The sequence below is a fragment of the Enterobacter chuandaensis genome, from assembly GCF_039718975.1.
Classification (GTDB): Bacteria; Pseudomonadota; Gammaproteobacteria; order Enterobacterales; family Enterobacteriaceae; genus Enterobacter; species Enterobacter chuandaensis.
Window position 1 is genome coordinate 341,460 of record NZ_CP097173.1, and the last position, 453,157, is coordinate 794,616.

At 55.4% G+C, this 453,157-nt stretch carries 436 protein-coding genes, 9 tRNA genes, 3 rRNA genes, 13 pseudogenes and 1 other annotated feature (2 of these 462 only partly in view); of the genes and pseudogenes, 251 read left to right on the forward strand and 210 right to left on the reverse strand.

Annotation, left to right across the window (positions count from 1 at the left end; all coding sequences use genetic code 11):
- The 36 genes from MX657_RS01645 to MX657_RS01820 all read left to right on the forward strand — a co-directional run.
- Nucleotides 1-359 carry the 3' portion of a phage regulatory protein/antirepressor Ant gene (locus MX657_RS01645; RefSeq protein WP_322921328.1) on the forward strand. The gene continues 343 nt to the left of window position 1, outside the view, so only the last 359 of its 702 coding nucleotides appear in the window; its start codon lies beyond the left edge, outside the window; the stop codon is at nt 357-359.
- Between the two features lies 1 nt (nt 360).
- Complete coding sequence (locus MX657_RS01650; RefSeq protein WP_063928735.1) at nt 361-540, forward strand: DUF4222 domain-containing protein; 180 nt, start codon at nt 361-363, stop codon at nt 538-540.
- The gene (locus tag MX657_RS01655) at nt 537-1,391 is read left to right on the forward strand and encodes a conserved phage C-terminal domain-containing protein (protein ID WP_322921330.1); all 855 of its coding nucleotides are present in this window, start codon (nt 537-539) and stop codon (nt 1,389-1,391) included. The genes MX657_RS01650 and MX657_RS01655 overlap by 4 nt, the downstream gene beginning before the upstream one ends.
- Nucleotides 1,388-2,722 carry a phage N-6-adenine-methyltransferase gene (locus MX657_RS01660; protein WP_322921332.1) on the forward strand — a complete coding sequence of 445 codons (1,335 nt, stop codon included), beginning with the start codon at nt 1,388-1,390 and terminating at the stop codon, nt 2,720-2,722. The genes MX657_RS01655 and MX657_RS01660 overlap by 4 nt, the downstream gene beginning before the upstream one ends.
- Nucleotides 2,715-4,646: a DNA cytosine methyltransferase gene (locus tag MX657_RS01665; RefSeq protein WP_322921334.1), complete on the forward strand. Its 1,932-nt coding sequence runs from the start codon at nt 2,715-2,717 to the stop codon at nt 4,644-4,646. Before MX657_RS01660 ends, MX657_RS01665 begins: the two co-directional genes overlap by 8 nt.
- Nucleotides 4,643-5,710, forward strand: a complete 1,068-nt coding sequence (locus MX657_RS01670; RefSeq protein WP_322921335.1) for a DUF968 domain-containing protein — start codon at nt 4,643-4,645, stop codon at nt 5,708-5,710. The genes MX657_RS01665 and MX657_RS01670 overlap by 4 nt, the downstream gene beginning before the upstream one ends.
- A gap of 16 nt (nt 5,711-5,726) precedes the next feature.
- The gene (locus tag MX657_RS01675; protein WP_322921336.1) at nt 5,727-6,332 is read left to right on the forward strand and encodes a hypothetical protein; all 606 of its coding nucleotides are present in this window, start codon (nt 5,727-5,729) and stop codon (nt 6,330-6,332) included.
- A 340-nt stretch (nt 6,333-6,672) separates the two neighbouring features.
- Nucleotides 6,673-7,077: a putative holin gene (locus MX657_RS01680; RefSeq protein WP_148576952.1), complete on the forward strand. Its 405-nt coding sequence runs from the start codon at nt 6,673-6,675 to the stop codon at nt 7,075-7,077.
- Nucleotides 7,074-7,370, forward strand: coding sequence for a phage holin family protein (locus tag MX657_RS01685; protein ID WP_148576951.1), 297 nt, complete (start codon nt 7,074-7,076; stop codon nt 7,368-7,370). Before MX657_RS01680 ends, MX657_RS01685 begins: the two co-directional genes overlap by 4 nt.
- Nucleotides 7,367-7,996 carry a glycoside hydrolase family 19 protein gene (locus MX657_RS01690; protein WP_322921339.1) on the forward strand — a complete coding sequence of 210 codons (630 nt, stop codon included), beginning with the start codon at nt 7,367-7,369 and terminating at the stop codon, nt 7,994-7,996. Before MX657_RS01685 ends, MX657_RS01690 begins: the two co-directional genes overlap by 4 nt.
- Before the next feature lie 7 nt (nt 7,997-8,003).
- On the forward strand, nt 8,004-8,282 hold the full coding sequence (locus tag MX657_RS01695; protein ID WP_322921341.1) for a hypothetical protein: 279 nt from the start codon (nt 8,004-8,006) through the stop codon (nt 8,280-8,282).
- Nucleotides 8,233-8,412: a hypothetical protein gene (locus tag MX657_RS01700; RefSeq protein WP_322921343.1), complete on the forward strand. Its 180-nt coding sequence runs from the start codon at nt 8,233-8,235 to the stop codon at nt 8,410-8,412. The genes MX657_RS01695 and MX657_RS01700 overlap by 50 nt, the downstream gene beginning before the upstream one ends.
- A gap of 66 nt (nt 8,413-8,478) precedes the next feature.
- Nucleotides 8,479-8,736 carry a DUF7681 family protein gene (locus MX657_RS01705; protein WP_199886868.1) on the forward strand — a complete coding sequence of 86 codons (258 nt, stop codon included), beginning with the start codon at nt 8,479-8,481 and terminating at the stop codon, nt 8,734-8,736.
- Between the two features lie 34 nt (nt 8,737-8,770).
- Nucleotides 8,771-9,067 carry a hypothetical protein gene (locus tag MX657_RS01710; RefSeq protein ID WP_322921344.1) on the forward strand — a complete coding sequence of 99 codons (297 nt, stop codon included), beginning with the start codon at nt 8,771-8,773 and terminating at the stop codon, nt 9,065-9,067.
- A gap of 179 nt (nt 9,068-9,246) precedes the next feature.
- Nucleotides 9,247-9,750, forward strand: a complete 504-nt coding sequence (locus MX657_RS01715) for a DUF1441 family protein (protein ID WP_129252749.1) — start codon at nt 9,247-9,249, stop codon at nt 9,748-9,750.
- A gap of 3 nt (nt 9,751-9,753) precedes the next feature.
- Entirely contained in the window at nt 9,754-11,871 is a 2,118-nt protein-coding gene (locus tag MX657_RS01720; protein ID WP_346807081.1) for a phage terminase large subunit family protein, read from the forward strand.
- Nucleotides 11,868-12,083, forward strand: a complete 216-nt coding sequence (locus MX657_RS01725; protein ID WP_346807083.1) for a hypothetical protein — start codon at nt 11,868-11,870, stop codon at nt 12,081-12,083. The genes MX657_RS01720 and MX657_RS01725 overlap by 4 nt, the downstream gene beginning before the upstream one ends.
- 8 nt (nt 12,084-12,091) lie before the next feature.
- A complete protein-coding gene (locus tag MX657_RS01730) occupies nt 12,092-13,612 on the forward strand; it encodes a phage portal protein (RefSeq protein WP_346807085.1) in 1,521 nt (506 codons plus the stop codon).
- Nucleotides 13,560-15,680, forward strand: a complete 2,121-nt coding sequence (locus MX657_RS01735; protein WP_429844474.1) for a ClpP-like prohead protease/major capsid protein fusion protein — start codon at nt 13,560-13,562, stop codon at nt 15,678-15,680. The genes MX657_RS01730 and MX657_RS01735 overlap by 53 nt, the downstream gene beginning before the upstream one ends.
- 72 nt (nt 15,681-15,752) lie before the next feature.
- Nucleotides 15,753-16,091 (forward strand): DUF2190 family protein, encoded by a 339-nt coding sequence (locus MX657_RS01740; RefSeq protein ID WP_346807087.1) that lies wholly within the window; start codon nt 15,753-15,755, stop codon nt 16,089-16,091.
- Nucleotides 16,091-16,447, forward strand: coding sequence for a head-tail joining protein (locus MX657_RS01745; protein ID WP_346807089.1), 357 nt, complete (start codon nt 16,091-16,093; stop codon nt 16,445-16,447). Before MX657_RS01740 ends, MX657_RS01745 begins: the two co-directional genes overlap by 1 nt.
- Before the next feature lies 1 nt (nt 16,448).
- Complete coding sequence (locus MX657_RS01750) at nt 16,449-17,111, forward strand: hypothetical protein (RefSeq protein ID WP_023299864.1); 663 nt, start codon at nt 16,449-16,451, stop codon at nt 17,109-17,111.
- A gap of 8 nt (nt 17,112-17,119) precedes the next feature.
- Nucleotides 17,120-17,674, forward strand: coding sequence for a hypothetical protein (locus tag MX657_RS01755; RefSeq protein WP_346807091.1), 555 nt, complete (start codon nt 17,120-17,122; stop codon nt 17,672-17,674).
- Nucleotides 17,667-18,284 carry a phage baseplate assembly protein V gene (locus MX657_RS01760; RefSeq protein WP_346807093.1) on the forward strand — a complete coding sequence of 206 codons (618 nt, stop codon included), beginning with the start codon at nt 17,667-17,669 and terminating at the stop codon, nt 18,282-18,284. Before MX657_RS01755 ends, MX657_RS01760 begins: the two co-directional genes overlap by 8 nt.
- Nucleotides 18,285-18,322: 38 nt before the next feature.
- Nucleotides 18,323-19,792, forward strand: a complete 1,470-nt coding sequence (locus tag MX657_RS01765; RefSeq protein ID WP_346807095.1) for a phage tail sheath family protein — start codon at nt 18,323-18,325, stop codon at nt 19,790-19,792.
- Nucleotides 19,789-20,295 (forward strand): phage major tail tube protein, encoded by a 507-nt coding sequence (locus MX657_RS01770; protein ID WP_346807096.1) that lies wholly within the window; start codon nt 19,789-19,791, stop codon nt 20,293-20,295. Before MX657_RS01765 ends, MX657_RS01770 begins: the two co-directional genes overlap by 4 nt.
- Nucleotides 20,296-20,350: 55 nt before the next feature.
- A complete protein-coding gene (locus MX657_RS01775; protein ID WP_346807098.1) occupies nt 20,351-20,638 on the forward strand; it encodes a phage tail assembly protein in 288 nt (95 codons plus the stop codon).
- A gap of 114 nt (nt 20,639-20,752) precedes the next feature.
- Nucleotides 20,753-22,471: a hypothetical protein gene (locus MX657_RS01780; RefSeq protein WP_346807099.1), complete on the forward strand. Its 1,719-nt coding sequence runs from the start codon at nt 20,753-20,755 to the stop codon at nt 22,469-22,471.
- A 5-nt stretch (nt 22,472-22,476) separates the two neighbouring features.
- Nucleotides 22,477-22,938 (forward strand): phage tail protein, encoded by a 462-nt coding sequence (locus tag MX657_RS01785; protein ID WP_429844898.1) that lies wholly within the window; start codon nt 22,477-22,479, stop codon nt 22,936-22,938.
- Nucleotides 22,913-23,128 (forward strand): tail protein X, encoded by a 216-nt coding sequence (locus tag MX657_RS01790; RefSeq protein ID WP_346807102.1) that lies wholly within the window; start codon nt 22,913-22,915, stop codon nt 23,126-23,128. Before MX657_RS01785 ends, MX657_RS01790 begins: the two co-directional genes overlap by 26 nt.
- A 1-nt stretch (nt 23,129) precedes the next feature.
- Nucleotides 23,130-24,242 carry a contractile injection system protein, VgrG/Pvc8 family gene (locus tag MX657_RS01795; protein WP_346807103.1) on the forward strand — a complete coding sequence of 371 codons (1,113 nt, stop codon included), beginning with the start codon at nt 23,130-23,132 and terminating at the stop codon, nt 24,240-24,242.
- 38 nt (nt 24,243-24,280) lie between these two features.
- Nucleotides 24,281-24,628, forward strand: coding sequence for a GPW/gp25 family protein (locus MX657_RS01800; protein ID WP_048701710.1), 348 nt, complete (start codon nt 24,281-24,283; stop codon nt 24,626-24,628).
- Nucleotides 24,618-25,535: a baseplate assembly protein gene (locus MX657_RS01805; protein ID WP_322921372.1), complete on the forward strand. Its 918-nt coding sequence runs from the start codon at nt 24,618-24,620 to the stop codon at nt 25,533-25,535. The genes MX657_RS01800 and MX657_RS01805 overlap by 11 nt, the downstream gene beginning before the upstream one ends.
- Nucleotides 25,525-26,079 (forward strand): phage tail protein I, encoded by a 555-nt coding sequence (locus MX657_RS01810; protein ID WP_322921374.1) that lies wholly within the window; start codon nt 25,525-25,527, stop codon nt 26,077-26,079. Before MX657_RS01805 ends, MX657_RS01810 begins: the two co-directional genes overlap by 11 nt.
- A gap of 2 nt (nt 26,080-26,081) precedes the next feature.
- Nucleotides 26,082-27,689 (forward strand): phage tail protein, encoded by a 1,608-nt coding sequence (locus tag MX657_RS01815; protein WP_322921376.1) that lies wholly within the window; start codon nt 26,082-26,084, stop codon nt 27,687-27,689.
- Nucleotides 27,689-28,303 carry a tail fiber assembly protein gene (locus MX657_RS01820; RefSeq protein ID WP_322921378.1) on the forward strand — a complete coding sequence of 205 codons (615 nt, stop codon included), beginning with the start codon at nt 27,689-27,691 and terminating at the stop codon, nt 28,301-28,303. Before MX657_RS01815 ends, MX657_RS01820 begins: the two co-directional genes overlap by 1 nt.
- A 36-nt stretch (nt 28,304-28,339) precedes the next feature.
- Here the strand turns inward: MX657_RS01820 and MX657_RS01825 are convergent, their stop codons facing one another.
- The 5 genes from MX657_RS01825 to MX657_RS01845 form a co-directional block, all read right to left on the reverse strand.
- Nucleotides 28,340-29,092 (reverse strand): glycosyltransferase family 25 protein, encoded by a 753-nt coding sequence (locus tag MX657_RS01825; RefSeq protein WP_322921380.1) that lies wholly within the window; start codon nt 29,090-29,092, stop codon nt 28,340-28,342.
- Nucleotides 29,089-30,339: an O-antigen ligase family protein gene (locus tag MX657_RS01830; RefSeq protein ID WP_322921381.1), complete on the reverse strand. Its 1,251-nt coding sequence runs from the start codon at nt 30,337-30,339 to the stop codon at nt 29,089-29,091. Before MX657_RS01830 ends, MX657_RS01825 begins: the two co-directional genes overlap by 4 nt.
- 448 nt (nt 30,340-30,787) lie before the next feature.
- Nucleotides 30,788-31,756, reverse strand: coding sequence for an IS5-like element IS903B family transposase (locus tag MX657_RS01835; protein WP_429844281.1), 969 nt, complete (start codon nt 31,754-31,756; stop codon nt 30,788-30,790).
- A 61-nt stretch (nt 31,757-31,817) separates the two neighbouring features.
- A complete protein-coding gene (locus MX657_RS01840) occupies nt 31,818-32,084 on the reverse strand; it encodes a hypothetical protein (RefSeq protein ID WP_322921383.1) in 267 nt (88 codons plus the stop codon).
- Nucleotides 32,068-32,313: a DinI-like family protein gene (locus MX657_RS01845; RefSeq protein WP_322921385.1), complete on the reverse strand. Its 246-nt coding sequence runs from the start codon at nt 32,311-32,313 to the stop codon at nt 32,068-32,070. Before MX657_RS01845 ends, MX657_RS01840 begins: the two co-directional genes overlap by 17 nt.
- Before the next feature lie 264 nt (nt 32,314-32,577).
- On the opposite strand from MX657_RS01845, the gene MX657_RS01850 reads away from it, so the two are divergent.
- A complete protein-coding gene (locus MX657_RS01850; RefSeq protein WP_032634139.1) occupies nt 32,578-33,348 on the forward strand; it encodes a BRO-N domain-containing protein in 771 nt (256 codons plus the stop codon).
- Nucleotides 33,349-33,542: 194 nt separating this feature from the next.
- Here the strand turns inward: MX657_RS01850 and MX657_RS01855 are convergent, their stop codons facing one another.
- Complete coding sequence (locus MX657_RS01855) at nt 33,543-34,637, reverse strand: tyrosine-type recombinase/integrase (RefSeq protein WP_045339409.1); 1,095 nt, start codon at nt 34,635-34,637, stop codon at nt 33,543-33,545.
- Between the two features lie 87 nt (nt 34,638-34,724).
- Here MX657_RS01855 and dusA point away from each other — a divergent pair, with 87 nt between their 5' ends.
- Together dusA and pspG are read left to right on the forward strand one after the other, a co-directional pair.
- Entirely contained in the window at nt 34,725-35,762 is a 1,038-nt protein-coding gene (dusA, locus tag MX657_RS01860) for a tRNA dihydrouridine(20/20a) synthase DusA (RefSeq protein ID WP_346807107.1), read from the forward strand.
- A 136-nt stretch (nt 35,763-35,898) separates the two neighbouring features.
- Entirely contained in the window at nt 35,899-36,141 is a 243-nt protein-coding gene (pspG, locus tag MX657_RS01865; RefSeq protein ID WP_080329961.1) for an envelope stress response protein PspG, read from the forward strand.
- Between the two features lie 184 nt (nt 36,142-36,325).
- On the opposite strand, the gene MX657_RS01870 is transcribed toward pspG, so the two are convergent.
- A complete protein-coding gene (locus MX657_RS01870) occupies nt 36,326-37,309 on the reverse strand; it encodes a quinone oxidoreductase (protein WP_080329962.1) in 984 nt (327 codons plus the stop codon).
- A 66-nt stretch (nt 37,310-37,375) separates the two neighbouring features.
- Here MX657_RS01870 and dnaB point away from each other — a divergent pair, with 66 nt between their 5' ends.
- Both dnaB and alr read left to right on the forward strand, forming a co-directional pair.
- On the forward strand, nt 37,376-38,788 hold the full coding sequence (gene dnaB, locus MX657_RS01875; RefSeq protein ID WP_346807109.1) for a replicative DNA helicase: 1,413 nt from the start codon (nt 37,376-37,378) through the stop codon (nt 38,786-38,788).
- Nucleotides 38,789-38,804: 16 nt separating this feature from the next.
- Entirely contained in the window at nt 38,805-39,884 is a 1,080-nt protein-coding gene (gene alr, locus MX657_RS01880; protein WP_346807110.1) for an alanine racemase, read from the forward strand.
- Between the two features lie 39 nt (nt 39,885-39,923).
- On the opposite strand, the gene MX657_RS01885 is transcribed toward alr, so the two are convergent.
- The gene (locus MX657_RS01885; RefSeq protein WP_252003079.1) at nt 39,924-40,478 is read right to left on the reverse strand and encodes a hypothetical protein; all 555 of its coding nucleotides are present in this window, start codon (nt 40,476-40,478) and stop codon (nt 39,924-39,926) included.
- A 296-nt stretch (nt 40,479-40,774) separates the two neighbouring features.
- Here MX657_RS01885 and MX657_RS01890 point away from each other — a divergent pair, with 296 nt between their 5' ends.
- On the forward strand, nt 40,775-41,368 hold the full coding sequence (locus MX657_RS01890; protein ID WP_346807112.1) for a helix-turn-helix transcriptional regulator: 594 nt from the start codon (nt 40,775-40,777) through the stop codon (nt 41,366-41,368).
- Between the two features lie 93 nt (nt 41,369-41,461).
- On the opposite strand, the gene MX657_RS01895 is transcribed toward MX657_RS01890, so the two are convergent.
- The 7 genes from MX657_RS01895 to MX657_RS01925 form a co-directional block, all read right to left on the reverse strand.
- Entirely contained in the window at nt 41,462-41,746 is a 285-nt protein-coding gene (locus MX657_RS01895; protein ID WP_080329966.1) for a hypothetical protein, read from the reverse strand.
- A gap of 1 nt (nt 41,747) precedes the next feature.
- On the reverse strand, nt 41,748-42,152 hold the full coding sequence (locus tag MX657_RS01900; RefSeq protein ID WP_080329967.1) for a hypothetical protein: 405 nt from the start codon (nt 42,150-42,152) through the stop codon (nt 41,748-41,750).
- 71 nt (nt 42,153-42,223) lie between these two features.
- Nucleotides 42,224-42,760, reverse strand: a complete 537-nt coding sequence (locus MX657_RS01905; protein WP_346807114.1) for a hypothetical protein — start codon at nt 42,758-42,760, stop codon at nt 42,224-42,226.
- Between the two features lie 24 nt (nt 42,761-42,784).
- Complete coding sequence (locus MX657_RS01910) at nt 42,785-43,267, reverse strand: ribonuclease domain-containing protein (protein WP_346807116.1); 483 nt, start codon at nt 43,265-43,267, stop codon at nt 42,785-42,787.
- 14 nt (nt 43,268-43,281) lie between these two features.
- The gene (locus MX657_RS01915; RefSeq protein WP_346807118.1) at nt 43,282-43,731 is read right to left on the reverse strand and encodes a lysozyme; all 450 of its coding nucleotides are present in this window, start codon (nt 43,729-43,731) and stop codon (nt 43,282-43,284) included.
- Nucleotides 43,731-44,327 (reverse strand): DUF2589 domain-containing protein, encoded by a 597-nt coding sequence (locus MX657_RS01920; RefSeq protein WP_346807119.1) that lies wholly within the window; start codon nt 44,325-44,327, stop codon nt 43,731-43,733. The genes MX657_RS01915 and MX657_RS01920 overlap by 1 nt, the downstream gene beginning before the upstream one ends.
- A gap of 74 nt (nt 44,328-44,401) precedes the next feature.
- A complete protein-coding gene (locus tag MX657_RS01925) occupies nt 44,402-44,959 on the reverse strand; it encodes a DUF2589 domain-containing protein (RefSeq protein ID WP_023334176.1) in 558 nt (185 codons plus the stop codon).
- A 206-nt stretch (nt 44,960-45,165) separates the two neighbouring features.
- On the opposite strand from MX657_RS01925, the gene tyrB reads away from it, so the two are divergent.
- The 4 genes from tyrB (at nt 45,166) to MX657_RS01945 (ending at nt 48,174) form a co-directional block, all read left to right on the forward strand.
- Nucleotides 45,166-46,359: an aromatic amino acid transaminase gene (gene tyrB, locus MX657_RS01930; RefSeq protein ID WP_346807121.1), complete on the forward strand. Its 1,194-nt coding sequence runs from the start codon at nt 45,166-45,168 to the stop codon at nt 46,357-46,359.
- Between the two features lie 216 nt (nt 46,360-46,575).
- Entirely contained in the window at nt 46,576-47,289 is a 714-nt protein-coding gene (aphA, locus tag MX657_RS01935; RefSeq protein WP_252003082.1) for an acid phosphatase AphA, read from the forward strand.
- A gap of 112 nt (nt 47,290-47,401) precedes the next feature.
- Nucleotides 47,402-47,818 (forward strand): secondary thiamine-phosphate synthase enzyme YjbQ, encoded by a 417-nt coding sequence (locus MX657_RS01940; protein ID WP_217480638.1) that lies wholly within the window; start codon nt 47,402-47,404, stop codon nt 47,816-47,818.
- Between the two features lie 2 nt (nt 47,819-47,820).
- The gene (locus tag MX657_RS01945; RefSeq protein ID WP_014882150.1) at nt 47,821-48,174 is read left to right on the forward strand and encodes an MmcQ/YjbR family DNA-binding protein; all 354 of its coding nucleotides are present in this window, start codon (nt 47,821-47,823) and stop codon (nt 48,172-48,174) included.
- A 3-nt stretch (nt 48,175-48,177) separates the two neighbouring features.
- Here the strand turns inward: MX657_RS01945 and uvrA are convergent, their stop codons facing one another.
- On the reverse strand, nt 48,178-51,000 hold the full coding sequence (uvrA, locus tag MX657_RS01950) for an excinuclease ABC subunit UvrA (RefSeq protein WP_045328845.1): 2,823 nt from the start codon (nt 50,998-51,000) through the stop codon (nt 48,178-48,180).
- A gap of 251 nt (nt 51,001-51,251) precedes the next feature.
- Here uvrA and ssb1 point away from each other — a divergent pair, with 251 nt between their 5' ends.
- Nucleotides 51,252-51,782, forward strand: a complete 531-nt coding sequence (gene ssb1 / locus MX657_RS01955) for a single-stranded DNA-binding protein SSB1 (RefSeq protein WP_006810470.1) — start codon at nt 51,252-51,254, stop codon at nt 51,780-51,782.
- A 60-nt stretch (nt 51,783-51,842) separates the two neighbouring features.
- Here ssb1 and MX657_RS01960 read toward each other — a convergent pair whose 3' ends face one another.
- A complete protein-coding gene (locus MX657_RS01960; protein ID WP_008503385.1) occupies nt 51,843-52,124 on the reverse strand; it encodes a YjcB family protein in 282 nt (93 codons plus the stop codon).
- 622 nt (nt 52,125-52,746) lie between these two features.
- Between MX657_RS01960 and MX657_RS01965 the strand changes: the two genes are divergently transcribed.
- On the forward strand, nt 52,747-54,312 hold the full coding sequence (locus tag MX657_RS01965) for an EAL domain-containing protein (RefSeq protein ID WP_333017590.1): 1,566 nt from the start codon (nt 52,747-52,749) through the stop codon (nt 54,310-54,312).
- 6 nt (nt 54,313-54,318) lie between these two features.
- Here MX657_RS01965 and soxS read toward each other — a convergent pair whose 3' ends face one another.
- On the reverse strand, nt 54,319-54,645 hold the full coding sequence (gene soxS, locus MX657_RS01970) for a superoxide response transcriptional regulator SoxS (RefSeq protein ID WP_013095071.1): 327 nt from the start codon (nt 54,643-54,645) through the stop codon (nt 54,319-54,321).
- Between the two features lie 98 nt (nt 54,646-54,743).
- Between soxS and soxR the strand changes: the two genes are divergently transcribed.
- The 4 genes from soxR (at nt 54,744) to MX657_RS01990 (ending at nt 59,638) form a co-directional block, all read left to right on the forward strand.
- Entirely contained in the window at nt 54,744-55,202 is a 459-nt protein-coding gene (gene soxR, locus MX657_RS01975) for a redox-sensitive transcriptional activator SoxR (protein WP_119916568.1), read from the forward strand.
- A 321-nt stretch (nt 55,203-55,523) separates the two neighbouring features.
- Complete coding sequence (locus MX657_RS01980) at nt 55,524-56,195, forward strand: glutathione S-transferase family protein (RefSeq protein WP_346807125.1); 672 nt, start codon at nt 55,524-55,526, stop codon at nt 56,193-56,195.
- Between the two features lie 294 nt (nt 56,196-56,489).
- Complete coding sequence (gene ghxP, locus MX657_RS01985; protein ID WP_346807127.1) at nt 56,490-57,839, forward strand: guanine/hypoxanthine transporter GhxP; 1,350 nt, start codon at nt 56,490-56,492, stop codon at nt 57,837-57,839.
- 152 nt (nt 57,840-57,991) lie between these two features.
- Nucleotides 57,992-59,638: a Na+/H+ antiporter gene (locus MX657_RS01990; RefSeq protein WP_080329978.1), complete on the forward strand. Its 1,647-nt coding sequence runs from the start codon at nt 57,992-57,994 to the stop codon at nt 59,636-59,638.
- An 81-nt stretch (nt 59,639-59,719) separates the two neighbouring features.
- Here MX657_RS01990 and MX657_RS01995 read toward each other — a convergent pair whose 3' ends face one another.
- Nucleotides 59,720-60,607, reverse strand: coding sequence for a LysR family transcriptional regulator (locus MX657_RS01995; protein ID WP_346807129.1), 888 nt, complete (start codon nt 60,605-60,607; stop codon nt 59,720-59,722).
- 102 nt (nt 60,608-60,709) lie between these two features.
- Between MX657_RS01995 and MX657_RS02000 the strand changes: the two genes are divergently transcribed.
- Both MX657_RS02000 and MX657_RS02005 read left to right on the forward strand, forming a co-directional pair.
- Nucleotides 60,710-61,120 carry a CidA/LrgA family protein gene (locus MX657_RS02000; protein WP_080329980.1) on the forward strand — a complete coding sequence of 137 codons (411 nt, stop codon included), beginning with the start codon at nt 60,710-60,712 and terminating at the stop codon, nt 61,118-61,120.
- Entirely contained in the window at nt 61,113-61,802 is a 690-nt protein-coding gene (locus MX657_RS02005) for an LrgB family protein (RefSeq protein WP_006810462.1), read from the forward strand. Before MX657_RS02000 ends, MX657_RS02005 begins: the two co-directional genes overlap by 8 nt.
- A gap of 32 nt (nt 61,803-61,834) precedes the next feature.
- Here the strand turns inward: MX657_RS02005 and actP are convergent, their stop codons facing one another.
- The 3 genes from actP to acs all read right to left on the reverse strand — a co-directional run bounded on the left by actP (nt 61,835) and on the right by acs (nt 65,889).
- Nucleotides 61,835-63,484 (reverse strand): cation/acetate symporter ActP, encoded by a 1,650-nt coding sequence (gene actP, locus MX657_RS02010; protein WP_045261053.1) that lies wholly within the window; start codon nt 63,482-63,484, stop codon nt 61,835-61,837.
- Nucleotides 63,481-63,795: a DUF485 domain-containing protein gene (locus MX657_RS02015; RefSeq protein WP_080329982.1), complete on the reverse strand. Its 315-nt coding sequence runs from the start codon at nt 63,793-63,795 to the stop codon at nt 63,481-63,483. Before MX657_RS02015 ends, actP begins: the two co-directional genes overlap by 4 nt.
- Nucleotides 63,796-63,930: 135 nt before the next feature.
- Complete coding sequence (gene acs, locus MX657_RS02020; protein WP_346807130.1) at nt 63,931-65,889, reverse strand: acetate--CoA ligase; 1,959 nt, start codon at nt 65,887-65,889, stop codon at nt 63,931-63,933.
- 423 nt (nt 65,890-66,312) lie between these two features.
- Between acs and gltP the strand changes: the two genes are divergently transcribed.
- The gene (gene gltP / locus MX657_RS02025; RefSeq protein ID WP_333017593.1) at nt 66,313-67,626 is read left to right on the forward strand and encodes a glutamate/aspartate:proton symporter GltP; all 1,314 of its coding nucleotides are present in this window, start codon (nt 66,313-66,315) and stop codon (nt 67,624-67,626) included.
- 53 nt (nt 67,627-67,679) lie between these two features.
- Here the strand turns inward: gltP and MX657_RS02030 are convergent, their stop codons facing one another.
- The 3 genes from MX657_RS02030 to fdhF form a co-directional block, all read right to left on the reverse strand.
- Nucleotides 67,680-68,354, reverse strand: coding sequence for a tetratricopeptide repeat protein (locus tag MX657_RS02030; protein WP_119916572.1), 675 nt, complete (start codon nt 68,352-68,354; stop codon nt 67,680-67,682).
- Between the two features lie 121 nt (nt 68,355-68,475).
- Nucleotides 68,476-68,628 (reverse strand): Hok/Gef family protein, encoded by a 153-nt coding sequence (locus MX657_RS02035; RefSeq protein WP_080329986.1) that lies wholly within the window; start codon nt 68,626-68,628, stop codon nt 68,476-68,478.
- A 320-nt stretch (nt 68,629-68,948) separates the two neighbouring features.
- Nucleotides 68,949-71,096, reverse strand: a complete 2,148-nt coding sequence (fdhF, locus tag MX657_RS02040; RefSeq protein WP_346807133.1) for a formate dehydrogenase subunit alpha — start codon at nt 71,094-71,096, stop codon at nt 68,949-68,951.
- A gap of 257 nt (nt 71,097-71,353) precedes the next feature.
- Here fdhF and MX657_RS02045 point away from each other — a divergent pair, with 257 nt between their 5' ends.
- The gene (locus tag MX657_RS02045) at nt 71,354-72,085 is read left to right on the forward strand and encodes a response regulator (protein ID WP_080330018.1); all 732 of its coding nucleotides are present in this window, start codon (nt 71,354-71,356) and stop codon (nt 72,083-72,085) included.
- On the opposite strand, the gene MX657_RS02050 is transcribed toward MX657_RS02045, so the two are convergent.
- From MX657_RS02050 to MX657_RS02075, 6 genes are all read right to left on the reverse strand, one after another.
- A complete protein-coding gene (locus MX657_RS02050) occupies nt 72,082-73,086 on the reverse strand; it encodes a carbohydrate kinase family protein (protein WP_346807135.1) in 1,005 nt (334 codons plus the stop codon). The two genes, MX657_RS02045 and MX657_RS02050, sit on opposite strands and share 4 nt — an antisense overlap.
- Complete coding sequence (locus MX657_RS02055) at nt 73,086-73,946, reverse strand: ketose 1,6-bisphosphate aldolase (protein ID WP_346808522.1); 861 nt, start codon at nt 73,944-73,946, stop codon at nt 73,086-73,088. Before MX657_RS02055 ends, MX657_RS02050 begins: the two co-directional genes overlap by 1 nt.
- 10 nt (nt 73,947-73,956) lie before the next feature.
- The gene (locus MX657_RS02060) at nt 73,957-74,643 is read right to left on the reverse strand and encodes a D-lyxose/D-mannose family sugar isomerase (RefSeq protein ID WP_080329990.1); all 687 of its coding nucleotides are present in this window, start codon (nt 74,641-74,643) and stop codon (nt 73,957-73,959) included.
- A gap of 81 nt (nt 74,644-74,724) precedes the next feature.
- A complete protein-coding gene (locus MX657_RS02065) occupies nt 74,725-75,666 on the reverse strand; it encodes an ABC transporter substrate-binding protein (RefSeq protein ID WP_028015197.1) in 942 nt (313 codons plus the stop codon).
- 30 nt (nt 75,667-75,696) lie between these two features.
- Nucleotides 75,697-76,692, reverse strand: a complete 996-nt coding sequence (locus MX657_RS02070) for an ABC transporter permease subunit (protein ID WP_333017754.1) — start codon at nt 76,690-76,692, stop codon at nt 75,697-75,699.
- Complete coding sequence (locus MX657_RS02075; protein ID WP_028015199.1) at nt 76,689-78,209, reverse strand: sugar ABC transporter ATP-binding protein; 1,521 nt, start codon at nt 78,207-78,209, stop codon at nt 76,689-76,691. The genes MX657_RS02070 and MX657_RS02075 overlap by 4 nt, the downstream gene beginning before the upstream one ends.
- 125 nt (nt 78,210-78,334) lie before the next feature.
- On the opposite strand from MX657_RS02075, the gene MX657_RS02080 reads away from it, so the two are divergent.
- The gene (locus tag MX657_RS02080) at nt 78,335-80,614 is read left to right on the forward strand and encodes an ATP-binding protein (protein WP_346807138.1); all 2,280 of its coding nucleotides are present in this window, start codon (nt 78,335-78,337) and stop codon (nt 80,612-80,614) included.
- 69 nt (nt 80,615-80,683) lie between these two features.
- Nucleotides 80,684-81,007 (forward strand): DDRRRQL repeat protein YjdP, encoded by a 324-nt coding sequence (gene yjdP / locus MX657_RS02085; RefSeq protein ID WP_047362632.1) that lies wholly within the window; start codon nt 80,684-80,686, stop codon nt 81,005-81,007.
- 52 nt (nt 81,008-81,059) lie between these two features.
- On the opposite strand, the gene phnP is transcribed toward yjdP, so the two are convergent.
- The 16 genes and pseudogenes from phnP to MX657_RS02165 form a co-directional block, all read right to left on the reverse strand.
- A complete protein-coding gene (phnP, locus tag MX657_RS02090; protein WP_346807140.1) occupies nt 81,060-81,818 on the reverse strand; it encodes a phosphonate metabolism protein PhnP in 759 nt (252 codons plus the stop codon).
- Nucleotides 81,819-81,827: 9 nt separating this feature from the next.
- Entirely contained in the window at nt 81,828-82,262 is a 435-nt protein-coding gene (gene phnO, locus MX657_RS02095; RefSeq protein WP_346807142.1) for an aminoalkylphosphonate N-acetyltransferase, read from the reverse strand.
- Nucleotides 82,255-82,806, reverse strand: a complete 552-nt coding sequence (phnN, locus tag MX657_RS02100) for a ribose 1,5-bisphosphokinase (RefSeq protein ID WP_119916580.1) — start codon at nt 82,804-82,806, stop codon at nt 82,255-82,257. The genes phnO and phnN overlap by 8 nt, the downstream gene beginning before the upstream one ends.
- The gene (phnM, locus tag MX657_RS02105) at nt 82,803-83,939 is read right to left on the reverse strand and encodes an alpha-D-ribose 1-methylphosphonate 5-triphosphate diphosphatase (protein ID WP_119916581.1); all 1,137 of its coding nucleotides are present in this window, start codon (nt 83,937-83,939) and stop codon (nt 82,803-82,805) included. Before phnM ends, phnN begins: the two co-directional genes overlap by 4 nt.
- Nucleotides 83,936-84,616, reverse strand: coding sequence for a phosphonate C-P lyase system protein PhnL (phnL, locus tag MX657_RS02110; RefSeq protein ID WP_080329999.1), 681 nt, complete (start codon nt 84,614-84,616; stop codon nt 83,936-83,938). The genes phnM and phnL overlap by 4 nt, the downstream gene beginning before the upstream one ends.
- A gap of 9 nt (nt 84,617-84,625) precedes the next feature.
- Nucleotides 84,626-85,381, reverse strand: coding sequence for a phosphonate C-P lyase system protein PhnK (phnK, locus tag MX657_RS02115; protein ID WP_080330000.1), 756 nt, complete (start codon nt 85,379-85,381; stop codon nt 84,626-84,628).
- Nucleotides 85,378-86,223 carry an alpha-D-ribose 1-methylphosphonate 5-phosphate C-P-lyase PhnJ gene (phnJ, locus tag MX657_RS02120; RefSeq protein ID WP_080330001.1) on the reverse strand — a complete coding sequence of 282 codons (846 nt, stop codon included), beginning with the start codon at nt 86,221-86,223 and terminating at the stop codon, nt 85,378-85,380. Before phnJ ends, phnK begins: the two co-directional genes overlap by 4 nt.
- On the reverse strand, nt 86,216-87,280 hold the full coding sequence (locus MX657_RS02125) for a carbon-phosphorus lyase complex subunit PhnI (protein WP_346807144.1): 1,065 nt from the start codon (nt 87,278-87,280) through the stop codon (nt 86,216-86,218). Before MX657_RS02125 ends, phnJ begins: the two co-directional genes overlap by 8 nt.
- On the reverse strand, nt 87,280-87,864 hold the full coding sequence (phnH, locus tag MX657_RS02130; RefSeq protein ID WP_333017747.1) for a phosphonate C-P lyase system protein PhnH: 585 nt from the start codon (nt 87,862-87,864) through the stop codon (nt 87,280-87,282). The genes MX657_RS02125 and phnH overlap by 1 nt, the downstream gene beginning before the upstream one ends.
- Nucleotides 87,861-88,313 carry a phosphonate C-P lyase system protein PhnG gene (phnG, locus tag MX657_RS02135; RefSeq protein ID WP_346807145.1) on the reverse strand — a complete coding sequence of 151 codons (453 nt, stop codon included), beginning with the start codon at nt 88,311-88,313 and terminating at the stop codon, nt 87,861-87,863. The genes phnH and phnG overlap by 4 nt, the downstream gene beginning before the upstream one ends.
- Nucleotides 88,314-89,039, reverse strand: a complete 726-nt coding sequence (phnF, locus tag MX657_RS02140) for a phosphonate metabolism transcriptional regulator PhnF (protein WP_346807147.1) — start codon at nt 89,037-89,039, stop codon at nt 88,314-88,316.
- 20 nt (nt 89,040-89,059) lie between these two features.
- Nucleotides 89,060-89,839 (reverse strand): phosphonate ABC transporter, permease protein PhnE, encoded by a 780-nt coding sequence (phnE, locus tag MX657_RS02145; RefSeq protein WP_119916585.1) that lies wholly within the window; start codon nt 89,837-89,839, stop codon nt 89,060-89,062.
- A gap of 50 nt (nt 89,840-89,889) precedes the next feature.
- The gene (gene phnD, locus MX657_RS02150; RefSeq protein WP_119916586.1) at nt 89,890-90,906 is read right to left on the reverse strand and encodes a phosphonate ABC transporter substrate-binding protein; all 1,017 of its coding nucleotides are present in this window, start codon (nt 90,904-90,906) and stop codon (nt 89,890-89,892) included.
- Between the two features lie 23 nt (nt 90,907-90,929).
- Nucleotides 90,930-91,717, reverse strand: a pseudogene (gene phnC, locus MX657_RS02155) (phosphonate ABC transporter ATP-binding protein).
- Nucleotides 91,718-91,853: 136 nt separating this feature from the next.
- Nucleotides 91,854-92,291, reverse strand: coding sequence for a VOC family metalloprotein YjdN (gene yjdN, locus MX657_RS02160; RefSeq protein ID WP_080330009.1), 438 nt, complete (start codon nt 92,289-92,291; stop codon nt 91,854-91,856).
- A gap of 80 nt (nt 92,292-92,371) precedes the next feature.
- Entirely contained in the window at nt 92,372-92,707 is a 336-nt protein-coding gene (locus tag MX657_RS02165) for a zinc ribbon domain-containing protein YjdM (protein ID WP_346807150.1), read from the reverse strand.
- Nucleotides 92,708-93,300: 593 nt separating this feature from the next.
- On the opposite strand from MX657_RS02165, the gene crfC reads away from it, so the two are divergent.
- Nucleotides 93,301-95,655, forward strand: coding sequence for a clamp-binding protein CrfC (gene crfC / locus MX657_RS02170; protein WP_333017745.1), 2,355 nt, complete (start codon nt 93,301-93,303; stop codon nt 95,653-95,655).
- Nucleotides 95,652-96,527, forward strand: coding sequence for a diguanylate cyclase regulator RdcB family protein (locus MX657_RS02175; protein ID WP_080330012.1), 876 nt, complete (start codon nt 95,652-95,654; stop codon nt 96,525-96,527). The genes crfC and MX657_RS02175 overlap by 4 nt, the downstream gene beginning before the upstream one ends.
- Before the next feature lie 61 nt (nt 96,528-96,588).
- Here MX657_RS02175 and kdgT read toward each other — a convergent pair whose 3' ends face one another.
- Nucleotides 96,589-97,581 carry a 2-keto-3-deoxygluconate transporter gene (kdgT, locus tag MX657_RS02180; RefSeq protein WP_346807153.1) on the reverse strand — a complete coding sequence of 331 codons (993 nt, stop codon included), beginning with the start codon at nt 97,579-97,581 and terminating at the stop codon, nt 96,589-96,591.
- 647 nt (nt 97,582-98,228) lie between these two features.
- On the opposite strand from kdgT, the gene proP reads away from it, so the two are divergent.
- Nucleotides 98,229-99,731 carry a glycine betaine/L-proline transporter ProP gene (gene proP / locus MX657_RS02185; protein WP_041911505.1) on the forward strand — a complete coding sequence of 501 codons (1,503 nt, stop codon included), beginning with the start codon at nt 98,229-98,231 and terminating at the stop codon, nt 99,729-99,731.
- 32 nt (nt 99,732-99,763) lie between these two features.
- Here proP and MX657_RS02190 read toward each other — a convergent pair whose 3' ends face one another.
- Nucleotides 99,764-100,717, reverse strand: a complete 954-nt coding sequence (locus MX657_RS02190; RefSeq protein WP_346807155.1) for a nickel/cobalt transporter — start codon at nt 100,715-100,717, stop codon at nt 99,764-99,766.
- Nucleotides 100,718-101,212: 495 nt separating this feature from the next.
- Between MX657_RS02190 and MX657_RS02195 the strand changes: the two genes are divergently transcribed.
- From MX657_RS02195 to rrf, 4 genes are all read left to right on the forward strand, one after another.
- Nucleotides 101,213-102,752: ribosomal RNA gene (locus MX657_RS02195) — 16S ribosomal RNA — on the forward strand.
- Between the two features lie 85 nt (nt 102,753-102,837).
- Nucleotides 102,838-102,913, forward strand: a tRNA-Glu gene (locus MX657_RS02200).
- A gap of 183 nt (nt 102,914-103,096) precedes the next feature.
- Nucleotides 103,097-106,000, forward strand: a 23S ribosomal RNA gene (locus MX657_RS02205).
- 65 nt (nt 106,001-106,065) lie between these two features.
- Nucleotides 106,066-106,181, forward strand: a 5S ribosomal RNA gene (gene rrf, locus MX657_RS02210).
- Together the 16S, 23S and 5S rRNA genes with 1 tRNA gene alongside form the textbook arrangement of a ribosomal RNA operon.
- Before the next feature lie 97 nt (nt 106,182-106,278).
- Here the strand turns inward: rrf and MX657_RS02215 are convergent.
- The 7 genes and pseudogenes from MX657_RS02215 to aspA form a co-directional block, all read right to left on the reverse strand.
- Nucleotides 106,279-106,443, reverse strand: a pseudogene (locus MX657_RS02215) (molybdopterin-guanine dinucleotide biosynthesis protein B); the annotation flags it as partial.
- A gap of 198 nt (nt 106,444-106,641) precedes the next feature.
- Nucleotides 106,642-106,717, reverse strand: a tRNA-Phe gene (locus MX657_RS02220).
- Between the two features lie 119 nt (nt 106,718-106,836).
- Complete coding sequence (locus tag MX657_RS02225; RefSeq protein WP_119917114.1) at nt 106,837-107,412, reverse strand: transcriptional regulator; 576 nt, start codon at nt 107,410-107,412, stop codon at nt 106,837-106,839.
- A 49-nt stretch (nt 107,413-107,461) separates the two neighbouring features.
- Nucleotides 107,462-109,165: a protein-disulfide reductase DsbD gene (locus MX657_RS02230; RefSeq protein WP_119917115.1), complete on the reverse strand. Its 1,704-nt coding sequence runs from the start codon at nt 109,163-109,165 to the stop codon at nt 107,462-107,464.
- A pseudogene (gene cutA, locus MX657_RS02235) lies at nt 109,141-109,465 on the reverse strand (divalent cation tolerance protein CutA). Before cutA ends, MX657_RS02230 begins: the two are co-directional and overlap by 25 nt.
- Before the next feature lie 113 nt (nt 109,466-109,578).
- Nucleotides 109,579-110,880 (reverse strand): anaerobic C4-dicarboxylate transporter, encoded by a 1,302-nt coding sequence (locus MX657_RS02240; protein WP_008502949.1) that lies wholly within the window; start codon nt 110,878-110,880, stop codon nt 109,579-109,581.
- 116 nt (nt 110,881-110,996) lie between these two features.
- Nucleotides 110,997-112,433, reverse strand: a complete 1,437-nt coding sequence (gene aspA / locus MX657_RS02245; RefSeq protein ID WP_003855923.1) for an aspartate ammonia-lyase — start codon at nt 112,431-112,433, stop codon at nt 110,997-110,999.
- A 335-nt stretch (nt 112,434-112,768) separates the two neighbouring features.
- Here aspA and MX657_RS02250 point away from each other — a divergent pair, with 335 nt between their 5' ends.
- The gene (locus MX657_RS02250; RefSeq protein WP_028015228.1) at nt 112,769-113,233 is read left to right on the forward strand and encodes an FxsA family protein; all 465 of its coding nucleotides are present in this window, start codon (nt 112,769-112,771) and stop codon (nt 113,231-113,233) included.
- Nucleotides 113,234-113,255: 22 nt separating this feature from the next.
- Here the strand turns inward: MX657_RS02250 and yjeH are convergent, their stop codons facing one another.
- Entirely contained in the window at nt 113,256-114,503 is a 1,248-nt protein-coding gene (yjeH, locus tag MX657_RS02255; RefSeq protein ID WP_346807158.1) for an L-methionine/branched-chain amino acid transporter, read from the reverse strand.
- 178 nt (nt 114,504-114,681) lie between these two features.
- On the opposite strand from yjeH, the gene MX657_RS02260 reads away from it, so the two are divergent.
- On the forward strand, nt 114,682-114,975 hold the full coding sequence (locus MX657_RS02260; RefSeq protein ID WP_003855929.1) for a co-chaperone GroES: 294 nt from the start codon (nt 114,682-114,684) through the stop codon (nt 114,973-114,975).
- A 31-nt stretch (nt 114,976-115,006) separates the two neighbouring features.
- Nucleotides 115,007-116,650 (forward strand): chaperonin GroEL, encoded by a 1,644-nt coding sequence (groL, locus tag MX657_RS02265; RefSeq protein ID WP_023310114.1) that lies wholly within the window; start codon nt 115,007-115,009, stop codon nt 116,648-116,650.
- A gap of 64 nt (nt 116,651-116,714) precedes the next feature.
- On the opposite strand, the gene iadA is transcribed toward groL, so the two are convergent.
- Genes iadA through MX657_RS02280 form a run of 3 tightly spaced genes read right to left on the reverse strand, consistent with a single transcriptional unit; the run spans nt 116,715 to nt 118,994 of the window.
- A complete protein-coding gene (iadA, locus tag MX657_RS02270; protein ID WP_252002802.1) occupies nt 116,715-117,878 on the reverse strand; it encodes a beta-aspartyl-peptidase in 1,164 nt (387 codons plus the stop codon).
- A 10-nt stretch (nt 117,879-117,888) separates the two neighbouring features.
- Nucleotides 117,889-118,350: a YjiG family protein gene (locus MX657_RS02275; RefSeq protein ID WP_346807161.1), complete on the reverse strand. Its 462-nt coding sequence runs from the start codon at nt 118,348-118,350 to the stop codon at nt 117,889-117,891.
- Nucleotides 118,347-118,994 carry a nucleoside recognition domain-containing protein gene (locus tag MX657_RS02280; RefSeq protein ID WP_346807162.1) on the reverse strand — a complete coding sequence of 216 codons (648 nt, stop codon included), beginning with the start codon at nt 118,992-118,994 and terminating at the stop codon, nt 118,347-118,349. The genes MX657_RS02275 and MX657_RS02280 overlap by 4 nt, the downstream gene beginning before the upstream one ends.
- A 234-nt stretch (nt 118,995-119,228) precedes the next feature.
- On the opposite strand from MX657_RS02280, the gene MX657_RS02285 reads away from it, so the two are divergent.
- Complete coding sequence (locus MX657_RS02285) at nt 119,229-119,582, forward strand: DUF4156 domain-containing protein (protein WP_014882205.1); 354 nt, start codon at nt 119,229-119,231, stop codon at nt 119,580-119,582.
- A gap of 65 nt (nt 119,583-119,647) precedes the next feature.
- On the opposite strand, the gene epmB is transcribed toward MX657_RS02285, so the two are convergent.
- A complete protein-coding gene (gene epmB / locus MX657_RS02290) occupies nt 119,648-120,676 on the reverse strand; it encodes an EF-P beta-lysylation protein EpmB (protein WP_346807164.1) in 1,029 nt (342 codons plus the stop codon).
- 40 nt (nt 120,677-120,716) lie between these two features.
- On the opposite strand from epmB, the gene efp reads away from it, so the two are divergent.
- The 3 genes from efp (at nt 120,717) to ecnB (ending at nt 121,728) form a co-directional block, all read left to right on the forward strand.
- Nucleotides 120,717-121,283: an elongation factor P gene (efp, locus tag MX657_RS02295; RefSeq protein WP_003855940.1), complete on the forward strand. Its 567-nt coding sequence runs from the start codon at nt 120,717-120,719 to the stop codon at nt 121,281-121,283.
- A gap of 58 nt (nt 121,284-121,341) precedes the next feature.
- Nucleotides 121,342-121,473, forward strand: coding sequence for an entericidin A/B family lipoprotein (locus tag MX657_RS02300; RefSeq protein ID WP_028015234.1), 132 nt, complete (start codon nt 121,342-121,344; stop codon nt 121,471-121,473).
- 108 nt (nt 121,474-121,581) lie between these two features.
- Complete coding sequence (gene ecnB / locus MX657_RS02305; protein ID WP_003855942.1) at nt 121,582-121,728, forward strand: lipoprotein toxin entericidin B; 147 nt, start codon at nt 121,582-121,584, stop codon at nt 121,726-121,728.
- 40 nt (nt 121,729-121,768) lie between these two features.
- On the opposite strand, the gene MX657_RS02310 is transcribed toward ecnB, so the two are convergent.
- On the reverse strand, nt 121,769-122,368 hold the full coding sequence (locus MX657_RS02310) for a helix-turn-helix transcriptional regulator (protein WP_080328776.1): 600 nt from the start codon (nt 122,366-122,368) through the stop codon (nt 121,769-121,771).
- Between the two features lie 259 nt (nt 122,369-122,627).
- Here MX657_RS02310 and sugE point away from each other — a divergent pair, with 259 nt between their 5' ends.
- Nucleotides 122,628-122,945 carry a quaternary ammonium compound efflux SMR transporter SugE gene (gene sugE, locus MX657_RS02315; RefSeq protein ID WP_006178944.1) on the forward strand — a complete coding sequence of 106 codons (318 nt, stop codon included), beginning with the start codon at nt 122,628-122,630 and terminating at the stop codon, nt 122,943-122,945.
- Here the strand turns inward: sugE and MX657_RS02320 are convergent.
- Together MX657_RS02320 and blaACT are read right to left on the reverse strand one after the other, a co-directional pair.
- The gene (locus MX657_RS02320) at nt 122,942-123,472 is read right to left on the reverse strand and encodes a lipocalin family protein (RefSeq protein WP_119917119.1); all 531 of its coding nucleotides are present in this window, start codon (nt 123,470-123,472) and stop codon (nt 122,942-122,944) included. The genes sugE and MX657_RS02320 overlap by 4 nt on opposite strands.
- A gap of 105 nt (nt 123,473-123,577) precedes the next feature.
- Nucleotides 123,578-124,723, reverse strand: a complete 1,146-nt coding sequence (gene blaACT / locus MX657_RS02325) for an ACT family cephalosporin-hydrolyzing class C beta-lactamase (RefSeq protein ID WP_346807167.1) — start codon at nt 124,721-124,723, stop codon at nt 123,578-123,580.
- 132 nt (nt 124,724-124,855) lie between these two features.
- On the opposite strand from blaACT, the gene ampR reads away from it, so the two are divergent.
- Entirely contained in the window at nt 124,856-125,731 is an 876-nt protein-coding gene (gene ampR, locus MX657_RS02330; protein ID WP_346807168.1) for a LysR family transcriptional regulator AmpR, read from the forward strand.
- Nucleotides 125,732-125,760: 29 nt separating this feature from the next.
- Here the strand turns inward: ampR and frdD are convergent, their stop codons facing one another.
- From frdD to frdA, 4 genes are read right to left on the reverse strand one after another with little or no spacing between them, the layout of a single operon-like run.
- On the reverse strand, nt 125,761-126,120 hold the full coding sequence (gene frdD, locus MX657_RS02335; protein ID WP_000609653.1) for a fumarate reductase subunit FrdD: 360 nt from the start codon (nt 126,118-126,120) through the stop codon (nt 125,761-125,763).
- Nucleotides 126,121-126,130: 10 nt separating this feature from the next.
- The gene (gene frdC, locus MX657_RS02340) at nt 126,131-126,526 is read right to left on the reverse strand and encodes a fumarate reductase subunit FrdC (protein WP_346808523.1); all 396 of its coding nucleotides are present in this window, start codon (nt 126,524-126,526) and stop codon (nt 126,131-126,133) included.
- Between the two features lie 10 nt (nt 126,527-126,536).
- On the reverse strand, nt 126,537-127,271 hold the full coding sequence (frdB, locus tag MX657_RS02345; protein ID WP_014882214.1) for a fumarate reductase iron-sulfur protein: 735 nt from the start codon (nt 127,269-127,271) through the stop codon (nt 126,537-126,539).
- Nucleotides 127,264-129,054: a fumarate reductase (quinol) flavoprotein subunit gene (frdA, locus tag MX657_RS02350; RefSeq protein ID WP_080328783.1), complete on the reverse strand. Its 1,791-nt coding sequence runs from the start codon at nt 129,052-129,054 to the stop codon at nt 127,264-127,266. The genes frdB and frdA overlap by 8 nt, the downstream gene beginning before the upstream one ends.
- 310 nt (nt 129,055-129,364) lie before the next feature.
- Here frdA and epmA point away from each other — a divergent pair, with 310 nt between their 5' ends.
- Nucleotides 129,365-130,342 carry an elongation factor P--(R)-beta-lysine ligase gene (gene epmA, locus MX657_RS02355; protein ID WP_218728281.1) on the forward strand — a complete coding sequence of 326 codons (978 nt, stop codon included), beginning with the start codon at nt 129,365-129,367 and terminating at the stop codon, nt 130,340-130,342.
- Between the two features lie 197 nt (nt 130,343-130,539).
- Nucleotides 130,540-132,039, forward strand: coding sequence for a glutamate/gamma-aminobutyrate family transporter YjeM (yjeM, locus tag MX657_RS02360; RefSeq protein WP_219366669.1), 1,500 nt, complete (start codon nt 130,540-130,542; stop codon nt 132,037-132,039).
- A gap of 37 nt (nt 132,040-132,076) precedes the next feature.
- Here yjeM and mscM read toward each other — a convergent pair whose 3' ends face one another.
- From mscM to rsgA, 3 genes are all read right to left on the reverse strand, one after another.
- Nucleotides 132,077-135,400 carry a miniconductance mechanosensitive channel MscM gene (gene mscM / locus MX657_RS02365; RefSeq protein WP_346807171.1) on the reverse strand — a complete coding sequence of 1,108 codons (3,324 nt, stop codon included), beginning with the start codon at nt 135,398-135,400 and terminating at the stop codon, nt 132,077-132,079.
- A 19-nt stretch (nt 135,401-135,419) separates the two neighbouring features.
- On the reverse strand, nt 135,420-136,388 hold the full coding sequence (gene asd / locus MX657_RS02370; RefSeq protein ID WP_080328787.1) for an archaetidylserine decarboxylase: 969 nt from the start codon (nt 136,386-136,388) through the stop codon (nt 135,420-135,422).
- Between the two features lie 97 nt (nt 136,389-136,485).
- The gene (rsgA, locus tag MX657_RS02375; RefSeq protein ID WP_032666746.1) at nt 136,486-137,538 is read right to left on the reverse strand and encodes a small ribosomal subunit biogenesis GTPase RsgA; all 1,053 of its coding nucleotides are present in this window, start codon (nt 137,536-137,538) and stop codon (nt 136,486-136,488) included.
- Between the two features lie 107 nt (nt 137,539-137,645).
- Here rsgA and orn point away from each other — a divergent pair, with 107 nt between their 5' ends.
- The 4 genes from orn to MX657_RS02395 all read left to right on the forward strand — a co-directional run bounded on the left by orn (nt 137,646) and on the right by MX657_RS02395 (nt 138,687).
- Nucleotides 137,646-138,191, forward strand: a complete 546-nt coding sequence (gene orn / locus MX657_RS02380; protein ID WP_028015247.1) for an oligoribonuclease — start codon at nt 137,646-137,648, stop codon at nt 138,189-138,191.
- Between the two features lie 196 nt (nt 138,192-138,387).
- Nucleotides 138,388-138,463: transfer RNA gene (locus tag MX657_RS02385), tRNA-Gly, on the forward strand.
- A 36-nt stretch (nt 138,464-138,499) separates the two neighbouring features.
- Nucleotides 138,500-138,575 (forward strand) — tRNA-Gly (locus MX657_RS02390).
- A 36-nt stretch (nt 138,576-138,611) separates the two neighbouring features.
- Nucleotides 138,612-138,687 (forward strand) — tRNA-Gly (locus MX657_RS02395).
- Between the two features lie 270 nt (nt 138,688-138,957).
- On the opposite strand, the gene queG is transcribed toward MX657_RS02395, so the two are convergent.
- Entirely contained in the window at nt 138,958-140,097 is a 1,140-nt protein-coding gene (gene queG, locus MX657_RS02400; RefSeq protein ID WP_217479360.1) for a tRNA epoxyqueuosine(34) reductase QueG, read from the reverse strand.
- Here queG and nnr point away from each other — a divergent pair.
- The 14 genes from nnr (at nt 140,096) to rlmB (ending at nt 155,869) form a co-directional block, all read left to right on the forward strand.
- A complete protein-coding gene (gene nnr / locus MX657_RS02405; protein ID WP_346807174.1) occupies nt 140,096-141,619 on the forward strand; it encodes a bifunctional ADP-dependent NAD(P)H-hydrate dehydratase/NAD(P)H-hydrate epimerase in 1,524 nt (507 codons plus the stop codon). The two genes, queG and nnr, sit on opposite strands and share 2 nt — an antisense overlap.
- Nucleotides 141,612-142,073: a tRNA (adenosine(37)-N6)-threonylcarbamoyltransferase complex ATPase subunit type 1 TsaE gene (tsaE, locus tag MX657_RS02410; protein WP_028015250.1), complete on the forward strand. Its 462-nt coding sequence runs from the start codon at nt 141,612-141,614 to the stop codon at nt 142,071-142,073. Before nnr ends, tsaE begins: the two co-directional genes overlap by 8 nt.
- Before the next feature lie 16 nt (nt 142,074-142,089).
- Nucleotides 142,090-143,427 (forward strand): N-acetylmuramoyl-L-alanine amidase AmiB, encoded by a 1,338-nt coding sequence (amiB, locus tag MX657_RS02415; RefSeq protein ID WP_346807175.1) that lies wholly within the window; start codon nt 142,090-142,092, stop codon nt 143,425-143,427.
- Between the two features lie 9 nt (nt 143,428-143,436).
- Nucleotides 143,437-145,281 carry a DNA mismatch repair endonuclease MutL gene (gene mutL / locus MX657_RS02420; RefSeq protein WP_346807176.1) on the forward strand — a complete coding sequence of 615 codons (1,845 nt, stop codon included), beginning with the start codon at nt 143,437-143,439 and terminating at the stop codon, nt 145,279-145,281.
- Nucleotides 145,274-146,224 carry a tRNA (adenosine(37)-N6)-dimethylallyltransferase MiaA gene (miaA, locus tag MX657_RS02425; RefSeq protein ID WP_080328792.1) on the forward strand — a complete coding sequence of 317 codons (951 nt, stop codon included), beginning with the start codon at nt 145,274-145,276 and terminating at the stop codon, nt 146,222-146,224. Before mutL ends, miaA begins: the two co-directional genes overlap by 8 nt.
- A gap of 85 nt (nt 146,225-146,309) precedes the next feature.
- The gene (hfq, locus tag MX657_RS02430) at nt 146,310-146,621 is read left to right on the forward strand and encodes an RNA chaperone Hfq (protein ID WP_008502919.1); all 312 of its coding nucleotides are present in this window, start codon (nt 146,310-146,312) and stop codon (nt 146,619-146,621) included.
- Between the two features lie 74 nt (nt 146,622-146,695).
- A complete protein-coding gene (hflX, locus tag MX657_RS02435; RefSeq protein WP_346807177.1) occupies nt 146,696-147,976 on the forward strand; it encodes a ribosome rescue GTPase HflX in 1,281 nt (426 codons plus the stop codon).
- 56 nt (nt 147,977-148,032) lie between these two features.
- A complete protein-coding gene (hflK, locus tag MX657_RS02440) occupies nt 148,033-149,292 on the forward strand; it encodes an FtsH protease activity modulator HflK (RefSeq protein ID WP_080328793.1) in 1,260 nt (419 codons plus the stop codon).
- Between the two features lie 2 nt (nt 149,293-149,294).
- Nucleotides 149,295-150,299 carry a protease modulator HflC gene (gene hflC, locus MX657_RS02445; RefSeq protein ID WP_010427498.1) on the forward strand — a complete coding sequence of 335 codons (1,005 nt, stop codon included), beginning with the start codon at nt 149,295-149,297 and terminating at the stop codon, nt 150,297-150,299.
- 71 nt (nt 150,300-150,370) lie between these two features.
- Nucleotides 150,371-150,568 carry a DUF2065 domain-containing protein gene (locus MX657_RS02450; RefSeq protein WP_003855996.1) on the forward strand — a complete coding sequence of 66 codons (198 nt, stop codon included), beginning with the start codon at nt 150,371-150,373 and terminating at the stop codon, nt 150,566-150,568.
- A gap of 104 nt (nt 150,569-150,672) precedes the next feature.
- Nucleotides 150,673-151,971 (forward strand): adenylosuccinate synthase, encoded by a 1,299-nt coding sequence (locus tag MX657_RS02455; RefSeq protein WP_006178975.1) that lies wholly within the window; start codon nt 150,673-150,675, stop codon nt 151,969-151,971.
- Nucleotides 151,972-152,163: 192 nt separating this feature from the next.
- The gene (nsrR, locus tag MX657_RS02460) at nt 152,164-152,589 is read left to right on the forward strand and encodes a nitric oxide-sensing transcriptional repressor NsrR (protein WP_014882230.1); all 426 of its coding nucleotides are present in this window, start codon (nt 152,164-152,166) and stop codon (nt 152,587-152,589) included.
- 38 nt (nt 152,590-152,627) lie between these two features.
- Complete coding sequence (rnr, locus tag MX657_RS02465) at nt 152,628-155,069, forward strand: ribonuclease R (RefSeq protein WP_080328794.1); 2,442 nt, start codon at nt 152,628-152,630, stop codon at nt 155,067-155,069.
- 65 nt (nt 155,070-155,134) lie between these two features.
- Nucleotides 155,135-155,869: a 23S rRNA (guanosine(2251)-2'-O)-methyltransferase RlmB gene (gene rlmB, locus MX657_RS02470; protein WP_010427468.1), complete on the forward strand. Its 735-nt coding sequence runs from the start codon at nt 155,135-155,137 to the stop codon at nt 155,867-155,869.
- 93 nt (nt 155,870-155,962) lie between these two features.
- Here the strand turns inward: rlmB and MX657_RS02475 are convergent, their stop codons facing one another.
- The gene (locus MX657_RS02475; protein ID WP_119917132.1) at nt 155,963-157,237 is read right to left on the reverse strand and encodes an MFS transporter; all 1,275 of its coding nucleotides are present in this window, start codon (nt 157,235-157,237) and stop codon (nt 155,963-155,965) included.
- Between the two features lie 194 nt (nt 157,238-157,431).
- Between MX657_RS02475 and MX657_RS02480 the strand changes: the two genes are divergently transcribed.
- The gene (locus tag MX657_RS02480) at nt 157,432-159,054 is read left to right on the forward strand and encodes an isovaleryl-CoA dehydrogenase (protein WP_080328796.1); all 1,623 of its coding nucleotides are present in this window, start codon (nt 157,432-157,434) and stop codon (nt 159,052-159,054) included.
- On the opposite strand, the gene MX657_RS02485 is transcribed toward MX657_RS02480, so the two are convergent.
- From MX657_RS02485 to bsmA, 3 genes are all read right to left on the reverse strand, one after another.
- The gene (locus MX657_RS02485; RefSeq protein WP_346807180.1) at nt 159,051-160,982 is read right to left on the reverse strand and encodes a methyl-accepting chemotaxis protein; all 1,932 of its coding nucleotides are present in this window, start codon (nt 160,980-160,982) and stop codon (nt 159,051-159,053) included. The genes MX657_RS02480 and MX657_RS02485 overlap by 4 nt on opposite strands.
- 172 nt (nt 160,983-161,154) lie before the next feature.
- Complete coding sequence (gene yjfN / locus MX657_RS02490; RefSeq protein WP_080328798.1) at nt 161,155-161,442, reverse strand: DUF1471 family protease activator YjfN; 288 nt, start codon at nt 161,440-161,442, stop codon at nt 161,155-161,157.
- A gap of 136 nt (nt 161,443-161,578) precedes the next feature.
- Complete coding sequence (bsmA, locus tag MX657_RS02495; RefSeq protein WP_346807182.1) at nt 161,579-161,908, reverse strand: biofilm peroxide resistance protein BsmA; 330 nt, start codon at nt 161,906-161,908, stop codon at nt 161,579-161,581.
- Nucleotides 161,909-162,045: 137 nt separating this feature from the next.
- On the opposite strand from bsmA, the gene yjfP reads away from it, so the two are divergent.
- Nucleotides 162,046-162,768: an esterase gene (gene yjfP / locus MX657_RS02500; RefSeq protein WP_346807184.1), complete on the forward strand. Its 723-nt coding sequence runs from the start codon at nt 162,046-162,048 to the stop codon at nt 162,766-162,768.
- On the opposite strand, the gene ulaR is transcribed toward yjfP, so the two are convergent.
- A complete protein-coding gene (gene ulaR, locus MX657_RS02505; RefSeq protein ID WP_218728298.1) occupies nt 162,765-163,520 on the reverse strand; it encodes an HTH-type transcriptional regulator UlaR in 756 nt (251 codons plus the stop codon). The two genes, yjfP and ulaR, sit on opposite strands and share 4 nt — an antisense overlap.
- Nucleotides 163,521-163,630: 110 nt before the next feature.
- On the reverse strand, nt 163,631-164,695 hold the full coding sequence (gene ulaG, locus MX657_RS02510; RefSeq protein ID WP_346807185.1) for an L-ascorbate 6-phosphate lactonase: 1,065 nt from the start codon (nt 164,693-164,695) through the stop codon (nt 163,631-163,633).
- A 359-nt stretch (nt 164,696-165,054) separates the two neighbouring features.
- On the opposite strand from ulaG, the gene ulaA reads away from it, so the two are divergent.
- From ulaA to MX657_RS02540, 6 genes are read left to right on the forward strand one after another with little or no spacing between them, the layout of a single operon-like run.
- Entirely contained in the window at nt 165,055-166,455 is a 1,401-nt protein-coding gene (gene ulaA / locus MX657_RS02515) for a PTS ascorbate transporter subunit IIC (RefSeq protein WP_080328803.1), read from the forward strand.
- Nucleotides 166,456-166,467: 12 nt separating this feature from the next.
- A complete protein-coding gene (gene ulaB / locus MX657_RS02520; protein WP_003856022.1) occupies nt 166,468-166,773 on the forward strand; it encodes a PTS ascorbate transporter subunit IIB in 306 nt (101 codons plus the stop codon).
- Nucleotides 166,774-166,782: 9 nt separating this feature from the next.
- The gene (gene ulaC / locus MX657_RS02525) at nt 166,783-167,250 is read left to right on the forward strand and encodes a PTS ascorbate transporter subunit IIA (protein ID WP_028015266.1); all 468 of its coding nucleotides are present in this window, start codon (nt 166,783-166,785) and stop codon (nt 167,248-167,250) included.
- 12 nt (nt 167,251-167,262) lie between these two features.
- Nucleotides 167,263-167,913, forward strand: coding sequence for a 3-keto-L-gulonate-6-phosphate decarboxylase UlaD (gene ulaD, locus MX657_RS02530; RefSeq protein ID WP_023334265.1), 651 nt, complete (start codon nt 167,263-167,265; stop codon nt 167,911-167,913).
- A 9-nt stretch (nt 167,914-167,922) separates the two neighbouring features.
- On the forward strand, nt 167,923-168,783 hold the full coding sequence (locus MX657_RS02535) for an L-ribulose-5-phosphate 3-epimerase (protein ID WP_080328805.1): 861 nt from the start codon (nt 167,923-167,925) through the stop codon (nt 168,781-168,783).
- Nucleotides 168,776-169,462, forward strand: a complete 687-nt coding sequence (locus MX657_RS02540; RefSeq protein WP_119917137.1) for an L-ribulose-5-phosphate 4-epimerase — start codon at nt 168,776-168,778, stop codon at nt 169,460-169,462. Before MX657_RS02535 ends, MX657_RS02540 begins: the two co-directional genes overlap by 8 nt.
- Nucleotides 169,463-169,601: 139 nt before the next feature.
- On the opposite strand, the gene yjfY is transcribed toward MX657_RS02540, so the two are convergent.
- Nucleotides 169,602-169,877: a DUF1471 family protein YjfY gene (yjfY, locus tag MX657_RS02545; protein ID WP_080328807.1), complete on the reverse strand. Its 276-nt coding sequence runs from the start codon at nt 169,875-169,877 to the stop codon at nt 169,602-169,604.
- Between the two features lie 341 nt (nt 169,878-170,218).
- Here yjfY and rpsF point away from each other — a divergent pair, with 341 nt between their 5' ends.
- From rpsF to MX657_RS02570, 5 genes are all read left to right on the forward strand, one after another.
- Nucleotides 170,219-170,614 carry a 30S ribosomal protein S6 gene (gene rpsF / locus MX657_RS02550; RefSeq protein ID WP_014068637.1) on the forward strand — a complete coding sequence of 132 codons (396 nt, stop codon included), beginning with the start codon at nt 170,219-170,221 and terminating at the stop codon, nt 170,612-170,614.
- Nucleotides 170,615-170,620: 6 nt separating this feature from the next.
- On the forward strand, nt 170,621-170,935 hold the full coding sequence (gene priB, locus MX657_RS02555) for a primosomal replication protein N (protein ID WP_028015270.1): 315 nt from the start codon (nt 170,621-170,623) through the stop codon (nt 170,933-170,935).
- A 4-nt stretch (nt 170,936-170,939) separates the two neighbouring features.
- Nucleotides 170,940-171,167 (forward strand): 30S ribosomal protein S18, encoded by a 228-nt coding sequence (gene rpsR / locus MX657_RS02560; protein ID WP_000135199.1) that lies wholly within the window; start codon nt 170,940-170,942, stop codon nt 171,165-171,167.
- 41 nt (nt 171,168-171,208) lie between these two features.
- The gene (gene rplI, locus MX657_RS02565) at nt 171,209-171,658 is read left to right on the forward strand and encodes a 50S ribosomal protein L9 (RefSeq protein ID WP_006810372.1); all 450 of its coding nucleotides are present in this window, start codon (nt 171,209-171,211) and stop codon (nt 171,656-171,658) included.
- Between the two features lie 151 nt (nt 171,659-171,809).
- Nucleotides 171,810-172,739, forward strand: a complete 930-nt coding sequence (locus MX657_RS02570; protein WP_346807190.1) for a DMT family transporter — start codon at nt 171,810-171,812, stop codon at nt 172,737-172,739.
- A gap of 46 nt (nt 172,740-172,785) precedes the next feature.
- Here MX657_RS02570 and MX657_RS02575 read toward each other — a convergent pair whose 3' ends face one another.
- Nucleotides 172,786-173,424, reverse strand: coding sequence for an OapA family protein (locus MX657_RS02575; protein ID WP_119917139.1), 639 nt, complete (start codon nt 173,422-173,424; stop codon nt 172,786-172,788).
- Between the two features lie 233 nt (nt 173,425-173,657).
- Here MX657_RS02575 and fklB point away from each other — a divergent pair, with 233 nt between their 5' ends.
- Nucleotides 173,658-174,278 carry an FKBP-type peptidyl-prolyl cis-trans isomerase gene (fklB, locus tag MX657_RS02580; protein WP_008502892.1) on the forward strand — a complete coding sequence of 207 codons (621 nt, stop codon included), beginning with the start codon at nt 173,658-173,660 and terminating at the stop codon, nt 174,276-174,278.
- Between the two features lie 312 nt (nt 174,279-174,590).
- The gene (cycA, locus tag MX657_RS02585; protein WP_119917140.1) at nt 174,591-176,000 is read left to right on the forward strand and encodes a D-serine/D-alanine/glycine transporter; all 1,410 of its coding nucleotides are present in this window, start codon (nt 174,591-174,593) and stop codon (nt 175,998-176,000) included.
- Nucleotides 176,001-176,086: 86 nt separating this feature from the next.
- On the opposite strand, the gene ytfE is transcribed toward cycA, so the two are convergent.
- Nucleotides 176,087-176,749, reverse strand: a complete 663-nt coding sequence (ytfE, locus tag MX657_RS02590; RefSeq protein WP_119917141.1) for an iron-sulfur cluster repair protein YtfE — start codon at nt 176,747-176,749, stop codon at nt 176,087-176,089.
- Nucleotides 176,750-176,993: 244 nt separating this feature from the next.
- On the opposite strand from ytfE, the gene MX657_RS02595 reads away from it, so the two are divergent.
- Nucleotides 176,994-178,643, forward strand: coding sequence for a methyl-accepting chemotaxis protein (locus tag MX657_RS02595; protein WP_080328813.1), 1,650 nt, complete (start codon nt 176,994-176,996; stop codon nt 178,641-178,643).
- A gap of 79 nt (nt 178,644-178,722) precedes the next feature.
- Here MX657_RS02595 and MX657_RS02600 read toward each other — a convergent pair whose 3' ends face one another.
- The 3 genes from MX657_RS02600 to MX657_RS02610 form a co-directional block, all read right to left on the reverse strand.
- Nucleotides 178,723-179,688: a DMT family transporter gene (locus MX657_RS02600; RefSeq protein WP_119917143.1), complete on the reverse strand. Its 966-nt coding sequence runs from the start codon at nt 179,686-179,688 to the stop codon at nt 178,723-178,725.
- A 75-nt stretch (nt 179,689-179,763) separates the two neighbouring features.
- On the reverse strand, nt 179,764-180,588 hold the full coding sequence (locus tag MX657_RS02605) for an AraC family transcriptional regulator (RefSeq protein ID WP_119917144.1): 825 nt from the start codon (nt 180,586-180,588) through the stop codon (nt 179,764-179,766).
- Between the two features lie 81 nt (nt 180,589-180,669).
- The gene (locus MX657_RS02610) at nt 180,670-181,518 is read right to left on the reverse strand and encodes an SDR family oxidoreductase (protein WP_119917145.1); all 849 of its coding nucleotides are present in this window, start codon (nt 181,516-181,518) and stop codon (nt 180,670-180,672) included.
- 84 nt (nt 181,519-181,602) lie between these two features.
- On the opposite strand from MX657_RS02610, the gene MX657_RS02615 reads away from it, so the two are divergent.
- Nucleotides 181,603-181,989, forward strand: coding sequence for a winged helix-turn-helix transcriptional regulator (locus MX657_RS02615; protein WP_080328817.1), 387 nt, complete (start codon nt 181,603-181,605; stop codon nt 181,987-181,989).
- 40 nt (nt 181,990-182,029) lie between these two features.
- On the opposite strand, the gene MX657_RS02620 is transcribed toward MX657_RS02615, so the two are convergent.
- A complete protein-coding gene (locus tag MX657_RS02620) occupies nt 182,030-183,973 on the reverse strand; it encodes a bifunctional 2',3'-cyclic-nucleotide 2'-phosphodiesterase/3'-nucleotidase (RefSeq protein WP_346807196.1) in 1,944 nt (647 codons plus the stop codon).
- A gap of 190 nt (nt 183,974-184,163) precedes the next feature.
- Here MX657_RS02620 and cysQ point away from each other — a divergent pair, with 190 nt between their 5' ends.
- A complete protein-coding gene (cysQ, locus tag MX657_RS02625; protein WP_119917147.1) occupies nt 184,164-184,904 on the forward strand; it encodes a 3'(2'),5'-bisphosphate nucleotidase CysQ in 741 nt (246 codons plus the stop codon).
- Here cysQ and MX657_RS02630 read toward each other — a convergent pair.
- Nucleotides 184,898-185,455 carry a YtfJ family protein gene (locus MX657_RS02630; RefSeq protein WP_028015282.1) on the reverse strand — a complete coding sequence of 186 codons (558 nt, stop codon included), beginning with the start codon at nt 185,453-185,455 and terminating at the stop codon, nt 184,898-184,900. The two genes, cysQ and MX657_RS02630, sit on opposite strands and share 7 nt — an antisense overlap.
- Nucleotides 185,456-185,779: 324 nt before the next feature.
- Here MX657_RS02630 and MX657_RS02635 point away from each other — a divergent pair, with 324 nt between their 5' ends.
- Nucleotides 185,780-185,986 (forward strand): DUF1107 domain-containing protein, encoded by a 207-nt coding sequence (locus tag MX657_RS02635; protein WP_008501430.1) that lies wholly within the window; start codon nt 185,780-185,782, stop codon nt 185,984-185,986.
- A 76-nt stretch (nt 185,987-186,062) separates the two neighbouring features.
- Here the strand turns inward: MX657_RS02635 and MX657_RS02640 are convergent, their stop codons facing one another.
- On the reverse strand, nt 186,063-187,400 hold the full coding sequence (locus MX657_RS02640; protein WP_080328820.1) for a hemolysin family protein: 1,338 nt from the start codon (nt 187,398-187,400) through the stop codon (nt 186,063-186,065).
- A 756-nt stretch (nt 187,401-188,156) separates the two neighbouring features.
- On the opposite strand from MX657_RS02640, the gene MX657_RS02645 reads away from it, so the two are divergent.
- The 3 genes from MX657_RS02645 to MX657_RS02655 are packed head-to-tail and all read left to right on the forward strand — an operon-like array spanning nt 188,157 to nt 190,649.
- Nucleotides 188,157-188,867: a hypothetical protein gene (locus tag MX657_RS02645; RefSeq protein WP_346807198.1), complete on the forward strand. Its 711-nt coding sequence runs from the start codon at nt 188,157-188,159 to the stop codon at nt 188,865-188,867.
- Nucleotides 188,868-188,877: 10 nt separating this feature from the next.
- Complete coding sequence (locus MX657_RS02650; RefSeq protein ID WP_346807199.1) at nt 188,878-190,269, forward strand: PAAR domain-containing protein; 1,392 nt, start codon at nt 188,878-188,880, stop codon at nt 190,267-190,269.
- The gene (locus MX657_RS02655; RefSeq protein WP_244288159.1) at nt 190,269-190,649 is read left to right on the forward strand and encodes a hypothetical protein; all 381 of its coding nucleotides are present in this window, start codon (nt 190,269-190,271) and stop codon (nt 190,647-190,649) included. The genes MX657_RS02650 and MX657_RS02655 overlap by 1 nt, the downstream gene beginning before the upstream one ends.
- Before the next feature lie 387 nt (nt 190,650-191,036).
- Here the strand turns inward: MX657_RS02655 and MX657_RS02660 are convergent, their stop codons facing one another.
- The 5 genes from MX657_RS02660 to MX657_RS02680 form a co-directional block, all read right to left on the reverse strand.
- The gene (locus MX657_RS02660) at nt 191,037-192,584 is read right to left on the reverse strand and encodes an MFS transporter (RefSeq protein WP_119917007.1); all 1,548 of its coding nucleotides are present in this window, start codon (nt 192,582-192,584) and stop codon (nt 191,037-191,039) included.
- Nucleotides 192,585-192,663: 79 nt separating this feature from the next.
- A complete protein-coding gene (locus MX657_RS02665; protein ID WP_346807201.1) occupies nt 192,664-193,686 on the reverse strand; it encodes a Gfo/Idh/MocA family protein in 1,023 nt (340 codons plus the stop codon).
- A 12-nt stretch (nt 193,687-193,698) separates the two neighbouring features.
- A complete protein-coding gene (locus MX657_RS02670) occupies nt 193,699-194,766 on the reverse strand; it encodes a Gfo/Idh/MocA family protein (protein ID WP_346807202.1) in 1,068 nt (355 codons plus the stop codon).
- The gene (locus MX657_RS02675) at nt 194,763-195,947 is read right to left on the reverse strand and encodes a Gfo/Idh/MocA family protein (protein ID WP_346807204.1); all 1,185 of its coding nucleotides are present in this window, start codon (nt 195,945-195,947) and stop codon (nt 194,763-194,765) included. Before MX657_RS02675 ends, MX657_RS02670 begins: the two co-directional genes overlap by 4 nt.
- Before the next feature lie 15 nt (nt 195,948-195,962).
- A complete protein-coding gene (locus MX657_RS02680; protein WP_346807206.1) occupies nt 195,963-197,114 on the reverse strand; it encodes a Gfo/Idh/MocA family protein in 1,152 nt (383 codons plus the stop codon).
- Nucleotides 197,115-197,307: 193 nt separating this feature from the next.
- On the opposite strand from MX657_RS02680, the gene MX657_RS02685 reads away from it, so the two are divergent.
- Nucleotides 197,308-198,366, forward strand: coding sequence for a LacI family DNA-binding transcriptional regulator (locus tag MX657_RS02685; protein WP_346807208.1), 1,059 nt, complete (start codon nt 197,308-197,310; stop codon nt 198,364-198,366).
- Here MX657_RS02685 and msrA read toward each other — a convergent pair whose 3' ends face one another.
- A complete protein-coding gene (gene msrA / locus MX657_RS02690) occupies nt 198,367-199,008 on the reverse strand; it encodes a peptide-methionine (S)-S-oxide reductase MsrA (protein ID WP_080328827.1) in 642 nt (213 codons plus the stop codon).
- A gap of 222 nt (nt 199,009-199,230) precedes the next feature.
- Here msrA and tamA point away from each other — a divergent pair, with 222 nt between their 5' ends.
- Genes tamA through MX657_RS02705 form a run of 3 tightly spaced genes read left to right on the forward strand, consistent with a single transcriptional unit; the run spans nt 199,231 to nt 205,084 of the window.
- The gene (gene tamA / locus MX657_RS02695; RefSeq protein WP_219366687.1) at nt 199,231-200,964 is read left to right on the forward strand and encodes an autotransporter assembly complex protein TamA; all 1,734 of its coding nucleotides are present in this window, start codon (nt 199,231-199,233) and stop codon (nt 200,962-200,964) included.
- Nucleotides 200,961-204,737 (forward strand): autotransporter assembly complex protein TamB, encoded by a 3,777-nt coding sequence (gene tamB, locus MX657_RS02700; protein WP_346807210.1) that lies wholly within the window; start codon nt 200,961-200,963, stop codon nt 204,735-204,737. The genes tamA and tamB overlap by 4 nt, the downstream gene beginning before the upstream one ends.
- A 2-nt stretch (nt 204,738-204,739) precedes the next feature.
- Complete coding sequence (locus tag MX657_RS02705; RefSeq protein ID WP_008501424.1) at nt 204,740-205,084, forward strand: gamma-glutamylcyclotransferase family protein; 345 nt, start codon at nt 204,740-204,742, stop codon at nt 205,082-205,084.
- Between the two features lie 315 nt (nt 205,085-205,399).
- On the opposite strand, the gene MX657_RS02710 is transcribed toward MX657_RS02705, so the two are convergent.
- The 3 genes from MX657_RS02710 to ppa all read right to left on the reverse strand — a co-directional run bounded on the left by MX657_RS02710 (nt 205,400) and on the right by ppa (nt 207,204).
- The gene (locus MX657_RS02710) at nt 205,400-205,870 is read right to left on the reverse strand and encodes a hypothetical protein (RefSeq protein WP_333017157.1); all 471 of its coding nucleotides are present in this window, start codon (nt 205,868-205,870) and stop codon (nt 205,400-205,402) included.
- Nucleotides 205,867-206,451: a hypothetical protein gene (locus MX657_RS02715; RefSeq protein WP_333017158.1), complete on the reverse strand. Its 585-nt coding sequence runs from the start codon at nt 206,449-206,451 to the stop codon at nt 205,867-205,869. The genes MX657_RS02710 and MX657_RS02715 overlap by 4 nt, the downstream gene beginning before the upstream one ends.
- A gap of 222 nt (nt 206,452-206,673) precedes the next feature.
- Nucleotides 206,674-207,204 (reverse strand): inorganic diphosphatase, encoded by a 531-nt coding sequence (gene ppa, locus MX657_RS02720; RefSeq protein ID WP_008501423.1) that lies wholly within the window; start codon nt 207,202-207,204, stop codon nt 206,674-206,676.
- Between the two features lie 309 nt (nt 207,205-207,513).
- On the opposite strand from ppa, the gene ytfQ reads away from it, so the two are divergent.
- The 5 genes from ytfQ (at nt 207,514) to MX657_RS02745 (ending at nt 213,768) form a co-directional block, all read left to right on the forward strand.
- The gene (ytfQ, locus tag MX657_RS02725) at nt 207,514-208,470 is read left to right on the forward strand and encodes a galactofuranose ABC transporter substrate-binding protein YtfQ (RefSeq protein WP_014882271.1); all 957 of its coding nucleotides are present in this window, start codon (nt 207,514-207,516) and stop codon (nt 208,468-208,470) included.
- Nucleotides 208,471-208,576: 106 nt separating this feature from the next.
- On the forward strand, nt 208,577-210,079 hold the full coding sequence (gene ytfR / locus MX657_RS02730; RefSeq protein ID WP_217479389.1) for a galactofuranose ABC transporter, ATP-binding protein YtfR: 1,503 nt from the start codon (nt 208,577-208,579) through the stop codon (nt 210,077-210,079).
- A 10-nt stretch (nt 210,080-210,089) separates the two neighbouring features.
- Nucleotides 210,090-211,115 (forward strand): galactofuranose ABC transporter, ATP-binding protein YtfT, encoded by a 1,026-nt coding sequence (ytfT, locus tag MX657_RS02735; RefSeq protein WP_217479390.1) that lies wholly within the window; start codon nt 210,090-210,092, stop codon nt 211,113-211,115.
- Nucleotides 211,102-212,103, forward strand: coding sequence for a galactofuranose ABC transporter, permease protein YjfF (yjfF, locus tag MX657_RS02740; protein WP_080328834.1), 1,002 nt, complete (start codon nt 211,102-211,104; stop codon nt 212,101-212,103). The genes ytfT and yjfF overlap by 14 nt, the downstream gene beginning before the upstream one ends.
- A 93-nt stretch (nt 212,104-212,196) precedes the next feature.
- Nucleotides 212,197-213,768 carry a methyl-accepting chemotaxis protein gene (locus MX657_RS02745; protein WP_080328835.1) on the forward strand — a complete coding sequence of 524 codons (1,572 nt, stop codon included), beginning with the start codon at nt 212,197-212,199 and terminating at the stop codon, nt 213,766-213,768.
- Here MX657_RS02745 and MX657_RS02750 read toward each other — a convergent pair.
- Nucleotides 213,740-214,096 carry a helix-turn-helix domain-containing protein gene (locus MX657_RS02750; protein ID WP_346807213.1) on the reverse strand — a complete coding sequence of 119 codons (357 nt, stop codon included), beginning with the start codon at nt 214,094-214,096 and terminating at the stop codon, nt 213,740-213,742. The genes MX657_RS02745 and MX657_RS02750 overlap by 29 nt on opposite strands.
- 147 nt (nt 214,097-214,243) lie before the next feature.
- A complete protein-coding gene (fbp, locus tag MX657_RS02755; protein WP_346807215.1) occupies nt 214,244-215,242 on the reverse strand; it encodes a class 1 fructose-bisphosphatase in 999 nt (332 codons plus the stop codon).
- A 197-nt stretch (nt 215,243-215,439) separates the two neighbouring features.
- On the opposite strand from fbp, the gene mpl reads away from it, so the two are divergent.
- Nucleotides 215,440-216,819: a UDP-N-acetylmuramate:L-alanyl-gamma-D-glutamyl-meso-diaminopimelate ligase gene (mpl, locus tag MX657_RS02760; protein WP_346807217.1), complete on the forward strand. Its 1,380-nt coding sequence runs from the start codon at nt 215,440-215,442 to the stop codon at nt 216,817-216,819.
- 84 nt (nt 216,820-216,903) lie between these two features.
- Here the strand turns inward: mpl and yjgA are convergent, their stop codons facing one another.
- On the reverse strand, nt 216,904-217,455 hold the full coding sequence (yjgA, locus tag MX657_RS02765; RefSeq protein WP_028015295.1) for a ribosome biogenesis factor YjgA: 552 nt from the start codon (nt 217,453-217,455) through the stop codon (nt 216,904-216,906).
- 95 nt (nt 217,456-217,550) lie between these two features.
- Here yjgA and pmbA point away from each other — a divergent pair, with 95 nt between their 5' ends.
- The gene (pmbA, locus tag MX657_RS02770) at nt 217,551-218,903 is read left to right on the forward strand and encodes a metalloprotease PmbA (protein ID WP_346807218.1); all 1,353 of its coding nucleotides are present in this window, start codon (nt 217,551-217,553) and stop codon (nt 218,901-218,903) included.
- 41 nt (nt 218,904-218,944) lie between these two features.
- On the forward strand, nt 218,945-219,331 hold the full coding sequence (cybC, locus tag MX657_RS02775; protein ID WP_028015297.1) for a cytochrome b562: 387 nt from the start codon (nt 218,945-218,947) through the stop codon (nt 219,329-219,331).
- Between the two features lie 71 nt (nt 219,332-219,402).
- On the opposite strand, the gene MX657_RS02780 is transcribed toward cybC, so the two are convergent.
- Nucleotides 219,403-219,558: a Hok/Gef family protein gene (locus tag MX657_RS02780; RefSeq protein WP_080328839.1), complete on the reverse strand. Its 156-nt coding sequence runs from the start codon at nt 219,556-219,558 to the stop codon at nt 219,403-219,405.
- A 416-nt stretch (nt 219,559-219,974) separates the two neighbouring features.
- Here MX657_RS02780 and MX657_RS02785 point away from each other — a divergent pair, with 416 nt between their 5' ends.
- Genes MX657_RS02785 through MX657_RS02830 form a run of 10 tightly spaced genes read left to right on the forward strand, consistent with a single transcriptional unit; the run spans nt 219,975 to nt 228,549 of the window.
- Nucleotides 219,975-220,313 carry a PRD domain-containing protein gene (locus MX657_RS02785; protein WP_119917024.1) on the forward strand — a complete coding sequence of 113 codons (339 nt, stop codon included), beginning with the start codon at nt 219,975-219,977 and terminating at the stop codon, nt 220,311-220,313.
- A 10-nt stretch (nt 220,314-220,323) separates the two neighbouring features.
- Nucleotides 220,324-220,686 carry an SFCGS family glycine-rich protein gene (locus MX657_RS02790; protein ID WP_023293430.1) on the forward strand — a complete coding sequence of 121 codons (363 nt, stop codon included), beginning with the start codon at nt 220,324-220,326 and terminating at the stop codon, nt 220,684-220,686.
- A 2-nt stretch (nt 220,687-220,688) separates the two neighbouring features.
- On the forward strand, nt 220,689-220,988 hold the full coding sequence (locus MX657_RS02795; RefSeq protein ID WP_006810338.1) for a DUF4312 family protein: 300 nt from the start codon (nt 220,689-220,691) through the stop codon (nt 220,986-220,988).
- 22 nt (nt 220,989-221,010) lie between these two features.
- Nucleotides 221,011-221,787, forward strand: a complete 777-nt coding sequence (locus tag MX657_RS02800) for a DUF4311 domain-containing protein (RefSeq protein ID WP_023310182.1) — start codon at nt 221,011-221,013, stop codon at nt 221,785-221,787.
- Nucleotides 221,788-221,800: 13 nt separating this feature from the next.
- Entirely contained in the window at nt 221,801-222,442 is a 642-nt protein-coding gene (locus MX657_RS02805; RefSeq protein ID WP_003856081.1) for a DUF4310 family protein, read from the forward strand.
- 42 nt (nt 222,443-222,484) lie between these two features.
- On the forward strand, nt 222,485-223,618 hold the full coding sequence (locus MX657_RS02810) for an amidohydrolase/deacetylase family metallohydrolase (RefSeq protein WP_346807221.1): 1,134 nt from the start codon (nt 222,485-222,487) through the stop codon (nt 223,616-223,618).
- Nucleotides 223,602-224,720: a DgaE family pyridoxal phosphate-dependent ammonia lyase gene (locus MX657_RS02815; RefSeq protein WP_346807222.1), complete on the forward strand. Its 1,119-nt coding sequence runs from the start codon at nt 223,602-223,604 to the stop codon at nt 224,718-224,720. The genes MX657_RS02810 and MX657_RS02815 overlap by 17 nt, the downstream gene beginning before the upstream one ends.
- A complete protein-coding gene (gene dagF, locus MX657_RS02820) occupies nt 224,717-225,457 on the forward strand; it encodes a 2-dehydro-3-deoxy-phosphogluconate aldolase (protein WP_062932457.1) in 741 nt (246 codons plus the stop codon). Before MX657_RS02815 ends, dagF begins: the two co-directional genes overlap by 4 nt.
- 25 nt (nt 225,458-225,482) lie before the next feature.
- Nucleotides 225,483-226,619: a lactonase family protein gene (locus tag MX657_RS02825; RefSeq protein ID WP_346807224.1), complete on the forward strand. Its 1,137-nt coding sequence runs from the start codon at nt 225,483-225,485 to the stop codon at nt 226,617-226,619.
- A 19-nt stretch (nt 226,620-226,638) separates the two neighbouring features.
- Entirely contained in the window at nt 226,639-228,549 is a 1,911-nt protein-coding gene (locus MX657_RS02830) for a BglG family transcription antiterminator (RefSeq protein WP_346807225.1), read from the forward strand.
- 32 nt (nt 228,550-228,581) lie between these two features.
- Here MX657_RS02830 and nrdG read toward each other — a convergent pair whose 3' ends face one another.
- From nrdG to MX657_RS02855, 5 genes are all read right to left on the reverse strand, one after another.
- Nucleotides 228,582-229,046 (reverse strand): anaerobic ribonucleoside-triphosphate reductase-activating protein, encoded by a 465-nt coding sequence (gene nrdG, locus MX657_RS02835; protein WP_119917032.1) that lies wholly within the window; start codon nt 229,044-229,046, stop codon nt 228,582-228,584.
- A 131-nt stretch (nt 229,047-229,177) separates the two neighbouring features.
- Entirely contained in the window at nt 229,178-231,316 is a 2,139-nt protein-coding gene (gene nrdD, locus MX657_RS02840) for an anaerobic ribonucleoside-triphosphate reductase (RefSeq protein ID WP_252002839.1), read from the reverse strand.
- A gap of 369 nt (nt 231,317-231,685) precedes the next feature.
- Nucleotides 231,686-232,258 (reverse strand): fructose PTS transporter subunit IIA, encoded by a 573-nt coding sequence (locus MX657_RS02845; RefSeq protein WP_346807227.1) that lies wholly within the window; start codon nt 232,256-232,258, stop codon nt 231,686-231,688.
- Nucleotide 232,259: 1 nt separating this feature from the next.
- A complete protein-coding gene (locus MX657_RS02850; protein ID WP_346807228.1) occupies nt 232,260-234,857 on the reverse strand; it encodes a glycoside hydrolase family 38 C-terminal domain-containing protein in 2,598 nt (865 codons plus the stop codon).
- A 10-nt stretch (nt 234,858-234,867) separates the two neighbouring features.
- Nucleotides 234,868-236,265, reverse strand: a complete 1,398-nt coding sequence (locus MX657_RS02855; RefSeq protein ID WP_346807229.1) for a PTS fructose transporter subunit IIC — start codon at nt 236,263-236,265, stop codon at nt 234,868-234,870.
- Between the two features lie 179 nt (nt 236,266-236,444).
- Here MX657_RS02855 and MX657_RS02860 point away from each other — a divergent pair, with 179 nt between their 5' ends.
- A complete protein-coding gene (locus MX657_RS02860; RefSeq protein WP_265195171.1) occupies nt 236,445-237,104 on the forward strand; it encodes a MurR/RpiR family transcriptional regulator in 660 nt (219 codons plus the stop codon).
- An 8-nt stretch (nt 237,105-237,112) separates the two neighbouring features.
- On the opposite strand, the gene MX657_RS02865 is transcribed toward MX657_RS02860, so the two are convergent.
- The 3 genes from MX657_RS02865 to treB form a co-directional block, all read right to left on the reverse strand.
- Complete coding sequence (locus MX657_RS02865) at nt 237,113-237,859, reverse strand: oligogalacturonate-specific porin KdgM family protein (RefSeq protein ID WP_080328850.1); 747 nt, start codon at nt 237,857-237,859, stop codon at nt 237,113-237,115.
- Between the two features lie 135 nt (nt 237,860-237,994).
- Nucleotides 237,995-239,650 carry an alpha,alpha-phosphotrehalase gene (gene treC / locus MX657_RS02870; RefSeq protein ID WP_346807231.1) on the reverse strand — a complete coding sequence of 552 codons (1,656 nt, stop codon included), beginning with the start codon at nt 239,648-239,650 and terminating at the stop codon, nt 237,995-237,997.
- 51 nt (nt 239,651-239,701) lie between these two features.
- Nucleotides 239,702-241,120 (reverse strand): PTS trehalose transporter subunit IIBC, encoded by a 1,419-nt coding sequence (gene treB, locus MX657_RS02875; RefSeq protein WP_346808524.1) that lies wholly within the window; start codon nt 241,118-241,120, stop codon nt 239,702-239,704.
- A gap of 386 nt (nt 241,121-241,506) precedes the next feature.
- Between treB and MX657_RS02880 the strand changes: the two genes are divergently transcribed.
- From MX657_RS02880 to MX657_RS02890, 3 genes are read left to right on the forward strand one after another with little or no spacing between them, the layout of a single operon-like run.
- Nucleotides 241,507-242,199, forward strand: coding sequence for a hypothetical protein (locus tag MX657_RS02880; RefSeq protein ID WP_333017173.1), 693 nt, complete (start codon nt 241,507-241,509; stop codon nt 242,197-242,199).
- A 2-nt stretch (nt 242,200-242,201) separates the two neighbouring features.
- Nucleotides 242,202-242,390: a hypothetical protein gene (locus MX657_RS02885; protein WP_119917040.1), complete on the forward strand. Its 189-nt coding sequence runs from the start codon at nt 242,202-242,204 to the stop codon at nt 242,388-242,390.
- A gap of 44 nt (nt 242,391-242,434) precedes the next feature.
- Nucleotides 242,435-242,914, forward strand: a complete 480-nt coding sequence (locus MX657_RS02890; protein WP_119917041.1) for an Hcp family type VI secretion system effector — start codon at nt 242,435-242,437, stop codon at nt 242,912-242,914.
- A gap of 11 nt (nt 242,915-242,925) precedes the next feature.
- Here the strand turns inward: MX657_RS02890 and treR are convergent, their stop codons facing one another.
- Nucleotides 242,926-243,873 (reverse strand): trehalose operon repressor TreR, encoded by a 948-nt coding sequence (gene treR, locus MX657_RS02895; RefSeq protein WP_119917042.1) that lies wholly within the window; start codon nt 243,871-243,873, stop codon nt 242,926-242,928.
- Between the two features lie 389 nt (nt 243,874-244,262).
- Here treR and mgtA point away from each other — a divergent pair, with 389 nt between their 5' ends.
- On the forward strand, nt 244,263-246,971 hold the full coding sequence (gene mgtA / locus MX657_RS02900; RefSeq protein ID WP_346807234.1) for a magnesium-translocating P-type ATPase: 2,709 nt from the start codon (nt 244,263-244,265) through the stop codon (nt 246,969-246,971).
- 202 nt (nt 246,972-247,173) lie between these two features.
- Nucleotides 247,174-249,558: a beta-N-acetylhexosaminidase gene (locus MX657_RS02905; protein ID WP_346807235.1), complete on the forward strand. Its 2,385-nt coding sequence runs from the start codon at nt 247,174-247,176 to the stop codon at nt 249,556-249,558.
- A gap of 85 nt (nt 249,559-249,643) precedes the next feature.
- On the opposite strand, the gene gbpA is transcribed toward MX657_RS02905, so the two are convergent.
- The 5 genes from gbpA to MX657_RS02930 all read right to left on the reverse strand — a co-directional run bounded on the left by gbpA (nt 249,644) and on the right by MX657_RS02930 (nt 253,239).
- Complete coding sequence (gene gbpA / locus MX657_RS02910; RefSeq protein WP_346807236.1) at nt 249,644-251,095, reverse strand: N-acetylglucosamine-binding protein GbpA; 1,452 nt, start codon at nt 251,093-251,095, stop codon at nt 249,644-249,646.
- Nucleotides 251,096-251,232: 137 nt separating this feature from the next.
- The gene (ridA, locus tag MX657_RS02915) at nt 251,233-251,619 is read right to left on the reverse strand and encodes a 2-iminobutanoate/2-iminopropanoate deaminase (protein ID WP_006810315.1); all 387 of its coding nucleotides are present in this window, start codon (nt 251,617-251,619) and stop codon (nt 251,233-251,235) included.
- Between the two features lie 74 nt (nt 251,620-251,693).
- The gene (pyrI, locus tag MX657_RS02920) at nt 251,694-252,155 is read right to left on the reverse strand and encodes an aspartate carbamoyltransferase regulatory subunit (protein ID WP_346807238.1); all 462 of its coding nucleotides are present in this window, start codon (nt 252,153-252,155) and stop codon (nt 251,694-251,696) included.
- Nucleotides 252,156-252,167: 12 nt separating this feature from the next.
- Nucleotides 252,168-253,100, reverse strand: a complete 933-nt coding sequence (gene pyrB / locus MX657_RS02925) for an aspartate carbamoyltransferase (protein ID WP_003863368.1) — start codon at nt 253,098-253,100, stop codon at nt 252,168-252,170.
- A 34-nt stretch (nt 253,101-253,134) separates the two neighbouring features.
- Nucleotides 253,135-253,239: a pyrBI operon leader peptide gene (locus MX657_RS02930; protein ID WP_022646880.1), complete on the reverse strand. Its 105-nt coding sequence runs from the start codon at nt 253,237-253,239 to the stop codon at nt 253,135-253,137.
- Here MX657_RS02930 and MX657_RS02935 point away from each other — a divergent pair.
- A pseudogene (locus MX657_RS02935) lies at nt 253,219-253,336 on the forward strand (hypothetical protein). The gene MX657_RS02930 and the pseudogene MX657_RS02935 sit on opposite strands and share 21 nt — an antisense overlap.
- Before the next feature lie 3 nt (nt 253,337-253,339).
- Here MX657_RS02935 and MX657_RS02940 read toward each other — a convergent pair.
- The 5 genes and pseudogenes from MX657_RS02940 to arcA (MX657_RS02960) form a co-directional block, all read right to left on the reverse strand.
- A pseudogene (locus tag MX657_RS02940) lies at nt 253,340-253,818 on the reverse strand (arginine repressor).
- Nucleotides 253,819-253,893: 75 nt separating this feature from the next.
- Nucleotides 253,894-255,297, reverse strand: a complete 1,404-nt coding sequence (locus MX657_RS02945) for a YfcC family protein (protein ID WP_080328860.1) — start codon at nt 255,295-255,297, stop codon at nt 253,894-253,896.
- A gap of 46 nt (nt 255,298-255,343) precedes the next feature.
- Nucleotides 255,344-256,348 (reverse strand): ornithine carbamoyltransferase, encoded by a 1,005-nt coding sequence (gene argF, locus MX657_RS02950; protein WP_003863360.1) that lies wholly within the window; start codon nt 256,346-256,348, stop codon nt 255,344-255,346.
- Nucleotides 256,349-256,440: 92 nt separating this feature from the next.
- Nucleotides 256,441-257,352 (reverse strand): carbamate kinase, encoded by a 912-nt coding sequence (gene arcC / locus MX657_RS02955; protein WP_346807242.1) that lies wholly within the window; start codon nt 257,350-257,352, stop codon nt 256,441-256,443.
- 9 nt (nt 257,353-257,361) lie between these two features.
- A complete protein-coding gene (gene arcA / locus MX657_RS02960; protein ID WP_008501384.1) occupies nt 257,362-258,582 on the reverse strand; it encodes an arginine deiminase in 1,221 nt (406 codons plus the stop codon).
- Nucleotides 258,583-259,256: 674 nt separating this feature from the next.
- Here arcA (MX657_RS02960) and MX657_RS02965 point away from each other — a divergent pair.
- Nucleotides 259,257-259,709, forward strand: a complete 453-nt coding sequence (locus tag MX657_RS02965; RefSeq protein ID WP_346807243.1) for a YhcH/YjgK/YiaL family protein — start codon at nt 259,257-259,259, stop codon at nt 259,707-259,709.
- A gap of 77 nt (nt 259,710-259,786) precedes the next feature.
- On the opposite strand, the gene MX657_RS02970 is transcribed toward MX657_RS02965, so the two are convergent.
- A complete protein-coding gene (locus MX657_RS02970; RefSeq protein ID WP_429844099.1) occupies nt 259,787-260,929 on the reverse strand; it encodes an IS481 family transposase in 1,143 nt (380 codons plus the stop codon).
- Nucleotides 260,930-261,191: 262 nt separating this feature from the next.
- Between MX657_RS02970 and yagE the strand changes: the two genes are divergently transcribed.
- The 4 genes from yagE to MX657_RS02990 all read left to right on the forward strand — a co-directional run bounded on the left by yagE (nt 261,192) and on the right by MX657_RS02990 (nt 267,313).
- Complete coding sequence (gene yagE, locus MX657_RS02975) at nt 261,192-262,100, forward strand: 2-keto-3-deoxygluconate aldolase (RefSeq protein WP_346807245.1); 909 nt, start codon at nt 261,192-261,194, stop codon at nt 262,098-262,100.
- A gap of 14 nt (nt 262,101-262,114) precedes the next feature.
- Nucleotides 262,115-264,082 carry a xylonate dehydratase YagF gene (yagF, locus tag MX657_RS02980; RefSeq protein ID WP_346807247.1) on the forward strand — a complete coding sequence of 656 codons (1,968 nt, stop codon included), beginning with the start codon at nt 262,115-262,117 and terminating at the stop codon, nt 264,080-264,082.
- Nucleotides 264,083-264,308: 226 nt separating this feature from the next.
- A complete protein-coding gene (locus MX657_RS02985; RefSeq protein WP_336239111.1) occupies nt 264,309-265,691 on the forward strand; it encodes an MFS transporter in 1,383 nt (460 codons plus the stop codon).
- Between the two features lie 11 nt (nt 265,692-265,702).
- Nucleotides 265,703-267,313 (forward strand): glycoside hydrolase family 43 protein, encoded by a 1,611-nt coding sequence (locus tag MX657_RS02990; RefSeq protein WP_346807249.1) that lies wholly within the window; start codon nt 265,703-265,705, stop codon nt 267,311-267,313.
- Here MX657_RS02990 and xynR read toward each other — a convergent pair.
- The 5 genes from xynR to argL form a co-directional block, all read right to left on the reverse strand.
- Nucleotides 267,298-268,059 (reverse strand): DNA-binding transcriptional repressor XynR, encoded by a 762-nt coding sequence (gene xynR / locus MX657_RS02995; RefSeq protein WP_119917055.1) that lies wholly within the window; start codon nt 268,057-268,059, stop codon nt 267,298-267,300. The two genes, MX657_RS02990 and xynR, sit on opposite strands and share 16 nt — an antisense overlap.
- Nucleotides 268,060-268,280: 221 nt before the next feature.
- Nucleotides 268,281-268,715, reverse strand: coding sequence for a DUF3828 domain-containing protein (locus tag MX657_RS03000; RefSeq protein ID WP_017383897.1), 435 nt, complete (start codon nt 268,713-268,715; stop codon nt 268,281-268,283).
- A 1-nt stretch (nt 268,716) separates the two neighbouring features.
- Entirely contained in the window at nt 268,717-269,079 is a 363-nt protein-coding gene (locus tag MX657_RS03005) for a hypothetical protein (protein WP_017383896.1), read from the reverse strand.
- A gap of 277 nt (nt 269,080-269,356) precedes the next feature.
- Nucleotides 269,357-270,361 (reverse strand): ornithine carbamoyltransferase, encoded by a 1,005-nt coding sequence (argF, locus tag MX657_RS03010; protein WP_023299201.1) that lies wholly within the window; start codon nt 270,359-270,361, stop codon nt 269,357-269,359.
- Entirely contained in the window at nt 270,331-270,426 is a 96-nt protein-coding gene (gene argL, locus MX657_RS03015) for a putative translational regulatory protein ArgL (protein WP_213083700.1), read from the reverse strand. Before argL ends, argF (MX657_RS03010) begins: the two co-directional genes overlap by 31 nt.
- A gap of 99 nt (nt 270,427-270,525) precedes the next feature.
- Here argL and rraB point away from each other — a divergent pair, with 99 nt between their 5' ends.
- The 5 genes from rraB (at nt 270,526) to MX657_RS03040 (ending at nt 274,701) form a co-directional block, all read left to right on the forward strand.
- Nucleotides 270,526-270,951 carry a ribonuclease E inhibitor RraB gene (rraB, locus tag MX657_RS03020; RefSeq protein WP_029739283.1) on the forward strand — a complete coding sequence of 142 codons (426 nt, stop codon included), beginning with the start codon at nt 270,526-270,528 and terminating at the stop codon, nt 270,949-270,951.
- Nucleotides 270,952-270,997: 46 nt separating this feature from the next.
- Nucleotides 270,998-271,756: a tRNA isopentenyl-2-thiomethyl-A-37 hydroxylase MiaE gene (miaE, locus tag MX657_RS03025; protein ID WP_346807253.1), complete on the forward strand. Its 759-nt coding sequence runs from the start codon at nt 270,998-271,000 to the stop codon at nt 271,754-271,756.
- A gap of 30 nt (nt 271,757-271,786) precedes the next feature.
- Complete coding sequence (locus MX657_RS03030; RefSeq protein WP_346807255.1) at nt 271,787-272,509, forward strand: topoisomerase II; 723 nt, start codon at nt 271,787-271,789, stop codon at nt 272,507-272,509.
- A 106-nt stretch (nt 272,510-272,615) separates the two neighbouring features.
- Nucleotides 272,616-272,700: transfer RNA gene (locus MX657_RS03035), tRNA-Leu, on the forward strand.
- A 90-nt stretch (nt 272,701-272,790) separates the two neighbouring features.
- Entirely contained in the window at nt 272,791-274,701 is a 1,911-nt protein-coding gene (locus tag MX657_RS03040) for a site-specific integrase (protein WP_100126811.1), read from the forward strand.
- Nucleotides 274,702-274,831: 130 nt separating this feature from the next.
- Here the strand turns inward: MX657_RS03040 and MX657_RS03045 are convergent.
- The 5 genes and pseudogenes from MX657_RS03045 to MX657_RS03065 form a co-directional block, all read right to left on the reverse strand.
- Nucleotides 274,832-275,058, reverse strand: a pseudogene (locus tag MX657_RS03045) (NIPSNAP family protein).
- 331 nt (nt 275,059-275,389) lie between these two features.
- Nucleotides 275,390-275,962 carry a hypothetical protein gene (locus MX657_RS03050; RefSeq protein WP_047363091.1) on the reverse strand — a complete coding sequence of 191 codons (573 nt, stop codon included), beginning with the start codon at nt 275,960-275,962 and terminating at the stop codon, nt 275,390-275,392.
- Between the two features lie 78 nt (nt 275,963-276,040).
- Nucleotides 276,041-276,538 carry a hypothetical protein gene (locus tag MX657_RS03055; protein ID WP_127320578.1) on the reverse strand — a complete coding sequence of 166 codons (498 nt, stop codon included), beginning with the start codon at nt 276,536-276,538 and terminating at the stop codon, nt 276,041-276,043.
- A 389-nt stretch (nt 276,539-276,927) separates the two neighbouring features.
- On the reverse strand, nt 276,928-277,941 hold the full coding sequence (locus MX657_RS03060) for a hypothetical protein (protein ID WP_047363087.1): 1,014 nt from the start codon (nt 277,939-277,941) through the stop codon (nt 276,928-276,930).
- Between the two features lie 121 nt (nt 277,942-278,062).
- Nucleotides 278,063-278,152 (reverse strand): annotated as a pseudogene (locus tag MX657_RS03065) (DUF1643 domain-containing protein); the annotation flags it as partial.
- 196 nt (nt 278,153-278,348) lie between these two features.
- On the opposite strand from MX657_RS03065, the gene MX657_RS03070 reads away from it, so the two are divergent.
- Nucleotides 278,349-278,849, forward strand: coding sequence for a hypothetical protein (locus MX657_RS03070; protein WP_047363085.1), 501 nt, complete (start codon nt 278,349-278,351; stop codon nt 278,847-278,849).
- Nucleotides 278,850-279,052: 203 nt separating this feature from the next.
- The gene (locus tag MX657_RS03075; protein WP_045353128.1) at nt 279,053-279,613 is read left to right on the forward strand and encodes a recombinase family protein; all 561 of its coding nucleotides are present in this window, start codon (nt 279,053-279,055) and stop codon (nt 279,611-279,613) included.
- 265 nt (nt 279,614-279,878) lie between these two features.
- On the opposite strand, the pseudogene MX657_RS03080 reads toward MX657_RS03075, so the two are convergent.
- Nucleotides 279,879-280,346 (reverse strand): annotated as a pseudogene (locus MX657_RS03080) (hypothetical protein); the annotation flags it as partial.
- A 139-nt stretch (nt 280,347-280,485) separates the two neighbouring features.
- On the opposite strand from MX657_RS03080, the gene MX657_RS03085 reads away from it, so the two are divergent.
- From MX657_RS03085 to MX657_RS23655, 8 genes are all read left to right on the forward strand, one after another.
- On the forward strand, nt 280,486-280,950 hold the full coding sequence (locus tag MX657_RS03085) for a helix-turn-helix domain-containing protein (protein WP_045353130.1): 465 nt from the start codon (nt 280,486-280,488) through the stop codon (nt 280,948-280,950).
- Nucleotides 280,951-281,645: 695 nt separating this feature from the next.
- Nucleotides 281,646-283,763, forward strand: coding sequence for a DEAD/DEAH box helicase family protein (locus tag MX657_RS03090; protein WP_346807259.1), 2,118 nt, complete (start codon nt 281,646-281,648; stop codon nt 283,761-283,763).
- Nucleotides 283,756-283,959, forward strand: coding sequence for a hypothetical protein (locus tag MX657_RS03095; RefSeq protein WP_063152428.1), 204 nt, complete (start codon nt 283,756-283,758; stop codon nt 283,957-283,959). The genes MX657_RS03090 and MX657_RS03095 overlap by 8 nt, the downstream gene beginning before the upstream one ends.
- 1 nt (nt 283,960) lies before the next feature.
- Nucleotides 283,961-286,003 (forward strand): AAA family ATPase, encoded by a 2,043-nt coding sequence (locus MX657_RS03100; RefSeq protein WP_346807260.1) that lies wholly within the window; start codon nt 283,961-283,963, stop codon nt 286,001-286,003.
- A complete protein-coding gene (locus MX657_RS03105; RefSeq protein WP_063152430.1) occupies nt 286,003-286,455 on the forward strand; it encodes a hypothetical protein in 453 nt (150 codons plus the stop codon). Before MX657_RS03100 ends, MX657_RS03105 begins: the two co-directional genes overlap by 1 nt.
- A 227-nt stretch (nt 286,456-286,682) precedes the next feature.
- Complete coding sequence (locus MX657_RS03110; RefSeq protein ID WP_346807262.1) at nt 286,683-288,116, forward strand: DUF262 domain-containing protein; 1,434 nt, start codon at nt 286,683-286,685, stop codon at nt 288,114-288,116.
- Nucleotide 288,117: 1 nt separating this feature from the next.
- The gene (locus MX657_RS03115) at nt 288,118-289,086 is read left to right on the forward strand and encodes an IS5-like element IS903B family transposase (RefSeq protein ID WP_162263814.1); all 969 of its coding nucleotides are present in this window, start codon (nt 288,118-288,120) and stop codon (nt 289,084-289,086) included.
- 87 nt (nt 289,087-289,173) lie between these two features.
- Nucleotides 289,174-289,470: an HNH endonuclease family protein gene (locus tag MX657_RS23655; RefSeq protein WP_429844901.1), complete on the forward strand. Its 297-nt coding sequence runs from the start codon at nt 289,174-289,176 to the stop codon at nt 289,468-289,470.
- Between the two features lie 34 nt (nt 289,471-289,504).
- Here the strand turns inward: MX657_RS23655 and dndE are convergent, their stop codons facing one another.
- From dndE to dndB, 4 genes are read right to left on the reverse strand one after another with little or no spacing between them, the layout of a single operon-like run.
- Nucleotides 289,505-289,858, reverse strand: a complete 354-nt coding sequence (gene dndE / locus MX657_RS03120; protein ID WP_126545558.1) for a DNA sulfur modification protein DndE — start codon at nt 289,856-289,858, stop codon at nt 289,505-289,507.
- Nucleotides 289,858-291,858 (reverse strand): DNA sulfur modification protein DndD, encoded by a 2,001-nt coding sequence (dndD, locus tag MX657_RS03125; protein ID WP_346807263.1) that lies wholly within the window; start codon nt 291,856-291,858, stop codon nt 289,858-289,860. Before dndD ends, dndE begins: the two co-directional genes overlap by 1 nt.
- The gene (gene dndC / locus MX657_RS03130) at nt 291,848-293,482 is read right to left on the reverse strand and encodes a DNA phosphorothioation system sulfurtransferase DndC (protein ID WP_126545556.1); all 1,635 of its coding nucleotides are present in this window, start codon (nt 293,480-293,482) and stop codon (nt 291,848-291,850) included. The genes dndD and dndC overlap by 11 nt, the downstream gene beginning before the upstream one ends.
- Nucleotides 293,479-294,564 (reverse strand): DNA sulfur modification protein DndB, encoded by a 1,086-nt coding sequence (gene dndB, locus MX657_RS03135; RefSeq protein ID WP_126545555.1) that lies wholly within the window; start codon nt 294,562-294,564, stop codon nt 293,479-293,481. The genes dndC and dndB overlap by 4 nt, the downstream gene beginning before the upstream one ends.
- 551 nt (nt 294,565-295,115) lie before the next feature.
- Here dndB and MX657_RS03140 point away from each other — a divergent pair.
- A complete protein-coding gene (locus MX657_RS03140) occupies nt 295,116-295,424 on the forward strand; it encodes a helix-turn-helix domain-containing protein (protein WP_095441787.1) in 309 nt (102 codons plus the stop codon).
- A 132-nt stretch (nt 295,425-295,556) separates the two neighbouring features.
- Here MX657_RS03140 and MX657_RS03145 read toward each other — a convergent pair.
- Nucleotides 295,557-296,110: pseudogene (locus MX657_RS03145) on the reverse strand (transposase); the annotation flags it as partial.
- A 302-nt stretch (nt 296,111-296,412) separates the two neighbouring features.
- Here MX657_RS03145 and MX657_RS03150 point away from each other — a divergent pair.
- From MX657_RS03150 to MX657_RS03165, 4 genes and pseudogenes are all read left to right on the forward strand, one after another.
- Nucleotides 296,413-296,928 (forward strand): annotated as a pseudogene (locus MX657_RS03150) (DUF2778 domain-containing protein).
- The gene (locus MX657_RS03155) at nt 296,909-297,427 is read left to right on the forward strand and encodes a hypothetical protein (RefSeq protein ID WP_023293388.1); all 519 of its coding nucleotides are present in this window, start codon (nt 296,909-296,911) and stop codon (nt 297,425-297,427) included. Before MX657_RS03150 ends, MX657_RS03155 begins: the two are co-directional and overlap by 20 nt.
- Nucleotide 297,428: 1 nt before the next feature.
- Nucleotides 297,429-297,914: an Hcp family type VI secretion system effector gene (locus MX657_RS03160; protein ID WP_008501360.1), complete on the forward strand. Its 486-nt coding sequence runs from the start codon at nt 297,429-297,431 to the stop codon at nt 297,912-297,914.
- Between the two features lie 441 nt (nt 297,915-298,355).
- Nucleotides 298,356-298,811 carry a SymE family type I addiction module toxin gene (locus MX657_RS03165; protein WP_346807267.1) on the forward strand — a complete coding sequence of 152 codons (456 nt, stop codon included), beginning with the start codon at nt 298,356-298,358 and terminating at the stop codon, nt 298,809-298,811.
- 42 nt (nt 298,812-298,853) lie between these two features.
- Here MX657_RS03165 and MX657_RS03170 read toward each other — a convergent pair whose 3' ends face one another.
- From MX657_RS03170 to MX657_RS03185, 4 genes and pseudogenes are all read right to left on the reverse strand, one after another.
- On the reverse strand, nt 298,854-299,618 hold the full coding sequence (locus tag MX657_RS03170) for a LecA/PA-IL family lectin (RefSeq protein WP_346807269.1): 765 nt from the start codon (nt 299,616-299,618) through the stop codon (nt 298,854-298,856).
- A gap of 343 nt (nt 299,619-299,961) precedes the next feature.
- Nucleotides 299,962-301,341 (reverse strand): guanine deaminase, encoded by a 1,380-nt coding sequence (guaD, locus tag MX657_RS03175; protein ID WP_346807270.1) that lies wholly within the window; start codon nt 301,339-301,341, stop codon nt 299,962-299,964.
- A gap of 64 nt (nt 301,342-301,405) precedes the next feature.
- Entirely contained in the window at nt 301,406-301,855 is a 450-nt protein-coding gene (locus MX657_RS03180) for a hypothetical protein (protein ID WP_346807272.1), read from the reverse strand.
- 445 nt (nt 301,856-302,300) lie between these two features.
- A pseudogene (locus MX657_RS03185) lies at nt 302,301-303,833 on the reverse strand (methyl-accepting chemotaxis protein).
- A 573-nt stretch (nt 303,834-304,406) separates the two neighbouring features.
- Between MX657_RS03185 and MX657_RS03190 the strand changes: the two are divergent.
- Nucleotides 304,407-304,526, forward strand: a pseudogene (locus MX657_RS03190) (STM2901 family protein); the annotation flags it as partial.
- A gap of 5 nt (nt 304,527-304,531) precedes the next feature.
- Nucleotides 304,532-304,864 carry a DUF1493 family protein gene (locus MX657_RS03195; RefSeq protein WP_119916144.1) on the forward strand — a complete coding sequence of 111 codons (333 nt, stop codon included), beginning with the start codon at nt 304,532-304,534 and terminating at the stop codon, nt 304,862-304,864.
- A 336-nt stretch (nt 304,865-305,200) separates the two neighbouring features.
- Here the strand turns inward: MX657_RS03195 and MX657_RS03205 are convergent, their stop codons facing one another.
- From MX657_RS03205 to MX657_RS03215, 3 genes are all read right to left on the reverse strand, one after another.
- Nucleotides 305,201-305,542: a hypothetical protein gene (locus MX657_RS03205; RefSeq protein WP_119916143.1), complete on the reverse strand. Its 342-nt coding sequence runs from the start codon at nt 305,540-305,542 to the stop codon at nt 305,201-305,203.
- Nucleotides 305,543-305,730: 188 nt separating this feature from the next.
- Complete coding sequence (trpS, locus tag MX657_RS03210) at nt 305,731-306,732, reverse strand: tryptophan--tRNA ligase (RefSeq protein WP_119916142.1); 1,002 nt, start codon at nt 306,730-306,732, stop codon at nt 305,731-305,733.
- 194 nt (nt 306,733-306,926) lie between these two features.
- Nucleotides 306,927-307,937, reverse strand: a complete 1,011-nt coding sequence (locus MX657_RS03215; RefSeq protein WP_346807274.1) for a LacI family DNA-binding transcriptional regulator — start codon at nt 307,935-307,937, stop codon at nt 306,927-306,929.
- 185 nt (nt 307,938-308,122) lie between these two features.
- Here MX657_RS03215 and MX657_RS03220 point away from each other — a divergent pair, with 185 nt between their 5' ends.
- Nucleotides 308,123-309,211, forward strand: coding sequence for a cellulase family glycosylhydrolase (locus tag MX657_RS03220; RefSeq protein ID WP_346807275.1), 1,089 nt, complete (start codon nt 308,123-308,125; stop codon nt 309,209-309,211).
- 50 nt (nt 309,212-309,261) lie between these two features.
- Nucleotides 309,262-310,683 carry an MFS transporter gene (locus MX657_RS03225; protein WP_346807276.1) on the forward strand — a complete coding sequence of 474 codons (1,422 nt, stop codon included), beginning with the start codon at nt 309,262-309,264 and terminating at the stop codon, nt 310,681-310,683.
- Here MX657_RS03225 and MX657_RS03230 read toward each other — a convergent pair.
- The 4 genes from MX657_RS03230 to MX657_RS03245 are packed head-to-tail and all read right to left on the reverse strand — an operon-like array spanning nt 310,646 to nt 315,392.
- Nucleotides 310,646-311,467 carry an alpha/beta fold hydrolase gene (locus MX657_RS03230; protein WP_346807277.1) on the reverse strand — a complete coding sequence of 274 codons (822 nt, stop codon included), beginning with the start codon at nt 311,465-311,467 and terminating at the stop codon, nt 310,646-310,648. The genes MX657_RS03225 and MX657_RS03230 overlap by 38 nt on opposite strands.
- Before the next feature lie 30 nt (nt 311,468-311,497).
- Entirely contained in the window at nt 311,498-313,117 is a 1,620-nt protein-coding gene (locus tag MX657_RS03235; protein ID WP_346807278.1) for an MFS transporter, read from the reverse strand.
- On the reverse strand, nt 313,114-313,521 hold the full coding sequence (locus MX657_RS03240) for a DoxX family protein (protein WP_119916136.1): 408 nt from the start codon (nt 313,519-313,521) through the stop codon (nt 313,114-313,116). The genes MX657_RS03235 and MX657_RS03240 overlap by 4 nt, the downstream gene beginning before the upstream one ends.
- On the reverse strand, nt 313,521-315,392 hold the full coding sequence (locus MX657_RS03245; RefSeq protein ID WP_346807279.1) for an amidohydrolase: 1,872 nt from the start codon (nt 315,390-315,392) through the stop codon (nt 313,521-313,523). The genes MX657_RS03240 and MX657_RS03245 overlap by 1 nt, the downstream gene beginning before the upstream one ends.
- 218 nt (nt 315,393-315,610) lie before the next feature.
- Between MX657_RS03245 and MX657_RS03250 the strand changes: the two genes are divergently transcribed.
- The 5 genes from MX657_RS03250 (at nt 315,611) to MX657_RS03270 (ending at nt 322,833) form a co-directional block, all read left to right on the forward strand.
- Nucleotides 315,611-316,297 (forward strand): hydrolase, encoded by a 687-nt coding sequence (locus tag MX657_RS03250; RefSeq protein WP_346807280.1) that lies wholly within the window; start codon nt 315,611-315,613, stop codon nt 316,295-316,297.
- Nucleotides 316,298-316,358: 61 nt separating this feature from the next.
- Nucleotides 316,359-316,580, forward strand: a complete 222-nt coding sequence (locus MX657_RS03255) for a DUF1427 family protein (RefSeq protein ID WP_346807282.1) — start codon at nt 316,359-316,361, stop codon at nt 316,578-316,580.
- The gene (locus tag MX657_RS03260; protein WP_080328903.1) at nt 316,577-316,837 is read left to right on the forward strand and encodes a XapX domain-containing protein; all 261 of its coding nucleotides are present in this window, start codon (nt 316,577-316,579) and stop codon (nt 316,835-316,837) included. The genes MX657_RS03255 and MX657_RS03260 overlap by 4 nt, the downstream gene beginning before the upstream one ends.
- 23 nt (nt 316,838-316,860) lie before the next feature.
- Nucleotides 316,861-317,241 carry a response regulator gene (locus tag MX657_RS03265; protein WP_346807284.1) on the forward strand — a complete coding sequence of 127 codons (381 nt, stop codon included), beginning with the start codon at nt 316,861-316,863 and terminating at the stop codon, nt 317,239-317,241.
- A 9-nt stretch (nt 317,242-317,250) separates the two neighbouring features.
- Nucleotides 317,251-322,833, forward strand: coding sequence for a trifunctional serine/threonine-protein kinase/ATP-binding protein/sensor histidine kinase (locus MX657_RS03270; protein ID WP_346807286.1), 5,583 nt, complete (start codon nt 317,251-317,253; stop codon nt 322,831-322,833).
- Between the two features lie 3 nt (nt 322,834-322,836).
- Here MX657_RS03270 and MX657_RS03275 read toward each other — a convergent pair whose 3' ends face one another.
- On the reverse strand, nt 322,837-323,454 hold the full coding sequence (locus MX657_RS03275) for a response regulator transcription factor (protein WP_218728398.1): 618 nt from the start codon (nt 323,452-323,454) through the stop codon (nt 322,837-322,839).
- A 179-nt stretch (nt 323,455-323,633) separates the two neighbouring features.
- The gene (locus tag MX657_RS03280) at nt 323,634-324,020 is read right to left on the reverse strand and encodes a VOC family protein (protein WP_346807287.1); all 387 of its coding nucleotides are present in this window, start codon (nt 324,018-324,020) and stop codon (nt 323,634-323,636) included.
- Nucleotides 324,021-324,101: 81 nt separating this feature from the next.
- Between MX657_RS03280 and MX657_RS03285 the strand changes: the two genes are divergently transcribed.
- From MX657_RS03285 to MX657_RS03295, 3 genes are all read left to right on the forward strand, one after another.
- Entirely contained in the window at nt 324,102-324,872 is a 771-nt protein-coding gene (locus MX657_RS03285) for a DeoR/GlpR family DNA-binding transcription regulator (protein WP_346807288.1), read from the forward strand.
- Nucleotides 324,873-324,935: 63 nt separating this feature from the next.
- Entirely contained in the window at nt 324,936-325,538 is a 603-nt protein-coding gene (locus MX657_RS03290; RefSeq protein WP_028015368.1) for an ATP-dependent Clp protease proteolytic subunit, read from the forward strand.
- Nucleotides 325,539-325,673: 135 nt separating this feature from the next.
- Complete coding sequence (locus MX657_RS03295; protein WP_119916128.1) at nt 325,674-326,795, forward strand: cupin domain-containing protein; 1,122 nt, start codon at nt 325,674-325,676, stop codon at nt 326,793-326,795.
- 91 nt (nt 326,796-326,886) lie between these two features.
- Here the strand turns inward: MX657_RS03295 and MX657_RS03300 are convergent, their stop codons facing one another.
- Nucleotides 326,887-328,302 (reverse strand): PLP-dependent aminotransferase family protein, encoded by a 1,416-nt coding sequence (locus tag MX657_RS03300; RefSeq protein WP_346807291.1) that lies wholly within the window; start codon nt 328,300-328,302, stop codon nt 326,887-326,889.
- 176 nt (nt 328,303-328,478) lie between these two features.
- On the opposite strand from MX657_RS03300, the gene MX657_RS03305 reads away from it, so the two are divergent.
- Nucleotides 328,479-328,640: a DUF1127 domain-containing protein gene (locus MX657_RS03305; RefSeq protein WP_080328909.1), complete on the forward strand. Its 162-nt coding sequence runs from the start codon at nt 328,479-328,481 to the stop codon at nt 328,638-328,640.
- A 57-nt stretch (nt 328,641-328,697) separates the two neighbouring features.
- Here the strand turns inward: MX657_RS03305 and MX657_RS03310 are convergent, their stop codons facing one another.
- Nucleotides 328,698-330,086: a PLP-dependent aminotransferase family protein gene (locus tag MX657_RS03310; RefSeq protein ID WP_346807293.1), complete on the reverse strand. Its 1,389-nt coding sequence runs from the start codon at nt 330,084-330,086 to the stop codon at nt 328,698-328,700.
- A 101-nt stretch (nt 330,087-330,187) separates the two neighbouring features.
- Here MX657_RS03310 and MX657_RS03315 point away from each other — a divergent pair, with 101 nt between their 5' ends.
- Entirely contained in the window at nt 330,188-330,667 is a 480-nt protein-coding gene (locus MX657_RS03315; RefSeq protein WP_010427243.1) for a carboxymuconolactone decarboxylase family protein, read from the forward strand.
- Here MX657_RS03315 and MX657_RS03320 read toward each other — a convergent pair.
- Nucleotides 330,654-331,556, reverse strand: coding sequence for a LysR family transcriptional regulator (locus MX657_RS03320; RefSeq protein WP_252002876.1), 903 nt, complete (start codon nt 331,554-331,556; stop codon nt 330,654-330,656). The two genes, MX657_RS03315 and MX657_RS03320, sit on opposite strands and share 14 nt — an antisense overlap.
- Before the next feature lie 100 nt (nt 331,557-331,656).
- On the opposite strand from MX657_RS03320, the gene MX657_RS03325 reads away from it, so the two are divergent.
- The 7 genes from MX657_RS03325 (at nt 331,657) to MX657_RS03355 (ending at nt 337,265) form a co-directional block, all read left to right on the forward strand.
- On the forward strand, nt 331,657-333,072 hold the full coding sequence (locus MX657_RS03325) for an aldehyde dehydrogenase family protein (RefSeq protein WP_346807296.1): 1,416 nt from the start codon (nt 331,657-331,659) through the stop codon (nt 333,070-333,072).
- Nucleotides 333,073-333,147: 75 nt separating this feature from the next.
- Nucleotides 333,148-333,471 carry an antibiotic biosynthesis monooxygenase family protein gene (locus MX657_RS03330; RefSeq protein WP_346807298.1) on the forward strand — a complete coding sequence of 108 codons (324 nt, stop codon included), beginning with the start codon at nt 333,148-333,150 and terminating at the stop codon, nt 333,469-333,471.
- Complete coding sequence (locus tag MX657_RS03335) at nt 333,464-333,859, forward strand: amino acid-binding protein (RefSeq protein WP_346807299.1); 396 nt, start codon at nt 333,464-333,466, stop codon at nt 333,857-333,859. The genes MX657_RS03330 and MX657_RS03335 overlap by 8 nt, the downstream gene beginning before the upstream one ends.
- Nucleotides 333,834-334,529, forward strand: a complete 696-nt coding sequence (locus tag MX657_RS03340; protein ID WP_346807301.1) for an ArsR/SmtB family transcription factor — start codon at nt 333,834-333,836, stop codon at nt 334,527-334,529. Before MX657_RS03335 ends, MX657_RS03340 begins: the two co-directional genes overlap by 26 nt.
- A gap of 147 nt (nt 334,530-334,676) precedes the next feature.
- A complete protein-coding gene (locus MX657_RS03345) occupies nt 334,677-335,147 on the forward strand; it encodes a MarR family winged helix-turn-helix transcriptional regulator (RefSeq protein WP_116342297.1) in 471 nt (156 codons plus the stop codon).
- The gene (locus MX657_RS03350; RefSeq protein ID WP_346808525.1) at nt 335,144-336,211 is read left to right on the forward strand and encodes an HlyD family secretion protein; all 1,068 of its coding nucleotides are present in this window, start codon (nt 335,144-335,146) and stop codon (nt 336,209-336,211) included. The genes MX657_RS03345 and MX657_RS03350 overlap by 4 nt, the downstream gene beginning before the upstream one ends.
- Entirely contained in the window at nt 336,201-337,265 is a 1,065-nt protein-coding gene (locus MX657_RS03355; RefSeq protein ID WP_080328919.1) for a DUF2955 domain-containing protein, read from the forward strand. Before MX657_RS03350 ends, MX657_RS03355 begins: the two co-directional genes overlap by 11 nt.
- On the opposite strand, the gene MX657_RS03360 is transcribed toward MX657_RS03355, so the two are convergent.
- Entirely contained in the window at nt 337,256-337,636 is a 381-nt protein-coding gene (locus MX657_RS03360) for a tautomerase family protein (protein ID WP_119916119.1), read from the reverse strand. The genes MX657_RS03355 and MX657_RS03360 overlap by 10 nt on opposite strands.
- A complete protein-coding gene (locus tag MX657_RS03365; protein WP_119916118.1) occupies nt 337,636-337,944 on the reverse strand; it encodes a carboxymuconolactone decarboxylase family protein in 309 nt (102 codons plus the stop codon). The genes MX657_RS03360 and MX657_RS03365 overlap by 1 nt, the downstream gene beginning before the upstream one ends.
- Before the next feature lie 97 nt (nt 337,945-338,041).
- Between MX657_RS03365 and MX657_RS03370 the strand changes: the two genes are divergently transcribed.
- Nucleotides 338,042-338,905 carry a LysR substrate-binding domain-containing protein gene (locus MX657_RS03370; protein ID WP_333017309.1) on the forward strand — a complete coding sequence of 288 codons (864 nt, stop codon included), beginning with the start codon at nt 338,042-338,044 and terminating at the stop codon, nt 338,903-338,905.
- Here the strand turns inward: MX657_RS03370 and MX657_RS03375 are convergent.
- Nucleotides 338,895-340,163: a DUF445 domain-containing protein gene (locus tag MX657_RS03375; protein WP_346807304.1), complete on the reverse strand. Its 1,269-nt coding sequence runs from the start codon at nt 340,161-340,163 to the stop codon at nt 338,895-338,897. The genes MX657_RS03370 and MX657_RS03375 overlap by 11 nt on opposite strands.
- 170 nt (nt 340,164-340,333) lie before the next feature.
- Between MX657_RS03375 and MX657_RS03380 the strand changes: the two genes are divergently transcribed.
- The 3 genes from MX657_RS03380 (at nt 340,334) to MX657_RS03390 (ending at nt 342,498) form a co-directional block, all read left to right on the forward strand.
- Complete coding sequence (locus MX657_RS03380) at nt 340,334-340,621, forward strand: BrnT family toxin (protein WP_119916115.1); 288 nt, start codon at nt 340,334-340,336, stop codon at nt 340,619-340,621.
- Nucleotides 340,608-340,910 carry a BrnA antitoxin family protein gene (locus MX657_RS03385; protein ID WP_119916114.1) on the forward strand — a complete coding sequence of 101 codons (303 nt, stop codon included), beginning with the start codon at nt 340,608-340,610 and terminating at the stop codon, nt 340,908-340,910. The genes MX657_RS03380 and MX657_RS03385 overlap by 14 nt, the downstream gene beginning before the upstream one ends.
- A 217-nt stretch (nt 340,911-341,127) precedes the next feature.
- Nucleotides 341,128-342,498, forward strand: coding sequence for an NAD-dependent succinate-semialdehyde dehydrogenase (locus MX657_RS03390; protein ID WP_346807306.1), 1,371 nt, complete (start codon nt 341,128-341,130; stop codon nt 342,496-342,498).
- Nucleotides 342,499-342,543: 45 nt separating this feature from the next.
- Here MX657_RS03390 and MX657_RS03395 read toward each other — a convergent pair whose 3' ends face one another.
- Nucleotides 342,544-342,864 carry a hypothetical protein gene (locus tag MX657_RS03395; protein WP_028015390.1) on the reverse strand — a complete coding sequence of 107 codons (321 nt, stop codon included), beginning with the start codon at nt 342,862-342,864 and terminating at the stop codon, nt 342,544-342,546.
- On the reverse strand, nt 342,864-343,409 hold the full coding sequence (locus tag MX657_RS03400; RefSeq protein ID WP_218728434.1) for a YfaZ family outer membrane protein: 546 nt from the start codon (nt 343,407-343,409) through the stop codon (nt 342,864-342,866). Before MX657_RS03400 ends, MX657_RS03395 begins: the two co-directional genes overlap by 1 nt.
- A 411-nt stretch (nt 343,410-343,820) precedes the next feature.
- On the opposite strand from MX657_RS03400, the gene MX657_RS03405 reads away from it, so the two are divergent.
- A complete protein-coding gene (locus MX657_RS03405; RefSeq protein ID WP_346807308.1) occupies nt 343,821-345,179 on the forward strand; it encodes an esterase-like activity of phytase family protein in 1,359 nt (452 codons plus the stop codon).
- Nucleotides 345,180-345,250: 71 nt separating this feature from the next.
- On the opposite strand, the gene MX657_RS03410 is transcribed toward MX657_RS03405, so the two are convergent.
- The 15 genes from MX657_RS03410 to hpaG form a co-directional block, all read right to left on the reverse strand.
- A complete protein-coding gene (locus MX657_RS03410; protein WP_346807310.1) occupies nt 345,251-347,098 on the reverse strand; it encodes a 3'-5' exonuclease in 1,848 nt (615 codons plus the stop codon).
- A 184-nt stretch (nt 347,099-347,282) separates the two neighbouring features.
- Nucleotides 347,283-348,236, reverse strand: a complete 954-nt coding sequence (gene yjiA, locus MX657_RS03415; protein WP_346807312.1) for a GTPase — start codon at nt 348,234-348,236, stop codon at nt 347,283-347,285.
- A gap of 10 nt (nt 348,237-348,246) precedes the next feature.
- Nucleotides 348,247-348,450, reverse strand: coding sequence for a YbdD/YjiX family protein (locus tag MX657_RS03420; RefSeq protein ID WP_218728440.1), 204 nt, complete (start codon nt 348,448-348,450; stop codon nt 348,247-348,249).
- Nucleotides 348,451-348,546: 96 nt separating this feature from the next.
- A complete protein-coding gene (locus MX657_RS03425; RefSeq protein ID WP_346807313.1) occupies nt 348,547-350,700 on the reverse strand; it encodes a carbon starvation CstA family protein in 2,154 nt (717 codons plus the stop codon).
- Nucleotides 350,701-350,891: 191 nt separating this feature from the next.
- Nucleotides 350,892-351,809, reverse strand: a complete 918-nt coding sequence (locus tag MX657_RS03430) for a helix-turn-helix transcriptional regulator (RefSeq protein ID WP_346807314.1) — start codon at nt 351,807-351,809, stop codon at nt 350,892-350,894.
- Between the two features lie 176 nt (nt 351,810-351,985).
- A complete protein-coding gene (locus MX657_RS03435) occupies nt 351,986-352,498 on the reverse strand; it encodes a 4-hydroxyphenylacetate 3-monooxygenase reductase subunit (protein ID WP_217479466.1) in 513 nt (170 codons plus the stop codon).
- Nucleotides 352,499-352,515: 17 nt separating this feature from the next.
- Nucleotides 352,516-354,078, reverse strand: a complete 1,563-nt coding sequence (gene hpaB / locus MX657_RS03440; protein ID WP_346807316.1) for a 4-hydroxyphenylacetate 3-monooxygenase, oxygenase component — start codon at nt 354,076-354,078, stop codon at nt 352,516-352,518.
- A 195-nt stretch (nt 354,079-354,273) separates the two neighbouring features.
- The gene (gene hpaA, locus MX657_RS03445; RefSeq protein WP_218728442.1) at nt 354,274-355,164 is read right to left on the reverse strand and encodes a 4-hydroxyphenylacetate catabolism regulatory protein HpaA; all 891 of its coding nucleotides are present in this window, start codon (nt 355,162-355,164) and stop codon (nt 354,274-354,276) included.
- Nucleotides 355,136-356,482, reverse strand: a complete 1,347-nt coding sequence (gene hpaX / locus MX657_RS03450; protein ID WP_346807318.1) for a 4-hydroxyphenylacetate permease — start codon at nt 356,480-356,482, stop codon at nt 355,136-355,138. The genes hpaA and hpaX overlap by 29 nt, the downstream gene beginning before the upstream one ends.
- 21 nt (nt 356,483-356,503) lie before the next feature.
- The gene (gene hpaI / locus MX657_RS03455) at nt 356,504-357,301 is read right to left on the reverse strand and encodes a 4-hydroxy-2-oxoheptanedioate aldolase (protein ID WP_346807319.1); all 798 of its coding nucleotides are present in this window, start codon (nt 357,299-357,301) and stop codon (nt 356,504-356,506) included.
- A gap of 9 nt (nt 357,302-357,310) precedes the next feature.
- A complete protein-coding gene (hpaH, locus tag MX657_RS03460; RefSeq protein ID WP_023305397.1) occupies nt 357,311-358,114 on the reverse strand; it encodes a 2-oxo-hept-4-ene-1,7-dioate hydratase in 804 nt (267 codons plus the stop codon).
- Nucleotides 358,115-358,220: 106 nt separating this feature from the next.
- Complete coding sequence (locus tag MX657_RS03465) at nt 358,221-358,601, reverse strand: 5-carboxymethyl-2-hydroxymuconate Delta-isomerase (protein WP_119916102.1); 381 nt, start codon at nt 358,599-358,601, stop codon at nt 358,221-358,223.
- 9 nt (nt 358,602-358,610) lie between these two features.
- A complete protein-coding gene (hpaD, locus tag MX657_RS03470) occupies nt 358,611-359,462 on the reverse strand; it encodes a 3,4-dihydroxyphenylacetate 2,3-dioxygenase (RefSeq protein ID WP_024908288.1) in 852 nt (283 codons plus the stop codon).
- A gap of 2 nt (nt 359,463-359,464) precedes the next feature.
- The gene (gene hpaE, locus MX657_RS03475; protein WP_119916101.1) at nt 359,465-360,931 is read right to left on the reverse strand and encodes a 5-carboxymethyl-2-hydroxymuconate semialdehyde dehydrogenase; all 1,467 of its coding nucleotides are present in this window, start codon (nt 360,929-360,931) and stop codon (nt 359,465-359,467) included.
- Nucleotides 360,928-362,205, reverse strand: a complete 1,278-nt coding sequence (gene hpaG / locus MX657_RS03480) for a 4-hydroxyphenylacetate degradation bifunctional isomerase/decarboxylase (RefSeq protein ID WP_346807322.1) — start codon at nt 362,203-362,205, stop codon at nt 360,928-360,930. The genes hpaE and hpaG overlap by 4 nt, the downstream gene beginning before the upstream one ends.
- Nucleotides 362,206-362,476: 271 nt before the next feature.
- Between hpaG and hpaR the strand changes: the two genes are divergently transcribed.
- Nucleotides 362,477-362,917, forward strand: coding sequence for a homoprotocatechuate degradation operon regulator HpaR (gene hpaR / locus MX657_RS03485; protein WP_023334396.1), 441 nt, complete (start codon nt 362,477-362,479; stop codon nt 362,915-362,917).
- Nucleotides 362,918-363,001: 84 nt separating this feature from the next.
- Complete coding sequence (gene tsr / locus MX657_RS03490) at nt 363,002-364,666, forward strand: methyl-accepting chemotaxis protein (RefSeq protein WP_119916099.1); 1,665 nt, start codon at nt 363,002-363,004, stop codon at nt 364,664-364,666.
- Nucleotides 364,667-364,756: 90 nt separating this feature from the next.
- Here tsr and MX657_RS03495 read toward each other — a convergent pair whose 3' ends face one another.
- The 10 genes from MX657_RS03495 to MX657_RS03540 all read right to left on the reverse strand — a co-directional run bounded on the left by MX657_RS03495 (nt 364,757) and on the right by MX657_RS03540 (nt 372,783).
- Nucleotides 364,757-365,272: a GNAT family N-acetyltransferase gene (locus MX657_RS03495; protein ID WP_346807324.1), complete on the reverse strand. Its 516-nt coding sequence runs from the start codon at nt 365,270-365,272 to the stop codon at nt 364,757-364,759.
- The gene (opgB, locus tag MX657_RS03500) at nt 365,272-367,563 is read right to left on the reverse strand and encodes a phosphatidylglycerol--membrane-oligosaccharide glycerophosphotransferase (protein WP_346807326.1); all 2,292 of its coding nucleotides are present in this window, start codon (nt 367,561-367,563) and stop codon (nt 365,272-365,274) included. Before opgB ends, MX657_RS03495 begins: the two co-directional genes overlap by 1 nt.
- Nucleotides 367,564-367,833: 270 nt before the next feature.
- Nucleotides 367,834-368,316: a DUF2501 domain-containing protein gene (locus tag MX657_RS03505; RefSeq protein ID WP_217479571.1), complete on the reverse strand. Its 483-nt coding sequence runs from the start codon at nt 368,314-368,316 to the stop codon at nt 367,834-367,836.
- Nucleotides 368,317-368,399: 83 nt separating this feature from the next.
- A complete protein-coding gene (gene dnaC / locus MX657_RS03510) occupies nt 368,400-369,137 on the reverse strand; it encodes a DNA replication protein DnaC (protein ID WP_104949448.1) in 738 nt (245 codons plus the stop codon).
- A 1-nt stretch (nt 369,138) separates the two neighbouring features.
- Nucleotides 369,139-369,678: a primosomal protein DnaT gene (gene dnaT, locus MX657_RS03515; protein ID WP_333017218.1), complete on the reverse strand. Its 540-nt coding sequence runs from the start codon at nt 369,676-369,678 to the stop codon at nt 369,139-369,141.
- 148 nt (nt 369,679-369,826) lie between these two features.
- Nucleotides 369,827-370,255, reverse strand: coding sequence for an organic hydroperoxide resistance protein (locus tag MX657_RS03520; protein ID WP_080328953.1), 429 nt, complete (start codon nt 370,253-370,255; stop codon nt 369,827-369,829).
- 84 nt (nt 370,256-370,339) lie between these two features.
- The gene (locus MX657_RS03525; RefSeq protein ID WP_080328954.1) at nt 370,340-370,792 is read right to left on the reverse strand and encodes a MarR family winged helix-turn-helix transcriptional regulator; all 453 of its coding nucleotides are present in this window, start codon (nt 370,790-370,792) and stop codon (nt 370,340-370,342) included.
- A gap of 41 nt (nt 370,793-370,833) precedes the next feature.
- Nucleotides 370,834-371,475, reverse strand: a complete 642-nt coding sequence (locus MX657_RS03530; RefSeq protein ID WP_080328955.1) for a TetR family transcriptional regulator — start codon at nt 371,473-371,475, stop codon at nt 370,834-370,836.
- Nucleotides 371,476-371,542: 67 nt separating this feature from the next.
- Entirely contained in the window at nt 371,543-372,016 is a 474-nt protein-coding gene (locus tag MX657_RS03535) for a threonine/serine exporter (RefSeq protein ID WP_080328956.1), read from the reverse strand.
- Entirely contained in the window at nt 372,007-372,783 is a 777-nt protein-coding gene (locus MX657_RS03540) for a threonine/serine ThrE exporter family protein (protein ID WP_218728464.1), read from the reverse strand. The genes MX657_RS03535 and MX657_RS03540 overlap by 10 nt, the downstream gene beginning before the upstream one ends.
- A 413-nt stretch (nt 372,784-373,196) precedes the next feature.
- Between MX657_RS03540 and MX657_RS03545 the strand changes: the two genes are divergently transcribed.
- Together MX657_RS03545 and bglJ are read left to right on the forward strand one after the other, a co-directional pair.
- Nucleotides 373,197-373,934, forward strand: coding sequence for a helix-turn-helix transcriptional regulator (locus MX657_RS03545; protein ID WP_080328958.1), 738 nt, complete (start codon nt 373,197-373,199; stop codon nt 373,932-373,934).
- Nucleotides 373,931-374,566 carry a DNA-binding transcriptional activator BglJ gene (gene bglJ / locus MX657_RS03550; protein ID WP_346808526.1) on the forward strand — a complete coding sequence of 212 codons (636 nt, stop codon included), beginning with the start codon at nt 373,931-373,933 and terminating at the stop codon, nt 374,564-374,566. The genes MX657_RS03545 and bglJ overlap by 4 nt, the downstream gene beginning before the upstream one ends.
- Before the next feature lie 38 nt (nt 374,567-374,604).
- Here bglJ and MX657_RS03555 read toward each other — a convergent pair whose 3' ends face one another.
- Complete coding sequence (locus MX657_RS03555; RefSeq protein ID WP_346807330.1) at nt 374,605-375,063, reverse strand: YbaK/EbsC family protein; 459 nt, start codon at nt 375,061-375,063, stop codon at nt 374,605-374,607.
- 328 nt (nt 375,064-375,391) lie between these two features.
- On the opposite strand from MX657_RS03555, the gene MX657_RS03560 reads away from it, so the two are divergent.
- Nucleotides 375,392-376,738, forward strand: a complete 1,347-nt coding sequence (locus MX657_RS03560; RefSeq protein WP_080328961.1) for a PTS sugar transporter subunit IIC — start codon at nt 375,392-375,394, stop codon at nt 376,736-376,738.
- 98 nt (nt 376,739-376,836) lie between these two features.
- Here MX657_RS03560 and fhuF read toward each other — a convergent pair whose 3' ends face one another.
- Nucleotides 376,837-377,625: a siderophore-iron reductase FhuF gene (gene fhuF, locus MX657_RS03565; protein ID WP_119916094.1), complete on the reverse strand. Its 789-nt coding sequence runs from the start codon at nt 377,623-377,625 to the stop codon at nt 376,837-376,839.
- A 94-nt stretch (nt 377,626-377,719) separates the two neighbouring features.
- Nucleotides 377,720-378,784: a GGDEF domain-containing protein gene (locus MX657_RS03570; RefSeq protein WP_119916093.1), complete on the reverse strand. Its 1,065-nt coding sequence runs from the start codon at nt 378,782-378,784 to the stop codon at nt 377,720-377,722.
- A gap of 216 nt (nt 378,785-379,000) precedes the next feature.
- On the opposite strand from MX657_RS03570, the gene MX657_RS03575 reads away from it, so the two are divergent.
- A complete protein-coding gene (locus MX657_RS03575) occupies nt 379,001-379,270 on the forward strand; it encodes a DUF1435 domain-containing protein (protein ID WP_208861684.1) in 270 nt (89 codons plus the stop codon).
- 41 nt (nt 379,271-379,311) lie between these two features.
- Here MX657_RS03575 and MX657_RS03580 read toward each other — a convergent pair.
- The 4 genes from MX657_RS03580 to rsmC all read right to left on the reverse strand — a co-directional run bounded on the left by MX657_RS03580 (nt 379,312) and on the right by rsmC (nt 380,835).
- Nucleotides 379,312-379,398: transfer RNA gene (locus MX657_RS03580), tRNA-Leu, on the reverse strand.
- Nucleotides 379,399-379,430: 32 nt separating this feature from the next.
- Nucleotides 379,431-379,517: transfer RNA gene (locus tag MX657_RS03585), tRNA-Leu, on the reverse strand.
- A 28-nt stretch (nt 379,518-379,545) separates the two neighbouring features.
- Nucleotides 379,546-379,632: transfer RNA gene (locus tag MX657_RS03590), tRNA-Leu, on the reverse strand.
- Nucleotides 379,633-379,806: 174 nt separating this feature from the next.
- Entirely contained in the window at nt 379,807-380,835 is a 1,029-nt protein-coding gene (rsmC, locus tag MX657_RS03595; protein ID WP_119916092.1) for a 16S rRNA (guanine(1207)-N(2))-methyltransferase RsmC, read from the reverse strand.
- Nucleotides 380,836-380,937: 102 nt separating this feature from the next.
- Here rsmC and MX657_RS03600 point away from each other — a divergent pair, with 102 nt between their 5' ends.
- From MX657_RS03600 to MX657_RS03635, 8 genes are all read left to right on the forward strand, one after another.
- On the forward strand, nt 380,938-381,351 hold the full coding sequence (locus MX657_RS03600; RefSeq protein WP_080328965.1) for a DNA polymerase III subunit psi: 414 nt from the start codon (nt 380,938-380,940) through the stop codon (nt 381,349-381,351).
- Nucleotides 381,320-381,763 (forward strand): ribosomal protein S18-alanine N-acetyltransferase, encoded by a 444-nt coding sequence (rimI, locus tag MX657_RS03605; protein ID WP_217479478.1) that lies wholly within the window; start codon nt 381,320-381,322, stop codon nt 381,761-381,763. Before MX657_RS03600 ends, rimI begins: the two co-directional genes overlap by 32 nt.
- A gap of 19 nt (nt 381,764-381,782) precedes the next feature.
- The gene (gene yjjG, locus MX657_RS03610) at nt 381,783-382,460 is read left to right on the forward strand and encodes a pyrimidine 5'-nucleotidase (RefSeq protein WP_346807333.1); all 678 of its coding nucleotides are present in this window, start codon (nt 381,783-381,785) and stop codon (nt 382,458-382,460) included.
- A gap of 91 nt (nt 382,461-382,551) precedes the next feature.
- A complete protein-coding gene (gene prfC / locus MX657_RS03615) occupies nt 382,552-384,141 on the forward strand; it encodes a peptide chain release factor 3 (RefSeq protein ID WP_080328968.1) in 1,590 nt (529 codons plus the stop codon).
- A 300-nt stretch (nt 384,142-384,441) separates the two neighbouring features.
- Nucleotides 384,442-385,059, forward strand: coding sequence for a molecular chaperone OsmY (osmY, locus tag MX657_RS03620; protein WP_346807336.1), 618 nt, complete (start codon nt 384,442-384,444; stop codon nt 385,057-385,059).
- A gap of 128 nt (nt 385,060-385,187) precedes the next feature.
- Nucleotides 385,188-385,349, forward strand: coding sequence for a DUF1328 domain-containing protein (locus MX657_RS03625; RefSeq protein WP_003856556.1), 162 nt, complete (start codon nt 385,188-385,190; stop codon nt 385,347-385,349).
- Between the two features lie 120 nt (nt 385,350-385,469).
- Nucleotides 385,470-386,522: a patatin-like phospholipase family protein gene (locus tag MX657_RS03630; RefSeq protein WP_346807339.1), complete on the forward strand. Its 1,053-nt coding sequence runs from the start codon at nt 385,470-385,472 to the stop codon at nt 386,520-386,522.
- Nucleotides 386,519-387,301, forward strand: coding sequence for a TatD family hydrolase (locus MX657_RS03635; RefSeq protein ID WP_080328971.1), 783 nt, complete (start codon nt 386,519-386,521; stop codon nt 387,299-387,301). The genes MX657_RS03630 and MX657_RS03635 overlap by 4 nt, the downstream gene beginning before the upstream one ends.
- On the opposite strand, the gene MX657_RS03640 is transcribed toward MX657_RS03635, so the two are convergent.
- Nucleotides 387,296-388,156, reverse strand: a complete 861-nt coding sequence (locus tag MX657_RS03640) for a YjjW family glycine radical enzyme activase (RefSeq protein WP_346807342.1) — start codon at nt 388,154-388,156, stop codon at nt 387,296-387,298. The two genes, MX657_RS03635 and MX657_RS03640, sit on opposite strands and share 6 nt — an antisense overlap.
- Nucleotides 388,131-389,666 carry a YjjI family glycine radical enzyme gene (locus MX657_RS03645; protein ID WP_346807344.1) on the reverse strand — a complete coding sequence of 512 codons (1,536 nt, stop codon included), beginning with the start codon at nt 389,664-389,666 and terminating at the stop codon, nt 388,131-388,133. The genes MX657_RS03640 and MX657_RS03645 overlap by 26 nt, the downstream gene beginning before the upstream one ends.
- 261 nt (nt 389,667-389,927) lie before the next feature.
- On the opposite strand from MX657_RS03645, the gene deoC reads away from it, so the two are divergent.
- The 4 genes from deoC to deoD all read left to right on the forward strand — a co-directional run bounded on the left by deoC (nt 389,928) and on the right by deoD (nt 394,227).
- Nucleotides 389,928-390,707, forward strand: a complete 780-nt coding sequence (gene deoC, locus MX657_RS03650) for a deoxyribose-phosphate aldolase (RefSeq protein WP_214595427.1) — start codon at nt 389,928-389,930, stop codon at nt 390,705-390,707.
- A gap of 109 nt (nt 390,708-390,816) precedes the next feature.
- Nucleotides 390,817-392,139, forward strand: coding sequence for a thymidine phosphorylase (gene deoA / locus MX657_RS03655; protein WP_119916085.1), 1,323 nt, complete (start codon nt 390,817-390,819; stop codon nt 392,137-392,139).
- Nucleotides 392,140-392,192: 53 nt separating this feature from the next.
- The gene (gene deoB, locus MX657_RS03660; protein ID WP_028015441.1) at nt 392,193-393,416 is read left to right on the forward strand and encodes a phosphopentomutase; all 1,224 of its coding nucleotides are present in this window, start codon (nt 392,193-392,195) and stop codon (nt 393,414-393,416) included.
- Nucleotides 393,417-393,504: 88 nt separating this feature from the next.
- On the forward strand, nt 393,505-394,227 hold the full coding sequence (gene deoD / locus MX657_RS03665; protein ID WP_010427122.1) for a purine-nucleoside phosphorylase: 723 nt from the start codon (nt 393,505-393,507) through the stop codon (nt 394,225-394,227).
- A 61-nt stretch (nt 394,228-394,288) separates the two neighbouring features.
- Here the strand turns inward: deoD and lplA are convergent, their stop codons facing one another.
- Nucleotides 394,289-395,305 (reverse strand): lipoate--protein ligase LplA, encoded by a 1,017-nt coding sequence (gene lplA / locus MX657_RS03670; RefSeq protein WP_119916083.1) that lies wholly within the window; start codon nt 395,303-395,305, stop codon nt 394,289-394,291.
- A 39-nt stretch (nt 395,306-395,344) separates the two neighbouring features.
- Nucleotides 395,345-395,989, reverse strand: a complete 645-nt coding sequence (locus tag MX657_RS03675; protein ID WP_045631120.1) for a YtjB family periplasmic protein — start codon at nt 395,987-395,989, stop codon at nt 395,345-395,347.
- A 117-nt stretch (nt 395,990-396,106) separates the two neighbouring features.
- Here MX657_RS03675 and serB point away from each other — a divergent pair, with 117 nt between their 5' ends.
- The 3 genes from serB to nadR are packed head-to-tail and all read left to right on the forward strand — an operon-like array spanning nt 396,107 to nt 399,740.
- Nucleotides 396,107-397,075 carry a phosphoserine phosphatase gene (serB, locus tag MX657_RS03680; protein ID WP_080328981.1) on the forward strand — a complete coding sequence of 323 codons (969 nt, stop codon included), beginning with the start codon at nt 396,107-396,109 and terminating at the stop codon, nt 397,073-397,075.
- Nucleotides 397,076-397,086: 11 nt separating this feature from the next.
- Nucleotides 397,087-398,472, forward strand: coding sequence for a DNA repair protein RadA (gene radA / locus MX657_RS03685; RefSeq protein ID WP_346807347.1), 1,386 nt, complete (start codon nt 397,087-397,089; stop codon nt 398,470-398,472).
- Between the two features lie 35 nt (nt 398,473-398,507).
- Nucleotides 398,508-399,740: a multifunctional transcriptional regulator/nicotinamide-nucleotide adenylyltransferase/ribosylnicotinamide kinase NadR gene (nadR, locus tag MX657_RS03690; RefSeq protein ID WP_006810194.1), complete on the forward strand. Its 1,233-nt coding sequence runs from the start codon at nt 398,508-398,510 to the stop codon at nt 399,738-399,740.
- A 68-nt stretch (nt 399,741-399,808) separates the two neighbouring features.
- Here nadR and MX657_RS03695 read toward each other — a convergent pair whose 3' ends face one another.
- Nucleotides 399,809-400,810: a zinc-binding alcohol dehydrogenase family protein gene (locus MX657_RS03695; RefSeq protein WP_265195081.1), complete on the reverse strand. Its 1,002-nt coding sequence runs from the start codon at nt 400,808-400,810 to the stop codon at nt 399,809-399,811.
- Between the two features lie 108 nt (nt 400,811-400,918).
- Between MX657_RS03695 and MX657_RS03700 the strand changes: the two genes are divergently transcribed.
- The gene (locus MX657_RS03700; protein ID WP_218728488.1) at nt 400,919-401,818 is read left to right on the forward strand and encodes a LysR family transcriptional regulator; all 900 of its coding nucleotides are present in this window, start codon (nt 400,919-400,921) and stop codon (nt 401,816-401,818) included.
- 91 nt (nt 401,819-401,909) lie between these two features.
- Here the strand turns inward: MX657_RS03700 and ettA are convergent, their stop codons facing one another.
- A complete protein-coding gene (gene ettA / locus MX657_RS03705) occupies nt 401,910-403,577 on the reverse strand; it encodes an energy-dependent translational throttle protein EttA (RefSeq protein ID WP_032671451.1) in 1,668 nt (555 codons plus the stop codon).
- 227 nt (nt 403,578-403,804) lie between these two features.
- Between ettA and sltY the strand changes: the two genes are divergently transcribed.
- Nucleotides 403,805-405,742 carry a murein transglycosylase gene (gene sltY / locus MX657_RS03710; RefSeq protein WP_119916079.1) on the forward strand — a complete coding sequence of 646 codons (1,938 nt, stop codon included), beginning with the start codon at nt 403,805-403,807 and terminating at the stop codon, nt 405,740-405,742.
- Nucleotides 405,743-405,797: 55 nt separating this feature from the next.
- Nucleotides 405,798-406,127 carry a trp operon repressor gene (gene trpR / locus MX657_RS03715; protein ID WP_080328985.1) on the forward strand — a complete coding sequence of 110 codons (330 nt, stop codon included), beginning with the start codon at nt 405,798-405,800 and terminating at the stop codon, nt 406,125-406,127.
- Here trpR and yjjX read toward each other — a convergent pair.
- Nucleotides 406,118-406,633, reverse strand: a complete 516-nt coding sequence (gene yjjX / locus MX657_RS03720) for an inosine/xanthosine triphosphatase (RefSeq protein ID WP_119916153.1) — start codon at nt 406,631-406,633, stop codon at nt 406,118-406,120. The two genes, trpR and yjjX, sit on opposite strands and share 10 nt — an antisense overlap.
- 49 nt (nt 406,634-406,682) lie before the next feature.
- On the opposite strand from yjjX, the gene gpmB reads away from it, so the two are divergent.
- Nucleotides 406,683-407,330, forward strand: coding sequence for a 2,3-diphosphoglycerate-dependent phosphoglycerate mutase GpmB (gpmB, locus tag MX657_RS03725; protein WP_008502057.1), 648 nt, complete (start codon nt 406,683-406,685; stop codon nt 407,328-407,330).
- Here gpmB and robA read toward each other — a convergent pair.
- Nucleotides 407,327-408,196: an MDR efflux pump AcrAB transcriptional activator RobA gene (gene robA / locus MX657_RS03730; RefSeq protein ID WP_080328986.1), complete on the reverse strand. Its 870-nt coding sequence runs from the start codon at nt 408,194-408,196 to the stop codon at nt 407,327-407,329. The genes gpmB and robA overlap by 4 nt on opposite strands.
- Nucleotides 408,197-408,407: 211 nt before the next feature.
- Between robA and creA the strand changes: the two genes are divergently transcribed.
- Complete coding sequence (creA, locus tag MX657_RS03735) at nt 408,408-408,878, forward strand: protein CreA (RefSeq protein WP_010427098.1); 471 nt, start codon at nt 408,408-408,410, stop codon at nt 408,876-408,878.
- Between the two features lie 49 nt (nt 408,879-408,927).
- Here the strand turns inward: creA and arcA (MX657_RS03740) are convergent, their stop codons facing one another.
- Entirely contained in the window at nt 408,928-409,644 is a 717-nt protein-coding gene (arcA, locus tag MX657_RS03740) for a two-component system response regulator ArcA (protein ID WP_003856501.1), read from the reverse strand.
- Nucleotides 409,645-409,739: 95 nt separating this feature from the next.
- On the opposite strand from arcA (MX657_RS03740), the gene yjjY reads away from it, so the two are divergent.
- From yjjY to MX657_RS03775, 7 genes are all read left to right on the forward strand, one after another.
- Nucleotides 409,740-409,880 (forward strand): protein YjjY, encoded by a 141-nt coding sequence (gene yjjY / locus MX657_RS03745; protein WP_001541509.1) that lies wholly within the window; start codon nt 409,740-409,742, stop codon nt 409,878-409,880.
- A gap of 399 nt (nt 409,881-410,279) precedes the next feature.
- Nucleotides 410,280-410,966 carry a tRNA/rRNA methyltransferase gene (locus MX657_RS03750; RefSeq protein WP_346807356.1) on the forward strand — a complete coding sequence of 229 codons (687 nt, stop codon included), beginning with the start codon at nt 410,280-410,282 and terminating at the stop codon, nt 410,964-410,966.
- A gap of 211 nt (nt 410,967-411,177) precedes the next feature.
- Entirely contained in the window at nt 411,178-411,246 is a 69-nt protein-coding gene (gene thrL / locus MX657_RS03755) for a thr operon leader peptide (protein WP_015572623.1), read from the forward strand.
- Nucleotides 411,185-411,302 (forward strand) — a sequence feature (Thr leader region). It overlaps the preceding gene by 62 nt.
- Nucleotides 411,303-411,326: 24 nt before the next feature.
- Nucleotides 411,327-413,789, forward strand: coding sequence for a bifunctional aspartate kinase/homoserine dehydrogenase I (gene thrA, locus MX657_RS03760; protein ID WP_346807358.1), 2,463 nt, complete (start codon nt 411,327-411,329; stop codon nt 413,787-413,789).
- Between the two features lies 1 nt (nt 413,790).
- The gene (gene thrB, locus MX657_RS03765) at nt 413,791-414,720 is read left to right on the forward strand and encodes a homoserine kinase (RefSeq protein ID WP_080328989.1); all 930 of its coding nucleotides are present in this window, start codon (nt 413,791-413,793) and stop codon (nt 414,718-414,720) included.
- A gap of 3 nt (nt 414,721-414,723) precedes the next feature.
- Entirely contained in the window at nt 414,724-416,010 is a 1,287-nt protein-coding gene (gene thrC, locus MX657_RS03770) for a threonine synthase (protein WP_080328990.1), read from the forward strand.
- 248 nt (nt 416,011-416,258) lie between these two features.
- Complete coding sequence (locus MX657_RS03775; RefSeq protein WP_080328991.1) at nt 416,259-416,555, forward strand: DUF2502 domain-containing protein; 297 nt, start codon at nt 416,259-416,261, stop codon at nt 416,553-416,555.
- A 32-nt stretch (nt 416,556-416,587) separates the two neighbouring features.
- Here the strand turns inward: MX657_RS03775 and yaaA are convergent, their stop codons facing one another.
- Together yaaA and MX657_RS03785 are read right to left on the reverse strand one after the other, a co-directional pair.
- Nucleotides 416,588-417,361, reverse strand: coding sequence for a peroxide stress protein YaaA (yaaA, locus tag MX657_RS03780; RefSeq protein ID WP_119916075.1), 774 nt, complete (start codon nt 417,359-417,361; stop codon nt 416,588-416,590).
- A 66-nt stretch (nt 417,362-417,427) separates the two neighbouring features.
- Nucleotides 417,428-418,858 (reverse strand): alanine/glycine:cation symporter family protein, encoded by a 1,431-nt coding sequence (locus tag MX657_RS03785; RefSeq protein ID WP_080328993.1) that lies wholly within the window; start codon nt 418,856-418,858, stop codon nt 417,428-417,430.
- Nucleotides 418,859-419,120: 262 nt separating this feature from the next.
- Here MX657_RS03785 and tal point away from each other — a divergent pair, with 262 nt between their 5' ends.
- The 3 genes from tal to MX657_RS03800 all read left to right on the forward strand — a co-directional run bounded on the left by tal (nt 419,121) and on the right by MX657_RS03800 (nt 422,216).
- Nucleotides 419,121-420,074: a transaldolase gene (gene tal, locus MX657_RS03790; RefSeq protein WP_080328994.1), complete on the forward strand. Its 954-nt coding sequence runs from the start codon at nt 419,121-419,123 to the stop codon at nt 420,072-420,074.
- Nucleotides 420,075-420,183: 109 nt separating this feature from the next.
- Nucleotides 420,184-420,771: a molybdopterin adenylyltransferase gene (mog, locus tag MX657_RS03795; RefSeq protein ID WP_119916073.1), complete on the forward strand. Its 588-nt coding sequence runs from the start codon at nt 420,184-420,186 to the stop codon at nt 420,769-420,771.
- A gap of 122 nt (nt 420,772-420,893) precedes the next feature.
- The gene (locus tag MX657_RS03800) at nt 420,894-422,216 is read left to right on the forward strand and encodes an MFS transporter (protein ID WP_346807362.1); all 1,323 of its coding nucleotides are present in this window, start codon (nt 420,894-420,896) and stop codon (nt 422,214-422,216) included.
- Here MX657_RS03800 and satP read toward each other — a convergent pair.
- Complete coding sequence (satP, locus tag MX657_RS03805) at nt 422,193-422,759, reverse strand: acetate uptake transporter (protein ID WP_080328997.1); 567 nt, start codon at nt 422,757-422,759, stop codon at nt 422,193-422,195. The genes MX657_RS03800 and satP overlap by 24 nt on opposite strands.
- A 1,027-nt stretch (nt 422,760-423,786) precedes the next feature.
- Between satP and MX657_RS03810 the strand changes: the two genes are divergently transcribed.
- A complete protein-coding gene (locus MX657_RS03810) occupies nt 423,787-424,014 on the forward strand; it encodes a hypothetical protein (protein ID WP_346807363.1) in 228 nt (75 codons plus the stop codon).
- 216 nt (nt 424,015-424,230) lie between these two features.
- Here the strand turns inward: MX657_RS03810 and MX657_RS03815 are convergent, their stop codons facing one another.
- Together MX657_RS03815 and MX657_RS03820 are read right to left on the reverse strand one after the other, a co-directional pair.
- Nucleotides 424,231-424,662 carry a hypothetical protein gene (locus tag MX657_RS03815; protein WP_346807364.1) on the reverse strand — a complete coding sequence of 144 codons (432 nt, stop codon included), beginning with the start codon at nt 424,660-424,662 and terminating at the stop codon, nt 424,231-424,233.
- Complete coding sequence (locus tag MX657_RS03820; protein WP_346807365.1) at nt 424,659-426,827, reverse strand: glycoside hydrolase family 24 protein; 2,169 nt, start codon at nt 426,825-426,827, stop codon at nt 424,659-424,661. The genes MX657_RS03815 and MX657_RS03820 overlap by 4 nt, the downstream gene beginning before the upstream one ends.
- A 144-nt stretch (nt 426,828-426,971) precedes the next feature.
- Between MX657_RS03820 and MX657_RS03825 the strand changes: the two genes are divergently transcribed.
- Nucleotides 426,972-427,964, forward strand: a complete 993-nt coding sequence (locus tag MX657_RS03825; RefSeq protein WP_346807367.1) for a hypothetical protein — start codon at nt 426,972-426,974, stop codon at nt 427,962-427,964.
- Here MX657_RS03825 and MX657_RS03830 read toward each other — a convergent pair whose 3' ends face one another.
- Nucleotides 427,965-428,180 (reverse strand): hypothetical protein, encoded by a 216-nt coding sequence (locus MX657_RS03830; RefSeq protein ID WP_346807368.1) that lies wholly within the window; start codon nt 428,178-428,180, stop codon nt 427,965-427,967. It abuts the gene before it with no gap.
- Nucleotides 428,181-428,272: 92 nt separating this feature from the next.
- Nucleotides 428,273-428,614 carry a helix-turn-helix domain-containing protein gene (locus MX657_RS23660; protein ID WP_429844552.1) on the reverse strand — a complete coding sequence of 114 codons (342 nt, stop codon included), beginning with the start codon at nt 428,612-428,614 and terminating at the stop codon, nt 428,273-428,275.
- Between the two features lie 424 nt (nt 428,615-429,038).
- On the opposite strand from MX657_RS23660, the gene dnaK reads away from it, so the two are divergent.
- From dnaK to nhaR, 4 genes are all read left to right on the forward strand, one after another.
- Nucleotides 429,039-430,952, forward strand: a complete 1,914-nt coding sequence (gene dnaK, locus MX657_RS03835; protein ID WP_023310346.1) for a molecular chaperone DnaK — start codon at nt 429,039-429,041, stop codon at nt 430,950-430,952.
- A gap of 87 nt (nt 430,953-431,039) precedes the next feature.
- Nucleotides 431,040-432,185, forward strand: coding sequence for a molecular chaperone DnaJ (gene dnaJ / locus MX657_RS03840; RefSeq protein ID WP_014830600.1), 1,146 nt, complete (start codon nt 431,040-431,042; stop codon nt 432,183-432,185).
- Nucleotides 432,186-432,357: 172 nt separating this feature from the next.
- Nucleotides 432,358-433,533: a Na+/H+ antiporter NhaA gene (gene nhaA / locus MX657_RS03845; protein ID WP_119916071.1), complete on the forward strand. Its 1,176-nt coding sequence runs from the start codon at nt 432,358-432,360 to the stop codon at nt 433,531-433,533.
- 57 nt (nt 433,534-433,590) lie between these two features.
- The gene (nhaR, locus tag MX657_RS03850; RefSeq protein ID WP_080328999.1) at nt 433,591-434,490 is read left to right on the forward strand and encodes a transcriptional activator NhaR; all 900 of its coding nucleotides are present in this window, start codon (nt 433,591-433,593) and stop codon (nt 434,488-434,490) included.
- 57 nt (nt 434,491-434,547) lie between these two features.
- Here the strand turns inward: nhaR and rpsT are convergent, their stop codons facing one another.
- Complete coding sequence (gene rpsT / locus MX657_RS03855) at nt 434,548-434,811, reverse strand: 30S ribosomal protein S20 (protein WP_003856458.1); 264 nt, start codon at nt 434,809-434,811, stop codon at nt 434,548-434,550.
- A gap of 101 nt (nt 434,812-434,912) precedes the next feature.
- On the opposite strand from rpsT, the pseudogene MX657_RS03860 reads away from it, so the two are divergent.
- The 13 genes and pseudogenes from MX657_RS03860 (at nt 434,913) to folA (ending at nt 450,218) form a co-directional block, all read left to right on the forward strand.
- Nucleotides 434,913-435,131, forward strand: a pseudogene (locus MX657_RS03860) (DUF2575 domain-containing protein).
- Nucleotides 435,132-435,138: 7 nt separating this feature from the next.
- Complete coding sequence (gene ribF / locus MX657_RS03865; protein ID WP_119916070.1) at nt 435,139-436,065, forward strand: bifunctional riboflavin kinase/FAD synthetase; 927 nt, start codon at nt 435,139-435,141, stop codon at nt 436,063-436,065.
- Between the two features lie 45 nt (nt 436,066-436,110).
- Complete coding sequence (gene ileS / locus MX657_RS03870; RefSeq protein ID WP_346807373.1) at nt 436,111-438,927, forward strand: isoleucine--tRNA ligase; 2,817 nt, start codon at nt 436,111-436,113, stop codon at nt 438,925-438,927.
- Nucleotides 438,927-439,427: a signal peptidase II gene (gene lspA, locus MX657_RS03875; RefSeq protein WP_080329002.1), complete on the forward strand. Its 501-nt coding sequence runs from the start codon at nt 438,927-438,929 to the stop codon at nt 439,425-439,427. The genes ileS and lspA overlap by 1 nt, the downstream gene beginning before the upstream one ends.
- A gap of 57 nt (nt 439,428-439,484) precedes the next feature.
- Entirely contained in the window at nt 439,485-439,934 is a 450-nt protein-coding gene (gene fkpB, locus MX657_RS03880) for an FKBP-type peptidyl-prolyl cis-trans isomerase (protein WP_003856450.1), read from the forward strand.
- Between the two features lies 1 nt (nt 439,935).
- On the forward strand, nt 439,936-440,886 hold the full coding sequence (gene ispH / locus MX657_RS03885) for a 4-hydroxy-3-methylbut-2-enyl diphosphate reductase (RefSeq protein ID WP_028015471.1): 951 nt from the start codon (nt 439,936-439,938) through the stop codon (nt 440,884-440,886).
- Nucleotides 440,887-441,091: 205 nt separating this feature from the next.
- Complete coding sequence (dapB, locus tag MX657_RS03890) at nt 441,092-441,913, forward strand: 4-hydroxy-tetrahydrodipicolinate reductase (protein WP_346807375.1); 822 nt, start codon at nt 441,092-441,094, stop codon at nt 441,911-441,913.
- Nucleotides 441,914-442,367: 454 nt separating this feature from the next.
- Nucleotides 442,368-443,516, forward strand: coding sequence for a glutamine-hydrolyzing carbamoyl-phosphate synthase small subunit (carA, locus tag MX657_RS03895; protein WP_080329004.1), 1,149 nt, complete (start codon nt 442,368-442,370; stop codon nt 443,514-443,516).
- 18 nt (nt 443,517-443,534) lie between these two features.
- Nucleotides 443,535-446,759, forward strand: a complete 3,225-nt coding sequence (carB, locus tag MX657_RS03900) for a carbamoyl-phosphate synthase large subunit (protein WP_008502028.1) — start codon at nt 443,535-443,537, stop codon at nt 446,757-446,759.
- A 139-nt stretch (nt 446,760-446,898) separates the two neighbouring features.
- Complete coding sequence (locus MX657_RS03905) at nt 446,899-447,132, forward strand: YgdI/YgdR family lipoprotein (RefSeq protein ID WP_003856439.1); 234 nt, start codon at nt 446,899-446,901, stop codon at nt 447,130-447,132.
- 103 nt (nt 447,133-447,235) lie between these two features.
- Nucleotides 447,236-447,766 carry a glutathione-regulated potassium-efflux system oxidoreductase KefF gene (gene kefF / locus MX657_RS03910; RefSeq protein WP_217479497.1) on the forward strand — a complete coding sequence of 177 codons (531 nt, stop codon included), beginning with the start codon at nt 447,236-447,238 and terminating at the stop codon, nt 447,764-447,766.
- On the forward strand, nt 447,759-449,624 hold the full coding sequence (gene kefC / locus MX657_RS03915; RefSeq protein ID WP_346807378.1) for a glutathione-regulated potassium-efflux system protein KefC: 1,866 nt from the start codon (nt 447,759-447,761) through the stop codon (nt 449,622-449,624). Before kefF ends, kefC begins: the two co-directional genes overlap by 8 nt.
- Before the next feature lie 114 nt (nt 449,625-449,738).
- Nucleotides 449,739-450,218, forward strand: a complete 480-nt coding sequence (folA, locus tag MX657_RS03920; protein WP_006173915.1) for a type 3 dihydrofolate reductase — start codon at nt 449,739-449,741, stop codon at nt 450,216-450,218.
- A gap of 71 nt (nt 450,219-450,289) precedes the next feature.
- On the opposite strand, the gene apaH is transcribed toward folA, so the two are convergent.
- The 4 genes in view from apaH to pdxA are tightly spaced (at most 4 nt apart) and all read right to left on the reverse strand, a layout consistent with a single transcriptional unit that may run on beyond the window.
- A complete protein-coding gene (gene apaH, locus MX657_RS03925) occupies nt 450,290-451,138 on the reverse strand; it encodes a bis(5'-nucleosyl)-tetraphosphatase (symmetrical) ApaH (protein WP_080328717.1) in 849 nt (282 codons plus the stop codon).
- Between the two features lie 4 nt (nt 451,139-451,142).
- Nucleotides 451,143-451,520: a Co2+/Mg2+ efflux protein ApaG gene (gene apaG, locus MX657_RS03930; RefSeq protein WP_080328716.1), complete on the reverse strand. Its 378-nt coding sequence runs from the start codon at nt 451,518-451,520 to the stop codon at nt 451,143-451,145.
- 3 nt (nt 451,521-451,523) lie between these two features.
- Nucleotides 451,524-452,345 (reverse strand): 16S rRNA (adenine(1518)-N(6)/adenine(1519)-N(6))-dimethyltransferase RsmA, encoded by an 822-nt coding sequence (gene rsmA, locus MX657_RS03935; RefSeq protein WP_008502020.1) that lies wholly within the window; start codon nt 452,343-452,345, stop codon nt 451,524-451,526.
- Nucleotides 452,342-453,157 carry the 3' portion of a 4-hydroxythreonine-4-phosphate dehydrogenase PdxA gene (pdxA, locus tag MX657_RS03940; RefSeq protein ID WP_346807381.1) on the reverse strand. 171 nt of this gene lie beyond the right edge of the window, so the window shows 816 of its 987 coding nt (coding positions 172-987); the start codon falls outside the window, past its right edge; the stop codon is at nt 452,342-452,344. The genes rsmA and pdxA overlap by 4 nt, the downstream gene beginning before the upstream one ends.

A 453,157-nucleotide genomic window follows, 5' to 3' on the forward strand; every position in this document is an offset into this window, starting at 1 on the left:
GCCTGGCAGCTGATATGGCAGAGCAAAATGCCGCGCTGGTCAATAAAGTGCAGCAGGACGCGCCGAAAGTCGCATTCGTCGAACATTACGTTGAAGCCGGCGGTGCTAAAAGTCTCCGCGAAACGGCGAAAATCCTCAATATGCCGGAAAAGGCAATGATCGACGCTCTCCTGCGAGACAAGGTGCTGTTCCGCCAGTCCGGCAATCTCCTGCCACATGCACTTCGCCAGCGCGAAGGGCTATTCACTGTCAAAACGGGCACTTCAGACTTCGGCCATGCCTACACCCAGACACGTGTCACACCTCGTGGTGTTGAGTGGATCGCCCAGCGCTACGCCTCAGAGCTGATGGGAGGGTGATATGAGCAACAATCATCAAATTCTCGATCGGCTTTACCGCGATCACCACGGCATCGTCGTCAACGTTATCAGATATGAGCCAGACAGCCAGAAGGTTGTATATAAGCGTCCTGGTTACGAGTGGGAATGCGCGGCGCCGTTACTTATTTTCCGTGCCCGATTCAGGAGGATCGACAAGTGAGTGTGAAATTATCCTCCTACGTCTGGGATGGTTGTGCTGCCGCAGGAATGAAGCTGTCCAGCGTGGTCATTATGGCGCGCCTGGCTGATTTCAGCAGCGATGAGGGGGTGTGCTGGCCGTCTATAGCGACAATTGCCCGCCAGATTGGAGCTGGGGAAAGTACTGTCAGGACGGCGATAGCGAAGCTTGAGAAAGAAGGCTGGCTAACACGCAAACAGCGTCGCCAGGGCAACCGTAATGCCTCGAACGTCTATCAACTGAATGTCGCGAAACTTCAGGCCGCTGCTCTTTCTCACCTGTCAGAATATGACACCTCAAATTCTGACGCATCAGATTCTGACCCCTCAAAATTTGAGGCATCAAAATCCGGTAATCCGGCGGTGTTTGACCCGTCAGAATCTGGCGGGGATCCGTCAGTAAAATCAACTACTGATCCATCAGATAAAAAACCTTCTTGTCCGGTTGCCCCGCAACCCGACCCTGAGGTTGTGATCACCGATAACGCCATTCTGGTGTTAACCCACTTAAACCAGGTCAGTGGCTCTCGGTACCAGAAATCAAAGACCTCTCTGGAGAATATCCGAGCCCGGCTGCGGGAGGGTTATACCGTCAGTGACCTGAAGCTGGTTATCGACCTGAAGCATGAGCACTGGAACGGCAATGATGAGCAATACCAGTACATGCGCCCTGAAACACTGTTTGGTCCGAAAAAGTTTGAAGGCTACCTGCAAAGCGGGATCCGCTGGGACAAGAAAGGCCGCCCTCCGCGTGAAAGCTGGGGTGAAAAGAAACACGATCCGATGAAGTTCGGTCCAGTTGATACCAAGATTCCAGAGGGGTTCAGAGGATGAATGAAAATAAATACTGCCGCGCGCTGGCTGAACTGCGTTCAAGACCAGCCCACGAGTTGAAAGAGGTCGGCGATCAATGGCGCACTCCGGATCTGTTGTTTTGGGGTATCAATGCGATGTTCGGCCCTCTCGTGTTGGACCTTTTTGCCGACGACAGCAACGCGAAGTGCCCAGCATGGTACACGGCTGAAGATAATGCCCTGACACAGGATTGGTCAGAGCGTCTGGCAGAACTCGGTGGTGCCGGGTTTGGCAACCCGCCTTACAGCCGCTCTCAGTACCACGACAAGCAGGCCGTTACCGGAATGACCCACATCATTAACCACGCTATGGCAATGCGAGAAAAGGGTGGTCGGTACGTTTTTCTCATTAAGTCTGCGACGAGTGAGACGTGGTGGCCGGAAGAGGCAGATCACGTCACATTTATCCGTGGCCGAATTGGTTTCGATCTTCCTAAGTGGTTCGTGCCAAAAGACGAAAAGCAGCAGCCCACCAGCGCTTTTTTTGCTGGCGCGATCGTGGTCTTCGACAAAACATGGCGGGGAGAGCGTTTCAGTTACATCAACCGCACCGATCTGGAGGCCAAAGGCCGTGCTTCGATGTCGCTGGCCCAATTTGCAGTGGGTAGAACGCAAACTGATGCGGCGCCGGAGCTCGACGCTGAGGTAGTGCCGGAGAAATCAGAGGCAGAACTGCCATTAACCCAAAAAGCCATTCTGGAAACCAGTGGTGTAGAGGCTTGGGCCTGTGTTGTCGCGGCGTTCGGCGGGAAAGATGAGTACACCTTCAGCGAGTCAAAGTTTGGTCATACCTGGGCAGCCGACTCTCTGGAAAACCCTGAATTTACCAATGTTTCACCGCTGACGATCGGCAGAGCGAAAAAGCTGATCAGCGAGAGCATCCTGGTGGGTGTTAATGCATGGCTGGAAACATTGCCCTTTGATAGCGATGACGTGAAACAAGACATGTCAGAGCGGCTTCGCACGGTTGCCGTTGAATCTGCGAAAGAATACGGCATCAACCACAGTGAATTCATCGCGACCATGGAAAGCCTGGATAAAGCCAAATGGTCAAATATTCGAGGGATCCGCGCCCATGTGCGAGAAACGCAGGAGTCAAAAGACAAGGTGTTAAACGAATCGCGCGTTTGGCCTCTTGAGGTTGGACTGGTGTTTAACCAGATTGAAGGGGCTGACGCTCTACCTGTTTCACAACAGAACAAGCTGAAAGCCAATATCAACCAGCTGTGGCTCGAACGTATGCCGACGAATGAAATTATCACGACCGCTGGTGGCCTCTTCAACAGCATGCAGGGGGCCGTCAATGCGTGAAATTATCGTTGATAACTTTGCCGGTGGCGGCGGCGCGAGTACCGGCATTGAACTGGCGATCGGGCGTAGCGTGGATATCGCTATCAACCACGACGAAAACGCTATTGCGATGCATAAGACGAATCACCCGGACACGCTGCATTATTGCGAGTCGGTGTTTGACGTTGACCCAGGCGCAGCCACCAGCGGTAAACCTGTCGGTCTGGCCTGGTTTAGCCCTGACTGCCGCCACTTTTCCAAAGCGAAGGGCGCTAAGCCAGTTAAGAAAGAGATTCGCGGGCTGGCGTGGATTGTCCTGCGCTGGGCGCTGGCAGTACGTCCCCGCGTAATGATGCTGGAGAACGTCGAAGAATTTAAGACATGGGGCCCGCTGCTGGATGAAGAATTACGCCCGGATCCTGAGCGTGCTGGTGAAACATTCGAGGCATTTGTCGGCATGCTGTCGACGGGGATCGCGGCGAACCACCCTGCACTGGCTGAGGTTTGTGAATTCCTTGCCATTGAGCCGCACGGCCAGCAGGCGCAACAGCTGATCGCCGGGCTTGGTTATGAGGTTGATTATCGCGAGCTGCGCGCGTGTGATTTCGGCGCGCCGACGATCAGAAAGCGTTTCTTCATGGTCATGCGCTGTGACGGCCGCCAGATTCAGTGGCCTGATGCGACCCATGGTGATCCAAAATCACTGGAGGTACAGAGCGGCAAGCTGGCGCCATGGCGTACCGCGGCAGAGTGCATTGACTGGAACATCCCGGCCCGGTCCATCTTCGACCGCAAAAAAACGCTGGCGGAAAATACGCTCAAACGTATCGCGCGCGGCATCCAGCGTTTCGTTATCGAGAGTGCTTCGCCGTTTATCGTTAAGTGCAACCACACCACGTTACACGGCAAATATGATTGTTTCCGTGGGCAGGAGCTCGAGGCTCCATTACAAACCATCACGAAAACCCACGGCTATGCGCTGGCGGTACCGCACCTTACTAAATTCCGCACCGGAGCCACCGGGCAGCCATTAACCGAGCCGGTACCAACTGTCACCGCTGGTACGTCGGCGCGCCCGGGCGGGAATGGGCATGCGCTTGGCGTAGTTGAGGCCTGCCTGACACCTTTCCTGGCAGGCAACGGCGGCAGTGAGTACCAGGCAAAGCCGCGCCCGCTGGATAAACCCGCTCATACAATCCTCAAGCAGTCCCGCGCGTGCGTGGTTGCGCCGGTCATCGCCCGCCAGTTTGGCGCCAGTGTTGGGCACAGGGCTGACGAACCGAGCGCGACGATTACTGCAGGTGGTGGCGGTAAGTCGCAGCTGGTAACTCCAGCACTGATCCAGATGGGGTACGGCGAACGCCCAGGGCAAGAACCGCGTGTTCTTCAACTGAATAACCCGCTCGGCACGGTCACTGCTGGTGGTAATAAGTTTGCAACGGTGAGCGCGTTCCTGGCGAAGCACTATGGTGGGAATTACACGGGCCCAGGTGTTGGTCTGGATGAGCCCGCGCATTCCGTTACCACTGTTGATCACCATGCGGTAGTTGCGTCGCACCTGGTGAAGCTGCGCGGAACCTGCCGCGACGGTCAGACGATGGATACTCCTATACCGACGATTACCGCTGGTGGCCAGCACGTTGGCGAGGTCCGGACATTCCTCGAAACCTACTGCGGTGAAAGCGAGGATGAATGGCTGGTAACGATCGACGGGGTGAAATACCAGATCGTTGATATCGGCATGCGGATGCTGCAGCCGCACGAGCTGTATCGGGCTCAGGGATTCCCTGCAGAGTACATTATCGATCAGGATTATCGTGGCAAACGCTATGCAAAGGATAAGCAGGTGGCACGCTGTGGTAATGCTGTTCCTCCTCCTTTCGCAGAGGAGCTGGTGCGTGCGAATCTTCCTGAAATGTGTTCACAGCAGCGGGAGGTAGCTTGAGAGCGTTGCTTAAGCCGGATATCGCCCGCGGTCTGGGCGTCGTCTTATTGAAGCCGGGTAGTGAGCTGATGGGCCTCTTTCACCAGGGGCGCATTCTGATCGAGCCAGAACCTAAATCTATGTCACACCTGCCTTCGGGCAGGGTGCCGGATGCCAGGCAACCTCTGGCAGAAGATCAGTCCATAGAGTCTTTTTTTACTGATGAACGCGTTATTAAAGCTGCTGGTGGCCTGCCAGCACTGGAGGCATGGCTGCTGCGAAGGTTTAAACATTGCCAGTGGCCGCATTCTGATTACCACCACGCAGAAGTGGTCACAATGAGATATAGCCAGGGTGCTATGGTTCTTTGCTGGCATTGTGATAACGAGCTACGGAGTCAGTCTACAGATCGACTATCGGCACTGGCACGTAAGAACCTCATTGAGTGGGTCGTTGATTCAATATTGATGGACCTCAGGTCCGGTAAAGATCGTGAACTTTCAATCGCTGAACTGTGCTGGTGGGCGGTATATACCGGCGTGGCAGACGCTATCCCGGAAGAACTGGCCGCCAGGGCACTGAAGTTACCGTATGAACCATTTCCTGCTGTTTACAAAGAAAGCAATATTGTTGCCATAGACAACAGGCCGACCGTTGCCCTGCAGGGGAGACTCAAAACTGCAGGGGCATTTAAAAGATGCAGGCCGGAAGCAAACCAGCAGGAAGCGCAGGAACAGCAGCCGAAGATAATAGCGTTGCGCGCGGATCCAGAGTCACCGGAGTCTTTTATGCTCCGTCCAAAGCGTCGTCGCTGGACCTGTGAGGACTACACCCGGTGGGTTAAAGCTCAGGCTTGTTCTGGTTGCAGAAGGCCTGCTGACGATCCCCATCACATAATCGGGAATGGAATGGGCGGTACCGCCACCAAGGCCCACGACCTCTTCGTGTTCCCTCTGTGCAGAGAGTGTCACGACGAGCTTCATGCCGATGTAGCGGCGTTCGAGAAGAAGCACGGCACGCAGCTGGAGCTGCTGTTCCGTTTTCTGGATTGGGCGCTGGCAATCGGCGTAATAGTAAATAAGTAAGTGTATGGAGTTGAGAATGACACCGCAGCAACGTCGTAAGTATCTTAATGCCTTTACCACAGTGGCGAACGCCACTCATAAACGCTATCTGGGGAAGTCCGTATTACTTACCGGCATCCAGGCTGGCTGGATCAAATCACTTCTTTGTGTATGGGGTGATGGCGTTCGTGGTGATACTGCGCCACGTAAACCAACAGGGCATTCATGCTGGAATGTCATCCGTGGCAAAAACTGGTCCGATAAAGCTCTTGAACGTTTCACTTCCGCGCTGAATCAGGCGAGGGAAGAGGGGTATCGTGGAGAGCAGGCTATGAAACGTGCCCGCTCAATTCTTTGGCCTGAACCGCAAGCCAGTTTAGTCGAGGAGGCTATGAGCGCTGATGATGTCGAATTTGTAGAGGAGGCTGTGCTGCAGGCGTTCGAGTTGGCCGATCCCGTTTACGTGGTTGGATGCCAGTATTACACCACCCGCAAAAAAATGTCAGATATCTCCAGAGAGCTGCAGCGTTTAGCTCCATGGTTGACAGACAGAGAGGCCAGAGAGCGTGTGCGTTGGTGTCTTGAGATATTCCGGGCAAAGGTCTTTCTTTCTGTGCGCCGGGGCCTGGAGAAAGTTTCATAATGTCGCTCGTTTTAGCAATTAGTGCTATTTTTCTTGCTAAACATTGAAAACACGTCAAGAAATTAGATAATCCATTCATGCTTGGCAGAGCTGCGCCGCGATGGCAGCGAATCTAAGCGACAATTTGATTATAACGAAAGCCCCGCCAGTCGGGGCTTTTGCTTTCCGGCGATACGACAGGGGTATTCGCGAAGGTGCATTGCACCAGTACCCCTGTCATATCGTCGATCTCACCTGATTTATTCATTCCTGACATCTTCTTTTAAGGCTGCCATCCGGTAGCCTTTTTCCTTTCCCCTCAATTTTTCTGAGAGGATCCACAGCAATAAGAGGGGGCAAAATGTCCGCAGAACCAATATCTGCAACGGTAACGGCAGGCGTGGCCGCCGGGACTACCGGAATTACCTTCGCCACGTTATTTCCTGAAGCCACACCTGCAGTAATGGTCTGCTCACTCGCCGGGGCGGCGTTGTACATCCTCAGTTCAGAAGACCACAAAATCTGGAAGCAGATACTCTTCGCATTAATTTCGTTCATTGGCGGAATTTACTGTGCCGGAACTGCCTCGGAGATTATCGCCGCCCTGATAAACGCCGGGCTCAACCAGCTTAGCCCGCCTGTCACCATCAAGGTTTCCCCGGCGATTGGCGCGCTGGCTGCCTCTACGGTTTCCGTGACTATTCTGCTGCGCATTCTTGCCCGCTCAAAAACAGGCAATCTGCCCGGCGTGAAGGGGGAAGAATGACGTGGCTACTGCAGAACTATCCCTGGTTGCTGCTTCACCTTAATGCACTGGCCTGCATCATGATCTCAGGTCGCCTGATGTTCTTCCGTAAACGGAGCATGCGCCGCCGCCGAATCATGGAGTTCGTGGCCTACGGTCTCATACTGGCGCCAGCCTATACAGCCTTTCGGATCTGGCACGGTGATTATGTCCAGGTCGATTATGGAGAAATACTCATCAACGTTGTTGTCTGCGTCGCTATCTGGCGTGCGGGCGGCAATATCGCTCGTATTACGGGAGAGAGCACAACGTGAACCAAACACAATTTCAGAGGGCGGCAGGTATAAGCGCCAGACTGGCTACGCGCTGGTTTCCACACATTGACAGCGTAATGAATGAGTTCGGCATTATGGCACCGCTCGATCAGTCCATGTTCATTGCCCAGATAGGGCATGAGTCCTGTAGTTTTACACAGCTGGTGGAAAGCCTGAACTATGCGGCAGAAAGCCTAGTACCTACGTTCGGCAGACACCGCATCACACCCCAGCAGGCCGCCGCGCTCGGCAGAACAGCAACGCAGCCGGCCAACCAGAAAGCGATCGCCAATCTTGTCTACGGCGGCGAATGGGGCAAAAAAAATCTGGGTAACCAGGTAGCAGGTGATGGCTGGAAATATCGAGGTCGCGGCCTGAAGCAAATCACCGGGCTGAGCAACTACCGCAGCTGCGGTCAGGCGCTGAAGCTGGATTTGGTGACACAGCCAGAATTGCTGGAAGTGGACGAAAACGCCGCGCGCTCAGCTGCGTGGTTCTATGCCTCCCGCGGCTGCCTGCTCCACTCCGGCGATGTTGAGCGCGTTACGCTGCTAATCAATGGTGGACGAAACGGGCTGGAGCAACGCCGCGCACTGTTTAATTTGGCAAAATCCGTGCTGGTCTGAGGTGGCTATGAGCATCATCGAAATGATTTTGGGCGGTATTGCTGCGCTGGTGGCGGTCGCGTTCAGCGGGTTTGTTGCTGGCAATATTCGCGGAAGCGGAAAGGCAGAAGCAAAAGCCAAACAGCAGCGCACCGAAGAGAATGCAGCGGCGACCGTTGCCGCGGCGGAACGCAAAGCGGAAGTCACGAAAGAGGCCAGTAATGTACAGCAGACTGTTAACCATATGCCTGATGACGATGTTGATCACGAGCTGCGTGACACGTGGAAGCGTCCCGGTGGTGGTTGATACCGCCTGTGACTGGGTAAAGCCAATCTACCTGACCGATCACGACATCGATGTTCTGGAACGCCAGACGAAGAAAGACATCCTGGCGCATAACAAAGCGTGGCAGGCGAACTGCCAGAAGCAGGAGTGACGCATGCTGCTGTGTTCACATTCAATCGCGGGTAAGTTTCCATACCCGCCAAAAATAGAGAATCCGATGAGCGAAGCTAAACCACAGGACGGAAGCACCGTTAAGGGCTACCGCGAACTCTCTTACGGTGAAATCGGCAAGATGAACCAGTTCAAAGACATCAGCCGCCAGTTCATCAAATTGCTTCGCGAACAAATGTGCGACATCCCTCCGGGAGTCGACAGCTGGGAAGCCCAGGAGTGGATAAGACAGGCTGAGTTCGACATGAAGCGCGCATGCATGGCTGCATGTCGTGCCGTTGCCCGTCCAGATGCCGACTGTTAGCCATTACAAAGCTCACCGGCTGGTGGGCTTGATAATGGTTACCTCCACCAGCGGATATAAAAATTCTTCTTTAAGGGATTTCGAGAATAATCCAGATGATGAGATGACGACTATGAATAACACCCTGTACGAAAAAGAAGAAGCGAAAGCAGCCCTGATCAAAGAACTTCGGGATGCTATTACATCACAACTTACCGGAGAAATGGACTGGGTGAGAACAAGAGCTTTTTGGGCTGCACGATTACCTGGCATACCGCCGGAACTGCTTGCTGAATCTCTGGCGGCAGCGATCAGCAAGGGGGCCGCCCTCCTGGTATCACGGTGCAGATAAAAATGGTTCTCATTTGTAAAAGGTACTCCTGGCGATCCTGAACACCGAGGGGGCGAGGACACGCGGAAAACGGCTAGTTTTTTGCATTTTATGGGTTTCATCATCATCCCTTTAACCTGTTGATATTTCAGTCCTGAGCATTTGCAGGATGTCGAAATGACTATTTTTTGTTCACCATCATGGATAACGAACTGAAAAATTTCCGGCTGAATATTACTCAGCTGGCAGCCATTACCGATCTGCACCGTCAGACGGTCGCAGGCAAGCTGGCAAATGTTCAGCCAGCACCCGGCAGCAATCCGAAACTTAAGCTTTATGCCGTCACCGATATCCTCAGGGAGTTGCTGACAAGTACCACTCCGTCGGAGCTGGTGGACGTCGATAAAATGCTTCCTCCCGATCGCAAAGCCTGGTTTCAGTCAGAACGTGAACGGCTCAAGTTCCAGCAGGAAACGGGGGAGCTTATCCCGGCATCCGAAGTCACCCGAGAGTTTTCCTCCATGGCTAAAGCAATGGTTCAGGTTCTGGAGACGTTACCCGATATTCTTGAGCGAGATTGCGCTATGACCCCGTCAGCAGTTGTCAGGGTCCAGCAGGTTATTGACGATCTGCGCGATCAGATAGCCCTCAAAGTTGAGCAGGCCGACTCACCGGAACAGGAGGATATGCCAGAAGAGGAGTAAGTCATGCGACAGGCCACGGCAGCGGAAGTCAGGCGTAACGCTTCCGCGATTCTCAAAGCCCCGCGGCGTATGCCTGTGGCTGAGGCGGTTCAGAAATTTATGCGTGTCCCGATGGGGGCCGGTAACTCGGTTCCGTGGGATCCTGCAGTTGCCCCTTATGTGATCGAGCCAATGAATTGCCTCGCTATGCGTGAATACGATGCGGTGGTGTTTGTAGGTCCGGCACGTACGGGGAAAACGATCGGTCTGGTGGATGGGTGGGTGGTCTACAACATTGTCTGTGACCCGTCCGATATGCTGGTCGTTCAGATGACCGAAGAGAAAGCCCGGGAACACTCGAAAAAGCGCCTGGCGCGAACCTTTCGTGTCAGTCCTGAGGTGGCGAAGCGCCTGAGCCCGTTGCGAAACGACAACAACGTGCATGACCGTACCTTTCTGGCGGGGAACTACCTCAAGATTGGCTGGCCTTCCATCAACATCATGTCCTCGTCAGATTTCAAATGTGTGGCGCTCACGGACTATGACCGCTTCCCTGAGGATATCGACGGCGAGGGTGACGGTTTTACCCTGGCTTCCAAACGTACCACGACTTTTATGTCCGCCGGGATGACGCTGGTGGAGTGTTCGCCAGGCCGGGACATTCGCGACAGTAAATGGCGCCGTAAATCTCCCCATGAAGCGCCACCAACGACTGGTGCACTTTCTCTGTACAACCGTGGTGATCGCCGTCGGTGGTACTGGCCGTGCCCGCACTGTGGTGAGTATTTCCAGCCCGCGATGGAGGCGATGACCGGCTATCGCGATGAACCGGATCCGGTAAAAGCCAGTGAGTCGGCTCATCTGCTTTGCCCGCACTGCAACAACGTTATCACCGCAGATAAAAAGCGCGAGCTTAACGGGGTGGGTGTCTGGTTGCGTGAAGGTCAGAGTATTGACCGTGACGGCAATATTTCCGGTGAGCCGCGCCGTTCGCGCATAGCGTCGTTCTGGATGGAAGGCCCTGCAGCTGCGTATCAGACCTGGGCGCAACTGGTCTATAAGCTGCTGACCGCTGAGCAGGAGTACGATACCACGGGCAGCGAAGAAACCCTCAAGGCGGTTATCAACACCGACTGGGGGCTGCCGTACCTGCCGCGCTCGGCCAGTGAACAGCGACGCGCCGATGCGCTGATGCTGCGTGCGGAGGATTACGGTAAACGCCTGGTTCCGCCAAAAGTGCGTTTCCTGCTGGCGGCCGTCGATGTTCAGGGCGGGAAAAAGCGCCGTTTTGTCGTGCAGATTATTGGCTATGGCGAAAACGGTGAGCGCTGGCTGGTGGACCGCTACAACATCCGTCAGTCCCTGCGCTGCAATGAACATGGCGAGGCGGAGCCTGTGCACCCTGGCGCCTATCCGGAGGACTGGCAGCTGCTGGTCTCCGATGTGCTGGAAAAAAACTATGCGCTGCAGTCCGACCCGGCGCGGCGTATGCCGGTGCTGGCGATGGCCGTCGACAGCGGCGGTGAAGAAGGCGTGACGGACAACGCATATAAATTCTGGCGCCAGTGCCGGCGAGATGGCCTGGGTAAACGCGTTTACCTGGTCAAGGGCGACAGTACAAAACGCCAGAAAGTCATCACCAAAACCCACCCGAACAATACCGAACGCAGCGACCGTCGCGCTGACGCGCGCGGCGAGGTGCCGGTGTATCTGCTGCAGACCGATCTGCTTAAGGATCAGCTCAGCAACAACCTCGATCGCGAAACGCCGGGTGCGGGTTATATCCACTTCCCCGACTGGCTGGGTGAGTGGTTCTACGAGGAGCTGACCTACGAAGAGCGCGGCGTAGACGGCAAATGGCGCAAGCCCGGCAAGGGCGCCAACGAAGCCTTCGACCTGTTCTGCTATGCCCACGCCGTGGCGGTCCTGCGCGGTTATGAAAAAATCCGGGACTGGGAAAAGCCACCTGCATGGGCGGAGCCGCAGGATCTCAATCCAAATATTTATGAAGGGGAAAGCCCCCGGGAGATAACCGTGAAAAAAACAAAACCTGTTCAGTCGCCTGTTAAGGCTGAGCCTGAAAAGGACACAGCACTCTCCGGCAACTGGCTGGGGTCTTCCGGTAAGGGAGGCTGGTTATGACGAAAGATGACATCCAGAAAACGCTGGTGATGGTACGCCAGGCCTACCAGGATTCGCTGGACGGTAAGAGTATCTCCTTTACCGGCGTAAACGGTCGCGCCATTACCAACCACGATCCGAAAGCGCTGCGCGACGAGCTTGAATACTGGGAGCGGCGCTGGCGGATGGTCAACAGTCGTGGTGGTTCGTACAAACTCGCTAACTTTCTGTAAGGCGTTCTATGGGCATTCTTGAAAAAACACTGGGTGCGCTGGCGCCGGGGTGGGCGGCGGCACGCGCGCGGGATCGTCTCCGGCTCAATGCGTATGAAGCGGCAAGTGCGTCCCGCCTGCACAAGGCGAAAAAAGAAAGCCAGTCAGCGGACACCTCTGTGTTTGCTGCAGGCCAGTCCCTGCGAGAGCAGGCCAGGTGGCTCGATGAAAACCACGATCTGGTCATCGGCCTGTTCGACAAAATGGAAGACCGGGTGATTGGTGCTCACGGCATCCATGTTGAACCGCAACCACTCGATCTGGAGGGCAATCTCCATTCCGGGTTCGCCGGGCAGCTTTCGGCGCTCTGGGCGGAATGGTCTGTGCGTCCTGAGGTCACCGGCATGTTTACCCGCCCGGAGGCTGAACGTCTGCTCTTGCGTTCTGCGCTGCGCGACGGGGAAGTATTCACGCAGCTGGTAAGGGGGAATGTGCCGGGTCTGCAGCATGCCACGTCGGTACCGTTCTCGCTGGAAATGCTGGAGGCGGATTTTGTGCCGTTCAACCTTAACAGCACCTCAGGCCAGCAGGTTCGTCAGGGCATCATCGTGAACGAGTGGGGGCGTCCTGTGGGGTACCGGGTTTACAAATATCACCCGGCAAACATGACGCGGTTCAGCGCCGACCTGAAAACTGTCTCCGCTGACAACATGCTTCACCTGGCGCAGCGCAAGCGCCTGCACCAGCTGCGCGGTATCAGCCTGATCCACGGGGTTATTACTCGTCTTTCGGACATTAAGGATTATGAAGAGAGCGAGCGTGTTGCGGCACGTATTGCCGCCGCGCTGGGCTTCTATATCAAGCGTGGCGATGCGCAGTCTCTTGGCGATGAAAGTGAGTTTTCAGCGCCCGGCGGTCAGCGTCATTACGATATCGCGCCGGGCATGATTTACGACGAACTCCGGCCAGGCGAAGACCTGGGCATGGTGGAGTCAAACCGCCCGAATGTTCACCTGTACGAATTCCGGAACGGGCAGATGCGAGCCGTAGCCGCCGGTACTCGCGGCAGCTATTCCAGCATTGCCCGTGACTATAACGGCACCTACAGCTCACAGCGTCAGGAGCTGGTGGAAAGCTTCGAAGGTTACAACGTCCTGCAGCAGTGGTTTGTGGGTCAGCACAGCCGGCCCGTTTACCGTGCGTGGCTGGCGATGGCCTTGCTGAGCGGTATCAAAGTTCCGCCGGATGTCGATCCGAACTCCCTCTATAACGCGCTTTATCTCGGGCCGGTGATGCCGTGGATTGATCCGGGGAAAGAGGCGAACGCTTGGAAAGCCATTGTTCGAGGCGGCGCCGGTACTGAAGCCGAATGGGCGCGGGCCCGCGGGAAAAACCCGCAGGAGGTTAAACGCCAGCGTCTGCGTGAAACCGAATTTAACCGTAAAAACGGGCTGGTGTTTGATTCCGACGCCGCCAATGACAAAGGAGCGATGCCAGATGCAACGGCAAAACCAGACGATAAACGGCGTGAGCCGGACGATGATGATTAACCCCCGCGCCAGCCTGGCGGGTGTCGATGCGGCGAACGGTCAGTGCTGGTATGAAATCCGCGCGCTGTCGGCAGGACGTGTTGAAATCTTCCTCTATGACGTGATCGGCGGCTGGGGCATCACTGCTCAGCAGTTCGTCGCTGACTGTAAAGAGGCTGGGGTGTTTGACGCCAGCGCGGTGGATTTGCATATCCACAGTCCCGGCGGCGATGTGATGCAGGGCTTTGCCATCTACAACACCCTGTCGCGGCTGAAGGCAAAGGTGGATATCTGGGTGGACGGCGTGGCGGCCAGTATGGCCTCGATGATTGTCTGTCTGCCCGGCGCCACGGTGCACATGCCGGAAAATGCCTGGATCATGGTCCACAAACCCTGGGGCGGCATCGCCGGGGATTCCGACGACATGCGCGACTATGCCGACTGGCTTGACCGGAATGAAGCACTGATGCTCAGCGCCTACATGAACAAAACCGGACTCGGGCAGGAGGAGCTGGAGGCGATGCTGAAAGCGGAGACCTGGCTTAACGGTGCCGAAGCGGTGGAAAAAGGCTTCGCCGACACGCTTGAACCTGAACTGCAGGCCGCGGCCTGTGTGAATGAAAATAAACTGAAGGATTACCAGAACATGCCAGAACAGATTAAATCCATTTTTGCGCCGCGCGCCGAAGCTCCGGTGAATCAGCCACAGCTACCGGCTCCGGTACAACAACCCGCGCCGGTACAGGCAAACCTTAACCCGACCTCACCGCAGCAGCCCGCGCAGCAGATGGCAAACATCGATATCACCGCGCTGGCCCAGCAGCTGCAGCAACAGATGCAGACGGCGAACGCGGAGCGTGTGAATTCCGTCACCGCCGTGTTTGAGGCATTCCCGGCCTTCGCGACCCTGAAGGCGGAGTGCCTGGCCGACTTCACCTGCAACGCCGAAAAAGCCCGTGACAAACTGCTGCAGGCGCTGGCGGCGGGCACCACCCCGAGCGCAGGTCCGGGTGCCATTCACCTCCACGCCGGCAACGGTAATCTGGTCGGTGACTCCATCCGCGCCGCCATCATGACCCGAGCGGGTTATGCGCAGGCTGAGAAAGATAACGCCTACAACGGCTACACCCTGCGTGAACTGGCGCGTGCCTCGCTGGTGGATCGCGGTATTGGCATTTCCGGTCACGCGGCGCCGCTGGCCATGGTCGGACTGGCGTTCACTCACAGCAGCAGCGACTTCGGCAATATCCTGATGGATGTAGCCCATAAAGCCGCGTTGCTGGGCTGGGATGAGGCCAGTGAAACCTTCGACCAGTGGACCCGTAAGGGCACGCTGACCGATTTCAAAACCGCGCACCGTGTCGGGCTGGAAGCTTTCCCGACCCTGCGTAAGGTACGCGCCGGGGCGGAATATAAGTATGTCACCCTGAAGGATCGCGGTGAGCCGATTGCGCTGGCGACCTACGGCGAACTGTTCAGCCTTGACCGCCAGACCATCATCAACGACGACCTGGACATGCTGACCCGCATTCCAATGGCGATGGGCGGCGCGGCGCGTGCCACCATCGGCGATCTGGTATGGGCGGTGCTGACCAGCAACCCGAAAATGTCGGACGGCAAGCCGCTGTTCCATGCCGATCACGGCAATCTGGTGGCAGCTGACCTGAGTATCGAAGGGCTGGATTCCGCACGCCAGGCGATGCTGCTGCAGAAATCCGGTGATCGCCGCCTGAACATTCGCCCGGCCTTTATGCTGACGCCGGTGGCGATTGAGTCACGCACGAATCAGTTGATCAAATCGGCCAGCGTGCCGGGTGCGGATGCCAACAGCGGCATTTCCAACCCGATCCAGAACTTCGCCACGGTACTTTCTGAGGCGCGACTGGATGACAGCAGCCCGACGGATTACTACCTGGCGGCTGCGAAGGGGCGCGACACCATTGAGGTAGCCTATCTCGACGGCATCGACACCCCGTATCTGGAGCAGCAGCAGGGCTTCACCGTTGACGGTGCCGCCTTCAAGGTGCGCATAGATGCCGGGGTGGCCGCGCTTGATCACCGCGGCATGGTGAAAGTGACCAAAAAATAACAACCGTCTGCTGACGGTTTTTTTATATCCGGGGGCGGCGTGTGTCGCCCCGTAGCTTTGCGGAGAATAACAATGGCGACAAATTATTATCAGGACGGCACCACCATGGACTGGAGCAACAGCACGGGTAAGGACGTGAAATCCGGCGATCCGGTTGCGGTCGGGCAGTTTATGGGGGTGGCGCACGGGGATATCCCGGATGGCGGGGAGGGCGTTCTGCATACCACTGGGGTCTTTGTGCTGCCTAAAGTGGCGGACGAAACCTGGCAGCGCGGCACAAAACTGTACCTTAACGATATCGGGCTGCTGACGGCGGTGAAGCCTGCCGACGATGCGCTGGTGGTGGCGGGTACGGCGTGGATCACCAACAACCCCGGCGAAACCGAAACCCGCGTGCGCCTGGGGTTCTGATGAACCGCTTTCGTCAACGCCTGTTAAAAGCAGATGCCCGGATCTCCCGGGCATTTGCCGAAGAGGTGCCTGCTGTCCTCTACATTGGCAGTGAGCTGTGTTCTGTCACCGTTATTTTTGAGACGCCAGATGCGCCGGTTGATGTGCAGGGCGGGGGGCAGATTCAGGATCGGGCCCCATCCTTCAGCGCGATGACCGCCGAAATCGCGGGGCTTGAGAAGCACCACGAGGTGGAAATTAACGGCACGGCTTATCGTGTGACGCACGTCGGGGCTGATGAAGAAGGCCGTACCCGCGTCACGCTGGCGTATGGCGCACCGGGTAAGGTGCAGCCGGATATCAATAAGTGGAGCTGACATGGCGCGTGAGTCCAGACTGCGACGGGATTTGCCCGTCGATATCGATGTGGATGCCATCTGGCGGATAGCGGAGCACATCGGTGCCACCCATAAACAGTTTCGGGCAGCGTATTCCCGCGCGCTGAAACGTACCGCCGCCACCTTGCGTAAAAAAGCGATGGCAGACCTGAAAGACGGGCTGGCGCCACGCAGCCTGGATCTGGTGCGCCGGCGTCTGCTTTCCTTTCGTCTTGATCGCGCTTCTCAGTCACAACTGGATAATTTTCGTCTCTGGTTTGGTCTCAATGCCATCAAGGTAAAAGACCTGAAAGGCCGGATTAACGGGCGGGTCAGGCCTCACCATACCCGGCGGGATAAATCCACCGGGCGGTATATAAAGGCGCGACGCCAGGCAGAAAACGCCGGATTCACCCCAAAGGGCAGCCTGCTTTCCCCGCGCACGTTTGAAAACGGGGAGGTGGCGCGCTCCCGCCGTGAAAACCGGCGGACGGTGGTTATTCGCGATCCGGATACCCGTCGTACCCGCGAGGCGGAAGTGGATATTTATGAGCCGATGCTGAACTACATCGAGGATAACGCCTTTGCGGAGGCGATGGAGATTTTCATGCATCATTTTGAAACTGACCTGCGCGGGCGCGTGAAAGCCCGTATTTCTGTCTGAGGTAAACCATGGCCGAGCCATTGCTGCTGGGGCAGTATCACGATGCTGTTACCGGCGCGCTGAAAAACATTGCGTGGGTACGCGACGCTGATGCCTATCCGGAAAAAAACGTGCCCCGCTTTACCGGGCTGACAACGCCGGCTGTGTATTACTCCATTAACGGCTGGGAGCCGGGTGGCGGTAATGAAGGGCAGCTCAACGTCAATCTGTCCTGCGATTTGTTCGTGGTGGTGGATGCAGCCGGGGCAGGTGTCAGTCGCCCGGAAATTTTCCTGCGCACGGCGGCCGCAGATATCACGCAGTGGATTGACGGCCAGCAGTTCGGCCTGACCCATCTGGAGCCAGCCATCTTTATCGATGCAGCACGCGATGAGTTTGATCCGCGCATGGATGATTACCTGGTCTGGCGAATCTCCTTCACACAGTCAGCCGCCTTTGGTGCGGATCCGTTTGCACAGCTGAATGCCCCGCTGAAAGCGGCCTGGCTGGGCAAGGCACCGGATATCGGTCGGGCACATGTGGATGACTATCAGCTGATTTACGAGGCAAAACCCGATGAGTGATATCGAGGGCGATTTACAGCGCCGCCTGGCGAATATTGTGCGGCGCGGGGTTATTCACTCCGTTAAGCATGATGGCATACCGAAGTGCCGGGTGGATCTGGGCGACATCATCACCACCTGGCTGCCGCTCTGTCAGGGTTTTGCCGGAGCGAACCGGGCGGATTCTAACCCTTATGCGGTGGGTGATCCGGTCACGGTGCTGTCTGAGGCGGGTGAGCTGAATAATGGTCGGGTGTTTCCCGGCTGGAATACCGGCGCGCTGCCGGTACCGGAGGGCAGCGACAGCGAACATATCACCCGATACGGTGACGGTACCGAGATCCGGTATGATCGTTCCGCGCATGCCCTGACCATTACTCTGGCGGAGGGCGGTACCTACAAAATCACCGGGAAAGGCACGCTGGACGGTCCGGTGGAAATTACCGAAACCCTTACTGTGCAGGGCGTGTCGCAATTCAATGCCGACGCGAACGTGGATGGAAATATCGGTGCCACCCAGGAGATTTCAGACGGTACCGGGAAAATGAGCGGGATCCGTCAGACGTTCAATGACCATGATCACCGGGGAGACAGTGGCGGTACGACCGGAAAACCTAATCAGAAAATGTGACCTGCTTCAGCAGGTTTTTTTATGCCTGGAGAAAATGAATGGCGAATTTACATGGTGTGGAAACGATCGAACTGACATCCGGTACGGTCGCGGTCATGACGATCCAGACGGCGATTATCGGCCTGGTGGGTACCGCGCCGGATGCGTCAGCCGGTATTCCGGCAGGCGGTACCGTCGGAACACCCATCCTGGATAACGTTGTGGATTTTGCTGCAACGATCAAAGGCAGGGCGGGCAATGTTGTGGTGGTTGACGCGGTGGCGGGCATCCCGGATGAAGACAATCCCGTGGCGATTGACACTTCTGCCGCCTGGGATGCGACAGCATTAACGCTGACCATCACGCTGGGCTGTGATGGCTCCGGCAAGCTTACGGCAACGCCAGCAGAGGTGGTCACGGCCGTGAGCGCGGTGGCGGATGTGAAAGTGACCGCAAAGGGTACCGGCAGCGGTATTGTCACGCCGTTCAGCCTGCAGCTGTCCGGTGGCGAGGATGAGCCGTTCCCGCTGAATACGCCGGTGGCAATTGTCGGTACCACGATGCTCTCCCGCCTGGGTGAGAAGGGCTCGCTGAAGCCGGCACTGACCGAAATCAACGATCAGCGAAATGCCCTGACGGTGGTGGTTCGTGTGTCGGAAGAAACCGACGAAGCGAAACAGCGTGCAGCGGTGCTTACCGGGATCGGCTCGCTGTCATCTGCAAAATCGGTGACGACGTACCAGCCCCGAATCGTCATTGCGCCGGGGTTCAGTGAGGATGACGCCGTGGGCAAGGCACTGGAAACCGTTGCCGGCAAACTACGCGCAGTGGCGTATGTAGACTGTGAATCCGGTGCCACGCTGCAGGAAGTGGTCCAGCGACGTCAGTCCTATGGCATGCGCACTGAACTGCTGCGCCCGCGCGTTCAGGTCAGCAATGCGGACGGCCAGCTGGTCTACCGCCCGTATTCGGCGTTTGCGGCGGGACTGCGTGCCCGTATCGACTTTGAGAAGGGCTGGTGGTGGAGCAAATCTAACCAGGACATCAACAATATCCTCGGCGTGGAGCAGGTCGACGAGTTCATTCTCGGCGATGAAAACTGCGATGCGAACCTGCTCAACATGCAGAACGTGTCCACTATTATCCGCCGTGCCGGGTTTAAGCACTGGGGTAACCGCCTGTGCGGAACCAATCCCCAGTGGCGCTTTGAATCGGTTCGCCGCACTGCAGACGTCATCGAGGACAGCATTCAGGAGACTATGCTGGAATACGTTGACCGCCCGCTCGATCGGGAAAACGCCGACGACATCATCGGCACCATCAACGCCTATATGCGTCAGCTGATCGGCCTCGGTGCCATTTTCGGCGGTCGTGCCTGGCTGGATGAGGAGCTTAATACCGCTGAGAGCATGGCGGCTGGTGTGCTGTACATCAACTATGACTTTGGTCCGAAATCGCCGACTGAACTTATCAGCCTGCGCGTCCGGGTGAATAACAACTATGCGCTTGAGGAGATGCTGGCAGCATGAGCGAAAAAAACACGTTACGCGTCTGGACCTTCTTCCGGCAGGGGATCCGTATTCAGGGCGCACATGAATTTACGCCGCCGGCATTGTCCATTGTCAAAACCGATTTGCGCACCGGCGCACAGGACGCCCCTTCTCCCGTGGATGACGGCATGGAGGCGCTGACCTGCCAGCTGAAGTTTTACGGGGTGGACACGGACATGCTGACTGCCTTTGGTTTTGTCAGTGGCAGTCGCCCGCGTTTTACGGCCTATCAGGGCTATCTGGCGAACGGCACCGCGCTGGGCACCATCGAGGAGATCGAGGGCTTTGTACAGTCCGTCACGCCGGATGCGCGGGGCAAGGACAGCCTGTCCGAAAATGCCGTCACAGTGGACATCGCCGTGAGCTATTACCGTCAGACCAAAGACGGCCGCGAGCTCTTTGAAATTGATACGGAGCGATTCTCGCGCCGGGTGAATGGCGTGGATGTGCTGTCCGGCCTGGCGGCGAAAGTCCGTCTCTGAGCCTGTCTTTATCCTGTAACGGCCTTCGGGCCGTTTTTACTTTACGGAGAGTGTTATGAGTTTTCCTGGTGAAACCCGCGTTATCAAACTGTATTCCCCTGTTTCCTTTGAGAGCGGTGGCCTGCTCGAACAGGTGACGCTGCGCGAGCCGCTGGTGCGCGATCGCATTGCTTTTTCCAAGGATCGGGGCAGCGAAGAAGAAAAAGAAGCGCGCATGATTGCGCTGCTGTGCAACCTCAGTGAGCAGGATATCTGGCAGCTGACGGCGGCAGATTATGCGCAGCTGCTGGACGCATTTAATGTTTTTATGCTCCCGCCCGGGGAGCGACCGAAAGAGGCCTGATCCGGGCGATACGCTTTCTGGGGCGGCGTCTGCATTTTCCCATGACGGAGTACCTGGATATGCCGTTCAGCGTGTTTTCTGATTTTCTCACCGACGAAGTGGAGGCGGTAAATCGTGGCCGGATTAAGCCAGAACCTTAAGGCCGTCATTACCTTTGGCGGCAATATCGACAGTTCATGGAGCCGTTCAGCGAACGGCCTGCAAAAGAGCCTGAAGGACGTCGGGAAGCATTCAGAAAAACTGACGAAAGATCAGACTAAGCTGGCGGCGGAAATCAAGCGGGCAAAGCTCGCCGGACAAAGCCTGGGCGACCTTAAGCGGCGGTACAGTGACGTGTCCCGTGAAATCCGTAAAACCGAAGCCGAACAGCAGAAGCTGAACCAGCAGATGCAGAAGGCGCAGCGGCTGGCAGCATTTAAGGGGGCCGGTAAAGGTCTGTTTCGCCGCGGGCTGGGGATTGCCGGACAGCTGGGCGGCATGGTGGCTCCGGGGCTGGCGATCGGCGGCGGTGGGGTGGTGGCTTCCGCGCTGGGCACCCTGATAGCACCGGCGGCCACCAATGCGGAGACGGCCCGGCGTGCGGGTGTGGCGAAAAGCTATGGCGTGGACATCCCGACGTTTGATGCCTGGGATACTCTCGCAAAACAGTACGACATGAACGGCGAGAATATCGGCGATCTGTTTGAGGAGTATCTGCACAAGGCGGGGGAATACAAGCAGAACGGTAAGCAGGGCTCGCTGCAGGATGCGTTTGAAACGCTCGGGTTTAAGGCGGGAGATTTAGCCGGTCTCAGCGATATGGCGCAGTTTGAAAAAATCGTCGAGCGTGCGCTCAGCCTGCAGGATGAGTCGAAAGCCTCGTTTGCGCTGGATTCGCTGTTTGGCGGTGAGGCCAGCAAGCTCCTGATGCTGCTGAAGCAGTCCGGGAAGAGTTACCGCGATCTGATGGACGAGCAGCGCCGGTATAACCTCGTCACGAAAGAGGGGGCTGAAGGTGCGATGGAGGGCAACCGCGCTATTACCAATCTGCAGACCGTCTTCTCTTCTGCGCTGGCGGAAATCTCCGGCCAGCTCGGTAACGAACTGGCGCCGGATATCCGCCGTCTGACTGACGATATGGCGGAGTGGTTTAAAGGCGGGGGGATCAAGCGCATCGTCAGTTTTCTGCGTAATGACCTCTACCCCGGCGTGCTGACGTTCGGGCAGGGGATCGTTTTCGTCGGAAAAGTGGCGTATGCGCTGGCGAAAAAACTGTCCTGGCTGCTGCCGGATGAGCGAAGCGATCAGCGGGATGTGCTCAAATCGTTGGCCATGACCGGCTCGGTAGATATCGCCCGCATGACGGCGCAGCGCAACGGGCAGGGAGAGTGGTTCGAACAGCAGCTTAAAGAAAAACCGGATCTGCCGGACGATGTGAAAAAATCGTACCGTGACACCCGGGGCTTTATCCGTGACGACGAGGACACTTTCAATACCGCCCTTGATAAGTATCTGACCCCTGAGAACAGCGGGGCGCTGTTCGGCCAGAATGGCTTTATGACGCCAGAACAGGTTTCCCCTCCTGCAGTGACTGCACCGCAGGACCGGCAGGGGAATGGCGTTTCAGAGGCTGAAGGCCGCTGGGATATGTTGCTGCAGACGCTGGATTCAGCAGATGCTCCCGCTGCGCCCCGGCAGCTGACAGATAATCGCCGCTTTGAATACCGGTTTGAAATTCATGGTGCACCCGGACAAAGTGAGCAGGGCATCGCTGATGCGGTCGAGGGTATGACGAAAAGCAGCCCGGCTTTTAATGGTAACAACAGCATGCTGGACGGAGGGCAAATCTGGTGAGTGAAATCATTCCTGTTTTTGAGGATTTCGGGCAGGCAGGGGCCAGCGCGGCACGTGGTGCCCAGGCCGCCCGGGTAATGATGATGCTGGGCGATTTTGCCTTCTCCATTGATACCACGGCGTACAGCCAGCTGACCCGGGAGGCCAGCTGGCGCTGGAGCGAGCAGGAGCGGATCGGTAAACAGGATTTACTGCAGTATACCGGCAAGCCCGGGCGTACGGTCCGGCTCGGAGGGGAGTCGCATGCCTTCTTTCGAAAGGGGGTGGATGCCGTAAACGATCTCTTCGACCTCGCCGATCAGAATAAGCCTCAGCAGCTGGTCAGCGGCGAAGGGGATGTGCTGGGCTGGTGGGTGGTTATTGACTTCTCCGACACGACCAGCCGTTTCCTGCCAGGCGGCGGTCACCGAAATAAAAACTGGACGATGACGCTGAAACATTATGCCGACGACATATCAAACCCGTGACGGTGATGTGCTTGATGCAGTCTGCGCGACGCATTACGGCACGGAAAACCTTTCTTACAGCGTGACGCAGGTACTTGAAGCAAATCCGGGGCTGGCCGACATCGGTGCGGTCTACCCGGCTGGCCTGTTTATCACCCTGCCTGACCTGGCTCCGCCGGTTCAGGCGTCCGCTTTCAGCCTGTGGGATTAATATGACTGAACAGATTGTTAAACCGGAATATGCGCCTGCTTTCAGCGTCAGCGCGGAGGGGAAAGATATTACCCGCGCGCTGCAGCAAAGCCTGTCGGAGTTGACGCTGACAGATTACGGCGGTGCCACGGCAAAAGCGGATGAGCTGAAGATCACGTTGCTGTCCGAAACGTTGCCTTTGCCTGTAAAAGGGGCACGGCTGCGCGTGGCGCTGGGGTTTAACGACCAGCTGGTGGATAAGGGCTGGTTCGTGGTCTCGGGCGTCAGCAGCAGCGGTCCGCCGCGGCGTATCGAGATTTATGCCACTGCCGCGCCCATGAACGCGCAAAAACAGCCCGGTGATGTGCTCAGCCAGAAAACGCGCAGCTGGGATAACATTCGTCTGGCGGATCTGGTCAGGACCATCGCCACGGAAAACGGGCTGAAGGCAAAAGTGGCCGCGGAGCTCGCAGATATCCATATTGACCATGTTGACCAGGTGGCAGAATCGGATGCGAACCTGCTGACCCGGCTTGCCCGGACCTGGAATGCTGTCAGCAAACCTTCCGGCGGTTACTGGCTTTTTCTCCGCCAGGGGGCGACGGCGAACACATCCGGCAGGCAAACCGGCACGCTGGTTATCACCCCGGATGAAGTCTCTAACTGGTCATACAGTGAGGGAGAGCGGGGCAGCTCGACAGGGAAAGCTTCCGGCAAAGAGGGCAAGTCATCGGGAAAAATCGGTGTCCGGTATTACGATGAAGTGGACGGAAAGACAAAAACCACCACCGTTGACCATGATGGCCCCTCGATGGCGAATCCGTATACCCAGCCGGCAAAGTCAACCGCCGACCAGCAGGCCAAATCAAGAAAGACGCAGGCCCGCCGCAATGAGCAGAAGATGACGGTTACCGGCCCGTGCCGACCGAAACATGTTCCCCTCACGGCAGAATCCGGCGTGTCCACGTCCGGCTTTGGCGAGCGGGAAGATCGCTCGTGGGTGGTTGAATCGCTCGCCTTTTCCCTGACGGCCGCCGGGTTCAGCTACACCTACAACCTCGTGGTTGATATTCACAAACCCAAATCTTCTAAAAAATCCGGCAAGGATAAAACCGGCCCGGACTACTTCGGTTAATTCTCCGCCGCACGGCGGTCCTGATACGGAAAAACGTTATGAACGGTGTAAACAGCCGGACGGGGAAGCGCCTGTCCGGCAGCGATCATCTGCGCCAGTCGGTCAGCGATATCCTTTCCACGCCGCTCGGCAGCCGTGTGCTGGTTCGTGATTACGGCAGTGACCTGTTTTCGCTGGTGGACAATCCTCGCGACGATCTCACCCGACTGCGGATTATCGCGGCCACGGCCTCAGCGCTGGCACGCTGGGAGCCCCGGTTGCGGGTTACGCGTGTGATGGTCACTTTCCCTGCCGATGAAACAGGGTGTGTCGTCGATATCGAGGGGATCAACAAAGAGAATAATCTTCCCGTCAGCACCGGAGGCATACAGATTTATGGCAAGTAGCTACGACGTAATTAACCTGTCCGCACTGGCGGTACCGGATGCGATTGTTGTTCCGGATGCCGCCGATATTTTTACCCGCTGGCTGGCGCGCCTGCGTGAACTGGATCCGGAGTTTGATGCGCTGGTGGAATCTGATCCGGCTTATAAGCAGGGAGAGGTCAACGCCTATCAGCTGACGCTGGCCTTTCAGCGCGTTAATGATGCGGTGCGGGCCGTTTTCCTTGCCAGCGCCAGAGGGGCCGATCTCGACCAGATAGGCGCGGCCTTTAACGTTCCCCGCCTGGTCATTGACCCCGGCGATCCGGAAGCCGTACCCCCCGTTGAGCCTGTCTATGAAAGCGATGATGCTTTTCGCGAGCGCATTCAGCTTTCGTGGGCGCAGCTGAATACGGCAGGTGCACGCAACGCGTACCGTTTCCATGCCAAGTCCGCAGACAACGATGTGCTTGACGCGGACGCCTACGGGCCTGAGACCCATAACCGCCCCGGGGAGGTGGACGTCTATGTCCTCTCCCGAACCGGGAACGGGGAGGCCGGTCTTATTCTGATTGAAACGGTAATGAATAAACTTAGTGCTGATGAGATCAGACCGCTGACTGACTATGTCAGTGTCAAAAGTGCCACCATTGCCGGTTATGCGGTAACGGCAGAGCTCGATATACCCGACGGACCGGATGCGCAGACGGTACTGGACAATGCCATCAGCGCGCTGACGAGCTATACACAGCTTTCCCATCGCATAAATGCCATCGTGCCGCTATCCGCTATCTACGCTGCACTTCAGCAGCCCGGTGTGTCCAGAGTCAGGCTGGCGAGTCCGGCGGCGGATCTTGAAGCGGTACCGGGGCAGGCACCCTGGTGCAGCGCGATAAAGGTCACACGTCAGGGAGCTAACCATGGAGGATAAATTCCGATCCCTGCTTCCTCCTTCATCAATTTACCCCGAACGGGCACAGGAGCAGGCCAGCACAGAGCAGATCGTGGCGCTGGACACCAGCATGGTACGCAAGGTGAAAAATCCCGACACCTGTCCGGCGCATCTGCTGCCCTGGCTGGCATGGGAATTTGCTGTGGACTCGTGGGAAGACGCCTGGAGCGAGGCTGAGAAGCGTCAGGTGATTAAGGATGCCGCGTACGTTCATCAGCACCGTGGTACCGCCGGCGCGGTCAGGCGTTCCCTGAGCGCCGTCAGCCTGCCGACGACCGTCGTGGAGTGGTGGGAGGACGAACCCCGCAAAGCCCCTTACACATTCCGTGTCGAGGTTTACAGCATTCAGGAAATTGATGATGCGCTGTATCAGCGTATACGCCGCCAGGTGGATAAAGCAAAAAACCTGCGCAGCCTGCTGACCACCATAGACGTGATTGCGGACCTTGGCGCAAAGGGAACTTATTATACGGGCGGTGCTGTCACCGCCTGGATCGATGTTGAGATTGAGGCAGGAGTTTAGCCATGGCTGAGAAGTATTACAGTATTCTGACCAACAGGGGTAAGGAACTGGAGGCGCAGTCTTCAGCGACCGGGAAACCCGTCATTATTAAAGATTTTGTGGTGGGCGACGGTAACGGCCAGGCGGTTAAACCTGACCCGGCGTTAACCACTCTTGTCCATGAAGTTTATCGGGCGACGATTTCAGCATTGCAGGTCTCACCTGACCAGGCAAACCAGTTTATTGCGCAGCTTGTGCTGCCTGCGGGTGTGGGAGGCTTTGTGGTCCGCGAGGTTGGTCTGCTGACCGATGCGGGCGAACTCTATGCCGTGGCGAACTGTGCTGCGATTGAGAAGCCGGCAAGCGGCATCAGCGTCAGACTGCAGTTCAGGCTTGCCGTGTCGGAAACGGCGGATATCGAGCTGAAGGTTGCCAGCGGAGATGGTCTGTTCCTTCGCCAGGACGCGAACCTGGGCGATGTAGAGGATGCTGCTGAATCACGTAAAAACATCGGCCTGAAGAGCGCGGCCACCGCTGATGTAACTGACAGTGCACGAGATACCACGGCAGGACGGGTTTTAAAAGTCGGTGATTATGGGGTTGGCCTGACGAGGAGCCCGCTCACCACGGGCATTGATTTCAGCACATACAGATTCATTCTGGGCGAACATCTTTTCGTGAGAATGAGTACGTGTACCAATATCCCGACAGGGTTAAACGGAGAGCATTATTTCATTTTCGTTCACGGTCTGCGTGATGCCACTGGCTCGCCGGGACTGACGTTTATTAACTACAATGACCCCTCTGAGCAATGGACAGCCTACAGGCGTGATTCCGTTGATGGTGGCTTGGCGTGGACCCTGTGCAGGACATACAACACAGGCTTTAAACCTACAGCCGGTGATGTTGGTGCACTTCCAATAACCGGAGGAACGCTGAAAGGTGATTTAATCGTAGAGAATTCAGTTGGGGTTGGTGATGGCTCAGGGGGATTTGTTACAGGTAATTTTGATGGCGCAGGATTCGACGGCAATAATCTGAATATTAAGTCATGGAATGGCATTGGGTTTAAATGCTCAGCAGACGATATTATTCGTGCGTTCATCAGTACCGGACAAGGCATTATCGGGGCCGCGGAACATTTGCTGGCTGGTGCAGCAATATTTAACAAAAATGGTGATGTTTACGGAGATATCTGGAATACAGGCTCAGGGCCTGGCTGGATAAGTGCGTATCTGTCAGCAAAATTCCCGACAAAGGATGATGTTAGTGTGGCTCTTGCAGGAAAGCCAGGTCGTCAATACATCACTCAGGTAGGTGTTTATAATAATGACAAATCCAAGCCCTTCATGCTCCATGACGATAACTCAGGGATATTTCTGGCAACAGATGGATGGGTTAGTGGGAATTTTGCAACGTCTGCTTGGACTATCGCTAACTTCCTGCAAGGGGGGATAAGGCTGTCCTCACCTGGAACGGCAGATAACGGGAACAACGATAATAATTTTGCATATGCGCCAGATGGTGCTGTTGTCACCGCAGTGCAGCAAAAAACAAACTTCACAGCGGTGCAGTATCGCTATATCCAATATAATATCGGTGGAAACTGGTACACAGCGTGGGTGGCTTAATGACAATGCAGTCTGGTGTATTTAAAAAATATGACCCGTTGGAAAAATGGGGAAGATATACTTCGGCGAAGGTGGCAAAACTCTCTCAGGAAGAATTGGAATTATACTACATTGCAAAATCTCCAAGTATGAACATTGTATTCCTGAAAGACGAGAATGACAACGACTGGTATCAGTGGCTTAAAAAACTTTCAAAAGAAACGTTGAAAGTCTCTTTCAATCCTGATTCGAAAGAAATTGTTCATTTTTCGTATGATGCGAGCGCTATTTTTCCGCTTAATCAGATCGTCGTTGAAATTGCGCCGGATAACGTTCCAAAGGAACTCACTGATGCGGGTTATATGGCTCTAGGTGGGAAGTTTAATTTTGATAATGGACAGATTATCGCCGCTCAAGTGGATCATGTGGACCAAGCTCAGCGTAAAAAAAAGGAGCTGCTGACTCAGGCAGAAAGCTTTATCGCCACGCTTCAGGATGCCGTGGATATGAATATTGCAACTAATGAAGAAACTACGTTACTTCTAGAGTGGAGAAAATACAGGATTTTTCTCAATCGTATTGAGATCAGCAACGCTCCAGATATTCACTGGCCGACAATACCCGGTTCAATTTAAATGAAAGGCGCTGTAAAATATTCAGCGCCTCTGAAATCAGTGTTTAATTATTTTTTGGAATGGCCTGTGGAAAATTAGATCTAATGACTTCATAAATCTGACCTTGACTGAACGGTTAGAATAAATGAATTTCCAAGCTATTTCTTTCTCTCTCTGGATGCTAATGTCTTCACGATTTCCGATCGTGCTGGTACTTTCGTATTTAGGATTTGTTTTTATGTATTCTGGGATGGCGCCATACAAACGTATTAAGCCAAACTCCCTGAATGTTTGCCACTGATCGGCGACGCACCAAACAGGGAATAGTTTATCAAGCAGAACAAGTGCGGCCGCTCTGTTTATAACATATGCATGTGTAAATGCAGCGTTATAAACTTCATGGATTTTATGATTGCTTGGTAAATCAAAAATAGATTTACTATTGTAGTGATTGACGTGGGATAATAAATAAACACACGGAGTATTTGTTGTTATTTTTTTCTCCAATTCGCTTAAGAATTGAGAAATATTATCCGGTATGAATATATCATCTTCAAGCACTAGAGCACAATTTTCATTGGAAGATGCTAATGCCTTATAAGCTGCAAGATGGCTTAAAGAACAACCTATCTCACCAGGTGTGACAGCATAGCTGTGCTCTTTCCTTAAAAGAGAAAGCAAATTTACTGGTATTTTTCGTCCATCCACAGCTTGTATAAATTCATAACGGAGCCCAGTGTGTTCAGCTTGTGCTTTCACTGACTCTTTTCTTTCTTTCGCACTCTCCAAATTAATTATATAGGCCTTCATTTTACATCCTTTTTATTCAAGTGGCATGCCATGCTGGAAAGTATAATGGTTGTGGAGAAAATAACTATTAGTTCTATGGATGTGAGCAGTACGTCCGTAGCGCCGTATAAAAAAACTGATATAGTTGCTATGCTGACTGGCCCAATTATAGGTGGCTGGCTTATCTTAAATGTCAAAGCAAAGAAAAACGATAGTAAAACGATTACGCCAAAAATCCCAAATATAGAAGCGTATTGTATAAATTCGTTGTGAAGGTGGATTTTAAGGTATTGCGTTGCGGCAGAATGTTCTTTTCTTTCTTTCAGATATTCAGTTATTTCATTATTACGATGAGATTCACTTTGTCCAAATGGAGATTCACAGAAAGCAACTAAACCAAGCTTCCACATGCTAAATCTTGCTCCGAGAGATGTATTATCATACCCACGATTATATTGATTTATCTCATGCATAGTGGAATTATAACGATTTGCTATTATATTTGAGTTAGCCATCATCACAACAATTAACGCCATGAAAGAAATAATAAGCACTTTCAAGCTAAGAATCTTATCTTTATACATCCATGCAACGAGCAAAAATAATCCTAGTATTGGATGAATGAACATTGCCGCACGTGTCTGGGTTAGAAAAATAACATAGGTAGAAACTATAAGAACAAGTGCTTGTATTAAATATTTGTACTTGTTTAATATTGTAATAGCAATTAGTGCGGAAAAAGATAAAGTAAATGCACTATAGGAGTAAGCAGTTAATGTAGCTCTGTTTATGCCAAGAAAAATTCTTTCATCGCTATGTAATCCTTGAATAATACCAAAGGCACTAGATGCGATAAATGCCAGGCTCATAGCAAATAATATCGGATTGGAATTGATGTTTAATCTTGTATTCTCTTTGATATTTAAAATATATAGAGAAATAATTGTTGCAATTACCCATCTTTTTCCAGGGGTAAACAATAGTTCAGAGAGTTCTTCACCTGAGTAATATTTTGATAGTGCAGACCACCCTATAAAAAGACAAGCAAGGGATAGAAAAATAATAGCGATATTTTTTTGATGGAGCGAATGTTTTTTTGTACAAGCATTAAGAAGTAATCCTAATGTCGATAAATATCCGCACCAGTAAAATATAACGCGTGATGTTTTTTCATGGATGAATGCAGTTGGTAACACTAGCAATAGAAGAGTGAATGTTATTATATACATTATTTTATTAGATAATTGTAACCGCTGAGAACTAATCATCTATGATTTTATCCTTTTAAATCAAAATGTAATGTTATAGAAATGCTGATGTTTGAACCGTGTGCACTTATAGTACCAAGTACTTGATGCCATTGCTAATAGAGCAGCCTCGCTATATGCAATAGCGGGCTACCCTGCGTGGTTAAGGTTGCAGCCAGCGATCACGTGCGCGCCGTGCTACGGCAATCATTTCCTGTATCTCGCCGAGCATGAATTTTTCCTCTTCATCGCACGGCATAACCACATAGCCGAAACGGATCACGTGTTCCAGACAGGAATCGCGGTTATTGGTCTTAAGATGGGGGAGCCGCCGCGCCGTCGTATGCAAGAACGGGCGGTGGCTGGCTAGTGATAGTTCGATAGTGCGAGTATTGAATAGTTACCAGCTAGTGGGCTTTGTTGAATAAATCAGATTTCGGGTAAGTCTCCCCCGTAGCGGGTTGTGTTTTCAGGCAATACGCACGCTTTCAGGCATACCTGCTTTCGTCATTTTGTTCAGCGCTCGCACCACGGCCAAAGCCTCCGCAACCTGACCATCGTAGTCACGCAGCGTCAGTGAACCCCCGAACAGCTGTTTTACCCGGTACATCGCCGTTTCCGCTATCGAGCGACGGTTGTAATCTGTTGTCCATTTCCACCGCGCATTACTCCCGGTCATTCGCTGATTAGCCACTGCACGGTTACGGTCTGCATATTCACCGGGCCAGTAACCCGCACCTTTTCGGGGTGGGATAAGCGCGCTGATTTTCTTACGCCGCAGTTCATCGTGACAGAGCCGGGTGTCGTAAGCGCCGTCTGCCGATGCTGCCCTGATTTTTCTGTGAGTCTGCCGGATAAGACCCGGGAAGGCTTCTGAGTCCGTCACATTGTTCAGCGACAGGTCAGCGCAGATGATTTCATGTGTTTTACTGTCAACGGCGAGATGCAGCTTACGCCAGATACGGCGGCGTTCCTGGCCATGCTTTTTGACTTTCCACTCGCCTTCACCGAAGACCTTCAGCCCGGTGGAATCAATTACCAGGTGTGCGATTTCACCCCGGGTGGGCGTTTTGAAACTGACATTAACCGACTTTGCCCGCCTGCTGACACAGCTGTAATCCGGGCAGCGTAGCGGAACGTTCATCAGAGAAAAAATGGAATCAATAAAGCCCTGCGCAGCGCGCAGGGTCAGCCTGAATACGCGTTTAATGACCAGCACAGTCGTGATGGCAAGGTCAGAATAGCGCTGAGGTCTGCCTCGTGAAGAAGGTGTTGCTGACTCATACCAGGCCTGAATAGCTTCATCATCCAGCCAGAAAGTTATGGAGCCACGGTTGATGAGGGCTTTATTGTAGGTGGGCCAGTTGGTGATTTTGAACTTTTGCTTTGCCAAGGAACGGTCTGCGTTGTCGGGAAGATACGTGATCTGATCCTTCAACTCAGCAAAAGTTCGATTTATTCAACAAAGCCCAGCTAGTGATGACTTTACCAGTGATAACTCAGTAGGTAACTTTCGGGAGACGACTGCTTGCAATTTTGGTTGCAGTGGATATTGCATGGGCTGCTTCAGTGAAAAAACGGGGCGAAGCAAGCTCCCATTGACCTTCTTTATGGACGAAAAGCAAATAATCCGGGATGGTATCTGGATCACGGACAACAGCAAAGGTAAGCATATCGCTGGATGCTTTTGGCAGCCGATTATCTGGAGGGAAATAAATACGAGCCCCCGAGATGATTATGTTGTCGATATCAGAAGAACCAGTCATCAGCAGACTCCCATGTTTCTTTCAGTACATTTTCAACCTTCTTCTTGGCGGAGTCTTTATCGACCGTCCGAAGAACCGACAGGCCATCGCTTCCGGCTGATTTAACGATAACCTCAACATCCTGGTATTCCTTGCTTAAGCGCCTTTCCATTTCAGCCTGCAGCACAGCGGGAGCTTTGCTGGGAAGCTTAGAGAACTTCTCTTTTGCAATACTGATTTCGACACGCATAAAACCTCCTTTTACTGTTTGGATATACAGTTAATTTTTAACTGGTTATTTATACAGTGTCAAGGTTTTGCATGTCGGTGTAACACCCCAATTATTCCCCAGTTTTTCCCCGCTCAAATTTCAGACATAAAAAAACCAACCGTAAGAGGTTGGTTTAATTTAATATTTTTGGTCGGCACGAGAGGATTTGAACCTCCGACCCCCGACACCCCATGACAGCGCCGGTATCCACGTTATAATCGTGGAAAAAAAGTGGGGATCCAGATGAATATGAATTTATTACAGCTTTGCTATGAAGGCGAAGGTGGTGAAAGCTACATACGCAGTATCAATGAGAAAGGGCAGTTTTACGTATCTTTAGCTGATGTTTTGAAAACGCTTTCTATTGAAAACAGAAAGATGGATGGTAAGTCGCCAAAAAGCTTGCTTCCGGTAATTAAGGCAGTCATCCAAACACTGGATCCTGATGAAATCAAGAACATCCCTATGATAGAGAATGGTCAGGCTACGAGTGAAGCGTTCTTGACGGAACCTGGTCTCTATCGAGTCTTAGCTCAAGATACATCCTCCGCTGGCAAGAAATTCCAGCGATGGTTGTTCCATAAAGTACTACCCTCTATTCGTGAATTTGGACAATTTCCTCCTCCGCCGAAAAAAGAACAGTCTGAGATAAGTGCTTTTGCTACAAGTCTTCAACAGACAGTCAATGCTTTGGTAATGGAAATTGCAAAACGCGAGGAACTGGAAAGCAGAGTCAATGACGTTGAGCTCAAAGTTAACTCATTAGAGAGCTTGCGAGATCTGTCTCAATTTCGGAGTGTTCCACAGCGTTTAATGGAGTTGAGTCTTGAGGTAATGTCCATTGATGAGCTTTGGCATTGGTGTGAAAAATTACGCAGCGAAAGAGGGGCGGAAAAGATTAAATGCCCATCAGGGATCGGAGTAAACACTATGTATCCATTAGCGCTGGTGGATGAAGCCATCGCAATCTACCAGAAAAATGTTGAAGCAAGATCGAGAGGCTCAAACATATAAAAAAGCCCGCTTAAGCGGGCATTTTTAATCGCTCAGGAGCTACGGCTCCTTTACGTATCCTTTTTTGCCTCATCACCGTATGGCCGGTATCCTGGCGAGACTGCAAACTTCCTGTTTTTACTGGTGCTATCCTTGCACAGTCCAATCATGATTGGTGGGCTGGTCGGAGTTGAACCCGCAGCGCAGCATTTCGTTTAGTCGCTGCTTCTGGATTTCTGTAGTTGTTCAAGTCTAGCGTGCAGCGATTTAGGGAATAGCTCTGTATAAACCTGCCACAGAACATTCAATGATCTATGCCCCGTCACTTGGGCAACTTCCTCAATACTGAACCCGGCTTCAAAAAGTCGGCTCGCACCTTCTCGCCTCATATCGTGATAACGCAGATCCTCGATTCCAAGCGCGCTCCTTACCCTCTGAAAACCAGCAGTTACTGAGCCGCTAATGTAGGGGAAGATCAGCTCTGATTTGCGCGGCTGCCGCTGAACGATATCCCATGCCTCTCCGAGCAAAGCGACATTCATATGATTGCCTTCCTTCTTCCGTGGATCCTTCCTGTCCCTCACAAGCACAGATTTTTGCTTTTCGTCGATATCATCCCACCGCAGGCGGCAAACTTCGCCAATACGCATGCACGATAAAACTGAAAACATCAGAATGTCTACGAACGGGATTTTTGAGACTCTGTGTTCTGAACGTTGCTTTAATCCTTCGATCAGCATGTCCAGTTCTTCAGATGCTGGCCGACGGCTACGGCGATTTGATTTCCCAATCAGCCCAAGTTTGAGAAGGTGAGGGCGGGCCTCTTTTGCCGGGTTGCTGGTATAGTTAATGCCATACACAGGCTTTGCACAATCCAGCACGCTTCCAAGGTAGCTGACATCATGACTCACGGTCGCCGGGCCCGCTCCTGCATTATTCCGCAGTCGGCAATGCTCTATCACATCATTTGCGGTCAGTGAAAGCAAGGGGATGGCTGCTATATCACAGTCGACGAGCATATTCAGGACGTAGCTTTTTGTTCTCCCGGATTTGCCACCAGCGTTTGGATCGTTGATGTATTTTTGCAGCAGATCACGAACTGTGATTCCTGTTGCGTCGTCGGATGATGGGAGCCCATGAAGATCCAGTTCCTGCACGCGCTGATTTCCCCAGGTTTTTGCGTGCGCCTGCTTTGGAAATGTTTTGCTCTCTCTGTGTGTAACAACGCCTTTTTCTTTGATCAGGACGGTGCAACGATAGCGAGGAGTGCCGTCGGCTTTAAGTCGTTTCTCTATGTTATAATAGGCCATTCGCTCATCTCGTTATAACAGGTTCCCATGTGTATGGGGGCCTGAGTGGGAACCCAATGAGAGAAAAATATACGTAAATGTCAAAAAATGCACGGTAATCTTGAAATGATAAAAACCAACCAAACCAGCGCGGCATCTGATAATTCTGGCATTCACTGGAGTGGTCGGTTTAGCGTGGCTCCTATGCTCGACTGGACGGACAGACACTGCCGCTACTTCCTGCGCCAGCTCTCCCGCCATACGCTGCTGTATACCGAAATGGTGACCACGGGCGCAATTATTCACGGGAAGGGCGACTACCTGGCATACAGTGAAGAAGAGCATCCGGTTGCGCTGCAGCTGGGGGGTAGCGATCCGGCCGCGCTGGCGCAGTGCGCGAAGCTGGCGGAAGAACGCGGCTACGATGAGATCAACCTCAACGTCGGTTGCCCTTCCGACCGCGTGCAGAACGGCATGTTCGGCGCCTGTCTGATGGGTAACGCCCAACTGGTGGCGGACTGCATCAAAGCGATGCGCGATGTGGTCTCCATTCCGGTGACGGTCAAAACCCGTATCGGCATTGACGACCAGGACAGCTACGAATTCCTGTGCGATTTCATCAACACGGTTTCAGGGAAAGGCGAGTGTGAGATGTTTATCATCCACGCCCGTAAAGCCTGGCTCTCGGGTCTGAGCCCGAAAGAAAATCGTGAGATCCCGCCGCTGGACTACCCGCGTGTGTATCAACTGAAGCGTGACTTCCCGCACCTGACGATGTCGATCAACGGCGGTATCACGTCGCTGGACGAGGCGAAGGCGCACCTTGAGCATATGGATGGCGTGATGGTCGGGCGCGAGGCGTATCAGAATCCGGGCATTCTGGCGACGGTTGACCGTGAGATCTTTGGCGTTGCAGGCGCAGAAGCCGATCCGGTTGCGGTCGTGCGCGCCATGTACCCCTACATTGAGCGTGAGCTGAGCAGCGGCACGTATCTTGGCCACATCACCCGCCATATGCTTGGCCTTTTCCAGGGGATTCCAGGCGCGCGCCAGTGGCGTCGTTACCTCAGCGAGAACGCGCATAAAGCCGGTGCCGATATTGAAGTGCTGGAACATGCGCTGCGACTGGTGGCTGATAAGCGATAATTTTCGCTAAAAGATCGTCAAATTCACCACGCCCTGCGAATTCTCGCGGGGCGTTTTTCTTTAAGAACAATACGTTAGCTTTGGCATGATTCTTGTAATGGTTGCAGCATCATTCGGGAACTCGTGGGAGAGCACCATGCTGGAATTACTTTTTGTTATTGGCTTTTTCGTCATGCTGTTAGCCACAGGCGTGTCGCTACTCGGCATTTTCGCGGCGATTGTTGTGGCGACGGTGGTCATGTTCATTGGCGGATTATTTGCCCTGACGATCAAACTGCTGCCATGGCTGCTTCTGGCTATCGCGGTGGTGTGGGTAATACGGGCGATTAAAGCGCCAAAACTGCCGACTTATCAGCGCAATAACCGCTTCCGTTACTAAGGTATTGAGGGGTTCGTCACATACTTGTAACTTTTCCGGCAGCATGGCTTAGAACGGAATAGGATTTACTTATCGAATCTGTCACTATGACTGCCGCTACAGAATTCATCGAGCTGTACCCTACATACAGCCGAACTAAAAAAAGAAAGGGCTTCCCACGGGAAGCCCAATTTCTTTTTTGGGGTCAGGGGATTAGCAAACTTGAACCCTGCGTCGCCCGGCTCTCCAGCACCTCATGCGCACGCTGCGCATCGGTTAGCGGGTATTTTTGCGCATCCGCCACATCCACCTTAATCACGCCGCTGGCGATCAGCGAAAACAGCTCGTTGCTGGCTTCCTCCAGTTCTTCCCGGTTGGTGATGTAACCCTGCAAAGAAGGGCGCGTCACGTACAGAGATCCTTTCTGGTTCAGAATGCCCAGATTAACGCCGGTTACAGCGCCTGAGGCGTTACCGAAGCTCACCATCAGCCCGCGACGCTGCAGGCAGTCCAGCGACGCCTCCCAGGTATCTTTCCCCACCGAGTCATACACTACGCGTACTTTTTTGCCGCCGGTGATCTCTTTTAGCCGCTCGACGATGCTCTCTTCCCGGTAGTTGATCACCTGCCACGCGCCCGCGTCCAGCGCCCGCTGCGCTTTTTGCGCGCTGCCCACGGTGCCGATAAGCTTCGCGCCCAGCGCTTTCGCCCACTGGCAGGCAATCAGCCCCACGCCGCCCGCAGCGGCATGGAACAGGAACTGTTCATCGGGCTTAATTTCGTAGGTTTTGCGCAGCAGGTAATAGACCGTCAGCCCTTTCAGGAACGAGGCGGCCGCCTGCTCAAAGGAGATGGCGTTCGGCAGCAGGGCGGCTTTTTCCGCCGGGACGTTGTGGACGGAGCTATAAGCGCCCAGGGCAGACTGCGCGTACACCACACGATCGCCTTCTTTAATGTGCTTAACCGCACTGCCCACTTTGCTGACAATGCCGGCCGCTTCAGTACCCAGGCCGCTCGGCATTGACGGAGGCGGGTAGAGACCGCCGCGAATGTAGGTATCAATGTAGTTAATGCCAATCGCTTTGTTTTCAACCTGGATTTCATTTTCGCCAGGCGCAGCGGGAGTAAACTCCACCGCTTTCAGCACTTCAGGACCGCCGTGTTTCTGGAACTCAATGCGCGTTGCCATGCTCCCTCCGTCAAAAAAATATGGTAATCTTTCGACCCACTCTTTATCTCGGTAACTCCATTCACTATGGCAGGAAACAAACCCTTCAACAAACAGACTGAACCTCGCGAGCGTGATTTCCAGGTCGCAGGGTTAAAAGTCCCGCCGCACTCGATTGAAGCGGAACAGTCGGTGTTGGGCGGTTTAATGCTGGATAACGAACGCTGGGATGACGTGGCCGAGCGCGTGGTGTCTGAAGATTTCTATACCCGACCGCACCGCCATATCTTTACCGAAATGGCACGCCTGCAGGAATCGGGCAGCCCGATTGACCTGATTACGCTCGCGGAATCACTGGAGCGTCAGGGCCAGCTGGACAGCGTCGGCGGCTTTGCCTACCTTGCAGAATTATCAAAAAATACGCCAAGTGCGGCGAACATCAGCGCTTACGCGGATATTGTGCGCGAACGTGCCGTCGTTCGCGAGATGATCTCGGTGGCGAACGAGATTGCCGAAGCCGGTTTTGATCCGCAGGGCCGCACCAGTGAAGACCTGCTCGACCTTGCCGAGTCCCGCGTCTTCAAAATCGCCGAAAGCCGCGCCAATAAAGACGAAGGCCCGAAAAATATCGCCGACGTGCTCGACGCCACCGTGGCGCGTATCGAGCAGCTGTTCCAGCAGCCGCACGACGGCGTGACCGGCGTGAACACCGGTTATGACGATCTGAACAAGAAAACCGCTGGTCTGCAGCCGTCGGATTTGATTATCGTCGCCGCGCGTCCGTCGATGGGTAAAACGACATTTGCGATGAACCTCATCGAAAATGCGGCGATGTTGCAGGATAAGCCCGTTCTTATCTTTAGTCTGGAGATGCCCTCCGAGCAGATCATGATGCGTTCTCTGGCGTCGCTGTCGCGCGTGGATCAGACCCGCATCCGTACTGGTCAGCTCGACGATGAGGACTGGGCGCGCATCTCCGGCACCATGGGCATCCTGCTGGAAAAACGGAACATCTACATCGATGACTCCTCCGGCCTGACGCCGACGGAAGTGCGCTCCCGCGCGCGCCGTATTGCCCGTGAGCACGGCGGCATCGGCCTTATCATGATCGACTACCTTCAGCTGATGCGCGTGCCGTCGCTCTCCGACAACCGTACGCTGGAAATTGCAGAGATTTCCCGCTCGCTCAAGGCGTTAGCAAAAGAGCTGCACGTACCGGTGGTGGCGCTCTCCCAGCTTAACCGCTCCCTGGAACAACGCGCCGACAAGCGCCCGGTCAACTCCGACCTGCGTGAATCCGGCTCCATCGAGCAGGATGCCGACTTAATCATGTTCATTTACCGTGATGAGGTTTATCACGAGAACAGCGACCTGAAAGGGATCGCCGAAATTATTATTGGTAAGCAACGTAACGGCCCAATCGGTACGGTGCGTCTGACCTTTAACGGCCAGTGGTCGCGTTTCGACAACTATGCCGGACCTCAATATGATGATGAGTAATTTCTAAGGAATTCAAATGCAAGCGGCAACTGTTGTTATTAACCGCCGCGCTCTGCGACACAACCTGCAACGTCTGCGTGAACTGGCACCCGCCAGCAAGCTCGTTGCAGTCGTGAAAGCGAACGCTTACGGACACGGTCTTCTGGAGACCGCGCGAACGCTCCTCGATGCCGACGCCTTTGGCGTCGCCCGTCTTGAAGAAGCCCTCCGCCTGCGCGCAGGCGGTATTACTCAACCGATTCTGCTGCTTGAAGGCTTTTTCGAAGCCACAGATTTGCCGACCATTGCTGACCAGCATCTTCACACGGCAATACATAATGAAGAACAGCTCGCCGCACTCGAAGCCGCCGAGCTGAGCGAGCCGGTGACGGTCTGGATGAAGCTCGATACGGGCATGCACCGTCTGGGCGTGCGTCCGGAAAGCGCGGAAGCATTTTATCAGCGCCTGTGCCAGTGCAAAAACGTGCGCCAGCCGGTGAATATCGTCAGCCATTTTGCCCGTGCAGATGAACCCGAATGCGGGGCAACCGAGCGGCAGCTCGATATCTTCAACACCTTCTGCGAAGGCAAGCCGGGGATGCGCTCAATTGCGGCCTCCGGCGGGATCCTGCTGTGGCCGCAGTCGCACTTTGACTGGGCGCGTCCGGGCATCATTCTTTATGGCGTTTCACCGCTGGAGAACAAACCCTGGGGGCCGGACTTTGGCTTTAAGCCGGTTATGTCGCTGGTGTCAAAGCTGATTGCCGTGCGTGAGCACAAAGCGGGAGAGCCGGTGGGTTATGGCGGCACCTGGACCAGCGAGCGCGACACGCGTCTTGGCGTGGTGGCGATGGGCTACGGCGACGGCTACCCGCGCGCGGCACCAACAGGTACGCCGGTGCTGGTCAATGGTCGTGAAGTGAAGATTGTTGGCCGCGTGGCGATGGACATGATTTGCGTTGATCTGGGGCCCGACGCGCAGGATAAAGCAGGGGATGATGCGTTGATGTGGGGCGAAGGTCTGCCCGTTGAACGCATTGCCGAAATTACGAAAGTAAGTGCTTACGAACTTATCACGCGGCTGACCTCGCGAGTGGCGATGAAATACGTGGATTGACCCTTCAAAAGGGTGGTTCCTCGGGAACCACCCTCATGTTTATGGGCGCAGCAGCATCACGAAGGTTCCGGCAATAATGGGTTGCCCGTTCGCTCTGTTAATCACCCGCACAGCGTGTTGCCCCTGATGCTCGACAACATCAATATCCAGGTTTGCATAGTGCTCAACGTGCACATGGTTGATGTCCGGAGAAGGGATCACGTGCACAAACCCCGTGCTTGTCCGGTAAATCACTGTCGCATGCCCGACGCCGATAATCATAGCGCTATAGTCAGCCAGGTAGTGCTGTGCCTCCTGCTCCAGCGCCTGACGATTAACATAATCTCCCAGCATTGAAGGCGTAATGATTCGGCATCCTGCGCCTTTCAGATCGGTACGAGCCAGGTTGCGATTAACATCATCTTCATTCGGCGCCTGCGCCGCCAGGCCGGGAAGATGGTGGGCAACCTGAAGGGCATCCCACTGGTTTTCGAGAATATCGTTGCGGGAATAGATGCCGAAATTAGCCAGAACCATCTGCAGGCAATTCGGGAAACACGAATTCTGGAAAACCATATTTTTGTAATTAAAACCATATTGATTTAACCACGGCATATCTTTCTCCTTTGTTAATTGTGTTTACAGCACAGAAATAATAAGCAGCAGGGTGATGGATGAATATATGCCCTGTGGGAAATGCTATTTTTCGTAGAAAATGATGCAGAACATTATTTGTGAATTGTACTCATGCTTCATCTTGATTTTAGTCATGCTGTATATGATGTTTACCCTATGGCAAATGATGTTTTATAAGATCTCAATTAGCGCTCATACTCATTTTCGGAATATGTTGATATTCATAACCTAAAAGAATAGTACTCAGATGAGGTTAAATTGAGATGAATATATTGATGATCGATGAATCACCGATCTACATTCATGGTATGAAAAATGAACTGAAGCGAGTCATGCCAGAATGTACTTTTTCTGCTACCAACAGCTACGAAGATGCAAAAGAAGTCCTCAAGTCAACGCCTGTTTCGATTGTACTGCTTGATGGCGATATGGACTATTCTGGGTTCAGTGATGAACTCGAACTGGAATGGCCGGCGGTTCCGATAGTGATAATGTTCCGTAAAACGTGCGAGCGCAATTTTAACCTTTACCAGCATCATAATATACGAGGCGTTGTAACAAAGTCACTCTCTGCTGAAAAAATAATGCAGGTTATCAATGTGGTATTATCGGGTGTTATCTGTATTCCGGAGCAAGTCATTATGCAGAGGGGCTCGTCAACAGTGAATTCGCCGGTTCTCCTGCTCAGCCAGCGCCAGAAAGAAGTATTAAGTTTACTGGCAAATGGCGGAACAAATAAGCAAATTGGTAGAGAGTTGAATATTAGCGCAGGTACCGTTAAGGTCCACCTGGAATCAATATTCCATCGGCTGCAGGTGAATAATCGCACACAGGCGGCGAGGCTGTATTTTAAGTATATTGATAAATAAATTATTCTTGTTGTTTCATTCTGGTCTGAAATCTTCAATTTAAATAAATGCGTGACAACGATGGTGTTTGTCACGCATTTTTTTGTGCATCGCTTATTTTGCTAAAAAGAAACGAATAATGATCATTAAGGTACCAGCATCCTGAAGAAACCAGAAAGGGACACTGGCGCTTAAATTATCATGCCCTGTCAGTAAGCTTTCAATATTTAACCCACTCTGCGCAAAGAGCCCGAAGGCAATCGCAGCAAATCCTGTCTTATAGAGAGCAGGTTGTTTTTTGATTCTTTTACTGTAAGCGCAAAAGAGGATCACAAAAGAAATGATAAGATCCAGCATGATTGTGATGAATAACATCCACCAGTCCGTTACGCTGTTCATGTTAATCCTCTTTATCCGTATTGATCAGGGATGAGTCCGGGAGTGTCTCATTACGCACTCTTTTCTTGATGACGGAGGCAACATCAAAAATATCTTGCTGTTCATGGCGGCGGAAAAAATTAGCCAGCCAGACAATAAGACCATTGCTCATCGCCCCCAAAATATAACCTAACCCCAGGGTGATGTCCGGCTGGTTTAAATCAATCTTTAACCATCTTGCTGCAAGGCCACCTAACGCTACGGCGGCCCCCATACTGATTCCACCAAAGATGATGCCCGCAATGAACTTGCTGTGCTGATGTAAGCGCTGCGGTTGCCAGAAAAAAGAGATACTTACACCACCGAATAATCCTGCAAGGGCCAGGAGTGACGCGCTAATTAATGCCGGAGGAATGGAAGCATGCATATTTATTTCCTCATTGATAACAAGACCCTCAAAGGAGGGTCTTGTGTTCAGTACAAGCCTGGCCGCGAAGCCTATTTGCCATAATTGACAAGTGCCTGGCCGACCCCGTTTATGAAGTTTTGCTGCTTATAGCTTTGTAGCGTAATGTTATCAACCAGATCATTCGGGATAATAATTTCCATATCGTTACTGTCTTCATTGTTATAACATTTGAAGTAGAAACGATAGCGGGCCAACGTGGGTATTAATAAATCGCTATCCGCAACAGGAATTTCCATTCTGCGTAACGCTTCTTTAAGCTCTTTTAATAACGCAGGTTTGTCTTGCGTTGGGGATTTAAACCTTTCATCGTGACAGACAATAATACGAGCGGGGGTATTAATGTTCACGATATTCAGGTAGGCCGTCCCATTCCCCTGCTTGTCTGTGCAATCCGGCATATAGCCGAGTGTGAGGGTTTCCGTACTGCCAACATAAAACCCAGACCACTCCTCAGCATTTTTTGTTTCTTTACGATATTTCGTTGGATCCCACTCTTTTGCTTTAAATTTGCAGGCCTTAAAGCCGAGCACGCCTGCAGGAAGGCATTCTGTTTTCAGCTCCATCATGCTTCTCCGCTGTTAACGTATGGATTATTGGCAGGAATTCACTTCTACTAAGTGCTGATATTTATCGGTAGTGATATAGCGCTGTGGCCCGGAAAGGGTATAGACCAGTCGTTTGGGACTCCGGTATCCTTTAAAAACATCTATATCGGCACTTAGCCAGGATTGCGCTGAGGGGAGTTTCGGGCTGATATAGTTATCCCCGCCTATCCATTTGTTATTGGTAGGTTTTAGACCCCACAGTGTTTCTGTTTCACTACCCGACCAGCCCAGGCGCTTCGCTTCATTACTGGTGATATATCGCGCCGGCAGGTGCCCGGTTTGTGTCAGACTGCGCAATGTTTTTGCCAGGTCATCCACATCGTTTATTCGGGCGGCACCCTGCTGAGAAAGGAAGGTGTTAACGTCCTTAATCTCGTTTTCGCAGGTGGGTAACGCTGCACTGGCCTGCATAACGGTCAGCAATGATGCAAAGAAAACGACTTTTTTAAATGTCACAGATAACGTCATGTTAACCTCCAGATTTAACTAAGAAATAATTTCATTTCGGCGTCGCGACGACGCGTCAGACCAGCCAGCACTTTACCGCCCGCCTTATTCCAGCTTTTGAACTGCAGTGCGGCGCCCTGGACATCGCCCGCGTTGAATTTTTTGAGCAGCGTTGATTTTTTTAAATTGCCAACGCCGAGGTTAAAGGCGAATGAGACCAGCGCGTCGAATTGCGACTGCGTTGCTGGCTGGTTCAGCAGCTTTTTCACGCCACCTTCCGTGCGTTTCAGATCTTTGCGAAGCAGATCTTTCGCTTCACCGGTAGTGATTTTGGTGAGCTTTTCCATCTCCTCTTTGAGGATTAAATGGCCATAGCCGATGGTCCACAATCCCACGGCATCGCGATAGCGTTCCAGCTTCAGCCCTTCAAACTGGCAAATAAGCTGAATGCCTTTTTCACCTGTACGTTCTGGTTGTTTTTGCATTACGGCATCTCCTCTGTTTTCGGGCGGGGAATCACTTTGTTGGTGTACTCATCAATCAAACGCATGACGCTTTCCGGTGGCGCAAGCGCGGTAAATTGCATCTCCACATCCACGTGGCGGCTGTCACGCCCACCTTTGTTATCGCTTGAAGGCGAAAGGGTGACGTGAAAGCGGCCAAATTCGTTTTCACCGGACTGGCGGGAGGGTGCCTGCATACCCTCCGTGCGGATGGTCAGGTTGACCTTCATCTTTTCCAGCATCAGCCCGCGCGGTGTTGAAAGCGCGACTAAGGGCAGGTCAAAATAGTGTTTCTCATCAAGCGCCAGCTGCACGGTGCGCGGAATCAATGACCCGTCTTCAGCGGGTTCAAAAAAGGGATCCAGCGCTTTCATATACTGCTGAGCAATCAGTTCGTTGGCCGCAGTAGCCGCGTATTGCATCCCGCGCGTGATATCTTCCAGCGAGATCGGCATGCCGGGGATATCCGCCGGCGGCGGCGGCGGAGGCGTATTGTCCTGCACCGGCGGTGACGTTCCTTCCGCCTTGTTTTCCGGCTCTTCATCCTTGCCGCCGCGCAGCCATGTTTTAAAAGACATAATTCGCTCCTGAAAAAGGGCCACCCCAGGCAGCCCCTGCGTTACGGAATCGCACTTCTGTCGCGGCGTGAACGTTATTGCGCGGCGACAGGTTTGGTCTTGGCGTTGGTCAGATAATCAATGACGCGCTGCAGGGCCTCAGGTGGCTCCTGGCGTTTAATCTGCGTATGGATGGAGTATTTCGCGCGGGTATCCGTTGAACGGGTCTGCTCAGATTTATGCGAGACTTTGCCGGTCATTTTCGCTTTAAAGACGCCCCAGCCGACCGATGCCTCCACGGAGGCTTCCGCTTCGGTGCTGCTTGAGCTGGCCTCGCTTTGGCTCACTTCCAGCTCAAAGTCGATGGTGCCGTCTTCGATACAGATGATAGGGTGGGTGACCGCCGCAAGAAGGGGAATACTCATCTTGCGGGTCACGCTGCCTTTATTGACCCCCTGTTCGTCTACCACGGTTTCGTCGTAGTCGAACTCGATCGCGACGGCTTTGCCGTCTTTAATACAGACGGAGAGCAGGAAGTCGGTATAGGCCTTGCTCGCCTGAACCTGTGCTTTGATCATCGCCTGCAGCGGACCGCCGATCATATGCTCCAGCGGCAGGGCGTTAATGACTGAACCAATAAATTGTGAATCCATGATGTGAACTCCTTGAATCAGTGAATGCGCGGTTGCGCAGGAGTCACATTACGGAAAGCCGGAGGGTGAAAATATTGGGTAAATGTCATGGAGAGCAGGTGCAAAAAACCTATGCCGATCGCAGGATAATCTTAAGGGGTGGTGTTGCGTGATGTTCCGGTTTATTGTTGAAATTCCTGCCTCATCGAATTCCGGAGAACCATCGCGTGTTTCAGAAAGTTGACGCCTATGCCGGCGACCCTATTCTCTCCTTAATGGAGCGTTTCAAAGACGATCCTCGTAGCGACAAAGTGAACCTCAGCATTGGCCTGTATTACAACGAGGATGGCATCATTCCTCAATTAAAAGCCGTTGCCGAAGCTGAAGCGCGCCTAAACGCTGTCCCGCACGGTGCTTCTCTTTATCTGCCGATGGAAGGGCTAAACACCTACCGCAACACCATCGCACCGCTGTTATTTGGTGCCGATCATGCAGTACTTGCGCAAAAACGCGTGGCGACCATCCAGACGCTGGGCGGCTCGGGGGCGCTGAAGGTGGGGGCTGACTTCCTGAAAAAGTACTTCCCGGATTCCGGCGTGTGGGTCAGCGACCCGACGTGGGAAAACCACGTTGCAATCTTCGAGGGTGCAGGCTTCAGGGTTGAAACCTATCCGTGGTTCGACAGCGAAACTAACGGCGTGCGCGTCGAAGCGCTGCTGGAAAAACTGAACACGCTCCCGGCGCGCAGCATCGTATTGCTGCACCCGTGCTGTCATAACCCGACCGGTGCGGACCTCACCCATGCCCAGTGGGATGCGGTGATCGAGGTGCTGAAGGCCCGTAACCTGATCCCGTTCCTCGACATCGCCTATCAGGGCTTTGGCGCGGGCATGGAAGACGATGCTTACGCCATCCGCGCCGTTGCCAGCGCCGGGCTGCCAGCGCTGGTCAGCAACTCCTTCTCGAAAATCTTCTCACTCTACGGCGAGCGCGTTGGCGGTCTGTCCGTGGTGTGTGAGGATGCCGACGCGGCAGGTCGCGTGCTTGGCCAGCTTAAGGCGACAGTGCGCCGTATCTACTCCAGCCCGCCAAACTTTGGTGCGCAGGTGGTGGCGACGGTACTCGGTGACGAACAGCTGAAAGCGTCCTGGCTTGCCGAAGTGGAAGCGATGCGTAAGCGCATTCTTTCTATGCGTCAGGAACTGGTGAACGTGCTGAAAGAGGCCGTGCCGGGACATAACTTCGACTATCTGCTCAAGCAGCGTGGAATGTTCAGCTATACCGGACTGAGCGCGGCACAGGTCGATCGTCTGCGCGAAGAGTTCGGCGTCTACCTGATCGCCAGCGGGCGTATGTGCGTAGCGGGCCTGAATGCCAGCAACGTTCAGCGTGTGGCGCAGGCGTTTGCTACAGTAATGTAAGTACTTACTCACCTCCCTCTCCCCGTGGGAGAGGGCTGGGTTGAGGGCATCAGGCCGCCCAAACCGGGTGCCCGGCATTATGTGATCGTCTTCTTTTTATTCAGCTTGATAAGTAAAAACTCCTTTCCTTCCCCTCCGGCCGGGGTTATGGTCGGATAGTTTTTTGACCATCCACTCAAAATATAAAGATAACAAACTGAATATTCAGGGGAAAATATGCGCAAGATCACACTGGCGCTCAGCGCCGCCTGCTTATTGTTCTCGCTTAATAGCGCCGTCGTCGCGCGAGCTTCCGCACCGACGCCGCTTTACACCGGCACCACTGCCGCCATCCTTGCCGAGCAGGCACCTATTCACTGGGTCTCTGTGGCACAAATCGAAAACAGCCTGATGGGCCGTCCGCCAATGGCCGTGGGCTTCGACATTGACGATACCGTGTTGTTCTCAAGCCCTGGTTTCTGGCGCGGTAAGAAAACGTACTCCCCGGACAGCGAAGCGTATCTGAAGAACCCGGAGTTCTGGGAAAAAATGAATAACGGCTGGGATGAGTTCAGCATTCCGAAAGAGGTAGCCCGCGCGCTGATCGCCATGCACGTTAAGCGCGGCGACAGCATTTATTTCGTCACCGGGCGTAGCCAGACCAAAACCGAAACCGTCTCTAAAACGCTGCAGGACGATTTCCAGATCCCGGCGGCCAGCATGAATCCGGTGATTTTTGCGGGTGACAAAGAAGGGCAAAACACCAAAACCCAGTGGCTGGAACAGAAAAATATCAAAGTGTTCTACGGTGATTCGGATAACGACATCACTGCCGCACAGGATGTGGGCGTCAGAGGAATCAGGGTATTACGCGCCTCTAACTCGACCTATCGACCGCTGCCAATGGCCGGAAAATTTGGCGAAGAGGTGATCGTTAACTCCGAGTATTAGTTCATGAACGGCGGCTTTGATTCTTTTTTGATCAAATCCGCCGCTGCGGGTTTTACCTTTCGCCTTCTTGCTGCACACTTAGAAAGATTCATCTTTCTTAACGGAGCAGCTCATGTGGTATCAACAGACCCTGACCTTAAGCGCGAAACCGCGCGGATTTCACCTGGTGACGGACGAAGTCGTCGGACAACTCCGCGACCTGTCGCGTGTCAAAACGGGTTTGCTGCATCTGCTGCTTCAGCACACATCGGCTTCTCTCACGCTTAATGAAAATTGCGATCCCACCGTCCGGTCTGATATGGAACACCATTTCCTGAAGGCGGTTCCGGACAATGCCCCCTACGAGCACGATTATGAAGGGGCAGATGATATGCCTTCGCATATTAAATCTTCTCTGCTGGGCGTATCGCTGATGCTGCCGGTTCATAACGGGCGGTTAATGCTGGGAACGTGGCAAGGGATCTGGCTGGGAGAACATCGCATTCACGGTGGTTCGCGTAAAATTATCGCAACGCTACAAGGGGAATAAAGATGACAATTTCGGAGCTACTTCAGTACTGCATGAGCAAACCTGGCGCGGAGCAGAGCGTCCATAGCGACTGGAAAGCCACGCAGATTAAAGTGGGAGACGTGCTGTTTGCGATGGTGAAAGAGGTGGAGGGGCGCCCGGCGGCGTCGCTGAAAACCAGCCCGGAACTGGCGGATCTGTTACGTCAGCAGCATGATGATGTGAGGCCGAGCAAGCACCTTAATAAGGCGCACTGGAGCACCGTTTATCTGGATGGTTCGCTGCCAGGCTCGCAAATTTACTATCTGGTGGATGCATCTTATAAGCAGGCGGTAGAGCTGCTGCCGGAAGCAACCCGACAGCAACTCTCCGTGTAACGATTACAGCAACGGTTTAAGGAAGCGCGCGGTGTGCGAGGCTTCGCACTCTGCAACGGTCTCTGGCGTACCAGAGACGAGGATTTCACCGCCGCCGCTGCCGCCTTCCGGGCCGAGATCGACAATCCAGTCTGCGGTTTTAATCACGTCCAGGTTATGTTCGATGACCACAATCGTGTTGCCCTGATCGCGCAGCTGGTGCAGGACGTCGAGCAGCTGCTGGATATCCGCAAAGTGCAGGCCGGTGGTCGGCTCATCCAGAATATAGAGCGTCTGGCCAGTTCCGCGTTTGGATAGCTCACGCGCCAGCTTGACGCGCTGTGCTTCACCGCCGGACAGCGTTGTCGCTGACTGTCCCAGACGAATATAGGTCAGACCCACGTCCATCAGCGTTTGCAGCTTACGCGCCAGCGCAGGGACGGCGTCAAAGAACTCGCGCGCCTCTTCGATGGTCATGTCCAGCACTTCATGGATGGTCTTGCCTTTGTACTTGATCTCCAGCGTTTCGCGGTTATAGCGCTTGCCTTTGCACTGGTCGCACGGCACGTAGATATCCGGCAGGAAGTGCATCTCAACCTTGATCACGCCATCGCCCTGGCACGCTTCACAGCGGCCACCGCGCACGTTAAAGCTGAAACGTCCTGGCGTATACCCGCGCGAACGCGCTTCCGGTACGCCGGCGAACAGTTCACGCACGGGCGTAAAGACGCCAGTATAGGTCGCCGGGTTAGAGCGCGGCGTACGGCCAATCGGACTCTGGTCGATGTCGATAACCTTATCGAAATGTTCCAGCCCCTGAATGTCGCGGTACGGCGCAGGTTCGGCCAGCGTCGCGCCGTTCAGCGCCGTCTGCGCAATCGGGAACAGCGTATCGTTGATCAGCGTCGATTTACCGGAACCAGACACGCCGGTAATGCAGGTAAACAGGCCAACCGGCAGCGTCAGGGTGACGTCCTTCAGGTTGTTGCCGCGTGCGCCGGTCAGCTTCAGCACTTTTTCTGGATCTGCCGCTACCCGCTGTTTCGGCACTTCAATTTTGCGCTTGCCGCTCATGTACTGGCCGGTCAGCGATTCAGGCACCGCCATGATGTCTTTTAACGTCCCTTCTGCGACCACCTGGCCGCCGTGTACGCCCGCGCCAGGACCGATGTCGATCACGTGGTCAGCCGCGCGGATCGCATCTTCGTCGTGCTCAACCACGATCACCGTGTTGCCGAGATTGCGCAGGTGAACCAGCGTCCCGAGCAGGCGTTCGTTGTCGCGCTGGTGCAGGCCGATAGACGGTTCATCCAGCACGTACATCACGCCGACCAGGCCGGCACCAATCTGGCTCGCCAGACGGATACGCTGGGCTTCACCGCCGGAGAGCGTTTCCGCCGAGCGGGAAAGCGTCAGGTAGTTCAGGCCGACGTTCACCAGGAACTTCAGGCGGTCGCCGATCTCTTTCAGCACTTTTTCGGCGATTTTTGCGCGCTGGCCGGAAAGCTTCAGGTTGTTGAAGAAGTCCATCGCGTGGCCGATGCTCATGTCTGAGATAGTCGGCAGCGCCGTGTTTTCCACAAACACGTGACGCGCTTCACGGCGCAGACGCGTGCCCTCACAGGTGGCGCAGGAACGGTTGCTGATGAACTTCGCCAGCTCTTCGCGCACCGCGCTGGATTCGGTCTCTTTGTAGCGGCGCTCCATATTGTGCAGCACCCCTTCGAACGGGTGGCGACGCACGGAGGTATCGCCGCGATCGTTCATGTACTTGAACTCGATGTTCTCTTTGCCGGAACCGAACAGGATCACTTTGTGCACGTTCGGGCTCAGGCTCGCCCACGGCGCTTCAACGTCGAACTTGTAGTGCTCCGCCAGCGATTTCAGCATCTGGAAGTAGTAGAAGTTACGCTTGTCCCAGCCGCGAATGGCCCCGCCCGCGAGCGACAGTTCCGGGTTCTGGATCACGCGGTCCGGGTCGAAATACTGCTGTACGCCCAGGCCATCACACGTCGGGCACGCGCCCGCCGGGTTGTTGAATGAGAACAGGCGCGGTTCCAGCTCGCGCATGCTGTAGCCGCAAATCGGGCAGGCGAAGTTGGCGGAGAAGAGCAGCTCTTCCGCTTTCGGGTCATCCATGTCGGAGACCACGGCCGTGCCGCCGGAGAGTTCCAGCGCGGTTTCAAAAGATTCCGCCAGACGCGTAGCGAGATCGTCACGTACCTTAAAGCGGTCAATCACCACTTCGATGGTGTGCTTCTTCTGCAGCTCAAGCTTTGGCGGATCCGACAGGTCACACACTTCACCATCGATACGGGCGCGGATATAGCCCTGGCTTGCCAGGTTCTCCAGCGTTTTGGTGTGCTCGCCTTTACGCTCTTTGATGATCGGCGCGAGCAGCATCAGGCGCTTGCCTTCCGGCTGCGACAGCACGTTATCCACCATCTGGCTCACGGTCTGGGCCGCCAGCGGGACGTCGTGGTCCGGGCAGCGCGGCTCGCCCACGCGCGCATACAGCAGACGCAGGTAGTCGTGAATTTCGGTAATCGTACCGACCGTGGAGCGCGGGTTATGCGAGGTAGACTTCTGCTCAATAGAGATAGCAGGGGATAACCCTTCAATGTGGTCGACATCCGGTTTTTCCATCAGCGACAGGAATTGACGCGCGTACGCAGAGAGTGATTCAACGTAACGACGCTGTCCTTCGGCATACAAAGTGTCGAAAGCCAGTGAGGATTTGCCAGACCCCGAAAGCCCGGTCACGACGATGAGTTTGTCGCGAGGGATTATGAGGTTGATATTCTTGAGATTGTGGGTGCGGGCGCCCCGAACTTCGATCTTATCCATTCACCTTTCCCGGTTGGAACACGGATTGCCTGGTTTGTTTGAAGGACAAACGGCTGTCAGAAACGGCTAATTATGACACAATTTAACCTGTTTGAATATACAGTATTGGAATGCATTTTCTGATTCACTGTGTAACAATGTCGAGTTCGCGGGAGAACTCTGGAACGTGCTACGCAACTATCAAAGTGCAGCATGGAAATGGTACACTCGCGCGTTTACACTATTAAGAAACGTATTCAGGAGACACGAACATGGCCAGCAGAGGCGTAAACAAGGTGATTCTCGTCGGTAATCTGGGCCAGGACCCGGAAGTACGCTACATGCCGAGTGGTGGCGCAGTTGCCAACATTACGCTGGCTACTTCCGAATCCTGGCGTGATAAAGCGACCGGTGAGATGAAAGAGCAGACCGAATGGCACCGCGTTGTGCTGTTTGGCAAACTGGCCGAAGTGGCCGGTGAGTATCTGCGTAAAGGTTCTCAGGTCTATATCGAAGGCCAGCTGCGTACCCGCAAATGGACCGATCAATCCGGTCAGGAAAAATACACCACGGAAGTGGTGGTGAACGTGGGCGGCACCATGCAGATGCTGGGTGGCCGTCAGGGCGGTGGCGCACCGGCTGGCGGTGGTCAGAACCAGCAGCAGGGTGGTTGGGGTCAGCCTCAGCAGCCGCAGGGCGGCAACCAGTTCAGCGGCGGCGCGCAGTCTCGTCCACAGCAGCAGTCTGCTCCGGCGCCGTCTAACGAACCGCCAATGGACTTCGACGACGACATTCCATTCTGATCCACGGATGCGAAAACAAAAAACCCAGACACCGTCTGGGTTTTTTTATTGATAGAGGGATCAGGTAATCACCATCGGCCAGTCTGGTGGCGTGTGGCTCATGGCTTCCACCATCACCACTTTAATATTTTCCCAAACGGCGGCAATATCCAGCAGGGTAATGCCAAGCAGGCCCGTCGCGAACCAGCAGGCTGCGCCCAGCCCAAGCAGGGTGCTGATCACCGCAAGGCCAGCGTAGTCAGACTTACGAAACTGAATGTTCAGCGTGCTGGCTAAAAACATCAAAACCGCACTCAACAAAGGCCAGCGAAGAAGAACCATGCTGGTAGTAATGGTTGCCATAAAACCCATCCTCAACAAAACAGACGAACTGAATGAAACGGTGTTTCTCGTTACACAATATGTGTGAACTATATCACATTTGTTGATTTATTCGCCAGTGCCTGTCCGGCCAAAAAGGGGATTTTATTACCCGGAAAAAAGCGTGTGCAGGGCGGACTGGCCTCCTCACCGGGCAAGCGATGAGGTCAGCGGGAGAGAAAGGGACGAGCTGGATACATCGTTTTTATAGAAGAGGCGTTATTCTTATCATGAAAATAGTCCAATGCGGGCTGATTATTTATAAATCAATGAACAAAATATACCCGAATAAATAGGATAAACTGTCATGTTGACGTTGTACTTTTTTCACGCCGCCAGAAGTTTGGCTTAATCAGCGATCCTCTGTTGTGTTCTCTTCAAACCTCCCATGCGCGCTGGATAAATATTTTCCTTAATTGAAACGGAACGAATACTTACAGTTTAGCTTACGGGAAAATATTATCGTCATAACGAAATTTAAGATTTTTAATACTAAAAGTCAGTTGCTAACTTCGCATGATTCATGCAACGTAATCACCTGTTTAACAAAGCATCCGGCCTTCATTACTACAGGCGTACAACATGCAGGGATATAGGGCGGGAAATGAATCGTAGCGCGCGGCGCAAAATGCTCAGGGTGGTAGGGATCATCATGGTAGTTATGCTGCCGGTGATGCTTGCCCTATGGTTTGCCCAGCTACGAGCCGTGTCGGAAACGAGCGCTCAGCTACGTACCTTTGCTGAACTGGCCTTAGACAAAACAGAACTGGTAATTCAACAGGTTGAGCTGGCCCGGGACGAGGCAGAAAAATATCAGGGTGAACGTTGTACGCCAGGGCACCGTCAATATATGTTGAACGTTGTTCGTGGCCGCCTGTTTGTTGCCGATTTAATTTATGCTGAAGGTCAGAATTTTCTTTGTTCGACCGTTTTTACACCGGAACAACCCTACGCCATTCCCGTCGCTAATTACACGCGTAAACCTGACGTTGCTATCTATTATTTTCGCGATACGCCATTTTATACTGGCTATAAAATGACGTATATGCAGCGTGGAAATTATGTTGTGGTGGTCAATCCGCTTTCTTACAGTGAAGTGATGTCTACCGATCATTCCCTCGCATGGGGCGTGTACGACACGGTAACGAATGACTTCTTTTCCTTCAGCCAGAAAGCCAATGTTTCTTTATTAAACTCGATGATTCGGGATAAGGAATCGGTATTTCAAAAAGATAACCGCTTTTATACTGTCGTAAAATCAGCAAAACGGCCTATTGCCGCTATCGTGTCGACATCAGATAAACGGTTTTATGAAACGCTCTATCACCAGGCGACGTTGACGCTGCCGTTGGGCATGATCTGCAGCATTATTATTTTGCTGGTGTGGTCCCGCACTCATCGTGAACTTAATTCGCCGGGGCGGTTACTGCACCGGGCGCTGAACAAGCGCCAGCTTTGTGTGCACTATCAGCCGATTATCGATATCAAGAATAACCAGTGCGTGGGGGCTGAGGCGCTGTTGCGCTGGCCTGGTTTCAACGGGCAGGTAATGAGCCCGGCTGAGTTTATTCCGCTGGCGGAAAAAGAGGGAATGAGCGAGCGCATTACGGATTACGTCGTTGAGGAGGTGTTCAGCGATCTGGGCCATTTCCTGGCGGCGCATCCGCATCTTTATATTTCGATTAACCTGTCGGCCACGGACTTCCACTCATCGCGGCTGATCGCCATGATTTCTGACAAGGCTCGCCACTACGCCGTACGCGCCCAGCAAATTAAAATCGAAGTGACGGAACGCGGTTTTATCGACGTGCCGAAAACCACGCCGGTGATCCAGGCTTTCCGTCAGGCGGGTTATGAAGTGGCGATCGATGATTTCGGGACCGGTTACTCAAACCTGCATAACCTCTACTCGCTGAACGTGGATATTCTGAAAATCGATAAATCGTTTATCGATACCTTAACGACGAACAGTACCAGCCACCTGATCGCCGAGCATATTATCGAGATGGCGCAAAGTCTGCGGCTTAAAACCATCGCGGAAGGGGTGGAAACGGCCGAGCAGGTGAGCTGGTTGTTGAAGCGCGGAGTACAGTTCTGTCAGGGATGGCACTTCGCGAAAGCGATGCCGCCCCAGGAATTTATGACCTGGCAGCAGCAACCTTTGCACTGATACGCTTTAATTCAACTGGTGGCGGTAATCGCTCGGCGTGCGGTCAAACTCGCGGCGAAACACGCGAGAAAAGGTTTGTTGCGAGACGTAGCCAAGATCCATCGCGATATCAAAAATCGGCCGCTGCGTTGAGCGTAACGCCTGTGCCGCCAGCAGCAGCCTGCGCTGACGAATGTACTCCCCCAGCGTCTGATGCATAACGGTGCGGAACATTCTCTGTAAATACCATTTCGAATAGCCCGACTTTTTGGCGACCACATCAATGTTCAACGGTTGGTCGATATGTTCATCAATCCATTCAATAAGTGTCTGAATAATTTGCTGATGCGACATAAGGTTGCCCCTCTGTAGATACAACTTTCTCGGTTGATTCGTCGTTTTCTCTGCGGGGGAGTATAATTCCTCAAGTTAACTTGAGGTAAAGAGGTTTTATGGAAAAGAGATTGCCGCGCATTAAAGCGCTTTTAACCCCCGGTGAAGTGGCTAAGCGAAGCGGTGTTGCGGTATCGGCGCTCCACTTCTATGAAAGCAAAGGGTTAATTAAAAGCATCCGTAACGGCGGTAACCAGCGCCGCTATACCCGTGACGTGCTCCGCTACGTAGCGATTATCAAAATTGCGCAACGCATCGGCATTCCCCTGGCGACGATTGGCGAGGCATTCGGCGTGTTGCCGGAAGGGCATACGCTGAGCCCGAAAGAGTGGAAAGAGCTGTCGTCCCAGTGGCGTGAAGAGCTGGACAGGCGTATCCACACGCTGGTGGCGCTGCGTGATGAGCTGGACGGGTGCATCGGCTGCGGCTGTCTGTCCCGTAGCGACTGCCCGTTGCGTAACCCCGGCGACAGGCTGGGTGCTCAGGGGACGGGGGCGCGGTTGCTGGAAGAGGATTGAGTCCGTGCGGCCTGTTTGTCGGGTAAGGCGAAGCCGCCATCCGGCAAAAAGCACAATAAAGAACTAAAGCGCCACAAAGGGCGCTTTAGTTTTTCCCGGTCTTTGTCTTTCTCTCTATCCCGCTGGTTCACGGGAGGGTTTCCCCCGACATCAGCACCCCTCGTGTCGAGCTGGTTGGTGAGGTTCCGGATTGGGCTGACACTTTAATTCTATGCAGAACCCGTCTTTTCGCCAGCCGCGCCCACCGTTTTTTCGGCGAAATTTTTTCGTGGTGTTGTTCGATTTTCTATAGTTAAAAAGTATGAATAACAGGAGAAAACCATGCTCACGGTACATCACCTTAACCAGTCGCGCTCGCACCGCGTGATCTGGGCGCTGGAAGAGCTTGCTCTGCCTTATGAGATCGTTCACTACCAGCGCGAAAAGAACATGCTGGCACCTGAGTCCCTCAAAAAGGTGCATCCGTTGGGCAAATCACCGGTCATTGAAGATAACGGGCTGATCCTTGCGGAATCAGGCGCCATTCTGGAGTATCTGCAGGAAACCTATGATGCCGAATCACGGCTGAAGCCTTTAGATCCGGCGCATAAGGTGCAATACCGCTTCTGGCTGCATTACGCCGAAGGATCGCTGATGCCGCTGCTGTTAATGAAGCTGGTTTTCAGCAGTCTCGGTAAACCTCCCGTACCGTTTGGTATACGAACGCTGGGCAAAGCGCTGGGGCAGGGGGTGCAGAAAGCGTATCTCAACCGCCAGCTGGAAACCCATGCACGCTTTATTGACTCACATCTTGCTAAAAACAGCTGGTTTGCCGGGGATGCGTTCAGCATGGCCGACATTCAGATGAGTTTCCCGATCTTTGCCCTACAGGCGCGCGGCGGCATTGATAATCTGCCGCATATTCAGGCATGGAAGAACAAAGTGGATAACAGCCCTGGCTGGCAAATAACCCTGCAACAGGGTGGCCCGTTAACGATCCCTGGCGAGGACTGAAATGTAAACAAATTGCGCATAAACGATAACGTTTGCGCATCCTCTGTTTATTTCTTCAGCGTCATAAGTGAATTTTAGCGAAAAACGAGAAAGTTCAGTTGAAAAGGGCGGGTATTAGGCTAGATAATCGTTTGCCTTAATTTGACCACCCGTTTGTAAGCGCGGAGCTAAACGTTTGCTTTTTTTGTGACGCCCTTTCGTCGCAAACGCAACACACGGATTTGACGTTTAGCTGGCAGCGGCGTCTCCACCACGCTTACGGACTTCCTAAAAAACTCTCAGGGGATGTTTTCTATGTCTACGCCATCTGCGCGTACCGGCGGTTCATTAGACGCCATGTTTAAAATTTCGGCTCGCGGCAGCACCGTGCGCCAGGAAGTTGTTGCCGGTCTGACCACGTTTCTGGCGATGGTTTACTCCGTCATCGTGGTGCCGGGCATGCTGGGCAAAGCGGGCTTCCCGCCTGCGGCGGTCTTTGTGGCCACCTGCCTGGTCGCGGGTGTCGGTTCGATTGTCATGGGCCTGTGGGCGAACCTGCCGCTGGCGATCGGCTGCGCCATCTCTCTGACCGCGTTTACCGCATTCAGCCTGGTGCTGGGCCAGCAGATCAGCGTACCGGTGGCACTCGGCGCCGTGTTCCTGATGGGCGTATTGTTTACCGTGATTTCTGCCACCGGCATCCGTAGCTGGATTTTGCGCAACCTGCCGCAGGGCGTGGCGCATGGCACCGGTATCGGCATCGGCTTGTTTCTGCTGCTGATCGCTGCTAACGGCGTGGGTCTGGTCATCAAGAACCCGCTGGACGGCCTGCCGGTTGCGCTGGGTCATTTCGCGAGCTTCCCGGTGATCATGTCGCTGGTGGGTCTGGCGGTGATTATTGGTCTGGAAAAACTGAAGGTGCCGGGTGGCATTTTGCTGACCATTATCGGCGTGTCCATCGTTGGCCTGATCTTCGATCCGACCGTTCACTTCTCCGGTATCTTCGCCATGCCATCGCTGAGCGATGACAAAGGTAACTCTCTGATTGGCAGCCTGGACATCGTCGGCGCGCTGAACCCGGTGATCCTGCCAAGCGTGCTGGCGCTGGTAATGACCGCGGTGTTTGACGCCACCGGTACTATCCGCGCGGTGGCCGGTCAGGCGAACCTGCTGGATAAAGACGGCCAGATTATTGACGGCGGCAAAGCGCTGACCACCGACTCCCTGAGCAGCGTCTTCTCTGGTCTGGTGGGTGCGGCGCCTGCGGCGGTGTATATCGAATCTGCAGCGGGTACGGCGGCGGGCGGTAAAACCGGCCTGACGGCGATCACCGTCGGCGTGCTGTTCCTGCTGATCCTGTTCCTCTCCCCGCTCTCTTATCTGGTCCCGGCCTACGCGACCGCGCCAGCGCTGATGTACGTCGGCCTGCTGATGCTGAGCAACGTGGCGAAAATCGATTTTGCGGACTTCGTGGATGCGATGTCCGGCCTGATTACTGCGGTCTTTATCGTGCTGACCTGTAACATCGTGACCGGCATCATGATCGGTTTCGCCTCGCTGGTGATTGGTCGTCTGGTTTCCGGTGAGTGGCGCAAGCTGAACGTTGGCACCGTGGTGATCGCCGTTGCGCTGGTGGCGTTCTACGCGGGCGGCTGGGCAATCTGAGTTATCCATTGATGCGAAAACGGGTGGCTCAGGCCGCCCGTTTTTATTTTCAGGACTCATCCCGTTGCCTTTTGCGTTACTCTGGAGAAGATAGAATAAGAGGCACGACGCCTTAGGTTTGGCTTTTAAGCAACACAGCAAACAGGGAACGCATGGAAATTTTCTTCACAATACTCATCATGACCCTTGTGGTCTCGTTATCCGGGGTGGTTACACGCGTACTGCCCTTCCAGGTCCCCCTGCCTTTAATGCAAATAGCTATCGGTGCGCTGCTGGCGTGGCCGACGTTCGGTCTGCACGTGGAGTTTGATCCGGAACTGTTCCTCGTGCTGTTTATCCCGCCGCTGCTGTTTGCCGATGGCTGGAAAACCCCCACGCGCGAGTTTCTTGAGCACGGACGAGAGATCTTCGGCCTGGCGCTGGCGCTGGTGGTCGTTACCGTGGTTGGGATTGGTTTCCTGATCTACTGGGCCGTACCGGGGATCCCGCTCATCCCTGCCTTTGCGCTGGCCGCCGTGCTGTCACCGACCGACGCCGTGGCACTGTCCGGCATTGTGGGCGAAGGGCGCATTCCAAAGAAAATTATGGGTATTTTGCAGGGCGAGGCGCTGATGAATGACGCCTCCGGCCTGGTGGCCCTGAAGTTTGCCGTGGCGGTTGCCATGGGAACCATGGTCTTTACCGTTGGCGGCGCGACGCTGGAATTCTTCAAAGTGGCGATTGGCGGCATCCTCGCGGGCTTCGTGGTGAGCTGGCTGTACGGACGCTCGCTGCGCTTCCTCAGCCGCTGGGGGGGCGACGAACCGGCAACGCAGATCGTCCTGCTGTTCCTGCTGCCGTTTGCCTCTTACCTGATTGCAGAACACATCGGCGTGTCGGGCATTCTGGCAGCGGTGGCGGCGGGGATGACCATCACCCGCTCCGGCGTAATGCGCCGCGCGCCGCTGGCGATGCGCCTGCGTGCGAACAGCACCTGGGCGATGCTCGAGTTCGTGTTTAACGGCATGGTGTTCCTGCTGTTGGGCCTGCAGCTGCCGGGTATTATGGAATCCTCACTGATTGCAGCGGAGGCGGATCCAAACGTTGAAGTCTGGATGCTGTTTACCGATATCGTGCTGATCTACATGGCGCTGATGCTGGTGCGTTTCGGCTGGCTGTGGACGATGAAGAAATTCAGCGTGCGCTTCCTGACCAAAAAGCCGATGGAGTTCGGCTCCTGGACCACGCGCGAGCTGCTGATTGCCTCCTTCGCGGGCGTGCGCGGGGCGATTACCCTCGCCGGTGTGCTCTCTATACCGCTGCTGCTGCCGACGGGGGACGTCTTCCCGGCGCGCTACGAGCTGGTATTCCTGGCGGCGGGCGTGATTCTCTTCTCGCTGTTTGTCGGCGTGATTATGCTGCCGATTTTACTCCAGCATATTGATGCCGGAGATTCGACCCAACAGCATAAAGAGGAGCGGATTGCCCGGGCGGCCACGGCGGAAGTGGCCATTGTCGCGATCCAGAAAATGGAGGAGCGTCTCGCCGCAGATACGGAAGAGAACATCGACAATCAGCTGCTGACGGAAGTCAGTTCCCGCGTGATTGGTAACTTGCGCCGCCGCGCCGACGGGCGTAACGACGTAGAAAGCTCGCTGCAGGAAGAGAACCTGGAGCGCCGCTTCCGCCTGGCGGCACTGCGCTCAGAGCGCGCCGAGCTTTACCATCTGCGCGCCACGCGGCAGATCAGCAACGAGACGCTGCAAAAGCTGCTGCACGATCTGGACTTGCTGGAAGCGCTGCTGATAGAGAATCAGTAGCGCGCTTTTGCCCGGTGGCGCTGCGCTTACCGGGCCTACGTTTGAACCGTAGGCCGGGTAAGGCGAAGCCGCCACCCGGTACTATTCAGACCGCACCCAAAACCCCTCACAACATTGCAGCCACGCCTGTGCGCTGTGCGACAGATACACCCCTTCACGCCAGATCATCCCCAGCTGCCAGTGCAGATCGCTCTCCAGCGGGATCCAGCGCAGCGTGTTTTTATCCAGCCGCTCGCAAATCGGCTGCGGCAGAATGGCTATCCCCACGCCTGCCTGTACCATCGCTGCCAGAAAATCCCACTGGCCGCTGCGCACCGCAATGCGCGGTTTTACGTTGTGCTGATTAAACAGCGCCATCAGCTGGCGGCTCAAGGCGAAGTCTTCGTTGTAGATCAGCAGCGGGTGTTCGCCGAGCAGATCGGGTTTCACCGAGTCTGGCTTTAGCCAGTCGCCGAAGCGGGGCACCAGTACGCACAGCGGGTGGCTAAAGAGCGGCAGCGTCGCCAGGCCGCTCTCCTCCTCAACAGGGAGCGCGGTCATCGCCACGTCCAGTTCGCCGTTCATCACCGCCTGCTGCACGGTCAGACCGCCAAATTCAGAAATTTTAAGCTCAACGCCGGGGTAACGCTGACGAAACAGGCTTATCGGCCCGGCCATCATCATGCCAACCATCGGCGGAATGCCGAGCCGCAGCAGCCCTCTTGTCAGGTGGTTGATGTCGCCAAGCTCGGCCTCCAGCTGGCGGAACTCCGCCAGGATGGCCAGCCCGCGTTCGAACACCACGCGCCCGGTATCGGTCAGCAGCAGCTTGCGTCCGTCGCGGATCAGCAGGGTACAGTTCAGCTCATCTTCGAGGTTTTTCAGCATCTTGCTGATGGTCGGCTGGGTAACGAACAACTTCTCCGCTGCGCGGGTGAAACTTTGCTGGCGAACCACCTCGACAAAATAGCGCAGCGTTCTTATGTCCATGATTATTCCTCGAAACTATACCTTCGATGATTTTAATTCATTTCAGTCCACACCGTGCGGTCTCTATACTGGCGCCTCGTCTCATTTTTGAGGAAACCCTCCATGGCCGTGGCGTTAAGCCGTGTTACGCCTGCCGTTGTGCAACGACTTCAGGTACCGGTTCAGGTACTGCTCTATGCGGGACTGTTTGTTTTCGCGGAATATCTGGTCGGCTGGCTGCATCTTCCGCTGCCTGCCAACCTTGTCGGCATGGTATTGATGCTGACGCTCATCCTGTGTCGCGTGATCCCCCTCCGCTGGGTCCGCGCCGGGGCGCGCTGGCTGCTGGCGGAGATGCTGCTGTTCTTTGTGCCGGCCGTGGTGGCGGTGGTGAACTATGCGCAACTGCTGATGGTCGACGGCTGGCGCATCTTTGCGGTCATTGCGTTAAGCACGCTGATGGTGCTGGGCACCACCGCCTGGGTGGTGGATAAAGTGTATCGCTTTGAAATCAGCAGGCAGAAGCATGACTAACTTTCAGATAAGCGTGCTGTGCCTGATTGCGACAGTCGTCATCTACTTTGCCAACAAGCGCCTGTACCGCCGTTTCCGCGCGCTGCCGCTGATGCCGCTGGTCTTCACGCCCATCCTGCTGGTGCTGATGCTGGTCTTTGGCCATATCTCCTGGCAGAACTATATCGGTGAGTCCCACTGGCTGCTGTGGCTGCTCGGCCCGGCAACCATTGCTTTTGCCGTACCCGTTTATGACAACCTCGCCATTATCAAACGCCACTGGATGTCACTCAGCGCGGGCGTGATTACCGCGACGGTGGTGGCGGTGTGCAGCTCGGTCTGGCTGGCGCGGCTGTTTACGTTGTCTGATGAAATCCAGCGCAGCCTGGCCGTGCGCTCGGTGACCACGCCGTTTGCGCTGGCAGCCGCGAAACCGCTCGGCGGGCAGCCGGATCTGGTGGCGCTGTTTGTGGTGGTAACGGGCGTTTTTGGCATGGCGGTGGGGGATGTACTGTTCCTGCGGCTCTCTATCCGCGAAGGGATGGCGAAAGGAGCAGGGTTTGGCGCGGCGTCGCACGGGGCAGGCACGGCACGTTCGTATGAGCTGGGTCAGCAGGAAGGGGTCGTTGCAAGCCTGGTGATGATGCTCTCGGGCGTAACGATGGTGCTGATTGCGCCGCTGGTGGCGTGGGTGATGTTTTAAGCTCCCCGGCCAGAGCGACCGGGGAGAAAGGCTTAATGCGCGCGACCCTGTTCAACGCCCAGGCCGGTTTGTGAACGGATGAACTGGGCGCGGAATTTCTCACGCTCCAGGTTACCCTCCGGCGAGTTGTCGGTGGCCGAGAAGACCCAGATCCCGATAAACGCCACGGCAATGGAGAACAGCGCCGGGTATTCATACGGGAAGATAGCGCTTTCGTGACCGAGGATCTGCACCCAGATGGTTGGGCCGAGGATCATCAGAATCACCGCCGTCAGCAGGCCCAGCCAGCCGCCAATCATCGCCCCACGGGTGGTCAGTTTTGACCAGTACATGGAGAGCAGGATGATCGGGAAGTTACAGCTTGCCGCAATCGAGAAGGCCAGCCCCACCATAAAGGCGATGTTCTGCTTCTCGAACAAAATCCCCAGCAGGATCGCCACTACGCCCAGCACCAGCACGGTGATTTTGGAGACTTTCAGCTCATCGCGCTCGCTCGCGCCTTTACGGAAGACGTTGGCGTAGAGGTCATGCGATACCGCAGACGCACCGGCCAGCGTCAGCCCAGCTACCACCGCGAGGATGGTGGCGAAGGCCACGGCGGAGATAAAGCCGAGGAACAGATTGCCGCCCACCGCGTCGGCCAGGTGTACCGCCGCCATGTTGTTACCGCCAATCAGCGCGCCCGCCGCGTCTTTAAACGCCGGGTTCGCCCCCACCAGCATGATCGCGCCGAAGCCGATGATAAAGGTCAGGATGTAGAAGTAACCCATGAAACCGGTGGCGTAGAAGACGCTCTTGCGCGCTTCACGCGCATCGCTCACGGTAAAGAAGCGCATCAGGATATGCGGCAGACCCGCAGTGCCGAACATCAGGCCGAGACCGAGTGAGAGCGCGGATATCGGATCTTTCACCAGCCCGCCCGGGCTCATGATCGCTTCCCCTTTCGGGTGGACCGCCATCGCTTCGGTGAACAGGTTATTGAAGCTGAACCCGACGTGCTTCATCACCATAAAGGCCATAAAGCTGGCGCCGAACAGCAGCAGGACGGCTTTGATGATCTGCACCCAGGTGGTTGCCAGCATGCCGCCGAACAGCACGTACATCACCATCAGCACGCCCACCAGCACCACCGCGACGTGGTAGTTCAGGCCGAACAACAGTTCGATAAGCTTGCCTGCGCCCACCATCTGGGCAATCAGGTACAGCGCCACCACCACCAGCGAGCCGCAGGCGGAAAGGGTACGAATTGGCCCCTGCTTCAGGCGATAGGAGGCGACGTCCGCAAAGGTGTAGCGTCCCAGGTTGCGCAGGCGCTCGGCAATCAGGAACAGAATGATCGGCCAGCCGACGAGGAAGCCGAGGGAGTAAATCAGGCCGTCATAGCCGGAGGTGTAGACCAGCGCGGAGATCCCGAGGAACGAGGCGGCGGACATAAAGTCCCCCGCGATCGCCAGCCCGTTCTGGAAGCCGGTTATGTTGCCGCCCGCGGTGTAGTAATCATTACGGGAGCGCACGCGTTTCGATGCCCAGTACGTAATGTACAGCGTCAGCACCACGAAAATCAGGAACATGATAATCGCCTGCCAGTTGGTTGGCTGGCGCTGGACCTCGCCAGTAATGGCATCCGCCGCGTGTGCAGCAAAGGGAAGTGTGGCGGCTAGCGCCGTCAGGACTCGCTTCATGATGCTTTTACCTCGCGCAGGACTTCTTTATTAAGACGATCAAATTCACCGTTGGCGCGCCAGACATAAACGCCGGTCAGCACAAATGAAATTACAATGACGCCAATGCCAATCGGAATGCCGCGCGTGACGCTGGTACCCTCATGCAGCGGGGTGCCCAGCCAGTGCGGAGCAAAGGCGATCAGCAGAATAAAGCCGACGTAAATAATCAGCATGATGATGGAAAGGATGAAGGCAAACCGTTGCCGTTTTTCGACGAGCTCCCTGTAGTGCGCACTATTCTCTATCTGCTGACAAATATCATGATTCATCACAGAGTCTCCAAAGGTAAGGTAGGTTTGTTTTTAGTCCCCTCTCCCCTATGGGGAGAGGGTTAGGGTGAGGAGAGGAAGGTGCGGTCTGATGCCCTCACCCCGGCCCTCTCCCACGGGGAGAGGGAGAAAACACTAGGAAGGCATTGCGATGGCCTGCTTCTCTTCGAGCAGTTTGTCCACCACGCCAGGATCCGCAAGCGTCGAGGTATCACCGAGGTTGCTGGTGTCACCTGCCGCGATTTTGCGCAGAATACGGCGCATAATCTTGCCGGAACGGGTTTTCGGCAGCGAGTCGGTCCAGTGCAGCACGTCCGGCGTCGCCAGCGGGCCGATCTCTTTGCGGACCCAGTTGCGCACCTCGGTATACAGCTCTGGCGACGGCTCTTCGCCGTGGTTCAGGGTGACGTAGGCGTAGATTGCCTGGCCCTTGATGTTGTGAGGAATGCCCACGACCGCCGCTTCGGCAATCTTCGGATGCGATACCAGCGCGGACTCAATCTCCGCCGTGCCCAGACGGTGGCCGGAGACGTTCAGCACGTCGTCCACGCGTCCGGTGATCCAGTAATAGCCGTCTTCATCCCGGCGCGCGCCGTCGCCGCTGAAGTACATGTTTTTAAAGGTCGAGAAGTAGGTCTGCTCGAAGCGCTCATGATCGCCGAAGAGGGTACGCGCCTGGCCCGGCCAGGAGTCTGTGATCACCAGGTTACCCTCAGTGGCGCCTTCCTGCGGGTTGCCTTCGTTATCCACCAGCGCAGGCTGCACGCCGAAGAACGGGCAGGTTGCGGAACCGGCCTTCAGCTGCGTCGCGCCCGGCATCGGGGTGATCATGAAGCCGCCGGTTTCGGTCTGCCACCAGGTGTCCATCACCGGGCACTTCTCGTTGCCGATTTTCTTCCAGTACCACTCCCAGGCTTCCGGGTTAATGGGCTCGCCCACGGAACCGAGGATGCGCAATGAGGAGCGGTCGGTGCCCTCGATGGCCTTATCACCTTCTGCCATTAACGCGCGGATCGCCGTTGGCGCGGTGTAGAGAATGTTGACCTGGTGCTTGTCGACCACCTGACACATACGCGCCGGAGTCGGCCAGTTCGGTACGCCTTCAAACATCAGCGTCGTTGCGCCGCAGGCCAGCGGGCCGTACAGCAGGTAGCTGTGGCCGGTGACCCAGCCCACGTCGGCGGTACACCAGTAAATGTCGCCCGGATGGTAATCGAAGACGTATTTAAAGGTCGTAGCCGCGTAAACCAGATAACCGCCGGTGGTGTGCAGCACGCCTTTCGGTTTACCGGTGGAGCCGGAGGTGTAAAGAATGAAGAGCGGATCTTCCGCGTTCATCTCTTCCGGCTGATGCTGGTCGCTCGCGTTTTCTATCAGGTCGCTCCACCACAGGTCACGCCCCTCGTTCCAGTCGATCTTGCCGCCGGTACGCTTGAGGACAATGACATTATTGATGGATTTTACGTTCGGGTTTTTCAGCGCTTCATCGACGTTTTTCTTCAGCGGAATACCGCGCCCGGCGCGTACGCCCTCGTCGGCGGTGATCACCAGCTTCGAGTTCGAGTCAACGATGCGCCCGGCAACCGCTTCAGGGGAGAAGCCGCCGAAGATAACGGAGTGGATCGCGCCGATACGCGCGCAGGCGAGCATAGCCACCGCCGCTTCCGGCACCATCGGCATATAGATCGCCACCACGTCGCCTTTTTTAATGCCTTTTTCCAGTAGCACGTTGGCGAAGCGGCACACGTCGCGGTGCAGCTCTTTATAAGAGATGTGTTTGCTCTGAGAGGCATCGTCGCCTTCCCAGATAATGGCCGTTTCGTTGCCGCGTTCGGCAAGATGACGGTCCAGGCAGTTCGCCGCCAGGTTCAGCGTGCCGTCTTCATACCATTTAATGGAGACGTTGCCTGGCGCGAAAGAGGTGTTCTTCACCTTCTGATAAGGTTTGATCCAGTCAAGGATGTGGCCCTGCTCGCCCCAGAAGGCGTCCGGGTTGGTAACTGATTGCTGATATTTCTCGTGGTATTGCTCCGGGGTGATCAGGCAACGGTCCGCAATGTTTGCGGGAATGTCGTGTTTGTGTATTTGGCTCATGGCTTTTTTTCTCCTTGTAAGATGTTAATAATATGTCGCAAAAACGTTAATAGTAGGGGCTTTACAAGCTTTGTTTAGTATTTGGGCGACAGATCACGCATTGTCTGAAGAGTATGAAAATTGAGCGAATGAAACTTTGAAGAGAAATAATTCACGATGCCGATTATTCACATTTCTTTATAAAAAAGCGTTTTTATAACAAAAGGTTATTTATCAGAATTATGACAAACTCGCGTCATAACTGCTTTTGGTAGTGAAATGCGTCGTTCTTTAAGGCTTGCGCAACAGGTCGCGCAGATGATACTCATACGCCGCGTTAAAAAAACCCATAAACCAACGCAACACAATTCATACCCTTTCAGTATGTCTCCATATTCATGCAGTTTTGATGGTGCGGAGATTTCATTGAGGAAGTCAGTTTTTATGAAAAATTTGAAAGTCAGCCTGGCCTGGCAGATCCTGCTGGCCCTTGTGCTGGGCATCTTGCTGGGCAGTTATCTCCATTATCATAGCGACAGCCGCGAGTGGCTGATTGCGAACCTGCTTTCACCGGCAGGGGACATCTTTATTCATCTGATCAAGATGATTGTGGTGCCGATTGTGATCTCGACGCTGGTGGTCGGTATTGCGGGCGTCGGCGATGCAAAGCAGTTGGGCCGCATCGGTGCGAAAACCATTATCTATTTCGAAGTGATCACTACGGTTGCGATTATCCTCGGCATTACGCTGGCAAACGTGTTCCAGCCAGGCTCCGGGATTGATATGTCGCAGCTGGCAACGGTGGATATTTCGAAATACCAAAGTACCACCGCTGACGTGCAGAGCCATTCCCACGGCCTGATGGGCACAATCCTGTCGCTGGTGCCGACCAACATTATTGCTTCCATGGCGAAAGGCGAGATGCTGCCGATCATCTTCTTCTCGGTGCTGTTTGGCCTGGGGCTCTCCTCGCTGCCAGCGACGCACCGCGAGCCGCTGGTCACCGTGTTCCGCTCTGTCTCCGAAACCATGTTTAAAGTGACCCACATGGTGATGCGCTACGCGCCGGTAGGGGTGTTTGCGCTTATCGCCGTCACGGTGGCGAACTTCGGTTTTGCCTCCCTGTGGCCGCTGGCGAAGCTGGTGCTCCTGGTGCATTTCGCGATCCTGTTCTTCGCGCTGGTGGTGCTGGGCATTGTGGCGCGCCTGTGCGGGCTGAGCATCTGGATCCTGATTCGTATCCTTAAGGATGAGCTGATTCTGGCGTACTCGACGGCAAGCTCCGAGAGCGTGCTGCCGCGCATTATTGAGAAGATGGAAGCCTACGGCGCGCCTGCCTCTATTACCAGCTTCGTGGTCCCGACCGGCTACTCCTTTAACCTCGACGGCTCAACGCTGTACCAGAGTATCGCCGCTATCTTTATCGCGCAGCTGTACGGCATTGACCTGTCGCTGTGGCAGGAGATCGTGCTGGTGCTGACGCTGATGGTAACGTCCAAAGGCATCGCAGGTGTGCCGGGCGTCTCCTTCGTGGTGCTGCTGGCGACGCTGGGCAGCGTCGGTATTCCGCTGGAAGGTCTGGCGTTTATCGCCGGTGTTGACCGTATCCTCGACATGGCGCGTACCGCGCTGAACGTGGTGGGGAATGCCCTGGCGGTGCTGGTTATCGCCAAGTGGGAACACAAATTCGATCGTAAAAAAGCGCTGGCGTATGAACGCGAGGTGCTGGGTCGTTTTGATAAGACGGCTGACCAGTGATGTAACGTATTCTTCCCTCTCCCCTTTGGGGAGAGGGTTAGGGTGAGGGGATTTTACTCCCCGCTCAACGCATCAAACTCTTCACACCCCGTATCAAACCCTTCCGTACAGCTCAGGTTCAACCAGTACAGCGCTTTCTGTTTATTGGGCGTGATAAAGCCTTTCTCACCCTGCTGGAACAGCATCCCAGCCCAGTATTCCGCGTAGCCTGTACGTGACAGAGACGAACTGCGCTTAAACCATGACGCTGCCTGTACGTCATCCTGCGGCACCTCTACGCCGTTGGCATAAATCAGTCCCAGCAGCAGCTGCGCATCGACCGCCGAGTCGCTGTCGATATCTTCGGTCGCCGTTTGCAGGAGCTTGATGGCCTGAGGATAGTCGGTTTTACCCGCCTGCGTATTCACCAGAATGCGCGCCAGCATAATCGTGCCGCGATTGCTGCCTGCGATGGTGGCCTGCTGCGCCAGCGCTTTAGCCTGAGCGTAATCCCCCTGCGTAAAGAGGATCTGCGAGAGTAACCCCATGGCGTCGACATCGCCGCCTTTCGCGGCTTTCTCGGCCCACAGCGCTGCCTGCTTGCTGTCACCGGAGCTGAAGTACGTATCGGCAAGATAATACTGAGCACGGGCATCGCCGGCTTCCGCCTGCTTCTGATACTGGCTGCCTATCTCATCCGCGCGGGCGAACGACGTAAAAAATAACAACAACAGAAAAATGGCTTTCATGGATTCTTATCATCTGGGTACACGCCGCGCAGTATAATCGCGGTAGCAAAAGAAAAAAATGGGTGCATTAAGACCTCAGCATCCTACAAGCCGGGCGGAACCGTGGTTCCGCCCGGAGAGGTTAGCCTGCCACGCAGGCTAATTTCGCCGCCACCTCCTGATGTTCACTCTTTATTGAAAACTCGCAGAGCTTACCGCGAGTAATAAAGGTAAAAATCACTATCGTCAGGCAGATAATAAAGACGATACCTAACGCAGTTTTTAATGGCGTCATGCCTTTTACTCCTTGTCAAAAAAAGAATAAGAGGCTACTCTCAACCTGTTGGTTGTTGAGGGGTAGCCTCGGGTGAATGAAAATTCCCGGGGCTTTCCACTTTCTGTCCCTCAACAATGCTCAAGACAGAAAGTCTTAAGCACCCGCCGCACATCTTATCCCTCTGAATTAAAATGCAAAGATGTAATTCCATTTTGGTAAAATTACATTATTTCTGCGAGCCGCTTACCAGAATAATAATTGATATTTTTAATGTATTAAGCGGAAATAAAAAGGGAGTGAATAACTCACTCCCTTTATTCAACGATTAATTAACGGCTTCAACCCATTGCGCTTTCACGCAGCCGGGCTTTCAGCTTGTTATATTCGTCGATCACATACTGTTCCGCCGCATGCTGATCCGCAATCGGCTCTACGTTGACGGCGCAGTATTTATACTCCGGCGTTTTGGTTATCGGGCTGAGGTTCTCCGTCACCAGCTCGTTACAGGCGCCAATCCACCACTGGTAGGTCATATAGACCGCCCCTTTGTTTGGACGGTCGCTGACCTGCGCGCGGGTAATGATGCGGCCTTTGCGCGAATTGACCCACACCAGCGCTTCATCCTCAATACCAAGGCGCTTTGCGTCGGCGGTGTTGATTTGCGCATAACCCGGTTCATCAGCCAGCGCGGCGAGGGCTGCACAGTTGCCGGTCATTGAACGACAGGAGTAGTGGCCCACTTCGCGCACGGTAGAGAGCACCATCGGATACTCGTCGGTGAGCTTATCGATTGGCGCGACCCAGTCGCAGGTGAAGAACTGCGCCAGCCCGTTCGGCGTGTCGAACTTCTCTTCAAAGAGGTACGACGTGCCCTGATCGGACTCAGACTCATCGCGGCACGGCCACTGGATGTAGCACAGTTCACCCATTTTTTCATAGGTTGCCCCATAAAAGTCCGGACACAGGTGGCGCAACTCGTCCCAGATCTCCTGGGTGTTGTTGTAGTGCATCGGATAGCCCATACGGGTGGCAATTTCGCTGATGATCTGCCAGTCGGTTTTCAGATCCCATTTCGGCTCGACAGCCTTAAAGAAGCGCTGGAAGCCGCGGTCCGCCGCCGTGTAGACGCCCTCATGCTCGCCCCAGGAGGTCGACGGCAGGATCACATCCGCCGCCGCCGCGGTTTTGGTCATGAAGATATCCTGGACAATCACCAGCTCCAGGTCTTCAAAGCCTTTGCGCACCGCAGACAGCTCGGCGTCGGTCTGGAGCGGATCTTCACCCATGATGTAGGCCGCACGTACTTCACCGTGCGCCGCGCGGTGCGGCAGTTCGCTGATGCGATATCCGGTGTGTGCCGGCAGGCTCTCCACGCCCCAGGCCTTCGCGAACTTCTCGCGGTTTTCCGGGAACTTCACGTACTGGTAGCCTGGATAGGTGTCCGGCAGCGCGCCCATATCGCAGGCACCCTGCACGTTATTCTGGCCGCGAACCGGGTTAACGCCGACGTGCGCCTTGCCCAGATTCCCCGTAAGCATCGCGAGGCTCGTCAGGGAACGCACGGTTTCCACGCCCTGGTAGAACTGGGTCACGCCCATGCCCCACAGGATGGCGGCGGTTTTCGCCCCGGCATACATCCGCGCCGCCTGACGGATCTCCTGCGCGCTCACGCCGGTGATCGCTTCTACCGACTCCGGCGTGTAACCTTCGACGATTTTCCGATACTCTTCAAAGCCTTCCGTACGGCTCGCGACAAACGCCTGGTCGTACAGGTTCTCCTCAATAATGACGTGCCCCATCGCATTCAACAGCGCGATGTTCGAGCCGTTTTTCAGTGCGATGTGCATATCCGCAATGCGCGCGGTTTCAATTTTACGCGGATCGCAGACGATGATTTTCGCCCCGTTCTGTTTAGCGCGAATAATGTGATTCGCGACGATAGGGTGAGAATCCGCCGGGTTATAGCCAAAGATGAACACCAGATCGGTGTTATCTATCTCGTTGATGGCATTACTCATTGCGCCGTTACCGACCGACTGGTGCAGACCTGCAACCGATGGGCCGTGTCAAACGCGAGCGCAGCAGTCGACGTTATTGGTTCCAATAACGGCGCGCGCGAATTTTTGCATCACATAGTTGGTTTCATTCCCCGTCCCGCGTGAAGAGCCGGTGGTCTGAATCGCATCCGGGCCATACTTGGCCTTGATGGCGCTAAGGCGCGTGGCGACGTAATCCAGCGCCTCGTTCCAGGAGACGGTTTCCAGCTTGCCGCCGCGCTCGCGGCGGATCATAGGGGTTTTCAGGCGCGGGGTGAGGATTTGGGTATCGTTAATAAAATCCCAGCCGTAATACCCCTTCAGGCACAGCGTGCCCTGGTTGGTTTTCCCCTGCGCGGCTTCCGCCCGGACGATTTTGCCGTTATCGACCACCAGGTGGATCTTGCAACCTGAGGCACAATAAGGGCAAACCGTGACGACTTTTTTCATCAGTCTGCTCCAGTTAATCAACTCTTTCGCACCGACTAATGCAGCTTCTATGCCATGTTTTTAGTGTGGTTACTCCCCGGCTCTACGGTACATTCCCGGCGAAATCCCTGACGAAAAGCAGACTATCGTCAAAATTGACGTGTCGAATGAGCGGCGGATGTGACATGGGTTGAATTTCCGTCATGGAAAAACCCATTTGACTGGAGCCGACGGCAGAATGGTTCAGACTTAACATAATCCCCTGACGGAAGCATATGATGAAACCGGCGATTCTGGTGGTTGATGACGATATAGCAGTGTGTGAACTGCTACAGGATGTGCTGAGCGAGCACGTCTTTAGCGTGCTTGTCTGCCACAACGGTCAGGATGCGCTGCGGCAGGTCCAGCAGGAGCCGGCTATCGCGCTTGTTCTGCTGGACATGATGCTGCCGGACATCAACGGCCTGCAGGTTTTGCTGCAGCTGCAAAAGCTGCGTCCGGCACTGCCGGTGGTGATGTTAACCGGGCTGGGCAGTGAATCAGACGTGGTGGTGGGGCTGGAGATGGGGGCTGACGATTATATTGGCAAGCCGTTTAATCCACGCGTGGTGGTGGCCCGGGTTAAAGCCGTGTTGCGGCGTACCGGGGCGCTGGCAGCCGAAGCGCCGATACCGCGCGCGGCGGGGATAACCTTTAACGACTGGACGCTGGACACCACCCGCTGTGAACTGATTGATCCGCAGCGTAACGCCGTGCCACTGACGCAGGGTGAATATGGCCTGCTGCTGGCGCTCACGCAAAATGCCCGCCGGGTACTCAGCCGCGAGCAACTCCTTGAACTCACCCACAGCGAAAGTACCGAGGTATTCGACCGCACGATTGACGTGTTGATCATGCGCCTGCGGCGAAAAATCGAGGCCAACCCGCATCAGCCTAAGCTCATCAAAACCATGCGCGGTCTGGGCTACGTTTTCGCCGCCGATGTGTCTCATAGCGAGAAAGCAGCCTAGGTATTCTCTTTAATAAACAGCTTCAGCTCGTCCAGCGTTTTCGCGCCGTCAATCGCATTGGCGGCCAGCAGGCTGGCCCGCGCGCAGGCGTGCGCCAGATAAATGCTCTCCGTTAGCGTCAGCGATTCATGGCAGCCGTATAAAAAGCCCGCGCAAAACGCGTCGCCCGCGCCGACGCTGCCGATAATCTCGTTCTGCTCCAGTAACCATGATGGAACCCAGCGGCCTTGCTCACCGGGCGCTTCACCCCATGCCCCTTCCGGACAGTGGATCACTACCCGCTGATGAACGCCTGCCGCCAGCAGCTGCGTCGCGGCTTCGGCGATATGGGCAATGTTCAGCGCATCGTCGCCGTCGCGCATCTCCAGCCCGCTAAACTCCCCGGCTTCCAGCTCGTTAATGACCAGATAATCCAGATGGCGCAGGGCAGGGAAGACCAGCGGCTGATAGCGCGGGTCGCCCTTGCGGGACACCAGATCGAGCGAGGTTTCATACCCCTGCTCACGCATCTGCGCCAGCAGCCGCGCGCTGCGGGTGCCAAACTCGTCATCCGGCATATCCAGGCTGTCGAGCAGCAGCAGGTAGCCGAGATGAAAGATCTTCATCGATCCGTCGAGACGATCGAAGGCAGGAAGATCCAGCAGGCGGTTAGCGCCCGGCGAGTGGAAAAAGGTGCGCTGTCCGCTGGGATCGGTCATCACCTGCGACATGGAGGTCGGGGCGAAGGTGGTGCGCTGCACCCGCTGGCGGTTAACGTGATACTGGTCGAGCATCGCCAGAATGTAATCCCCGTCACCGTCTTCCCCAATCAGCCCCACCGCCTGCAGCGGCAGGCCTGTATGCATTTTCGCCAGCGTCAGCAGCACGTTCAGCGGCGCGCCGCCGGTTGAGCGTTCGCTGTGGGTGATTTCCGCCAGCCAGCCGCGCTCCGGCCACTGCACGATCTGGTGGACGTGATCCACCAGCATGTTGCCTGCGGCGATAATGCCTTTGCGTTCCATTATGCCTGCCCCGCGCTGCCGAAGATGCGCATCTGCTCGGCGACCGTATCGGTAATCGCCTCTTCAATGCCCAGCAGCAGTTCGGCAAACTCATCGTACAGCGGCTGGCGGTGCGACATGCGCTGCTCAACGGCGGCAAGCGCGGCCTGCGACATGCCGGTATAGAAGTTGATTTTATGGATGCCCAGCTCGATGGCGCGGCGGAAGTCGGCATCGCTAATCCCGGAGCCGCCGTGCAGCACCAGCGGCAGCCCCGTCTGCTGGCGAATGGCGTCCAGCCGCGGGAAATCGAGCTTCGGCTCGCCTTTATACTTGCCGTGCGCGTTGCCAATGGCAACCGCCAGCGCGTCGATGCCGGTCTTATCGACAAATTCGCGCGCCAGCTGCGGGTCGGTAAAGCACGCTTCGTCCGCATGACCGTAGAGCGCGCCGCCTTCATCCCCGCCGACCGCGCCCAGCTCCGCCTCCACCGAGACGCCCACCGCGTGGCACATCTTCACCACTTCCCGGGTCTGGCGAATGTTCTCCTCATAGCTCAGCGTCGAGCCGTCGAACATCACCGAGCTGAACCCCAGGCGCAGGGCGCGCACGACGGCCTCGAAATGCAGGCCGTGGTCGAGATTGAGCACCACGGGAATGTCATGACGGGCGGCTTCAAACTTTACGGCTTCGACAAGCGAATCCAGGGACACATACTTAAAGTGCACTTCGGCGATGTTGATGATAAACGGCGAGCGTTCCTGCTTTGCGGCGGCAAACAGCGCGCGCAGAAAGTGGGAATCGAGCACGTTAAACGCGCCCAGCGCGTAGCGATGTTTCCTGGCGTGCTCAAGACCGTCGGCAAGAGAAATCAGTGGCATCATTCACTCCTTATCTCCGAAACAGGTTGTACTCGTTGCACAGCACCAGCACCGCCGGTTCGTCTTCTTCGATGTTGTTATAGCGGGCAATGGGCTGTAAAAAGTGGTTGTCGTGCTCGTCGTCGTTCACAGAAGACACTTCGCCCACCAGCACGTCGCCAAACCCGCGTTCCCCCCAGAAGCTGTGATACAGGCAGGGTGTCAGACAGATGCTTTCCCCGGGCGTGAGGCGCAGCTGGCTACCGGGCGCGTGGGTTTGCCGACAGCCGTCTACCGTGACGGTCACGTCGGTGTTTTCGGTCTCCTCATGCGCGCCTGCATTCCATAACTCAATAATCAGATTCCCGCCGCCCCGGTTAATGATGTCTTCCCGCTTGCGCCAGTGGAAATGCATCGGCGTCACCTGGCCGTCGCGAACGTGCATGATTTTTTCGGCGTAGCACTTTTCATAAGGCACGCCGTTGGGCGAGCCGTTGCGCAGGGTAAACAGCGTCAGGCCCTCAGCGGCAAAGCTATTTCCGCCGAACGCCGTCACGTCCCAGCCGAGCTTGAGGTCGAACACCTCCTGCCATGCGGCCTGATCAAGCTGCTGCCATTTGGTCGGCGGAAAGCTGGCAAACGGCGGGAGATGTACGTCGTGCATGGAAAAGAACTGTCGCGTGTGGCCGAGAATTTCATTGATGTCGGAGCGTTTCATGGGGACTCCTGGCATTATGTGCAAAACGTACCCCTCATCCTAACCCTCTCCCCTTTGGGGAGAGGGCCGGGGTGAGGGGTGCTATTTAACCGTCCACCCCTTATACGTGCCGACGTTCTTTTTATCGATCATCGTCACCGGGATCAGCACAGGCTCTTTCGGCGCAGGTTTGCCCTGCAGAATGTCATAGCCGATCTCCACCGCCTTCGCCGCCATCACCTGCGGATCCTGCGCTGGCGTCGCCACAAACAGGGAGTTTTCGCGCTTCAGCGCCTCTTCACCGTCCGGGGAACCGTCCACGCCGACGATAAAGAACTCGTTGCGCTGGGCCTGTTTCGCCGCCAGATCGGCGCCGATCGCCGTTGGATCGTTAATCGCAAATACGCCGTCGATCTTCGGATTGGCCGCCAGCAGGGAGGTCATGACTTCCAGTCCGCCTTCACGACTGCCCTTGGCGTTTTGGTTATCCGAGAGCACCTTGATATCCGGATGTTTTTTGAATTCCGTCTGGCAGCCTTCCACACGGTTCTGCACCGCAGAGACCGGTGGTCCGTTGATGATCACCACGTTGCCTTTGCCTTTCAGGCGGTCGGTAATGTACTTACAGGCCATCTCCCCCGCCTGGGTGTTATCGGAGGTGATGGTTGCATCGGCCCCTTCCGCCGCCACGTCCACCGCCACGACCACGATCCCCGCCTCTTTGGCGCGCTTCACCGCCGGGCCGATCCCTTTGGAGTCCGCGGCGTTGAGGATGATCATGTCCACCTTCGCGGCGATGAAGTTATCGATCTGCGACACCTGCTGGCCCAGATCGTAACCGCTGGAGACCAGCGTCACCTTGACGTTATCGCCAGCCAGCTTGCGTGCTTCCAGCTCGGCACCTTTGGTGATCTGCACGAAGAACGGGTTAGCCAGGTCGCCCACCGTCACGCCGATGGATTTCAGATCTTTTGCCTGCGCAAACGGCGTTGCGGCCAGCAGCGCGCCAGCACAGAGCGCGGTCACTAAGGGTTTCAAACGCATCTTGTCTTCCTCGCTTGTAGGGTATTGTTGTTATGCACTTTGATGGTGTCGGGTACGGTATTTGTCGATCAGCACCGCTATGATGATCACCGCCCCTTTGATCACCAGCTGCCAGAAGTAGGAGACGCCCATCAGCGTCATGCCGTTGTTGAGGGTGGCGATGATCAGCGCCCCCACCAGCGTGCCGGTGATCGTGCCGATCCCGCCGACGAAGCTGGTGCCGCCGAGGATCACCGCCGCAATTGCATCCAGCTCGTACCCCGTGCCGAGGTTGCCGTTGGCGCTGTAGAGGCGCGAGGCGCTCATGACGCCGCCGAGACCTGAGAGCAGGCCGCTCATGCCATAAACAAACAGCAGCACCAGCCAGACCTTGATGCCCGTTAAGCGCGCCGCCTGCATGTTGCCGCCAACGGCATAGATGTGAACGCCGAGTGTGGTACGGCGCAGGATGAACCAGCAGATAGCGATAACCGCCAGAGCGATCACTACCAGCCACGGAATGGGGCCGAGATAGTTATTGCCGATCCACTCGAAGCTGATGTTGGAGTTAATCACCGTGGTACCGTCCGCCAGCAGGTAGGCCGCGCCGCGCAGCGCCGTATAGGTGCCGAGCGTGACGATAAACGGCGGCAGCCCGGCGAAGGCCACCAGCGCGCCGTTGAACAGCCCCAGCACCATGCCGAGCATCAGCGCTGCCGGAATGGAGAGCATCGCAAATTCAGGGATAAGCGAGACCACCATCGCCGCCACCGCCGTGGTGCCCAGAATCGAGCCCACGGAGAGGTCAATCCCGCCGGTCAGGATGATGAAGGTCATCCCCGCCGCCAGCACGATGTTGATCGACGCCTGACGGGTAATATTCAGCAGGTTGCTCTCGGTAAAAAAATTGGGCGCGATAAAGCCAAATACCGCCACAATCAGGATTAAAATCGGCAAAATGCCGATCGTTTGCATCAGATCGCTCATCAGCATTTTTTTGGCGGAGGCGGATTTCGCCACCTGCTGCGGATGGGTTGGAGTTGTCATGATTGCACCGCCTGATGATGTGTGTCGTTCACGCCGGTTGCCAGCGTCATAATGTTTTCCTGAGAGATGTCGCGCCCGTGCAGTTCACCCGCTATGCTACCTTCCCGCATCACGTAGACCCGGTCGCTCATCCCCACCACTTCCGGCAGCTCGCTGGAGATCATCAGAATCGCCACCCCCTTGCGCGCCATCTGGTTCATGATGCGGTAGATCTCGCTTTTCGCGCCGACGTCCACCCCGCGCGTGGGTTCGTCGAGAATCAGAATGCGCGGACCAATCGCCACCCAGCGGGAGATCAGCAGCTTTTGCTGGTTGCCGCCGGAGAGCCCGCCCGCGCGCACCTGAGAATGGGGTACGCGGATGTTGAGCAGGGCGATAGCGTCATCGGAAATGGACTGGGCTTTTTTGCGGTTAAGCATGCCGAAGGTGGCGTCGCGCTCCAGCGTCGCCATGGTGATGTTCTCCTGCGCCGCCAGCTCCAGAAACAGCCCCTGCTCCTTGCGGTTCTCGGTGAGAAAACCAATCCCGTTTTCAATGGCCGCGCGCGGGGAGTGGATCACCACCGGCTCGCCGTCCACCTCAATCATCCCGCCGGTGGCCTTGCGCACGCCGAAAATCAACTGCGCCAGCTCTGAGCGTCCGGCCCCGACCAGCCCCGCCAGCCCGACGATTTCACCGGAGCGCACCTGCAGGCTGCATGGCTGTACTTTTTTACCGTCGGTGAGGTGATGCACGTTGAGACGCGGGCTGCCGAGAGGGATATCGCGCTCTTTGTTGAACAGATCGCTGAGCGGGCGGCCCACCATCATTTTTACCAGCTCGGAGGCGTTGAGCTTGTCGCGCGTCAGGCTGCCGACGTACTGCCCGTCGCGCAGAACGCTCACGCGGTCAGAGAGTTCATACACTTCCGCCATGCGGTGGCTGATATAGATAATCGCCATGCCTTCATCGCGCAGGCGCAAAATCAGTTCGAACAGGCGGTGGGTTTCGCGGGAGGAGAGGGCGGCGGTGGGTTCGTCCATCACCAGGATGCGGCTGTTGCGGTGCAGCGCGCGGGCGATTTCCACCTGCTGCTGCTCGGCGATGGTCAGCTTCATCACCAGGTCGGTGGCGCTGAACTGCGCGCCGAGACGGTCAATCACCGCCTGCGCCTGGGCGGCCATCTCCTTGCGCTGCACCAGCCCGCCGCGCGACAGCTCGCTGCCGAGGAAGATATTTTCCGCGACGGTCAGATTGGGGGCGAGCTGCATCTCCTGGTAAATCAGGGTAATGCCAGCGGCCAGCGCGTCCTTCGGCCCTTTGATGTGAAACGGCTGGCCGTCGATCAGGATCTCGCCGCCGGTGGCGGTATAGGCTCCCGCGAGGATCTTCATCAGCGTGCTTTTCCCTGCGCCGTTTTCCCCCATCAGCGCGTGGATCTCACCGGGGAAGACCGTCAAATCTACACCCTTGAGCGCGTGAAAATTGCCGAAGGTTTTGGCAATGTGGCGCATCTCTAAAACCGGGGTTCTGCTCATGGCGGATCTCCTGTGAACGTCGATATCTGCACTTCATCACAGGTGCGTAAATGCAAAATGTCAGAAGCTGTTCATATTTGTCATAGTTATGAATAGCGAATGTGGATCACAGTTACGGAGTCAACATGTCTTCACGCCCCCCGTTCTTCACCAGCGCCCGTGGTCGCCTGCTGATATTTAATCTGCTGGTGGTGGCGGTAACGCTGATGGTGAGCGGCGTGGCGGTGCTCGGCTTTCGTCACGCCAGCCAGATCCAGGAACAGGTCCAACAGCAAACGCTGGATGACATGACCGGCAGCATGAACCTCGCGCGCGACACGGCCAACGTGGCAACGGCGGCGGTGCGGCTTTCTCAGGTGGTGGGGGCACTGGAGTACAAAGGCGAAGCCGAGCGGCTAAAGCAGATGCAAACGGCGCTGCGACACTCGCTGGAACAGCTTGCCGATGCGCCGCTGGCGCAGCAGGAGCCGGCGCTGGTGGCGCGCATTATTCGCAGGAGCAATGAATTACAGCAGAGCGTAACGGAGATGCTGGAGCGGGGGCAGCGACGCCATCTGGAGCGTAACGCGCTGCTGAGTTCGCTCTATCAGAGCCAGAGCTATTTACGCCATCTGCAGGACATCAACCGCCGCTTCGGCAGCAACGTGCCGGACGCGCAGCAGCTGATGGAGATGGATCGGCTGATCGTGGCCGCCATTGATACACCTTCGCCGCGTGCTACCGTTCAGCAACTGGATGCCGTGACGACCACGCTGCCACGACGTGCCATACAGCCGGTTGTGAACGCGGTCTTGCCGGATTTCAACGATGAACTGCGCAAGCTTGCCCCGCTGTCGAAACAGCTGGAGGAGAGCGATCTGTCCATCAGCTGGTATATGTTCCATATCAAGGCGCTGGTGGCGATCCTCAATAGCGATATCAACCAGTACGTGGCGCAGGTGGCGCAGGCCTCCACGCTGCGTACCGCCCAAAGCCATCAGGAACTGCGTTCGATCAGCGTATTTATCAGCATTTTCGCCGTGCTGGCGTTGATCATCACCGGCTGCGCCTGCTGGTATATCTACCGCAATCTGGGCTCTAACCTGACGGCGATTTCCCGGGCGATGTCGCGCCTCGCTCACGGCGAACAGGATGTTTCCGTTCCTGCGCTGCAGCGTCGCGACGAGCTGGGCGAACTGGCGCGCGCGTTTAACGTATTTGCCCGCAATACCGCCTCACTTGAGCACACCACCCGTCTGCTGAAAGAGAAAACCACGCAGATGGAGATTGACCGCATCGAGCGTCAGGGGCTGGAAGAGGCGCTGCTGCACAGCCAGAAGATGAAGGCCGTCGGACAGCTGACCGGCGGGCTGGCGCATGATTTTAACAACCTGCTGGCAGTGATCATCGGCAGCCTTGAGCTGACCGACCCCGAATCAAAAGACGCTCCGCGCATTACCCGTGCGTTGAAGGCAGCTGAACGCGGCGCGCTGCTGACCCAGCGCCTGCTGGCATTTTCCCGCAAGCAATCCCTGACGCCGCATGCGGTAGAGATGCAGCCGCTGCTGGAAAACCTCCGTGAGCTGATGCGCCACTCGCTGCCCGCCACCCTTACCCTGGAAATAGAAGCGCAAACCCCGGCCTGGCCCGCGTGGATTGACGTCAGCCAGCTGGAAAACGCCATCATCAACCTGGTGATGAACGCCCGGGATGCGATGGAGGGGCAAAGCGGGGTGATTAAAATTCGTACCTGGAACCAGCGCGTGACCCGCAGTGACGGGCGAAGGCAGGATATGGTGGCGCTGGAGGTGATTGATCACGGCAGCGGGATGTCGCAGGAGGTGAAGTCCCGCGTTTTTGAACCGTTCTTCACCACCAAGCAGACCGGAAGCGGGAGCGGGTTAGGCCTGTCGATGGTATATGGCTTTGTGCGCCAGTCCGGCGGGCGGGTGGAGATCGAAAGCGCGCCGGGACAGGGAACGACCGTGCGGCTTCATCTCCCGCGTTCTGTGCTGCCCGCCGCTGCAGATGATGAAGCGCTGTCAGCCACCGCCTCCGTCGATAGCGAGCGGCTGGTGCTGGTGCTGGAAGATGAGGCTGACGTTCGCCAGACCCTGTGCGAGCAGCTGCATCAGCTTGGCTACCTGACGCTCGAAGCGGACAACGGTGAACAGGCGCTGAGCATGCTGGCGGCGTCCCCGGATATTGGCGTGTTTATCAGCGATCTGATGTTGCCCGGAAGCCTGAGCGGGGCTGAGGTGATTAACCATGTGCGCAGTCATTATCCGCAGCTTCCGGTGCTGCTGATTAGCGGCCAGGATTTGCGACCCGCGCATAACCCTCAGCTGCCGGACGTTCAGTTGTTGCGTAAGCCGTTTACCCGCCAGCAACTGGCGCAGGCGCTGCGGAAGGTCACGGTAATTTGAGATTCCTCCGCTACCCTGGAACAATGCCATTCATTACCGTAAGGCCAGTTCACCTGCGAGTCTGGCCTTATGAAACGTTACTCTACCGCTCTGTTATTTGGTCTGCTGTCACTCACCAGCCAACTGGCGCATGCCGATGTGATTGATGACGCCATTGGCAATATTCAGCAGGCGATCAACGACGCCTATAACCCCAGCAGCAGCCGTAATGACGATGACGACGATCGTTACGACCGCAGCCGTCAAATCGATAGCCGACAGTACGACGATCGCCGTCGGCAGCTTGAAGACAGACGCCGCCGTTTAGATGAGCGTCAGCGTCAGTTAGATGACGATCGCCGTCGATTAGAAGAGGATGAGCGCAGGTTAGAGGACGATTACGATCGAGGCTAAGTGTGGCCTGTTGCCCTCACCCCGCCCCTCTCCCATGGGAGAGGGGGAAAACCTAATCCAATACCAGCACCATCCCGTCATATCCCGCTTCAATGCCGTCCGGCAGCGGATTATCCATCATCCACTCGTCAAACTGATGGCTGATGTGCGTCAGGATCACCTGCGGGCAGCCAATCACCTCGTTCAGCGCAACCACGGTGTTTAAATCACAATGGTTGCGCGGGATCTCGTCGCGCGGTTCATGGCTGCAGTCGATGATTATCACCTGCGGCTGGTTGTTGAGCAGAAACGTCACCGTTTTTTCCGGCAGCCCGGCGGTATCAGAGAGCCACGCCACGCGGCTGTGGGCGGACTCCAGCAGATATCCGAAGGTCAGTTTTGAATGGTTGAGCGGCAGCGGCGTGACCCGCAGCCCCTGAAGGTCAAACATCACAAACGGTTCGACCGTGTGGCTGAAATCCAGGATCCCGGGGTGTTTAAACAGGTCGTCACACCCTGCGTCGTCAGGCGGGCCGTAGACCGGGATGGTTGCGCCCACGCCCCAGCGCAGCGGGAACAGCCCCTGGACGTGATCCATATGGTAGTGCGTGAGCAAAAACTGTCGGAAGCTGCCTGCAGGCCAGTCGTCCATCAGGTGCGGAATGCCCGCGTCCAGCAGGGTGACCGCATCGTTGAATTTGACCACTGCGCTGCAGGGGCGACGGCGATAGTTGTCCTGCAGGCGCGCCCGGCGGCAGGCCGCGCAGTCGCAGCCAAAGACCGGCACCAGCTGGGCACCGCCGGTGCCCGTTAACGTAATCGTCAGACTCATCTCACACCTCTACAGCGGTTTGGTGAATCGAAAATGGCTCTGCGTATATCCCTCACGAACGTAAAAACGGTGCGCGTCCGTGCGCGTCACGCTGGTGGAGAGTTCGGTCAACTCAGCGCCCGCCTGCCGCGCAACGTCTTCCGCCCAGGCCAGCAGCTGGCTGCCCACCTTTAGCCCGCGCGCCTGCGGCATCACCACCAGCTTCTGGATCTCGCCGATCCAGCGCGCGTGGTGCAGGTGAAACTGCATGTGCAGACCGATCATGCCGACGACATGCCCGTCCAGCTCAGCAAGCTGGTAGCGCATGTTGTGATCCTGAAGGTTGGCAAGAAATCCGGCGTGAAACGCCTGATGGTCAAATTCACACTGCTTAAGCTCGCAAATCAGAGCGTAAACGATCGGCGCATCGTCGGCGGTGGCGGGGCGAAGCGGGCAGTCAGGCATGCTGTTTCTCCTTCAGACGGATCAGCGTTAAAAAGGTCTCGACTGACTGTAGCAAACTTCCGTCGTTATTGAGGACGTGACAGCCCGACGGGGTGTAGCGCGCCGCGCGCTCAAGGCGCTGGTCTATCTCACGCGCATTTTCCCGCCCCCGGCTTTGCAGTCGGCTGCGCAGGATATCCGGGGAAACCTGCAGGCAGACCGGTAGCAGCGCCGCTTCATACCGGGCTTTTGCCTGCGGAAGATGCGCGCGCGAGCCGTTAACCAGCACGTCGAAGCCCGCGTGCAGCCAGAGGTCGATCTCGATGCCGACGCCGTAATAAAAGCCGTTCGCGTGCCAGCTCAGCGCCAGCAGATTTTGCCCGGCGCGGGTAAAAAACTCCTGCTCGCTCAGGGCGATATGGTTTTCACTGCCAGCGTTAGCCGCGCGGGTAATGTAGCGATGCGCCACCAGCAGCTGTGAATGTTCCCGCTGCCGTAACGCCGACAGCAGGCTGTCTTTTCCCGAGCCGGACGGGCCCATTAACCAGATGAGTCTTCCCATCAGAACACCCTTTTTCCCTGACGCCAGACGTGGTCGATATGAACGTGCTCGCCCTTGCGGTGCGCCAGCACCAGGTCTGCCCGTTTGCCTTCGGCAATCTCACCACGGTCGTGAAGATTGAGCGCGTTGGCCGGGTTTTTGGTCACCAGTCGAATGGCTTGCGGCAACGTGAAGCGGTTGACCTCGTCGTCCGCCACCCGGAAGGCCGCGTCCAGCAGGCTGGCGGGGTAGTAGTCAGACGAGAGAATATCCAGCAGGCCGAGGGCAGCGAGCTTGCTTGCCGCCACGTTGCCGGAGTGCGATCCGCCGCGCACGATGTTCGGCGCGCCCATCAGCACGTTCATGCCGTGCTGGCGCGACGCCTCTGCCGCTTCGAACGTGGTGGGAAATTCGGCAATCACGCTACCAAGCTGGTGGGATTCGCGCACATGATCGTGCGTGGCGTCGTCATGGCTGGCCAGCGCGATATTCCGGTCCCGGCACATCGCGGCAATCTTAAGGCGGTTGGGCTGCGACCACCGGGCCGCCAACGCCAGTTGCTCTTCTTCGTAGCGCGCCATCTCCGCATCGTTGAGCGAGTATTTGCCCTGATAGTATTCGCGGTACTTCTCAATGTTGGCGAACTGGCGCTGTCCCGGCGAGTGGTCCATCAGAGAGACCAGCGAGACCGGCTCGCGCCCGACCAGCTTTTCAAACAGCGGCAGGGTGGTGTGGTGCGGGAGCTCGCAGCGCAGGTGTAAGCGGTGTTCGGCGCGGTTAAGGCCACGCTTTTGCGTCTCCTCCACGGCGTTGATCATCTTCTCCAGATTCTCCAGGCGATCGCCGCCGTCGCGCACGTCGCCGATCGCCACCGCATCCAGAACGGTAGTGATACCGCTGGCGACCATCAGCGCGTCGTGGCTGCTCATCGCCGAATGGGCGGGCCAGTCCACCTTCGGGCGCGGGGTGAAGAATTTGTCCAGATTATCGGTATGCAGCTCAATCAGCCCCGGCAGCAGCCAGCCGCCTTCGCCGTCCATCGCCTCCGGTGAGCGGCTCTGGGTTTCGGCAAAGGCGCGAATAACGCCGTCCTGGATTTCAACCGAACCCTTTACGACCTCATTTTCCAGAACCAGCCTGACGTTATTGATAATCATGCGTTTGTCCCCATCGGGTGCAATCTGTCCGCCACGCGGGTGCGTACGGCGTCGTCGTGAAAGATCCCGACGATCGCCGCACCCCGCGCTTTGGCCTGTTCGATCAGCGCTATCACCGCTGCGCTGTTTTTAGCGTCGAGCGAGGCGGTGGGTTCATCCAGCAGTAAAATCGGATAATCAACGATAAATCCGCGCGCGATGTTCACGCGCTGCTGCTCGCCGCCGGAAAAGGTCGACGGGGCGAGGTGCCACAGGCGCTCGGGCACGTTCAGGCGCGTCAGCAGGCTGGCGGCTTTGGCGGCGCAGGTTTCGCGCGGCACGCCGAGATCGAGCAGCGGCTGCATCACCACGTCCAGGGCGGAGATCCGCGGGATCACCCGCAGAAACTGGCTGACCCAGCCGATCGTCGTGCGGCGCACTTCCAGCACCTTGCGCGCCGGGGCTTGTACCAGATCGACCCATTCATCATTGTGGCGAATGCGGATGTGGCCTTCGTCCGGCAGGTAGTTGGCGTACAGGGAGCGCAGCAGGGTGGATTTACCGCTGCCGGAGTGGCCGTGCAGCACCACGCATTCGCCCTGATTCACCTCTAACGAGGCGTTTTGCAGCACCGGCAGGCGCACGCCGTTCTGCTGGTGGAGCACAAAGGTCTTACTCACGTTTTCTACGCGGATCATGTTGGCCTCTTAATTCTGCAATACGGACGACACCAGCAGTTGGGTGTACGGATGATGCGGGTCGTCGAGCACGCGGTCGGTTAACCCACTTTCCACCACCTGACCCTGCTTCATTACCAGCAGGCGGTCCGCCAGCAGGCGTGCAACGCCTAAATCGTGGGTGACAATCACCACCGCGAGGTTCAGCTCCACCACCAGGCCGCGCAGCAGGTCGAGCAGGCGAGCCTGCACGGAGACGTCCAGCCCGCCGGTGGGTTCATCCATAAAGACCAGCTTCGGGTGGGTGACCAGGTTGCGGGCAATCTGCAGGCGCTGCTGCATCCCACCGGAAAACGTGGTGGGCAGGTCGTCGATGCGCGAGGCGGGGATTTCCACCTCCTCCAGCCAGTGCTGGGCGGTGGCGCGGATGTTGCCGTAGTGCCGTGCGCCGGTGGCCATTAGCCGTTCGCCGATGTTGCCTCCCGCCGACACCTGACGGCGTAGGCCGTCCAGCGGGTGCTGATGCACCACGCCCCACTCGGTGCGCAGCAGGCGGCGGCGCTCGGCCTCGCTCATGGCGTACAGGGATTTGCCTTCATACAGAATGTCGCCGTTCTGCGGCGTCAGGCGCGCGGAGATGGACTTCAGCAGGGTGGTTTTGCCGGAGCCGGATTCCCCGACGATCCCCAGCACTTCGCCCGGCCACAGCTCGAACGACACGTCGCTGAAGCCTTTTCCCGGCGCATAAAGGTGAGTCAGATTATTAACCGAAAGCAGCGGTTTCATTGGCCGTTCGCCTCGCTCTGTTGGCGGCAGTAATCGGTGTCGGAGCAGACAAACATCCGTTTGCCCGTGTCGTCCAGCACCACTTCATCCAGATAACTGTGCTTTGAACCGCAGATGGCGCACGGCTCGTCCCACTCCTGCACCGTAAACGGGTGATCGTCGAAATCCAGGCTTTCGACGTGGGTATAAGGCGGGACGGCGTAGATGCGTTTTTCACGTCCGGCACCAAAGAGCTGCAGGGCGGGCATCATGTCCATCTTCGGGTTGTCGAATTTCGGGATTGGCGACGGATCCATGACGTAGCGCCCGTTCACCTTCACCGGGTAAGCGTAGGTGGTGGCGATATGGCCGAAGCGGGCGATATCTTCATACAGTTTGACCTGCATGATCCCGTACTCTTCCAGCGCGTGCATGGTGCGGGTCTCGGTTTCACGCGGCTCGATAAAGCGCAGCGGCTCCGGGATTGGCACCTGGAAAATCAAAATCTGATCTTCCGTCAGCGGGGTTTCCGGGATGCGGTGGCGGGTCTGGATCAGCGTCGCGTCTTCTGTTTTTTCGGTGGTGTTGACGCCCGTTACGCGTTTAAAGAAGTTGCGGATCGACACGGCGTTGGTGGTGTCGTCGGCCCCCTGGTCGATGACCTTCAGCACGTCCGCTTCACCAATCACGCTTGCTGTGATTTGAATACCGCCGGTGCCCCAGCCGTAGGGCATCGGCATTTCGCGCCCGCCGAACGGCACCTGATAGCCCGGAATAGCCACCGCTTTTAAGATGGCGCGGCGGATCATGCGTTTGGTTTGCTCGTCCAGATAGGCAAAGTTGTAGCCGCTTAAGTTAGCCATTTTTGCGCTCCCGTTGCAGGCGTTTCAGCAGTTCCAGTTCGGCCTGGAAATCGACGTAGTGCGGCAGCTTGAGGTGCGAGACAAAACCGGCGGCTTCAACGTTGTCCGCGTGGGCCAGCACAAACTCTTCGTCCTGCGCCGGACCGGCAACGTGCTCGCCGTAGTCCGGCGCCTGAAGCGCGCGGTCAACCAGCGCCATCGCCATCGCCTTACGCTCGCCGAGGCCAAACACCAGCCCGTAGCCGCGGGTAAAGTGTGGGTCTTCATTTTCCGGCGCGACAAAACCGTTGACCATTTCACACTCGGTCATCAGCAGTTCGCCGACGTTTACGGCAAAACCCAGCTCTTCCGGTATGATTTCGACGTCGATATAGCCGCTGCGAATTTCGGCTGCAAACGGGTGGTTGCGCCCGTAGCCGCGCTGGGTGGAGTAGGCCAGCGCCAGCAGATAGCCTTCGTCGCCGCGCATCAGCTGTTGCAGGCGAGATGAGCGCGAGCAAGGGTAAACCGGCGGCGTGCGGGTGATGTCATCCGGCTGCGCGCCTGAGTCTTCTTCCGCCTTCGCCAGGCCCTGGTTTGCCAGCAGGCTGAAGACGTGCGGAGACGGTTCCTGTTCGGCCTCTGAAGTGCTGAGCGTTGGGGCTTCGCCGTTCGCCAGCAGGGTGAAGTCCAGCAGGCGATGGGTGTAGTCGTAGGTGGGGCCAAGCAGCTGGCCGCCGGGAATATCTTTATAAACGGCAGAAATGCGGCGCTCCAGGCGCATCTCGGCCGTGTTCACCGGCTCGCTGACCGCCAGGCGGGGAACGGTAGTTCGCCAGGCGCGCAGCAGAAAGATGGCTTCCACGTTATCGCCGCTGGCCTGCTTCAGCGCCAGCGCCGCCAGCTCGCGGTCGGCAACGCCGCCCTCGGTCATCACGCGGTCAACGGCGAGGTTAAGCTGCTGCTCGATCTGGGCGACGCACAGCTCGGGAAGCCGTTCATCGCCCCGTCGTCTGTGCTCCTGCAGGGCATGGGCGGCGGCGATGGCCTTTTCGCCCCCTTTGACGGCTACGTACATCAGCACACCTCCACATGGGTGGTCCGCGGGATTGCCAGCAGGCGCTCGCCGCAGGTCAGGATCAGGTCAATACCCAGCGGGAACGGGTGCGGGCGCTCGGTCAGCTCGTGAATGATGCACTCCGGAAGCTGCGGCGCGACCATGCGCTCGTCGGCGATGCCTGCGCCGGTCAGGCGCAGCATGCGGCCGCCGCTCAGGCTGGAGACCTGCAGGATCAGCGTGGCGCTGGTCTCCGGGGCGACGGCGGAGCCTTCGCTCAGGGCATTCAGCTGCTCATGGCTGATTTGCTCGTCGGCTACGGCGAACACCGCCTGCTGGGGCTGATCGACCAGCGGGGCGCTGGTGTGAAAACGCAGGTTCTGACAGGCGATATCGTTCGACAGTGCGCCCGAGAGCCACACCGGGGTGTCGTTGTCGGCAAGCGTCAGCAGCACGCTGGTGGTCGCCAGATTGAGCGGCAGCCAGCCCTGTGAAAGCTGGTGCAGCGAGACAATCACGCCCGGCTCGCTCATGGCCTTCAACAGGCGACGAAAACTGTGTTGGGCATCCTGGACGGCCAGGGTAAAAGCAGGTTGAAGCGTCATGCGTTGTCTCCGCGAACGAGCGTAAAGAAGTCGACCCGGCTGGTGTTCACTTCGGCCTGACGTGCGGCAATGCGTGCGGCGCGGTCGGCTTCCAGCGGGGCAATAAGGGTTTCCATTAACGTCTGGAAATGCGGGGGTTCCTGCAAAAGCGCGTCGATCACCGCGCAGCGTTCGGCGTGCGCTTTGTCGCGCCCCAGCACGTAGCTGTAGCCCAGCGTGCCGCTGTTGAGGCGGATAGCCGCGCGGGTAAGGGGGGCGTCGCCCGCAAAAAAGCGCTCGCCGGTCCCGCCCATGCGCGCCTGGATTTGTACCAGGCCGATCTCCGGCGCGCGGATAGTGTCGTAGTCAGGCGTCAGGCCCAGCGCGTTCATGCGCTCACGCAGGGCGGGAGGCTGGCTATGGGCCAGCACGCGCATCCAGCGCTGTCGGGTGGAGGTGTCGACGTGCATTCAGTGCTCCATGGTGAATTCAATCATGTCGGCGCGGGTCAGGCTGACGGAGTATTCCGTCGCGTTGATCTCGCCGTCACGGTGGTTGAGAGTGCGCACGCAGAGCAGAGGGGCCATATTGGGGATTTCGAGCACCTTGCTCTCTTTCGCCTGCGCGCGGCGGGCGCTGATGCGCGTCTGGGTGCGCTTAAGGGCGATGCCCGTCGCATCCTGAAGAAAGTCGTGCAGGGAACCGCTGGCAAAGTTTTGCAGCACTGGCCAGAGGGCCAGGTCCGCGAAGTAGTGGTCAATCTGGCACACCGCCACGCCGTTGACCCGGCGCAACGTGCGCAGGTGAATGACGTTATCGCTCTCCTGAATGCCCAGCGCGTCCGCCACGTGGCTGGAGGCCGGGCGCAGGACCGAGAGCAGCTTTTCGCTGGTTGGGTGGCTGCCCTGATCGAGCAGGTTCTGGCTAAAGCGCGCCTGGGCGTTCAGCGGGTAGTCGAACGGGCGCATCAGCACCAGCACGCCCACGCCCTGACGGCGCTGGACCCAGCCGCGCTCGACCAGCTGGTCAATGGCGCGGCGCAGGGTGTGGCGGTTCACTTCGTAGCGGTCGGCAAGCTGCTGCTCGGCGGGCAGGTAGTCACCGCAGCGGTAGTGCGTGCGCAGCTCCACTTCGAGCTTTGCCGCAATCTCTTGCCAGCGGGTCGGGTAACTGGTCGGATGTCTGGATAAGTGCATACAAATCAAAGCCTCGCTTCTCAGATGAAGTGCTTACGCAAACGTTGAGAGAGGAAATCCAGCAGGCTGACGGTGATGATGATGAGCACCATCAGGGCGCAGGTTTGCTGGAACTGGAAACCGCGAATGGCTTCCCACAGGGTGACGCCAATCCCGCCTGCGCCGACCATGCCGACCACGGTGGCGGAGCGGACGTTGGACTCAAAGCGGTACAGGGAGTAGGAGATCAGCAGCGGCATCACCTGCGGCAGCACGCCGTAGAGGATCTCTTCGATTTTGTTGGCACCGGTGGCGCGAATGCCTTCCACCGGGCCGGGCTCGATGGCTTCGACCGCCTCCGAGAGCAGCTTGGAGAGCACGCCGGTGGTGTGGATGAACAGCGCCATCACACCCGCGAACGGACCCAGACCGACGGCGACCACGAACAGCATCGCAAAGACCATTTCATTGATGGCGCGGCAGGCGTCCATCAGGCGACGCATCGGCTGGTAAACCCACCACGGCACGATGTTCTCGGCGCTCATCAGGCCAAACGGAATGGAGAGGATGACGGCGAGGGCGGTGCCCCAGACGGCGATTTGCAAGGTGACCGCCATTTCGCTGAGGTAATCCGGCCACTGGCTGAAGTCCGGCGGGAAGAAGTCGGCGGCGAAGGTCGCCATGTTGCCGGAATCTTTGAAGAGAAGCAGCGGATCCATCTCTGCGCCTCTCCAGGAGATAACCAGCACCGCCAGCAGGATGGCCCAGCTTATGAGCGAGAACCAGCTGCGCTTTGGCGGCGGGAGGGTGATGGTTTGCATGTTGACTCCTTAATTTATTCTCCCTCTCCCTGTGGGAGAGGGGACTTGAGTTACTGCACCGCTTTATTCACGCTGGTCATCGCGCCGAGCGCGGCGGTCAGGCGGTCGAGATCGTCCAGCTGGGCCTGAATTTCAGAGACTTTGCTGGTCTTCTCCTCTTCCTTCAGGCTCTTGTTGTCCTTTACGCCCTGCATCTGCTTGAACAGCGCCAGCTGGCGAATCGGGACCAGCTGCAGGTCGCTGGACGCGCGGAACGGTGCCCAGCCCAGACGCTCCAGAACCGCTTTCTCTTCCGGCGTTTTGCCGTAGTTCATGAAGAAGTCGTACACCTTCTCCTTGGTGCTTTCGGTGAGGTTTTTGCGCCACACGATTGGGTCACCAGGGATTAGCGGTGATTTCCAGATGACCTTGATTTCCTTCAGCTTGTCCGGCGCGGAGGTCTTCAGCTTGTCGAGGTTTTCGGTGTTGTTGGTGGCAACGTCCACCTGCTTGTTCGCCACGGCCAGGGCGTTGGTTTCGTGGCTGGCGTTAACGGTGCGCTTAAAGTCGCTGGCGGAGGCGTTGTTTTTGGCGAAGACGTAGTAGCCAGGGACGAGGAAGCCGGAGGTGGAGTTCGGGTCGCCGTTGCCGAAGGTCAGCTCTTTGCGTTTGGCGAGCATGTCGTTGAGGTTGTTGATCGGGCTGTCTTTGTTCACGATCAGCACGCTCCAGTATCCCGGGGAGCCATCGGCCGCAACGGTCTGGGCAAAGACCTGACCGTTCGCGCGGTCCACCGCTTCCATGGCGGAGAGGTTGCCGTACCAGGCGATGTCCACTTTGTTGAAGCGCATCCCCTGGATGATGCCCGCGTAGTCCGGGGCGAAGAAGGCGTTCACTTTGATCCCCAGCTTAGTTTCCATATCTTTCAGGAAGGGTTCCCACTGGGGTTTCAGGTTCTGCTGTGATTCCGTCGAAATGATGCCAAAGTTCAGCGCTTTTTCCTGCTCCTCGGCGTGGGCCGGGCTTAACAGGGTGCTGATGCTGAACATGCTGGTAAAGGCCAGCGCGGCAACCGTTTTATAGCTCATTTCCATTCCTCGTTATGGGGACGTTATGCAGCCTGCGCGCGCTCTTCGACGCGGTTTACGCTGCGGTAGAGATGGTCAAACGTTCGTTATCAAACTGATGGCTTGCGCCATCAAAGAACACATGCCCCTGCCGCAGGGCGACAATGCGCTCGCAGTAGCGCAGGGCATAATCCACCTGATGCAGCGTCACCACCACGGTGATGCCGTCGTTCTGGTTAATGTCGCGCAGGGTTTCCATCACGACGCGCGCCGATTCCGGGTCCAGGGAGGCGATGGGCTCGTCGGCGAGAATGATTTTCGCTTTTTGCATCAGGGCGCGGGCAATGGCGACGCGCTGCTGTTGTCCACCGGACAGGGTGGAGACGCGCTGGTGGGCGAAATGCGCCATGCCGACGCGGGTCAGCGCCTGTAAGGCTTCCTGCTTCTGGGATGGGGAGAACCAGCGCAGGCAGGTGCGCCAGAAGGGCGTGCTGCCGAGCGCGCCAATCAGCACGTTCTCAAGCACCGTCAGACGGTTCACCAGGTTGAACTGCTGGAAGATGTAGCCCGTCTGGGCGCGGCTTTTGCGGATATCGCTTGCCAGACGGCCTGCGCGCTGCACGGTGTTGCCCAGCAGTTCGACGTGGCTTTCCGGCGTTTTATCGCAGGTAATGAGGCCGCTCAGGTGACGCAAAAGGGTGGATTTACCTGAACCGGATGGCCCCAGCAGCGCTACCATGTCGCCCTGCTGGACGGTCAGATCAACGGCATGCAGAGCCTTGTTGTGATGGAAGGTCTTGCTCAGTTTCTCGACGCGGATGACGGTTTGCATGTGCTGGGCCTCACGATAAATGTGGCCTCATGCTGGCGCATCAATATGACATTTGGGTTAAGTGCAGGTTGCGGGAGTTTGAAGAGTTGAGGGGAGTTTGATGACAGGCGGAGGCAGACCGCCCACCGCCCGAAGATTAGTGCTGCTGCTTAACGACGTTAATCATCCACGGCACGCCGTATTTGTCGGTGACCTTACCGAAACCGTGCGCCCAGAAGGTCTCCTGCCACGCCATTTCGATATTCCCGCCAGCGGCGAGGTTGTCGAACCAGCGTTTGCCTTCCGACACATCCTGCGTGTCGAGCACCAGCGTGAAGCCCGCGTATTGCGCGCTGCTGCCAGGCGGCAGCCCGTCGCTCATCATGATATCGCTGCCCGCAATGCGGACGTTAGAGTGGGCGATAGCCGAATCCGGAAACTGCATGCCGGACGGACAGCCTTCTTCGCTGTTATCGCTTTTTGGCATTTCGCCGAAGGTGATTTTATAGAGGAGTTCTGCGCCGACGGCCTGCTGATAGAAGGCGGTAGCCTCTGCACAGTTGCCAGCGAAAGAGATGTAGGGACTTAACGGCATAATCTTTACCTCACGTAAGAAAAGCCCATTAAGTGTAGTTCCCGAACGCCCGGTAAGCGAAGCGCCACCGGGCGGGGAAATCAGGTCTTTTTCACGAACTCAGATTTCAGTTTCATCGGACCGAAGCCGTCAATTTTGCAGTCGATATTATGATCGCCCTCAACCAGACGGATATTCTTCACTTTGGTGCCGATCTTCAGCATGGAAGAGCTGCCTTTCACCTTCAGATCTTTAACAACGGTGACGCTGTCGCCGTCTGCCAGCAGATTACCGTTCGCATCTTTGACGACCAGCGCATCAGCATCCTGCGCTGGCTCAGCATCATTCCATTCGTGTGCGCATTCCGGGCAGATGAACATGCCATTATCTTCATAGGTGTATTCAGAATTGCATTTTGGGCAGTGTGGGAGTGTCATATCGGTATCCTCAAAAGTGTTAACGCGCCGGAAAGTGCCAGCTAAATGACGGCAGAGTGCCGAAAAAGGCGGCAAGTATAGCGCAAATCCACACGTTTGTCGGTGATATTGTGAATTTAAAAAATGCAGAAAGTGTGGTGCGAGTGACACTTCCTGTCAGTGAGTTAAGCGATGCTAACGTCATTAACACGGTGGAAAGGGAAGCCGCTAAATATATCGAATATTTTATTGCGGCAAATTGCTACGCACCTTCATTTCGGATAAGGTGAAGCGACACATTGTTATTTATCTTCGGTCTTTACTGCCATACATTTCTTATGGCGGTGGCATATCCCCTCTCTTTATGGTGGGTAAATAATGATGATATATCCTGAAGATTTTTTAAATGGACTACGCTTTTTATCTTTTGGCTGTCAGGCCTTAAGGAGCGTTTTACACGCCATGCAAGGATAGCCATTTATTTCTGATTATCTTCAATCAGTTATATTTCGGTGAAGATGTTTTCCACACGTGATCATATAAGCCTGAAAAAAATAATTAATACCAGTGGCTTAATAAAAGTAATAAATTTGCGTTAAGGAAAGGCTTTTATCATGCACACACAGACCATTTTTGAATTAAGTCAGGAAGCTGAGCGTTTGCTACAGCTTGCCCTGCAAAATCTCGATACCCTGAAATCAATGCCAACAGCGAAGCTGGAGAGCACGACGGCTGCTATTACGGGTGAAAAGAACAACGTGCTGCCTTTGCATTTTAGTGCGCGAGGCGTCGAAGCGCAGCAGGCAATGCTGAATAATGAATTACGCAAAATAACACGTCTGGAAATGGTTCTGGCTATCGTTGGCACCATGAAAGCGGGGAAATCGACCACCATTAATGCCATTGTCGGTACGGAAGTGTTACCGAACCGCAACCGCCCAATGACGGCGCTGCCTACGCTTATTCGCCACACGCGTGGTCAGAAGGAGCCGGTGCTCCATTTTTCCCATGTCTCACCTATTGATGAGTTGATCCAACTGCTTCAGAAAAAGCTCTGTGATTACGATCGCGGCAAGCTGGCTCAGCATCTGGAAATTGATAAGGATATGAATACGCTGCTGGAGCGTATTGAGAAAGGAGAAGCCTTTGAAAAGCATCATCTCGGAGCGCAGCCAATATTTCATTGCCTGAAAAGCCTTAATGACCTGGTGAGGCTCTCTCAGGTGCTGGGTGTGGCGTTTCCGTTCTCAGAATATGCGGCTATCGAACATATTCCGGTGATTGAAGTGGAGTTCGTGCATCTTGCGGGTCTTGATGCACATCCTGGACAGCTGACGTTGCTCGATACTCCGGGACCGAATGAGGCCGGGCAGCCGCATCTGCAAAAAATGCTTAGCGAGCAGCTGGCGCGCGCGTCGGCGGTGCTGGCGGTGATGGATTATACCCAGCTTAAATCCATTTCCGATGAAGAGGTTCGCCAGGCTATTTCAGTGGCGGGGAAATCGGTGCCTCTGTATGCGCTGGTGAATAAATTCGACCAGAAGGATCGCAATAGCGACGATGAAGAGCAGGTCAGGGCGATGATCTCCGGCACCTTAATGAAAGGCAATATTTCGCCCGGCCAGATTTACCCTGTTTCCTCCATGTGGGCGTACCTGGCAAACCGCGCCCGCTACGAGATGAATACCCACGGGCAGTTGCCGGATCATCAGGAGCAGCCCTGGGTGCAGGATTTTGCCGAAGCCGCTCTCGGACGCCGCTGGCGTACGGCGGATTTGGACGACATTGACCATATTCGCCACGCTGCCGATTTGCTCTGGGAAGATTCGCTGTTTGAACAGCCGATACGCAAGCTGATTTACGCCGCCTATGCGAATGCCTCGTTATTCGCGCTGCGCTCGGCCTCGCATAAGTTGCTCAACTATGCACAGAATGCCCGGGAATATCTCGACTTCCGCTATCAGGGGCTGACGGTGGCCTTTGAGGCGCTGGAACTGAATATTGCGCGCCTTGAGGAGGACATGACCCTGCTGCAGACGCGCCAGAGCATGGTGGGCGATGAGGTGAAACATGAAGTTGAGCAGGCGCTTAACGCCACGGCTGACTTTATGGGAGAGCAGAGAACGGTGCTGCATCAGGCAATTGGTCATGTGTTCAGCGCGCACAATATTCTTAATTTGGCAGGCATTGAACCGCTCAATCTCCGCGGTGACGAGCCGCAGGAGCTGGAACAGCTGGTGCTGGAGGACGAAGGGCAGGCGCAGATTACCCTGAGCAAAATCCGATCCTCTTGTGAACTGATCATGCTGGATGCGCAGACGAAAATCTGCCGGGAGCTGGCGTTACGCTTCGATCAGCTGGAATCTACGCTGGCACGCTCGCTGAATGACGCCATGCGGCCCATCGAAATGCGTATTAAAGAGCATCTGAGCCATGCCGGCTTTCGGGCGCGGATAAGCTTCCCGGCTTTTCAGGCTAACCAGCTTAATTTCAACACGCGGGGGTTGTTTAACGATGCCATTGCGCAGGATAACCGCCCGGCAGGTCAGCCATCCGGCGCGGGGAGTATGCGTGAAACGGTTTCGCGCTGGCTGAATAATCCGGGCTGGGGCTGGGATGATTATGTGGTCACGCGCACGCGATACGTTATTAATATTGCGCAGCTGCATGACAAATTTAAGCAACATATCGATCAGTTCTGTGAACAAATACGTAAAGCTTTGTCCGCGCAGGTCGATGTCTCTGTTACGGCAGGTATGGCAACGTTCTTTGCAGAATTTTCGCTATGCCTGACCGGGTTACAGGAAAGCTTGCGTGATAGCCTCGCAGTGCGTCAACAAAATGAGCATTCAACCCGAGCGCTCAGCCAGCTGTTGAAGCAAAGCATTACGACTGCGACGTGGATACAGGAAGATACCCGACTGTTACGCGATGATATTCAAACTCTATTCGCGGCAGAGCAACCATGACAACACCACTACTGGACGGTCCCGGGCGAACGCTGGAGTGTATTCATCCCAAATTTATGGTCGATCTTGTGCAGGGCGTGGACGCGGCGCGTCATCCCCGCCTGGGGCCACAGCAGTTGCAGTTTCGTGAGCGTTTGACGCAGGAGATCATGACGCATACCCGGCTACGGCCCTGGGCGATGGCGGGAATGCTTAATGAGAACGCGGCCCTGCGCCTGGGGCTGGCGGAAAAGCTCGCTGGCATGCTGGATCCGGGCCATCTTGCGCTGACGCTGATGGCCGATAAACTGATTGCCCTGCGCCAGCTGACCCCCTTGCGGACCCAGCAATCTCCTGGCCTGCCTGAGCAGTACGCTGAGCTCTCCTCTCATTTTACGCAACGAGCTGCTTATAAAGAAAAGGCGCTGGCCCAGCGTGGACTGACGGTACAGGCGGGCGAGCACAGTGAACAAATTTTCACCCGCTGGCGAGCTGGCCACTATGACGGCTGGTCTCTTGCCGGGCGCTGTTTCATCGTCCTGGAAGAGCTGCGCTGGGGCGCGTTTGGCGATGCCTGCCGTCTGGCGAACGACGATGTGTCGGCAATGCTCAAGGACAACTTACGCAGCATGGCCGCCAACTACCTGGCTCAGGGCATCAATGCGTCCCCCACGACCCGCCATTTCTATCATCAGTGGCTGACCACACCCGCTTCGGCGGGTTTAATCGATCATAAAGACATGCTGGGCTGGCTGGGTGACTGGTGTCAGGCGGATAAGCACCCGGTAAGCTGGTCAGTGACGCAAAGCTGGCAGACGGTCGCGCTGGGTATGCCGAGGCTGTGTTCGGCAAAACGGCTGGTGGATGCGATGGTGGAGGAGATTTTTGGTTGAATTCCTACCCCTCACCCTGGCCCTCTCCCCGGAGGGGAGAGGGGACGGCTGGCGAGGTGTGTTAGTGATTCATTTCTATCGGTTTCGGTTCAGGCTGGATCTCTTGCACATTTCCGTAGCGTTTCGCATACAGCGCCGTGATGATGGGCACCAGGATTGCGGTGACAATCACGCTGGCGGCAACCATTGCCGTCGCGGACGCGGCCACCGGTTCGAAGGCCGGGTTAATCTGGGCGATAATCACCGGGTTTGCAACGGCAGCACCTGCGGCTGAAGAGGCGGCGACGCCCGCCGTGCCGTTTCCTCCCCCGATTACGCGGTCAGCAATGATCAGCGGAATACCGGTGATGATGATAACCGCGAAACCCAGCACAATTCCCAGCAGTCCCGTATCAAGAATTACGTTCAGGTTGATGGTATTACCCAGTGCAAAGCCAAAGAACGGGATGAGCACTGGCGTTGCTTTGCTGAAGAAATCACGCAGGTCGTGATCCAGATTGCCCAGCGCGAAGCCGATCAGGAACGGCAGGATCGCGCCGACAAAATGGTGGGGCTCAAAAGAAGCCAGGCCAGCGGACCCCAGGATCAGCATCGTCATGAGCGGGCCGGACTCCAGAGACATCAGGACGAATGCACCTGACTCTTCTTTCGTTCCGTACTGGTTCATCAGGCTGGCATACAATCCGCCGTTCGTCATGTCCATCGCCGAGACAATCGCCAGAACAGATAATCCGGCGAAGAAACCGGTCTGAATTCCATTCTCCGGAATGAACATCGCGCATATCATTGCGACCACCCACGCAACCGCTATTTTGGTTATCACCAGCGTTCCGGATTTGCGTAATACGGTACCGGTTGCCCGCAAATTAATGGATGCGCCGATACAAAAGAACCAGACCGCCAGAATGGGAACGGTACCCGTAATCATTCCTTTTGTGAAACCGCCAAAATAAGCTCCGGTATCAGGCGCTAATGTATTCAGAATGGCACCGAGTACCAGCGGAACCAGCATCATACCGCCCGGTATGCGTTCGATCGTGGCTTTAATCTTCATATCTAACCCTCACAATTTTACCTCTCATGGCGAGCGGTAGGTGCGAATAAAAAATCAATAAATTCAAGTTGATGAAGGGTGCTCTTGATGATTTGTTTGTGATAACCCTGCACCGAAATTCAGTCAGCGCTCTCGTTTTCTCTCGTCAGAAAACACGCATCGCTATGTTTCAGGAATTATCATGCGATCGATGGAATATTGATTCAATGAAAATAAAACGGTGTTTTAGTTATCTTCATCACATATTGAATGTAAACTTTACGACGCGTTGTGAGAGCTGAAAATTTATGTAAATCTCTTGAAAAAATATGGTTTTTTATTTTGTTGGGGAAAGAAAAACAATGAGGACGAAAATGAGCATTCCGGAGGGTTAAGAAGGTACTTATTTGCGGTAGTTGACAAAAAATGTCTTCACCTGACGCAGTATAAATATATGTGTGAAGTTGATCACAAATATAAACGCTGGTAGGGTAAAAAGGTCATTAACTGCCCAGACAGGCGTCAACAGGTTCGGTTGTATCGACGTAAAACGTCAATGTAAGTAAACCTGCTACGCTTGAAGATGGAGGTTCGCATGGAGCGAATCTCAGGTTCACAGAGTGCAAGTCGGCTGTGGAACGGACAGGGCTAAGTCTACGAGGAAAGCTATGCTAAGAAGGAAAAAGGTTAAACCCATTACGCTTCGCGACGTCACCATTATTGATGACGCCAAACTGCGTAAAGCGATCACCGCCGCCTCGCTCGGTAATGCGATGGAATGGTTCGATTTCGGTGTCTACGGCTTTGTTGCCTATGCATTAGGTAAAGTGTTCTTCCCCGGTGCTGACCCAAGCCTGCAGATGATTGCCGCGCTGGGTACATTCTCCGTTCCTTTCCTGATCCGCCCGCTGGGTGGTCTGTTCTTCGGTATGCTCGGGGACAAATACGGTCGCCAGAAAATACTCGCTATCACCATTGTGATTATGTCGATCAGTACATTCTGTATCGGCCTGATACCGTCCTACGCCACCATTGGCATCTGGGCACCGATTTTGCTGCTGCTCTGTAAGATGGCGCAGGGCTTCTCCGTCGGCGGGGAATATACCGGTGCGTCGATCTTCGTTGCGGAATACTCTCCTGACCGTAAGCGCGGCTTTATGGGCAGTTGGCTGGACTTCGGTTCGATTGCCGGGTTCGTGATGGGCGCGGGTGTCGTGGTTCTGATTTCAACCGTTGTCGGTGAAGAGAACTTCCTCGACTGGGGCTGGCGTATCCCGTTCTTTATCGCGCTGCCGCTGGGCATCATCGGCCTTTATCTGCGTCACGCGCTGGAAGAGACGCCTGCGTTCCAGCAGCACGTGGAGAAACTGGAGCAGGGTGACCGCGAAGGGCTGCAGGACGGCCCGAAAGTGTCGTTCAAAGAGATTGCGACAAAGCACTGGCGCAGCCTGCTGACCTGTATTGGTCTGGTGATTTCCACCAACGTCACCTATTACATGCTGCTGACCTATATGCCGAGCTATCTGTCGCATAACCTGCACTACTCGGAAGACCACGGCGTGCTGATTATTATCGCCATCATGGTCGGTATGCTGTTTGTGCAGCCGATTATGGGTCTGCTGAGCGACCGCTTTGGCCGCCGACCGTTTATCATCCTGGGTAGCGTGGCGCTGTTCGCGCTGGCGATCCCGGCGTTTATTCTGATCAACAGTAATGTGCTGGGTCTGATTTTCGCGGGTCTGCTGATGCTGGCGGTGATCCTGAACTGCTTTATCGGGGTGATGGCCTCTACCTTACCGGCGATGTTCCCGACGCACATTCGTTATAGCGCGCTGGCGGCGGCGTTCAATATCTCCGTTCTGATTGCTGGTCTGACGCCTACGCTTGCCGCCTCTCTGGTGGAAAGCACACAGAACCTGATGATGCCAGCCTATTACCTGATGGTAATCGCGGTAGTCGGTCTGGCGACCGGTCTGACCATGAAGGAGACGGCGAACCGTCCTCTGAAAGGAGCGACGCCTGCGGCATCCGATATTCAGGAAGCGAAAGAGATCCTGCGCGAGCACTACGACAACGTGGAGCAGAAGATTGAGGATATCGACGCCGAGATTGAAGAGCTGCAGAAGAAACGCTCTCGTCTTGTTGATCAACATCCACGAATTAATGAGTAATAAAAAACCCGCCGCTGGCGGGTTTTCTTTTATTAGCATCCGGCGGCGATATAGTCGCCGTTGGCGCTGATGGGGATGACCGTCAGAAACAGGACGGTCGCGAACAGGATCAGTACGATTCCACCGGCAATTTTAACGGCCGGCATCAACCACCTTAACGAGCGACTTTCCCCGAACCAGGCCACCGTGCGTTCACGGGCATAACGTACCGCCAGCGATAGCCCCATAATTGTGAGAGCCGTTCCCAGGGACATGGTCATGACTGCAGCCATGCCCCAGGTGACAATGCCCAGCGCGTTCGAAAACATCAGAATCATGATTGCGCCGCTGCACGGGCGTGCACCAATCGCCAGAATGACGCCCAGACGCGTTTTCCAGTCACCTTGTGCCAGATCTACGCCCACGCCGTGATGACCACAGCCACAGTGTTCACCGTGCTGATGAAGGGGAGTGATGGCAGAGATCCTCATTCTCTGCGGCCGCAGGCTTTTCAGCGCCTGATAAATGATGAATGCACCAAATGCGCCAATCAGCACGGCGCTTATCTTCTCGACATACCAGCGACTGGTGCTGATATCCCCTGATGCGAGGTTAAATCCTACTGCCAGAATAAAGACAAACAGAATGGCACTGACGCCCTGCATCAGGCTGCCAATGAAGGGGACCACTCGGGCGGCCAGCTCGCTCTCCTTATTGGTGGTCAGATAGGTCGTCACGATGAACTTCCCGTGCCCCGGCCCGATGGCGTGAAGGACGCCATAAAAGAAAGCGCCTGTTAAGAGCCATAATCCACCGCTGTACTGGTGGTTATTAAGCTGCAGTAGATACATCACCAGATAACGGTGCAGCGTAATCTGCGTGGCAAGGCACCACTGGATAAAGGCGTTCCAGTGCGTATGCAGCGTAAAAGCGGCGAAGAGGATGACCAGCAGCATCAATCCGGCCGTAGGGAGGCGCCAGTCGCGAGGCAGGCGTTGTGTATTCATCAGGGGGAGCTCTGCGGAGAAGAATATTTGCCGCTAGTATAGTTGATCTTCTCTTTCAGTTCGCAGGATCGCATCAGGATCTTGCTGTAATTGTGGATAACTCTGTGCGTAAAAGGGTATAAAGCGGGGTTTTGCTGGGGAATACAGCAGTCAGTCATTTTTTTGCAACTTTTCTGTTGCGGGCTGCTGAGAACTCCCTATAATGCGCCTCCATCGACACGGCGGATGTGAATCACTTCACAAACAGCCGGTTCGGTTGAAGAGAAAAAATCCTGAAATAACGGGTTGACTCTGAAAGAGGAAAGCGTAATATACGCCACCTCGCAACGGTGAGCGAAAGCCGCGTTGCACTGCTCTTTAACAATTTATCAGACAATCTGTGTGGGCACTCAAAGTGACATGGATTCTTAACGTCCTCGGACGAAAAATGAATACCAAGTCTCTGAGTGAACATACGTAATTCATTACGAAGTTTAATTCACGAGCATCAAACTTAAATTGAAGAGTTTGATCATGGCTCAGATTGAACGCTGGCGGCAGGCCTAACACATGCAAGTCGAACGGTAGCACAGAGAGCTTGCTCTCGGGTGACGAGTGGCGGACGGGTGAGTAATGTCTGGGAAACTGCCTGATGGAGGGGGATAACTACTGGAAACGGTAGCTAATACCGCATAACGTCGCAAGACCAAAGAGGGGGACCTTCGGGCCTCTTGCCATCAGATGTGCCCAGATGGGATTAGCTAGTAGGTGGGGTAACGGCTCACCTAGGCGACGATCCCTAGCTGGTCTGAGAGGATGACCAGCCACACTGGAACTGAGACACGGTCCAGACTCCTACGGGAGGCAGCAGTGGGGAATATTGCACAATGGGCGCAAGCCTGATGCAGCCATGCCGCGTGTATGAAGAAGGCCTTCGGGTTGTAAAGTACTTTCAGCGGGGAGGAAGGCGATAAGGTTAATAACCTTGTCGATTGACGTTACCCGCAGAAGAAGCACCGGCTAACTCCGTGCCAGCAGCCGCGGTAATACGGAGGGTGCAAGCGTTAATCGGAATTACTGGGCGTAAAGCGCACGCAGGCGGTCTGTCAAGTCGGATGTGAAATCCCCGGGCTCAACCTGGGAACTGCATTCGAAACTGGCAGGCTAGAGTCTTGTAGAGGGGGGTAGAATTCCAGGTGTAGCGGTGAAATGCGTAGAGATCTGGAGGAATACCGGTGGCGAAGGCGGCCCCCTGGACAAAGACTGACGCTCAGGTGCGAAAGCGTGGGGAGCAAACAGGATTAGATACCCTGGTAGTCCACGCCGTAAACGATGTCGACTTGGAGGTTGTGCCCTTGAGGCGTGGCTTCCGGAGCTAACGCGTTAAGTCGACCGCCTGGGGAGTACGGCCGCAAGGTTAAAACTCAAATGAATTGACGGGGGCCCGCACAAGCGGTGGAGCATGTGGTTTAATTCGATGCAACGCGAAGAACCTTACCTACTCTTGACATCCAGAGAACTTAGCAGAGATGCTTTGGTGCCTTCGGGAACTCTGAGACAGGTGCTGCATGGCTGTCGTCAGCTCGTGTTGTGAAATGTTGGGTTAAGTCCCGCAACGAGCGCAACCCTTATCCTTTGTTGCCAGCGGTTAGGCCGGGAACTCAAAGGAGACTGCCAGTGATAAACTGGAGGAAGGTGGGGATGACGTCAAGTCATCATGGCCCTTACGAGTAGGGCTACACACGTGCTACAATGGCGCATACAAAGAGAAGCGACCTCGCGAGAGCAAGCGGACCTCATAAAGTGCGTCGTAGTCCGGATTGGAGTCTGCAACTCGACTCCATGAAGTCGGAATCGCTAGTAATCGTGGATCAGAATGCCACGGTGAATACGTTCCCGGGCCTTGTACACACCGCCCGTCACACCATGGGAGTGGGTTGCAAAAGAAGTAGGTAGCTTAACCTTCGGGAGGGCGCTTACCACTTTGTGATTCATGACTGGGGTGAAGTCGTAACAAGGTAACCGTAGGGGAACCTGCGGTTGGATCACCTCCTTACCTTAAAGAACCTGCCTTTGTAGTGTCCACACAGATTGTCTGATGAAAAGTAAGCAGCAAGGCGTCTTGCGATTGAGACTTCAGTGTCCCCTTCGTCTAGAGGCCCAGGACACCGCCCTTTCACGGCGGTAACAGGGGTTCGAATCCCCTAGGGGACGCCACTTGCTGGTTCGTGAGTGAAAGTCACCTGCCGTCATATCTCAAAACTGACTTGCGAGTCATGTTTGAGATATTTGCTCTTTAAAAATCTGGATCAAGCTGAAAATTGAAACGACACACATGTTATGTGTGTTCGAGTCTCTCAAATTTTCGCAATCATGAAGTGAAACATCTTCGGGTTGTGAGGTTAAGCGACTAAGCGTACACGGTGGATGCCCTGGCAGTCAGAGGCGATGAAGGACGTGCTAATCTGCGAAAAGCGCCGGCGAGGTGATATGAACCTTTGACCCGGCGATGTCCGAATGGGGAAACCCAGTGCAATCCGTTGCACTATCGTTAACTGAATACATAGGTTAACGAGGCGAACCGGGGGAACTGAAACATCTAAGTACCCCGAGGAAAAGAAATCAACCGAGATTCCCCCAGTAGCGGCGAGCGAACGGGGAGCAGCCCGGAGTCTGAATCAGCTTGTGTGTTAGTGGAACGGTCTGGAAAGTCCGACGGTACAGGGTGATAGTCCCGTACACGAAAGCACACAGGTTGTGAACTCGAAGAGTAGGGCGGGACACGTGGTATCCTGTCTGAATATGGGGGGACCATCCTCCAAGGCTAAATACTCCTGACTGACCGATAGTGAACCAGTACCGTGAGGGAAAGGCGAAAAGAACCCCGGCGAGGGGAGTGAAAAAGAACCTGAAACCGTGTACGTACAAGCAGTGGGAGCCTCTTTATGGGGTGACTGCGTACCTTTTGTATAATGGGTCAGCGACTTATATTCTGTAGCAAGGTTAACCGTATAGGGGAGCCGAAGGGAAACCGAGTCTTAACTGGGCGTTAAGTTGCAGGGTATAGACCCGAAACCCGGTGATCTAGCCATGGGCAGGTTGAAGGTTGGGTAACACTAACTGGAGGACCGAACCGACTAATGTTGAAAAATTAGCGGATGACCTGTGGCTGGGGGTGAAAGGCCAATCAAACCGGGAGATAGCTGGTTCTCCCCGAAAGCTATTTAGGTAGCGCCTCGTGAACTCATCTTCGGGGGTAGAGCACTGTTTCGGCTAGGGGGCCATCCCGGCTTACCAACCCGATGCAAACTACGAATACCGAAGAATGTTATCACGGGAGACACACGGCGGGTGCTAACGTCCGTCGTGAAGAGGGAAACAACCCAGACCGCCAGCTAAGGTCCCAAAGTCATGGTTAAGTGGGAAACGATGTGGGAAGGCACAGACAGCCAGGATGTTGGCTTAGAAGCAGCCATCATTTAAAGAAAGCGTAATAGCTCACTGGTCGAGTCGGCCTGCGCGGAAGATGTAACGGGGCTAAACCATGCACCGAAGCTGCGGCAGCGACACTATGTGTTGTTGGGTAGGGGAGCGTTCTGTAAGCCGTTGAAGGTGGCCTGTGAGGGTTGCTGGAGGTATCAGAAGTGCGAATGCTGACATAAGTAACGATAAAGCGGGTGAAAAGCCCGCTCGCCGGAAGACCAAGGGTTCCTGTCCAACGTTAATCGGGGCAGGGTGAGTCGACCCCTAAGGCGAGGCCGAAAGGCGTAGTCGATGGGAAACAGGTTAATATTCCTGTACTTGGTGTTACTGCGAAGGGGGGACGGAGAAGGCTATGTTAGCCGGGCGACGGTTGTCCCGGTTTAAGCATGTAGGCGGAGGTTCCAGGTAAATCCGGTACCTTTTAACGCTGAGGTGTGATGACGAGGCACTACGGTGCTGAAGTAACAAATGCCCTGCTTCCAGGAAAAGCCTCTAAGCATCAGGTAACACGAAATCGTACCCCAAACCGACACAGGTGGTCAGGTAGAGAATACCAAGGCGCTTGAGAGAACTCGGGTGAAGGAACTAGGCAAAATGGTGCCGTAACTTCGGGAGAAGGCACGCTGATATGTAGGTGAAGCCCCTGCGGGTGGAGCTGAAATCAGTCGAAGATACCAGCTGGCTGCAACTGTTTATTAAAAACACAGCACTGTGCAAACACGAAAGTGGACGTATACGGTGTGACGCCTGCCCGGTGCCGGAAGGTTAATTGATGGGGTTAGCGGCAACGCGAAGCTCTTGATCGAAGCCCCGGTAAACGGCGGCCGTAACTATAACGGTCCTAAGGTAGCGAAATTCCTTGTCGGGTAAGTTCCGACCTGCACGAATGGCGTAATGATGGCCAGGCTGTCTCCACCCGAGACTCAGTGAAATTGAACTCGCTGTGAAGATGCAGTGTACCCGCGGCAAGACGGAAAGACCCCGTGAACCTTTACTATAGCTTGACACTGAACACTGGTCCTTGATGTGTAGGATAGGTGGGAGGCTTTGAAGCGTGGACGCCAGTCTGCGTGGAGCCGTCCTTGAAATACCACCCTTTAATGGCTGGTGTTCTAACGTAGACCCGTGATCCGGGTTGCGGACAGTGTCTGGTGGGTAGTTTGACTGGGGCGGTCTCCTCCCAAAGAGTAACGGAGGAGCACGAAGGTTAGCTAATCCTGGTCGGACATCAGGAGGTTAGTGCAATGGCATAAGCTAGCTTGACTGCGAGAGTGACGGCTCGAGCAGGTGCGAAAGCAGGTCATAGTGATCCGGTGGTTCTGAATGGAAGGGCCATCGCTCAACGGATAAAAGGTACTCCGGGGATAACAGGCTGATACCGCCCAAGAGTTCATATCGACGGCGGTGTTTGGCACCTCGATGTCGGCTCATCACATCCTGGGGCTGAAGTAGGTCCCAAGGGTATGGCTGTTCGCCATTTAAAGTGGTACGCGAGCTGGGTTTAGAACGTCGTGAGACAGTTCGGTCCCTATCTGCCGTGGGCGCTGGAGAATTGAGGGGGGCTGCTCCTAGTACGAGAGGACCGGAGTGGACGCATCACTGGTGTTCGGGTTGTCATGCCAATGGCACTGCCCGGTAGCTAAATGCGGAAGAGATAAGTGCTGAAAGCATCTAAGCACGAAACTTGCCCCGAGATGAGTTCTCCCTGAGACTTTAAGTCTCCTGAAGGAACGTTGAAGACGACGACGTTGATAGGTCGGGTGTGTAAGCGCAGCGATGCGTTGAGCTAACCGATACTAATGAACCGTGAGGCTTAACCTTACAACGCCGAAGATGTTTTGGCGAAGAGACACGATTTTCAGCCTGATACAGATTAACAGAATTTGCCTGGCGGCTTTAGCGCGGTGGTCCCACCTGACCCCATGCCGAACTCAGAAGTGAAACGCCGTAGCGCCGATGGTAGTGTGGGGTCTCCCCATGTGAGAGTAGGGAACTGCCAGGCATCAAACAAGTGAAGAGGCCATCCGAAAGGATGGCCTTTTTGCGTTTCTGCGCTGAAAAACGGCAGGCCGGGTAAGGCGAAGCCGACACCCGGCAAGTCAGACCGCGCACCACCTCACAATAAACTCAGCAATCCCATCCTCATCATTTAAATCCAGCACCGGAACCTCAGCATCGAGAGCAACATCGCTGGCCACCGCAATCACATGCTCATCCAGCGTTAACTCGCTGATATCGTGCCCGGCATCGCTTCTGAACAGCTTAAGAATAATGGCGTGGATGAAAATTAAGGTACAGAGAAGGGGAGCCAAAGGGTATCGCCGGTGTGTGGCAAGCAGAAGTGGGATGATGATAATGACATCAGCCAGGTGACGTAAACGCCCGCGAACACGAGGGAAAATTCAGTGCATTGCAAATACAGAAAAGCAAAAACCCAGCCATAGGCTGGGTTCTTTAAATAGTGGTGCCCGGACTCGGAATCGAACCAAGGACACGGGGATTTTCAATCCCCTGCTCTACCGACTGAGCTATCCGGGCAACGGAGCGCATTAAACCGCAATCACGTGAGGTCGTCAACACTATTTCGGGAAAAGCTGTTCAACTGCTCAAGTTTACGGCAATTTGCTGGCTTCTGGGGCAAAAAAGCCAAACTACGCTTATGTTAACGCCCCGCCCATACGACACTGAGCAAACCGCAAAATATCTTCCGCCAGGCGGTGCGCCGTATCCACATCGGCCTGGCTACGGTTCACCAGCATACGGCTCAGACAGCCCTCAAGTACGAGCTCCATCTGCCTGGCGACCATTGCCGGGTCATCCACTTCAAGCGTTGTCAGCAGTTCGTGGGTGAAGTCATGCGCCGCCCGTTTTTGCTGATCCGCCAACTGGTGAATAGGATGGCCGGGATCGGGAAAGTACGTGCAGGCGGCGATGAACAGACAACCTGGGTAACGGTTGTTGCTGACACATTCCGTCAGAGCAGTATAGCGTGCCAGCAGCTTTTGCTCCGCAGTCAGTTCTTCATTCAGCATCAGCTGCCTGCGCCAAATATCCACCTGCTGGCTGAGATAGCGCAGCGCATCATAAAGCAGCGCCTCTTTATCCGGCCAGAAGCGCTTAAGCTCATCCAGAGGGTAATCGATACGGTCGGCTACCATCTCAAGCGTGGTGCTGGCGATCCCTTGAATCTCAAGTAGTTGCAGGGCTTGTCCCAGTACGTCTTCGCGTTGCACGGTTATCTCCTCCGCTATTCCCAACGGTATGTCCCGTCTAAAGTGTTGTTTACGGTTGGCGATTGCGCAAATGCGCGCTGAATGCCGTTGCATCCATAAACCCGGTTACACGCTGTTCTGGCTGCTCGTCTCCCTGCTCATTGAAGAACAGAATGGTCGGTAGCCCGAGTACGTTAAGCTGTTTAAGCAGGGCCTTATCCTGCGCACTGTTGGCGGTGACGTTTGCCTGAAGCAATACCGTCTCTTTCAGGGCGTTTTGCACCTGCGGATCGCTAAAGGTGTATTTTTCAAACTCTTTGCAGGCGACGCACCAGTCGGCATAGAGATCGAGCATTACTGGTTTACCTTTTGCCTGAGCCAGCGCGCTGTTGAGCTCATCGACGTTCTTAACATGTATAAAGTTTAAATGCGCCTGCGTCTGGCCCACAGGCGAGCCGAACGCCCAATCCTGAAGCGGACGCACGCTCACCAACGCGGCGGCAAGCAGGAGAATTTGCACCAGACGCATCCACGCTTTTTTTGCCCCCAGGCTAACGATAAACGCCCAGGAGAAGAACGCCACGCCAAGCATGGCCCACAGGCGCAGACCCCACGCGTCACCCATGATTCGCTCCAGCAGGAACACCGGAAGCGCCAGGATGACAAAACCAAACGCGGTTTTCACCGTCTCCATCCACGGGCCGCTCTTCGGCAGCAGGCGATTGCCAAACACCGTCACCAGAATCAGCGGCAGGCCCATACCGAGCGCATAGAGATACAGCGTCCCCCCGCCGAGCCACATATTGCCGCTCTGAGCAATGTACAGCAGGATAGCGCTCAGCGGCGCAGTGGTGCAGGGGGAGCAAATTAACCCGGCGATGGCACCCATTGCGAATACGCCGCCCGCAGAGCCGCCCTGCTGGCGATTGCTCATCAGCGTTAAGCGGGTTTGCAGTGAGGAGGGCAACTGCAGCGTGAACAGGCCAAACATCGACAGCGCCAGCAGGATAAATACGGCTGACAGGCCGATAAGCACGTAAGGGTGCTGAAGTGCGGCCTGGAACTGCAGCCCGGCTGCGGCGACCACGAGGCCGAGCGCGGTATAGGTAAGCGCCATGCCCTGCACGTAGATAAACGCCAGCAGCAGCGCCCGGGCGGTGGAAAGGCGTTGCGTGCCGCCCAGTACAATCCCGGAGATAAGCGGGTACATGGGCAGGACACACGGGGTAAAGGCTATGCCGATACCAATCAGTAAGGCCCAAAGTGCTGAGAAAGGCAGATCGGAAGCAGCTTCGCCTTCACCCCTCACCCTGGCCCTCTCCCCTGAGGGGAGAGGGGAGGCTGCCGCTTTAACTTCACTAAGCGGAACGACCTTCGTTTCAGGGGGGTAGCAGAAGCCCGCGTCGGCACAGCCCTGATACGTTACCGTCAGCGTGGCATTTTTATCCGCCTGATTCACCGTGACGGGCACGCTCAGGCGCTGGCGATAAATTTCACTCTTACCGTAGAACTCGTCCTCGTGCCACTCGCCTGCGGGCATCTGCGGTGCGCCGACGTTAGCCTTTGCAGGCGTGATGCTGACCTGTTTGCGGTAGAGGTAGTATCCCTCTTTCACCTGCCAGGTCAGATTGAGGTCGTGCTGGTTTTGCTGAAAGTCGAAAACAAACGCCTGATCGGCAGGAATAAAGTTTGAACGGCCGGGTGCGTCAAACAACCCGGCAAATACTGACGTGCTGCACAGCAGCAGGATCAGCGTAAAGAAGCGTTGAGCCATGAGAGATAGTCGTTATCGCCGTGGACCACTGGCAGCACCAGCAGTTCCGGGGGTTTGGTAAGGATGATGAGACTTGAGGCAGTCGAGGAGCGCCTGCTGATTCGCCAGATTGGTTTTGAGCAACATCTGGACTTCGTACTCCTGCTCCAGCTTGCCTTCCCAGTAATAGAGGGAGGTGGCTCCAGGAAGAAGAGTTACGCAAGCAGCCAGTTTTTCGGCCAGCACCTTGGCGGCGAGATCCTGGGCAGAGGCTTCATCAGGGGCGGTACACAGTACGACAACAGCATCAGGCGTGTTCACAAGTCGACCTCCTCATCACGAAAGTCTTCACTATATCACGCAAGACGATTGGTCATTAATGAAACGGGCCGCAGAGCGGCCCGATTTTAACTATTTTTACAACGGTTAACCGTTTACAGCACAATGCCGCCGATGATAAAGCCGAGGACGACGCAGAGCGTGATCGCCACCACGCCAGGGATCAGGAACGCGTGGTTAAACACGTACTTACCGATGCGGGTTGAGCCGGTATCGTCCATCTCAACCGCGGCCAGCAGGGTTGGATAGGTTGGCAGTACGAACAGGGCAGAAACCGCCGCGAAAGAGGCAATCGCCGTCAGCGGCGTCACGCCCAGCATCAGTGCCGCAGGCATCAGCGCTTTGGTGGTGGCCGCCTGGGAGTAAAGCAGCGTCGCGGCAAAGAACAGAACCACCGCCAGCAGCCACGGATAGTTGTGCAGCAGGTCGCCGGCAACGGTCTGGATGTCGCTGATGTGCGCTTTCACGAAGGTGTCACCGAGCCACGCCACGCCCAAAACGCACACGCAGGCGCTCATACCGGATTTGAAGGTGCTGGCATTCAGCACTTCGCTGGTGTCGATTTTACAGGTGATGCTAATCAGCGTGGCGATGGTCAGCATGAATACCACAATCGCTTCGTTACGCGGCAGCACCGGGTTCTGGATCAGCCCTACGGTGTCGCTGATGGCGGTCGCGTAGAACATCACGGCGACAATACCGATCAGGAACAGCAGCACGGAGCGTTTCGCGTGCGGCTTCAGTTCGAAGACCTGGCTACCGCGCAGGCTCACTTCACCTTTTGCCAGACGCTCCTGATAAACCGGATCGTCTTTCAGCTCGGCGCCGAGGAAGTTACACAGCACGGCGGTAATCATCACCGCAATCAGCGTGACCGGAATACAGATCGCCAGCAGCGTCAGGTAGCTCACGCCCATTGGCTCAAGAATACCCGCGAAGAAGACGACAGCGGCAGAGATTGGCGACGCGGTAATGGCAATCTGAGAGGCCACCACGGCAATAGAAAGAGGGCGAGACGGGCGAATACCCTGTTCTTTGGCCACCTCGGTAATCACCGGCAGCGTAGAGAACGCCGTGTGGCCGGTTCCCGCAAGAATGGTCATAAACCAGGTCACCAGCGGAGCAAGGAAAGTAATGTATTTAGGATGGCGGCGCAGCATACGCTCTGCCAGGCTCACCAGGTAGTCCATACCACCTGCCACCTGCATGGCCGCAATAGCGGCAATAACCGCCATGATGATTTCGATAACGTCAAAAGGGATTGCGCCGGGTTTAATCTGAAAGATAAGGGTAAGAACAAGCACCCCGAGACCGCCGGCAAAACCGATGCCGATGCCCCCGAGTCGTGCGCCCAAATAAATCGCCAACAGGACGATGACGAGTTCTGCTCCAAACATAAAGACCTGCCTTGCTTATTAACAAGTTGATATTGAATTGTTGTATTTAGGTAACGCTTAAAAAGAAAAAAGGCACGTCACAAGTGACGTGCCTTTCGGAAGCCTAGCCTGAACTGTTACTGTTCGCTTTCATCAGTATATCGTTTCGCTTTATATGCCGGGTGCATCAGGTTCTGGGCCGAAAAGATATCGTCCAGCTCGGCTTCGGTCAACAGTCCGCGCTCCAGCACCACTTCACGCACGCTCTTACCGGTTTCGGCGCAAATCTTACCAACGATGTCGCCGTTATGGTGGCCGATGAATGGGTTGAGGTAGGTGACGATCCCGATAGAGTTGTACACATAGCCTTCACAGACTTCTTTATTCGCGGTGATGCCGTTAATGCATTTTTCCAGCAGGTTGTAGCAGGCGTTGGTCAGGATGTGAATGGATTCAAACATCGCCTGGCCAATCACCGGCTCCATCACGTTCAGTTGCAGCTGACCCGCTTCGGAGGCCATGGTCACGGTCGTATCGTTACCGATGACTTTAAAGCAGACCTGGTTCACCACTTCTGGCACCACAGGGTTCACTTTCGCTGGCATGATAGAAGAACCCGCCTGCAGTTCTGGCAGGTTGATTTCGTTCAGGCCAGCGCGCGGGCCGGAGGAGAGCAGGCGCAGGTCGTTACAGATTTTAGACAGTTTCACCGCCAGACGTTTCAGGGCGCTGTGTACCATCACGTACGCGCCGCAGTCGGAGGTGGCTTCGATCAGGTCTTCCGCAGGCACAACCGGCAGGTTAGACACTTCCGCCAGCTTCTGAACCGCCAACTGCTGATAGCCATCCGGGGTGTTCAGACGCGTACCGATGGCGGTGGCGCCCAGGTTCACTTCCAGCAGCAGTTCGGAGGTGCGCAGCAGGTTTTTGGTTTCTTCGTTAAGCAGCACGTTAAACGCATGGAATTCCTGACCGAGGGTCATCGGCACCGCGTCCTGAAGCTGGGTACGGCCCATTTTCAGAATGTCCTGGAACTCAACCGCTTTACGCTGGAAGCCATCGCCCAGCTGGTTGATCGCGTCGACCAGTTTGACCACGGAGGCATAAACCGCGATACGGAAGCCGGTTGGGTAGGCGTCGTTGGTGGACTGGCATTTGTTAACGTGGTCGTTCGGGTTAAGGTACTGGTATTCACCTTTCTGGTGGCCCATCAGCTCAAGGCCGATGTTTGCCAGTACTTCGTTCGTATTCATGTTGACGGAGGTACCCGCGCCGCCCTGATAGACGTCAACCGGGAACTGGTCCATGCATTTGCCGTTGTTCAGCACTTCATCGCAGGCAGCGATAATCGCATTTGCCGCGCTTTTAGGAATGGTTTGCAGCTCTTTGTTCGCCAGCGCTGCGGCTTTCTTCACCATCACCATGCCACGGACAAACTCAGGGATGTCGCTGATTTTGCTGTTGCTGATGTAGAAGTTTTCAATCGCTCTCAGAGTGTGAACACCATAGTAGGCATCCGCTGGAACTTCCCTGGTACCCAACAAGTCTTCTTCGATACGAATGTTGTTTAACATGTGAACCTTCTTTTCAAGCTGCCGATGGATTGTACTAAACACACAACATATATGTGGTTTTGAATATTTTCTGACCGACGATTATTCCCTCAATCGGCCAGATGTTCGAGATCATATGCTGATGATAGCGAATTGCCGTAAGCTGGATCACTTATTATCGACCCGATTCCATGATAATTATTAATCTGTGAAATGTGTCACCGCTTTAATATTTCCGAAAAAAATATCCGTGCAAACCGATTGAATTTTGGCTAACCGTCTCCATCTCTTACAGACGCGTGATGCGAACACATTCAGACAGGGGCCAGATGGCGCCTGCCACACAGGAGATGCCAGTGCGCTGGATACCGTTTATTGCTTTCTTTCTCTATGTTTACATTGAGATTTCTATTTTCATCCAGGTTGCCCACGTGCTGGGCGTCCTGTTGACGTTGATTCTGGTGATCTTCACCTCCGTCATCGGCATGTCGCTGGTGCGTAATCAGGGTTTCAAAAATTTCCTGATAATGCAGCAGAAGATGGCCGCAGGCGAAAGCCCGGCAGAAGAGATGATCAAAAGCGTGTCGCTGATTATTGCGGGCCTGCTACTGATCCTGCCGGGGTTCTTCACCGACTTCCTCGGCCTGCTGTTACTGTTGCCGCCGGTACAGAAGCACCTGACCATGAAGCTGCTGCCGCATCTGCGGTTTAGCCGCATGCCGGGCGGCGGGTTCAGCACAGGGCCAGGCGATACCTTCGAAGGGGAGTATCAGCGCAAGGATGAACAGCGCGACCGTTTAGACCATAAAGACGATCGGTAATTTTTTTGCCCGGTAGCCTCGCTTACCGGGCCCGTGGATTTTTCCGCTTCGGTAAAAACGCCCACAGCCCCGCCAGCATGACGATGGCGTACACACTCTTCCATCCCACCATCGCCAGCAACAGCAGGCACAGCACACCCCCGACGACCGCCAGTGCTTTATAGCGACCTTTCAGCAGACGACAGCCCGCCAGCATGCACAGCAGGTAGATCATGATGAAAATACCGTTGGCGTAGATAATCAGCGCATCAAGGTTGATGTCGAGAAGATAAATGCCCAGCGAACTCAGAACGCAGCAGCCCAGCACGGTATTCAGGGCATTCATCGGAAGTTGACGCTTTGAGAGGCGTGAGAGGGGGCTATCCGGTCTATAAAGAGCCTGCGACCACACCAGCCGGGCGAAGCTCTGGATATAAATATTGAGGCTGGCAAAGCAAGCGAGATAGCCAATCACACAGGCTACCCATAAGGCTTTGACGCCAAACAACTGCACCACGATACCCGGCAGTGACGCGGCGGCGGCTTTATCTTCGCCGAACGCGTTGAAGTGCAGCACCAGCACGGTACAGGCCCAATACACAGTACCCGCCAGCAGCAGGCCGATCATCAGGGCTCGCGGGAAATCGCGTTCAGGTCGCTTAAATTCAGAGGCTAAATGGGCGAACGCTTCCAGTCCGACAAAACACCAGAACATAACGGAAAGGGCGGCGAAAAGCTGCGAATGATCGACGTCCCTGACTGCCGGGAACGGAATATTTTTTACCGTGATATCGCCCGCCCACCAGATAGCGCCAATGAGCGCGACAATCATCACCGCGACGAACGTCTGCAGATTCGCGCTTGAGCTGGCGCCGCGTGAGCCCACCCACCAGACGATGGCCAGCGTACCGAGTTCAGCCAGCAGCAGTTGCGCGTTATGCCAGCCAAACAGCGCCTGACCAAAGCCGGTCGCTATATGTAGCGCCGCCGGAAGGCCAACCGGAATGACGGAGAGAAACAGCCAGCCGGTGACGCGCTCCAGACGCGGGCCAAAGGCCAGCCCGACAAAATGCGCCACGCCGCCCGCGCTGGGGAAGTGTCGTCCCAGGATGGCAAACACAATGGCTATCGGGAAAACCAGCACAATCAGCACCGGCCACGCCCACAGGCTGTTATTTCCAGCCACCAGCGCTGCCAGTGCCGGTACGGCAAATACGCCCGTACCTAACAAGGAGGTTGAAAGCAGGCCAACGCCCTGCGCCAGCCCCAACTCCTGCTTAAGTCCACTCATTGACATCATCCTGCCAATACCAAAAGAGAGGCGATGGTAACACTTTCGCAAATTTTTTTTCGATTCCCCCTTGAAGGGGTAAAAAGCTATCCCCATCTCTCAGGGCACTAGTCGGAAAACCGCATGCGGACCGGCGTCATCCATAACTGATAATGACTTTCTCAAAGGAGAGCTATCAATGAGTATTCGTCCGTTACATGATCGTGTGATCGTCAAACGTAAAGAAGTTGAAACCAAGTCTGCTGGCGGCATCGTTCTGACCGGTTCTGCAGCAGCCAAATCAACGCGTGGCGAAATCATCGCTGTCGGTAAGGGCCGCATCCTGGAAAACGGAACTGTGCAGCCGCTGGACGTTAAAGTTGGTGACATCGTAATTTTCAACGATGGCTACGGCGTGAAATCCGAGAAGATCGACAATGAAGAAGTGTTGATCATGTCCGAGAGCGACATTCTGGCAATTGTTGAAGCGTAATTTACGCACGAGAATTTGAGGAAATAAGAACATGGCAGCTAAAGACGTAAAATTCGGTAACGACGCTCGTGTAAAAATGCTCCGCGGCGTAAACGTACTGGCAGATGCAGTTAAAGTGACCCTGGGCCCGAAAGGCCGTAACGTAGTGCTGGATAAATCCTTCGGCGCGCCAACCATCACCAAAGATGGTGTTTCCGTTGCACGTGAAATCGAGCTGGAAGACAAGTTCGAAAACATGGGCGCGCAGATGGTGAAAGAAGTTGCCTCTAAAGCGAACGACGCTGCAGGCGACGGTACTACCACCGCGACCGTACTGGCGCAGGCTATCATCACCGAAGGCCTGAAAGCCGTTGCTGCTGGCATGAACCCAATGGATCTGAAACGTGGTATCGACAAAGCTGTCGCATCCGCTGTTGAAGAACTGAAAGCGCTGTCCGTACCGTGCTCTGACTCTAAAGCCATTGCTCAGGTAGGTACCATCTCCGCTAACTCCGACGAAACCGTAGGTAAACTGATCGCTGAAGCGATGGATAAAGTCGGTAAAGAAGGCGTGATCACCGTTGAAGACGGTACCGGTCTGGAAGACGAACTGGACGTGGTTGAAGGTATGCAGTTCGACCGCGGTTACCTGTCCCCATACTTCATCAACAAGCCAGAAACTGGCGCTGTTGAGCTGGAAAGCCCGTTCATCCTGCTGGCTGACAAAAAGATCTCCAACATCCGTGAAATGCTGCCTGTGCTGGAAGCCGTTGCGAAAGCAGGCAAGCCGCTGGTAATCATCGCTGAAGATGTTGAAGGCGAAGCGCTGGCGACCCTGGTGGTTAACACCATGCGTGGCATCGTGAAAGTGGCTGCGGTTAAAGCACCTGGCTTCGGCGATCGCCGTAAAGCAATGCTGCAGGATATCGCTACCCTGACCGGCGGTACCGTGATCTCTGAAGAGATCGGTATGGAGCTGGAAAAAGCGACCCTGGAAGACCTGGGCCAGGCAAAACGCGTTGTGATCAACAAAGACACCACCACCATCATCGACGGTGTGGGTGAAGAAGCTGCTATTCAGGGCCGCGTTGGTCAGATCCGTAAGCAGATCGAAGAAGCCACTTCCGATTACGACCGTGAAAAACTGCAGGAGCGCGTAGCGAAACTGGCAGGCGGCGTTGCGGTTATCAAAGTTGGTGCTGCGACCGAAGTTGAAATGAAAGAGAAGAAAGCACGCGTTGACGATGCCCTGCACGCGACCCGTGCTGCGGTAGAAGAAGGCGTAGTAGCGGGTGGTGGTGTCGCGCTGGTGCGTGTAGCCGCTAAACTGGCTGGCCTGACCGCTCAGAACGAAGACCAGAACGTGGGTATCAAAGTTGCGCTGCGCGCGATGGAAGCTCCTCTGCGTCAGATCGTGTCCAACGCTGGTGAAGAGCCATCTGTCGTTGCGAACAACGTGAAAGCGGGCGAAGGTAACTACGGTTACAACGCTGCAACTGAAGAATACGGCAACATGATCGACTTCGGTATCCTGGACCCAACTAAAGTGACCCGTTCTGCTCTGCAGTACGCGGCATCTGTAGCTGGCCTGATGATCACTACCGAGTGCATGGTGACCGACCTGCCAAAAGGCGACGCGCCTGATTTAGGTGCTGCTGGGATGGGCGGCATGGGTGGAATGGGCGGCATGATGTAATCATGTTGTTCTGAACCTCTCAGAACGAACCCCGGGCAGAAATGCCCGGGGTTTTTTATTGCCGCTACTCAAATGTTCCTTTCACGCATGCTACGCCTTCGCGCACCATCTGGCGGCCTTTCGCCCAGACCTCGCGGATCTTCAGATCGTCCGTCAGTACCAGGAAATCGGCATCGCATCCGGGCGCGATCCGCCCCTTATGCTCCAGCCCGAGAAACTCCGCCACGTTACGCGTAAACGGCAGAAGCGCCTCCTCCAGCGGCAGATGATAGCGGTTGACCAACTGCTGCAGCGTCTCAGGCAGAGATTCGAACCCGGCTACGCCAATGCCCACCAGATTACCGTTCGCATCAAAATTCGGCTGGCTGCCGTTGCCGTCCGAGCTGAGGGTGAGACGGTTAAACGGCACTTGCGCTTCACGGGCCGCCACGATGGCGGTGGCGGCATCAATGGGTTCATGAATGCTGGTGGTGATATCGATGTAGCCCCCTTCGCGGGCATAGTTCAGCGCGGCGAGGAACAGCGCCTGGGCGCGGTTGACGTGGGTTGGCAGCAGCTTCGAGCGGGGAACGTCGGCGTTATTGAGGATGTTAAACAGCGGCTCCAGCAGCGCTGGGCTGTTGCCGAGATGAAACACGGATACGCCCGCTTTGGCACCCAGCAGCCCACCAACGCGCGACTGTGCGGCCATATTCGCGAGCTGGTCATCTGCCGGTGCGGAAGAGCGATGGTCGGAAATTGCGCATTTCACGCCAATGATTTTATCAATCAGCGCCACATCCTTTTCGATACTGCCGGTAATTGTCGGAGACGGCAGCCCGTACGCGCCTGTCAGCATCCACGCACTGATCCCTTCATGCTCAAGCGCCCGCGTTTTTGCCAGCAGCGACTCGGGATGGCGGGTCACGCCGTCGGTGCCCAGCAGGCCCACAACGGAGGTAATGCCTGCCGCCACCAGCGCCGACAGCCGCACTTCCGGCGTACGGGTGTGCGGACCGGCTTCGCCGCCGCCGCCAATCAGATGCACGTGTTGATCGATAAAGCCCGGGCAAACCACCGCCCCGGCGAGATCGCTTTCAGGACAGTTAAGCCGCGTTGTTGCGCGATCCGTTTTTTCAATCGCGACGATTTTTCCTCCGGCGATCAGCAGATCGCAATATCCCCGATCCTCCGGCGCGTAAAGATGCGCATTGCGGAAAAGATGGGGTTCGAGCACTGAAAAATCCATTTTTATTTCCTCAGAAGAGTAGCTGCATCACCCACATTGAGAGCAGGGCGTTAATAACGCAGACCGTAATAATGTGCGGATAATATTTGGGGTTTACGCCTGCGGTACCCAGGCAGCGGCCCGTGTTTTGTACCGGGTTGCCCATCAGATAGATGGCGGGCAGCAGGACGGTGGCATCGTGACCGTTGAGCGTGCCGGCGGCGACCAGACTGGCACAGACGCCCACGCCGCCTCCCATACTCATCACCGAGGCCAGCAGGACCGTTGCCGCTGCGCCCGGAAGTCCCCATAGCGCCATGATCGGCTCGCATACCCTGCCGACAATATCCAGCATGCCGGTTACCTTGAGCGCCTGAATAATGACAAACGCCATAACCACATTTGGTAGCAGGCTGGTGGTGGCGATGGTAAAGCCGCGGCGGGCGCCATCAATAAACATGTCCATGATATTTTTACGCGGCTGGGCGATCATTTTTCCTCCTGAACGCGGCGATCTTCCATTTGGGCGATCCACAGACGCAGGAAGTTCGCGCCAACAAATTTAAACACCAGTATGACGGCAAGCGGCGTAATCACCGGGACGGTGATGAAAGTAAAGAGTGCAGCGCCGGAAGAAAAATAGTTGGTAATGATGGCGCTACCGCTGGTCTGGAAGGTGGCAAAAATAGCGCGCTCGCGATCGGTAATTGCCCCTTCGTCGGTCAACTCTTTAGTCATCCCTGCTGCGGCATCGGTATTTTGCAGGTTGGCGATGAGGGCCAGAGAGCAAATGCCCGGTACGCCAAGCAGCGGGCGCAAAATGGGCGTCATAAGCTGTTGTGCGGCACGCAGCCCGCCCAGCCCCTCGGTGACGGCAATGATTCCGAGCGATAAAATAACCGAAGGCGCCAGTTCAAGGGCAAACAAGAAGCCGTCTTTCCCCCCCGTACCGCCCTCACCGCGAAACGTTAGCGCGCCGTTCACCGGACCAAAGCTGCCGTTTAAGACGGTAAAATCCAGCACGCGCCACCATTCGGTACTTTTCGCGAAAAAGCCCGAGAAAAATACGATGGTAAGGACAAACGCCAGATAGCCCACCCATGACACTTTTTCCTCTCCTGAGGATGTTGCACTCATGAAACCCCCTTTTTTAGTCGCGTACAAAAGGTGTACATCGCACCACTAAAAACGATCGGGGGCTAAAACACGATATCCCAAAGGGCATTATCAGAATTCATTTAAGATGTCGGAGGAGTACCGTGCGGAATCTGGCTCGCAGAAATGCGCGGGGGTTTTTCTTTTAGTCATCTTTTAGGTATAAGATTCACACACGGACAACTACTGTCCAGCTTATTGAAAACGAGGAATAACATGCGCGTAAAAGTCTGTGCAGGGATCGTAGGAGCAGCATTGCTGCTGGCGGGGTGTAGCTCCAGCAATGAACTGTCGGCAGCGGGCCAGGGCGTTCGCTTTGTGGAAGATAAGCCAGGCAGCGAATGCCAGCTGTTAGGCACGGCCACCGGTGAACAAAGCAACTGGATGTCGGGTCAGCACGGTGAAGAAGGCGGTTCTATGCGCGGCGCGGCGAATGCCCTGCGTAACCAGGCTGCAGCAATGGGTGGAAACGTGATTTATGGCGTGAGCAGCCCGACGCAAGGGATGCTTTCCAGCTTCGTGCCAACGGCCAGCCAGATGAGCGGCCAGGTCTATAAGTGCCCGAACTGAGTTAACTTGCTGATGGCGCTGCGCCCCCACCTCGTAGGGCAGGTAAGCGTAGCGCCACCTGCCTTTTAGCGCTGCCGCAGCTGCAAATCCAGCGGCGTTTTACTCGGCTCTCCGCCAATCTCGCGTGCCAGCTTCGGCACCATATACCCTGAGACCAGCGTCAGCAGCTCGCGCATAATCTGTCGGGCTTCGTCATCCGTCACCATAAAGTGCGCCGCGCCCTGCACGCGATCCAGTACGTGCAGGTAATAGGGCATCACGCCCGCATCAAACAGCGCGTTGCTGAGGTCTGCCAGCACGCGAGCGCTATCGTTCACGCCGCGCAGCAGCACGCTCTGGTTCAGCAGCGTCACGCCCGCCTTACGCAGGCGCGCCATCGCTGTGCGAAATTCATCGTCGATTTCGTTCGCGTGGTTAATATGGTTTACCAGCAGCACCTGCAGACGGGACTGCTCAAGGCGTGATACCAGTCCGTCGGTAATACGTGCCGGAATGACAATCGGTAAACGGCTGTGAATGCGCAGACGCTTGATGTGCGGGATGGCTTCCAGCTGCGTCAGCAGCCAGTCCAGCTCATGATCTTTTGCCATCAGCGGGTCACCGCCGGAAAAAATAATCTCATCCAGCTCTGAATGGGCGGCGATATAGTCCAGCGCAACCTGCCAGTTGCGCTTATTTCCCTGGTTTTCGGCATACGGGAAGTGCCGACGGAAGCAATAACGACAATTTACCGCGCAGCCGCCTTTTACCAGCAGCAGGGCGCGGTTCAGATATTTGTGCAGCAAGCCGGGCACCACGCTGTTCTGCTCTCCCAGCGGATCGGTGCTGTAACCCGGCGCGCTGACAAACTCATCCTGCGAAGTAAGCGTTTGTTTTAATAGCGGATCGTCGGGATTGCCTTTCTCCATCCGCGCCACAAACGCGCGGGGAACACGCAGGGCGAAAAGGCGCTTTGCCTCGCGGCCTGCAAGCAACGCTGGGTGCTGATCGAGGTCTAAAAGACGCAGCAATTCATCAGGACTGGTGATTACATCGGCAAGTTGCGATAACCAATCTTCTCTGGACGGGGTGTTTAGGGTTACAATATGCGCCATTTTGTGGCTTAGCTACCAGTTAACAAATTTAGAGGGCCTTATGGCAACGTACTATAGCAACGATTTTCGTGCTGGTCTTAAAATCATGATGGACGGCGAACCGTACGCGGTTGAAGCCAGCGAATTCGTTAAACCAGGTAAAGGCCAGGCATTCGCACGCGTTAAGCTGCGCCGCCTGCTGACCGGTACCCGTGTTGAGAAAACCTTCAAATCTACTGACTCCGCTGAAGGCGCTGATGTTGTCGATATGAACCTGACTTACCTGTACAACGACGGTGAGTTCTGGCACTTCATGAACAACGAAACGTTCGAGCAGCTGTCTGCTGACGCGAAAGCGATTGGTGATAACGCGAAGTGGCTGCTGGATCAGGCGGAGTGCATCGTGACCCTGTGGAACGGCCAGCCTATCGCTGTTACCCCACCAAACTTTGTTGAGCTGGAAATCGTTGAAACCGATCCAGGTCTGAAAGGTGACACCGCAGGTACTGGCGGCAAGCCAGCAACGCTTTCTACCGGCGCTGTGGTGAAAGTACCTCTGTTCGTTCAGATCGGCGAAGTAATTAAAGTAGATACTCGCTCCGGCGAATACGTATCTCGCGTGAAGTAATTTACGTCATGATTCGAGGCGCAGCGCCCGCTGCGCCTGATTTTTGCAGGCAGGGATGATGAAACGTACCGTTAAAATTCTGCTTCTGTTAGCACTCTCCAGCGTACTGCTTTCCGGCTGTAACACCGCCCGTGGCATGGGGGAAGATATCCAGGACCTCGGTCATATCATTTCTCACGCAGCCAGTTAAGTCCGTCTAATTTTCCTAAAATTGCTTCCTTTTCCGTCAACCGGCGGGATCTTGTCTATTCTTAAGTTGCTATACACAAAACAACTTTGGCTATAAAAGGAAGATATTATGGTTAAGAAAACAATTGCAGCGATCTTTTCTGTCCTCGTGCTTTCCTCTGTGTTGACTGCATGTAATACCACCCGCGGTGTAGGGGAAGATATCTCCGACGGTGGTAACGCGATTTCTGGTGCAGCAACTAAAGCTCAGAACTAATGAAGCATGGACGGTACGGCGCGTCAGTTCCACCGTACCGTCAATTCTCTGCTTCCTGCAGGGATAAAAACGGTGAAAAGCGGGTATCCATATGCAGCTTCATGCGGATATTGCGTTTATAGGTATAAACCGTTTTTCCGTTAATGCTCAGGTGAGCGGCAATCTTTTGGTTGCTCGCGCCGTCCATCCATAACGTCAGCACTTTCTCCTCCTGTCGGGTCAGCAAGGGGGCGGCCACCGTCGGGCGGTACGTGCTTGCGCGCGAAATTAACGCGTCATTGATAACCGTCGCGATTTCCTCAAGAGGGGCGTTTTTCATTAGCGAAGACCAGACCGGGAAATTCCCGAGCCAGGTCGTCAGGTCCTTGTCCTCTCCTGATTGCAGCATAATAAAAGGTAATTTTTCGCTGGCATTCAGCAAAGAAGAGAGTTGCTGGAAATGGTGAATATCCTGTCTGAAACCATGGAGATCAGCGATGACCAGCTCAGGTTTCCATTGCAGAATGTGCTCTCTGGCGAGGAATAGATTGTTCAGCCCGGTCACAACGTAGTGCCCCGGGAACAAACCGGAATGATTGAGCCATGCTTCAAACCCCGTACGGGTGAAGTGACAACGGTCAATCAAAAGAATCTTGAACATATTTTATTCGCAGTCGGCTAGTGGTTTGGCTTCCTGCCATCAGAAAGCACATCATCATAGAGAAGTCCGATGAGCTATAAATGCCTGAACTCCGCGCCATACTGCGGCTATTTCTGGGCTTAACGCATTCATCAGAAAATGATTGAAAAAAAATCGCACGCTAACCAAAATATGAGGTGTTATCTGCCTTGCGGGACGACCCGTAAGCGCTTCCTTCATCGGGGACGGCCCCAACTGTTTTTAAGTTAAGGAGCCCGAGATGTCCTGGATTATTCTCTTTATTGCTGGTCTGCTCGAAGTGGTATGGGCGATTGGTCTCAAGTACACCCACGGATTTACCCGCCTGACGCCCAGCGTCATTACCGTCACGGCGATGATCGTGAGCATTGTTCTGCTATCGTGGGCAATGCGTTCTTTGCCCGTGGGAACGGCTTATGCCGTCTGGACGGGGATCGGTGCCGTAGGCGCGGCGATTACCGGCATTCTGCTGCTGGGTGAGTCAGCGAGCCTGGCGCGTATCGCCAGCCTCGCACTGATTGTGGCCGGTATCATTGGACTGAAGCTCAGCACCCATTAACGGGGCTGTTTTACCCAGATGAGTTTCGACACATCAAACCCTTGCCGGGTCGCGACGTCCAGCATCTGCTGTTTCATCTCTGACGAAATAGTTGGCGTGCGGGAAAGTATCCACAGATAGTCGCGATCCGGCCCGCAGACCAGCGCGTGACGGTACTCTCTGTCGAGCGCGATCACGTTATAGCCGCCATAAAACGGGCCAAAGAAAGAGACTTTGAGCGCGGCCCGTCGCGGGTCGCCAGTAAAGTAGGCTTTCCCAACCGACTGCTGCCACATCTCCCGGTCGGGATTATAGCCCCGGTTGATCACCTGAATACCGCCATCATCCATCGGGCTGTAATGTGCCGTGACCTTCTCCAGGCCCTGCTCAAACCGATGATCGAGTCGTGCGATTTCGTACCATGTTCCGAGGAAGCGTTGTGCATCAAAAGGCGTGACGACGGTGACGCCGGGCGGTGGGGTAGGGGAACTGCAGGCAACCACTAAAAACGCGGCTGTCACCGCGGCGATTACAGGCAGAATGCGCATAGGAGTTTCCTTACTGTTTTTTGTTAAGTGTAGATGACGGCAAGGAAAATGGGGTTTTTGTGCAGTGTGTTTCGCCGGGTAAGCGCAGCGCCACCCGGCAATGTTTTACTGCAGCGCGTCGAGGATACGGTATGCCGCCTCAACTCGCGCCGGGTTCGGATAGCTTTTATTCGCCAGCATCACAATGCCGAGCTGCTTTTCAGGAATAAAGGCCACGTAGCTGCCAAACCCGCCGGTTGAGCCCGTTTTGTGGACCCAGGACGCGTTGACCGGGGGAGCGGGAGGATTTACTTCTGCTACAGGCAACGGTGCCAGAGCAACCTTGTTATCACTGCCTCCGACGACGGTTTTAGCATCGACCGGCCAGTTAAGCATTTCCCAGCCTAACCCCTGATACATGGCCCCCACGCGCCAGTAGCGAGACTGCGCCAGAGTAATGCCTTGCCTGAGTGAAGTATCCTGGAGGGTGTCGGGCTTCATGTTAACCATCACCCAGCTCGCTATATCCTGCACGTTGGTTTTCACCCCATACGCCTCTGCGTCCAGCATGCCCGGCGAAACGTGGACCGCATTACCGTCACGGTATCCCCAGGCGTAATGCGCTTCTTCCGCTTTCGGGACGTTAATCCAGGTATGGTTCAGCCTGAGCGGCTTAAAGACCCGCGTCGTCATGGCCTGCTCATAACTCATGCCGGAAGGTTTGACCGCCAGCGCACCAAAAAGACCGATGCTGGCGTTGGCGTAAAGACGCGTCGTACCCGGTTTCCACTGTGGCTGCCAGTTCTGATAAAAGCGCAGCAGGGAGGCATTATCCGTCACCTCGTCCGGCACCTGGAGCGGCAGGCCACCGGCGGTATAGGTCGCCAGATCGAGCATGCGAATTCCCTGCCACTGCTTGCCGGTCAGCTCAGGCCAGTATTTAGTCACCGGATCGCCCAGCGAAATTTCACCGCGAGCAATGGCATCGCCGCCCAGCACGCCGGTGAAGGTTTTACTTATAGAACCCAGCTCGAACAGGGTTTGTGGAGTAACGGGCTTGTTTGCCGCAACGTCGGCTTTTCCGAAGGTAAAGTAGTGCGGCTGGCCCTGATAAATCACGGCTACCGCCATGCCTGGAATACCCTGTGCTTTCATCAGGGGCGTGACGCTACGCTCTACGACATCAGCCAGCTGTTTTTCTGACATCGGCGCGGCGAGTACAGTGCAGGAGGTACTGAGCAGCAGGGCGCAGCAAAGGGATTTTTTCATCATTAATTATCTTCCGTAATAGCAGGTCAAGGGAGTGTCCGGGCCCGACAGACCGCTGTAGTCTGTTGGATTTGACTATGGCTGACAAACGGTTAAATTTAGCATTAGCTGTTAATTTTTCTAACGGATGGAACGATGACCCGCAGCTATCTCCCGCTTAATTCGCTTCGTGCCTTCGAAGCGGCCGCAAGGCACCTCAGTTTTACGCATGCAGCGATAGAGCTGAACGTCACCCATTCTGCCATCAGCCAGCACGTTAAAACGCTGGAGCAGCATCTGAATTGTCAGCTGTTTGTCCGCGTTTCGCGCGGCCTGATGCTGACCACGGAGGGGGAGAATTTGCTGCCGGTGCTGAATGATTCATTCGATCGTATCGCCGGAATGCTGGATCGCTTTGCCAGCCAGCGCGCCCAGGAGAAGCTAAAAATTGGCGTAGTAGGGACTTTTGCTACGGGGGTTTTATTCTCCCAGCTCGCAGATTTTCGCCGCTGTTATCCGCATATCGATCTTCACCTTTCCACCCATAACAACCGCGTCGATCCGGCGGCTGAAGGGCTTGATTATACGATCCGCTACGGCGGTGGCGCGTGGCACGGCACCGAGGCGCAGTTCCTGTGCCCTGCGCCGCTGGCACCGCTTTGCTCGCCTGATATCGCCGCCGTGCTGCAGTCGCCGGCCGATATCCTGAAGTTTACCCTGCTGCGCTCCTACCGACGCGACGAATGGTCGGCGTGGATGCAGGCGGCGGGGGAACATCCCCCGTCACCCACGCATCGGGTGATGGTCTTTGATTCGTCTGTCACCATGCTGGAAGCCGCCCAGGCAGGCGTGGGCATTGCCATTGCCCCTGTTGATATGTTTACCCATTTGCTGAACAGCGAGCGCATTGTTCAGCCGTTTACAACGCAGATTGATCTGGGCAGTTACTGGTTAACAAGACTGCAGTCGCGAGCTGAAACGTCTGCAATGCGCGAGTTTTCACAGTGGCTGGTGGGGAAAATGCAGAAATAAAAGGCCCGCCGGATGGCGGGCCAGAAGCGTCAGATAGTGACGACCGCAATCAGCGTCACCACGGTCAGGATGGTTGCCAACCCGTAAAATACCCATTTACCGCTCGGGACATGGATTTTCAGGTCATGCATCGCATGGTGAATGCGGTGCAGGCCGCACCACAGCGGCAGGACGATCATCAGGAAGATGAACACGCGGCCAATAAAGCTGCTCGCAAACGCCAGCACGCGCTCGTAGCTCAGCGCATCGCCCGGGAACAGCCCCAGCGGCAGCATAATGCCGACCAGCAGGATGATAACCGGGGCGATGATGGCACTCCACATGCCGCCTGCGCCAAACAGCCCCCAGAAGACCGGCTCGTCTGAACGTTTTGGATTTGGATTGATCACAGTAGTCTCCTTACCAGAACAGTGCGACAAACATAATGACCACAGTGACCAGAATCGTCACTGCCCAGAGCCCCTTAATCACCGGCTCTGGCCCCATTTTTTCGCCTTTTACGATAATGTTCGCCGCTTTTGGCGCCAGTTCAAACCAGGTTTTGGTATGAAGCAGAGCGGCCGCGAGCACGATCAGGTTCAGCACCACGATGATCGGGTTTTGCAGGAAGCCCACAAAGCTGGCCCAGGTTTCCGGCCCGTGTTTGAGGGCGAAAACGCCGTACATTAGCTCAAGACTGAACCAGACCGCCGGTACCGCCGTGCCTTCACGCAGCATATAGAAGCGATAAAACGGCAGGTTTTTCCACCAGGTGGATGGCACAGGCCGCACGTAGGCTTTGCGTTTAGTCGTCATCATGCACTCCTTAGCGTGGTTTCAGGGTAGCGATAAGAAAGTCTTTCGAGCTTTCTACTTTACCCTGCTGAATAGCGGCGGCCGGGTCGACGTGCTTCGGACAGACTTCGGAGCAGTAGCCCACAAAGGTACAGGTCCAGACGCCGTTCTGGCTGTTAAGCTGCGCCATACGTTCTTTTTTGCCGTGGTCGCGGCTGTCTTCGTTATAGCGATGCGCCAGGGTAATGGCGGCCGGGCCGATGAACTCCGGGTTCAGGCCAAACTGCGGACAGGCGGCATAGCACAGGCCGCAGTTGATGCAGCCGGAGAACTGATGGTATTTCGCCATCTGCGCTGGCGTCTGGGTATTTGGCCCCTGATCCGGCGTGCGCGGGTTGCCGATGATGTACGGCTTAATCGCTTCCAGACTTTCGATAAAGTGGGTCATATCGACCACCAGATCGCGCTCAATCGGGAAGTTACCCAGCGCTTCAACCTTGATGCCTTTGGTGTAATCGCGCAGGAAGGTTTTACAGGCCAGCTTCGGCACCTTGTTGACCATCATGCCGCAGGAGCCGCAGATCGCCATGCGGCAGGACCAGCGGTAGCTCAGGTCCGGCGCCAGGTTGTCTTTGATATAGCCGAGCGCATCCAGCAGGGAGGTTTGCTCGTCATAAGGGACTTCATAGAAAGCGCTGTGGGGGGCAGTATCCACTTCCGGGTTGTAGCGCACCACTTCAACTTTCAGTTTTTGCATCTCAGCCATTCGCCTTCTCCTTCTTCTCGGCGGCTTCTGCTTCTGCGCCGTACACGCGTTTAGCCGGCGGCAGCGTGGTGATTTTCACGTCGCTGTAGTCCAGGCGCGTGGTGCCATCCGCATCGCGCCAGGCGAGAGTGTGTTTCAGGAAATTGACGTCGTCACGTTCGGTACAGCCTTCGTCCAGACGCTGGTGGGCACCGCGGGATTCTTTACGCGCCAGCGCAGAGTGCGCCATACATTCTGCGACGTTCAGGCCGTGACCCAGTTCGATGGTATAGAGCAGGTCGGTATTGAAGACGCTGGAGGTGTCGGTGATGCGCACGCGCTTGAAGCGTTCCTGGAGTTCCGCCAGCTTGTCGACGGTTTTCTGCATCAGCTCCGGCGTACGGTAGATACCGCAGCCTTCTTCCATTGACAGCCCCATCTCGTCGCGGATCTTCGACCAGTTCTCGTTACCCTCCTGGTTCACCAGATCCTTCAGGCGTTTTTCAACGTCTGCCACCTGCGCATCCAGCGCGGCACCATTGGCTTCGCCTGCGGTAGCGGCGCGCTCCATCGCACGCTCGCCCGCCATGCGGCCAAAGACGACCAGCTCAGCCAGCGAGTTTGATCCCAGACGGTTGGCGCCGTGCAGGCCGACGGAGGAACACTCGCCCACGGCGAACAGCCCTTTAATGCGGGTTTCACACTGCTGGTCGGTTTCGATCCCGCCCATGGTGTAGTGCGCGGTTGGGCGTACCGGAATCGGCTCTTTCACCGGGTCGACGCCGACGTAAGCTTTTGCCAGTTCGCAGATAAACGGCAGACGCTCCAGCAGTTTCTTCTCGCCAAGATGGCGAAGGTCGAGATAGACCACATCGCCGCGCGGCGTGGAGATGGTGTTGCCTTTGCGCCACTCGTGCCAGAAGGCCTGAGAGACTTTGTCGCGCGGGCCGAGCTCCATGTATTTGTTCTTCGGCTCGCCGAGCGGGGTTTCCGGGCCCATGCCGTAATCCTGCAGATAGCGGTAGCCGTTTTTGTTGACCAGGATACCGCCTTCACCGCGGCAGCCTTCCGTCATCAGAATGCCGGAGCCCGGCAGGCCGGTTGGGTGATACTGCACGAACTCCATATCGCGCAGCGGCACGCCGTGGCTCAACGCCATGCCCATGCCGTCACCGGTGACGATGCCGCCGTTGGTGTTGTAGCGATAGACGCGGCCCGCACCGCCCGTTGCCATTACAACCGCGTTAGCGCGGATCTGGACGAGCGTGCCTTCCATCATGTTCATCGCCACCAGGCCACGCGCATGACCGTCGTCGACCAGAATGTCGAGGACGAAATGTTCATCAAAGCGCTGAATTTGTGGGAACTGAAGGGAGGTCTGGAAGAGGGTGTGCAGCATGTGGAAGCCAGTTTTATCGGCGGCGAACCAGGTGCGTTCGATTTTCATTCCACCGAAGCGGCGAACGTTGACGCTGCCGTCCGGACGGCGGCTCCACGGACATCCCCACTGCTCGAGCTGGGTCATCTCCGTTGGGCAATGGTGCACGAAGTAGTCGACGACATCCTGTTCGCAAAGCCAGTCGCCCCCTGCAACCGTGTCGTGGAAATGGTATTCAAAGCTGTCATGATCCTGCGCAACGGCAGCGGACCCTCCCTCAGCTGCCACCGTGTGGCTGCGCATTGGATAGACTTTTGAAATCAATGCGATTTTAGCGTCAGGATTAGCTTGTGCTGCAGCAATCGCAGCACGTAATCCCGCCCCGCCAGCGCCTATAACGGCAAGATCGGCTTGAAAAGTTTGCACGACATTCCTCCAGATTTTTGTTATTTCGCAACGCGACAAACTAAAGGTAGTTCACCCGTCCAGGCGGACGATTGCGAAAGCGTTTCCACTGCTCCTTTATGGGTAAAAGAGTATAACCGTGTAGACGTCAGGGAAATTTGACGTGTTCGATTTTTTTGCTGTTCTGTGCGGTGATTTATCATTGTGATTGATGAATTGCGTCACGGAATAATCCACCTAAATGAAATGCGCTTTTTTACTGCGCAAAATTTGTCTCTGTCCCTGCTAACGAGTAGACTTCGTGCCCTTGTCTGAAATCGGAGAAAAACTCATGAGCGAAACGGCCACCTGGCAGCCGAGCGCATCCATCCCAAATCTGCTAAAACGCGCCGCAATTATGACGGAGATCCGCCGTTTCTTTGCCGACCGCGGCGTCCTGGAGGTGGAAACCCCGTGCATGAGTCAGGCAACGGTAACGGATATTCATCTGGTCCCGTTTGAAACCCGTTTTGTTGGCCCAGGCCACTCCCAGGGCATGAATCTCTATATGATGACCAGCCCGGAATACCACATGAAACGCCTGCTGGCGGCGGGGTGTGGTCCGGTGTATCAGCTGTGCCGCAGCTTTCGTAATGAAGAGATGGGGCGTCACCACAACCCGGAATTCACCATGCTGGAGTGGTACCGCCCGCATTATGATATGTACCGCCTGATGAACGAGGTGGACGATCTGCTCCAGCAGGTGCTGGACTGTTCAGAAGCTGAAACGCTCTCTTATCAGCAGGCCTTCCAGCGTCATCTGGAGATCGATCCGCTGTCGGCGGACAAAACCCAGCTGCGTGAAGTGGCGGCAAAGCTGGATCTGAGCAACGTGGCGGATACCGAAGAGGATCGCGACACGCTGCTGCAACTGCTGTTCACCTTCGGCGTGGAACCGCAGATTGGCAAAGATCGTCCGACATTTGTCTATCACTTCCCGGCAAGCCAGGCGTCTCTGGCGCAGATCAGCACCGAAGATCACCGTGTCGCAGAGCGTTTTGAGGTCTATTACAAAGGTATCGAGCTGGCGAACGGCTTCCACGAACTGACCGATGCGCGCGAACAGCAGCAGCGTTTCGAGCAGGATAACCGCAAGCGTGCCGCGCGCGGTCTGCCGCAGCAGCCTATTGATATTAATCTGCTTGAAGCATTAAAAGCCGGTCTGCCGGATTGCTCCGGCGTGGCGCTGGGCGTGGATCGTCTGGTCATGCTGGCGCTGGGCGCCGAACAGCTGGGCGATGTGATTGCCTTTACGGTCGATCGCGCTTAAAGCATTGCCGGGTGGCGCTGTCGCTTACCCGGCCCATTCCTCTGTGGCAATATTCCTTTCCATTTCCGCATAACAACATTAAAAACTGCCACTATCTCTATACACGGGTCTTTTTCTTAAATTGCCTCGTATAGCCACAATATTAGTCTGGTCATCTGCTACCATCCGCGCAGTTTAATTCCTCTTCGGATGGCGATATGTCCCACTCACTTAAAAAGATGACCCTCACCGGGCTCATCCTGATGATTTTTACCTCCGTCTTTGGCTTTGCCAACAGCCCGTCGGCTTTCTATCTGATGGGCTACAGCGCGACGCCGTTTTATATCGTGTCCGCTCTGTTCTTCTTTATTCCGTTTGCGCTGATGATGGCGGAGATGGGGTCGGCTTACCGGAAAGAAGAGGGCGGCATTTATTCGTGGATGAACAACAGCATCGGCCCGCGCTACGCGTTTATCGGGACGTTTATGTGGTTCTCCTCTTACGTCGTCTGGATGGTCAGCACGGCGGCCAAAGTCTGGGTGCCGTTCTCCACGTTTCTTTTCGGCGCGGATAAAACGCAGGTCTGGTCTCTGGCGGGGCTGAGCTCCACCCAGGTGGTTGGGATTCTGGCGGTCTGCTGGATGGTGGTGGTCACGCTGGTGGCGTCAAAAGGCATCAACAAAATTGCCCGTATCACCGCCGTTGGCGGTATTTCCGTGATGTGCCTGAACCTGGTGCTGCTGCTGGTCAGCATCGCCATTCTGTGCCTGAACGGCGGGCATTTTGCTCAGGAGGTCAACTTTGTTTCGTCGCCGAACCCGGGTTACCAGTCCGGGCTGGCCATGCTCTCCTTTGTGGTGTTTGCCATTTTCGCCTACGGCGGTATTGAAGCGGTAGGCGGGCTGGTCGACAAAACCGAAAACCCGGAAAAGAATTTTGCCAAAGGGATTATTTTTGCCGCCATCGTCATCTCCATCGGCTACTCACTGGCGATTTTCCTCTGGGGCGTCAGCACCAACTGGCAGCAGGTATTGAGTAACAACACCACCAACCTCGGCAACATCACCTACGTGCTGATGAAAAGCCTGGGGATGACGCTGGGTAACGCCATGCACCTGAGCCCGGAGGCAGCCTCTGTCATGGGGGTCTGGTTTGCGCGCATTACCGGTCTGTCGATGTTCCTTGCCTATACCGGCGCGTTCTTCACGCTGATTTACTCGCCGCTGAAAGCCATCATCCAGGGTACGCCAAAAGCGCTGTGGCCAGCACGCATGACGCAGCTGAATACCGCAGGCATGCCTGCTAATGCCATGTGGATGCAGTGCCTGCTGGTGTGCGTCTTCATTCTGCTGGTGTCATTTGGCGGCGATACGGCGTCTGCGTTTTACAACAAGCTGACCCTGATGGCGAACGTGTCAATGACGCTGCCGTACCTGTTCCTGACCCTGGCGTTCCCGTACTTTAAGGCGAAGCAGGATCTTGAACGTCCGTTTGTGATCTTCAAAACCCGCGCGGCAACGCTGCTGGCGACCACCGTGGTGGTGCTGGTCGTGGCGTTTGCCAACATCTTTACCGTTATTCAGCCCGTGGTTGAGGCGAACGACTGGAACAGCGCGCTGTGGATGGTCGGCGGGCCTGTCTTCTTCTCGCTGCTGGCGATGGGGATTTATGAGAATTACCGTCGTCGCTCTATGGCGTACGTCACGGAAGTGGCGTAGCGGTAAAATGCCCCTCCCGAAAGGGAGGGGAGAAAGGTTACAGACTTCCCGCCGGGCGCGATCTTGCCGCCGACGTCAGCGTTTTACCCATCTTACGTCCGTCCATGCTTTCCAGACGCATCTGGAACGGTGGGAACGGCATATCAATACCGTGCTCGCGGAAGCCCGCCAGAATCAGCTGGTGGATCTCATGGCGCAGCGGCATGCGGTGTCCCATTTCGGCGGCGTAGATACGCAGTTCGAAAATCTGGATCCCCTGCTGTAAATCAACCAGGAACACTTCCGGCGCAGGGTTATCGAGCACCAGCGTACAGCGTTCAGCAGCGGTGTAGAGGATCTGCGTGACCTCTTCACTGTTGGCATCCGACGGAGCCGGTACCGTCAGCACCACGCGCGTAACGGAGTCCGACAGCGACCAGTTGATAAACTGTTCGGTAATAAATGCCTTGTTCGGCACGATGATCTCTTTACGGTCCCAGTCACTGATCGTGGTGGCGCGGGTGTTGATCTTCGTTACGCTCCCGGTCAGATCGCGGATCGTCACCGTATCGCCAATGCGAATCGGTTTTTCAAACAGAATGATCAGGCCGGAAACAAAGTTCGCGAAAATCTCCTGCATGCCAAAGCCAAGGCCGAACGTCAGCGCGGCAACCAGCCACTGCAGCTTAGACCACTCGATACCAATCATTGAGAACCCGACCATCCCGCCAAAAAGCAGGATCAGGTATTTCGTGATGGTCGTAATGGCGTATCCGGTGCCGGGGGTTAAATCCAGATGCTGCAGCAGCGCCAGCTCCAGCAGCGCCGGGAAGTTACGCACCAGCTGGGTGGTGATGATCAGCACCAGAATGGCAATCAGCACCGCGCCTAAGGTGATCGGCTCCAGGCTTTCAACGCCCTGCACCGTGGACGTCACGTCCCACAGAGAGATGTTTTCCAGGAAGCCAAACGCGGAATGAATTTCCGACCACAGGAAGATCACCGACAGCAGGGCAATCAGCATCAGGATGGAACGCACCAGGCGCAGAGACTGGGTACTGATGGCATCCAGATCCAGTTCGACCTCGTCGGCATCCATCGTGCCTTCCGTGCTGTTGACATGGGTTGGCTCTTCCTCGCCCCGGGCGCGCTGGGCAAGGATCTCCGCCCGGCGATGCTTGGCGCGGTCGAAGGCCAGGCGGCGGCGCTGAATCAGCATCCAGCGGCGGATTACGTGGTAGACCACCAGAAGCAGGAACCAGATCGCCACTGACGTTTCCAGTCGCGCCAGCAGCGCCTGCGAGGTTGCCAGATAACCCACCGCCGCGGCCAGCATCGCAATCAGAGGGGCGCTCAGCAGCAGGTTCCAGAGCAGCCGGTTGAACATGTTGTCGCCGCTGCCGGATTTATCAAGATAAAGCGGTATCCCCGCGCGTTTCAGGCTGAGCGTGACGATGGCCAGCGCGCCGCAGATTAGCATAAAGCAGAGGCGTCCCAGCGAGCCTGAGAATTCCCGGTCGTTAAGATTATCAAACATGATCAGCGCCATAATCAGCGGTACAATCAGCCCGATGCTCATCAGGTAGTAACGCATGGCGCGCGCCACGCGGTTACGCGGCCAGCCAAAGTGGGCAATGAACAGACCGTTGGGCCGCGCGAACGTCGCGCAAATCATCACTACCCACAGCAGCGGCACCGTGGCGGTGACGCCATCACCAATGGCAACCGCGAGCGGATAGGGCCACGCTTCCCGCAGGCCGTAGCCGAGGGTCATCCACAGCACCGGTAGCGGGGACGCGACGAGAATCGACCAGAACACGGTGCGCAACGTCAGCCAGAAGTGGTCCTGGGTGACTTTCCCCACCCGTGCGCTGGAACGCTCCAGGAAGCGGGTGAAATGTCTGCGCGAGTAAATGCTGAAGCCGACCAGGATCAACGCGCCAAGCAGCGGGAAGATCGTCTCTTTGCTGGTCAGCATCATCACGCTGGCCTTTCCGAGCTGGCTGAAGGTGTCCAGCGAAATCAGGCGGCGCAGATCCTGAACAATATCAATCGGCCATGAGAAGGTCATCGGACGCACGTCGGAGGTCCAGAAGAGATAACGGTGCGTTGCCTCATTTACCTCTTTCAGCGCATCTTCCAGCTGGCTGTTGGAGACCTTGAGCTTAGTCAGTTCAAGGATTAGCGTATCGCCGCCCTGCAGCAGTGAGTTCAGCAGTTCGCGCTGGGTACGCAGCTGGGCTTCCAGAATACGGTTTTGCTCGCTGGTCAGCGGCTGTCCGTCAGCCTGACGGATCTGGCGGATTTGCGGCTGCTTATTGAGAAGATCTTCAAAGTGCAGTCGCTGAACGCGCAGCTGGGCCATTTCGGTATCCAGCTGTTGCGGCTTCGGCATTTCAGGCAGGCGAGAAACCTGGGCGCGTAACGCTTCGCCCAACAGGTTTGATGACCCGAGCCACTGGGATTGCTCACGCAGCGTGTTAAGTGCCTGACGCACCTGCAGGGTTTGATTCGTCGCCTGACGCTGCTGTGAGGCAACCAGATCCATACGCTGCGCCTGCTGATTCAGGGCGGCAGAAAGCTCGCGGTTGACCTTAAACTGATCGACGATACCTTCCGGCAGATTGGCGCTGTTTTCCGCCAGCAGTTCGGTGCTTTCAAGGGCACGCTCGGCTTCAAGCTGACGCTGGCTGTTAAGCTGATTACGCAGGGCCTGAAGGTACGCATCCAGCTGCTCGCTCTGCTTCTGAGCGAGTTCTGAGCGCATCCGCGCCAGCTCCTGGCGGTTGTTGGCGGAAAGCTGCGCCAGCTCCAGCTCATCCACAAGGGCCTTCAGACGCGCCGATTCAGCCTGCAGGCCCAGATTTTGCGCCTGAGCCTGCGGCGTGTTGCCGCTTTGCGTACCCACGCGACGCTCAACGTCATTAAGCTGGCGGCGGGCATCGGTTTGCTGCTGCGGAAGCTGGCTGAGGGAATCGGCAATTTCACGCGCACGCTCCTGCTCCTGCTGAGCCAGGCGGCTCTTTTCCAGAAGCTGACTGCTGACCTGCAGGATTTCCTGATTCAGGGCGTCGGTGGTCATGCCGGCGGGCACACCGCGCGGCTCATCGCGCAGATTAGCGAGCTGCGTGCGCAGCGTTTGCGAAAGTTTAGGGAAGTTGTCGATAACCTGCTGATACTGCTGAGCGCGCTCAAGCGAGCCTTTCCGCTCCTCAAGCGCGTTCAGTGCGGACTGGAGCGACTCAACGGTCTCTGGCTGTGCGGGTTTGGCCGCTTTAGCCTGCTCCAGCTCCTGGGTTATCTGTTTGGCGTCGGGGGCTGTCGCTGCGTACGCCCCCATGCTGAGGCACCAGGCCATCAGTAGAACGATAATCGGGCGCACGTCAGCGATCCTTCTGTTGTTAGCCTTCGTCTTTTTTGTCGTCAACCAGCGGGCTGGCATCGTGCTCGGCGTCGATCTCTTCTTGCGGCAGCGGAGCAGGTTCTGCGTCCGGCGTCACGAAGGTTTCGGTAGAGACCGCCAGCGGCTGACCAAGCTTAGTGACCGACAGGCTTTCGAGCTGTTCAGCCAGCTTCACTTTGCCCGGCGCAAACAGGTTGATGACGGTAGAGCCCAGCTTGAAGCGACCCATCTCCTGACCTTTCAGCAGGGCGACAGAGCCTTCCGCTTCACCGGCAGGCCAGGTCCAGCGCTTGATCACGCCTTCACGCGGTGGGGTGATGGTGCCAGCCCAGACGGTTTCGATGCTGCCGACAATGGTCGCACCCACCAGGATCTGCGCCATCGGGCCGAATTCCGTATCGAACAGGCAGATGACACGTTCGTTACGGGCAAACAGGTTCGGTACGTTTTGCGCGGTCAGGTGGTTCACGGAGAACAGATCGCCCGGTACGTAGATCATCTCACGCAGGATACCGTTACATGGCATATGCACACGGTGGTAGTCGCGCGGTGACAAATAGGTGGTGGCAAAGGTACCGTTGCGGAACAGGTCTGCCATCAGGTAGTTGCCCGCCAGCAGCGCTTCCAGACTGTAGTTATGGCCTTTCGCCTGCAGGATTTTGTCGTCTTCGATGTTACCCAGCTGGCTGATCACGCCGTCTGCTGGCATCACCAGGACGTTAGGATCGGTGTTCAGCGGACGCACTTCGTCGCGCAGCGGGCGCACGAAAAATTCGTTGAACGTGCGGTAGCTGGCGGTATCCGGCTTCTGCGCTTCTTTCATGTCGACCTTGTAATACTTCACGAAAAGGTCGATGACCAGTTTGGTCAGCCAGCCCGCGCGTTTGCTCGCGCCCCAGCCCGCCAGGCGAGTGAGCCACAGTTTTGGCAGAATGTATTGAAGCGAAAGTTTAAATGCGTTTAACAAGGTAGCCTCCAGGCCATTGTTTTGTCGTTCCTGATCCGGCGTTAAGCCGCCGGAACCTGAAAAAAGGGGACGATTTTAGCGATGCTTAGCTTAGTTGTCAGTTATCAGAATCAGAAAAGTTTTTACGCGTTTTTACCTGATCCATGCTCTCAAGAATGCGGTGATAATTCTCGAAGCGGGTCTCCGCGATTTCACCGTTCTCAACCGCTTCGCGGATAGCGCAGCCTGGATCGTTATCGTGTTTGCAGTCGCGGTATTTGCAAGCGCCTAAATAATCATGGAATTCGACAAATCCATTAAAGATTTGTTCCGGCTCAAGATGCCACAAACCGAATTCACGCACGCCCGGAGAGTCGATAACATCGCCACCGTGAGGGAAGTGATACAGGCGTGATGCGGTAGTGGTGTGCTGGCCCAGACCCGAGACGTCAGACACATCGTTGGTGAGGATCTCCTGCTGGAGGCCGAGAAGGTTGTTCAGAAGGCTCGATTTCCCCACGCCGGACTGGCCCGCAAAGATGCTGATGCGATCGGTAAGCGCCTCTTCCAGCGGTTTCAGTCCGTCTTTGGTGTAGCTGGACACCATCAGCACGCGATAACCAATTTTGCGGTAGATATCCATCTGTTCATTAACGAAAGCCATGCCTTCGTCATCCAGCAGATCGATTTTGTTCAGCACGATAATCGGTTCAACCTGCAGCGTTTCACAGGCGACGAGATATCGGTCGATAATATTGAGCGAAAGTTCGGGCAAAATCGCCGATACAATGACAATCTGGTTAATGTTGGCGGCAATCGGCTTCACCCCGTCGTAAAAATCGGGACGGGTTAACACGGACGTACGCTCATGGACCGCTTCAACAATACCTTTAACGGTAACGCCTTCTGCAGCCTCTTTACCCGGTCGCCAGACGACGCGGTCGCCGGTGACCAGAGAACGAATGGTTCGGCGGATGTTGCAGCGGTGGATTTCGCCATCGGCAGATTCCACGTCAGCGTGCATACCGAAACGGCTGATGACTACGCCTTCCGTTGGTTCGCCAAACAGGTTGTCGTCGTAATCGACCTTCTCCGAAGTGGTTTTAAGACGGCGCTGGTGATTGGCATTCACGCGGCGCTGCTGCCCTTTGGAGAGTTTATTTTTACTCAATCGCACTGGCTCCTGGTCGCCCGTAAGGGGCAAAACCTCTATGATACACTCTAATTAATACTAGTTAACCTGCTACTGCTGGTTATGCGAGAAGGGTGGAAAATAACATGAGCGCGGATGAAAACAACCTGATTTGGATCGATCTCGAAATGACCGGGCTGGATCCCGAGCGCGATCGCATTATTGAGATTGCAACCCTGGTGACCGATGCCAACCTGAATATCCTGGCTGAAGGGCCAACGATTGCAGTGCATCAGTCCGACGACCAGCTTGCGCTGATGGATGAGTGGAATGTGCGTACCCACACCGGCAGCGGCCTTGTCGAGCGCGTGAAGGCGAGCACGCTGGGTGACCGCGAGGCGGAACTGGCGACGCTCGAATTTTTGAAGCAGTGGGTACCGGCGGGTAAATCGCCGATCTGCGGCAACAGCATCGGTCAGGATCGTCGTTTCCTGTTTAAGTATATGCCGGAGCTGGAGTCTTACTTCCATTACCGCTATCTGGACGTGAGCACCCTGAAAGAGCTGGCGCGTCGATGGAAACCTGAAATCCTGGACGGCTTTAAAAAACAGGGTACGCACCAGGCGATGGACGACATTCGCGAGTCTGTGGCGGAGCTGGCGTACTACCGCGAAAACTTTATTAAGCTGTGATTTTGAGATCCGGCGCCTTGCGTGGCCGGGTTTTTGTCGTTAAATTGTTCAGCTTGCCGATTTAATAAGCATTTGAACTGAATTTCGAAAAAATCGCTTTAAGGGGGGTTGCAGCTAAAAGGATTTCTCGTATAATGCGCCTCCCGTAACGACAGAGAATTACACGTTACGACAGCAACAAAAGCAGTACAGATTTGCGGGAATAGCTCAGTTGGTAGAGCACGACCTTGCCAAGGTCGGGGTCGCGAGTTCGAGTCTCGTTTCCCGCTCCAAAATTTGAAAGTGCTTCCACAGCACAGACTGCCCAAGCGGGAATAGCTCAGTTGGTAGAGCACGACCTTGCCAAGGTCGGGGTCGCGAGTTCGAGTCTCGTTTCCCGCTCCAAAATTTGAAAGTGCTTCTTAAGCACGGACCACCCAAGCGGGAATAGCTCAGTTGGTAGAGCACGACCTTGCCAAGGTCGGGGTCGCGAGTTCGAGTCTCGTTTCCCGCTCCAAATTCTTCTTCATCTCTAAAATATCCACAGCGAAAAGACGTGCTGGGGACGTTTTCTATTGCATCTGAAATACTCTTGTAAACAGAGTTATCCACAGAATTCTCGCTTTACCCAAACCGTACAGAAAGTTAGCAGGGTGAATGATATCTTCACAAGATACTGTATTGACTGGATAAAATTTCATTTCAAAATGTTATCGAGATCACTTGACCTCTTCTCAAGCCCAGATGGCGCTTGAGTTTTTATTTTTATTCACAGGCTGTGAATATATCACGCATCTCGCGTAAGCCCTTTCTCGATGACCCTGACCAGCCGCTGTTTCTTAGGAAGCTGCACCTCGACCACGCAGGCATTGCGCTTCTCAATTTGCTGCGCAATCGCCCATTCAATATGCTCGTCGAGAAGTGGGTGCTCACCTCTACGGCTTTCCAGCGCCTGAATATTCGCTACATCCCACGGGGCATTACCCAGCGCGACGGCGACATTACGCAGCCAGCGCAGATGACCGATACGGCGAATAGCTGAACCTTCCGTCACCTTCAGGAACCAGGCTTCGCTCCAGGCGAACAGCTCAATAAGCTGTGGCGCATGCAGCGCCTTACGCGGGCTGAAGTCCTCTTCGTCCGTCAACTGGGAATAGCGGTTCCACGGGCAAATCAGCTGGCAGTCGTCGCAGCCGTAGATCCGGTTGCCGATAAGCGGTCGAAACTCTTCCGGGATCGCTCCTTCGAGCTCGATGGTGAGGTAGGAGATACAGCGACGTGCATCGACGGTGTAAGGCTCAACAATGGCGCCCGTCGGGCAGATGGTCATGCAGGCCACGCAGCGGCCACAGCCTTCCTCCACCGGGCCGTCTACCGGCAGGGGTAAATCAATCAGCAGTTCACCCAGGAAGAAGAACGATCCGGCGTCGCGGCTCAGGATAAGTGAGTGCTTACCTGTCCAGCCAAGCCCGGCTTTTTCGGCGATCGGGCGCTCAAGAATAGGCGCGGAATCGACAAAGGGTCTAAAATTCAGCGAAACACAGTGCTGCTGAATAGTTTCCCCAAGTTTTTTTAGACGGTTACGCAGAAGCTTATGGTAATCACGCCCCAGCGCGTACCGGCTGACGTAACCCAAAGAGGGATTTTTTAGCGTGCGCGCGAAGGCCGCGTTGGCAGGCAGGTAGTTCATGCGCACGCTGATAACGCGTAATGTGCCCGGCAAAAGCTCGTGAGGACGGGCGCGCATCATGCCGTGACGCGCCATCCACTCCATTTCGCCGTGGTATTGTTTGTCCAGCCAGGCCTGCAGTTTTGGCTCGCTGGCAGAGAGGTCGGTATCGGTAATGCCTACCTTCTGGAAGCCAAGTTCAGCACCCCACTGTTTTATTTTTTGCGCTAATTCATTGAGATCGAGGGGCTGTGACATGACGGACCATACGGTGAAGAAAAACCCCGCAAGTATACCACATTCCATCTGGCATGCGGATGACCTCCGGCGCGCCGAAAAAGAGGCCGCAGACAGCCTCGGGATCACCCTTTATGAACTGATGCTCCGCGCGGGTGAGGCCGCGTTTAACGTTGCCCGCAGCGCCTACCCGCAGGCCGCTCACTGGCTGATTCTGTGCGGTCACGGCAATAACGGCGGTGACGGCTACGCTATGGCGCGTCTCGCGGTTGCGGCAGGTATCCGCGTTACGCTTCTGGCCCTGGAGAGCGATAAACCGCTGCCGGAAGAGGCTAGCGCGGCGCGGGAGGCATGGCTGAACGCAGGCGGCGTGATTCACGCGCCTGATAGCGTCTGGCCGGAAGATGTTGATCTGATTGTTGATGGTCTGCTGGGCACCGGGCTACGCAGCGCGCCTCGCGAGAACATCGCCGCGCTTATTGAACGCGCTAACGGGCACTCCGCGCCGGTAGTCGCGCTGGACATTTCGTCGGGCCTGATCGCGCAGACCGGCGCGACGCCGGGGGCGGTGATTCATGCTGCTCACACGGTGACCTTTATCGCCCTGAAGCCGGGTCTGTTAACCGGAAAAGCGCGGGATGTGGTCGGCGTGTTGCACCATAACGCGCTGGGGCTGGAGAGCTGGCTCGTTGGGCAGGAAACGCTTCTGTCGCGCTTTGATTCCTCGCAGCTAAAAGAGTGGCTGCCGCCGCGCCGCCCAACCTCCCATAAGGGCGATCACGGCAGGCTGGTGATTATTGGTGGCGACCACGGTACGGCAGGTGCGATTCGTATGACCGGTGAAGCGGCATTGCGCAGCGGCGCCGGATTAGTGCGAGTGCTTACTCGCATCGAGAATATTGCGCCAATAATCACAGCCCGACCGGAACTGATGGTCCATGAGCTTACGCCCCAGACGCTGGAAGAAAGCCTGGAATGGGCGGATGTGGTGGTCATTGGTCCGGGGCTTGGGCAACAGGCATGGGGTAAACAGGCCCTGCAAAAGGTCGAGAATTTTCGTAAACCGATGCTGTGGGATGCCGACGCGCTTAACCTTCTGGCAATAAATCCGGATAAGCGTCACAATCGCATTCTGACGCCACACCCCGGCGAAGCCGCGCGCCTGCTCAACTGCAGCGTGGCAGAAATTGAAAGCGATCGCTTACTTTCTGCTCAGCGTCTGGTAAAACGTTACGGAGGTGTTGCCGTTTTGAAAGGGGCAGGAACCGTTGTCGCCAGTGACGAGACGCAGGGCATTATTGATGCCGGAAATGCGGGCATGGCGAGCGGCGGCATGGGCGATGTGCTTTCAGGCATCATCGGCGCATTGCTTGGACAGAAACTTCCCCTTTATGATGCAGCCTGTGCGGGCTGCGTGGCCCACGGTGAGGCAGCTGACAGGCTGGCTGCACGCGAGGGGACGCGCGGTATGCTGGCCACCGATCTTTTTTGCACGCTGCGGCGTGTTGTTAACCCGGATGTGATTGACGTAGAAAATGACTAATCGAGCGATTCCTTTACCTGATGAACAAGCCACTTTAGATCTCGGCAAGCGCGTGGCGCAGGCCTGTCAGGGGGCAACCGTCATTTATCTGTATGGTGATTTAGGTGCGGGTAAAACCACCTTCAGCCGGGGTTTTTTGCAGGCGTTAGGGCACAACGGGAACGTGAAAAGCCCCACCTACACGCTGGTCGAGCCGTACACCCTCGATAATCTTATGGTGTACCACTTTGATTTATATCGTCTTGCGGATCCTGAGGAGCTGGAATTTATGGGGATCCGTGATTATTTTGCCAACGACGCCATCTGCCTGGTGGAGTGGCCGCAACAAGGTGCGGGTGTGCTGCCTGACCCGGATGTCGAAATTCACTTAGATTACCAGGCTCAAGGGCGTGAGGCTCGCATCAGTGCGGTTTCCTCATCAGGGTGTTCCTTACTGGCGCGTCTCGCCGGTTAAGAGTAGGGATGACGGGATGATTAGTCGCGTTAAAGGTTGGGTGTTGGCTGCGACGGTGCTGCTGTGCGCGCAGGCCGGAGCGGCAAGCCTTTCGGATATTCAGGTGTCAAACGGCGAAAGCCAGGCCCGGATCACCCTCAGCTTTATGGGTGACCCTGAATACGCGTTTTCACAACCGGACAGCCACAGCGTGGCGCTGGATATCAAACAGACAGGCGTGATCCAGGGGTTACCGCTGCAGTTCAGCGGAAATAATCTGGTGAAAAGGATCCGCTCGGGTACGCCGCAGGACAGCCAGTCACTGCGCCTGGTGGTCGATCTGACCGAAAAGGGCAAAACGAAGGCGGTGAAGCAGCAAAACGGGGCGAACTATACGGTGGTCTTCACCATCAATGCCGACGTTCCGCCGCCGCCTCCACCGCCACCGGTTGTGGCGAAACGTGTGGAAGAACCAGTGTATACGCCGCGCCCCTCGGAACCTGCGCGTAACCCGTTTAAATCGCAGAACGATCGCATGACTGCGGCAACCAGCAGCAATACGGTGACGCGTCCGGCAGCCAGCGCGCGCCGCGCGGTCAGCGGCGACAAGGTAATTATCGCCATCGATGCAGGTCACGGTGGACAGGACCCAGGTGCGATTGGTCCTGGGGGGACACGAGAGAAAAATGTCACTATCGCCATAGCCCGTAAGCTGCGTACGCTGCTCAATGACGACCCTATGTTTAAAGGCGTGTTGACCCGCGACGGGGATTACTTCATTTCGGTGATGGGGCGTTCGGACGTCGCGCGTAAGCAGAATGCGAACTTCCTGGTTTCCATCCACGCGGATGCTGCGCCTAACCGTAACGCAACGGGCGCGTCGGTGTGGGTACTCTCGAACCGTCGCGCGAACAGTGAAATGGCCAACTGGCTGGAAGAGCATGAGAAACAGTCTGAACTGTTAGGCGGCGCGGGCGATGTGCTGGCAAACAGCCAGTCTGACCCGTACCTCAGCCAGGCGGTGCTGGATTTACAGTTCGGTCATTCTCAGCGCGTCGGGTATGATGTCGCCACTAACGTATTGAACCAGCTGCAGGGCATCGGGGCATTGCATAAGCGCCGCCCTGAACATGCGAGCCTGGGCGTTCTGCGCTCGCCGGATATTCCGTCAATTCTGGTGGAGACCGGCTTTATCAGCAATAACAGTGAAGAGCGTCTGCTGGGCAGCGACAGCTATCAGCAGCAAATTGCCGAAGCGATTTATAACGGTCTGCGTAAATACTTTGACGCGCACCCGCTTCAGTCTGCGCCGCAGGGCGGGGCAGCCCAGACGGCAAGCGCCGCGCTGCCGGGTGAAATGACCGCGACTAATTAAGGAGAATTCATGCCGATTCAGGTTCTACCGCCGCAGCTCGCGAACCAAATCGCCGCCGGTGAGGTGGTGGAACGCCCTGCGTCGGTGGTGAAGGAGCTGGTGGAAAACAGCCTCGATGCGGGGGCCTCCCGCATCGATATTGATATCGAACGCGGCGGCGCAAAGCTTATCCGCATTCGTGACAACGGCTGTGGCATTAAGAAAGACGAGCTGGCGCTGGCGCTGGCGCGTCATGCCACCAGTAAAATTGCTTCGCTGGACGATCTGGAGGCGATTATCAGCCTTGGGTTTCGCGGGGAAGCGCTGGCCAGTATCAGCTCCGTTTCCCGTTTGACGCTGACCTCCCGCACGGCCGAGCAGCAGGAAGCCTGGCAGGCCTACGCCGAAGGACGCGATATGGACGTCACGGTCAAGCCCGCGGCGCACCCTGTCGGTACCACGCTGGAAGTTCTGGACCTGTTCTACAATACTCCCGCCCGCCGCAAGTTTATGCGTACCGAGAAGACCGAGTTCGGCCATATCGATGAGATTATTCGCCGTATCGCGCTGGCCCGTTTCGATGTCACCATTAACCTCAGCCATAACGGCAAGGTGATGCGCCAGTATCGCGCGGTGGCAGAAGGTGGACAGAAAGAGCGCCGTTTGGGGGCTATCTGCGGGACGCCGTTCCTGGAGCAGGCGCTGGCTATCGAGTGGCAGCACGGCGATCTGGCTTTACGTGGCTGGGTGGCCGATCCGAATGCCAGCAGCGCGGCGTTCGCTGAAATTCAGTACTGCTATGTGAACGGCCGCATGATGCGCGACCGCCTGATTAATCACGCCATTCGCCAGGCCTGCGAAGACAAGCTTGGTGCCGATCAGCAGCCTGCTTTCGTCCTTTATCTGGAAATCGACCCGCATCAGGTGGATGTCAACGTCCATCCTGCCAAGCATGAGGTGCGGTTCCATCAGTCGCGTCTGGTTCACGACTTCATTTATCAGGGCGTGGCCGCCGTGTTACAGCAGCAGGCAGAGCCAACGCTGCCGCTGGAAAGTGACGCTCCTGCACCGCGTCCGCTTCCGGAAAACCGTGTCGCTGCTGGCCGCAACCATTTTGCGGAGCCTGCCGTGGCGCGTGAACCGGAAGCCCCGCGTTTCTCCTCTGCAGGAGCCGCGCCTCGTCCGACGGGAGCGAACTACCCGAACGCTCAACCTGGCTATCAAAAGCAGCAAGGGGCGTTATACCGCAAATTGCTGGACACGCCAGCCGTTGAGCGTAAAGAGCACCTTCCGGCACCAGCACCTTCCCTTGACGGTCATAGCCAGAGTTTTGGCCGGGTGCTGACGGTTATCGCCCCGGATATGGCACTGCTTGAGCGTGACGGTAAAGTGATGCTTCTGGCGCTGCCGGTTGCCGAACGCTGGCTCAAGCAGGCGCAACTGACGCCGGGGGAAAATGCGGCCTGTGCGCAGCCGCTATTGATTCCGGTTCGCCTGAAAATATCCGCTGAAGAAACAAGAGTATTGCAGCGTGCCGAGGCCCAGCTGGCGCAAATGGGCATTGAAATTGTGCTTGAACCCCAACATGTGACAATTCGTGCAGTGCCTTTACCCTTACGCCAACAAAATTTACAAAACTTGATTCCTGAACTGATAGGCTACCTGGCGCAGCAAACATCGTTTGAGGCCGCCAACATCGCGCAGTGGATCGCCCGCCATCTGGCCAGCGAACATTCACCGTGGAGTATGGCGCAGGCAATTACCGTGCTGGCGGAGGTGGAACGCCTCTGCCCACAGCTGGTGAAAGCGCCGCCGGGTGGGTTATTACAACCTGTTGATTTAAAAACGGCGATGACCGCCCTGAACCATGACTGACGTAAGCAAGGCGAGCCTGCCAAAGGCAATTTTTTTAATGGGCCCGACGGCCTCCGGCAAAACAGCGTTAGCCATTGAGTTACGTAAAGTTTTGCCTGTAGAGTTGATTAGTGTGGATTCAGCCCTCATCTATCGGGGGATGGACATCGGTACGGCAAAGCCAGACGCAGAAGAACTGCGTGCAGCGCCGCACCGTTTGCTGGATATTCTCGACCCGGCAGAGGCTTACTCCGCAGCGGATTTCCGCCGGGATGCCTTAGCTGAGATGGCCGAGATCACCGCCGCGGGGCGTATACCGCTGCTGGTTGGCGGAACCATGCTCTACTTCAAGGCGCTGCTCGAAGGATTGTCACCCTTACCTTCCGCGGACCCTGAAGTGAGAGCAAAGATTGAGCAGCAGGCGGCAGAGCAGGGATGGGACGTATTGCATCAGCAACTGGCGGAAATTGACCCGGTTGCCGCAGCGCGAATCCATCCAAATGATCCGCAAAGGCTTTCCCGGGCACTGGAAGTTTTTTTCATTTCGGGTAAAACTTTAACGGAACTGACGCAAACGTCAGGAGACGCTCTGCCGTATCAGGTGCATCAGTTCGCCATCGCCCCGGCGAGCCGTGAACTGCTCCATCAACGAATTGAGCAGCGTTTTCATCAGATGTTGGCTTCAGATTTTGAAGCAGAAGTGCGGGCGCTATTTGCCCGTGGAGATTTGCATACGGATATGCCTTCCGTTCGTTGTGTGGGATACCGCCAGATGTGGTCGTATCTTGAAGGCGAGATTTCATACGATGAAATGGTTTATCGAGGTGTTTGCGCCACGAGACAGTTAGCGAAGCGCCAGATCACCTGGTTGCGCGGTTGGGAGGGGGTTCACTGGTTAGACAGTGAAAAACCGCAACAGGCGTTAAACGACGTGATTGAGGTTGTTGGTGATATCGCTCACTGAATGTGTACAATTGAGACGTATCGTGCGCAATTTTTCAGAATCGCAAGGTTCTAAGTACAAAACAAGCATATAAGGAAAAGATAGAATGGCTAAGGGGCAATCTTTACAAGATCCGTTCCTGAACGCATTGCGTCGGGAACGTGTTCCAGTTTCTATTTATTTGGTGAATGGTATTAAGCTGCAAGGTCAGATTGAGTCTTTCGATCAGTTCGTGATCCTGTTGAAAAACACGGTCAGCCAGATGGTCTACAAGCACGCTATCTCTACTGTTGTTCCGTCCCGTCCGGTATCTCATCACAGCAATAACGCTGGCGGCGGCACTGGCAGTAACTACCATCATGGCAGCAACGCGCAGGGTTCTTCAACGCCAGCGCAGGACAGCGACGAAACCGAATAAGGTTTCGGGCTGTTATCCACACGGGGAGCCAGGGATCCTGCGTTCCCCGCTGATCTTTTTAGAGAGGTTTACGCTTGTTTGACCGTTATGATGCCGGTGAGCAGGCGGTGCTGGTACACATCTATTTTTCGCAAGACAAAGATATGGAAGACCTCCAGGAGTTTGAATCCCTGGTCTCTTCCGCCGGTGTCGAAGCAATGCAGGTGATTACCGGTAGCCGTAAAGCGCCGCACCCAAAGTATTTTGTTGGTGAAGGTAAAGCAGTAGAAATTGCGGATGCCGTAAAAGCAACCGGCGCGTCAGTCGTGTTGTTTGATCATGCGCTGTCTCCAGCCCAGGAGCGCAACCTGGAAGCTCTCTGCGAATGCCGTGTGATCGATCGCACGGGATTGATTTTAGATATTTTTGCTCAGCGTGCCCGTACCCATGAAGGGAAACTGCAGGTTGAGCTGGCGCAGTTGCGCCATCTGGCGACGCGTCTGGTGCGTGGCTGGACCCACCTTGAAAGACAAAAAGGCGGGATTGGTTTGCGCGGTCCGGGTGAAACCCAGCTCGAAACCGACCGCCGTTTGCTGCGTGGCCGTATTACCCAGATCCTCTCACGTCTGGAACGTGTAGAGAAACAGCGTGAACAGGGGCGTCGGGCGCGAACCAAAGCCGACATCCCAACGGTGTCGCTGGTGGGCTATACCAACGCCGGTAAATCTACCCTGTTTAACCAGATAACCGAGGCCCATGTGTATGCCGCAGACCAGCTGTTTGCGACCCTGGACCCAACGCTGCGTCGTATTGACGTTGCTGACGTCGGCGAAACAGTCCTGGCGGATACCGTAGGGTTTATCCGTCATTTGCCGCACGATCTGGTCGCGGCGTTTAAAGCGACGTTGCAGGAGACCCGTCAGGCGACCCTGCTGCTGCACGTGATTGATGCGGCTGACGTACGCGTGCAGGAGAACATCGACGCGGTGAACGTGGTGCTTGAAGAGATCGACGCCCACGAGATCCCAACGCTGTTGGTAATGAATAAAATCGATATGCTGGACGATTTTGAACCGCGTATCGACCGTGATGAAGAGAACAAACCGATTCGGGTCTGGCTTTCTGCTCAGGCCGGTATTGGTGTGCCACTGCTTTTCCAGGCTTTGACAGAACGTCTTTCCGGTGAGGTAGCTCAGCACACGCTGCGACTGCCGCCACAGGAAGGCAGGCTGCGCAGCCGGTTTTATCAGCTTCAGGCGATAGAAAAAGAGTGGATGGAGGATGACGGCAGCGTGGGGATGCAGGTGCGTATGCCGATCGTTGACTGGCGTCGCCTCTGTAAACAAGAACCTGCGCTGGCGGACTATATCGTCTGATCAGAAAGGGGAAGCCTGAATAATTCGCCCTTGCATAACAAATATGGAGCATATACATGGCGTGGAATCAGCCCGGTAATAACGGACAAGACCGCGACCCGTGGGGAAGCAGCAATAATCAAGGCGGCAACTCTGGGGGAAATGGCAACAAAGGTGGTCGCGAGCAGGGGCCGCCGGATCTGGATGATATCTTCCGCAAGCTGAGCAAAAAGCTTGGTGGGCTTGGCGGAGGAAAAGGTTCTGGCTCGGGTGGTAATTCTACTCAGAGTCCACGCCCGCCAATGGGTGGCCGCGTAGTGGGCATTGTGGCCGCTGCGGTGGTAATCATCTGGGCAGCCAGCGGGTTCTACACCATTAAAGAAGCAGAACGCGGCGTGGTTACCCGTTTCGGCAAGTTCAGCCATCTGGTTGAGCCGGGCCTGAACTGGAAACCGACCTTCATTGACGATGTGACTGCGGTCAACGTGGAGTCCGTCCGTGAACTGGCGGCATCCGGCGTAATGCTGACCTCTGACGAAAACGTGGTGCGCGTTGAGATGAACGTGCAGTACCGCGTGACCGATCCTGAGCGTTATCTGTTTAGCGTGACCAGCGCCGATGACAGCCTGCGTCAGGCGACCGACAGCGCCCTGCGCGGTGTGATCGGTAAATACACCATGGATCGTATCCTGACTGAAGGTCGTACCGTTATTCGTAGCGATACCCAGCGCGAGCTGGAAGAGACCATTCGTCCGTACAACATGGGTATCACCCTGCTGGACGTCAACTTCCAGGCCGCACGTCCGCCGGAAGAGGTGAAAGCCGCATTTGACGATGCGATTGCAGCCCGTGAAAACGAACAGCAGTACATCCGTGAGGCAGAAGCGTACACCAACGAAGTTCAGCCGCGTGCTAACGGTCAGGCGCAGCGTATTCTGGAAGAAGCTCGCGCGTATAAGACGCAAACCATCCTGGAAGCACAGGGTGAAGTGGCTCGCTTCGCGAAGATCCTGCCGGAATATAAAGCGGCTCCGGAAATTACCCGCGAGCGTCTCTATATCGAGACCATGGAAAAAGTGCTGAGCCACACCCGCAAAGTGCTGGTTAACGACAACAAAGGTGGAAACCTGATGGTTCTGCCGCTGGATCAGATGCTGAAAGGCGGTTCTGCACCGGCAGCGAAAGACACCAGCGGTGCCAACAACCTGCTGCGTCTGCCGCCAGCCTCATCAGGCAGCTCAAGCGCGAACACAACGCCTTCTTCGAACGATGGTGACATTATGGACCAACGCCGTGCTAACGCGCAGCGTAACGACTACCAGCGTCAGGGGGAATAAGGATGCGTAAGTCAGTTATTGCGATCATCGTCATCGTACTGGTCGTGCTGTATACCTCGATCTTTGTGGTGAAAGAGGGCGAGCGTGGGATCAAGTTCCAGTTCAGCAGCGTCGTGCGTGATGGCGACAAACGTCCGGTGATTTACGAGCCGGGCCTGCACTTCAAGGTGCCGTTCATTCAGTCTGTGAAAACGCTGGATGCGCGTATCCAGACCATGGATAACCAGGCTGACCGTTTCGTGACCAAAGAGAAGAAAGACCTGATCGTTGATTCTTACATCAAATGGCGCATCAGCGATTTCAGCCGCTACTTCCTGGCAACGGGCGGCGGTGACGTTTCTCAGGCGGAAGTGCTGCTGAAACGTAAGTTCTCTGACCGTCTGCGTTCTGAAATTGGCCGTCTGGATGTGAAAGACATCGTGACCGACTCCCGCGGTCGTCTGACTCTGGAAGTGCGCGATGCGCTGAACTCCGGTACAGCGGGCACCGAAGACGAAGTGGAAACGCCAGCAGCAGATGACGCGATTGCTAAAGCGGCTGAGCGCGTTCAGGCTGAAACCAACGGTAAAGTGCCGGTGATCAACCCGAACAGTATGGCTGCGCTGGGTATCGAAGTGGTTGACGTGCGTATTAAGCAGATCAACCTGCCAGCGGAAGTGTCCGAGGCGATTTACAACCGTATGCGCGCCGAGCGTGAAGCGGTAGCCCGTCGTCACCGTTCACAGGGTCAGGAAGAGGCTGAAAAACTGCGCGCCGCAGCGGACTACGAAGTGACCAAGACTCTCGCAGAGTCTGAGCGTCAGGGCCGTATTCTGCGTGGTGAAGGCGATGCGGAAGCCGCGAAGCTGTTCGCCGATGCGTTCAGCCAGGATCCAGACTTCTACGCCTTTATCCGTAGCCTGCGTGCTTACGAGAATAGCTTCCAGAGCAACCAGGATGTGATGGTGCTCAGCCCGGACAGCGATTTCTTCCGTTATATGAAGACGCCGACTAACGCAACGCGATAAACTCAGGCTCGTTTGAGTATTCAAACCACCGCTCCCAACGGAGCGGTGGTTTTCTTTTATAAGGATTAAAAATGAATTCAACGATCTGGCTCGCACTGGCCCTGGTTCTGGTGCTGGAAGGTCTCGGACCGATGCTCTATCCGCGCGCCTGGCGTCGCATGATCGCCACGATGAGCCAACTGCCGGATAATATTTTGCGTCGTTTTGGCGGCGGTCTTGTGGTTGCAGGTATCGTTATCTACTACATGTTGAGGAAAACGATTGGCTGATCAAAAAGTAGGCGCAATCGGCGTATTTTGAGGTCAAAAAGTGCTGTATATCTGAAAAAGCGATGGTAGAATCCATTTTTAAGCAAACGGTGATTTTGAAAAAAATGGGTAACAACGTCGTCGTACTGGGCACCCAATGGGGTGACGAAGGTAAAGGGAAGATTGTTGATCTTCTGACTGAACGGGCTAAATATGTTGTACGCTACCAGGGCGGTCACAACGCAGGCCATACTCTCGTAATCAACGGTGAAAAAACCGTCCTCCATCTTATTCCATCAGGCATTCTTCGCGAAAACGTCACCAGTATCATCGGTAACGGCGTTGTGCTGTCTCCAGCTGCGCTGATGAAAGAGATGAAAGGTCTGGAAGACCGTGGTATCCCTGTTCGTGAGCGTCTGCTGCTCTCCGAAGCCTGCCCGCTGATCCTGGATTATCACGTGGCGCTGGACGTCGCGCGTGAAAAAGCGCGTGGTGCGAAAGCGATCGGCACCACCGGTCGTGGTATCGGCCCGGCTTACGAAGATAAAGTTGCACGTCGCGGTCTGCGCGTCGGCGATCTCTTCGACAAAGCGACCTTCGCTGAAAAACTGAAAGAAGTGATGGAATATCACAACTTCCAGCTGGTGAACTTCTACAAAGCTGACGCTGTTGACTACCAGAAAGTGCTGGATGACGTCATGGCGATTGCAGACATTCTGACCGGTATGGTTGTTGATGTGTCCGATCTGCTGGACCAGGCGCGCAAGCGTGGCGATTTCGTCATGTTCGAAGGTGCGCAGGGGACGCTGCTGGATATCGACCACGGTACCTATCCGTACGTCACCTCCTCTAACACCACCGCTGGTGGCGTGGCAACGGGCTCCGGCCTGGGCCCGCGTTATGTGGATTACGTTCTGGGCATCATCAAAGCATACTCCACTCGCGTGGGTGCAGGTCCATTCCCGACCGAGCTGTTTGATGAAACCGGCGAGTTCCTGTGCAAGCAGGGTAACGAGTTCGGCGCGACCACCGGTCGTCGTCGTCGTACCGGCTGGCTGGATGCGGTTGCCGTGCGTCGCGCAGTGCAGATCAACTCCCTGTCTGGCTTCTGCCTGACCAAGCTGGACGTGCTGGACGGCCTGAAAGAAGTGAAAATCTGCGTAGGCTACCGTATGCCAGATGGTCGCGAAGTGACCACCACTCCGCTGGCTGCTGACGACTGGGAAGGCATTGAGCCAATCTACGAAACCATGCCGGGCTGGTCTGAGACTACCTTCGGTGTGAAAGAGCGTAGCGGCCTGCCACAGGCGGCGCTGGATTACATCAAGCGTATTGAAGAACTGACCGAAGTGCCGATCGATATTATTTCTACCGGCCCGGATCGTACTGAAACGATGATCCTGCGCGACCCGTTCGACGCATAATCTTCGTGACTGCCGGCCTGCGGGGAAACCCGCAGGCCGGATAAGCGTAGCGCCATCCGGCGACCGCTCCTGGATCTCCGCTTTTTCGCCCCGTCTGTCAAATAAATTAGCCGCTAACTATCTGGCTGGTTTATCATCATTAATGAATATCTCTGCGGTTAAACCGCGTTTTCCCTTTTTCCTGAGGTTGATGTGCAGTTAACAAGTTTCACCGATTACGGCTTACGCGCGCTGATTTACATGGCGTCGTTACCCGATGGGAAGATGACCAGTATCTCTGAAGTGACAGAGGTGTACGGTGTGTCCCGTAATCATATGGTCAAAATAATCAATCAACTTAGCCGTGCCGGATACGTTGCTGCCGTCCGCGGGAAGAATGGAGGGATCCGTCTTGGTAAACCGGCACAGAGTATTCGTATCGGGGATGTGGTACGTGAGCTGGAGCCGTTGTCTCTGGTGAACTGCAGCAGCGAGTTCTGCCACATCACGCCCGCTTGTCGCCTGAAACAGGCGCTTTCTAAGGCCGTGCAAAGTTTTCTCAAGGAACTGGATAACTACACGCTGGCCGATTTGGTTGAAGAGAATCAACCGCTTTATAAATTATTGCTGGTGGAATGAAGAAAATTTCCACCGGAGCTGACAACGGAGGAACCGACATGTCACACGATCCTTTCCAGGAACGCGAAGCCGAAAAATACGCGAATCCTATTCCCAGCCGCGAGTTCATCATTGAACACTTAACAAAACGCGAAAAACCCGCCAATCGTGAAGAACTTGCCGTTGAATTAAACATTGAAGGCGAAGAGCAAATTGAAGCCCTTCGCCGCCGCCTGCGCGCGATGGAGCGTGACGGGCAGCTGGTCTTTACCCGCCGCCAGTGCTACGCGCTGCCAGAACGCCTCGATCTGCTGAAAGGGACCGTTATTGGTCACCGTGACGGCTTCGGCTTCCTGCGCGTGGAAGGCCGTAAAGACGACCTGTACCTTTCATCTGAACAGATGAAGATGTGTATCCACGGCGACCAGATCCTGGCGCAGCCGCTGGGTGCTGACCGTAAGGGCCGCCGCGAAGCGCGCGTGGTTCGCGTGCTGGTGCCGAAAACCAGCCAGATTGTGGGCCGCTACTTTACCGATGCGGGCGTGGGCTTCGTGGTGCCGGACGACAGCCGCCTGAGCTTCGACATCCTCATCCCGCCTGAAGAGGTGATGGGCGCGCGCATGGGCTTCGTGGTGGTAGTGGAACTCACCCAGCGCCCAACCCGTCGCACCAAAGCGGTCGGAAAAATCGTCGAAGTGCTGGGCGACAACATGGGCACCGGCATGGCCGTTGATATGGCGCTGCGCACGCATGAAATTCCTTACGTCTGGCCGAAAGCGGTTGAAGAACAAATTTCCGGCCTCCGCGAAGAGGTGCCTGAAGAATCTAAAGCGGGCCGTGTGGATCTCCGCGATCTGCCGCTGGTAACGATCGATGGTGAAGACGCCCGCGACTTCGATGATGCCGTCTACTGCGAGAAAAAACGCGGTGGCGGCTGGCGTCTGTGGGTCGCGATCGCGGATGTCAGCTATTACGTTCGCCCGCATACGCCGCTGGATAACGAGGCGCGCAGCCGTGGTACCTCGGTTTACTTCCCGTCTCAGGTAATACCGATGCTGCCGGAAGTGCTCTCCAACGGCCTGTGCTCCCTGAACCCGCAGGTTGACCGTCTCTGTATGGTTTGTGAGATGACCATCTCCAACAAAGGGCGCTTAACGGGCTACAAATTCTACGAAGCGGTGATGAGCTCTCACGCGCGTCTGACCTACACCAAGGTCTGGCATATGCTGCAGGGCGATCAGGATCTTCGTGAGCAATATGCGCCGCTGGTCAAACATATTGAAGAGCTACATAACCTCTATAAAACGCTGGATCAGGCGCGCGAAGAGCGCGGCGGGATCTCGTTTGAGAGTGAAGAAGCGAAGTTCATCTTCAACGCCGAGCGTCGTATTGAACGTATCGAGCAGACCCAGCGTAATGATGCGCACAAGCTGATCGAAGAGTGTATGATCCTGGCGAACATCTCGGCGGCGCGTTTCGTTGAGAAAGCGAAAGAGCCTGCGCTGTTCCGTATTCACGATAAGCCGTCTACGGAAGCCATCACCGCGTTCCGTTCTGTGCTGGCTGAACTCGGTCTGGAGCTGCCGGGCGGCAATAAGCCTGAGCCGCGCGATTACGCCGAGCTGCTGGAATCCATTAGCGATCGTCCTGACGCAGAAATGCTGCAGACGATGCTGCTGCGCTCCATGAAGCAGGCGATTTACGATCCGGAAAACCGGGGCCACTTCGGCCTGGCGCTGCAGTCTTACGCGCACTTTACCTCGCCGATCCGTCGCTATCCGGATCTGTCACTGCACCGCGCGATCAAGTATCTGCTGGCGCAGGAGCAGGGTCATAAAGGGAACACCACCGAAACCGGCGGCTATCACTACTCGATGGAAGAGATGCTGCAGCTGGGTCAGCACTGCTCCATGACCGAGCGCCGTGCTGATGAAGCCACGCGAGACGTAGCGGACTGGCTGAAGTGTGACTTTATGCTGGACCAGGTGGGCAACGTCTTTAAGGGCGTGATTGCCAGCGTGACCGGCTTTGGTTTCTTCGTTCGTCTGGACGAGCTGTTCATTGACGGTCTGGTGCACGTCTCCAGCCTGGATAACGACTACTACCGCTTCGATCAGGTTGGCCAGCGCCTGATTGGCGAGTCTGGCGGCCAGACCTACCGTCTGGGCGACCGCGTGGAAGTGAAGGTGGAAGCCGTGAATATGGACGACCGTAAAATCGACTTCAGCCTGATCTCCAGCGAGCGCGCGCCGCGTAACGTGGGTAAAACCGAGCGTGAAAGGGCGAAAAAAGGCGGAAACGGCAAAGCGAGCGGTAAACGTCGCCAGGCGGGCAAAAAGGTAAACTTCGAGCCGGACAGCGCGTTCCGCGGCGAGAAGAAGCAGAAGCCAAAGGCGGCGAAGAAAGAGGCTCGCTCAGCGAAAAAGCCTTCCGCGAAGACGCAAAAAATTGCTGCCGCAACAAAAGCGAAGCGCGCAGCCAAGAAAAAGCAGGCGGAGTAATTCTCCCCTCACCCTGACCCTCTCCCCAACCGGGAGAGGGGAAATACTTATTACGAGAACCATCAATGAGTGAAATGATTTACGGCATCCACGCGGTGCAGGCCCTTCTCGAGCGCGCACCGGAGCGTTTTCAGGAAGTGTTTATTCTGAAAGGGCGTGAAGATAAGCGTCTGATGCCGCTGATCCACGCGCTGGAAGCGCAGGGCGTGGTGATCCAGCTGGCAAATCGCCAGTTCCTGGATGAGAAAAGCGAAGGTGCGGTTCACCAGGGGATCATTGCCCGCGTGAAGCCGGGTCGTCAGTATCAGGAGAACGATCTCCCGGATCTGATTGCCGAGCTGGATAATCCGTTCTTCCTGATCCTGGATGGCGTCACCGATCCGCATAACCTCGGCGCGTGCCTGCGTAGCGCCGATGCGGCGGGCGTGCATGCGGTGATCGTGCCGAAAGACCGCTCCGCGCAGCTGAACGCGACGGCGAAGAAAGTGGCCTGCGGCGCGGCGGAAAACGTTCCGCTGATCCGCGTGACCAACCTGGCGCGCACCATGCGTCTGCTGCAGGAAGAGAACATCTGGATCGTCGGCACCGCCGGTGAAGCGGATCATACCCTTTATCAGAGCAAAATGACCGGCCGTCTGGCGCTGGTGATGGGGGCGGAAGGCGAAGGCATGCGTCGTCTGACCCGCGAGCACTGCGACGAGCTGATCAGCATCCCGATGGCGGGCAGCGTCTCGTCCCTGAACGTTTCCGTTGCGACGGGTATCTGCCTGTTTGAAGCGGTGCGTCAGCGGGGAGAATAAACAGCAAGGCCGTCCACAGGACGGCCTTTAGTGTTTTCTCCCTCTCCCCGTGGGATAGGGTCGGGGTGGTGAGGGCACCAGACGGTGACAGCCTCACTCCTCCAGCGACCGCAAATGGTCATCCTTCCTCAGCGTCATCAGCGCGAAAATACTCACTACCGCCGTTGCCATCACGTAGTACGCCGGAATATCCAGATTGCCCGTCTCTTTAATCAGCCCGGTAATAATCAATCCCGCGCAGCCCGAGAAAATCGCGTTCGACAGAGAATAGGCCAGCCCAAGCCCCGTATAGCGCACGCGCGTCGGGAACATCTCAGACAGCATTGCCGGCCCCGGCCCTGCGAGCATCCCCACCAGACCGCCCGCAATCAACACCACAATCGCCTTCACCGCCAGCGCGCTGGACTCCGCCTGCAAAATTTTCAGCAGCGGCAGGGCAAGGACCAGCAGCAGCGCGGTGGCGATGATCATCACCGTGCGCCGCCCGATCCTGTCGCTCAGTATGCCCGATGGAATGATGGTGAGCGCAAAACCAAGGTTAGAAATCACCGCGATCAGCAGCGCCTGGTTAAACCCGGTATGCAGCGCCGACTGCAGATAGGTCGGCATGATCACGAGGTAGGTATAACCCGCCGCGGACCAGACCATCACGCGGCCAATGCCCATCAGGATGATTTTGAGCGTGGCGGATGTACTGGCCTGAGCAATAACCGGTTTTTCCTTCTGCTGCACAAAGCTTGGCGTCTCTTCCATACTCACCCGTAGCCATAGCGCCACCGCGCCCATCGGCAGCGCAAGGAAGAACGGAATGCGCCAGCCCCAGTCGTGCAGGGCTTCAGGCGTGAGGAGGGCGGAGAGCAGCGCCACAATGCCAGCGCCCGCTAACAGCCCGAGCGCCACGGTAAAGGATTGCCACGCGCCGTACAGCCCGCGCTTGCCGCGCGGGGCGAATTCCGTCATCAGTGAGACGGCTCCGCCGTACTCGCCCCCCGCGAAAAGCCCCTGCAGGATGCGCAGCAGCGTAATCATCAGCGGCGCGGCAATGCCGATGGTGGCGTAGACGGGCACGATGCCGATGGCCGTGGTGGCGAGCGTCATCAGCACCAGCACAACGATCAGCGTCGGCTTCCGGCCAATCCTGTCACCAATGCGGCCAAAGACCACCGCGCCAAGCGGGCGGAAGAAGAAGGCGATGGCGAACGAGGCCCAGGTGAGGATCAGGCTGGTGAGTGCCGCTTCCCCCTCAAGCTGGAAGAAGTTTTTCGCAATCACGGTTGCCAGAAAACCGTAGACCGCAAACTCATACCACTCGATAAAGTTACCAATAGAGCCTGCAATTAATGCACGCTTGTGCGCATCCTGTTGCATAACGACCTCACAAAGACGGGGTAAGAATAAATTATTCAGCATAAGCGGAGTAATGAAATAGTTTATTCTTATGTTCTGTGAGCTATTTCACGAATGATATCAATGCGATCGTCGTCCTGTGACTCCCCTCCCATGCAGCGCGCAAGCCCTCTGTCCATACTTGTACATATTGCCAATGAAAGGAGGGAGACAGCATGCACTGGCAGACCCATACCGTTTTTAATCAACCCGCTCCACTCTCTAACAGTAACCTTTTCCTCTCTGACTGCGCCCTGCGCGACGCGGTTGCGCGCGAGGGAGCCGAGTGGGATATGGATCTTCTTGCCAGCATCGGACAACAGTTAGGCACGGCGGAGTCGCTGGAGCTGGGCAGGCTGGCGAACGTTAACCCGCCGGAGCTGCTGCGTTACGACGCCACGGGAGAGCGGCTTGATGACGTTCGCTTTCACCCCGCCTGGCATCTTCTGATGCAGGGACTCTGCGCTAACCGGGTTCACAATCTGGCGTGGGAGGAGGAGGCGCGAAAAGGCTCTTTCGTCGCCAGGGCCGCGCGCTTCGTGCTCCATGCTCAGGTTGAAGCGGGGACGTTATGCCCGGTGACCATGACCTTCGCCGCCACGCCGCTGTTGCAACAGTCGCTGCCCAAACCGTTTCATGACTGGTTAACGCCGCTGATGAGCGATCGCTACGATCCCCATCTCGCCCCGGGCGCGCAAAAACGCGGCCTGCTGATCGGCATGGGGATGACGGAAAAACAGGGCGGCTCAGATGTGCTCAGCAATACCACCAAAGCGGAAAAATGCAGCGATGGCAGCTACCGGCTGGTGGGCCACAAATGGTTTTTCTCCGTGCCGCAGAGTGATGCACATCTGGTGCTGGCGCAGGCGAAAGGCGGTTTGTCCTGCTTTTTTGTCCCGCGTTTCTTACCCGACGGCCAGCGCAACGCCGTACGGCTGGAACGTCTGAAAGACAAGCTCGGCAACCGCTCGAACGCCAGCAGCGAGGCGGAGTTCCTTGATGCCTCCGGCTGGCTGCTGGGTGAAGAGGGAGAAGGCGTGCGGCAGATCCTGAAGATGGGCGGGCTGACGCGCTTCGACTGCGCCCTTGGCAGCCATGGGCTGATGCGTCGGGCGCTCTCGGTGGCGCTTTATCATACCCATCAGCGGCAGACCTTCGGCAAAAACCTCATCGATCAGCCGTTAATGCGTGAAGTACTGAGCCGTATGGCGCTGGTGCTGGAGGGGCACACGGCGCTGCTGTTCCGTCTGGCCCGGGCGTGGGACAACCGCACCGACCCGCAGGAGGCTGCCTGGGCGCGGCTTTTCACCCCGGCCGCAAAATTCAGCGTGTGCAAAGCGGGCATCCCGTTTGTGGCGGAGGCGATGGAGGCGCTGGGCGGCATTGGGTACTGCGAGGAGAGTGAGCTTCCCCGCCTGTATCGCGAGATGCCGGTGAACAGCATCTGGGAAGGATCGGGAAATATCATGTGCCTGGACGTGCTGCGCGTGCTGGCGAAGCAGCCAGGGATCCACGACCTGCTTGCCGATGAGTTTGCTCAGGTCAAAGGGCAGGACAGACATTTCGATCGCAGCTGGCGGCAGTTACAGCAGAAGCTGCGTAAACCACAGGAGGCGCAGGGGAGGGAGATCGCGCAGCAACTCTTTTTACTGGGTGCTGGAAGTCAGATGCTGCGGCACGCATCGCCTCCCGTGGCGCAGGCGTGGTGCCGCATGATGCTGGATACCCGTGGCGGTACGCTAATGAACGAGCAGGTGCGTAACGATCTGCTGCTGCGCGCCACGGGCAGGGTGGGCTAGCGCTTAAGCTGGAACAGGCTCACCAGTTGGGTGAGGTGTGACCCTTTCTCGCGCAGCGTGTGTGCGGTTTGCTCGCTGCGCGAGACGCGATCGGCGTTGATATGTGACGCTTCGCCAATGTGGGTCATGGCCAGATTCACCTGGCCAATCCCGGCGGACTGCTCGCGTGATGCGTGGTTAATCTCCGTGACCAGCTGGCTGATGTTATCGATATGAACGATGATAGAGTCCATCGCCAGACGCGTCTGTTCTGACAGCGCGTGGCCCTCGCTCACTTTTCGCAGCGTATCGCCAATCAGCTGTTCAATCTCTTTCACCGCGTTGGCGCTGCGCCCTGCCAGGGCGCGAACTTCCTGCGCGACCACCGCAAACCCTTTTCCGTGCTCGCCTGCGCGTGCCGCTTCTACCGCCGCATTCAGCGCCAGAATGTTGGTCTGGAAGGCGATGGATTCGATCACGCGGGTAATGTCTTCAATGCGTTTTGACGCTTCGCGAATGTCATCCATCGTGGCAACCGCATGGGTGACCGTCTCGCCACCCTGATGAACCGCGCGTGAGGTTTCACCGACCAGCTGCTGCGTTTGCTCCATGTTGGCGGCATTTTGCTGCACGGTCGCGGCCAGTTGTTCCATGCTGGCGGAGGTCTCTTCAACGCTGCTGGCCTGCTTGTTAATTTGCTCTGAAATCTCGCCGGTATCGGAAGCCAGCGCATTGGTGCCCAAATGGATCTCGCCCGCGGCTTCACGCACCTGCAGGACAATTTTTTGCAGCCCCTCGCCAATACCGTTGATGGCATCAACCAGCTGACCGACCTCATCCTGACGGGTGACGGGCAGGCTGGATCGCAAATCCCCTGCGGCATACTGGCGGGCCAGTTCGATCACGTTTCGCAGCGGGCGGGTCAGCATTCGGCGGATGAGTACCACAAACAGGCCCGCGAAGAGGGCAGATAACGCTACGCCTGCCAGCAGGAAACGGTCGCGCATGGCGTTAACGTTGGAGAGCAGGACCGATTTATCCACTTCACCGACGATGGTCCAGTTCCAGCCCGGCAGCGGGGTATAGGCCATTTTCAGCGTGCGGCCATCTTCGCTTACGCGCTCCAGCGTGCCGGAGGAGTCGCTCAGCAATTGCTGTTGGGTCGCGCCGTCCCACTTCGGCTGTTTTCCCTCTTCGCTGGCGTGAAACAGGTACTGACCGCGCGTTTTGCCGCTGCTGCGGTCCAGCACAAAGAAGTGCCCGCTCTCGCCCAGGCGGCGGTTGAGGATTTTCTCGCGCATGACGTTCCAGGAGTGACTGATATCCACCCCAACAAAGATAATCCCGATAACCTGACCTTCACTGTTCTTCACGGGCTGGTACTGGGTGATGTAGCGCTTGCCAAACAGGAGCGCCAGACCTCGGTACACCTCGCCTTTAGTGACAGAGGCAAACGCCGGGCTGGTGTTATCCAGAACTGTCCCCATAGCGCGCTCCCCATTCTCTTTGCGCAGGGATGTGGCAACGCGAATGAAGTCGTTACCGCTGCGAACAAACAGCGTGGAAATTGCTCCCGTACGATTCAGAAAGTCATCAGAAAACGTCGTGTTTTCATGGAGCTCAGCGTCGCCCCCTTTCAGCAGGGGAACGGTCAGCCCGTTAATGGTCCGGGTCTGCTGAGTATCGACGCTAAACGGCTGGGGCAGAAATGTCGTAAACAACCTGGTGTAGCTTTCGACTTCCTCGCTCAGGCTGGTATTAAACATCTGCACCATGTCGACCATACCGGTGGACTGATTATGCAGATCTTCGACCGCAAGGGCTTCAAGCTGCTGGCTGGCTTTTTGGCTGAGCAGGAAAGTGAAAAGCAGAAACAGCGTGGCGACACTGACGCCAGTCAGCAGCGACAGCTTTGTTCCCAGGCCCGCACGGCGGAAAAAATTGATCATAAATTGCTCATCATTGAAAAGGTATGGTTCTTCAACGGCAGAGCGGGGATTACGTTTACTGAATTAATGTAACAAAATGTTATTTAATTGTTTTTGTGCGGTTTTATAAAAGATAAAAAATTTGCAAAAACGAAAAGCCACTAAAAATAAGTGGCTTTTATCAGGAGGGATTTTACACGTAGAGAATGGCCTGTACCCGCCAGTGGTCGATGTGGTTATCTTCCTGCATCTGGATGATGCGATACCATGACGCACCCTGCTCATCGGCCTTTAAAGCCACGATACGTTCAACGTCTTGCGGGCTCCCCGAAATGTTATTGACGGAGATTTGGCCTATTTCATTCAGACCTGTTACGCAATCCGCACTGGCGAATTCTGCTGACTGCGCGGTGGTGCTCACAAGGCCTGCAGAGAGCAACAGAGAGGTCAAAGCAAGAGTTCGTTTCATCGTCAGCTCCATTTCACATATTTCCGGTATCCGCCGGGCAATCCTTCGCGAATAAACTCCCATTCCTTGTCGCTGGCATGGAGTTTATTGTGGACAGGAAAATGTCTATGGACGCAAAGCAGTGTAAATGTCGTTCAAAGGTAAACCATTATTTACGGTACAAAATTGCCTGTGAATACCACTTTCCCGTTATGATGGTTTCGTCGATCATAATAATGACGTAATAATCTGCTTTGGCGGCGACGGCTTGTGCCTTTATTGCGTCTTCTGCGTCATCCGGCGAACCGCGAACCAGCGCGGAGACGGTGCCCATTCGCTGTAATCCTTCCGTCTGATTACGACGAATCTCCTGCGGATGATCGGCAACCGGGGGAGCGGGTTGCGGTGTTCCCTGCAGGGCGCTACAGCCACTGAGCAGCAACGCCAGCAATAAAGCAGCAAACCTGTGCATAACCATATCTCGTTTCCTGTTAGCCATAGTGTAGTTGTCTGCGAATTTAGTTTTGGGGGAATGTTCCCGAAGTGTTATCTGGGACGTAATTTTCGAATGAAAATAGCGTCAAACCGTAATCCAGTTCTCAACATTATGAATCATTCATTCGTACAGGGTCGACAATGATTGAAATTGAAATACGCCCTCTCGGCGACCATGAAATTTTACACGCCGTACCGGCGGGGAAACGTGATAAACCGCTGCCTGTTGTGGTTTTTTATCATGGGTTTACCTCATCGAAGCTGGTTTACAGTTATTTTGCGGTGGCGCTGGCGCAGGCGGGTTTTCGCGTGGTGATGCCGGATGCGCCTGACCACGGCGCGCGCTTCACGGGCGGTGAACATGCGCGGTTTGGGCAGTTCTGGCACATTCTGCACGGCAGCCTGACCGAGTTTGCCGGGTTGCGCGATGCGCTCTATGAAGCCGGGCTGGTGGCCGACAATCGGCTGGCAGTGGCCGGGGCGTCGATGGGCGGCATGACGGCGCTGGGGATTATGACGCATCATCCAGAAGTGCGGTCTGTCGCCTGTCTGATGGGCTCGGGCTATTTTACCTCGCTGGCGAAGACGCTTTTTCCCCCTCAGGATTTAACGGAAATTACGGCGATGCTGGCAGAGTGGGAAGTGTCCCGGGCACTGCCGCGCCTGGCCGATCGCCCACTGCTGCTGTGGCACGGTGATGCGGATGATGTGGTCCCGCCCGATGGAACCTTCCGTCTGCAGCAGGCGTTAATAAATGAAGGACTGGACGGTAATCTGACCTGTTTGTGGGAGTCGGGCGTTCGCCACCGCATCACGCCAACGGCGCTGGACGCTACGGTGGCGTTTTTCCGCCAGCATCTTTAAACCCGCAGGACTTTTACCCCTTGATCTTCCAGCTTCTGGAGGATCTCGGGGTTCGCCCCTTTGCCGGTGATGACCATGTCGATCTGTTCTGCGCGGCTGAACAGCATGCCTGCGCGTTCACCGACTTTGCTGCTGTCCACCAGTACAACGAGTTTGCCCACTACGTTGAGCATGTTTTGTTCCGCCATCGCGGTCAGCATATCGGTTTTATATAAACCATCCACCGTCAGGCCTTTGCCGCTGGTAAACATCCAGTGTCCGGCATAAAGACTGTTTTCGCTGTCCTGAGGGCTGAGCGTGATGGACTGGCTTTTGTTGTACTGGCCGCCCATGATCACGACGCTCTCATGTTCCTGATCGATCAGGTAGTTGGCGAGCGGTAAGTAGTTGGTAATGATTTGCACCGGCTTGCCGCACATTTCACGGCCCAGCAGAAACGCCGTGGAGCCGCAGTTGATGACGACACTCTCACCCGGGTTCACCAGCTGCGACGCTGCTCTGGCAATCCGTACTTTTTCATCATGATTCTGCGCCTGGTGGATATTCATCGGCGTCCAGCGTGGGCGCTGCTGGCTGATGGCTTCCGCGCCGTTGCGGACTTTCTTCAGCTTACCGCTCTCATCCAGCTTATTAATGTCACGCCGCGCGGTCGCCGGGGAAATCCCTAAACGTTCGATCACTTTCTCGACGGTGATAAACCCTGTTTGCGCCAGGAGTTCCAGTAAAATTTGATGCCGTTGCGCTTCCGTCATGAGCTATTCCGATAAGAATTGATTTGAAAAGATGATATTTGAAATAGCGTGAAATTACTAAAAGAAATATGAAATCGCCAGACACAGGGTCTGGCGATGTGGCCACATAATCAGAGGAAGGACTTGAACGGCAGATCTGGCTCAATGGTGAAGCAATCATCGAAACCGCGTGGGTAGTGATACTCGAGATTGTCTTTGTCCAGAGGCCAGGTGAACTTGCCGCCTACCTGCCAGATAAATGGCTTGAAGCCGTACTTCAGGCGGTCTTTTTTCATCTCCCACAGCACGCGGATTTCCTGCGGATCGGCCTGGAAGTTTGACCAGATATCATGGTGGAACGGGATCACCACTTTGGTGTTGAGCGCTTCCGCCATGCGCAGCATATCGGCGCTGGTCATTTTGTCGGTGATGCCGCGCGGGTTTTCGCCGTACGAGCCCAGCGCCACGTCAATCTGATGTTCGTTGCCGTGCTTCGCGTAATAGTTGGAGTAGTGGGAGTCACCGCTGTGGTACAGAGAACCGCCCGGCGTTTTGAACAGGTAGTTCACCGCACGCTCGTCCATACCGTCTGGCAGCACGCCTGCGGCTTTCTGATCGACCGGCAGGGTAATCAGCGCGGTACGGTCAAAGGCATCCAGCGCGTGGATTTCAATGTCTTTGATTTTCACCACGTCGCCAGGCTTCATGACGATGCAGCGCTCTTTCGGCACGCCCCAGCCAATCCAGAGGTCTACACAGGTTTGCGGCCCGATAAACGGCACGTCGTCCGCACAGTTTTGCATTACCGCTGCCGCCACGTTCACGTCGATATGATCGTTGTGATCGTGGGTAGAGAGAACGGCGTCGATCTGACGAATGGCAAAAGGATCAAGCACAAACGGCGTGGTGCGCAGGTTCGGCTGCAGTTTTTCCACACCAGCCATACGCTGCATCTGATGGCCTTTTTTCATCAGCGGATTACCGTGGCTCTGTTTGCCGGTGCCGCACCAGAAATCGACGCAGATATTGGCACCGCCTTCAGATTTCAACCATATACCGGTGCAGCCCAGCCACCACATTGCAAACGTGCCAGGAGCAACCTGTTCCTGCTCGATCTCTTCGTTCAGCCAGCTACCCCATTCCGGAAAGGTGCTCAGAATCCATGATTCACGGGTAATGGATTTCACTTTACTCATCGTTTTGACTCCTGGTTTTAATCAAAAGTAATCATATGGTGATTTGTTATGATTAATGCTGGCACTATTTGACGTGCTTTGCAATGGTGAAAATGAGTAATTTTATCTGCCCGACCTCACGGACTCTCCACGAATTACTTGTTAGATTATCGTGTATCAATCATTAATCTAATGAATTGTAAGGATTAATTTATTCCTGTGGTACGGTAGTGAAAATCATTACTAACAGCATGGAAATAAATTGCGTGATGCGTCACAAATAATCAAATGCAATCTTGTGGTGATTATTTGTGATTAATAGAGTGATGGCACCAACCACACAGGGATTGCCCCTCGTGTTCTCATTTCTGGAGAGAGTTATGGAGATCCTCTACAACGTCTTTACCGTTTTCTTTAATCAGGTAATGACCAACGCCCCGCTGCTGCTGGGCATCGTGACGTGCCTAGGTTATATCCTGCTGCGCAAAAGCGTGAGCGTGATTATTAAAGGAACCATCAAAACCATTATTGGTTTCATGCTGTTGCAGGCGGGGTCAGGCATTCTGACCAGCACCTTTAAGCCGGTCGTCGCCAAAATGTCTGAGGTGTATGGCATCAACGGCGCGATCTCTGATACCTACGCCTCCATGATGGCGACCATCGATCGCATGGGTGATGCCTACAGCTGGGTGGGTTATGCGGTCCTGCTCGCGCTGGCGCTCAACATCATTTATGTGCTGCTGCGCCGCATTACCGGTATTCGCACCATCATGCTTACCGGGCATATCATGTTCCAGCAGGCTGGGCTGATCGCGGTTTCTCTCTATATCTTCGGCTACCCAATGTGGACCACGATTATCTGCACCGCGGTGCTGGTCTCGCTCTACTGGGGTATCACCTCCAACATGATGTACAAGCCAACGCAGATAGTGACCGACGGCTGCGGTTTCTCCATCGGTCACCAGCAGCAGTTTGCCGCCTGGCTTGCTTATAAAGTTGCGCCGTACCTGGGTAAAAAAGAAGAGAGCGTTGAAGACCTTAAGCTACCTGGCTGGCTGAATATCTTCCACGACAACATCGTTTCAACCGCGATTGTGATGACCATCTTCTTCGGCGCCATTCTGCTCTCTTTCGGCATTGATGTCGTGCAGGCGATGGCGGGTAAAACCCACTGGACGGTCTATATCCTGCAGACCGGTTTCTCCTTCGCGGTGGCGATTTTTATCATCACTCAGGGCGTGCGTATGTTCGTCGCCGAGCTGTCGGAAGCCTTCAACGGCATCTCCCAGCGCCTGATCCCTGGTGCGGTACTGGCGATTGACTGTGCGGCTATCTATAGCTTTGCGCCAAACGCCGTCGTCTGGGGCTTTATGTGGGGCACCATCGGCCAGCTGATTGCGGTGGGCATCCTGGTCGGCTGCGGCTCCTCAATCCTGATTATTCCTGGCTTTATCCCGATGTTCTTCTCCAACGCCACCATCGGCGTGTTTGCTAACCACTTCGGCGGCTGGCGAGCGGCGCTCAAGATCTGCCTGGTGATGGGCATGGTGGAAATCTTCGGTTGCGTGTGGGCGGTCAAGCTCACCGGTATGAGCGCCTGGATGGGCATGGCGGACTGGTCAATTCTGGCACCGCCGATGATGCAGGGCTTTGCCTCCGTCGGTCTGGTCTTTATGGCCGTCATCATCCTGATTGCTCTGGCTTATATGTTCTTCGCTGGCCGTTCGCTGCGAGCTGAAGAAGATGCGGAAAAACAAACAGCAGAAGTGTCTGCTCATTAAGGAGTTTCGATTATGACCGTACGTATCCTGGCTGTGTGTGGCAATGGGCAAGGTAGCTCCATGATCATGAAGATGAAAGTGGACCAGTTTTTAACCCAGTCAAACATCGACCACACGGTGAACAGCTGCGCAGTGGGTGAATACAAAAGTGAACTGAACGGCGCGGACATCATCATCGCTTCAACTCACATTGCCGGTGAGATTAGCGTGTCGGGCAACAAATATGTGGTAGGTGTGCGCAACATGCTGTCGCCTGCGGATTTCGGGCCAAAACTGCTGGAAGTGATCAAAGAACACTTCCCACAAGACGTGAAGTAAGGACGCCGCATGAAACTACGTGATTCGCTGGCAGAGAATAACTCCATCCTTTTACAGGCCGACGCCAGCACCTGGCAGGAAGCGGTGAAGCTGAGTGTGGATCTGCTGGTTAAGGCGGACGTTGTCGAGCCGCGCTATTACCAGGCCATTCTGGATGGCGTGGCGCAGCACGGCCCCTATTTCGTCATTGCGCCGGGCCTGGCGATGCCGCACGGCCGCCCGGAAGAGGGCGTCAAGAAAACCGGCTTCGCACTGGTGACGCTGAAAACGCCGCTGGTGTTCAACCACGAAGATAACGACCCGGTCGATATCCTGATCACCATGGCGGCCGTTGATGCCAATACCCACCAGGAGGTGGGCATCATGCAGATCGTCAACCTGTTTGATGACGAAGCCAATTTTGACCGTTTACGCGCCTGCCGCACCGCGCAGGAAGTACTGGATTTAATTGATAACGCCACAGCGGCGGCCGTTTAAGAGGAATTGAACATGTCATTACCAATGTTGCAAGTTGCGCTGGATAACCAGACGCTGTCTCACGCTTACGAAACCACCCGCCTGATTGCGGAAGAGGTGGATATCATCGAAGTGGGGACCATTCTGTGCGTGGGCGAAGGCGTGCGCGCCGTTCGTGACCTGAAGGCGCTCTATCCGCACAAAATCGTGCTGGCGGATGCCAAAATTGCCGACGCAGGCAAAATCCTCTCCCGCATGTGCTTCGAAGCCAACGCCGACTGGGTCACCGTGATCTGCTGCGCAGATATCAACACCGCCAAAGGTGCGCTGGACGTGGCAAAAGAGTTTAACGGCGACGTGCAGATTGAACTGACCGGCTTCTGGACCTGGGAGCAGGCGCAGGAGTGGCGCGACGCGGGCATCCAGCAGGTGGTTTACCACCGCAGCCGCGATGCTCAGGCCGCAGGCGTGGCGTGGGGAGAAGCCGATATCAGCGCCATCAAACGTCTGGCGGATATGGGCTTTAAAGTCACCGTCACCGGTGGCCTGGCACTGGAAGATCTGCCGCTGTTCCAGGGCATCCCTATTCACGTCTTTATTGCTGGCCGCAGCATTCGCGACGCGGCATCTCCGGTGGAAGCGGCGCGTCAGTTCAAACGCTCAATCGCTCAGCTTTGGGGTTAAGGAGCGGTTATGTTGTCAAAACAGGTTCCGCTTGGCATCTATGAAAAGGCACTCCCTGCGGGGGAGTGCTGGCTGGAGCGGTTACAGCTGGCAAAACAGCTGGGTTTCGATTTTGTCGAAATGTCAGTGGATGAGACGGACGAGCGTCTCTCTCGCCTGGACTGGAGCCGCGAACAGCGCCTGGCGCTGGTGAGCGCCATTGCCGAAACCGGCGTGCGCGTGCCGTCCATGTGTCTGAGCGCCCACCGTCGTTTTCCGCTCGGCAGTGAAGACGATGCCGTGCGTGCACAGGGGCTGGAGATTATGCGCAAAGCCATTCGCTTTGCGCAGGATGTCGGCATCCGCGTGATCCAGCTGGCGGGTTATGACGTTTACTATCAGGAAGCCAACGATGAAACGCGCCGTCGTTTCCGTGACGGCCTGAAAGAGAGCGTTGAGATGGCAAGCCGCGCGCAGGTCACGCTGGCGATGGAGATCATGGACTACCCGTTGATGAACTCCATCAGCAAGGCGCTGGGCTACGCGCACTATCTGAATAACCCCTGGTTCCAGCTTTATCCTGATATCGGCAACCTGTCGGCGTGGGATAACGACGTGCAGATGGAGCTGCAGGCGGGCATCGGACATATCGTGGCGGTGCACGTTAAAGATACCCGTCCTGGCGTGTTTAAAAACGTACCGTTCGGCACCGGGGTGGTGGATTTCGAACGGTGCTTCGAAACGCTCAAACAGACAGGCTATTGCGGGCCGTACCTGATTGAGATGTGGAGCGAAACGTCTGACGACCCGGCCACGGAAGTGGCAAAAGCGCGGGACTGGGTGCGCGAGCGGATGGCGCGGGCGGGTTTGCTGGAGGTTGCACATGCTTAAGCTGAAACAGCAGGTCTTTGAGGCCAATATGGATCTGCCACGCTATGGCCTGGTGACGTTCACCTGGGGCAACGTGAGCGCCATCGACCGCGAACAAGGTCTGGTTGTGATCAAGCCGAGCGGCGTGGCGTATGACACCATGAAAGCTGACGATATGGTGGTGGTCGACCTCGAAGGAAACGTCGTTGAGGGCAAATGGCGGCCCTCTTCGGACACGGCTACCCACCTGGCGCTGTACCAGCGTTATCCGTCACTGGGTGGTGTTGTGCATACCCACTCCACGCACGCCACCGCCTGGGCACAGGCGGGGTTACCCATCCCGGCGCTGGGCACGACGCATGCGGACTACTTCTTCGGTGACATTCCCTGCACGCGGGTATTATCGCAGGCTGAAGTAGAAGGGGAGTACGAACGTAACACCGGTAAGGTGATTATCGAAACGCTGGGTGAAGCTGAACCGCTGCATACGCCGGGGATTGTGGTGTACCAGCACGGTCCGTTCGCCTGGGGTAAAGATGCCCACGACGCGGTACATAATGCTGTCGTGATGGAGGAGGTGGCTAAAATGGCGTGGATTGCTCGCGACATTAATCCACAGCTTCAGGGCATTGATGATTACCTGATGAACAAGCATTTCATGCGCAAGCACGGCCCGAATGCCTACTACGGGCAGAAGTGAATAAGTGCTCTGGAATACCAAAAACAGTTGTAACCGGTGGTATTCCGGAGCCATTCACAAAAAAAGCCCCCGGGCAGGGGGCAACGTCAACTATGGCTATGTTCTCGTTGTTGTCTTTCCTGGTGCTAGCGTTAAAGCGTTACCGGTAGATATCTGCACTGGCGTGCATGTTGCCGTTGCTGCCGGGCTCACGAGTTAACATCACGTGGTAATAGGTTGCGCCCCGGGCATCGGTCTCTTCGTTTAGTGCCTGATCTGCTTCGCTTTCAGTGGCGAAATTATGGTTGATATAGATTACGCCCAAGCTTTGCACATCATCCATGTTTCTGGCCTGTCGGCCGTCTAGTTTGATGGCTGCCATCGCGTTTGCACTGAGCAAAAGCGCCGCCATTATGGCTACTGCGATTTTTTTCATGATATGCGCTCCACGACTGCATGCTGCGAAAGGGGGGATGCTCCTTCTTTAATTCAAGTGATCTCTGATTAAAGTGTAATCATTCATCCGGCGGGGATGCGTGACCATTTCTGATGCAGTTGTTCAAAAAAACAACGCTTCCTGATGCGATTAATTTTAAATCACCCACTTAGACCAGCTTTACGCTTTGTGCGAATTATTTGTGCAATCAGCTTGAGTTTCCTGGGGCGCGCAAGTATTATAACGCGTCAATTTTTCAGCCGACCTTTAACACGTTCCTTGCCTCCCCGGGCCTCGGCTGACCCAGACAGGAGGCTGAATAATCCGTAAGGAGCAATTCGATGCGTCATTACGAAATCGTTTTTATGGTCCATCCTGACCAGAGCGAACAGGTTCCGGGTATGATCGAGCGTTACTCTGCTGCCATCACTGGTGCAGAAGGTACGATCCACCGTCTGGAAGACTGGGGCCGCCGTCAGTTGGCTTACCCGATCAACAAACTGCACAAAGCACACTACGTTCTGATGAACGTTGAAGCGCCGCAGGAAGTGATCGATGAGCTGGAAACTACCTTCCGCTTCAACGATGCCGTTATCCGCAGCATGGTTATGCGTACCAAAAACGCAGTTACCGAAGCATCTCCGATGGTTAAAGCGAAAGACGAGCGCCGTGAGCGTCGCGATGATTTCGCAAACGAAACCGCAGATGATTCTGATGCTGGGGATTCTGAAGAGTAATTTCTGATGACCAACCGTCTGGCGTTGTCCGGCATCGTATGCAGGGCTCCCCTTCGAAAGGTCAGTCCATCAGGAATTCCGCATTGCCAGTTCGTGCTTGAGCATCGTTCTGTGCAAGAGGAAGCCGGGTTTCACCGGCAGGCGTGGTGCCAAATGCCCGTTATTATTAGCGGACACGAAAACCAGGCCATTACTCACAGTTTAACGGTCGGTAGCGCAGTAATCGTTCAGGGGTTCATCTCTTGCCACAAGGCAAAGAACGGCCTGAGCAAAATGGTTCTGCATGCCGAGCAGATTGATTTGATAGATACTGGAGACTAGCCATATGGCACGTTATTTCCGTCGTCGCAAGTTCTGCCGTTTCACCGCGGAAGGCGTTCAAGAGATCGACTATAAAGATATCGCAACGCTGAAAAACTACATCACCGAAAGCGGTAAGATTGTCCCAAGCCGTATCACCGGTACTCGTGCAAAATATCAGCGTCAGCTGGCTCGCGCTATCAAACGCGCTCGCTACCTGTCCCTGCTGCCGTACACTGATCGTCATCAGTAATCGGGCACGGTCCATTAATACGACTTTAAGAGGATAAGGTAATGCAAGTTATTCTGCTTGATAAAGTAGCAAACCTGGGCAGCCTGGGTGATCAGGTTAACGTTAAAGCGGGTTACGCACGTAACTTCCTGGTTCCACAGGGTAAAGCTGTTCCAGCTACTAAGAAAAACGTAGAGTTTTTCGAAGCACGTCGCGCTGAACTGGAAGCCAAACTGGCTGACGTTCTGGCGGCTGCTAACGCTCGCGCTGAAGCAATCAACGCACTGGGCACTGTTACCATCGCTTCCAAAGCTGGCGACGAAGGTAAACTGTTCGGTTCCATCGGTACCCGCGATATCGCTGATGCAGTTACTGCAGCAGGCGTTAAAGTGGCTAAGAGCGAAGTTCGCATGCCGAACGGCGTTCTGCGTACCACTGGTGAGCACGAAGTTGACTTCCAGGTTCACAGCGAAGTGTTCGCTAAACTGGTTGTTAACGTTGTAGCTGAGTAATTTTTACTCTGCTCGCGTCGAAGCGCCGGCCTTGTGCCGGCGTTTTGCTTTTTAACGCTACCAGAAATTCTCTTTTTATCTCGTATGGTCGCTATTCCTGACGTATTCTCTGATAATAAAATGAAACGCAATTTTATTTATGAGATTTGTCATGGATACCGCTCTGCCCACGCCCGTCTTTGCCCGTCGACATGTGGCCTACGCCTGCGCCACGCTCTGCTGCCTGCTCTGGGGTAGCTCGTACCCTGCCATTAAAAATGGCTACGAACTCTTTCAGATCGCGGCCGATGATATTCCATCCAAAGTCGTTTTTGCCGGATACCGTTTTCTGTTTGCCGGCGCCTTGCTGCTGCTGTTTGCGCTGGCCCAACGAAAACCGATTGGCAGGCTCACACCCACGCAGTTTGGCCAGCTTACGATCCTCGGGCTGACCCAGACGACCATTCAGTACACTTTCTTCTATATAGGCCTGGCCTACACGACGGGGGTGAACGGCTCAATTATGAACGCCACCGGAACCTTCTTCAGCGTGCTGCTGGCGCACTTTATCTACCACAATGACAAACTCAGCTATAACAAAACGCTGGGCTGTATTCTTGGGTTTGCCGGGGTGATGCTGGTGAACTTCCACAGCGGGTTAAACGATTTCCAGTTTGTCTGGAAAGGCGACGGTTTTGTGGTGCTGGCGGCTTTTATTCTCTCTGCCGCCACGCTTTACGGGAAACGTATTTCCCAGACCGTTGACCCAACGGTGATGACTGGCTGGCAGCTGGCGATCGGCGGGGCTGCGCTGGTTGCGGGAGGTTATGCCACGGGCGGGACGCTGGAAGTGCACAGCATGAAGGCTGTCGCGGTGCTGGGGTATCTGACGCTGCTCTCATCGGTGGCGTTCGCCCTCTGGAGCGCGCTGCTGAAAGTGAACCGGGTAAGCATGATTGCTCCGTTCAACTTTGTCATTCCTGTTGCAGGGACGGTGCTTTCCGCCATTTTCCTCGGCGAAAACATTCTGGATATCAAATACGCAATTGCGCTGGTGCTGGTCTGCTCGGGGATCTGGTGGGTGAATAAGCGGAACGCCTGAGAACAAAAGTGCCGGGTGGCGGCTTCGCCTTACCCGGCCTGTGCCATTAACGTGCTCTGATAAAACTGCCGTCCGGCTGGCGGGTAAACAGCACCTGCTGCCCATTTCCGGTATCAATGGTCAGCCCGGTGACCACGCCGCTGGCGTTCTGACGAATCTGTACCATCTGGCCGTTCTGCAGGTTACTGAGCGGTTTACCTGCGCCTTCCACTTTTGCCATGGCATACACGTCGGTCGGCGGCAGGTTGTGGTCGCGGAACAGCTGCGCAAGGGTTTTGCCTGACTCCACGCGATAGGAACGCCACTGCTGCTCAATGCCGGTAGGCTGCTGAGTTTGCGGCTCAGACGGTGCTGCGGCCTGCTCCTGCTCATCCTGAACGGGTTCGGGTTCAACAGGCGCGACCTGACCCGGATCGTTAGACGGGGTTACCAGCTGCGTCTGCATCGGCTGCGCGTCAGGCTGCGGCCGCGTTTGCGACTGAAGATCCAGCTGCGCATTGCGGGTGACCGGCGCGGTATCGACATCATCACCGCCAGAAGGAAGCAGGAAGCCCACGATGACCATCAGCGCACCAATGATGATCCCTCTGCGGTGCAGAGGAGGCAGCGGATCCATAATGCGAAAATTATCCGGCGCCTGCCAGATTTTCGCCAGGGTAGGTTTCAGTTCAAATCGCCCGGGCATGGCTCTCCTCCTGCTCCGCGTCTTTTATATCCTGTGCTTCGAAGTATAGTTCGCTAACTGCCTGAACGACGTAGCAAACCGGACATCCGTGACATCAGTTCGGGATTAATCCTGGTTGTCTCTATTGTTTCTGTTTCGCCGCGGTTTGTCACCTTAACTTAAGACAAAGTTTTACCCATAAGGGCATGGCTGATATGCTGCCCGCTACTTTAAATGTGATGGAAGGAAAACCCATGACCACCCCGACTTTTGACACTATCGAAGCGCAGGCAAGCTACGGTATCGGCTTGCAGGTAGGACAGCAGCTGAGCGAATCCGGCCTGGAAGGTCTGTTACCTGAAGCGCTGGTGGCGGGTATCGCTGATGCGCTGGAAGGCAAACAGCCTGCCGTTCCGGTTGACGTTGTGCACCGTGCGCTGCGTGAAATCCACGAACGTGCTGACGCCGTGCGTCGCGCGCGCTTCGAAGAGATGGCCGCCGAAGGTGTGAAATACCTGGAAGAGAACCGCGAGCGTGAAGGCGTGAACAGCACCGAATCCGGCCTGCAGTTCCGCGTAATCAACCAGGGCGACGGCGCAATTCCTGCGCGTACCGACCACGTTCGCGTGCACTACACCGGTAAACTGATCGACGGTACCGTGTTCGACAGCTCTGTTGCGCGCGGCGAACCGGCTGAATTCCCGGTCAACGGCGTGATCGCAGGCTGGATCGAAGCTCTGACCCTGATGCCAGTGGGTTCCAAATGGGAACTGACCATCCCGCACAACCTGGCTTACGGCGAGCGTGGCGCTGGCGCGTCCATCCCGCCATTCAGCACCCTGGTATTTGAAGTCGAGCTGCTGGAAATCCTGTAATCGACTTTTCTTATTTCCTCTCTCCGCCAGGGGAGAGGAAAATAGTGATAAAACCTATAGTTACGACGGAATCAACATTTTATCTTGCAAACGAAACTGTTGCGTGTATTTTTGTGAGCTGTTTCGCGCTGCATGAGTGATATGACACTCACTTTCAACATATTATTAACATAATATCTAAATCATAGTATTCATCCCGCCGATTCTTACCTAATATCGATAAACCCTTACAAAGGGACCGTCATTTATTTGACGTTTTTAAAGGCCAGAAGAGCCTTAACAACACAGACAGGCATAAACAGGAAAAATTACATGGTAGATCAGGTCAAAGTCGCCGCTGCAGAAGAGGCGACGTCTGAACAGTCGCTACGGCGCAATCTCACAAACCGTCATATACAGCTTATCGCCATTGGCGGTGCCATCGGCACCGGGCTGTTTATGGGGTCGGGCAAAACCATCAGTCTTGCCGGGCCGTCGATCATTTTCGTCTATATGATCATTGGTTTTATGCTCTTCTTCGTGATGCGTGCAATGGGTGAATTGCTGCTCTCGAACCTCGAATACAAATCCTTCAGCGACTTCGCGTCTGACCTTCTCGGCCCGTGGGCTGGCTATTTTACCGGCTGGACCTACTGGTTCTGCTGGGTGGTCACCGGCATGGCGGACGTCGTGGCGATTACCGCCTACGCGCAGTTCTGGTTTCCGGGGCTGTCGGACTGGGTCGCCTCGCTGGCGGTGATTATTCTGCTGCTAAGCCTGAACCTCGCCACCGTGAAAATGTTCGGTGAGATGGAGTTCTGGTTCGCGATGATCAAGATTGTCGCTATCGTGGGGCTGATTGTGGTGGGCCTGGTGATGGTCCTGACGCATTTCCAGTCGCCGACTGGCGTTCAGGCGTCCTTTACCCATCTGTGGAATGACGGTGGCTGGTTCCCGAAAGGCATCAGCGGCTTCTTTGCTGGCTTCCAGATTGCGGTATTTGCGTTTGTGGGGATTGAACTGGTGGGAACCACGGCTGCGGAAACCAAAGATCCGGAGAAATCCCTGCCGCGCGCCATCAACTCCATTCCGCTGCGCATTATTATGTTCTACGTCTTCGCGCTGATTATCATCATGTCCGTGACGCCGTGGAGCTCGGTGGTGCCAAACAAGAGCCCTTTCGTTGAGCTGTTCGTGCTGGTAGGGCTGCCTGCTGCCGCGAGCCTGATTAACTTCGTGGTGCTGACCTCTGCGGCCTCTTCCGCGAACAGCGGCGTGTTCTCAACCAGCCGCATGCTGTTTGGTTTGGCGCAGGAGGGCGTGGCGCCGAGCGCCTTTGCGAAACTCTCTAAACGTGCGGTGCCGGCGAAAGGGCTAACCTTCTCCTGCATGTGTCTGCTGGGTGGCGTGGTCATGCTCTACGTGAACCCAAGCGTGATTGGCGCGTTCACCATGATCACCACGGTCTCGGCGATCCTGTTCATGTTCGTCTGGACCATTATCCTGTGCTCGTACCTGGTGTACCGCAAACAGCGTCCGCACCTGCATGAGAAGTCGATCTACAAGATGCCGCTGGGCAAGCTGATGTGCTGGGTGTGTATGGCGTTCTTCGTGTTCGTGCTGGTGCTGCTGACGCTCGAAGATGACACCCGTCAGGCGCTGATCGTCACGCCGCTGTGGTTTATCGCGCTGGGGCTGGGCTGGCTGTTTATCGGTAAGAAACGTATGGCAGGCATGCGTTAAGCATGTTGCCGGGTGGCGCTGACGCTTACCCGGCCTACGTTCGAGGACGTTGTAGGCCCGGTAAGCGCTAGCGCCACCGGGCTTTTTTATTTATCAGCCAATGCCCGCGGGAACAGAACGTTATTCTCAAGACTGATGTGTTCCATCAGGTCATCAATCATCTCATTAATGCCGTTGTACATCGCTTTCCAGGTGGTGCACGCTTCCGGCGGCGGTGTGACGTTGTTGGTGGTGTGTTTGATGACTTCCAGCAGTTCGCCGGCATCATCATGTTCGCTTTCCATCACGCTGATGGGCCCCATCGTCTGGCTTCCCATTCCCTGTTTGATCATCGGGAAGAGGATCTGCTCTTCTTTCATCATGTGGCTGGAAAGCTCTTCATGCAGCATGGTCAGGTATTTCGCCAGACCGCGGGGTACGGAGGGTTTATCAGCGTGAACGCGCTCAACTTTGGTCGCCTGCAGAATCAGCTCAGGTAGCTGCTCACGGTGGCGGTCGTGGTAACGCACGATGATATGGTCGATGATTTCAGCGAGCGGGGCGGTGCGCCAGTCTTTGTCGACAGGCTGTTCGGCCAGAAGTGCCAGCTCCGCTTCTATAACCTCCACGTCCAGCTCTTTACGCGAGGCCGCTCGCGCCAGCGTTTGCTTACCGCCGCAGCAGTAATCCATGTCGTATTTGCGGAACAGCGCAGAAGCGCGAGGGATGGAGAGCGCCAGCTCGCCCAGGGGTTGGTCGCGAAAGGCCATAGCAGTTACCTCGTCATCAAAAATATAAGGTGCATATTAAATGCATCTTTATGGCGACGCTATAACCCTTTAGTGGGAAGGGGGAAAGTGAGACGCCGATCACAAAAAAATGTCCCGTTTAACTCCCTGAATGGACATAAGAAAGTGGTTTAGAAAGTTTTTAAAGGTGGAGAAACAGTAAACAACCCGCCGCGCGTGCCGATAGATACACGTCAGACAAACCTGCATATAACAAAGGCGACGCATGTTTAAACGTATAAAAGTCATAACTCTTCTTATTTCGGTGCTGCTTGTGCTCGGCATCATGCAAGTGATTTCCGCGGGTATCTTTATCAACGCGCTGAATAACGATAAAGACAACTTCACCGTGTCGCAGCTTTCCAGCCAGAACGTGGCGGAATTTACCGACGCCTGGATCAGCCTGAACCAGGCGCGCGTCACGCTAAACCGCGGGATGCTGCGTCTGCAAAGCAGCATGGCCTCTCAGATTAACGGCGGACAGCTGAACGAGCTGGTTAACACCGCGAAAAACCTGCTGGCTAATGCGCAGGTCCATTACGACAAATACTACGCCCTGCCGAATACCCCGGGTCTGGATGAGAACCTGGCCGATCGGCTGGAAGAGCAGTACCGCATCTACTCCGCCACGTTGACGCAAATGAACGTTCTGCTGGGCCAGGGCAACCTGGAAGAGATGTTCAAACAGAATGCCGAACAGAAGCAGACGGCAATGCAGAAGGTCTATCGCGAGTGGCGCGAGGCGCAGGCTGCGCTTACCAGTAAAGGCATTCAGGATAACGAAAGCGACTACAAGCGCATCCTGTGGATCCTTTCTGCCGTCATGATTCTCGTCATTGCGGTAATTATCTCCAGCTGGATCGCCATGCGCCGCGTGCTGCTGCTGCCGCTGGAAGAGGTGATCAACCATATCCGCGCCATCGCGGCAGGGGATTTAACTCAGCCGATTCAGGCTGAAGGCAAAAACGAAATGGCGATCCTGGCGCGCAACGTTCAGGAGATGCAAACCTCGCTGGCCAACACGGTTGGCGTGGTGCGTGAAGGCGCAGACACCATCTATACCGGCGCGGGTGAAATAACTGCGGGCAGCAACGATCTCTCTTCCCGTACCGAACAGCAGGCCGCGTCTCTGGAAGAGACCGCTGCCAGCATGGAACAACTGACCGCCACCGTGAAGCAGAACGCCGATAACGCGCGTCAGGCTTCCCGGCTTGCGCTGGATGCCTCCTCAACCGCGAAAAAAGGCGGTAATGTGGTGGAAGGCGTCGTGCGTACCATGGACGAGATCGCCACCAGCTCCAGCAAAATCGCGCAAATTACCAACGTGATCGACGGCATTGCCTTCCAGACCAACATTCTGGCGCTGAACGCGGCAGTGGAAGCGGCGCGTGCGGGCGAACAGGGCCGTGGCTTCGCGGTTGTTGCAGGTGAAGTACGAACGCTTGCCCAGCGCAGCGCCCAGGCGGCGAAAGAGATTAAGGCGTTGATTGATGATTCCGGCGAGCGCGTCAATGCGGGTTCTCAGCTGGTAAACGAAGCGGGCGCGACGATGGCGGAAATCGTCAACGCGGTTACCCGGGTGACCGACATCATGGGCGAAATTGCCTCTGCCTCTGACGAGCAGAGCCGCGGTATCGATCAGGTGGGCCAGGCGGTAGCGGAGATGGACCGCGTTACCCAGCAGAACGCCTCGCTGGTGGAGGAGTCTGCGGCGGCAGCGGCGGCGCTGGAAGATCAGGCCGCACGCCTGAACGAAGCGGTAGCGGTGTTTAAAATTACGCGTAATCAGGCGGTTAAAGCGGCGCCGGTGAAAACCTATGTGCCAAAAGCGCAGCCTGCTGCGACCGTAGCTGAAGCGAACTGGGAAACGTTTTAAGGGCTTGCCCGGTGGCGGCTACGCCTTACCGGGCCTACGGTTTTGTAGGCCCTGCAAGCGCAGCGCCGCCGGGCAATGCTCACATCTCCGACGCCGGAACGACCCTCGGTTTTTCCGGCTTCGCTCTTACCGCCATCACCACCCCCACCACCAGCAGCGCGATCCCACAGGCCGTTAACAGCGGCGGCACACTCTGGCGCATCAGGAAGGTGTACAGCAGCCCGGCCAGGGTTTCGAACACAATCAGCGGCCCTAAGATCACCGTCGGCAGCTTCTGGCTGGCAATGTTCCAGCACAGCGCGCCCACCCAGGAGCACAGCACCGCAATCGCCACCATCAGGCCAATAAAGACCCAGGGTCTTGGTCCGAAGGGCTGGGCAAACTCCGGCTGCTGATGACCCAGCCAGATGCATGCACCGGCATATCCCACTAACGAGACGGGGAGCGTGACCAGCGCCTGCGCCGTCGCCCACATCATCGGGTGCTTATCCGGATTCTCCCGCAGCCAGCGCGCATTACGCAGGGCGTACCAGGCCCAGCACGCGACCGAGATGAACGCTAAAACGATCCCAGAACCGTAACGCCACAAGCTGAAATCGCCCAGCCCGTGGCGCAGCTCGGCGATATTGACGCACACCAGCCCCACGGCGGTGCAGGCCAGGGCGGGTATCATTTTTGACCACGCCAGCTTGCCGTCCCGGTGGCTATAGAGCAGATTCGCGAAGATGGGAATAACCACCGGCAGCGTGCCGATAATCATGGTCGACACCGGCGCCCCGGTACGCTGAATGGCGCTTGCCAGGCAGACGTAATAGATGAGATTGCCCATCATGGTCAGCGCCAGCGCGGTGCCCCAGTCCTGACGGCTGAGCTGTCGCAAGCGCGTGCGCCCCAGCCATGCCAGAGGAAGGGCAATCAGCCCCAGCGCCAGATAACGTCCGGTAGACTGCAATATCGCCGGATATTCCGGCACGATCAGTGGGCCGACAAAGATCAGCCCCCACATCAGACCTGCAAGCAGGGCATACAACACACCGCTAATCATTTTTCCATCCACATTGATTTACTCTGCACTCAGTCTAGGAGGGTGAAACGCGCGCGTATTGTATGAGATTGCGCATTAGCGCCGGGCGACCTGCTTCTGATAGCGTACGGGCGTAATGCCGTAGCGGCGGGTGAAGGCGCGGGTTAAATGCGACTGGTCGGTCAGCCCGGTCGCGGCGGCGACCTCTGCTGCGGGCATGCCGTGAGTGAGGAACGCTTTGGCGCGCCACAGGCGAATCGCCATCAGCATCTGGTGCGGCGTAACGTGAAAGTGGGCTTTGAACTGGCGCTGGAAATGATACGGGCTGAGCGAGACGACGCTCGCCAGCTCGTCCAGCGTCAGGGCGTGCATGTAGTTGTCGTGCAGGTACTCGCGCACGCGCTCAAACCGGTGCGCACCTTCGTGAATCACCGGCGCGTGATGGGCTAGCGGCTGGAAAGTCTCAATCAAATCCAGCAGCAAGCTTTTTTGCGCCAGCGGGTCGTCCGTGTGCCACAGTCCGTAAATCAGCTGGCCGATTTGCTGCGAGCGCAGCGGATCGTGGCGCGTAACGTCGCTAAACCACCAGTGACGCAGGCCGGTCACCTCTTCCAGAAGATCGGGTTCGATGTAGACCATCCGGTAGCGCCAGCCGCCTTCGGTGGCGGATTCCCCCGTGTGGATCTCGTCCGGGTTCATGGTGACAACGGATTTTTCCGCCGCGAGATGCTGCGTGCCGCGATAGCGAAAGCGTTCGGCACCGGTTTCGATGGTGCCGATGCCGAAGGCTTCATGCGTGTGGGGCTCAAAGGCGTAGTCCGAGATATGGGCGTGATAGAGTTCCAGGCCCGGCAGCTGCGCCAGATGGCGAAAGCGCGCGCTGTCTCTCTCGTCAGTAAACTGTTCTGGTACGCCTTGCACGGTGAGCCTCCTCATGGGTCATCACTTTATTATCAGAGATGACCCGAGGGGATGCCACAAAAAATAACCAATCCGTAACAATTACAGAATGGCGTTGACGCTTTCCGCCAGCGGGGTGGTCGGGCGGCCGATCAGTTTGCTCAGGGTACGGCTGTCGTCAAAGAGCCCGCCTTTGGAGGCGCCCACGTCGGAGTCCGCCAGCATATCCGCCAGCCCGGCAGGTAAACCCACGCTCTTCAATGCGGCTGCAAAGTCCGCTTCGCTCAGATTTTGATACGCCACAGGTTTGCCGCTCTGCTTACTCAGTTCCGCTGCCAGTTCGCTCAATGTCCAGCCGTGGTCGCCAGCCAGTTCATATACCTTGCCCGCATGACCCTCTTCAGCGATCACTTTGGCGGCCGCCGCGGCGTAGTCTGCACGGGTCGCGGAGGCAATTTTGCCTTCGCCTGCGGCACCAATGAATACGCCGTGTTCCAGCGCAGGCGGCGCGCTCGCCAGATAGTTTTCGGTGTACCAGCCGTTGCGCAGCAGGGCGTATGGCACGCCAGATTCTGCCAGCGCTTTCTCGGTTTCGACATGTTCAACGTGCAGACCCAGCGGTGATTTATCCGCGTGCAGCAGGCTGGTGTAGGCGATAAATTTCACGCCTGCCGCTTTGGCGGCGTTGATGACGTTCTGGTGCTGGGCCGCGCGCTGGCCCACTTCGCTGGAGGAAATGAGCAGCAGTTTATCCACGCCGCTCAGCGCGGCAGTGAAGGCGGCCTCATCGGCGTAATCCGCCTGACGAACCACAATACCCTGGTTGCTTAACGCTTCAGCTTTCGCCGGGTTACGCACAATGGCAACAATCTGGTTTGCTGGAACGGTTTTCAGCAGTTCTTCAATAACGTGTTGGCCAAGCTGGCCGGTAGCGCCGGTAATCGCGATCATGATAAATCTCCTTCGTGTTTGTCTGGTGTTGTGGCACACTATCACCATAGCTAACTTTTAGTAAGTACGTACAAAAAGGTAAGTATGAAAAAAACGATCCCAACGCTCAGCGAGCAAATGCGCGATGGCAATCTCTTCGCGGAACAGTGCCCTTCACGGGAGGTGCTCAAACACGTAACCAGCCGCTGGGGCGTGCTGATCCTGCTGGCTCTTCGCGGAGGAACGCACCGTTTTAGCGAGCTGCGCCATAAAATGGGCGGGGTGAGCGAAAAGATGCTGTCTCAGTCGCTTCAGGCGCTGGAGCAGGACGGCTTTGTCGATCGCGTGTCGTATCCGGTCGTGCCGCCGCACGTCGAGTATAGCCTGACGCCGATGGGCATTGAGGTGAGTGAGAAAGTCGCCGCGCTGGCGGACTGGATTGAAGTCAATACGCCGAAGGTGATGGCGAACCGGGAAGAGCGGGCGGCGTAAAAGCCGGGTGGCGGTTTCGCCTTACCCGGCACAATCATCGCTACCTGCTTAAATCCACCTGATAAATCGCGAACCCGATATCATCCGTCGCAACCTTCTTCATCGGATACTGCGCCTTATCCTTAATAAACGCGGCTGCCTTATCGGACGGTGAGGTTTCAAAGCGGATATCCAGTTTCGTCTCGCTGTGGATTGGCGCAAGTCGCCAGTTGTTGTCCACCGCCGGGTGAATTTCGCCTGCCTTCTTCGACTCCGCGCCGATCCACGCCGCCAGCACCGAACGGTTCTCATCTGGAGAAGCAAAGGCGATGTGGCTATCGCCCGTTCCGGCAAACTTGCCGCCGTAGGCGCGGTAGTTATTGGTCACGACCAGGAAGGTGGCACTCGGGTCAATCGCCTTGCCGTTGAAGGTCAGGTTTTTGATGCGCTCCGCCTGAGGGTTAATAGCCTGACACTCGCCGTCATATTTCGCCGGCTGGGTGACGTCAATCTGGTAATTCACGCCGTCGATCACGTCGAAGTTGTAGGTGCGGAAGCCGTCCCAGTTAATCAGCGATTGCGGTTTGCTGCTGTTCGGATCGATCTGGTTGAACTGCCCGGCGGAGCATTCCAGCCACTCTTTCACCTCTTTCCCCGTGGCTTTAACCACCACCAGGGTATTCGGGTAGAGATAGAGATCGGCAGCGTTACGGAATGTCAGCTGGCCTTTTTCGACCTCAACATAGCTTGCCGGGTCGTTCTTGCGTCCGCCCACTTTGAATGGCGCCGCGGCAGACAGCACCGGCAGTTTTGCCAGATCCGGATCGCCCTGAACAAAGTGTTCGGCATAGGCTTTCTGGGCCATGTTGACCACCTGAACGGTCGGATCGTCCTGCACCAGCGCCAGGAAGCTGTACATGTTGTCGGCGGATTTGCCGATCGGCTTGCTGACGAATTCGCGGGTGGCGTCATGGTCGTGCTTCAGCACCTCGACCAGCTTTTTATCTTCAAACGCCAGGGATTTTTTAGCCGCCGCGTCGTAAATCGGGCGCGCTTCTGCTTTTGACTGCGTTACTTTCCAGCTGCCGCCGTCGTTATTCAGCACCAGATCCACCACGCCGAGATGATCGCCCCACATGCCCGGCATCACCGATGGCACGCCGTTGAGCGTCCCTTTCTCGATATTCGCTCCTTTAATGCTGGCGAAATCTTTGCCCGGGAAAACAGCGTGAGCGTGACCGAACAGGATCGCGTCAACGCCCGGGACTTCGCTCAGGTAGTAAACGGAGTTCTCCGCCATGGCCTGATACGGATCGGCGGAGAGTCCCGAGTGGGCGACAACCACCACCAGGTCTGCGCCTTTCTCGCGCATCTCCGGCACGTATTTGCGCGCGGTTTCGGTAATGTCATTAACGGTCACTTTACCGTCGAGATTAGCTTTATCCCACGTCATGATTTGCGGCGGTACGAAGCCGATATAGCCGATTTTCAGCGTCTGCTTTTTCCCGTCCTGATCGACAACCTCGGTCTCTTTTATCAGGTAAGGAGTAAAGAGCGGCTTTTGCGTCTTAACGTCGATGATATTGGCGTTAACGTACGGGAATTTCGCACCGGCCAGCGCATCGTGCAGGTATTTCAGGCCGTAGTTAAATTCATGGTTGCCCAGGTTACCGACGGCATAGTCCAGCGTGTTCATCGCTTTATAAACCGGATGGATCTCGCCTTTCTTCAGACCTTTCGCCGCCATGTAATCGCCGAGCGGGCTGCCCTGGATGAGATCGCCGTTGTCCACCAGCACGCTATTTTTGACTTCGCCGCGCGCGGCGTTGATCAAACTTGCTGTGCGTACCAGTCCGAATTTTTCCGTAGGGGTATCTTTGTAGTAATCGAAGTCCATCATATTGCTGTGCAGATCGGTCGTTTCCAGAATACGCAGATCTACCGTCGCTGCCTGTACGCTCGCTGCAATCAGCGTCGCCAGAAGCGTTGCACTAAACTTAATCATCAGAGGAGTCCTTTTTTCGATCCGTTCCACAAAAGAGTATGTATCTATCGCTTGTTGCTTACAGAAATGTGAATCCTGACAGAAAAAAGCGACCTGAAACCGGAATTGCTTCACAGATAGCGGAATTGTTCACATTACGATATAACTAAAACAAAGAGTTAACCTCACTGCGTTAACAAAGAGGTGGAAAATGCTAGATAAGATTTGTCAGCTCGCACGGGATGCGGGAGATGCCATCATGCAGGTGTATGACGGTGTAAAACCGATGGAGGTCGTCAGCAAGGCGGACGACTCCCCGGTTACGGCGGCCGACATCGCGGCGCATAAGGTGATCCTGCAAGGACTGCAGGCCTTAACGCCGGAGATCCCCGTTCTGTCTGAAGAAGCGCCGCAAAGCTGGGACGAGCGCCAGCACTGGCAGCGCTACTGGCTGGTCGATCCGCTGGACGGGACAAAAGAGTTCATCAAGCGCAACGGTGAGTTCACCGTCAATATTGCCCTGATTGAGAAGGGCAAAGCGGTGCTCGGTGTGGTCTACGCGCCGGTCATGAAGGTGATGTACAGCGCCGCAGAAGGGAAGGCCTGGAAGGAGGAGTGCGGCGTGCGCAAGCAGATACAGGTGCGCGATGCCCGTCCGCCGCTGGTGGTGATTAGTCGCTCGCACAGCGACAGCGAGCTTGAGGAGTATCTGCAGCAGTTGGGTGAACACCAGACCACCTCGATTGGCTCATCGCTGAAATTCTGTCTGGTGGCGGAAGGTCAGGCGCAGCTGTATCCACGCTTCGGGCCAACCAACGTCTGGGATACCGCGGCAGGTCACGCCGTTGCTGCGGCCGCCGGGGCGCATGTACATGACTGGCAGGGCAGGCCGCTGGACTATACCCCGCGCGAGTCATTCCTCAACCCCGGCTTCCGCGTTTCTCTTTACTGAGCCAGCAACTTGTGCAGCAGGGCGACAACCTGCTGCACCTCTTCCTGGGTTAACGCGCCGTCTTTCACCCACTGAACGCGGCCGTCCTTATCCAGCACGACAATCGCCGAGCTCTCTTCCTCAAGCTGCCAGGCCTTACGCGTCACGCCGTTGCTGTCGACGATAAACTGCGACCACGGGTAGAGCTTTTTATTACTCTCAAGGCTGGAGCGCACAAACATCCCGGAGCCCGGAATGGCGTCATCGGTGTTCACAATCGTGGTGGTCTGGTAGCGGTCATGGGGGAATTTTGCGGCCTTGATCGCCTCCACCAGGCTGGCATTTTTCTCTTTTGCGGATGTACGACCGGCAATATGTTGTACAACTCTCACTTTGCCCGCGAGCTGCGCGCTATTCCAGGCTTTATAGCTAAACTTATCATTGTCGAGAATCAATTCTCCCCGGTCAGCAATGCCGACTGGCGGTACACGTTGTCCTTTTTCAATGCTGTGAGCGGAAGCCCACAGGGGCAGCAGCAGACAAGCTGCTGCAAGGATGTTACGTAGGGTCATGGCGTTTCCTTATTGTTTGCAGGTGATCCGACCACTTGGTCATACGCTTTTAATCATAAGTGCGATCAATGTGGTTTTCCCGCAATCCCGATGCCAGTTTGCGGGTGAACGCACATATCCATGAAAAAACGACGGCTTATACTGCTCCCTGTCACGCTTTGCAAAGATTATTCTGAATAATTGTAATCAAACGGTAAATAAACTTATGCACACTGGGTAACACCGTAGTTCTGGTCTATAGTCATTGGGCATCAAAATTTGCGCTCAGGACAGTCGGGCCGATTGTGGCACCGCAAGAGCGTATGATTCGCAGGAGATACAAGAATGAAAATTTTCCAACGCTACAACCCGCTTCAGGTGGCGAAGTACGTGAAGATCCTGTTCCGTGGACGGTTGTACATCAAGGATGTTGGCGCTTTTGAGTTTGATAAGGGTAAGATCCTTGTCCCAAAAGTGAAGGACAAACAGCACCTGTCTGTAATGTCCGAAGTCAACCGTCAGGTTATGCGTCTGCAGACTGAGATGGCTTAACCAACGTGCTATGCAGTAGGTAGTTAGAAAAACGGCTCCCGATGGGAGCCGTTGATGTTTGTGGAGATAGCGCGCTTTACGCCGACACCTTCTCTTCCGCATCTGGCAGCTTCGGCACCAGCACGGTCGGTTTGTTGTCGATACGCGTCACCAGCAGCTGGTCGATGCGGTAGTTATCAATATCCACCACCTCAAACTTGTAGCCGGAGAACTTCACCGAGTCGGTACGTTTCGGGATTTTACGCAGCATAAACATCATAAAGCCGCCGATGGTCTCGTAGTTGCCGGACTGCGGGAACTCGTCGATATCCAGCACGCGCATGACATCGTCAATCGGCGTACCGCCGTCGATAAGCCATGAGTTCTCATCACGCTGAACAATCTGCTCTTCCAGCCCCTGGCCAACCAGGTCGCCCATCAGCGTGGTCATCACGTCGTTCAGGGTGATAATACCCACCACCAGCGCATATTCGTTCATGATCACCGCGAAGTCTTCCCCGGCGGTTTTGAAACTTTCCAGCGCTTCGGAGAGCGTCAGGGTGTCCGGCACAATCAGGGTATTGCGGATCTGCACGCCGCTGTTGAGCGCCAGGCTCTGGTTTGCCAGCACGCGGTTCAGCAGATCTTTGGAATCGACATAACCAATAATGTGGTCGATATCCTCATTACAGACCAGGAACTTAGAGTGCGGGTGCTGCGCCACTTTGTTCTTCAGGCTCTGCTCATCTTCGTGTAAATCGAACCAGATAATGTTTTCACGGCCCGTCATGGAAGAGGGCACGGTACGGGATTCCAGTTCAAATACGTTCTCAATCAGCTCGTGCTCCTGCTTACGCAGCACCCCGGCCAGCGCGCCGGCTTCCACCACCGCATAAATGTCGTCAGAGGTGATGTCGTCTTTACGCACCATTGGCAGCTTAAAGATGCGGAAAATGACGTTCGCCAGGCCGTTGAAGAACCACACCAGCGGGCGAAACACGTACAGACAGAAGCGCATCGGGTTGATGATACGCAAAGCCACAGCTTCTGGCGCAATCATACCGATGCGTTTCGGGGTCAGGTCTGCGAAGAGAATGAACAGGCCGGTCACCAGCGAGAAGGAGAGGATAAAGCTCAGCTGTTCGGCAAGCTCAGCGGACATGTACTTCACAAAGAGGCTGTAAAATGCCGGGGAAAACGCTGCATCGCCCACGATACCGCCGAGAATGGCGACGGCGTTCAGGCCAATCTGCACCACGGTAAAGAACATGCCGGGATTTTCCTGCATTTTCAGGATGCGGGTGGCATTGATGTTGCCTTCATCGGCAAGCAGCTTAAGTTTGATTTTACGGGACGCGGCCAGCGAGATCTCCGATATCGAGAAAAATGCACTGACGGCAATAAGACAAAGTATTACTAAAATACTGTTTAACATAGTTTATCCGGCTTCTCGCCAGATCCTCAGAAGGGGAGTTGATACCATTTGTGTGAAAACACATTGAACGTCAGCTCGTAGCGTTGAGCCGATTATTTCAGCGGGTAGTATAGCGTAAAGAGATGTAAACCTGCCAGAGGTCACATTTTGGCGCTTAAGAACCGATAAGCATTGTGCTTGGGATTTGATGGGAATCATTTTCATTTAAAGAGGGTTTTCATGCATTCTAAACCGGATCTTTATCCAATCTTTACACAGCGAAATGTGCATTATCTGGACGGGACGGCTTCCTCTGAACGCTCTTTTATGTGGCTATGTGTCAGTGTCGATTAGTTGGAAAACTAAGCGGAGTCAGCCTTAGGATCCGGGATAAGAATGTGGCTTAGCACCGTGCAGTAGAACTATCTGAGGTTTTTATAAGGCTCTTCCTGCTAAAGGCAAATACGAAACATGCTTCTAAAGGCCAGAGATAAGCAAATAATAGATCGTTAATGGTGATCATTAAGACCAACCGTGTGGAATCGGGGCAGCATGTGCCAGCCCGCATATATGGTGCTCGATCAATCTCAATAACTGTTTGTACAGGTATGAGGTCGCGAAAGCAGTCATTTTTAATAGCAATTAGATGATATCTAAATACTTTCTGTTTTATGTATTTGTGTCAAAAACGTGGGGGTAACTGCTCATTCCCTGTACAAAACCGTAATGTTCATGTGAGAATTAGAATCTAAAAAAACAACACAAGTACAGGAAGTTATGACCAAAAAGATTCATTTTTATGCACCAGGTACAAACGATTACATCAGCCCAACTTTACTTTTCTCAGTTGCCCGGATGACGGTAAATGATGACGGGGCTCAGTGGTTAGAGACTCAGTGGGCTGGCGGAGGCAATATTCAGGGGATGGCTCTTTACACTTTGATTCTTGATGCGGCAATTGCTGCTGAAGTACTGAATCAGGCAGAAACACCGTCGGAATGGAAGGTTTACTCATTCTCTGATCTGAACATTACAGAGATGATGATCAACACGAAAGCCCATAAATCCCATTACGGCATGATGCTTGTATTTGGGTTCTCAATCGACGATTTCAGAAACCTTATACTGCAATCTGCTCTATACCGAACTCTGCAATTCCCTGAATCATTCCCTATCGGTAACGGCTTAGATCCCATCACAAACAAGGTAATCCTGAAATTCGATGAATCCCTGTTCGAGGGAATGAATGGTTACTGGCATGAAGAGTTTCCCAGCTACTGTGAATCAATGGAGATCCTTAACTCTCAACCTCTCGACTTCATAAAAGAACATGCCCGGAATGCTGTATCAACGGCACTTGTCACCGCAACACCGATTATCAGCCCGGCAACGCAATACTGTGTATCCACCTATTCCATCGAAAAGCAAATGTGGATCGTATCTTCTCTGGCAGTGAATGGTTCTAAACCTGCTAACAAACTTCATTAAGGATGATTCTATGGCTACTGGTCATTTTCTGAGGATTGGCGACAAGACAACGTGCGGCGGTAGCATTCTTTCAGGTTCCCCAAATCACAGCTTTGGAGGGATTGCGACCGCGAGAAATGGCGATTCTGTCTCTTGTGGTAAAGATGGCAAGGTATACCATATCGCAGGTGGTATCCCCACTTACTCGATTCATGGAGTTGCCGCAGCAGGTACTTTGCATAGCCGCAGTACATGCCCCTGTGACGCAACTTTCATTTCGTCATTCCCAAATGCTTCCTATTGGGTCGAGGAAAAGAAAGCAGTTAAGGCTGCCCCTTTAGCTGTTCCTGTACCAACAAAAACGGAAGAACCCGTACAGCACGCCCAGACAGCTAAAAAACTACATAAGGAAGAAACCAAACGTGAACCAGTAGATGCTGGCTTCTGTGTACTTCCTTACGGTGCTGAAACTGGTGCTTATGAGCGATACTTATTCGAAGGTAGTTCACCAGCAGGAACAAAGGAACTTTACCGTTCACTAAATGGAGAAGGTAAGGAATACAAAGCTGGTTCAATCCTACTTGTTGTTGATCCAGAAAAACAGGACAGTGATCAGATCGCACATATGCAGGCTGCTAAACAACGTATTGATACAGCATTAGAACCGCTTACGCATAAAGAGGCTAATTTCTTACACGATCACTATGCAACAATAGCTAACTTTAGCAACATCGCCGATAAAGGAATAGGACTTGCTGCTGAACCTGTTGGGAAGTATTTCGAGAATATAGAGGAAATCCTGAAAGAAATTCAGGAAACGTACAAGAATACATACACCACAAGAGGGGTTTTGATTGGTGAGCAATTCTATGTGAGACGTGCTCAACTATTCAAGAAACTTGATCATGTACTTAAAGTCGGCTTCCTTAATAAAGGTATGAAACTTGGTGAGTACAACAACTTAAAAAGTGCTCTTGGTTTATCAACTAAATCGATAACTCATAAATGGAATGAAACGGGAATAAGTGATATTGATGGTTACGCTACACATATAGAGCGAGCTGCAAAATATGTAGCAGCTATGCGATATGTTGGTTATGTCGGGATTGGCTTTAGTGCTTTGCATTCTATTAATGAAATAAATGAGGCTTGTTCTGTTGGTCGTGAAAGCGAATGTACTAAAAAGAAATACACGGAAATAGGTAGCTTTGCAGGGGGGCTTGCTGGTAGTTATGCTGGCGGTGCTGCTGGTGTTGGCCTCTGTTCTGTTATTTTGGGGACTTTAACAATAGAAGCTGCCGGAGCAGGTGCATTAGCTTGTGGTGTAATTCTTGGTACTGGTGGGGGGTATATAGGCGGAGAGTATCTCTCAGACAAAGGTGAAGAATATGGTGAAATAATTTATAACGCAGTAGGGAACTGATGAAAATTGTATCTGCTATCATATTCATATTGTTTGTCTTATCGACAATTGTAGCATGTGCATATTCGGTGACGAAGAATAAACAACACCTTTTATTGTGCGATATTTTTAAAGAACGATTTGGACACGTACCCGCAGGTATAATCCTTGCGCAAGCAGGGGGGATATTCTTAGCTTTTCAAAAAGATATGTACTTCATCTTCCCATTTGCTTTTAAAAAGGGAAGTTTTCCTGTGAGAAATATGAACCCCGAACATTATGATTTCATCAAAAATTTACCTAAAGAGGAAGTGTCGTGGCTAAAAATTAAGTTTACTTTATTCTTAATAATGATTGTTCTGTTTTGTGCAACCATCATAACATCTTACTTATTTCTCTAAGCCTATTTTATAAAGCCGCTAAAGCGGCTTTTCTTGTAAGTGAATACGAAAGAGATTAGGTTACTGGTCTTTAGAACACAAAATAAGCAAATCCCAGGCCTCACGATTTTTGGAAAAAATCTTAAGTAATCTTTTACTCAGGAAAAAGCAAAGTCTGTTTTTTTCCGCCTAATTTATAATCTCGTTCATCTGATCAGCTTCTACCCCGCCGACAAAATGCCGTGTACTCAGATCTCAGTACTGAATTTTACACTAACCCTGTATTGGCGGAAAAACGATCGATTAAGAATCTCTTTTGGATATAGCGTAAAGGTGTGTAAACCTGCCAGAGGTCATATTTTGGCATAAAAACAGACCGGACAGCAGGACGCTGTCCGGTGCATGTGGCTATTTCGCAGGAGATAAACCGGCGCTTCCCACCGTTTGTCGTGTGGCATCGCCTCCCCACACCTGGTCATACTCGTATCCCGTAAGCTGCTTGATGATCACGCGAGTATTGGCGTCGCAGTCGCGGTAATCTCCGCCCAATTTCCGGCGGGCAATCTCCTTGAGCAGTTGCTTATGCGTCTCGCGGGTGAGCTTAAACTTATAGGTCGTGAAGAAACTCACCGCCAGCAGGGCGGCCGTTGCGAAAATCATCAGGCCGATAATCGCTCCCAGCGCGCTTTCTGGCTGTGCGCCGCTGCCCTTCACGAAGCCGGACTCCTGCAGTACCAGGCCGATAATCATGATGGCAATTGCCACGGTGCTTTTGCGGGTCAGAACCATCACGCCGGCAAAAATCCCCTCGCGGCGCTGCTGCGTCACTATTTCGTCGATATCGGGAATGAAGCTGTAGATATTCCACGGAATATAGTAAAGGCCGGAGCGGGCGGCCCCCAGCAGAATAAAGACCGCCGAGAACAGCAGCGTCGGTACCTGCGTTTTGGTGAGGTAGACCGTAAACAGGAATACCAGCACGCAGAAAATACAGCCGTAGGAGAAGCGCAGTGCAGCGGAGGGAGTAACATTCAGCCGGTTCAGCAGCAGCATAAACCCGTAGGTGCCGGGCACCGAGGCGAAGGCGGCGATGCTCAGCCAGCCGGAAACCGCGGCTGCATCCTGACTCAGGCAATAGACAACGTAATAGGTAAACACCGAGCCGAATACGTCCATCGCCGTAAACGAAAAGATATAAATAATAATATGCAGGCGGAACGCGCGAATACGGAATGAAGAAAAGAGATCCAGAACCAGATATTTCAGGTGATTAAGTAGCCCGCCGCTGCGCTGGGTATCTATTTTAAAATCGGACTCCTGCGGAACATCTTTGGCTTCCCAGGTGGTGTACCAGGTAATAAACACCGCAATGCAGAATACGCAGGAAAATATCAGCCCGGTGAGGGTATAGGTGAATGGATTGTCTTTGCCCGTGAACTGCATGATCACGCCGGGGACGGACACCGCCAGAAAACCACCCAACTGGGAGCAGATCATGCGCACGCCGGAGAGGCGGCTACGCTCTTCATAGCGGTTTGTCATTTCCGCCGCCAGCGTCTCCCACGGAACCAGCACCATCGCCGACAGCAGTTCAATCGAGAGATAGGTGCCCAGGTAATACCAGTAGCCCATATCCGTCAGCCACAGCAGGGCATACAAAAACATTAATGGGGAGCTGAGTAATAAAAAGAAGCGGCGACGACCAAATTTACGGCCAAGCCAGGTATCGCCGAAATTATCGGTGATATAACCCATAATCGGGCTTAAGAGTGCATCAATGACGCGGGCAATCGCAAATATTGAACCTGCTTCAATAACCGAGAGCCCGCAATAGGTGGTGTAAAAAAATAGCAGCCAGGTGCCGATAATGGCGAAAGCGCCTCCGCCAAACAGATCGGTTACGCCGTAGCCAAGCGCTACGCCATAACCAACTCTACGTTCAGTTGGTTTGACCATAATAATATCCAGTGTAGGGTAATGATTAACCTGTTTTTCAGGTCGTATTTTTATTTACTGCTGGACGACACATTACGTTCTAATTATTGATATCTATCCATTGTCTTAATTGAGATGAGCGATAAATGGCCTCCACAAGGGTGAGTGATTTTCCGGCAGCATGGATATCGGTGTAATCCGTTTCTCCCGGGTGAGTAATGGCATGATAAAAACGGCGGATCGCCTGTTGATGTCCCAGCCCCCAGTAGCTTTTAACTGAGCCGTCAGGGGAGTCATCGCTTACCAGCCTGCGACGCTCTCCGGGGGTGATGCGCCAAAGCACGTTGTCATTCAACAGCAGCGAGCCCCGTTCGCAGTGGATCTCCAACCAGAGAGGGGAATCCGTGGTATTGCAATTACTGGCGTAAAACAGGCCGCGCGCACCGTTGGCAAAGTGCAGCGTCGCCATCGCGCTGTCTTCCCCTTCGGTCACGTCTGCCAGCTCTCCGCTGTCCACCACACCTTTCAGACGCGTCACGCCGCCGGCGAACCACTGCATCAGGTCGAGGGTGTGGATCGCCTGGTTGATCAGCAGGCTGCCGCCCTCCGTTGCCAGTCGCCCACGCCACGGGCTTTCGGTGTAGTACGCGCCGGAGCGTGACCACGTCAGCACCGCTTTCAGGCTAAGCATCTTCCCCAGCTCGTCATCGCTCAGCGCCTGCCGGATGCGAAGGCTGGTGGGGTTGAGCCGGTTCTGGTAGCACACGCCAAGCAGGCCCGGAGCCTGCTCAGCGGCGCGGGCGATATCACCGAGCTCGCTGCTGTTCATCCCCACTGGTTTTTCGCAGAACACATGCTTCCCGGCGGCGAGCGCCGCCAGGATCATGCTTTTATGTTCAAAATGCGGCGTGCAGATATGGACTACGTCGATGGCATCATCCAGCAGCATTTCCCGGTAATCCTGATAAAAGCGGCACTGATAGGCCATCGCCAGCGTCAGTCCTTTGACGCTGTCGATGTCTACCAGCGCGCGCAGCGCAACGTTGGGGATCTGGCGTAAAGCGTTCACATGGCAGCCGTGAATGGCTCCGGCGCCGATAACCGCAGTGTTCAGGATCGTCATGGTTACCTCCCGTTATGCCGTCGCGTTGGCCAGCATCTGCGCCTTCACGCAGAGTTCCGCCGCCTTAAAGGCGTGAGCCTGCGTCATGGCGTTTTCGGTACGATTCAGGCAGTCGAGGATCAGCTCGCCAAAGAACGGGAACCCGACCTGTCCGGCGACCGGGTAACGGAACTCCCCCTCTTTATTGACCATGTAAACCACGTCCTGCTCGCCGCGGGTGAGATCGACATATTTACGGATTTCGATATAGCCTTCGGTACCGAGCAGCGTCAGGCGGCCATCGCCCCAGGTTGAGAGTCCGTCCGGGGTGAACCAGTCGCAGCGGAAATAGCCGCTGGCGCCGTTTTCTCCCTTCAGCATCGCGTCACCGAAATCTTCGAAGGCCGGGTATTGCGGATGTCTGAAATTTCGCGCCTGGCTGGCCATCACGCAGGCCTCATCGTTGCCGGTATAAAACAGAAACTGCTCAATCTGGTGGCTGCCGATATCGCACAGGATGCCGCCGAAGTAGCGACGATCGTAGAACCAGTCCGGGCGACCGGTACCTTCCCGGTGCGGGCCGGTTCCCAGGGTTTGCACCACGCGGCCAATCGCGCCCTGTTGCACCAGCTGCCCGGCAAAGACCGCGCTCTCCACGTGCAGGCGTTCGCTGTAGTACACCGCGTATTTCTTCCCGGTTTTTTCCACCATCGCTTTGGCGTCCGCCAGCTGTTCAAGGGTGGTGAGCGGCGCTTTATCCGTGAAGTAATCCTTGCCTGCGGCCATCGCTTTCAGCCCCAGCGCGCAGCGCTCGGACGGGATGGCGGCTCCCGCCACCAGACGCACCTCGTCGTCGTTAAGGATCGCATCCAGCGAGTCCGCCGCTTTGGCCTGCGGATACTGCTGAAGGAATTTATCCACTTTCGCCGGGTCGGGGTCGTACACCCACTTCAGCGTGGCCCCGGCTTCAATCAGGCCGTTACTCATGCCGTAGATATGGCCGTGATCGAGCGCGGCGGCGGCAAACACAAATTCCCCCTCGCGAACCACCGGCTGGGGTTTGCCCACCGGGGCGTAGTTCATTCCGTCATTCTTGTTCATGCTGACACTCCTCGATCCAGATCTTTGCCCAGAGGGATAGCGCCCACTTCGCTGAAGTTGGCGACGCTTGCGGATTTCTCATAAAAACGGGGGGCGAGGGCGTTGATCCCGCCGGTACGGTAAAACGGGTCGTCGCGCTGAATCGGCAGCGCGACCACTGTGCGGGTAATGGCGGATTTATAAATCGCGGCGATCAGCTCCAGCGAGCGTTTGCCCTGCAACCCATCCACTAGCGGCGCCGTGCCGTGCTCGATGGCATACATCAGGTCATTAATCTGCCCGGTGTGCAGCGTCCACTTGAGCTTCGGCGTCTCCTGAAAAACGGCGTTAAGCTGCGCTTCTCGCTCAAGATCGTTAGTTTCCTGCGGGAAGCCGTTATCGGCACTCACGCTGGAAAAGGCCTGCCACGGGGCGGAGATACGGGCTTTTTCACCCTGAATGATGATTTTCTGATCTTCCCCGTGGTGTACCACCGAGGCGGTAAGCTGCGCGAGTGCGCCGCTGGGGTATTTGAAGATTGCGGCGCTCAGGTCTTCCACTTCGGCGTTGTCGTGCGCCACGTTGGTCATCATCGCCACCACCTCGGACGGGAAGCCGAGCATCCACTGCATGGCGTCGATATGGTGTACCGCGTGGTTAAGCGTGCAGCCACCCCCCTCTTTTTCCCAGGTGCCGCGCCACCACAGGTCGTAGTAGCAGTGCCCGCGCCACCAGAGCGAATCCACCTGCGCGTGGCAAACCTTGCCTGCGAGCCCCGAGTCCAGCGCGGCTTTTAAGCGCCAGAAGGCATCGGTAAAGCGGTTCTGGGCAATGATGGAGAGGGTCTTGCCGCTGGCCTGTTGCGCGGCGATCATCGCGTCGCACTCCTCCAGCGAGGCGGCCATCGGCTTTTCGCACAGCACATGACACCCGGCGTGCAGCGCATCAATGCTGATTTCCGCGTGAACGTAGGGCGGCGTGCAGACGTCGACAATGTCGATATTCGGCTCAGACGCCAGCATCTGCTGGTGGCTTGCATACACGCGGGCGTCCGTCAGTCCGTAGCGCCCTTTTTTCTCGTGGGCTTTTTCCGGGTAAATATCCACCAGCGCGACGATCCTGCAGCGCTGGCCAAACTGCAAATAGCCCTGAATATGGTTATGCGAGATATTCCCTGTTCCCACAATGGCGACATTTAACATCGTTTATCTCCGAAGTTACCAGGAGCCTGAGGCGTCCAGCGTGACGCTGGCGGTCTCTTTAGCCACTGAGGTGCTGATACGCTGTTGAAGCAGGCGCAGATACTGTTTCTCGTTGAGCGGCAGATCGACCCAGTCGTCTGTCCAGGTCGAGAGGTGCATGGCGTTGGAGAGCGTCAGCCCGCGGATCCCTTCCAGACCCGGCGCAATCAGCGGCTCGCCGCGCAGGATGGCGGCAGCAAAGTTGGCGGTAATGACATGGTGTTCGCTGCATTCCGGGGCGACGGGGATCGTCACCTCCCAGCATTCGGGTTCACCAAAGCCGTTTTGCCAGCGGGCGTTGAAGGCGGTTTCGGACTCGCGCAGCCGCCAGTAGCGCAGCTTGCCCTCTTCGACGACCACCTTGCCGCAGTCGCCGACGATTTCCAGCCGGTTAGTGCCCGGCGTTTCCGCCACGGTGGTGATAAACACGCCGGTCGCGCCGTTGGCGTATTCCGCGTAGGCGGTGACCTCGTCCTCCACTTCGATATCGCGATGCTTGCCGAACTGGCAGAACGCGCGCAGGCGGACCGGCATCCCCACCAGCCACTGCCAGAGATCGAGCTGATGCGGATCCTGGTTGAGCAGCACGCCGCCGCCTTCGCCTTTCCAGGTGGCGCGCCAGCCGCCGGAGTTGTAGTAGCTCTGCGAGCGATACCAGTTAGTGATGATCCAGTTAGAGCGTCGGATCTCACCCAGCTCGCCGCTGTCGATAAGATCTTTCACCTTCTGGTAGAGCGGATTCGGGCGCTGGTTATACATGATGCCGAACACCACGCCGCACTCCCGGGCGCAGGCGTTCATCTCCTGCACCTGCGCCGTATACACGCCCGCCGGTTTTTCACACAGGGTATGGATGCCGTTACGCATCGCCAGCATCGACAGGCGCGGATGCTCGTAGTGCGGCGTGGCAACAATCACCGCGTCGATAAGCCCGCTCTGGAGCATCTCCTGTGCGTCGCTGAATAACGGGAGGGTGCCGACCAGCTGGCGAATGGCCGGGTGCTTTTCGACGGCATTATCGCAAACCGCCGCCAGGCAGGCGTCGCTGACGGTACCCGCCAGTAAATAGCGCGCGTGGACCGTACCGATATTACCTATTCCAATAATGCCAAAACGTACCTTCTCCATGTCACACCTTAATTTCAGTTGAAAAGAAGTGATGACCGGAAAATAGGAAAGGTGAGCCGCAGCGACAATGTGTTTTTGTGAGAATACTCGCAAGGTGATTAAGTAATCTCCAGGCTTTCTGAAATTTAGTTTTAAAATCAACAGACTGTTTCTGCAAATATTTGCAAAAACTGAATGAGAGCGAGGTCACACTATGCCTGGCAGGTTAAAAATGGAGGAAATTGCGGCCCTGACGGGCTATTCCGTCAGTACCGTGTCGCGGGTATTAAGCGGCAAATCGTATACCAGCGATAAAGCCCGGGAGGCGATCGTTCGCACCGCCAGAGAATTAGGCGTGCTGGAGTCCATGGCGAGCGGCAGACTATTAATTAACGGAATCGCTGTTTTTGCGCCAGAAAGAACCTTTCAGGGCCGCGGGGATATTTTTTATCTGGAAGTGACGAAAGGCATTGCTGAAGCCTGCGCGCGACATAACGTGTGGGTGACCTGTTGTGGTTTAGAAGAGCAGCACGCCGATGTGAAAGTCTTTATGGAAAAGGCAAGCCAGAAGAATATTAACGCGATAATTATTATTGGGACTGATGATTCCACCATATTTAAACTTGCCAGCACGCTGAATAAACCCTGCGTATTAATTAATTCCGTTGACCGGGATCGGATGCTGGATGCCGTCTCGCCCGATCACCGGGCGATTGGCTTCACCGCCATGCAGTACCTTTTTGAGCAGGGGCACCGGCGGGTATTAACGCTCACCTGCCTGCGACGAGAAACGCTGTATGCGCGTCTGGACGGCATCAAAGAGGCGTACCGCCATTTTCACGTGGCTTTTGATCCCCAGCATGATTTGCTGGTGACTGAGTGGTTTACCGCTGAGGAGGCCGAACGGGCGCTGGACGCGTGGCTGATGAGTCATGACAGAACCCAGTGGCCGGAGGTGATTTTCCCGAACAGTACCAGCATGGTGGAAGGGGTGCTCAGGGCGTTGACGCGTCACGGGCTACGCATTCCGGAAGACATTTCGCTCGTTACGACCGATTTTGCATGGAACCTGGCGCACCGTCTGGAAAAACCGGTCACGGGCGTGACGGTGCCCTGCCGCGAGCTGGGGATTGAAGCCGTACATCTGCTGCAAACGCGGCTCAACCGACCGCAGGCGCCGGTCTTTAACCTGCTGCTACAGGGAAAGGTGATGGATTACGGCTCGGTCAGCAATGCGACGCGCCACGCGGCTCGCGTGGCGCTGGAGCGGTAATCAGGCCAGCTGTGGCGGCAGGCAGACGCCGATGCCCCCGATCCCGCAGTAGCCGTACGGGTTTTTATGCAGGTACTGCTGGTGGTCGTCCTCGGCGTAGTAGAACGGTTTTGCGGTGGCGATTTCTGTCGTCACGTCGCGCGTATCGCCCGCCTCTCGCATGGCCTGCTGGAAACGCTCAAGGCTGGCGCGGGCGGCGGCATCCTGCTCAGGCGTGAGCGGATAAATCGCCGAGCGGTACTGCGTGCCGTGGTCGTTGCCCTGACGCATGCCCTGCGCCGGGTCGTGGTTTTCCCAGAATACCTGCAGGAGCTGTTCGTAGCTAATGACCGCAGGGTCGTAAACCACGCGGACCGCTTCCGCATGACCGGTTTCGCCGGAGCAGACTTCGCGGTAGGTTGGATTCGGCGTGTAACCGCCCGTGTAGCCGGCCGCGGTGCTGTAAACGCCGGGCAGCTGCCAGAAGAGGCGCTCCACGCCCCAGAAGCAGCCCATGGCAAACAGGGCGATTTCCATTCCATCAGGAACGTTGGTCATTGAATGGTTATTGACGGCGTGTAAGGTCGCCACAGGCATAGGGGTGTTGCGTCCCGGTAATGCATCAGCTTGTGAAACCAGATGCTTTTTGTCGAATAAACTCACGATGGGGCCTCCCGGGGTGCGATGTTTCGGTTAAGGTTGTCACGAAGCGTTTAATTGAACACAATAAATGCGCTGAATGAGACTAGATTTAATCATAAGAAATATTTGGGTGTTACACCCGTTTTCAACCCACGATTTGGGTTTTTGGCTTCCAGGCCGTATTTTGCCGCACCGCGGCATACATTTGCTTCCAGGGTGGAAAAGGGATATTCAGGAGAAAACGTGACAAAAATCCGCCAGTTATGTTTAGTCAGTGTGTTGCTGACAAGCGGGGTTGCCAGCGCGGCGAATGTCCGTTTGCAGGTTGAGGGGTTATCCGGGACGCTGGAAAAAAACGTGCGTGCGCAGCTGTCGACCATCCAGAGCGATGAGGTGACGCCGGACCGGCGTTTTCGTGCGCGCGTGGATGACGCGATCCGTGAAGGGCTAAAAGCGCTGGGGTATTACGAACCCACCATTGATTTCGATCTCCGTCCGCCGCCAAAGAAGGGGCGTCAGGTGCTTATTGCCCGCGTTTCGCCGGGCGAGCCGGTGCTGATTGGCGGCACGAACGTCATCCTGCGAGGCGGCGCGCGTACTGACCGCGACTACCTGGACCTGCTCAGCACGCGGCCGAAAATCGGCACCGTGCTCAACCACGGTGACTACGACCACTTCAAAAAAGAGCTGACGAGCGTCTCCCTGCGCAAGGGCTACTTCGACAGCCAGTTCAACAAAAGCCAGCTGGGCATCGCGCTGGATCGACGTCAGGCCTTCTGGGATATTGACTACGACAGCGGTGAGCGCTACCGCTTTGGCGATGTAACGTTTGAAGGCTCGCAAATTCGTGAAGAGTATCTGCAAAACCTCGTGCCGTTCAAAAAAGGCGATTACTACCAGTCGAGCGATCTGGCGGAGCTGAACCGTCGTCTTTCTGCTACCGGCTGGTTTAACTCCGTGGTTGTCGCGCCGGAATTTGATAAGTCTCGCAAAACCAAGGTGTTGCCGCTGCATGGCGTTGTGTCGCCGCGCACCGAGAACACCATTGAGACCGGTGTGGGCTATTCGACGGATGTAGGACCACGCGTGAAAACCTCGTGGAAAAAACCGTGGATGAACTCCTACGGCCACAGCCTGACTACCAGCCTGAGCCTCTCTGCGCCCGAGCAACAGCTGGATTTTAGCTACAAAATGCCGCTGCTGAAAAATCCGCTTGAGCAGTATTACCTTCTGCAGGGCGGCTTTAAGCGCACCGATTTGAACGATACCGAGCAGGATACGACGACGTTTGCCGTCTCCCGCTACTGGGAGCTCTCCAGCGGCTGGCAGCGCGCGATTAACCTGCGCTGGAGCCTGGACCACTTTACCCAGGCCAACGTCACCAACACCACCATGCTGCTCTATCCCGGGGTGATGATCAGCCGCACCCGCTCCCGCGGCGGCCTGATGCCGACCTGGGGCGACTCGCAGCGCTACTCCATTGATTACTCCAACTCTGCCTGGGGCTCTGACGTCGATTTCTCCGTCGTGCAGGCGCAGAACGTCTGGATCCGCACGCTGTACGACAAACACCGCTTTGTGATGCGCGGCAACCTGGGCTGGATTGAAACGGGCGATTTCGAACGCGTGCCGCCGGACCTGCGCTTCTTTGCCGGGGGTGACCGCAGCATTCGCGGGTATAAGTACAAATCGATCTCACCTGAAAACGAAAAAGGCCAACTGACCGGGGCATCAAAACTGGCGACCGGCTCGCTGGAGTATCAGTACAACGTCAGCGGCAAGTGGTGGGGGGCCATGTTTGTGGACGGCGGTGAAGCGGTAAATGATATCCGCCGCAGTGATTTCAAAACCGGCGCCGGCGTGGGTGTACGCTGGCAGTCACCCGTCGGGCCCATCAAGCTCGACTTCGCCGTGCCGGTCGGCGACAAAGACGAACACGGATTACAGTTTTACATCGGTCTGGGGCCTGAATTATGAGTTTATGGAAGAAAATAAGCCTCGGGGTGCTGATTTTTATCGTGCTGCTGCTCGGTACGGTGGCGTTTCTGGTGGGAACGACAACCGGGCTGCATCTGTTGTTTAACGCCGCGAACCGCTGGGTGCCGGGGCTGGAAATTGGCCAGGTGACGGGCGGCTGGCGCGACCTGCGTCTGAAGAACATCCGCTATGAGCAGCCGGGCGTGGCGGTCAACGCCGGGGAGTTTCATCTCGCGGTGAAGCTGGGCTGTCTGCGGGATAGCAAGCTCTGCGTTAACGATCTGTCGCTAAAAGACGTCAACGTGGCGATAGATTCAAAGAAAATGCCGAAGTCTGCGCCGGTTGAGGAAGAGGACAGCGGCCCGCTGAATCTCTCCACGCCGTACCCGATTGCGCTCTATCGGGTGGCGCTCGATAACGTCAATATCAAAATCGACGACACCACCGTTTCGGTGATGGATTTCACCTCTGGCCTGCGCTGGCAGGAGAAAAACCTCACCCTGACGCCAACCTCGCTGCAGGGCTTACTGATCGCGCTGCCGAAAGTGGCGGACGTGGCGCAGGAAGAGATCGTCGAGCCAAAAATCCAGAACCCGCAGCCGGAAGAGAAGCCGCTGGGCGAAACGCTGAAAGATCTCTTCTCGAAGCCTGTCCTGCCTGAAATGACCGACGTTCATCTGCCGCTGAACCTCAACATTGAGGAGTTCAAAGGCGAGCAGCTGCGCCTGACCGGCGATACCGATCTGACGGTCTTCAATATGCTGCTGAAAGTCAGCAGCATTGACGGCAACATGAAGCTCGACGCGCTCGATATCGACACCAACCAGGGCTCGGTGAATGCGTCAGGGAATGCGCTGCTGCGTGATAACTGGCCGGTGGATATCACCCTCAATAGCGCACTCAACATCGACCCGCTCAAGGGCGAAAAAGTGAAGGTTAAAGTGGGCGGGGCGCTGCGTGAGAAGCTGGATATCGGGGTGAATCTCTCCGGCCCGGTAGACATGGCCCTGCGCGCGCAAATCCAGCTGGCGGAAGCCGGGCTGCCGCTCAATCTGGAGGTTGTCAGCAAGCAGCTTTACTGGCCGTTCACCGGCGAAAAACAGTATCAGGCCGACGATCTGAAGCTGAAGCTGAGCGGCAAGATGACCGACTACACGCTCTCGTTCCGCACCGCGGTGAAGGGGCAGGGCGTGCCGCCCGCCACCATCACGCTGGATGCAAAAGGCAACGAACAGCAGGTTAACCTCGACAAGCTGACCGTCGCGGCGCTGGAAGGGAAAACGGAACTGACCGCGCTGCTCGACTGGCAGCAGGCGATCAGCTGGCGCGGCGAGCTGAAGCTGACGGGGATTAACACCGCCAAAGAGGTGCCGGACTGGCCGTCGAAGCTGGATGGCCTCATCAAAACCCGCGGCAGCCTCTACGGCGGCACGTGGCAGATGGACGTGCCGGAAATCAAGCTCACCGGGAACGTGAAGCAGAACAAGGTGAACGTTGAAGGTTCGGTGAAGGGCAACAGCTACCTGCAGTGGATAATCCCGGGATTGCACGTGGCGCTGGGCAGCAACACGGCGGATATCAAAGGCGAGCTGGGGGTGAAAGATCTCAATCTTGACGCCACCATCGACGCGCCGAATCTGGATAACGCCCTGCCGGGTCTGGGCGGCACGGCGAAAGGACTCGTGAAAGTGCGCGGCACCGTAGACGCGCCGCAGCTGCTGGCAGATATCACCGCCAACAATCTGCGCTGGCAGGAGCTGAGCGTCGCCCGCGTCCGCGTGGAAGGGGATGTGAAATCCACCGATCAGATCGGCGGTAACCTGAACCTGCGCGTGGAGCGCATTTCCCAGCCGGACGTGAACATTAGCCTGGTCACTCTGGACGCCAGGGGGAACGAGAAGCAGCACGATCTCCAGCTGCGCGTGCAGGGCGAGCCCGTCTCCGGCCAGCTGCACCTGACCGGCAGCTTCGACCGCAAGGAAGAACGCTGGAAAGGGACGCTGGACAACACGCGTTTCAATACCCCGGTGGGCCCGCTGGCGCTGTCGCGCTCCATTGCGCTGGACTACCGCAACGCCGAGCAGAAGATCAGCATCGGGCCACACTGCTGGACCAACCCGAATGCGGAGCTGTGCGTACCGCAGACCATTGATGCGGGCGCGCAAGGGCGCGCGCAGATCAACCTCAACCGCTTCGATCTGGCGATGCTGAAGCCGTTTATGCCGGATACCACGCAGGCCAGCGGCGTCTTCAGCGGAAAAGCCGATGTCGCCTGGGACACCACCAAAGAGGGGCTGCCGCAGGGCAGCGTCACGCTTTCCGGGCGCAACGTGAAGGTGACGCAGGAAGTCAACGACGCGCCGCTGCCGGTGGCCTTCGACACCCTGAATGTGAGTGCAGACCTGCATAACAACCGTGCGGAGCTGGGGTGGCTTATCCGTCTGACCAATAACGGCCAGATGGACGGGCAGATACAGATTACCGATCCGCAGGGGCGGCGCAATCTGGGCGGCAACGTCAATATCCGCAACTTCAACCTGGCAATGGTCAACCCGATTTTCGCGCGCGGGGAAAAAGCCGAGGGCATGGTGAATGCCAACCTGCGCCTGGCGGGCAACGCGCAAAGCCCGCAGCTGTTCGGCCAGCTGCGCCTCAGCGGTGTGGATATCGACGGGAACTTTATGCCATTCGATATGCAGCCCAGCCAGATTGCGATGAACTTCAACGGCATGAGCTCGACGCTGAGCGGCTCGGTGCTTACCCAGCAGGGGCAAATCAACCTGAGCGGTGACGCGGACTGGAGTCAGCTCGACAACTGGCGCGCCCGTATTGCCGCGAAAGGCAGTAAGGTTCGCATCACCGTACCGCCAATGGTGCGCCTGGACGTCTCGCCTGATGTGGTCTTTGAGGCGACGCCAAGTCTCTTCACCCTGGATGGCCGCGTGGACGTGCCGTGGGCGCGCATCGTGGTTCACGAGGTGCCGGAAAGCGCGGTCGGCGTCTCCAGTGATGAAGTTATGCTCAATGAAAATCTGAAACCTGCCGAAGAGAAGAGCGCTGGCATACCGATTAATAGTAACCTTATCGTGCACGTGGGAAATAACGTGCGGTTGGATGCGTTTGGGCTGAAGGCGAGGCTCACGGGCGACCTGAAAGTGGCGCAGGATAAACAAGGGCTTGGCCTCAACGGGCAGATCAATATTCCTGAAGGGCGTTTCCATGCCTATGGTCAGGACCTGATTGTCCGTAAAGGCGAGCTGCTGTTCTCCGGTCCACCGGATCAGCCGCTGTTGAACATCGAAGCGATTCGTAACCCGGAAGCGACGGAAAACGACGTCATTGCTGGCGTTCGCGTTACCGGTTCCGCCGACGAACCGAAGGCGGAGATCTTCTCTGACCCGGCGATGTCGCAGCAGGAAGCCCTCTCTTATCTGCTGCGCGGACAAGGTCTGGACAGCGGTCAGAGCGACAGCGCGGCGATGACGTCGATGTTAGTCGGTCTGGGGGTTGCACAAAGTGGGCAGGTTGTGGGTAAAATCGGCGAGACGTTCGGCGTAAGCAATCTGGCGCTGGACACCCAGGGCGTGGGTGACTCCTCGCAGGTGGTGGTCAGCGGTTATGTGCTGCCGGGTCTGCAGGTAAAATATGGTGTGGGGATCTTTGACTCACTGGCAACACTCACGTTACGCTATCGCCTGATGCCTAAGCTATATCTGGAAGCAGTGTCCGGCGTAGACCAGGCACTTGATCTGCTCTATCAGTTTGAGTTTTAGCAATGCGAATATTTGTCTACGGCAGTTTACGAACCAGGCAAGGCAACAGTCACTGGATGACCAATGCCCAGCTACTGGGGAATTACAATATCGAGAACTACCAGTTGTACAGCCTGGGCCACTATCCAGGCGCGGTTCCCGGCGAAGGAACAGTACAGGGTGAAGTTTATCGTATTGATAATGCTACACTTGCCGAACTTGATGCCTTGCGCACCAGGGGCGGTGAATACGCTCGCCAGTTGATCCAGACGCCGTACGGAAGCGCGTGGATGTATGTCTACCAGCGTCCGGTCGACGGGTTAACGCGGATTGTAAGCGGTAACTGGTTAGACAGAGACCAGTACTGAAAAACGACAACGCCACCGTGAGGTGGCGTTGTTTTTTTGTGCTTTCAACTCTCTTCTGCATCCCGGTGCCGGGTTAAAAACAGGGGAACGAACAGCATGATGTAGGGAGCAATAAGCCATAACAAGCACAGCGCGCGTGAACGCCCATAGTAGTTTATGCACCGCGTATTGCTTGAAATGACGGGCAGGAAAAACAGTAAAAACAGCAGAATCGCATAATCGCTTCGATAAGGGATCCATAAGTAAAACAAAAACCAGGCAAGCTGGAATGTCATGATGCAGAGATACTGCCATTTGCTGTCTTTGCCGTAACAGTCAAACGCCTTTATGTAGCCCATTTTTATGCTTTGAAGAAAGAAACTTAGCATGTATAACGCTCACGATCGCGACGGTCAGGAGTGTGCTCGTCAGCAACGCTCCTAAAAAATAACTGTGGGTGATATCAGTAGCACCCGAGCCTAAAGTATGCAATTTACTATAACCTCTATCGACTGCAACAAAAAGCGTATATAGCCCGATGTTAATACAGAACTGAAGCAGACAAGAAGTGACAATATTCCTCGGAATTCTTCTTAATAGAGTGAGTAACGCATAAATAATACTTGCTGATAGCGCGAAGTAAAGCCCGTTAAATAAACCAGATAGTAAGGAGCTATTTATTTCGCTGAATATTAAATTATCGCTTCCATAGTACCATGCCAGGTATTCAGCATACGTACTTCTGCCAAAGATAAAAGCGGCAATAATAAGGATGAGCAGACTCACAATATGCCTTTTCTTACTCATAATTTTGCTCCCTTAGATAGCAGCTCCTTCATCGTTTTACTGGCTTCTAGCTGATCTTTGATGATGGCAAGGTCACGAGTATTGTGGTTATATTTCGCAATAGCGGTTGGCGTACCTTTACCACCATTGTCCATAAAGAAGACAATATCCTTACGACCATAAAGAAGAACTTGTGGGATGGGATCCCGCCCATAACTCACCGCTTGCGGCAGGGAGTGGATAGACTCTGTCGTAAGGAACCGAGGAATATTTTCATGCTCAATATTACCTAAAGGCGTTGTGGCAACAAGGGAGCCAATAAAATCGGTCGTATACACTAACGCATCTGTATCTTTGGTCGTTACTTTTGAACCCGTAATATATTTTATCTGTTGCCAAAGGGTAATATCTTTAGGGGAAACCTTAACGCCATCCATAAACATATCTTGCTTGCGTTTTAGCTGAATGACAGTACGGTGCACTTGGGTCAAAGAGGGGCTGATTTCCCCAACTGAAGGCATTAGACCATCGCGGGAATAAAGCCTTTCAATGATAAAATAAATTCCAGTTGGGCGGGCAACATCAATGTTAATGGATGACATATGAATCCTAAAATGAATGGGGATTAATGTTCATAATGACAGTATGTTGTGAACAGACAGGCTATTCAACCACTCCCACTATAAATGATAGGGTGGCTTTTCTGTTTTTAATCGTTCACTCAAATGGAATGAGATTTTTCTTAAAAAAATCGTCTGTATTGCTTTTAACCAGGGAAATAATAAAGCCCCGACTCGCGGGGCTTTATTGATCGGCAGTAAGAATTACTTCTTAGCAGCACGTTCGAAGGAGGCGATGATTTCTGCTTTCGCCGCTTCTGCGTTGTCCCAGCCGTCAACTTTAACCCACTTGCCTTTTTCGAGGTCTTTGTAGTGCTCGAAGAAGTGAGTGATCTGCGCTTTCAGCAGCTCTGGCAGGTCGTTCACATCTTTGATGTGATCGTATTCTTTGCTCAGCTTGGTGTGCGGTACCGCAACCAGCTTCGCATCTTCACCGGATTCGTCGGTCATCTTCAGGACGCCAACTGGACGGCAGCGAATAACAGCGCCTGGCTGCAGTGGGTATGGCGTTGGGACCAGCACGTCAACCGGGTCACCGTCCAGAGACAGGGTATGGTTGATGTAACCGTAGTTGCACGGATAGAACATCGCGGTAGACATGAAACGGTCTACGAACAGGGCGCCGCTCTCTTTGTCCACTTCGTATTTGATCGGATCTGCGTTGGCCGGGATTTCGATAACTACGTAGATGTCTTCTGGCAGTTCTTTACCCGCTGGGACGTTGAGTAAGCTCATGTCGGTGTCCTTTAAAATGGATGGTAAACAAGTGGCAGGTATTATAGCCAACTCACGCTGAATGTCTCCGCCTGTTTTCGCATTCTCTCCGCGCACGCGCCACTTTTCAGACCGATTCCATGACAGGAAAATCCATAAACTCAGCCGCATTTTTAATGGTGAAATGAAAGCGATTACAAACTTGTGATTAACGTTTTATTCACTTTTCTGAAGTGTGATGTAACGCAATTCGTTACATATTTCATTGGCTATAGTCATTTCGCAGAACATCTTTTAACCAACAATAAACACCCCTACGAGGACGCTCATATGTGGAAGCGCTTACTTCTTGTCACAGCAGTTTCGGCAGCCATGTCGTCTATGGCGATGGCCGCCCCCTTAACCGTAGGTTTTTCGCAAGTTGGCTCTGAATCCGGCTGGCGTGCAGCAGAAACCAACGTTGCGAAAAGCGAGGCTCAGAAACGCGGCATCACCCTGAAAATCGCCGATGGTCAGCAAAAGCAGGAAAACCAGATCAAAGCCGTGCGCTCGTTTATCGCCCAGGGCGTGGATGCCATCTTTATCGCTCCGGTCGTGGCGACGGGATGGGAGCCGGTTCTGAAGGAAGCGAAAGACGCTGAAATTCCGGTGTTCCTGCTCGATCGTTCCATCGACGTAAAAGACAAATCTCTCTATATGACCACCGTCACCGCCAACAACGTGCTTGAAGGGCAATTGATTGGCGACTGGCTGGTGAAACAGGTCGACGGCAAGCCGTGTAACGTCGTTGAGCTGCAGGGCACCGTCGGGGCGAGCGTGGCCATCGACCGTAAGAAAGGCTTTGCTGAAGCCATCGCCAAAGCGCCAAACATCAAGATCATCCGCTCCCAGTCCGGAGACTTTACCCGCAGTAAAGGTAAAGAAGTCATGGAGAGCTTTATCAAGGCTGAAAACAACGGCAAGAACATCTGCATGGTTTACGCACACAACGATGACATGGTGATCGGGGCAATTCAGGCGATTAAAGAAGCGGGCCTGAAGCCGGGCAAAGATATCCTCACCGGTTCTATCGACGGCGTGCCAGACATCTACAAAGCGATGATCGACGGTGAAGCCAACGCCAGCGTCGAGCTGACGCCGAACATGGCCGGTCCGGCATTCGACGCGCTGGAGAAATTCAAGAAAGACGGCACGATGCCTGAGAAGGTGACGGTCACCAAATCCACCCTCTACCTGCCGGATACCGCGAAAGAAGAGTTAGAGAAGAAGAAAAATATGGGCTACTAAGCTTGTCTGAACATGCCGGGTGACGCTGCGCTTACCCGGCCTACGATACGCTCTTTTGTAGGCCGGGTAAGCGTAGCGCCATCCGGCTTGATGCAGGGGGAAAACCATGACCACTGAACAACACCAGGAAATCCTCCGCACAGAGGGCTTGAGTAAATTCTTCCCCGGCGTAAAAGCGCTGGATAGCGTTGATTTCAGCCTGCGGCGCGGTGAGATCATGGCGCTGCTGGGCGAGAACGGCGCGGGAAAATCGACGCTGATTAAATCGCTGACCGGCGTTTATCACGCCGATCGCGGCACCATCTGGCTGGAAGGCAACGCCATTTCGCCAAAAAATACCGCCCATGCCCAGCAGCTGGGGATCGGGACGGTTTACCAGGAAGTGAACCTGCTGCCGAACATGTCGGTGGCGGATAACCTGTTTATTGGCCGTGAGCCACGCCGCTTTGGCCTGCTGCGCCGCAAAGAGATGGAGGCGCGCGCCACGAAGCTGATGGAATCGTACGGCTTCTCCCTCGACGTCCGCGAGCCGCTGAACCGCTTTTCCGTGGCGATGCAGCAGATCGTCGCCATCTGTCGTGCGATCGATCTCTCTGCGAAGGTGTTGATCCTCGACGAACCCACCGCCAGCCTCGATACCCAGGAAGTGGAGATGCTCTTTACCCTGATGCGCCAGCTTCGCGATCAGGGAGTCAGCCTGATCTTCGTTACGCACTTCCTCGATCAGGTGTATGAGGTGAGCGATCGCATCACGGTGCTGCGCAACGGCAGCTTTGTCGGCTGCCGCGAAACCCGCGAGCTGCCGCAGATCGAGCTGGTGAAAATGATGCTGGGCCGCGAGCTGGATACCAACGCGCTCCAGCGCGCGGGCCGCACGCTGCTGAGCGAGAAACCGGTCGCCGCATTCAGCGATTACGGCAAAAAAGGCACTATCGCGCCGTTTAACCTGGAAGTGCGTCCCGGCGAAATTGTCGGGCTGGCGGGCCTGCTGGGCTCGGGCCGGACCGAAACCGCCGAGGTGATCTTCGGGATCAAGCCTGCCGACAGCGGCAGCGCGCTGATCAAGGGCAAACCGCAAACCCTGCGATCGCCACATCAGGCCTCCTGTCTGGGCGTCGGCTTCTGCCCGGAAGATCGGAAAACGGACGGCATTATTGCCGCCGCCTCGGTGCGGGAAAACATCATTCTGGCGCTTCAGGCGCAGCGCGGCTGGCTGCGCCCGATCCCCCGTAAAGAGCAAAACGCCATCGCCGAGCGCTTTATCCGCCAGCTCGGCATCCGCACCCCGAGCGCGGAACAGCCCATTGAGTTTCTCTCCGGCGGTAACCAGCAGAAGGTGCTGCTCTCCCGCTGGCTGCTGACTAAACCGCAGTTCCTGATCCTCGACGAGCCGACGCGCGGTATCGACGTGGGCGCGCACGCCGAAATTATCCGGCTTATCGAAACGCTCTGTGCGGACGGGCTGGCCCTGCTGGTTATCTCATCCGAGCTGGAGGAGCTGGTGGGCTATGCCGATCGCGTCATCATCATGCGAGATCGCAAACAGGTGGCAGAGATCCCGCTGGATAAACTGTCCGTTCCGGCAATCATGAATGCCATCGCGGCGTAAGGAGTGAATCGTGATGTCCCGTTCGCTTTCGCAAACCGGTGAGTCAAAGCGCCGCTTTAACTGGCCAACCGGCACGCCGCAAATTGCGGCGCTGCTGGTGGTACTGCTGGTAGACAGCCTTGTCGCGCCGCATTTCTTCCAGATTATCGTGCAGGATGGCCGCCTGTTTGGCAGCCCGATTGATATTTTAAACCGTGCTGCGCCCGTGGCGCTGCTGGCCATCGGGATGACGCTGGTGATCGCCACCGGCGGGATTGATCTCTCCGTCGGCGCGGTGATGGCGATTGCCGGGGCGACGGCAGCGTCCATGACCGTCGCCGGGCACAGCCTGCCGGTGGTACTGCTGGCGGCCTTAGGCACCGGCGTGCTGGCCGGACTATGGAACGGTATTCTGGTGGCGGTACTGAAAATTCAGCCCTTCGTCGCGACCCTCATTTTGATGGTGGCCGGGCGCGGGGTGGCGCAGTTGATTACCTCCGGACAGATTGTCACCTTCAACTCCCCGAGCCTGGCGTGGCTCGGTAGCGGCAACCTTCTGTTCTTCCCGACGCCGGTGATTATTGCTCTGGTCACGCTCGTTGTCTTTTGGCTCTTCACCCGCAAAACGGCGCTCGGCATGTTTATTGAGGCGGTGGGGATCAACATCCGCGCCGCGCGCAACGCCGGGGTCAATACCCGATTGATGGTGATGCTGACCTACGTGCTGAGCGGCGTATGCGCCGCCATTGCCGGGGTCATCGTCGCGGCGGATATTCGCGGGGCCGATGCCAACAACGCCGGACTCTGGCTGGAGCTGGATGCGATCCTCGCGGTGGTTATTGGCGGTGGGTCGCTGATGGGCGGGCGTTTTAACCTGCTGCTCTCGGTGATCGGCGCGCTGATTATTCAGGGCATGAACACCGGGATCCTGCTGTCGGGGTTCCAGCCGGAACTCAACCAGGTGGTGAAAGCGGTGGTCGTGCTCTGCGTGCTGATCGTCCAGTCGCCGCGCTTTGTCAGCATCATTAAGGGGATCCGTGGCCATGATAAAACGTAATTTACCGTTAATGATCACGCTGGGCGTGTTTGTGCTGGGGTATCTCTACTGTCTGACGCAGTTCCCCGGTTTTGCCTCGACGCGCGTGATCTGCAACATTCTGACGGATAACGCCTTCCTGGGCATTATCGCCGTCGGGATGACCTTTGTGATCCTCTCCGGCGGGATCGATCTCTCCGTTGGCTCGGTGATCGCGTTCACGGGGGTATTCCTCGCGAAGGCGATCGGCTTCTGGGGCATCTCTCCGCTGGTGGCGTTTCCGCTGGTGCTGGTGATGGGCTGCGCGTTTGGTGCCTTTATGGGGCTGCTGATTGACGCGCTGAAAATTCCGGCGTTTATCATTACGCTTGCCGGGATGTTTTTCCTGCGCGGGGTAAGCTATTTGGTGTCGGAGGAGTCGATTCCGATCAACCACCCGGTCTACGACACGCTCTCCAGCCTGGCGTGGAAGATCCCCGGCGGCGGTCGTTTAAGCGCGATGGGGCTACTGATGCTGGGTGTGGTGGTGATTGGCATTTTCCTTGCCCACCGCACCCGGTTCGGCAATCAGGTTTACGCCATAGGCGGTAACGCTACGTCGGCAAACCTGATGGGGATTTCCACCCGCAGCACCACCATCCGCATCTATATGCTCTCTACGGGGCTGGCGACGCTGGCGGGTATTGTCTTCTCAATTTATACCCAGGCGGGTTATGCCCTGGCGGGCGTCGGCGTGGAGCTGGATGCCATTGCCTCGGTGGTTATCGGCGGCACGTTGCTCAGCGGTGGGGTAGGGACGGTGCTGGGCACACTTTTCGGCGTGGCGATCCAGGGGCTGATACAAACCTACATCAACTTCGACGGCACGCTCAGCTCATGGTGGACGAAGATCGCCATTGGCATCCTGCTGTTTATATTTATCGCCCTGCAGCGTGGCCTGACGGTGCTCTGGGAGAACCGACAAAGCTCACCTGTTACCCGTGTGAACACATCGGTAACAGAGCCATAACATGCTGAAATTGCTTAAACTCTAAACATTTTCCGGTAGCGGCCGATACTCTTTTTTTATGCCCAGAAATATCTCGCTACCGGAAATAATATCATGCTTAAAACGCTATCGATTCGTACCGGCTTGCTCTCTTTACTGGCCGTTATGACCCTTCTGCTGCTGATTGTCAGCGGCATCGGCATTTATGCCCTCACACAGAGTTCTTCCTCACTGCAGCGCATTAATCACCTCCAGGGTGAGCAGATGGTGCAGCTGAATACCGGCTATACGCTGATCCTGCGCGCGCGCAATGAGGCGGGGCAGGCCGTCCGCATGATGGAAATCGGCATGCTGGACGATGCGGCCAAAGCGGTAAAAAACATCAATCAGGAAGTCGCCCTGGCCCAGAAAACGTTGAAAGGCGTGATTGACAGCGGCGTGGCTGACGAGCAGGGGCAGCAGCTCCTCGATAAAGTCGCGGCCAGCCTGGCGACGTACAACCAGCAGGGGATCGGCCCGATGCTGAAAACCCTGAATGACCAGAGCGCAGACAGCTATTACGACCTGCTGGAAAACACGCTGATCCCGCTGGCGAAGCAGTTCGATAACGACATGCAGGCGTTTCAGAAATGGAGCGAAGCGCGAGGCCAGGCGGAAGTGAGCGCCGTGCAGGCGAGCAAAACCCGCGTGCTGATCCTGATTATCGTCGCCGCGCTGCTGACGGCGGGCATTATCGTGCTCGCCTGGCTGGTGCTGCGCCATATGCTGCTTAAGCCGCTGTCGGCCTCCATTGCGCAGCTGGAGAATGTGGCGGCAGGAGACTTAACCCATACGTTGAATGCCCCGGCGAGCCAGGAGTTTAACCGCCTCAACGCGGCGATAGAGGAGATGCGTCAGTCGCTGATGAACTCGGTTCTGCGGGTTCGCGATGCCAGCTCGCAAATTGATACCGGCAGTCGCGAGCTGACGGCGGGGAACCGGGATCTTGCCGAGCGCACCGAATCCACCGCCACGTCGCTGGAGCAGACCGCCGCCAGCATGGAGCAGATCACCGCCACGGTGAAGCTTAACGCCGACAACGCCGAGCAGGCGCACCAGCTGGCGAAGTCCGTTTCCGACACCGCCGATCACGGCAGCGAAATGGTCTGCTACGTGATTGAAAAAATGCGCGATATCTCCGGCAGCTCGGCGCGCATCGCCGATATCCTGAGCGTGATCGACGGTATTGCCTTCCAGACCAACATTCTGGCGCTTAACGCCTCCGTGGAAGCGGCGCGCGCGGGCGAGCAGGGGCGTGGGTTTGCCGTTGTCGCCGGTGAAGTCCGTAACCTCGCCAGCCGCAGCGCCGACGCGGCGAAAGAGATCCGCTCTCTTATCAGCGATTCGCAGACCCACGTTAACGAGGGCAGCGAGCTGGCCCAACAGGCGGGCGAAACGATGGATGAGATCGCAACAGAAGTGCTGCGCATGACCAAACTGATGCGCGAAATTGCCACCGCGTCTCAGGAGCAGAGCCGCGGCATTGAGCAGGTGAATATTGCGGTGAACCAGATGGATGAAACCGCGCAGCAGAATGCGGCGCTGGTACAGCAATCCTCCGCCGCGACCCGCTCTCTTGAGGAGCAGTCGCGCCAGCTGATGGACGCCATGTCATCATTCAAAGTGACGGCTCAGACTGCGGCATAATATTTCCCAGCCCCGGTACATTCTGTACTGGGGCTTTATTTTTCGCGGAATTTATCGTCGCAATATTATCGTGAATATCACCCATTAATATTTCCAGCGAGCTGGTTAACGCTAACGCTTTTTCCGTGGGTTCAAGATATAAACCTTTGCGGAAAAATAACGGTTCATCAAACAGTTGATTAAAGCGCTTCAACGCCAGGCTCACCGCAGGACGGGACATCTCCAGGCGCAACGAGGCTTTTGCCATACTGCCGCAGCGGACGACTTCAATAAATACAGGAATAAGATTTAAATCAATGCCGGTATTAGCACGTGAATAATTTTTCATTGCAATTCTGCCCCAGGAAATAATTGTCAAACTGTTATGGAAATAATGCAGGAGCAGGGATGAAGATTAAAGCGTGATTTTTATAAATACTTATACGGTAAAATATATAAATGTGTTGGGGAGCCAGACTGGCTCCCCGGGAAGGTATTACGCGTCCGGGTACTCACGGATAAAACGTTCAACGTCTTCAACCATATGGTTGTTACCGACGAAGAACGAACGACGCTGGTGCAGGCTTTCCGGCACGATGTCCAGAATACGCTGTTTACCGTCGCTCGCCTTGCCGCCCGCCTGTTCGGCGAGGAACGCCATCGGGTTGCATTCGTACAGCAGGCGCAGCTTCCCGTCCGGGTGGCTGGCGGTGCTTGGGTAGAGGTAGATACCGCCTTTCAGCAGGTTACGGTGGAAATCAGCAACCAGAGAACCAATGTAGCGGGACGTGTACGGACGCTGGGTTGCTTTATCTTCTTCCTGACAGAATTTGATGTACTTCTTCACGCCGTTCGGGAACTTGATGTAGTTGCCTTCGTTGATGGAGTAGGTGCTGCCTTTCTCCGGGAAGCGCATACGTTCCTGGCACAGGCAGAAGACGCCCAGTGAAGGATCGTAGGTAAAGGCGTGAACGCCGCATCCGGTGGTGTAGACCAGCATAGTGGAGGAGCCATAGACGACGTAACCGGCCGCAACCTGTTTACTGCCCGGCTGCAGGAAATCTTCTTCTGTTACCGGCGTGCCGACAGGCGTAACGCGGCGGTAGATGGAGAAAATGGTACCGACAGAAACGTTAACGTCGATGTTGGAGGAGCCGTCGAGCGGGTCCATCAGTACGACGTATTTCGCGTGTTCACACCCTTCGAATACAACAATTTCATCTTCTTCTTCGGAGGCGATACCCGCAACGATGTCGCGCGCGCGCAGTGCAGCTTTCAGTTTTTCATTTGCGAACAGATCGAGTTTCTGCTGAACCTCGCCCTGAACGTTCTCGGCACCGCTGGCACCCAGGATATCGACCAGACCGGCCTTGTTGATATCACGGTGGATGATCTTAGCGCCCAGCTTTATTGCCGACAGCAAAGCAGTGAGTTCACCCGTAGCATGAGAGAACTCGTGCTGCTTTTCGACAATAAATTCACCTAACGTTTTCATAACACTTTCCCTGCATCTTTGTGAGTAGAGCGATTGTATGTTCACTAAAACGACTAAAGCCCAACAATCTTAACAAATATTCAAATAGTAGCGCAGAGGTGAATCGCGCCAGCAACATACGGATTTACCTGAAATGCGTTTCACAGCCGCTAACATGTGAGTAAAATGTGCGCCACATTGAAGAAGGATAGTGACGTATGCGCATTCATATATTGGGGATTTGTGGCACTTTCATGGGCGGACTGGCAATGCTGGCGCGCTCGCTGGGCCATGAAGTGACAGGTTCGGACGCCAATGTGTATCCGCCGATGAGCACGCTTCTGGAGAAACAAGGCATCTCGCTGATTCAGGGCTACGATGCCAGCCAGCTGGATCCGGCTCCGGATCTAGTCATTATTGGCAACGCCATGACCCGCGGTAACCCGTGCGTTGAAGCGGTGCTGGAACGCAATATTCCGTTCATGTCCGGCCCGCAGTGGTTGCATGACTTCGTGCTGCGCGACCGCTGGGTGGTTGCCGTTGCCGGTACCCACGGCAAAACCACCACCGCCGGCATGGCGACCTGGATCCTCGAAGCCTGCGGCTACAAGCCGGGCTTCGTGATCGGCGGCGTGCCGGGTAACTTCGACGTCTCTGCGCGTCTCGGCGACAGCCCGTTCTTTGTGATTGAAGCGGATGAATACGACTGTGCATTCTTCGACAAGCGCTCCAAGTTCGTGCATTACTGCCCGCGTACGCTGATCCTCAACAACCTTGAGTTTGACCACGCGGACATCTTTGACGATCTGAAAGCGATTCAGAAACAGTTCCACCACCTGGTGCGCATTGTTCCGGGCCAGGGCCGTATTATCCTGCCGGAGAATGACATCAACCTGAAGCAGACCATGGCGATGGGCTGCTGGAGCGAGCAGGAGCTGGTGGGCGAGCAGGGTCACTGGCAGGCGAAAAAACTCAACGCGGATGCCTCCGAGTGGGAAGTATTGCTCGACGGTGAGAAAGTGGGCGAGGTGAAGTGGGGCCTGGTGGGCGAGCACAACATGCACAACGGCCTGATGGCGATCGCTGCGGCGCGCCACGTGGGCGTACTGCCTGCTGATGCCGCTAATGCGCTGGGGACGTTTATCAATGCCCGCCGTCGTCTGGAGCTGCGCGGCGAAGCGAACGGCGTGACGGTATATGACGATTTCGCACACCACCCAACCGCCATTCTGGCGACGCTTGCGGCGTTACGCGGCAAGGTTGGCGGCACCGCGCGCATTCTGGCCGTGCTGGAACCGCGCTCGAACACCATGAAAATGGGCATCTGCAAAGACGATCTCGCGCCGTCCCTGGGACGCGCCGACGAAGTCTTCCTGCTGCAGCCGCAGCATATTCCGTGGCAGGTAGCCGAAGTGGCGGACGCCTGCATTCAGCCTGCGCACTGGAGCGCGGACGTGGATGCGCTCGCGGATATGGTGGTGAAAGCCGCACAGCCTGGCGACCACATTCTGGTGATGAGCAATGGCGGGTTCGGTGGGATCCATCAGAAGCTGCTGGACGGTCTGGCGAAGAAAGCGGAAGCGGCCGCCGACGCGTAAAAAAAGCCCGGTGGCGCTCGCGCTTACCGGGCCTACATTACTCTTCTCCCTCTCCCCTTTGGGGAGAGGGCTGGGGTGAGGGGATTACTCTGCGTTCTCAGACAGCTCGCGCAGATACTGGAAAATCAGACGCGCGGACTTCGGCGGCTTATTCCCTTCTTTCTCTTTCTTCGCGTTGCGGATCAAAGAACGCAGCTGCTGGCGGTCGGCATCCGGCCACAGGTTCAGCACTTCCGGTACCGCATCATCACCCTGTTCAATCAGACGATCGCGGATCTGCTCCAGCTTATGGAACAGCGCAACCTGCTGGTTGTGACGGTTTTTCAGCTTGTCCAGCGCCTGACGGATCGGATCCACGTCGCGCTGACGCAGCATTTTACCGATAAGCTGAAGCTGGCGACGACGGCCTTCTTTTTTGATTTTCTGTGCCAGTTCAATGGCATCACGCAGATCCTGGTCGAGCGGGATCTTATCCAACGCGTTTTTACCCAGTTCTACCATTTCTGCGCCAAGCTGTTTTAACTCTTCGGCGTCACGTTTAATTTCACTTTTACTGACCCAGATGATCTCATCATCTTCGTCTTCGATGTCATCACCGGGAACGTCGTCGAGCCAGTCTTCGGGCTGCTTAGTCATGTCAGGCTCCTTAAAAAAAGAGGCTAATGTTACCAGTTAAGACGCGCACTGAAAAACGGTTCTCTGTTAGACTTCACTTAACTCTCTCTTACAGTATGGCATTTGCGATGAAAGTAACCTCACAAGTTGAAGCGCAGCGTAAGATTCTGGAAGAAGCCGTCTCCACCGCGCTGACGCTCGCTTCAGGTAAATCAGATGGCGCCGAAGTGGCGGTCAGCAAAACCACCGGCATTAGCGTGAGCACCCGCTATGGCGAAGTGGAGAATGTAGAATTTAACAGCGATGGCGCGCTTGGGATCACGGTGTATCACCAGAACCGCAAAGGCAGCGCGTCGTCTACCGATCTCAGCCCGGATGCCATCGCCCGCACGGTGCAGGCGGCGCTGGATATCGCCCGTTACACCTCTCCGGATCCTTACGCAGGGGTGGCGGATAAAGAGCTGCTGGCGTTTGACGCGCCGGATCTCGATCTTTTCCACCCGGCGGAAGTGACGCCGGACGAAGCCATTGAGCTTGCCGCGCGCGCCGAGCAGGCGTCTTTGCAGGCTGACAAGCGCATCACCAATACCGAAGGCGGCAGCTTTAATAGCCACTACGGCATCAAAGTCTTCGGCAACAGCCACGGCATGCTGCAGGGCTACTGCTCCACCCGTCACTCGCTCTCAAGCTGCGTCATCGCCGAAGAGAACGGCGACATGGAGCGCGACTACGCCTACACCATTGGCCGCGCGCTGGGGGATTTACAGTCCCCTGAGTGGGTGGGTAAAGAGTGTGCCGAACGCACGCTGTCACGCCTGTCGCCGCGCAAACTCTCCACCATGAAAGCCCCGGTCATTTTTGCCAATGAAGTGGCGACCGGCCTGTTTGGCCATCTGGTGGGCGCTATCGCGGGCGGCTCGGTTTATCGTAAATCGACCTTTCTGCTCGACTCGCTGGGCAAGCAGATCCTGCCGGATTGGCTGACTATTGAAGAACATCCGCACCTGCTGAAAGGCCTGGCCTCCACGCCGTTCGACAGCGAAGGCGTGCGCACCGAACGCCGCGACATCGTTAAAGACGGCATTCTGACCCAGTGGCTGCTGACCAACTACTCCGCGCGCAAGCTGGGGCTGAAAAGCACCGGACACGCGGGCGGGATCCACAACTGGCGCATTGCCGGTCAGGGCCTGAGATTTGAGCAGATGCTGAAAGAGATGGGCACCGGCCTGGTCGTCACCGAGCTGATGGGCCAGGGCGTAAGCGGCATCACCGGCGACTACTCGCGCGGCGCGGCGGGCTTCTGGGTCGAAAACGGCGAAATTCAATATCCGGTGAGCGAAATTACCATCGCCGGCAACCTGAAGGACATGTGGCGCAACATCGTTACGGTCGGTAACGATATTGAAACACGTAGCAATATACAGTGTGGTTCTGTATTACTGCCGGAAATGAAAATCGCCGGCCAGTAATACCCGAAAAGCGTTTTTAATAATAAAAAAGGAAGTGAGCAATGCGTAAACACCTGTTAGCGATCGTCGCGGCTTCAACGCTGGTTCTTGGCTCTTCTGCGTTTGCTGCCGATCTCGAAGACAACATGGACATCCTCAGTCAAAACCTGAAGGTCGTGCAGAAAACGGACAATGCGGCGGAAATGAAAGGCGCACTGACCAAAATGCGTGAAGCGGCGCTGGACGCGCAAAAAGCGACCCCGCCAAAGCTGGAAAGCAAAGCGGCAGACAGCGCAGAGATGAAGGACTATCGCCACGGCTTTGACGTGCTGGTCGGTCAGATCGACGGTGCGCTGAAGCTGGCTAACGAAGGCAAAGTGAAGGAAGCCCAGGCGGCGGCTGACCAGTTTGTTGCGACGCGTAACACGTATCACAAGAAATATCGTTAATTGGGTGCCTGAGCTGTACGTCGTTTCTCCGTATGCGGAGGCGCACTAAAGCGCCCCCGCATCCTTGCTCCCTACTTGCCGGAGCGACAATCCATCCGCGCTGTCACTTCAAGCGAGCCGTTTCGAAAACGGATCTCGCACAGTGTTTTCCTCGTCACCAGCGTTAAGATGATTATTGTCAAAGCAACAATCATCGAAACCCGGATAATTGGGGATTGGCGTTTCATGGATGCCTCCTTGCTTTAAAGCGGGCGAGGTAGCGAACTCCACGGTGTGACGTGTCGTTTCGAGCCCCCGCCCTGATTTTCTATCAGGCGGGGCTTTCCACTTTCCGTCCTATGCCTGAGACGGTCAGTCTCAAGCACCCGCTGCCACTCTAGCGAATCCCCATAAGAAAACCTTATCCACGTCACATTTCTACGAGCCTGCTCGTAAACTTTTCCACTCTGCTTAGCTGTTTAGTACCGCTTAATAGCGTGATATTCATCACGCAAATACCGCGATTAATCCAGATTCACCGCATTTATGTGGCACAGATCACTGCTGCGGCTCGCCTTTCCACTTCGAAGTGGAAAACAACTCGCTACAAACAATTCCCCCCCAACGTTAGTTTTATTCCAGAGCCATTAACGGGGTAAGACGAGTGATTAACGGAGCGGTAATGAACGACGTTGGGGAACAGGCGGTGCAAACAGAACAGCTCGCGACCACCATGCTGCAGCAGGTCTATGCCCTGCTGGCCCGGCACAACATCATCCCCAATGCGGTACAGGAGCAGATGCTCACCTCCCACGTGCGCGCAATGGCGCACCGGTCAGTAACCGGCGAGCCGCTGCCGGAGGTAGAAGCAGAGCTGTTCGACGAAATTTCACCAGATTCAATGCAGCTTGCCCGTGAAGTGGTAGCGCAGTTTGGCAACCTTCCTGATGAAGAGGCCTGGCTGCTCTCCGTTCACTTTGAAGTCGCGAAAGACAACCTTTAAGGAGCAACACATGGAACAGATTACAGTTGTGATTGGCGATCGCCTGGGCAAAGGTCAGAAAGTGGCTGCCGGCGTGGAAAAAGCCGGCGGACGCGCGGTTGTCGTGCCGGGCATGGCGGCGGATATGAAGCTCGGCGACGTGATGAAAGCGGAAAACGCCACCTTTGGCATCTCCTTCTGCGGCAGCGGCGGCGCGGGCGCTATCACCGCGCAAACCAAATATGGCTACAAGGCCAAATACGGCATGCGTTCGGTTGAAGAGGGCGTGACCGCCATCAACGAAGGCTGCAACGTGCTGGGCTTCGGCTTTATGGATAAAGAAGAGCTGGGCGAGCGTCTTGTGCAGGCGTGGCAGAAAAAATACGGCGCATAAGCATGAAAGAACAGTTCACAACCACGGTGAGAGTGAAGGGGAAGGGCGACGCGAAAGCGCGCGCCTTTGCCGACGCCCTCAACCACGTTCAGGCCGCGGTGATGAAAGCCTCACCGCATATCTTACTGCGTATTGAGCCACAGGATGTGCAGGTCGTTCAGGCGCAAGAAGCGGTGCGAAAAGAAGCGTTTCTGTTCTTCTTTTTGCGCCGGGAAAGACGCACCTACAGCGTGGAGCTGGATGTGACCGTCAACGTGACCGCCATCAATCTTGACCAGGTGGATTTCGTCACGCAACGCTGATTATTCATAAAAGGGCAGACTGATGTTCTTAATTATATTAATAAAATCGCTCATCATTGGCGGCCTGGTTGGCGTCGGTGTCGGAGCCGGGGCTGCACGCATGTTTCATGCGCCTACCACTCAGGGTATGGGCGCGTTTCGTACGTTGGGGGAACTGAACTCCTGTGAAGGGGATCCGGCGTCCCACTTCTCCTTTGGGTTAGGTTTCTTCTTTAACGCCTGGGCCTCTTCCGTGGCCGCAGGTGCCTTCACACAGGACGTAGACCACCGCATCATCCCGAACTGGGGTGCTGCTGCACTGATGATCAAAAACCGTAACGTCGGCGAAACGCTGCACGACCCGCGCAAAATGGCGATTGCCTGCGGCGTGATCGGCATGCTCGTCGTTACCTTCCTGAACCTGACCGCCTCCTCCGTTCCGGCAGCGCTTCAGGTCACCGCCGTCAAGGTGCTGGTGCCCGCCGCGAACCTGCTGGTTAACACCGTGATGCCGGTGATCTTCTGGCTGGCGGCCATCGACGCGGGTAAAAAATCGGGCTTCTGGGCCACCATATTTGGCGGCGCGGCGCAGCTGATCATGGGCAACGCCGTTCCGGGCCTGGTGCTGGGGATCCTGATCGGTAAAGGCGTTGAAGAGAGCGGCTGGAACCACGTCACCAAAGTGATGATGGCGGCGATCGTCCTGCTGTTCGTGCTGAGCGGCTTCTTCCGCGGCTTCGACATGAAGATGATCGAATCCTTCCATCTGACCGTGCCGAACTGGCTCGACATGATCCACAACTCGCTCAGCGGTAAATAACAGGAGCCTCTACATGGAACAGAATAAAGGTTTTTGGTATGCCGACTGGTCGTTCCCGATCTTCGTTGGCCTGCTCTCCTCCGGCGTCTTCGCCGGGACGCACATGTACTACCTCTACGGCATCGGCGCGTTTAACGAAGTGGCCTTCGTGGCGATGCTGAAAGCGGGAATCGATACCGGCGTCTATGGCGCGGTAGCGGCGTTCGGCGCGAGCTTCCTGTTCGCCCGCATTATCGAAGGGTCGCTGGTGGGTATTCTCGACATCGGCGGGGCGATCCAGACCGGCGTGGGCCTCGGCGTTCCGGCACTGCTGCTGGGCGCGGGGATCATGTTCCCGGTGACCAACTTCATTGCCTCGCTGATTACCGGCCTGGTGATTGGTCTGGCGATTGGCTACGTCATCATCCTGGCGCGTAAGTTCACCATCAACCAGAGCAACTCCACCTACGGTGCAGACGTGATGATGGGCGCGGGTAACGCCTCCGGCCGCTTCCTCGGGCCGTTGATTATCCTCAGCGCCATGACCGCCTCCATTCCAATCGGCGTTGGCTCTCTGGTCGGTGCGCTGCTGTTCTACATCTGGCAGAAGCCGATTACCGGTGGCGCCATCCTCGGCGCAATGATTTTGGGCTGGCTGTTCCCGGTCGCCCTTTAATACCCGCGGGCGCTCCGGCGCCCGCCTTATCAGGAGATCCTCATGTTTGATTTACTCCTGCGCCGTGCGCGCCTCGCCGACGATACCCTGACCGATATCGCCATTCAGGACGGGAAGATCGCCGCGACGGGCGAAATTGACGCTCCCGCCCGCAAGACGGTTGAGCTTAACGGCGACGTGTACGTCAGCGCAGGCTGGATTGACTCCCACGTTCACTGCTACCCGAACTCCCCGATTTATCACGACGAGCCGGACAGCGTCGGCATTGCCACCGGCGTCACCACCGTGGTGGACGCGGGCAGTACCGGGGCCGACGACGTGGACGATTTTTACGACATCACCCGCAAAGCCTCCACCGACGTCTTTGCCCTGCTGAACATCTCCCGCGTGGGGCTGATTGCCCAGAACGAGCTGGCTAATATGGCCAACATCGACGCCGATGCGGTGAAGCAGGCGGTGACGCGCCACCCGGATTTTATCGTTGGCCTGAAAGCGCGCATGAGCAGCAGCGTGGTCGGTGAAAACGGCATTACGCCGCTGGAGCGCGCGAAAGCCATTCAGAAAGAGAACGGCGACCTGCCGCTGATGGTGCACATTGGCAACAATCCGCCAAACCTCGACGAAATTGCCGAGCTGCTGAGCTCCGGCGACATCATTACCCACTGCTACAACGGCAAGCCAAACCGCATTCTGACGCCTTCCGGCGAGCTGCGCGCCTCCATTACGTCAGCGCTGAAGCGCGGCGTGCGTCTGGACGTCGGCCACGGCACGGCGAGCTTCAGCTTTGAGGTGGCGAAACGCGCCATCGCGATGGGCATTCTGCCACACACCATCAGCTCGGATATCTACTGCCGCAACCGCATCAACGGCCCGGTCGGCTCGCTGGCAAGCGTGATGTCGAAATTCCTCGCCATCGGCATGTCATTGCCGCAAGTGATTGACTGCGTGACCTCGAACGCTGCCGATGGTCTGCGCCTGGCGCGGAAGGGCCGCATCCAGCCGGGTCTCGACGCGGATTTAACGCTGTTCACGATTAAACGCCAGCCAACGGTGCTGACGGATGCCGAAAACGACAGCCTGCAGGCTGAACACATTCTGGTGCCGCTTGCCGCGATCCGCGCGGGCAAGGGCTACATGACCGAACAAGGGAGCACGGAACATGTCTTCGATTTATGAGAAGTACAACTTAAAGCAGGTTATCAACACCTCAGGCCGCATGACGGCGCTGGGCGTCTCCACGCCGCGCCCGGAAGTGGTGCAGGCGGCGATGGACGGCATGAATCACTATTTTGAGATGAAGGATTTGGTTAACAAAACCGGGGAATACATCGCGAAGCTGCTGGACGTGGAGGGCGCGACGGTGGTCTCCTGCGCGTCAGCGGGCATTGCCCAGTCCGTGGCGGCGGTGCTGGTAAAAGACAGCGACTGGCTGCTGGAAAACCTGCACGTCACCCCTATCGAGAACAACGAGATCGTGCTGCCGAAAGGCCACAACGTTAACTTTGGCGCGCCGGTCGGCACCATGGTGGCGCTGGGCGGCGGTAAGCTGGTGGAGGCTGGGTACGCCAACGAATGCTCCGCCGATCAGCTGGCGGCGGCGATCACCCCACGCACCGCGGCGATCCTCTACATCAAATCGCACCACTGCGTGCAGAAAAGCATGCTCAGCGTCGAGCAGGCGGCGGTGGTGGCACGCAAGCACGATCTCCCGCTGATCGTCGATGCCGCGGCGGAAGAAGATCTGCACGTGCACTACCGCTCCGGCGCGGATCTGGTGATCTACAGTGGCGCGAAGGCGATTGAAGGGCCCACCAGCGGGCTGGTGATCGGCAAAACCCAGTACGTTGAGTGGGTTAAGCGCCAGACGGCGGGCATTGGCCGCGCCATGAAGGTGGGCAAAGAGGGCATTCTTGGCCTGACCTGCGCCATCGAGCACTACCTGACGGCGACCAAAGAGAGCGGCGCCGGGATGGTGGCGAAGATGACGCCGTTTATCGACGCGCTCAATACCCTCAACGGCGTGACCGCGCGCGTGGTCTGGGACAGCGCCGGTCGCGATATCGCGCGCACCGAAATTAAGTTCGACGAAGCCACCACCGGCGTCGGCACGGGCGACCTGGTGGCGAAGCTCAAGCAGGGCGAATACGCCATCTATTTCCGTGGCTACAAGGCCAACGAAGGGATTATCGAAGCGGACGTGCGCAGCGTGACTGCTGACCAGCTGAACATCGTGTATCGCCGCATTAGCGAAGTGTTAGGACAGGAGAAAAAAGCATGAAACTGACCCCCAATTTTTACCGTGACCGCGTCTGCCTGAACGTGCTGGCAGGCTCAAAAGCGAACGCCAGCGCCATTTACGAGGCGGCGGAAGGTCACGTGCTGGTGGGCGTGCTCTCCAAAAATTACCCGGACGTGGCGAGCGCCGTTGCCGATATGCGTGAATACGCCGCGCTGATTGATAACGCGCTCTCCGTAGGCCTCGGCGCGGGGGATCCGAACCAGTCGGCGATGGTGAGCGAGATCTCCCGTCAGGTGCAGCCGCAGCATGTCAACCAGGTGTTCACCGGTGTGGCCACCAGCCGCGCGCTGCTGGGGCAGAATGAATCGGTGGTTAACGGTCTGGTCTCTCCGACCGGCACCGTGGGTATGGTCAAAATCTCCACCGGCCCGCTGAGCAGCAATGCGCCGGACGGCATCGTGCCGGTTGAAACAGCGATCGCCCTGCTGAAAGATTTCGGCGGCAGCTCTATCAAATACTTCCCGATGGGCGGCCTCAAGTGCCGTGACGAGTACCAGGCGGTGGCGGAAGCCTGCGCTCGTCACGACTTCTGGCTGGAGCCAACCGGGGGCATCGATCTGGAAAACTATGAGGCGATCCTGCAGATCGCCCTCGACGCGGGCGTGAGCAAAATCATCCCGCATATCTACAGTTCAATTATCGACAAAGCCAGCGGCGATACGCGCCCGGAAGATGTGCGTACGCTGCTGGCAATGACGAAGAAGCTGGTGAAGTAGAACTTACACATATACAGGAGCCACCATGCACACCCGTAACCTGCTTGTCGCTTCACTCTCAATGCTCGCCACCGCCGCTGTCGCCCAGACGCAATACGCCTGGGTGGGTACCTATAATCCGAACGGTGAAGGGCTGTACCGTTTTACTGTTAACCCGCAAACCGGCGCGCTGAACGATAAAACGCTGGTGAGCAAACTGCCGAATGCGGCGCAGTTGACCCTTTCACAGGACGGCAAAACGCTGTATCTGGCAAGCGAAGTGGAGCAGGGCGTGGTGCAGGCGCTACGGGTGGGCGATGACGGCGCGCTGAGCGAGCTGAATCAGGTGGCGTCCGGCGGCGCGGGGCCGGTGTATCTTTCGCTGACGCCAAACGGTAAGCATCTGCTGGTGGCGAACTACGTCAGCGGATCGATTGCCGTGTTGCCCGTCAACGCGGACGGCAGCCTGGCTGACGCGACGGACACACATCAGGATCAGGGCGAACCGGGTGCGGCGAAGCCGGAAGCGGCTGTCGAGGGGAGCTTTGCCATCAGCGATCACAACGGCCCCCATGCGCACATGATCGCCGCCGATCCGAGCGGGAAATATGTGTTTTCTACCGATCTGGGGCTGGATCGCATCTATCAGTACCGCTTTGACGATCGTACAGGAAAGCTGACGCCGAACGATCCGCCGTTTATCAGCGCCTCCTCAAAAGGCGCCGGCCCACGCCACTTTGTCTTTACGCCGAAGGGCGATGCCCTGTGGCTGATTAACGAAGAGGCGTCTACGCTCACCCATTATACCGTGAGCGCCGACGGCACCTTAAAAGAGGGCAAAACGCTTTCAGCCCTGCCGGAAGGTTACAAAGGCACCAGCTTTGCAGCAGGGCTCGCATTAAGCGCAGACGGTAAGCAGCTGTATGTGGCGAACCGTTTGCATAACAGCATCGGGCACTTTACCGTAACAGCGGAGGGCACGCTGACGCATCAGGAGGATGTCTGGACCCGCGGCGACTACCCGCGCACCCTGACGCTCGATAAACAGGGACGCTGGCTGTACGTCATGAACCAGCGCAGCGACAACATTACCCGTTTCCGCGTGACGCAGGACGGCAAGCTGAGCTTCGAGCCTGACTATACTCCGGTCGGCAGCCCATCCCAGATGGTCATTTCACCCTGAGCAGTAAGAGGACAACGACGTGCGATTTCCGAACCAACGTTTAGCGCAACTTTTCGATCTGTTGCAGAACGAGACGCTGCCGCAGGACGAGCTGGCGCAGCGGCTGTCGGTCTCCACGCGAACCGTCCGCGCAGATATCACCGCCCTTAACGCGCTGCTGGCGAGCCACGGCGCGCAGTTTATTCTGAGCCGGGGCAACGGCTACCAGCTCAAAATTGACGATGCCGGGCGCTATCAGCAGCTGCAGGCATCGCACCCGCGCGCGCTGCGCATTCCGCGAACGGGACCGGAGCGCGTGCATTACCTGGTGGTGCGCTTCCTTACCTCCGCATTTTCCCTCAAGCTTGAAGACCTTGCTGACGAGTGGTTTGTCAGCCGCGCCACCTTGCAGAGCGACATGGTGGAAGTGCGCGAGTGGTTCCAGCGCTATAACCTGACGCTGGAAACCCGCCCGCGCCACGGCATGAAGCTGTTTGGCAGCGAGATGTCGGTCCGCGCCTGCCTGACCGATCTCCTGTGGGAGCTGGCGCAGCAGGACAGCCTCAACCCGCTGGTGACGGAGGTCGCGCTCAACGCAGGAGTACCGGAGCAGATGGTGGCCGTGCTGCACGACGCGCTCACCCGGCACCACATTCGTCTGACCGACGAAGGGGAGCTGTTCCTGCGCCTGTACTGCGCGGTGTCGGTGCGTCGTATCAGCGAAGGTTTTCCGCTACCGGAATTCCACGCCGAAGACGTGGAAGAGAACGTGCGGGAAGCGGCGAAAGATATTGCGGTGGCCATTCAGGAGCTGGCGGGCAAAGCGCTGTCGCCGTCCGAAGAGAGCTGGCTGTGCGTGCACATTGCGGCGCGGCAGATCCAGGAGATCGCCCCCAGCGCGATTAACGCCGACGACGACGAAGCGCTGGTCAACTACATCCTGCGCTATATCAACACCCACTATAACTACAACCTGCTCAGCGACGCGCAGCTGCACGCGGATCTGCTTACGCACATTAAAACCATGATCACCCGCGTGCGGTATCAAATCATGATCCCTAACCCGCTGCTGGATAACATCAAGCAGCACTACCCGATGGCGTGGGATATGACCCTCGCGGCGGTGTCGAGCTGGGGCAAATACACGCCGTATGTGATCAGTGAAAACGAGATTGGTTTTCTGGTGCTGCATATCGGCGTCGGGCTGGAGCGCCACTACAACATCGGCTATCAGCGCCAGCCGCGCGTGCTGCTGGTATGCGATGCCGGTAATGCGATGGTGCGCATGATCGAGGCGGTGCTTCAGCGTAAATACCCGCAGATTGAGGTGACGCGCACGCTCACCCTGCGCGAATACGAGCTGGCGGATGCCATCGGCGAAGACTTTGTCATCTCCACCGCCCGCGTGAGTGAAAAATCCAAACCAGTGGTGACGATCGCCCCGTTCCCGACCGATTATCAGTTAGAGCAGATCGGCAAGCTGGTGCTGGTGGACCGCACCCGCCCGTGGATGCTTGAGAAATACTTCGACGCGGCCCATTTCCGCATTCTCGACAAGCCTGTTGACCAGCAAACGTTGTTCCGCGAGCTGTGCGATCAGCTTGAACGTGAAGGTTTCGTCGGTATGGAATTTCTGGATTCGGTCATCGAGCGTGAAGCCATTGTCAGCACCATGCTTGGCGACGGCATCGCGCTGCCGCACTCCCTCGGCCTTTTAGCGCAGAAAACCGTGGTCTACACGGTGCTGGCGCCGCAGGGCATCCCCTGGGGGGATGAAACTGCTCATGTGATCTTCCTGCTCGCCATCAGCAAAAGCGAGTACGAAGAGGCGATGGCGATTTACGACATCTTCGTCACCTTCCTGCGAGAACGCGCGATGGCACGCCTGTGCCAGTGCGGAGATTTTGCCGGGTTTAAGGCGGTGGCGATGGAGAGTTTGAGCCGGTTTTGAGGTAAGGGCGGACGGATAACATCCGCCTTTAATTAGCGCAGATGATGCACTACCTGGTTACTGCTGCCGCGCCAGATAAGCATAGGATCTTTTAGATCCTGCACGAACTTGCCGTCGACCAGGACGTTAATCAGATCCACCACTTCCATTTGCTGCGCGTTCAGCTCATCCAGCTTATAGCCTGTCCAGACCCAGATATCTTTTCCCGCACACTCTGCCCGAATGCGCTTCACCAGCTTCAGGATCTCCGGCACGTTTTGCGGGTGCAGCGGGTCGCCGCCGGAGAGGGAAATTCCCTGGCGTTTGATGCGCGTGTCGTTCAGGTCGTTGATGATTCGGTCTTCCATCCCGGCGGTAAACGGCATGCCGGAATTTACGCGCCAGGTGCTTTTGTTGTAGCAGCCGGGGCACTCATGAACGCAGCCTGAAACGAACAGGGTGCAGCGGGTGCCGGGGCCGTTGACGATGTCGACGGGGTAGTACTGATGATAATTCATAGCGTTAACCTGATGCCATTACCCCTCACCCCGCCCTCTCCCCACAGGGGAGAGGGGGAAAGGCCGCACCGAGCAGTCCCCTCTCCCCTGTGGGGAGAGGGTTAGGGTGAGGGGAAAATTCGATGAAAAACTTACCCGATCTGCCCATTCCCCAAATGCTTCACGCGGCGCTTCACCTCTTCCTGCTTGCCGGCGTTAAACGGACGCGCGTCCGGGCTGCCGAGATAGCCACACACGCGACGGGTCACGGAGACGCGGGCCGCGTCGTGGTTGCCGCATTTCGGGCAGGTGAAGCCTTTGCTCGTACATTCGAACTCACCGGTAAAGCCGCACTCGTAGCACTCGTCGATCGGCGTGTTGGTCCCGTAATACGGTACGTGCTGATAGCTGTAATCCCACACGTCTTCCAGCGCCTTCAGGTTGTGCTGGATGTTCGGGTACTCGCCGTAGCAGATGAACCCGCCGCTGGCGATCGGCGGATAGGCCGCTTCGAAGTCGATCTTGTCGTACGGGTTCACCTTTTTCTCCACGTCGAGGTGGAAGCTGTTGGTGTAGTAACCTTTGTCGGTCACGCCTTCCACGATGCCGAACTCGGCGGTGTCCAGACGGCAGAAGCGGTCGCACAGGTTCTCGCTCGGCGTACTGTAGAGGCTAAACCCGTAGCCGGTTTCCTCTTTCCACTGGTCAACCGCGTCGCGCAGACGCTGGACAATCGCAATGCCTTTTTCGCGCAGGGCCTCGCTGTCGTACATATGCGCGTCGCCAAACAGGGCGTTGATGGTTTCGTGGATGCCGATATAGCCCAGCGAAATCGACGCGCGGCCGTTTTTAAAGATCTCAGACACGTCATCATCCGCCTTCAGACGCACGCCGCAGGCCCCTTCCATATAAAGGATTGGCGCGACGCGGGCTTTGACCCCTTCAAGGCGCGCAATACGGGTCATCAGCGCCTTACGCGCCAGCTGCAGGCGTTCATCCAGCAGCTTCCAGAAATCAGCTTCATTCCTTTTGGCCTCCAGCGCGATGCGTGGCAGGTTCAGGCTGATCACGCCCAGGTTGTTACGCCCGTCGTGGATCTGCTCACCGTTTTCATCTTCATACACGCCGAGGAAGCTGCGGCAGCCCATTGGCGTTTTAAACGAGCCGGTCACTTTGACGACCTGATCGTAGTTCAGGATGTCGGGATACATGCGCTTGCTCGCGCACTCCAGCGCCAGCTGTTTGATGTCGTAGTTCGGATCGCCAAACTTGTGGTTCAGGCCGTCGCGGATGGCGAACACCAGTTTCGGGAACACCGCGGTTTTGCGGTTCTTGCCAAGGCCGGAAATGCGGTTGCGCAGAATGGACTGCTGGATCAGGCGCGATTCCCAGCTGGTGCCCAGACCAAACCCGAAGGTTACAAACGGCGTCTGACCGTTGGCTGTGTGCAGGGTGTTCACCTCATATTCCAGAGACTGGAACGCGTCGTAGCACTCTTTCTCGGTGCGGGAGTGCGCGTAGCCGTCCGCGTCCGGGATCTGCCACTCTTCGGCCGTTTTACGGTGCTTGTTGAAGCTTGCCGTCACGAACGGGGCCAGCACTTCATCAATGCGGTTGATCGTGGTGCCGCCATAAATGTGGCTGGCAACCTGAGCGATAATCTGCGCGGTGACGGCGGTGGCGGTGGAGATCGACTTAGGCGGTTCAATCTCGGCGTTACCCATTTTAAAACCGTGGGTCAGCATGCCTTTCAGGTCGATCAGCATGCAGTTGAACATCGGGAAGAACGGCGAATAGTCGAGATCGTGATAGTGGATCTCGCCGCGCTCGTGCGCCGAGACCACATCGCGCGGCAGCAGGTGCTGACGGGCATAGTGTTTGGCGACGATACCGGCCAGCAGGTCGCGCTGGGTCGGGATCACTTTACTGTCTTTGTTGGCGTTTTCGTTGAGCAGGGCAGAGTTGGTCTGCTCCACCAGGCCACGGATCTCCTGGTTCAGGCGACCGCGCTTCTCACGCTGCACGTCACGATCGTGGCGATATTCAATGTAGGCGCGGGCTAACTGCTTGTAAGGCCCCGCCATCAGCTGGTTTTCAACCGCGGTCTGGATCTCGTTGATATCAACCTGGCTGCGTTCATTCATCTGGCTGCTAACGACTTCTGCGACGGTGGCGCAGTAATCTGCGTCATCGACTCCCGCTGCTTTAGCTGCACGCAGAATGGCTTCCTGGATGCGCTCTGATTTAAACGGCACTTTACAGCCATCACGTTTCATCACATGCGGTGTCATGATCACTCCATTTTTAAAAACAGGTTATCCACAGAGGCGGAGAAGTATTCACCGGGCGTATCCTCAGCCAGTCCAGTCACTTCCCTCGTTCCCGACATTTGTTATCCACAATTCCGGAGAGCTGGCTCGCCGTCTTGTTGTAGGAATAGTAGACGATTAATACAAGATGTTGGGTCGGCGTGCATTTTAAGTGCTACATATAGTGATTTGCATCAAACAAGTTTGCGATTTATTTGATGCAGAACAAAGTAAAAAGACGAGAGTACAAACGGCGGGCGCTTCAGCCTTTGTAAAGACCTGAATGAAAAAATTGATTAATTATTCAACAAAAACAAGCGCTCAGCATAGCCTGCACTGAGCGCTGCTTGTTTAACTCACGCTGCAGACCCAGCTCAATCCCGCCTGCAAAAAAGCGGCGATAGCGATACTGCCCAGCGCCACCGGGATAAGAAGGGAGCGTTCAGGAGCATCTTCCTGTTTTTGAGGTTCTTCAGCACGCAGGGCGAACATCGCCTCTTCCCGGGTGCGCGCCGCCAGAAGCCGCTCGCGCACTCGATCTTCCGTCAATAAACTGGTCAGCGTCGTCAGGAGCTGCATATGCGTACTGCCTGCTTCCGCAGGCGGAATGGCGAGCAGGAAAACCATTCTCACCTCTTCATCACCGTCCAGCCCCGGCCAGCGTATTGGGTCGTCAAAGAGCGCCAGACAAAACGCCGCCTGCTGCACCGCCGCGGTTTTACCGTGCGGAACGGCGAGCGCTTCACCCAGCGCGGTAGGGCCTTCACTTTCGCGTTGTAAAACGCTCTGGATAAACGTTTCTTCATCGCTGATGATATTTTGCCCGGCGAGCGGTTCGGCGAGCCAGCGGATCAATGCTTCAGGCGTACGCTGTGGCGGATTGATAAACACCAGTTCGGGATGCGTCAATGCAAGCAAGTTCATATTAAGCCTCCATCAAAAAATCGCAGGTTGCGGAAGGGGCAATTGCCATTACCGGCTGCACAAGCTCTTCCAGATAGTTGATCTGACGGAGCGCTGTCAGACTTTCCGGGACGGGAACCGGCTGCGTCCCGGCGTTAAACACCCGGACGACGCTGCCATTCGACCGTTGCGCATGGGGCAAGGCAGAAAGGACCAGCGGCTCCGGCAGGGTCAATAATGAGAATTCAGCCGGAAGCTGACGCTCGGGCAGGCGCAACGCAAAGCGCTCTAGGCGGTGATCGAGCGTGTGCAACGATTGCCGTTGATAGGTGAAGGGCTGTCCGGCCGCATGATTTTCCAGCTGGCGAAGCGTGATATGGTCGGCGTTGTCGGCCAGCGCGACGGTGAATGAAAAGTGCAGCGGTTTCAGCAACTGGGCATCAGGAGTCTCAACTACCGTATTATTAATGCCCGACGCCCGGCCCGGTCGCCAGTCGAGATCGCTGCGTCCGAGCACGCCCGTCGATTTAAACATCGTCAGGGCAATAGCTGCCGGTTCGCTGCCGAGAATCTGAAATTCCTTCATGCCGCGGCTGGTCACAATCAGCGCTTTGCCCGATTCCGCGACAGCGATAATGCCTTCGGTGGTTTCGATATCCACGGGCATCTCGCGATAGCGCTCCTGCCAGTTTTCATCGGCACACCCCGTTTCACGCTGGATGATCGCGAAGGGCTGGGAGGCGATAGCGTGACGGGTGTGAACATCGCTGCCGATCAATACACGTAGCCGGTGATCGCAGTGGCTGTTTTCAAGCGTACTCTCGACATACAGGTTCGGATCGTCATGGCGTAATTCACACACCAGACGAAGAGATAGCGGCGTTCGGGTATCTTCCTGACGACCAGCGAGATCCTGCGGAAGCAGCATCGTGGCCTCAACGACCAGCTTTTCGACAAGCGGCGTTTTCAGGCAGTCGACGAGCGCGAAATGCGAACAGCGCGTCGGCGCGTCGTCCGCAAGCGGTGAGAAATCGTAGCTGTCGCCCGCGTCCGCGCAGTCTTCAAAGGTAAAGAAAGAGGGAATACGTCTGCCGCTGCGTTTGTCCTGCAGGGTAAGCGTTCCGGCGTCCAGCGACAGCCGATAATGCGCATTCTCTATCTCACCGCCCTTTATCGGTTCAGGCTGGCGGAACGGCGCAGGGTTATCTTCCACGTTAACGCTAAGATAGCCGACCGACGGCAGAACCGGGGTCTGCACCGCAACGTGCCAGCGGAAGTAAGGGGGAAGGGGCGTTTCGCACTCGCCTTCGGCGGTAAGGGAGATCGCTGTTCCGCCAGGCAACACGTCTCTTTTCAGGATGTCGAAGGGGATGGGCTGCCCCTGATACGTCAGCGCGATATTTTCAGCGCGGCTATAGAGAGTGGTTTTCACCACGCGCTGCGTAGGGGTGGCCAGCGGGTTGATAATCAGCAGGTCGCCTTCCCGAATGCAGGCGGCGGCCAGGGTTTTTACCACCAGATTCCACAGGCTGTGGCACAGCTGTTCGGTTTGCTCCAGCCGATGCAGTATGTCGCGGTTGGTGGCGTCACTGTTGCAGCCGCCGATGGAGTCGTGGGCATGGCTTCGCAACAGCTTTTTCCAGAGCGTATCGACCACTGAGAGGTTGACCGGGATCCCCTGATGGCGCGCCATGGCGATGGTCGGCTCAAGCTGCCGCAGGATGAACTGCTCAACCTCATCGTTTTTCTTTTTGATATCGTAGCGCACGGAGCCGATCGTTTTATGGATGCGGGTGTAGCGCGGCGATTTCAGCTCTCCTTCCCAGCGTTCAAACTGTTCATGCTGCGCGCGCAGAATCTCGACGTAGCGTTCCAGAGAGCTCATAACGTACTGGTCGTGGTCAGGGGACTGTGCGCTGGCAACCTCCAGGATTTTCGGCAGCGCCGGGTCGATGCTGACCTGATCGCCGCCGCAGGGCAGGAGCAGGTCATTGATTCCGGCCCGCGAGCGCAGGAGATTGACCATCGGGTAGATTTTACCCTGCAGATGGCAGGCCTCCGGACGCATGTTTTTCGCCGCGCCATAGCCGAGCGCCATCGCGCAGGCGATAACGGTCGCCCCTGACGGCGCGCGCCAGAGGAACTGGCTGCTTTTGGCGTGTCTGTCATGATCGATACCGCGCCAGAAGACGATGTTGTCGAGATTGCAGCCCTGCAAAATCGTGGGCATCTGCGCATTGTGGCCGAAGGTATCCGGAAGATACCCAACCTGCATGGCGTGCCCCAGCTTACGGGCGGCGAAGATGCCATACTTCAGGTTGCGGATGATGGATTCGCCATGCACGTTGTAGGTGTCCGTCTGGGTATACCACGGCCCCACGAAAATCCTTTTCTCTCTGACCAGCGTTTCCAGCCGGGCGCGATAATCGGGATTGATGGCGAGAAAGTCCTCCACCACCGCCATCTGCCCGTCAAGGTGATAGCAGCTGTAAGCCGGGTCCTGCTCCAGCGTGTCGATGACGTCCGCAACGTTATATGACGCCAGCACCATGCTGTCCTGGCGGGTGAAATACCACTCCTGATCCCAGTGCGTGTGGGCAATGACGTGGATCTGATTCATGACGCTCCCCTTATCTGGCGTTCTTTGGGCTGACGTAAAGCACGCCCAGGGCGCAAATCAGTGCGCCAATAAAGACGCTCGCCAGGTAGCCAGCCACGTTGGTTGCCAGCGGCCAGCCCCAGATCGCTGGCAGAGGCAGCGTCTGCTTCACGCCGAGTGCAATGGCGAGCAGCGCACCGGCGACGGCGCCGGTCATGAACACCGGGATCAGGCGTGGGTTTTTCAGGATGAACGGGATCGCACCTTCCGAGATGCCAATCACGCCCAGTAACAACGAGGTGCTACCGACGGTTTTCTCTTCCCGGCTGAAGACATCCGGTAGCCCAAAGCGGCCGTTGAGGAACGCTGCAAAGCCGACGCCAATGGAGGGGATCACGATGGAGAGTTCGCGGGCGGTTAAATCAAACGTCTCGCTCATGCCATTCAGGCCGAGCGCGACCGAGCCTGCCGCCTTGTTGACCGGGCCGCCCAGGTCAAACGCGGTCCCCGCGGCGATCATCGCGGAATAGAACCCGCGCCCGGTGTCACCTGCCGAGGTAAAAAAGACCACCATCAGCTGGTTAAGCGAGCCAAAAATGGGGTTAATCAGGTATTCCATGACCATCACCAGCGTAATGCCGGTGATCAGCGGGACGAGCAGCATGGTCTTAATGGTGGTGAGCTGCTGACGGACGTGAATCGAATCATTGAGCCAGCGCACCAGATAGCCCACAAAAAAGCCAATGCCAATGGCACCGAAAAAGCCGGATGGCATAAAGCCTTCGATATCAAAGAAGCGCTTGTAGACTTCATCGGACATGATGCCGCCGATAAGCCCGGGGATCAGCGCTGGCTTACCGGCAATGGAAAATGCCAGATACATGGCGAAGACCGGATACATGAACTTGATGGTCATAAAGCCCACTTTATCCAGCACGCTAAACGGCGAATGTTCGATGTTAATAAACTGGCCGGTAATTTTTGCCGTTGCCATCATCAGCCCGCCCATCACCACCACCGGCAGCATATAGCTGATGGCCGCCATGATATGACCAATAAAAATCTGGTAAGCCGAACGTGGGAGATCGTCTTCGTGGGCGACAGTGGTGACGTTTTTTTCCATGGACAGCGCCTGACGCAGATAGCGATCGGTATGCTTGATCAGCTCTTGCGTACGGGTCTGAAGGTGAGGAATGTTTTCAAAACGCTCTGCATCCTGAATGGGAACGTCGGTTGCCAGAATAATGGCCGTGGCGGAGGCGATATCCTGTTTAGTTAAGCGGTTTTTGACGCCGTCACTGCCCTGCGTTTCGACCTTTACTTCGATATTGTGCTCTTTAGCCCATGCAATAATTTTATTTGCCGCCATAAAGGTGTGGGCGATGCCTGTCGGGCAGGCCGTTACCGCGACAACTTTTTGTTTCGTCATTGTCATAATTCCCTGGATGTGAAAACAGGGGAAGTATAAAGAGAACCTAAAACAGTTTTTAATGTTTGCTAATACTAATTACGTATCGTGATACGCGTAAATGCAATGTGTGAAGCGCCTTCCAGAGACTATTTTTCTGTTGTGTTAATATCATTCCGGGATTAAACAGGGCGTAACAGATGAATTCATTCCAGGGAAGTGAACGTTTGATATTTGAATACATTCAGCATCACGCGTGTAATATTTCTAATATATCGGCAAAAGAGATTGCCCGTGATACCTTTACAACGACAACATCCGTTAATCGTGTGTGTAAAAAAATGGGCTATAAAAGCTATACCGAGCTTCGGTATCGTTTTTTGCGCGATCACTTTACACCTGCACCTGCCGCCCCCGACGCGGGGCCGCAGGCGGACGATATCGTGGCGGAATTCTCCAGGCTGCTCATCCATTCCAGCCATATCTACCTGTATGCACGGGGCGCCTCGCTCACCAGCCTCAACTACCTGTCGCGATTTTTATCACTGGCGAGCCTGCCGCATCTTATTTTGAATGACATGCACCAGCTGACACGGGTATCGAAGGGGACGCTGGTGCTGATCAGTAAATCCGGGGAGACCCAGTCGCTGGTTGAAATGGCGCGTAACGCGCTGCGCAAAGGCTTGAAGATTATTGCGATTACCCGCCAGGGCTCGACACTGGCGTCGATCTCAACGCTATGTTGGCCGTTAACGATCGACATTAATGCGGTTTCGCTGTATCAGCGGGAAGGTCAGCTTGAACTGTTAAGCGCCGTGGACCGTATCGGCTGCAGGCTGCTGCAGCACGATACGGTGTAGTCTGGCCGTCAGAGCTGCTTCACTATCCCCAGGCGTACGGCATAATCATTTTCATGGTTGCCGTCATCGTTGATATAGGTTTTATCCAGCGATACCAGCTCGACATAAGGCGTCCAGCCATCGTCGAGCTTGTAGTTGAACGCGACGGTATGTTCCCAGTAGGTATCATCCCCGGTTCCCTGATCGACATTATCCTGCCAGCGGAAGCGCGGGTTGTAGGACATACCGAATTTGCCAATGTTATACGCGAACCAAATGTCGAACTGGTGTGACTGACGGCGGGTGTAGCCGCTGCCGTCGAGTTCTTTGTCGCTGTGCGCATCATTGACGGTGTTATAACGATAGCGGGCGGAGAGGTTCAGACCGTTATCAAACGCTTTCCAGCCCTGAATGAAGGGGCGGTAATGGGTATTGCTGGTGGTGAAAACCGTCACCATGCCAGGCGCAACGGCGAAGCCATTGCCCAGATCGAAGCGCCAGCGCGTTTCGATCTCCTGCGCCGCTTCCGTTAACCCCTTTTCGTCTGGATTATATCGGTCAGTATCACCAAAAAAGGTGTCGTTGTGGTTTTGTGCGGCTTCAACGGAGAAGTAAAAACCGTTATCTGCCTGATGCATGACCTTAATACGAGAATCATTTACGTCTGAGCGCGTATTATGACCAAAGCGAAGATCGACGGACGTATTTCCGCACCATCCCTGTGTGCTCAATAATAATGCGCTAATACATGTTGCTTTAATAATTGTCTTTTTCATAATATCCTGCCGAGGTTATTTAATTGGCAGGCTATTTTTATTTTGGGTGCGGCATATTGTAAAAGTTATCGTCGTACATTTAGCGTATCGCTAAACATAAAAAAAGGAGATACAGCATGCTGTATCTCCTGACGTTTATTCCTGCAGCCACCAGATGGCTTCAAATGGGCGCAAGAGCAGCGTATCTGGGCGGGGCGGAACGTCCTCATAGTTGCTGAGTGCAACCCGCCATGTTCCCTGTACCGGGTCCGGCTGCCACTGCTGGCGCTCGCGGCTCAGGTTCGCCACGACTATCAGCGTCTGCCCCTGCCACTGGCGGCGATAGCACCACAGGGAAGGATGTTCCGGCAGGAGATCCTCATAATCCCCCCATGTCAGCACCGGCAGGGTTTTACGCAGGCTTATCAGCGACTGGTAGGTGTAGAACACCGAATCCGGGTCGTCCAGCGCCGCGCGGGCGTTCACGGTTTCGTAGTTGTCACAGACGCCAATCCACGGCTCGCCCTCGGTAAAGCCCGCATTGTGTGAGGCGTCCCACTGCATTGGGGTTCGCCCGTTATCGCGGGATTTACTTGCCAGAATCTCTAGCAATTCCTCCGGTTCGCGGCCGCTGGCGCGCAGTTCCGCGAACATATTCAGGCTTTCCACGTCGCGATAATCGGTGATGCGGCTGAAGTGCGGGTTGGTCATCCCCAGCTCTTCACCCTGATAAATATACGGCGTGCCCTGCATGCCGTGCAGGACCATGCCGAGCATCTTCGCCGCCGCCACGCGGTGTTCCCCTTCGTCGCCAAAGCGCGACACGATGCGCGGCTGGTCGTGGTTACACCAGAACAGCGCGTTCCAGGCTTTGTTGTGCATCCCCTGCTGCCAGTGGCGGAAAAGGGTTTTCAGCGCCACGAAGTCCGGCTTCGCCTTCGTCCATTTTTCACCGCCGGGGTAGTCCACCTTGAGATGGTGGAAGTTAAAGGTCATCGACAGTTCTCGCCCGTCGAGCGACGCGTACTGCTGGCAGTTCTCCAGCGAGGTCGAGGACATCTCTCCCACCGTCATCAGGTTGCGTGGGGTAAAGACGTCGCGGCTCATCTCCTGGAGATATTCGTGGATGCGCGGCCCGTCAGTGTAGAAGCGGCGACCGTCGCCAAGGGTGTCGTCCGGGAAGTCCTGATCTTTTGAAATCAGGTTGATCACGTCCAGACGCAAGCCGTCCACGCCGCGATCGGCCCAGAACTCGCACACCTTTTTCAGCTCGGCGCGCACCGCCGGGTTTTCCCAGTTGAGATCCGCCTGCTCCGGCGCAAACAGGTGCAGGTAATACTGCTCGCTCTCGGCGTGCCAGCGCCAGGCGTTGCCGCCAAACTTGGAGCGCCAGTTGTTAGGAAGCTGCTCCGGCGTGCCGTCGCGCCAGATGTAGAACTGGCGGTACGGGCTCGCTTTGTTCAGCGACTCGCGGAACCAGGCGTGCTGCGTGGAGGTGTGGTTAAACACCATATCGAGAACGATGCGAATGCCGCGTTCGTGCGCTTCGGTAACCAGTTCGTCGAAATCATCCAGCGTGCCGTAGGCTGGATCGATGGCGGTGTAATTCGCCACGTCGTAGCCGTTATCCACCTGCGGGGAGATATAAAACGGCGTCAGCCAGATGGCGTCAATGCCGAGGGTTTTCAGATAGTCCAGCCGCTGGGTTACGCCGCGCAGATTGCCCGTGCCGCTGCCGGTGGTGTCCTGAAAACTCTTTGGGTAAATCTGGTAGATGACGCCGTTCTGCCACCAGTGAGGAAGGGTATTCATAGTGCGTTCCTGCAAATGCGAAGGGGCGCAACTGCGCCCCGAAAGATGAAGTTAAACAATCTGCAGCGTACCCTGACGGAACTTACGCTGGTAAACCACGGTGGTGAGCGCCATGGGGACGATAATCGCCACCGCCATCGCCAGGGCAAACACCTGCCAGAAAGCGGGCTGGATGGAGAGGATGCCCGGCAGGCCGCCTACGCCAATACCGTTCGCCATCACGCCGTTCAGGCCGCACAGCAGGCCCGCCAGGCCAGAGCCGATCATCGCGCAGAGCATCGGGAAGCGGTATTTCAGGTTGATACCGTACATCGCCGGTTCGGTCACGCCGAGGTAGGCGGAGATAGCCGCCGGAACGGAGATCTCCCGCTCGTTGTGCTTACGGCTGACGATAATGATGCCGGTCACCGCAGAGGCCTGCGCAATGTTAGAGAGGGCGATAATCGGCCAGACAGGCGTACCGCCGAGGCTTTGAATCATCTGCATGTCGATCGCCAGCGTGGTCTGGTGCACGCCGGTGATCACCAGCGGGGCATAGAGGAAGCCAAACAGCGCGGCACCAATCGGGGCGAAGCTGCCGGTCATCAGGTGACGCACCGCGAAGGCCACGCCGTCGCCAATCATGCGGCCAAACGGACCGATAAAAGCGTGCGCCAGGAAGACGGCCAGGATCAGTGAGCAGACCGGCACCACCACCAGATAGAGGTAATCCGGCACGATGCGCTTCAGGCGCGTTTCAATAAAGCCTAGCGCCAGACCGGCCAGCAGGGCCGGGATGACCTGCGCCTGATAGCCCACTTTGGTGATGGTAAACAGGCCGAAGTTCCACACTTCCGGCACCTGCTGACCAAGTAAGTAAGCGTTCATTAACTGCGGAGAGACCAGCGTGACGCCCAGTACAATACCGAGAATCGGCGTACCGCCCATCTTGCGCACCGCGGACCAGCAAATCCCCACCGGCAGATAGAAGAAGATTGCTTCGCCAATCAGCCACAGGAAGTCATAGATGCTTTGCAGCGCCGGGTACATCTGCGCCAGCGTTTTGCCGTCGCTCATCGGCACATCGCCGATGACGTTACGGAAGCCTAAAATCAAGCCTCCGCTGATCAGCGCCGGCAGCAGCGGGAAGAAGATCTCCGCGAAGTGGGAGATCAGCTGCTCGTGCCACTTCATATTCTGGCGCGCGGCCTTCTTCGCCTGCTCTTTATCGGCAGAGGAGTGCCCGGTAGTCGCCAGCAGAGCCTGATAGTAATCGCCCACTTCGGTACCAATCACAACCTGGAACTGTCCGGCGTTGGTGAAGCAGCCTTTCACCATCGAAAGCTCTTCAATCGCCTTCGGGTTGGCTTTGGCCGGATCGTTCAGCACGAAGCGCAGGCGTGTAATGCAATGGCTGACGGTGGCGATGTTTTCGCGACCGCCGACCAGGACGATCAGCCGATCGATATCTGCTTGTTTGACTTTACTCATCATGAAACCTCATGACCGATGTTGAAGGGGGTAATGACCTGAGCGCAAGCCTACTCCTTCAGCGTGACGGCGAAAATGGGAACGTTCCCGAAATCGGGCGAAGATCACAATAAACAATTCAGGAGGGTTATGAGAGACGGGCAGGAATCACGATCTGGCGCGGTTCGATCCGCCCGTTGATCTGCTCAATCAGCTGCAGGGATGCCGGGAAGAGATATGAAAATTTACCAGGATTTTATATGAGCCAACTACTTAATGTTTTTAGAGATTCCGGGTCATTATCTTAAAAAGAAAGTATCAGGTCCTAAATGTGATCAGGTTGGAATATCAATACTGTGTTCAGGCATAGGCTTGCTTCAATTTGCTGAAACACGTATGGAGCGCTTATGTACGGAAACAATGAAATCATCCGTTATTTACAGGCCAATAAAATTCTTGCGCTTAAACTCGACCATGCCGTCACGGCTGTTGGCCAGCAGGTCAAAAAACAGGTGGATACCATAGGGAATGGCGCGACACGTCTTTTGTATTACACCTCATGCTTCACCGATGAATATTATGACGTCTGCCAGCGACAACAGATTGAAGATATACGTTTCAGGGATGCTGTTTATCAGGTAGTGAACGGTATTGATGTAGTCTATAACATGCTTCGAATCTACTTTGAGGAAATTTTCCGGTATAAAACATCAGACCAATTAGAGTATATCAAGCAGCACCTGATGGCGGTAAATGTCCATGTCGCATCGGTCACCCTCACTGGAGCAGGATTTACGTTTGCTGTCGCCACCTGTGTTCGCCTTGGATTAAACATCAGCCTTGAATTAAGCGCCCTTGCGGGTACCTGGGCTTCCCGTGGTATTGCCCTTATTGGTGTCTATGGGGTAGTGCAAAAAGCCGCTGACAGTGCTCATCGCCTGCATGTCGAATTTCCCGCCTTGTACGCTGCTTTTTATGCACAAGGACTTGAAATGCTCTACTTCATTATTGAGCCAGTGTTTAAAAGGTCGCACGCAGTGGATGCGCAATGGGCATCAGATAGTGACATTGCGGACATCATCAGCAGGATGATCTTATAGCCATGTTGAACTACATCAAACGTTTTTTACGCTGGCAGGGGCGAGTCTTTTTTTCAATCTATGGCCCAACGGCGTTAACAATTCTATTTGCCCTGATTCAGGCGCATTTTTCCCCGGGAAGCCCAGTCTGGCCTATTGGTGTTTTCTTTGTTGTCGTAATGATTATTTTTGGTCGTTATGTGAAATGGTAAATGCTGAGCTTCCTAATATTGATACCCACCAATAAGGATATGACATGTCTACTCCTGCACATTTATGGCTTGAAGATGAGAACGGCTCGCCGGTAATTGGTAGCTGTATAATGCCACTTCGGCTGGGTTCTATTGAGTTAAAATCATTTTCCCACGGGGTAACCATTCCTGTTGATCCAAGCTGGGGAAAACTCACCGGAACGCGTGTTCATCGCCCTATCACCATAGTTAAAGAATTTGATCAGACTACCCCACTTCTGTACCGCGCGGTGTGCGAAGGGCGAACCATGAAGAAAGCGACAATTAAAATGTACCGTCTTCTGGAGGCAGGAATCGAGTCCGAGTATTTCAATATCATTTTGGAAAACGTTAAGTTCACCACGGTCGCGCCATACCTTTCTCCTGGCGGCATGAGTAGTACCCACCTTGAAACGCTTGAATTGCGTTATGAGGCGATCACATGGAAGCACATGGAAGGCAATATTATCTACCGTGATTCATGGAACGATCTCTGCTGCAGATGATAACTAACGAGCTAAGAGAGACGGGCAGGAATCACGATCTGGCGCGGTTCGATCCGCCCGTTGATCTGCTCGATCAGCTGCGCAGCGGCCTGTCTGCCGGACTCGGCGTAGCCCGGGTCAACGGTGAGGATCTCCGGGTGCAGGAACTTCATCAGCGGCGTGCTGCCGACGCTTGCCACCTGCAGGTTATCAATGCGCTGCTCCTGCAGAAATTTACTGGCACCCAGCGCCAGGGTATCCGTGGCGCACACCAGCGCGGTGGTCTGCGGCGTCAGGACGCTGGCGACCTGCTCGTAGCCCTGCTTCATGCCGAGCCCCGGCAGGGAGGCCACGGCGGAAAGGTTGTGGTTTTTGCAAAAGGTCAGGTAGGCCTCATGGCGACGCTTGCCGGTAGTGACGTCCGCGTGCGGCACGCCCAGATAGCTGATGTGGCGGTGGCCGTCTTCGTACAGACGCTGCATCAGGGTGATAATCGCCCCTTCGTCGTCATAACAGACGGAGGCAAACCCGCTGGCATCGCGCGCCAGCAGCACCAGAGACGGCTGCCAGGGTTTCAGCATCTCCTCATTAATACCGGTAAAACCAAACAGCACCACGCCGTCAATGTTGCGCCGCTGGAGCATGCCGAGATGTTCTTCCACCAGCTGTGGCGAGAACTGACTCTCCATCATGATCGGGTCATAGCCCTGCTCGTAGAAGGCGGGCAGCATGGTCTGCACGGCGAGGTTTTCTGACAGGGAATCCAGACGCGAAACAATAATGGCGACCACCTTGTCACTCTGCCCGCGCATGGCGCGTGCGGAGCGGGAAGGGGAAAAACCGTGCTGATTCATAACCGCCTCAACGCGTTCGCGGGTGCGTTCGCTGACACCACTTTCGTTGTTCAGCACGCGCGACACGGTGGATTTCCCCACGCCGCTTAAACGCGCGATGTCTTTAATCGTAAGGCGGTTCTGCATGCTGTTTTCCCTGTAACAACGACAAAATGGTCAATTGAGCCTAATGCTATAGCGCGATTTCGCTATGGGCAAAGTCTGGTTTACGTACTGTTTATTTGCAGGCGCGTATAATACCGCCCGAATCGTCACAAAGGGTACGCTTAAATCCTTATACTGCGCGGCGACACCCTGTTTTTTTACTTACCGGAGGCTTTATGGATCCCGATCCCACACCTCTCCTGAACGGGAGACCACGTTCTTTCCGGTAAGCCAGCTTTTGCTGTCTCACCGGTATGTGAGGCAGCAACGTCCTAAACGTTCCTGCTTGAAAAATTAAGTGCCTGACAGGTACGGCTTTGCCACGCCTGAAGGGAATGCTGCGTCCGCCCTGCGGATGCGGAGGAATGTCTATGTTTAAAAATATCACCCGGCAGCTGCAGGCGCTGCTGAGTCGCCACCTGCCACACCGTCTTGTTCAGCGTGACCCGCTGCCCAATGCCAAAAACATGGCGGGGGCGGCGATCCCCGCGTCCCTGACCGAACGCTGCCTGAACGTGGCGGCGATGGATGAAAACGAAGTCTGGCGCGCCTTTGGCGGTCACCCGGAAGGGCTGAACGCGTCTGAAGTGGAAAAAATCCGCGCCGTGCACGGCGATAACCAGATCCCGGCGCAGAAGCCCTCTCCGTGGTGGGTGCACCTGTGGCTCTGCTACCGCAACCCGTTCAACCTGCTGCTGACCGTGCTCGGCATCATCTCCTACGCGACGGAAGATCTGTTCGCCGCGGGCGTGATTGCCCTGATGGTGGGCATCTCCACGCTGCTGAACTTCATTCAGGAGGCCCGCTCCACCAAAGCGGCGGACGCCCTGAAGGCAATGGTCAGCAACACCGCGACCGTCTCGCGCGTGATTAACGATCTCGGCGAAAACGCCTGGGTGGAGCTGCCTATCGACCAGCTGGTGCCGGGCGATCTGGTGAAGCTGGCGGCGGGAGACATGATCCCGGCGGATTTACGCATCATCCAGGCGCGGGATCTGTTCGTGGCGCAGGCCTCTCTGACCGGGGAATCCCTGCCCGTTGAAAAGGTGGCGCGCAGCCGCGACCCGCAGCAGATGAACCCGCTCGAGTGCGATACCCTGTGCTTTATGGGCACCACGGTGGTCAGCGGTACGGCGCAGGCGATTGTCACCGCCACCGGGGGCAACACCTGGTTTGGACAGCTTGCCGGGCGCGTCAGCGAGCAGGAGAGCGAGCCGAACGCCTTCCAGAAAGGGATTGGCCGCGTCAGCATGCTGCTGATCCGCTTTATGATGGTGATGACGCCGATCGTGCTACTGATCAACGGCTACACCAAGGGCGACTGGTGGGAGGCGGCGCTGTTTGCGCTCTCCGTCGCTGTCGGCCTGACGCCGGAAATGCTGCCGATGATTGTCACCTCCACGCTGGCGCGCGGGGCGGTAAAACTGTCGAAGCAAAAGGTGATTGTTAAACACCTCGACGCCATTCAGAACTTTGGCGCGATGGACATTCTCTGCACCGATAAAACCGGCACACTGACCCAGGACAAAATCGTGCTGGAGAACCACACCGACATCGCCGGTAAAACCAGCGAGCGCGTGCTGCACAGCGCGTGGCTGAACAGCCACTACCAGACCGGACTGAAAAACCTGCTCGATGTGGCGGTGCTGGAAGGCGTGGACGAGGAGTCTGCTCGCACTCTCTCCGGCCGCTGGCAGAAGGTGGACGAAATCCCGTTCGACTTTGAGCGCCGCCGTATGTCGGTGGTGGTGAGCGAGCAGCAGGACGTGCATCAGCTGATCTGCAAAGGCGCGCTGCAGGAGATCCTGAACGTCTCCACGCAGGTGCGGCATAACGGCGAGATCGTCCCACTGGACGAGACCATGCTGCGCCGCATCAAGCGCGTGACCGACAACCTGAACCGTCAGGGGCTGCGCGTGGTGGCGGTAGCCAGCAAGTTCCTGCCCGCGCGCGAGGGGGACTATCAGCGTATCGACGAATCCGATTTGATCCTCGAGGGTTACATCGCATTCCTCGATCCGCCGAAAGAGACCACCGCGCCGGCTTTAAAAGCGCTCAAGGCGAGCGGCATCACCGTCAAAATCCTGACCGGCGACAGCGAGCTGGTGGCGGCTAAAGTGTGTCACGAAGTGGGGCTGGACGCGGGCGACGTGGTGGTGGGGAGCGACATTGAGCACCTCACCGACGACGAACTGGCGCAGCTTGCCCAGCGCACGACGCTGTTTGCCCGCCTGACGCCGATGCACAAAGAGCGCATCGTTACCCTGCTGCGTCGTGAAGGGCACGTGGTCGGCTTTATGGGCGACGGCATCAACGACGCGCCCGCGCTGCGTGCGGCGGACATTGGTATCTCCGTGGACGGCGCGGTGGATATTGCCCGCGAGGCGGCGGATATCATCCTGCTGGAAAAGAGCCTGATGGTGCTGGAGGAGGGCGTCATCGAAGGGCGTCGCACCTTCGCCAACATGCTGAAGTACATCAAAATGACCGCCAGCTCCAACTTCGGTAACGTCTTCAGCGTGCTGGTGGCCAGCGCCTTCCTGCCGTTCCTGCCGATGCTGCCGCTGCATCTGCTGATCCAGAACCTGATGTACGACGTGTCTCAGGTGGCGATTCCGTTTGATAACGTGGACGACGAGCAGATCCAGAAGCCGCAGCGCTGGAACCCCGCCGATCTGGGTCGCTTCATGCTGTTCTTTGGGCCGATCAGCTCCATCTTCGACATTCTGACCTTCTGCCTGATGTGGTTTGTGTTCCACGCTAACACTCCGGAGCATCAGACGCTGTTCCAGTCCGGTTGGTTCGTGGTAGGGCTGCTGTCGCAGACGCTGATTGTGCATATGATCCGCACCCGCCGCATTCCGTTCATCCAGAGCCGCGCCGCCTGGCCGCTGATTGTAATGACGGGCATTGTGATGGCGCTGGGCATCGCGCTGCCGTTCTCGCCGCTGGCAGGCTACCTGCAGCTTCAGGCGCTGCCGCTGAGCTACTTCCCGTGGCTGGTGGCGATCCTCGCGGGCTACATGGTGCTGACGCAGATGGTGAAAGGCATTTATGCGCGTCGGTATGGGTGGCAGTAAGTTATGTTTGCCGGGTGGCGGCTTCGCCTTACCCGGCCTACTCACGAAACGTAGGCCCGGTAAGCGCAGCGCCACCGGGCAATAGCTTTCCTCCCAAATTCAACAACCTGTGATCTCCGTCGGCGCATTCGCTTGACGACAATTTGAGCGCATGTTAACAGAATGTTTTGCCTTTATTTGGCCCGTCAGATAAGGAACATTCATGTTACGGTACAGTCTCTTAACCGCCGGGCTGATGCTCGGCGCCTCTGCCTTTGCCGCCCCGGCAGGCGATCTCCCCTTAATGCCCTGGCCCGCGAAGGTTGAACGCCCGACAACCCAGGGCGCGCTGGTGCTTAACGATAAAATTTCCATCAGCGTCAGCGGGGACGATCTCGGTGACGCCGTCAACCGCCTGCGCCAGCGCATTGCCCTGCAAACCGGCTGGACGCTCCAGCCGCAGGCCGAACAAACGGATAAACCGACCATCCGCATCGCCATCGCTAAAAGGGTGAAGCCGCAGCCGCTGCCGGACAGCGATGAAAGCTACAAGCTCACGGTGGATGCCAACGGCGTAAACATCTCCGCCAACACCCGCTTTGGCGCGCTGCGCGGCATGGAAACGCTGCTCCAGCTGATGCAGAACGGCGCGGAAAACACCTCGCTGCCGTGGGTCACCATTGAAGATTCGCCGCGCTTCCCGTGGCGCGGGCTGCTGCTCGACTCGGCGCGCCACTTTATCCCGCTGCCGGATATCAAGCGCCAGATCGACGGCATGGCCGCGGCGAAGCTCAACGTCCTGCACTGGCATCTGACCGACGATCAGGGCTGGCGCTTCAGCTCGAAGCGCTACCCTAAGCTGACGCAGCTCGCCAGCGATGGGCTGTTCTACACCCCGGAACAGATGCGCGAGGTGGTGCGATACGCCACCGGACGCGGCATCCGCGTGGTGCCTGAAATTGACATGCCGGGCCACGCCTCGGCGATTGCCGTGGCCTACCCGGAGCTGATGAGCGCGCCGGGGCCGTACGGCATGGAGCGCCACTGGGGCGTGCTGAAGCCGGTGCTGGATCCGACAAAAGAGGCAACCTACGCCTTTGCCGACGCGATGGTGAGCGAACTGGCGGCGATCTTCCCGGATCCGTATCTGCACATCGGCGGCGATGAGGTGGACGACAGCCAGTGGAAAGCGAACCCGGCGATCCAGAATTTCATGCGCGACAACAGGCTGGCGGACAGCCACGCGCTGCAGGCGTATTTCAACCGCAAGCTGGAGACGATCCTTGAGAAGCACCACCGGCAGATGGTCGGCTGGGACGAGATCTACCATCCCGACCTGCCGAAAAGCATTCTGATCCAGTCCTGGCAGGGGCAGGACGCGCTGGGGCAGGTGGCGCAGAACGGCTACAAAGGCATTCTCTCTACTGGTTTCTACCTCGACCAGCCGCAATCCACCGCCTATCACTACCGCAACGAAATCGTCCCGCAGGGCTTAAACGGTGTGGATGTGATCGCGGATACCGACAGCGCCCAGAGCTGGGCCTTCTCCATGCCGCGACTGAAGGGCAAGCCGGTAGAGGGGAGCTTTACGCTGGTAAAAGGGGATGCCGGCTGGCGCGGATTTATTGATTTTGCCGGGAAATCCCGCCGCGCGGTGGATAACATTCAGTGGCGCGACGACAACCAGGTTACCTTTACCGTCGACACCTGGATGGGCGAAACGCGCCCGGTGGTCAATGTTGATAACGACAAACTCACCGGCTATTTCCTGGTGGGGAATGCGCGTTACCCGATTAGCGGCACGCGTCTGGACGAGGTGCCGAAAGGCATTGCGCCGGTGGTGCCGGACGTGGTGAATCAGGCCAACCTGCTCGGCGGCGAAGCCGCGCTGTGGGCGGAGAACGTGGTTGCGCCGGTGCTGGATATCCGCCTGTGGCCGCGCGCCTTTGCGGTGTCGGAGCGGCTGTGGTCCGCGCAGGACGTTAATGACGTCGACAACATGTATACTCGCCTGCAGGCGATGGACAGCTGGTCGACGGTGTCCGTCGGGCTGCAGCAGCATACCCAGCAGCAGGTGCAGTTCACGCGCCTTGCTAACAATGCGGACACCCTGCCGCTGCAAATCCTCGCGCAGGCGCTTGAACCGGCCCAGTATTACACCCGTCAGCACCTGAAGTTCCAGGCCGGAAACTATCATCAGTTTGAGCCGCTTAACAGACTTGCAGATGCGCTTAACGCTGAAAGCGCCACCGTGCGCCAGATGCACAAGTGGGCGGACCGCCTGGTGAGCGACGCGGAAGACACGGAAAGCGCCGACGCGCTGCGCCACGTCTTCAACCGCTGGCAGAGCAACACCAGCGACGCGCTGGCGCTAAGCGAAAACAGCTATCAGCTGAAAGCGATCAAGCCGGTGATTCAGGAAATCGATAAGCTTTCGTCGATTGGCCTGCGGCTCACCGACCTGGTGGCGCGTCAGGGCACGCTGGACGATAAAGAGATCGCGTCGATTCAGAGCGAGCTGGATAACGCGGCGAAGGTTCAGGACGAGGTGGTGATTGCGGCGGTATATCCGCTGGAGACGCTGCTGCGCGCGACGCGGAATCAGTAACAAAAGCGCCCGGTGGCGCTACGCTTACCGGGCCTACGTGACGTTTAGGCCCGGCAAACGAAGTGCCGCCGGGCGCAAAGGCAACTCAGTTTTTCAACACCCACGCCTCTTTCCAGTGTGCGCCAACGCCTGGCTCAAACTGGGTTGCAAACTTGCTCCACTGCACGCAGTAGCCGCTGTACGGGAATGGCTTACATTCGTAGGTCTTACCGTCTTTAGGCTGTAACACCACGGTGCCCGCTTTGTAGGACGCAATGCCGTCCGGGAAGATAAAGTCATGCTGACCGGTGCCATCTGCGGCTGAACCGCCTTCCAGCATCAGGTTCAGCACGTCCTGGGCGAACAGGGTGCCGTCTTTATTGGTCGCGTAGTATTTCAGCATGTGGTGGCCCGACGTCACGTCATTCAGGGTCATGGTCACGTCCTGGTTGGCGTTGTTCATGTCCTGTTTCAGATACCCTTTTTCCGCACCGCTGTGGTTCATTACGTGTGCTTCAAGGTTCACGTCGCCTTTGGTGTTCACGTGGAAGGTGACGGTTGCCTTGCCGTTCTCGATTTTGCTGTACTGCAGATTAGAAACGGCAATGGTTTCATGCACTTCCGCTTTCTGCTCTTCGTACGAGATCGCAACGGACTGCAGGGTACTGCCGTCTTTGACGAAGACGCTGTTCGCGCCGTGGACCGGGCTGATTTCACCCGCTTCATCCTTTACCCCGACGCGCACGTCGCTGTGCGCGGCGTTGATCTTCTGCGCCAGATCGTATGCCCACTGGTTCGCATCTCCCTGGGCAGCCGAACTAATAGTCATCTCGGTGCGCAGAGCGGCAATTTCGCCGTTGGCATCGAAGAAGCGTGCAATGACTTTATCGCCTGCGTTCAGGTTATTCCCGGCAATCTGTCCGCTCAGCGTTTTGCTCCACTCGGACACCACCGCAGGCGTGTCGTCCGGGGTCACGTTGCCGCCGTTACCGAAATCTACGTCAATGGCCTGATAAAAACTGTTTGCGGTATCCGCAATTTCCCATACGCCATAAATAACCTGATAGCCCGTACGTTCCGGGACGTTACAGGTCATGGATTTTGTCATCGCCGGTGCCTGACCATTCCCGTTAATAGTACAGAACGGCGTTAATTCAAACTGGTCGCGGGTCAGCGGCTTATTTGGGTCCCAGTTTTGTTTGGTGATGTAATAACGCCAGTTGGTGGTTTTATGCGGCGCGGTATGGTGCCAGACAAATTCATGCGGGCCTGCCGTCATGGGGCTTTTGGACCAGGCGTTCAGGCTCTGCTTATCAAGCTGGGAGTAGTTGGCAATGCCTGCGCTGGCGAGCTGGCCGTCAGGCGGCATCGCGCCGGTCGGGAAGCCGGAGGCCTTTTCTACGCTCTGCGGTTCGTACTGGACGGAGCCACAATCAATATTCTGGCCGAGCTTACACATATAAGCGCGGCTGGCGGGGGATTCTATATATCCGTGTGCAAGTGCGGAAGACGCCACCGTTAATGTGGCAACGGCCAGCGCAATTTTAGAGAGTTTCATTCTTCATCCATTAATTAGAATATAACAAGGCAGCGTCAGTCTATTAATGGAGTAGGGGAAGCGTCATTTCCTGAAGAGAGTAAAAATGGTCGAAATAAAAAAGGCAGCCTGAGCTGCCTTCTCTTTATTGAAATAAATTAGCGACGTACGGCAATCGCTTCAATTTCAATTTTCACGTCTTTTGGCAGACGAGCTACTTCAACACAGGAGCGCGCCGGGAAGGAGGCGTTATGCTCGGTGAAGAAGGCTTCGTAAGTGGCGTTAACGGTCGCGAAGTCATTCAGATCTTTCACGAAAACGGTCGTTTTCACGATGTCGCCCACCTTCAGACCGGCAGATTCAACGATAGCCTGCACGTTTTCCAGCGACTGACGCGCCTGCGCCGCTACGTCGGCTGGCACTTCTCCGGTTTTTGGGTTCACCGGGATCTGGCCAGAGGTGATGATCATGCTGCCCAGATCAACGCCCTGAACGTAGGGGCCGATAGCCGCTGGTGCATTTTCCGTCGCGAGTACTTTGGTCATGATTTCTCCAGAATAACAGCTGATTAAATGTTCCCGGCCATTATAGGGAGGCCGGGATCCTTTACCAACCTCAATTAGTTGGCCAGCACCACATAATGAGAAAACTCTTTTTCGCAGTATTTGCATTTGAGCGCGATGTCATTGGCGCGTTTTTTCACTGCAAAACTGGAGGGAACCGGCTCAGCATGACTGATGCAGTTGCTGTTCGGGCAGACCAGCACGCTTTCGATGCGATCCGGCAGGCTCGGGCGAGATTTGCCCACCACGTCGTAATCATCGATGCGGTTAACGGTGGCCTCCGGCGCGTACAGCGACAGCTGGTTAACCTGCTCGTCGGTCAGGAAGGTGTTCTCGATCTTGATCAGATCTTTGCGTCCCATTTCGCCGGACGGCAGGTTCAGGCCGATGGTGATGCGCTGGTCGGTTTCGGTCAGTTTGAACAGCGTCAGCAGCTTAAAGCCGACCTGCGCAGGGATGTGGTCAATCACGGTGCCACGCTTGATGGCTTCAACCTGGAGTTTGTTATCGTGTGTCATTGTCGTTTCCCCTTACAGTGCCAATTCGCGATTCAGAACCAGTGCCAGTAACGCCTGGCGGGCGAAGATGCCGTTTCCGGCCTGCTGGAAGTACCAGGCGTGCGGCGTTTTGTCCACGTCGGTGGTGATCTCATCGATGCGCGGCAGCGGGTGCAGCACCTTCATATTGTCGCGCGCGCCCTCAAGGTCGCTGGCGCGCAGGACGAACTGCGCCTTCACGTTGGCGTATTCGGACGGATCCAGACGCTCTTTCTGCACGCGGGTCATGTAGAGAATATCCACGTTGCCCATCACCTCTTCGATGCTGGCGTGCAGGCTCCACGCAATGCCTTTCTCGTCCAGCATGTCGAGAATGTACTGCGGCATCGCCAGCGCGTCCGGGGCGATGAAGAAGAAGCGGTTACCGTTAAATTTCGCCAGCGCCTGGGTCAGGGAGTGGACGGTGCGGCCGTACTTAAGGTCGCCGACCATGGCGATGTTCAGGTTCTCAAGCGTGCCCTGGGTTTCCTGAATGGTGAACAGATCCAGCAGGGTCTGGGTCGGGTGCTGGTTGGCACCGTCACCGGCGTTCAGCACCGGAATGCCGCCGGAAAACTCGGTCGCCAGACGCGCCGCGCCCTCCTGCGGGTGGCGCATCACAATCGCGTCAACGTAGGTGCTAATCACTGAAATGGTATCCGCCAGGGTCTCGCCTTTTTTGCCCAGCGACGTGTTGCTGCTGTCCGAGAAGCCCACCACGCTCGCGCCCAGGCGGTGCATGGAGGTTTCAAAGGAGAGGCGCGTGCGGGTCGAAGCTTCAAAGAAGCAGCTCGCAATCACCTTGTGCTTCAGCAGCTCCGGTTGCGGATTGGCCTTCAGTTTTGCCGCGGTTTCCAGAACCAGTTCCAGCTCTTCGCGGCTGAGGTCGTTTATGGAAATGATGTGTTTTTGATAAAGCGGATTCATGTTTATCTCCTGACGCCGGGCAAAAAAAAGCCCCTCAAATGAGGGGCTCTGGGAATAGGTTTAGCAACGGGAAGAAAAACGGCAGGCCAGCGTCTGATTTCAGACGCGGTAAGACGTTATGTCGTACACGCTTGACCATGCTTCCTCCCGGCAAATTGTCGGGCATTATACGCAGCTCGTTATGCGGATCAAGCGATTTAATGCACGCTTTACTCAATGCAAACGGTTCTTTATGAATATTAATGCGTTCTGAGTAAATAATTAATTTGCTTATGCACCAGCGCGGTGCGCTTCACGACGCGGGGGCGACCCAGACGATACTGCTTCCTGCCACCACGCCTAAAATTTCCGGTAACTGGTGATAATCCAGAATACGCGCCACCGCGCGGCCATATCCGGCAACGGTATGGATAAGGATAAATTCGCTATTGTGCTCCACGCTCACCACCATTTCGGAGACGGTGCGCGCGGCATCGGGGGCAGGGCGAAGCTGGGGATTCAACGAATAAATCTTTAGCCCTTTGGCATTTCGAATTTTTATGACACCAAGCAACTTGAGCAGACGTGAAACGGTGGACTGGCTGATGGTCTCAAAACCCCGCTCCTGCAAATCGCGGCGGATCTCCTCCTGAGAGAGATAGCTCTTTTCCGCGATCAGACGCTGGCAGACCGTCAGCTGAAGCTGTTCTTTTGGAGAGTAATCACCATATTCCGTCATAACTATTTCCCATGTAAGTGGCTGAAACAAAACGCCCGGTGGCGCTACGCTTACCGGGCCTACAACTTCAAAACATCACAACATCGCCCCCAGGCTTAACGCCACCATAATCACCACCGTTAATATTCCCAGCAGCGGCGCGACCCATTTCAGATAGCGCACGTAGGGCACGCGGGCGATAGCCAGCCCGCCCATCACGACGGCTGAGGTGGGAGTGACCAGGTTAACGATGCCGGACGCCGACTGGTAAGCCGTGACCACCAGGTCGCGGTTGACGTTAGCGAAATCGGCAAGGGGCGCCATGATCGGCATCGTCAGAACGGCAAGGCCGGACGAAGAAGGCACAAGAAACGACAGCACCACTTCCAGCCAGTACATCACGTTGATGAACGCCACCGTTGACAACCCGGTGACCATCCCCTCGGCGCTGTGCAAAATGGTGTGGGTAATCATGCCCTTATCCATGATCACTACGATACCGCGTGCGATGCCGATAATCAGCGCGACGCCCAGCAAATCTCGCGCGCCGTTGATAAAGGTTGAGGTCAGCTCCTCTTCGCTCATCCGCGCAATCAGGCCGACGATAATGGCGCTGGCGAGAAACACCGCCGAGATCTCCGCCATCCACCAGCCCAGCACCGCCACGCCGTAGATCATCACCGCGAAGGCGAGGGCGAAGATCACCAGGATGAGTTTGCGCACCGGGGTAAATTCCAGCGACTGCTCGCCCTTGTTACCGAGGAAGTGGGCGAGGTTCTCCTCCTGCTTATCCGCCACGATCGACAGCGACGGATCCTTGCGCACCTTACGGGCGTAGCGCATCACCCACGCCACGCAGATAATCCAGCCAATCACCAGCAGCGCGATGCGCAGCATGATGCCGTTGGTGAAGGGGATCCCGGCGGCGTTGGCGGCGATCACCGTCGCGAACGGATTGATAGTCGAACCGAGGGTGCCGATCCCCGCCCCGAGCAGCACGGTAGAAGCCGCGACGACCGGATCGAACCGTGCCGCCAGCATCACTGGCACCAGCAGGGTGTAGAAAGGCAGCGACTCCTCGGCCATGCCGTAAATCGTGCCGCCAGCGGCAAACAGCGCCATCAGGATCGGGATCATCCACTCCTCGCGTCCGCGCAGTTTAGTGGTGACGCGTTCGATCCCGGCGTCAATCGCTCCGGTTTTGGTGACGATCCCGAGGAAACCCCCGATGATCAGAATAAACAGCGCGACGTCGATCGCCCCGGCCTGGCCGGATTCCGGATCGTACAGTCCGGCAATCGGTGCCATCAGCACCGAAACCACCCCCTGCGGATGCGCCGCGACGTGCGCGTAGGTACCGGCAACCGGCACATCTTTGCCGAGCGCCTCGTTCATCGCCATATGGTACTGCCCGGCCGGCACAATCCACGTCAGCACGGCGACCACGGCAATCAGAAAAAAGAGAATGGTGTAAGCGGAGGGAAACTTGAACTTGCCCATGATGTTCTCCTGAAACCCGGCGCACCCGCGGCGCGCCGGGCGGTGATTAGTCGCCGAGTGTCGCCACCATGACCGCTTTAATGGTGTGCATGCGGTTCTCTGCTTCGTCGAAGACGATTGAGTTCGGTGATTCAAAGACCTCTTCCGTCACTTCCAGCCCCTTCAGGCCGTACGCCATTTCGATCTCGCGGCCCACTTTGGTGTGCTCGTTGTGGAACGCGGGCAGGCAGTGCATAAACTTGACGTTGGGGTTTCCGGTGGCCTTCATCACGTCCGCGTTGATCTGATACGGCTTCATCAGGCTGACGCGCTCGGCCCAGGCCTCCTTCGGCTCGCCCATGGAGACCCACACGTCGGTGTAGAGGAAATCGGTCCCCTGCACGCCTTCTTCCACATCGTCGGTGAGGGTGATGCGCGCGCCGGTTTCTTTGGCGATGGCGCGGCACTGCTCAACCAGGCCCGCCTCCGGCCAGAAGGATTTCGGCGCCACAAGGCGGATATCCATCCCCATTTTGGCCGCGCCGACCATTAGCGAATTACCCATGTTGTTGCGCGCGTCGCCAAGATAGGCAAAGCTCAGCTCCGGCAGGGTTTTGCCCGGCGAATGTTCCAGCATGGTCATCAGGTCGGCGAGGATTTGCGTTGGGTGGAACTCGTCGGTCAGGCCGTTCCACACCGGCACGCCCGCGTACTCTCCCAACTCTTCGACGATGGCCTGGCCGTAGCCGCGATATTCGATGCCGTCATACATGCGGCCTAGCACGCGGGCGGTGTCCTTCATCGACTCTTTATGGCCAATCTGCGAGCCGCTTGGGCCGAGGTAGGTCACCTGCGCGCCCTGGTCAAACGCGCCCACTTCGAAGGCGCAGCGGGTGCGGGTGGAGGTTTTTTCAAAGATCAGGGCGATGTTTTTCCCGACCAGGGTTTGCTTCTCACGCCCGGCTTTTTTGGCGGCCTTCAGCTCGATGGCGAGGTCGATCAGGTACTGGATCTCCGCCGGGGTGTAGTCCAGCAGTTTCAGGAAGTTGCGGTTTTTCAGGTTGATGGTCATGTGGGAAATCCTTTTTAAAATTTTGCTGTCTGGTGCCCTCACCCCGGCTCTCTCCCACGGGGAGAGGGAGAGTCGGGTGAGGGGGAAGTTATTCAGTTACGAATCAACGTGCCTTTCTCGCCCGCAAGGATCTCCGCGCCGTCATTCAGCGCGCCGATCCCGGCAATGCCGTTGCAGGCCTCAACAAACTCGCGGCAGGCGGCCACTTTCGGCCCCATCGATCCGGCGTCGAACTGCATGCCTCTGAGCAGCTCCGGCGTTACCTGCGCCAGCGGGCGCTGGGTCGGCTTGCCCCAGTCGAGGTACACCGCGTCGGCATCGGTCAGGATCAGCAGAGCGTCGGCCTCGATCTGGCGCGCCAGCAGCGCGGCGGAGAGGTCTTTGTCGATCACCGCCTCAATACCGCGATAGCCGTTGGCGTTCTCCACTACCGGCACGCCGCCGCCACCGTTGCAGATCACCAGGTGGTCGCGCTGGATCAGCGCCGTGATGGCGTCGCTCTCGACGATGCGCTTCGGCTGCGGCGACGGCACCACGCGGCGGAAATAGCTCCCGTCAGCCTTGAACACCCAGCCTTTTTCCGCGGCCAGCGTTTTTGCCTGCGCTTCGCTATAGACCGGGCCGATGTACTTGGTCGGGTTGCTGAAGGCCGGGTCGGCGGCGTCCACCTCCACTTGCGTGAGCAGAACGCTCACCTCGCGCTGCGGCAGATTGTTTTTCAGCGCCTGCTGGAGCATGTAGCCGATCATCCCCTGGCTTTCGGCGCCGAGAACGTCCAGCGGGTAGGGGGTGACTTTGTCGTAGGCGCTGTTCTGCAATGCCAGCAGCCCGACCTGCGGGCCGTTGCCGTGCACCAGCACCACGCGCCACTGCGCCGTCAGCCCGGCGATGGTGCGGGCGGCCTGCTCGATGTTCTGGCGCTGGATCTCCGCTTCCAGCGGCTCGCCGCGCTTGAGCAGCGCGTTGCCGCCCAGGGCCACAACCAGAGTGGATTTTCGTTCCATGATGGCTCCTTAAATTCCGTCGCGTTCCAGCGGGCAGCTCATGCAGCGCGCGCCGCCGCGCCCGCGTCCGAGTTCATCACCGGGGATAGGCAGCACGGTGATGCCCGCCTTGTCGTACTTCTCGTTGGTCCAGACGTTGCGCTCGTAGCCAATCACCACACCCGGGCGGATGGTCAGCACGTTGTTGGCGTCATTCCACTGCTCGCGTTCGGCTTCAAAGGCGTCGCCGCCGGTGGTGATCAGGCGCACCTGGTTAATGCCGAGCGCTTTCTCGATGGCGTGCAGCAGGTCGGTTTCCTGCGTGCGCAGCAGGCCGCCGCGTCCGTCCGGGGTGAGCGTCCAGCACTGAGCGTCTTTGCGCACCACTTCCGGGTAGACGGAGAAGGTGTCCACGTCGATGTGGGTCATGACGGTGTCGAGGTGCATGCAGGAGCGGTGTTTTGGCAGTTCAACAGCAATCACGCGTTCGGCCTGGCGGTGTTTAAACAGGCTGTTGGCGAGGAACTCCACGCCCTGCGGCGTCGTGCGTTCAGACATGCCGATCAGTACCGCCCCGCGGCCAATCACTAATACGTCGCCGCCTTCTAAGGTGGCGTGGTCGTAATTAATATTCTCGTCACCGAAATACTTAATAAAATCGCCGTCGGCAAACGCCGGATGCCAGCGATATATTGCCCGCAGGTTATTGGTTTCACGCTGACGGGCCGGTTTGGCCATTGGGTTAATCGACACGCCGTTATAAATCCAGCACGAGGTATCGCGGGTAAATAAATGGTTCGGCAGCGGCTTCATAATAAAATCATTCGCCGTGTGGGTATCGACCACCATATTTTTAATCGCCGCCGGAATTTCGCCGTAGGTTAATCCGCCGCTCAGCCTGCGCGCCAGTTCGCGGTGCGGCATATCCGCCAGCCAGCCGCGCACGTCGCCAGCAAAGGTTGGGCCGAGGCGATAGTCGGAAATTTGTGTTTCAAGAAGCCAGGCTTTCGCTTCTGCAATATCAAGCGTTTGCGTGAGAAGGTCGGTCAACAGCAGGACTTCCACACCCTGCTCGCGCAGCGTGTTTGCGAAGATGTCATGCTCCTCACCCGCCCGCTCAACCGAGAGTACGTCATCAAATAACAGCTCCTGACAGTTTGACGGGGTTAACCGCTTCAGACTTAAATTTGGGCGGTGCAGCATAACGCTACGCAATTGACCAATTTCAGAACCGACGTAATGCTTTTCCATAATTATTCCTTTAACTTTTTTTCAGAATAAAAAGGGCATGCGCCATGCGTTGTGTTTAATTACATGGCGGCTAAGCTCAATTGATTTCGTGATTCATACTAGGCGGTTAAATAATCCGTAATGTGATGCAACTCACGCGAAAATCGATATTAAGGGGTTTTTTTCATTTGCATGATTCGCATCAGATAATGATTAATTTCATATTATTGCAGGCTGAATAGCTAAGCAGGATCCGGTGGCATTATTTGAGGTTGTTATTAATTTGTAGATTTTAATCTTTTGACATATTTTGTTATGCTACTGATTTTTAATACTTTATTTCACGTTGAGGAATGGCTATGCAATCAACGTAATTAACTATTTTTGACTTAAGAAAAAACCATAAATAATTATTGATTTTTTGAGCAAATAATCAGAACGGTAAAATGTGAGATGGCAATGGGTTTTGTTAATTAAGCTGAATGATCAGTGGGTTAGCCGAGCAGTGCGATAAGCGCCTACCAATGTTATGCATAACCCCTGCATAAATGCCTGTGCAGGTTTAACAGAGAATTAACAGCATTAGCGATAAACATGCGCTCGCGCAAATCTCACCGAAAAAGGGCTGGTATGGCAGCCTGGATTCTCGTATAAAAGATAAAAATGAAACAATGTTTTATATTGAGGGTTTGAACATGATTATCGGCAACATCCACCATTTGCACTCCTGGCTGCCTGGCGAACTGCGTCAGGCCATTGAGCACGTCAAAGCCCACGTCACCGACGCCACGCCGCTTGGGAAACACGACATCAACGGTAACAGCCTGTTTTATCTGATCTCAGAGGACATGACCCAGCCGTTCGCCGAGCGCCGCGCGGAGTACCACGCGCGCTATCTGGACATTCAGATTGTGCTCAAAGGTCAGGAAGGGATGACGTTCAGTACGCTGCCGCACGGTACGCCGGACACCGACTGGCTGGCGGACAAAGACATCGCGTTCCTGCCGGAAGGCGAGCAGGAGAAAACCGTGGTGCTGAGCGAAGGGGATTTTGTGGTGTTTTACCCGGGCGAAGTACATAAGCCGCTGTGCGCGGTGGGAGCACCAGCACAGGTGCGTAAAGCGGTAGTTAAGATGTTAATGGAGTAACCCGTCACCCTAACCCTCTCCCATTGTACGGTCCGGGGACATGGTAGACAGGTGTTCGGGGACATGGTGAACACTTTTTAACATCCTTTACCCATGGTGATCGACTTTTTCTTCAGGTCGATCACCCCCACTTTCGTGCTGTACCACCACACTTCATAGCTGCCGTCTTCCTGCGTCTCCTTCAGCCCCACCCGTTCTCCCCTGAACGCCTTGCCTGCACTCAGGCTTACCCCTTTCACGCTCAGCTTTCCGCTGATATCCACTTTCCTGACCATCACGCCTTCATCATATTCCGGCGGCGTTACGCTCCCGCTGTACTGCCGGGCAGACGGCTGATACCGCGAGGCCGGTACCGCCATATCCAGCCCCTCATGCGGGCGTTCAAGGTTGTAGACCGTCCGCCAGTGGTCGAAGGCGCGCTGCAGCTCTCCGCTGTCCGCGAACCATTTTCCCTGCAGCACTTCCGACTTCAGGCTGCGGTGAAAACGCTCCAGCTTGCCCTGCGTCTGCGGATGGTAAGGCCGGGAATGCCCCACCCGGATACCGTGGCGCATCAGCCACAGCTCCAGCGCCGTCCAGGTACCGGTGGTGTCGCCCCACGGTGAGCCGTTGTCCATCGTCATCCGGTCCGGCAGGCCGTAGCGTTCAAACACGCTGACCAGCTGCTGCTGCACGGTCTCACGCCGTTCATCGGTACAGGGCGCCAGGCACAGGGAAAAACGGGAGTGGTCGTCCAGCAGGGTGAGCGGATGGCAGCGGCCACCGCCAAAGGGAAAGTGGCCCTTAAAATCCATCTGCCAGAGGCGGTTCGGCGCGTCGTGTTCGAAGCGTCCCGTGGCCGGAATGCCCGGTGAAACGCCCGGCAGCAGGCCATGACGGGCCATCAGGTGATGGACGGTGCTGAAGGCGGGCATGGTGTGCCCCTGGTCCTCGAGCCAGCGCTTAATCTTGCGTGCGCCCCAGCGTTCATGACGGTCATGCGCCATGCGCAGCAGGGCCGTGGTGTCGTCTGACGAGCGGTTCGGGGAGTGATGAGGTGCGCGGGAGCGGTCCTGAAGGCCGGATACGCCTTCCTGAACCCAGCGCTGAAGCCACTTGTAGCCGGTGGCAGGAGAAATGCCGTACTGACGGCAGAGGAAACGGATGTTCGCCCCGTCCTGCGAGGCGAACAAAACAAACTCGGTACGTAATGACATGGTATCTCTCGCATCCCAGGGCATAAGCGACTCCATAAACGGGTTCTTATGCATCAGTTGTAAGTGTCTACCATGTCCCCGAACAAGTGTTCACTATGTCCCCGGACCGTACACCCATTTGGGGAGAGGGCCGGGGTGTGGGGAACAATATGTGATCCAGCTTAAACTTCCCGCACTCCCTCCTCATCTCTCATTTACCTCTCCTTTTTCTGCGTCATAGTATGATCGTTAAATTAATGAACGCTGTTCTATAATGTAGAACAAAATGATTCAGCAAGGAGATCTCATGCCGCAGTCCGCGTTGTTCACGGGAATCATTCCCCCTGTCTCCACCATCTTTACCGCCGACGGTCAGCTTGATAAGCCGGGCACCGCCGCGCTGATCGACGATCTCATCAAAGCAGGCGTTGACGGCCTGTTCTTCCTGGGCAGCGGCGGCGAGTTCTCCCAGCTGAGCGCCGAAGAGCGTAAAACCATTGCTCGCTTTGCTATCGATCACGTCGATCGTCGCGTGCCGGTGCTGATCGGCACCGGCGGCACCAACGCCCGGGAAACCATTGAATTGAGCCAGCACGCGCAGCAGGCGGGCGCGGACGGCATCGTGGTGATTAACCCCTACTACTGGAAAGTGTCGGAAGCGAACCTGATCCGCTATTTCGAGCAGGTGGCGGACAGCGTCACGCTGCCGGTGATGCTCTACAACTTCCCGGCGCTGACCGGGCAGGATCTGACCCCGGCACTGGTGAAAACCCTCGCCGATTCGCGCAGCAACATTATCGGCATCAAAGACACCATCGACTCCGTCGCCCACCTGCGCAGCATAATCCACACCGTCAAAGCCGCCCATCCGCACTTCACCGTGCTGTGTGGCTACGACGATCATCTGTTTAATACCCTGCTGCTCGGCGGCGACGGGGCAATCTCGGCGAGCGGCAACTTTGCACCGCAGGTGTCGGTGAATCTTCTGAAAGCCTGGCGCGACGGGGACGTGGCGAAGGCGGCTGAGTATCATCAGACCTTACTGCAAATACCGCAGATGTATCAGCTGGATACGCCGTTTGTGAACGTCATTAAAGAGGCAATCGTGCTCTGCGGCCGCCCGATTTCTACGCACGTACTGCCGCCCGCCTCTGCGCTGGACGAGCCGCGTAAGGCGCAGCTGAAAACCCTGCTGCAACAGCTCAAACTCTGCTGAGCCGGACGATAACGATGACCATTGAGAAAATTTTCACCCCACAGGACGACGCGTTTTATGCGGTGATCACCCACGCGGCGGGGCCGCAGGGCGCGCTGCCGCTGACCCCGCAGATGCTGATGGAATCCCCCAGCGGCAACCTCTTCGGCATGACGCAGAACGCCGGAATGGGCTGGGACGCTAACAAGCTCACCGGGAAAGAGGTGCTGATTATCGGCACCCAGGGCGGCATCCGCGCCGGTGACGGACGCCCGGTTGCGCTGGGCTACCACACCGGACACTGGGAAATCGGCATGCAGATGCAGGCGGCGGCGAAGGAGATCACCCGCAACGGCGGGATCCCGTTCGCGGCCTTCGTCAGCGATCCGTGCGACGGTCGCTCGCAGGGCACGCACGGCATGTTCGACTCCCTGCCGTACCGCAACGACGCGGCAATTGTGTTTCGCCGTCTGATCCGCTCCCTGCCGACGCGCCGGGCGGTGATCGGCGTGGCGACCTGCGATAAAGGGCTGCCCGCCACCATGATTGCGCTGGCCGCGATGCACGACCTGCCGACCATTCTGGTGCCGGGCGGGGCGACGCTGCCGCCGACCGTGGGTGAAGATGCGGGTAAGGTGCAGACCATCGGCGCGCGCTTCGCCAACCACGAGCTGTCATTGCAGGAGGCCGCCGAACTGGGCTGTCGCGCCTGCGCGTCACCGGGCGGCGGGTGTCAGTTCCTCGGCACGGCGGGCACTTCGCAGGTGGTCGCGGAGGCGCTGGGCCTGGCGCTGCCGCACTCCGCGCTGGCCCCGTCCGGGCAGGCGGTGTGGCTGGAGATCGCCCGCCAGTCGGCGCGGGCGGTGAGCGAGCTGGATAACCGCGGCATCACCACGCGCGATATCCTCACCGATAAAGCCATCGAAAACGCGATGGTGATCCACGCGGCGTTCGGCGGCTCCACGAACTTACTGCTGCACATTCCGGCCATCGCCCACGCGGCGGGCTGCACGATCCCGGACGTTGAGCACTGGACGCGCGTCAACCGCAGGGTGCCGCGCCTGGTGAGCGTGCTGCCTAACGGCCCGGACTATCACCCGACCGTGCGCGCGTTCCTCGCGGGCGGCGTGCCGGAAGTGATGCTCCACCTGCGCGATCTCGGCCTGCTGCATCTGGACGCCATGACCGTCACCGGCCAGACGGTGGGCGAGAACCTCGACTGGTGGCAGACGTCCGAGCGCCGTAAGCGCTTCCGCCAGTGCCTGCGCGAGCAGGACGGCGTGGATCCGGATGACGTGATCCTGCCGCCGGGGAAGGCAAAAGCAAAAGGGCTGACCTCGACGGTCTGCTTCCCGACGGGCAACATCGCGCCGGAAGGATCGGTGATCAAGGCCACGGCGATCGATCCGTCGGTCGTCGGTGACGATGGCGTTTACCGCCACACCGGCCGGGTGCGGGTGTTTGTTTCCGAAGCGCAGGCGATCAAGGCCATCAAGCGGGAAGAGATTCAGCGGGGCGATATTATGGTGGTGATCGGCGGCGGGCCGTCCGGCACCGGCATGGAAGAGACCTACCAGCTCACATCCGCGCTGAAGCATATCTCGTGGGGCAAGACGGTGTCGCTCATCACCGATGCGCGCTTCTCGGGCGTGTCGACGGGCGCCTGCTTCGGCCACGTGTCACCGGAGGCGCTGGCGGGCGGGCCGATTGGCAAGCTGCGCGACAACGACATCATTGAGATTGCCGTCGACCGCCTGACCCTCACGGGCAGCGTGAACTTCATCGGCACGGCGGACAACCCGCTGACGCCAGAGGAGGGGGCGCGCGAGTTGGCACGGCGGCAGACGCACCCGGACCTGCACGCCCACGACTTTTTGCCGGACGACACCCGGCTGTGGGCAGCACTGCAGTCGGTGAGCGGCGGCACCTGGAAAGGCTGTATTTATGACACCGATAAAATCATTGAGGTAATTAACGCCGGTAAAAAAGCGCTCGGCATTTAATTATTTTATTAGCGTAAGCCGTCTGCGGACAATATTCCGCGGTCGGTTTACGCTTGTCTGTAATTTATTAATTTAAACAATCGGTTGCGATATTTCGTTGGCGTCACAAAAGCAAAATAACGTAATTCGGAAATAAGATATGACCATTGCTGGTTAATTGAACAGCTCATTACACTCCATTAACACGATGTTGTAATTCAGCACACTACCAAAGGGTGTAATTCTGATGACGCAATTAACTATGAAAGACAAAATTGGCTACGGGCTGGGTGACACCGCCTGCGGCTTCGTCTGGCAGGCCACGATGTTCCTGCTGGCCTACTTTTATACCGACGTGTTTGGCCTGTCGGCGGGCATTATGGGCACGCTGTTTTTGGTCTCCCGCGTGCTCGACGCCGTGACCGACCCGCTGATGGGGCTGCTGGTGGACCGCACCCGCACGCGGCACGGCCAGTTCCGCCCGTTCCTGCTGTGGGGTGCCATCCCGTTTGGCATCGTCTGCGTGCTGACCTTCTACACGCCGGATTTCTCCGCGCAGGGCAAAATCATCTACGCCTGCGTGACCTACATCCTCCTGACCCTGGTCTACACCTTCGTTAACGTGCCGTACTGCGCCATGCCGGGCGTCATCACCGCCGACCCGAAAGAGCGCCACGCCCTGCAGTCCTGGCGTTTCTTCCTCGCCGCCGCGGGCTCGCTCGCCATCAGCGGCATCGCGCTGCCGCTGGTGAGCATCATCGGTAAAGGGGACGAGCAGGTGGGCTATTTCGGCGCCATGTGCGTGCTGGGGCTGGTTGGCGTGGTACTGCTCTACGTCTGCTTCTTCACCACCAAAGAGCGCTACACCTTTGAGGTGCAGCCGGGCTCGTCGGTGGCGAAAGACCTTAAGCTGCTGCTGGGCAACGGCCAGTGGCGGATCATGTGCGCGTTCAAGATGATGGCGACCTGCTCCAACGTGGTACGCGGCGGGGCGACGCTCTACTTCGTCAAATACGTGATGGATCACCCGGAGATGGCGACCCAGTTTTTACTCTACGGCAGCCTTGCCACCATGTTCGGCTCGCTCTGTTCGTCCCGCCTGCTGGGCCGCTTCGACCGGGTCACCGCCTTCAGGTGGATCATCGTCGCCTACTCGCTGATCAGCCTGCTGATTTTCGTCACCCCGGCTGAGCATATCGCGCTGATTTTTGCCCTCAACATCCTGTTCCTGTTCGTCTTTAACACCACCACGCCGCTGCAGTGGCTAATGGCCTCTGACGTGGTGGATTACGAGGAGAGCCGCAGCGGGCGCCGCCTCGACGGGTTGGTGTTCTCCACCTACCTGTTCAGCCTGAAGATTGGCCTGGCGATTGGCGGGGCGGTGGTGGGCTGGATCCTCGCGTACGTGAACTACTCCGCCAGCAGCAGCGTGCAGCCGGTCGAGGTGCTCACCACCATCAAAATTCTGTTCTGCGTGGTGCCGGTGGTGCTCTACGCGGGCATGTTCATCATGCTGTCGTTCTACAAGCTCACCGACGCCCGCGTGGAGGCCATCAGCCAGCAGCTGATCAAGCACCGCGCGGCGCAGGGCGAGGCCGTTCCCGACGCCGCGACAGCCGCATCCCATTAACCGGAGGCAATATGGAAATCACTAACCCAATCCTGACCGGCTTCAACCCGGACCCGTCCCTGTGCCGTCAGGGCGAGGACTACTACATCGCCACCTCGACCTTCGAGTGGTTCCCGGGCGTGCGCATCTACCACTCCCGCGACCTGAAAAACTGGTCGCTGGTCAGCACGCCGCTGGACCGCGTGTCGATGCTGGACATGAAGGGCAACCCGGACTCCGGTGGCATCTGGGCGCCGTGCCTGAGCTACGCCGACGGCAAGTTCTGGCTGCTTTACACCGACGTGAAGATTGTCGATTCGCCGTGGAAAAATGGCCGTAACTTCCTCGTCACCGCGCCATCCATCGAAGGGCCGTGGAGCGAGCCGATCCCGATGGGCAACGGCGGGTTTGACCCGTCCTTGTTCCACGACGACGATGGCCGTAAGTACTACCTCTATCGTCCGTGGGGGCCGCGCCACCACAGCAACCCGCACAACACCATTGTGATGCAGGAGTTTGATCCGCAGATCGGCACCCTCTCGCCCGAGCGCAAAACCCTGTTTACCGGCACGCCGCTCTGCTACACCGAAGGCGCGCACCTGTACCGCCACGCGGGATGGTACTACCTGATGGTCGCCGAGGGTGGCACCAGCTACGAGCACGCCGTCGTGGTGCTGCGTTCCCAAAATATCGACGGGCCGTACGAGCTGCACCCGGACGTGACGATGATGACCAGCTGGCACCTGCCGGAGAACCCGCTGCAGAAGAGCGGCCACGGCTCGCTGCTGCAGACCCACACCGGGGAATGGTACATGGCCTACCTCACCAGCCGACCGCTGCGCCTGCCCGGCGTGCCGCTGCTGGCCTCCGGCGGGCGCGGCTACTGCCCGCTGGGGCGCGAGACCGGCATCGCCCGCATTGAATGGCGCGACGGCTGGCCGTACATGGAAGGCGGCAAACATGCGCAGCTGACCGTGCCCGGCCCACAGGTGGCGGAGCAGCCCGCAGCCGCCCAGGGTAACTGGCGGGATGATTTCGACGGCAGTACGCTTGACCCGCAGCTACAGACCCTGCGCATTCCGTTCGACGACACCCTCGGCTCGCTCACCGCGCGCCCGGGCTATTTACGGCTCTATGGCAACGACTCGCTCAACTCGACCTTTACCCAGTCGACCGTGGCGCGCCGCTGGCAGCACTTCGCCTTCCGCTCAGAAACGCGGATGCAGTTCTCGCCGGTCCACTTCCAGCAGAGCGCGGGGCTGACCTGCTACTACAACAGCAAAAACTGGAGCTACTGCTTTGTGGACTACGAGGAGGGGCAGGGGAGAACCATCAAGGTTATTCAGCTCGACCACAACGTGCCGTCATGGCCGCTGCACGAGCAGCCGATTCCGGTGCCGGAGAGTGCGGAGAGCATCTGGCTACGGGTGGATGTGGATACGCTGGTCTACCGCTACAGCTACTCGTTCGATGGCGAGACGTGGCACACCGTGCCGGTCACCTATGAGGCGTGGAAGCTGTCGGATGACTACATCGGCGGGCGCGGCTTCTTTACCGGCGCGTTTGTGGGGCTGCACTGCGAGGACATCAGCGGCGACGGCTGCCACGCGGACTTCGACTACTTCACCTACGAACCGGCATAGCCCAGTGCGCGTGAGAGCGCGAGCCCGGCCTGCTGAAGCTGCTCGCGGAAACTAGCCAGCTCTGCGTCGTCCACGCGGGAGGTCAGCGTCGACAGGCTCAGGGCGGCGATGACGCGGGACTCGTGGTTCCACACCGGCACCGCCACGCAGCGCACGCCCTGCTCGTTCTCTTCGCTGTCCAGGGCATAGCCCTGCTCGCGGGTCTGCGCCAGGGCGGTCATTAACGCTTCACGAGAGGCGAGGGTAGAAGGAGTATAGGTGGTGTACTGATAGCCCTCCAGCAGGGCGTTCAGCTCGGCCTCGCCCAGCCAGGCAATCAACACCTTGCCGATGGCGGTGGCATGAACCGGCAGGCGGCGGCCAATGCGCGAATAGGCGATGGCGGCCAGCTTGCCTTCAATCTTCTCGATATAGACCCCTTCACGCCCATCCAGGATCCCCAGATGGGTGGTCTGTCCGGTCCGCTGTGACAGCTCCGTCAGCCAGCCTTTCGCCTTCTGACGAATATCGATGGAGCCCACGACGAAATGACCGCGCTCGACCAGCTTCATGCCGAGGCGATACTTACCGTTTTCCGGGTTCTGATCGATATAGCCGTGAAGCTGCAGGGTTTTCAGCAGCGAGTGGAGGGTACTCTTGCTCAGCCCCATCAGTTTGCTGATGTCGGTGATCTTAAGCTCGGTGGCCTGCTCGTTGAACAGGTCGAGGATCTGCAACGCACGTTCAACAGACTGAATAATCGGCATAATGCTGGCATGTCCACGCTGGAATTAAGGCGAAAACGTACCTTTTTCGGGGTGAAAAATCAATTGAGTAGAGCGGGTTGTGGGAGAAAGGGCATCAGCCGCATCGTCGCCTGATTTGCCCGGCGGCGCTGCGCTTGCACGGGCCTACGGGTTTTGTAGGCCGGGTAAGCGCAGCGCCACCCGGCAACAAAGGCGGCTCCATTATTGTTAGCGGGGGGGCATCAATTATTATCCCGAGCGGCGACAGACTGAATTTTCCAGATCCCATCTTCTTTAACCATGCAATCAATGACTGTGTGCTGGGTCTTTTTGCCAAACGTGATATTCACGTTTACACAGACCGGGTCTGAATCATACGAATCAATAGCCACATTCTCAGCCCAGTCCTCGCCGATATATTGCGATTTCATAAAAAAATCAGCCTCGTAAAATTCAGCGTCGGCATAACGGGGATCGTCTGCATGACGTAATTTTTTCATGGTGCTGGCCGTAACGAACTTATCGATTTCATTTCCCTGTTGGATGGGATAACGATCGTTGTTCACTTGTTTAATGTACCAGCGATTGAATTCAAGAGCGCGCTGCATCGGTATCTGAAAATCTTCGGCCCCCAATGCTGCTGTGCTGAATAACACAATTAAGATGAGCTTATTCATATTAATAATGCCTGTATAAGGTTATTGCTGGCTGAAGTTGGCGATAGGTTGGCCCCGGGTACAGTGTTCTCTGTTTAAAATCTGAATACCAGGTTCCAGCTCCATCGTAAATACAGACATGCCCGTACTGATTCGGGCCGGGCAAGGCATCAATCACCGCGATATCCCCCTCTATGGGAGTGCCATAGACTTTTGAGAATCCTGCTTTTTCAAGAGAACGCCAGAAATCCTTAGCGTTTGCCCCTTCGATTTTAAGCCCTCCGGCTCGAATGGCGGCGGCGATTGCTCGAGCGCAATAGTGTCCAGTATGGGTTAGTGCGTGGCTACGGGCGTATGACACAGCTTCATGTTTATTCCATGACATAAAAAATCCTTATTAATGAAATGCAGCAATAAGGAAATATTACGCCGATAATATACGGTGTTTTGTAATTGATAATGACCTGATATTAACCATTATCTACTCAGTAAATAATGGTTAATAAAAATATAAATACCTATTATGGTTAATGCGTATCTGAGAAAGCGTCAGTAAAATGAATTTTTCTGCCTGACGATAACGCTGTTGTCGTTTTTAGGTTTTTCTCCCTCTCCCTGTGGGAGAGGGCCGGGGTGAGGGCACCAGCGCGCAGAGGACCCAATCACTCCCCAAGCGTCGCCACCATCACCGCCTTAATTGTATGCATCCGGTTTTCCGCCTGGTCAAACACGATGCTCGCCGCTGACTCAAACACCTCGTCCGTCACTTCCATCCCGCCGTGCAGATCGAACTCCTTCGCCATCTGCTTGCCGAGCGTGGTCTGGTCATCATGGAACGCGGGCAGACAGTGCAGGAACTTCACGTTCGGGTTGCCGGTCAGCGCCATCATCTGCGCGTTCACCTGATAACCGCGCAGCAGCGCAATCCGCTCCGCCCACTTCTCTTTGGCTTCGCCCATCGACACCCAGACGTCGGTATAGATAAAGTCCGCGCCCTTCACGCCCGCCGCCACGTCTTCCGTCAGGGTGATCTTCCCGCCGTGCTTCTCCGCCAGCGCGCTGCACTCCGCCACCAGGCTCTCTTCCGGCCAGCAGGCCTTCGGAGCCACCAGACGCAGATCCAGCCCGGTCAGCGCTGCCGCTTCCAGCATTGAGTTGCCCATGTTGTTGCGCGCATCGCCCGCGTAGACCAGCGTCATCTCGTTAAACGCCTTGCCCGGCAGGTGCTCCTGCATGGTCAGCAGATCCGCCAGCAGCTGGGTTGGGTGGAACTCGTTGGTCAGCCCGTTCCACACCGGCACGCCCGCGTACTGCGCCAGCGTTTCGACCACTTCCTGTCCGTGGCCGCGATACTGAATGCCGTCGTACATCCGCCCGAGCACGCGCGCGGTGTCCTTAATTGACTCTTTATGCCCAATCTGGCTGCCGCTCGGCCCTAAATACGTGACGCGTGCGCCCTGGTCAAATGCGGCAACTTCGAAAGAGCATCGTGTACGGGTCGAGTCTTTTTCGAAGATGAGCGCGATGTTCTTACCGGTAAGCTTCTGTACTTCCTTGCCATTTTTTTTATCGGCTTTGAGCTGTGCGGCAAGGGTCAGCAGAGAAGTGAACTGTGCAGGGGTAAAGTCGAGCAATTTCAGAAAGTGTTTCTTGTACAGATCAGACATTTTATCCTCGCATGGCGAACGCCACTTATTGAATTAAAATTCACTTTATATGTGTAATTATTCATTTGCAACCCCGTTTCACAAATCTTTCCAACAAAGGTGGAGGCAAACCCGTCCGTGTGTGAAAATAGAAGTATCTGCCGCACTTTAAAGAGGATTGAGCCATGGCAAACCCGGAACACCTGGAAGAGCAACGCGAAGAGACGCGTCTGATTATTGAAGAACTGCTGGAAGACGGTAGCGATCCGGACGCGCTGTACACCATCGAGCACCATTTCTCTGCGGATGATTTCGACGCGCTGGAAAAACTGGCGGTAGAAGCCTTTAAACTGGGTTACGAAGTGACCGAGCCGGAAGAGCTGGAAGTGGAAGAGGGCGACACCGTCATCTGCTGCGACATCCTGAGCGAAGGCGCGCTGAAGGCGGAGCTGATCGACGCGCAGGTCGAACAGCTGATGAACCTGGCCGAGAAGTTTGAAGTGGAATACGACGGCTGGGGAACCTACTTCGAAGATCCGAACGGTGAAGACGGCGAAGAAGGCGACGACGAAGATTACGTCGACGAAGACGACGACGGCGTGCGTCACTAAGCGTTTCAGGCGGTGGCGCGCGCCACCGCTTTTTCAAGGCAGAACCATGGATTACCTGCAGATACTCGCCCCCGTACTCAACTTCCTCCAGTGCCCGACCCCGCAAGCATGGATTGATAAAGCCCGCGACCCGGCGAACCTGCCGCTGCTGCTCACCGACCACATGGTGTGCGAGCTCAAGGCTGCCCAGACCGCGCTGCTGCTGGTACGTAAATACGTCGCCGACGAAAGCGGTGCCGACGCGCTGCTCGACTGGCTCAAACCCTACGAACAGTTCACCTTCCGCGACGGCCCGGAGCCGGACTTCATCGCCCTGCACAGGCAGATTGGCAAAAGCGTGATGCCCAAAACCGACGACCCGTGGGGCCAGGCGCTCATCGACAGCATGGTGCTGCTGATTAAAGAAGAGCTGCACCACTTCTGGCAGGTGCGCGAGGCGATGCTGGCCCGCGACATTCCGTACGTCAAAATCACCGCCAGCCGCTACGCCAAAGGGATGCTGAAGGACGTGCGCACCCACGAACCGCTGACGCTGATCGACAAGCTCATCTGCGGCGCCTACATCGAAGCCCGCTCCTGCGAACGCTTCGCCGCGCTGGCCCCGTTCCTCGACGACGACCTGCAGAAGTTCTATCTCTCGCTGCTGCGCTCGGAAGCGCGTCATTATCAGGACTACCTGACGCTGGCCCGGCAGGTGAGCGACGACGATATCTCACCGCGCATACAGCTTTTTGGCGAAATTGAAGCCACACTTATCTCGACACCGGACCACGAGTTTCGCTTCCACAGCGGCGTGCCGGTGTAAACCGGCATAACTCAAGGATAAGGATGCGAGATGAATAAAACGTGGACCCGTATTGTGATTGTCGTCATTGCGGCTGCCGCCGTGGCGTTCTGGGTGTTCTTTGACAGGCAGCGCGCTCCGGAACAGCAGATGGATAACGCCCTTAACGCGATGCCCGCCTGGCAGGTGATCAAGGAGCAGGAGCCTGTGCTGCACCAGCGCATCCTCGACCAGATGGCCGCCCTGCAAAAAGCGGGCGAGCCGGAGCAGCAGATTATCGACACCATCCAGCCGCAGATCCTGCATCTGCAGATGACGCGCCTGCAAAACGCCCCGGATGCCAACGTGGTGAACTACATGACCATCAACATGGAGCAGACCGCCGCCATCCAGAAGGTGAGCGATGACGCCTGCTTCCGCTTCCTCTACCCGATGGTGAAGGGCGGCGTGAACCCGATGCGCATGCTGGATAAAGACCTGATGGCGCGGCGCATGCAGGCCGACGCCGACATGATGCGCGCGGCCTACGGCAAAAACCGCCACACCGTGACCCCAGCCGAACGCGAGGCGGCTGTCGAGGATGTGCGGCCGATTATGAATGCGCTTGCCGACAAGTACGGTGAGGACATCCAGCTGCTGCAGATGCCGGAGAAGGCGGCGGGCAAAGAGAAGCTCTCCTGCGATATGGTGCAGGAGATGTGGGCGAAGGTGCTGGCGCTGCCGGAGCAGAAGGCGGCGAGGGTGATTCGGCTGGCGGTGTCTGAGCTGGAGTGACAAAGGGCGCTGGTTTTTTGGGCACTTAGCGCGGGTTTAGCGCGTCGTCGCTTGCATGGCGGCGCGCGACAGGTATAATCCACAACGTTTCCGCATCCCCTTCAGTGCCGAAGTGGCGAAATCGGTAGACGCAGTTGATTCAAAATCAACCGTAGAAATACGTGCCGGTTCGAGTCCGGCCTTCGGCACCAAGTATTATCTAAGTCATTGTTTTAAAACAATTTAATCCATAATCTTACTTGAAATCGCGTAGCCCCTCTTACAAAAGGGTATACGAGGCGATGTCTCAGCGATATAAACTCTATCGTCGAACCAGCGGCATTTATGTTGTCCGCATTAGCGTTCCCCAACGTTTTCGTCGATACGCAGGACAGTGTGAGATTCACACTTCAACAGGCACTCACGATCTTCATGAAGCAAAGCAGAAGTCCGCGCTCCTGTTGGCGGTCTGGTATCAGACCTTACAAGAGTATGAACAATTGGATTATCGAACTTTAAGTGACTGCGCCCCGCTGCTTGCTGGTGAGGGTATGATCTCGCTTTCTAACTTTGCTCAGTCAGTTGAGTTGCCTGTTGCGCAATTAATACAGGCGGTGATGAACCGTAATCTGCCCGTATTCTGGCTGGCGACGGGGCAGGCTGGCTTTTATGTTGCAGCGCTCTCTGAGGCTGAGCTAGACCCGCTTGATGGCAGTTACGTTCTTAATTATGGCGAAGAGAAGGGTATCGAGGGGGTTGCTAAAGGCTATCTGCAACTCACTGCGCAACCAGCACATTTACGTAACATTATTAGCGACGGTTATTCAGAAGCTTCGGTGTTCAAAACTGCCGGAAGCGACGCTAAAGGCGGTTGGTTTTTCACCTCCGGTTGGCCGGTAATTAAACCCGATACGCTTTTGATCAATAAAGTCCATGCAGAAAGCCTAAGGCTTGATTGGCTGGCTAAGACCACGCCTCCAGTCGCTAGCGTTCATCCTACCGTGCCTCTTGCCGCTCCTGCCCCTACTATCGATAACGAGTATGTTAATCGAAAGTATTACACTAAGAACCTGTCGTGGTTATGTTCTGAATATCTAAAGCATCGGCGCAAGGGCAAGGTATCGGAGTCGGCTATAAGTGATATCCGTAACTATTTCGGCTTTATGATCGAAGCGATGGGTGACATTCAGTTGGAAGATTTTGATCGCGATTTCCTCCGGGCTTATGAGAGCAAACTGCGCACGATCCCGGCAAACCGTAATTTAGTCAAAGCTAAATATGGAGTGAAAACGCTGGATCAGTTAATCGCCAAAGCGGCGGAATGCGGCGATAAATTGATGACTGAGGAATCCGTTAGGAAGTATATCAACGGCATTTATGGTGCAATGAAGTGGGCTGTTGCTGACGGTAAGCTACTGAAATCGCCATGCGAAAACTTTTTTCCATCCGATGATAAAGATGAGCGAGATCAGGATCACACTGACATATTTGAACCGCATGAAATTAAAGCGATTTTTTCGTTACCGTGGTTTGAGGCTGGAACTGTTGAACGCAATGCGCAAGGGCGATTCCATCAATATTGCCCGTTTAACTATTGGGCACCTTTGCTGGGCTTGATGACGGGGGCGCGAGTTAATGAAATCGCTCAGTTGCTGCTGAGTGATGTTCTGGCAGACGACGGCGTCTATTATTTGAACCTTGAAAGCGATAATGAAAGCGGAAAGAAACTCAAAAACGCTAATGCTCGCCGCAAGATTCCGCTCCATTCAAAGCTGATTAGTCTCGGTTTCATCGACTACGTGAACGCCTTAAAAGATGCAGGGTATGCTCGTCTCTTCCCGGAGCTTAAACCACATAAAACAAAAGGCTATGGTAGGCCAGTTTCCGCATGGTTCAATGAATCGTTGCTTGCGGGGCGGTTGAAACTCGAGAGGAACAGAAGCAAATCTTTCCATTCTTTTCGCCACTCAGTTTCGACTTTGCTCAAGGAGAAGGGCGTTAGCTCAGAATTACGAGCGCAGCTACTTGGGCATGTGCGCGGCGAAACTGAAACGGAAGTGCGATATAGCAAAGACCTCAAACCAGTTCATATGATTGAAGTCGTGGAGAAAATTGATTTTTCGTTACCTGATATAGCGGAATTCAACATTCCTGACGGGCTGGATGCTGTCAGAGATGCGTTGCGAAGAAAGCGTGGCAAACAAACAGGTTGAGTCAGTTACTATTCAGTTGAGCGATGCTTGAATGCGCTGGGACGCTTCCTGGCGCGTTTTTTTATTAAGGGGGGGATTTATAGTGCTGAATTTGGAGGCGCTCAAAACGAGTTTAGTGAGACTTGATGACCTACAATTGCACCCGCAGCCCTTCTACACATTCTGATGGTAGATTCATTACTGCTTTAATGCTGGTTTCGATGCTGCGAATAATGCCTTCGCGTGGGCCGCTGCGCCAGTCAGCGCTTGCGTAAAAAGCATTGAGAACCGCAGCCATTTTTCAGCGCTGTCAAAGGTGCGAATGAGGTAGTAGCAATCCGGGTCATGAAGCGAGTTGCCAAACGAAACAACATGGATCCCGTGGCGTTAGTGTAGGGGAACGCTGATTTCCTGCATGATGGCATGAAAAGCGGCACCGCTGCCATTGCGTAAAGTGTATTGCAGTATCTCGACGGTTCTCAAAGCGCTATCTCTTTGCTGCTACTTGTTGATAGCAATAAAGTAAACCGGGCTGGGCCATGAAGCCACAACTAATCAACGACCATCCCATCCATAAACAAAGCTGCAATATGCGACTCAGACGTGCTGGGAAGCTTTCTGGCGAGTTTTTAAAGAAGGTTGTGGAAATCCATGGTGCGGAATATACGGCGCTCTCATAGCGCAGCTGGCTAAGTCGCACGCTAATTACTTAGCTAAAATGGAAATACGCGAGCACAGCTAAAACAATGAGCACGCCAAAACCAAATAACCCCTCGCGATGCCTGGTTAGCCATTTGCGTTTATACCGTAGCGGCTCGTAGAAAGGCGTTACCCATTTAAGGAACTCTGCGTTGAGATTGTCCAAGGACTCTTTGGGTTCTTTAAGGTTGCTGCCGACAATGTATTGGCGTCTTATCAAATCTACCCGGCAGTTACCGATGCGTTCCCTCTCAGTTGTAAGCTCAGATTCATCAACGAAATCAAATGACTCTATAATCACTTGGTGTGCTGCCTGCAAATCTTTATGGGTGACAAAAGCATCACAGGTGATCAGGTTGCCTTGAGAGGTGAATGTCAGGAGATCAATCCCGTGAGTTGCTTGTAAATTATCGATTAGTTGTTGTCTGATGGCTCTATCAAATGGTCGGATGTATCCCCATTTTGGATCGATATCTCGACCACACTCCTCATAGCTGAAAAACTCGCCTTCTAAAGAATTGCCACGCCAATCAAAGCGCACATAACCATCCGGTTGGGGTTGGTAATAACTGGATACGGGCATACATCACCTTGAAAATTGAATGCTTTCGATTCCGCTGGCATGTTGTGTTGATGCCAGATGCAAAATTATATGCTTAAGTCAATTGTTTAAGTTGTTATTAAGTTGGCTTATATTGTTGTTCAGTTGTTGTAATTGATAATTGTTTTGTGTCGCTTGCATATTGGCATCGAAGGCCGCTTGTTGCTGTATTTGCATCTGCTGTTGCTGGGCTAAGGTATTTGAAAGGTTCTGCATTCCGGAGGCAAAGCGAGCTTGCGCTAATTGATTCTCTTGGGCATCTTGTTGAGCCTGAAGTGCTCCCAGATTGCTCATCGTGCCGCATTCAGGTCCGGTAATACCTATTGTATGATTTGCATCCCTTTTCTTTCCTTCAGCTACAGCAGCGTAAAAACGTTCAGAATTACCTGTGGCGTAAGCATAGCCAGCAGCCCGACAAAGCTCATTCGAAGTCAAAAGGGATACATCTCCTTTTGGAGAACGGTCGACGTGTTTTACACATCCTGTAAGCATAACGCTAACAGAAAACATTATTACCAAGCGTGTGTTCATATCACCCTTTAAGCTGTTTTTAGTCATGAGAAAAAATACCATTAAGAATATTCTTACTCTGCCATGTCAAAAATGCAATCATGACTGACTGTTAAGTATAAGGAATGCCTTGCCGTCGCGGAAATTTTCGGACGCTATGCCTGCAAGAGTCGCTTCCAAACCTAGGAGATCCACTTTCTCTCGCCCAGCTTATCCGGCTGCATTTATACCGCGAACATGAAGAAGGTAAAAAACGTTCCGTTCGTGTTTGATGGAAGGGAACAGCAAACGACAAACACCGATAGCTAAGGTGTGTAAGCTGATAGTTGAGTTGTTATATATACAGTTATTAAGAGAACTGTATCCAGACCAGCAGGAATGCGGCTTCTTTCCTGCTGATTGTCACTTTTTTTTGGAATAACGGAACGGGCTGCGGCTCAAACGTGTAGACGACGTAACGCACCCTTGACGGCGTTTTGCAGATCGCTAACAACCGCCAGATGAGAGCTTTCTTTCCGCAGGCGCTTGTCACCGTTGACCATCATCCAGCTACGTTTATCCCTTCGTCCGATGTTATTGAAAGAATGCAATCCGCGCTCGGCTGTTGCGTCGTTCACCTTACGAGCTGCGTTGATAGCGGTAAATCTGAACATATCACCGTTAGCCATCATTTCAGGCTCAATTGGTTTGCGAAATTTGAACAGGTGAGCGAGGGTTTCAAATCGAAAGCGCTGCATGTCGCTAAGATGGTGAAGAGAGTAGTGAGTGAGCGCAGCACCTTTTAACGTGACTTCAACACGAGCGCGTTGCTCTTCTACAGGTAGTTTCTGATCGTTGTCAGTGCGTTTGTGGTAGACCTGCCACGAGATGTTGTCCCACTTGTTACCTGTCCTGAAGTTTCGATACGGAGTGATACGTGTTCCGGGGAAAAGGTAGACATTTTTCCACGAAGCGGGGTTGAATTGCCTTGGTCGGGTTCCGTTACTAAACAGGCTTGTCTGAAGCCGATAGGTCATTGCTCGTGTCGCTGATACTGACCGTTGTTTATGCCAGAAATCGCAGAAAACTTCGACTCCCACGATTTGTGGCTCACACGCAAATGGGAAACGGTTTTGCAATTGCTTGAGTGCAGCTTCCAGCTTCCCGCCATGGTTTGCCAGTAGATCACGGAAGCAAATCCGAAAAGTATCGTTAGTGCTGCTTATCGTAGGTTTTACCCACGTTTTAACGTTGTTGTCGGGACGGGGGGCGCATGATGACAACTTTGAGATACGTAGACCGCAGGGTTTAACCCAGAGTTTTAATCCGGTGATTTTAAGTAATTCATCCTGAACGTAGCGATGCTGGGTCAGTCTGGAGAAGCTGATCTTTAAGTCCAGCCAATCGATCCCGGCTGAAACCTTAAAGGATTTGCGGTCTGCTTCAGCAGCTACGTATTTTCGACTCTTCATAGTGCGACCTTATTGAAGGGAACTTCAAACCGGCATCAGGGTAATTCGAATTGAGTAGATTTGAGAACATTTCGAACACCGTAGCACAATAGTTTTACGATAAAAACCTTAGTTATCGATGTTAACCTAACTGTATGAGAACACTTCTATTTTTCATATACAGAGGATGTTTCGGCTCACCTGTAGCGTTTAAGACGAAGCACATAGTGTTGCAGATGCGGTGACATGCGCATCCAACGCGCTGGGAAGCCCTGTGGCGCGTTTTTTATCAGGGGCAGTGGATTTATTGGTTTGAAATTTGTGGCACTATCTCAGAGCGTTTGGATAAGTCTGTCGAGATGAACATACTTAGCCGCGTATTCTTCACCAGCGTAGTGACATAATGTCAGGCAGGCATTGGGGGGCGCATGAAGCGTAAACACTGGATAAGCATCGAAACACACAAAAAGTTCTATAGGGCTCGCAGCGAGTTTGCGGACTGGACGGATAGGGAGTGGAAACACCCGGTTTCCTGCTTTCTTTTGCAGGTCTGGGGATTCTTGATGTTTGTTATTCTTGGACTGGCCTCTCTGCTTTTGGGTGTTGGTTCACATAAAAATGCCTTCCCGGAATTATATCTGAACGATGAAAAGCGTGGACCAATTCGCTTTAAGTATTCTTTGACCTTATTCGTCGAGGGCAAGGGCTGGATTTTGTCTGGCATGTTCGCGATTTTGTTCGTCTCAGTTGCTGACGTATTCAACCCATTCTTTTTAACTTCGCCCCTTATTTACTACGTAATCAATGGCACAGCACTATTCGTTGGATGGTGGATCGGGGTATTTGTTTATCTGAGGTTAGTTAGTTGGATGAGAGAACGCACCATTTGGCTATCAGAATGGCAGCGTAGATACCCTGACGACAAGTAGCTCAACTGTTAGCGATATCGCCATTATCTCGCACTCAGGGTAAGTATTTTCGATTCTTCAAAAAGTTGCTGCCAACAAACGACCGTTTTCCGGCACTTACCAAGCACACGCTTTCACACTGTTGGAAAAATAGCCTTGGCTTTTCTGGCAGGCTATCCTATTTTGACACCGTTTTCTGGCAGGGGCCGGATGAGGAGAAAACGATGGCAACTTTTGGCTACGGGCGTGTTTCAACAACGCAGCAGGATACTGAAAACCAGCGTCTGGAACTCGGGCAGGCTGGTTGGCAAATTGATTACTGGTATGCCGATGTTGTCAGCGGTAAGGTTCCGGCGACGCACCGCAAAGCGTTCTCCGAAATGCTCAGTAAAATTCGCGACGGTGAAACGCTGGTGGTTGCGAAACTCGACCGACTGGGGCGTGATGCCATTGATGTCCTCCAGACGGTCAGGGCGCTGGCAGAGCGCAATATCAAGGTTATTGTCCACCAGCTTGGCACGACTGATCTCACCTCCCCAGCAGGTAAGTTGTTGCTGTCGATGCTGGCCGCGGTTGCGGAGATGGAGCGCGATCTTTTGATTGAGCGAACTCAAGCGGGACTGTCACGAGCAAAAGCTGAAGGCAAGAAGTTGGGCAGACCTTCGAAAATCGCCCCTGAAGCCCGTAGGGCGATTATTGAGAAAAAGAATAGCGGAATAAGTATCAGCGCGTTAGCTCGCGAATACGATGTTTCCAGAGCGACTATTACCGCTATCCGTGATTAATCGTCAGTGATTACATACCTGATTGGCAGGTTTGATAAACTAATACTTCAACTTCCTGCGGTTTTTTTTCGGCCATATCTTTGTAAACCATGCCAGCAAGGGCATGGGCAAAAATAATATTATTCTCAGTGATACCGGGTTTGCCTCTGAGGCTTTCGATTTGTTGTTGATAAACGGAAATAGGGTTGTGTTCGTCTCGCCCGATGGCAATATTTTTTGCCATCGTTGACCATGCCGTGCAGACATCATCGTTAGCATCTCTCTTCAACGAGCTTTCCAGCACTTTATCTCCACTGATAGCATGTTGCGCCCATGCTGAATTGTTGGCGATAAACTTTTTAGAGCCGGTAGTAATACCATATTCGATGCGAATGCCGTTATCGTGGTAGCTGCCGTCAGCATCTTTAGTCGCTAGCTTTAGAGATATTCGGCAACCGGGGAGTGTTTTGTGTTCTTGCACCGAGGTAATAACGGTGTCCGTATCGCAATCCGCAAAGCTGTATTCTGGGTTAACATAGGTGTTAGTTTTTATGAGTAGTCCGGTAAGGCCGTTTTTGTAGCCTTTTGCCGGCAATGTTTTGAAAGCGCTGCGGTCACCTTTTTTGATCGCATCCCGGAAGTGATCCATACCGATACGTGTCGCCAGTTGATCAAGGCTTTCAGCTGCGTAGGAGGTTGCGGGTAAACCTGCCACCACTGACAGGACAAACAGGTTTTGAGCAAGACGTTTCATATGTGACTTATTTTTAACCATTTCATTTTCCCCCAAAGGTCAGATGTTACTGACAGTTTTGTGAGAATAATAAACCTTATATTTTAAATGTCACGATTGGTGCGTGGCTCTTTAGTGGACATTTGCGCAAATTCAGGGCATGAAAAAGACCCTGAGAAAACTATTTGGACAAAGAGTAAAAGAGCTCCGCGTAGCTACCGGATTGAGTCAGGAAGCCTTTGCCGATCGGTGTGGGTTTGCGCGTAGCTACATGAGTCGCATCGAACGTGGTGGCTCGAATGCGTCTTTGGATGCGATTGAGGTGCTGGCTAACGCTCTGAGTGTTGAGCCGTGGCAACTGTTGGTGTCTGGTTTGTTCGAAGATAGCGACCCGGAATTACTGGTTCCCTATGCGGCTGATGGCTCGTGTTTTCATCCTGGGCTGGCGAGCACCCGTGATGGCTCGTTTGCCGTAGGTGATAAAGCGGCTCAGAAGCGTTTTGGCACGTTTGCTGAAGCTCTTGAGTATCTTCGTAGCATGGAGACAGCAAAATGGCGTAGGCCTAATCCTAGCGGCAACTGGGGTATCGTATCAGCGGTTCGGTGGGACAAACTGAGAAAGTAGCTCAAGTGTAAGTTTATGAATTTTTATGCTGTATGGATGAACAGTATTCATTGGATGCTGATAGTCCTACGTTTCATCAGCCCTTTGTTTCTATAAGAGTAAATAAAACAGCAAAATACGGGTGCATTACGTATGCGTTACGGTGGCGTTTCACTTTGAGGCTAAATGGCTTAATTCATATAAATAACATTGAGTTAAATGGTTATTCTAAACAAAGTCTGCCGGGGTTTAACTGGTTTCAAATTCCGAACGCAGTGGCGTTTACTTAACGTCCACAAAACTGACAAACGTTCTTCCCTCCCGACACAGCAAACCTCCATAAACATCTATAGACAGGTATGGCTCGTTGGTGTTTTGTGACGTCACGAATATTAGGTTTGATTCCGTTCACCGGATCAAACTTAAGATATAGCCCCTAGAACAAAAAGGTCCTACGATTGTTCTTTTAAAGGCTAATAGGAACGTGATTACAGCAGGTTATGGAGACTTAGGTTCGAGTCCGGCCTTCGGCACCAAAAGATGTGAAAGAAGTCGCTTAAGGGCGGCTTTTTTTGTTTGCATAATCCTCGCATTTTACATGCTTTCTCATTGATGTCCCCTTTAAAACCTGCTAAATATTATTTAGGAGTATTCTGAACCAATGGGCATTTTTAAAGGAACTCAGATTGCTTTGAGAATGTTGTTTAGCGGAGGAGATGATGTTCGACAGCAAAAAAACGTTATCTGAGTTTAAACCAAACGTTGTATACGATACTGATTATGATGACATTATTAAAGATTTTTATAATAAAGCTCTACCATTAGCAAAAATATATAAAAGAGCGGTTGGTTATTTTTCTTCATCATCAATAATGTTAGCTGCGCAAGGGCTTTTTCACTTCATTCATAACGATGGAAGGATGCAGTTGATAATAGGCTCTCCGTTGTCACGAGAGGAGTTTGATGCAATAGACGAAACTAAAAAAAACTCCTTCTTAAGCCAATGTTGCGCAGAAACATTAAACAGAATTTATTATGAATGTACTTCAAACGTATTGAAGGCAGGTATAGAGTTACTTTCATATCTTGTTTTTAACGGTAATCTCGATATCAAATTTGCTCTAAAAAATAATGGAATGTATCATGAAAAAATTGGCGTATTGATATCAGAGGATGGAAGGAAAATATCATTTGGAGGTTCCGCTAATGAAACAGGAAGTGCTTTAAGTGGCGATGTAAACAGTGAATCGATAATGGTATTTAGTGACATTGATTCTGAGGTATATGCTAAGTATGGAATTCAAATAGAGCGAAAATTTGATTCATTATGGAATAACAACGTTAAAAACATTAAGGTTGTACCAGCAACACCAGATTTTATTTCTTCAATAAAAGAATATTCCAAGGGGAAGGATTTAAATTATTTCAATGAGTTGTTTTCTAAAATTAATACAAATTCTAAAGATTTTGTGCGTATTGATTTCGAGGACAATCTCGATCCAAAAATCCCTCTTTATATTAATGGGCTGCCTTATTCTCTGAAAAAACATCAAGAAAATGCAATCAAGGAGTGGCAGAATAATTCATTTAAAGGGATTTTTACAATGGCAACAGGTGCTGGGAAAACGATTACTGCATTACATGCAGCAACAAAGCTTTTTCAACATATGAATAGTAATTTGTTTTTTATTGTAGCTGTGCCGTATCAAGCCTTAGCTGAGCAATGGCGAAAAGAAATGGCTCGTTATAATATATTCCCCTTGATTTGTGGTTTTTCAAAAAACAACTGGAGTTTTCAATTAAAAAAAATTGTCGCATCGTCAAATTTAGCGAAAAATAAAAAATTCAACGCTATTATTGTTGTTAATGCAACGTTGAAATCAAATGATTTTCAGTTTGAATTGAATAAGATTAATCCAAATGGAATGCTTTTTATTTGTGATGAATGTCATCATCATGGTTCATTCAAAATGAACGGAATTGTCCCTGAAGCAAAATTCAAAATTGGATTATCTGCCACACCATGGGAGGACTATTACTCGGATTCAGCAGTTTTTCTCAGGAATATATATGGGCAGCCGATTGCTAAGTACGATCTTGAAGATGCATTGAAAGACAATGTGTTGTGCCCATATAAATATAAAACAATATATTGTGAAATGGATGATGATGAAGTTGAGAGTTACTTGCAGATTTCGAAATCCATTTCAGTTTTAGAAGGTAAAAGAGAAAAAGGGGTTAGTATTGATGAAAGTCAACTATTGCATCTGCTTTTAAGGCGTACAAGAATGTTGGGAGCTATAAAAAGCAAATATTACAAATTAGATAAACTTCTAAAAAATGAAGGGATAAAATCAAAATCCTTATTTTACTGCGGCGAGGGGAGTGATTTATCAGAAGAAGTTAACGAAGAATATGGTTCAACACAAATCATTGATAAAGTTACAAGGGTACTCGCCAAATATGGTTATAAAAATGCTCGATTTACCAGTGAACAAACGAATATTCAGAGAGAAGAATATTTAGAGGCATTCAAAAATGGCACTTTAGATTCTCTGGTAGCTAAAAGAGTTTTGGATGAAGGAATTGATATTCCAGATTGTAGGTATGCATTTATTTTAGCTAGTGCAAATAGTACAAGGCAGTACATTCAACGAAGGGGACGCATCTTACGTAAAAGTACTGGGAAAGAGTTTGCAGTGATTTATGATTTTATTGTATCTCCTCCCACTAATAGGAACTCTCAAGCACTTGATTCCTTAATAAAACGGGAGGAAGCAAGAATTCATGAATTTAGCCGCCTAGCGATCGAAACGGAGATAGTAGATGTCTAACAATCATGTAGAAATACTTAAACAGATTCGTGATTCTTTGGAGAAAGACCCCGACTTTTTATCAACCGATGAAGATAGAATTCTTCAAAAAATAATAGATCATGAAAGAGTTGCTCGTTCTGTATCGAATCCTTCTGATGATAAAATTCGGTTGAATTATATTGATTCAATATTGAAAGAATACTTGGAGTCATAACATGAAATTAAACAAGATTATAGTCACCAACTTTCGGCAATTCTATGGAAGTAACACTATTGTTTTTGCCACAGATGAGGAAAAAAACATTACTTTAATTCATGGTGAAAATGGTCTAGGAAAAACCACTCTTTTAAATGCAATTTTATGGTGTTTTTATAATCGCTTTACTAATGACTTTGAAAACCCCCGTGAAATAGTGAATATTTTTTCATTGAGTCAAGGAAATATTATAGCTACTGTAGAGATCATATTTAATCATGAAGGTAAAGAATTTTATATAAAACGAGAATATAATAATAGCACACAGAATAATGATGTTATTGTATACGAATTAGAAAATGGTACATTTATTAAGCAAGTTAAGTTAGCATTACCATTTATTCAAAGTGTTATTCCTTCTCAAATGGCTGACTATTTTTTCTTCCATGGTGAGGGTATTGCTAACATTAATAATAATAATAATTTGACTAAGTTCAGGAAGGCAATAAGAGACATATTAGGATTCACATCTGCTGAATATGCAAAGGATGATCTGATTGAATTAATTTCAAGAAGAAAGGTAGAGATTCAAAAAATAACAAAAAAAAATAATGAATATAGTGCTAAATATAAAATAAAAACTGATCTGGAGTATGACAGGAGAGAATTGATTTCTGCTAGAGAAGTTTGTAAAGATAATATTGAAAATTATCAGATTGAGTTAGATGCACTGAGTGAGAGACTTAAGAATATAAAAGTATATAATGTCTCTGATATACAAAACAAAAAACAAGCAGAAGAGAAAAGGGTAAAACACATCGAAGCAAAAACTAGCGAACTTATGGCTAAACAAAAAAAATTAATTTACCAATATGGAATGATACTCTTTGGCTATAAATTAGCAAACGATACGATGCTAAATATTACTGAAAAGGAGGTTTTGGGTGAGATACCTTCTCCATATGATGAGAGTTTAATTAATAAGATTATTGACGCAAAATTATGCATTTGTGGCAGAGAGGTTAATCCTTTATCTTGTGAATATGAGCATATCAAAAGCTTAAGGAATAAAGCTAATACAGCTGATATAAAACAAAAAAGACTTGCAGCAGTACATTTTGCAGGGTCTATAGGAAATCTTTCTGAGAAACCACAAGAATTTATTACGGCATACCAAGATATTGATAAGGAGATTGCAAATTTATTAAGAGAAAAACAAATATCTACACTTGAAATAGCTGACCTCCAACAACAATTAGAAGATATAGGTGATGGTGGAGAAAGAGAGGTTGCAACAATTAATAAAGAGATACATTCTATATCGACACAAAAAGAAAATGCAAAAATTAGAATGAGTAATATTGAAAAAAATATTTCTGTACTTAATACTAGAATTGGTGAATGTGACCGATGGATAAGTTCTAATGCGCCAGACAATGATTTGGTTTATAAATATAATCGAGATATTGAGAAGTTAGAGAAACTAGTCCGTTTATGTGAATCGAAACTAAAGAATTATGAATTAACAGCTAGAAATAATATTGCAGTAAGTGTAAATGTTATTTTGAATAACTTTTCAAGGAAAGAATTTAACGTTAGAGTTACGGAAAACTTCGACTTTAAATTAGCAAGACCAGATGGTTCTTTAGTTGCAAAAAGTAAGGGGGAAAATCTCCTTTTAAATCTATCCTTTGTTTCAGCACTTTTAGGATTTTGTGCACAACGGGCTTCAGGAGATAATCGTTTTTTAATCAAAGGTACTGTTGCACCATTTTTCATTGATGCCCCTTTCGGTGAGCTTGACGATACATATCGCCAAGCAACAGCAATATTTTTACCTCAATGCTGTGAGCAATTGATATTACTACTTTCCTCTTCTCATTGGAGTGGGACCGTTGACTCTTCAATAAAAGATCGTGTTGGCAAAGAATATTTGATTATTTCACATAAAACTGAAAAGCAAAATGAAAAGCCCTCTGATCTCATTGAAATCAAAAATATAGTTCATCAGCAATCAATTTATGAGTCGGATTTTGAAGGTTCATTGATTAAGGAAATTTAATGGAAATTTATTTCGATGCCCAATTTGATGATCTTCTTACCGAAGTAGTGGATGAAGACAAGATCTTTCCAACATATATGCATTTCGCATGTTTTGCAGCATCAATTGGCTGGCGTTTAGATAATGTACAAATCAAAACAAGAGGAAAATCAGCCAGAGATACTGTATTTACTAATAATCAAATGGAAGGTTTAATATATTTGATTGGTATAAACAAAACTAATGGTATGGAGTGCCTTAGAGAAGAGAACATAAATCAGTGCTGGGACCATTTTCAAAGTGCTGTCAATGCTGGTATGAATGTTATCAATGATTGGTTACATGAATTCCCATTGAAAGATAAGTCTGAAGTAATTCTTCTTCATATGCTTAGTGCTGCGACTGAGATATCAAATGAGCAGAGTAGTAACAATGCTGTTGATATCAATAATATTGAAGATCTTTTGTCTTAATATTGATATTTGTGTATGGTTTCGAATGTAACTCTTAAGCACCTTGATATTATTAAGGTGCTTTTGATACAAGTAATATATTTTAACTCACGAAGTATTCACCGTTATGATGACTACCTGAGGTTTCTACTAGTATGATATATATATCAATTATTATTCATATGCATATTTAATAGTGTGGTATAATTCATTCGTGTATTTATTGTTAGAGTAATCTTGGAGTAACCGTGAACATTAAAGCAGATGGCAAAAACTTAGAGCAGATATTTTATGGTTTAGATACTCGATATTTTATTCCCCGATATCAACGTGATTATTCATGGACTGCCAGCAATGAGCTTAGCGAACTATGGACTGATATTATTACCTCTTATAATGAAGGTAAAGAATATTTTATGGGGACGTTACTATTAGCAAGTCGAGGTAAGAACGGAACTCAGTATGATATTGTTGATGGACAACAAAGAACGATTAGCTTCATGTTATTGCTGTCTGTAATCCAGGATTATTCTAAGCTTGTTGTTGATGGCGTAATTAGTTCTGATGATCTTGATTCAACGACTGAGAAAAGAGAAGATGCTGCTGACTCTTTATTTTCAAGCGTCAACAGACACATTAAACAAGATGACTATTATTTGCGAGCAAATAACAAAGATTCAAAATATTTTGAAGATGCTTTAGATATATCAAAACGAGAAGTTCTTACTAATGTAGTAAATAAATCAAACAGAATAACAAAAGCAAAGCGTTTTTTCCAAGAGAAAGTAAGAAAAGAATTTTTTGGCCGTAGTAATTCTTTAACTGAACTCAAAAAATTTTTCCGCTTCGTTATTACGAAACTGAAGTTCGTAACTATCACAGTTGAAGATGATTTCGACGCTTACATAATATTTGAATCTCTTAACTCAAAGGGGATGGACCTCTCTGTTGCTGACCTGCTAAAAAATAAGATCTTAAGCAATATTTCGAGTAATTATCAAGATGCAGCGCTTTGCGAATGGGATGACTTGGTAAAAAAAATTCAGGCTGTTCCTGCAAGTTTCGTAGATTATATTAAGGTTTACTGGAACTCTTACGAATCAACGGATGTTACAAAAGCAACGCTTTATCAAACAATCAGAAAAAAAATTGGTAATGACGAAATCAATACTAGGAATTTTCTAAGTGAGCTTATTCAAAATTCTGAACCATTTAGTAAGCTAAAAAATAAGTCAAATCTTAATTGGCCTAAGATAAATACCAACGATAAATGGGCAGAAAAAGTAGCCGAAATGAATTTATTGGGCTATACAATCCATTTGCCTTGTTTCCTTTACGCACTAAAAAATAAAGAAAGTATTCTTGAAAAGTTGGCTGAATTATCATTGAATTTATTGTTTAGGTGGGTAACAGTTTGTGATTATGGTATTGGTGAAATAGATTCTCTCTTTAAGAAAATTCTTGCTGATCTTAAAGCTGGTAAATCTGATGCTGATGTTTTGAAAAACTTCATTCCGCTGATAGAAAAAGTTCAAGGCTCTTTCATTGAAAGTTTTAGCCTATTTGAAACTGAAAGTTCGACAATATTGAAATATATTTCATGTAAAGTAGATTTACATCTGGGTGCGACTAAAGCCTTAATTCCTGACTTGGCTTTGTTGAATAAATCGAACTTTTGCTGAGTTGAAGGATCAGATCACGTATCTTCCCGACAACGCAGACCGTTCCGTGGCAAAGCAAAAGTTCAAAATCACCAACTGGCCCACCTACAATAAAGCCCTCATCAACCGTGGCTCCATAACTTTCTGGCTGGATGATGAAGCTATTCAGGCCTGGTATGAGTCAGCAACACCTTCTTCACGAGGCAGACCTCAGCGCTATTCTGACCTTGCCATCACGACTGTGCTGGTCATTAAACGCGTATTCAGGCTGACCCTGCGCGCTGCGCAGGGCTTTATTGATTCCATTTTTTCTCTGATGAACGTTCCGCTACGCTGCCCGGATTACAGCTGTGTCAGCAGGCGGGCAAAGTCGGTTAATGTCAGTTTCAAAACGCCCACCCGGGGTGAAATCGCACACCTGGTAATTGATTCCACCGGGCTGAAGGTCTTCGGTGAAGGCGAGTGGAAAGTCAAAAAGCATGGCCAGGAACGCCGCCGTATCTGGCGTAAGCTGCATCTCGCCGTTGACAGTAAAACACATGAAATCATCTGCGCTGACCTGTCGCTGAACAATGTGACGGACTCAGAAGCCTTCCCGGGTCTTATCCGGCAGACTCACAGAAAAATCAGGGCAGCATCGGCAGACGGCGCTTACGACACCCGGCTCTGTCACGATGAACTGCGGCGTAAGAAAATCAGCGCGCTTATCCCACCCCGAAAAGGTGCGGGTTACTGGCCCGGTGAATATGCAGACCGTAACCGTGCAGTGGCTAATCAGCGAATGACCGGGAGTAATGCGCGGTGGAAATGGACAACAGATTACAACCGTCGCTCGATAGCGGAAACGGCGATGTACCGGGTAAAACAGCTGTTCGGGGGTTCACTGACGCTGCGTGACTACGATGGTCAGGTTGCGGAGGCTTTGGCCGTGGTGCGAGCGCTGAACAAAATGACGAAAGCAGGTATGCCTGAAAGCGTGCGTATTGCCTGAAAACACAACCCGCTACGGGGGAGACTTACCCGAAATCTGATTTATTCAACAAAGCCTCCTGACTTCTTAGAGGTAGACCTAGAGCATATATTCCCTAAAAACCATGAAGTATGGGGCAGTAATTTGGATTATTTCAGTAAACCTTACAGTCGTTGGGTTAATTCTGTTGGGAATGTGATCTTGCTTGAGAAAGGAAAAAATAGAAAAATCAAGAACTCTGTCTTTGATGAAAAGAAAAGCGTATTTTCTTCTTCCGAATTCAATAGCGCAAAACAAATATCTACACTACCAAATTGGTCTGAGGAATCAATTTTTAATCGTTGTAGCTATCTTGCTGATCTGGCAATTAAAATTTGGCCACTGAACTCAGATATGTGTAATTAAAAAATTAACCAGCCCTATTATAGGGCTGGTTTCATTACAAAGCTTGAGTAAAATCTCTTAAATTTTTATAATTTCTTAGAGGTGCAATCCCATCTTGTACATGAGAAGCCCATATTTTATGCATTTCCTTTTCATTATAGGTCGGGTATAACATTTTCAGCGTTAGTTCTGTTAGCAATAGCGTCTCACCAAGCCAAGTTATTTTGTCTAAAACTAAACTTCCATCAAGTTTGTCTCTGTTATTTTTTTCATCGTATCTAAACCCGCTTTCAACAGAAAAAAAGAAAGCAAGTCTTGCAGAAATATTGGGGGTCAATCCTGTGTAAGTTTTCAAACGCTTCAGTTGCTCTTCCGTTTGATGATTTAATTGCATTCTATTAGGAAGCATTAAATTTCCTCCTTCGTTAAATTCCAGAAGTATCCAGGCTTGAGTGCTGACGATTTAGTTCGAGAATTAAAAATAATCTCGTATGCATGAGAGATATCATCACGCAATTGATCAACAAAATACCGTTCATCAACTTCAGTATCTGTAGATAACAACACGACCTGGTGACTTGCATAAGGGAAGTAATGATTGATTAACTTATCTCGATGCTGAGAATCTAAGCGCCCTAGCGGAGTATCAATGATTACCGGCAGGTCTCTACCCGATGTTTTAGCCAATGCTTCAAGAATCGCTATCGCATAAATTTGCTTCTCTCCAGCGGAAAGTAATTTACGGTTGATAACTTTGTCGTTCTCATCCACCAGTTCAACATCAAACGTTTCTGGATTGATATGCGCATTAAGCTGCAAATCTTCTTTTCTGGCTAACTTACGGTAAGCAACTTCGAAGTTAGCAGAAAGGGTTTTTACTCGTGCCTGAGTTAACAGTTCACTGTACCGATCAAGCAAGCTGATTGTCTCTTGCGCATTGTTGAATGCACTATTAAAGCTATGCTGGTTGCGCGCTGCGTCATGAGCTTTTTGAATCTGGCGAGCGCAATCAAGTTGCTGTTGTTTGGTATTTTTTGCTTCTTCCAGCAATGAGCGATACTCCTGCCGCTTAGCTTCACGTTGGCGATCCAGCTCACGGAGTCTTTCAAAAATATCCATCAGCTGATCATCTTCCGGCGCCCGGGCGATGTTTGCTGCGGCTTGCTCTAATTGTTCTTCTACCTCTGCCAGCTGGTTACGATAAAGGTCAAAACGTTGCCAGGCTTTTTTACTATCTTGTTCGATAGACTGCTGGATCATTCCAGCTTCACGTTCAGATATGTCAAACAGCAACTCACCTTTTGGCTTATCAGCAAGATATGTTTTAAGGTTATCTTCTATAGCCTCAGCAGCAATTTTGCCTGTGCTTCCTGAACGGAAGGAAATGTCGCTTTTGAGTTGCGTAAGGAATTGATTCAATTCCTTCTCGAAGCTTTTTGCCTGTTTTATTTGCGTCTCCGCACTAATCTGTTCTAGCAAACGACCCAGAGTTTTTGGAGCTAAAGCATACGGTAGTGAGCTATCACACTCATGCCGAAGCGCTTTTTCCAGACGTTCTTTTTCTTTTAAAAGCGTCTCGACCTTCTGTTTCTCCTGGGTTTTTGTTTGAGCAAAAGCACCCCCTTGTGCATTTAGTAGAGTCTCGTTCTGCACAATTTCCTTGGAGATAAGGTCAATACGTAATTTAGCGAAATCAGCCTTTTCAAGAATTTGCTCGGTCTTAAAGGCCAATTCTTTAATCTGTTTCTCAAGTTCTAGAAGTTTCTGTTGTTGAGATTCAGCCAGTTGACCTGATTGCTGGCGTTTAATGAAAATCGTTAAATCGTTCCGAAGCTTCTCGATTAGATCCAGACCCAGCAGACGACGCACGGCCGTGCGGAGAATGTTTCCCGATTCATCCTCAGCTAGCTCCGCAATTTTTTCACCATCGAAGAAAAACAGATCGGCTATGCCGTGGGGGATTAATTCATTTAAAAAGCCCTGGCACTGATCATAGCCAAGTCCTTCAATGAGTTTACCATCCTGCTGTAATGACAGTTTGTCTCGCTTACCTTTTTGCCAGGTGCGGGTAACGGTAAATTCAGCCTCCTGACCACCTTTGTTGTAGGTAAAAATAAGCTCGACAGAAGCCTCATCGGGTTGTTCACCCAAAGTTGAGCCGTTGTGCACCAGAGCACTAAGCTCTTCCACATACTCTTGCTGCTGAGTTGTTGAACCAAATGCAAGCCTACCGTAAAGGGCCAGGCGGATAGCGGATAGTATTGATGTCTTACCTGCGCCGTTTAACCCACCGAACAAAACGATAGGACGCGGGTTATCATCGTTCTGTCGTTTTTTAGGAGCCAGATCGATAACATGGGTTCCATTGAAAACCCGATAATTACGCAGTACCAGCTGTTTAATTAACACGTTCTTTTTCCTCACTGGTAAGCAGGCTTGGTTCGCTGACTTCGGCAATTCTCCGCTGCAACATCTGCAGTTCAGCTTCTATGCTTGCTACTTCTTCCTGATGAACATCACGCTCATTACGTTTCTGCAAAGCTTCCTGCTGTTGTTTTATCTCTTCAAGACTTCCCCAGTCTTGCTTGAGGATCGTCCCTAACTTGTCGAAGATCCCCTGTCGGCGGCTAAGGCCTTCCATTGAAACTTCAAGCTCGATTAATTTCATAACCATTTCAGGGACAACATCAAATCCTTGGGCAATTTGTTCGAGAAGTTCTGCATCGCTGGCGTCAAAACGTGATTGATCGTCTATAACCCAGTCCAGATCCTTGCCATAAACCTCGCGATAAATGCCTGGTAATGTGTCGTACCAATCAGGCTCGTTGGGATCCTTTAGCCATTGCTGGCGTATGGCATGAAGCTCTGGTTCAGTGATTAATGTAATTGTATGTCCCTGAGCGTTCATATCACGCTCAATCGTCAGCAATTCCTTCAACCATTCCTGGCGATACTTAAGCCAGTAAGGACCTGGCACATGTTTACGCTCAGCCGTAAGTTCCTCGCCATCCTTCGCATACTGATAACTCACTTTACCTGTGCGTCGTTTATAGTTGCGGTAGGTATCTTTGTTTACTGGATCGGTTGTGAAAGCCAGCAGGTCGCGGTATTTCAAAAGTGGTGACATCCACTCTTCACCGTTCTGGATTAAGCTTTCCATCGCTTTATCTTTTGTGACGACAGTACATGTCCAGCAACCAAAGCGGGAGTTACCACAGGAAGGCGTACTGTCATCGATGACTAGCGGGCATTCCCCCTGAGCTGAGGAATCCATGTAAAGAGTCCACAGAGGGCGGTTATTACCCCCCCAAGGGCTTTCCCATTCATCAATGTCATCAGGCGCATATCTGAATGCACCACGAAGTAATTTCCATACATCTTCTACATCCCAAGTATCAATTGGGGTGTAAATAAATGCATTAGACAGGGTGGTATGGCGCGCAAGACGCGAGCCGTCAATCTTGTGTTTTGCAATGACCTGAGCGCGAGATGCACTTTCGCTGCTGCGCGATCCAAGAACGACGATAACTTCATCAAACTGGCTGACTTTATCTTTGATAAAGTCACTTACCGGGTTGATTTTCATGCGTTCTGTACACCAGCGGAAACTACGGGTAGGCGCTGGATAGCCTTTACCAAGCAAATTTACCCAGAATGTCTCGTTGGTTTTTGGGGTTACAGCATGTTGTGTGATCGGTAAGCCGTCTCGCTTAGCGCCAGCTTCAATCTGGAGCATCGTTTTTTTAATGAGGTCAACTACAACCGGCGTCTCTACGAGAGTGTCAGAGGAAACGACAAACACATCCTTCGTACGCATTTCCGGCGGAAGACCCATCAACGCCAGATAAACAAGAGTAATGACTGCTGACGAGTCTTTACCGCCACTATAGCCAATCACCCAAGGGCGTTTATCTGCGCAGTAGACACGCTGAACTTCAGAGACAAAATCAGCGAGAGTACGTCCAGCAAATTGCTCTTCGTTTATGAAATCTTCATAGTCGGCCAGATCATAGGCCTGAGTTAATGTACTCATGATACAACCATCTGAGCTTCAAGCTCTTTTTCTTCAGGAGAAAGGGGGAGAGACAGCGCAATTTTTAAAGCGTTGCAAGTTAGCTGAATGGCGGTGCCGGTTTTGCTCAATTTGCCATGCTGCATTGCGCGCTTAATCATCTCAGGATTGCTTTTACGCCAGTCAAAGGATTTTAACTTCGTAAGTTTTTCCTGCCAGTGCTCAGGTTCTTCAGCCAGTAGTGAACGGCCCAGAAGGCCCAAAGCCTGCAAACCGATACCATGAGCATGTACATAATCCTGGCGAAGCTGCGCCGGAGACACTTCTTTACGTGCAGCAAGCTGCCAATCTGGCATAACTTTGAAAATAGCCTGCCAGTATAGCGTAGCTATATGTGTATTGTCCTCAATGCTGCCTACTTTGGGGTCTTTACCAAGCAGGGCACGTGTTGCCTGTTTAATGCTGCTTAGCGTGAACAGTTTATTCGAAAGCAAACTGATACTGGATTTCTCAAGTTCAGTAAGACCAATAAAGGGCTCGATAGACATCGCAAGATAGCGAGCAAGGTTCGAGCTTACGTCGCGATGATCGTAAAGCGCGGAGAGTGATGGGCTTGGACGGATGGCGTATTTATTCAGATCAGCAAACATCTGCTGACTACGCCGTAAACCTTCATCAACAAAGAACAATACGGGGATGTTGTCCTGTCCTAATTCAGGACGCTCCGAAAGGGCATCTTCAATAGCCTTACGGCGATGTTGACCATCATTGATAAGAATTTGCGCATCCATTGGTACGCGAAGCGTTCCAAGATTGTTGGAGTTTTCGAACTCGTCAAACTGTACATCGACCGCAATGGATGCAGTTAACGCAGAGAACACGTAATCTTTAGGATTTTCAAGTAAATAACGCACCATTTCTGGGATGCGTGATTTATTTAAGATGCGCTGAGCGCGCAGCTCAGGGGGCACGTCTGTTTCATCGAAGCTGAAGATCTTCGGAATGATGCGCATGGGGCAAGTGGCGATATAGAATGGCCGTCCAGCCTGGACGCCCCTAACTGCGGGGAAAGAGTAGCAATAATCTGCATCAAAGTTAGCCATGATCTAGTCCCTGTTTGTAGACTGAATTACGTTACATTTTACGTAAAAATTTCTTAGAACGAAATTTTTATGATGATAAAACACAAAATGTTAAAGATTTACGTGTGATTTGACGTAACTCTTTGCTGTGTTTGATTCTTCTTGAATGTAAACCTCGAGCCAAAGATTTGAAGTCACAATGAGGCCTTATGAGCTCTGGATTGATATGATTGGTCTGGCATAGAAGAAGTTTACTTTATGCCACGGTCTCCCAAGAGCGTTAATCGTTGTGTAGGTGCTTACACCGAAAGTGGCGAGGAAAACCTCCTTACTTTTGATAGCCGCTAATACATATGCTTTGTACCAAACCATTTTTCATATGCCCTTGGGAAAAATTACTGAACCAGACACTACGTTATTCGTAGCTTCTTTGGAATCTATAAAGCTACGTTTTACGTAGTTTTGCGAGTGTGCTCGAGAATTTTTGAAAATCTTACGTAAAAATCACTCTAGCGGTTGCACTACGTAAAACGTAGTATCTTCTTTGGGCATTAACTACGATTATCGTAGTTATGAAAACTTCCAATTCCCACAATCAGCTCTTCAGTCGACGCCTCAAAGAGGTGCGCTTAGACATGGCGTTATCGCAAAAAAGTCTGGGTATTTTGGCTGGCATAGATGAGTTTGCAGCGAGCGCTCGTATCAATCGCTACGAGAAAGGGGTTCACCAGGCAAGCATCGAAGTCGTCCGGCATCTCGCTAAAGTTCTTGAAGTGCCTGTAGCATACTTCTACACAGAAGATGATGAACTTGCCTCTTTAGTCCGTCTTTGGCCAAAGTTGGACTCGGAGAAGAAAAAAAACATTCTTCAGCAGCTCTAAACAAAATAGAGTACTTCGATGTACTTTCTCCTCTCGAAAGGCTTTCCAGTGATTTAGAACCAAAACCCAGTATTTGTGTCTTGCTTTAATTCGTCTGATTTTATTTTCTGAATCCCCCTCGCAAATTCCAAATTTACCCCACACCAAACTGCTGTATTTATATTCAGTGTAAAGCAGATGAACGCGTTTATGGTTTTAGGTATTGCCTCGCCTGCGCATCAGTTGAAACAACTTCTAAAACCGTAGCGCGGATAGCGCTCTACCAGCTCAATCAGTGCCTGGATCACCGCTCCATCATCTGGGCATCGAGCTGGTAAAAATAAATCTTCCTGCTCAGCGATAATGTCCTGCAGGCCTAGCGTAAACTCATGGCAAATTGCGCCGTCAGATAGCTGGCGAGTTCACGGATTATCGCTGTTTTTAAAGCTTTTATTTGGTAACGTCTTTCAGAGCCCGGCATTCAAGGCTGAAATAGGCAAACATCTGTTTGGGCGACGATTTTCATCCTCCGGATCTTTGGTTTTTTAAATATCATCTACTTCCATCCCGCCATATTTTGCTTTCCAATTTTAATAGCTGGCCTCAGAGATACAGGCTTCGCGGCAGACATCCTTAACGGCACGTCCGGCTTCGAAGGACTTCAGAACGGCAATGAACTGGTGGTCAGTGAATCGGGCTTTACGCAAGGCGAGCTCCTCAGGCGGACATAATCAGTATGCCGGAAGATCTCTAAAAGTGAATGGTTCGTTTTTGCCGGGATACTTACTCTGCCAGCGGTTCGGTCTCGCCCCTGAGGGTAAATGGTCAACTTGATAAACTTCGCTTCCTGACACACCTCTGATGTTATCGCCTAACAGCCTTACACGTTGTCTTACCACCAGCGGGCTATTGTCTGAAAATCAGAGGTCTCTCGGAATAAAACCTTCTTATGTCCGATTGCGTAGGAGTACGATAAGCCAACAAATCATTATAGATAAAAGGGTTATCTATGGCTCTACATGGAAAGTTCGTAATTAATGATGCGTACTACTCCCCGTTATCGTTTCCTGGTATAGGCACGTTTTTAGCTTTCTCTGGTAATGGTGCTTACCGTAATCGTGGGGCATGTGGAATGATCCCCAAAGAGGGGCCAGTACCAGCGGGTAAATACTGGATTGTTGACCGCCCTCAGGGTGGACTCAAGTCACAGCTAAACACAGTGGGAAGAGACATTTATAATCACTTCGCCAATGGTGCAACGTTCAAACATTCTGAATGGTTCGCATTATGACGTGATGATTGGGGGATCGACGATTACACATGGATTGAGAGCGTTCAGCGTGGCAATTTCCGTTTGCATCCAGGCGTACTATCAGAAGGTTGTATCACTCTCCCACATGATTCTGATTTTGCCATGTTGCGTAATGCTCTGTTGAGAAGCCAAAAAATAGATGTTCCTTGCATGAGGAAGCTACAGGCATACGGCACGATTGAGGTGATCTCCAATGGCAAAACATGCCCTTAGTTTATTCATCAAGATAGTGCTGTTCGCTGTTGTTGTGCTGATCGTTGCTGAAATGGTTCCGTATGATGGATTAGTTAATTCTATTACGGGGCTTTTTGATTTCCAGAGCGCCGACAAGTTTACCCGCTTCATTTTGGGTGAACCTGATTTAGAAGTTTGGGAATCGTTAGACGGCTATTTTAGCATCTTAATCAATACATTAATCAGCGTACCTGTCATGAGCGCCATAACCACGGCGTACAGTGGCGCGACACACAAAGTTAGTCCAGCTGGCATCCCCAGAGAGTGGTTCAGTTCCACACTGCGACGGTTAGCTAAAATCTTCGGGTTTACCTTCCTGTTTTGGGCGTTATTTCGCTTGCTGCCTTATCAGTCTTTATTCCCGGATCAAACGTATTCAAATTTCACAATGGCGGCGATTGTGGGCTTTCAGTTGCTCTTAACGATTGTTTGCTACTGGTTCATCACGAAGAAAATCACAACTAAAAGGAGTTTGTAAAATGCCTATTCCGGCTTACATGTGGCTTAAGGACGATGGCGGCGCAGACATTAAAGGAGCCGTAGACGTTCAGGATCGTGAGGGGAGTATAGAGATTGTTGGCTTTAGTCATGGTCTGAACATTCCAGTAGACAGTGCCAACGGGAAGATTACTGGCAAGCGTTCACATTCTCCGATGATGATTGAAAAGGAGTTTGATAGCTCCAGCCCGTACCTATACAAAGCCGTTGCCACCGGTCAAACGTTGAAAAGTGCGGAGATTCGCTGGTATCGCATTAACCATGCAGGACAAGAAGAGTGCTACTTCGTCATGACCATTGAGGGTGTGAAAGTGACGGGCATTAACCCAGGGATGCCAAACGCTAAGATGGCAGGAAACTCGCAGATCAACCACATGGAATCTGTTTCCCTGATGTATGACAAAATCACCTGGCGTTATGTTGATGGTAATGTTCAGTATACGGACGATTGGAACGTAAGAGCGTAACAAATAGAAAGGAGGCATTGAGTGCCTCCTCTTTATTAACGCTTATCCTCTCAAAGGAGCCTGTCCGTAATGCCGTGTAACTGCCATCGTATTAAAGGTGATCGCTCAGTCGGTCACCGAACTTGATAATAAAACGACGCATTGCCAGCCCGCAGATCGGCGAATGGTTGCTCTGAGGTTCATGCGGACGCTCACCTTATATTCTGATAGTCCTCGCTGCTAATTTCTCTGACCCAACCCTTTTCCTGAATCCTCCTCGCAAATTCCAAATTTCCCCCACGCCAAACAGCTGTATTTATATTCAGCCCTGTATAATGAGCACCAGAAATTACGCCGAACGGCAAAGGAAGTATCAAAGAGTATTTAAAGAAGAATTCGCGATATGAAGGTGCTGCAACACCCCCATACCGCTAACCACAACCAACTTACCAGGAGTTGAAAATGGCTGCGACGAATTTTAAGCCAGAGTTTACTGTTTGCAAAACAGAATCAGACGCTTTCACCGGCATGATTAAAAACCGCGAGCTGGTACGCAAAAACAGCGTCCGCCGTCTGCACGGCAACCAGCCCAACGCGGCGCCCGTCCATCCCCGCGCGGAAACACCGCAGGACAGTGCCGCCTGCTGCGAACTCTATGCCCGCATAGACATGAAATACCTTCTGCTGGGCGGCGACTGGTTAACCCGCGCAGGTTTTATCAACGGTATGCCGGTAAAAATCCGCGCCATGAAAGATTGCATTGTGATTACGCCACAGCATACAAGAGAATTATGGGGATGCCTGGAAGGGATGAGCGTGGTGAATATCAATAAACAGAAAGTCGCGCAGTGGTTAAAAACGTTTCCGGGGGCGTTGAATGATACGGGGGATATACCGGTCATTAAGCGTAACGCCTGAACATAGACCGCAGGGTGAAAATGAATTTCACCCTGCATAACTTTAGCGCGTCACGATCAGATTCACGTCATAACCGCCCGTGTTATTGGCGTATTCCGATGCCTTGTTGGTATCGTTAAAAATAAAGGCGATTTCACCCTCTGTCGGAGCTTTCCACGGCTTGCCGCCGGAACCGATTGAATGGATATGGTCGCCTGTTTTAATCAACAGCGCGCCTGCAATGGCGCCCGGCAGAACAAAGGTCGGGTCAGGCGCCTTAGCGGAAGGATGCTGGCTGTCGCCATCCGGTCCGAAGGTGCGCCCGCGGCTGTCATACTGGGCCTGACCCGCGGCAACCAGCAGAATGCTATCGCCCTGGCGGACGGTGATCCCGGTCTTCACCCATTCACTGCTGGTTGCGGGAATGTGGCCTTTCCACTGAACGGGGTCTTGTGTCGCGAGCTCTTCATCACTCCCAAGATAAACATCCGCCTGGAATGAACCGGTATTATCGCTGTGGGATGAGTCGCTAATGAATAATCTCAACTCGCCGCTCTCCGGTGCAGCCAGCTGATATACGCCGGTACCGATATCATAGCTTTTACCAGACTCGCTAAAACGCGCCTTAAGGATGGCAATATCCTTTTTTTGACCGCCTTTACCGATATTGCCGCCCGGATAAGCCCATGCGTGATCTTCCTTGCCATATTTGATCAGACCCGTAGCGATAATGGTGATCTTATCGCCTTTGTTGACCTTCAGACCGGTATTGATACCCTGTTCTTTTGTTGAATCAATGGCGCCAGACCATGCGCTTTTTGTAGACATGTTCTATCTCCCTTCGGATGTCAGTGTTTTGTATTTCAGCGAGGGTTAAATATTCCCTGCGTGATAATAGATATCTGATATCAACGGCACTCAGCCGTGTGACGTAGACAGCGTAGAATTGGTTATCCGTGACGGCAAATATAAAAATCACGAATTGATGGGTACTATTTTTATAAAGGCAAGGTATGCCTGGGTTTGAGTATTTCCCTTTTAAGATAAATCTGAGTTAATTCGCTTTGGCAAAAAACGGTTCTGAATGAAAAGAGAGGGTTATATAAAGCAATTTAATTCCCCTGAGAAAATACAGGTGTTTTCTCAGGGGGGGGATTATTGTGCAGGCGCGCTACTGAATATTGACGGCTTTGCCATCCACCCAGACGCGGCTGATATTATTGCGTCTGGCGTTATAGATAATTTTCTGCAGCCGGTCTTCCGGCGCGTCTTCAGCCGTATCGATATAAATGTCGCTCCCGGCGGCCCGGGTATCAACCACAATGGCATCGAACTGGTAGCCGACCGCCAGCTTGCCCACACGCAGATCAAGCACCTCTCCCGCGCCGCCGGTCGCCAGCCAGAACGCCTCCCGGAAGCTGATTGCCGAGCCGGGTCTGCCGCGCTGTTCCGCGACGATACGGGCATCAACGCCATCATTCAGGGCTTTGCTGGCGGTCATGGCGTGGCGGCAGGCATCGAATACCGAAGGGCTATGGCCGCCCGCAATATCGGTCCCTAAGCCTACGTTTAGCCCGCGGTCCAGCATGGCGCGCAGGGGGAAGACCGCATTAGCAAAGTAGAAGTTGGACAGAGGACAGTGCGCGACGCCAGCCCCGGTTTTCTGAATCAGGTCAGCATCGTTATCTTCAATGTGGTTTGAATGCGCGAGTACGGTCTTTCTGGTCAGCAGGCCAAAATCCCGCAGCGCCGTGGTATCCGTTTTACCTAAGCGCTGCTTAACGTAAGCATGTTCCCAGTCGCTTTCCGAGCAGTGGGTCTGCACGTGGCAGCCTGTTTCAGTGGCAAGCTTGCCCAGGCCTTCCAGAAGCGCATCCGTACAGGACGGAATAAACCGTGGGGTGATGACCGGCAGCACGCGTTTTGCCGTATTGCCTGGGAGCTGTGCAACCGCGTGAATAAATGCCCGGGTCCCGGCGATAGCCGTCGCAGCGCTTTCATCCCGGTAGTAGTCAGGGCACTGGGAGGGGTCATCCATCGCCACCCGGCCAACCAGCGCCCGCTGACCCTGCGCCAGACAGATACGGGCCAGCTCCACGCTGCTTTCCGTGTGCAGGGTGGCGAAGTAGACGGCGGTGGTGGTGCCGTTTGCCAGCAGCGCGCTGACCAGTTCCGTGTAGTTGCGGCGGGCAAAGGCGATGTCGGCGTATTTTGCCTCCAGCGGGAAGGTATAGTCATTCAGCCACTCCTCCAGCGGCTTATCCAGAGCCTTGCCCATCTGGGGCCACTGAGGGGCATGAACATGAAGATCGATCAGGCCCGGCAGCAGGTACTGGTCTGAAGAGAGTTCGGTAAGCTTACCTGCCTTGCGGGCCGCGTCCCGCACGGGCCTGAACGCGCCATCGTCACCCTGTATAATATCGACAATGGTGCCGCTGCCGTCGATACAGAACAGCGTGTCGGTAAAGTGCGTCACGCTGGCTTTCGATTCCGCCGTGTAGCCCTGGGCGCTGACAACCTGCTGCCAGGGGAATGAGGAAGAGGTGTTCATCTGTTTGTCCTTTTTTCACGGTTACGCTGAAGGGAAAATGTCCCGGAGGTCAATGCGGGAGTATTCAGGACGCAGGATCCTGGACTATCCAGACCCCCGTGTTCTGCCTGATATCCGGTTTAATGGCACCCTGACGCTGGTTATACACAAAGGTGCCGGTCCTGTCGCCAAGGCAAACGAGCGTGAGGGTAAATAGCGTCGTCTGGCCCTGAAAATCCTCTTCCGCTTCCAGCACGCCTACGCTGTGCGCCAGGCCCGTTTGGCTTTTAAAAACTTCATAACGGTATTTCCCCTGCACCCTGTCACCCGTGCGCAAGAAATGGCTGGTATACGTATCGTCGGTGAACTCCAGCCGGAGCAGGCTGTCGGCATTGGGGTTTTGCACTGACCATAGCGGACCGGTTTTATTGATAAAGATTTTGCCGGAGAGGGTCTCCGGAACGTTGCAGGTAGCCTGAGTAAATAGCGGAAGCGCCAGCAGTGCCGGAAGTAGCGTTATTTTGAATTTCATCATATTTATCCATTTCTTTGCCGGAGTATAAGTAGGGTATCTTCCGGTCAGTCATTTTTATTCGTTAAAAAGCCTGGCACAAAAATGAAATACATCAATAAATCAATTAATTAATAACGAGGCATTTATTCAGGCATTTACCGTGATAGCCATGAATCCTTATTCGGAATGCGTTATTCATACAGAGAAGAATTCATTAACGACAAAAAAGGCGACATTATTGCCGGGTAATTCATGTTGTGTATCCCAACTGACAGGGCAGAATAAACGCCAGACAAAAAAGAGGTAACAATATGAGCGAGTGGTGCGGGTTCATCGGTGTACAGCTGTGCTGGTTTTTCGTCTATTTCGGTACCGATTGGTTAATTTCGGCCTGAAAATTACAGGATCTGAATAACATGCCGGTATGGGGACTCCCGCCGGCATGATGTCGGTTATGTCAGAAGCGCTAACCGCCAAAGACAGCAATGGCCTTTTGCAGCCGTGTTGCGCGAGACGTGAGGTTCTCCGCCGATCCGGTGACCGTTTCCACCATGCCGGTGTTATGACTTGTCATATTGCCGATACGGGAAATGGCGTCGTTGATCAAACCCAGCGCTTGCGTCTGCTCCTGAGTGGCATGGCCAATTTCGTTAATGAGAGATGACATTTTCAGGACGCTGCTAATCATTTCAGTCAGATGCGCTTCGGTATGTTTGACGCGTGCTACACCCGAATTAACGCTGGCGACATTTTTCTCAATCAGGGCCTTAATTTCACTGGCCGCAGTGGCTGAATGCAGGGCAAGGTTACGCACCTCGGTTGCGACTACGGTAAAGCCTCGTCCCGCATCCCCGGCTCGTGCGGCTTCCACCGCGGCGTTCAGGGCAAGAATGTTAGTCTGAAAAGCGATGCGGTCGATGACGCTGATGATATCGACGATCTGATTATTATCGCTTGAGACAGACTGCATCATATTTATTGTCTCTTTGAGCATCGCTTCGCCATTCTGTGCGCTCAGGCTGGTCTGCTCGGCCATTATCATGACTTCGCCAGCCGTTTCAGCCGTCTGGTGTACGGCGCTGGTAATTTCTTCTACAGACGCCGCCGTTTGCTGCAGTGCGTCGCTGGTCTCTTCCGAACGCACCTGCAGAGCTTCGCCTTCGGAGGAGACCTTTTGACTAATCTCGCTGATCCCCTCTATTTGCGTGCTGACATCATCGACCAGAGAGTTAAGATTTAAACCGGACTGATTCACCAGCCTCATCATCATTCCGATATTGTCCACTCGGTCGAAATGAATATAGTCAGCCTTTCACCCGGATACGACCCGCTGCATCTGGCTCACGACAGTATTCAGGGGGCGGCTAATCTGCACATGCAGATACAGTGCCAGCAAAGAGAAGAGAACCGCCAGCCCCACCGCATGCAGCGTCTGGTGAGTGAAAAATAACAGCCCCAGCGAGAGACAAAAGGTGGCGATAACGGCGGCATTGATTCTGGCCGGTGTGCTCATCCGTTTAAAGAGAGACAAAAAGGAAAAGGCACCGCGGTGAATCAGTAATCCTTTGTAGAAGCGGTGTCTTTTCAGCTGATTGTCTCTGGCTTTTTTATAAAGTTTTTCCGCAGTTGCGATCTCTTCACGTTTCGCCATATGGCGAACAGAGATATAGCCCGTGAGGGTATCATTATTGTAGACCGGCGTGACGTTGGCTCTGACCCAGTAATGATCGCCATTCTGACGGCGGTTTTTGACCATTCCCGTCCATGATTGTCCCTGCTGGAGCGTAAACCACATATCGGCAAAAGCTGCGGAGGGCATATCAGGGTGACGAATCAGGTTATGGGGCTTATTCTGCAGGAATTCCTCTTCATAGCCGCTGGCGTCAATGAATGCGGAATTAGCATAGGTAATGTGACTCTTCCTGTCGGTGGTGGACATCAACGTCATGCGCTCACCGATAAAATATTCTTTTTGTGTTACTGGTCCGTTATCTCGCATAGGCCGTTCTGCATTCTGAGTGAAAGGGCAAGGTACAAGGTGGGAAGAGCGTTCCCTTCCTTTTCACCTTTAATCGGAGATTTTTCGATTCAGATAAATTAATTGTTCTTATGTAAGCCGGGTATGTGCAGATACAGGCAGGCGTTTTGGAATGCGGCGCTATGAAAAATAATTAAGGTATAAATCGGGAGCTGCCACGGGGTTATTTGGCAAAATAGTTCAATAACCGACGTGTTATCAACTCTTTGAACCTCTTTTTTATCGCGCTCTTTTTCTTATACTTTTTATTGTGGTGAATCCCCCTATGCGGTGGGGCATAATTTATTGGTTAACGTCATTATGCGGGCTTTGCTCACCGGGAGGCACCCGGCACCACAGTTCTTTTTGCAGTGTTTATCTAATTAGATTCTGCGGGAATGATTATAGTTTTTTAATATCATATTTATGAATGATAATGACGAATGATTATGCTCGGATGAATGTTTGTTTTTTTTTGAAAAACAAGCTACATCTCTCAAAATAAATTTTTATCAGATTTTATTATCTCTTCCTGGAGCAATCCTCGGAGGAAGAATGGACACAACCGAAGAACTAAATGGAACGTATTTTTATGCTGGAAGAACAAATCTTACCGCTGGTGGCCTTTTCTTTATGATTTACTGTGAGTCAATTGCCGATCATTTTGGTAACGACAAACTATGGTAGAGAATATTGAGCAGCGCATCTACGCCTTAGCAATACGCTATAACGGCGTTTATCTGGTAAATAACGAAGAGAAGCAAAGATTACTGAATGCAAAAACTGATTTGGATACTGACATGCAGCTTGATGTCACTGAAGCAGAAGATTTAATGGAAGAGTTTTTTAAAGAATTGGATGTTGATAGAGGAAAGTTTAACATAAACACCTACTATCCTGATGAGCCTTTTTCATGGAATCCATTCAAAAAATTCCCTGTGATGATGGTTCCAGATTTCACCATTGGAATGCTTATCGAATCCGCAAAAGCGGGCAAATGGTTATACGACTAAAATGCAAGGAGCAATAGAATGGCCGTACCTGTACATCTTTTTTTAACTAATGACGGCGGCACAATGATTTGTGGTTCCTGTGACGTTGCAGACAGGGAAGAAAGTATTGAGCTAAGAGGATTACAACATAACCTCAGCCTGCCAACCGAGGTTGTCCGGGGACGGGGCATATGGAAGAGGTGGCGTTTAATTATGAGAAGATTACTCATTTATACAAGGACGGTAACTTGTTAGCGCACGATGCGTGGAATGAACGCCCAACCTCTGGCGCTGCTGCATAACGTTATATGAACTTGCCCGCCAGCGTTTCGTATGCGCGGGCAGGGATGATCATTACTAATCTCTTTTCATAAATGATGGCCTAAACATCATAAAAATAACCCAGGCAAACATCCCAATAATCTTCATCGGCCAGGGTTCTAACACATCCAGGCACACAATTGCGCCAATCACTAATAGCGGCCCTCCTGCCAGCTCAACTATCCCTCCTAAAAAATGTAACTTATGAGGCAGTACCCGATTAAGTAATGTCGTAATAAGCTGTGCACTTCCTAATATGATTGCTATTGCGATTGTACGGTCCACCCAGTTATCAAAACTAACCAAAGAAATGAGGCATGTAGCCAGTACATAACCACAAAATAATATATTCTGCATGTAAATAATAAACTTGCTCATAGCATTTGCCGAGACGGTTAAAAAATAAAGAGTCTATGAATATAGCGCTCTCAACAGAATGACAAACAACAATGGCTAATAATGCATTTAAGAATTTATTGCGCCTTGCTTATTTCCACAATAATCGAGTTAGCGGCTTCATGCCTATCCCAGGCACTCCACCGCTAACTCTCCCTTAACTCACACTCTCAAAACACCGGCACCCCCAGCCCAACCTTCACCTCCCTCAACGTCTCCTGCGTCACCCCCTGCGCCCGTTCGGTCCCGCGCTTAAGCATCGTCATCAGCTCCCCTTTATCCTGCATGTACATCGCCCTGCGCTCCCGCATCGGCGCAATCAGTTCCTGCAAACACCCCTCCAGCTCGTTCTTACATACCCGGTCTCCAAGCCCGCCCGCCTGATAGTGCGCCTTCATCGCCGCCATTTTCTCCTTGTCCGGATGAAACGCGTCGAGATACGTAAACACCACGTTCCCCTCAATCTGCCCCGGGTCGCTCACCTTCAGGTGGTTCGGGTCGGTGTACATGGCGCTCACCGCACAGTGAATGGTCTCTTCGCTGGCCGACAGGTGCAGCGTGTTGCCCAGCGATTTCGACATCTTGGCGCTGCCGTCGATGCCGGGCAGGCGGCTGGTGTCGCTCAGCATCGCCCTGCAGTGGCGCAGCACCGGGGCGGGCAGCAGGCTGTTCATCTTGTGCACAATCTCGTTGGTCTGCTCAATCATCGGCAGCTGATCGTCGCCGACGGGCACGCACTCGGCCTTAAACGCGGTGATGTCCGCCGCCTGGCTGATGGGGTAGGCCATAAACCCGACCGGCAGCGAGCGGGCGAAGCCTTTCTGCGCAATCTCGTTTTTCACCGTCGGGTTACGCTCCACGCGGGCGACGGTGACGATGTTCATATACAGCATCGTCAGCTCGGCGAGGGCGGGCAGGGCAGATTGCAGGCAGATCGTGGTCAGGTTCGGGTCGATGCCAGCGGCGAGGTAGTCGGCCAGCACTTCGGGGATGTTGTCGCGGATCTTCTGCGGGTTGCTGCCGTTGTCGGTCAGCCCCTGCAGGTCGGCAATCAGCACAAACTGGTTGTGCGTCTGCTGGAGCGCCACTCGCTGGCGCAGCGATCCGACGAAGTGGCCGAGGTGCAGCGGGCCGGTTGGGCGGTCGCCGGTGAGGATGGTTTGCTTGTTCATAAAGACTCCTTAACGTTGTAATGCCGAAAGGGGTCTTAAATGTGAGAAAGCCGCCTTTCGGCGGCTATCTGAAAATGGGGAAAACTACTCCGTGCCGCCTTTAAGAAGGCAGCCACCAGCGTTTAACGGTGAGTACGGCGGAGCGTGTGTTCATCGGATTAACCTATCATGCGAAAGCGCAGGGGTAAAGCGGCTCAGGCGCCGCTGCTTGAGGCGCGCACCTTCAGCCTGCCCGCCAGCGTCACGTGCGTGGCGGCATCTTCCTGATTACACAGGTACTCCACCGCCAGCCGTCCCAGCTCGCTGTAGGGCAGCTGGATACTGGTCAGCGGCGGGGTGAGCTGCTCGGAAATCTTCTGGTCGTCGTAGCCCGCCAGCAGCATGTCCTGCGGGATGCGCACGCCGTTCACCGCCAGCGCCTGATAGCAGCCTATCGCCAGCCAGTCGCTGGCGCAGAAGATGGCGTCCGGGCGCTCGGCCAGTTCCAGCAGAGAAGTAGTGGCGGTAAAGGACTCGCTGAACTGCCAGTTGGTCTGGCGCACCTGGCTGTCGTCGCACGCCAGTCCGGCCTGCTGCAGCGCCGCCCGGTAGCCCGCCAGACGCTGGCGCGAGGCCTCCATCCAGCTCTCGCCGGTGATGTGGGCGATGCGCGTGGCCCCGCAGGCGATAAGGTGTTTAGTCACCTGAAAAGCGTTGGCGTAGTCGTCCGGGATAAACGACGGCAGCAGCGGCGAGCCGGGGTCGCGCTGGTTGAGCAGCACCAGCGGGATGCGGGTGCAGTCCTGGAATGCCGTCATGTCCACCAGCGTGGTGACCGGAGACGCGAGAATAATCCCGATGCAGTTGCGCTTCTCCAGCTGGCGGATGATGTTCAGCACCAGCTCGATGTCGTCGCCGTAGTCGTAGACGGTGAGCAGGGTCTCGTTGCGCCACGCCGCTTCCCGCGCCTGGCTGATGGCGTCGATAAACGGGTCGAAGCTCTGCATAGAGCTGACCAGCAGGGCGATCTCTTCCTGGTTGCGCGGGGCGTGAACGGCGGGGAGGCGGTCGTAGCCGAGTTCGGTGGCCACGTTAATCACCCGCTGGCGGGTGTCGTCGCTGAGCTTGATGTTGCGGGACTGGTTAAGCACCAGCGATACCGTCGCCTGCGACACGCCCGCCGCCCGCGCAATATCGTTCATCGTTACCTTCGTTTTTCGCTTCATCCGTCCTCTCCCTTTCGCGATTTCGCATCATACCCTAACCGCATGCTTTAGCGCCGTCGATCACGTTTCTCATTCATCGAAGCGTGAACTTTGTGAGGGGCATCGCTTTTCTTCGTGCGGGAAATTGCGCATTTATCCCGCAACTAATATTTATTAGCTAAATATTATCAGTAAGAGGACGCGTAATGAAAGAGCAGTGGAGCAGGGAGCAGGCACAGGCGTGGTATCAGCAAAAAGGCTGGCTGTGCGGGTTTAACTATCTGCCGTCGACGGCGGTGAACTGGACCGATATCTGGCAGGAAGAGACCTTCGATGCCGAAACCATCGAGCGCGAGCTGGGCTGGGCGGCGGACGCGGGCTACAACACCCTGCGCATCAACCTGCCGTTTATCGTCTGGGAGCACGACCGCGACGGGCTGATGGCGCGTATCGACTGCTTTTTGACGATTGCCGACGGCCACGGGTTCAGCATCATGCTGACCCTGATGGACGACTGCGGCTTCTCCGGCGACGAACCGTACCTTGGCCCACAGAAGCCGCCCGTGCCGGGCAAGCACAACAGCCAGGCGGCGGCGAGCCCGGGACGCGATAAGGTGTGCGATCCCGACTGCTGGGCAGACATTGAACGCTATATCCGCGACGTTATCCGTCAGTTCCGCGACGATAAGCGCGTGCTGCTGTGGGATCTGTACAACGAGCCGGGCAACCGCGGCATTTTCGCGACGGGCACGCAGGAGGTGCAGTACGACGCGAAGCTGGAGACCTGCGCGCACGAGTTGATGAAGCTGGCGTTCCGGTGGGTGCGTGAAGAAGACCCGACCCAGCCGCTCACCGTCTGCGCGTGGCGCGTCCCGCCGGAAGAGGAGGGCGAGACGTTCTTCCAGCACCCGCTGGACCAGACCGCGCTGGCGCTCTCGGACGTGGTGAGCTTCCACGCCTACACCCACACCGGGCGGATGACGGCGATGATCCAGCAGCTGCAAAAGCTCGGTCGGCCGCTGTTCTGCACCGAATGGCTGGCGCGCCACGTGGGCAGCACCATCGAAGAGCAGCTCCCGCTGATGTACGCGGCGAAGGTCGCGCCGTACCAGTGGGGGCTGGTGCGCGGCAAAACCCAGACGTGGCTGCCGTGGCCGGTGGTGATGAAGGAGTCCACGGACTACTGCCGCCTCTGGTTCCACGACGTGTTTGAGGAGAACGGCATTCCGTTCTCGCGCCGTGAAATCGCATTAATGCAGCAGCTGCGCAAGATCGCCCCGAAAGTTCAGGGCTAATAATATCGACCCGGCGGACCACCGCCGGGCAACCAGGCAGGCATATAACAATGGCAACGACAATGAAAATACCGTCTCGCGAGTTGTGGTCTTATTTTGGCTATGGTTTAGGTCAGTGTTTTAGCTTTGGTCTAGTAGGTTCGTTTATTAACTATTTTTACACCGACGTGCTGGGGATCTCGGCGCTGGCGGCGAGCACCATCTTCCTGATTGCCCGCGCGTGGGACGCGGTTCACGATCCGCTGTTTGCCAGCATTATGGACACCATTAACAGCCGGTTCGGCAAGTTTCGCCACTTTTTGCTCATCGCGCCGCTGCTGATCACCGGCGTCACGCTGCTGTCGTTCTATAAAATCGAAGCGGACATGACCACCAAAATCCTCTACGCCGGGGTGACGTATATCCTGTGGGGGACGCTGTACGCCATCTCCGACATCCCGTTCTGGTCGATGTCGTCGGTGATGACCAACGACTCCGCCCAGCGCACCCGCGCGGTGACGGCGGCGATGCTTGGGGTGAACGCGGGCATTGCCTGCGCCAACATCTTCTTCCCGAAGCTGGCGGCGTTCTTCGCCCAGTACAGCAATGATAAAGGCTACTTTATGGCGGCGCTGGTGATGATGCTGGTGGGCCTGCCGCTGATGCTCAACGGCTTTATGCAGATCAAAGAGCGCGTGCCGCCGAGCCCGGAAAAGGTGACCATCCGTGACACCTTCCACAACCTGCGCCAGAACAAACCGCTGTTTATTGTCCTGCTGTCGTTCTTTTTCTGCGTGTTCCACAACGTGGCGGGCGGTCTCTATATCTACTTCTTTATCAACAACCTGGGCGACGGCAGCCTGCAGATGGCGATTGGCGTGATGGGAATAGTGGCGGCGGTGCTGTGCCTGATCGCCCCGATGCTGACGCGGCGGATGCAGAAGCGGAAGCTGTTTATGATCCTCTGCGGGCTGGACGTGGCGGTGCGTGTGGTGATGTGGTTTGTCGGGTATCAGCAGGTGACGATGCTGTTTATTCTGCTCGGCCTGAGCACGCTGTTCGTGATGATGACCAACATCCTCACCTCGTCGATGATTGCCGACACCATCGAGTACGCGGAGTACCACACCCACAAGCGCTGCGCGGCGATCACCTTCTCCGGGCAGACCTTCACCGGCAAGATGTCGGTAGCGGTGGGCGGCGGGTTAATCGGCGTGTTTCTGACGATGATCGGCTACGTGCCGCAGGCGCAAATTCAGAGCGAGAGCGTGCTGTCGGGGCTGTTCTTTGGGATTTGCCTGCTGCCGGCGATTGGGTCGCTGATCCGCATGGGCTTTATGTCGCGCTTTACCTTCACCGAGGAGAAGCACGCGGAGGTTTGTCGGCTGCTGGCGGAGCGGAACGCGTCTGCGAAAGCGCCGGGTGGCGGCTGCGCCTTACCCGGCCTGGAAAAAATTACAGCGACTTCACAAACGTCAGCAGATCTTCGTTGAGCTGGTCCTGGTGGGTCAGCGCGAAGCCGTGCGGGGCGTTGTCGTACACCTTCAGCGTGGCGTTTTTGATCATCTCTGCCGCCAGCTTGCCGGTGCTTTCAAACGGCACGATCTGGTCGTTGCTGCCGTGGATCACCAGCGTCGGCACGTCGATTTTCGCCATATCCGGGCGGAAGTCGGTTTCGCCGAAGGCGGTCACGCAGTCGATGGTGCCCTTAAGCGACGCCAGCAGAGCGATGTTCAGCGTCTGGGTCAGGGCACCGGCAGAGACGGTCTGCCCGGCGTTAGTACCGTAGAACGGGGTGGCGAAGTCGCTGATGAACTGGGCGCGATCTTTACGCAGCCCGTCGCGAATGCCGTCGAACACGCTCTGATCCACGCCCTGCGGGAAGGAGTCGGATTTGCCGAAGATCGGCGTCACCGCGCCCAGCAGCGCCAGACCGGCCACGCGCGCGCTGCCGTAGTTGTTGATGTAGCGGGTCACGTCGCCGCCGCCCATGGAGAAGCCCACCAGCGTTATGTCGCGCAGGTCCAGGGTGGTGATCAGGTCGTTGATGTCGGACGCAAAGGTATCGTAGTCGTAGCCGTTCCACGGCTGATCCGAGCGGCCAAAGCCGCGACGGTCAAAGGCGATGGCGCGGAAGCCGCGCTCCGCCAGGTAGTTCAGCTGGCTGTCCCACATGTCGCCGTCCAGCGGCCAGCCGTGGCTGAAGAGAACCGGTTTGCCCGCGCCGCAGTCTTTGTAGTAAATCTGCGTGCCGTCTTTTGCCTTAAACGTTGCCATAGTGTGTTCCTGTACAGGTGATGGTTATGGTTATACCGGCGCGACCAGATAGCGAATTGCCGGTGATGTTGTGCCCTGATGAAAAGCCAGAACGCGGCTCTGCAGCAGGAGGTCATTCATGGTGTGGCGCTCCTGCTGGCGCAGATGCTCAATCCAGGAGCCCATCAGGAAGGTCTCGATAAACAGACCGGGGCGCTCAATATCCTCGTACACCGCCCAGCTCATTGCCCCGGCGCGGCGGCGCACCCGACGCAGCTCGTGCACCGCCTCCAGGAAGGCTTTCGCGTTCTGCGGGTCAATGATGTACTCGTGCGACACCAGCACCGGGCCGCGCTCGTTCGGCAGCTCAATCTCCACGCCGTCCAGCGGCTGGCCGCTCAGGTCGAGGTTAAGGTCAGGGTCTTTCTCCAGCTTCCAGCGGAACACGGTGGCGCTTGCCAGCACCATCCCCAGCGTGGCGACCACCAGCGAGGTTGGGGTGCCAAACTGCGAGGCGATCTGCCCCCAGATGGCGCTGCCCGTGGTCATCGAGCCGAAGAACACCGTCAGGTAGACCGCCAGCGCGCGGGCCTTCACCCAGCGGGCGGCGCTGCGCTGCGCGCCGAGGTTGAGGGTGGAGAGCACCGCAATCCACGCGAAGCCGGTGAAAAACTCAAACAGGTTGAGCAGCCAGACGTGGCGCACGAACGCCAGCGCCAGCATGGTGAGGGCAAAGGTCAGGCTGGCGGCCACCATCAGGCGGTCGGCGTTCAGCCGCTGGCGCAGTCGCGGCAGCAGGATGGCCCCGGCAATTGCCCCCAGGCCAATGCACGCCAGCATCACGCCGTAGCCCGCCGGGCCTAAGCCCAGCTCGCGGCGCGCCACCAGCGGCAGCAGGGCCCAGCCCGCGCTGCCGAAAACGAAGAAGGCCACCGTGCGCACCAGCACGTTGCGCAGCACCGGCGCGGCGTGTACGTAACGGATGCCAGAGCGCACCGCCGAGAAGAAGTGCTCCGGCGGCAGACGCTGCACTGTCGGTGCGGGACGCCAGCGCCACAGCACCCACGCCACGCCGACCACAGACAGCGCGTTCAGGACAAACACCATCCACGGCCCGGCCAGCGACAGCAAAAAGCCGCCCAGCGCGGGGCCAATCGCCCGGCTGATGTTCACCCCCAGCGAGTTCAGCGCCACGGCGGCGCCCAGCTCCGGCTTGCTCACCAGATCGGGCACCACGGCCTGGAACGGCGGCGAGCTCATCGCCGCGCCCACGCTCAGCAGAAACGTCGCCACCAGCAGAACGGTAGGGGTAACGTGTCCGGTGAAGGAGAGCACCGTCAGTACGGCGGCGGCGATGAACACCCACAGCTGGGAGAAGAGCAGGTATTTACGTCGGTCGACAATGTCCGCCATCACCCCGGACGGCAGGGCGAAGAGGAACATCGGCAGGCTGCTGGCCGCCTGTACCAGCGCGATATCCAAAGGATCGGCGCTCAGGGTCAGCATGCTCCAGTTGATGCCGACGTCGCTCATCCATGAGCCGACGTTAGAGACCACCGTGGCGATCCACAGCATGCGGAACACCGGCTGGCTCAGCGGCTGCCAGGGCGAAACCGTCGGTGCGGGCGTCGTCTCGACGTGTGCGTCGCGAACGTCGTTAACCTGGGTCATGCGAACCTCTCCGCTGCCTTACGCTGCAGCCGCCACTGGCCCGGCCCGGTGAGGGCGAGGGTGGTGAAGATAATCAGCAGCAGCCAGCCAAACTGCCCTTCGGCAATCGACCAGTTCGGGTGGACCGCCAGCATCGCCACCAGCAGCACGGCGATAATCGGCAGGCACGCCAGGCGGGTGTAGACGCCCGCAATGATAAACAGCGGGCAGATCACCTCGGCGACAATCGCCGGGATCAGGCTCGCGTAAGGCCCGAAGCCGAACGGATCTTCAATGCGCGTCAGCTCTTCGCTGAAGTGCAGCACCTTCGGCAGGCCGTGCACGTACAGCAACAGCAGGCTGCCGGTGAGGCGCAGGAAAAACAGCCCCAGGTCGAGCCGGGGCGGGGTAAAGGTGTTTTTCATCAGAATGCAAAGCAGCTGCAGCCCAGCGCCCCCCAGAAAGCGTTATCGTCGGACACCGGCATCTCTGACGTGCGGGCGAAATCATGCTGGTGGCTGTGAACCCCGCACGGGCCGCTGCAGTGGTGGACGGCGTTCATTCCCACGCGCGTAGCCTGCGGCGGCGCGCTGCGGTAGTGGCCCGGCACCTTCACCACCGGGGACCACTCGGGCAGAACCGGAATGGCCGGTGGCGCGAGCGGGCCAAAGCTGCCTGCGGCGTAAACGATGTCTCCGTTCACCACCGTCAGGACCGACTCGATGCCCTTGATCTCCTCTTCCGGCACGCGGAAGTAGTCTTTGCTCAGCACCGCCAGGTCGGCGAGCTGGCCAACTTTAATCTGTCCCTTCTGGTTCTGCTCGCTGGAGAACCACGCGCTGCCCTGGGTCCAGAGCATCAGGGCGGTATCGCGGTCCAGACGGGCGCTGTGGTCGTACATCTGCATCCCGCCAACGGTGCGGCCAGAGACCAGCCAGTAGAGCGCGGTCCACGGGTTGTAGCTCGCCACGCGGGTGGCGTCCGTTCCTAAGCCCACCGGCACGCCGGTCTCGAGCATTTTCGCCACCGGCGGCGTATGGCGGGTGGCTTCGATGCCGTAACGCTCGGCAAAGTATTCGCCCTGGAAGGCCATGCGGTGCTGCACGGCAATACCGCCGCCGAGCGCTTTGATGCGGTCGATGTTGGCCTGGGTGACGGTCTCCGCATGGTCGAAGAACCAGTGCAGGCCGTTGAACGGAATGTCGCGGTTCACCTTCTCGAACACGTCCAGCATGCGGCTGATGGACTCGTTGTAGGTAGCGTGGAGGCGGAACGGCCAGCGGTGCTCCACAAGGTGACGCACCACGCGCTCCAGCTCGTCCTCCATGCCCGGCGCGAGATCCGGGCGCGGCTCGAGGAAATCTTCAAAGTCGGCGGCGGAGAAGACCAGCATCTCGCCCGCGCCGTTATGGCGGAAGAAGTCGCTGCCCTGGCCCGGCGTGAGCATGTCGGTCCATTTCTCAAAGTCTTCCAGCTCGTGGCCCGGACGCTGGGTAAACAGGTTGTAGGCGATGCGGATGGTCATCTGCTTCTTCTCGTGCAGCTCGGCAATCACCTCGTAATCTTCCGGGTAGTTCTGGAAGCCGCCGCCCGCGTCAATGGCGCTGGTCAGCCCCAGACGGTTCAGCTCGCGCATGAACTGGCGGGTGGAGTTGACCTGCTGCTCCAGCGGCAGCTTCGGCCCTTTGGCGAGCGTGGCGTAGAGGATCATGGCGTTCGGACGGGCAATCAGCATCCCGGTCGGGTTGCCGTTGGCGTCGCGCTGGATCTCGCCGCCCGGCGGGTTGGGCGTGTCTTTGGTGTAGCCGACCACCTTCAGCGCGGCGCGGTTGAGCAGGGCGCGGTCGTACAGGTGCAGGATAAAGACCGGGGTGTCCGGCGCGGCGTCGTTGATTTCGTCGAGGGTCGGCATGCGGCGTTCGGCAAACTGGAACTCGCTCCAGCCGCCCACCACGCGTACCCACTGCGGCGACGGCGTGCGCAGGGCCTGCTCTTTCAGCATCCGCAGGGCGTCGGCCAGGGACGGCACGCCTTCCCAGCGCAGCTCAAGGTTGTAGTTCAGCCCGCCGCGAATGAGGTGCAGGTGGGAGTCGTTCAGGCCGGGGATAGCGGTGTGGCCTTTCAAATCCACCACTAAGGTGGCGTCGCAGTGGTGCTGCATCACCTCGGCGACGGTACCCACTTCCAGAAATTTTCCGTCGCGCACGGCAACGGCTTCCGCGACAGGGTTCTCGCGATCGACGGTGTGAAACTGGCCGTTAACCAGAATGAGATCGGCTTTACCGAGGGTAACCATAAACTGCTCCAGACTGAGAAGGGAATGGTCAGGATTATGGGAACCGGTTTCGGCAAAGATCCAGTTATACAATAGGATAGGTATACCAAAGTATAACTATACCTAAGGTTAACTATACGAAGAGATAATTACGCGCAAAGACGGAAAACCGCAGGATGAGGGTGACTTTATCGTCGCGGCGCTCGCGGCGATTTCACCCTTAACCACTGGAAAATGCTATGACCTCTTCAAAGCTCGAAGTGTTAACCCCTGCGAACTGTCAGGTAATCTTTATCGATCACCAGCCTCAGATGGCGTTTGGCGTGCAGTCGATTGACCGCCAGGTGCTGAAAAACAACACCGTGGCGCTGGCGAAAGCGGCCAAAGTGTTCAACATCCCGACCATCATCACCACCGTTGAGACCGAAAGCTTCTCCGGTAATACCTATCCGGAGCTGCTGGACGTGTTCCCGGGCCAGTACATCCTGGAGCGTACCTCCATGAACTCCTGGGATGACCAGAAGGTGCGCGACGCGCTGAAGGCCAACGGCAAGAAGAAGGTGGTGGTGGCCGGTCTGTGGACCGAAGTGTGCAACAACAGCTTCGCCCTGTGCGCGATGCTGGAAGGCGACTACGAAATTTATATGGTGGCGGATGCCTCCGGCGGCACCTCCAAAGAAGCCCACGACTTCGCCATGCAGCGCATGATCCAGGCGGGCGTGATCCCGGTGACCTGGCAGCAGGTGATGCTGGAGTGGCAGCGCGACTGGGCGCGTAAAGAAACCTACACCGCGGTGATGGATATCGTGCGCGAGCACTCCGGCGCGTACGGCATGGGCGTGGATTACGCCTACACCATGGTGCACAAAGCGCCGTCTCGCCAGAAGAGCGAGCACCGCACCTTAGCGCCGGTCCCGGCTCGCTAAGTTCCGCTGGCGGGCTGGTCCCTCATCCGGCTCGCCGCTGCCTCTTTCTCTGGAGTTCACAATGAGTACAGGGCTGATATCCCTTGCGGCTGGCGTGTTGATTGGCCTGATGTATGCCGTGCTGAAGGTGCGCTCCCCCGCGCCGCCCGCGCTGGCGCTGATTGGCCTGCTGGGGATGCTGGCGGGTGAACAGGCGACACGCCATTTGTTATCCCGCGACGGCGCGCTCCCTCCTCAGGTGACCGTTCCGCAGGCTAAATCGCAGACGGGAGCGACCTCATGAAAGCATGGATAATTTCGCTGGTGTGCGGCGTGGGTGCTGGGGTAATTTACGCTCTGCTCGACGTCCATTCCCCGGCGCCGCCGGTTGTCGCCCTGCTTGGCCTGTTTGGCATGCTGGTGGGCGAACAGCTCATCCCGGTGGGACGGCGTTTATTGAGTCGCGAACCGCTTACCCTCGCCTGGTTTCGTCACGAATGCGTGCCGAAAATCAGCGGCACGGCGCCGCCTGCGCCCGTGAAGGACGATCGCGACGTTTAATGATTTGTTAGAGGAAAGACAGCATGACGCTGCCGTGGCGCATTGCCATCATTGATGACGAACGTTCCGTCCGCAGCGGGCTGAGTAATCTCCTGGAGTCGGAGGGCTATGCCGCCGATACGTTTGATTCGGCAGAGGTGTTTCTGAGCCATCCGCTCGCCCTGTCCGGCGCGGCGCTGGTGATCGCCGATATCAAGCTGCGGGGCATGAGCGGCCTGGAGCTGTTTGACAAGCTGCGGCTGCTGGCCGTACCGCCTCCGCCCGTGATCTTTATCTCCGGTCATGCTGATGAAAATATGCAGCTGTACGCTCTTAATCTGGGCGCCGCTGCATTTTTGCGTAAGCCCATTAACATCGATATTCTGCTGGATCATATTCAGCGGGAGCTGGCCCGCCGACAATAAGGATCGCGGATGAACGAACACGAGCAGCCTGCATTCTGGCCCGCCCAGGGGAATCTTCACCAGGGGCGGGTTTTTGTCCTTAAAGAGGATGTGATTTTTACCGTGCTGGCGCAGGAGGGCGGTATCGCCTGGATGCACGCGCGACATCCTCACTCAGGCGGCTCGTTCATTATCGCCACCGCGGTGAGCGACGAAGAGGAAGAGCGGGCCACGCGGCTGCTGAAAAACGAGTTTGCGCTGCGTGACGTGCTGCAGGACAGCTGGGCCATCCGCGCCGTCGCCTCCACCCAGTACCGGGGACGCTTCGCGCTGGTGTACGCCCCGTTTGCGTTTGAGCTGCTGGCGCGGCGCGCGGGCAGGGCGATCTCGGGGATCGCGCGCTTTATTGAGATGGCGATCCAGATCTGCGTTCCCCTGCGCCAGATGCATCTGCAAAACCTGATCCACGGCGACATCAAGCCCGGCTCGATTTTTGTTCATCACGATGCCACCTGCCGTCTGGGCAGCTTTGGCCTCTCCTGTAGCCTCTCCGGTGCCTTCTCCCAGACCCGGCTTGCCGTTTCAGGCGGTACACCCGCGTACATGTCGCCGGAACACACCACCCGCACCCAGCGTCCCGTCGACGGCCGCAGCGATCTCTACAGCCTCGGCATGGTGCTGTATGAACTCCTGACCGGACGCCTGCCGTTTGAGCTGGGGGAGGACGATCAGACCAACTGGGCGCACTACCATATTGCCTCCGCGCCGCTGGCCCCGGACGCGATCCGCCCGGACGTGCCGGGCATGTTGTCGACCATCATCCTCAAGCTGCTGGAAAAGCACCCCGATAACCGCTACCAGACGGTCGACGGGCTGATTGCCGACCTCCGACGCTGCCAGGCGACGCTGACCTGCGAGGGCGAGATCGTCGCCTTTATCCCCGGCCAGCAGGACCGCACCCCGGCGATCCATCTGGCGGACTCTCTGTTCGCGACGCATCCGCAGGCGAATGACGTCATTGCCGCGTTTGAGCGGGTGAGGCAGAACCTGGTGCCGGAGCTGGTGACGATCGGCGGGCCGTCGGGGATCGGCAAATCCTCAATTATCGCGACGGCGCTCAAAACGCTGCAGCAGCGTAAGGTGCTGCTGGCGGTGGGCAAAGTGGATCAGTTTTCGCCGTCGCTGCCCTACGGCGTATTAAGCTCCGCATTCCGCAGCCTGACGCTGCACCTGCTGGGGCTGCCCGCAGAGGACGTGGCGAAGTGGAAAATCCGCCTGTCGCGTGCCCTGGAGGGGCACGAGGCGCTGGCCGTCAGCCTGGTGCCCGAGCTGGGCCTGCTGCTTGAAAGCAAGCCGCGCTTCTCGGCGGATACGTTTTCCATTGATGCCCGGGCGCGCTTCAGCCATATGGTGCTGGCGCTGGTAAAAACCTTTGCTTCTCAGGGCTGCCCGCTGGTGCTGGTGCTCGACGATCTCCAGTGGAGCGATGCGGCCAGCCTGCATACGCTCAAATATCTGCTGATGAACTGCGGCGCTGTTCCGCTGCTGGTGGTCGTGGCCCGCCGGGATATCAGCTCCGTGTCTGACGACGCCCTGCAGGCGCAGCTGGCAGGCCTGCCGGAGGCGGCGCAAAACGCGAGCGAGATTGTCCCGCAGGCGCTTTCCGTGAAAGCGGTGGCGCGCTGGCTGGCGACGGTATTTCGCACCCGCAGCGCGGCGACGACCGACCTCGCCACGCTAATCCACGAGAAGACGGGCGGCAACCCGCTCTTTGTGCACGAGTTTTTCCGCCGCATCGTCGACGACGGGCTGGTGGTGCATAACAAATATCAGGACAAGTGGCACTACGATCTGCAGGCGATCCGCGCCCGACACTACACCGAAAACGTCGTCACCCTGGTGCTGGAGCAGCTTGAAGAGCTGCCCGACGAGACGCGCCGCCTGCTGGGCAGCCTCGCCTGCCTCGGCGGCACGGGCGAGATGGAGATGATCTGCCGCGTGGTCAGCATGTCGATGGCGGAAATGCGCTATGCGCTGCACCCGGCGGTGATGGCCCAGCTCATCGTGCTGACGGAAAAAGAGTACGCCTTCACCCACGACCGGGTGCAGGAGGCGGCCTTTGCGATGCTGGATCGGCATGAGAAAAGCCATCTTCACCTGACCACCGCCAGCCTGCTGGCCGACGCCGCGCGTCAGGCCGCGGGGAACGAGCTGCTGTTCCGCGCTGTTCACCACGTCACGGCCGCGCTGGACAGCATCCAGCCCGCACCGCAGCGGCAGATGTTCCGCGAGCTGAGCCTGCTGGCCGCGCGACGGGCGAAGCGCTCGGGGGATTATCGTTCGGCGCTGAGCTATATCCAGACCGCCAGAGCGCTGGGCAATGCCGGGCCGGTGTCAGACTTTATGCTTGATATCGAAGAGGCGGGCTGTGAGTTTGCGCTGGGGCATCTGGAGCGGACCCGCGAGTTGTGTGACGCCATTCTCGGCTGCCCCGGTGGGCTGACCGAAAAGGCGCTGGCGGCGAACCTGCTGGTGGAGGTGTACATTCGCCAGTCGGATAGCCGTCTGGCGCTGGAGGCGGCGCTCTGCTGGCTGGGGATTTTTGGTATTCAGATTGGACGCCACCCGGAAGACGTCGACTGCGACGAGGCCTGGGAACACTTCTGCAACCACACGGTCGACGCGCCGCAAAGCCTTTTTGTCCAGCTGTCTCGGATGGATAACCCGGAAACCGAAGCGGTGATGAACCTGCTCTACAGCGCCAGCATTTGCGCCAGCTTCATCTGCCCGCGCCTGCACTTTTTGCTGCTCTGCCGCATGATGCACCTGACCCTCGACCACGGCATTACCGGCGCCTCCACCACGGCGATGGCCTGGTTTGGCGTGCTGATTGGCCAGCGCTACGCCGAGTACCGCCTCGGGTTTCAGTACGGCACGCTGGCCCGCGAGCTGGTCAATCGCCACGGCTACGACGCCTTCGAAGCCAAAACCCTGCTACCGCTCGACCAGCTCAGCGTCTGGACCCAGCCTTTATCGTTTACCATCGAGTGCGCGAAGGCCTGCTTCACCTCAGCGGTGACCCACGGGGATATGACGATGGCCTGCTTTGCGGCCTGCCACCAGGTGATTAACTTCCTTTCGCGGGGCGATCACCTGGACGGGGTGCTGACCAGCATCGATCGCGGCCTGGCGTTTGTGCGTAAAACCCACTTCCAGGACGTGGAGACCATTTTGATGCTCCAGCGTACCTACGTGGAGTTTTTGCGCACGCCGGTCATCGGCACGTGGACCGCGTCGCAGGTGCTGCCGGAGGCGCTGCTTCCCGCGTCGCCGGAGCAGGCGCCGGAGCAGACCTCCACCATGCTGTTCTGGTACTGGCTCTACCGCGGCATGGCGCACTTTACCTGCGGTGAATATGCCGACGCGCAGGCGGATCTCGAGATGGCGGGCTGGTACGCGTGGTCCGCGCCGGGGCACATCCATCTGCTGGATTACCATCTCTACAGCGCGCTGGCGCTGTCACGTCAGCTGACGCCAGAGACCTTCTCGGCCAATCACCGCCGCAGCATTCACGCCCACTACGATAAAATCGCCCTCTGGGCGCGCATTAATCCCGGCACGTTCGCGGATAAAGAGGCGCTGATCTACGCCGAAATCGTGCGTCTGGACGGGATGAACAGCATCGCGCTTGAGCAGTACGAGAAAGCGGTCCGGCTCTCCCGCGAGGGGGGTTTTAACCCGATCAACGCCCTGGCCCACGAGCTGGCGGGCCGCTTTGCGCTGGCCTGCGGCTATCCGACCGCCTCGGACGCGCACTTCCGCGGCTCGATTGCCGCCTGGGGCCGCGCGGGCGCGCAGGCCAAGGTGCGCCAGCTGGAGCAGGATTTCCCGCATCTGCTGGCCTCCGGGCAGGCCAGCGCCTACGACACGGTGGCCTTCGCCCAGAATGAGACGATCCGCGATCTGCAGAGCGTGATCAAAGCTTCCCGCGCGCTGTCGGAAGAGATCAACCTTGAGCGCCTGATCGAAAACCTGATGACCATCCTGCTCGAACGCGCCGGGGCGCAGCGCGGCCTGCTGCTGCGCGTGAGCGAGAGCCTCATTCCGGAGATTGAGGCCAGCGCCTGGACCAGTACGGAGGGCGTACGGGTGCGGATCCTTAAAGACGTGCCGACGGCCACCGACCTGCCGCTGTCGGTGCTGGCGGCGGTGATCCGCACCGGGCAAGAGATCCGCACCGGCAGGCCGGAGGAGTTTCATCCCTTCAGCCAGGACCCTTATCTGGTGACCTCGGGGGCGGCAGTCATGTGCGTCCCGATGTTCAAACAGGCGCGGCTGGTGGGCGTGCTCTACCTGGAAAATCGCCTGATGCCGGAGGTCTTCACCGCCGAGCACTCGCGCGTGGTAAGCCTGCTGGGTGCGCAGGCCGCGGTCTCCCTGGAGACGGCGCGGCTCTACGCCGAGCTGCTGGCGGAGAACATTCAGCGCCGCCGGGTGGAGAAAGAGCTGCGCGCCAGCCAGACCTCGCTGATGCTGGGCGAGCAGATCAGCCACACCGGCAGCTGGCGCTGGGAGCTGGAGCAGGATCTGATGTTTGTCTCGGAAGAGTACGCCCGCATTCTCGGCCTGCCCGAGCAGCAAAAGATGATCTCCATGGCGGAGTTTTTGACCTTCGTCCATGAGGACGATTACGGGCGCATCAGCGCCATCGTCACTGAGAGCGTGCGCGACGGGCTCTCCATGCGCGCGGAGTTTCGGGTTAAGCGTACCGACGGCTCAACCCGATACATCCTCGGGATTGGCGATCCGGTGGGGGTGGGCAGCGAGGTGAACGAGTATTACGGCATTATCACCGACATCACCAGCCAGCGCGCCGCGGAGGATGCCATGCGGGTCGCGCAGGCGGATCTGGCGCGCGTTTCCCGCGCCACCACCGTCGGGCAGCTGACCTCCTCCATCGCCCACGAGATCAACCAGCCGCTGATGTCGATCGTCTCGAACGCCGGTGCGAGCCTGCGCTGGCTCAGCCGCGAGCCCGCCCGGCTGGATAAAGTGCGGGAGGGGCTGGAGGAGATCGCTGCGGAAGGCGCGCGTGCGGGGGAGATCATTCGCAGCATCCAGTCCCTGACCCGCAAGCAGGATCCCACCTTCTCACGCATCGATATGCACTACCTGATCCACCATATCATCACGCTTTCGCGCAGCGAGCTGGAGCAGAGACACATTAGCGTTGATTATCTGTTAAAGGCGCAGGACAGCTTTATCACCGGCGACAGCGTGCAGATCCAGCAGGTGCTGCTGAATCTGGTGATGAACGCGGTAGAGGCAATGTCCGAGGTGAAGGATCGCGGCAGCATCATCACTCTCAGCACCGCCAACGCGGAGGGGAAAGTGATCGTTGAGATCGCCGATACTGGCAGCGGCATTGAGCCCGAGCGGCTGGAGCAGATATTTGACTCGTTTTACTCCACCAAGCCGCAGGGGATGGGGATGGGGCTGACCATCAGCGCCAGCATCATCGAGCGCCACTGTGGGAAGCTGAGCGCGCGCCGCCGCGATCCGCACGGCACCGTGTTTGCTTTTGCGCTGCCGCTGGCGGCGCAGGAAGGGTAAACGTTACTCTGCAGGCTGGCTTTTGGTCAGGCGCTCGACGGCCCTGACCAGCTCCGCCACGGAGCGCACCTGCATTTTCTCCATCACGCGGCGACGGTGCACCTTCACCGTGATCTCGCTGACGCCCAGCTCGGCGGCAATCTGCTTGTTGAGCTTGCCGCTGATGGCAAGTTCAAGCACCTCGTGCTCGCGCGGCGTAAGAGACAGATGGCGCTGCTTCAGGGCGTAGTGCTCTTTATTGCGCTCGGCGTTGTTTTCCGCCAGCTGCAGCGCGGATTCAATGGCGTCGATCAGCGCGGCGGATTCAACGGGCTTGGTGAGAAATTCGTACGCGCCGCCTTTGATGGCGCGCACCGACATCGGGATGGTGCCGTGACCGGTGAGAAAAATAATCGGGATCTCGCGCCCGCTGTCCTTGAGCGCGTCAGCCACCTCAAATCCTGAGATGGCGGGCATCTGCATATCGAGGATCACGCACGACGGCAGATCCTCAAACCGGTGTTGAAGAAACGTTTCTGCTGATGAAAAGCCGATGGCGTTTAAGTCTGCCGATTCAAGCAGCCCGATTACGGACTGCCTGACGGCGTCATCGTCATCAACCACATACACAATGTGTTCCATTCACCGCCCCGGTGCTGATTTAAATGTCGAGGATGCAAACAGTCACTACGGCTACGTAAGAGACTGTTTATGCTGACTTTCATCTTAACACATTAAATATCATTATCATTTAACAATATGATAACCATATGAAGTATAGCGAGCCGGGGCGGGGGCGGTGAAGGAACGAAACGCTGTTTTTATGCACCGACAAGCTCAATGCGGTTGCCGTCCGGGTCCGCGATCACCGCTTCATAGAAGCCGTCCCCGGTCATGCGCGGGGCGCTGAGCAGGGAGCCGTTTATCTGCGCCCGCTCGGCCATGCTGTCCACTTTTGCCTTGCTGCCGACATTGATGGCGATATGCGCCCAGCCGACAAACTCCGGGTGCGACGGGGCGTCGGGCAGGTCCGGCAGCGTCATCAGCTCAAGGGTCGGCCCGTCATCCAGGGTAATAAAGTGGGATTCAAACCCCGGACGGTTTTTGCTGACGTAGCGTTCGTTACTGCGGCCATTAAACACCGTTTCCCAGAACTGAACCTGGGCCTCAAGGCAGCGGGTCCAGAGTGCGACATGTGCAATATTCATTGTTACCCTCATTGTTTGTGTTGCGCGGTTATGCAACATTATGCGCATTAATACTCGATTAGAATTTTCAAAGGACTTTCAATGCTCGATTATGCAGCTTTCCCGGAGCAACGACAAGAGCGGATCCGCCAGATCCTTCAGGAGAGCGGAAGGGTGGTCTGTACCGAGCTGGCGAGCCAGATGAAGGTGTCCGAGCACACCATTCGCCGTGATTTACATGAACTTAGCAAAGAGGGCTATTGCAAAAAGGTCTACGGCGGCGCGGTGCTTCAGTTGCCAGATGCGGGAAATTTTTTCAGCCGGGAACAGAAAATAAGTGCAGAAAAGCACACAATCGCGCAGAAAGCAGCAACGCTGATTCAGGCGGGAGGCTGTATTTTTATCGACGCGGGGACAACAAACCTGGCGCTGGCGAAGGCTCTCCCGGCGGATCTCAACGTCACGGTGGTGACCAATTCACCCGCCATTGCCGCGGAGCTGCTGCATCATCCTCTGTGCGAGGTAATCATCACCGGCGGGCAGATCCAGCGAGCGTCCGGCGGAACGGTTGGCGCCACGGCGGCGAGCCAGATCCAGGGCATTATCTTCGATCAGGCCTTTATCGGCGGCTGTGCGATGGATCCTGAGACGGGGCTTACGGGGTTTGATTTTGCCGACTGCGAGTTTAAAAAAGCCGTGATTGCCCAGAGTACCCAGACCATCGTGGCCCTGACCGCAGACAAGCTTCCCGGCGTCGCGCGCTTTGTGGTCGCGAAGAGCCGCGACATTGATGTGCTGGTGGTGGAAGAGGGGATGGAACAGGGCATTTTTGACGCGCTGGCGGCGCAGGATGTTCGCATTGTGTGCGCCTGAGGACTTTCACGGGTAAAACAGGCTACACTCTGGTTTTGAGCGCTAAATGCTGAGGACGTAACAATGCACTACACACTGAAAGAAAGCGACAAGGACAAAGCGGAAGGGTCAAGCGGCGCGGGCGCTCTGCAGCAAAAACTGCTGGAGTCCCGTTCGATTGTCATCTCCGGTGAGATCAACCAGGAGCTGGCGCAGAAAGTGATCACCCAGATGATCCTGCTGCAAAGCGTCAGCAACGATCCGATCAAGCTGTACATCAACAGCCAGGGCGGCCACGTGGAAGCGGGCGATACCATCCATGACTTCATCAAGTTCATTCGTCCGGAAGTGCACGTCATCGGCACCGGCTGGGTGGCGAGCGCCGGGATCACCATCTTCCTGGCGGCGAAGAAAGAGCATCGCTACTCGCTGCCGAATACCCGCTTTATGATCCACCAGCCGCTGGGCGGCGTGCGCGGTCAGGCAACGGATATTGAGATCGAAGCGCGCGAGATCATTCGCATGCTGGATCGCGTGAACAAGCTGATCGCTGACGCCACCGGCCAGCCGCTGGAAAAAGTGAAAAAAGACACCGACCGCAACTACTGGATGTCTCCGGCAGAAGCGCTGGACTACGGCATCGTGGGCAAGCTGATTACCCACTACGACGAGCTGAACCTGGATTAAGATTTAACGCCGTGTACGCGTCGGGTGGCGGCTTCGCCTTACCCGACCTACGCGCGCTCGTTTGACCCATGACAAGTTCCCCCTCTGCCTTCTTGCCTATAATCGCGCCTGTTTCCCCTCTCACTGGTGCTACCCATGGCGTATCAACTGAACCTGAACTGGCCGGAATTTCTTGAAAAATACTGGCAAAAACAACCCGTTGTGCTGAAAAATGCCTTCCCGAATTTTGTCGACCCGATTACCCCGGACGAGCTGGCAGGTCTGGCGATGGAGCCGGAAGTCGATAGTCGTCTGGTAAGCCATTCCAACGGTAAATGGCAGGCCAGCAATGGTCCGTTTGAGCACTTTGACGATCTGGGCGAAACCGGCTGGTCGCTGCTGGCGCAGGCGGTGAACCACTGGCATATGCCCGCCGCGGAGCTGGTGCGTCCGTTCCGCGTCCTGCCGGACTGGCGTCTGGATGACCTGATGATCTCCTTCTCCGTGCCGGGCGGCGGCGTGGGTCCGCATATCGATCAGTACGACGTGTTTATCATTCAGGGGATGGGGAGCCGCCGCTGGCGCGTGGGCGACAAGCTGCCGATGCGTCAGTTCTGCCCGCATCCGGCGCTGCTGCATGTCGATCCGTTCGAGCCGATCATCGACGAAGATCTGGCTCCGGGCGATATCCTCTACATCCCGCCTGGATTCCCGCACGACGGCTTTACCCATGAGACGGCGCTGAACTACTCCGTCGGCTTCCGCGGGCCGAACGGTCGCGATCTGATCAGCAGCTTCGCCGATTATGCGCTGGAAAACGATCTGGGCGGCGAGCACTACAGCGATCCGGATCTGACCTGCCGCGAACACCCTGGCCGCGTGGAGCAGTACGAGCTCGATCGCATTCGTCAGATGATGATCGACATGATCGGCAAGCCGGATGATTTCACAAAATGGTTCGGCAGCTTTGTCTCGACGCCGCGCCACGAGCTGGATATCGCCGCCGCCGAGCCGCCGTATTCAGCAGAAGAGGTGCTGGACGCGCTGCAGGGCGGCGAAACGCTGTCTCGCCTGAGCGGCCTGCGCGTGCTGAACGTTAACGGCAGCTTCTTCATCAACAGCGAACAGCTGGAGACGGTAGACGCGAAGGGCGCGGACGCGCTGTGCCGCTACACCGAGCTCGGTCAGGCCGAGCTGGGCGACGCGCTGAAAAACCCGGCGTTTGTTGAAGAGCTCACCGGGCTGATTAACCAGGGGTACTGGTACTTCGACGAGTAGTGCGGCCTGTTGCCCGGTGGCGCTGCGCTTACCGGGCCTACAAGGGCAAGAACGTAGGCCGGGTAAGGCGAAGCCGCCACCCGGCAAAACACTACTCCTCCATCGCAATCACAATCGCTTCGCCCATCTTCCTCATCGCCTCGCGATTTTTGTCCGTCGGCGGTAGCGCCACGTTGATCCGCAGACAGTTGCGGTACTTCCCGGAGGCGGAAAACAGCGACCCGGCCGCGGCCTGGATCTTCAGCCGACACAGCTGCTTGCTGACGCACACCATGTCGACTTTCTCCGGCAGCTCAATCCACAGCAGGAAGCTTCCCTGCGGGCGCGTGACGCAAATCTCTGTCGGAAAATACTGCCGTACCCAGCAGGTATAGGTTTCCATATTCTGCTGATAAATCTGGCGCATACGGCGCACGTGGCGATGGTAATGGCCGTCGCGAATAAACGCCGCTACCGCCATCTGGGTGCCCGGCACGTTAAACCCGCCCGCGGCGTATTTCATGTGCATCACCCGGTCGTAATAGCGCCCCGGCACAATCCAGCCGACGCGCAGGCCCGGCGCCACGGTTTTGGTAAACGAGCTGCAGAGGATCACGCGGCCATCAATGTCCATCGAGTGAATGGTGCGCGGGCGCGGGTACTCCGCCGCCAGCTCGCCGTAAATATCATCCTCCACAATCACGATATCGTGCCGCTGGGCGAGGGCTAACACCTGCTTTTTCCGCGCTTCGGGCATGATAAACCCGAGTGGGTTATTGCAGTTGGGCACCAGAATCACCGCTTTGATCGGCCACTGCTCCAGCGCCAGCTCTAACGCCTCGATGCTGATCCCGGTCTCGGGATCGGTGGGTATTTCAATCGCCTTGATGTCAAACCCGCGCAGCATTTGCATGGTGCCGTGAAACGACGGTGACTCGACCGCCACGATGTCTCCCGGTTTACACACCGAGAGCAGGGCGATCGACAGCGCGCCGTGGCAGCCGTTGGTGATGACTATCTCGTTCGCCGCGACGGTCGAGCCGCCGTCCAGCATCAGGCGGGCGATCTGTTCGCGTAGCTCAAGGCGGCCATCGAGCACGTCATAGCTCAGCATCTCGCTCGGGTTATGCTGCGCAAGGCGGCTCATCTCGCGCCACAGGGGCTTCAGGCTTGGCTGGTTGATGTCCGGCGAGCCGCCGCCAAACGAAATCATCTCTTTATCGGCGCGGGCGTCCAGCAGCATCATCACCTCATCCCACTGGGTAACGTCCACCGGGCGCTGCACCGGGCGCGTCATCGCCGGGACGGGCGGCTGGGCTTTGCGTTTCGAGACAAAATAGCCGGAGCGCGGCTGGGGGGTGATCAGCTGGAGATTTTCGAGGATCTGATAGGCCTGCTGTATGGTGCTGATACTTACGCCGTGCTCCTGGCTCAGCGTGCGTACCGACGGCAGACGTTCGCCGCTGCGATACAGCCCTTGTTCAATGCGTTCCGCCAGAAGATTGGCGAGATGTTGATAGCGCGTCATGCTGTATCCTTTGTTTTCACCATACAGATTGTTAAACCAGTACAGATTGCCGCAAAAAACGGCATGCAGATACCGTTTTAGCGGATCTGTATGTTAAACAAAAGGTGTTTTTGAATCTGTATTGTGAAGGCCGATTTCCAGGATGATAACCCCACTGGCACAGTGAGGAGAGCATCATGGAATTCTACGAGAATCGTTCAAAACGTCCGTTTGTCGCGTTTGTCTGGATCGGCAAAACGATCCGCAACTGGTATCGCATCAACCGTACCCGCCGCATCCTGAGCCAGATGAGCGACGAGCAGCTCAAGGACGTTGGGTTGTCGCGGAATGATGTGTAGGCGAAGATAAACCGTGGATCGTAGGCCGGGTAAGGCGTAGCCGCCACCCGGCGGTGTTCAGCTCAACAGTTCAAGCGTCTGCCGCTTCGGCCTTTCCAGCAAATCCAGCGCCTCCTGATACGACCGCACGTTGTTATAGCCCATCACCAGCCCGTAGCGCTTCCCGGACCCGCGATACCACTCCGAAAGCGCATTCACCTGCAGTTGCTGTTCCTGCCAGCAGCGGGCCACTTCCCGGTCACAGCTCCCTTTGCTCAGGAACGCCACGATATGCATTCCGCCGTCGTTTTGCTCGGTGAAAAACAGGTCGCCATACACCTCGCGCAGGGCGGTAATCATCCAGTCGCGGCGGGTCTGATAGAGCGCGCGCATCTTCTTGAGATGACGGAAAAAATGCCCTTCGTTGAGAAACGCGGTGAGGATCTTCTGCGTCAGCACCGGCTGGCCGCTGGTGGTGATATCCGCGCAGTCGGTAAACGCCCCGACGGTGCTGGCGGGCATCACCACGTAGCCCATGCGCAGCGACGGCATGATGGTTTTACTGAAGGTGCCCATAAAGATCACCCGGTCGTGCTGGTCGAGGCTTTTCAGCGACGGCAGCACCTTGCGGGTGTAATGAAACTCCCCGTCATAATCGTCTTCGATGATCCACGCCTCGTTCTGGCTGGCCCAGTCGAGCAGTTGCTGCTTGCGCGGCAGGGAGAGCGTCACCGCCAGCGGGCTCTGGTGCGACGGGGTGACGATGGCAAAACGCGCGTCGCGATGGTGACGGAGCAGGTATTCCGTGTCGATACCTGAACGATCGACCGGCACCGTGTGCAGGCGCGGCACGATCCGCTTCAGCAGCTGCTGGCCCATAAAGTAGCCCGGATCTTCAAACACCACCTTGTCGCTGCGGCTGGCGAGGGTGTCGAGGATCAGCCGCAGGCTGCCGCTGTAGCCGCTGGTGATCAGCACCTGTTCGGCGCTGCAGGACAAGCCGCGCGAGATATTGAGATAGCTGGCGATGGCCTGACGCAGCGGATACCAGCCCAGGACGGGCGGGTTGAGCATCTCCTCCTGACGCATGGCGCGCGTCGCCTGGCCCGCCAGCAGCAGCCATTTTTTATACGGAAAGCTGTCAAGGGCAGGGATGCCGGGGCGCAGAAAACCGGCCCGCTCGCGCTGGCTGATAAGCGAGGCCGGAAGCGCTCCGGTGGGCTGTTCCGCCGGGGCAGCCCTGTCCGGCAGCAGTAAATCCGGGTTGACCCGCGTGCCGCGCGCGCCCTGGCTCACCAGATATCCTTCCCCCGTCAGAATGGCGTACGCCGTTTCGACGGTTTTACGCGCCACCTTCATCTCTTCCGCCAGCACGCGGATGGCAGGCACCTTATCGCCCGGCTTCAGCACGCCGCGGATGATGTTGTCGCGATAGCGGGAATAAATTTCGTGATAGCCCGGCTTCATGTCCTACCTAATTTAACGCTTTTTGTATCTTTTTACTATGTCATGAACGGCGTAGATTTGCCGCATCGCATGACACATGCCGCACATAAAGAGGAAAGACAATGAGCACTCGCGTTAACCACCATAAAGCCACACCTGCCCTTGCCAACGCGCTGTCTGCCCTGAGCATGGAGGTGGCAAAAACCTCCATCGACCCGGCGCTGAAGCACCTGATCGACATTCGCGTGTCGCAGCTGAACGGCTGCACCTTCTGCCTGGATATGCATTCTAAAGAGGCCAAAATCGCCGGCGAGCGCGAGCTGCGCCTGTACCATCTGGCGGCCTGGCGCGAGTCCCCGCTGTTCAGCGCCCGGGAGAAAGCCGCGCTGGCCTTCACCGAAGCGCTGACCCAGATTGGCGTGCACGGGGTGAGCGACGCGCTGTACCGCAGCGTGGCGGAGCACTTCTCGGACGTGGAGATTTCAGAGCTGAACTTCGCCATCGTGGCGATCAACGCCTGGAACCGCCTGGGGATCACCTCCCGCATGGAACCCGGCTCGCTGGATGCGGCTTACGGGCTGAATAAGGCTAACCTGGAATAATTCCGCGCTCGCGGATCATCGCCACCAGCGCCCGTAGCCCTGGCGGAACGTGGCGATGGCCGGGGTAATACAGGCGCAGCCCGGCAAAGGGCTGCGCCCAGTCGTTTAGGACGCTCACCAGTTCTCCCCGCTCAAGCTCTTCCCGGATATACAGTTCCGGCAAAAATCCTACTCCTAATCCCGCTTTCACGGCGCGGATCGAGGCAAACAGATCGGACGTCGCAAAGCGCGGTGGTACGGCAAGGGCGTACGTTTCCCCCCGACGCGCCAGCTCCCAGCGGTAGATCCCGCCGTGGGCCATGCGCATGCCGATCCCCTGATGTGAAAGCAGATCGTCCGGCGTCTGCGGTGTACCGTGACGGGCAAAATAGTCCGGCGTGGCGGTCACCAGCTGACGGATCTCCCCGGTCAGCGGCACGGCGATCATGTCCTGCGGCACGGACTCCTCAAGGCGGATCCCCGCGTCAAAGCCTTCCGCGACGATGTCGATCATGCGCGCTTCGCTGACGGTCTCTACGCGCATCTTCGGGTAGCGGATCATAAAGTCGATCAGCAGCTGGTCCAGAAACAGGGCGCCGATATGGTTCGGCACGTTCAGACGCAGCGTACCGGCGGGTTCCCCGGTGTCGCTGTGGATCTCCTCGCTGGCGAGACGGATCGCCTGCAGGGCCGGGCCGATACGCGCCACGTAGCGCTGTCCGGCGTCGGTGAGGGCCACGCTGCGGGTGGTGCGGTTAAAGAGGCGGGTATCAAGGCGGCTCTCCAGCCCGGCGATGGCGTTGCTTACCGCCGTGGCAGACATGCCCAGCTCCTGCGCCGCGGCGCGAAAGCTTCCGCGCCGCACCACCGCCATGACCACTTCCAGCTCTGTCAGACCTGAACGATGCATAGATTATCCTGAAAATCGAAACAACCCTTGCAGCATAGCGTGGATTATCGCAACGGAGAAGCCGTGCCAGACTGTGCTCACAGAGCCTGAGGAGGTTTATATGCACACCATCGAACAGATCTTTATTAACGGCGAATTTGTTATCCCGCACGGCACCGAGTGGTTTGATTTGTACAACCCGGCGACGGCACAGGTCATCGGCCAGGTACGCCTGGCGGATGAGGTTGACGCAGCGCGCGCCATTGCGGCGGCGAAAGCAGTGTTCCCCGCGTGGTCGCAGACGACAAAGCAGGAGCGCATCGCCGCGCTAAAACGTATGCACGCCGCCGTGGCCGCTCGTTACGACGATCTGCTGGAAGCGGTCATCGAAGAGTACGGCGCGCCCGCTTCGCGCTCGGCGTGGATGGCCAGCTATCCGGCGGAGGTGATAGCTCAGGCCATTGAGGCGCTGGAGGTGTTTGAATTCGTCACCCCCGCGGGTGCAGCCACGGTGCAGATGACCCCGCTTGGCGTGGCCGGGCTGATTACGCCGTGGAACAGCGACGCGGGGTTTATCTGCGGCAAGCTGGCGGCCGCGCTGGCCGCGGGCTGTACGGCGGTCATCAAGCCGAGCGAAATGAGCGCCCTGCAAACGCAGATTGTCACAGAAGCGCTGCGCGATGCCGCCCTGCCGCCGGGCGTGTTTAACATCGTTACCGGGCGCGGCGAAACGGTCGGTGACGCTATCAGCCGCCATCCGGACGTGGCCAAAATCTCGTTTACCGGCTCCACGAATACCGGCAAGGCGATCCTGCGCAACGCGGCGGAAAGCTTTAAGCGCGTGACGCTGGAGTTAGGCGGGAAATCGCCGACGATCCTGCTCGATGACGTGGATCTGGCGCAGGCGATCCCGCTTGTCATTCAGTCCGGGTTTATGAACAGCGGGCAGGCGTGTGTGGCCGGAACGCGCATTCTGGTGCCTTACTCGCGCAAGGCGGAGATCGAAACCGCGCTGGCGCATGCCGTGGCGGCGGTGCAATCCGGCGACCCGCGCGATAAATCAACGGACGTCGGCCCGATGGTCAGCGAAAAGCAGTGGCAGCGGGTGCAGGGCTATATCCGCAAAGGTGTTGAGGAGGGGGCGCGCCTGCTGGCGGGCGGCGAAGGGCGGCCAGAGGGCACGCGGGACGGCTGGTTTGTGCGCCCGACGCTGTTTGCCGACGTGAACAATCAGATGACCATTGCCCGTGACGAGATTTTCGGCCCTGTGCTGTGCGTAATCCCCTACCGTGACGAGGCGGAGGCGATTGCCATTGCTAACGACACGGACTACGGCCTGAGTGCGATGGTGATGGGCGGTGATGTGGACCGCGCGCGCCGCGTGGCGCAGCAGATTGTCTCCGGTCGCGTGCTGGTGAACACCCTTGCCCATGAACCGAAAGCGCCGTTTGGCGGGTTTAAGCACTCCGGCGTGGGGCGCGAGATGGGCGAGTGGGGGATCCGGGCGTTTATGGAGCCGAGGTCGGTTGTGGGCTAAAGCTTCGCTCTTTACCGAAGCATTGTGCTTTTCCATCCTGCATTCTCTCCTCACCTTCACAACGGAGAGACACCCATGATTGCAGTCCTTTTCGAAGCCAAAGTCGCGCCTGCCCATCAGGCGCGCTATCTTCAACTTGCCGCAGAGCTTAAGCCTTTGCTGGCCGACATCGACGGATTTATTGATATCGAACGGTTCCAGAGCCTGACGACCGACGGCAAAATCCTGTCCCTTTCCTGGTGGCGGGACGAAGAGGCCGTCCGCCGCTGGAAGCAGAACGTTTTCCATCAGGCGGCGCAGGCCGAAGGGCGGGAGACGATTTTCTCTTTCTACCGTATTCGCGTAGCGCAGCTGGTACGGGAGTACAGTTCCGAAACGGGAGGGCACGCGAATGTATGACGTTCACGTGATTTTCAGCAACGGGCCCGGCGAGCTGGCGCGCTTTGGAGAGCTGTTAGGGCGCAACGGCGTGGGGCTTGAGGGCGGCGGTGTTTTCGGTACGGAAGCCCATTTTCTGGTGGAGGACGGGGAAAAAGCCCGCCGTGTGCTGATGGAGGCCGGGTTTACCGTGCAGGCGGTGCGCAGGCCGGTTATCAGAAAACTCAAACAGGAGCGGCCCGGCGAGTTAGGTGAAATTGCGGCGGCGCTGGCGGCACGCGGCGTGTCTGTTCTAACCCAGTACAGCGACCATGCGAATCACCTTATTCTGCTGACGGATGATGATAAGCTGGCCGCAGAGATCACCGAACCCTGGGCGGCACATGTTAAAGACAAGCTTACCGACTGATAACGGCGCGGCGCTGGAGCAGGCCATGGCGGCGGTGGCGGCGGCAATGGCCGATCCGTCGCGCGTGAAGATGCTGTGTGCGCTGATGGACGGGCGGGCGTGGACCGCCACCGAACTGAGCACCGCGGCAGACGTTGCGCCGTCGACCGCCAGCGGGCATCTCGCCCGGCTGGTGGAGGGAAAGTTGATCACCTGCCTGTCTCAGGGGCGACACCGCTACTATCGTCTGGCCGGGCACGACGTGGCGGAGCTGGTCGAACAGATGATGGGACTCTCCTGGGGCCGCATTGCGCCGCCGGAAACCACCGCGCCGAAGGCCATGCGGGAAGCCCGAACCTGCTACGACCATCTGGCGGGTACGGTGGCGGTAAAGATCTACGATTTTATGCAGGAGGAAGGCTGGCTGGAGGCAGATGGTTCAGCGCTCACGCTGTATGGCCGGGAGCAGTTTCTGAAACTTGGGATTCCGATAAATTCTCAATCCCGTCGCAAGGCCTGCTGCGCCTGTCTGGACTGGAGCGAGCGGCGGTTTCATCTTGGCGGTGAGGCGGGCGCGGCGTTGCTTATTCATCTGGAAAGCAAAGGGTGGATCCAGCGAGTGGCGGGGTACAGGGAGGTGGTGGTGACGACATCGGGAAAAAGTGCTATTCAGCGATTTTTTAGCAGCTAAAAAACGCCCGGTGGCGCTGCGCTTACCGGGCCTACGTGTAAATCGCCTCCCGTAACGCCTTTCACAATTCCTGCTCTTTCGTCTCACGTTTCTTGATACTTACCCTGATAACTATTATCTTGGCCGCGTGTGACGAGAGGTTCCCCCATGAGCGAAGAAGAACTGTTTAGCCGCAGGCCGATGGGCATGCGGATGGCGATGATCGTGCGCCAGTGGCGTGCGGTGATCGACGACGCCATTCTCGATACCGGGTTAACCCAGTCGAGCTGGACGGTGATGATGCAGCTTCATCAGCTCGGGGATAACGTCTCAATGAGTGAGTTGGCGGAGGTGCAGGGTATTGAACTGCCGCCGCTGATGCGCACCCTGACACAGCTGGAAAAACAGGGTTACCTGCTGCGCACCACATCGCCTTATGACAAGCGCATCCGGCTTCTGACGCTGACGCCTGAGGGAAAAGCCATTTTAAAAAGGCTCACTCAGGTGATTGAGACCTATCAGGCGCGCGTATCGCAACACATCGCGCCGGAGCATATCGAGATTTTCAGCGCCACATTGAATCAAATCGCCTGCAATTTGCGGACAATCCGCGAAGAAGACAACAAGACCGAAAAATAATGACCCCTGAACAAAAGTTTGCCCGCTGGGTAAGGGTAAGTATTGCCTCTTTCCTGCTGATGTTTATCTATTTTGTCGTCGCGGATATCTGGATCCCGCTGACGCCGGACTCCACCGTGATGCGCGTGGTGACGCCGGTTTCTCCACGCGTCTCCGGCTACGTGGCGGCGGTACATGTCCACAACAACAGCCTGGTGAAGCGCGGCGACCTGCTGTTTGCGCTCGACGACACGCCGTTTCGCAATAAAGTGGAAGCGGCGCAAATCGCGCTGGAGCAGGCGCGTCTCTCTAACGAACAGCTGGACGCGCAGATCGCCGCCGCGCAGGCCAGCCTGAAAACCGCGGTGCTGACCGCGCGTAACGACAAAGTGACCTTCGACCGCTATCAAAAGCTGAGCACGTTACAGAACGTCTCGCAGGCGGATCTGGATAAGGTCCGCACCGCCTGGCAGAGCAGTGAGCAGTCCGTCAGCTCCATTCAGGCCAACATCCGGAACCTGCGCATCCAGCGCGGCGAGCGCGAAGAACACCGCAACGTGACGCTGCAAAAATACCGTAACGCGCTGGATGAAGCAGAGCTGAACCTCGGCTGGACGAAGGTCTACGCTCAGGCGGACGGCACGGTCAGTAACCTGCAGTTAAGCCCCGGTTTTTACGCCTCATCCGGCTCCGCCGCGCTGGCGCTGGTTAACAACCAGACCGATATCGTCGCCGATTTCCGCGAGAAGAGCCTGCGCCACACCCGTCAGGGCACCGACGCCGCCGTGGTGTTCGACGCCTTCCCGGGACAGGTGTTTCGCGCCCACGTGACCAGCAGCGACGCGGGGATCCTCGCAGGTCAGGAGGCGGTTAACGGCCAGCTCTCCCAGCCGGAGACCTCTAACCGCTGGGTACGAGACGCCCAACGCATGCGCATTCACGTCGCGCTGGATGAGGCGCTGCCGAAGCCGCTGCCAACGGGCGCACGGGCGACCGTGCAGCTCTATAACAGCGAAGGGCCGTTTGCGCGCTTCTTCTCAGGGATGCAGATCCACCTGGTGAGCCTGCTGCACTATGTCTATTAATACGCTGGCGCGGGTCTTTACCCCGCACGGCAACATCGTCTACACGGCAAACGACTTTCGCCAGACTCTGCGCATCGTCTTCGCCGGGATGATAGCCCTGAGCATATCGAGCTTCTACAACACCAGCTACGGCGTGTTTTTCGTGGTCTACCCGATCATGCTGCTGTCGCTGGTGCCGGTCTTTAACCGCCACGTGGCGAAGCAGTTTATCTTCAGTGCATCGCTGAACTGCGTCGAAATGGTGATTATCATCGGCTATCTGTCGCAATGGCCGGTCATCATGACGCTGGTGGTGTTTGCCCTGTACGTGATGCGTTTTCGCTTTATGAGCAAAGGGCCGCTGTTCCTGTTTGGCTCGATGGGTGTGGTGTGCCAGAGCGTGATGCTCAACTTTATGAGCTACCCCACCACCAGCTGGCATACGTTGCTGTTTTCCAACATCGAAGCGAGCGTGATGGCGGTGTGCCTGAGTGCGCTGATGAACTACCTGCTGCCGGACGTTGAGCCCCGCAAGCCGCCGCCGTTGATTGAGAAAGACGACGCCCGCGTGCGCCACGAGTCGCTACTCTCCGGCAGCGTCGCGACGCTGATTTTCGTGGTGTTTCAGATTAGCGATTTAAGCGATTCGCTCTCGGCGCTGATGGCAGGGATTCTGATCCTGTTCCCGATGCACTATCGCGGCGCGGTAATGAGCTCCATCTGGCGCGTGGTCGGGGTGGTGCTGGGCTGCCTCTACATTCTGGTGGTGCAGCTTATCCTCTACGATCACAGCAGCCATATGCTGCTGATGATGCCGCTGATTGGCCTCGGGCTGGCGTTTGGCGCGCGGCTGCACGTGATGGAGAAAGTGGGCGCGGGCGTGGGGTTTTCCAGCATCACCACCATCGGCATTATGTTCGGGCAAAACATGCACCCGGACAGCGACCTGGTGTTCAGCGATCTCTATCGCATCACCTCCGTCACCTTTTCGCTGGTGGCGACGCTGACGATGGTCTTTCTGGTGCATTTGATCCTGAACCGCTTCGCCGCCACGCGCTACGTCATTCAGGGATGATAGCGTTTGCCGCCGCTGAAGCTCCAGTCCTCAGCGGCCGTAAACTGGATAACGACCATCACGTCTCCACCTTCAATCCCCATCTTCTCATTCAGTTGCGCAGCCAGCTGGCGGTAGAGGGCAGATTTCTGTTCAGTGCTCCTCGGCTTACCAGCAACGATATTAAACAGTATCGCCCCCTCCGTTCTGCCCGTGCTGAGATAGTGCCGATCAATGTATCGATCCCCGGCCGCGAAGCATTCAAAAAAATGGAATCTGTCCTGCGCGGGAACGGCGAAGGTTTCCGTCAGCGCCTGGTGCAGAATGTCCGAGATCTGCTTTTGCTGCATCTCGCTGTAGCGATCACCCGTCATGATACGAACAAACGGCATTATTGTTTCTCCTCTGCAAGGCTGCTCAGCGCGCTGACGGCGGCCGGCCAGCCTGCATAAAACGCCAGATGGGTAAACGCTTCGGCTATTTCGTCGTCCGTCACGCCGTTTTGCCGGGCGAAGTCGATATGCCAGGGAAGCTGCGCGGTGCGCCCCAGGGCTGCCAGCGCGGCAAGCGTGATCAGACTGCGGTCCCGCGGGGCCAGCTGCGGACGTTGCCAGATATCGCCAAAAAGTACTTGCTGGCTCAGTTCCGCCAGCTTAGGGGAAACCTGCGCAAGCGTGTCGCGATTCAGTGTTGTGCTCATTTTTATTCCTCCTGTCGTCTGGAAATCACTCTCGCAGGCTGCCACCATAAATAAAATCGCAATGTTCAGGACTGAATATCCTGAAAATGAGGATGATATGGATAAACGCTTTTCAGCATTAGACATGGACGCGCTGCGCAGCTTTGTAGAGGGGATTCAGTCCGCAAGCTTTGCCGAGGCGGCGGACAGGCTGTGCCGATCCACGTCTGCGGTCAGCGCCCACTTAAAAAAGCTGGAGCAGCAGTGTGGCATGGCTCTGACCGTTAAGCAGGGGCGTACGCTGGCACTGACCCGAGAGGGTGAAATTCTGCTGAGCTACGCCCGGCGCATGCTGGCATTAAATGATGAAGCGCTTCGGGCTATCAGAGGTGAGTTGCTTCAGGGCGAGGTGCGGCTGGGTATGCAGGAGGACTTTGGCGAGTCCGTGATGCCGAAGGTCCTCGGCGATTTCCACAGACAACATCCTGAGCTCCGCATGACGGCACGCGTCGATCGCAACCCGCCGCTGCTGCGTGGCGTGGCAACAAACGAACTCGATCTGGCGCTGGTCTGGCAGGAAGGTCGAGAAGGTGACTATGTGCGAAGCGAACCGCTGGTATGGATTTGCCGGTCCCGCGAGGACATTGAGCTACTTCTGCAACGAGGTGAGCCGCTGCCGCTGGTGATGTTTGACGCGCCCTGCCTCCTGCGAAGCCGGGCCATCGCGGCGCTGGATGGCGCAGGTATTCCCTGGCGTATCGCTTTTACCAGCCATAGCCTGAGCGGACTGTGGGCGGGCGTCAGCGCGGGGCTGGGCATGACGCTCCGCACGCGTATTGGTCTGCCCGAGACGTTACAGGTCGACAACCGCCTGCTGCCAGATGCAGGAGAACTGGGGATCGCGCTGCATCAAGGGAGCGCCTCCGCCGATGCAGCTATTTCCAGCATGAAGGCGTTGATCCTCAGGACGCTCAGTGGATAAGCGTTGGGACTTGCGAGAGTAAAAACAGGATCAGGCCAATCGTCCCGCCCACCAGCGTGCCGTTGACGCGGATGAACTGCAGGTCTTTGCCGATGTTAAGCTCAATCTGGCGGGACATGTCCCTGGCGTCCCAGCTTTTCACCGTGTCGCTGATATGGCGAGTCAGGAACGCGGCGAAATCCGGTGCGACGCGATGCGCGGCCTGCTCCAGATGCTCGTTCAGCGACGCGCGCAGGCTGGCATCGTTAGACAGCGTTTCGCCAAACCACAGCCCGGCGTTGGCGATGCGCTGCTTCACGCGTGAGTCCTCGCTCTGCATATCCGCCTTCAGCCACTGGCGCAGGTCGGCCCACATCTCCCCCAGATAGCGGTTAAACGCCTCGTCGTTTTTCAGGTAGTGCTTGATGTTGTCGGCTTTGGCCGCCATTTCCGGGTCGTTTTTCAGGTTGTCGATAAGTTTCAGCGTGGCGCGGTCGAACGCCTGACGGATCTGGTGCGTGCGATCGTGGCTGATATCATCCAGCAGCGTGTTCACCGCGTTCGATACCATCTCTGCGCTTTGATCGCCCAGCCACTCGGTGGGCAGTACCATCGCTTTGCGCGGGTGTTCGGTCTTCAGCCAGTGGACAATCTGATCGGCAATAAAGTCACGCGTGCTTTCCCGCTGAATCAGGGTTATCAGGCGGTTGATGATCGCATCCAGCAGCACCTGGTGGCGGTTGTTTTTGGTCATGCTCTCCAGCATCACGGCGCTGGTTTCGGTGAAATCCACCTTGTCGATGGCCTTATGCACCGCGCGTTTAAGCAGGCGCTGTATGCGTCCGTCGTCGGTGAGTTCGAGAAAACCGCTCATCACCTGCATCAGATGCAGCCCGACGCGCTGGGCGTTGTCGGGCTTGCTGAACCAGGCGCCAATCATCTGCGCTGGCTCATAGCGGCGGATCAACGCGACCAGCGACTGAGTATCAAGAAACTTCTCCTGCACGAACTGGCCGAGATTGTCGCCGATCCGGTTCTTATTGCGCGGGATAATTGCTGTATGGCGCGAGATAAACGGAATGGGCACCCGGCGGAACAGCGCGACGACCGCAAACCAGTCCGCCAGCGCGCCGACCATCGCCGCCTCGGCAATGGCCTTCACGCAGCGCACCCAGAAGGTCTGCGGCAGGAACAGGGTGGTGATAAACGCCGCGGCGGCAACCAGCAGCAGCGACAGCGCAAGGAGCTTGGCGCGTTTGAGTTCAGCGATTTTTTCCATGGGGTAAGGATAGAGGGAAGCGGGGGGAAAGTGCAAAGCAGGAGAGAAATCTTCGCACTTCAGTATCTGGAATGCGCCTTCAGAAATTGAAATTTGATGATGTCGGCTGGTTCATTTTACGAACGTTTTGTATATGCTTTTTTGTATATACAATAAAGTAAGGGTACACTATGCCAACGGAGTTTGAATGGGATACCAACAAAGCGAAAAGCAATCTAATTAAGCATGGGATCCGCTTTGAAGAGGCTGTTCTGGTGTTTGACGATCCTTACCATTTATCTTTGCAGGATCGTCATGAAAATGGAGAGTTCCGTTGGCAGACCATTGGCCTTGTACATGGTCTAATTGTCATTATGGTCGCACACACGGTACGTTTTGAAAGTGGTGACGAAGTCATTCGAATCATTAGCGCGCGAAAGGCGGACCGTAAAGAGAGGAGCCGTTATGAGCATTGTTAAACATAAACGCGGGAGTGCGCCTGAGGTTAGTGCTCGTCGTGAGGCTGAGCTCAAAGCACTAGCCGCAAAATCGGAAGCAGAGATTGATTACAGCGATATCCCTGCTACGGGGGATGAACAGTGGTCAGGGGCAGTGCGAGGGAAGTTCTATCGACCCCTCAAAACTCAGGCGTCGGTACGCATTGACGCTGACGTGATGGAGTGGCTTAAACGGCCTGGCAAAGGTTACCAGACGCGGCTCAATGCCATTTTACGTGAAGCAATGCTGCGCGATCAAAACAAAAAATAAGCAACGGGCAGCATCAGGCTGCCCGCTATCTCAGCGTATATTTTCCACTAACCGCCATTGCACCTACCTTCCAACCTCGATTAGCCCCGGCTCCCACGTCAGCGAACCACCCGGCACTGCTTAACTCAGAACCTTCCGGATATACCCAACTTTACGTCCACAGCCAGTCATGTTGACTACCCTTAATACCCTAAGCGGTAAAACATGGAGATTCGATATGGCTTATCAGACAGTAAATCCTGCCACTAACCAGCTCATCAAAGAATACCCCTCACATACCGACGCGGATATCGAAGCGGCGCTCAAGGCGGCCGATGCGCTTTACCATTCGGACTGGGCGAAAGGCGACATCAGCCAGCGTCTGCCGGTGCTGCATAAGCTCGCCGACCTGATCGACGAGCGCGTGGAGGATCTGGCGAAGATTGCCAGCCAGGAGATGGGTAAGCTCATCGAACAAAGCCGCGGCGAGGTGAAGCTGTGCGCGCAGATCGCCCGCTACTACGCCGACAACGCGAAGCAGTTCCTCGCCCCGGTGAAGTACGACTCTGAACTCGGGGAAGCATGGGTGGAGCATCACCCCATTGGCGTGCTGATGGCCGTCGAGCCATGGAACTTCCCGTACTACCAGCTGATGCGCGTTCTGGCGCCAAACCTGGCGGCGGGTAATCCGGTGATCGCCAAACATGCCAGCATCGTGCCGCACTGCGCCGAAACGTTTGCACATCTGGTGCGCGAGGCGGGCGCGCCGGAAGGGGCGTGGACCAACCTGTTTATCTCGTCTGAACAGGTGGCGAATATCATCGCAGACGATCGTGTGCAGGGCGCAGCGCTAACCGGTTCTGAAAAGGCAGGCAGCGTGGTGGCCGCGCAGGCGGCGAAGCATATCAAGAAATCCACACTCGAGCTGGGCGGTAACGACGTGTTCGTGGTGCTGGATGACGCGGACCTTGAGAAGGCCGTTAAGATTGGCGTGAATGCCCGACTCAACAACGCCGGGCAGGTTTGTACCGCGGCGAAACGCTTTATTCTGCATGAAAAGATTGCGGATGCTTTCCTGAGCAAATTCACCGAGGCGTTTAAGCAGGTGAAGATTGGCGATCCGCTGGACGAGAGCACCACGCTGGGTCCGCTGTCGTCTAAAGATGCACTGGAAACGCTGACCAAACAGGTTAACGAGGCGGTGAAAAACGGTGCCACGCTGCACTATGGCGGCAAGCCGGTGCAGCGCGACGGGAGCTTCTTCGAACCGACGATCCTGACGAATATCTCCCGCGACAACCCGGCGTACTTCGAAGAGTTCTTCGGCCCGGTGGCGCAGATGTACGTGGTGAAAAACGACGACGAGGCGGTCGCGCTGGCGAACGACTCCCATTATGGCCTGGGCGGGGCGGTGTTCAGCCAGGACATCGAGCGCGCGAAGAAAATGGCGTCGCGGATCGAGACCGGGATGGTGTACATCAACTGGCTCACCGATACCGCAGCAGAGCTGCCGTTCGGCGGCGTGAAGCGCTCCGGCTACGGACGCGAGCTGTCGGATCTGGGGATCAAAGAGTTTGTGAACCAGAAGCTGGTGGTGGTGCGTCAGTAAGCGGTCATAAAAAACCTGCCGGTCGGCAGGTTTTTTTTCAGTTGATTACTGGACTTCGATCTTGTCCCAGCCGCTTTTGAACATGCAGCTGTCGACTAACGTATCCCGGCGATATTCATTCGCGTCTTCAACCGTGTAGCTCGTGGAAATATCCTTTTTCTTGTTCTTTTTGTCCGTTTTTTCGGAGCTCGAACCGGTCACCACGTTGTCCGGGGGCAAATCAATCAGCGCCTGCGCTTCGCATTCCGTGAGCTTTTTATTCATCTCAGCGTCGCTGACGCCCGGTTTTACCCATTTGTACTGGACGCAGCCGGTGAGCATCAGCGTGAGGCTCAGAACGCAAAGCGCGGTAATGCGGTGTTTCATCAGAAGGTCACTCCACCGCCTACATATGCGCCGTCAATCAGCGTGTGGCCAGGACGACCATCTTTGCCGTCCACGCTTACGTGGCGGTAGCCCACTTTCAGGGTTACTGGCGTAATCGGCGTCCAGCTTACGCCGCCGTTGGCTTCCACGTAGTTTTTCACGCTGTTGTTCAGGCCTTCTGGCGCCACATAGCCTTCACCGTAAACGTGGATGCTGTCGGTCAGGGCAACGTTTACGCCACCGCCAATCGGGAACGCCACGCCGTTATCGCCTTTTTTCGGGCCGATGTAGATGGCCTTTGCGCCCGCGTTCAGCATTACCGGGCCAAGACCCAGGTTATAGCCTGCGCCCACGCCACCTGTCTGGGTACCATCATCGGTGTTTTTCAGCCAGTTGCTTTCGAGATAAATACCGGATGAGGATTTGCCCATTTCCAGGTTGAGGTTAGTAAAGTTTTTACCCTGCTCAACGCTGCCGCCCATTGCCAGTGCGGAACCCGAGATGGCGGTCAGCGCAGAAAGAAGAAGGATATTCAGTTTTTTCATGTTTCATGCCTCGTCATCAAATTAATCTGAGGGCACCTTAACAAGCGATGTTTATGACTGCAAATGTGATGCAAATCGACTTTTTATGCTGTAATTGTTAATTTTTTTATTTTTATTTGTAACGCTGAAGTTGGGTTGTGGGGGTGTCAATGCGCAAATTTCAGGCGTTGAGGAACAGTTTACTTTTTTGACTAAACGAACTCTGAACGAGCCGGGGAAAGTGATTTGAGATGCATTAATTGGGTTTCTAATAATTTCCAATTCAATTTCTAAAATCACATAAAAAAAACAAATTTTTACATATTTATGGTCAATATTCGTTCAGATGCCAGGCCGCGTTTCCTTTCCATGTCATTTTTCTGACACGTTTGTTCATTACGTTGTGGGCTTCACTTTCTGGATGCTAACAATATGAAAAGAAAAATCATTCCTGTGCTTATCGGTTGTGCGCTCTCTTTCTCTGGCCTGGCGGCGCAGCCCACCGCTGAGCGCTATGTCGTCAGCTTCCCCGACGGCTCACACGTGAAATACAGCGGCGCGTTTGCCAGCGCGTTTCCGAATGGGCTCCCGGTAGGGATTGGCTCCGGGCTGCTGTTTACGGGCAAGCAGGGCGATGCCCTGACCTTTGCGACCGTGACCGATCGCGGTCCAAACGCAGATGCGCCAAAAATGGGTAAAAACGAAGCCAAAATTTTTGTCACGCCGGATTTCGCGCCGCTGCTGATGACCATCCGCGTCCAGAACGGCAAAGCTGAGGCTGTCGACGCCCGTCCGTTGCATGATGATAAAGGCGAGATTAACGGCCTGCCGCTGCAAAGCGGCGTAATTGGCTCCACCAATGAGGTGGCGTTCAGCGATACCCTTAAGATCCTGAAAGGTGACAACCGCGGGCTGGACACGGAAGGCATCACCCCGGACGGCAAAGGCGGCTACTGGCTGTGCGACGAGTATGGCCCGTTCCTGATTAACGTCGACAGCAAAGGGAAAATTCTGGCGATCCACGGGCCGCAGGCGGCAGAAGGGGAAAAATCCATCGCGGGTGGTCTGCCAAACGTTATCAAATGGCGCCAGCCGAACCGGGGCTTTGAAGGCCTGACCCGGATGCCGGACGGGCGGATTATCGCCGCCGTGCAAAGCACGCTGGATATCGACGGCAAGAGCAAAAAGCAGGCGCTGTTTACGCGTCTGGTGAGCTTCGACCCGGCAACCGGGAAAACGGCGATGTATGGCTACCCCATCGACAGCGCGGCCTACAGCAAAAACAGCGATGCCAAAATCGGCGACATTGTGGCGCTGGATGACCAGCATATCCTGTTAATTGAGCAGGGTGAGGATAAAAACGACGCGATGCGTAACCTCATCTACAAGGTGGATCTCAGCAAGGCGAGTGACCTGACCGCCTTCGACAAGCCGGGCGAGTACCCGGAGTTTGATGATGAGAAAACCCTGGCGCAGCGCGGCATTGACCTTGCTGCAAAAACGCAGGTTGTCGATCTGCGCGCGCTGGGCTGGCAGCAGGAGAAGGCTGAAGGGCTGGCGCTAATTGACAGCAAAACGCTTGCGGTGGCGAACGATAACGACTTTGGCGTGAAGGTGGCGATGCAGCACCCGGTCGAGGGCAAAAAGCTCAAGGATTATCGGGTGAACGCGGAGGGCACGCTGACGCTGGATGATAAACCGGTGGAAACCACGCTCAACGTGAAGCCGCTGAAGAAGCCGGAATCGGACAGCGAGCTGTGGATTGTGACGCTGCCGGAGGCGGTGAAATAATACCCGGGCTTACCCCTCACCCTAACCCTCTCCCCAAAGGGGAGAGGGGATGTCCGCTGCTTACTGGGCAGCTAGACCGTCTTAACGCTCTTTTCCCAGGTCTCGACCAGATGATCGCGCAGACTTCCGGTTCCGTGCATGGTCACCAGAAGATTCTGGCGCGCGCGGGTAAATCCGACATACAGTCGCTTAATATCATCGCTCAAATCTTCTTCATCCCTTTCCTTTGCGGCATCCATAATGGCGACCGATTGAAATTCAAGACCCTTACTGCTTGGCAGCGGCATTACGCAGAGGAAATCATTCTGTGGTGACCAGTGTTTTTTATCATCGCTGGAAACAATCATCTGGTAGGGGATCTTGCGGGCTTCGAGCCTTGGTCCGAGCATACCCGAAATGCTGTAAGTTGAGGGGCAGAGTATAGCGATTTCCGACCAGGCAACCCCCTGTTGTCGCTGCTCAGTGACCCAATCCAGAACACGTGTAATCTCCTCGTCCTGATTATCAAAGCTTGCCAGCGCCGGATAGTTTCCGGACAGTCCACCTGCGGCGGGCAGCTGGTATTTGAGGGAATCTTCAATGTGATTATTGAGATAATTAAAAGCAATACTGCTGGCAAAATGGAGTATTTGCCGGGTGTTGCGATAATTGGTATCCAGAATAGTGGTGCGGCCCTGCGCCTTTATATCGACGCTGGAAAGGGTAAAATCGAGAGCTTTCTTTTTCTGATAAATTGACTGAGCGTCATCATAGAGGAAAAGCAGGGAGCTATCTTTATCGTCCGGCATCTTAGCGAGTATTCTTAGCCATTCCGGCTTAAAATCATGTCCTTCATCTATCAAAACGGCGCTGTACTGTTCCGGTTTGATAATGCCCTCTTCAAATGCCACCGTCAGCGCATTTTCCATCAGCTCAATAAAGTTTTTGCTCCTGGGGGGAAGACGTCGATGCGCGTTTAATTGTTGATAACACCAGGCGTGAAAATGGATAACCTCGACAGGAAGCCTCAGGCTGTGCTGTTCGAGCTGCGCTTTGAGCTTTTTGGCCAGCGTAATGTTATAGCAAATCACCAGTATCGGTTTGGTGTTTTCTATATTGTTGGCGAGCTCGATGCAGCGGTGATACAAAATGAGCGTTTTGCCTGATCCTGCCACACCATGAATGACCCGGTGTCCCGTCCCCATACTTCTGGCGAGTTGTTCCTGGTTCCTGTCCATCATGCATACCACATCAGGGGTGTTGAACGTAAAATTATCCAGGTCAACCCGCGTGACCGATGGGTTAATGCGGACATCGGGATAAAGATGCCATCGGATGCGGTCGAGTTGCTGTGGTGTTGTGTGATGAATAAAGCGATGTTTGAGGAGGGATTCGAGCCGGGCGGAGATTTGTTCTCGGGTCATAAACTCGGTCAGCTCATCTTTGCAAATCACCTGGCTGGCGGGCAGTATTTCTTCTAATGCTTCGGGAGTAAAACTCTTTTCCAGCTGTGCCCGGGTGATGTTGCTCAAATAAACACCATATCCATACGGCATAATAAAGCTGCCTTCATAATCCCCTTGTTGTTGACGAAGCAGAGGATCGTTTTTCAGACTGCCAATGGTGTTAAAGGTATATTGTCGAACCTGTTCGAGTGGGTTTTTCAACGGCTCAACGCCGTTTTTGGTTTCATAGTGAATATGCGTTTTGTTGGCCGACTTTATTTTTGTGATAAACCAGTCTTTGACTTCTATAAACAGCAAACCTTTTTCGGGGGCGAGAATCACAAAGTCAGGATGCTCTTGCTTATCGCCCATTCGGGTGTCATACCAGCAGGTACACTGTTCGCTGAGGCCCCCTTCCAGGATTCTTGCCAGCCTTTTTTCTCCTGCCGTGATTTTCTCGCTACAGCTGCTGATTGTGGGAATAATGAGTGCCATGTGATGCCTACCAATTCATGAATAGAATAACTCTGCGCAATTAATATTGTCGTGAATATTAATCTAAGCAGGATTTCATTATTGTTAAGGACATTAACAGACAATATTGCAAACAGAAAGAGTGAAGCGCGGAATTTGCTTTAGGGGAACGCGCTCCCTTACAGGATTATAAGGGAGCAATTGTTTATTTCTTCAGCCCTGCAAACGCTGCCCGGATTTCTTCCTCCGGCAGCTGTATTCCAATAAACACCATCACGCTGTGCGGCGCTTCATCGCCCCACGGGCGATCCCAGTCGGCGCTGTACAGGCGCTGCACGCCCTGGAACAGCAGGCGGTTTGGCTCGCCGTCGATCCACAGCATTCCTTTGTAGCGCAGCAGCTTGTCGGCAAACGACAGCAGCAGGTTCTCCATCACGCGCGAAACTTCGCTGATGTCCACCGGGTAGTCCAGCTCCACCACAATCGACGCTACGTCGTTTTGCTTGTCTCCCATAAAGTGGAAGCGCGGTTTCGCGGTGACGTTCTCCTCCAGCATAAAGCCGTTGGTGTTAAATAGCTGGGACAGATCGATGTCGCCATGCGTCACCGTGTAAATCGGCGCGCGGGAGTTGATGCGCGTCAGGCGCTCGCGCAGTTTTTCGCTTCCGCCCGCCACGTCGGTTTTGGTCAGCAGGATTCGGTCGGCGTAGCCTACCTGGGACTGGGCGATGGTGAACTGGTTCATCTGCTCGTCGGCGTGGACCGCGTCGACCAGGGCAATCACGCCGTCCAGCAGGTAGCGTTGGCAGAGGATCGCGTGAGAGAAAAAGGTCTGAATAATCGGGCCGGGGTCGGCCATGCCGGTGCACTCGATCACCAGGCGGTCGAAGTCGATCTCGCCGCGATCGCGGCTGTCGAGCAGGTCCAGCAGGGCGTCTTCTAATTCGTTAGAGCGGGTGCAGCAGATGCAGCCGTTGGTCAGGGTTTTGATCTGCGTGGCGCGGTCGCCGATTAATTGATCGTCAACGGAGACTTCGCCAAATTCGTTTTCGATGACGGCGATTTTGAAGCCGTGCTGTTCATTCAGGATGTGGCGTAGCAGGGTTGTTTTACCGGCGCCGAGGAAACCGGTCAGCAGGGTAACGGCAATCGGGGTCATGGTTTCTCCTTTAGCAGCAGCGGACGCCGCCTTCTCCACTTCCGCCGTAGCGCGCTTCCTGCCGCTCGCGGAAGAATTCTTTATAGGTCATGTACGGCTTATCCGGATGGTTGGTCTTCATATGTTCAACGTAGTTGTCATAGTCCGGAATGCCAATCAGCATTTTTGCCGCCTGACCGAGATATTTTTTTGCTTCGCCTAAATTACCAAACATAACGTGTCCTGATAAGAAAAAGCCCGGTGGCGCACAGCGATCCGGGCCTACAGTACCGTTGTAGGGCGGGTCAGCGCAGCGCCACCCGCCATTGTTTTAGTGGTGTGAAGAGGTCTTCACGCCGCCTTCCGGTACCGGCACGTACGGGGTTTCTTTATCCGTACGGCCTTCGGTGTTGCGCACTTTCATCCAGGTTTTGATGCCGTAGAAGATAATGCTGTACACCACCACCAGGAACAGAATGCTCAGACCCGCGTTGGTGTAGTTGTTCACCACGATATGGTTCATGTTGGCAATCTGCTGCGCGGTCAGATCCGCGCCGCCTGCGGCAATCTTCTCTTTGTACTGGTTAGCCATGAAGAAGAAGCCTTCAAGCTGCGGGTTGGTGCTGAACAGCTTCAGGCCCAGCGCCCAGGTGGTGCAGAGCAGCAGCCACAGCGCAGGAACGACGGTTACCCAGATGTATTTGGTGCGTTTCATCTTCACGAGGACGACGGTACCGAGCACCAGGGCAACGGCGGCCAGCATCTGGTTAGAAATACCGAACAGCGGCCACAGGCTCTTCACGCCGCCGAGCGGGTCGACAACGCCCTGATACAGCAGGTAGCCCCACAGGCCCACGCAGCCAGCCGTACCGAGCACGCCCGCTACCAGAGAGTCGGTTTTCTTCAGGAACGGCACGAAGTTACCGAGCAGGTCCTGCAGCATGAAGCGGCCCGCACGGGTACCGGCATCCAGCGCGGTGAGGATGAACAGCGCTTCAAACAGAATACCGAAGTGGTACCAGAAGCCCATGTCCGCCCACGGCAGCACTTTGTGGAACACGTGTGCAATACCCACGGCCAGCGTCGGTGCGCCACCTGCGCGGTTCAGCACGGACGGTTCGCCGATGTCTTTCGCGGTCTGCATGATCTGCTCAGGCGAGATCACGAAGCCCCAGGAGCTGACGGTTGCCGCCGCGTGTGCGCTGGCGTCTTTCAGCTGCGCCAGAATCAGCGCGGTATTTTCCCCGCCCATCTCATGCAGGTTTGGCATGGTGATGCCCAGACCCGCTGGCGGCGTGTTCATCGCAAAATACAGGCCCGGCTCGATAATCGACGCCGCAACCAGCGCCATGATCGCCACGAAGGACTCCATCAGCATTGCGCCGTAACCGATAAAGCGCGCGTCGGTTTCGTTAGCCATCAGCTTCGGCGTGGTGCCGGAGGCGATCAGCGCGTGGAAGCCAGACACGGCACCGCAGGCGATGGTAATAAACAGGAATGGGAACAGAGCGCCTTTCCACAGCGGACCGGTGCCGTCGATGTACTGGGTCACCGCTGGCATTTTCAGCTCAGGGTTGATGATCACAATCCCGATCGCCAGCCCGACGATGACGCCGATTTTCAGGAAGGTCGCCAGGTAGTCACGCGGAGCCAGAATCAGCCACACCGGCAGCAGGGCAGAGATAAACGCGTACCCGATCAGCGCGAATGTGATGGTGGTGTCTTTAAAGGTCAGCGCCGGGCCCCAGTACGGATCGTGGGCAATCACGCCGCCGAAGTAGATGGAGGCGACCAGCAGCACGATACCGATGACCGACACTTCACCCACGCGGCCAGGGCGCAGGAAGCGCATATAGATGCCCATGAACAGCGCAATCGGTACGGTAGAACAGACGGTGAAGACGCCCCACGGACTTTCGGCCAGCGCTTTCACCACGATCAGCGCCAGCACCGCGAGGATGATGATCATGATCAGGAAGCAGCCGAAGAGGGCGATAGTGCCCGGCACGCGGCCCATCTCTTCTTTGATCATTTCACCCAGCGACGAACCGTTACGGCGCGAGGAGATAAACAGCACCATAAAGTCCTGCACCGCCCCCGCCAGCACCACGCCCGCCAGCAGCCAGAGCGTACCCGGCAGGTAGCCCATTTGCGCGGCCAGCACCGGGCCGACCAGCGGGCCCGCGCCTGCAATGGCGGCAAAGTGGTGACCAAACAGCACGTAGCGGTTGGTTGGCACGTAGTTCAGGCCGTCGTTGTTAATGACCGCCGGGGTGGCGCGCGTCGGGTCGAGCTTCATGACCTTCTGCGCGATGTACAAGCTGTAGTAGCGATAAGCCACAAGATAGACGGAGACCGACGCGACTACGATCCACAGGGCGCTTACGTGTTCGCCCCGGCGTAATGCGACAACCGCCAGACAAAAAGCGCCGAGGATCCCGAGTAAGGCCCAGGGCACGTGCTTAAGTAGTTTTTTAGTATCCATAGTAAGACCTGGTTTTTTATGTAAAGAAAAAAGGGTCAGGGTTCGTTGTGAGGAGGTATTGATTAATGCTGGAGCGATCGTGCCAGATCCGCGCGCGTGTAAAGGACGGTAAATGAGTGAGTGGTTGAAAGTGCCGGGTGAGCGGTCAAAGGACGCGGCGAGTGGTTCAGGCTCGCCGCGGGTCGGGGAAATTATGTGATTGAGATCACGTGGTTTTCTGGGCTGCATTCCATCGTCAGGTAGTTTTCCAGCGTCTTTATGAGCTTCTCCTTCAGCCAGTGCGGTTCCAGAATCTGAATGTTCGGCAGCCAGTAGAACAGCAGCGGTAGGATCTGATTTTCGTGTGCCGCCTGGCAGCGCAGCGTGACGCCGCCGCGCCGCTCCTCCAGCAGCTCCTGTTCCGGCAGAAGATCGCGGCGCAGGAAGTAATGTGAAATATTATCTTTGATGAATATTTTCACTGTGAAAGTATTTTCTGACACCCACGGGTCGAGGCTTTTTTCCAGCAGTTCACGCACATTTTCTTCTGGGGTAAAAACGGTTTTTTGAATATCAAACCAGCTAATCTGACTCAATGAAAAGGATTTCAACCGGCTATTTTCGGTAGCTTGTAAATACCATATGTTTTTTTTGTTAATGAGTTTATAGGGATTAATCAGACGGGTTTTGCCCTTATAAACAATCTGGCAGACATTATGGTTCTTAATTGATTTTTCAATTTTCGCTAAATGGCGGCGGATATCACGCTGTACCGTGTGCTCTGCGTCATTACCGAGGATAAGAATATGGTTTTCGTCAACACGCGTTTCCAGCTTTTGCCAAAAGTCCATATTTCTTTCAGGGAAAAAATTGTCAGCATTCAGAAAGTTAGCCAGAGTATGATGTAACCCTGGCCCGCCGGGAGATTGCGCCGAATGGATCAGCCGATATAGCCCATTACCGGTATGTTCAACAATGGGCGAGAGCGCATTTAAATCCCGGTAGACGGTACGCTCGGTAATTTTAAATTTCTCCATTAACGCACTGCGGTTCACCACACCGTGTAAATGTAGCTCAAGGAGAATATCGACCAGACGTTCAGCCGAGCGGCTCCGCGTCGTTTTAGCCATAAGGTCTTCCTGTATATTAGGTATGCGCTGAATGATGCGGGTAGCCCTGACCAGAGATGTCAGTATTCAGGCACAGAAAATTTATCTTATGGTTATATAACGGCGTGATTTAGCGGAAACCTTAGGAGTTTTTGCAGAAAGCGGCGCTGGCCGGAAAAGGCCAGCGCGGGAGGGCGTTAAACGGCAGCTTCAAGCTCCATCATGACCGGGTGGAAACGGCGTTTGAAGTAGATCAGGCCGTGTCCCGCGTCGCTCAGAATGATGTTTTTCACTTCGACAAGATAAACCAGATGCGTGCCGATGGTTTGTACCTGGCTAATCTCGCCTTCGAGGCTCGCCAGCGCGCCTTTCAGCACCGGCTGCCCCAGCGGGCCTTTCTGCCAGCAGGAGAGGGCAAAGCGCTCCTCCATGGCCATCCCCGTCATCCCGGCGAAGTGGCGGGCCATGATCTCCTGCTCGTGGTTCAGCACGTTGATGCACAGCTTGCCGTTGCCCTGAAAGACCGGGTTCATGGCGCTGTTGGCGTTGATGCAGACCATCACCGACGGTGGGGTGTCCGTCACCGAGCAGACGGCGGTAGCGGTAATGCCGCAGCGGCCCGACTCGCCCTCGGTGGTGACCACGTTGACCGCCGCCGACAGGCTGCTCATTGCGTCGCGAAAACGCAGGCGTTGTTCATCTGAATGCATTGCAACCTCCCGCTGCGCTATTTCAGCAGCTTATCCAGCATGTTGATATCGGTGTTGTTGTGCAGGTGCGGTACCGTCCAGCCGTGCTGGTCGTACTCGGACATGCAGCGGTCGACCATTGCCATCATCTTGTCCATGTTCCCGGAGCTTTGCGCCTGACGCAGACACTGCAGGCGGATCTCATCCTGGCTGCCGGAGTAGTTGATTTCGTACAGCTCGTGACGGCCACCAAACTCGCTGCCGATGGCGTCCCACATCAGCTTTAAAATCTTGATGCGTTCGACGTGATCCATACCGTTAGATCCGCGCACGTACTTCGCCAGATACTGATCGATCTGCGGGTTGTTCAGATCCCGGGCGCTGGACGGCAGGTAGATCAGCCCGGAGGTGACGTTACGCTCGATGATGTTCTTGATCTTCGCGTAGGCCATCGGGGCCATGACGCGGTAGGTCTGCAGCGCCGCGTGATCCGGCAGATACGCGCCATTCACCCACGGGGTGGCTTCGGAGCACATGGAGTCGCTCAGCGCCCAGAACATATTGCGCCAGGCCACCACTTCGCCGAGATCCGCCTGCACGCCGCGGAACTCCAGGGTGCCGGTGCACTCAAGGGATTTTTTCAGCAGGGCGGTGATGAAGTCGAGCTTCACCGCCAGGCGCACGCAGGCCTGCAGCGGGTACATGCGGGCGAAGCCGCCCTCCATCGTCCAGCGACGGCAGCGGTCGAAATCGCGGTAGATCAGCACGTTTTCCCACGGGATCAGCACGTTATCCATCACCAGGATCGCGTCGTTCTCGTCGAAGCGGCTGGAAAGCGGATAGTCATACGGGGAGCCGGTTGCGCCTGCCACCATCTCGTACGAGGCGCGGGAGATCAGCTTCACGCCTTCGGCATCCATCGGCGCGACGAACATCAGCGCGAAGTCCGGGTTTTCGCCCATCACCTGCGCGGAGCCGAAGCCGATCATGTTGTAGTGGGTCAGCGCCGAGTTGGTTGCGACGACTTTCGCACCGCTGACGATAATCCCGGCATCGGTCTCTTTCTCCAGCTTGATGTAGACGTCCTTCACCTCGTCCGCCGGCTTGTGGCGGTCGATCGGCGGGTTGACGATGGCGTGGTTGAAGTACAGGGCGGTCTCCTGAATGCGGGTGTACCAGTTCCGGGCGTTCTGCTCGAACTGGCCGTAGAAGGACGGGTTAGCGCCGAGCGCGCAGCCGAACGCGGCTTTGTAGTCCGGCGTGCGGCCCATCCAGCCGTAGCTCAGGCGCGACCACTCGGCGATGGCGTCGCGCTGCTGGCGCAGGTCGTCGGCGCTTTTCGCCACGCGGAAGAACTTGTGGGTGTAGCCGCCGCTACCGGTGTCGGTGCCCCAGCACAGCGTGTCCTGCATGTCCGGCTTGTGCAGCGCGTCGTACATCTGCGCGATGGAGGCCGCCGCGTTGCGAAACGCCGGATGGGTGGTGACGTCTTTGACGCGCTCGCCGTAGATATAAATCTCACGGCCGTCCTGCAGGCTTTTTAAATACTCTTCACCGGTTAACGGACGTTTGGCATCAGCGCGGAACTCTTCAGGCTTCATAGGGACCTCGTATCGGAATAGTGTTGTTAAATTTATGTTTTGTTTTTGTTGTTTAATTGAAGCCTGAGAGGGGCGTAACGTGAAGGGACGATTAGGACAACGGCGGGTACTTTTCGGGTGGTGAGGGGATTTGTGATCTGTGCGGGTTTTCGGCGGGTGGCGCTGCGCTTACCCGCCCTACGAACCGTGATGTGTTCAGGAAATCGGTACTTTCTGCGCCCGATACGCACTCGGCGAGCAGCCCGTCAGACGATTGAAAAACCGGGCGAAATAGGCTGGATCTTTAAACCCCAGCTGCCAGGCAATTTCGCTCACTGTGCTGTCGGAAAACAGCAGCAGGCGTCTGGCCTCGCGCAGCTGGCGGTCGAAGATCAGCCGCTTCGGCGGGCGGTTGGCGAAGCGGCGGCAGATGTCGGTCAGGCGGGATTCGGTGAGGTGCAGCTCGCTGGCGTATTCCGGCACCGTCCAGTGTTCGTGGTAATGCACGTCAATCAGCTGATTGAAGCGCTGGAACAGCTTCAGCTCACCGCGCATGCCGCTGGCCGCGTGGTCGTCGAGCTTCGCGTTGCGCAGCAGCAGGGTAAACACCGCCTGCGCCAGCAGAACCAGCGTGTGCTCGCGCCCCGGCAGCTGTGCCGTGGATTCCCGGGCGATCAGCTGCCAGTAGTGCTTCAGCGCCGTCAGCTCGTCAGGTTTGTCGGCAAGCGACAGGCAGATCCCCGGCAGGCCGAACGCTTCCCGCGTGCCGGGGTAGAGCACCTCCAGCAGCGGCCAGATCAGATCCTCGCGCACCGTCAGCACGTGCCCGTCGCTGTCGGATTCGGTGATAAACGCGTGCGGCACCGACGGCGGCGTGAGGACGAAGAGCGGGGCCTGCACCGAGTAGCGGTGATCGTCGAGCTGGAGCTCAATCTGCCCGGTATCGAGAAAGTGCATCTGAAAATACTGGTCGTGACGATGCGCCTGCATGTCGCGGCCAAAAAAGGCCGCCATGCGGGCAAACGACTGGTAGTGCACATCGTCGGTGCCCAGACTCTCGTCGTATTCCTTGCTGATATCAATGTTGGCGATGGGGCTCTGGCACATGATCGTTCCTCTGTTGATCCCGCTGCGTCATCGGAATGCGCGTCAGCACCAGCGCACCGACCACCAGCAGCCCGGCCACGAACCACAGCCCGGAGCTGAAGCTGCCGGTCGCGTCGCGCAGGATCCCAATCAGCAGCGGGCTGACGGCGGATCCGACGTTGCCGATGGCGTTGATCACCGCCAGCGCCACCGCGCGGGACTGCAGGCTAATAACCTGGTCCGGCGTGGTCCAGAATATCGCCATGGCGGTAAACGATCCGGTTGAGGCCATGATGATGCCAAGCAGCTGGATCAGGCTGTGATCCGTCGCGGAGGCCAGCATCCATCCCGCCGCTGCAAACAGGTACGGCAGGATGGTGTGCTTTTTTCGCTCTTTCAGCCTGTCGGAGCGGCGACTCCACCAGATCATCCCGAGGATGGTGCAAAACTGCGGGATCGCCGCCAGCAGGCCGATGACGATATTGCTGCTCCCCGTGTTGAAGCTTTGCAGGATCTGCGGCGTCCAGATGTTGATCGCACTCAGCGTATTGGTCAGACAGAAGTAGGCCAGCGTGTAGAGCAGCACGGCGGGCGTAAGCACCTCGCGCAGCGTCGATCGCGGCGTGACGGCATGCGCAATGGCCATTTCCTGCTCGCGGGCGATCATCGTTTTCAGCGCCTGCTTTTCGTCTTCATCCAGCCAGGTAGCCTGATCCGGCGTGTCGTTGAGGTAAAACCAGGTCACCACGCCGAGCACCACCGACGGCAGCCCTTCCAGCAAGAACAGCCACTGCCAGCCCTTCAGGTTCCACAGGCCGTCCATCGCCAGGATATACCCGGAGAGGATCGAGCCGAGCATCATGGTTACCGGCATGGCGATCATAAACAGCGCGTTGGCGCGGGCGCGGTGATACGCGGGGAACCACCAGGTGAGGTAGACCAGGATCCCAGGCAGAAAACCGGCTTCGGCGATGCCCACCAGCATGCGCAGGACGTAGAGCGTTTCCGGGCTGGTGGCGAACATGGTGCAGGTGGAGGCGATGCCCCACACCACCATGATCCCGGCGATCCAGCGGCGTGCGCCGATCTTCGCCAGCATGATGTTGCTCGGGATCCCGCACAGCACGTAGGTGACGTAAAACAGCGTCGCGGCGAGGCCAAACATGGTCGACGTGAGGCCCAGATCTTTGCCCATCGTCAGCCCGGCAAAGCCGATATTGATGCGATCGAGAAATGAGAAAACGAACAGGATAAAGAGAAACACGATCAAACGACGGAACAGCTTGTTGATCGCGCGATGTTCTATAGCTTTCTTATCTTGCAGGGTTGAGGTCGTCATGCTGCGCTCCAGATCTTACGTTTAGTAGACGGATTTATTGTTATTTACTGACGTAACCGGTTGTTCGATAAAGCGCGCCGCCAGCGCTTCGGCGCTACGGGCGAGCAGGGTGGTGTCGACGCCAACGGCGACAAACCGTGCGCCGAGTTCAAGGTAGCGTTTCGCCAGCTGTTCGTTCGCCATCAGGATGCCGGGGGCTTTACCCGCCGCACGGATCTGCGCGATCGCCTGCTCGATGGCGGCCTGCACTTCCGGGTGCTGCGGGTTACCCGCAAAGCCCATGTCGGCGCTCAGATCCGCCGGGCCGATAAACACGCCGTCGACGCCTTCCACGTCCAGGATCTGCGGCAGGTTTTTCAGCGCCTCGCGGGTTTCAATCTGCACCAGCACGCACATAGCGTCGTTAGCCTGCTGCAGGTAATCCGGAATGCGGTTCCAGCGCGAGGCGCGCGCCAGGGCACTGCCGACGCCGCGAATACCCGCAGGCGGGTAGCGGGTGGCACGCACCGCCAGCCGCGCGTCGTTGGCGTTTTGCACCATCGGCACCAGCAGGGTTTGCGCGCCCACGTCCAGCAGCTGTTTGATCTGCACCGGATCGTTCCACGACGGGCGTACCACCGGCTGGCTGGGATAAGGGGCGATGGCCTGTAATTGGGTTAACACGGTTTGCACACTGTTCGGCGCGTGCTCGCCGTCGATCAGCAGCCAGTCGAAGCCTGCCCCCGCCAGCAGCTCGGCGCTGTAGCTGCTGGTCAGCCCCAGCCATAAACCGATTTGCGGGCGGCCCGCCTGCAGCGCCGCTTTGAATGCGTTTTGCATGGTCCTCTCCTAAACAAAGCGGCAGCTGATGGAGCCCATGTTGCCGTAGTCGACGTGGAAGGTGTCGCCTCTGCTGGCGGGCACCGGGCGGGTAAACGAGCCGCCGAGGATGATTTGCCCCGGCTCAAGCTGCACGTCGTACGGCGCCAGCTTGTTCGCCAGCCACGCCACGCCGTTCGCCGGGTGGTTAAGCACGCCTGCGGCAACGCCGGTCTCTTCGATCACGCCGTTGCGGTAGAGCAGGGCGGAGATCCAGCGCAGATCCAGCTCGTCGGGTTTAATCGGACGCCCACCGAGAATCACCCCGGCGTTGGCGGCGTTATCGGAGATAGTGTCGAAGACCTTGCGCGGGCGCTGGGTTTCCGGATCAACGTTGTGGCAGCGGGCGTCGATCAGCTCCAGCGCGGGAATGACGTAGTCCGTGGCGTTGTAGACGTCGAAGATCGTGCAGTTCGGGCCGCGCAGCGGTTTTGCCAGCACGAAGGCCAGCTCTACTTCGATGCGCGGGACGATAAAGCGATCGACGGGGATGTCGCTGCCGTCATGGAAGAACATGTCGTCCAGCAGCGCGCCGTAGTCCGGCTCGCTGATCTGCGAGCTGGCCTGCATCGCTTTCGAGGTGAGGCCAATCTTGTGGCCCTTCAGCACGCGGCCTTCGGCGATTTTCAGGCTGACCCATTCGCGTTGGACGGCGTAGGCGTCTTCAATGGTGATCTCCGGGTACTCCAGCGAGATCGCGCGGATCTGCTCCCGGGACTGTTCGGCCTGATGCAGGCGATGGGCGATCAGGGTATGGGTGTGTTTGTCGAGCATGGCGTATCCTTTGTGCGGCTGTTGCCGGGTGGCGCTTCGCTTACCCGGCCTACGTTCGAGCCGTTGTAGGCCCGGTAAGCGAAGCGCCACCGGGCGAAAAAGATGTCTACTTAAACAACGCGTGTACGTTGTTTTGTTTGTAGTTGAGCGTCGGGTGCAGCTCGTCGAGCTCAAAAGACAGCGCCAGATAGCGCTCCGCCATCAGCTCTGCAAAATGCGCTTTGATCAGCGCAAACAGCATCTCGCCCACCGCTTCCCGGCTCTCCAGGCTGCGCCCGGCGCCGATCTTCAGCGTCATATGCACAAAGGCGTAATCGTGCCTGCCGTCGGCCATCTGCCAGGTATCCAGCCAGTGGGCGCGGCTGCGGATGCCCCCGATGGGGAAGATGCCCGTAGCGGCGAGCGCCTCGTTCACTTTGGCGAACAGACCTGGCAGGTCGGCCTGCTCGCGGATGTTGTCGGTACATTCAGCAATAAAGTGCGGCATGGTGGCTCCTTATGCGGGCAGCGGGAAGACGGCGTTAACCTGGCCGGTGCCGGAGCTGGCGAACAGCTCGGTGAGAAACTCCACCTTGCCGTCGTATTTGTCCCAGCCGAGCATCCCCAGCAGCATTACCGTGTCGTGCATGTTGCCCTCGCCGTAACAGTAGTCGGCGTACTCCGGCAGCATGCTGCAAAACTCTTTGAACTGCCCCTCGCGCCACAGCTTCACCACGCGCTCGTCCATCTGGCGGTCAAACTCGCGGGTGTAGCTGTTCATCCCTTCCTCCGCGCGCTGGTCGTCGATAAAGCGGTGCGACAGCGAGCCGCTGGCGAGCACCGCCACGGTGCCGTCGTATTTTTCAATAGCGCTGACGATGGCCTCGCCCAGCCGGCGGCTGTCGGCGAAGTCATGAACCGTGCAGAACGCCGAGATGGAGACCACTTTGAAGTGTTTATCCGCGTTCATGTAGCGCATCGGCACCAGCGTGCCGTACTCCAGCTTGAGGCTCGGGATGTTGTGCGCTTTGGCGCGGACGCCGAGCTTCACCGCCTCGTCGGCAATCAGCTGGCCGAGTTCCGGGTTACCGTCGTAGTCGTAGGTCATGTCGCGGATAAAGTGCGGCAGCTCGTTGCTGGTGTAGACGCCTGAAAAATGGTCCGCACAGTTGATGTGGTACGCGCTGTTCACCAGCCAGTGGGTGTCGAACACGATGATGGTGTCCACGCCCAGCTCGCGGCAGCGCTTGCTTATCTCTTTATGCCCGTCGATGGCTGACTGCCGGCAGCCGTGGTTTTTACCTGGCAGCTCGGAGAGGTACATCGACGGGACGTGGGTGATTTTTGCCGCTAACGCTAATTTACCCATGATCAGACTCCCCACTTTGGAATCGGATGGTCGCCCATGGAGATGCAGACGTTCTTCATCTCCGCGAACACTTCAAAGCTGTATTCGCCGCCCTCGCGGCCGGTGCCGGAGGCCTTCACGCCGCCAAACGGCTGTCGCAGGTCGCGCACGTTCTGGGTGTTCACGAACACCATGCCCGCTTCGATATTGCGCGCCAGGCGCAGCACCTTGCTGACGTCCTGGGTCCAGATGTACGACGCCAGGCCGTACTCCACGTCGTTCGCCAGGCGCAGGCCTTCCGCCTCGTCCTTAAACGGCAGCAGGCAGGCCACCGGCCCGAAGATCTCCTCCTGCGCGACACGCATGCGGTTGTCGACGTCCGCCAGTACGGTTGGCCGCAGGAAGTTGCCGCCCTTCAGGTGTGCAGGGAGATCGGTCGGCTTGTCCGGGCCGCCCGCCAGCAGGGTCGCGCCTTCTTCAATGCCGAGGCGGATATAGCCGGAGACCTTCTCCCAGTGCTGCTGGCTGATGAGCGCGCCAATCTGGGTGTTCGGATCGGTCGGGTCACCCACGCGCAGGCGGTTGGCGCGCTCGGCGAAGCGTTTAACGAATTCCGGGTAGATGCTCTGCTGGATGAAGATGCGCGAGCCCGCGGTGCAGCGCTCGCCGTTGATGGAGAAGATGGTGAACAGGGCGGCGTCCAGCGCGCGCTCGATATCGGCATCTTCAAATATCAGCACCGGGGATTTGCCGCCCAGCTCCATGGAGTATTTCTTCAGCCCGGCGTTTTTCATGATGTTGCGCCCGGTGGCGGTGCCGCCGGTGAAGGAGACGGCGCGCACGTCGTGATGGCGCACCAGCGCGTCGCCTGCCGTTGCGCCGTAGCCCTGCACCACGTTCAGCACGCCCGCCGGAATGCCCGCCTCCAGCGCCAGCTCGCCCAGACGGTCGGCGGTCAGCGGGGAGAGTTCAGACATCTTCAGCACCGCCGTGTTGCCCAGCGCCAGGCACGGCGCGACCTTCCAGGTAGCGGTCATAAACGGCACGTTCCACGGCGACACCAGCGCGCAGACGCCCACCGGCTGCACCAGGGTGTAGTTCAGCATCTTATCGTCAACCGGGTAGGTTTTGCCGTTCATCTGCTGGCACACCTCGGCGAAGAACTCGAAGTTGTGCGAGGCGCGCGGGATGAGCACGTTTTTGGTCTGGTGGATCGGCAGACCGGTATCGGCGGTTTCCATGGCGGCGATCTCGGGCACGTTCTGGTCGATAAGATCCCCCAGACGACGCATCAGGCGCGCGCGCTCCTTCATCGGCAGGTTGGCCCATTTCGGAAACGCCTCTTTGGCGGCGGCGACCGCCTGATGAACCTCGGCTTCACCGCCGGAGGCGACTTCCGCTAATACCTCCCCGGAGGCCGGGTTGGTGGTGTGGAAGTACTCGCTTCCGGCGACGTTTTTACCGTTGATCCAGTGGTTAATCTTTTTCATTTTGCAGTCTCCTCGCTGACAATCCGGTTGACCAGGCGGCCCACGCCTTCCACTTCCACCACCACTTCATCCCCCGGCACAACGTCGGACAGCCCTTTCGGCGTGCCGGTGGCAATCATGTCGCCCGGCTGCAGGGTCATAAAATCGCTCAGGTACGCAATCAGGAACGGGATGCTGAAGATCAGATCTGCCGTGGTGCCTTCCTGACGCAGCTCGCCGTTAACGAAGGTGCGAAGACGAAGGTTGTGCGGGTCAGGGATGGCTTCTTTTGGCACGATGTTGGGGCTGATGGGCGTTAGCCCGTCGCGGCTTTTCACCCGCAGGTTCGGGCGGTAGTAGTTTTCCAGGTAGTCGCGGATGGCGTAGTCGTTGCAGACCGTGTAGCCTGCAACATACTCCATCGCGTCGGCTTCACTGACCTTGCGCGCGGTCTTCCCGATGACCACCACCAGCTCCGCCTCGTAGTGCATGTACTCAACGTTGTTCGGGCGCACCGAGGTCTGGTTGTCGCCGTTGAAGGTGTTCGGCGCTTTGATAAACACCAGCGGCTCGGTGGGCGGCTTGAAGTCCAGCTCGCTGGCGTGATCGGCATAGTTCAGACCGAGGGCGAACAGCGTGGCGTGTTCAGGCTTGCGGTGGAAAAGGGCGACGTCGCGCTCGTTCACCACCGGGTTTTCCAGCGGCGGGAAACCTGCCGCCAGAATCCGCACGCGATCGCCCGGGCGGATCTCCACGCGATTTTGCGGCGTGCCGAGCAGGATCGCATCGCCGGGATTGAGGGTGGCGAACTCGCTCAGGGCGCTCAGCAGTTCGGCGGCGCTGCGCTGCAGATCGGCGGTGTTCCAGTGATCCGCTTCGCGGCCGTTGATCTCGGTGATGATGGTCAGGTTATCCACGTTATCAACGGCCACCAGCTCGCCGAGCGGGCAAAATCCATCGCGGCATTTAGCCTTGATGGCCGGGCGGTAGAAGCTCTCTTCCGGCAGGCTCACCTCGTTGGCGAGCGCATATCCCGCGATGTACGCTGCGGCATCCTCTGCACGCACCCTGCTGGCCGTTTTACCGACCACCAGCGCCACCGTTGCGCCGCTTAACACCGTTTCCCCCTGCGGGAAGGGGATCGGTTCGCCTGCACGAATTACCGTGTTGTGCGGCTTGATAAACCACACCGGCGTTTTTGGCGGCGTGTTGTAAGGGGCTTTTTCAAATGCCTCAGCCCAGGCATCTCGCTGGCTCTGATGGTTCAGCGCCACGGCAAAAACGGTACCTTTCATTCATCTACTCCTCACCCCGGTGGTCCGGGTTATCATTTCATTAATATGTTAATGATCTGGTTTTATGCTTTTGCTGTTTATTTCGCAATCAGAAGTGAAGAATTTGTGATATGAATAACAATAAATTTACATCTTGACGTTTGTTTCTATTAAAATCAGATAGTTAATAAAATTGAATGGTTTCTGTTAGACTTTTTGACGGAAAACGTGTTGTTTATAAAAACATCTTTTATGAATTGTTTACTTGTTAATGATGTAAAGGGGAGAGGCTATGCATGATTCATTAACCATCGCGCTGCTGCAGGCGCGGGAAGCGGCGATGTCCTACTTCCGTCCGATTGTGAAGCGGCATAACCTCACCGAGCAGCAGTGGCGAATCGTGCGTGTGCTGGCTGAACATCCGTCGATGGATTTTCACGATCTGGCGTTTCGCACCTGCATTTTGCGGCCGAGCCTGACCGGTATTCTGACGCGCATGGAGCGCGACGGCTTGGTGCTGCGCTTAAAGCCGGTGAACGACCAGCGCAAGCTGTACGTGTCGCTGACCAAAGAGGGGAATGCGCTGTACGAGCACGCCCAGGCGCAGGTGGAAGAGGCGTATCAGCAGATTGAGGCGGAATACACCCCCGAGAAGATGAAACAGCTGACGGCGCTGCTGGAAGAGTTTATTGAACTCGGAAACCGGCATAACGCAGCGCGGGAAGAAGAGTAAAAACCACAAATTCCAGGATGATTTTCGTAAAGTTTTCCCTTTCCAGGCCGAAAATTCTGTTATCTGTCTGAGGAAAGAGAAAACATGTTAAACCGTATCAAGATTGTCACCAGTTTAATGCTGGTTTTAGCGATATTTGGCCTTTTACAACTCACATCCGGTGGTCTTTTCTTTAATGCTCTTAAGAATGACAAAGAGAATTTCACCGTCCTGCAAACCATTCGTCAGCAACAATCCACCCTTAACGGGAGTTGGGTTGCGCTGCTGCAAACCCGTAATACCCTGAACCGTGCGGGCATCCGCTACATGATGGACCAGAGCAATATCGGCAGCGGCGCGACCGTTAACGATCTGATGCAAATTGCGTCTGCGTCTCTGAAACAGGCGGAAAAAAACTGGGCTGACTATGAAGCCCTGCCGCGCGACCCGCGTCAGAGTGACGCCGCTGCGCTGGAAATCAAACGTAACTACGATATCTACCACGGTGCGCTGGCTGAGCTGATTCAGCTACTGGGGGCGGGCAAAATCAACGCCTTCTTCGACCAGCCGACCCAGAGCTACCAGGATGGATTCGAGAAGCAGTACGTGAGCTACCTGCAGCAGAACGACAAGCTGTACCAGATGGCGGTTGAAGACAGCAATAGCTCTTACACTCAGGCTATCTGGGTACTGATCAGCGTGCTGATTGCCGTGCTGGTGGTGATTGTGGCCGTGTGGCTGGGTATCAAGCAGGCGCTGATCTCTCCGCTGACGCGTCTCATCGACAATATTCGCCACATCGCCAGCGGCGACCTGGTGAAGCGCATTGAGGTGCAGGGCTCCAACGAGATGGGCGAACTGGCCGACTCGCTGCGTCATATGCAGGGCGAGCTGGTGCGTACCGTGGGCGACGTGCGTAACGGTGCAAACGCTATCTACAGCGGTGCAAGCGAAATCGCGATGGGCAATAACGACCTCTCTTCCCGTACTGAACAGCAGGCCGCTTCCCTGGAAGAGACCGCTGCCAGCATGGAGCAACTGACGGCAACCGTTAAGCAGAACGCCGAAAACGCCCGTCAGGCGAGCCACCTGGCGCTGAGCGCGTCTGAAACCGCGCAGAAGGGCGGCAAGGTGGTGGACAACGTGGTGCAAACCATGCGTGACATCGCGGGCAGTTCGCAGAAAATTGCCGATATTATCAGCGTGATCGACGGCATTGCCTTCCAGACCAATATCCTGGCACTGAACGCGGCGGTAGAAGCGGCGCGTGCGGGCGAGCAGGGCCGTGGTTTTGCAGTGGTGGCAGGTGAAGTGCGTAACCTGGCCCAGCGCAGCGCCCAGGCAGCACGTGAGATCAAGAGCCTGATTGAAGACTCCGTGGGTCGTGTGGAAGTGGGCTCTACGCTGGTAGAAAGCGCCGGTGAAACCATGGGCGAAATCGTGAATGCGGTGACCCGCGTCACCGATATTATGGGCGAGATTGCGTCTGCGTCTGACGAGCAGAGCCGCGGTATCGACCAGGTGGGTCTGGCGGTGGCAGAGATGGACCGCGTGACCCAGCAGAACGCCTCGCTGGTTGAGGAATCTGCGGCGGCTGCGGCGGCGCTGGAAGAGCAGGCGAGCCGTCTGACGCAGGCTGTAGCGGTGTTCCGCATTCAGCAGGAGCAAATGAAAGCACGCGAGTTCGCTTCCGCGAAAAGCGTTGCCGCGCCGGTGATGTCGCGTAAAGTCGCGACGGCGGACGCGGGCGATAACTGGGAAACGTTCTAACTCTGTGCGTTGTGCCGGGTGGCGGCTACGCCTTACCCGGCCAACGGAAGGTTGTTGTAGGCCCGGTAAGCGCAGCGCAATCGGGCGATATCAAAGCGGCAGGCGCATGGCGCAGCGCGATTCATACGCTAAACCGTGCGCCGTCTCTTCTTTGCGTTTTTTACGCAACTCAGGCGTCAGCGTCGTCATCATTTCAAACCCCAACCGCGCATAGAATGGTGCATTCCACGGCACGTCCCGGAACGTCGTCAACGTCAGCGACCTCAGCCCCATTTGGCGGGCATGGTCAGCCGCACGGGCGATGAGCTGCCGACCGAACCCTTTTCCCTGCCAGTCCCGATCAACCGAGAGCTCCACAATAAACAGCGACGAAGCGTGCGCTTCGGTGAGGATAAACCCCACGGGACGGTCATTCGCCAGCGCCAGCCAGCTGAGCCCCCGTTCGGCATAGTCGAGATGCTGTTCAGCGGAAATGACCTCGCCATCGGCAAGCCAGGCGAGGTCAGAGTAGTCACGAAAACGCTCGCCCGCCGCGCGCTCAATGGCGGGCAGAGCGGCAACGTCGTCAATGCGTGTGGGCCGAACGGTAAGGTTAAGGGCGACCATTAGCCTGCGCGACTCACAATTTTAATTTCGACCATGCCAATGCCGAGTTCGCGCGGTGAATGGCCGAGAATATTCCCTTCATTGGTCGACTGCGGATCCGGCGGCACAATGACCAGAGTATTGCAGCGCGATGGATTCTCAAAATGCAGGGTGTGGGTGCTTACGTCGTTTCCGAGCGTCAGCGTCTGCTCTTGATCGCCCACGCGCACCGGCACGGGTTTATTCGCGTTAGGCCCGTACGCTCTGGCCGTGATCACCAGATCAAATTGTTCCGGCAGCGGATGGGTGTACTCAATTTTTACCTCATTACCCAGCTGCGCGTTTGACCAGCGTCCCCATGACTCCGGACGGGAGATGCCGCTAAACTGCTTCACCTCTTCGGGAGCACCTGCCACGTTAAAGATAAAGCTGTCCGCTTTATAGCGGATGTCGTTATCGACGATTTTCAGCATGTCGACATTCCGCTGATAGCGCGCGGTATCAATCACCGTATCGTTAAATGCGGTTTTGCCTTTCCACTGGGCTTTATTCACATGCTGCACGGTTTGCTCCCCGCCAAGCTGGCCCTGAGAGACGCACCAGTCGGTAGAAAGCGCCAGCGGCTGGGACCAGAGCTGGCCCATTTTGTAACATCTGTCGATCCAGACGAAATTATCGCGAGGGGCGAAATCGGCCAGCTGGAAACGCAGCGGCGCGGAATACTCGCTTTCCGGCAGCGGCTCGACGCGACTATCCGACACGCGCACCAGCAGCGGCAGGCGGAAATTACTGCCGGAGAAGGCGATGGTGTTTTTATCCCGATCGACGGTGAAGTCTTTCATCTCTTTCGGGAAGTTCCACAGGCGGATGATATCGGGCTTCCAGGCGAGAATTTTTTCCTTCATGTTGAGGAACACTTCCGACAGGGATTGCCCCGACAGCGTGCTGCGGCCCAGGCCAATAAAGTTGTCGCCCCCCAGAATGTCCAGCACGGTTGCACCGTTATCCATGGAGTTGCGTTTGGTGGCGATTAACTCCTGCTGCGGCTGGTCGCCGCGCAGCACGAAGAACAGGTTGCTGCGATCCTGCTTGTTGAGCTGATCCCAGGCGCTGTTTTTCATCGCCAGATGATCGGACGAAACGACGATGACGGTGTTTTTGAAATACGGCGAGGCTTTGATTTTCTCCACCAGCGCGGCAATGTGCTCCTGGCTACAGGTCACGGCGCTGAAAGATTTGTTGTTTTTGCCTTCAACGTCATAGCTTTTGCGTTTGCAGGTGCGCGAGACGAACCCGTCCGGATGGTGGGTGTCCACCGTCAGCGTAAAGAGCGAGAAGCGTTTGCCCGCGCGGGAAAGCGCCTCGAATTTCTTCCAGGTTTCGTCCAGAACCGTATCGTCATAGAAGCCCCAGTCGTTGCGGTAGTGAGGATCGGCAACCGTCGTTTTTAACTCTTCTGAGCCATACAGGTGGTCAAAACCGTGGGATTTCAGAAACACATCTTTTCCGGCAAAGCGCAGGTTAGCGCCCTGCACAAAATAGTTTTCGTAGCCGGAGTTTTTCAGGATATCGCCAAGGCAAATATTCTGCGGGAAGAACGTCGACATCGAGGCTGAGGCGTTACCTTCGAAAGGCGCGAACAGCGGGATACCGCACTGGGAGGCAACCATTCCGGCGATGGTGTAATCCGTGCCGGGTAACTGCATAGTGTGGCTGAAATCGAGACCTTCGTTTTTCAGCGCGCCAAGCTCTGGCGTCAGGTTCGGAAAGGCATCGTTATCAAAATAGGTGCGTTCCAGGCTTTCACCGTAGATATAAACCAGGTTGAGCTTCGGGTTGGCGATCGTTTTCGATGGCTCTTTGTAATAGGCTACAAAGTCCGGATCGCCGTCGCGCGACTGGGATTTCACCAGCTCGGTGATCTGATGAAACGCCGGGCTGGCGTCGACGGAGGCCAGCGCCAGGAACAGCGCCAGCAGGCTGTAACCATGATGGTGCGGAAGATGGCGACGGCGGCGCAGCACCCAGGCGAGCGCGCCAAAAATGGTCACCAGCGCGACGATGAGACCGAGCCCCGGAAGGATGTACTTGCCCACACCCGCGCCCGTGAGGCTGTTCGTCAGGGTGTAGAGCACCGCATCGTTAATGCCGTCACCGGTGAAGTAATCGCTGGCGTATAAGGTAATGTTTAAAATAATAAAAATGCCGAGCACTACCAGCGTGGCGACAAACCACCAGGTGTGACGACCGGCTTTCCAGGCATAAACGCCGACAGAAGCCAGAAAAAGGATAAGAGAGATGAATTCTGACAACAGCATATCCTCATGATGCCAGGTACTTCGCTGGCTAACTGTTTATTTTTTGGTAAGACAATGTAATAGCGATGTCGTTTAGCTGCAATTTTAGTGTCACGAAAGTGTGCTGTTGTTAGGATTTGGTTTAGAAAATCGTTTATATGAAGGTGGTCGCATCCTGACAAACGGACGCTGAGACGATGACAGGTAGGAAAAACGCTCGTTTAACGCCGCGTTGCAAGACTATCGCATTAAACGCGGCGTGTTGTGGCAGAAAATGGGGGAAGATCAGGAGATGAAATTAACGCCTTGTTTCAGCACCAGATCGCAGGCTTTGGTTTTCACCTGTTTTGCCAGAGCGGAGTTGCCGAGTGTGCTCAGGTTAAGCTGCTGGCCGTTTTGCGCATTAAGCAGGCCCTGAATGCCGTCCATATAGCTGGTATCCGCTTTTTGTTCCTGAGTATCCAGACCCAGTTTACCCAGCACCTGGTTTTTCACGTTTTGCGCGTCGGTCACCGAGGCCAGCTTTTGCTTCGCGCAATATTCCAGAATTCCCGCCGCGTTGTTCATCGTCCCCGCGCTCAGGCTCTGGGAGCTGTTGCTCAGCAGGCTGGTGAGAGAAGAGGCGGAGAGGCCGCCCTGAGAGCCGCTGCTCTCTTTGGTCAGCTCATTCGCTGCGCTTGACAGGGACTCCTGCCAGGAGGCCGCCTGCGCTGCGCCTGTAATCAGCAGCGCGCCTAAAAAGGTGCTGATAAGAATCTGTTTTTTCATCATGGCTTTCTCAAAAAGGTCCGTTTTGGGCCGGAAGGGTTTCAGTATATACCTGCGCCCTGCTGGCGATTCCTGGAACTGTCTTAATACTCTTTGCCGGTGACGCGGCTGCGGTAACTGTCCCAATTGAAGTTTACCCATAAACTCGCACCTAAACGCATCCTATCCATTACGCGCTCACCGAGAAGCTTAGTCATATCCTCAATATTGTAATTTGTTAGCATGCCTGTAGGCCGTTTGGATGAGGATCTTCGATCAACGAGTTGATTTATGATGACCTTTTCGTATTTAGATTCAGTTTGCACGCCAATTTCATCAATCACAAGGAGATCAACATTGCTTAAGTCGGTAAGCAATTGCTCTTCACTTGTCTCTTTGTTAGTGAAGGTATCTTTCATTGCAGTCATTATGTCTGCAACAGTAATGATTAAAACGGACTTTCCTTGAATTAACAAAGCATTACATATTGCTGCGGCAAGATGATTCTTTCCGGTTCCTGGTTTGCCAGTAAATATGAAACTAGCAATATTCCCTTCAAAATTATCGACATACTGCCTGGCCTTGTTAAGAGCATTAAGTTGTCCATCGCTTTCAACAATATAATTATCGAATGAACAATTTTGGTGTAACGGGCGAATGCCAGAACGGTTGAATGTTCGCTGCATTTTCATAGCCCTATTTTCACGTGCGAGTGCTGCAGCTCGGATTTTCCCCTGTTCTTTTTGCCAGGCTAACAATTCTTCGCCTGTGGTAAAGGCAGGTTTTACATTAGCTGGCATCATTTTCTGCAGTCGTTTCATCAGATCGCCGACGTTTTTCATATCATCCTCTGAAGCCTGGTGGGATAGTATTGTCTGGTTCTGAAATTGCGTTGATATCGCGCTTTGGCTGGCCATTGTTGCTGGCGCGGGTAATTTGAAGATGTCGCGCGAGCTTTTGCTGCCATTGAATATGGGTGAATACTTTGCCTTCCGCCTGCCACCAGGCGATAAACGCGGCGAGCTCTTCCGCGGTGGCCGGCTGGGTTAACGCAATGCCCCACAGCGCCGCCTGCCGCTGGAAATCTGCATCAGGCTGCCAGCCCGCATACAGGACAAATTTGCCCATCGGAACGGTCAGCGGGGTATTAACCGGTTCTTCAAAAAACTGGTTATCCAGCGCGACATCGCTCGCCGGGCGTGACAATTGCGCTTCGATTTCCAGAAGCTGCGCCAGACGTTCCGGTGTGATTGCGTAAAACGCCGGCGCGTTGTCAGCAAAAACCGCAACCGTGCCGCCTTCGGCGTGGGTCAACACACCGCGTGGGTCGCGCATAAAGGCATCAATGCCAGCAATGCTGGTGGTCAGAATTCTGGAGGACATAACGCTTACTCAACTGATTACTACGGGCGTGATATGGGCTTATGGTAGCACAGAGAGAGGAAAGGGAAGGAGGGGATTTCCCCGGTGGCGCTGCGCTTGCCGGGGATAGAGACATTGGCCTGAAAAGCGCAGCGCCATCAGGCAGTTATCACGCGATGATATTCAGGGTCACGTCGATGTTGCCGCGGGTCGCGTTAGAGTACGGGCAGACGATATGTGCGGCATCCACCAGCTTTTTGGCTTCCGAAGGATCCATACCTTCAACGTGGATGTTCAGCTTCGCTTCGATACCAAAACCGGTTGGCAGCGGGCCAATACCCACTTCGCCTTCAATAAAGGCATCTTTAGGCAGAGTAAATTTGTCGCGTGCTGCGACAAACTTCATCGCGCCCAGGAAACAGGCAGAGTAGCCAGCGGCAAACAGCTGCTCAGGGTTAGTGACTTCGCCCCCCATGCCGCCCATCTCTTTTGGCACACCCAGTTTAACGTCCAGAACACCATCAGAAGAGGTCGCGCGACCGTCACGGCCTCCGGTAGCTTTTGCTTTGGCGGTATAAACAACTTTTTCTAAAGACATGGCAGGTTCCTCATCTTACATTTATGTGTGCTATTAAATAGCGTGCGATATATATGAGTAAATAAATACGCGTAAAGTATAGCCTCACGCGCGTTGAATCTGTTGTCGCAAAAGTTCCAGCTGCTGCTTGAGTGACAGCATGGTCTCGGTATCACACTGGGCTGCGCACCCCACCGCATGGGGGATCCCTGCGGCCTCATTCTGGAGGTGACGTCCCGCATCGGTCAGCGTGACGGCGACCTGACGTTCGTCTTTTCGCGAGCGGTGACGGTTGATCAACCCTGCACTTTCAAGACGCTTCAAAAGCGGCGTCAGCGTGGCGGAGTCCAGGAACAATCGTTCACCAATGTCCGACACCGTCACGTCATCCTGCTCCCACAGCACCAGCATCACCAGGTATTGCGGGTAAGTCAGGTTCAGCGGTGCCAGCAGTTGCCGGTACAGCTTGTTAAGCGCCAGATTTGCCGAGTAGAGAGCAAAGCAGAGCTGGTTATCCAGCTTGAGCGCAGCGGTCGTGTCGTTCATTTTCGCGTTCATGAGTTGACTATAGATAGTGTGCGATTTAATTGCAAGCAATTTTATGGGCAGGTATAACGGAGCGCTACCTGAACGGCCATCTTACGGTAGTGCTGGCGCTGGGCCTGTTCGTCTGCACCCTCTTCGAACAGCAGCGTAAAGGTGTAGCTGTTGGCAACGTAGTGGAAGCTAAAGCTGCTTATCAGGCGGTGAAGATCGCGGGCGTCAACCGTCTGGCTGAACAGCTGTTTTTCTTTTCCCCGGCGCAGGATCCCTTCCAGCAGGTCGAGCGCGCTGCGGTTGACCTGACGAAGATAGCTTGACTGCTGCATAAAACGGCCGCGCTGCATGTTTTCCATGCATATAATGCGGATGTAATCCGGGTGGTCGGCGTGATAGTCAAAGGTGGCTTCAACCAGGTGGACCAGCGCTTCAACGGGAGGCATATCCGTCAGGCTGAGCGCTTTTTCGCTGGCGCGAATTTGGGTGTAAACATATTCCAGTACAAGGAGATAGAGATTCTCTTTGTTTTTAAAATGGTACACCACCATACGTTTGGTGGTGCCCGCTTTCTCGGCGATCTGCTCCATGCGGGCACCGTTTAGTCCATATTCGGCAAACAGTGCGATAGCGCTCTGAAAAATTTTCTCTTTCAGGCTGGATTCTTCACTGTGCTCGGGGTGTTCGCTGCCGGGGTTAGCCACATCCTTTCCTTATTTTCACCAAACGGACCAGAAAGATTATCTCCACGGCAGCGGAATAACACAAATATCAAACGCGCGGGCGTTTGCGGTACAGCCATAGCCCGGGGATAGACAGCCCGATAGAGAGCGCGCCGACGATGGACGACGCCTTAAGAAAGTTGCTCAGAAGAAGGATCATCTGCGGCTCGGTGTAGCCAAAATGGCTGATTTTTACCGCAGAAATCATCGCCGTATATGCCGATATGCCGGGGAACATCGGGATCACGGCGGCGACGGTGAACACTTTCGGATGCGCCAGATACCAGCGCGACCACTGAATACCGATGCTGCCGACCAGCATTGAGGCGATAAACGTCGACCATTCGATATTAAAGCCCGCCGTCATCATCACCATTCGCGAGCCATGCCCAATCGCGCCCAACAGCGCACACCACGGCAGTGCGCGTTGCGGAACGTTAAATACCATCGCAAAGCCGACGGCAGGAATGGCGGCCAGAAGCATGTCCTGCAATAGCGCCAGCAGAAAATCTATTATGCCCATCCGCGTAACCCCCAGAGCGTCATCGCCATCACCACGCCGATGCAGGTCGCCAGCGTCAGCAGGCTGGCGATCGCCCAGCGCGCCAGGCCGGTATTGATGTGCCCTTTAAACATGTCTGCGACGGCGTTAATCAGCGGGAATCCCGGCACCAGCAGAAGCACGCTGGCGGCCATGGCAATCGTCGGGGTTGCGGCAAACTGCGGCAGACGCAGTAGCAGGCCAGAAACCGTGGTGGCAACGAACGCGGTGATGCAGAAGTTAATTTGCGGATGCAGCTGCCGGTGCGTCAGCAACTGGCGAACATACATGGCAATGCTGCTGGCAAAAAAGGTGACGAGCGCACCGTCCCACCCGCCTTTATTGAGCTTGCAAAAACAGGCGCATGACAGCCCCACCATGAGCACGACCAGCCATCGCGGATAACGTAAAGGTTTGATCTGGTTAAATCGTTTTTCAATCTCATGGAGATCGAGAAGCTTATGCTCAGCAAGAATGACGATGTGCTGCACTTCGGTCACCACGTGCATGTTAATGCCGCGGTCGTGGTTTTTACGGGTCGAGGTCAGACACTGACCGTCTTTAATGGTGGTCAGTACGATGGCGTTGGATGAGATAGCGCTTTCAACGCTGTCCATACCCAGCGCCAGCCCCAGCCGGGTTGAAAGCTCCTCGACCAGCGCGCTTTCGGCGCCGTGCTGGAGCAGAAAAAGACCGCACTGAATACAGAGCCGCGTAATAGCGCGCTGCGTTGACCTGTCTGCCTGCATGTTGTGTCCTGAAGTGAAGGTAGATAGTTGCCGGTTGGCCCGTAATGCCTACTTTTAGCACAAAGTGCAGTGGCTCTTGCTGGGGGGCAGATCAAGGTTTGTGCAAACAGTTATCCACCCATATTGTGAAAGATGTCCTGTTTGAATTTATCAATACAGTGAATTATTAACAGGAAAATATAAAATATTTGTATTTAGTTATTCTAATTTTATTTTGTCGTTATTTTAATGGGTTCAGAATTAAATTTATTTGTGTTTTGTGAGATATTAGCGCTGGTTTAGGCATTTCTTAAACTAAGAACATATCTCATCTTCTGCTTGTATTAATTAGTTTTACACTCAGGGACGAAAATACTTATACATTGATGCGTTTTAACGTTACTCATCAAATGAAAAATGGACACGGAGGGTCTATGTTGTCATTGCATGGTAAACATGGCGTTGTCATTAGCCGGATACCCGTCATGCAGAACGGGTTAGGGGGCGTAATGGCACGACATTTCCCCGATTTTGAATTGACGTATTGCCGCTCGTTGCAGGAGCTAACCCTGCTTCAGTTACGCCGCGCAGACGTAATTATCGCTGATGTTTCAGGCGAATACAGGAACCCGCGGGGCACGCTCGAAGAGTATTACCGCTTATTGAACCAGTACCGGGACATTCACTGGATCTTTTTGGTCTCCCGGCCGTTTTATCCTATCGCCGTTGAGCTGCTTATGCGGCCGGAAAGCACGTTGCTTTCTGATATGGAACCTATTGAAGGTGTGGTCAACGCTATTCGTGCAGGTAGCGAGCGTGCAGAGCGGATAAGCCAGACGTTATTAACTCCGGAACCTCAGGATGTTGAGGATGACGAAGAGCAGTTTATTGCCCTTACGCACTCTGAGCGCAAGGTGCTTCGTCTGTTGGGCAAAGGCTGGGGTATTAACCAAATCGCCACATTGCTGAAAAAGAGCAATAAAACGATCAGTGCGCAGAAAAACAGTGCGATGCGACGGCTGTCATTACGGAGTAATGCCGATATGTATGCCTGGATCAACAGTACACAGGGAATGAGAGAGCTGAGTTTAATGTCAGCCTATGGAGAGTTCGAGGAATGGAAAAAACCGATTCAACAAGACATGTCGCCATCATCGAAAATTGCACGATGAGTGCGGTCGGGCTGCAGCATCTTTTTACGCAGTCCGAACTCAGCCATTACCAGCTGCACCTGTTCAATGATTTTAATGGCTTTAAGAAGGCGCTACATCACGTTAACTTTTTCTCGCTGATCTATTCGCTTTCCGATGCGCGAGAAGAACGTCGTAACTGCCTGGCGCATCTGCGGGATCTCGCATTTACGCATAGCTATATTCAACGCATTATCCTGGTCGCGGATGAGATGGAGGCGCGGTTGATTAGCCATCTTTCGCCTTCACGTCTTCACGGCGTCGTCAGTAAGTCGTTAACGCTTGAGCACCTGCAGAAGGAGCTTGGGGTGTTGTTAAGTGAAACACTGCGCATTAACGACAATATGCTGAACCACTGGTACTGCAGTCAGAACCGAATGTTAAGCCCAACGGAAAGGGCTATTTTGCGTTATATGTCATGCGGGTATTCCATCCCCGAAATCGCGACGCAGCTTGAACGCAATATTAAGACTATCCGTGCCCATAAGTTTAATGCGATGGTGAAATTGGGCGTAAATTCTGACGTAGGGCTGCTTGATGCGGCGGATATTCTTATGCACCTCCCGGTGAGAGAACCGCGAGCAGCGGGTCCAGGCAAACCGACGTTTTTATAACCTGCATTTTGCGCGCCAGATACGTTCTGGCGCACCAGTCAGATACAAACATCAACCCATTTTGCGGATGTCAGCTCTGCCATTCTGTCTGGAGAAATACGCACGGCACTGTGGATTGCGCCTGCCGCAGGAAGCACTTCTGCATACTGTTTTAAAGAGATATCGCAGTAAACTGACAGCGGGTTTTCCAGCCCGAACAGGCAGACGCCACCAACGGGATGACCGGTAACGGTGACCACTTCATCACTGCTGAGCATGCGGGCTTTAGCGCCAAACGTATCTTTCAGCTTTTTGTTATCGAGACGCGCATCACCCTTCGCTACGACCAGAATCACCTCATTTTTAACCTTTAATGATAAGGTTTTGGCAATTTGTCCCGGCTCCACGCGGTGGGCGGCTGCAGCCAGCGCAACGGTCGCGGTACTCTGGCTAAGTTCTATAACCTCTATCTCCGGCGCGTTGTCGGCAAAAAACTGCTGTACAGACTGCAAACTCATTGTTTCCTCCTGACAAATATCCTGCGTAATCTGTCATAAGAATTTATGCTCTGTAAATATCTCTTAAGTAACAAATATCCAGGATGGCTGATTTCTGGATCCTCTTCACAATCACGGAAACCGGTTACAGTAACCGGTTGCAGAGCGTGATGCGTAGATTAATACTGAGTATGTAACGTCCCCTGTATCCAATAATAAGAGCCAATTATGAAATCATTCTGTCTGAGCAGTACCGCTGGAACGCAAGCCAGCAAGGTTGTGAAGCTGATTTATGGAACAACGTGCGGCGCGTGTGCGCCGGTAATAAACGTCTGACAGGAGAGCAACCATGTCTGCCAACCATGCTGCGTTTAATCTGATATTCCGTTTCGTTGAAAATTACGTGAGCCCTATTGCCGGGCGGATCTCGTCCCAACGTCATGTGATGGCTATTCGTGATGGGTTTATCTCCGCGATGCCGTTCATGATTGTGGGTTCATTTTTATTAGTGTTTGCCTACCCACCGTTTTCGCCTGATACCACCTGGGGCTTCGCGCGCGCCTGGCTGGATATGGCGAAACAATTTGAAGGCCAGATCCTGACGCCGTTTGATATGACCATGGGCATTATGTCCATTTATATCTGCGCGGCCATCGCCTATAACCTTGGCAAACATTATGTCAAAACGCACCAGCTGGATCCGTTCATGTGCGCCATGCTGTCGTTAATGGCGTTTCTGCTGGTTGCAGCCCCTAAAACCAAAGGGACGCTGCCTGTCGATAGCCTTGGCGGGACCGGTATTTTTACCGCGATTCTGGTGGCGATTTACTGCGTTGAGATGATGCGTTTCCTTAAGGCGCATAATATTGGTATTCGCCTGCCGGACCAGGTGCCACCGATGATCAAAAACTCCTTTGACCTGCTGATCCCAGTGCTGGTGGTGGTGTTAACGCTCTATCCGTTGAGCCTGTTTATTCAGTCTCAGTTTGGCATGCTGATCCCCCAGGCGATTATGTCGATCTTCAAGCCTCTGGTTTCGGCGGCAGACTCGCTGCCTGCGATTCTGCTGGCAGTGCTGATTGGCCACCTGCTGTGGTTCGCCGGGATCCACGGTGCGGCTATTGTCTCCGGGATGCTGCAGATGTTCTGGCTGACTAACCTCGGTGCTAACCAGACTGCGTTGGCCGCCGGTCAGCCTCTGCCACATATTTTTATGGAAGCCTTCTGGACATTCTTCATCGTCATTGGCGGGTCGGGCGCGACGATGGGGCTGGTGATTTGCTATCTGCGCAGTCGCTCAGCGCATTTACGCTCTATCGGCAGATTGAGCGTGGTACCGAGCTTCTTCAACATCAACGAACCCGTTATCTTCGGTACGCCGATTGTGATGAATCCGGTGTTCTTTATTCCGTTCCTGCTGGCCCCGATGGTCAACGCCGTGCTGGCCTGGGCGGCGATGACGTTTGATCTGATTGGCCGCGTTATCTCAGTGGTTCCCTGGACGGCACCGGCGCCGATAGGCGCAGCATGGGCTCTGGGCTGGGATTTCCGCGCGGCTATTCTGGTTGTGGTTCTGGCCTGCGTATCGGCAATTATCTACTTCCCGTTCTTTAAAGTGTACGAGAAGCAGCTGCTGGAGCAGGAAGCGGCAGAAGCGCAGCGTAATGCGGAAGAGGACAATCAGCAGGTGGCCTAGGTAAAAGCAAAACGGCAACTTTCAGGTTGCCGTTTTTAGTGTTTGTTCCCTCTCCATTAAGGGAGAGGGTCAGGGTGAGGGCATCAGGCCGGGCCCGACTACTTCAGCGTGCAATCCCCGCACTGCTTAACGTCCGGCAGGCGATAGCGCTGACAGCAGGTGCGACGCACCAGAAGCCCGTCCCGGAGCACAACGGTGCGGAATAACGGGTTATCGCGGCCATCGGAAAGCTGTCTGGCAAAGAAGCAGGACTGACGCAGAGCCTCCACTTTCTCATCGCCGAGCAGCGGTTTCATTTCCGTTAAATACCAGTGAATTAAATACCCGGTATTACTCCAGATAAGCTTCCCGTTAATCTCTCCCGTCGCTTCAAGAGCATCCACCACCGGAATCAGTGCCTGTGTGATAAGTTGCTCTAAACGCTCCTGTGCAGAGAGCGCCTCGGCACCGCGCTCTTCGTGCAGATCGATCCAGAAACAGGCTGCTCGCCCGGTTTCGTGGAACTCGACATGGAAATGCTCTGGGGAGAGCGCCAGCATGCTCTTTTGGGTTAATACCGCCAGCATGAGCGGAGGAACCATCAGTCCGATATACCATTGCGCCCAGAGCGAGAGCAGAGGTTTATTTTCCCGCGTAAGCGTTGGCTGATTGCGATAAATGTGATCGGAATAGGTGGCAAGCAGTGACTGCAGTTTAGACGGCTGCTGCCACTCAGCGAGCGTCATGGCGTGATGCGGAGGCGCTTCATCAAGCCTGATAAAGTCCAGCAGGTGGGCACGCGTCTTAGCAATCTTATCCCGTATGGCATCCGCAAGCGACGCATTCCCGCTGGTGAGAGGTGCTCGCCAGAGGAGTGGTTCAACGATGTGTGCGGTTTGCGTTGCCATAGTTGAGATAGGAATCTAAATGATAATGATTGCCAATCCTAACTATTGCTCATACCAATGGCAAGACTTTTGTCCAGATTAACGGCACGCGTGCTTAAGCGGTTTGCAGTTCTTCACTCAACAGTATGTTATTGCGCCCCAGGTGCTTTGCTTCGTAAAGGGCTTTGTCCGCTTTTTCCAGCGCACCTTCTACATCTTCGTTCTCGAAAATAGCAATACCGATGCTGATAGTGACATTGGTCGCCACGCTTTCGTTGAACAGGTGAGGGATTTTTAAATCGTATACTTTCTGACGGATCCGCTCTGCCGTCAGCCGGGCGTGTTCAAGTGAAATATTTGTCAGCAGCACCATAAACTCTTCCCCGCCAAAACGCGCCACAATATCCCGAGAACGGACGGCATCACGAATGGCTGCAGAAACGCGTTTCAATGCCTGATCGCCCATCATATGGCCGTAGTGGTCGTTATAGGCTTTGAAGTGGTCGATATCCATCAACAGAACAAAATGTTCGCCGTTTTCAACCGCCGGCAGATTCTCCAGACGGCTTTGCAGGCCGCGACGATTATAAAGCCCGGTTAGCGGATCCATCATGCTGAGATCGGTGAGGGTTTCCCGTTCTTCCAGCAGACGGGAGAGCAACTCCTGGGCGAAGCGATCGTTGCGCCTTTGCAAAATGTTATGAATGGCAACTGCCACCACAGGAAGTGCGAAGTAATAGGTCATTCTCAGCCATATATCTGGGTTACTTAACCACAGGCAGACAATAAAGGCGGGGAGCGAGTGGAGCGTAAATGCTTTGATATTACTGGCGAATGCCAGCGTTCCGATAAAAAGCACCGTTAATAGCGCGATGATCAAATACGTCGCATGGTCGTGAGTAATTAGCGAAAATTTTGAGTCAATTTGCCAGGCCCATAAAATACCGAATATCCCTGAAACGACAGGAATATTTATCTTTCGCGCGCGCTTTCTCCAGTGCCAGACGAACAGGCCAGTACTGATGGCGAAAATAGCCATCAGAGGAACAGAAAACACGCGTGTTGAATAGAGCGGGTTTGTTACCGAGAACACGGCGGAAGTTGCGTTCAGAAATAAAAATAAACGTAACGATAATTGATATTTTCTTTGAACCAAAGACCGCCAGGAGTGTGATGTCATAGTCGTGCGTTTTTATTAAATTTTAATTAAAACAGATAAATAGGTGTTGTTTCGCAATAAGTTATGCAAAAAACTCAAAGAATAATTATAAGAAAAGCTTTATGTGAAGTTAACAGGTGAGCAATTTATCACCTTAGGCAATTCCTGTCATTCTACATAAAGGTAAAGGGCGATCTTTTTTGATTCATCGCGCTGACAGATGATAATTTTTATCATATGATATTGTTTATCATTATCGTTATGAAAGGGCGATGCATGTTGAACAGGGCGCTGGGAAGTGCATGGGGAGTATTGCTGCCGGGCGTAATCCTTGGCGGTTTGATGTTTGCCGATCTCACTATCGAAAGCTGGAAGGCCATCATTGTGTCAGGATTGCTGATGACGTCAGGCATGATCTGGCATAAGCAACTACGTCACTATGTGTTACTGCCATCATGTGTCGCATTGATCAGTGCAATTCTGGTGATAACGATGAGTGTCAAATAACCGGGAAAACAGGAGGTACTGCAGAAGGGAGATAAGATAATTGGTGCGAGGGGGGGGACTCGAACCCCCACATCCGTAAGGACACTAACACCTGAAGCTAGCGCGTCTACCAATTCCGCCACCTTCGCACAGTCATCTTACTATTTTGATATCGCCTCGTTGGTGCGAGGGGGGGGACTCGAACCCCCACATCCGTAAGGACACTAACACCTGAAGCTAGCGCGTCTACCAATTCCGCCACCTTCGCCCAGTGCGAGCAATATCAACGTGATTTATGGTGCGAGGGGGGGGACTCGAACCCCCACATCCGTAAGGACACTAACACCTGAAGCTAGCGCGTCTACCAATTCCGCCACCTTCGCATACCATCGATACTGTAAAAGTATCGTAACCACGGAGGCGCATTCTAGATGTTTTCAGCATTACGTCAACAGAAAAGTGCGCGCCTTTTATTGATTGCTGCAAAAATGGCCGGAATTGAGACACCTGCTTGCCGGATGGCGCTGGCGCTTATCCGGCCTGGATTGCATGGCGAATTATTTCTTTGCCTGACGCGTCATCACGGTGCGGTAGACCTTAAAGCGACCGGTCTGGGCGATCACCTCGTGGAAGCCGAAGGTTTCGTCCAGCACTTTCGGGTACGCCAGGAAGGCGTTCGCGACGATGCGAAGCTCGCCGCCGCTGTTGAGGTGGCGAGTCGCGCCGCGGATCAGGGTTTGCGCAGCTTCGAGGCTGGTTTCCATCCCGTCGTGGAACGGCGGATTGGAGATAATCATGTCAAAGCGGCCGGTGACGTCAGAGAAGACGTTACTGGCAATCACGTCGCCTTCAATGCCGTTGGCCGCAAGCGTTGCGCGGCTGGCTTCTACCGCCGGGGCGCTGACGTCACACAGGGTTAAACGCACTTTTGGAGAATGGCTGGCAAGTACCGTTGAAAGCACGCCTGCTCCGCAGCCGACGTCCAGCACCTTGCCCTTGGTGTGCGGCGTCAGGGTGGAGAGCAGCAGCTTGCTTCCCGTATCCAGCGCGTCACGGCTGAACACGCCCGGCAGGGTTTTGATGGTCAGACCGTCAAGCTGGTACTCGTCCCAGTAGGTCTGTGCATCAAAGGTTGTCTGTTTTTCCAGACGTCCATGATAAAGGCCACAGCGGCGGGCGCTGTCGACTTTATTCAACGGCGCGTAGCCTTCCAGCATCTGTTCAGCGCTGCGCACGCCGCTGCGGTTTTCACCGACCACGAAAATATCACAGCCGACCGGCAGCAGGGAGAGCAGGTTCATCAGCTGGAACTGGGCTTCCGGCTTGTTCTTCGGCCAGTAGTAAATCAGCGTATCGCAGTCGGCGATATCGCTCTGCTCTGCCACCAGGCTGAAGCGCGCGCGCGCGCCCATCTGGCGGCTCAGCACCTGCCAGTGGTGGTAGTATTGGGTGTGGGCACGGCTTTCAGCACAGTCGAAACGCGCGGGCAGGTCATCCTGCATATCTCCGGCAAACAGAATACGGCTTTCTTCGAAATCATCACTGTGACGCAGCAAGACTTCACTTGCCGGGGTAAATGCAGACATGAATTGTTCCTCAATAAACTCAGGCGGGGATTATAGTAGGTAGATGGCGCACTTTCGACACATTTGCTATATTTGCGCGCCTGAGAGACAGGAGTTATCCCTATGACATCCCGACGAGACTGGCAGTTGCAGCAACTGGGCATCACCCAGTGGGCCTTGCGTCGCCCGACGGCGTTGCAGGGCGAGATCGCCATCTCCATCCCTGCGCACGTTCGGCTGGTGATGGTGGCGGAAGAACTGCCTGCCCTGAATGAACCCCTTATCGGCGATGTCCTTCGCAGCCTGAAGCTGACGGCCGACGAGGTTTTACAGCTGACGCCGGAACGCGTCGCGATGCTCCCTCCCGAAAGCCGCTGTAACAGCTGGCGCATCGGGGAGATAAACGACATGCCTCTCCAGGGGAGCCAGATCTGCTCGCCAGCGCTGGACGAACTGAAAGCCAATCCAAAGGCGCGCAGCGCGCTATGGCAACAAATCTGCGAATATGAACACGATTTCTTCCCTCACGACGCCTGATCTGACCGCAGCGTTCGCGATCGAAACACGCGCCCACGCCTTTCCGTGGAGCGAAAAAACGTTTGCCAGCAATCAGGGCGAGCGGTATTTGAACTACCGTCTGGACGTTGACGGCACCCTGGCCGCGTTCGCCATTACGCAGGTGGTTCTTGACGAGGCGACGCTGTTTAACATCGCCGTGGATCCTGCGTATCAGCGTCGCGGGCTGGGAAGGGAACTGCTCGAGCACCTCATCCGCGAGCTTGAAACCCGTGACGTTTTCACCCTGTGGCTGGAAGTGCGCGCGTCGAATGTCGCCGCCATCGCGCTCTATGAAAGCTTAGGCTTTAACGAGGCGACAGTCCGCCGTAACTACTACCCCACCGCAGAGGGACGTGAAGACGCCATCATAATGGCTCTGCCAATTGGATAACGAAAATAAGGTTGTAACGATGAAATGGGACTGGATTTTCTTTGATGCCGACGAAACGCTGTTTACGTTTGACTCATTCGGCGGCCTACAGCGGATGTTTCTCGACTATAGCGTGACCTTCACCGCTGAAGATTTTCAGGACTATCAGGCGGTGAACAAGCCGCTGTGGGTGGATTACCAGAACGGTGCCATCACTGCGTTACAGCTTCAGCATCAGCGGTTTGACGTCTGGGCGGAGCGCTTAAACGTGAGCCCAGGCTTGCTAAACGAGGCTTTTCTGAATGCGATGGCGGATATTTGCGCCCCGCTGCCGGGCGCGGTCTCGCTGCTGAACGCGCTCAAAGGTAAGGTGAAGCTTGGGATCATTACCAACGGCTTTACCGCGCTGCAGCAAATCCGCCTGGAGCGCACCGGCCTGCGCGATTATTTCAACGCGCTGGTGATCTCCGAAGAGGTGGGCGTACCGAAGCCTGACCCGCGTATTTTCGACTATGCGCTGGCGCAGGCCGGAAATCCCGACCGCGATCGCGTCCTGATGGTGGGGGATACCGCAGAGTCTGATATTCTTGGCGGTATAAGGTCAGGTTTGTCGACCGTCTGGCTAAATGCGCATGGCCGCGTACTGCCGGAAGGCATTGAGCCGACCTGGACCGTCACGTCATTGACCGAACTGGAGCAACTCCTGTGTAAACAATGATTGCCTGCCCCCCGTTGATGGGTAAAATAGCCGCAATTTTGTATTCCATGATGCGTGGCGTGCTGCCGCGCTTATAAAAGAAGATTTAATTATGACGTTGTCTCCTTATCTGCAAGAGGTGGCCAAGCGCCGTACTTTTGCCATTATCTCGCACCCGGATGCCGGTAAAACGACCATCACCGAGAAGGTGTTGCTGTTCGGACAGGCGATCCAGACTGCGGGTACCGTTAAAGGCCGTGGCTCCAGCCAGCATGCAAAATCTGACTGGATGGAGATGGAAAAGCAGCGTGGTATTTCGATTACCACCTCCGTGATGCAGTTCCCGTATCACGACTGCCTGGTGAACCTGCTGGACACCCCGGGCCACGAAGACTTCTCCGAAGATACCTACCGTACCCTGACGGCAGTGGACTGCTGTCTGATGGTGATCGACGCCGCGAAAGGTGTAGAAGACCGGACCCGCAAGCTGATGGAAGTTACCCGCCTGCGCGATACGCCGATCCTCACCTTTATGAACAAACTCGACCGTGACATCCGCGACCCGATGGAGCTGATGGATGAAGTGGAAAACGAGCTGAAGATCGCCTGTGCGCCAATCACCTGGCCAATCGGCTGCGGTAAGCTGTTCAAAGGGGTTTATCACCTTTATAAAGACGAAACTTACCTGTACCAGACCGGTAAAGGTCACACCATTCAGGAAGTGCGCATTGTGAAAGGTCTGGACAACCCGGATCTCGATGCCGCCGTTGGCGAAGAGCTGGCCGCGCAGCTGCGCGACGAGCTGGAGCTGGTGAAGGGCGCGTCTCACGAGTTCGACAAAGAGCTGTTCCTGAGCGGTGAAATCACTCCGGTCTTCTTCGGTACCGCGCTGGGTAACTTCGGCGTTGACCACATGCTGGACGGTCTGGTGGAGTGGGCGCCGCGCCCGATGCCGCGTAAAACCGACACCCGTGAAGTGGAAGCGCAGGAAGAGAAATTCACCGGCTTCGTGTTCAAAATTCAGGCCAACATGGACCCGAAACACCGCGACCGCGTGGCTTTCATGCGCGTGGTTTCCGGTAAATATGAAAAGGGCATGAAGCTGCGCCAGGTGCGTATCGGTAAAGACGTGGTGATTTCCGACGCGTTGACCTTTATGGCGGGCGATCGCTCCCATGTAGAAGAAGCGTATCCGGGCGACATCATCGGTCTGCATAACCACGGTACAATCCAGATCGGCGATACCTTCACCCAGGGCGAGATGATGAAGTTCACCGGTATTCCGAACTTCGCACCGGAACTGTTCCGTCGCATTCGTCTGCGCGATCCGCTGAAGCAGAAACAGCTGCTGAAAGGCCTGGTTCAGCTCTCCGAAGAGGGTGCCGTGCAGGTGTTCCGCCCAATCGCCAACAACGATCTGATCGTTGGTGCGGTCGGTGTGCTGCAGTTCGACGTGGTCGTTGCGCGTCTGAAGAGCGAATACAACGTTGAAGCGATTTACGAGTCAGTGAACGTGGCGACGGCGCGCTGGGTTGAGTGTTCTGACGTGAAGAAATTCGAAGAATTTAAGCGTAAGAACGAAATTCAGCTGGCGCTGGATGGCGGCGACAACCTGACCTATATTGCCCCAACGATGGTAAACCTGAACCTGACGCAGGAACGTTATCCAGACGTTCAGTTCCGCAAAACGCGCGAACACTAATCCCGTCCCAGAGCACGGCAATCGCCGTGCTCTTCTTTTATTCCTGTCTTATTAGTCCCTTGCGGAATGTTCTTAATTCACCGCAATTTCACGCTATTCGACCGTTTTTTACTCAATTCTGAAAGCGGCATTGTGAGAGTGATCTATATTTAACTCAGTGTTTAGCACCGGGCGTGGATGAATTAACTGTTCAATGCATGTCGATTGGTTCTCCATTTCACCCGTGTGTTTATTCGCAATATATAAAACTACTAAGGAAGTATGTAGCCCGAATAACGGGTAAAACACAGGAATACATCGATGAATATGACAAGACTGAAGATTTCTAAAACTCTGCTGGCTGTAACACTGGGTAGCGTTCTGGTTAGCGGTTCCGCCCTCGCGGAAAGCAGCACCATGGATAAAGCGCAGTCCACGGCCGATACCGCAGGGCAAAAAATCGATAGCTCTATGAATAAAGTCGGTAATTTCATGGACGACAGCTCTATCACAGCAAAAGTGAAAGCCGCACTGGTGGATGATGAAGCCATCAAGAGCACCGACATTTCCGTTAAGACCGATAAGAAAGTGGTCACGCTGAGCGGCTTCGTGGAAAGCCAGGCTCAGGCAGAACAGGCTGTGAAAGTCGCTAAGGGTGTCGAAGGCGTTGCGTCCGTGAGCGATAAGCTGCACGTTCGCGACAGCAAAGACGCCTCGGTGAAAGGTTATGCCGGGGATGCGGCAACCACCAGCGAAATCAAAGCTAAACTGTTAGCAGATGACATCGTACCGTCCCGTAAGGTGAAAGTGGAAACCACCGATGGCGTGGTGCAGCTTTCCGGTACGGTTGATTCACAGGCGCAAAGTGAACGCGCCGAGTCAATTGCGAAAGCGATTGATGGTGTGAAAAGCGTTAAAAACGATCTGAAAACGAAGTAAATCTGGACCATTCGCCCGTAAGGTTTAACCCCTGCTGGCGAAATAAGAACGACTCTGGAAAAACGCCGGTGAGTGACCTGAGCGCTCACGTTTAGCGGCCGACATTAACTATGGTAAAGGAGAAGCTTATGTTTCGTTGGGGCATTATATTTCTGGTTATCGCGTTAATTGCCGCCGCATTGGGCTTTGGTGGACTGGCAGGTACAGCGGCATGGGCAGCTAAAATTGTCTTCGTTGTGGGTATTATTCTGTTCCTGGTCAGCCTGTTTACGGGTCGTAGACGTCCGTAGCAAACGCAATATTCCTTAAACAAAATAAAGCCAGTCACTGCGACTGGCTTTTTCTTATTTGCGTTACAGGTCGGGTGCGTTACTGTGGAGTGATAAAATAATCAAAACAGGAAAGCAGAGGTGGGGCAACGAATTCCCGTTACGCTCGGCAATATTGCGCCGCTGACGTTAAAACCGTTTCGCGCGGGTCAACTCGCACTGGTCTGCGAGGGGGGCGGGCAGCGCGGCATTTTCACCGCCGGCGTGCTGGATGAATTTATGCGCGCGCAGTTCAACCCGTTTGACCTCTACTTTGGCACCTCTGCCGGCGCGCAGAACCTCTCTGCCTATGTCTGTAACCAGCCCGGCTACGCGCGAAAGGTCATTATGCGCTACACCACGGCGAAAGAATTTTTTAATCCGGTGCGCTTTGTGCGCGGCGGGAACCTGATCGATCTCGACTGGCTGCTGGAGTCGACCTCCAGCCAGATGCCGCTGGCCATGGATACCGCTGCCCGGCTGTTTGATGGCGGCAAAGAATTCTGGATGTGCGCCAGCCGGGGGGATGACTATTCGCCGGGGTATTTTTCTCCGCAGAAGGAGAACTGGCTGGATATCATTCGCGCCTCCAGCGCCATTCCCGGTTTTTATCGTACCGGCGCGCTGCTGGACGGCATCAGCTATCTGGACGGGGGCATCAGCGACGCGGTACCGGTGCAGGAAGCCGCGCGACGCGGGGCGAAAACCATCGTGGTGATCCGCACCGTGCCGTCGCAAATGTACTATACGCCGCAGTGGTTTAAACGCATGGAGCGCTGGCTGGGCGACAGCAGCCTGCAGCCGCTGGTGAACATCGCGAAGCAGCATGAAACCACCTACGGCGCGATGCAGCGTTTCATTGAAAAACCGCCGGGTAAGTTACGCATTTTCGAAATCTATCCGCCTAAGCCGCTGGCCAGCATGGCGCTGGGCAGCCGCGTGCCTGCGCTGCGCATGGATTATAAAACGGGGCGATTGTGCGGGCGTTACTTCCTGGCGACGGTCGGAAAAATGCTGGCCGAGCAACCGCCGCTTCATCGGCATAAACGCATTATTATGCCACCCGCGATTGTCGCCAACGACGCCCTGACGATGCCGCTGGTGGATATCCCCCAGGCGAATGATGCTTTACTGGATAACGAGGATCTGGCGTGACGCACAGCTTTGTTGATACCCACTGCCACTTTGATTTCCCGCCGTTTACCGGAGATGAAGCGCAAAGCATTACGAAGGCTGCCGAAGCAGGCGTGCAGGCCATCATTGTGCCGTCCGTTGAAGCGGCCTATTTTTCACGCGTGCTGGATCTTTCCACGCGATACCCCGCGCTTTATGCCGCGCTCGGTCTGCACCCAATAGTGATTGAGCGCCATCGTGATGAGCATCTTGAAGAGCTGGATCGGGTGCTGCAAAGTGCCGGAGAAAAACTTGTCGCCATCGGTGAGATCGGCCTCGATCTTTATCGTGAAGATCCGCAGTTTGAACGCCAGCAGACGATCCTCGACGCGCAGCTTCGGCTGGCGAAGCGTCACGACCTGCCGGTGATCCTCCACTCCCGACGCACCCATGACAAACTGGCGATGCACCTGAAGCGCATTGACCTGCCGCGCAGGGGCGTTGTGCACGGTTTCGCCGGTAGCCTGCAGCAGGCGCAGCGTTTTATTGAGCTGGGATATAAAATTGGCGTCGGTGGCACCATCACCTATCCGCGCGCCAGTAAAACCCGCGATGTGATGGCGCAGCTGCCGTTGTCGGCGCTCCTGCTGGAAACCGACGCGCCGGATATGCCGCTGAATGGTTTTCAGGGCCAGCCGAATCGCCCGGAACAGGCGGCGCGCGTTTTTGATGTGCTGTGCGAACTGCGTCAGGAACCTGAAGAGGTCATTGCCAGTGCGCTGCTGGAAAATACCCGCGCCGTATTTGGCATCACGCTATAGATAAAGCGCAGGGCGGATTACCCTTATCTTCTGTGTTTCCAGCGCCGATGCCAGGGGCTCAATATCCTCCGGCGTGGCGCTGCGCCATGATGCCGCCTCGCCGTAAACTCCGTGAGCATGAAACGCGTTAATACGCACCGGAACATTCCCCAGCCCGTTGATAAACGCGATCAACGGTTTGATATGTTCCAGATAATCACTCAGCTCCGGAATAACCAGCAGGCGGAGCTCCGTCAAACGGTCACGGTCTGCCAGCCAGCGGATGCTCTCTTTAATCTGCGGGTTTTCGCGCCCGGTCAGGAAACGGTGATGTTCATTCCCCCACGCTTTGAGATCCAGCATCGCGCCATCCATTACCGGCAGCAGTTTTTGCCAGCCGGTTTCACTTAGCAGACCGTTGCTGTCGACCAGGCAGGTGAGGTGGCGCAAGGCGGGATCGGCTTTGATCGCGCTGAACAGGGCGATCAAAAACGGCAGTTGGGTTGTGGCTTCGCCGCCGCTCACGGTGATCCCTTCGATAAAGGGGGCGGCTTTTCGGATCTGTGTGAGGATTTCCTCCACGCTCAGGCGGTGCGCCATGGGCGTTGCCTGCTGCTGGCACAGGTGCAGGCAAGTATCGCACTGCTGGCATTCACTCTCCTGCCACCAGACGCGTCCGGCCTGAATGGTCAGCGCGTCGTGCGGGCAGTGGGGCACGCAGTCCCCACAGTCGTTGCAGCGACCGATCGTCCACGGGTTATGGCAGGTTTTACAGCGCAGGTTGCAGCCCTGCAGGAACAGCGCCAGGCGGCTGCCCGGCCCGTCCACGCAGGAAAAAGGAATGACCTGACTAACTAAAGCGCATCTGCTGTTCATGGCTTATCACGCGCGGCTGACGTTCCAGAATGCGCGTATTACGCGCGGCCTCTTCACCCAGCCACGTGGTGTTGGTTCTTGAACCCGCTTCCCGGTATTTCTCCAGATCCGACAAGCGAACCATATAGCCAGTGACGCGGACCAGATCGTTACCCGCCACATTCGCGGTGAACTCACGCATTCCGGCCCTGAATGCCCCCAGGCAAAGCTGAACCACCGCCTGCGGATTGCGTTTTACCGTCTCCTCCAGGGTGAGAATATCGCTGATCCCGGAGTGATAGTGTTTATGGTGCGGCGCTACGGCCAGCAGATGACTGATGGGATCCGGCTCGTCGCCGTAGGGCAGACGCGCGCCCGGCGTGGTGCCCGAGTCGGAGCTGATCCCAGACTGCGCGTGCAGCATCGCGCGTTTTTTCCAGCCGTGTTTTACCGGTGTGTTTTCCACAAACGCCGCCAGCTGCTCGCTGATGCGGTAGCCCAGTGCGTTAGCCCGCTCGTCTTTCCCGTAACGGCCTTCACTGCTCTCCTTTTCACAGAGCGCGTTCACCGCTTCCGCCAGACCGTACATGCCAAACATCGGCACAAACCGATCGGCATCAATCAGCCCCTCTTTCACCAGGAAGCTATTCTCAAAGAAGCCGGATTGCTGATACAGAAAATCACAGCGGGCATTGATGATGGCGATTTGCTGCTGGCAGTAGTGCGGAAGCGTGCGGGTGAAGAAGTCGTCAACCGATGCGCTGTGTTCGGCAATGGCCTTGAGATTAAGGCGCACCAGCGTACTGCCACCGCCCGCCAGCGGCAGAGAGTTGTAACAGCTCACGACGCCATAGCGGCCTTTTGTGAAAATTTTATCATTCACCGGGCCATTAGAAATATGCGGTTTGCTGCATTCGCAGATGTTTTTTGCCACCTCAAGCAGCAAATCGTCCGGGGTGATATCTGGATCGTAGATAAACGTCAGGTTCGGTGCGACCTGCTGCAGTTCTGCATCTGCGCGCAGAATGGCACGGGTGACTGGGCCGTCGGCGGGGCCGATATTGGCGTGCATAAACGCATCGGGCAGCGTTCTGTCGAGATAGCGCCAGAAACGTTTTATTCGGCTATCGATTTCTTCTTGTGTTAGAATTCTAACATACGGCTTCAGTATCGCATCAAGCTGCCCCAGATAGACCGGCATGGATGTGACGGAAGGAACATAGTGATAGAGAATAGTTAACAGCGAGAGGGCGTCATCAAGATCTTTTGCGCCTTCCAGCTCCAGCCATTCCGAACCGTTAGCCAGGAATTTTTCATAATCCGGCAGCACGTAGCGCGGTTTGTAGGGCGCGTGGCCTTCGAACATGTCGCAGATAAACCCCTCGTCCAGCGCGGCGCGGGCCGCCGGAGATAGCGTCGGGTAGGGCAGATAATTTTCCGCTTCCAGCGCCAGAAAATGACGTTTTTGTTCCGGGGTTAACACCGGGCTTGTCACAATGTGCTGGCAACGTTGTTGCAGGGCGTCGGGCATGTTCACTTCCTTGAGGGTCTGCGGATGGTGAGTGAATTGTAGGAAGCCAGCCTGCCGGCGCTTTTGATCCGACAGGGGGTATCGCTGCTTTAGCCAGCAATTCTTGCCCTAAAGTTTGAAGAAGATCTCATTACAGTAATGCAAATTTGTACGAAGTTTTCATTAACTGTGATGAATGTCGAAGTGTGGATGCGGGTGAATGTTAGAATACTCACAGATCCGCAAGGTAAAATTTATACGGCACTGCCGTTGGAGAATGTTATGACCGATTTAACTGCAAGCAGCCTGCGCGCGTTGAAACTGATGGACCTGACCACCCTGAACGATGACGACACCAATGAGAAAGTCATCGCCCTGTGCCATCAGGCGAAAACGCCAGTGGGTAACACCGCCGCCGTCTGTATCTACCCGCGCTTTATCCCGATTGCCCGCAAAACGTTGAAAGAGCAGGGTACGCCGGACGTGCGCATTGCAACCGTCACTAACTTCCCGCACGGCAACGACGATATCGAGATCGCGCTGGCGGAAACCCGTGCGGCCATTGCCTACGGCGCAGACGAAGTTGACGTGGTGTTCCCGTACCGCGCGCTGATCGCGGGCAACGAGCAGGTCGGTTTTGACCTGGTGAAAGCCTGTAAAGACGCGTGTGCGGCGGCAAACGTGCTGCTAAAAGTGATCATCGAAACCGGCGAGCTGAAAGAAGAGGCGCTGATTCGTAAAGCGTCTGAAATCTCCATCAAAGCCGGTGCGGATTTCATCAAAACCTCTACCGGTAAAGTGCCGGTCAACGCTACCCCGGAAAGCGCGCGCATCATGATGGAAGTTATCCGTGATATGGGCGTGTCCAAAACCGTTGGCTTCAAACCTGCTGGCGGCGTGCGTACAGCAGAAGATGCGCAGCAGTTCCTGGCGATTGCCGACAAGCTGTTCGGCGCCGACTGGGCCGATTCCCGCCACTACCGCTTTGGCGCGTCCAGCCTTCTGGCCAGCCTGTTGAAAGCGTTGGGTCACGGCGACGGTAAGAGCGCAAGCAGTTACTGATTGCCAGACAATGCCGGATGACGCTTCGCTTATCCGGCCTACAGGATCGTAGGGCGGGTAAGCGTAGCGCCACCCGCCACAACTCCCCCGATTCCGCATGGAGGTTACCGTGTTTCTCGCACAAGAAATTATTCGTAAAAAACGTGATGGTCATGCATTAAGCGACGAAGAAATTCGCTTTTTCATCAACGGCATTCGTGATAACACCATCTCTGAAGGGCAGATTGCGGCTCTGGCGATGACCATCTTCTTCCACGATATGTCGATGCCTGAGCGCGTGTCGCTGACCATGGCGATGCGAGATTCAGGAACCGTTCTGGACTGGAAAAGCCTCAACCTCAACGGCCCAATCGTTGACAAACACTCCACCGGCGGCGTGGGTGATGTGACTTCACTGATGCTCGGCCCTATGGTGGCAGCCTGCGGCGGTTACATCCCAATGATTTCCGGGCGCGGCCTGGGCCACACCGGTGGTACGCTCGACAAACTGGAAGCCATCCCGGGCTTCGATATCTTCCCGGATGACAACCGCTTCCGCGACATTATTAAAGACGTTGGCGTGGCGATTATCGGCCAGACCAGCTCTCTTGCGCCGGCAGACAAGCGTTTCTACGCGACGCGTGACATTACCGCGACCGTCGATTCCATCCCGCTGATCACCGCGTCGATTCTTGCCAAAAAGCTGGCAGAAGGGCTGGACGCGCTGGTGATGGACGTGAAGGTAGGCAGCGGCGCGTTTATGCCGACCTATGAACTCTCTGAGGCGCTGGCCGAAGCGATCGTTGGCGTCTCCAACGGCGCGGGCGTGCGCACCACCGCGCTGCTGACCGACATGAACCAGGTACTGGCCTCCAGCGCCGGTAACGCCGTTGAAGTCCGCGAAGCCGTGCAGTTCCTCACGGGCGAATACCGTAACCCGCGCCTGTTCGACGTCACCATGGCGCTGTGCGTGGAGATGCTCATCTCCGGCAAGCTCGCCAAAGACGATGCCGACGCCCGCGCGAAGCTGCAGGCGGTACTGGACAACGGCAAAGCGGCGGAGATCTTTGGCCGCATGGTGGCCGCGCAAAAAGGCCCGACCGACTTCGTTGAAAACTACGCGAAATACCTGCCGACCGCGATGCTCAGCAAAGCTGTTTATGCGGATGGCGAAGGTTTTGTCTCGGCAATGGACACCCGCGCGCTCGGCATGGCTGTCGTGTCTATGGGCGGCGGTCGCCGTCAGGCATCGGACACCATTGATTACAGCGTCGGCTTTACCGATATGGCCCGTCTGGGCGACAGCGTTGACGGTCAGCGTCCGCTGGCGGTGATCCACGCCAAAGACGAAGCCAGCTGGCAGGATGCGGCGAAAGCGGTGAAGGCGGCAATATCTCTTGACGATAAAGCACCGGAAACCACACCGACGGTCTATCGTCGTATCACCGAATAGCGGTATACTGATCTGATCGCATTTTTATGAAGCACTAAGTACGGAGAACAATTATGAAACGTGCATTTATTATGGTGCTGGACTCATTCGGCATCGGCGCAACCGAAGATGCAGAACGTTTTGGTGACGTGGGTTCCGATACCATGGGTCACATCGCGGAAGCCTGTGCAAAAGGCGAAGCGGATAACGGTCGTAAAGGCCCTCTGACTCTACCTAACCTGACCCGCCTCGGGCTGGTAAAAGCGCATGAAGGTTCTACCGGTAAAATCGCAGCCGGTATGGACGGCAACGCGGAAGTGGTGGGTGCCTATGCATGGGCGCACGAGCTTTCTTCCGGGAAAGACACCCCGTCTGGTCACTGGGAAATCGCCGGCGTGCCGGTTCTGTTTGACTGGGGTTACTTCTCCGATCACGAGAACAGCTTCCCGCAGGAGCTGCTGGATAAGCTGGTGAAGCGTGCCAACCTGCCGGGCTACCTCGGTAACTGCCACTCTTCCGGTACCGTGATTCTGGATCAGCTCGGCGAAGAGCATATGAAAACCGGCAAGCCGATTTTCTACACCTCCGCTGACTCCGTGTTCCAGATCGCCTGCCACGAAGAGACGTTTGGTCTGGATAAACTCTACGAGCTGTGCGAAATCGCCCGTGAAGAGCTGACCGAAGGCGGCTACAACATTGGCCGCGTGATCGCGCGTCCGTTTATCGGCGACAAAGCGGGTAACTTCCAGCGTACCGGTAACCGTCACGACCTGGCCGTTGAGCCACCGGCACCAACCGTGCTGCAGAAGCTGGTCGACGAGAAAGGCGGCCACGTGGTGTCCGTGGGTAAAATCGCAGATATCTACGCCAACTGCGGTATCACCAAAAAAGTGAAAGCCACCGGTCTGGATGCGCTGTTCGATGCCACCATCAAAGAGATGAAGGAAGCGGGCGACAAGACCATTGTCTTCACCAACTTCGTGGACTTCGACTCCTCCTGGGGCCACCGTCGTGACGTCGCAGGTTATGCTGCCGGTCTGGAACTGTTCGACCGCCGTCTGCCGGAGCTGATGGAACTGGTGGGTGAAGATGACATTCTAATCCTGACCGCGGACCACGGCTGTGACCCAACCTGGACCGGTACCGACCACACCCGTGAGCACATTCCGGTACTGGTGTACGGCCCGAAAGTGAAGCCGGGTTCGCTCGGTCACCGTGAAACCTTCGCGGACATCGGCCAGACCATTGCGAAATACTTTGGCACGTCTGACATGGAATATGGCAAGGCTATGTTCTAAACGGATTGGGTGCGGTCTGATGCCCTCACCCCGGCCCTCTCCCACAGGGAGAGGGTGAAAAGAATAAACAATTTGAAAGGAACTGAAGATGGCAACTCCTCACATTAACGCAGAAATGGGTGATTTCGCTGACGTCGTATTGATGCCGGGCGACCCGCTGCGCGCGAAGCACATTGCAGAAACCTTCCTGGAAGACGTGCGTGAAGTGAACAACGTGCGCGGCATGCTGGGCTTCACCGGTACCTATAAAGGCCGCAAAATCTCCGTCATGGGCCACGGCATGGGTATCCCATCCTGCTCCATCTACACCAAAGAGCTGATCACCGACTTCGGCGTGAAGAAAATCATCCGCGTGGGCTCCTGCGGCGCGGTGCGTATGGACGTTAAGCTGCGCGATATCGTTATCGGCATGGGTGCCTGCACCGATTCCAAAGTGAACCGTATGCGTTTCAAAGACCATGACTTCGCGGCGATTGCAGACTTCGGCATGGTGCGTGACGCGGTTGACGCGGCAAAAGCGCTGGGCGTTGAAGCACGCGTAGGTAACATCTTCTCGGCTGACCTGTTCTATGCGCCGGACGGCGGCGAGATGTTCGACGTGATGGAAAAATACGGCATCCTGGGCGTGGAAATGGAAGCGGCAGGCATCTACGGCGTGGCGGCTGAGTTTGGTGCGAAAGCGCTGACCATCTGCACCGTGTCTGACCACATCCGTACCCACGAGCAGACCACCGCTGCCGAGCGTCAGACCACCTTCAACGACATGATCAAAATCGCGCTGGAATCCGTTCTGCTGGGCGATAAAGAGTAATTCAGTCTCTTCCCTCCCTCTCCCTGTGGGAGAGGGCCGGGATGAGGGCACCAGACCGCACCTAGCGTACCGCCTGTGCAATCCATGCCGATAAGTCCCGCAACTCTTGTTCCTGTTCCGGGAAATCAATAAGTAACGCGTCACACTCCTGTTGCAGCATATCTGCCCGATACAAACAGCCCTGCAGACGTGCCGCCAGCGCCTCCAGCGGTGCCGGGTTCAGACTGTCCGTGAACACCTGCGTGCGGGTGATATGGCCTTTCTCGACGTCAAAATGCAGCTCCACGCCGCCCCAGGTGAAGCGCTCGTCCAGCAGGTGCGAAAATGCAGGTGCCTGACCGAAGTTCCACTCCCAACTGCTCTGGCGGGCAAAGGTTTCGGCGAAGTTGGGCAGATCCGGGGTTTTATCCGGTGAAATCACTTCCGCTTCGACGCGCTCGCCGTAATGTTCAAAGAATGCCTCACGGATCGCATCGCAAATCTGCTCGTGCGTAATCCCTGGCAGCAGCTCCACCAGATTTGCCACGCGTCCACGTACGGAGGTAATCCCCTTAGCCTGTAGCTTTTTCTTGTCAGGATTGAGGTAATTCGCCAGACGGCTCAGGTCGGCGTTCAGCAGCAGGGTGCCGTGGTGGAAGCCGCGATCCATCGTTTCGCGGTAGGCGGAGCCGGAGACCTTCCGGTCGCCCTCGGGAGTTCTCACCACCAGGTCGTTCCGCCCGGACGCCTCTGCCGTCACGCCGAGCGAATTCAGCGCGTTGAGCACAATCGAGGTAGAGATGGTTTTATCGTACTCCGGTTTGCCCGCCATAAAGGTAAAGCAGGTATTACCCAGATCGTGAAACACCGCGCCGCCGCCGCTGCTGCGGCGAGCCAGACGGACGTTGTCCTCTTCCATGCGCCGCGTATTGCACTCTTTCCACGGGTTTTGCGCGCGGCCAATGACCACTGTATCGGCATTACGCCAGAGAAACAGCACGCGCTGGGTCGCGGGCATCTGGCGGAAGATGCACTCTTCCACCGCGAGATTAAACCAGGGATCGTAAGAGTCAGAGATAAGCAGGCGTAACGTCGTCATGGCAGAGTTCCTTTTCCGAATCATCCGCCTACTTTATCACTATTCCTTCTTTTCGCTCTCTTCGTCTTCGGGAACCGACTTGCTGGCGGTTAACAGGAAGGGTGATTGCTGCCAGCGAGTGCGCTTGCCCTGGAGCAACGTGCGCGCCAGCACAACACCAATCGCCAGCGAGAGTAATAGCATCAGGCGCAGAATATTGGTGGTGTTATCCACCTGCTTGGCTTCGGTTGGCAGGGTGTGGGTATCCAGCGTCAGGCGCAGATAGCCCAGCGGGCCGTTTTTACCCTGAACGGGTTCGACAATCTGCTGGTTGAAATAGCCTCCCGCTTTTTTGCCGTCCAGTGCCAGCCTGTCACGCACGTCGACGTGCTCACCGGCGCGGGCAATCAGGTCGCCTTTTTCATCGTATACGCCCGCATCCAGAATGCGGCTGTTCTCAGTGAGCTGACGCAAGACCTGGCCTATCCGCTTATCGTCCGGCGTTTCATTGCGCATCAGGGGCGCAACGTTGAGCGTCACCTGCCGCGCCAGGGTGCGGGCCAGTTCTTCAAACTGCGGGTTGCGCTGCCGCTGATGGTTCTGGCTAAACCAGGATGCCCCTTGCATCAATGCGACTAACAGTGCGAGACAGATCAGGACAATCACGGCGCGATGAAGCCGGAATTTCAGTTTTGCGCGAGCCATATTCCACCTGCTGAAAATTTAGGGCTTAATGTTGCCAGAAGTGATGGTTACAGGGTAGCCTCATGCGTTATTTTCCCTCTGGAACCTTCCGGCGCGAACGAAATTACAGGAGCTTTAATGCCGAACATTACCTGGTGTGACCTGCCAACGGATGTCTCTTTATGGCCAGGATTGCCGCTCTCGTTAAGTGGCGATGAGGTGATGCCTCTGGATTACCACGCTGGCCGTAGCGGCTGGCTGCTGTACGGACGCGGCCTGGATAAGCAACGACTGACCCAGTATCAAACTAAACTGGGTGCGGCGATGGTCATTGTTGCCGCCTGGTGCGTGGAAGATTACCAGGTCATCCGCCTGGCGGGTTCCCTGACGCAGCGCGCAACGCGTCTGGCGCATGACGCCGGGCTGGACGTTGCGCCTCTCGGCAAAATTCCGCATCTTAAAACGCCGGGTCTGCTGGTGATGGACATGGACTCCACCGCTATTCAGATCGAATGTATTGACGAGATTGCTAAACTGGCAGGCAGCGGCGAGCTGGTGGCGGAAGTCACCGAGCGCGCGATGCGCGGCGAGCTGGACTTCACCGCCAGCCTGCGCCAGCGCGTGGCGACCCTGAAGGGGGCTGATGCTAACATCCTGCGCCAGGTGCGCGACGTGCTGCCGCTGATGCCGGGGCTGACGCAGCTGGTGCTGAAACTGCAGTCTCTCGGCTGGAAAGTGGCAATCGCCTCCGGCGGCTTCACCTTCTTCGCGGATTATCTGCGCGAGAAACTGCATCTGACCACCGTGGTCGCTAACGAGCTGGAAATCATGGACGGCAAGCTGACCGGCCAGGTGATCGGTGACATCGTGGATGCCCAGTACAAAGCCAACACCCTGACGCGTCTTGCTGAAAAGTACGAGATTCCGGTCGAGCAGACCGTCGCCATTGGTGATGGCGCAAACGATCTGCCGATGATCAAAGTGGCTGGACTTGGCATTGCCTACCATGCCAAACCAAAAGTGAATGAAAAGACGGAAGTCACTATCCGTCACGCTGACCTGATGGGGGTGTTCTGCATTCTCTCCGGCAGCCTTAATCAGAAATAACGAGGTAAACCGTGGCGAAAGCTCCAAAACGCGCATTTGTCTGTAATGAATGTGGTGCGGATTATCCGCGCTGGCAGGGGCAATGCAGCGCCTGTTATGCCTGGAACACCATCACCGAAGTGCGTGGTGTGGCGGCTTCGCCGAGCGTGGCCCGCAATGAACGCCTGAGCGGCTATGCGGGAAATGCAGGCGTGTCGAAGGTGCAAAAACTTTCTGATATCAGCCTGGAAGCGCTGCCGCGCTTCTCGACCGGTTTCAAAGAGTTTGACCGCGTACTCGGCGGCGGCGTGGTGCCGGGCAGTGCGATCCTGATCGGCGGTAACCCGGGAGCGGGGAAATCGACCCTGCTGCTGCAAACGCTGTGCAAACTCGCTGAGCAGATGAAAACCCTGTACGTCACGGGGGAAGAGTCACTCCAGCAGGTGGCGATGCGCGCGCACCGCCTGGGCCTGCCAACCGGCAACCTGAATATGCTGTCGGAAACCAGCATGGAGCAGATCTGCATGATCGCCGAAGAAGAGCAGCCGAAGCTGATGGTGATCGACTCCATTCAGGTGATGCACATGGCGGACATTCAGTCTTCGCCGGGCAGCGTGGCGCAGGTGCGTGAAACCGCCGCTTACCTGACGCGCTTTGCCAAAACGCGCGGTGTGGCGATTGTGATGGTCGGCCACGTGACCAAAGACGGCTCGCTGGCGGGGCCGAAGGTGCTGGAGCACTGTATCGACTGCTCCGTGATGCTGGACGGCGACGCGGATTCTCGCTTCCGCACCCTGCGCAGCCACAAGAACCGCTTTGGCGCGGTGAATGAACTGGGCGTGTTTGCCATGACCGAACAGGGGCTGCGCGAAGTTAGCAACCCGTCGGCCATCTTCCTGAGCCGCGGCGATGAGATCACCTCCGGTAGCTCGGTAATGGTCCTTTGGGAAGGGACGCGTCCGCTGCTCGTCGAAATACAGGCGCTGGTAGATCACTCGATGATGGGCAACCCGCGGCGCGTGGCGGTCGGTCTGGAACAGAACCGTCTGGCGATCCTGCTGGCGGTACTTCACCGCCACGGTGGGCTGCAGATGGCGGATCAGGACGTCTTCGTCAACGTGGTCGGCGGCGTCAAAGTTACGGAAACCAGCGCAGATCTGGCGTTGCTGCTGGCGATGGTCTCCAGCCTGCGTGACAGGCCGCTGCCGCAGGATCTGGTGGTGTTTGGTGAAGTGGGCCTGGCCGGGGAAATCCGCCCGGTGCCGAGCGGCCAGGAGCGTATCTCCGAGGCGGCAAAACACGGCTTCCGTCGGGCTATCGTTCCGGCTGCCAACGTGCCGAAAAAAATCCCGGAAGGGATGCAGGTCTTTGGCGTTAAGAAACTCGCAGATGCGTTAAATGTCTTTGACGACTTATAATTACGTATTCGATTTTGCAGGAGGCACCGTAATTTATGTCATCATTTGACTACATCAAGACCGCGATCCGCCAGAAGGGCTGCACGCTGCAGCAGGTGGCGGACGCCAGCGGTATGACCAAAGGCTACCTGAGCCAGTTGCTGAACGCCAAAATCAAAAGCCCCAGCGCGCAGAAGCTTGAAGCGCTGCACCGCTTTCTGGGGCTGGAGTTCCCGCGGATGCAAAAGAACATCGGCGTGGTGTTCGGCAAGTTTTATCCGCTGCATACCGGGCATATTTATCTAATCCAGCGCGCCTGTAGTCAGGTGGACGAGCTGCACATCATCATGGGCTACGACGAAACGCGCGATCGCCAGCTTTTTGAAGACAGCGCTATGTCGCAGCAGCCCACCGTACCGGACCGCCTGCGCTGGCTGCTCCAGACCTTTAAATACCAGAAAAACATTCGCATTCATGCCTTTAACGAAGAGGGTATGGAGCCATACCCGCACGGCTGGGACGTGTGGAGCAACGGCATTAAAGCGTTTATGGAAGAAAAGGGGATTGCGCCTAACTGGATCTACACCTCTGAAGAGTCCGACGCGCCGCAGTTCCGCGAGCATCTGGGCATCGAGACGGTGCTGATCGATCCGAAACGCACCTTTATGAACATCAGCGGGGCGCAGATCCGCGAGAACCCGTTCCGCTACTGGGATTACATCCCGACCGAAGTGAAGCCGTTCTTCGTGCGCACGGTGGCTATTCTGGGCGGCGAGTCGAGCGGCAAATCAACGCTGGTCAACAAGCTGGCGAACATCTTCAACACCACCAGCGCGTGGGAGTACGGACGCGATTACGTCTTTTCGCACCTCGGCGGCGACGAGATGGCGTTGCAGTATTCCGACTACGATAAAATCGCGCTCGGGCATGCCCAGTATATTGATTTCGCGGTGAAATACGCCAACAAAGTGGCGTTTATTGATACCGATTTCGTCACCACCCAGGCGTTCTGCAAAAAGTACGAGGGGCGCGAGCATCCGTTCGTGCAGGCGCTGATTGACGAATACCGATTTGACCTGGTGATCCTACTGGAAAACAACACCCCGTGGGTGGCTGACGGCATGCGCAGCCTCGGCAGCTCCGTGGACAGGCGGGAATTCCAGTCCATGCTGGTGGAGATGCTCAACGAAAACAACGTTGAGTTTGTCCATGTTGAAGAGTCGGACTACGACTCCCGCTTCCTGCGCTGCGTCGAGCTGGTGAAGGAGATGATGGGGGAGCAGGGGTAATAATAGCCCCCCCTCACCCTAACCCTCTCCCCAGAGGGGAGAGGGCCGGGATGAGGGGAACAAACCACTCAATACTCAACCACCATTTTCCCCCGCATATGCCCCTCCAGCACCTTGCGGTGCGCTTCGGTAATGCTTTCCACGCTCAGCCCGTGCAGCGTCTCGCTGAGCGAGCTTTCCACCACGCCATTATCCACGAGCTTCGCCACCTTATTTAAGATCTCCCCCTGACGGGCCATATCCGCGGTCTGGTACATGCTGCGGGTGTACATAAATTCCCAGTGCAGGGCGGCGGATTTAGACTTCAGCTTGTCCTGGTTCAGCGGATGCGCGTTTTCAACGATGGAACAGATATGCCCCTGCGGCGCAATCAGTTCGCTGACCGCATCCCAGTGCCCGTCGGTGTCGTTGAGGATGAAAATGTAATCCACAAAGGTTAGCCCGTGTTTCGCCAGCTCGCCTTTCAGATCGCGGTAGTTGACCACCACGTCAGCCCCGCGATCGCGACACCATCGGGCGGAATCTTCTCGTGAAGCGGTTGCGATAATCTTCACCTTGCTGTTGTGCTTCGCAAACGGGATCGCCAGCGATCCCACCCCGCCCGCGCCGCCGATGATCAGCAGCGTTTTGTCCGCGTCGGCATGCTGAATGTTCAGCCGTTCAAACAGGCCTTCCCACGCGGTGAGTGCCGTGAGCGGCAGTGCAGCCGCAGCGGCCCAGCCGAGGCTGGCAGGCTTGTGCCCGACAATGCGCGCATCGATCAGCTGATGCGTGGTATTACTGCCAGGGCGGGTGATGTCGCCGGCGTACCAGACCTCGTCACCCGCTTTGAATCCGGTGACGCCAGCGCCAACGGCTTTGACGATACCGCTGGCATCCCAGCCGAGAATGCGCGGCTCGTTCAGCCCGTTCTTAGCAATGCCCGCGTGGACTTTGGTATCGACCGGGTTAACGGAGACGGCTTTCACCTCCACCAGCAGATCGTGCTCGCCGGGCTGCGGCATCGGCGGGGTGATTTCAATGAAGGTGGACGGATTTTCTGGGTTAACGGCGATGGCTTTCACTGACATGGTGTGCTCCTCAATGGCATGCGTTTTGTTGAGGCTAGTCTATTAAGTGGCCAGCTGCGTGATAAGATGGACAATCAAGAACTCAGCGTTCGTACAGGGTGAACAATCATGTTTAAACAGCTGCAGGATATGGCGCTGTTTGCGCTGGTGGCGGAGATGGGCAGTTTTACCGCGGCGGCGCAGAAAGCCGAACTGCCGAAATCCAGCGTTAGCCAGCGGATCAGCCAGCTGGAGCAGCAGGTGGGTATCCGTCTGCTCAACCGCACCACGCGCAGGATCAGCCTCACGTTCGCGGGCGAGCACTATCTGGTGCACTGTCGCGAGATGCTGGCGGCCAGCGAGCGGGCGGAGTACGCCATTCAGCGGCTGCGCGAAAACCCGAGCGGGCGGCTGCGGATCACCTGTCCGGCGGGGATTGGCGCGACGCTGCTGGCGCATATGAATGCCGAGTTTCAGCTTCGCTATCCTGACGTGTCGCTGGATGTGTCGATCTCTGACGACGTGGTGGATCTGGTCGAGTCCGGTTTTGACGTGGCGCTGCGCACCGGCAAGCCGCAGGACTCCTCTCTGATTGGCAGGATGATCGGGCACTGCCCACGCTACATGCTGGCCTCGCCGGACTATCTGGCGCGTCGGGAGCCGCTGACGCATCCCCGCCAGCTGGTGGATCACCGCAGTATTACACACCGGGCGTGGTCGGAGTGGCTGCTGCGAAGCGAGGGTGAGGATTACCGCTACCTGCCGGACAATGCGCATATGACGGATAATCTGGTGTATGCCCGCGAATGTGCGATTGCCGGCGCGGGGATCACGCTCTTACCCGCGTTTCTGCTGGAAGATAAGATCAAAAAGGGGGCGCTGGTTCAGGTGCTGCCGGAGTGGAGCGTTGAGGGAAACGATCTCTGGCTGGCCTACCCGAGCCGGAAGCTGAATTCGCCTGCGCTGATGAGCTATATCGACTTTGCGATGCGATTTGATGAGGTGAAGCGATATTACGTGGGAGGGTGATTATGTGCGGACTGATGCCCTCACCCTGGCCCTCTCCCCATGGGAGAGGGGACAAACATAAAAAACGGCAACCGAGGTTGCCGTTTTGCTTTTATTTCGCAATACGCTTGTACTTAATACGCTTCGGCTCCAGCGCGTCGGCGCCCAGGGTGCGTTTCTTGTACTCTTCGTACTCGGTGAAGTTACCTTCGAAGAACTCCACTTTACCTTCGTCCTGGTAGTCCAGGATGTGGGTCGCGATACGGTCGAGGAACCAGCGGTCGTGCGAGATAACCATCGCACAGCCCGGGAACTCCAGCAGGGCGTTTTCCAGCGCGCGCAGGGTTTCGATATCCAGGTCGTTGGTGGGTTCATCGAGCAGCAGAACGTTACCGCCCACCTGCAGCAGCTTCGCCAGGTGCAGACGACCGCGCTCACCGCCGGACAGCTCGCCCACGCGTTTGCCCTGGTCGGTGCCCTTAAAGTTAAAGCGGCCAACGTAGGCGCGGCTTGGCATCTCGGTGTTGCCGATACGCATGATATCCAGACCGCCGGAGACTTCTTCCCACACGGTTTTGCTGTTATCCATCGCGTCACGGAACTGGTCAACGGAGGCCAGCTTCACGGTTTCACCGAGGGTGATAGAGCCGCTGTCAGGCTGTTCCTGACCGGACATCATGCGGAACAGGGTGGATTTACCCGCGCCGTTCGGACCGATAATGCCGACGATAGCGCCTTTCGGTACGGAGAAGCTCAGGTCGTCGATCAGCAGGCGGTCGCCGTAGGACTTACGCAGGTTGGTCACTTCAACCACTTTATCCCCCAGACGTGCTCCAGGTGGAATAAACAGTTCGTTGGTTTCGTTACGTTTCTGGTATTCGGTGTTGTTCAGCTCTTCGAAGCGCGCCAGACGGGCTTTGCCCTTGGACTGACGGCCTTTCGCGCCCTGACGCACCCACTCCAGCTCTTTCTCAATAGACTTACGGCGAGCCGCTTCCTGAGAAGCTTCCTGCGCCAGACGCTGATCTTTCTGCTCCAGCCAGGAGGAGTAGTTGCCTTCCCACGGAATACCTTCACCGCGGTCCAGCTCCAGGATCCAGCCTGCCACGTTGTCGAGGAAGTAACGGTCGTGGGTAATTGCCACAACGGTGCCTTCGAAGTCGTGCAGGAAGCGCTCCAGCCACGCCACGGATTCCGCATCCAGGTGGTTGGTCGGTTCGTCGAGCAGCAGCATGTCTGGTTTTTCCAGCAGCAGACGGCACAGCGCCACGCGGCGGCGTTCACCACCGGACAGGTTAGCGATTTTCGCATCCCAGTCCGGCAGACGCAGGGCATCGGCCGCGCGCTCCAGCTGCACGTTCAGGTTGTGACCGTCGTGCGCCTGGATAATCTCTTCATACTTGCCCTGTTGTGCAGCAAGTTTGTCGAAGTCCGCATCCGGTTCGGCGTATTTGGCATACACTTCATCCAGACCTTTCAGCGCGTTAACCACTTCGGACACCGCTTCTTCAACGGATTCGCGAACGGTGTGTTCCGGGTTCAGCTGAGGTTCCTGCGGCAGGTAGCCGATCTTGATGCCTGGCTGCGGACGGGCTTCACCTTCGATGTCTGTATCGATGCCGGCCATGATGCGCAGCAGGGTGGACTTACCGGCACCGTTGAGACCCAGAACACCGATTTTTGCGCCCGGGAAGAAGCTCAGCGAGATATTTTTAAGAATATGACGTTTCGGCGGGACAACTTTGCCGACACGATGCATGGTATAAACGAATTGAGCCACGTTGGACTTCGCCTCTTTTATCGTGATGAGAAGGAATTTCAGCCTCGAAGTGTAGCCTTTTTCACGCCCTAATCCCAGCCAGGAACGTCGGGAGTGTTAAAACGCGCAAGAAAGGTAAAAAAGTGTCCATGACGTGGCGCGTTGCAGGATGCCTGGTTAGCATAAGTGAATGCAACTTTGATGTGGCAAGACGCTGCAAATGATGAAAAAACAATGAGGAAGAGCTTGTGGAAAAAGCCAAACGGGTGGTCTGGCGTCTGCTGGCTGCCAGCGTATGCGTAATGGCGGTAAGCCAGGCGGTGCATGCCGATTCACTGGATGAACAACGTAACCGCTACGCCCAGATTAAACAGGCGTGGGACAACAAGCAGATGGATACCGTGCAGGCGCTGATGCCGACGCTGAAGGACTATCCGCTGTATCCGTATCTGGAGTATCGCCAGATCACCGACGATCTGATGAACCAGCCGACAGTCACGGTGAATAACTTTATTCAGGCGAACCCGACCCTGCCGCCTGCCCGAAATCTCCAGTCTCGTTTTGTGAATGAGCTGGCGCGGCGTGAAGACTGGCGAGGGCTGCTGGCGTTTAGCCCTGAGAAGCCGAATACCACTGAAGCGCAGTGTAATTACTACTATGCGAAATGGGCGACCGGTCAGCAGGAAGAGGCCTGGGCCGGGGCGAAAGATCTGTGGCTGACGGGCAAAAGCCAGCCGAACGCCTGTGACTCGCTCTTTGGCGCATGGCGCGCTTCCGGCAAGCAGGATCCGCTGGCCTACCTTGAGCGCATCCGCCTGGCGATGAAAGCCGGCAACACGCGTCTGGTGACCGCGCTGGCAGGGCAAATGCCGTCCGATTACCAGACGATCTCCACGGCGGTTATCGCGCTGGCAAACGATCCGAACAGCGTCCTGACCTTTGCCCGCAGCACGGGCTCGACCGATTTTACCCGCCAGATGGCGGCGGTGGCTTTTGCCAGCGTGGCGCGTGACGATGTAGAAAACGCGCGGCTGATGATCCCGCAGCTGGTGCAGGCGCAGCAGCTGAATGACGATCAAACCCAGGAGCTGCGCGACATCGTCGCGTGGCGACTGATGGGCACGGATGTGACCGACGAACAGGCGCGCTGGCGTGATGATGCGATCATGCGCTCAAACTCGACCTCGCTTGTTGAGCGCCGCGTGCGCATGGCGCTGGGAACGGGGGATCGTCGCGGGCTTAACACCTGGCTCGCGCGTTTGCCAATGGAAGCCAAAGAGAAGGACGAATGGCGCTACTGGCAGGCCGATCTGCTGATGGAGCGCGGTCGTGAAGACGAAGCCAAAGATATTCTTCACTCGCTGATGCAGCAGCGCGGGTTCTACCCGATGGCGGCGGCGCAACGGCTGGGCGAGGAGTACACGCTTAAGATCGACAAAGCGCCCGCTAACGCCAGCCCCGCTCTGACGCAGGGGCCGGAGATGGCGCGCGTTCGCGAGCTGATGTACTGGAACATGGACAATACCGCGCGCAGCGAGTGGGCGAATCTGGTCACCAGCCGTACCACCGACGAGAAGGCCCAGCTTGCTCGCTATGCCTTTGATAATCGCTGGTGGGATCTGAGCGTGCAGGCGACGATCGCCGGGAAGCTGTGGGATCATCTCGAAGAGCGTTTCCCGCTGGCGTACAAAGATCTGTTTGACCGCTACACCAGCGGCAAAGATATCCCGCAAAGCTACGCCATGGCGATTGCCCGTCAGGAGAGCGCATGGAACCCGAAAGTCCGTTCACCGGTGGGTGCCAGCGGGCTGATGCAAATTATGCCGGGGACGGCGACGCATACGGTGAAGATGTTCAACATTCCAGGATACAGCAGCCCGTCACAGCTTCTCGATCCGGATACCAACATCAACATTGGCACCAGCTACTTGCAGTACGTCTATCAGCAGTTCGGCAATAACCGCATCTTCGCGTCGGCGGCGTATAACGCGGGGCCTGGGCGCGTGCGTACCTGGCTTGGCAACAGCGCCGGACGCATCGACGCGGTGGCGTTTGTCGAGAGCATTCCGTTCTCGGAAACACGCGGCTACGTGAAGAACGTGCTGGCCTATGACGCCTACTATCGCTACTTTATGGGGCAGAAAGATACCCTGATGAGCGATGCCGAGTGGCAGAGACGTTACTGATCGGCGCGGGTTGTGTTATGCTGTACTCGCTAATGAGTACAAGAGGCAGCATAACATGACCCAGCATTCCCCGTATTCCTCGGCAATGGCCGAACAACGTCACCAGGAGTGGCTTCGTTTTGTGGAGCTGCTTCGTCAGTCTTACGATCAGGATTTGCACTTACCTCTCATGCAGCTGATGCTCACGCCGGACGAGCGCGAAGCGCTGGGCACAAGAGTGCGGATTATCGAGGAGTTGCTGCGCGGCGAGATGAGCCAGCGCGAGCTGAAAAACGAGCTGGGCGCGGGCATCGCAACGATCACCCGCGGCTCGAACAGCCTGAAGTCTGCGCCGGTTGAGCTGCGCCAGTGGCTTGAGTCAGTCTTATTGGGCGATCAACGATAAATGGCGTTATGAAACGGGCTCAGCGCCAGGATCACCGCCTGATGGTAAACGCCTGAACGCGTAAGCTTGCCACCCGTAAAGACGCCAATCGCCCCTTCTTTTCGGCCAATCTCATCGATGCCGGTGTACTGCGACATCACCGGCCCGAGCGCTTCGCCTTCGCGCACTTTCTTCAGAATGATTTCCGGCAGCGGCAGAGTGGCCGAACGCGCTTCGCCGCGCTGCTCTCGGCTTTCAATCACCACCCAGCTAAAGGTTGCGCCTTCGTCGATACCAGCTTCAATGGCTACCCAAAAGTCAGCATTCGGTGCCGCGGCCTTCGCGTTAGCCACGCGATTTCGTGCGCCAGCGCGCGTTTCCTCACTGCCAAACGGCTGTTCAGGTACACCACTCTCGACGCCGACGGCATCAATATGGCAGGATCCTTCGCCGAAAATCTCTTCAAAAGCCTTTAGAATTGCCTGAATTTTGGCAGGATTGGTGGTAGCAGAGACAACATGGTGCATAATTAAGCTCGATTCAAAAAAACTCATCGCAGTATAACGGAAAAAAAGCATGTTACAGGTATACCTTGTTCGCCACGGTGAAACGCAGTGGAACGCCGAGCGACGTATTCAAGGCCAGTCAGACAGTCCTCTCACCGAGAAGGGTGTGCAGCAAGCGTGGCAGGTGGCAGAGCGTGCCAGAACGCTGGGCATTACCCACGTCATCACCAGCGATTTAGGTCGTACTCAGCAGACGGCGCGCATCATTGCAGACGCCTGCGGCTGCGATGTGATGCTTGAGCCGCGCCTGCGCGAGCTGGATATGGGCGTGCTGGAAAAGCGCCATATCGATACGCTGACGGAAACGGAAGAGGGCTGGCGCCGCACGCTGGTGAACGGTACCGAAGATGGCCGTATCCCTGAAGGCGAATCCATGCAGGAGCTGAGCGTGCGTATGCATGCCGCACTGGCGGAATGCCTGAAGCTTCCGGCGGGAAGTCGTCCGCTGCTGGTGAGTCACGGTATCGCGCTGGGCTGCCTGGTGAGCACCATTCTGGGGTTACCGGCTTATGCCGAGCGCCGTCTGCGCCTGCGCAACTGTTCCATTTCCCGGATTGATTACCAGGAAAGCGCGTGGCTGGCTTCGGGCTGGGTGGTGGAGATGGCAGGGGACATTTCGCACCTCGATGCCCCTGCGCTTGACGAACTGCAGCGTTAACGACGTATCGGAATCAAGAATTCCATACGCAGATTGATGGGGCCTTCTTCCGGTTTGGCATCCTGCGCCGGGTAGTAGCGCTCAATATCCTGACCTTTACGGCGATTCAGATTCAGCATTGGCATGCAGGTCCCGTAAACGGTCAGGATAAACTCCTGAACCCCGGTACCCAGTCCTTCATACGAGAACATCACGTACTCGCCGCCTTCCAGCACGACCGGCTTCGAACCCTGAATGTAGCCATTCGCCAGCTCCGGCGTCAGCGCGGTGGTGTAGAACACCTCCTGCTCGTCGTCTTTTTCCTGGCTTGGATGCGTTTCATTCAGGCCGTACAGAATTGGCGGGATAGCCGGTGCATGGCTCAGGAAATCGCGCCAGAACTGAACGCGCATTTGATGACGGAACTCAGAAATCTGCTCCAGGGAGCAGGAGTAGCTCTGGGTCGTACCGATCAGATGAGTTTCCGGCAGGGTGACGATTTCGTATTTCGGCATCGCGAACTCACCCAGACGCAGCGGTGGACGCATGCCAAACGAGCTCCAGTCCGGCGAGCGACGATAAAGCGCGGGCGTCAACGAGAACTGTTTTTTAAACGCGCGGGTAAACGTCTGCTGCGAATCGAAACGGTACTGCAGGGCAATGTCCAGAATCGGACGCGCGGTCAGGCGCAAGGCCACTGCAGATTTTGATAAACGACGTGCGCGAATATAGGCACCGATAGCATGACCGGTGACATCCTTGAACATCCTTTGCAGATGCCACTTGGAATAGCCCGCTTTAGCCGCCACATTATCCAGTGACAAAGGCTGGTCGAGATGACCTTCCAGCCAGGTGAGCAGGTCGCGAATAATTCCAGCCTGATCCATATACTATCCTCATCCTTAAAACAGCAGGTGCCTGATAACAGGTTAGCGGATAATAGCATTTTTTGATGTTTTAGCATTCAGTGTTTTTTTTGCGCATTAATGCCTTTTACGGCTCGTTTTGGGTGAATATATTCTAATCCTGTGATCTTGCTACATTTTTGTCTAAAGTGTTGAATAATCGCCCAGTGCAATTTTAAAGAATGGTAACAATATGAAATACAAGACTTTGATCTTCACCGCGTTGCTGTTGATGGTTGGCCGCGCCGCGCAGGCAGAACAGATTGGTTCCGTCGATACCGTGTTTAAGATGTTTGGCCCGGACCACAAAATCGTGGTGGAGGCGTTTGACGATCCGGACGTGAAAAACGTCACCTGCTACGTCAGCCGCGCGAAAACGGGCGGTATTAAAGGTGGCCTGGGACTGGCGGAAGATACCTCCGATGCGGCGATTTCCTGTCAGCAGGTGGGCCCGGTTGAGCTGAGCGATAAAATCAAGAACGGCAAAGCGCAGGGCGACGTGGTATTCCAGAAGCGGACCTCGCTGGTGTTCAAAAAGCTGCAGGTAGTGCGTTTCTATGATGCCAAACGCAACACCCTGGCTTACCTTGCGTATTCCGACAAAGTGGTGGAAGGCTCGCCGAAAAACGCGATCAGCGCGGTGCCGATTATGCCGTGGCATTAATAAAAAAAACGGCGCAAATGCGCCGTTTTTTAATGCGTAAACTGCGGGATCACTCCTGCAGATCGCCGCAGAAACGGTACCCTTCGCCGTGGATGGTGGCGATGATTTCCGGCGTATCAGGCGTCGATTCGAAATGCTTACGAATACGACGGATGGTCACGTCTACGGTACGGTCATGAGGCTTCAGCTCGCGGCCGGTCATTTTCTTCAGCAGTTCTGCACGGGACTGAATTTTGCCCGGGTTTTCACAGAAGTGCAGCATCGCGCGGAATTCGCTGCGCGGCAGTTTATACTGCTCACCGTTCGGGCTAATCAGCGAACGGCTATTGATATCAAGTTCCCAGCCGTTGAATTTGTAGCTGTCAACGCTACGACGCTCTTCGCTGACCGTGCCAAGGTTCATGGTGCGGGACAGCAGGTTGCGTGCACGAATGGTTAACTCGCGAGGGTTAAACGGCTTGGTGATGTAGTCATCCGCACCGATTTCCAGGCCAAGAATTTTATCAACTTCGTTGTCACGGCCCGTCAGGAACATTAACGCGACGTTCGCCTGTTCACGCAGTTCGCGCGCCAGAAGAAGACCGTTTTTGCCCGGCAGGTTGATATCCATGATCACCAGGTTGATATCATTTTCAGAAAGGATCTGATGCATCTCTGCGCCATCGGTCGCTTCAAAGACATCGTAGCCTTCTGCTTCGAAAATGCTCTTTAACGTGTTGCGTGTTACCAACTCGTCTTCAACGATAAGAATGTGCGGGGTCTGCATGTTTGCTACCTAAATTGCCAACTAAATCGAAACAGGAAGTACAAAAGTCCCTGACCTGCCTGATGCATGTCGCAAATTAACATGATCGGCCTAACGTGACTAAAGTACGTAATTGCGTTCTTGATGCACTTTCCATCAACGTCAACAACATCATTAGCTTGGTCGTGGGCACTTTCCCTTTGGACCCGACAGTGTCAAAAACGGCTGTCATCCTAACCATTTTAACAGCAACATAACAGGCTAAGTGACACCAGACACCCAATAAAACTACGCTTCGTTGACATATATCAAGTTCAATTGTAGCACGTTAACAGTTTGATGAAATCATCGTAGCCGAATGCTAGCCTTTGTCACAATTTTTCAATAAACCAACTAGTTGCGGACATTGATATATAAACGAAGCGAATCCAATCAGATTAGGGTATTCATGTGGCTATTATCATTATAAAACATAAGGATAATAGACTCCTGTTAACATTCTAACTGATTGTTCAGACACAAAATAGTTTAGCGTCTTTAATTTGTTCTGAAACGCTATTTCGGTGATTTGTGTTGCAAATTTGTAAATTCGCGCTGCGTAATATGTTGAAGCGCATCACATTTTTACCGGCTAACTGATTAAAAAGAGAGCATAAATGCATCTGTCGATTGTACTGGTCGCCCCAGCCAGAGCAGAAAATATAGGCGCTGCGGCGCGTGCCATGAAGACCATGGGTTTTACCGATTTGCGTATTGTGGACAGCACAGCGCACCTGGAGCCTGCCGCCCGCTGGGTGGCGCACGGTTCAGGCGATATTCTCGATAATATAACCACTTACGCCACGCTGGCTGATGCACTGCACGACATTTCGTTTACCGTAGCGACCACCGCGCGCAGCCGGGCGAAGTTCCACTACTACACCACCCCGGCGGAGCTGGTGCCGATGCTGGAAGAGAAAAGCCAGTGGCTGGAGAGGGCCGCGCTGGTGTTTGGCCGTGAAGATTCAGGGCTGACCAACGAAGAGCTGGAGCTGGCCGATGTTCTCACCGGTGCGCCGATGGTCGCCGATTACCCCTCCCTGAATTTAGGCCAGGCGGTAATGGTCTATTGCTATCAATTAGCTTCCCTAATGCAAATCCCGCAACCGCAGGCAGAAGCCGCCAATGAAAATCAGCTGGCCGCGCTTCGTGCTCGCGTAGAGAGTCTGTTATCGAACCTTGGCGTCGCGGACGATCAAAAAATGGCCGACTGGCTGCAACAGCGACTCGGACGTCTTGAGCAGCGAGACACGGCAATGTTGCATCGTTTGCTGCACGATATTGAAAAAAAATTGGCCGAGTAAAATGCTGTCATAACTTTTTTCTATGGCGAAATAGTCTGTCCAGAAGGGTTGCGACTGGGCGAATCGGATGAAAATAAATCGGCAAACAGCGGGACGTGAGAGTCTGCGGAATTGTGATCAAATTAAAAATTCATTGACTTAAGGTGCCCGATCCTTTAACCCTAAAAGAATACAGCACAGACAGATAATAATGACAGAGTACACAACATCCATGAAACGCATCAGCATCACCACCATTACCACAACCATCATCATTACCACAGGTAACGATGCGGGCTGACGCGTACAGGAAAAACAGAAAAAAGCCCGCACCTGAACAGTGCGGGCTTTTTTTTCGGCTAAAGGAAACGAGGTAGAACCATGCGAGTGTTGAAGTTCGGCGGTACATCAGTGGCAAATGCAGAACGTTTTCTGCGTGTTGCCGATATCCTGGAGAGCAACGCCAGGCAGGGGCAGGTTGCGACCGTGCTCTCTGCCCCGGCAAAAATCACGAACCATCTGGTGGCGATGATTGAAAAAACCATCGGTGGCCAGGATGCACTCCCGAACATCAGCGACGCAGAGCGTATCTTCGCTGACTTACTGCAAGGGCTGGCAGAGGCTCAGCCTGGTTTCCCGCTCGCTCAGCTGAAGTCCTTCGTTGAGCAGGAATTCGCGCAAATCAAACACGTCCTGCACGGCATCAGCCTCCTCGGCCAGTGCCCGGACAGCATCAACGCGGCGCTGATCTGCCGTGGCGAGAAGCTCTCGATCGCCATCATGGCAGGCGTGCTGGAAGCGCGCGGCCACAACGTTACCGTGATCAATCCGGTTGAGAAATTGCTGGCGGCAGGTCACTACCTCGAATCCACCGTTGATATTGCCGAATCAACCCGCCGTATCGCCGCGAGCAAAATCCCGTCTGACCACATGATCCTGATGGCCGGATTCACTGCCGGAAATGAGAAGGGCGAGCTGGTGGTGCTGGGCCGTAACGGCTCTGACTACTCCGCCGCCGTGCTGGCTGCCTGCTTACGCGCGGACTGCTGTGAAATCTGGACTGACGTCGACGGCGTTTATACCTGTGACCCGCGCCAGGTGCCGGACGCCAGGCTGCTGAAGTCGATGTCTTATCAGGAGGCGATGGAGCTTTCCTACTTCGGCGCCAAAGTGCTTCACCCGCGTACCATCTCCCCGATTGCCCAGTTCCAGATCCCTTGCCTGATTAAAAATACCGGTAACCCGCAGGCGCCGGGCACGCTGATTGGCGCCAGTTCTGATGAAGATGGCCTGCCGGTGAAAGGTATTTCCAACCTTAACAACATGGCGATGTTCAGCGTCTCAGGTCCAGGGATGAAAGGGATGGTCGGCATGGCGGCACGCGTTTTTGCGGCCATGTCACGCAACGGTATCTCCGTGGTGCTGATCACGCAGTCCTCTTCCGAGTACAGCATCAGCTTCTGCGTGCCGCAGGCTGACTGCCTGCGCGCCCGCCGCGCGCTGGAAGACGAGTTCTATCTGGAGCTGAAAGAAGAGCTGCTGGAGCCGCTTTCCATTCAGGAGCGTCTGGCGGTAATCTCCGTCGTAGGCGACGGAATGCGCACGCTGCGCGGCATTTCCGCCAAGTTCTTTGCCGCGCTGGCCCGCGCCAATATTAATATCGTGGCGATTGCTCAGGGCTCGTCCGAGCGTTCAATCTCTGTTGTCGTGGATAATGATGATGCCACCACCGGCGTGCGCGTGGTGCACCAGATGCTGTTCAACACCGATCAGGTGATCGAGCTGTTCCTGATTGGCGTGGGTGGCGTCGGTGGCGCATTGCTGGAGCAGGTGAAGCGCCAGCAGGAGTGGCTTAAGAAGAAGCATATCGATCTGCGCGTCTGCGGGATTGCCAACTCCAGAGCGCTGCTGACCAACGTTCACGGCCTTAACCTGGAGAACTGGCAGGCGGAGCTGGAAGAGGCGAAAGAGCCGTTCAACCTGGGGCGCCTGATCCGTCTGGTAAAAGAGTATCACCTGCTTAACCCGGTGATTGTTGACTGTACCTCGAACCAGGCGGTGGCCGACCAGTATGCCGACTTCCTGCGCGAAGGCTTCCACGTGGTGACGCCGAATAAAAAGGCCAATACCTCGTCGATGGATTACTATCACCAGCTGCGTCTGGCGGCGAGCAAGTCGCGCCGCAAGTTCCTGTACGACACCAACGTCGGCGCGGGGCTGCCGGTTATTGAAAACCTGCAAAACCTGCTCAACGCGGGTGACGAACTGCAGCGTTTCTCCGGTATTCTCTCCGGCTCCCTGTCGTTTATCTTCGGCAAGCTGGATGAGGGTATGACCCTCTCGGAAGCCACCCGCGCCGCGCGCGAGCTGGGCTACACCGAGCCGGATCCGCGTGATGATCTTTCCGGTATGGACGTGGCGCGCAAGCTGCTGATTCTGGCGCGTGAAACGGGCCGCGAGCTGGAGCTTTCCGACATCGTGATTGAGCCCGTGCTGTCAGCAGAATTTAACAGCAGCGGTGACGTCAGCGCTTTTATGGCGAATTTGCCCCAGCTTGACGATGCCTTTGCCGCGCGCGTTGCGAAAGCCCGTGATGAAGGTAAGGTATTGCGCTATGTTGGCAATATTGAAGAAGATGGCGTGTGCCGGGTGAAGATTGCCGAAGTGGATGGCAACGACCCGCTGTACAAAGTCAAAAACGGCGAAAACGCCCTCGCGTTTTACAGCCACTATTATCAGCCACTGCCGCTGGTGCTTCGCGGCTATGGCGCAGGGAACGATGTTACGGCGGCGGGCGTGTTTGCCGATCTGCTGCGTACCCTGTCATGGAAGTTAGGAGTTTAACATGGTCAAAGTTTATGCCCCGGCTTCCAGCGCCAATATGAGCGTCGGATTTGACGTGCTGGGTGCGGCGGTGACGCCGGTGGATGGTTCGCTGCTGGGTGATACGGTAACGGTGGAGGCGGCAGACAGCTTTAGCCTGAATAACGTGGGCCGCTTCGCCAGCAAGCTGCCGTCCGAGCCGCGCGAGAATATCGTCTATCAGTGCTGGGAGCGCTTCTGTCAGGAGATCGGCAAAAACGTGCCGGTTTCCATGACGCTGGAAAAAAGTATGCCGATTGGCTCGGGGCTGGGCTCCAGCGCCTGCTCGGTGGTCGCCGCGCTGGTGGCGATGAACGAGCACTGCGGCAAGCCATTGAATAATAGCCGTCTGCTTGGGCTGATGGGCGAGCTGGAAGGGCGGATCTCCGGCAGCATTCATTACGATAACGTGGCGCCGTGCTTCCTCGGCGGCATGCAACTGATGATCGAAGAAAATGGCATCATCAGCCAGCAGGTGCCAGGGTTTGATGAGTGGCTGTGGGTGCTGGCCTATCCGGGCATTAAGGTCTCTACCGCGGAAGCGCGTGCGATCCTGCCCGCGCAGTATCGTCGCCAGGACTGTATCGCCCACGGGCGTCATCTGGCGGGCTTTATCCACGCCTGCTACACCCGTCAGCCGCAGCTGGCGGCGAAGCTGATGAAGGACGTCATTGCCGAGCCGTACCGCACGAAGCTGCTGCCCGGCTTTAACGAGGCGCGACAGGCATCGATGGATATCGGCGCGCAGGCGTGCGGCATTTCCGGCTCCGGCCCGACGCTATTCGCTCTTTGCGACAAGCCTGACACCGCGCAGCGCGTGGCGGACTGGCTCTCTAAACACTACCTGCAAAATCAGGAAGGCTTTGTTCATATTTGCCGTCTGGACACGGCTGGCGCACGAGTACTGGGATAATTAATGAAACTCTACAACCTTAAAGATCATAACGAGCAGGTCAGCTTCGCGCAGGCGGTGACTCAGGGACTGGGCAAAAATCAGGGGCTGTTCTTCCCCCACGATCTGCCGGAATTCCAGCTGACCGACATCGACGAACTGCTGAAGCAGGACTTTGTCACCCGCAGCACCAAAATTCTGTCCGCGTTTATCGGCGACGAAATCCCGCAGGAGCTTCTGGAAGAGCGCGTGCGCGCGGCGTTCGCTTTCCCGGCGCCGGTGAAGCAGGTGGAGCCTGATGTCGGCTGTCTGGAGCTGTTCCACGGTCCGACCCTGGCGTTTAAGGATTTCGGCGGCCGCTTTATGGCACAGATGCTGACCCATATCAGCGGCGACAAACCGGTGACCATCCTGACCGCCACTTCCGGCGATACCGGCGCAGCGGTGGCGCACGCGTTCTACGGCCTGAAAAACGTCCGCGTGGTGATCCTCTATCCGAAAGGCAAAATCAGCCCGCTGCAGGAAAAACTGTTCTGCACCCTCGGCGGCAACATTGAAACCGTAGCGATCGACGGCGATTTCGATGCCTGCCAGGCGCTGGTCAAGCAGGCCTTCGACGATGAAGAGCTGAAGGCCGCGCTGGGGCTGAACTCGGCGAACTCTATCAACATCAGCCGTCTGCTGGCGCAGATCTGCTACTACTTCGAAGCGGTGGCGCAGCTGCCGCAGGAAGCGCGCAATCAGCTGGTGGTTTCGGTACCAAGCGGTAACTTCGGTGACCTGACGGCGGGTCTGCTGGCGAAATCCCTGGGTCTGCCGGTGAAGCGTTTTATCGCCGCCACCAACGCCAACGACACCGTGCCGCGCTTCCTGAAAGACGGGAAGTGGGCGCCAAACGCGACGCAGGCAACGCTCTCCAATGCCATGGACGTGTCCCAGCCGAACAACTGGCCGCGCGTGGAAGAACTGTTCCGCCGCAAGGTGTGGCGTCTGGGCGACCTGGGCTACGCTGCGGTGACGGACGAAACCACCAAAGCCACCATGCGCGAGCTGAAAGCGGTGGGCTACACCTCTGAACCGCACGCGGCGATTGCCTACCGCGCGCTGCGCGACCAGCTTAACCCGGGTGAATATGGCCTGTTCCTGGGCACCGCGCATCCGGCGAAGTTCAAAGAGAGCGTGGAAGCGATCCTGGGCGAAACGTTGCCGCTGCCAAAAGAGCTGGCCGAGCGTGCCGACCTGCCGCTGCTGTCGCATGAGCTGCCAGCGGACTTTGCGGCGCTGCGTAAGCTGATGATGACCCGCGCGTGATTTTATTGCCCGGTGGCGGCTACGCCTTACCGGGCCTACAACGTCCCCAATCGTAGGCCGGGTAAGGCATAGGCGCCACCCGGCTTTTTTGTGAAGAAATTAAGGAGAGAAAAAGCAGGAAAAAAGCAGAAATTCCCAATAAATGCGGTCACTTAGCGTTTAGGATTGCAGAGAATAACTTCCCCCGTTCCCCTCGCGTACTCTCCTTACATCGGCCCACGTTGGGCAAGAAGAATAAGGAGTCACCTGTGTCTACACTGAAACCTGCACTCATCGCGCTTTCTCTGGTGCTGGTCGCCCCCATGGCGGTACAGGCATCTGAAATTACCCTCGTACCTGCGGTAAAACTGCAGATTGGCGATCGGGATAACAACGGGCATTACTGGGATGGCGGCCGCTGGCGCGACCATGACTGGTGGAAGGCGCATTATGACTGGCGCGATAACCGCTGGCGTCCGCATGACGAGCATCGCGATCGTGACCACCACCACGATGACCGTCGCCATGACGATCATCGTCCGGGCCCGGACTGGAAGCACCATTAACGCAACACCCCGCCAGATGGCGGGGTTTAGTTTTACTGCTCGTGGCGCTTAAATACCAGCTCACCTTTCCCTGACGACGCCTCGTCAAAGAAATAGCCGTCGGTGTTGAACCCGGTTAACTGCTCCGGCTTCGTCAGGCGGTTCTGGATGATGTAGCGGCTCATCAGGCCGCGCGCTTTCTTAGCGTAGAAGCTGATCACCTTGAACTTGCCGTTCTTCTCGTCGAGGAACACCGGCTTGATAATTTCCGCCTCCAGCTTTTTCGGTTTCACCGACTTGTAGTACTCATCGGATGCCAGGTTAATCACCACGTTATCGCCCTGGGCGTGCAGCGCCGCGTTCAGCTTGTCGGCGATGATGTCGCCCCAGAAATGGTACAGGTCTTTGCCTTTGGCGTTTTCCAGGCGAATGCCCATCTCCAGACGATACGGCTGCATCAGATCCAGCGGGCGCAGTACGCCGTAAAGACCCGACAGCATGCGCAGATGCTGCTGGGCGAAATCGAAATCGGCTTCACTGAAGTCTTCCGCCTGCAGGCCGGTGTAGACATCACCTTTAAACGCCAGAATCGCCTGGCGAGCGTTGGCAGGGGTGAAATCCGGGTGCCACTCGTGGAACCGGGTCGCGTTAAGGTCTGCCAGCTTGTCGCTGATGCTCATCAGCGAAGCAATTTGCGGCGCAGAGAGCTTGCGCGCTTCGCGGATCAGCTGTTGCGAGTAATCCAGCAGTTCTGGCTGGGTATAGCGCTCGGTGGCAAGAGGGCTCTGGTAGTCGAGCGTTTTTGCAGGTGAAATCAGAATCAGCATATCCAGTCCTTGCAGGAAATTTAGAGCGACTTTAACAAAAAATCGCCCTGAATTGATCGATAGCTGTTATTGCCGGGGCAAATCATCCCAGGTGCCGGGGGCAAGCTGAGACGCAATTTCGGGATAGCGTGCGGCATCAAATACCGGCTGTACGCCGAGCTTGCGCTGGCGAAGGTAATCCCTGGCAATAAGGGTCACTACGGGCGAGAGCAGCAGGATCGCCGTCAGGTTAGTGATGGCCATGAACGCCATAATGACATCTGCCAGCTGCCAGACCAGCGGCATGGTGAGAAGGGCACCCGCAAGCACCATCAGGATCACGCCCAGGCGAAGCAAGATGATGACAGGACGAGAGTCGACTCTCAGAAATGTGAGGTTGTTTTCGGCGTACAGGTAATTCACCACAATCGAGCTGAAGGCGAACAGCATCAGAATGAGCGAGACAAATCCCGAGCCCCAGCCGCCGGTCAGGTTCACCAGCGCCTGCTGGAGAAGCTGTATTCCGTCGATATCCGACTCATGCGCTACAGGACCGGCCAGCAGGAGGATCATGGCGCTGGCCGAACAGATAATAACGGTATCCATAAACACGCCGATCATCTGCACGATACCCTGTGCAGCCGGGTGCGGTGGCCAGGACGCGGCGGTAGCTGCCGCGTTGGGAGTGGACCCCATTCCGGCTTCATTGGAGAACATGCCTCGTTGAAAACCCGCCATCAGTGCCTGGCTCAGGGTATAGCCCAGTGCGCCTGACGCCACTTCACGCCAGCCAAAGGCGCTTTTAAAGATGGTTGCAATGACGTCCGGAACCTGATCAACATGCAGTGCAGCGACGACCAGACTCGCGGTCACCCAGAGCAGCGCCATAATCGGAACCAGCCACTGCATCAGGCGGGCAATGCCTTTAAGGCCGATAGAAATGGTGAGCAGAACAACGAGGGCTAAAACGCTGCCGGTGAGCCATTCCGGGCAGGAGAAGGCATAGCGGAGGGCATGGGCGACCGAGTTTGACTGCACGGTATTAAAAATAAGACCGTATGCGATCAGTAAAAAAAGCGAGAACAGCACGCCCATCCAGCGCATCCCTAAGCCACGGGCCATATACCAGGCCGGGCCGCCGCGAAACTGTCCGTTTCTGTCTTTCTCTTTGTAGAGTTGCGCCAGCGAACTTTCGGCAAAAGAGGTGGCCATCCCGAGAATTGCCGTCACCCACATCCAGAACACCGCGCCAGGCCCGCCAGCGCTAATGGCCAGCGCAACGCCCGCCAGGTTTCCGCTGCCGAGGCGCGCCGCCAGGCTGGTACAGAGCGCCTGAAACGACGTTAATCCGCCCGGTTGGGGCGTGACGCTGTTTTTCAGACTTCTGCCAAACTTGCGAATATAGCGAAACTGGATAAACCCACTGCGTAGCGTAAACCAGATACCTGCTCCCATAAGCAGGTAGATCATTATTGAACCCCAGAGGACTTCGTTAATAAAGAAAAAGAAATCAGGCATTAACGTCCCTCTTGTTGATGCCAACGTGAATATGTAAGCGCTACCACTGATTGGGCATGCTGTTGCTTAGCAGCCTGTTAATACTCTGAGTTTATCATACTCTGCCTAAGCGCACTGTCTGCGGTTGCGCTACCCCTCCGTCGTGTTATCATCAGGGCAGACCGGTTACATCCCCCTAACAAGTAAACCTGTCATTTTTCCGCTGCAGGCATGCTGTCGGTAGCGTGAATTATCCAGGGCACGTTAAAAGAGAAACACTATCATGACGGATAAATTGACCTCCCTTCGTCAGTTCACCACTGTCGTAGCTGACACCGGAGATATCGCGGCAATGAAGCTGTACCAGCCGCAGGATGCCACAACTAACCCTTCTCTGATCCTTAACGCCGCACAGATCCCTGAGTATCGCAAACTGATTGACGACGCAGTGACCTGGGCGAAAGCGCAGAGCAACGACCGCGCACAGCAGGTTGTGGATGCTACCGACAAGCTGGCAGTGAACATCGGTCTGGAAATTCTGAAGCTGGTTCCTGGCCGTATCTCTACCGAAGTGGATGCACGTCTCTCCTACGACACCGAAGCGTCAATCGCCAAAGCGAAACGTCTGATCAAAATGTACAACGATGCGGGCATCAGCAACGACCGTATCCTGATCAAACTGGCTTCAACCTGGCAGGGCATTCGTGCCGCTGAGCAGCTGGAAAAAGAAGGCATCAACTGTAACCTGACCCTGCTGTTCTCCTTCGCGCAGGCGCGCGCATGTGCAGAAGCCGGCGTGTACCTGATTTCTCCGTTCGTGGGCCGTATTCTGGACTGGTACAAAGCCAACACCGACAAGAAAGAGTACGCTGCGTCTGAAGATCCCGGCGTGATTTCCGTGACTGAAATCTACGAATACTACAAACAGCATGGCTATGAGACCGTGGTTATGGGCGCAAGCTTCCGTAACGTCGGTGAAATCATCGAGCTGGCTGGCTGTGACCGCCTGACCATCGCCCCTGCGCTGCTGAAAGAGCTGGCGGAAAGCGAAGGTGCTATCGAGCGTAAACTGTCTTACACCGGCGAAGTGAAAGCGCGCCCGGAGCGCATCACTGAATCCGAGTTCCTGTGGCAGCACAACCAGGATCCAATGGCTGTAGACAAACTGGCGGACGGTATCCGTAAGTTTGCAATCGACCAGGAAAAACTGGAAAAAATGATCGGCGACCTGCTGTAATCATTCCGCGTGACCGGGCTCCCGGTCACGCGTCTTCCCCTGCCTCTGTCTGAATTTCCTCTCTGCGTGTATCATTCCCATTAATCAGTACTTTTTGAATGGAATGGATATGAATACCTTACGCATCGGCTTAGTGTCGATTTCTGACCGCGCCTCCAGCGGTGTCTATCAGGATAAAGGCATCCCCGCCCTGGAAGAGTGGCTGAGCAGCGCGCTCACTACTCCGTTTGAGATCCAGACTCGCCTGATCCCGGACGAGCAGCCGATCATTGAGCAGACCCTGTGTGAGCTGGTGGATGAGATGAGTTGTCACCTTGTGCTGACAACGGGCGGAACCGGCCCCGCGCGTCGCGACGTGACGCCGGACGCGACGCTGGCGGTTGCCGACCGCGAAATGCCGGGCTTTGGTGAACAGATGCGCCAGATCAGTCTACACTTTGTCCCGACGGCCATTCTCTCCCGCCAGGTGGGGGTGATTCGCAAACAGGCGCTGATTCTGAACCTGCCGGGCCAGCCGAAGTCGATCAAAGAGACGCTGGAAGGGCTGAAGGGGGAAGACGGCAGCGTCATTGTGCACGGCATCTTCGCCAGTGTACCGTATTGTATACAGCTGCTTGACGGTCCGTATGTGGAAACCGATGAGAAAGTAGTAGCAGCTTTTCGTCCGAAAAACGCACGCCGCGATACAATCTCCTGAAATTAACAAATATGTGACATTAGCTGAAGCGGCGATAGCGTGGTAAAGCTTTTACGGTATAGTAATTTTTTCTTTACGATTACTGTAAAAATAAATCCACAACACACGCATAATGGTTCGCTATGTCACATAACACCCGACCTCTGAATCGACAGGACTACAAAACCCTTACGCTCGCCGCGCTGGGCGGCGCGCTGGAGTTTTACGACTTCATCATCTTCGTCTTCTTCGCCGCCGTGGTGGGAGAACTCTTCTTCCCGGCCGATATCCCGGAATGGCTGCGTCAGGTGCAAACCTTCGGCATTTTTGCCGCCGGGTATCTGGCGCGTCCGCTTGGCGGCATTGTGATGGCGCACTTTGGCGATCTGGTCGGGCGTAAGAAGATGTTTACCCTCAGCATCCTGCTGATGGCCGTGCCGACGCTGGTCATCGGTCTGCTCCCTACCTATGCCTCGATGGGCATTCTTGCTCCGTTGCTGCTGTTGCTGATGCGCGTCCTTCAGGGCGCCGCGATTGGCGGTGAAGTGCCGGGCGCGTGGGTGTTTGTCGCGGAGCATGTTCCGGCGCGCCGCATCGGCATTGCCTGCGGAACCTTAACGGCGGGGTTGACCGTCGGGATCCTGTTGGGGTCGGTGGTGGCGACGATAGTCAACACCAGCATGACGCAGCAGGCCGTGCACGACTGGGGCTGGAGACTTCCGTTCCTGCTGGGCGGGGCGTTTGGTCTGGTGGCAATGTACCTGCGCCGCTGGCTGCAGGAGACGCCGATTTTCCTCGAAATGCAGCAGCGTAAAGCGCTGGCGCAGGAGCTGCCGGTCAAAGCCGTCGTGGTGCGTCATAAAAAAGCGGTGGTGGTGTCGATGCTGCTCACCTGGCTGCTTTCCGCGGGCATTGTGGTGGTGATTTTGATGTCGCCGGTGTGGCTGCAGAAGCAGTACGGTTTCACCCCTGCCGTGACTTTACAGGCAAACAGTATCGCGACAATCATGCTCTGCTTTGGTTGTCTGGCCGCCGGGCTGGCGGCGGATCGTTTCGGTGCCAGCCTGACCTTCATCGTCGGTAGCCTGCTGCTGGCCGCGTCGAGCTGGGCGTTTTACCACCTGGCGGGCAGCCATCCTGAACAGCTGTTCCTGTTGTACGGTGTGGTAGGTCTTTGCGTGGGCGTCGTCGGCGCTGTGCCGTACGTGATGGTGCGTGCCTTCCCGCCGGAAGTGCGTTTCACCGGGATCTCGTTCTCTTACAACGTCTCGTATGCCATTTTCGGCGGGCTGACGCCGATTGCGGTTACCGTGCTGATGGGCGTGTCGCCGTTGGCGCCCGCCTGGTATGTACTCGCACTTTCGCTGATGGGGCTGGTATTAGGATTGTGGCTTCGTCAGGCGGGGGAATGTCGTGCCCGAGAGGCGGGCACGACAGAGGGATCAGTGTTTTTCACCAATAGGTAAAATGGTGCGGTCAAACTGCTCGTTCAGCACTTCGCCCATTGCCAGGTAGATAGCGCTTGCGCCGCACACCAGGCCAATCCAGCCTGCTACGTGAACGATGCCCTCGTTATCCGCCAGGTGGCCAATCGCCAGCAGGGCGAACAGCACGGTCAGGCTCAGGAAGACGAACTGCAGCGCGCGGTTACCTTTCAGGGTGCCGAAGAACATGAACAGGGTGAACACGCCCCACAGACCCAGGTACACGCCCAGGAAATGGGCGTTTGCCGCGTCTGCCAGACCCATTTTAGGCATCACCAGAATGGCGACCAGGGTCAGCCAGAACGAGCCGTAAGAGGTGAAGGCGGTTAAGCCGAAGGTGTTGCCTTTCTTATATTCCAGCAGGCCCGCGAAGATTTGCGCGATACCGCCGTAAAAAATGCCCATCGCCAGGATAATGCCATCCATCGGGAACATCCCGATGTTGTGCAGGTTCAGCAGGATGGTGGTCATGCCAAAACCCATCAGGCCCAGCGGAGCCGGATTAGCCAACTTAGTGTTGCCCATAAGTCCTCAAAAAAATCATCATTAATATGGTGAAATGGTTAAACCCGCGTCAATACTCCCTGACGGGGCGCGGCATCATAATGGGCACGAGAGGCTACGTCTATGATCTGGATAGGGTGAAATAAAAAATTTTTACTGGAGAAGTAGGTAAGGCAATCTCTCTAGTTATTTCTATGCCAAAAAAACTCCGCGCTTAACCAGACAGTACGTCATACGGCTCTGAATCTCTTCATGAGTTGTTAAAGTTGGATTTGACAATAGCTACTGGTATGGATGGGAAAATTTATACAGAGGCGAGTGTTACTAACAACATACACGATTTAATAATGTCTTTTTTCTTGTTCATACGGGTAAATGAAGAGTCACTGACTAAGCAAAACGTGCGCTTTAAACCTCATTGAAGCTGATTGAGTAGCATCAATCGGGGCAACCTACGAACATAAAAAGTGCAGACTCAACGCCTATCTGGTTTGATGCAACACCGCCAAATACTGAGGCAGTAAAGCCGCAAAAGAGGCCGTGAGATTGTTGCTCTTGAGTTGAGGTAAATATCGGGTAGCGGATTACCTCAAGGAAAATAGCGCATCTATCCGCTGCAGTTGGATAAAAAGACACAAAACGAAAAGAAAGAAGTTTGTTGGACTGTACCGAATGTCAAAAAAATGCGGTTAAATCGGGCGTTGAAGGGGAAAAGATCCTAACCTTGAACAAGGTTACTCATCATCTGGAGAATTATTTTCCCCCTGTTTGCACGCCTGCTGAGTTTACGAGTCTTCGATATGTCACCAGCAACAACAAAATGCCATAAGGTGATCAAAAAAGAAATTACGATACTTTTTGGTATGGGGATTTTACACTGCGGTCACTGTGGTGGCGCTATGACTTCATTCAGTAAGCCGGGAAAATTCGCTACATGTGCGAGTCCGGAAAGATGTGGATGTATTCCTGCAAAGCGTGGAGTATGTCCGGTGCATTTTTCGAGCGTTCTTTATAGCATCCACTTATGGGCGGGTAAATATCTTTGGTAATGGAAGATCAGAATGTGAGAGAGTCGCTTGCAGATCAGATTAATTCCAAACGAAGCGAATTTGAGCTTATCGATTTGCAGATTGGAAATGTGGCAACAGCGATCACTATGGACCGTAATCAGGAGTTTTTAATAACTCAGCTAAAGGAATTGCAATTATGTAAAGATGGGATGCTATTGGAACTGGAGAAATTGACCCAACGTGAATTTTTTACAAGTTTCTCCTGAGTAGCAAATCGAGAAAATTATTAATACGGTGAAGTTGATCACCCTGAATTTACTTGAGGATACAACACATCCAGACCGATTGAACATTCGTGAAGTTGCTCTGTGATTTAGGCTTTGAACTTAAATCTAAAGGGCTTGGGAAAGTTAATGTTCGCGGAGGTATTAGCTCCGCGTTTTCTTTTTTCTACATTTAATGTGCTTAAAGATGGGCGAGAATTAGTTTTCGCATTTATATAGCGTAATAACACCATTGTCAGCATAAGACTGCATGAAATCAGGATCATTAACCCAAAAATATTTCATTTTATTATTGTCGAAGAATCCTTTCCAGCGGAATTCGCCATTTTTTTTGATGATACTAAGTTCTGCCACAGGTTTTATCGGGCTTACATTTTTCCAGTCGAAGTTCATGCCGCCTCTGCCAAGGTCTGCAACACTATCATAAAAAATATCAATTTTATCGTTATCGACTTCCTTTGCATGAATGTTGATAACTATTTGATTATCATTAACAACTAGACTAGTTGGTTTGTTATTTATTTTTATGGAAAAACCATCATTATCACAAGTGGTCGACCACATACCGAAATTTGAGTTTGCATGTGTTGTCATAGAAATTAATAATAGCAAAAACGGCCAAATTTTCATTGCTCAGACTCCGCAATAGTTGAAATATACCCAATATCAAGATGAAGGTCTGACCTTCCAGCTAATTCTTCCTCAAGATAATGATTGTACAAAGAAAGTGCTTCTTGTTCTGATTTTGCAGGCTGACCATACCTACCCGGCGGAAGGCTTGCCCATTCGTAGCTCAGTATATCTAACGCCCCTACAATATCACCAGACATGATTTTATCTAAGGAGCGTTTCCTTTTATATTTAAAAATTAAAACACAAAACTTATCCTGAGATTCAGGTGTAAAATCAGTAATGCCTTTATTAGCCCTAATTGATGTCATTTTGGGATCATACCAGGTATAGCCCATTACCTGGTATGCTCCTGCTGCTGACGAAGTAAGATTACCTCGTGTAATCGAAATCTGAGGGTGATTGCTAAAGTCTTTATGGTAATGCCTAATGAAGGATTGTCCACCGAATAACGTTTCATATCCAGCTTCCCCTACCGTACCTTCTCCAACTCGAAGCATACGCATAAATGCCCTTACCCTTGCTTCTTCAAGAGACAATGCAGAAAAGTTCAACGCATTAAGAAATACCACGGGATGCATATGCCAGACAGGTTCACCACTGCTGAACTCAGGCACCTGGCTCATCCATTCCATATCGTCGAGCCACTGTCGTACATACGACACATACAGACGGTCTGTGCGTTGCAGGAACGTTTTCCAGCGGTGGTGCTGACTGCCGCCAAACCATTCGCTGTCATGCTTTACCACCATTCGGGACGCAATATCCCGTACATCCATCTCCGGAAAGTGGACCGCGTGATACAGCTCTGCCCCGGACAGGTCGCCACTGCTGTCACTGTCCATTTTTCGGAGGATAGCCTTGTACCAGCTGGAAACCTGTTTTTCCTGAATCCCCCGCTCAGGCCGCACCCACTCCGCAAGCTGCGTGAACGCCGATTTTATCCAGCCCTCATGCAGTGATTGCGTCATATCGGTCGTGGGCGGCTCTTCAAAGGCTGAGAACCCGAGCTTCATCAGATCGTACTGAGCAATGTCCGCATCCACATCTCCCTCACTCAGCCAGGCACCTTCCCCGATAGTAAACCAGCGTTTTCCGCTACTGTCGGTGAACGGGTGGCACTTATCCTGCGGCAGAATTTGGTGAATGTCTTTCTTCACTTTTCCGGTCGTGCGGGTGAAGGTGTCGCCGGATCGCGTATACAGGTAGCTATCCGGATGGATATGAATATACGTCTGACCGCTTTTAACCTGAGCCGTGTTGCTCAGAAAATCTTGCATACGGCTGTCGGTACTCAGCAGCTCGATATGCACAAAGGCGCTTTTCTCCACCCCCTGCATCCCGTCCGGGGCGATATCCTCCGCCAGATATCCCACCGCATCCCCCGCCGCAACCGTGCATCTGGTGGCGGACGTGACGACCGCATCATACACTCCCTGCGCGATGGCCTGCTGCATCCAGGCGGGCAGGTGCGCCCGTTGCTCTCCATCCGGGGTCATAAATATCGGGTCAAGAGCCACCCAGAACGCCGCGCCGTTCATCTCTGACTTACTGTTCAGCGTCCGGGCAAGCCCGAATCGCTGAGGTATTCCGTTCAGTTCAAACGTGTTTTCCCCTAATACCACCACGCGATCACCTGTTGTCAGATGCTCTCCGGAAGGTGTGGGTGCCTGTTCTCCCGGTTTTTCCTGCCCGGTATAGTGGCGTTTTCGCAGTTTGTTTCCCTGCTCCGTGACCTGATATAGCATATGCACCGGAAAGGCAGACAGCGGGGCAAGCCCCATGTAAAGCGCGTAAAAATCCAGAGCGTTATCTGGTTTTTCGGGGGCCGGTGTGCAGGTGGATTTCACCAGCACAAAGGTACTGGAGTACTGCAACGTATTACCCATGTAATCGCCGGACAGATAGTCCTTATTCAGCCGCCAGGCAACCACCTCGCCACCAGTCATAAACTGAAGCGGGACGGTGGTATCTGCTGTTTCGCGAGTGAGTACTGATCCTGGCGCACTTACATCTGTAATATGAAGTCCACCATGCCACATGGCATTTGTCCCGGCAAGCCAGGAACCATGAGGCTCCTGAAGTATACGGGCCATAATGTCATCTACTGTGGAGTAAGAGTCGCCGTTTGCTTTTTTGGCAGGAAAACAGATGTCCATTTGCATAGTCCCTTACAGCTAAGAAGTTAAGCCTTTGATGAAGCAGTTTTAGCTTATTTTACAAACAATAACCACATGAGCAATAAGTGTTAGACTTAAGTGAAACTTTCTTTCGTAACATTCGGTAAGCCCAGAGCAAAAGGTGATTTTATGCTTGACCTGATTTCTTACCCTGATGCAGAGCGTTGGCTTAATGATGCAATCAGGCGACATTCATCAGAAATTTATGGAAAAATAAAACCTGCGGTGGTTTGGACTAACGCTTTGGATGAGGAAGGTCAATTAATTGTTCCTATTGATCCAAATGAGCTATCCAGAAGGATCAATCGAGATCCGTTCATAATACTCCATAATCATGATCCTGGTAATCCGAAGGGTCAGGTCTTGGAAAGCGCTGTTTTTGATGATGGTTCTGGCGTTGTCTTTGTTGCAGCGATTATGGGATTTTACGCTGGAGGTAATACGATAGAGTTCGGATCTATGGATTTAAACTTGAACGATGTTTACCAATCTCCCCGAGAGCTACCAGATTTGCCCAAAGAAGCCTCGATTGAATTAGTTTTTGATCCAAGAGATGTCAGTCCACAGTGGATTGAATATATTAGCAAAGATGCACCGCTAGAAATTAGGATCAACGAGTCATCGTATAATGATGCCCAAACTACTCACGAACTAATTAGCATTGGGATCGGCTACTTGGCTATTGTCTGGAATCCGTTTGTGACGGCTGTTGCCTCAGAAGCTGGCAAGAAAACATACACAGCTTTTTACAACTGGATTTCAAAACTATTCAATGAGTTATCTGAAAGAAAAAATCCCATCATCAATATTGTTTCCCACCAAAGCGGGTGCCAAATATTTTTCATACTTCGTGGTAAAGACGTAAAGCAACACTATGCTGCCCATCGAATGCTTTCGAGTGCTGGTGTGCAAGCGGTAGAGTTGATAAGAAAATTAAAAGAGCAAGACAAGATTCCAACACAGCTAACATATGAATGGGATAAAGAAGCACAGTTATGGTACCCATCATATACAGTGCTTACTGACAAAAGCATAATTGTTGATCGAGGGACTCTTATCGCGATAGAACAATTACCCAAAGGCTTAAGTTTAGGATTTAGTAAAGTAAATTCAAACACATAGTTACAAAAGAGCTATCGATTTTCCAATTAGGGTACCCGGCGCGAAAGTTTTACCGGAAACAAACTTTAGACGTTGGGCAAGGGTATAGCGGGCTTCAGCGTTTTCAATAAGGCGGTGCTGTGCTTCGGGGCCGGGTTGGTATCTGGCTGCAATCTCGTCAATAAAGGATTGTAGCTCAGGTGAAATTTCATTCTGGGGGCTTTTTTTCGTTGCCATAATTGGTCTCCGTAATCGGTGAAAGTTGGACATAAGAGCTCGCTGGCGCTAATTTGCGTCAGTAGTACCGTTTTGCGGCAGTTTTGTTGTGTTTAGTAAGCTGTGGTAAACGTCTGGTTGCATGTAGGACAGTAGTTCGGTCGTCCAGCTATCATAAGATACCAGCGGCACACACTCGAACGGTCAACAATGAAATCCACCAGCCCAAAATCGACAAATGCCGCTAAATTCCTGTGCGTTGTCGATAAAGGAATATTCACCAGTCGTGACAGGTCAAAAGCTGTTAACGGGATATGGTTTTGCGTCAGGTAGTGAAGAAGGTGGATTCGTGAAGTCGTCAGAGTCAGCCCGGATTTCCTGAGAATGCTGACCAGCGTTTTACGTTCTTCTGAGGAAAGCGGTGAAAAAGCTGGTAGCGTTAAGGCAAAGCACAAAATGACCTCTCAATAAGTTATTCATTATAAGAGGTATTTTATTATATATATTGATAAATTTAAATGAGAATCTTTATCATTTATTATTGTGGGGAAAGGTTCGTCTAAATGAAAATGGGCTTGCCCATAAGTCCTCAAAAAAATCATCATTAATATGGTGAAATGGTTAAACCCGCGTCAATACTCCCTGACGGGGCGCGGCATCATAATGGGCGCAATCGATGCCGCCTATGATCTCATCAGGGTGAAATTAAAATTTTTTTTATCGTTCCCCCTTGATGGATGCCGTCGCGACCCCATCTTGTAGTCAACCGCAGTGTGTGGACCTGAAAAAAATCAAATCTGGGCAGTTGAAAAAGCACGTTCTGCCCTTATTACAGGTACACAACCACATGTTGACTGAATTTTTAGTGGAGACGTTTAGATGGGTAAAATTATTGGTATCGACCTGGGTACTACCAACTCTTGTGTAGCGATTATGGATGGCACGACTGCTCGTGTGCTGGAGAACGCCGAGGGCGATCGCACCACGCCTTCTATCATTGCTTATACCCAGGATGGTGAAACTCTGGTTGGTCAGCCGGCTAAACGTCAGGCAGTGACAAACCCGCAAAACACCCTGTTTGCGATTAAACGCCTGATTGGTCGCCGCTTCCAGGACGAAGAAGTTCAGCGTGACGTTTCTATCATGCCTTACAAAATCATCGCGGCAGATAACGGCGATGCGTGGCTTGATGTGAAAGGCACCAAAACTGCACCACCGCAGATCTCTGCTGAAGTGCTGAAGAAAATGAAGAAAACGGCTGAAGATTACCTGGGTGAGCCGGTAACTGAAGCTGTTATCACCGTACCTGCCTACTTCAACGATGCTCAGCGTCAGGCAACGAAAGATGCTGGCCGTATCGCAGGTCTGGAAGTAAAACGTATCATCAACGAACCAACCGCAGCTGCGCTGGCTTACGGTCTGGATAAAGAAGTTGGCAACCGTACTATCGCGGTTTACGACCTGGGTGGTGGTACCTTCGATATCTCTATTATCGAAATCGACGAAGTTGACGGCGAAAAAACCTTCGAAGTTCTGGCAACCAACGGTGATACCCACCTGGGTGGTGAAGACTTCGATACCCGTCTGATCAACTACCTCGTTGACGAGTTCAAGAAAGATCAGGGCATTGACCTGCGTAACGACCCGCTGGCGATGCAGCGCCTGAAAGAAGCCGCTGAGAAAGCGAAGATCGAACTGTCTTCCGCTCAGCAGACCGACGTGAACCTGCCGTACATTACCGCAGATGCGACCGGTCCTAAACACATGAACATCAAAGTGACCCGTGCGAAACTGGAAAGCCTGGTAGAAGACCTGGTGAACCGTTCCATCGAGCCGCTGAAAGTTGCTCTGCAGGATGCTGGCCTGTCCGTATCTGACATCCAGGACGTTATCCTGGTGGGTGGTCAGACCCGTATGCCAATGGTTCAGAAGAAAGTGGCTGAATTCTTTGGTAAAGAACCACGGAAAGACGTTAACCCGGACGAAGCGGTCGCAATCGGCGCTGCGGTTCAGGGTGGCGTACTGACCGGTGAAGTTAAAGACGTACTGCTGCTGGACGTTACCCCGCTGTCTCTGGGTATCGAAACCATGGGTGGTGTGATGACTGCGCTCATCAACAAAAACACCACCATCCCAACGAAACACAGCCAGGTGTTCTCTACCGCTGAAGACAACCAGTCTGCGGTAACCATCCATGTGATTCAGGGTGAGCGTAAGCGTGCGGCGGATAACAAATCTCTGGGTCAGTTCAACCTGGACGGTATCAACCCGGCACCGCGCGGCATGCCGCAGATCGAAGTCACCTTCGACATCGATGCTGACGGTATCCTGCACGTGTCTGCGAAAGACAAAAACAGCGGTAAAGAGCAGAAGATCACCATCAAGGCATCTTCTGGCCTGAACGAAGCGGAAATCGAAAAAATGGTTCGCGATGCCGAAGCTAACGCGGAATCCGACCGTAAGTTCGAAGAGCTGGTTCAGACCCGTAACCAGGGTGACCATCTGCTGCACAGCACCCGTAAGCAGGTTGAAGAAGCAGGCGATAAACTGCCAGCGGAAGACAAGACGGCTATCGAAGCTGCACTGAGTGCGCTGGAATCCTCACTGAAAGGTGAAGACAAAGCGGACATCGAAGCGAAGATGCAGGAGCTGGCACAGGCTTCCCAGAAGCTGATGGAAATCGCTCAGCAGCAGCACGCACAGCAGCAGGCGGGCGCTGACGCTTCTGCGAACAACGCGAAAGACGACGACGTTGTCGACGCAGAGTTCGAAGAAGTTAAAGACAAAAAATAATCGCCCTGATGCAGGGTAATTAATCAGCACGGGCGTAGGAGAACTCTCCACGCCCGTGCTCGCATGTTAAGGGGCTTAAAAAAACCAATGGCAAAGCAAGACTATTACGAGATTTTAGGCGTTCCGAAAACTGCGGAAGAGCGTGAAATCAAAAAGGCGTATAAGCGCCTGGCCATGAAATTCCACCCGGACCGTAATCAGGGTGACAAAGAGGCTGAAGCCAAATTTAAAGAGATCAAAGAAGCCTACGAAGTCCTGACCGATGCACAAAAACGTGCCGCCTATGACCAGTACGGTCACGCAGCCTTTGAACAGGGCGGCATGGGCGGCGGTGGATTCGGTGGCGGCGGCTTTGGCGGCGGCGCTGATTTCAGCGACATCTTTGGCGATGTGTTCGGCGATATCTTTGGCGGTGGTCGTGGTCGTCAGCGCGCGGCGCGCGGCGCAGACCTGCGCTACAACATGGAACTGACCCTGGAAGAGGCCGTTCGCGGCGTTACCAAAGAGATCCGCATTCCAACGCTGGAAGAGTGTGACGTTTGCCACGGCAGCGGCGCGAAAGCGGGTACTCAGCCACAGACCTGTCCAACCTGTCACGGCTCCGGCCAGGTGCAGATGCGTCAGGGCTTCTTCGCGGTACAGCAGGCCTGTCCGCACTGTCACGGTCGCGGTACGCTGATTAAAGATCCGTGCACCAAATGCCACGGTCATGGTCGCGTTGAGAAAACCAAGACCCTGTCCGTTAAAATCCCGGCTGGCGTTGATACGGGCGACCGCATCCGTCTGGCAGGTGAGGGCGAAGCCGGCGAGCACGGCGCACCGGCAGGCGATCTGTACGTTCAGGTTCAGGTGAAACAGCACGCTATTTTCGAGCGTGAAGGTAATAACCTGTACTGCGAAGTGCCAATCAACTTCGCGATGGCGGCACTCGGCGGTGAAATCGAAGTACCGACGCTGGACGGTCGCGTCAATCTGAAAATCCCTGGTGAAACCCAGACCGGCAAGCTGTTCCGCATGCGTGGCAAAGGCGTGAAATCCGTTCGTGGTGGCGCGCAGGGCGACCTGCTGTGCCGCGTCGTCGTGGAAACGCCGGTTGGCCTGAACGACAAGCAAAAACAGCTGCTGAAAGAGCTGCAGGAAAGCTTTGGTGGCCCAACGGGTGAGAAAAACAGCCCGCGTTCCAAAAGCTTCTTCGATGGCGTCAAAAAATTCTTCGATGATTTGACCCGCTAATTCGTTAGCTGATATCTATCTTCAAAAAGCCCGGAAGCGATTCCGGGCTTTTTTATTTGCGCATATAGCTCGGTTAAACTGAGTCTATACTCAATATTAATCTGTTTTTGCCGAGTTATTTGGCTTGGTATTATGGTTTTATCGAGGTATTGTTGTAAAAGAGAGAACTTAAATGAAATTACTACACCGTTTCTTTAGCAGTGAGGCGTCCGGTGGCGTGATCCTGATTATTGCCGCGGCGGCCGCAATGGTGCTGGCTAACCTGGGCATGACGCGCGATCTCTATCACGCATTTCTGGAAACGCCCGTTGAGCTCAAGGTCGGGGCGCTGGAAATCAACAAGAACATGCTGCTGTGGATCAACGATGCGCTGATGGCGGTGTTCTTCCTGCTGGTAGGGCTGGAGGTTAAGCGTGAGCTGGTGCTCGGATCGCTTGCCAGCCGTCAGCGCGCGGCGTTCCCGGTGATTGCCGCCATTGGAGGGATGGTCGTTCCGGCGCTGCTCTTCCTCGCATTTACCTGGCAGGATCCTGTTGCGCGTGGCGGGTGGGCTATCCCGGCCGCGACGGATATCGCGTTTGCGCTTGGTGTCTTAGCTTTGCTCGGCAGCCGCGTGCCGGTTGCGCTGAAAATCTTCCTGATGGCGCTGGCGATCATTGATGACCTGGGTGCGATCGTGATTATTGCGCTGTTCTACACCAGCGATCTGTCGATCCTGTCACTGAGCGTAGCCGCCGGGGCGATTGCGGTGCTGGCGCTGCTGAACATCTTCAACGTCCGTCGCATCGGCATTTATATCCTGGTGGGGATGGTGCTGTGGACGGCGGTACTGAAATCCGGCGTGCACGCCACGCTGGCCGGGGTGATTGTCGGCTTCTTCGTGCCGCTTAAGCCGCAGGAGGGTAAATCACCTGCGAAACAGCTGGAACATGTGTTGCACCCGTGGGTCGCTTTTATGATCCTGCCGCTGTTTGCCTTTGCCAACGCGGGCGTTTCGCTGGGCGGCGTGACGTTTGACGGACTGACCTCTGTGCTGCCGCTGGGCATTATTGCCGGGCTGTTTATCGGTAAGCCGCTGGGGATCAGCCTGTTCTGCTGGCTGGCGCTGAAGCTTAAGCTGGCGTCGTTGCCGAACGGCACAACCTTTGGTCAGATTATGGCCGTCGGCGTGTTGTGCGGTATTGGATTTACCATGTCGATCTTTATCTCGACCCTGGCGTTTGGCGCAAACGCGCCTGAGCTCATCGTCTGGGCTAAGCTCGGCATTCTCATCGGGTCATTACTGGCCGCAGTAATTGGTTATACCTTGTTGAAGGTGAAATTGTCCGGACAGGCTGTCCAGGCATAACGGAAACCGGGAGGAGGGGCTCCTTCTCCCGATACACACTCAGGGAGAGAACACGCGATGTCTCATTTGAATTACAACCATCTTTACTACTTCTGGCACGTTTATAAGCAGGGCTCGGTCGTGGGTGCGGCAGAGGCGCTTTACCTGACGCCGCAAACCATCACCGGGCAAATCAAGGCGCTGGAAGAACGGCTGCAGGGCAAGCTGTTCAAGCGTAAAGGGCGTGGAATTGAGCCGAGCGAGCTGGGGGAACTGGTTTTCCGCTATGCGGACAAAATGTTCACTCTCAGCCAGGAGATGCTGGACATCGTCAACTACCGCAAAGAGTCGAACCTGCTTTTTGACGTGGGCGTGGCGGATGCGCTGTCCAAACGGCTGGTGAGCGGCGTGCTGGATGCGGCGGTGGTGGAAGACGAACAAATCCACCTGCGCTGCTTTGAATCCACCCACGAAATGCTGCTGGAGCAGCTGAGCCAGCACAAGCTGGACATGATTATCTCTGACTGCCCAATAGATTCCACGCAGCAGGAGGGGCTGTTCTCGGTGAAGATTGGCGAATGCGGCGTCAGCTTCTGGTGCATCAATCCGCCGCCGGAGAAACCTTTTCCGGCCTGCCTGGAAGAGCGTCGTCTGCTGGTGCCGGGCAGGCGTTCCATGCTCGGACGCAAGCTGCTGAACTGGTTTAACTCACAGGGGCTGAACGTCGAGATCCTCGGCGAGTTCGACGATGCGGCGCTGATGAAGGCCTTTGGCGAAGCGCATAATGCAATCTTCGTTGCGCCAACGCTGTACGCGCACGATCTCTATTCAGACGACAAGATTACGGAGATTGGCAGGGTAGATAACGTGATGGAGGAGTATCACGCCATATTTGCAGAAAGGATGATTCAGCACCCGGCTGTGCAGCGAATCTGCAACCGTGACTACTCGGCGCTGTTTACGCCACCGGCATTCTGAAGACATAAAAAAACCCGCGTTAAGCGGGTTCTTTAAACAAGCAACAACAAGTAGCGATTAAGCCAGTTTGTTGATCTGCGCGGTCAGGTTTGCTTTATGACGCGCTGCTTTGTTTTTGTGGATCAGACCTTTAGCAGCCTGACGATCCACGATTGGTTGCATTTCGTTAAATGCGTTCTGCGCTGCAGCTTTGTCGCCAGCTTCGATTGCTGCGTATACTTTCTTGATGAAAGTACGCATCATAGAGCGACGGCTTGCGTTGTGCTTACGAGCCTTTTCAGACTGAACGGCACGTTTCTTAGCTGATTTGATATTAGCCAAGTCCAACTCCCAAATATGTTCTATGTGGACAATTCAAAGGCCGAGGAATATGCCCTCTTTGCCTTCTTTTGTCAATGGATTTGTGCAAATAAGCGCCGTTAATTAGCGACGCTACGTTACGTAGTGATGGCGCAGGATTCTACCAGCTTGTCTTTCGTGAATACAGCCTTTCGGCATAAAAATCGCAGTTCACGGGCAGATTTTTTCGCTGTGAAAGGTCAGCCTGATGAAATCATTACGGCTTTCTGTTTTGCGCGAACAATCGCCGGTTAACCTTAACCGCTGTACAAGGTATACTTTGGCGATTTTCACTGTTTTGAGCCAGACATGAAGCTGATACGCGGCATACATAATCTCAGCAGAGCGCCACATGGGTGCGTGCTGACTATTGGTAATTTCGACGGCGTGCATCGTGGTCATCAGGCGCTGTTGCAGGGATTGCGTAAAGAAGGGGAGGCCCGTGGCCTGCCCGTTGTGGTGATGATTTTCGAGCCACAGCCGCTGGAGCTATTCGCGGGTGATAAGTCTCCCGCTCGCCTCACTCGCCTGCGCGAGAAGTTGCGCTACCTGGCTGAGTCCGGCGTGGACTACGTGTTGTGCGTGCGTTTCGATCGCCGCTTTGCCGCACTGACAGCACAAAATTTCGTCAGCGACCTGCTGGTTAAGCGTCTTGGCGTACAGTTTCTCGCCGTGGGGGATGATTTCCGCTTTGGCGCTGGTCGTCAGGGCGATTTCTTGCTATTACAGAAGGCTGGTCTGGAGTATGGCTTTGACGTCACCAGCGCGATGACCTTCTGTGAAGGCGGCGTGCGCGTCAGCAGCACGGCAGTACGGCAGGCGCTGGCCAATGATGAACTAGAGACGGCAGAAAACTTGCTGGGCCACCCGTTCACTATCTCTGGTCGCGTGGTCCATGGCGATGCGCTGGGCCGCACGATAGGTTTCCCGACGGCGAATATACCGCTGCGTCGTCAGGTTTCCCCGGTTAAAGGGGTCTATGCGGTGGAAGTGGCAGGACTGGGCGAACAGCCGTTTTACGGTGTTGCCAATATTGGCACACGTCCTACCGTTGCCGGTGTGCGTCAACAGTTAGAAGTGCACCTGCTGGACGTTGTAATGGACCTTTATGGTCGCCATATAGATGTAATACTGCGTAAAAAAATACGCAACGAGCAGCGATTTGCCTCGCTGGACGAACTTAAAGCGCAAATCGCGCGAGATGAATTGACGGCCCGCGAGTTTTTTGGGCTTTAGAACCGGCTTAACTGCCTACGTGATAAATACGGAACCGAGAATCTGATGAGTGACTATAAATCAACCCTGAATTTGCCGGAAACAGGGTTCCCGATGCGCGGCGATCTCGCCAAGCGCGAACCGGGAATGCTGGCGCGTTGGACCGATGATGACCTGTACGGCATCATTCGTGCAGCCAAAAAAGGCAAAAAATCCTTCATTCTGCATGATGGCCCTCCATATGCGAATGGCAGCATTCATATTGGTCACTCGGTTAACAAGATTCTGAAAGACATTATCGTGAAGTCCAAAGGACTCGCGGGATACGACTCGCCTTACGTTCCGGGCTGGGATTGCCACGGTCTGCCGATCGAACTGAAGGTGGAGCAAGAGTTCGGCAAGCCGGGTGAGAAGTTCACCGCCGCCGAGTTCCGCGCGAAATGCCGCGAATACGCAGCTACCCAGGTTGACGGTCAGCGCGCTGACTTCATCCGTCTGGGCGTGCTGGGCGACTGGTCGCACCCGTACCTGACCATGGACTTCAAAACTGAAGCTAACATCATCCGTGCGCTGGGCAAAATCATCGGTAACGGCCACCTGCACAAAGGCGCTAAGCCGGTGCACTGGTGCGTGGACTGCCGTTCTGCACTGGCAGAAGCGGAAGTGGAGTATTACGACAAAACCTCGCCTTCTATCGACGTTGCTTTCGAAGCGGTCGATCAGGATGCGATCAAAGCTAAATTCGGTCTGCCTGGCGTAAGCGGCCCGATCTCTCTGGTGATCTGGACCACCACCCCGTGGACCCTGCCAGCGAACCGTGCGATCTCCCTGTCCGGTGAGTTTGAGTACGCGCTGGTGCAGATTGATGGCCGCGCGGTTATCCTGGCGAAAGATTTGGTTGAGAGCGTGCTGAAACGCGCGCACATCACCGATTACACCGTGCTGGGCACCGTAAAAGGTGACGCGCTGGAGCTGATGCGCTTTAAACACCCGTTCCTGGACTTTGATGTTCCGGCGATCCTGGGCGACCACGTGACGCTGGAAGCGGGTACCGGTGCGGTGCATACCGCCGGTGGCCACGGTCCGGACGACTACAACATCAGCCTGAAGTACGGTCTGGAAATCGCCAACCCGGTTGGTCCGGACGGTTCTTACCTGCCTGGCACCTACCCGGCGCTGGACGGCATCAACGTGTTTAAAGCCAACGACATCATCGTTGACATGCTGCGCACCAGCGGCGCGCTGCTGCACGTTGAGAAAATGCAGCACAGCTATCCGTGCTGCTGGCGTCACAAGACCCCTATCATCTTCCGTGCGACTCCGCAGTGGTTCGTCAGCATGGATCAGAAAGGCCTGCGCGCGCAGTCTCTCTCCGAGATCAAAGGCGTGCAGTGGATCCCTGACTGGGGCCAGGCGCGTATCGAATCCATGGTGGCTAACCGTCCAGACTGGTGTATCTCCCGTCAGCGTACCTGGGGCGTGCCGATGTCGCTGTTTGTGCATAAAGAGACGCAGGAACTGCATCCGAACACCCTGGAACTGATGGAAGAAGTGGCGAAGCGCGTCGAAGTTGACGGCATTCAGGCGTGGTGGGATCTCGACGCCCGCGACATCCTGGGCGCGGACGCGGACAACTACGAGAAAGTGCCTGATACCCTGGACGTGTGGTTCGACTCCGGGTCTACTCACGCCTCCGTGGTTGACGTGCGTCCTGAGTTTGCCGGTCACGCTGCCGACATGTATCTGGAAGGTTCCGACCAACACCGCGGCTGGTTCATGTCATCGCTGATGATCTCCACCGCCATGAAAGGCAAAGCACCTTACCGTCAGGTACTGACCCACGGCTTCACCGTGGATGGACAGGGCCGTAAGATGTCCAAGTCCATCGGTAACACCGTTTCTCCGCAGGACGTGATGAACAAGCTGGGCGCAGACATTCTGCGTCTGTGGGTGGCCTCAACCGACTACACCGGCGAAATGGCGGTGTCTGACGAGATCCTGAAGCGTGCTGCCGACAGCTATCGTCGTATCCGTAACACCGCGCGCTTCCTGCTTGCGAACCTGAACGGGTTCGAGCCGGTAAAAGACATGGTGAAGCCGGAAGAGATGGTGGTGCTGGACCGCTGGGCGGTAGGCTGCGCGAAAGCGGCGCAGGACGATATCCTGAAAGCCTATGAGTCTTACGACTTCCACGAAGTGGTGCAGCGCCTGATGCGCTTCTGCTCCATTGAGATGGGTTCGTTCTACCTCGACATCATCAAAGACCGCCAGTACACCGCGAAAGCGGAAAGCGTGGCGCGTCGTAGCTGCCAGACCGCGCTGTTCCACATCGCAGAAGCGCTGGTACGCTGGATGGCGCCGATCATGTCCTTCACCGCGGATGAAATCTGGGGCTATCTGCCGGGCGACCGCGAGAAGTATGTCTTCACCGGCGAGTGGTACGAAGGTCTGTTCGATCTCTCCAGCACTGAAGCAATGAACGATGCCTTCTGGGACGAGCTGCTGAAAGTGCGCGGCGAAGTGAACAAGGTTATCGAGCAGGCGCGTGCGGATAAGAAAGTCGGCGGCTCTCTGGAAGCGACAGTGATTCTGTACGCCGAACCGGAGCTGGCGGCGAAGCTGACCGCGCTGGGTGATGAATTGCGATTTGTCCTGTTGACCTCCGGTGCGAAAGTTGCGGATTATGCCGAGGCTTCTGCTGATGCTCAGCAGAGCGAATTGCTCAAAGGCCTGAAAGTCGCGCTGAGCAAAGCCGACGGTGAGAAATGCCCGCGCTGCTGGCATTACACCACCGATATCGGCCAGGTGGCGGAACACGCAGACATCTGCGGACGCTGTGTAAGCAACGTCGCCGGTGACGGCGAAAAACGTAAGTTTGCCTGATGAGTAAAACTCTCTGTTCAACAGGACTGCGCTGGCTGTGGCTGGTGGTAGTGGTGCTGATTATCGATCTGGGCAGCAAGTTCCTGATCCTCCAGAATTTCGCTCTGGGGGAGACGGTTTCGCTGTTCCCGTCGCTTAACCTGCACTACGCCCGTAACTACGGCGCGGCGTTCAGTTTCCTTGCCGACAGCGGTGGCTGGCAGCGCTGGTTCTTTGCGGGTATCGCCATCGGTATCTGCGTGGTATTGGCTGTGCTGATGTACCGCTCGAAGGCGACGCAAAAGCTGAATAACATCGCCTACGCGCTGATCATTGGCGGCGCGCTGGGCAACCTGTTTGACCGCCTGTGGCACGGCTTTGTGGTCGATATGATCGACTTCTATGTCGGCGACTGGCACTTCGCGACCTTTAACCTCGCCGACAGCGCAATTTGCATCGGTGCGGCGTTAATCGTGCTGGAAGGCTTTTTGCCGAAACCAGCCGCGAAAGAGCAGGCGTAATTGTCAATGCCGGGTGACGCGCTGCGCCATCCGGCACAACATTAAAGAGCAATGTGCATGTCTAAATCCGTACAGAGCAACAGCGCGGTTCTCGTTCACTTCACGCTGAAGCTGGATGACGGCTCCACCGCCGAATCCACCCGCAACAATGGCAAACCGGCCCTGTTCCGTCTTGGCGATACGTCGCTGTCTGAAGGTCTTGAGCAGCAGCTTCTGGGCCTGAAAGAGGGTGAGAAAAAAGCCTTTTCGCTGGAGCCGGATGCGGCATTTGGCGTGCCGAGTCCGGACCTGATCCAGTATTTCTCGCGGCGTGAGTTCATGGACGCGGGTGAACCGGAGATCGGGGCGATCATGCTCTTTACCGCTATGGACGGCAGCGAAATGCCTGGCGTGATCCGCGAAATCAACGGCGACTCTATTACCGTTGACTTCAACCATCCGCTTGCCGGGCGTACCGTTCATTTTGATGTAGAAGTGCTGGAGATCGATCCGGCACTGGAGGCCTGAAATGCAGATCCTGTTGGCTAACCCGCGCGGCTTCTGCGCCGGTGTAGACCGCGCTATCAGCATTGTTGAAAACGCGCTGGAGATTTACGGCGCGCCGATTTACGTGCGCCACGAAGTGGTGCATAACCGCTACGTGGTCGACAGCCTGCGCGAGCGCGGGGCTATCTTTATTGAGCAGATAAGCGAAGTGCCGGACGGTGCGATCCTGATCTTCTCCGCGCACGGCGTCTCACAGGCGGTACGCAACGAGGCGAAAAGCCGCGATCTGACCGTATTCGATGCCACCTGTCCATTAGTGACAAAAGTGCATATGGAAGTGGCGCGCGCCAGCCGTCGCGGTGAAGAGTCGATTCTGATTGGCCACGCCGGTCATCCGGAAGTCGAAGGCACCATGGGCCAGTATAGCAACCCGGAAGGAGGCATGTACCTTGTCGAATCGCCGGAAGATGTCTTGACGCTGAATGTGAAAAACGAAGCCCGTCTGTCGTTTATGACCCAGACGACGCTCTCCGTGGACGATACCTCAGACGTGATTGACGCCCTGCGCCAGCGCTTCCCGAAAATCGTCGGGCCGCGTAAGGATGACATCTGCTACGCCACCACTAACCGTCAGGAAGCGGTGCGCGCGCTGGCTGAACAGGCGGATGTGGTGCTGGTGGTCGGCTCCAAAAACTCCTCTAACTCCAACCGTCTGGCCGAACTGGCGCAGCGTATGGGGAAAGCGGCGTTTCTGATTGACGATGCAACGGACATTCAGGAAGCGTGGGTGAAAAATGCGGCCTGCGTTGGCGTTACCGCAGGGGCTTCCGCACCGGATATCCTGGTGCAGAACGTGATTGCTCGTCTGCAGGAGCTGGGCGGTGGCGAAGCGGTTCCGCTGGAAGGACGCGAAGAGAACATTGTCTTCGAAGTGCCGAAAGAGCTGCGTATCGACGCCCGCGAAGTGGAATAACCCCTTATCTATTGAAAGGCCAGCATCTCATGTGCTGGCCTTTTTTTTGCCCCGTACATTATCGTGACGACAAAATCATGTCTTTTACTGATATTTAAGTCGGTTTCACGTTAAATTCTAATTATTGGTGTTTTCAGTTGGCAGCCTCCGCGAAGGCTGGTTAATCTGAAAACGGTTTACATCATTTTAACGTAAGAGAATAACTATGCATGATGCACAGATCCGTGTCGCTATTGCGGGCGCGGGTGGACGTATGGGCCGTCAGCTGATTCAGGCGGCGCTACAGATGGATGGTGTGGCGCTGGGCGCGGCGCTGGAGCGTGAAGGCTCCTCACTGCTTGGTGCCGACGCTGGTGAGCTGGCGGGCGCGGGAAAGACGGGCGTTACCGTTCAGAGCAGCCTTGACGCGGTTAAAGATGACTTCGATGTATTCATCGATTTTACCCGCCCGGAAGGGACGCTGACGCATCTGGCGTTTTGCCGCCAGCACGGCAAGGGAATGGTCATCGGCACTACCGGTTTTGACGATGCGGGTAAGCAGGCTATTCAGGACGCATCAAAAGCCATCGCGATTGTCTTTGCGGCAAACTTTAGCGTCGGCGTAAACGTCATGCTCAAGCTGCTGGAGAAAGCGGCGAAGGTGATGGGCGACTACACCGATATTGAGATCGTTGAAGCGCATCACCGCTACAAAGTCGACGCACCATCAGGCACGGCGCTGGCGATGGGCGAAGCGATTGCTCATGCACTTGATAAAGATTTAAAAGACTGCGCGGTCTATACCCGCGAAGGTCACACCGGCGAACGCGTGCCGGGCACAATTGGTTTCGCAACGGTTCGTGCGGGCGACATCGTCGGCGAACATACCGCGATGTTCGCCGATATTGGCGAGCGTGTGGAGATTACGCATAAAGCGTCCAGCCGGATGACGTTTGCCAACGGGGCCGTTCGCTCGGCACTATGGTTAAAAGATAAGAAAGATGGTCTTTTTGATATGCGAGATGTGCTCAATCTCAACAATTTGTAAGCTTTATTACCCATCGTGATGTGGTTATTGCAGTCGTAATTGTTTGATTGCATAGGGCAATATTTTATTGCCCTTTTATTTTGTATATTTCATCTCTGTTTTATATTGTTTTCCTTGAAAATTTATCTTTTCTCTTCTTTTTGCGTTGCCAAAATGTAAATTTTGACCAAATGGTCCACTTTTATGCGTTGCGACCTGTTCTTTTGCATTAAACTTCGCACGCAAGCGATTTCTACAGTGATTTACCTGATCTTTTTACCGCTTAAGTCACTCCCAGCCCGCCAGGCTCGCAAAAGACTAAACAAAATATCCGTTTTAAGTTGACTTTTATCCACCAAATCCCCAGAATGCCGCCGTTTGCCAAAAATCCGCTGGCAACACATTTGCATTGATTCATGACGCGGTTATGAATTAATATGCAAATAAAGTGAGTGAATATTCTTCGGAGGGTGTTTTGATTAAGTCAGCGCTATTGGTTCTGGAAGACGGAACCCAGTTTATCGGTCGGGCCATAGGGGCAACGGGTTCGGCGGTTGGGGAAGTCGTTTTCAATACTTCAATGACCGGTTATCAAGAAATCCTCACTGATCCTTCCTATTCTCGCCAAATCGTTACTCTTACTTATCCTCATATCGGCAATGTCGGCACCAATGCGGCTGACGAAGAATCTTCTCAGGTACATGCGCAAGGCCTGGTCATTCGCGACCTGCCGCTGATTGCCAGCAACTTCCGCAACACCGAAGACCTCTCTTCTTACCTGAAGCGCCATAACATCGTGGCGATTGCCGATATCGATACCCGTAAGTTAACGCGTCTGCTGCGCGAGAAGGGTGCACAAAACGGCTGCATCATCGCGGGTGATAACCTCGATGCGGCGCTGGCGCTGGAAAAAGCGAAAGCCTTCCCGGGCCTGAACGGCATGGACCTGGCGAAAGAAGTGACGACCACCGAAGCCTACAGCTGGACGCAGGGGAGCTGGACGCTTGAAGGCGACCTGCCGGAAGCGAAAAAAGAGAGCGAGCTGCCGTTCCACGTAGTGGCTTACGATTTCGGCGCCAAGCGCAACATCCTGCGCATGCTGGTTGACCGCGGCTGCCGCCTGACGGTGGTTCCGGCACAAACGTCTGCCGAAGACGTGCTGAAGATGAATCCGGACGGTATTTTCCTCTCTAACGGTCCTGGCGACCCGGCGCCATGCGATTACGCCATCGCCGCCATCAAGTCCTTCCTGGAAACCGACATTCCGGTATTCGGCATCTGCCTCGGCCATCAGCTCCTGGCGCTGGCGAGCGGTGCGAACACCGTTAAGATGAAGTTCGGCCACCACGGTGGTAACCACCCGGTGAAAGACATCGACAACAACACGGTGATGATTACCGCGCAGAACCACGGTTTCGCCGTCGATGAAGCGTCAATGCCGGCTAACCTGCGCGTGACCCACAAATCACTGTTCGATGGCACCCTGCAGGGCATTCATCGCACCGATAAGCCAGCATTCAGCTTCCAGGGTCATCCGGAAGCCAGCCCGGGCCCACACGACGCCGCGCCGCTGTTCGATCACTTCATCGAACTTATCGAGCAATACCGTAAGACCGCTAAATAATCAGGAGCCGAGAAGACCATGCCAAAACGTACAGACATAAAAAGCATCCTGATCCTTGGCGCTGGCCCGATCGTCATCGGCCAGGCCTGCGAATTCGACTACTCCGGTGCGCAGGCGTGTAAAGCCCTGCGTGAAGAGGGTTACCGCGTCATCCTGGTCAACTCTAACCCGGCGACCATCATGACCGACCCGGAAATGGCCGATGCAACCTACATCGAGCCGATTCACTGGGAAGTGGTGCGTAAAATCATCGAGAAAGAGCGCCCGGATGCGGTGCTGCCGACCATGGGCGGCCAGACGGCGCTGAACTGCGCGCTGGAGCTGGAGCGTCAGGGCGTGCTGGCCGAGTTTGGCGTGACCATGATTGGTGCGACCGCCGACGCGATTGATAAAGCAGAAGACCGTCGCCGCTTCGACGTGGCGATGAAGAAAATCGGCCTCGACACCGCGCGTTCCGGTATCGCGCACAACATGGAAGAAGCGTTGGCCGTTGCGGCAGAAGTGGGCTATCCGTGCATCATCCGTCCATCGTTCACCATGGGCGGCACCGGCGGCGGTATCGCCTACAACCGCGAAGAGTTCGAAGAGATTTGCGAACGCGGTCTGGATCTCTCCCCAACCAAAGAGCTGCTGATTGATGAATCGCTGATTGGCTGGAAAGAGTACGAGATGGAAGTGGTGCGTGATAAAAACGACAACTGCATCATCGTCTGCTCCATCGAAAACTTCGATGCGATGGGTATCCACACCGGTGACTCCATCACCGTTGCGCCAGCCCAGACCCTGACCGACAAAGAGTATCAAATCATGCGTAACGCCTCGATGGCGGTACTGCGTGAAATCGGCGTGGAAACCGGCGGTTCTAACGTGCAGTTCTCCGTTAACCCGAAAACCGGCCGTCTGATTGTTATCGAAATGAACCCGCGCGTGTCCCGCTCCTCCGCGCTGGCCTCTAAAGCGACCGGCTTCCCGATTGCGAAGGTGGCGGCGAAACTGGCGGTGGGTTATACCCTCGACGAGCTGATGAACGACATTACCGGAGGCCGCACGCCAGCGTCCTTCGAGCCGTCCATCGACTACGTTGTGACTAAAATCCCTCGCTTTAACTTCGAGAAATTCGCGGGCGCGAACGACCGTCTGACCACCCAGATGAAATCTGTCGGTGAAGTGATGGCAATTGGCCGTACGCAGCAGGAATCCCTGCAGAAAGCGCTGCGCGGCCTGGAAGTGGGCGCGACCGGCTTCGACCCGAAAGTGAGCCTGGACGACCCGGAAGCGCTGACCAAAATTCGCCGCGAGCTGAAGGACGCGGGGGCAGAGCGTATCTGGTACATCGCCGATGCCTTCCGTGCGGGCTTGTCCGTCGACGGCGTGTTCAACCTGACCAATATCGACCGCTGGTTCCTGGTGCAGATTGAAGAGCTGGTGCGTCTGGAAGAGAAAGTGGCAGAGCTGGGCATCAACGGCCTGGACGCTGACTTCCTGCGCATGCTGAAGCGTAAAGGCTTTGCCGATGCGCGTCTGGCTAAGCTGGCGGGCGTGCGTGAAGCGGAAATCCGCAAGCTGCGTGACCAGTACGACCTGCACCCGGTCTACAAGCGCGTGGACACCTGTGCGGCAGAGTTTTCAACCGACACCGCGTACATGTACTCCACCTATGAAGACGAGTGTGAAGCGAACCCGTCCGTTGACCGCGACAAGATTATGGTGCTTGGCGGTGGTCCAAACCGTATCGGCCAGGGCATCGAGTTCGACTATTGCTGCGTACACGCCTCGCTGGCGCTGCGCGAAGACGGGTACGAGACCATCATGGTCAACTGTAACCCGGAAACGGTTTCTACCGACTACGACACCTCTGACCGCCTCTACTTCGAGCCGGTTACCCTGGAAGATGTGCTGGAAATCGTACGCATTGAGAAGCCAAAAGGCGTTATCGTGCAGTATGGCGGCCAGACTCCGCTGAAGCTGGCGCGCGCGCTGGAAGCGGCGGGCGTACCGGTTATCGGTACCAGCCCGGATGCGATTGACCGTGCAGAAGACCGCGAGCGTTTCCAGCAGGCGGTTGACCGCCTGAAGCTGAAACAGCCGGCGAACGCCACCGTGACCGCCATTGAACAGGCTGTCGAGAAGGCGAAAGAGATTGGCTACCCACTGGTAGTACGTCCTTCCTACGTGCTGGGTGGCCGCGCGATGGAAATCGTTTATGACGAAGCCGACCTGCGTCGCTACTTCCAGACTGCGGTGAGCGTCTCCAACGATGCGCCAGTGCTGCTCGACCGTTTCCTCGACGACGCGGTGGAAGTGGACGTTGACGCCATCTGCGACGGCGAAATGGTGCTGATTGGCGGCATTATGGAGCATATCGAGCAGGCAGGCGTGCACTCCGGTGACTCAGCCTGTTCTCTGCCAGCGTACACCCTCAGCCAGGAAATCCAGGACGTGATGCGCCAGCAGGTGCAGAAGCTGGCCTTCGAGCTGCAGGTTCGCGGCCTGATGAACGTCCAGTTCGCGGTGAAAGATAACGAAGTCTACCTGATTGAAGTCAACCCGCGTGCGGCGCGTACCGTACCGTTCGTCTCTAAAGCGACCGGTATTCCACTGGCGAAAGTGGCGGCGCGCGTGATGGCTGGCCAGACGCTGGCACAGCAGGGCGTGACCAAAGAAATCATCCCGCCGTACTACTCGGTGAAAGAAGTGGTGCTGCCGTTCAACAAATTCCCGGGCGTTGACCCGCTGTTAGGGCCAGAAATGCGCTCTACCGGGGAAGTGATGGGCGTGGGCCGTACCTTCGCGGAAGCGTTCGCCAAGGCGCAGCTGGGAAGTAGCTCCACCATGAGAAAATCGGGCCGTGCGCTGCTCTCCGTTCGCGAAGGCGACAAAGAGCGCGTGGTTGACCTGGCCGCCAAGCTGCTGAAACAGGGCTTCGAGCTGGATGCAACCCACGGTACGGCGATTGTGCTGGGTGAAGCCGGTATTAACCCGCGTCTGGTGAACAAGGTGCATGAAGGGCGTCCGCATATTCAGGACCGTATCAAGAATGGCGAATACACCTACATCATCAACACCACCGCAGGTCGCCAGGCGATTGAAGACTCCAAGCTGATCCGCCGCAGCGCGCTGCAGTACAAAGTACACTACGACACCACCCTGAACGGCGGTTTCGCGACGGCCATGGCGCTGAACGCAGATGCCACCGAGAAGGTGATTTCAGTGCAGGAAATGCACGCGCAGATTAGCAAGTAAGACAAATTGCCCGGTGCCGTTTGGTTGCCGGGCATTTTTCCTATCTTCAGAACCTTCTGGTTTTTCATCCGCTTTCAGTCAGTTAGCCTAAAATTGTTAGGTCGATAACGAAATTCAACTGAGAGCAGGGGAAAACACCATGCAAAATAAACTACTGATCGCTTCCGTTCTGGCTGCCACTGCAATGTTTACCGTGGCGGGCTGTTCCTCTAACCAGGCCGTAAAAACCACCGATGGCAAAACTATCGTGACCGACGGGAAACCGCAGGTGGATGACGATACCGGTCTGGTGTCATATAAAAACGCCGAAACCGGTCAAACTGAGCAGATTAACCGCGACCAGGTTAAATCCATGGGCGAGCTGGATAACTAATTCAGAATTCTGACGTAAGCCCGTCAATAATATTCACTATTAGCCTGTTGAATTACTGACTACACTCTTTTGTTAAAAGAAAGCAGTAACAACAGGCTAATCAATGATTCTGATAATTTATGCGCACCCTTATCCGCAGCACTCGCATGCGAATAAGCGGATGCTTGAGCAGGTAAGGACGCTTGATAACGTAGAGATACGTTCCCTCTATGAACTCTATCCCGATTTTAATATCGATATCGCCGCCGAACAGGAGGCGCTCTCCCGCGCCGATCTGATCATCTGGCAGCACCCCATGCAGTGGTACAGCACGCCCCCGCTCCTGAAACTGTGGATTGATAAAGTCTTCTCCCACGGCTGGGCGTACGGCCACAACGGCCATGCGCTAAAAGGCAAAAGCCTGATGTGGGCGGTGACCACCGGAGGAGGCGAAAGCCACTTTGATATTGGCGCTTTCCCGGGGTTTGATGTGCTGGCGCAGCCGCTGCAGGCGACGGCACTTTACTGTGGACTGACCTGGCTCCCGCCTTTTGCGATGCACTGCACGTTTGTTTGCGATGATGAAACGCTGCAGGCCCAGGCTCGCCACTACAAACAACGCTTACTTGAGTGGCAGGAGACGCACCATGGATAGCCATACGCTGATACAGGCGCTGATATATCTCGGCGCAGCGGCCCTGATTGTGCCGGTGGCGGTACGCCTGGGGCTGGGCTCGGTTCTTGGCTACCTGATTGCAGGCTGCGTCATCGGGCCGTGGGGCTTTCGTCTGGTGACGGATGCGGAGGCGATCCTCCATTTCGCTGAGATTGGCGTCGTGCTGATGCTGTTTGTGATTGGCCTGGAGCTGGATCCGCAGAGGCTGTGGAAGCTTCGCGCCTCGGTATTCGGCGGAGGATCGCTGCAGATGGTGGCCTGCGGCCTCCTGCTGGGTGGGTTCTGCATTCTGCTGGGCATGGAGTGGAAGGTCGCGGAGCTGATTGGTATGACGCTGGCGCTCTCCTCGACGGCGATTGCCATGCAGGCGATGAACGAGCGTAACCTGACGGTCTCGCAGATGGGACGCAGCGCGTTCTCGGTACTGCTGTTCCAGGATATTGCCGCTATTCCGCTGGTGGCGATGATCCCGCTGCTGGCCGCAAGCGGCTCGTCTACCACGCTGGGCGCTTTCGCGCTGTCGGCACTGAAGGTGGTGGGTGCGCTGGCCCTGGTGGTGCTGCTTGGTCGTTACGTAACCCGTCCGCTGCTGCGGTTTGTTGCCCGTTCTGGCCTGCGCGAAGTGTTCAGCGCCGTGGCGCTGTTCCTGGTGTTTGGCTTTGGTTTGCTGCTGGAGGAAGCCGGGCTGTCGATGGCGATGGGGGCATTCCTCGCAGGCGTTCTGCTGGCGAGCTCTGAATACCGTCACGCGCTGGAAAGCGATATCGAACCGTTCAAAGGACTGCTGCTGGGGCTCTTTTTCATCGGCGTGGGGATGTCCGTCGACTTCGGCACGCTGGTCACGCATCCGCTGCGGATCGTCATCCTGCTCGTCGGTTTCCTGGTCATTAAAATGATGATGCTGTGGCTGATTGCACGTCCATTGAAGGTGCCAAACAAACAGCGTCGCTGGTTTGCCGTACTGCTGGGGCAGGGGAGCGAATTTGCTTTTGTGGTGTTTGGTGCCGCGCAGATGGCAAACGTGCTCGATCCCGAGTGGGCGAAAGCGCTGACGCTTGCTGTTGCGCTGTCGATGGCCGCGACGCCTGTGCTGCTGGTGGTGCTGACGCGTCTGGAAAAATCAGGTAGCGAGCAGGAGCGCGAAGCCGACGAGATCGACGAGGAGCAGCCGCGCGTCATCATCGCCGGATTTGGCCGCTACGGGCAGATCGTGGGTCGTTTATTGCTGTCGAGCGGGGTGAAAATGGTCATCCTCGATCACGACCCCGATCATGTCGACACCCTGCGTAAATTTGATATGAAGGTGTTTTATGGCGACGCGACCCGCGTCGATCTGCTGGAGTCCGCCGGGGCGGCAAAAGCTGAGGTGTTGATTAACGCCATTGACGATCCGGAAACCAGCATGCAGATGGTGGAACTGGTCAAAGAACATTTCCCGGGGCTGACCATTATCTCCCGCGCGCGTGATGTGGATCATTACATCCGGCTGCGTCAGGCGGGCGTAGAGGCACCGGAGCGTGAAACGTTCGAAGGTGCGCTGAAGTCTGGCCGTATGGCGCTGGAAAACCTTGGGCTCGGGGCATATGAAGCGCGTGAACGTGCGGATCTGTTCCGCCGATTTAACACCGGGATGGTGGAAGAGATGGCGGCGATGGCCGGCAGTACGGCCACGGAGCGTGCGGCGGTGTTTAAACGCACCAGCGCGATGCTCACAGAAATCATTAACGAGGATCGTAATCACCTGTCGCTGATCCAGCGTCATGGCTGGCAGGGCACGGAAGAGGGCAAGCATACCGGCGATCCGGCTGACGAGCCCGAGAGTAAACCTTCCGCGTGAAGTGGAGTTGCCAGCAATAATAAAAAATTTCTGTATCTTTACCCTGCCGCCAGTCGACGAAAGATTAAGCTTTCCGTATAGTGGCGGCAATTTTTTGCATCCGGGAAATTTTCAATGATCAGTCTGATTGCAGCGCTGGCGGTGGACCGCGTTATCGGTATGGAAAATGCCATGCCGTGGAACCTGCCTGCCGATCTCGCATGGTTTAAACGTACTACGTTAAACAAGCCGGTAGTGATGGGCCGCCTGACCTGGGAGTCGATTGGTCGTCCATTACCGGGCCGTAAGAATATCGTTATCAGTAGCCAGCCGGGCACTGACGATCGCGTCGAATGGGTGAAGTCCGTTGATGAAGCGATTGCCGCCTGCGGTGACGCCGAAGAGATCATGGTGATTGGCGGTGGGCGTGTGTACGAGCAGTTCCTGCCAAAAGCGCAGAAGCTGTATCTGACCCATATTGATGCGGAAGTGGAAGGGGACACCCATTTCCCGGATTACGATCCGGACGAGTGGGAGTCCGTATTCAGCGAATTCCATGATGCGGATGCGCAGAACTCCCACAGCTATTGCTTCGAGATTCTGGAACGTCGTTAGGTGATATACCCCTCACCCTAACCCTCTCCCCAAAGGGGAGAGGGGACTGTTCGGTGCGGTCTTTTGAACAGTCAGGAGGCGACAGCCTCACTTCCCCCTAAGTCCAGCTGTCGGTTGGACGGCTGAACAAAGTAAGCTTTATCTTCCCAGCGTAAGCAGGTTAACTCTCCGCCCCAGCAGCATCCGGTATCAAGACCGTAGATCCCTTCCGGTGTGCCTTTGCCTTCCAGTGCAGCCCAGTGACCAAATACGACGCTGTACTCGCTTGTCACCGGCCCTGGAATGGCAAACCATGGTTTGAGCGGGGCGGGGGCACTTTCCGGTGTCTCTTTGGAATACATGTCCAGCTGCCCGTTCGGGAAGCAGAAACGCATGCGGGTGAAAGCGTTGGTGATAAAGCGCAGGCGGGCCAGACCGCTGAGATCCTCGCTCCAGTGGTTTGGCATATCGCCGTACATGGCATCAAGGAAGAAAGGGTAGGAGTCGCTCGCCAGCACCGCCTCAACGTCACGCGCGCAGGTTTTAGCCGTCTCAAGATCCCATTGCGGGGTGATCCCGGCATGGGCCATGACCAGCTTTTTCTCCTCATCGACCTGCAGTAAAGGCTGACGACGCAGCCAGTTAATCAGTTCGTCCGCGTCCGGCGCATCCAGCAGCGGAGAGAGGCGATCTTTGGGTTTATTACGGCTGATCCCGGCAAATACGGCCAGCAGGTGGAGATCGTGATTGCCCAGCACCATGCGCACGCTGTCGCCCAGCGATTTGACGAAACGTAAAACCTCAAGCGAGCCGGGGCCGCGTGCGACTAAATCGCCCGTCAGCCAGAGCGTGTCCTGTCCTGGCGTAAAGTCGACCTGTTTTAACAATGCGATCAGTTCATCGTAGCAACCGTGAACGTCGCCAATCAGATATGTAGACATTAGATTAATGAATGAGTGTGGTTACGGCGAGGCGGAACACAGGAATGGCAACGCGGAATTCGTTGCCATCGACGTCGACCATTTCATAATGGCCTTGCATGGTACCCATTGGCGTTTCAATCACCGCGCCGCTGGTGTACTGGTACTCTTCGCCAGGGGCGATGTGGGGCTGTTCACCCACCACACCTTCACCCTGAACTTCGATTTCACGGCCATTGCCGTTGGTGATAAGCCAGTAGCGCCCGCGCAGCTGCACGGGCATCCGCCCCAGATTGCGAATGGTCACGGTGTAAGCAAAGACAAAACGCTCTTCGTCCGGTGAGGACTGTGATTCAACATAGACGCTTTGTACATGGACACATACGCGGGGCGAATCAATCATGGCTTAACTCTCCTTCGGCGGCGCATTTTCGCTGATGTAATTAGCGAGCTTGCAGTACTGCTCTACGGAAATGTTCTCCGCACGCATTGCCGGGTCGATCCCCAGCTCGGCTAACACCTCAACGGTAAACGAATTGCTCAGGCTGTTACGGATCGTTTTACGGCGCTGGTTAAAGGCTTCTGTCGTAATGCGGCTCAGCACGCGCAGATCTTTAACCGGATACGGTTTCGTTTTGTGCGGCACAAGGCGCACAACCGCAGAATCCACTTTCGGTGGTGGCGTGAACGCTGATGGCGGTACTTCAAGTACCGGGATCACGTTGCAGTAATATTGTGCCATCACGCTTAAACGACCATACGCTTTACTGTTCGGGCCTGCAACCAGACGGTTAACAACCTCTTTTTGCAACATGAAGTGCATGTCGGCAATGGCATCAGTATAGCTAAACAGGTGGAACATCAGCGGTGTGGAAATATTGTACGGCAGGTTACCGAACACGCGCAGCGGCTGGCCCATTTTCTCTGACAGTTCGCCAAAGTTCATGGTCATGGCATCCTGCTGATAAATGGTCAACTTCGGCCCGAGGAACGGGTGCGTTTGCAGGCGTGCGGCCAGATCGCGGTCCAGTTCGATGACGGTCAGTTCGTCGAGGCGTTCGCCTACCGGCTCGGTCAGCGCGGCAAGGCCCGGGCCGATTTCGACCATCGCCTGACCTTTTTGCGGATTAATAGCCGAGACAATGCTTTCGATCACGAACTGATCGTTAAGGAAGTTTTGCCCGAAACGTTTACGGGCTAAGTGGCCCTGATGGACTCGATTAGTCATTGAGTATTAACAATCATTTTGATGGCGAGATTAAGCGCCGTAATAAAACTGCCGACATCCGCCTTTCCCTGGCCTGCCAGATCCAGCGCAGTACCGTGGTCAACGGACGTTCGAATAAAAGGTAAACCGAGGGTGATATTCACGCCACGGCCAAAGCCCTGGTATTTTAGCACGGGCAGGCCCTGATCGTGGTACATCGCGAGCACGGCGTCGGCATTATCCAGGTATTTCGGCTGGAAAAGGGTATCCGCAGGCAGCGGGCCGCTAAGATTCATTCCTTTAGCGCGCATTTCTTCAAGCACAGGAATAATGGTGTCGATCTCTTCGGTGCCCATGTGCCCGCCTTCACCCGCATGAGGGTTCAGGCCGCAAACCAGAACGTGCGGCTGCTTGATGCCGAACTTTGTTTGCAGGTCGTGATGCAGGATCCCGATGATCTCCCGCAGCAGTTCCGGGGTGATGGCATCAGGAATGGCCTTGAGCGGTAGATGGGTGGTCACGAGAGCAACGCGCATCGCTTCCGTCGCCAGCATCATCACCACTTTCGGGCTGTGCGAGCGCTCTTCGAAGAACTCGGTATGCCCGGTAAAGGGGATGCCCGCTTCGTTGATGACGCCCTTATGCACGGGGCCGGTGATCAGAGCGGCAAATTCGCCCTTCAGGCAACCGTCGCAGGCACGGGCAAGGGTTTCCACGACATAGTGGCCGTTTTCCGTGCTGTGCTGGCCTGGGACGACCAGTGTACGAAGGGGAACGGGAAGCAGCGTGAGCGTACCGGCCTGCTGTGGTGCGGGCTGTTGACCTTCAACGTA

What these genes read in the sequence shown, in the direction of transcription:
- MX657_RS01650 (WP_063928735.1), top strand. Translation starts at nt 361, where the DNA reads ATGAGCAACAATCATCAAATTCTCGATCGGCTTTACCGCGATCACCAC.
- MX657_RS01660 (WP_322921332.1), top strand. Translation starts at nt 1,388, where the DNA reads ATGAATGAAAATAAATACTGCCGCGCGCTGGCTGAACTGCGTTCAAGA.
- MX657_RS01665 (WP_322921334.1), top strand. Translation starts at nt 2,715, where the DNA reads ATGCGTGAAATTATCGTTGATAACTTTGCCGGTGGCGGCGGCGCGAGT.
- MX657_RS01675 (WP_322921336.1), top strand. Translation starts at nt 5,727, where the DNA reads ATGACACCGCAGCAACGTCGTAAGTATCTTAATGCCTTTACCACAGTG.
- MX657_RS01680 (WP_148576952.1), top strand. Translation starts at nt 6,673, where the DNA reads ATGTCCGCAGAACCAATATCTGCAACGGTAACGGCAGGCGTGGCCGCC.
- MX657_RS01685 (WP_148576951.1), top strand. Translation starts at nt 7,074, where the DNA reads ATGACGTGGCTACTGCAGAACTATCCCTGGTTGCTGCTTCACCTTAAT.
- MX657_RS01695 (WP_322921341.1), top strand. Translation starts at nt 8,004, where the DNA reads ATGAGCATCATCGAAATGATTTTGGGCGGTATTGCTGCGCTGGTGGCG.
- MX657_RS01700 (WP_322921343.1), top strand. Translation starts at nt 8,233, where the DNA reads ATGTTGATCACGAGCTGCGTGACACGTGGAAGCGTCCCGGTGGTGGTT.
- MX657_RS01705 (WP_199886868.1), top strand. Translation starts at nt 8,479, where the DNA reads ATGAGCGAAGCTAAACCACAGGACGGAAGCACCGTTAAGGGCTACCGC.
- MX657_RS01710 (WP_322921344.1), top strand. Translation starts at nt 8,771, where the DNA reads ATGGTTACCTCCACCAGCGGATATAAAAATTCTTCTTTAAGGGATTTC.
- MX657_RS01715 (WP_129252749.1), top strand. Translation starts at nt 9,247, where the DNA reads ATGGATAACGAACTGAAAAATTTCCGGCTGAATATTACTCAGCTGGCA.
- MX657_RS01720 (WP_346807081.1), top strand. Translation starts at nt 9,754, where the DNA reads ATGCGACAGGCCACGGCAGCGGAAGTCAGGCGTAACGCTTCCGCGATT.
- MX657_RS01725 (WP_346807083.1), top strand. Translation starts at nt 11,868, where the DNA reads ATGACGAAAGATGACATCCAGAAAACGCTGGTGATGGTACGCCAGGCC.
- MX657_RS01730 (WP_346807085.1), top strand. Translation starts at nt 12,092, where the DNA reads ATGGGCATTCTTGAAAAAACACTGGGTGCGCTGGCGCCGGGGTGGGCG.
- MX657_RS01735 (WP_429844474.1), top strand. Translation starts at nt 13,560, where the DNA reads ATGCAACGGCAAAACCAGACGATAAACGGCGTGAGCCGGACGATGATG.
- MX657_RS01740 (WP_346807087.1), top strand. Translation starts at nt 15,753, where the DNA reads ATGGCGACAAATTATTATCAGGACGGCACCACCATGGACTGGAGCAAC.
- MX657_RS01745 (WP_346807089.1), top strand. Translation starts at nt 16,091, where the DNA reads ATGAACCGCTTTCGTCAACGCCTGTTAAAAGCAGATGCCCGGATCTCC.
- MX657_RS01750 (WP_023299864.1), top strand. Translation starts at nt 16,449, where the DNA reads ATGGCGCGTGAGTCCAGACTGCGACGGGATTTGCCCGTCGATATCGAT.
- MX657_RS01755 (WP_346807091.1), top strand. Translation starts at nt 17,120, where the DNA reads ATGGCCGAGCCATTGCTGCTGGGGCAGTATCACGATGCTGTTACCGGC.
- MX657_RS01760 (WP_346807093.1), top strand. Translation starts at nt 17,667, where the DNA reads ATGAGTGATATCGAGGGCGATTTACAGCGCCGCCTGGCGAATATTGTG.
- MX657_RS01765 (WP_346807095.1), top strand. Translation starts at nt 18,323, where the DNA reads ATGGCGAATTTACATGGTGTGGAAACGATCGAACTGACATCCGGTACG.
- MX657_RS01770 (WP_346807096.1), top strand. Translation starts at nt 19,789, where the DNA reads ATGAGCGAAAAAAACACGTTACGCGTCTGGACCTTCTTCCGGCAGGGG.
- MX657_RS01775 (WP_346807098.1), top strand. Translation starts at nt 20,351, where the DNA reads ATGAGTTTTCCTGGTGAAACCCGCGTTATCAAACTGTATTCCCCTGTT.
- MX657_RS01790 (WP_346807102.1), top strand. Translation starts at nt 22,913, where the DNA reads ATGCCGACGACATATCAAACCCGTGACGGTGATGTGCTTGATGCAGTC.
- MX657_RS01795 (WP_346807103.1), top strand. Translation starts at nt 23,130, where the DNA reads ATGACTGAACAGATTGTTAAACCGGAATATGCGCCTGCTTTCAGCGTC.
- MX657_RS01800 (WP_048701710.1), top strand. Translation starts at nt 24,281, where the DNA reads ATGAACGGTGTAAACAGCCGGACGGGGAAGCGCCTGTCCGGCAGCGAT.
- MX657_RS01805 (WP_322921372.1), top strand. Translation starts at nt 24,618, where the DNA reads ATGGCAAGTAGCTACGACGTAATTAACCTGTCCGCACTGGCGGTACCG.
- MX657_RS01810 (WP_322921374.1), top strand. Translation starts at nt 25,525, where the DNA reads ATGGAGGATAAATTCCGATCCCTGCTTCCTCCTTCATCAATTTACCCC.
- MX657_RS01815 (WP_322921376.1), top strand. Translation starts at nt 26,082, where the DNA reads ATGGCTGAGAAGTATTACAGTATTCTGACCAACAGGGGTAAGGAACTG.
- MX657_RS01820 (WP_322921378.1), top strand. Translation starts at nt 27,689, where the DNA reads ATGACAATGCAGTCTGGTGTATTTAAAAAATATGACCCGTTGGAAAAA.
- MX657_RS01825 (WP_322921380.1), bottom strand. Translation starts at nt 29,092, where the DNA reads ATGAAGGCCTATATAATTAATTTGGAGAGTGCGAAAGAAAGAAAAGAG.
- MX657_RS01830 (WP_322921381.1), bottom strand. Translation starts at nt 30,339, where the DNA reads ATGATTAGTTCTCAGCGGTTACAATTATCTAATAAAATAATGTATATA.
- MX657_RS01840 (WP_322921383.1), bottom strand. Translation starts at nt 32,084, where the DNA reads ATGACTGGTTCTTCTGATATCGACAACATAATCATCTCGGGGGCTCGT.
- MX657_RS01845 (WP_322921385.1), bottom strand. Translation starts at nt 32,313, where the DNA reads ATGCGTGTCGAAATCAGTATTGCAAAAGAGAAGTTCTCTAAGCTTCCC.
- MX657_RS01850 (WP_032634139.1), top strand. Translation starts at nt 32,578, where the DNA reads ATGAATATGAATTTATTACAGCTTTGCTATGAAGGCGAAGGTGGTGAA.
- MX657_RS01855 (WP_045339409.1), bottom strand. Translation starts at nt 34,637, where the DNA reads ATGGCCTATTATAACATAGAGAAACGACTTAAAGCCGACGGCACTCCT.
- dusA (WP_346807107.1), top strand. Translation starts at nt 34,725, where the DNA reads ATGCACGGTAATCTTGAAATGATAAAAACCAACCAAACCAGCGCGGCA.
- pspG (WP_080329961.1), top strand. Translation starts at nt 35,899, where the DNA reads ATGCTGGAATTACTTTTTGTTATTGGCTTTTTCGTCATGCTGTTAGCC.
- MX657_RS01870 (WP_080329962.1), bottom strand. Translation starts at nt 37,309, where the DNA reads ATGGCAACGCGCATTGAGTTCCAGAAACACGGCGGTCCTGAAGTGCTG.
- dnaB (WP_346807109.1), top strand. Translation starts at nt 37,376, where the DNA reads ATGGCAGGAAACAAACCCTTCAACAAACAGACTGAACCTCGCGAGCGT.
- alr (WP_346807110.1), top strand. Translation starts at nt 38,805, where the DNA reads ATGCAAGCGGCAACTGTTGTTATTAACCGCCGCGCTCTGCGACACAAC.
- MX657_RS01885 (WP_252003079.1), bottom strand. Translation starts at nt 40,478, where the DNA reads ATGCCGTGGTTAAATCAATATGGTTTTAATTACAAAAATATGGTTTTC.
- MX657_RS01890 (WP_346807112.1), top strand. Translation starts at nt 40,775, where the DNA reads ATGATCGATGAATCACCGATCTACATTCATGGTATGAAAAATGAACTG.
- MX657_RS01895 (WP_080329966.1), bottom strand. Translation starts at nt 41,746, where the DNA reads ATGAACAGCGTAACGGACTGGTGGATGTTATTCATCACAATCATGCTG.
- MX657_RS01900 (WP_080329967.1), bottom strand. Translation starts at nt 42,152, where the DNA reads ATGCATGCTTCCATTCCTCCGGCATTAATTAGCGCGTCACTCCTGGCC.
- MX657_RS01905 (WP_346807114.1), bottom strand. Translation starts at nt 42,760, where the DNA reads ATGATGGAGCTGAAAACAGAATGCCTTCCTGCAGGCGTGCTCGGCTTT.
- MX657_RS01910 (WP_346807116.1), bottom strand. Translation starts at nt 43,267, where the DNA reads ATGACGTTATCTGTGACATTTAAAAAAGTCGTTTTCTTTGCATCATTG.
- MX657_RS01915 (WP_346807118.1), bottom strand. Translation starts at nt 43,731, where the DNA reads ATGCAAAAACAACCAGAACGTACAGGTGAAAAAGGCATTCAGCTTATT.
- MX657_RS01920 (WP_346807119.1), bottom strand. Translation starts at nt 44,327, where the DNA reads ATGTCTTTTAAAACATGGCTGCGCGGCGGCAAGGATGAAGAGCCGGAA.
- MX657_RS01925 (WP_023334176.1), bottom strand. Translation starts at nt 44,959, where the DNA reads ATGGATTCACAATTTATTGGTTCAGTCATTAACGCCCTGCCGCTGGAG.
- aphA (WP_252003082.1), top strand. Translation starts at nt 46,576, where the DNA reads ATGCGCAAGATCACACTGGCGCTCAGCGCCGCCTGCTTATTGTTCTCG.
- MX657_RS01940 (WP_217480638.1), top strand. Translation starts at nt 47,402, where the DNA reads ATGTGGTATCAACAGACCCTGACCTTAAGCGCGAAACCGCGCGGATTT.
- MX657_RS01945 (WP_014882150.1), top strand. Translation starts at nt 47,821, where the DNA reads ATGACAATTTCGGAGCTACTTCAGTACTGCATGAGCAAACCTGGCGCG.
- uvrA (WP_045328845.1), bottom strand. Translation starts at nt 51,000, where the DNA reads ATGGATAAGATCGAAGTTCGGGGCGCCCGCACCCACAATCTCAAGAAT.
- ssb1 (WP_006810470.1), top strand. Translation starts at nt 51,252, where the DNA reads ATGGCCAGCAGAGGCGTAAACAAGGTGATTCTCGTCGGTAATCTGGGC.
- MX657_RS01960 (WP_008503385.1), bottom strand. Translation starts at nt 52,124, where the DNA reads ATGGCAACCATTACTACCAGCATGGTTCTTCTTCGCTGGCCTTTGTTG.
- MX657_RS01965 (WP_333017590.1), top strand. Translation starts at nt 52,747, where the DNA reads ATGAATCGTAGCGCGCGGCGCAAAATGCTCAGGGTGGTAGGGATCATC.
- soxS (WP_013095071.1), bottom strand. Translation starts at nt 54,645, where the DNA reads ATGTCGCATCAGCAAATTATTCAGACACTTATTGAATGGATTGATGAA.
- soxR (WP_119916568.1), top strand. Translation starts at nt 54,744, where the DNA reads ATGGAAAAGAGATTGCCGCGCATTAAAGCGCTTTTAACCCCCGGTGAA.
- MX657_RS01980 (WP_346807125.1), top strand. Translation starts at nt 55,524, where the DNA reads ATGCTCACGGTACATCACCTTAACCAGTCGCGCTCGCACCGCGTGATC.
- ghxP (WP_346807127.1), top strand. Translation starts at nt 56,490, where the DNA reads ATGTCTACGCCATCTGCGCGTACCGGCGGTTCATTAGACGCCATGTTT.
- MX657_RS01990 (WP_080329978.1), top strand. Translation starts at nt 57,992, where the DNA reads ATGGAAATTTTCTTCACAATACTCATCATGACCCTTGTGGTCTCGTTA.
- MX657_RS01995 (WP_346807129.1), bottom strand. Translation starts at nt 60,607, where the DNA reads ATGGACATAAGAACGCTGCGCTATTTTGTCGAGGTGGTTCGCCAGCAA.
- MX657_RS02000 (WP_080329980.1), top strand. Translation starts at nt 60,710, where the DNA reads ATGGCCGTGGCGTTAAGCCGTGTTACGCCTGCCGTTGTGCAACGACTT.
- MX657_RS02005 (WP_006810462.1), top strand. Translation starts at nt 61,113, where the DNA reads ATGACTAACTTTCAGATAAGCGTGCTGTGCCTGATTGCGACAGTCGTC.
- actP (WP_045261053.1), bottom strand. Translation starts at nt 63,484, where the DNA reads ATGAAGCGAGTCCTGACGGCGCTAGCCGCCACACTTCCCTTTGCTGCA.
- MX657_RS02015 (WP_080329982.1), bottom strand. Translation starts at nt 63,795, where the DNA reads ATGAATCATGATATTTGTCAGCAGATAGAGAATAGTGCGCACTACAGG.
- acs (WP_346807130.1), bottom strand. Translation starts at nt 65,889, where the DNA reads ATGAGCCAAATACACAAACACGACATTCCCGCAAACATTGCGGACCGT.
- gltP (WP_333017593.1), top strand. Translation starts at nt 66,313, where the DNA reads ATGAAAAATTTGAAAGTCAGCCTGGCCTGGCAGATCCTGCTGGCCCTT.
- MX657_RS02030 (WP_119916572.1), bottom strand. Translation starts at nt 68,354, where the DNA reads ATGAAAGCCATTTTTCTGTTGTTGTTATTTTTTACGTCGTTCGCCCGC.
- MX657_RS02035 (WP_080329986.1), bottom strand. Translation starts at nt 68,628, where the DNA reads ATGACGCCATTAAAAACTGCGTTAGGTATCGTCTTTATTATCTGCCTG.
- MX657_RS02045 (WP_080330018.1), top strand. Translation starts at nt 71,354, where the DNA reads ATGAAACCGGCGATTCTGGTGGTTGATGACGATATAGCAGTGTGTGAA.
- MX657_RS02050 (WP_346807135.1), bottom strand. Translation starts at nt 73,086, where the DNA reads ATGGAACGCAAAGGCATTATCGCCGCAGGCAACATGCTGGTGGATCAC.
- MX657_RS02055 (WP_346808522.1), bottom strand. Translation starts at nt 73,946, where the DNA reads ATGCCACTGATTTCTCTTGCCGACGGTCTTGAGCACGCCAGGAAACAT.
- MX657_RS02060 (WP_080329990.1), bottom strand. Translation starts at nt 74,643, where the DNA reads ATGAAACGCTCCGACATCAATGAAATTCTCGGCCACACGCGACAGTTC.
- MX657_RS02065 (WP_028015197.1), bottom strand. Translation starts at nt 75,666, where the DNA reads ATGCGTTTGAAACCCTTAGTGACCGCGCTCTGTGCTGGCGCGCTGCTG.
- MX657_RS02070 (WP_333017754.1), bottom strand. Translation starts at nt 76,692, where the DNA reads ATGACAACTCCAACCCATCCGCAGCAGGTGGCGAAATCCGCCTCCGCC.
- MX657_RS02075 (WP_028015199.1), bottom strand. Translation starts at nt 78,209, where the DNA reads ATGAGCAGAACCCCGGTTTTAGAGATGCGCCACATTGCCAAAACCTTC.
- MX657_RS02080 (WP_346807138.1), top strand. Translation starts at nt 78,335, where the DNA reads ATGTCTTCACGCCCCCCGTTCTTCACCAGCGCCCGTGGTCGCCTGCTG.
- yjdP (WP_047362632.1), top strand. Translation starts at nt 80,684, where the DNA reads ATGAAACGTTACTCTACCGCTCTGTTATTTGGTCTGCTGTCACTCACC.
- phnP (WP_346807140.1), bottom strand. Translation starts at nt 81,818, where the DNA reads ATGAGTCTGACGATTACGTTAACGGGCACCGGCGGTGCCCAGCTGGTG.
- phnO (WP_346807142.1), bottom strand. Translation starts at nt 82,262, where the DNA reads ATGCCTGACTGCCCGCTTCGCCCCGCCACCGCCGACGATGCGCCGATC.
- phnM (WP_119916581.1), bottom strand. Translation starts at nt 83,939, where the DNA reads ATGATTATCAATAACGTCAGGCTGGTTCTGGAAAATGAGGTCGTAAAG.
- phnL (WP_080329999.1), bottom strand. Translation starts at nt 84,616, where the DNA reads ATGATCCGCGTAGAAAACGTGAGTAAGACCTTTGTGCTCCACCAGCAG.
- phnK (WP_080330000.1), bottom strand. Translation starts at nt 85,381, where the DNA reads ATGAAACCGCTGCTTTCGGTTAATAATCTGACTCACCTTTATGCGCCG.
- phnJ (WP_080330001.1), bottom strand. Translation starts at nt 86,223, where the DNA reads ATGGCTAACTTAAGCGGCTACAACTTTGCCTATCTGGACGAGCAAACC.
- MX657_RS02125 (WP_346807144.1), bottom strand. Translation starts at nt 87,280, where the DNA reads ATGTACGTAGCCGTCAAAGGGGGCGAAAAGGCCATCGCCGCCGCCCAT.
- phnH (WP_333017747.1), bottom strand. Translation starts at nt 87,864, where the DNA reads ATGACGCTTCAACCTGCTTTTACCCTGGCCGTCCAGGATGCCCAACAC.
- phnG (WP_346807145.1), bottom strand. Translation starts at nt 88,313, where the DNA reads ATGCACGTCGACACCTCCACCCGACAGCGCTGGATGCGCGTGCTGGCC.
- phnF (WP_346807147.1), bottom strand. Translation starts at nt 89,039, where the DNA reads ATGCACTTATCCAGACATCCGACCAGTTACCCGACCCGCTGGCAAGAG.
- phnE (WP_119916585.1), bottom strand. Translation starts at nt 89,839, where the DNA reads ATGCAAACCATCACCCTCCCGCCGCCAAAGCGCAGCTGGTTCTCGCTC.
- phnD (WP_119916586.1), bottom strand. Translation starts at nt 90,906, where the DNA reads ATGAGCTATAAAACGGTTGCCGCGCTGGCCTTTACCAGCATGTTCAGC.
- yjdN (WP_080330009.1), bottom strand. Translation starts at nt 92,291, where the DNA reads ATGCCGTTAAGTCCCTACATCTCTTTCGCTGGCAACTGTGCAGAGGCT.
- MX657_RS02165 (WP_346807150.1), bottom strand. Translation starts at nt 92,707, where the DNA reads ATGACACTCCCACACTGCCCAAAATGCAATTCTGAATACACCTATGAA.
- crfC (WP_333017745.1), top strand. Translation starts at nt 93,301, where the DNA reads ATGCACACACAGACCATTTTTGAATTAAGTCAGGAAGCTGAGCGTTTG.
- MX657_RS02175 (WP_080330012.1), top strand. Translation starts at nt 95,652, where the DNA reads ATGACAACACCACTACTGGACGGTCCCGGGCGAACGCTGGAGTGTATT.
- kdgT (WP_346807153.1), bottom strand. Translation starts at nt 97,581, where the DNA reads ATGAAGATTAAAGCCACGATCGAACGCATACCGGGCGGTATGATGCTG.
- proP (WP_041911505.1), top strand. Translation starts at nt 98,229, where the DNA reads ATGCTAAGAAGGAAAAAGGTTAAACCCATTACGCTTCGCGACGTCACC.
- MX657_RS02190 (WP_346807155.1), bottom strand. Translation starts at nt 100,717, where the DNA reads ATGAATACACAACGCCTGCCTCGCGACTGGCGCCTCCCTACGGCCGGA.
- MX657_RS02230 (WP_119917115.1), bottom strand. Translation starts at nt 109,165, where the DNA reads ATGGCTCAACGCTTCTTTACGCTGATCCTGCTGCTGTGCAGCACGTCA.
- MX657_RS02240 (WP_008502949.1), bottom strand. Translation starts at nt 110,880, where the DNA reads ATGTTTGGAGCAGAACTCGTCATCGTCCTGTTGGCGATTTATTTGGGC.
- aspA (WP_003855923.1), bottom strand. Translation starts at nt 112,433, where the DNA reads ATGTTAAACAACATTCGTATCGAAGAAGACTTGTTGGGTACCAGGGAA.
- yjeH (WP_346807158.1), bottom strand. Translation starts at nt 114,503, where the DNA reads ATGAGTGGACTTAAGCAGGAGTTGGGGCTGGCGCAGGGCGTTGGCCTG.
- MX657_RS02260 (WP_003855929.1), top strand. Translation starts at nt 114,682, where the DNA reads ATGAGTATTCGTCCGTTACATGATCGTGTGATCGTCAAACGTAAAGAA.
- groL (WP_023310114.1), top strand. Translation starts at nt 115,007, where the DNA reads ATGGCAGCTAAAGACGTAAAATTCGGTAACGACGCTCGTGTAAAAATG.
- iadA (WP_252002802.1), bottom strand. Translation starts at nt 117,878, where the DNA reads ATGGATTTTTCAGTGCTCGAACCCCATCTTTTCCGCAATGCGCATCTT.
- MX657_RS02275 (WP_346807161.1), bottom strand. Translation starts at nt 118,350, where the DNA reads ATGATCGCCCAGCCGCGTAAAAATATCATGGACATGTTTATTGATGGC.
- MX657_RS02280 (WP_346807162.1), bottom strand. Translation starts at nt 118,994, where the DNA reads ATGAGTGCAACATCCTCAGGAGAGGAAAAAGTGTCATGGGTGGGCTAT.
- MX657_RS02285 (WP_014882205.1), top strand. Translation starts at nt 119,229, where the DNA reads ATGCGCGTAAAAGTCTGTGCAGGGATCGTAGGAGCAGCATTGCTGCTG.
- epmB (WP_346807164.1), bottom strand. Translation starts at nt 120,676, where the DNA reads ATGGCGCATATTGTAACCCTAAACACCCCGTCCAGAGAAGATTGGTTA.
- efp (WP_003855940.1), top strand. Translation starts at nt 120,717, where the DNA reads ATGGCAACGTACTATAGCAACGATTTTCGTGCTGGTCTTAAAATCATG.
- MX657_RS02300 (WP_028015234.1), top strand. Translation starts at nt 121,342, where the DNA reads ATGAAACGTACCGTTAAAATTCTGCTTCTGTTAGCACTCTCCAGCGTA.
- ecnB (WP_003855942.1), top strand. Translation starts at nt 121,582, where the DNA reads ATGGTTAAGAAAACAATTGCAGCGATCTTTTCTGTCCTCGTGCTTTCC.
- MX657_RS02310 (WP_080328776.1), bottom strand. Translation starts at nt 122,368, where the DNA reads ATGTTCAAGATTCTTTTGATTGACCGTTGTCACTTCACCCGTACGGGG.
- sugE (WP_006178944.1), top strand. Translation starts at nt 122,628, where the DNA reads ATGTCCTGGATTATTCTCTTTATTGCTGGTCTGCTCGAAGTGGTATGG.
- MX657_RS02320 (WP_119917119.1), bottom strand. Translation starts at nt 123,472, where the DNA reads ATGCGCATTCTGCCTGTAATCGCCGCGGTGACAGCCGCGTTTTTAGTG.
- blaACT (WP_346807167.1), bottom strand. Translation starts at nt 124,723, where the DNA reads ATGATGAAAAAATCCCTTTGCTGCGCCCTGCTGCTCAGTACCTCCTGC.
- ampR (WP_346807168.1), top strand. Translation starts at nt 124,856, where the DNA reads ATGACCCGCAGCTATCTCCCGCTTAATTCGCTTCGTGCCTTCGAAGCG.
- frdC (WP_346808523.1), bottom strand. Translation starts at nt 126,526, where the DNA reads ATGACGACTAAACGCAAAGCCTACGTGCGGCCTGTGCCATCCACCTGG.
- frdB (WP_014882214.1), bottom strand. Translation starts at nt 127,271, where the DNA reads ATGGCTGAGATGCAAAAACTGAAAGTTGAAGTGGTGCGCTACAACCCG.
- epmA (WP_218728281.1), top strand. Translation starts at nt 129,365, where the DNA reads ATGAGCGAAACGGCCACCTGGCAGCCGAGCGCATCCATCCCAAATCTG.
- yjeM (WP_219366669.1), top strand. Translation starts at nt 130,540, where the DNA reads ATGTCCCACTCACTTAAAAAGATGACCCTCACCGGGCTCATCCTGATG.
- orn (WP_028015247.1), top strand. Translation starts at nt 137,646, where the DNA reads ATGAGCGCGGATGAAAACAACCTGATTTGGATCGATCTCGAAATGACC.
- nnr (WP_346807174.1), top strand. Translation starts at nt 140,096, where the DNA reads ATGACGGACCATACGGTGAAGAAAAACCCCGCAAGTATACCACATTCC.
- queG (WP_217479360.1), bottom strand. Translation starts at nt 140,097, where the DNA reads ATGTCACAGCCCCTCGATCTCAATGAATTAGCGCAAAAAATAAAACAG.
- tsaE (WP_028015250.1), top strand. Translation starts at nt 141,612, where the DNA reads ATGACTAATCGAGCGATTCCTTTACCTGATGAACAAGCCACTTTAGAT.
- amiB (WP_346807175.1), top strand. Translation starts at nt 142,090, where the DNA reads ATGATTAGTCGCGTTAAAGGTTGGGTGTTGGCTGCGACGGTGCTGCTG.
- mutL (WP_346807176.1), top strand. Translation starts at nt 143,437, where the DNA reads ATGCCGATTCAGGTTCTACCGCCGCAGCTCGCGAACCAAATCGCCGCC.
- miaA (WP_080328792.1), top strand. Translation starts at nt 145,274, where the DNA reads ATGACTGACGTAAGCAAGGCGAGCCTGCCAAAGGCAATTTTTTTAATG.
- hfq (WP_008502919.1), top strand. Translation starts at nt 146,310, where the DNA reads ATGGCTAAGGGGCAATCTTTACAAGATCCGTTCCTGAACGCATTGCGT.
- hflK (WP_080328793.1), top strand. Translation starts at nt 148,033, where the DNA reads ATGGCGTGGAATCAGCCCGGTAATAACGGACAAGACCGCGACCCGTGG.
- hflC (WP_010427498.1), top strand. Translation starts at nt 149,295, where the DNA reads ATGCGTAAGTCAGTTATTGCGATCATCGTCATCGTACTGGTCGTGCTG.
- MX657_RS02450 (WP_003855996.1), top strand. Translation starts at nt 150,371, where the DNA reads ATGAATTCAACGATCTGGCTCGCACTGGCCCTGGTTCTGGTGCTGGAA.
- MX657_RS02455 (WP_006178975.1), top strand. Translation starts at nt 150,673, where the DNA reads ATGGGTAACAACGTCGTCGTACTGGGCACCCAATGGGGTGACGAAGGT.
- rnr (WP_080328794.1), top strand. Translation starts at nt 152,628, where the DNA reads ATGTCACACGATCCTTTCCAGGAACGCGAAGCCGAAAAATACGCGAAT.
- rlmB (WP_010427468.1), top strand. Translation starts at nt 155,135, where the DNA reads ATGAGTGAAATGATTTACGGCATCCACGCGGTGCAGGCCCTTCTCGAG.
- MX657_RS02475 (WP_119917132.1), bottom strand. Translation starts at nt 157,237, where the DNA reads ATGCAACAGGATGCGCACAAGCGTGCATTAATTGCAGGCTCTATTGGT.
- MX657_RS02480 (WP_080328796.1), top strand. Translation starts at nt 157,432, where the DNA reads ATGCACTGGCAGACCCATACCGTTTTTAATCAACCCGCTCCACTCTCT.
- MX657_RS02485 (WP_346807180.1), bottom strand. Translation starts at nt 160,982, where the DNA reads ATGATCAATTTTTTCCGCCGTGCGGGCCTGGGAACAAAGCTGTCGCTG.
- yjfN (WP_080328798.1), bottom strand. Translation starts at nt 161,442, where the DNA reads ATGGAGCTGACGATGAAACGAACTCTTGCTTTGACCTCTCTGTTGCTC.
- bsmA (WP_346807182.1), bottom strand. Translation starts at nt 161,908, where the DNA reads ATGGCTAACAGGAAACGAGATATGGTTATGCACAGGTTTGCTGCTTTA.
- yjfP (WP_346807184.1), top strand. Translation starts at nt 162,046, where the DNA reads ATGATTGAAATTGAAATACGCCCTCTCGGCGACCATGAAATTTTACAC.
- ulaR (WP_218728298.1), bottom strand. Translation starts at nt 163,520, where the DNA reads ATGACGGAAGCGCAACGGCATCAAATTTTACTGGAACTCCTGGCGCAA.
- ulaG (WP_346807185.1), bottom strand. Translation starts at nt 164,695, where the DNA reads ATGAGTAAAGTGAAATCCATTACCCGTGAATCATGGATTCTGAGCACC.
- ulaA (WP_080328803.1), top strand. Translation starts at nt 165,055, where the DNA reads ATGGAGATCCTCTACAACGTCTTTACCGTTTTCTTTAATCAGGTAATG.
- ulaB (WP_003856022.1), top strand. Translation starts at nt 166,468, where the DNA reads ATGACCGTACGTATCCTGGCTGTGTGTGGCAATGGGCAAGGTAGCTCC.
- ulaC (WP_028015266.1), top strand. Translation starts at nt 166,783, where the DNA reads ATGAAACTACGTGATTCGCTGGCAGAGAATAACTCCATCCTTTTACAG.
- ulaD (WP_023334265.1), top strand. Translation starts at nt 167,263, where the DNA reads ATGTCATTACCAATGTTGCAAGTTGCGCTGGATAACCAGACGCTGTCT.
- MX657_RS02535 (WP_080328805.1), top strand. Translation starts at nt 167,923, where the DNA reads ATGTTGTCAAAACAGGTTCCGCTTGGCATCTATGAAAAGGCACTCCCT.
- MX657_RS02540 (WP_119917137.1), top strand. Translation starts at nt 168,776, where the DNA reads ATGCTTAAGCTGAAACAGCAGGTCTTTGAGGCCAATATGGATCTGCCA.
- yjfY (WP_080328807.1), bottom strand. Translation starts at nt 169,877, where the DNA reads ATGAAAAAAATCGCAGTAGCCATAATGGCGGCGCTTTTGCTCAGTGCA.
- rpsF (WP_014068637.1), top strand. Translation starts at nt 170,219, where the DNA reads ATGCGTCATTACGAAATCGTTTTTATGGTCCATCCTGACCAGAGCGAA.
- priB (WP_028015270.1), top strand. Translation starts at nt 170,621, where the DNA reads ATGACCAACCGTCTGGCGTTGTCCGGCATCGTATGCAGGGCTCCCCTT.
- rpsR (WP_000135199.1), top strand. Translation starts at nt 170,940, where the DNA reads ATGGCACGTTATTTCCGTCGTCGCAAGTTCTGCCGTTTCACCGCGGAA.
- rplI (WP_006810372.1), top strand. Translation starts at nt 171,209, where the DNA reads ATGCAAGTTATTCTGCTTGATAAAGTAGCAAACCTGGGCAGCCTGGGT.
- MX657_RS02570 (WP_346807190.1), top strand. Translation starts at nt 171,810, where the DNA reads ATGGATACCGCTCTGCCCACGCCCGTCTTTGCCCGTCGACATGTGGCC.
- MX657_RS02575 (WP_119917139.1), bottom strand. Translation starts at nt 173,424, where the DNA reads ATGCCCGGGCGATTTGAACTGAAACCTACCCTGGCGAAAATCTGGCAG.
- fklB (WP_008502892.1), top strand. Translation starts at nt 173,658, where the DNA reads ATGACCACCCCGACTTTTGACACTATCGAAGCGCAGGCAAGCTACGGT.
- cycA (WP_119917140.1), top strand. Translation starts at nt 174,591, where the DNA reads ATGGTAGATCAGGTCAAAGTCGCCGCTGCAGAAGAGGCGACGTCTGAA.
- ytfE (WP_119917141.1), bottom strand. Translation starts at nt 176,749, where the DNA reads ATGGCCTTTCGCGACCAACCCCTGGGCGAGCTGGCGCTCTCCATCCCT.
- MX657_RS02595 (WP_080328813.1), top strand. Translation starts at nt 176,994, where the DNA reads ATGTTTAAACGTATAAAAGTCATAACTCTTCTTATTTCGGTGCTGCTT.
- MX657_RS02600 (WP_119917143.1), bottom strand. Translation starts at nt 179,688, where the DNA reads ATGATTAGCGGTGTGTTGTATGCCCTGCTTGCAGGTCTGATGTGGGGG.
- MX657_RS02610 (WP_119917145.1), bottom strand. Translation starts at nt 181,518, where the DNA reads ATGATCGCGATTACCGGCGCTACCGGCCAGCTTGGCCAACACGTTATT.
- MX657_RS02615 (WP_080328817.1), top strand. Translation starts at nt 181,603, where the DNA reads ATGAAAAAAACGATCCCAACGCTCAGCGAGCAAATGCGCGATGGCAAT.
- MX657_RS02620 (WP_346807196.1), bottom strand. Translation starts at nt 183,973, where the DNA reads ATGATTAAGTTTAGTGCAACGCTTCTGGCGACGCTGATTGCAGCGAGC.
- cysQ (WP_119917147.1), top strand. Translation starts at nt 184,164, where the DNA reads ATGCTAGATAAGATTTGTCAGCTCGCACGGGATGCGGGAGATGCCATC.
- MX657_RS02630 (WP_028015282.1), bottom strand. Translation starts at nt 185,455, where the DNA reads ATGACCCTACGTAACATCCTTGCAGCAGCTTGTCTGCTGCTGCCCCTG.
- MX657_RS02635 (WP_008501430.1), top strand. Translation starts at nt 185,780, where the DNA reads ATGAAAATTTTCCAACGCTACAACCCGCTTCAGGTGGCGAAGTACGTG.
- MX657_RS02640 (WP_080328820.1), bottom strand. Translation starts at nt 187,400, where the DNA reads ATGTTAAACAGTATTTTAGTAATACTTTGTCTTATTGCCGTCAGTGCA.
- MX657_RS02645 (WP_346807198.1), top strand. Translation starts at nt 188,157, where the DNA reads ATGACCAAAAAGATTCATTTTTATGCACCAGGTACAAACGATTACATC.
- MX657_RS02650 (WP_346807199.1), top strand. Translation starts at nt 188,878, where the DNA reads ATGGCTACTGGTCATTTTCTGAGGATTGGCGACAAGACAACGTGCGGC.
- MX657_RS02655 (WP_244288159.1), top strand. Translation starts at nt 190,269, where the DNA reads ATGAAAATTGTATCTGCTATCATATTCATATTGTTTGTCTTATCGACA.
- MX657_RS02660 (WP_119917007.1), bottom strand. Translation starts at nt 192,584, where the DNA reads ATGGTCAAACCAACTGAACGTAGAGTTGGTTATGGCGTAGCGCTTGGC.
- MX657_RS02665 (WP_346807201.1), bottom strand. Translation starts at nt 193,686, where the DNA reads ATGACGATCCTGAACACTGCGGTTATCGGCGCCGGAGCCATTCACGGC.
- MX657_RS02670 (WP_346807202.1), bottom strand. Translation starts at nt 194,766, where the DNA reads ATGAACAAGAATGACGGAATGAACTACGCCCCGGTGGGCAAACCCCAG.
- MX657_RS02675 (WP_346807204.1), bottom strand. Translation starts at nt 195,947, where the DNA reads ATGTTAAATGTCGCCATTGTGGGAACAGGGAATATCTCGCATAACCAT.
- MX657_RS02680 (WP_346807206.1), bottom strand. Translation starts at nt 197,114, where the DNA reads ATGGAGAAGGTACGTTTTGGCATTATTGGAATAGGTAATATCGGTACG.
- MX657_RS02685 (WP_346807208.1), top strand. Translation starts at nt 197,308, where the DNA reads ATGCCTGGCAGGTTAAAAATGGAGGAAATTGCGGCCCTGACGGGCTAT.
- tamB (WP_346807210.1), top strand. Translation starts at nt 200,961, where the DNA reads ATGAGTTTATGGAAGAAAATAAGCCTCGGGGTGCTGATTTTTATCGTG.
- MX657_RS02705 (WP_008501424.1), top strand. Translation starts at nt 204,740, where the DNA reads ATGCGAATATTTGTCTACGGCAGTTTACGAACCAGGCAAGGCAACAGT.
- MX657_RS02710 (WP_333017157.1), bottom strand. Translation starts at nt 205,870, where the DNA reads ATGAGTAAGAAAAGGCATATTGTGAGTCTGCTCATCCTTATTATTGCC.
- MX657_RS02715 (WP_333017158.1), bottom strand. Translation starts at nt 206,451, where the DNA reads ATGTCATCCATTAACATTGATGTTGCCCGCCCAACTGGAATTTATTTT.
- ppa (WP_008501423.1), bottom strand. Translation starts at nt 207,204, where the DNA reads ATGAGCTTACTCAACGTCCCAGCGGGTAAAGAACTGCCAGAAGACATC.
- ytfQ (WP_014882271.1), top strand. Translation starts at nt 207,514, where the DNA reads ATGTGGAAGCGCTTACTTCTTGTCACAGCAGTTTCGGCAGCCATGTCG.
- ytfR (WP_217479389.1), top strand. Translation starts at nt 208,577, where the DNA reads ATGACCACTGAACAACACCAGGAAATCCTCCGCACAGAGGGCTTGAGT.
- yjfF (WP_080328834.1), top strand. Translation starts at nt 211,102, where the DNA reads ATGATAAAACGTAATTTACCGTTAATGATCACGCTGGGCGTGTTTGTG.
- MX657_RS02745 (WP_080328835.1), top strand. Translation starts at nt 212,197, where the DNA reads ATGCTTAAAACGCTATCGATTCGTACCGGCTTGCTCTCTTTACTGGCC.
- MX657_RS02750 (WP_346807213.1), bottom strand. Translation starts at nt 214,096, where the DNA reads ATGAAAAATTATTCACGTGCTAATACCGGCATTGATTTAAATCTTATT.
- fbp (WP_346807215.1), bottom strand. Translation starts at nt 215,242, where the DNA reads ATGAAAACGTTAGGTGAATTTATTGTCGAAAAGCAGCACGAGTTCTCT.
- mpl (WP_346807217.1), top strand. Translation starts at nt 215,440, where the DNA reads ATGCGCATTCATATATTGGGGATTTGTGGCACTTTCATGGGCGGACTG.
- yjgA (WP_028015295.1), bottom strand. Translation starts at nt 217,455, where the DNA reads ATGACTAAGCAGCCCGAAGACTGGCTCGACGACGTTCCCGGTGATGAC.
- pmbA (WP_346807218.1), top strand. Translation starts at nt 217,551, where the DNA reads ATGGCATTTGCGATGAAAGTAACCTCACAAGTTGAAGCGCAGCGTAAG.
- cybC (WP_028015297.1), top strand. Translation starts at nt 218,945, where the DNA reads ATGCGTAAACACCTGTTAGCGATCGTCGCGGCTTCAACGCTGGTTCTT.
- MX657_RS02780 (WP_080328839.1), bottom strand. Translation starts at nt 219,558, where the DNA reads ATGAAACGCCAATCCCCAATTATCCGGGTTTCGATGATTGTTGCTTTG.
- MX657_RS02790 (WP_023293430.1), top strand. Translation starts at nt 220,324, where the DNA reads ATGGAACAGATTACAGTTGTGATTGGCGATCGCCTGGGCAAAGGTCAG.
- MX657_RS02795 (WP_006810338.1), top strand. Translation starts at nt 220,689, where the DNA reads ATGAAAGAACAGTTCACAACCACGGTGAGAGTGAAGGGGAAGGGCGAC.
- MX657_RS02800 (WP_023310182.1), top strand. Translation starts at nt 221,011, where the DNA reads ATGTTCTTAATTATATTAATAAAATCGCTCATCATTGGCGGCCTGGTT.
- MX657_RS02805 (WP_003856081.1), top strand. Translation starts at nt 221,801, where the DNA reads ATGGAACAGAATAAAGGTTTTTGGTATGCCGACTGGTCGTTCCCGATC.
- MX657_RS02810 (WP_346807221.1), top strand. Translation starts at nt 222,485, where the DNA reads ATGTTTGATTTACTCCTGCGCCGTGCGCGCCTCGCCGACGATACCCTG.
- MX657_RS02815 (WP_346807222.1), top strand. Translation starts at nt 223,602, where the DNA reads ATGTCTTCGATTTATGAGAAGTACAACTTAAAGCAGGTTATCAACACC.
- dagF (WP_062932457.1), top strand. Translation starts at nt 224,717, where the DNA reads ATGAAACTGACCCCCAATTTTTACCGTGACCGCGTCTGCCTGAACGTG.
- MX657_RS02825 (WP_346807224.1), top strand. Translation starts at nt 225,483, where the DNA reads ATGCACACCCGTAACCTGCTTGTCGCTTCACTCTCAATGCTCGCCACC.
- nrdG (WP_119917032.1), bottom strand. Translation starts at nt 229,046, where the DNA reads ATGAATTATCATCAGTACTACCCCGTCGACATCGTCAACGGCCCCGGC.
- nrdD (WP_252002839.1), bottom strand. Translation starts at nt 231,316, where the DNA reads ATGACACCGCATGTGATGAAACGTGATGGCTGTAAAGTGCCGTTTAAA.
- MX657_RS02845 (WP_346807227.1), bottom strand. Translation starts at nt 232,258, where the DNA reads ATGAACTTGCTTGCATTGACGCATCCCGAACTGGTGTTTATCAATCCG.
- MX657_RS02850 (WP_346807228.1), bottom strand. Translation starts at nt 234,857, where the DNA reads ATGAATCAGATCCACGTCATTGCCCACACGCACTGGGATCAGGAGTGG.
- MX657_RS02855 (WP_346807229.1), bottom strand. Translation starts at nt 236,265, where the DNA reads ATGACGAAACAAAAAGTTGTCGCGGTAACGGCCTGCCCGACAGGCATC.
- MX657_RS02860 (WP_265195171.1), top strand. Translation starts at nt 236,445, where the DNA reads ATGAATTCATTCCAGGGAAGTGAACGTTTGATATTTGAATACATTCAG.
- MX657_RS02865 (WP_080328850.1), bottom strand. Translation starts at nt 237,859, where the DNA reads ATGAAAAAGACAATTATTAAAGCAACATGTATTAGCGCATTATTATTG.
- treC (WP_346807231.1), bottom strand. Translation starts at nt 239,650, where the DNA reads ATGAATACCCTTCCTCACTGGTGGCAGAACGGCGTCATCTACCAGATT.
- treB (WP_346808524.1), bottom strand. Translation starts at nt 241,120, where the DNA reads ATGAGTAAAGTCAAACAAGCAGATATCGATCGGCTGATCGTCCTGGTC.
- MX657_RS02880 (WP_333017173.1), top strand. Translation starts at nt 241,507, where the DNA reads ATGTACGGAAACAATGAAATCATCCGTTATTTACAGGCCAATAAAATT.
- MX657_RS02885 (WP_119917040.1), top strand. Translation starts at nt 242,202, where the DNA reads ATGTTGAACTACATCAAACGTTTTTTACGCTGGCAGGGGCGAGTCTTT.
- MX657_RS02890 (WP_119917041.1), top strand. Translation starts at nt 242,435, where the DNA reads ATGTCTACTCCTGCACATTTATGGCTTGAAGATGAGAACGGCTCGCCG.
- treR (WP_119917042.1), bottom strand. Translation starts at nt 243,873, where the DNA reads ATGCAGAACCGCCTTACGATTAAAGACATCGCGCGTTTAAGCGGCGTG.
- mgtA (WP_346807234.1), top strand. Translation starts at nt 244,263, where the DNA reads ATGTTTAAAAATATCACCCGGCAGCTGCAGGCGCTGCTGAGTCGCCAC.
- MX657_RS02905 (WP_346807235.1), top strand. Translation starts at nt 247,174, where the DNA reads ATGTTACGGTACAGTCTCTTAACCGCCGGGCTGATGCTCGGCGCCTCT.
- gbpA (WP_346807236.1), bottom strand. Translation starts at nt 251,095, where the DNA reads ATGAAACTCTCTAAAATTGCGCTGGCCGTTGCCACATTAACGGTGGCG.
- ridA (WP_006810315.1), bottom strand. Translation starts at nt 251,619, where the DNA reads ATGACCAAAGTACTCGCGACGGAAAATGCACCAGCGGCTATCGGCCCC.
- pyrI (WP_346807238.1), bottom strand. Translation starts at nt 252,155, where the DNA reads ATGACACACGATAACAAACTCCAGGTTGAAGCCATCAAGCGTGGCACC.
- pyrB (WP_003863368.1), bottom strand. Translation starts at nt 253,100, where the DNA reads ATGAATCCGCTTTATCAAAAACACATCATTTCCATAAACGACCTCAGC.
- MX657_RS02930 (WP_022646880.1), bottom strand. Translation starts at nt 253,239, where the DNA reads ATGGTCAAGCGTGTACGACATAACGTCTTACCGCGTCTGAAATCAGAC.
- MX657_RS02945 (WP_080328860.1), bottom strand. Translation starts at nt 255,297, where the DNA reads ATGGGCAAGTTCAAGTTTCCCTCCGCTTACACCATTCTCTTTTTTCTG.
- argF (WP_003863360.1), bottom strand. Translation starts at nt 256,348, where the DNA reads ATGACCATCAACCTGAAAAACCGCAACTTCCTGAAACTGCTGGACTAC.
- arcC (WP_346807242.1), bottom strand. Translation starts at nt 257,352, where the DNA reads ATGGAACGAAAATCCACTCTGGTTGTGGCCCTGGGCGGCAACGCGCTG.
- arcA (WP_008501384.1), bottom strand. Translation starts at nt 258,582, where the DNA reads ATGGAAAAGCATTACGTCGGTTCTGAAATTGGTCAATTGCGTAGCGTT.
- MX657_RS02965 (WP_346807243.1), top strand. Translation starts at nt 259,257, where the DNA reads ATGATTATCGGCAACATCCACCATTTGCACTCCTGGCTGCCTGGCGAA.
- MX657_RS02970 (WP_429844099.1), bottom strand. Translation starts at nt 260,929, where the DNA reads ATGCCCTGGGATGCGAGAGATACCATGTCATTACGTACCGAGTTTGTT.
- yagE (WP_346807245.1), top strand. Translation starts at nt 261,192, where the DNA reads ATGCCGCAGTCCGCGTTGTTCACGGGAATCATTCCCCCTGTCTCCACC.
- yagF (WP_346807247.1), top strand. Translation starts at nt 262,115, where the DNA reads ATGACCATTGAGAAAATTTTCACCCCACAGGACGACGCGTTTTATGCG.
- MX657_RS02985 (WP_336239111.1), top strand. Translation starts at nt 264,309, where the DNA reads ATGACGCAATTAACTATGAAAGACAAAATTGGCTACGGGCTGGGTGAC.
- MX657_RS02990 (WP_346807249.1), top strand. Translation starts at nt 265,703, where the DNA reads ATGGAAATCACTAACCCAATCCTGACCGGCTTCAACCCGGACCCGTCC.
- xynR (WP_119917055.1), bottom strand. Translation starts at nt 268,059, where the DNA reads ATGCCGATTATTCAGTCTGTTGAACGTGCGTTGCAGATCCTCGACCTG.
- MX657_RS03000 (WP_017383897.1), bottom strand. Translation starts at nt 268,715, where the DNA reads ATGAATAAGCTCATCTTAATTGTGTTATTCAGCACAGCAGCATTGGGG.
- MX657_RS03005 (WP_017383896.1), bottom strand. Translation starts at nt 269,079, where the DNA reads ATGTCATGGAATAAACATGAAGCTGTGTCATACGCCCGTAGCCACGCA.
- argF (WP_023299201.1), bottom strand. Translation starts at nt 270,361, where the DNA reads ATGTCTGATCTGTACAAGAAACACTTTCTGAAATTGCTCGACTTTACC.
- argL (WP_213083700.1), bottom strand. Translation starts at nt 270,426, where the DNA reads ATGAATAATTACACATATAAAGTGAATTTTAATTCAATAAGTGGCGTT.
- rraB (WP_029739283.1), top strand. Translation starts at nt 270,526, where the DNA reads ATGGCAAACCCGGAACACCTGGAAGAGCAACGCGAAGAGACGCGTCTG.
- miaE (WP_346807253.1), top strand. Translation starts at nt 270,998, where the DNA reads ATGGATTACCTGCAGATACTCGCCCCCGTACTCAACTTCCTCCAGTGC.
- MX657_RS03030 (WP_346807255.1), top strand. Translation starts at nt 271,787, where the DNA reads ATGAATAAAACGTGGACCCGTATTGTGATTGTCGTCATTGCGGCTGCC.
- MX657_RS03040 (WP_100126811.1), top strand. Translation starts at nt 272,791, where the DNA reads ATGTCTCAGCGATATAAACTCTATCGTCGAACCAGCGGCATTTATGTT.
- MX657_RS03050 (WP_047363091.1), bottom strand. Translation starts at nt 275,962, where the DNA reads ATGCCCGTATCCAGTTATTACCAACCCCAACCGGATGGTTATGTGCGC.
- MX657_RS03055 (WP_127320578.1), bottom strand. Translation starts at nt 276,538, where the DNA reads ATGACTAAAAACAGCTTAAAGGGTGATATGAACACACGCTTGGTAATA.
- MX657_RS03060 (WP_047363087.1), bottom strand. Translation starts at nt 277,941, where the DNA reads ATGAAGAGTCGAAAATACGTAGCTGCTGAAGCAGACCGCAAATCCTTT.
- MX657_RS03070 (WP_047363085.1), top strand. Translation starts at nt 278,349, where the DNA reads ATGAAGCGTAAACACTGGATAAGCATCGAAACACACAAAAAGTTCTAT.
- MX657_RS03075 (WP_045353128.1), top strand. Translation starts at nt 279,053, where the DNA reads ATGGCAACTTTTGGCTACGGGCGTGTTTCAACAACGCAGCAGGATACT.
- MX657_RS03085 (WP_045353130.1), top strand. Translation starts at nt 280,486, where the DNA reads ATGAAAAAGACCCTGAGAAAACTATTTGGACAAAGAGTAAAAGAGCTC.
- MX657_RS03090 (WP_346807259.1), top strand. Translation starts at nt 281,646, where the DNA reads ATGATGTTCGACAGCAAAAAAACGTTATCTGAGTTTAAACCAAACGTT.
- MX657_RS03095 (WP_063152428.1), top strand. Translation starts at nt 283,756, where the DNA reads ATGTCTAACAATCATGTAGAAATACTTAAACAGATTCGTGATTCTTTG.
- MX657_RS03100 (WP_346807260.1), top strand. Translation starts at nt 283,961, where the DNA reads ATGAAATTAAACAAGATTATAGTCACCAACTTTCGGCAATTCTATGGA.
- MX657_RS03105 (WP_063152430.1), top strand. Translation starts at nt 286,003, where the DNA reads ATGGAAATTTATTTCGATGCCCAATTTGATGATCTTCTTACCGAAGTA.
- dndE (WP_126545558.1), bottom strand. Translation starts at nt 289,858, where the DNA reads ATGCTTCCTAATAGAATGCAATTAAATCATCAAACGGAAGAGCAACTG.
- dndC (WP_126545556.1), bottom strand. Translation starts at nt 293,482, where the DNA reads ATGAGTACATTAACTCAGGCCTATGATCTGGCCGACTATGAAGATTTC.
- dndB (WP_126545555.1), bottom strand. Translation starts at nt 294,564, where the DNA reads ATGGCTAACTTTGATGCAGATTATTGCTACTCTTTCCCCGCAGTTAGG.
- MX657_RS03140 (WP_095441787.1), top strand. Translation starts at nt 295,116, where the DNA reads ATGAAAACTTCCAATTCCCACAATCAGCTCTTCAGTCGACGCCTCAAA.
- MX657_RS03155 (WP_023293388.1), top strand. Translation starts at nt 296,909, where the DNA reads ATGGCAAAACATGCCCTTAGTTTATTCATCAAGATAGTGCTGTTCGCT.
- MX657_RS03160 (WP_008501360.1), top strand. Translation starts at nt 297,429, where the DNA reads ATGCCTATTCCGGCTTACATGTGGCTTAAGGACGATGGCGGCGCAGAC.
- MX657_RS03165 (WP_346807267.1), top strand. Translation starts at nt 298,356, where the DNA reads ATGGCTGCGACGAATTTTAAGCCAGAGTTTACTGTTTGCAAAACAGAA.
- MX657_RS03170 (WP_346807269.1), bottom strand. Translation starts at nt 299,618, where the DNA reads ATGTCTACAAAAAGCGCATGGTCTGGCGCCATTGATTCAACAAAAGAA.
- guaD (WP_346807270.1), bottom strand. Translation starts at nt 301,341, where the DNA reads ATGAACACCTCTTCCTCATTCCCCTGGCAGCAGGTTGTCAGCGCCCAG.
- MX657_RS03180 (WP_346807272.1), bottom strand. Translation starts at nt 301,855, where the DNA reads ATGATGAAATTCAAAATAACGCTACTTCCGGCACTGCTGGCGCTTCCG.
- MX657_RS03195 (WP_119916144.1), top strand. Translation starts at nt 304,532, where the DNA reads ATGGTAGAGAATATTGAGCAGCGCATCTACGCCTTAGCAATACGCTAT.
- MX657_RS03205 (WP_119916143.1), bottom strand. Translation starts at nt 305,542, where the DNA reads ATGAGCAAGTTTATTATTTACATGCAGAATATATTATTTTGTGGTTAT.
- trpS (WP_119916142.1), bottom strand. Translation starts at nt 306,732, where the DNA reads ATGAACAAGCAAACCATCCTCACCGGCGACCGCCCAACCGGCCCGCTG.
- MX657_RS03215 (WP_346807274.1), bottom strand. Translation starts at nt 307,937, where the DNA reads ATGAAGCGAAAAACGAAGGTAACGATGAACGATATTGCGCGGGCGGCG.
- MX657_RS03220 (WP_346807275.1), top strand. Translation starts at nt 308,123, where the DNA reads ATGAAAGAGCAGTGGAGCAGGGAGCAGGCACAGGCGTGGTATCAGCAA.
- MX657_RS03225 (WP_346807276.1), top strand. Translation starts at nt 309,262, where the DNA reads ATGGCAACGACAATGAAAATACCGTCTCGCGAGTTGTGGTCTTATTTT.
- MX657_RS03230 (WP_346807277.1), bottom strand. Translation starts at nt 311,467, where the DNA reads ATGGCAACGTTTAAGGCAAAAGACGGCACGCAGATTTACTACAAAGAC.
- MX657_RS03235 (WP_346807278.1), bottom strand. Translation starts at nt 313,117, where the DNA reads ATGACCCAGGTTAACGACGTTCGCGACGCACACGTCGAGACGACGCCC.
- MX657_RS03240 (WP_119916136.1), bottom strand. Translation starts at nt 313,521, where the DNA reads ATGAAAAACACCTTTACCCCGCCCCGGCTCGACCTGGGGCTGTTTTTC.
- MX657_RS03245 (WP_346807279.1), bottom strand. Translation starts at nt 315,392, where the DNA reads ATGGTTACCCTCGGTAAAGCCGATCTCATTCTGGTTAACGGCCAGTTT.
- MX657_RS03250 (WP_346807280.1), top strand. Translation starts at nt 315,611, where the DNA reads ATGACCTCTTCAAAGCTCGAAGTGTTAACCCCTGCGAACTGTCAGGTA.
- MX657_RS03255 (WP_346807282.1), top strand. Translation starts at nt 316,359, where the DNA reads ATGAGTACAGGGCTGATATCCCTTGCGGCTGGCGTGTTGATTGGCCTG.
- MX657_RS03260 (WP_080328903.1), top strand. Translation starts at nt 316,577, where the DNA reads ATGAAAGCATGGATAATTTCGCTGGTGTGCGGCGTGGGTGCTGGGGTA.
- MX657_RS03265 (WP_346807284.1), top strand. Translation starts at nt 316,861, where the DNA reads ATGACGCTGCCGTGGCGCATTGCCATCATTGATGACGAACGTTCCGTC.
- MX657_RS03270 (WP_346807286.1), top strand. Translation starts at nt 317,251, where the DNA reads ATGAACGAACACGAGCAGCCTGCATTCTGGCCCGCCCAGGGGAATCTT.
- MX657_RS03275 (WP_218728398.1), bottom strand. Translation starts at nt 323,454, where the DNA reads ATGGAACACATTGTGTATGTGGTTGATGACGATGACGCCGTCAGGCAG.
- MX657_RS03280 (WP_346807287.1), bottom strand. Translation starts at nt 324,020, where the DNA reads ATGAATATTGCACATGTCGCACTCTGGACCCGCTGCCTTGAGGCCCAG.
- MX657_RS03285 (WP_346807288.1), top strand. Translation starts at nt 324,102, where the DNA reads ATGCTCGATTATGCAGCTTTCCCGGAGCAACGACAAGAGCGGATCCGC.
- MX657_RS03290 (WP_028015368.1), top strand. Translation starts at nt 324,936, where the DNA reads ATGCACTACACACTGAAAGAAAGCGACAAGGACAAAGCGGAAGGGTCA.
- MX657_RS03295 (WP_119916128.1), top strand. Translation starts at nt 325,674, where the DNA reads ATGGCGTATCAACTGAACCTGAACTGGCCGGAATTTCTTGAAAAATAC.
- MX657_RS03300 (WP_346807291.1), bottom strand. Translation starts at nt 328,302, where the DNA reads ATGACGCGCTATCAACATCTCGCCAATCTTCTGGCGGAACGCATTGAA.
- MX657_RS03305 (WP_080328909.1), top strand. Translation starts at nt 328,479, where the DNA reads ATGGAATTCTACGAGAATCGTTCAAAACGTCCGTTTGTCGCGTTTGTC.
- MX657_RS03310 (WP_346807293.1), bottom strand. Translation starts at nt 330,086, where the DNA reads ATGAAGCCGGGCTATCACGAAATTTATTCCCGCTATCGCGACAACATC.
- MX657_RS03315 (WP_010427243.1), top strand. Translation starts at nt 330,188, where the DNA reads ATGAGCACTCGCGTTAACCACCATAAAGCCACACCTGCCCTTGCCAAC.
- MX657_RS03320 (WP_252002876.1), bottom strand. Translation starts at nt 331,556, where the DNA reads ATGCATCGTTCAGGTCTGACAGAGCTGGAAGTGGTCATGGCGGTGGTG.
- MX657_RS03325 (WP_346807296.1), top strand. Translation starts at nt 331,657, where the DNA reads ATGCACACCATCGAACAGATCTTTATTAACGGCGAATTTGTTATCCCG.
- MX657_RS03330 (WP_346807298.1), top strand. Translation starts at nt 333,148, where the DNA reads ATGATTGCAGTCCTTTTCGAAGCCAAAGTCGCGCCTGCCCATCAGGCG.
- MX657_RS03335 (WP_346807299.1), top strand. Translation starts at nt 333,464, where the DNA reads ATGTATGACGTTCACGTGATTTTCAGCAACGGGCCCGGCGAGCTGGCG.
- MX657_RS03340 (WP_346807301.1), top strand. Translation starts at nt 333,834, where the DNA reads ATGTTAAAGACAAGCTTACCGACTGATAACGGCGCGGCGCTGGAGCAG.
- MX657_RS03345 (WP_116342297.1), top strand. Translation starts at nt 334,677, where the DNA reads ATGAGCGAAGAAGAACTGTTTAGCCGCAGGCCGATGGGCATGCGGATG.
- MX657_RS03355 (WP_080328919.1), top strand. Translation starts at nt 336,201, where the DNA reads ATGTCTATTAATACGCTGGCGCGGGTCTTTACCCCGCACGGCAACATC.
- MX657_RS03360 (WP_119916119.1), bottom strand. Translation starts at nt 337,636, where the DNA reads ATGCCGTTTGTTCGTATCATGACGGGTGATCGCTACAGCGAGATGCAG.
- MX657_RS03365 (WP_119916118.1), bottom strand. Translation starts at nt 337,944, where the DNA reads ATGAGCACAACACTGAATCGCGACACGCTTGCGCAGGTTTCCCCTAAG.
- MX657_RS03370 (WP_333017309.1), top strand. Translation starts at nt 338,042, where the DNA reads ATGGATAAACGCTTTTCAGCATTAGACATGGACGCGCTGCGCAGCTTT.
- MX657_RS03375 (WP_346807304.1), bottom strand. Translation starts at nt 340,163, where the DNA reads ATGGAAAAAATCGCTGAACTCAAACGCGCCAAGCTCCTTGCGCTGTCG.
- MX657_RS03380 (WP_119916115.1), top strand. Translation starts at nt 340,334, where the DNA reads ATGCCAACGGAGTTTGAATGGGATACCAACAAAGCGAAAAGCAATCTA.
- MX657_RS03385 (WP_119916114.1), top strand. Translation starts at nt 340,608, where the DNA reads ATGAGCATTGTTAAACATAAACGCGGGAGTGCGCCTGAGGTTAGTGCT.
- MX657_RS03390 (WP_346807306.1), top strand. Translation starts at nt 341,128, where the DNA reads ATGGCTTATCAGACAGTAAATCCTGCCACTAACCAGCTCATCAAAGAA.
- MX657_RS03395 (WP_028015390.1), bottom strand. Translation starts at nt 342,864, where the DNA reads ATGAAACACCGCATTACCGCGCTTTGCGTTCTGAGCCTCACGCTGATG.
- MX657_RS03400 (WP_218728434.1), bottom strand. Translation starts at nt 343,409, where the DNA reads ATGAAAAAACTGAATATCCTTCTTCTTTCTGCGCTGACCGCCATCTCG.
- MX657_RS03405 (WP_346807308.1), top strand. Translation starts at nt 343,821, where the DNA reads ATGAAAAGAAAAATCATTCCTGTGCTTATCGGTTGTGCGCTCTCTTTC.
- MX657_RS03410 (WP_346807310.1), bottom strand. Translation starts at nt 347,098, where the DNA reads ATGGCACTCATTATTCCCACAATCAGCAGCTGTAGCGAGAAAATCACG.
- yjiA (WP_346807312.1), bottom strand. Translation starts at nt 348,236, where the DNA reads ATGACCCCGATTGCCGTTACCCTGCTGACCGGTTTCCTCGGCGCCGGT.
- MX657_RS03420 (WP_218728440.1), bottom strand. Translation starts at nt 348,450, where the DNA reads ATGTTTGGTAATTTAGGCGAAGCAAAAAAATATCTCGGTCAGGCGGCA.
- MX657_RS03425 (WP_346807313.1), bottom strand. Translation starts at nt 350,700, where the DNA reads ATGGATACTAAAAAACTACTTAAGCACGTGCCCTGGGCCTTACTCGGG.
- MX657_RS03430 (WP_346807314.1), bottom strand. Translation starts at nt 351,809, where the DNA reads ATGGCTAAAACGACGCGGAGCCGCTCGGCTGAACGTCTGGTCGATATT.
- MX657_RS03435 (WP_217479466.1), bottom strand. Translation starts at nt 352,498, where the DNA reads ATGCATTCAGATGAACAACGCCTGCGTTTTCGCGACGCAATGAGCAGC.
- hpaB (WP_346807316.1), bottom strand. Translation starts at nt 354,078, where the DNA reads ATGAAGCCTGAAGAGTTCCGCGCTGATGCCAAACGTCCGTTAACCGGT.
- hpaA (WP_218728442.1), bottom strand. Translation starts at nt 355,164, where the DNA reads ATGTGCCAGAGCCCCATCGCCAACATTGATATCAGCAAGGAATACGAC.
- hpaX (WP_346807318.1), bottom strand. Translation starts at nt 356,482, where the DNA reads ATGACGACCTCAACCCTGCAAGATAAGAAAGCTATAGAACATCGCGCG.
- hpaI (WP_346807319.1), bottom strand. Translation starts at nt 357,301, where the DNA reads ATGCAAAACGCATTCAAAGCGGCGCTGCAGGCGGGCCGCCCGCAAATC.
- hpaH (WP_023305397.1), bottom strand. Translation starts at nt 358,114, where the DNA reads ATGCTCGACAAACACACCCATACCCTGATCGCCCATCGCCTGCATCAG.
- MX657_RS03465 (WP_119916102.1), bottom strand. Translation starts at nt 358,601, where the DNA reads ATGCCGCACTTTATTGCTGAATGTACCGACAACATCCGCGAGCAGGCC.
- hpaD (WP_024908288.1), bottom strand. Translation starts at nt 359,462, where the DNA reads ATGGGTAAATTAGCGTTAGCGGCAAAAATCACCCACGTCCCGTCGATG.
- hpaE (WP_119916101.1), bottom strand. Translation starts at nt 360,931, where the DNA reads ATGAAAAAGATTAACCACTGGATCAACGGTAAAAACGTCGCCGGAAGC.
- hpaG (WP_346807322.1), bottom strand. Translation starts at nt 362,205, where the DNA reads ATGAAAGGTACCGTTTTTGCCGTGGCGCTGAACCATCAGAGCCAGCGA.
- hpaR (WP_023334396.1), top strand. Translation starts at nt 362,477, where the DNA reads ATGCATGATTCATTAACCATCGCGCTGCTGCAGGCGCGGGAAGCGGCG.
- tsr (WP_119916099.1), top strand. Translation starts at nt 363,002, where the DNA reads ATGTTAAACCGTATCAAGATTGTCACCAGTTTAATGCTGGTTTTAGCG.
- MX657_RS03495 (WP_346807324.1), bottom strand. Translation starts at nt 365,272, where the DNA reads ATGGTCGCCCTTAACCTTACCGTTCGGCCCACACGCATTGACGACGTT.
- MX657_RS03505 (WP_217479571.1), bottom strand. Translation starts at nt 368,316, where the DNA reads ATGAAAAAACAGATTCTTATCAGCACCTTTTTAGGCGCGCTGCTGATT.
- dnaC (WP_104949448.1), bottom strand. Translation starts at nt 369,137, where the DNA reads ATGAAAAACGTCGGCGATCTGATGAAACGACTGCAGAAAATGATGCCA.
- dnaT (WP_333017218.1), bottom strand. Translation starts at nt 369,678, where the DNA reads ATGTCCTCCAGAATTCTGACCACCAGCATTGCTGGCATTGATGCCTTT.
- MX657_RS03520 (WP_080328953.1), bottom strand. Translation starts at nt 370,255, where the DNA reads ATGTCTTTAGAAAAAGTTGTTTATACCGCCAAAGCAAAAGCTACCGGA.
- MX657_RS03525 (WP_080328954.1), bottom strand. Translation starts at nt 370,792, where the DNA reads ATGAACGCGAAAATGAACGACACGACCGCTGCGCTCAAGCTGGATAAC.
- MX657_RS03535 (WP_080328956.1), bottom strand. Translation starts at nt 372,016, where the DNA reads ATGGGCATAATAGATTTTCTGCTGGCGCTATTGCAGGACATGCTTCTG.
- MX657_RS03540 (WP_218728464.1), bottom strand. Translation starts at nt 372,783, where the DNA reads ATGCAGGCAGACAGGTCAACGCAGCGCGCTATTACGCGGCTCTGTATT.
- MX657_RS03545 (WP_080328958.1), top strand. Translation starts at nt 373,197, where the DNA reads ATGTTGTCATTGCATGGTAAACATGGCGTTGTCATTAGCCGGATACCC.
- bglJ (WP_346808526.1), top strand. Translation starts at nt 373,931, where the DNA reads ATGAGTGCGGTCGGGCTGCAGCATCTTTTTACGCAGTCCGAACTCAGC.
- MX657_RS03555 (WP_346807330.1), bottom strand. Translation starts at nt 375,063, where the DNA reads ATGAGTTTGCAGTCTGTACAGCAGTTTTTTGCCGACAACGCGCCGGAG.
- MX657_RS03560 (WP_080328961.1), top strand. Translation starts at nt 375,392, where the DNA reads ATGTCTGCCAACCATGCTGCGTTTAATCTGATATTCCGTTTCGTTGAA.
- fhuF (WP_119916094.1), bottom strand. Translation starts at nt 377,625, where the DNA reads ATGGCAACGCAAACCGCACACATCGTTGAACCACTCCTCTGGCGAGCA.
- MX657_RS03570 (WP_119916093.1), bottom strand. Translation starts at nt 378,784, where the DNA reads ATGACATCACACTCCTGGCGGTCTTTGGTTCAAAGAAAATATCAATTA.
- MX657_RS03575 (WP_208861684.1), top strand. Translation starts at nt 379,001, where the DNA reads ATGATATTGTTTATCATTATCGTTATGAAAGGGCGATGCATGTTGAAC.
- rsmC (WP_119916092.1), bottom strand. Translation starts at nt 380,835, where the DNA reads ATGTCTGCATTTACCCCGGCAAGTGAAGTCTTGCTGCGTCACAGTGAT.
- MX657_RS03600 (WP_080328965.1), top strand. Translation starts at nt 380,938, where the DNA reads ATGACATCCCGACGAGACTGGCAGTTGCAGCAACTGGGCATCACCCAG.
- rimI (WP_217479478.1), top strand. Translation starts at nt 381,320, where the DNA reads ATGAACACGATTTCTTCCCTCACGACGCCTGATCTGACCGCAGCGTTC.
- yjjG (WP_346807333.1), top strand. Translation starts at nt 381,783, where the DNA reads ATGAAATGGGACTGGATTTTCTTTGATGCCGACGAAACGCTGTTTACG.
- prfC (WP_080328968.1), top strand. Translation starts at nt 382,552, where the DNA reads ATGACGTTGTCTCCTTATCTGCAAGAGGTGGCCAAGCGCCGTACTTTT.
- osmY (WP_346807336.1), top strand. Translation starts at nt 384,442, where the DNA reads ATGAATATGACAAGACTGAAGATTTCTAAAACTCTGCTGGCTGTAACA.
- MX657_RS03625 (WP_003856556.1), top strand. Translation starts at nt 385,188, where the DNA reads ATGTTTCGTTGGGGCATTATATTTCTGGTTATCGCGTTAATTGCCGCC.
- MX657_RS03640 (WP_346807342.1), bottom strand. Translation starts at nt 388,156, where the DNA reads ATGAACAGCAGATGCGCTTTAGTTAGTCAGGTCATTCCTTTTTCCTGC.
- MX657_RS03645 (WP_346807344.1), bottom strand. Translation starts at nt 389,666, where the DNA reads ATGCCCGACGCCCTGCAACAACGTTGCCAGCACATTGTGACAAGCCCG.
- deoC (WP_214595427.1), top strand. Translation starts at nt 389,928, where the DNA reads ATGACCGATTTAACTGCAAGCAGCCTGCGCGCGTTGAAACTGATGGAC.
- deoB (WP_028015441.1), top strand. Translation starts at nt 392,193, where the DNA reads ATGAAACGTGCATTTATTATGGTGCTGGACTCATTCGGCATCGGCGCA.
- deoD (WP_010427122.1), top strand. Translation starts at nt 393,505, where the DNA reads ATGGCAACTCCTCACATTAACGCAGAAATGGGTGATTTCGCTGACGTC.
- lplA (WP_119916083.1), bottom strand. Translation starts at nt 395,305, where the DNA reads ATGACGACGTTACGCCTGCTTATCTCTGACTCTTACGATCCCTGGTTT.
- MX657_RS03675 (WP_045631120.1), bottom strand. Translation starts at nt 395,989, where the DNA reads ATGGCTCGCGCAAAACTGAAATTCCGGCTTCATCGCGCCGTGATTGTC.
- serB (WP_080328981.1), top strand. Translation starts at nt 396,107, where the DNA reads ATGCCGAACATTACCTGGTGTGACCTGCCAACGGATGTCTCTTTATGG.
- nadR (WP_006810194.1), top strand. Translation starts at nt 398,508, where the DNA reads ATGTCATCATTTGACTACATCAAGACCGCGATCCGCCAGAAGGGCTGC.
- MX657_RS03695 (WP_265195081.1), bottom strand. Translation starts at nt 400,810, where the DNA reads ATGTCAGTGAAAGCCATCGCCGTTAACCCAGAAAATCCGTCCACCTTC.
- MX657_RS03700 (WP_218728488.1), top strand. Translation starts at nt 400,919, where the DNA reads ATGTTTAAACAGCTGCAGGATATGGCGCTGTTTGCGCTGGTGGCGGAG.
- trpR (WP_080328985.1), top strand. Translation starts at nt 405,798, where the DNA reads ATGACCCAGCATTCCCCGTATTCCTCGGCAATGGCCGAACAACGTCAC.
- yjjX (WP_119916153.1), bottom strand. Translation starts at nt 406,633, where the DNA reads ATGCACCATGTTGTCTCTGCTACCACCAATCCTGCCAAAATTCAGGCA.
- gpmB (WP_008502057.1), top strand. Translation starts at nt 406,683, where the DNA reads ATGTTACAGGTATACCTTGTTCGCCACGGTGAAACGCAGTGGAACGCC.
- robA (WP_080328986.1), bottom strand. Translation starts at nt 408,196, where the DNA reads ATGGATCAGGCTGGAATTATTCGCGACCTGCTCACCTGGCTGGAAGGT.
- creA (WP_010427098.1), top strand. Translation starts at nt 408,408, where the DNA reads ATGAAATACAAGACTTTGATCTTCACCGCGTTGCTGTTGATGGTTGGC.
- arcA (WP_003856501.1), bottom strand. Translation starts at nt 409,644, where the DNA reads ATGCAGACCCCGCACATTCTTATCGTTGAAGACGAGTTGGTAACACGC.
- MX657_RS03750 (WP_346807356.1), top strand. Translation starts at nt 410,280, where the DNA reads ATGCATCTGTCGATTGTACTGGTCGCCCCAGCCAGAGCAGAAAATATA.
- thrA (WP_346807358.1), top strand. Translation starts at nt 411,327, where the DNA reads ATGCGAGTGTTGAAGTTCGGCGGTACATCAGTGGCAAATGCAGAACGT.
- thrB (WP_080328989.1), top strand. Translation starts at nt 413,791, where the DNA reads ATGGTCAAAGTTTATGCCCCGGCTTCCAGCGCCAATATGAGCGTCGGA.
- thrC (WP_080328990.1), top strand. Translation starts at nt 414,724, where the DNA reads ATGAAACTCTACAACCTTAAAGATCATAACGAGCAGGTCAGCTTCGCG.
- yaaA (WP_119916075.1), bottom strand. Translation starts at nt 417,361, where the DNA reads ATGCTGATTCTGATTTCACCTGCAAAAACGCTCGACTACCAGAGCCCT.
- MX657_RS03785 (WP_080328993.1), bottom strand. Translation starts at nt 418,858, where the DNA reads ATGCCTGATTTCTTTTTCTTTATTAACGAAGTCCTCTGGGGTTCAATA.
- tal (WP_080328994.1), top strand. Translation starts at nt 419,121, where the DNA reads ATGACGGATAAATTGACCTCCCTTCGTCAGTTCACCACTGTCGTAGCT.
- mog (WP_119916073.1), top strand. Translation starts at nt 420,184, where the DNA reads ATGAATACCTTACGCATCGGCTTAGTGTCGATTTCTGACCGCGCCTCC.
- MX657_RS03800 (WP_346807362.1), top strand. Translation starts at nt 420,894, where the DNA reads ATGTCACATAACACCCGACCTCTGAATCGACAGGACTACAAAACCCTT.
- satP (WP_080328997.1), bottom strand. Translation starts at nt 422,759, where the DNA reads ATGGGCAACACTAAGTTGGCTAATCCGGCTCCGCTGGGCCTGATGGGT.
- MX657_RS03810 (WP_346807363.1), top strand. Translation starts at nt 423,787, where the DNA reads ATGGAAGATCAGAATGTGAGAGAGTCGCTTGCAGATCAGATTAATTCC.
- MX657_RS03815 (WP_346807364.1), bottom strand. Translation starts at nt 424,662, where the DNA reads ATGAAAATTTGGCCGTTTTTGCTATTATTAATTTCTATGACAACACAT.
- MX657_RS03820 (WP_346807365.1), bottom strand. Translation starts at nt 426,827, where the DNA reads ATGCAAATGGACATCTGTTTTCCTGCCAAAAAAGCAAACGGCGACTCT.
- MX657_RS03825 (WP_346807367.1), top strand. Translation starts at nt 426,972, where the DNA reads ATGCTTGACCTGATTTCTTACCCTGATGCAGAGCGTTGGCTTAATGAT.
- MX657_RS03830 (WP_346807368.1), bottom strand. Translation starts at nt 428,180, where the DNA reads ATGGCAACGAAAAAAAGCCCCCAGAATGAAATTTCACCTGAGCTACAA.
- dnaK (WP_023310346.1), top strand. Translation starts at nt 429,039, where the DNA reads ATGGGTAAAATTATTGGTATCGACCTGGGTACTACCAACTCTTGTGTA.
- dnaJ (WP_014830600.1), top strand. Translation starts at nt 431,040, where the DNA reads ATGGCAAAGCAAGACTATTACGAGATTTTAGGCGTTCCGAAAACTGCG.
- nhaA (WP_119916071.1), top strand. Translation starts at nt 432,358, where the DNA reads ATGAAATTACTACACCGTTTCTTTAGCAGTGAGGCGTCCGGTGGCGTG.
- nhaR (WP_080328999.1), top strand. Translation starts at nt 433,591, where the DNA reads ATGTCTCATTTGAATTACAACCATCTTTACTACTTCTGGCACGTTTAT.
- ribF (WP_119916070.1), top strand. Translation starts at nt 435,139, where the DNA reads ATGAAGCTGATACGCGGCATACATAATCTCAGCAGAGCGCCACATGGG.
- ileS (WP_346807373.1), top strand. Translation starts at nt 436,111, where the DNA reads ATGAGTGACTATAAATCAACCCTGAATTTGCCGGAAACAGGGTTCCCG.
- lspA (WP_080329002.1), top strand. Translation starts at nt 438,927, where the DNA reads ATGAGTAAAACTCTCTGTTCAACAGGACTGCGCTGGCTGTGGCTGGTG.
- fkpB (WP_003856450.1), top strand. Translation starts at nt 439,485, where the DNA reads ATGTCTAAATCCGTACAGAGCAACAGCGCGGTTCTCGTTCACTTCACG.
- ispH (WP_028015471.1), top strand. Translation starts at nt 439,936, where the DNA reads ATGCAGATCCTGTTGGCTAACCCGCGCGGCTTCTGCGCCGGTGTAGAC.
- dapB (WP_346807375.1), top strand. Translation starts at nt 441,092, where the DNA reads ATGCATGATGCACAGATCCGTGTCGCTATTGCGGGCGCGGGTGGACGT.
- carB (WP_008502028.1), top strand. Translation starts at nt 443,535, where the DNA reads ATGCCAAAACGTACAGACATAAAAAGCATCCTGATCCTTGGCGCTGGC.
- MX657_RS03905 (WP_003856439.1), top strand. Translation starts at nt 446,899, where the DNA reads ATGCAAAATAAACTACTGATCGCTTCCGTTCTGGCTGCCACTGCAATG.
- kefF (WP_217479497.1), top strand. Translation starts at nt 447,236, where the DNA reads ATGATTCTGATAATTTATGCGCACCCTTATCCGCAGCACTCGCATGCG.
- kefC (WP_346807378.1), top strand. Translation starts at nt 447,759, where the DNA reads ATGGATAGCCATACGCTGATACAGGCGCTGATATATCTCGGCGCAGCG.
- folA (WP_006173915.1), top strand. Translation starts at nt 449,739, where the DNA reads ATGATCAGTCTGATTGCAGCGCTGGCGGTGGACCGCGTTATCGGTATG.
- apaH (WP_080328717.1), bottom strand. Translation starts at nt 451,138, where the DNA reads ATGTCTACATATCTGATTGGCGACGTTCACGGTTGCTACGATGAACTG.
- apaG (WP_080328716.1), bottom strand. Translation starts at nt 451,520, where the DNA reads ATGATTGATTCGCCCCGCGTATGTGTCCATGTACAAAGCGTCTATGTT.
- rsmA (WP_008502020.1), bottom strand. Translation starts at nt 452,345, where the DNA reads ATGACTAATCGAGTCCATCAGGGCCACTTAGCCCGTAAACGTTTCGGG.